276 protein-coding genes, 1 tRNA gene, 1 other RNA gene, 2 pseudogenes and 1 riboswitch (1 of these 281 only partly in view) are annotated in these 354,977 nt (G+C 60.2%); of the genes and pseudogenes, 178 read left to right on the top strand and 102 right to left on the bottom strand.

The window, feature by feature from the left end; all coding sequences use genetic code 11:
• Positions 1-220 precede the first annotated feature (220 nt).
• Both B0E51_RS08045 and tssD read right to left on the bottom strand, forming a co-directional pair.
• Positions 221-1,381 carry a DUF2235 domain-containing protein gene (locus tag B0E51_RS08045; RefSeq protein WP_077444329.1) on the bottom strand — a complete coding sequence of 387 codons (1,161 nt, stop codon included), beginning with the start codon at positions 1,379-1,381 and terminating at the stop codon, positions 221-223.
• Positions 1,382-1,718: 337 nt separating this feature from the next.
• Positions 1,719-2,195, bottom strand: coding sequence for a type VI secretion system tube protein TssD (gene tssD / locus B0E51_RS08040; RefSeq protein ID WP_077444328.1), 477 nt, complete (start codon positions 2,193-2,195; stop codon positions 1,719-1,721).
• 572 nt (positions 2,196-2,767) lie between these two features.
• Between tssD and B0E51_RS08035 the strand changes: the two genes are divergently transcribed.
• From B0E51_RS08035 to B0E51_RS08020, 4 genes are all read left to right on the top strand, one after another.
• Complete coding sequence (locus tag B0E51_RS08035; protein ID WP_143525829.1) at positions 2,768-3,850, top strand: helix-turn-helix domain-containing protein; 1,083 nt, start codon at positions 2,768-2,770, stop codon at positions 3,848-3,850.
• A 152-nt stretch (positions 3,851-4,002) separates the two neighbouring features.
• A complete protein-coding gene (locus B0E51_RS08030; RefSeq protein ID WP_168172602.1) occupies positions 4,003-5,763 on the top strand; it encodes a CocE/NonD family hydrolase in 1,761 nt (586 codons plus the stop codon).
• A gap of 167 nt (positions 5,764-5,930) precedes the next feature.
• On the top strand, positions 5,931-7,196 hold the full coding sequence (locus tag B0E51_RS08025) for a patatin-like phospholipase family protein (RefSeq protein WP_077444325.1): 1,266 nt from the start codon (positions 5,931-5,933) through the stop codon (positions 7,194-7,196).
• Positions 7,197-7,426: 230 nt separating this feature from the next.
• Complete coding sequence (locus B0E51_RS08020) at positions 7,427-7,807, top strand: hypothetical protein (protein WP_077444324.1); 381 nt, start codon at positions 7,427-7,429, stop codon at positions 7,805-7,807.
• A gap of 278 nt (positions 7,808-8,085) precedes the next feature.
• Here B0E51_RS08020 and B0E51_RS08015 read toward each other — a convergent pair whose 3' ends face one another.
• Both B0E51_RS08015 and B0E51_RS08010 read right to left on the bottom strand, forming a co-directional pair.
• A complete protein-coding gene (locus B0E51_RS08015) occupies positions 8,086-8,337 on the bottom strand; it encodes a hypothetical protein (protein WP_077444323.1) in 252 nt (83 codons plus the stop codon).
• Between the two features lie 274 nt (positions 8,338-8,611).
• Positions 8,612-9,541 carry a LysR family transcriptional regulator gene (locus tag B0E51_RS08010; RefSeq protein ID WP_077444322.1) on the bottom strand — a complete coding sequence of 310 codons (930 nt, stop codon included), beginning with the start codon at positions 9,539-9,541 and terminating at the stop codon, positions 8,612-8,614.
• Between the two features lie 183 nt (positions 9,542-9,724).
• On the opposite strand from B0E51_RS08010, the gene B0E51_RS08005 reads away from it, so the two are divergent.
• From B0E51_RS08005 to B0E51_RS07995, 3 genes are read left to right on the top strand one after another with little or no spacing between them, the layout of a single operon-like run.
• Complete coding sequence (locus tag B0E51_RS08005; RefSeq protein WP_174570616.1) at positions 9,725-10,102, top strand: DoxX family protein; 378 nt, start codon at positions 9,725-9,727, stop codon at positions 10,100-10,102.
• 43 nt (positions 10,103-10,145) lie between these two features.
• Entirely contained in the window at positions 10,146-10,745 is a 600-nt protein-coding gene (locus B0E51_RS08000) for an NADPH-dependent F420 reductase (protein ID WP_077444320.1), read from the top strand.
• Between the two features lie 3 nt (positions 10,746-10,748).
• Positions 10,749-11,492, top strand: coding sequence for an SDR family NAD(P)-dependent oxidoreductase (locus tag B0E51_RS07995; protein WP_077444319.1), 744 nt, complete (start codon positions 10,749-10,751; stop codon positions 11,490-11,492).
• 63 nt (positions 11,493-11,555) lie between these two features.
• On the opposite strand, the gene B0E51_RS07990 is transcribed toward B0E51_RS07995, so the two are convergent.
• Positions 11,556-12,221 (bottom strand): lipocalin-like domain-containing protein, encoded by a 666-nt coding sequence (locus B0E51_RS07990; RefSeq protein ID WP_168172601.1) that lies wholly within the window; start codon positions 12,219-12,221, stop codon positions 11,556-11,558.
• A 34-nt stretch (positions 12,222-12,255) separates the two neighbouring features.
• Between B0E51_RS07990 and B0E51_RS07985 the strand changes: the two genes are divergently transcribed.
• The 4 genes from B0E51_RS07985 (at position 12,256) to B0E51_RS07970 (ending at position 15,982) form a co-directional block, all read left to right on the top strand.
• Positions 12,256-13,179: a LysR family transcriptional regulator gene (locus B0E51_RS07985; protein WP_077444318.1), complete on the top strand. Its 924-nt coding sequence runs from the start codon at positions 12,256-12,258 to the stop codon at positions 13,177-13,179.
• Between the two features lie 332 nt (positions 13,180-13,511).
• Positions 13,512-13,892, top strand: coding sequence for a hypothetical protein (locus tag B0E51_RS07980; RefSeq protein ID WP_143525828.1), 381 nt, complete (start codon positions 13,512-13,514; stop codon positions 13,890-13,892).
• A gap of 125 nt (positions 13,893-14,017) precedes the next feature.
• On the top strand, positions 14,018-15,040 hold the full coding sequence (locus B0E51_RS07975) for an alpha/beta fold hydrolase (RefSeq protein ID WP_077444316.1): 1,023 nt from the start codon (positions 14,018-14,020) through the stop codon (positions 15,038-15,040).
• 432 nt (positions 15,041-15,472) lie between these two features.
• A complete protein-coding gene (locus B0E51_RS07970) occupies positions 15,473-15,982 on the top strand; it encodes a hypothetical protein (protein ID WP_077444315.1) in 510 nt (169 codons plus the stop codon).
• Positions 15,983-16,472: 490 nt separating this feature from the next.
• On the opposite strand, the gene B0E51_RS07965 is transcribed toward B0E51_RS07970, so the two are convergent.
• Positions 16,473-17,879, bottom strand: a complete 1,407-nt coding sequence (locus B0E51_RS07965) for an FAD/NAD(P)-binding protein (protein ID WP_077444314.1) — start codon at positions 17,877-17,879, stop codon at positions 16,473-16,475.
• Positions 17,880-18,265: 386 nt separating this feature from the next.
• On the bottom strand, positions 18,266-18,814 hold the full coding sequence (locus B0E51_RS07960) for a cysteine dioxygenase family protein (protein ID WP_077444313.1): 549 nt from the start codon (positions 18,812-18,814) through the stop codon (positions 18,266-18,268).
• Between the two features lie 256 nt (positions 18,815-19,070).
• Here B0E51_RS07960 and B0E51_RS07955 point away from each other — a divergent pair, with 256 nt between their 5' ends.
• Positions 19,071-20,432 carry a DUF2252 family protein gene (locus B0E51_RS07955; protein ID WP_168172600.1) on the top strand — a complete coding sequence of 454 codons (1,362 nt, stop codon included), beginning with the start codon at positions 19,071-19,073 and terminating at the stop codon, positions 20,430-20,432.
• 142 nt (positions 20,433-20,574) lie between these two features.
• On the opposite strand, the gene B0E51_RS07950 is transcribed toward B0E51_RS07955, so the two are convergent.
• Positions 20,575-21,483 carry an SDR family oxidoreductase gene (locus B0E51_RS07950; RefSeq protein WP_077444312.1) on the bottom strand — a complete coding sequence of 303 codons (909 nt, stop codon included), beginning with the start codon at positions 21,481-21,483 and terminating at the stop codon, positions 20,575-20,577.
• A 203-nt stretch (positions 21,484-21,686) separates the two neighbouring features.
• Positions 21,687-22,427, bottom strand: coding sequence for an SDR family oxidoreductase (locus tag B0E51_RS07945; RefSeq protein WP_077444311.1), 741 nt, complete (start codon positions 22,425-22,427; stop codon positions 21,687-21,689).
• A gap of 256 nt (positions 22,428-22,683) precedes the next feature.
• Between B0E51_RS07945 and B0E51_RS07940 the strand changes: the two genes are divergently transcribed.
• Both B0E51_RS07940 and B0E51_RS07935 read left to right on the top strand, forming a co-directional pair.
• Complete coding sequence (locus B0E51_RS07940) at positions 22,684-23,574, top strand: LysR family transcriptional regulator (RefSeq protein WP_077444310.1); 891 nt, start codon at positions 22,684-22,686, stop codon at positions 23,572-23,574.
• A 180-nt stretch (positions 23,575-23,754) separates the two neighbouring features.
• Positions 23,755-25,524, top strand: coding sequence for an aspartyl protease family protein (locus B0E51_RS07935; protein WP_254424460.1), 1,770 nt, complete (start codon positions 23,755-23,757; stop codon positions 25,522-25,524).
• Positions 25,525-25,567: 43 nt separating this feature from the next.
• Here the strand turns inward: B0E51_RS07935 and B0E51_RS07930 are convergent, their stop codons facing one another.
• The 5 genes from B0E51_RS07930 to B0E51_RS07910 form a co-directional block, all read right to left on the bottom strand.
• Positions 25,568-27,058: a S41 family peptidase gene (locus tag B0E51_RS07930; RefSeq protein WP_168172599.1), complete on the bottom strand. Its 1,491-nt coding sequence runs from the start codon at positions 27,056-27,058 to the stop codon at positions 25,568-25,570.
• A 401-nt stretch (positions 27,059-27,459) separates the two neighbouring features.
• Positions 27,460-28,743, bottom strand: coding sequence for an MFS transporter (locus tag B0E51_RS07925; RefSeq protein ID WP_077444308.1), 1,284 nt, complete (start codon positions 28,741-28,743; stop codon positions 27,460-27,462).
• A 5-nt stretch (positions 28,744-28,748) separates the two neighbouring features.
• The gene (locus B0E51_RS07920) at positions 28,749-29,084 is read right to left on the bottom strand and encodes a hypothetical protein (RefSeq protein WP_217333085.1); all 336 of its coding nucleotides are present in this window, start codon (positions 29,082-29,084) and stop codon (positions 28,749-28,751) included.
• Positions 29,081-29,644: an isochorismatase family protein gene (locus B0E51_RS07915; protein ID WP_077444306.1), complete on the bottom strand. Its 564-nt coding sequence runs from the start codon at positions 29,642-29,644 to the stop codon at positions 29,081-29,083. The genes B0E51_RS07920 and B0E51_RS07915 overlap by 4 nt, the downstream gene beginning before the upstream one ends.
• A 60-nt stretch (positions 29,645-29,704) precedes the next feature.
• Complete coding sequence (locus tag B0E51_RS07910; protein WP_254424458.1) at positions 29,705-30,226, bottom strand: MarR family transcriptional regulator; 522 nt, start codon at positions 30,224-30,226, stop codon at positions 29,705-29,707.
• 607 nt (positions 30,227-30,833) lie between these two features.
• Between B0E51_RS07910 and B0E51_RS07905 the strand changes: the two genes are divergently transcribed.
• Positions 30,834-32,486, top strand: coding sequence for a S53 family serine peptidase (locus B0E51_RS07905; protein WP_168172598.1), 1,653 nt, complete (start codon positions 30,834-30,836; stop codon positions 32,484-32,486).
• 127 nt (positions 32,487-32,613) lie between these two features.
• Here the strand turns inward: B0E51_RS07905 and B0E51_RS07900 are convergent, their stop codons facing one another.
• From B0E51_RS07900 to B0E51_RS07880, 5 genes are all read right to left on the bottom strand, one after another.
• Positions 32,614-33,000, bottom strand: coding sequence for a response regulator (locus B0E51_RS07900; RefSeq protein WP_077444303.1), 387 nt, complete (start codon positions 32,998-33,000; stop codon positions 32,614-32,616).
• A 103-nt stretch (positions 33,001-33,103) separates the two neighbouring features.
• Positions 33,104-34,390: a divalent metal cation transporter gene (locus tag B0E51_RS07895; protein WP_077444383.1), complete on the bottom strand. Its 1,287-nt coding sequence runs from the start codon at positions 34,388-34,390 to the stop codon at positions 33,104-33,106.
• A 165-nt stretch (positions 34,391-34,555) separates the two neighbouring features.
• Entirely contained in the window at positions 34,556-35,524 is a 969-nt protein-coding gene (locus B0E51_RS07890) for a PD40 domain-containing protein (protein ID WP_168172597.1), read from the bottom strand.
• 13 nt (positions 35,525-35,537) lie between these two features.
• Positions 35,538-36,734 carry a cation:proton antiporter gene (locus B0E51_RS07885; protein ID WP_077444301.1) on the bottom strand — a complete coding sequence of 399 codons (1,197 nt, stop codon included), beginning with the start codon at positions 36,732-36,734 and terminating at the stop codon, positions 35,538-35,540.
• 81 nt (positions 36,735-36,815) lie between these two features.
• Positions 36,816-38,291: an MFS transporter gene (locus tag B0E51_RS07880; RefSeq protein WP_077444300.1), complete on the bottom strand. Its 1,476-nt coding sequence runs from the start codon at positions 38,289-38,291 to the stop codon at positions 36,816-36,818.
• 186 nt (positions 38,292-38,477) lie between these two features.
• Between B0E51_RS07880 and rnk the strand changes: the two genes are divergently transcribed.
• Positions 38,478-38,888 (top strand): nucleoside diphosphate kinase regulator, encoded by a 411-nt coding sequence (rnk, locus tag B0E51_RS07875; protein ID WP_077444299.1) that lies wholly within the window; start codon positions 38,478-38,480, stop codon positions 38,886-38,888.
• Positions 38,889-38,899: 11 nt separating this feature from the next.
• Here the strand turns inward: rnk and B0E51_RS07870 are convergent, their stop codons facing one another.
• Positions 38,900-39,532 carry a phosphatase PAP2 family protein gene (locus B0E51_RS07870; protein ID WP_254424457.1) on the bottom strand — a complete coding sequence of 211 codons (633 nt, stop codon included), beginning with the start codon at positions 39,530-39,532 and terminating at the stop codon, positions 38,900-38,902.
• Positions 39,533-39,668: 136 nt separating this feature from the next.
• Between B0E51_RS07870 and ligA the strand changes: the two genes are divergently transcribed.
• The 3 genes from ligA to B0E51_RS07855 are packed head-to-tail and all read left to right on the top strand — an operon-like array spanning position 39,669 to position 43,421.
• The gene (gene ligA / locus B0E51_RS07865; protein ID WP_077444298.1) at positions 39,669-42,059 is read left to right on the top strand and encodes an NAD-dependent DNA ligase LigA; all 2,391 of its coding nucleotides are present in this window, start codon (positions 39,669-39,671) and stop codon (positions 42,057-42,059) included.
• Positions 42,059-43,015: an EF-P lysine aminoacylase EpmA gene (epmA, locus tag B0E51_RS07860; RefSeq protein ID WP_077444297.1), complete on the top strand. Its 957-nt coding sequence runs from the start codon at positions 42,059-42,061 to the stop codon at positions 43,013-43,015. The genes ligA and epmA overlap by 1 nt, the downstream gene beginning before the upstream one ends.
• Positions 43,016-43,022: 7 nt before the next feature.
• Positions 43,023-43,421, top strand: coding sequence for a VOC family protein (locus B0E51_RS07855; protein ID WP_077444296.1), 399 nt, complete (start codon positions 43,023-43,025; stop codon positions 43,419-43,421).
• A 42-nt stretch (positions 43,422-43,463) separates the two neighbouring features.
• Here the strand turns inward: B0E51_RS07855 and aqpZ are convergent, their stop codons facing one another.
• The 3 genes from aqpZ to B0E51_RS07840 all read right to left on the bottom strand — a co-directional run bounded on the left by aqpZ (position 43,464) and on the right by B0E51_RS07840 (position 46,512).
• Positions 43,464-44,168 carry an aquaporin Z gene (aqpZ, locus tag B0E51_RS07850; RefSeq protein ID WP_217333084.1) on the bottom strand — a complete coding sequence of 235 codons (705 nt, stop codon included), beginning with the start codon at positions 44,166-44,168 and terminating at the stop codon, positions 43,464-43,466.
• Between the two features lie 245 nt (positions 44,169-44,413).
• On the bottom strand, positions 44,414-45,667 hold the full coding sequence (locus B0E51_RS07845) for a DUF4785 domain-containing protein (RefSeq protein ID WP_254424456.1): 1,254 nt from the start codon (positions 45,665-45,667) through the stop codon (positions 44,414-44,416).
• A gap of 5 nt (positions 45,668-45,672) precedes the next feature.
• Positions 45,673-46,512: a hypothetical protein gene (locus tag B0E51_RS07840; RefSeq protein ID WP_077444294.1), complete on the bottom strand. Its 840-nt coding sequence runs from the start codon at positions 46,510-46,512 to the stop codon at positions 45,673-45,675.
• Between the two features lie 323 nt (positions 46,513-46,835).
• Between B0E51_RS07840 and B0E51_RS07835 the strand changes: the two genes are divergently transcribed.
• Positions 46,836-48,149, top strand: coding sequence for an MFS transporter (locus tag B0E51_RS07835; RefSeq protein ID WP_077444380.1), 1,314 nt, complete (start codon positions 46,836-46,838; stop codon positions 48,147-48,149).
• On the opposite strand, the gene B0E51_RS07830 is transcribed toward B0E51_RS07835, so the two are convergent.
• Entirely contained in the window at positions 48,146-48,832 is a 687-nt protein-coding gene (locus B0E51_RS07830; protein WP_077444293.1) for a DUF2461 domain-containing protein, read from the bottom strand. The two genes, B0E51_RS07835 and B0E51_RS07830, sit on opposite strands and share 4 nt — an antisense overlap.
• Before the next feature lie 27 nt (positions 48,833-48,859).
• A complete protein-coding gene (gene sbcB, locus B0E51_RS07825) occupies positions 48,860-50,305 on the bottom strand; it encodes an exodeoxyribonuclease I (protein WP_077444379.1) in 1,446 nt (481 codons plus the stop codon).
• Positions 50,306-50,375: 70 nt separating this feature from the next.
• Between sbcB and orn the strand changes: the two genes are divergently transcribed.
• The 4 genes from orn (at position 50,376) to B0E51_RS07805 (ending at position 54,381) form a co-directional block, all read left to right on the top strand.
• Positions 50,376-50,942 carry an oligoribonuclease gene (gene orn, locus B0E51_RS07820; protein WP_077444292.1) on the top strand — a complete coding sequence of 189 codons (567 nt, stop codon included), beginning with the start codon at positions 50,376-50,378 and terminating at the stop codon, positions 50,940-50,942.
• A 52-nt stretch (positions 50,943-50,994) separates the two neighbouring features.
• Entirely contained in the window at positions 50,995-51,903 is a 909-nt protein-coding gene (folP, locus tag B0E51_RS07815) for a dihydropteroate synthase (RefSeq protein ID WP_174570608.1), read from the top strand.
• A gap of 90 nt (positions 51,904-51,993) precedes the next feature.
• Positions 51,994-53,346 (top strand): phosphoglucosamine mutase, encoded by a 1,353-nt coding sequence (glmM, locus tag B0E51_RS07810; protein ID WP_077444291.1) that lies wholly within the window; start codon positions 51,994-51,996, stop codon positions 53,344-53,346.
• Between the two features lie 102 nt (positions 53,347-53,448).
• Entirely contained in the window at positions 53,449-54,381 is a 933-nt protein-coding gene (locus B0E51_RS07805; RefSeq protein ID WP_077444290.1) for a 2-oxoglutarate and iron-dependent oxygenase domain-containing protein, read from the top strand.
• A 43-nt stretch (positions 54,382-54,424) separates the two neighbouring features.
• Here B0E51_RS07805 and B0E51_RS07800 read toward each other — a convergent pair whose 3' ends face one another.
• Positions 54,425-55,180, bottom strand: a complete 756-nt coding sequence (locus B0E51_RS07800) for a DUF6445 family protein (RefSeq protein WP_254424455.1) — start codon at positions 55,178-55,180, stop codon at positions 54,425-54,427.
• A 25-nt stretch (positions 55,181-55,205) separates the two neighbouring features.
• On the bottom strand, positions 55,206-56,015 hold the full coding sequence (locus B0E51_RS07795) for an SDR family oxidoreductase (RefSeq protein WP_077444289.1): 810 nt from the start codon (positions 56,013-56,015) through the stop codon (positions 55,206-55,208).
• Between the two features lie 127 nt (positions 56,016-56,142).
• Here B0E51_RS07795 and tpiA point away from each other — a divergent pair, with 127 nt between their 5' ends.
• The 9 genes from tpiA (at position 56,143) to B0E51_RS07745 (ending at position 63,396) form a co-directional block, all read left to right on the top strand.
• Positions 56,143-56,910, top strand: coding sequence for a triose-phosphate isomerase (gene tpiA / locus B0E51_RS07790; RefSeq protein ID WP_077444288.1), 768 nt, complete (start codon positions 56,143-56,145; stop codon positions 56,908-56,910).
• A 6-nt stretch (positions 56,911-56,916) separates the two neighbouring features.
• The gene (gene secG, locus B0E51_RS07785; RefSeq protein ID WP_077444287.1) at positions 56,917-57,372 is read left to right on the top strand and encodes a preprotein translocase subunit SecG; all 456 of its coding nucleotides are present in this window, start codon (positions 56,917-56,919) and stop codon (positions 57,370-57,372) included.
• An 11-nt stretch (positions 57,373-57,383) separates the two neighbouring features.
• A tRNA-Leu gene (locus tag B0E51_RS07780) sits at positions 57,384-57,468 on the top strand.
• A 277-nt stretch (positions 57,469-57,745) separates the two neighbouring features.
• Positions 57,746-58,135, top strand: a complete 390-nt coding sequence (locus tag B0E51_RS07775) for a DUF6632 domain-containing protein (protein WP_077444286.1) — start codon at positions 57,746-57,748, stop codon at positions 58,133-58,135.
• 75 nt (positions 58,136-58,210) lie between these two features.
• Positions 58,211-58,663, top strand: a complete 453-nt coding sequence (locus B0E51_RS07770) for a VOC family protein (RefSeq protein ID WP_077444285.1) — start codon at positions 58,211-58,213, stop codon at positions 58,661-58,663.
• Between the two features lie 150 nt (positions 58,664-58,813).
• Entirely contained in the window at positions 58,814-60,112 is a 1,299-nt protein-coding gene (locus B0E51_RS07765) for an acyltransferase (protein WP_077444284.1), read from the top strand.
• A 278-nt stretch (positions 60,113-60,390) separates the two neighbouring features.
• Positions 60,391-60,876, top strand: coding sequence for a GNAT family N-acetyltransferase (locus B0E51_RS07760; protein ID WP_077444283.1), 486 nt, complete (start codon positions 60,391-60,393; stop codon positions 60,874-60,876).
• 1,227 nt (positions 60,877-62,103) lie between these two features.
• Positions 62,104-62,325, top strand: a complete 222-nt coding sequence (locus B0E51_RS07750; RefSeq protein WP_077444281.1) for a hypothetical protein — start codon at positions 62,104-62,106, stop codon at positions 62,323-62,325.
• A 417-nt stretch (positions 62,326-62,742) separates the two neighbouring features.
• Entirely contained in the window at positions 62,743-63,396 is a 654-nt protein-coding gene (locus tag B0E51_RS07745; RefSeq protein ID WP_077444280.1) for a response regulator, read from the top strand.
• 110 nt (positions 63,397-63,506) lie between these two features.
• Here the strand turns inward: B0E51_RS07745 and B0E51_RS07740 are convergent, their stop codons facing one another.
• The gene (locus tag B0E51_RS07740) at positions 63,507-66,752 is read right to left on the bottom strand and encodes an Rne/Rng family ribonuclease (protein WP_077444279.1); all 3,246 of its coding nucleotides are present in this window, start codon (positions 66,750-66,752) and stop codon (positions 63,507-63,509) included.
• Between the two features lie 332 nt (positions 66,753-67,084).
• Here B0E51_RS07740 and B0E51_RS07735 point away from each other — a divergent pair, with 332 nt between their 5' ends.
• Positions 67,085-68,083 (top strand): RluA family pseudouridine synthase, encoded by a 999-nt coding sequence (locus B0E51_RS07735; RefSeq protein WP_077444278.1) that lies wholly within the window; start codon positions 67,085-67,087, stop codon positions 68,081-68,083.
• Here B0E51_RS07735 and B0E51_RS07730 read toward each other — a convergent pair whose 3' ends face one another.
• A complete protein-coding gene (locus B0E51_RS07730; RefSeq protein ID WP_077444277.1) occupies positions 68,084-68,425 on the bottom strand; it encodes a 4a-hydroxytetrahydrobiopterin dehydratase in 342 nt (113 codons plus the stop codon).
• 152 nt (positions 68,426-68,577) lie between these two features.
• On the opposite strand from B0E51_RS07730, the gene B0E51_RS07725 reads away from it, so the two are divergent.
• Positions 68,578-69,186 (top strand): NfuA family Fe-S biogenesis protein, encoded by a 609-nt coding sequence (locus B0E51_RS07725; protein WP_077444276.1) that lies wholly within the window; start codon positions 68,578-68,580, stop codon positions 69,184-69,186.
• Between the two features lie 75 nt (positions 69,187-69,261).
• Here the strand turns inward: B0E51_RS07725 and B0E51_RS07720 are convergent, their stop codons facing one another.
• Both B0E51_RS07720 and B0E51_RS07715 read right to left on the bottom strand, forming a co-directional pair.
• On the bottom strand, positions 69,262-69,615 hold the full coding sequence (locus B0E51_RS07720) for a cytochrome c (protein WP_077444275.1): 354 nt from the start codon (positions 69,613-69,615) through the stop codon (positions 69,262-69,264).
• 18 nt (positions 69,616-69,633) lie between these two features.
• On the bottom strand, positions 69,634-69,957 hold the full coding sequence (locus tag B0E51_RS07715) for a cytochrome c (RefSeq protein WP_077444376.1): 324 nt from the start codon (positions 69,955-69,957) through the stop codon (positions 69,634-69,636).
• A gap of 240 nt (positions 69,958-70,197) precedes the next feature.
• Here B0E51_RS07715 and ssrA point away from each other — a divergent pair.
• Positions 70,198-70,552, top strand: a transfer-messenger RNA (tmRNA) gene (gene ssrA, locus B0E51_RS07710).
• Between the two features lie 346 nt (positions 70,553-70,898).
• Here ssrA and B0E51_RS07705 read toward each other — a convergent pair.
• Positions 70,899-71,423 (bottom strand): transglycosylase SLT domain-containing protein, encoded by a 525-nt coding sequence (locus B0E51_RS07705; protein ID WP_254424454.1) that lies wholly within the window; start codon positions 71,421-71,423, stop codon positions 70,899-70,901.
• A gap of 723 nt (positions 71,424-72,146) precedes the next feature.
• Entirely contained in the window at positions 72,147-72,635 is a 489-nt protein-coding gene (gene smpB, locus B0E51_RS07700; protein WP_077444273.1) for an SsrA-binding protein SmpB, read from the bottom strand.
• A gap of 83 nt (positions 72,636-72,718) precedes the next feature.
• On the opposite strand from smpB, the gene B0E51_RS07695 reads away from it, so the two are divergent.
• Positions 72,719-73,150, top strand: coding sequence for a type II toxin-antitoxin system RatA family toxin (locus B0E51_RS07695; RefSeq protein ID WP_077444272.1), 432 nt, complete (start codon positions 72,719-72,721; stop codon positions 73,148-73,150).
• Positions 73,143-73,421, top strand: coding sequence for an RnfH family protein (locus B0E51_RS07690; RefSeq protein WP_077444271.1), 279 nt, complete (start codon positions 73,143-73,145; stop codon positions 73,419-73,421). Before B0E51_RS07695 ends, B0E51_RS07690 begins: the two co-directional genes overlap by 8 nt.
• Positions 73,422-73,455: 34 nt before the next feature.
• Here the strand turns inward: B0E51_RS07690 and bamE are convergent, their stop codons facing one another.
• Positions 73,456-73,929: an outer membrane protein assembly factor BamE gene (gene bamE, locus B0E51_RS07685; RefSeq protein WP_077444270.1), complete on the bottom strand. Its 474-nt coding sequence runs from the start codon at positions 73,927-73,929 to the stop codon at positions 73,456-73,458.
• Positions 73,930-74,005: 76 nt separating this feature from the next.
• Between bamE and fur the strand changes: the two genes are divergently transcribed.
• Complete coding sequence (gene fur / locus B0E51_RS07680) at positions 74,006-74,428, top strand: ferric iron uptake transcriptional regulator (protein ID WP_077444375.1); 423 nt, start codon at positions 74,006-74,008, stop codon at positions 74,426-74,428.
• A gap of 322 nt (positions 74,429-74,750) precedes the next feature.
• On the opposite strand, the gene B0E51_RS07675 is transcribed toward fur, so the two are convergent.
• Positions 74,751-76,349 (bottom strand): MASE1 domain-containing protein, encoded by a 1,599-nt coding sequence (locus tag B0E51_RS07675; RefSeq protein WP_077444374.1) that lies wholly within the window; start codon positions 76,347-76,349, stop codon positions 74,751-74,753.
• An 81-nt stretch (positions 76,350-76,430) separates the two neighbouring features.
• Here B0E51_RS07675 and B0E51_RS07670 point away from each other — a divergent pair, with 81 nt between their 5' ends.
• A complete protein-coding gene (locus tag B0E51_RS07670; protein ID WP_077444269.1) occupies positions 76,431-77,066 on the top strand; it encodes a response regulator transcription factor in 636 nt (211 codons plus the stop codon).
• A gap of 29 nt (positions 77,067-77,095) precedes the next feature.
• On the opposite strand, the gene recN is transcribed toward B0E51_RS07670, so the two are convergent.
• On the bottom strand, positions 77,096-78,769 hold the full coding sequence (gene recN / locus B0E51_RS07665; protein WP_077444268.1) for a DNA repair protein RecN: 1,674 nt from the start codon (positions 78,767-78,769) through the stop codon (positions 77,096-77,098).
• Positions 78,770-78,891: 122 nt separating this feature from the next.
• Between recN and hrcA the strand changes: the two genes are divergently transcribed.
• The 6 genes from hrcA (at position 78,892) to B0E51_RS07635 (ending at position 86,036) form a co-directional block, all read left to right on the top strand.
• A complete protein-coding gene (hrcA, locus tag B0E51_RS07660; protein WP_077444267.1) occupies positions 78,892-79,953 on the top strand; it encodes a heat-inducible transcriptional repressor HrcA in 1,062 nt (353 codons plus the stop codon).
• A gap of 83 nt (positions 79,954-80,036) precedes the next feature.
• Complete coding sequence (gene grpE / locus B0E51_RS07655; protein ID WP_077444266.1) at positions 80,037-80,570, top strand: nucleotide exchange factor GrpE; 534 nt, start codon at positions 80,037-80,039, stop codon at positions 80,568-80,570.
• A 150-nt stretch (positions 80,571-80,720) separates the two neighbouring features.
• On the top strand, positions 80,721-82,640 hold the full coding sequence (gene dnaK / locus B0E51_RS07650; RefSeq protein WP_077444265.1) for a molecular chaperone DnaK: 1,920 nt from the start codon (positions 80,721-80,723) through the stop codon (positions 82,638-82,640).
• 133 nt (positions 82,641-82,773) lie between these two features.
• Positions 82,774-83,901 carry a molecular chaperone DnaJ gene (gene dnaJ / locus B0E51_RS07645; protein ID WP_077444264.1) on the top strand — a complete coding sequence of 376 codons (1,128 nt, stop codon included), beginning with the start codon at positions 82,774-82,776 and terminating at the stop codon, positions 83,899-83,901.
• Positions 83,902-83,957: 56 nt separating this feature from the next.
• Positions 83,958-84,758 carry a 4-hydroxy-tetrahydrodipicolinate reductase gene (gene dapB / locus B0E51_RS07640; protein WP_077444373.1) on the top strand — a complete coding sequence of 267 codons (801 nt, stop codon included), beginning with the start codon at positions 83,958-83,960 and terminating at the stop codon, positions 84,756-84,758.
• Between the two features lie 54 nt (positions 84,759-84,812).
• A riboswitch (yybP-ykoY riboswitch) is annotated at positions 84,813-84,937 on the top strand.
• 94 nt (positions 84,938-85,031) lie between these two features.
• Positions 85,032-86,036, top strand: coding sequence for a sodium:calcium antiporter (locus tag B0E51_RS07635; RefSeq protein WP_077444372.1), 1,005 nt, complete (start codon positions 85,032-85,034; stop codon positions 86,034-86,036).
• An 18-nt stretch (positions 86,037-86,054) separates the two neighbouring features.
• On the opposite strand, the gene B0E51_RS07630 is transcribed toward B0E51_RS07635, so the two are convergent.
• Entirely contained in the window at positions 86,055-86,750 is a 696-nt protein-coding gene (locus B0E51_RS07630; protein WP_077444263.1) for a 2OG-Fe(II) oxygenase, read from the bottom strand.
• A 213-nt stretch (positions 86,751-86,963) separates the two neighbouring features.
• Here B0E51_RS07630 and carA point away from each other — a divergent pair, with 213 nt between their 5' ends.
• The 5 genes from carA (at position 86,964) to B0E51_RS07605 (ending at position 93,591) form a co-directional block, all read left to right on the top strand.
• A complete protein-coding gene (carA, locus tag B0E51_RS07625) occupies positions 86,964-88,091 on the top strand; it encodes a glutamine-hydrolyzing carbamoyl-phosphate synthase small subunit (protein WP_077444262.1) in 1,128 nt (375 codons plus the stop codon).
• Between the two features lies 1 nt (position 88,092).
• On the top strand, positions 88,093-91,320 hold the full coding sequence (gene carB, locus B0E51_RS07620; RefSeq protein WP_077444261.1) for a carbamoyl-phosphate synthase large subunit: 3,228 nt from the start codon (positions 88,093-88,095) through the stop codon (positions 91,318-91,320).
• Entirely contained in the window at positions 91,317-91,793 is a 477-nt protein-coding gene (greA, locus tag B0E51_RS07615) for a transcription elongation factor GreA (protein WP_077444260.1), read from the top strand. The genes carB and greA overlap by 4 nt, the downstream gene beginning before the upstream one ends.
• Before the next feature lie 104 nt (positions 91,794-91,897).
• A complete protein-coding gene (locus B0E51_RS07610) occupies positions 91,898-93,061 on the top strand; it encodes a glycosyltransferase (protein WP_077444259.1) in 1,164 nt (387 codons plus the stop codon).
• Between the two features lie 53 nt (positions 93,062-93,114).
• The gene (locus tag B0E51_RS07605) at positions 93,115-93,591 is read left to right on the top strand and encodes a hypothetical protein (RefSeq protein ID WP_077444258.1); all 477 of its coding nucleotides are present in this window, start codon (positions 93,115-93,117) and stop codon (positions 93,589-93,591) included.
• A gap of 78 nt (positions 93,592-93,669) precedes the next feature.
• Here B0E51_RS07605 and ykgO read toward each other — a convergent pair whose 3' ends face one another.
• The 4 genes from ykgO to B0E51_RS07585 all read right to left on the bottom strand — a co-directional run bounded on the left by ykgO (position 93,670) and on the right by B0E51_RS07585 (position 97,411).
• Positions 93,670-93,795 carry a type B 50S ribosomal protein L36 gene (ykgO, locus tag B0E51_RS07600; protein ID WP_007080705.1) on the bottom strand — a complete coding sequence of 42 codons (126 nt, stop codon included), beginning with the start codon at positions 93,793-93,795 and terminating at the stop codon, positions 93,670-93,672.
• 61 nt (positions 93,796-93,856) lie between these two features.
• Positions 93,857-94,768, bottom strand: coding sequence for a LysR substrate-binding domain-containing protein (locus B0E51_RS07595; RefSeq protein ID WP_077444257.1), 912 nt, complete (start codon positions 94,766-94,768; stop codon positions 93,857-93,859).
• A gap of 265 nt (positions 94,769-95,033) precedes the next feature.
• Positions 95,034-97,052, bottom strand: coding sequence for an NADPH-dependent 2,4-dienoyl-CoA reductase (locus tag B0E51_RS07590; protein ID WP_077444256.1), 2,019 nt, complete (start codon positions 97,050-97,052; stop codon positions 95,034-95,036).
• A 101-nt stretch (positions 97,053-97,153) separates the two neighbouring features.
• Entirely contained in the window at positions 97,154-97,411 is a 258-nt protein-coding gene (locus B0E51_RS07585; RefSeq protein ID WP_077444255.1) for an acyl-CoA-binding protein, read from the bottom strand.
• A 110-nt stretch (positions 97,412-97,521) separates the two neighbouring features.
• Here B0E51_RS07585 and cmk point away from each other — a divergent pair, with 110 nt between their 5' ends.
• The 13 genes from cmk to B0E51_RS07520 all read left to right on the top strand — a co-directional run bounded on the left by cmk (position 97,522) and on the right by B0E51_RS07520 (position 116,695).
• The gene (gene cmk, locus B0E51_RS07580; protein WP_077444254.1) at positions 97,522-98,202 is read left to right on the top strand and encodes a (d)CMP kinase; all 681 of its coding nucleotides are present in this window, start codon (positions 97,522-97,524) and stop codon (positions 98,200-98,202) included.
• A 188-nt stretch (positions 98,203-98,390) separates the two neighbouring features.
• A complete protein-coding gene (gene rpsA, locus B0E51_RS07575; RefSeq protein WP_077444253.1) occupies positions 98,391-100,067 on the top strand; it encodes a 30S ribosomal protein S1 in 1,677 nt (558 codons plus the stop codon).
• 72 nt (positions 100,068-100,139) lie between these two features.
• Positions 100,140-100,439 carry an integration host factor subunit beta gene (locus tag B0E51_RS07570; RefSeq protein ID WP_077444252.1) on the top strand — a complete coding sequence of 100 codons (300 nt, stop codon included), beginning with the start codon at positions 100,140-100,142 and terminating at the stop codon, positions 100,437-100,439.
• Between the two features lie 158 nt (positions 100,440-100,597).
• Positions 100,598-100,855, top strand: a complete 258-nt coding sequence (locus B0E51_RS07565; RefSeq protein ID WP_077444251.1) for a LapA family protein — start codon at positions 100,598-100,600, stop codon at positions 100,853-100,855.
• The gene (lapB, locus tag B0E51_RS07560) at positions 100,852-102,024 is read left to right on the top strand and encodes a lipopolysaccharide assembly protein LapB (protein ID WP_077444250.1); all 1,173 of its coding nucleotides are present in this window, start codon (positions 100,852-100,854) and stop codon (positions 102,022-102,024) included. The genes B0E51_RS07565 and lapB overlap by 4 nt, the downstream gene beginning before the upstream one ends.
• 7 nt (positions 102,025-102,031) lie before the next feature.
• Positions 102,032-103,057, top strand: a complete 1,026-nt coding sequence (locus B0E51_RS07555) for a glycosyltransferase family 4 protein (protein WP_077444371.1) — start codon at positions 102,032-102,034, stop codon at positions 103,055-103,057.
• Positions 103,044-104,939 carry a nucleoside-diphosphate sugar epimerase/dehydratase gene (locus B0E51_RS07550; protein WP_077444370.1) on the top strand — a complete coding sequence of 632 codons (1,896 nt, stop codon included), beginning with the start codon at positions 103,044-103,046 and terminating at the stop codon, positions 104,937-104,939. The genes B0E51_RS07555 and B0E51_RS07550 overlap by 14 nt, the downstream gene beginning before the upstream one ends.
• Complete coding sequence (gene galU / locus B0E51_RS07545; RefSeq protein WP_077444249.1) at positions 104,940-105,824, top strand: UTP--glucose-1-phosphate uridylyltransferase GalU; 885 nt, start codon at positions 104,940-104,942, stop codon at positions 105,822-105,824.
• 210 nt (positions 105,825-106,034) lie between these two features.
• Positions 106,035-112,067: an alpha-2-macroglobulin gene (locus tag B0E51_RS07540; protein ID WP_077444248.1), complete on the top strand. Its 6,033-nt coding sequence runs from the start codon at positions 106,035-106,037 to the stop codon at positions 112,065-112,067.
• 87 nt (positions 112,068-112,154) lie between these two features.
• Positions 112,155-114,548: a penicillin-binding protein 1C gene (gene pbpC / locus B0E51_RS07535; RefSeq protein WP_254424453.1), complete on the top strand. Its 2,394-nt coding sequence runs from the start codon at positions 112,155-112,157 to the stop codon at positions 114,546-114,548.
• 62 nt (positions 114,549-114,610) lie between these two features.
• Positions 114,611-115,900, top strand: a complete 1,290-nt coding sequence (locus B0E51_RS07530; protein ID WP_077444247.1) for an FAD-binding oxidoreductase — start codon at positions 114,611-114,613, stop codon at positions 115,898-115,900.
• The gene (locus B0E51_RS07525; protein ID WP_077444246.1) at positions 115,897-116,241 is read left to right on the top strand and encodes a tRNA-binding protein; all 345 of its coding nucleotides are present in this window, start codon (positions 115,897-115,899) and stop codon (positions 116,239-116,241) included. The genes B0E51_RS07530 and B0E51_RS07525 overlap by 4 nt, the downstream gene beginning before the upstream one ends.
• Before the next feature lies 1 nt (position 116,242).
• Entirely contained in the window at positions 116,243-116,695 is a 453-nt protein-coding gene (locus B0E51_RS07520) for a GNAT family N-acetyltransferase (protein ID WP_077444245.1), read from the top strand.
• A 212-nt stretch (positions 116,696-116,907) separates the two neighbouring features.
• Here B0E51_RS07520 and B0E51_RS07515 read toward each other — a convergent pair whose 3' ends face one another.
• Both B0E51_RS07515 and B0E51_RS07510 read right to left on the bottom strand, forming a co-directional pair.
• Positions 116,908-118,518, bottom strand: coding sequence for a tryptophan halogenase family protein (locus B0E51_RS07515; RefSeq protein WP_077444244.1), 1,611 nt, complete (start codon positions 118,516-118,518; stop codon positions 116,908-116,910).
• Between the two features lie 136 nt (positions 118,519-118,654).
• On the bottom strand, positions 118,655-119,587 hold the full coding sequence (locus B0E51_RS07510) for an MBL fold metallo-hydrolase (protein ID WP_077444243.1): 933 nt from the start codon (positions 119,585-119,587) through the stop codon (positions 118,655-118,657).
• Positions 119,588-119,841: 254 nt separating this feature from the next.
• On the opposite strand from B0E51_RS07510, the gene B0E51_RS07505 reads away from it, so the two are divergent.
• Both B0E51_RS07505 and B0E51_RS07500 read left to right on the top strand, forming a co-directional pair.
• Positions 119,842-120,183, top strand: a complete 342-nt coding sequence (locus B0E51_RS07505; RefSeq protein WP_168172596.1) for a hypothetical protein — start codon at positions 119,842-119,844, stop codon at positions 120,181-120,183.
• 6 nt (positions 120,184-120,189) lie between these two features.
• Positions 120,190-120,618 (top strand): DUF2231 domain-containing protein, encoded by a 429-nt coding sequence (locus tag B0E51_RS07500; RefSeq protein ID WP_077444242.1) that lies wholly within the window; start codon positions 120,190-120,192, stop codon positions 120,616-120,618.
• Positions 120,619-120,646: 28 nt separating this feature from the next.
• On the opposite strand, the gene alkB is transcribed toward B0E51_RS07500, so the two are convergent.
• The 3 genes from alkB to ada are packed head-to-tail and all read right to left on the bottom strand — an operon-like array spanning position 120,647 to position 123,107.
• Positions 120,647-121,303 carry a DNA oxidative demethylase AlkB gene (alkB, locus tag B0E51_RS07495; RefSeq protein WP_077444241.1) on the bottom strand — a complete coding sequence of 219 codons (657 nt, stop codon included), beginning with the start codon at positions 121,301-121,303 and terminating at the stop codon, positions 120,647-120,649.
• On the bottom strand, positions 121,300-122,031 hold the full coding sequence (locus tag B0E51_RS07490; RefSeq protein WP_077444240.1) for a 2OG-Fe(II) oxygenase: 732 nt from the start codon (positions 122,029-122,031) through the stop codon (positions 121,300-121,302). The genes alkB and B0E51_RS07490 overlap by 4 nt, the downstream gene beginning before the upstream one ends.
• Complete coding sequence (gene ada, locus B0E51_RS07485; RefSeq protein ID WP_077444239.1) at positions 122,031-123,107, bottom strand: bifunctional DNA-binding transcriptional regulator/O6-methylguanine-DNA methyltransferase Ada; 1,077 nt, start codon at positions 123,105-123,107, stop codon at positions 122,031-122,033. Before ada ends, B0E51_RS07490 begins: the two co-directional genes overlap by 1 nt.
• A 208-nt stretch (positions 123,108-123,315) precedes the next feature.
• Here ada and B0E51_RS07480 point away from each other — a divergent pair, with 208 nt between their 5' ends.
• On the top strand, positions 123,316-123,909 hold the full coding sequence (locus B0E51_RS07480) for a hypothetical protein (protein ID WP_143525826.1): 594 nt from the start codon (positions 123,316-123,318) through the stop codon (positions 123,907-123,909).
• Positions 123,910-123,915: 6 nt separating this feature from the next.
• Here B0E51_RS07480 and B0E51_RS07475 read toward each other — a convergent pair whose 3' ends face one another.
• Positions 123,916-124,917: an NAD(P)H-quinone oxidoreductase gene (locus B0E51_RS07475; protein WP_077444237.1), complete on the bottom strand. Its 1,002-nt coding sequence runs from the start codon at positions 124,915-124,917 to the stop codon at positions 123,916-123,918.
• A gap of 228 nt (positions 124,918-125,145) precedes the next feature.
• Here B0E51_RS07475 and B0E51_RS07470 point away from each other — a divergent pair, with 228 nt between their 5' ends.
• A complete protein-coding gene (locus tag B0E51_RS07470) occupies positions 125,146-125,784 on the top strand; it encodes a trimeric intracellular cation channel family protein (RefSeq protein ID WP_077444367.1) in 639 nt (212 codons plus the stop codon).
• Positions 125,785-125,813: 29 nt separating this feature from the next.
• Here B0E51_RS07470 and B0E51_RS07465 read toward each other — a convergent pair whose 3' ends face one another.
• The gene (locus B0E51_RS07465) at positions 125,814-126,515 is read right to left on the bottom strand and encodes a pirin family protein (RefSeq protein WP_077444366.1); all 702 of its coding nucleotides are present in this window, start codon (positions 126,513-126,515) and stop codon (positions 125,814-125,816) included.
• Positions 126,516-126,932: 417 nt separating this feature from the next.
• Here B0E51_RS07465 and B0E51_RS07460 point away from each other — a divergent pair, with 417 nt between their 5' ends.
• Together B0E51_RS07460 and B0E51_RS07455 are read left to right on the top strand one after the other, a co-directional pair.
• A complete protein-coding gene (locus B0E51_RS07460) occupies positions 126,933-127,958 on the top strand; it encodes a hypothetical protein (protein ID WP_254424451.1) in 1,026 nt (341 codons plus the stop codon).
• A gap of 189 nt (positions 127,959-128,147) precedes the next feature.
• Entirely contained in the window at positions 128,148-129,803 is a 1,656-nt protein-coding gene (locus tag B0E51_RS07455; protein ID WP_077444236.1) for a M20/M25/M40 family metallo-hydrolase, read from the top strand.
• 34 nt (positions 129,804-129,837) lie between these two features.
• On the opposite strand, the gene B0E51_RS07450 is transcribed toward B0E51_RS07455, so the two are convergent.
• On the bottom strand, positions 129,838-131,418 hold the full coding sequence (locus B0E51_RS07450) for an SDR family oxidoreductase (protein ID WP_077444235.1): 1,581 nt from the start codon (positions 131,416-131,418) through the stop codon (positions 129,838-129,840).
• Between the two features lie 390 nt (positions 131,419-131,808).
• Here B0E51_RS07450 and B0E51_RS07445 point away from each other — a divergent pair, with 390 nt between their 5' ends.
• From B0E51_RS07445 to B0E51_RS07425, 5 genes are all read left to right on the top strand, one after another.
• Positions 131,809-132,828, top strand: a complete 1,020-nt coding sequence (locus B0E51_RS07445) for a hypothetical protein (RefSeq protein WP_254424450.1) — start codon at positions 131,809-131,811, stop codon at positions 132,826-132,828.
• 407 nt (positions 132,829-133,235) lie between these two features.
• On the top strand, positions 133,236-134,174 hold the full coding sequence (locus tag B0E51_RS07440; protein WP_077444234.1) for a hypothetical protein: 939 nt from the start codon (positions 133,236-133,238) through the stop codon (positions 134,172-134,174).
• Between the two features lie 19 nt (positions 134,175-134,193).
• Positions 134,194-135,462 carry an NAD(P)/FAD-dependent oxidoreductase gene (locus tag B0E51_RS07435; protein WP_077444233.1) on the top strand — a complete coding sequence of 423 codons (1,269 nt, stop codon included), beginning with the start codon at positions 134,194-134,196 and terminating at the stop codon, positions 135,460-135,462.
• 183 nt (positions 135,463-135,645) lie between these two features.
• Positions 135,646-136,047: a helix-turn-helix domain-containing protein gene (locus B0E51_RS07430; RefSeq protein WP_077444232.1), complete on the top strand. Its 402-nt coding sequence runs from the start codon at positions 135,646-135,648 to the stop codon at positions 136,045-136,047.
• A complete protein-coding gene (locus tag B0E51_RS07425) occupies positions 136,016-136,627 on the top strand; it encodes an ImmA/IrrE family metallo-endopeptidase (protein WP_143525825.1) in 612 nt (203 codons plus the stop codon). The genes B0E51_RS07430 and B0E51_RS07425 overlap by 32 nt, the downstream gene beginning before the upstream one ends.
• Before the next feature lie 462 nt (positions 136,628-137,089).
• On the opposite strand, the gene B0E51_RS07420 is transcribed toward B0E51_RS07425, so the two are convergent.
• The 3 genes from B0E51_RS07420 to B0E51_RS07410 form a co-directional block, all read right to left on the bottom strand.
• Positions 137,090-138,295, bottom strand: coding sequence for an acetyl-CoA C-acyltransferase (locus B0E51_RS07420; RefSeq protein ID WP_077444230.1), 1,206 nt, complete (start codon positions 138,293-138,295; stop codon positions 137,090-137,092).
• Between the two features lie 150 nt (positions 138,296-138,445).
• Entirely contained in the window at positions 138,446-140,833 is a 2,388-nt protein-coding gene (locus B0E51_RS07415; protein WP_077444229.1) for a 3-hydroxyacyl-CoA dehydrogenase/enoyl-CoA hydratase family protein, read from the bottom strand.
• Between the two features lie 77 nt (positions 140,834-140,910).
• Entirely contained in the window at positions 140,911-141,537 is a 627-nt protein-coding gene (locus tag B0E51_RS07410; protein WP_077444228.1) for a TetR/AcrR family transcriptional regulator, read from the bottom strand.
• A 224-nt stretch (positions 141,538-141,761) separates the two neighbouring features.
• On the opposite strand from B0E51_RS07410, the gene ndk reads away from it, so the two are divergent.
• The 8 genes from ndk (at position 141,762) to moeB (ending at position 149,782) form a co-directional block, all read left to right on the top strand.
• Complete coding sequence (gene ndk, locus B0E51_RS07405; RefSeq protein ID WP_077444227.1) at positions 141,762-142,187, top strand: nucleoside-diphosphate kinase; 426 nt, start codon at positions 141,762-141,764, stop codon at positions 142,185-142,187.
• 30 nt (positions 142,188-142,217) lie between these two features.
• On the top strand, positions 142,218-143,351 hold the full coding sequence (gene rlmN, locus B0E51_RS07400) for a 23S rRNA (adenine(2503)-C(2))-methyltransferase RlmN (protein ID WP_077444226.1): 1,134 nt from the start codon (positions 142,218-142,220) through the stop codon (positions 143,349-143,351).
• A complete protein-coding gene (pilW, locus tag B0E51_RS07395; protein WP_077444225.1) occupies positions 143,341-144,132 on the top strand; it encodes a type IV pilus biogenesis/stability protein PilW in 792 nt (263 codons plus the stop codon). The genes rlmN and pilW overlap by 11 nt, the downstream gene beginning before the upstream one ends.
• A gap of 5 nt (positions 144,133-144,137) precedes the next feature.
• Positions 144,138-145,127, top strand: a complete 990-nt coding sequence (locus tag B0E51_RS07390; protein ID WP_343124661.1) for a RodZ domain-containing protein — start codon at positions 144,138-144,140, stop codon at positions 145,125-145,127.
• Positions 145,128-145,277: 150 nt separating this feature from the next.
• A complete protein-coding gene (locus B0E51_RS07385) occupies positions 145,278-145,928 on the top strand; it encodes a tetratricopeptide repeat protein (protein WP_077444223.1) in 651 nt (216 codons plus the stop codon).
• Entirely contained in the window at positions 145,925-147,136 is a 1,212-nt protein-coding gene (gene bamB, locus B0E51_RS07380) for an outer membrane protein assembly factor BamB (RefSeq protein ID WP_254424447.1), read from the top strand. Before B0E51_RS07385 ends, bamB begins: the two co-directional genes overlap by 4 nt.
• Positions 147,137-147,170: 34 nt before the next feature.
• A complete protein-coding gene (gene der / locus B0E51_RS07375) occupies positions 147,171-148,574 on the top strand; it encodes a ribosome biogenesis GTPase Der (protein WP_077444221.1) in 1,404 nt (467 codons plus the stop codon).
• Between the two features lie 38 nt (positions 148,575-148,612).
• Positions 148,613-149,782, top strand: coding sequence for a molybdopterin-synthase adenylyltransferase MoeB (gene moeB, locus B0E51_RS07370; protein ID WP_077444220.1), 1,170 nt, complete (start codon positions 148,613-148,615; stop codon positions 149,780-149,782).
• On the opposite strand, the gene B0E51_RS07365 is transcribed toward moeB, so the two are convergent.
• Entirely contained in the window at positions 149,779-150,348 is a 570-nt protein-coding gene (locus tag B0E51_RS07365; RefSeq protein WP_077444219.1) for a GNAT family protein, read from the bottom strand. The two genes, moeB and B0E51_RS07365, sit on opposite strands and share 4 nt — an antisense overlap.
• 66 nt (positions 150,349-150,414) lie before the next feature.
• Here B0E51_RS07365 and folD point away from each other — a divergent pair, with 66 nt between their 5' ends.
• The 4 genes from folD to tadA all read left to right on the top strand — a co-directional run bounded on the left by folD (position 150,415) and on the right by tadA (position 155,098).
• Complete coding sequence (gene folD / locus B0E51_RS07360) at positions 150,415-151,284, top strand: bifunctional methylenetetrahydrofolate dehydrogenase/methenyltetrahydrofolate cyclohydrolase FolD (RefSeq protein WP_077444363.1); 870 nt, start codon at positions 150,415-150,417, stop codon at positions 151,282-151,284.
• Positions 151,285-151,366: 82 nt separating this feature from the next.
• Positions 151,367-152,824 (top strand): IMP dehydrogenase, encoded by a 1,458-nt coding sequence (gene guaB, locus B0E51_RS07355; RefSeq protein ID WP_077444218.1) that lies wholly within the window; start codon positions 151,367-151,369, stop codon positions 152,822-152,824.
• Between the two features lie 129 nt (positions 152,825-152,953).
• The gene (gene guaA / locus B0E51_RS07350) at positions 152,954-154,531 is read left to right on the top strand and encodes a glutamine-hydrolyzing GMP synthase (protein WP_077444362.1); all 1,578 of its coding nucleotides are present in this window, start codon (positions 152,954-152,956) and stop codon (positions 154,529-154,531) included.
• Between the two features lie 78 nt (positions 154,532-154,609).
• Positions 154,610-155,098, top strand: a complete 489-nt coding sequence (gene tadA, locus B0E51_RS07345; RefSeq protein ID WP_077444217.1) for a tRNA adenosine(34) deaminase TadA — start codon at positions 154,610-154,612, stop codon at positions 155,096-155,098.
• Positions 155,099-155,107: 9 nt separating this feature from the next.
• Here the strand turns inward: tadA and B0E51_RS07340 are convergent, their stop codons facing one another.
• A complete protein-coding gene (locus B0E51_RS07340; RefSeq protein WP_077444216.1) occupies positions 155,108-155,947 on the bottom strand; it encodes an NAD-dependent protein deacetylase in 840 nt (279 codons plus the stop codon).
• 44 nt (positions 155,948-155,991) lie between these two features.
• Positions 155,992-156,531: a VOC family protein gene (locus tag B0E51_RS07335; protein WP_254424446.1), complete on the bottom strand. Its 540-nt coding sequence runs from the start codon at positions 156,529-156,531 to the stop codon at positions 155,992-155,994.
• A gap of 300 nt (positions 156,532-156,831) precedes the next feature.
• On the opposite strand from B0E51_RS07335, the gene B0E51_RS07330 reads away from it, so the two are divergent.
• Positions 156,832-157,011, top strand: a complete 180-nt coding sequence (locus B0E51_RS07330) for a hypothetical protein (RefSeq protein WP_077444214.1) — start codon at positions 156,832-156,834, stop codon at positions 157,009-157,011.
• 121 nt (positions 157,012-157,132) lie between these two features.
• Here B0E51_RS07330 and fdhD read toward each other — a convergent pair whose 3' ends face one another.
• On the bottom strand, positions 157,133-157,966 hold the full coding sequence (gene fdhD / locus B0E51_RS07325; RefSeq protein ID WP_077444213.1) for a formate dehydrogenase accessory sulfurtransferase FdhD: 834 nt from the start codon (positions 157,964-157,966) through the stop codon (positions 157,133-157,135).
• 95 nt (positions 157,967-158,061) lie between these two features.
• Here fdhD and modA point away from each other — a divergent pair, with 95 nt between their 5' ends.
• The 12 genes and pseudogenes from modA to B0E51_RS07270 all read left to right on the top strand — a co-directional run bounded on the left by modA (position 158,062) and on the right by B0E51_RS07270 (position 167,527).
• Positions 158,062-158,853 carry a molybdate ABC transporter substrate-binding protein gene (gene modA, locus B0E51_RS07320; protein WP_254424445.1) on the top strand — a complete coding sequence of 264 codons (792 nt, stop codon included), beginning with the start codon at positions 158,062-158,064 and terminating at the stop codon, positions 158,851-158,853.
• A gap of 8 nt (positions 158,854-158,861) precedes the next feature.
• Positions 158,862-159,545, top strand: a complete 684-nt coding sequence (modB, locus tag B0E51_RS07315; protein WP_077444212.1) for a molybdate ABC transporter permease subunit — start codon at positions 158,862-158,864, stop codon at positions 159,543-159,545.
• Positions 159,542-160,633, top strand: a complete 1,092-nt coding sequence (gene modC, locus B0E51_RS07310; protein ID WP_077444211.1) for a molybdenum ABC transporter ATP-binding protein — start codon at positions 159,542-159,544, stop codon at positions 160,631-160,633. The genes modB and modC overlap by 4 nt, the downstream gene beginning before the upstream one ends.
• 100 nt (positions 160,634-160,733) lie before the next feature.
• Entirely contained in the window at positions 160,734-161,936 is a 1,203-nt protein-coding gene (locus tag B0E51_RS07305; protein WP_077444210.1) for a molybdopterin molybdotransferase MoeA, read from the top strand.
• 1 nt (position 161,937) lies between these two features.
• Positions 161,938-162,993 carry a GTP 3',8-cyclase MoaA gene (gene moaA, locus B0E51_RS07300; protein ID WP_077444209.1) on the top strand — a complete coding sequence of 352 codons (1,056 nt, stop codon included), beginning with the start codon at positions 161,938-161,940 and terminating at the stop codon, positions 162,991-162,993.
• 3 nt (positions 162,994-162,996) lie between these two features.
• Positions 162,997-163,482 carry a cyclic pyranopterin monophosphate synthase MoaC gene (moaC, locus tag B0E51_RS07295; RefSeq protein WP_077444208.1) on the top strand — a complete coding sequence of 162 codons (486 nt, stop codon included), beginning with the start codon at positions 162,997-162,999 and terminating at the stop codon, positions 163,480-163,482.
• Positions 163,479-164,081 carry an NTP transferase domain-containing protein gene (locus tag B0E51_RS07290; RefSeq protein WP_077444207.1) on the top strand — a complete coding sequence of 201 codons (603 nt, stop codon included), beginning with the start codon at positions 163,479-163,481 and terminating at the stop codon, positions 164,079-164,081. The genes moaC and B0E51_RS07290 overlap by 4 nt, the downstream gene beginning before the upstream one ends.
• Complete coding sequence (locus B0E51_RS07285; RefSeq protein WP_077444206.1) at positions 164,078-164,320, top strand: MoaD/ThiS family protein; 243 nt, start codon at positions 164,078-164,080, stop codon at positions 164,318-164,320. Before B0E51_RS07290 ends, B0E51_RS07285 begins: the two co-directional genes overlap by 4 nt.
• Positions 164,317-164,721: pseudogene (locus B0E51_RS19875) on the top strand (molybdenum cofactor biosynthesis protein MoaE); the annotation flags it as partial. The gene B0E51_RS07285 and the pseudogene B0E51_RS19875, both read left to right, overlap by 4 nt.
• An 81-nt stretch (positions 164,722-164,802) precedes the next feature.
• Positions 164,803-165,885 (top strand): HesA/MoeB/ThiF family protein, encoded by a 1,083-nt coding sequence (locus B0E51_RS07280; RefSeq protein ID WP_343124662.1) that lies wholly within the window; start codon positions 164,803-164,805, stop codon positions 165,883-165,885.
• Between the two features lie 14 nt (positions 165,886-165,899).
• Positions 165,900-167,153, top strand: coding sequence for a molybdopterin molybdotransferase MoeA (locus tag B0E51_RS07275; protein ID WP_077444204.1), 1,254 nt, complete (start codon positions 165,900-165,902; stop codon positions 167,151-167,153).
• Positions 167,154-167,176: 23 nt separating this feature from the next.
• Positions 167,177-167,527, top strand: a complete 351-nt coding sequence (locus tag B0E51_RS07270; RefSeq protein ID WP_077444203.1) for a hypothetical protein — start codon at positions 167,177-167,179, stop codon at positions 167,525-167,527.
• A gap of 26 nt (positions 167,528-167,553) precedes the next feature.
• Here the strand turns inward: B0E51_RS07270 and B0E51_RS07265 are convergent, their stop codons facing one another.
• The 3 genes from B0E51_RS07265 to B0E51_RS07255 form a co-directional block, all read right to left on the bottom strand.
• Positions 167,554-169,851 carry an FdhF/YdeP family oxidoreductase gene (locus tag B0E51_RS07265; RefSeq protein WP_077444202.1) on the bottom strand — a complete coding sequence of 766 codons (2,298 nt, stop codon included), beginning with the start codon at positions 169,849-169,851 and terminating at the stop codon, positions 167,554-167,556.
• Between the two features lie 74 nt (positions 169,852-169,925).
• Positions 169,926-170,552: a nucleotidyltransferase family protein gene (locus B0E51_RS07260; RefSeq protein WP_077444201.1), complete on the bottom strand. Its 627-nt coding sequence runs from the start codon at positions 170,550-170,552 to the stop codon at positions 169,926-169,928.
• On the bottom strand, positions 170,549-171,643 hold the full coding sequence (locus tag B0E51_RS07255) for an XdhC/CoxI family protein (RefSeq protein WP_077444200.1): 1,095 nt from the start codon (positions 171,641-171,643) through the stop codon (positions 170,549-170,551). Before B0E51_RS07255 ends, B0E51_RS07260 begins: the two co-directional genes overlap by 4 nt.
• A 323-nt stretch (positions 171,644-171,966) precedes the next feature.
• Here B0E51_RS07255 and B0E51_RS07250 point away from each other — a divergent pair, with 323 nt between their 5' ends.
• From B0E51_RS07250 to B0E51_RS07230, 5 genes are all read left to right on the top strand, one after another.
• Positions 171,967-172,470 carry a (2Fe-2S)-binding protein gene (locus tag B0E51_RS07250; protein ID WP_077444199.1) on the top strand — a complete coding sequence of 168 codons (504 nt, stop codon included), beginning with the start codon at positions 171,967-171,969 and terminating at the stop codon, positions 172,468-172,470.
• Positions 172,467-174,743: a molybdopterin cofactor-binding domain-containing protein gene (locus B0E51_RS07245; RefSeq protein ID WP_077444198.1), complete on the top strand. Its 2,277-nt coding sequence runs from the start codon at positions 172,467-172,469 to the stop codon at positions 174,741-174,743. Before B0E51_RS07250 ends, B0E51_RS07245 begins: the two co-directional genes overlap by 4 nt.
• Positions 174,740-176,044, top strand: coding sequence for a c-type cytochrome (locus tag B0E51_RS07240; protein WP_077444197.1), 1,305 nt, complete (start codon positions 174,740-174,742; stop codon positions 176,042-176,044). Before B0E51_RS07245 ends, B0E51_RS07240 begins: the two co-directional genes overlap by 4 nt.
• A 76-nt stretch (positions 176,045-176,120) precedes the next feature.
• Positions 176,121-176,924, top strand: a complete 804-nt coding sequence (locus B0E51_RS07235) for a metal ABC transporter permease (protein WP_143525824.1) — start codon at positions 176,121-176,123, stop codon at positions 176,922-176,924.
• A 189-nt stretch (positions 176,925-177,113) separates the two neighbouring features.
• Entirely contained in the window at positions 177,114-177,683 is a 570-nt protein-coding gene (locus tag B0E51_RS07230) for a molybdopterin-dependent oxidoreductase (RefSeq protein WP_168172595.1), read from the top strand.
• Between the two features lie 44 nt (positions 177,684-177,727).
• Here the strand turns inward: B0E51_RS07230 and B0E51_RS07225 are convergent, their stop codons facing one another.
• A complete protein-coding gene (locus tag B0E51_RS07225; protein ID WP_077444194.1) occupies positions 177,728-178,483 on the bottom strand; it encodes a molybdopterin-dependent oxidoreductase in 756 nt (251 codons plus the stop codon).
• Positions 178,476-179,381: a cytochrome b/b6 domain-containing protein gene (locus B0E51_RS07220; protein WP_254424444.1), complete on the bottom strand. Its 906-nt coding sequence runs from the start codon at positions 179,379-179,381 to the stop codon at positions 178,476-178,478. The genes B0E51_RS07225 and B0E51_RS07220 overlap by 8 nt, the downstream gene beginning before the upstream one ends.
• Positions 179,382-180,178: 797 nt before the next feature.
• Between B0E51_RS07220 and B0E51_RS07210 the strand changes: the two genes are divergently transcribed.
• The 27 genes from B0E51_RS07210 (at position 180,179) to B0E51_RS06980 (ending at position 255,671) form a co-directional block, all read left to right on the top strand.
• Complete coding sequence (locus B0E51_RS07210) at positions 180,179-181,645, top strand: glycosyltransferase family 39 protein (protein WP_254424443.1); 1,467 nt, start codon at positions 180,179-180,181, stop codon at positions 181,643-181,645.
• 628 nt (positions 181,646-182,273) lie between these two features.
• Positions 182,274-183,581: an ABC transporter permease gene (locus B0E51_RS07205; RefSeq protein WP_077444191.1), complete on the top strand. Its 1,308-nt coding sequence runs from the start codon at positions 182,274-182,276 to the stop codon at positions 183,579-183,581.
• 1 nt (position 183,582) lies between these two features.
• Entirely contained in the window at positions 183,583-184,815 is a 1,233-nt protein-coding gene (locus tag B0E51_RS07200; protein ID WP_077444190.1) for an FtsX-like permease family protein, read from the top strand.
• 122 nt (positions 184,816-184,937) lie between these two features.
• Positions 184,938-185,459 carry a gamma carbonic anhydrase family protein gene (locus B0E51_RS07195; protein WP_217333082.1) on the top strand — a complete coding sequence of 174 codons (522 nt, stop codon included), beginning with the start codon at positions 184,938-184,940 and terminating at the stop codon, positions 185,457-185,459.
• Positions 185,460-185,812: 353 nt separating this feature from the next.
• Positions 185,813-186,028: an MbtH family NRPS accessory protein gene (locus tag B0E51_RS07190; protein WP_254424442.1), complete on the top strand. Its 216-nt coding sequence runs from the start codon at positions 185,813-185,815 to the stop codon at positions 186,026-186,028.
• A 63-nt stretch (positions 186,029-186,091) separates the two neighbouring features.
• Positions 186,092-186,901 (top strand): alpha/beta fold hydrolase, encoded by an 810-nt coding sequence (locus B0E51_RS07185; protein ID WP_168172594.1) that lies wholly within the window; start codon positions 186,092-186,094, stop codon positions 186,899-186,901.
• 419 nt (positions 186,902-187,320) lie between these two features.
• Positions 187,321-187,536: an MbtH family NRPS accessory protein gene (locus tag B0E51_RS07180; protein WP_077444187.1), complete on the top strand. Its 216-nt coding sequence runs from the start codon at positions 187,321-187,323 to the stop codon at positions 187,534-187,536.
• 63 nt (positions 187,537-187,599) lie between these two features.
• Positions 187,600-188,382, top strand: a complete 783-nt coding sequence (locus tag B0E51_RS07175; RefSeq protein ID WP_168172593.1) for an alpha/beta fold hydrolase — start codon at positions 187,600-187,602, stop codon at positions 188,380-188,382.
• Between the two features lie 76 nt (positions 188,383-188,458).
• Positions 188,459-189,313, top strand: a complete 855-nt coding sequence (locus tag B0E51_RS07170; RefSeq protein WP_077444185.1) for a 3-hydroxyacyl-CoA dehydrogenase NAD-binding domain-containing protein — start codon at positions 188,459-188,461, stop codon at positions 189,311-189,313.
• Between the two features lie 23 nt (positions 189,314-189,336).
• A complete protein-coding gene (locus tag B0E51_RS07165; RefSeq protein WP_077444358.1) occupies positions 189,337-189,588 on the top strand; it encodes a phosphopantetheine-binding protein in 252 nt (83 codons plus the stop codon).
• Positions 189,589-189,616: 28 nt separating this feature from the next.
• Complete coding sequence (locus B0E51_RS07160; protein ID WP_217333081.1) at positions 189,617-190,834, top strand: acyl-CoA dehydrogenase family protein; 1,218 nt, start codon at positions 189,617-189,619, stop codon at positions 190,832-190,834.
• Positions 190,835-190,842: 8 nt separating this feature from the next.
• Positions 190,843-191,523: a 4'-phosphopantetheinyl transferase superfamily protein gene (locus B0E51_RS07155; protein WP_217333080.1), complete on the top strand. Its 681-nt coding sequence runs from the start codon at positions 190,843-190,845 to the stop codon at positions 191,521-191,523.
• Between the two features lie 61 nt (positions 191,524-191,584).
• The gene (locus tag B0E51_RS07150) at positions 191,585-193,414 is read left to right on the top strand and encodes a fatty acyl-AMP ligase (protein ID WP_077444182.1); all 1,830 of its coding nucleotides are present in this window, start codon (positions 191,585-191,587) and stop codon (positions 193,412-193,414) included.
• A 132-nt stretch (positions 193,415-193,546) separates the two neighbouring features.
• A complete protein-coding gene (locus B0E51_RS07145; RefSeq protein WP_077444181.1) occupies positions 193,547-194,656 on the top strand; it encodes an HAD-IIIC family phosphatase in 1,110 nt (369 codons plus the stop codon).
• Between the two features lie 78 nt (positions 194,657-194,734).
• A complete protein-coding gene (locus tag B0E51_RS07140) occupies positions 194,735-196,432 on the top strand; it encodes a cyclic peptide export ABC transporter (protein ID WP_077444180.1) in 1,698 nt (565 codons plus the stop codon).
• 82 nt (positions 196,433-196,514) lie between these two features.
• Positions 196,515-228,761, top strand: a complete 32,247-nt coding sequence (locus B0E51_RS19165) for a type I polyketide synthase (protein ID WP_143525823.1) — start codon at positions 196,515-196,517, stop codon at positions 228,759-228,761.
• Entirely contained in the window at positions 228,761-232,384 is a 3,624-nt protein-coding gene (locus B0E51_RS07030) for a non-ribosomal peptide synthetase (protein ID WP_077444179.1), read from the top strand. The genes B0E51_RS19165 and B0E51_RS07030 overlap by 1 nt, the downstream gene beginning before the upstream one ends.
• Positions 232,385-232,524: 140 nt before the next feature.
• Positions 232,525-237,612 (top strand): non-ribosomal peptide synthetase, encoded by a 5,088-nt coding sequence (locus B0E51_RS07025; protein WP_168172591.1) that lies wholly within the window; start codon positions 232,525-232,527, stop codon positions 237,610-237,612.
• Positions 237,613-237,718: 106 nt separating this feature from the next.
• On the top strand, positions 237,719-248,215 hold the full coding sequence (locus B0E51_RS07020; RefSeq protein WP_077444177.1) for a non-ribosomal peptide synthetase: 10,497 nt from the start codon (positions 237,719-237,721) through the stop codon (positions 248,213-248,215).
• A 253-nt stretch (positions 248,216-248,468) separates the two neighbouring features.
• Positions 248,469-249,293, top strand: a complete 825-nt coding sequence (locus B0E51_RS07015; RefSeq protein ID WP_077444176.1) for a 2OG-Fe(II) oxygenase family protein — start codon at positions 248,469-248,471, stop codon at positions 249,291-249,293.
• 74 nt (positions 249,294-249,367) lie between these two features.
• On the top strand, positions 249,368-250,288 hold the full coding sequence (locus tag B0E51_RS07010; protein ID WP_077444175.1) for a nicotianamine synthase family protein: 921 nt from the start codon (positions 249,368-249,370) through the stop codon (positions 250,286-250,288).
• A gap of 2 nt (positions 250,289-250,290) precedes the next feature.
• Positions 250,291-251,787, top strand: a complete 1,497-nt coding sequence (locus tag B0E51_RS07005; RefSeq protein WP_077444174.1) for an AMP-binding protein — start codon at positions 250,291-250,293, stop codon at positions 251,785-251,787.
• Complete coding sequence (locus B0E51_RS07000; protein ID WP_077444173.1) at positions 251,784-252,056, top strand: acyl carrier protein; 273 nt, start codon at positions 251,784-251,786, stop codon at positions 252,054-252,056. The genes B0E51_RS07005 and B0E51_RS07000 overlap by 4 nt, the downstream gene beginning before the upstream one ends.
• 3 nt (positions 252,057-252,059) lie before the next feature.
• A complete protein-coding gene (locus tag B0E51_RS06995) occupies positions 252,060-253,052 on the top strand; it encodes an amidohydrolase family protein (RefSeq protein WP_077444172.1) in 993 nt (330 codons plus the stop codon).
• Positions 253,049-254,296: a GNAT family N-acetyltransferase gene (locus B0E51_RS19640; protein WP_217333079.1), complete on the top strand. Its 1,248-nt coding sequence runs from the start codon at positions 253,049-253,051 to the stop codon at positions 254,294-254,296. Before B0E51_RS06995 ends, B0E51_RS19640 begins: the two co-directional genes overlap by 4 nt.
• Positions 254,286-255,230: a hypothetical protein gene (locus tag B0E51_RS06985; protein WP_168172590.1), complete on the top strand. Its 945-nt coding sequence runs from the start codon at positions 254,286-254,288 to the stop codon at positions 255,228-255,230. The genes B0E51_RS19640 and B0E51_RS06985 overlap by 11 nt, the downstream gene beginning before the upstream one ends.
• Before the next feature lie 15 nt (positions 255,231-255,245).
• The gene (locus B0E51_RS06980) at positions 255,246-255,671 is read left to right on the top strand and encodes a hypothetical protein (protein WP_077444170.1); all 426 of its coding nucleotides are present in this window, start codon (positions 255,246-255,248) and stop codon (positions 255,669-255,671) included.
• A 393-nt stretch (positions 255,672-256,064) separates the two neighbouring features.
• Here B0E51_RS06980 and B0E51_RS06975 read toward each other — a convergent pair whose 3' ends face one another.
• The 4 genes from B0E51_RS06975 to B0E51_RS06960 all read right to left on the bottom strand — a co-directional run bounded on the left by B0E51_RS06975 (position 256,065) and on the right by B0E51_RS06960 (position 262,674).
• Positions 256,065-257,231, bottom strand: a complete 1,167-nt coding sequence (locus B0E51_RS06975) for an efflux RND transporter periplasmic adaptor subunit (protein ID WP_168172589.1) — start codon at positions 257,229-257,231, stop codon at positions 256,065-256,067.
• Between the two features lie 10 nt (positions 257,232-257,241).
• Positions 257,242-260,457 (bottom strand): efflux RND transporter permease subunit, encoded by a 3,216-nt coding sequence (locus tag B0E51_RS06970; protein WP_077444168.1) that lies wholly within the window; start codon positions 260,455-260,457, stop codon positions 257,242-257,244.
• An 805-nt stretch (positions 260,458-261,262) separates the two neighbouring features.
• Positions 261,263-261,565 carry a helix-turn-helix transcriptional regulator gene (locus B0E51_RS06965; protein ID WP_254424439.1) on the bottom strand — a complete coding sequence of 101 codons (303 nt, stop codon included), beginning with the start codon at positions 261,563-261,565 and terminating at the stop codon, positions 261,263-261,265.
• 164 nt (positions 261,566-261,729) lie between these two features.
• On the bottom strand, positions 261,730-262,674 hold the full coding sequence (locus B0E51_RS06960; RefSeq protein ID WP_077444167.1) for a DNA-binding protein: 945 nt from the start codon (positions 262,672-262,674) through the stop codon (positions 261,730-261,732).
• 109 nt (positions 262,675-262,783) lie between these two features.
• On the opposite strand from B0E51_RS06960, the gene B0E51_RS06955 reads away from it, so the two are divergent.
• Both B0E51_RS06955 and B0E51_RS06950 read left to right on the top strand, forming a co-directional pair.
• The gene (locus B0E51_RS06955; RefSeq protein ID WP_077444166.1) at positions 262,784-263,863 is read left to right on the top strand and encodes a site-specific integrase; all 1,080 of its coding nucleotides are present in this window, start codon (positions 262,784-262,786) and stop codon (positions 263,861-263,863) included.
• 198 nt (positions 263,864-264,061) lie between these two features.
• Positions 264,062-264,709, top strand: coding sequence for a hypothetical protein (locus B0E51_RS06950; protein WP_077444165.1), 648 nt, complete (start codon positions 264,062-264,064; stop codon positions 264,707-264,709).
• A gap of 43 nt (positions 264,710-264,752) precedes the next feature.
• Here B0E51_RS06950 and B0E51_RS19720 read toward each other — a convergent pair whose 3' ends face one another.
• Positions 264,753-266,801, bottom strand: coding sequence for an SEC-C metal-binding domain-containing protein (locus tag B0E51_RS19720; protein WP_077444164.1), 2,049 nt, complete (start codon positions 266,799-266,801; stop codon positions 264,753-264,755).
• A 217-nt stretch (positions 266,802-267,018) separates the two neighbouring features.
• Here B0E51_RS19720 and B0E51_RS06940 point away from each other — a divergent pair, with 217 nt between their 5' ends.
• The 5 genes from B0E51_RS06940 to B0E51_RS06920 all read left to right on the top strand — a co-directional run bounded on the left by B0E51_RS06940 (position 267,019) and on the right by B0E51_RS06920 (position 272,753).
• The gene (locus tag B0E51_RS06940) at positions 267,019-267,435 is read left to right on the top strand and encodes an H-NS histone family protein (protein ID WP_077444163.1); all 417 of its coding nucleotides are present in this window, start codon (positions 267,019-267,021) and stop codon (positions 267,433-267,435) included.
• 326 nt (positions 267,436-267,761) lie between these two features.
• Positions 267,762-269,915 carry a hypothetical protein gene (locus B0E51_RS06935; protein ID WP_077444162.1) on the top strand — a complete coding sequence of 718 codons (2,154 nt, stop codon included), beginning with the start codon at positions 267,762-267,764 and terminating at the stop codon, positions 269,913-269,915.
• A 132-nt stretch (positions 269,916-270,047) separates the two neighbouring features.
• Entirely contained in the window at positions 270,048-271,097 is a 1,050-nt protein-coding gene (locus B0E51_RS06930) for a YaaC family protein (protein ID WP_077444161.1), read from the top strand.
• Positions 271,098-271,105: 8 nt separating this feature from the next.
• A complete protein-coding gene (locus B0E51_RS06925) occupies positions 271,106-271,639 on the top strand; it encodes a hypothetical protein (RefSeq protein WP_077444160.1) in 534 nt (177 codons plus the stop codon).
• A 19-nt stretch (positions 271,640-271,658) separates the two neighbouring features.
• The gene (locus B0E51_RS06920) at positions 271,659-272,753 is read left to right on the top strand and encodes a DUF3800 domain-containing protein (protein WP_077444159.1); all 1,095 of its coding nucleotides are present in this window, start codon (positions 271,659-271,661) and stop codon (positions 272,751-272,753) included.
• Between the two features lie 210 nt (positions 272,754-272,963).
• Here the strand turns inward: B0E51_RS06920 and B0E51_RS06915 are convergent, their stop codons facing one another.
• From B0E51_RS06915 to B0E51_RS06900, 4 genes are read right to left on the bottom strand one after another with little or no spacing between them, the layout of a single operon-like run.
• Positions 272,964-274,172: a Wadjet anti-phage system protein JetD domain-containing protein gene (locus tag B0E51_RS06915; RefSeq protein WP_077444158.1), complete on the bottom strand. Its 1,209-nt coding sequence runs from the start codon at positions 274,170-274,172 to the stop codon at positions 272,964-272,966.
• On the bottom strand, positions 274,159-277,575 hold the full coding sequence (locus tag B0E51_RS06910) for an SbcC/MukB-like Walker B domain-containing protein (protein WP_168172588.1): 3,417 nt from the start codon (positions 277,573-277,575) through the stop codon (positions 274,159-274,161). The genes B0E51_RS06915 and B0E51_RS06910 overlap by 14 nt, the downstream gene beginning before the upstream one ends.
• The gene (locus B0E51_RS06905; RefSeq protein WP_077444156.1) at positions 277,562-278,176 is read right to left on the bottom strand and encodes a DUF4194 domain-containing protein; all 615 of its coding nucleotides are present in this window, start codon (positions 278,174-278,176) and stop codon (positions 277,562-277,564) included. The genes B0E51_RS06910 and B0E51_RS06905 overlap by 14 nt, the downstream gene beginning before the upstream one ends.
• Positions 278,176-279,540, bottom strand: a complete 1,365-nt coding sequence (locus B0E51_RS06900) for a Wadjet anti-phage system protein JetA family protein (protein ID WP_174570606.1) — start codon at positions 279,538-279,540, stop codon at positions 278,176-278,178. Before B0E51_RS06900 ends, B0E51_RS06905 begins: the two co-directional genes overlap by 1 nt.
• Before the next feature lie 154 nt (positions 279,541-279,694).
• Between B0E51_RS06900 and B0E51_RS06895 the strand changes: the two genes are divergently transcribed.
• Entirely contained in the window at positions 279,695-280,528 is an 834-nt protein-coding gene (locus B0E51_RS06895; RefSeq protein ID WP_077444154.1) for a WYL domain-containing protein, read from the top strand.
• Positions 280,529-281,092: 564 nt separating this feature from the next.
• Entirely contained in the window at positions 281,093-282,985 is a 1,893-nt protein-coding gene (locus B0E51_RS06890; protein ID WP_077444153.1) for a hypothetical protein, read from the top strand.
• Positions 282,986-283,120: 135 nt separating this feature from the next.
• Here the strand turns inward: B0E51_RS06890 and B0E51_RS19870 are convergent.
• Both B0E51_RS19870 and B0E51_RS06880 read right to left on the bottom strand, forming a co-directional pair.
• Positions 283,121-283,207, bottom strand: a pseudogene (locus B0E51_RS19870) (hypothetical protein); the annotation flags it as partial.
• Positions 283,208-283,247: 40 nt separating this feature from the next.
• Positions 283,248-284,255, bottom strand: a complete 1,008-nt coding sequence (locus B0E51_RS06880) for an SLAC1 anion channel family protein (RefSeq protein WP_077444152.1) — start codon at positions 284,253-284,255, stop codon at positions 283,248-283,250.
• A 479-nt stretch (positions 284,256-284,734) separates the two neighbouring features.
• Here B0E51_RS06880 and B0E51_RS06875 point away from each other — a divergent pair, with 479 nt between their 5' ends.
• The 5 genes from B0E51_RS06875 (at position 284,735) to B0E51_RS19160 (ending at position 288,359) form a co-directional block, all read left to right on the top strand.
• Positions 284,735-285,076 (top strand): carboxymuconolactone decarboxylase family protein, encoded by a 342-nt coding sequence (locus B0E51_RS06875; RefSeq protein WP_077444151.1) that lies wholly within the window; start codon positions 284,735-284,737, stop codon positions 285,074-285,076.
• Positions 285,077-285,116: 40 nt separating this feature from the next.
• Entirely contained in the window at positions 285,117-285,746 is a 630-nt protein-coding gene (gene rclC, locus B0E51_RS06870) for a reactive chlorine resistance membrane protein RclC (protein WP_256364105.1), read from the top strand.
• Between the two features lie 192 nt (positions 285,747-285,938).
• Positions 285,939-286,943, top strand: coding sequence for an HPP family protein (locus B0E51_RS06865; protein WP_143525821.1), 1,005 nt, complete (start codon positions 285,939-285,941; stop codon positions 286,941-286,943).
• Between the two features lie 346 nt (positions 286,944-287,289).
• Complete coding sequence (locus B0E51_RS06860; RefSeq protein WP_077444149.1) at positions 287,290-287,934, top strand: YceI family protein; 645 nt, start codon at positions 287,290-287,292, stop codon at positions 287,932-287,934.
• On the top strand, positions 287,931-288,359 hold the full coding sequence (locus tag B0E51_RS19160; RefSeq protein WP_143525820.1) for a hypothetical protein: 429 nt from the start codon (positions 287,931-287,933) through the stop codon (positions 288,357-288,359). The genes B0E51_RS06860 and B0E51_RS19160 overlap by 4 nt, the downstream gene beginning before the upstream one ends.
• Before the next feature lie 141 nt (positions 288,360-288,500).
• Here B0E51_RS19160 and B0E51_RS06855 read toward each other — a convergent pair whose 3' ends face one another.
• Positions 288,501-289,436, bottom strand: a complete 936-nt coding sequence (locus B0E51_RS06855; protein WP_077444148.1) for an AraC family transcriptional regulator — start codon at positions 289,434-289,436, stop codon at positions 288,501-288,503.
• Positions 289,437-289,542: 106 nt separating this feature from the next.
• Here B0E51_RS06855 and B0E51_RS06850 point away from each other — a divergent pair, with 106 nt between their 5' ends.
• From B0E51_RS06850 to B0E51_RS06835, 4 genes are all read left to right on the top strand, one after another.
• Complete coding sequence (locus B0E51_RS06850; RefSeq protein ID WP_077444353.1) at positions 289,543-289,887, top strand: carboxymuconolactone decarboxylase family protein; 345 nt, start codon at positions 289,543-289,545, stop codon at positions 289,885-289,887.
• Positions 289,888-290,010: 123 nt separating this feature from the next.
• A complete protein-coding gene (locus B0E51_RS06845; protein WP_254424437.1) occupies positions 290,011-290,955 on the top strand; it encodes an alpha/beta hydrolase in 945 nt (314 codons plus the stop codon).
• 21 nt (positions 290,956-290,976) lie between these two features.
• Positions 290,977-291,984, top strand: coding sequence for a zinc-dependent alcohol dehydrogenase family protein (locus B0E51_RS06840; protein ID WP_077444146.1), 1,008 nt, complete (start codon positions 290,977-290,979; stop codon positions 291,982-291,984).
• A 3-nt stretch (positions 291,985-291,987) separates the two neighbouring features.
• Positions 291,988-292,212 (top strand): tautomerase family protein, encoded by a 225-nt coding sequence (locus B0E51_RS06835; RefSeq protein WP_305793703.1) that lies wholly within the window; start codon positions 291,988-291,990, stop codon positions 292,210-292,212.
• Between the two features lie 51 nt (positions 292,213-292,263).
• On the opposite strand, the gene B0E51_RS06830 is transcribed toward B0E51_RS06835, so the two are convergent.
• The 5 genes from B0E51_RS06830 to B0E51_RS06810 form a co-directional block, all read right to left on the bottom strand.
• Positions 292,264-292,890, bottom strand: coding sequence for a response regulator transcription factor (locus B0E51_RS06830; RefSeq protein ID WP_077444352.1), 627 nt, complete (start codon positions 292,888-292,890; stop codon positions 292,264-292,266).
• A gap of 20 nt (positions 292,891-292,910) precedes the next feature.
• Positions 292,911-293,288 (bottom strand): hypothetical protein, encoded by a 378-nt coding sequence (locus B0E51_RS06825; RefSeq protein WP_077444144.1) that lies wholly within the window; start codon positions 293,286-293,288, stop codon positions 292,911-292,913.
• Positions 293,289-293,410: 122 nt separating this feature from the next.
• Positions 293,411-294,193: a hypothetical protein gene (locus B0E51_RS06820; protein WP_077444143.1), complete on the bottom strand. Its 783-nt coding sequence runs from the start codon at positions 294,191-294,193 to the stop codon at positions 293,411-293,413.
• Between the two features lie 18 nt (positions 294,194-294,211).
• Positions 294,212-295,810 (bottom strand): serine hydrolase, encoded by a 1,599-nt coding sequence (locus B0E51_RS06815; RefSeq protein ID WP_217333077.1) that lies wholly within the window; start codon positions 295,808-295,810, stop codon positions 294,212-294,214.
• 225 nt (positions 295,811-296,035) lie between these two features.
• Positions 296,036-296,893 carry a type II CAAX endopeptidase family protein gene (locus tag B0E51_RS06810; RefSeq protein WP_143525819.1) on the bottom strand — a complete coding sequence of 286 codons (858 nt, stop codon included), beginning with the start codon at positions 296,891-296,893 and terminating at the stop codon, positions 296,036-296,038.
• Positions 296,894-297,293: 400 nt separating this feature from the next.
• Between B0E51_RS06810 and B0E51_RS06805 the strand changes: the two genes are divergently transcribed.
• From B0E51_RS06805 to B0E51_RS06790, 4 genes are all read left to right on the top strand, one after another.
• On the top strand, positions 297,294-300,227 hold the full coding sequence (locus B0E51_RS06805; protein ID WP_077444141.1) for a sensor histidine kinase: 2,934 nt from the start codon (positions 297,294-297,296) through the stop codon (positions 300,225-300,227).
• Positions 300,228-300,431: 204 nt separating this feature from the next.
• Entirely contained in the window at positions 300,432-300,830 is a 399-nt protein-coding gene (locus B0E51_RS06800) for a DUF302 domain-containing protein (RefSeq protein ID WP_077444350.1), read from the top strand.
• Positions 300,827-301,252, top strand: a complete 426-nt coding sequence (locus B0E51_RS06795; protein ID WP_077444140.1) for a DUF305 domain-containing protein — start codon at positions 300,827-300,829, stop codon at positions 301,250-301,252. The genes B0E51_RS06800 and B0E51_RS06795 overlap by 4 nt, the downstream gene beginning before the upstream one ends.
• Before the next feature lies 1 nt (position 301,253).
• A complete protein-coding gene (locus B0E51_RS06790; RefSeq protein WP_077444139.1) occupies positions 301,254-302,699 on the top strand; it encodes a YncE family protein in 1,446 nt (481 codons plus the stop codon).
• 265 nt (positions 302,700-302,964) lie between these two features.
• Here the strand turns inward: B0E51_RS06790 and B0E51_RS06785 are convergent, their stop codons facing one another.
• From B0E51_RS06785 to B0E51_RS06775, 3 genes are all read right to left on the bottom strand, one after another.
• Complete coding sequence (locus tag B0E51_RS06785) at positions 302,965-303,711, bottom strand: enhanced serine sensitivity protein SseB C-terminal domain-containing protein (protein ID WP_077444138.1); 747 nt, start codon at positions 303,709-303,711, stop codon at positions 302,965-302,967.
• Positions 303,712-303,818: 107 nt separating this feature from the next.
• Entirely contained in the window at positions 303,819-304,082 is a 264-nt protein-coding gene (locus tag B0E51_RS19830; protein ID WP_077444137.1) for a BPSL0761 family protein, read from the bottom strand.
• A 107-nt stretch (positions 304,083-304,189) separates the two neighbouring features.
• On the bottom strand, positions 304,190-304,555 hold the full coding sequence (locus B0E51_RS06775; RefSeq protein WP_077444136.1) for a hypothetical protein: 366 nt from the start codon (positions 304,553-304,555) through the stop codon (positions 304,190-304,192).
• Between the two features lie 128 nt (positions 304,556-304,683).
• Between B0E51_RS06775 and B0E51_RS06770 the strand changes: the two genes are divergently transcribed.
• The gene (locus tag B0E51_RS06770; RefSeq protein ID WP_077444135.1) at positions 304,684-305,001 is read left to right on the top strand and encodes a helix-turn-helix transcriptional regulator; all 318 of its coding nucleotides are present in this window, start codon (positions 304,684-304,686) and stop codon (positions 304,999-305,001) included.
• Between the two features lie 43 nt (positions 305,002-305,044).
• Here the strand turns inward: B0E51_RS06770 and B0E51_RS06765 are convergent, their stop codons facing one another.
• Entirely contained in the window at positions 305,045-306,133 is a 1,089-nt protein-coding gene (locus tag B0E51_RS06765) for a hypothetical protein (protein WP_143525818.1), read from the bottom strand.
• A gap of 768 nt (positions 306,134-306,901) precedes the next feature.
• On the opposite strand from B0E51_RS06765, the gene B0E51_RS19150 reads away from it, so the two are divergent.
• The 4 genes from B0E51_RS19150 (at position 306,902) to B0E51_RS06735 (ending at position 313,173) form a co-directional block, all read left to right on the top strand.
• Entirely contained in the window at positions 306,902-307,648 is a 747-nt protein-coding gene (locus B0E51_RS19150; protein ID WP_143525817.1) for a hypothetical protein, read from the top strand.
• A complete protein-coding gene (locus tag B0E51_RS19145) occupies positions 307,635-309,509 on the top strand; it encodes a hypothetical protein (protein WP_143525816.1) in 1,875 nt (624 codons plus the stop codon). Before B0E51_RS19150 ends, B0E51_RS19145 begins: the two co-directional genes overlap by 14 nt.
• Entirely contained in the window at positions 309,506-310,489 is a 984-nt protein-coding gene (locus B0E51_RS06745) for a hypothetical protein (RefSeq protein ID WP_077444130.1), read from the top strand. Before B0E51_RS19145 ends, B0E51_RS06745 begins: the two co-directional genes overlap by 4 nt.
• 2,123 nt (positions 310,490-312,612) lie before the next feature.
• Complete coding sequence (locus B0E51_RS06735) at positions 312,613-313,173, top strand: hypothetical protein (RefSeq protein ID WP_077444128.1); 561 nt, start codon at positions 312,613-312,615, stop codon at positions 313,171-313,173.
• A gap of 328 nt (positions 313,174-313,501) precedes the next feature.
• On the opposite strand, the gene B0E51_RS06730 is transcribed toward B0E51_RS06735, so the two are convergent.
• A complete protein-coding gene (locus B0E51_RS06730) occupies positions 313,502-314,320 on the bottom strand; it encodes an alpha/beta hydrolase (RefSeq protein ID WP_077444127.1) in 819 nt (272 codons plus the stop codon).
• 668 nt (positions 314,321-314,988) lie between these two features.
• Between B0E51_RS06730 and B0E51_RS06725 the strand changes: the two genes are divergently transcribed.
• Entirely contained in the window at positions 314,989-315,585 is a 597-nt protein-coding gene (locus B0E51_RS06725; protein ID WP_256364104.1) for a response regulator transcription factor, read from the top strand.
• Positions 315,586-315,985: 400 nt separating this feature from the next.
• The gene (locus B0E51_RS06720) at positions 315,986-318,976 is read left to right on the top strand and encodes a sensor histidine kinase (protein WP_168172587.1); all 2,991 of its coding nucleotides are present in this window, start codon (positions 315,986-315,988) and stop codon (positions 318,974-318,976) included.
• Between the two features lie 444 nt (positions 318,977-319,420).
• Here the strand turns inward: B0E51_RS06720 and B0E51_RS06715 are convergent, their stop codons facing one another.
• Positions 319,421-319,834, bottom strand: coding sequence for a hypothetical protein (locus B0E51_RS06715; RefSeq protein WP_217333076.1), 414 nt, complete (start codon positions 319,832-319,834; stop codon positions 319,421-319,423).
• Positions 319,835-319,944: 110 nt separating this feature from the next.
• Positions 319,945-320,994, bottom strand: coding sequence for a porin family protein (locus B0E51_RS06710; RefSeq protein ID WP_254424436.1), 1,050 nt, complete (start codon positions 320,992-320,994; stop codon positions 319,945-319,947).
• A 90-nt stretch (positions 320,995-321,084) separates the two neighbouring features.
• Here B0E51_RS06710 and B0E51_RS06705 point away from each other — a divergent pair, with 90 nt between their 5' ends.
• The gene (locus tag B0E51_RS06705) at positions 321,085-322,968 is read left to right on the top strand and encodes a KUP/HAK/KT family potassium transporter (protein WP_077444122.1); all 1,884 of its coding nucleotides are present in this window, start codon (positions 321,085-321,087) and stop codon (positions 322,966-322,968) included.
• Positions 322,969-323,087: 119 nt separating this feature from the next.
• Here the strand turns inward: B0E51_RS06705 and B0E51_RS06700 are convergent, their stop codons facing one another.
• Positions 323,088-323,459: a DUF1161 domain-containing protein gene (locus tag B0E51_RS06700; RefSeq protein ID WP_077444121.1), complete on the bottom strand. Its 372-nt coding sequence runs from the start codon at positions 323,457-323,459 to the stop codon at positions 323,088-323,090.
• 178 nt (positions 323,460-323,637) lie between these two features.
• Between B0E51_RS06700 and B0E51_RS06695 the strand changes: the two genes are divergently transcribed.
• The 5 genes from B0E51_RS06695 to B0E51_RS06685 all read left to right on the top strand — a co-directional run bounded on the left by B0E51_RS06695 (position 323,638) and on the right by B0E51_RS06685 (position 326,350).
• Positions 323,638-323,790: a DUF3309 family protein gene (locus tag B0E51_RS06695; protein ID WP_217333086.1), complete on the top strand. Its 153-nt coding sequence runs from the start codon at positions 323,638-323,640 to the stop codon at positions 323,788-323,790.
• A gap of 102 nt (positions 323,791-323,892) precedes the next feature.
• Positions 323,893-324,096 carry a hypothetical protein gene (locus B0E51_RS19140; protein WP_143525815.1) on the top strand — a complete coding sequence of 68 codons (204 nt, stop codon included), beginning with the start codon at positions 323,893-323,895 and terminating at the stop codon, positions 324,094-324,096.
• A 1,128-nt stretch (positions 324,097-325,224) separates the two neighbouring features.
• A complete protein-coding gene (locus B0E51_RS19815; RefSeq protein ID WP_256364103.1) occupies positions 325,225-325,350 on the top strand; it encodes a hypothetical protein in 126 nt (41 codons plus the stop codon).
• Complete coding sequence (locus B0E51_RS06690; RefSeq protein WP_077444119.1) at positions 325,347-325,817, top strand: GFA family protein; 471 nt, start codon at positions 325,347-325,349, stop codon at positions 325,815-325,817. The genes B0E51_RS19815 and B0E51_RS06690 overlap by 4 nt, the downstream gene beginning before the upstream one ends.
• 152 nt (positions 325,818-325,969) lie before the next feature.
• The gene (locus B0E51_RS06685) at positions 325,970-326,350 is read left to right on the top strand and encodes a response regulator (protein WP_077444118.1); all 381 of its coding nucleotides are present in this window, start codon (positions 325,970-325,972) and stop codon (positions 326,348-326,350) included.
• Positions 326,351-326,378: 28 nt separating this feature from the next.
• Here B0E51_RS06685 and B0E51_RS06680 read toward each other — a convergent pair whose 3' ends face one another.
• A complete protein-coding gene (locus B0E51_RS06680; RefSeq protein ID WP_077444117.1) occupies positions 326,379-328,397 on the bottom strand; it encodes a PAS domain-containing sensor histidine kinase in 2,019 nt (672 codons plus the stop codon).
• Between the two features lie 187 nt (positions 328,398-328,584).
• Between B0E51_RS06680 and B0E51_RS06675 the strand changes: the two genes are divergently transcribed.
• Both B0E51_RS06675 and B0E51_RS06670 read left to right on the top strand, forming a co-directional pair.
• On the top strand, positions 328,585-329,424 hold the full coding sequence (locus B0E51_RS06675) for a DUF72 domain-containing protein (RefSeq protein ID WP_077444349.1): 840 nt from the start codon (positions 328,585-328,587) through the stop codon (positions 329,422-329,424).
• Positions 329,425-329,768: 344 nt separating this feature from the next.
• Positions 329,769-330,224, top strand: a complete 456-nt coding sequence (locus B0E51_RS06670) for a PA2169 family four-helix-bundle protein (protein ID WP_077444116.1) — start codon at positions 329,769-329,771, stop codon at positions 330,222-330,224.
• A gap of 126 nt (positions 330,225-330,350) precedes the next feature.
• Here the strand turns inward: B0E51_RS06670 and B0E51_RS06665 are convergent, their stop codons facing one another.
• Positions 330,351-331,280, bottom strand: a complete 930-nt coding sequence (locus tag B0E51_RS06665; RefSeq protein ID WP_077444115.1) for a Ku protein — start codon at positions 331,278-331,280, stop codon at positions 330,351-330,353.
• Positions 331,281-331,310: 30 nt separating this feature from the next.
• Positions 331,311-331,802, bottom strand: a complete 492-nt coding sequence (locus B0E51_RS06660) for a DUF6496 domain-containing protein (protein ID WP_077444114.1) — start codon at positions 331,800-331,802, stop codon at positions 331,311-331,313.
• A 161-nt stretch (positions 331,803-331,963) separates the two neighbouring features.
• Here B0E51_RS06660 and B0E51_RS06655 point away from each other — a divergent pair, with 161 nt between their 5' ends.
• A complete protein-coding gene (locus B0E51_RS06655) occupies positions 331,964-332,974 on the top strand; it encodes an SDR family oxidoreductase (protein ID WP_077444113.1) in 1,011 nt (336 codons plus the stop codon).
• A 2-nt stretch (positions 332,975-332,976) separates the two neighbouring features.
• Positions 332,977-335,532, top strand: a complete 2,556-nt coding sequence (gene ligD / locus B0E51_RS06650) for a DNA ligase D (protein WP_077444112.1) — start codon at positions 332,977-332,979, stop codon at positions 335,530-335,532.
• A gap of 129 nt (positions 335,533-335,661) precedes the next feature.
• Here ligD and B0E51_RS06645 read toward each other — a convergent pair whose 3' ends face one another.
• Positions 335,662-336,066 carry a hypothetical protein gene (locus tag B0E51_RS06645; RefSeq protein ID WP_077444111.1) on the bottom strand — a complete coding sequence of 135 codons (405 nt, stop codon included), beginning with the start codon at positions 336,064-336,066 and terminating at the stop codon, positions 335,662-335,664.
• Between the two features lie 277 nt (positions 336,067-336,343).
• Positions 336,344-336,910, bottom strand: coding sequence for a type 1 glutamine amidotransferase domain-containing protein (locus tag B0E51_RS06635; protein ID WP_077444348.1), 567 nt, complete (start codon positions 336,908-336,910; stop codon positions 336,344-336,346).
• A gap of 263 nt (positions 336,911-337,173) precedes the next feature.
• Here B0E51_RS06635 and B0E51_RS06630 point away from each other — a divergent pair, with 263 nt between their 5' ends.
• The gene (locus B0E51_RS06630) at positions 337,174-337,545 is read left to right on the top strand and encodes a BON domain-containing protein (RefSeq protein ID WP_077444109.1); all 372 of its coding nucleotides are present in this window, start codon (positions 337,174-337,176) and stop codon (positions 337,543-337,545) included.
• Positions 337,546-337,726: 181 nt separating this feature from the next.
• Here the strand turns inward: B0E51_RS06630 and B0E51_RS06625 are convergent, their stop codons facing one another.
• Positions 337,727-338,035: a DUF3247 family protein gene (locus B0E51_RS06625; RefSeq protein ID WP_077444108.1), complete on the bottom strand. Its 309-nt coding sequence runs from the start codon at positions 338,033-338,035 to the stop codon at positions 337,727-337,729.
• A gap of 1,071 nt (positions 338,036-339,106) precedes the next feature.
• Between B0E51_RS06625 and B0E51_RS06615 the strand changes: the two genes are divergently transcribed.
• Positions 339,107-339,739: an NAD(P)H-dependent oxidoreductase gene (locus B0E51_RS06615; RefSeq protein ID WP_077444106.1), complete on the top strand. Its 633-nt coding sequence runs from the start codon at positions 339,107-339,109 to the stop codon at positions 339,737-339,739.
• Positions 339,740-339,758: 19 nt separating this feature from the next.
• On the opposite strand, the gene B0E51_RS06610 is transcribed toward B0E51_RS06615, so the two are convergent.
• From B0E51_RS06610 to B0E51_RS19135, 4 genes are all read right to left on the bottom strand, one after another.
• Positions 339,759-340,079, bottom strand: a complete 321-nt coding sequence (locus B0E51_RS06610; RefSeq protein WP_077444105.1) for a YhjD/YihY/BrkB family envelope integrity protein — start codon at positions 340,077-340,079, stop codon at positions 339,759-339,761.
• A gap of 9 nt (positions 340,080-340,088) precedes the next feature.
• Positions 340,089-341,420 carry a carbohydrate porin gene (locus B0E51_RS06605; RefSeq protein WP_143525814.1) on the bottom strand — a complete coding sequence of 444 codons (1,332 nt, stop codon included), beginning with the start codon at positions 341,418-341,420 and terminating at the stop codon, positions 340,089-340,091.
• Between the two features lie 30 nt (positions 341,421-341,450).
• The gene (locus B0E51_RS06600; RefSeq protein ID WP_174570604.1) at positions 341,451-342,743 is read right to left on the bottom strand and encodes a divalent metal cation transporter; all 1,293 of its coding nucleotides are present in this window, start codon (positions 342,741-342,743) and stop codon (positions 341,451-341,453) included.
• Positions 342,744-342,975: 232 nt separating this feature from the next.
• A complete protein-coding gene (locus tag B0E51_RS19135; RefSeq protein ID WP_143525813.1) occupies positions 342,976-343,224 on the bottom strand; it encodes a hypothetical protein in 249 nt (82 codons plus the stop codon).
• Positions 343,225-343,572: 348 nt separating this feature from the next.
• Between B0E51_RS19135 and B0E51_RS06595 the strand changes: the two genes are divergently transcribed.
• From B0E51_RS06595 to B0E51_RS06585, 3 genes are all read left to right on the top strand, one after another.
• Entirely contained in the window at positions 343,573-343,758 is a 186-nt protein-coding gene (locus tag B0E51_RS06595; RefSeq protein WP_077444104.1) for a CsbD family protein, read from the top strand.
• Positions 343,759-343,920: 162 nt separating this feature from the next.
• Positions 343,921-344,166: a hypothetical protein gene (locus B0E51_RS06590; protein ID WP_077444103.1), complete on the top strand. Its 246-nt coding sequence runs from the start codon at positions 343,921-343,923 to the stop codon at positions 344,164-344,166.
• 134 nt (positions 344,167-344,300) lie between these two features.
• Entirely contained in the window at positions 344,301-344,687 is a 387-nt protein-coding gene (locus B0E51_RS06585) for a response regulator (RefSeq protein ID WP_077444102.1), read from the top strand.
• A 43-nt stretch (positions 344,688-344,730) separates the two neighbouring features.
• On the opposite strand, the gene B0E51_RS06580 is transcribed toward B0E51_RS06585, so the two are convergent.
• Entirely contained in the window at positions 344,731-345,792 is a 1,062-nt protein-coding gene (locus tag B0E51_RS06580) for a DNA topoisomerase IB (RefSeq protein WP_077444101.1), read from the bottom strand.
• A 154-nt stretch (positions 345,793-345,946) separates the two neighbouring features.
• Here B0E51_RS06580 and B0E51_RS06575 point away from each other — a divergent pair, with 154 nt between their 5' ends.
• On the top strand, positions 345,947-346,234 hold the full coding sequence (locus tag B0E51_RS06575; protein WP_077444100.1) for a hypothetical protein: 288 nt from the start codon (positions 345,947-345,949) through the stop codon (positions 346,232-346,234).
• A 5-nt stretch (positions 346,235-346,239) separates the two neighbouring features.
• On the opposite strand, the gene B0E51_RS06570 is transcribed toward B0E51_RS06575, so the two are convergent.
• Genes B0E51_RS06570 through lexA form a run of 5 tightly spaced genes read right to left on the bottom strand, consistent with a single transcriptional unit; the run spans position 346,240 to position 352,596 of the window.
• On the bottom strand, positions 346,240-346,833 hold the full coding sequence (locus tag B0E51_RS06570) for a GIY-YIG nuclease family protein (RefSeq protein ID WP_217333075.1): 594 nt from the start codon (positions 346,831-346,833) through the stop codon (positions 346,240-346,242).
• A 23-nt stretch (positions 346,834-346,856) separates the two neighbouring features.
• Complete coding sequence (locus B0E51_RS06565; RefSeq protein ID WP_077444098.1) at positions 346,857-349,940, bottom strand: error-prone DNA polymerase; 3,084 nt, start codon at positions 349,938-349,940, stop codon at positions 346,857-346,859.
• Positions 349,937-351,340 (bottom strand): DNA polymerase Y family protein, encoded by a 1,404-nt coding sequence (locus B0E51_RS06560; RefSeq protein ID WP_077444097.1) that lies wholly within the window; start codon positions 351,338-351,340, stop codon positions 349,937-349,939. The genes B0E51_RS06565 and B0E51_RS06560 overlap by 4 nt, the downstream gene beginning before the upstream one ends.
• Before the next feature lie 12 nt (positions 351,341-351,352).
• Positions 351,353-351,976: a translesion DNA synthesis-associated protein ImuA gene (gene imuA, locus B0E51_RS06555; protein WP_077444096.1), complete on the bottom strand. Its 624-nt coding sequence runs from the start codon at positions 351,974-351,976 to the stop codon at positions 351,353-351,355.
• Positions 351,976-352,596 (bottom strand): transcriptional repressor LexA, encoded by a 621-nt coding sequence (lexA, locus tag B0E51_RS06550; RefSeq protein WP_077444095.1) that lies wholly within the window; start codon positions 352,594-352,596, stop codon positions 351,976-351,978. Before lexA ends, imuA begins: the two co-directional genes overlap by 1 nt.
• Before the next feature lie 202 nt (positions 352,597-352,798).
• On the opposite strand from lexA, the gene B0E51_RS06545 reads away from it, so the two are divergent.
• Positions 352,799-354,977, top strand: partial view of a DEAD/DEAH box helicase gene (locus B0E51_RS06545; protein WP_077444094.1) — the 5' portion only. It continues 230 nt past the right edge of the window; the window shows 2,179 of its 2,409 coding nt (coding positions 1-2,179); the start codon lies at positions 352,799-352,801; its stop codon lies off the right edge, out of view.

The following is a 354,977-nucleotide window of genomic DNA, read 5'->3' as shown; positions in this document are numbered from 1 at the left end:
CGTGAGGCGCTAGTGAGACGATGGTCGAATGCCAGGCTTGAAAAACTCGTGGAGCAAATACGAAAGCCGTCTCCGGCACTGCTCGATCAGATGGCTGTGGCCGCATGAAAACGTGGGGAAACCTCAGGGACGGAGGCAATTAAATGCCTTCCTTTGTCCGGTGGTGCCGGCCATGAGCAGGGTCGCGCCGTTTAATTGTCCGCGGCGACCACCATCGAGGTTACATAACCTGTATGGATGGATCGTCCGCGCGCACGGATGACTTGACGGTTTCAGGCTCGACATTGAAACGGCTTGCCCATTCCATCAAATTCCTGGGCCGGTATGACTCATTGGTCGCCCAGCGTGCGAACACGGATTCGTCGATAGTCTCGTTGACAAGGTACTTGATGCCAGCCGAGCCAACGATCGTATTCCGTCCAATTTTTCGCTGATAGGGTATGAACAAATGGAAGAGTGCGTAAATGCCGAACGCCATCTCCAGGAATGAGTTGTTGACCTTGCCTGCTTGCTCGTCAGGATCGATGGATGCACTGTCGTTGAAAACCAGGCCGCGTGCGGCTGCCTTCTGCATCAACCAGTTCAGTGGCCGCTCTGCAAGAACGTCGTCAACATAGCCACCGCCTACGTTGGCGTGAGCACCTGCAAACCACCTTTGTTCCACGTTGCCAATCGTCGGAAAGGCATACGCGCCCGTAGCCGAGGTATCGTCCTTGGAATACGGCCAAGTCCATAGTGTTGGTGCGAATGCGGCCCGGTGCTCATCGATGGCCAAGGCGTGATAGGCGGTATCGTTGTCGATCCATAGATCGGTTTGTAGGAAGTTGTATTCGGATCGGCTGATAAGTGGAATCCGCCCGAATGGGATGCCGAGTGCACCGACGGTATCCCAGACGCCGATAAACCAGATGGCGACGGGCTTTGAATACTTCTTCAACCACCGCTCTTCGGTAGTGAGCGAGGAATCCGGCTCGTGCGCCAACTGCCGGATGGAACGGATTTCCCTCTTTCGGTAGCGGGCATACAGCTGCTCCACCGATAGCGGTGAGCCGGCCATGAGGAGGCCACACTCTGAAATGAGGCCCGACAGAGCCCGTGCCGTATAGGCTCCCCGGCTGAATCCAAATATGTAGATCTGGTCGTCAGGGCTGTAATTTTCGATGAGCCATTCGTAGGCATTGATGACCTCGGCGTCGAGCCCGTAGCCGAAGGCGCCTCCCATGAGTCTTTGCCCGAAGAGCGTCCCGACGCCCTGGCTGTAGTAATTGATTTGTTCGTCGTTGGTGACGCAAAGCGACTTTGTGCGCCAGACATTCGTATTGTTCTGGACGGTATTCCAGGTGCCATCCAGGAAGAGAGCGATGCGCTTTTTGCTACTCATGTTCACCTCGAGTATGGGCTCTGCTGTCGAAGGACGGAGCGGCTCGATTTAAGGGGATGCGGGTCATCATGGCGATAGCAAAACGGGGGGTAGTCCAGGTTGAGTTTTTCTGCAGCACTCTGCCAGATGAAAACCAACCGCCCGAATCCTCGCCAGCTCCTGGGGCTCATGGATGAACCGAACAAGCCCACCCGCCACGTCGCCTCGTCTCGTCCTAAAGCCTCGTCCTGGAATAAGTGGCTCAGAGCCACTTAGTTTGCACAACCTTTTGGAGGTTGCTGGTCTAGGAGCCAGCTTCTATGGTCACTGACACCATGCTTGCAATGGGTGGCAATCACTAGTCGTTCGCATTCCAGTCATCAGCGGTTGAAGTGCTTGGCGGTGGGTTCGTGAAAGAGATGTTGCGGAAAACAAGACTCAAGTTCTCCATCTTCATCGTTGGATTCTTGGCGTGGCCATAAAAAGGCTTGACGTGTGTGATCACCGCGTCAGTCAGTACAGTTCTCCACACAACGCTCTCATGGCCGGACTTTTCGTCCGCGGCTACCTCCAGAACGACTTCCGTGAAAACCTCGTTCGACCAGTATGCCTTGAGTAGCAGAGGGGAGGCGGCGTCGACCTCCCGGGTGATGATGATGGTTTTATGATGACTCGCACCCTTTGGATTGCCGCTGTTGGAGGTCCGCGGGGCCTCCGTGGACATGCGTATAGAATGAATATCGAACCATTTATCACTACTCTTGCGTTTCGATGATTCGCCCTTGAGTTGACCCGCCTTCGATCCCTTGAAGCTGGAATAAGATTGATAGCCCATGACTGGTTATCCTCGCCTGCGAGATTTGGATTGCGGCCCATCGTCTGGCGTATTCGGCACTCCGGGAATGGCAGGAATATATGCGATGCCTGCACATGTTTAACTATGGCGGTCGCTATATGCCAAAAGAGTCAAAATTCATGGGCTGATGGTTACCCCATTTGCGGAAGTGGATTGCGTCGTCCCTGTCGGCTATCGGCAACAACCGCGCCAGTACCTGCGGCATGATCATAGTCCCAAAAACGGGGTCCGGTTGAGTTCTTCTGCAGCACCTTGCCAGCTGAAAACCAGCTGCCCGAATCCTTGCCAGCTCCTGCAGCCAACCGCTGGGACTCCGTCTTTCCAGGCAGCTCTGCGCGCGTATCCCACTCGATCCACTGATGCACAAACGAAAAGGTATCAGGGACAATTCCTGATTGGCAGCTAGCCGGCGCTTGCAGACATGGCGAAGCCATGCTCGATCGTGGACACTGGACGCCGAACTTGGCCAGGTAAATGCGCCCGTGACTTCGCCGGATTTGCTGGATTTTGCTTGCTCTGCCGTGACGCTGGGACTGACCACGCTGGCGGCGGTGCTGATCTTCGGTTCCACGCAGATCAGGGTGTCGCTCTATCTCGCTGCTTACTTCGCCTGCCTGGCAGTCGACAGCGTGGTTGGCATGGCTCTTGGCGGTTGGCGTGACGTCTTGCCTGTCGAAGCCGTCCGGTGGCTGCATGCGGTCAATGTGCCGCTTGCCTACCTTCTCGGTCCGCTGCTCTATGGCTACGCGGTTGCGCTGACCTCCCTTCCGTCCAGCCGTCACGGCAGGAAGCTCTGGCATATCGTGCCCTATGCCTGCGTACTTCTTGTTTCGGCAGGCAACGCGGTGGCGGCTTTCGATAGGTGGCCAGCCGGCATGTCGCTGGTTCGGTTCGTCTATAGCGCATGGGTGTTGCAGGGGATGATCTATCTTGTTCTTGCAGTGCATCGCACGTATCAGGCGCGCCCGTTGCTCGAGCAGGCCCATGCCGATGAGGTGGCCCTGCGCCTGACATGGTTGCGGCGCCTGCTTGCCCTGGTCGGCATCATCTGGGCTTTGGTCGCCATCGACCGGATTCCCATCGTCACTGGCATGGAGGAAAGCGCGTGGTTTGGCCCTGTGCCCGGTTGCGCGACGACTGTAACGTTGTGTGTGCTCGCGTGGTTTGGGCTACGCCAGCGTGTCCTGGTGCCACCCGATTTCGTGGAGCCGACGGCAGCTGATCCGGAGAGCCATGCCGCCGCGTATGCCCGCTCCGGGGTGGATCCCGTCCAATGCGCACAGATTGCCGACGAGTTAAGGCGATTGATGCGCAGCGAGCATCTGTATGCGGACAGCCACTTTGACCTGCAAGCATTGAGTGAGCGCAGTGGATGGTCCCCGAACTATATTTCCCAGGCTCTCAATCAGGGGCTGGGCCAGAACTTCTTCGAGTTCGTCAATGGGTTCCGCGTTGCGGCAGCAGAATCCTGCCTTGCCGACCCCACCGACAAACGGACGATTCTGGAGGTGGCACTCGCCTGCGGCTTCGGCAGCAAGTCCACCTTCAATGCCGTTTTCAAGCGGATGACAGATCGCACGCCCAGCCAGTATCGCCGCAGCCATCCCGCTTTCCCGGACGAATCGCCTGCATAAACGTCCGATCCGGCACGTTCGGACGAAAACCGGTCAGGCCTTTGTTGAAGTAGGCGCAGGTTTCGGGGGCGATCATCTGAACGTCGCCCGTTCCCCCTGTTTCTTCGTACCCAACAAGGAGTGCAGCCATGTCTGTACGCAGCGTTGCCCTGTTGTCGATCTTGCTGCTTTCATCTCCGGCGTATGCCACTACATCGGCCAGCACCAACGGCGATCCGATTGATTTTCATTGGGGCGAGAAAATTACCCTTCGCGATGGCATCAAGCTCAATGCGACGCTCTATCAGCCTCACGACCAGCGTACTCCGCTGCCCTGCGTCTTCACCCTCACACCATATGTTTCGCAGCTGTATCACGAGCGCGGCGCCTATCTCGCGGCACATGGCTACGTCTTCCTGACTATCGATGTGCGTGGACGCGGCAACTCCGAAGGGGCTTTCACGCCGCTCCTGCAAGAGGCCAAAGACGGTTTCGATATTGTCGAGTGGCTGGCCAAGCAGCCTTATTGCAATGGAAAAGTCGCCATGTGGGGCGGCTCGTATGCCGGTTACGACCAGTGGGCCACGGCCAAGGAATTTCCGCCGCATCTGGCCTCGCTCGTGCCGGTGGCATCTCCTCGCCCGGGCGTCGATTTTCCTTTTCTGCAAAACATTTACTACTCGTACGACATGCAGTGGATAACGCTGACCAGTGGGCGTACCGCGCAAGACGCGATCTTCGACGACAGCGCCTTCTGGTCGTCCATGTTCGGCCGGATGCACACGGACATGCGTCCTTTCCGTGAACTCGACACCATCGTCGGCAATCCCTCACCGACATTTCAAACCTGGCTCAGCCATCCGGAACCCGATGCCTACTGGGACAGCTACAGTCCCACACCGCAACAGTTCGCAAAAATCGATCTGCCGATCCTGACCATCACCGGCCAATACGACGACGACCAGCCAGGAGCGTTGTCGTTTTACCGCGACCACTTCCGCTATGGCTCGGTATCGGCCAAGGACAGGCACTATCTGATTATCGGTCCATGGGATCACGCCGGCACGCGCACCCCCACAGACGGGTATGCCGGCGTCAAGTTTGGCCCGGCAAGCCTTGTCGATCTGAACCGATTGCATCTGGACTGGTATGACTGGACGCTCAAGGGCGGCACGAAGCCGGCATTCCTCAAGGGCAAAGTCGCCTACTACATGCTGGGCGACGACACCGGAGAATGGCGCTACGCGGACTCGCTGGATGCCATCACATCCACCTTCCACCCGATGTACCTGACGTCAGGGGGCAACGGCAGCAACGGTGTATTTGCCTCGGGAGAACTGATGGACGTGGCGTCCAGTGCGGCGGCGAAACCGGACCACTATGTCGATGACCCGCGAGATACGACTTTTGCAGCCTGGGACAGATCTGAAACCAGCGATACCGACATGACCGACCAGAGTGGCTTGATGGCCGCTTCCGGAAAAGTCTTGGTCTATCACACGCCGCCCTTTGCCAGGGCTACGGAATTCGCAGGTTTTCCGAAACTGAGTCTGTGGCTGGCAGTGGATCAACCCGATACCGACATTGCTGCCTACCTGTATGAAATCCGGCCCGATGGCAGCAGCATCGAACTGGATTCGGAGATACTCCGGGCGCGCTACCGCGAAGATCTCCGCAAGCCCATGCCGGTCAAGCCGGGAGTGGTCGAACGCTACGACTTTGATCGCTTCCACTTCATTGCCCGACGCATTGGCAAGGGCAGCAGGCTGCGACTTGCCATCGGCCCAATGAATTCGAGATTCTTCGAGAAGAACTACAACAGTGGCGGTGTTGTAGCTGAAGAGTCGGGCAAGGACGCACGTCCCGCAATCATCATGCTGTACCACGACGCCAGGCATCCAAGTGCGTTGTACATGCCCGTGAGTGTTCGCTAAGAGGGCGGTGCGCTTGAACATTCCAACTGTCCGGGTCAGGGCCACTTGCCTGACCCCACTCTTTGGAATGAAAAGGCGGCGACGCCGCACCAGGCCATTCGCCGTAACATGGATGCACCAACAAGGCGCGCGCTCGCAATGAGCGTTGCAAGTTCGAGGAACATCCCATGCATCTCGCCAAGTCGCTTGTTTCCCTGGCATGCCTGATTTTCCTGGCCGGTTGTGTCACTCAAAGCCGCAAGCCGCCGCCTCCCACGCTCATCTCGAATGCCGCGCCTGTCGGCTTCGATGCCGGCATACGTATCGTCACGACGGATCGGCACCGCTTCGCCACCATTTCGCCGCCCATCATTCAGGGATTGCGACAAGCCGCGCACGGCGGCCCGGTCAATATTCTCGCGTTGTCGGGCGGCGGATCCGGCGGTGCGTTTGGTGCTGGCGCGCTTGCCGGCATGACGCGCGGGCAGCGGCGGCCGGACTTCCAGCTGGTTACCGGGGTGAGTGCCGGTGCGCTGATCGCTCCGTTTGCGTTTCTGGGTTCCTCGTGGGATCCCGCATTGCAGGATGCCTTCGGAGGTGAGCGGAGCTACTTGATCCACTTACCGAAGACGAGCTTTCTGGCGCGGCTTGCTTTTCCTTCCGGCCTGGGAAACCACGGGCGGCTTTATGAGCTGGTGGATCACTTCGTTACATCCCAGATGGTCGCTGCCGTGGCAGCCGAAACCTCGAAGGGGCGAAGGTTGATCGTCGCCACGACGGATCTCGACAAGCAGGAAACGGTGCTCTGGGATATGGGCGCGATTGCGGCGCATGGCGGCACCGCGGCAAGACAGCTGTTCCGCGATGTGCTCGTCGCATCCGCGAGTGTACCGGGCATGTTCCCGCCCGTGATTATCCACGTCAGCGATGGGGCTCATGACTACGACGAACTGCATGTGGATGGCAGCGTGACCACGCCCTTTTTCATCACCCCGCTGGTCGCCGATGTCGTATCGACGAGTCTCGATCAACTGAACGGATCGAACGTCTATGTGATCGTCAACAGCCAGCTGGCCAGCCCGCCGCATGAATCGTCGCTTGAGACCATCGAACTTCTCGGCAGGAGCTTCTCTGCGCAACTGATGTACAAGACGAAGGAAACGATTGCCCTCGTCGACAGCGTGACCAGAGAGCATCACATGCAGCTTCGGATTGCCGTGATACCCGCAGACTATCCCGGTCACAGCTTCGCCGATTTCCGCTTGCAGAGCTTGCAGCGGCTTTTCGATTACGGCGCCGACTGCGCCGCTCGCGGACTGTTGTGGGCAACACCCGAACAAGGTATTCGGCGGGACCAGGCCGCCATTGTCGGTAGCCCGCATGCTGTCGCGTCTTGTCCGGGCTCGGTTGCTACGTCATCGGGACCCGATGACGCTATGCAGCCACCAAGGTAGCCCTTGTTTCCAACGCACAAGCGATTGTTACGTAAGTCTGGCGGATGGCATCTCGCACGATAGATGGCGCCTGCGTGTCATTCGAGCCGTCAACGGGGCGTACGAGAAGAAGGGCCGTCGCAACGGTTAGCGTCGGCAGTCGTTCAACCCCGGCGATGCCAGTTCCATGAGTATCAACAATAAATGTCAACCTCGGTTACAGTGCGTCAAATCACTGCGGAGGCTGAGTCATGAGTAAAGACAAGTCGCATAAAAAAGACAAGCTGAAAAATAACGATCTGTTTTCGTTGATGCTGGAGCAGAGTGAAATCTTCAGGAACATGGTGGCGCACTTTCAGAGTGCCTGGACACCAAAAGCGTTCTCGAACAAGCATGATGAGTCGGCCAACATTCCTCAGGCTTCGGAGAAGGCGATTTCCAAGAAGCGGATTCGGACCGACAAGTCCGTGAGGAAAGCCGTAGCGAAGGCGGTGCCGGTCGCGAAAAATCCAGCAACTGCAGCCAGGAAGACCGGTGTAAAGAAGGCTCCAGGTGCGACGAAATCGAAGCCTGTCGTGGCAAAGAAGAGTGCAGTCAAAGCGGCTCGACATTCGACCAAGAAAGCTCGCTAAAGAGATAGCAGGCTTGTCTGCCTGAGTCATTCTTTCGCAGCTGGCAACTACCCTGACTAAAGTGAAATCCGCTCGTTCGCTGCATCGCCTGACGGACAGACTGGGTTGGCGACAGGATCTGCAGGTGCATTGATCGAACATCCGACATGTTGCGGAGCCAATGCTGGCGAAGGAGCTCCGCAGTCGAATCGACCATGAGGTTGGACGTGCGAGGCTGCAAGCAAGCGTCCAGCCGGTCCTGGTGGTGTTGAATGGCCGACTCAATGGTGAAATCGCGTTTACGTCAAGGCGACCGCCGACGCAAAAGTGATTGCCCAGAGCGATAGTTGGATCGCCAGCGTAGGCAAGATTCTCCGAGCGCGATGACGGCCCGGTGCGGCAAACCAGAACATGATGGGGATCTGTCCGAACATCAACAGCATGGCGATGTGATCTGCCGTGCCTTCGTCATGGTGAAGCGCATGAAGGCCGTGCTTCCATAAATCAAAGCCCACCGTCACAAGCACGATGGCTGACATGATGATAGGCATGGCACCATCCCATCCCCGAATTGGAGAATCTTCGGCGAGCGGTGGGCGACGTGTAGAGGCCAAGGACATGAGGTCACTCCCTAGCGGAAACCATACCCGCGGTACATGACGACGGGATTGCGCACCGGGATGCCTGTCCGTGACGCGTGCGAATCGTCGGAGGCAGTGCCTCGCCACATGGCGTGCGGGAGACGTGCATGAAAGTGGGCGCCGGTGATGACTTCACCCTATCGCCATTGTGAATGGCGCCATGCGCATCGAGCATGGTAGCCACCTAGCGCCGCCGATTCCGAATGGTCATCCAGCGATCCCAGGGCGGATCACCGGTGAACTCCTGTTGCAGGAATTCCGTGAACGTGTGGACCTTCGCGGACACGAATCGGCGCGTCGGGTAGATGATCATCGCGTCGGTATGCGGTGGGCGCCATTTAGGCAGCAGCGGCACCAGGTCGCCGCGCGCAAGATCGTCGCCGACGATGAAAGTGGGCAGCATGACGATCCCTTGTGCCGCAAGCGCGGCACTCCGGAGCAGATCGCCACTGTCGGCACGAAAATCCCCGCCAACGCGAACGGTAACGACACCATCCGCGCCCTCGAGCGGCCAGCGACCCTCGAACCCTCCGCTTGGCAACGTAAGGCAGTTGTGTTCTGCCAGGTCCTGCGGCGTGCGTGGCGTGCCGTGGCGCTTGAGATAGTCCGGCGCCGCGCAAACCGCCAGCCGCACCACCGTCAGCCGACGTGCCACATAGGTGGGAGGAATCTCCAGCGACAGGCGCAGGGCGAGATCGAAGCCTTCCTCGATCAGGTCGACGCGCCGATCCGTGGCATGCACTTCGAGTTCCACCTCCGGATACTTCACGCGGTAGCGGGGGAATAGCTCGGCCAGGTGACGAACACCAAACGAGAGCGGCACGCTGATGCGCAGCCGCCCTCGCGGTGTCGTCGTTGCCGAGCCGACCTCGGCTTCCGCTTCCTGCAGGTCGGTCAGCAATTGCGTCGCGCGTTCGATGAAGCGATGGCCGGCATCGGTCAGGTGAAGCCGGCGCGTCGTTCGCTGCAGCAGGCGGGTGCCGAGATGCTCTTCGAGCTCGGCGATCAGTCGTGACACCGAGGTAGTCGACATGCCGAGTTTCTCGGCACCGCGCACGAAGCTGCCGGCCTCGACCACTTTCGAGAATGCCTGCATCGAGAGAAATCGGTCCATAAGACTATCCCGTTTTTTGGGATAAATATTGCCATGAAAAGCTATTTATCCGCCAATTCGGGATTCTTAGTATGTCTCCACCGTTTCACCCAACCCCTGGAGATAGCCATGAACGCTTCAACTTTCGCTTCCACGAAAACCGGTTCCACGAAAATCAGCGCGGATACCACGTCTTCCAGCACCATGCTTCGCGATGCCGCGGAACTCGGCGGTCGCATCCTGCTGTCATCGCTGTTCGTGCTCTCCGGCCTGAGCAAGATTGGCGCCTACGCCGCCACCGTTGGCTACATGTCCGCCATGGGCGTTCCTGGCGCTTTGCTACCGGTGGTGATCGCCACCGAGCTTCTCGGCGGCGTGGCCATTGCCTTCGGCTGGAAGACGCGTGTCACGGCGTTCCTGCTCGCTGGCTATACCGTGCTGACGGCGCTCTTGTTCCATAACAACTTCGCCGATCAGACCCAGATGATCATGTTCCTCAAGAACGTCTCGATCGCCGGCGCCTTCCTGCTGCTGACGGTCAATGGTGCAGGCCGGTTCAGCCTCGACGGCAAGTCGCGCTGATCCTTCGCATCCATCCCATCGACAGTCCATCAGGAGATATTCCATGAGCTACGCCATCATCGGGTCGGGCGCCATCGGGGGCGCCCTCGCCAAGCAATTCGCCCGCGGCAAGATCAAGGCCGTCATTGCCAATCGTCGCGGAACGGCTTCGCTGGAGGATGCGCTGCAAGCCTTTGCTCCTACGGTAAGTGCAACAGAAACCGCCGACGCACTGGATGCGGACGTGATCATCCTCGCCATCCCGTTCGGGGCAGCGGGGGAGGTCGCCAAGTTGCGCAGCGACTGGGCCGGCAAGATCGTGGTGGATGCCACCAACGCGATCGAGTTTCCCGCCTTCAGGCCACTGGATCTTGGCGGCCGTCCCTCGAGTCAGGTGGTGGCGGCGCAGTTCAAGGGCGCCAAGGTCGTCAAGGCGTTCAACACGTTGCCGGCGGCGGTGCTCGCGGATGAGCCGCGCCGGAGCGAGGGCCATCGCACGATCTTCGTTTCGGGCGACCACGCCGATGCCAACGAGAAAGTCGCATCGCTCGCCACCTTGCTTGGCTTCAGTCCCATCATCCTGGGCCGTCTTGACGAAGGTGGTTTGCTGCAACAGTTCGGTGGCCCGCTGACGCTGCGCAGCCTGATCCATCAACAGGCCTGAGTCATGAACAGTTCGACTAGAACCCACGAAGGACGGACGGCACTCGTGACCGGTGCCGGGCAAGGCATTGGGCAAGCGATCGCCATCGCCTTGGCAAGACGAGGGGCACGAGTGATCGCGACCGACCTCACGGCCCCGGATGCAACCGTCAGCAAGATCGGTTCGAACGCATTCGCCCTGCAACTCGATGTGACGCAGGAAGACGATTGGCGTGCGGCATCCCTGCAGAGCCGTGAGATTGGCGACGTCGATATCGTCGTGAACAACGCCGGCTATTTCCCCCATCGGCTGATCGACGAGCTGGATCTGCCGACGTGGCGAAGGACCATGGCCACGAACCTGGACTCGCACTTCCTTAGCGTGAAGTATTTCCTGCCGGCGATGAGAAAGAAGAAGTGGGGTCGTTTTGTCGGCATCTCGTCGAACATGGTGGGTCTGGCCATACCCGGCATGAGTCACTACATCGCTTCGAAAATGGCGATCATTGGATTCATGCGTGGCTTGGCCAACGACGTCGCCAGCGACGGCATCACCGCGAACGCGTTATTGCCCGGCCTGATCAATACGCTGGCAACCGCACCGCAATCGGAAGAGCAAAAGCGCTCGACCTGGGAGCAGCAGGCGATCAAGCGATTGGGCGAACCCGAAGACATCACCGGTGCGGTTCTGTTCCTGACCGGCGACGATGCGGCCTTCATGACCGGGCAGGCCATGGTCGTGGATGGCGGTCAGTATCGCGTCGGTTGATCGCCGGGCAGGGAAGTATCTGGATCAAAGCCACTTCCCTGTCGCCATTCTCTGGCTTGGCCGTTATGAGCGAACCCGCCGCCACACGACCTCACCATGGGCGCCCTCGGCCGCACCGCTCGACGGCTTGGCCACGCGATAGGTCAATTCATCGCCGTTGATGGTGTAGCCCGAGTCGCCGCTCTTGCCATCCCAGTTCGGGAACGAGGCGTGCAGGATCTGGCTGTGCATGACCATGGCGTCGGCGTTGACGTGGCCGTAGTGGGCATTGCTGTCCATCGAGGCGGCACGGTACTCGTCCGGGGTTCCCTTGGATTTGTCATTCGCCGCGAATGGCATTCGCTTCGCCCGCACGATCTGCATCATGTAGTCGCCCTGCGCATCGATAAGCCACATGCCTTCCGGGTGGGGGCCGTACAGCTCCACGCGGTGACCATCCGGGTAGACGTTGTCGCAGCGGACGAGGGTCCAGGCGCCGATCAGTTCCCTGGGCACCATCGCATGATCGCTGGCACTTTCACTGTGTTTCATCGCCGCGTCCTGGGCGGCTGCGGCGGTCGGGATCGACGAGGCGATCATCGGGGCGAGCAAAGAGGCGAGCAGCAGGAGTTTTACGCGGGACATGGCGATACCTTGAGTGGGTGGGGTAGGTGGCATCGTCTCCCGCGCTTCCCATTTTGATAATAGGCTTTGATTTTTATTGATCTTCAAATGCCATTTGAAGATCATCCGTCTTTGCCTTCTGCGCTTGGGACCTGACCCCATGAACCGCCTCAGCGACATGCAGCTCCTCGTCGATGCGGCCGACCTCAGCAGCCTGTCGGCTGCCGGGCGTCGTGCAGGGCTCTCGCCTGCCGCCGCCAGTGCCTGTCTGCAACGGGTCGAGGCCATGCTCGGTGCGCGGCTCTTCGAACGCACGAGTCGTCAATTGCGCCTGACTGATGAGGGGCGCATCTACATCGCATCCTGTCGGGTCGCCATCGAGACCATGCGGGAGGCCGAGCGCGCGGTTCGCAGCGGCACCGACGGTGTAAGCGGGACGCTGCGTGTATCGGCGCCTTCCGACCTGGGGCGCAACCTGCTGGTCGACATCCTCGACAGTTTCATGGGCCTCCACCCGGAGGTGCGCATTGTCCTGACGCTATCGGATTCGCTCTCGCGTTTCGTGCCGGATGACATCGACGTAGCCATCCGCGTCGGTCCATTGGAGGACAGCGATCTTGTCGCGCGTCATCTTGCCGACAGCTGGCGCGTGGTCTGCGCTTCGCCAACATGTATCGCGACTTGTGGAATGCCAAGGCATCCCGAGGATCTCGTCGAATTGCCGACGCTGGTACTGACCACGAATGCCGGGCCACGCAATGAGTGGCGTCTTGGCGAAGCAGTGGTGCGGGTTCGGCGATATCACGAATGCACTGACAGCGAAGTCATCCGCAAGTGGGCTGTTCTCGGTCGCGGGTTCGCCTACCGGCAGCTTTGGGCGGTGGCGGCGGATGTACGCGAAGGCCGGTTGGTGCTCGTCAACGCACCAGCGTGGTCTGCCCCCACGCCGATCCATGCGATGTACCACCCGAACGTCTTTCAGCCGCCACGTGTACGCCGGTTCGTCGACTTTCTGCACGCTGAGTTGGCTAAGCGGCTTCCGTCAAATGCCGACGACGCAACGGCGTTTTCATCGGCAGGATGATCGCGCCGCTAGCTGCGAAGTCGGCTTCCCGGAGGATTTCAGGGGCTGGAAAAGGTGTCGGTGGCAATTCCTGAAAGATGTCGGGGACGGATCGGTTCCAGTCGTGGATCGAAGCCAGTGCAGGCCATTTCGCCGCGGAGCGGCTAGTCGGTTGTCAACCGCGTTCCTCGAATTGCAGCTGATGTCATTCTTGAACCCCTTCCGAAGGTCAGTTGGCTCATCGTTGCACCTTGCATCACATGCTCGTATCGTCGGCGAGGCAAGTCGGGGGACTTGCCCAGATTTTCCAGATAACCCGTGCACAGATAACCCTGAACTGCATCGAGGTTGAAATGAAAAACAGATTTCTTCCCACGTGTCGCTTAAGCGGTGCGGTTTTGTGTGTGGCCTTGGGTTTGGTCAGCCCGACTTGGGGGCAGCAGGCTGGATGCCGGCCGGGGGATATCGAAATCGGACGCCAGGAGACCGCCGAGGAGAGCATCCTCTACTGTTCCCACGTGAGCTGCGCAGAGATATCCAAGCGCGTGCAGCAGGACAATGCGGCGCAGAAAACTCTGCTGCACGCACCCGCGGACAGTAAGAGCTCCTTGGCCGAGTGCAAGCTGGACCGGCTGACCAAAATCGATGTGCGCAACATGAATGTATGCAACGGCAAACTGCCAGACCCGAATGCCCCTGATCCGCATGACATACGGTGCAATCCTCAGCCGTAGCAGCATAGGTGTCGCCACTCTTTGATTTTTGTGGTTGTCTCGATGGGCAGGCAAGTTCACGCCAGGCTTGACTGCAAAGCGCTACGGTCTGTTTGCACGCTGGCGAATGACTAAAGGGGGCGGTGATGGAATACATGATCACCTTGCGCAAGACCAATGACTCCGACGGAGTAGGGCCGGCGCGTTACTTGACCTTTACGGATGAGTCGGGCCCGGAACAGGCTCTGCGGCAACCTGCCTGGGTGGCAAGCATCATCGAGTCCTTTTCGCCGGATGCATCGAATTCTTTGGGGCATCCCGACCGCACGGGCGACATTCTTTTTCTGGTGCACGGTTTCAATGTGAGCCACCAGGCGGCAAAAGCATTCCATCTGAAATGCGTCGACCAGCTGCAAAAGCAGGGATGGGTCGGGCGCGTAATCAGCTATGACTGGCCGTCGGACGGGCTGGTTTTCGCCTATCTGCCGGATCGCGTCAACGCGCGTGCCGCCGCATCAACATTGGTGAGCGGTGCGATCTCCGTGCTTGAAGCGGCGCAGAAGAAGCAATGCACGATCAACGTCCATGTTCTTGCGCATTCCATGGGATGCTTCGTCGTGCAGCAGGCTTTTACCTGGTCGTATCAGGACGTGGCGGCGGACTGGAAAGTGGGTCAGCTGATGTTTGCTGCCGCCGATGTCGACTACACGGTGTTCGAGGCGGGCAACCCCAGCGCAACGGCGTTCCTCCAGCATGCAGGCAGGCTGACGGCTTACTGCAACGCCTACGACAAGGCGTTACTCATTTCGAATACCAAGCGCCTTGAGCTTGCCCCGCGCATGGGGCGCGTGGGCTTGCCGGATGCTGCGCCGCCCATGATGTGCGAGGTCAATTGCAGCGCACTGTTCCAGTCGGTCTGCCCCAATATCCAGGGTGATCTCAGTCCGACCCTGACGCATTGCTTCTACTTCGATCAGCAGCCGTTCTGGCGTGATGTCGTCCTGACCCTTGGCGGCGGCATCGATCGCAGCGCCTTTCCGGCGCGTGGTCAGGACTCCGGCAATTCATTGGCCAACCGGTTCGAACTCGACCCGAAAGGCCTCAGCGATGATGCCTATCGGATGGCGCTTATGCAGGCAGCGACCAGTCCATCCATTCGGATCATCTGACGTGGCAAAAAGCGAAACGCCAGTCGTTCTGGATCATGCCGGATGTTTGCGTTGTCACATGAGGCATGTTGTGGTGAGTCGAGGACATGCATGTCGAACATGCTTTGCGTTTGAGCCGTTTCGTCGAGAATCAATGTGCGTAACCAGGTTCGACAAGAGCAGTGGCTGTGCTCGAAGGATCGTGGAGGCAATTCGGCAGCAGTCCCATACCGACTTTCGTAATGCCAGCTCTCTGTCGGTGCTGGCAGGCTTTACTTCCGAGTATCTATACAGCGTTGCTATCGCGTGGGATTTGGGTATGCACCTATGACTGGCTATACGAGCCATAGAGTGTCGCTGCCATCTTTGTTGTAAATCATCACTGCTACGCCGTGCAACACCACCCGAAGGCACGCCGGTACACCCACCAAATCGTCAACCAGGAAGATCTCCATGCGCACCTTTGCCGTCAAGCTTTCCTGCTTCAGTGCGTTGCTGCTGGCAGCTGCAACGATCACCCCGGCGCATGCCGCCAATGTCTGCGATGCGGTCTACCTGGCCTCCATCAAGTTCAACCAGACGCCAAGTCACGCTTACGTCGCGGTGCACATGGCTGGCTTACCCAACTCCATGGAGGATGTTTTCGCCGGAGGCGTCGAATACATGAAGGTGGGCGATCAGTGGCAACGCAGCCCATTGCCCCAGCAGTTGGCGATGAAAAACATGCAGGAAAAACTGAAAACCCACCCCGATACCTGCACCGTGGTCGGCGACCAGATCAAGGATGGTCAGGCAACCACGCTCTACAGAGTCCACGACGCGAAGATGAATATTGACACGCAGGAGTGGATCGCCAAATCAAGCGGCCTGCTAGTGCATGAAACGACCGACCTCCACGAAAGCGGCACAACGGACACTCGCATTGAATACAGCAATGTGCAGGCACCGGCTGGCGTGAAGTAAGCAAACGATCATGGGCAGAACATCTTGTCGCGCTTGAAACCACATTTGCTCGCAACTATCCGGGTCAGAGCTGCTTACCTGATGCCATTCTTTGCGAATAGGTGTCAGAGACGAATGGCACTTACTTAAGTGCTTAAGCGCCGTCATCCCCCGCGCAAGCGGGAATGACGAAAAGTTAGGTTTCGCACTTACTTAGGGCCACCCTACTCGCAACCGTTCGCGCTGGGCATAGCCTGCGCAGCAAGCGGAGTCGAAGCGCCGCCAAGCGTGGACGGCCCATCGCTGGCAGTCCTTCGACTTTGGCCTTCGGCCTACCCTCAGGACGAACGGGGCCTAAGTAAGTGCCATTCGTGTCAGAGACAATTTCTGGAAGGTGCCGTGGACGGATCGGTTCCGGTGGTGGGTCGAAGCCACGACAGGCCGTTTCGCAGTGGTACGAACGGTCGGACGACCACCGCGCTCCTCTAGTGTCCCTCTGACACCATGCTTGTCAGCCGTTCGCGCCACTATCACCGCTGCTGACGGTGGGCACGCTGACGAAGTTCTGGCTCAGGCATGTCGCCACGTGATGCGCGTCCTTGCGAATTTCAGGCATCGCGGTGCACTCCCACAAGCTGCCGCGCAGCAGCGAGCCGATGGCAAAAAGTCCGCGTTGCGGCTGTCCCGTTCCATTGATCAATTGCCCATCAGCTTGAGCCACGACACCCAGCTGCAAAGGATCCGCAACGGCAAGACCGTCATGCAGGAGTCCGGCAAGGAGTTCGTGCCTTGTATACGCAAGAGCCGTGTCCAGGCCGGTTGCCTGGATGACCAGGTCTGATTCCAGCGTACTGACCAGCTGGGACACCCGGCCGCGGATCGTGACCTGCAATGGTGAGGTGCCTTCGACTCGCAAAACCCGTGCCGCGTGGATCTGAAGACGTCCTTCATCCCGCAGTTGTTCGATGGCTTGCGCGGACGCAGGCGCCACGCGATGGCGCGAGGCCTCCCAGACCCAGCGGACATGTCGCAGGAACTGCCAGCGTTGCCTGGTGGTCAGCTTTTGCCAAAGCCTGGCGTTGATCGGTCGCATGCCATCGACAATGCCGCGCCAGTCTCCGGTGTGTAATGCGATCGCCTCGCGGACAAGTCGCGTCATGGCGGGAATGCCGCCGCTGTCCAGAAGCCCTTTGTTGAGGTCATCCTGAAAAGGGTAGGGCGCCATGGGTTGCTCTGGATGCACAAAAGGCAACAGGCCATGCCTGGAAACCGCCACCAGATCGGCGCTGGGCCAGCGCGTGGAAGCTGACAGGAGCGTGTCGACTGCGGTCAGCCCCGTGCCGATTACCACGACTCGACGAGGAGACTTCTGCTGCTGATCAAGAGTCCAGGGGTCAAGCTTGTAAGCGTCGCTGGCCAGCGCTTCATTTGAGACACTTCGCAGGGCGCGTGGCGGCAACGCACCCAACGCCAGAACCACGTTGCCTGCCTCAATGATTCGCCCATCCGCCAAGGCTATAAGGTAACCGCTTTGCGGAGTTGCCTTGATGCTCACCGCCGCGGCTTTATGCACTTTGAAAGACTGGCCCTGCTGCGATGCGGATTGGACAAGCGCTGCGATCTGCGCCTGGACAAAATCGCCGAACAGCCGGCGCGGAAGAAAATCCGAGCCACGCACGTGGCCAAGCTCTTCGCTGGCGTGCCTCAGAAAATCATCCGAGTGATCCAGGAACAGTCCCATGCCGGCCGCACGCACATTGAGCAAATGTCGTTCATCGAGCGTGCTGTACGCCACGCCTCGTCCGGGCGAACACTGGTTGACGATCCAATGAATCGTGCATGGCGGGTTGCATCGTAGAAGTTCGCCAAAGACCGCGGCGCCAGCAGCTCCGCCACCGATGATTGCGATATCCGTCATGAGATCGATCCCCAATGCTGCAAAGAAATGATGCGCCAGCCCCGGCAGGGCCGCGCGACATCGTGTTTAGTCTTGACGACAGTCAATCATGTCTATCGTTAAGTCTCCGTATCTTCCTTTGCCTATACGGAAACCACGATTCGCGACATATGCTTATGCCAATTGAAGCTTGGATGGTTTCACTTTCTCATGATAAATCGATACATGCTTATAGCCATCTAGGTGGCTATCCAAAAGATGAGCGTCAAATGCCATGGAAGGGCATGACCATCAGTATGTAATACGGCGTTGCAGCCTTATCGGCGGCTTGTCGCCGGTACATTTTCCCTTTCGGTCGCTTGCCGGAGTGTTGGCATCACCGTGTGCCGCATCACATGCAGGAAGTGTCAGAGCGGTTCGGTCGCGGTCGACCTGCGTTGAGGAGGCAGGCTGGCTGTCTGCGGATAGACGGCGTAAGACAACAGCGGTCCGCCATAGACGTGAAGGCTGAGGGCAGGCGCGTCGGTCGACGGGTTGGAGCAGGCATGTGCATAAGCGGCATCGTCGAAGATCGCCGCGCCATCGCGCTTCAGGTCGAGCGAACGCACTTCCTCCGGGTTACCAGTGACGAGCCGGAATTCGTCGACATGCAATGCGCCGCATAGCACCAGCTCGATACCCCAGAGCCCGTCGTGGTCATGTACGGGCGTGTGATAACGAGGTGGCCAGCCAATAAGGATCGCGGAGTAGCCGTCGCCTTCGGCAACCAGCCAGCGGCGATAAGAGGAGCGCGCTTCCTCGGCCCTGCTTGCCAGCGCACGCCGTGAATCAGTCGCATCGGTAACCGCGCGCAAGGCATTGCAGAGGTCGTCCAAACCTGAGGGAAACTGTGGTTGATGACGCTGAAGAATGGCCGCAATTTCACGGCGCCATGTTTCAAGAAGTTGTGCGGACATAGGTCTTTTCGTGACTGCGATGAGACCACAATAAAGGGTGCGCGCTAAAAAGGTAACTAGACAGTTATACGGCTGATGCCCGAGCCAGATGCCGGGTGGCTCGCCGCTGATCGGTTCCGGTCGCCCGAAAGCCGGGGTCAGAGTCTGAGTCTGAGGTTTGCTGCGTCACGTCACTGTCATCACGAGTTGCTTGAATCGGCGCTTACCTATCAGGCACAGCTCAGCTGTGCCTTTTTCATGTTTCGGGGAAATTGCAATGAAGAAAGCGTGGATTGTTCTGTCGTTGGCCAGCTTGCTATGCGCGTCCGCTGCGCAGGCCGCTACTTCGCGTGCAAGCTGGGTGGTATCGCAGATCTACAATTACAACCATCCCTTTGCGGCGACAGACACCACCGATCTTGCCACCAAGATGTCGACCATGGCGGGCGACGCTTTCGATTTCTATCGCGGCACCGACCATATTTTCTACCAGGATATGGCGACCCTTCCGGCATCAAGCTATACGACCACGCAGACCGGTTACACCTGGATTGGCGGTGACGCGCACATCGGCAACTTCGGCGCCTGGCAGGACAGCGGCAGCAACAACGTATTTTCGGTCGATGACTTCGACGAAGGCTATCTTGGCCAATATGTCTGGGATCTGCGCCGTCTTGCCACGAGCATGGTGCTCGCCGGTCGCGCCAATGGCGTTGCGGACAGCGATATCACCACGGCTGTCAACACCATGGTGGGTGCCTATGTCAGTGAAATGAACAGCTTCATGGGCAGCAGTGCCGAGCTGAGCTTTCAGCTCAAGAATGGCAACACTTCTGGTGTAGTGCAGGACACCATCAGCGACTCCAAGGGCGATAGCCGCTCCAGTCTGCTGAGCAAGTACACCCAGGTCACCAATGGTATTCGTAGCTTCCAGAATATCGCCGGCACCCTGGTGCCGGTGGACAGCACGACATACAGCAACATAGCAGCTGCGATGAACAGCTATATCAGCAATATCGCTTCGTCCAAACAGTACGCTGCCAGCTACTACCAGGTGAAGGACATCCGCCAGAAGCTGGGTTCAGGCGTAGGCAGCCTGGGCAAGCTGCGCTATTACATCCTGATCGAAGGCCCTTCCACCTCCACCTCGGACGATGTGATCCTGGAGATCAAGCAGGAAACGGCCAGCGCCGTGGCTGAGGTGGACCATGGCCAGCTTCCGGCTGCCGACTACAACAACAACGAAGGCAACCGTGTGGCCATGACAGCCAAGGCGCAGACCTTGAATGCCGATGCGCTGATTGGTTATGCCACGATCAATGGTCTGACCTACTTCTTCCACGAGAAGTCTCCGTATGAAGAAGATTTCGACTACGCCCAGTTGACCAGCGCAGGCAAGCTGAAAACTGCAGCTGCTTACCTGGGTCAGGCGCTGGCTTCAGCACATGCCGTTTCCGATCAGGATTACAACAGCGCCATCGTGCCTTACAGCATCGACAAGCAGGTCAGCAATGCGATCTCCAGCACGAGCGGCCTGGAATCGGAAATCTCGACTTTCGCTTTCAACTACGCTGCTCAGGTCAATCTGGACTGGCAATCGTTTGTCAGTGCCTACAATGCGGGCACGCCGCTCTACTAGGATCCTGCCAAAGGAGGCGACTGACAGGGCAACGGTGGCCGACGGATCTTCTTCGGCAAAGTGTCAACCCTGTTTGCATTCTTTGGAATAAAAGGCGGCAAGGTTTCCTTGCCGCCTTTTATTCAACAAGCATCGCGCCGTTTCAGCTTGCCGCCGCCTTCACCTGCGGCCGCAACAAATCCTCCAGCCCGATGCGACGAAGCATCTCCGCACGCACGCGATCAGCGACACCATTGACGATCTCGCAGCCATCCTGGGAGGGATCGATATGCGTGCGGAACGGGCGCTGGCCGAACGGCATGTCGACCACCTTCACGATGGCATCGGCGACGGTCGCCGCATCGGCATCGGCGGGCTCGAGCGAAGCGAGGCCTTTCAGCGCCTGGTCCGGCACGCCGGCATAAGGGCCGTTGTCGTATTCGGCGGCGCGATCCCTGTCCGCGGGTGAACCCGAATGCGCGAAGTGGTTGGTACCCTTGGTGAAGGCGCCTGGCACGATGATCGAGGTTTCGATGCCCCAGCGCGAAAGCTCGCTGGCGTAGCTGACGGCCAGCGAATCCATCGCCGCCTTCGCCGCAAAGTACGGTGAGAGGTAAGGCGGCGTGCCGCCACGCGCACTGCTGCTGGACACCCACACCACTAGACCGCGACCCTGTTTGCGCATGTGCGGCAGGGCGGCACGATTGACGCGCTGCGTGCTGAGCACGTTGATGTCGTAGAGCTGGGCGAACTGTTCCGGCGTGAACGCCTCGGCCGGGCCGAACGACATGTGGCCGGCGTTGTGGATGACGACGTCCAGACGGCCGCTGTCGGCCAGGATCTGCCGGATGCCTGCTTCAGCCGAGGCCTCGCTGGCAACGTCCAGCTCGACGGCACGCAGATCGACACCGTGCTCCGTGGCGTACTTCTTCACTTCTTCGACTTGCGGCGCGTTGCGGCCGGTGGTTTCGCGCATGCTGGCATAGACCGTGTGCCCGGCATGGGCGAGCGCGCGGGCGGCGAGGGCGCCAAAGCCACTGGAGGCGCCGGTGATGACGATGATCTGTTTCATGATGGGATTCCTCAGTCAGAGTGAGTGCCGTGTGGGTAACACGGCGTGGGGGTTTAGGGATGGTCTGAATAACTCGTCATTCCAGCGAAAGCTGAAAAGCTCCACAACAGCGAAGCTGGTCAATCCAGTGTCTTCAGTGAATTGCAGCGGCACTGGATCCCAGCTTTCGCTGGGATGACGACAAAGACTTACTCAGGCCACCCTTAGATGATTCCGCCGTTGGCGCGCAGGACCTGGCCGTTGATCCAGCTCGCGTCGGGGCCGGCAAGGAAGGCCACCGCAGCGGCGATGTCTTCGGGCTGTCCCAGGCGCTCCAGCGGGGCGAGCTTGGCGAGGCGATCGACGACTTCCTGCGGCTTGCCCTTGAGGAAGAGATCCGTCGCCGTGGGACCCGGTGCAATCGCGTTGACCGTGATGCCGCGTCCGCGCAGTTCCTTGGCGAACACGCTGGTCATCGCCTCGACGCCGGCCTTGGTGGCGGCATAGATGCCGTAGCCGGGTTGCAGCAGGCCGACGACGCTGGACGAGAAGTTCACGATGCGGCCGCCGGTGCGTAGACGTGTGGCGGCTTCGCGCAGCGTGTTGAATGTGCCTTTCAGGTTCACCGCGATCTGACGATCGAACGAGGTGTCCTCGGCATCCGCCATGTTCGCCAGCTGCATGATGCCGGCGTTGTTCACCAGTACATCCACGCCACCGAAGGCGGTTTCCGCGGCATCGAACAGGCGACGCACATCGGCGGTGTTGCTCACGTCTGCCTTCGCTGCCAGGGCCTGACCGCCAGCCTGCTGGATCGCACGGACCAGGGCTTCGGCCGGTTCCGCGCTTTCCGTGTAGTTGACGATGACGGTGAAACCGTCGCGGGCCAGTCGTTGCGCAATGGCTGCACCGATACCGCGGGATGCGCCGGTGACCAGGGCGACTTTCTGATTCTGCTTGTTCATGGGATCTCTCCAGGCCGGCCCAATGCCGGGGTGTGGAGAGACTCTAGGCTTTCGCTATGGACTAATAATCTTTGCTAAATTGCCAATACAATTCGTTATGAGCGAACAATAGGGTATCTCGAATAACTGCCTTTTTTGCCCGTCATTCCCGCAAAAGCGGGAATCCAAGTTGCTGTTACGCAAAGTCAAAATGGATTCCCGCTTTCGCGGGAATGACGTCATCGAGGTTTTTCGAGACTCACAATGGGATGGCGAGATGGACCGACTGGGTGTCATGCGGCTGTTCACGCGAATCGTGGAGCGGCAGAGTTTTACCCTCGCTGCCCAGGATCTCGAACTCCCTCGCTCGACCGCCACGCAGGCGATCAAGGAGCTGGAGAAACGGCTGGGCGTGCGGTTATTGCAGCGGACCACCCGGCATGTCCGATCCACGCTGGACGGCGAGGTGTTCTACCAACGCTGCGTCGCCATTCTTGGCGAGGTCGAAGACGCCGAGGCCGTTTTCAGCAACGCCAAACCGCGTGGGTTATTGCGTGTGGATGTCCATGGCACGCTGGCACGCCATTTCGTGTTGCCGGGGTTGCCCGCATTCCTGACGAAATACCCGGATCTGCAACTTCACCTGGGGGAGGGCGATCGGCTCGTCGATCTGGTGCGCGAGGGTGTGGATTGCGTGCTGCGTGTGGGCGATCTGAAAGACAGCGCGATGGTCGGGCGGCGTGTCGCGGTACTTGAAGAAGTGACCTGCGCAAGCCCGGACTATCTCGCTCGTCATGGTGTGCCGGTCAGCATCGACGATCTGCAAAGCCATTACGCGATCGGCTTCCTGTCGTCAGCCACCGGGATGACGCTGCCGCTCGAATTTGCGATCAACGGTGAACTGCGCAACGTCGTTCTGCCTGCGACGCTCACGGTAGCGTCCGCCGAAACCTATGTCGCCGCCGCCCGGCTGGGCCTTGGTCTGATCCAGGTACCGCGCTATCACGTCGCTGCCGCTCTTGCCGCGGGCACGCTGGTCAACGTGCTCCCCGAATTCCCACCCTCGCCAACGCCCGTTTCCCTGCTGTATCCGCACAGCCGGCAACTCTCGCCGCGCGTGCGCGTCTTTATCGATTGGCTGACGCGCGAGTTGGCGAGTCGTGCATAGACATGGTTACGCGCGGGGTCGGATGTTTCGGTCTACCTGCGAACCATCCACATTTCACTGCCAAGTCACTCCTTGAGCGGCTTGGGAGTTTTCGCCATGATGCTTGGAACGCCCGTACAGACAGGCACTCGATTATCAGGCCTGCATTCTGCGGCCTGGTCATGCAAGGGGAGATGGTCAATGAGGATGTTGCGTCTGGCCTGCCTGGGCATCTGCGCTTTGCTCGCAAGCCAGGCTTGGGCTGATGGCTGCAAGCTGAAGGATTACGGCACGTTGCCGGTGGAAATGGTTGGCAGTCGAGCCACGACCACGGTGAAGATCAACGGGAGCGATACGCGCTTCATCCTCGATACCGGGGCTTTCTTCAACACCATGTCGAAAGCCAACGCCTCATCGCTTGGGCTGAAGCTGGAGCCTGCGCCGTTGGGCTATCGCATCACTGGTATTGGCGGTACTGCGAATGTCGAGCAGGCGCATGTCAAGGAATTCGGCATCCTCGGTACGACGTTCAAAAATGTTGATTTCATTGTTGGTGGTACCGATACCGGCGATGGATTGCTCGGCGCCAACCTGCTCGATTTCGGCGATATGGAAATCGATCTGGCGCACGGCAAGTTGACGCTTTTCAAAGCTGACCACTGCGACAAGGCGTCGCTGGCGTATTGGGTAAAGGATGGCAACTACGACTTCGCTGATATCAAGCCAGCCGACAACACGTTCGACCGGCGCACTTTTTTCAGTGTGACGACAAATGGCAAGAAGGTGCGGGCGGTGCTCGATTCGGGGGCATCGGCCACCGTACTGAGTCGTGACGCCGCCGAGCGAGTCGGAATCAACTTGAATGCGCCAGATGTCAAGGCTGGCAGTAGCAGCATCGGTATTGGCGCCAAGCGGGTCAAGACATGGACTGTGCACATTGATTCGTTCTCGGTCGGTTCGGAGACGATCCAGCACAGTCAGATGCAGGTTCTCGACGGACGAATCGGCGACGGCGAAACCGACATGCTGCTCGGCGTGGATTTTCTCCTCGCCCATCACATGTTCATCGCCAACAGTCAGAGGAAAGCCTATTTCACCTACAACGGCGGCCGCGTGTTTACCTTCGCCGAAGCCCCGAGCGACAGCGACAAGTCCGGTGCCGGCACGGCTGCGGACGACAACAGCGCAGCACTCAAGACCGCGCCCGATTACGCTCTGCGCGGCGAAGCGCACCTGTCGCGCGGCGAACCGAAGGCTGCCGTAGCGGATCTGGACGAGGCGATCCACCTGGCACCCGATCAAGCTGCTTACTATGTGGCCCGTGCACACGCACACATGGCAGACAAACAGCCCGTTGCGGCGCTCGCCGATCTGGACAAGTCCTTGAGCCTGGATCCTAAGAACGTCGATGCCTTGCTGCTGCGCGCCGAATTTCGCTTTGTGCACCAGGATCGCGCTGGTGCGACAGCCGACGTGACGGCGGCAAGCGCCTTGGCACCAGCAGGATCAGCGCAGGTGCGCTTGATTGCCAGCCTGTATGTCCAACTCGGTCAACCGGCAGCGGCGCTGCCCATGCTCGACGACTGGATTCGCCTGCATAACGATGATGCGTTGCTTGGCGCGGTGCTCAACGAGCGCTGCTGGGCGCGTGGTCTGAGCAATCAGATGCTCGACGATGCCTTGAAGGATTGCCGCAAGGCGATCAAGCGCGATGGCGAAAAACCGGCCTACCTCGACAGTCTCGGCCTGGTGCAGTTGCGCCTGGGGCATGATCCCGAATCGATCAAGGCCTACGAGCAGGCCGTTGCGCAAATGCCGCATAACGCGTGGTCGCGTTATGGTCTTGGCCTGGCGAAAATCCGCAGTGGCCAGACGGATGAGGGCAACGCCGATCTGGTCGCCGCACGCGGGCTGGATCCGGAAATCGAGGCACGTGCCACCAAGTATGGCTTGACTGCGGCGGGGCCATAGATCGCAAGCGTTCCTCAGTGTCCCTGACATCATTGATCGACGATCAGAGCCTGTGCTCCGCCTTCAGTCGTGAAAATATTTGAACGAGACTGTCCTGGCCACCATCGTGCAGGTCGGCGAGTGTGGTCATGAGCGCAAGATCCGGGCGCAGGCCTGCGGACTGGATGGCGAAGGGGTGTGTGCGGCTGGGTGCGAAGTGATCCTGCGCCAGCATGTCGATCAGCGCGCCCTCGGCGTGCTCGCCTTCAGTGAGCGTGCCGGCAGGGTCGAATACGGAGAAATTGCCGCTGAGTCGCACGGCATAGCCGGAGCCGGGCAGTGGAGTGCCCGGTTTGCTGTTGAACTCGAAACCGCCGCCGGCACCCACGGTGCGCTCGCCGACCACGGTGGCGCCCGAGGCCCATAACCAGCTCGCCATGAATTCTCCCGCCGAGCGTGTGCCGGCGTCGGTCAGCACGACCAGTGGCGCATGGGCGGCGACGTGGCCACAGCTCGGGTCGGTGTGTTCCTTCGCGAGTTGCACGGTGCCAGCCCTGGTACCGGCGAACAGGTCGAGTGTGGCGAGCGAAGATTTGGTGCCGAGCGCCTCGGCCAGCAACCACGCTTCGCGATCGAAGCCGCCGAGATTGCCGCGCAGATCCAGTACGAGTACATCCGCATCGCGGGCCGCGGTGTCGGTTTCGCGGATGACGTTGCGAACCACGGCGCAGTAGCCGGCGAGCATGGCGGTATCGTCGCTGGCGCCGGGTTGTCTGCTGGCTGCATCGGCAGCAGCCACGAAGGCGTCGTCGTATTGCGGTGCGAATGCACCCACGCGCAGCGTGCCGATGCGCAGACCCGCGGCCTTGAAGCGCTGCGGCAGATCGGCGCGGTTGATCGCGGCAGTCATCGACCTGGCCAGTGCCGCATCCACCGGCTTGTAGTGCAACGTGACGGTTTTTGCCTGAATCCCGGTACCTTGCAGGCGCAACGCAACTGCGTCCCCGAGTCCGGCAACGCGATGGACCACCGGCGTGGCGAGTCCGAGCTCGGTGGCCGCTTCCGCATAACGGCCGCGACGCTGGCCACCGAAGGTCAGCGTCGCGGCGTGCTGCAGCCAGGCATGGGCGTCCTGACCATCGATAGCCAGTACCTGATCACCTTCGGCGACTTGCGCGTTTCGGGCGGCGGCATCGAATACGCGCCAGACGATCACGCTGCCGTCGCTGGCAGTGCGGAACAGCATGCCCAGGGTTTCGGATTTACCCGCCTTGGTGCCGACCAGCGCAACATGCTGGTCCTGCAGCGCAGCCAGCGCGCGGGTGAGTGCATTGGCATCGGGTAGGGAAGGCGTGGTGTGGTCGGTCGACCAGAACGCGTAGCCCTGGACCTCGTCAGGAAAGTCGTGGCGGTAGCGTTCCGCGTAGCGCAGCGAGGGATAGCTGTGAGTCACCTGCGCGCGCAGCTGGGTGCCGTCATCGGCCTTGGCCGCGTGTGCACTGCTCAATACGGTCAGCGCACACAGCGCCGCGATGATCCGAATCTTTCCCTGCATGACGTTTCCCTGGCTGCGTGGCATCGAGCGCGATGCCACTGATCACGCGATGAAGTATGAAGGTGCGATCATGCCGGGGAAAAGGTGTCGGGGGCGAATGGCACTAAGCGCCGTCATCCCCGCGAGGAGCTTCTCAACAGCAAAGCTGGTCAAGCGGGGATCCAGTGTCTTGCGTGACCTGAAAAGGCTGAAGTCACTGGATTCCCGCTTGCGCGGGAATGACGAAAAGTGAGGTTTCGCGCTTAAGTAACTGCCATTCGTGTCATAGACAATTCCTGGAAGCTGCTGAGGCTGATCGGTTACGGTCGTGGGTCGAAGTCAGAACAGATCGTTTCGCTGCAGTACGACCCATCGGACGGCCACCGCGCCCCTCAAATTTCCCCGGACACCATTCTTTCAAACTACAAGGGAACCTTGAGCCCGACATCCCCGTTGCCGCCATCAACACTGAAGCGCATTCGCCTGCCCTCGACTCTTACCCGCAACCCCCGATAACTCACCAGATACCTCACCCCGACCGCCGCTGCCCCAAACCCCGAAGCAGCACCAACCCAAAGCGCCCAGCGCGGCCCGAGCGTATCCGCCACCCACCCGACCAATGGCGCACCGATAGGCGTGCCGCCCAGGGCGATGGCAAGCAGTATCGCCATCACGCGCCCGCGCATCGCCGGCTCGGTGGATAGCTGCACCAGGCTGATCGTCGAGGTGGTTAGGGTCTGCGCGGACACGCCGATGATGACGAGGGCGACGCCGAACAGGCGGACGTTGGGCATGACTGCGGCCAGCGCGAAGCCGAAGCCGAAGATGGCCACGGCAACGAGCAACAGCGCGATGTGCGGTTTGCCACGCTGAGCTGCGAGCAGTGCACCGGCGACCGAGCCGATCGCCATGACCGAGGTCAGCAATCCATATTCGGTCGCGCCGGCGTGGAACACGGTGACCGACATGGTGGAGATGAAGATCGGAAAGTTGAGTCCGAACGTGCCGATCAGGAACAGCATCAGCAGGATCGCTTTCAGGTCAGGGCGATGCCAGACATAGCGGAAGCCTTCGACGAGGCTGCCGCGGGTGCGTTCGGGGCGACTGCCGAGATGCAGTTCGCCGATGCGCAGGAGACCCAGCGAGCAGAGCACGGCAACGAAAGAGGCCGCGTTGATCAGGAACACCCAGCCAGTGCCCACGCTGGCGATGAGCACACCGGCGACGGCGGGGCCGATCATCCGCGCGACGTTGAACGAGGTGGAATTCAGCGCCACCGCATTCGACAGGTCGGTTTCGCCGACCAGGTCGGAGACAAAGGTCTGGCGCGCGGGTGCATCGAATGCGGCGACGCAGCCGAGCAGGAAGGCGAACACATATACGTGCCACAACTGCACTAGGCCGCTGACGGTGAGCAGGCCCAGCCCGAGCGCCAGCAAACCCATCGCCGCCTGCGTGGCGATCAGCAGTTTGCGGCGGTCGAGATGATCGGCGGCAAAGCCGGTCAGTGGCAGCATCAGCAGCTGCGGTCCGAACTGCAGCGCCATCACCACACCGACGGCGGCGGCGTTGTGGCGAGTGAGCTGGGTGAGGACGATCCAGTCCTGCGCCGTACGCTGCATCCACGTGCCGATATTCGACACGATCGCGCCGCTGGCCCATACACGGTAGTTGTAATTGCGCAACGAGCGGAAAGTGCCTTTCATGTCACTCACGGCTTCCCGGGACTATTGCCGCCGTGCAGCCGTCCGAACATGCGTGCTGTAACCACGCCCATGAGCAGGACACCCAGTCCTGCAGCAACCACGTCAGCAGTGGAGCGCAGATCGAAGTTTCCGACCCGGCATAGCAGGACGTAGCCGACAGCCAGATTGAAGCATCCCCACAGCACATTTACGGTCGAAGAAGAAAGTCCAACGCCATGCGGCGTGGCAAACGGGCTTTGGAACGGCCTGCCCATCACGCCGCTGACAAAATGCGGAACTGCGTTGGTGAGGAAAACGCCACCAAAGAACCAGGCAACATAATGCTGCCATCCCATGTTCATGCGCTCCTGCTCTCGAGCAGCTCGATGATTTCCTGCGTCGTGCCGGTTTCGCCCAGCCGCGGGAAGATCCGCGTGACGCTGTTCTGGTGGGCATCAGCATTCATGTCGGTCATGGCGTCGACGGCGAGAGTGATGTTGTAGCCGTTCTCATAGGCATGACGCGCAGTCGATTCGACACCGATGCTGGTGGCGACGCCGACGATCACGACCTGGGTGACGCCAAGCTTCTTCAGGTGCTCGTCGAGGTCGGTGTGGGTGAACGCACCCCAGGTGCGCTTCGTCACCATGTGGTCCGTGGGTTGCTGGTTGAGTTCGGGAACGAGTTCAGCCCAATCGGCGGGAAGTTCGCCCAGATTGCGCGCCTGTTCCGTGCGACCTGGTGCTCCACCGGTGACGTTGACCAAGACGATCGGCAGGCCGTGACGACGGAAGGCATCAGCCAGCGCGCTGGCTTGCTTCACGATCTCGGCAGCAGGATGCGCGGTGGGATAGGCGACGATGCCTTTCTGCAGATCGATGACAATCAGGGCGGTGCTCGGGTCAAGCGTGGTAAGCGCCATGAGATGCTCCTTCGGGGATTGATGGGGAATGCGGCGAGCCGAAATGCGGGATTGGGTGGGTCAGGAGTCGGCGATGCGCTTGAGTAGTTCGACTGCGGTGGTGAGCTGCTTTTGCTCTGCCGCCGTCAGATTTGCCCGAATGCTGCGGAACAGCCAATCCTCACGCGCCGCGCGGCTTGCCTTGACCAAGTCCCGGCAGGCCGCCGTGAGAGAGATGACGGTCTGTCGGCCGTCGTTCGGGTCTGGCGCGCCGCTGACGAGACCGGCCTTTTCCAGCACGGCAACCGTGGCACCCATGGATTGCGGACGCATGCCTTCGGCTCGCGCAAGAGTCGTCACGGTAGCGGGACCACCGCGTTCCAGATGACCGAGCACCGATACCTGCGACCAGGTCAGATCGCCCATATGCAGCTCTTCACGCAGGCGTCGTTTCAGTTTGCCGAGCACCACGCGAAGCTCGCCGGCTACAGCCAGCGTGCCCGCAGCTGTGGGATCGTTCTTTGGCTTGCCCATGCTCACGCCCAACAAGTATGAAGGAAAACTGAGAAGGTTAACTTCGTATATACATGATGCGCGCATCATGACCTGAGGTCAACCTGATTGGGCAACGATGGGGCTATAACCAGGATGGATCCATCTGAGGTGTGCCGGTCCGGGGCGGGCAAGTGCAGTCCTTGCGCAAAATGTCCCGACTGGTTCGGGTTTTATCGCCGGGAAAAAATGGTCGTGGCTCTCAGTGTTGACGACTGCCTGAAAATCGCATCTTTTTGCGAGTGACCAGATATCCGTTCTCTGTTGCAAACAGTTTCATGCAGATCTTGCGGCGAATCAGGTAATGCCATGGATTATTACCACTGGACTTGGGATTTACCGGTGTACTGATTTTGCGATATGCAAAATCATTCGCATGAGACGCAAGATTTTTGCTTGGCCTTGTCTATTTTCTCTGCTGGGTGCGGCTGCGATTATATAAATCAAAATTCCGTCACCCGAAGATAACAAATGTCGTCATACCCTTCGGCGGCCATTCGGCACCGGGGGAGCATGCTATGGGGAGCATGCGGTCAGTTCCCCCTCAATCTTTCACTGGTAATACGGGGAGTAATTTCCAATGAATAGAACAGATTCGCGTGGAACCGCTCGGGGAAATGGCCTTTCCAGCCTGGCTCGCAGCACATGCGGGCTTTCGGTGGCCGTTGCCCTGGCCTTCGGTACAACCACGGCGGTGCAGGCCGCCGAAGTGATGACCCATCACGTACGCAATGTGGTGAGCGAACATGCCGCATCGCAGATCGGCACTCTTCCCTTGCATCAGGTGATGAGTCTCAATGTCGTATTGCCGGTGCGCGACCAGGCAGGCCTGGATGCGTTCGTGGCCAGCGTGGCCAACCCGGCCAGTCCGTCTTTCCGCCAATACCTCACGCCGGCGCAGTTCACGGCCAGATTCGGCCCGACCCAGCAGGACTATGACGCGGTCGTCCAGTATCTGCGCAAGAACGGGCTGACGGTGACCGGTGGAAGCCGCGATGGCATGGATGTGCAGGTAAGAGGGCCGGTCTCGGCCGTCGAAACTGCCTTCAATGTCCGCATGCTTACCTATCGGCACCCGACGGAGAATCGCGTCTTTTTCAGCCCGGACCGCGAGCCCACAACTTCGCTGGCGATACCGCTCTGGCATGTTTCCGGTCTGGACAACTACTCGATCCCGCATCCGCTGTACGTCAAGAAGGGCGATTACGCCAAGGCCCATGGCATCAGTCCCGATGCGGTGGTCACGCATGCGACGACCGGCTCAGGCCCCTCTGCCTCGTTCCTGGGCAGCGACATGCGCGCTGCGTATTACGGTGGCACGGCGTTGAACGGTGCAGGTCAGAACCTCGGACTGTTCGAATATTACGGCACCGACCTGACTGACCTGACGACGTATTACAAGAACGTCAAGCAGACCAACAATGTTCCCGTCACGCTCCTCTCGACCGACGGAACCAGCACCTCCTGCGTCTATACGAGGGCGGGCGGTGATTGCGACGATGGCGAGCAGAATCTCGACATGACGCAGGCCTTGGGCATGGCTCCCGGTCTGAGCAGCCTGGTGATGTACGTCGGCTCCACCGATACCGCCATCATCAGCGCCATGACGACGCACAGCCCGTTGCCCACCACGATCGGCTGCTCATGGGGCTGGACGCCGGCTGACCCGACCACGCTCGATCCGTACTTCGAGAAGATGGCCGCCCAGGGCCAGACTTTCTTCGCAGCATCCGGCGACGATTCGACCTGGACGAAAACCGGGAATGCTGCAGCATGGCCCGCCGACGACGCCTATGTCATCTCCGTCGGTGGCACCGATCTGACGACCAGCAGTGCGGCAGGCCCCTGGAAGTCGGAGACGGCCTGGGTTGATAGCGGCGGCGGCATCTCGCCCGACAAGATCGCCATTCCCTCCTGGCAGAAGCTCTCGGGCGTGATCACCTCGACCAACAAGGGATCGACGACTTATCGCAATGGTCCGGATGTCTCGGCGAACGCCAACTTCACCTTCTACACCTGCGGGGACCAGCAAGCCTGTCAGGCCAACGAATACGGCGGCACCAGCTTTGCGGCGCCGATGTGGGCGGCGTTCATCGCCTTGGTCAACCAGCAGCTGGTTGCCAACGGCGGGGCACGGGTCGGCAATTTCAACGCGACCATCTATCCGCAGAATGTGACCAGCACCTATGCCACGGACTTCCACGACATAACCAGCGGCAAATCCGGCAGCTATTCGGCTGTGACCGGCTATGACCTGGTGACGGGCTGGGGTAGTCCGAAGGCAGCCTTGATCACGACACTGGCTCAATAACCGCCGAAGACACATCCAGCGACAGATATTTGAAACGCTTGAAGGCCCGGGGATTCAACCCGGGCCTTTTTTCGTGCAAGCGTCTGGAATGACAACGCCGGTGCATGCGTTTGTGCGCGTCTGACTTCTACGCCGAGCATTCACCAGCACGCCTCGACGCTTCCCCAATCGCCTCCAGCAATTGTTCCCCGCCAAACGGCTTGCGCAGGAAGACGCCTCGTTGCGGAATGTCGGCGCAATGCACTTCCGGGTCGGCGGTGATCACGACCACGGCGATGGCAGGGTACTGCTCGATGGCTTTCTGGCTGATGTCGATGCCGGTCATGCTGCCGGCAAGAACGACATCGGCAACGATGACGTCGATCCTCTGGGCATTCAGCAAATGACTGGTGGCACCCGTTGATCCCTGGGCGCGAATGGTCCGAAAGTCGCCGGTCGCGGATAGATGCAAATCGATCGATTCCAGCACCAGGGCATCGTCATCGACGATGAGTACGGTTTTCTTCTTGTCCACGCATAGCCCTCAAGTTGTCCACGCATAGCCCTCAAGCCCATTCCGGCGTAGCCCAGCATATTCCCAGTTCGCCGCCAAAAGGACGTGAACCTGTGCTGGTCTTTCAGTCTCCCCAGGTAACGAACATCACCACGGCTGCTGCTGCCATCGCAGCCGTGGCCATCCAGCCGAACAGCTTCAGCGGCCACGGCATGGTGAACTTGCCCATCACCTTGCGGCTGGACCCCATCAGCATCATCACGATCATCAGCGGTACCGCCGCCACGCCGTTGATCACTGCGCTCCAGTACAGCGCCTTGATCGGGTCGAGCGGGGTCAGGTTCAACGCGATGCCGGCGAGGCTGGCGACGATCAGCACGCCGTAGAAGAACCTGGCTTCGTGCGGTTTGTTTTCCAGTCCGCTGCGCTGGCCAAACGCGCCGGATGCGGCATAGGCGGTAGCGCCGGCCAGTACCGGCAACGCCAGCAGGCCGGTGCCGATGATGCCGGCGGCGAACAGCGCGAAGGCCAGCTTGCCGGCTAATGGTCGCAATGCTTCGGCGGCCTGCGACGATGACTGGATGTCGGTCTTGCCGTGGGCATGCAGCACCACGGCGGCGGTGAGGATGATGAAGAAGGCGATCAGGTTGGAGAAGATCATCCCGATCGTGGTGTCGATGCCGATGCGGCGCAGGGCGCTCGGCGCTTGATGAGGTGCCCTCCGCAGCGACCTGCGCCGCTTGTTCGATCCAATCTCCTCTACTTCCTGCGCTGCCTGCCAGCAGAACAGGTAAGGGCTGATGGTGGTGCCGAGCAGGGCAACCAGGCCGACGGCATATTTGGCATTCCAGCTGATCGGCGGCACCACGAGGCTCTTGAGCACGGCTGGCCATGGCACATCGACCACCATGATGGTTGCGACATAGGCGAACAGGCTGAGAGTGAGCAGTTTGAGGATCGGCGAATACCGCGTGAACGGAATGAAGATCTGCAGCACCAGCGACAGCACGGCAAAGACCGCTGCGTAGACCAGAGCCGGACCACCGATCAGCAGCTTCAGCGCAGCTCCCATGGCGCCGATGTCCGCCGCCAGATTGATCACGTTTGCCACGATGATGGATACCACCAGTCCGTATACCAGCGTTCTGGGGTAATGCGCGCGGATACCTTCCATCAGGCCACGACCGGTGACCCGCCCGATGCCGGCGCTGATGCCCTGGATCGCGATCATCAAGGGCATGGTCAGCAGGATGCACCACAGCATGCCGTAGCCAAATGCTGCGCCTACCTGCGAGTAGGTGGCGATACCGCTGGGATCGTCGTCGGCTGCGCCGGTGATCAGCCCGGCACCCAGATTCGCCCATGGCGGTGTTTCAAGCCCGCCATCTTCGGTGTTCTTGCGGCTGACCATGATGGCGCTCCCGGTGCGTGACGTGCGTTGCCGGACGTGGCGCACTGGACGATGAGTTTCCCCATGGCGGCAGCATCCGCCTGCCGATGCGGTGATGGCGTGAATACCGTGAAACAGGCAGGCGTGGTCTGATGTGGCCGCCGGGCGATCGCGGTTTGTGTGGTTTCAATGCACCGGGATGATGGCGATCGAGGGTCCGAACCGTCCATTGCCTTTCTGCTGGCGGGCTGAAAAGGCCAGTTGTTTTCCATCGGGTGACCAGACCGGATGATTGGCATTGATCCAATAGGGCGTGATGCGTCGCAATCCGGTGCCATCTCGATTGACGATGAAGATGGCATAGAAACGGGAATTCGGGCTGTCGCGATTGGATTCGAATGCGAGGCGCTTTCCGTCAGGAGACCATGACGGTGCGCGACCTTGCAGGGGAGCGCTTTCAAGTGGGCTTGCTTCGACCCTGTCGGACACAAGCCAGATCGAGTTTCTGGTCTGGTCGTAAGGTTTGCCGATGTTCTTCTGGCCGGCGAAGGCGATCCACTTCCCGTCGGGCGAGACACTGGGCATCCCGGCGAGCACCTGGTCATGCCGCGTGATGGTTGTCGCCGTCATCTGCGTCAGGTCAATGCGCTTGATGACCTCGTTATCTCCATCCATGACCGCCAAGGCATGCCCATCGGGATACCAGTATGGATAGACGGTGTCCTTCGAAACGCCTTGCACGACCAATGGCCTTGGCTGGGTTGCGTCTCCGCGGATCAGCCACACGGCACTCGTTCCATCCGGCGAGATGCCGCTGAATGCGATCTCGCCGGTTTTCGCCGACCAGTTCGCGCGTGTCGCCGAAACAGGCATCGGGCCATCGTTGAAGCGATGCGCATCACCGCCTGATGCCGACACGATAAACAGATGCCATGCCCCTGCGCCCAACGCCTGGCGACTGAACAGTACCGATTTCCCGTCAGGCGAAAAGCATGGCCAATAATCCGCTGCGTCGGGTTCATGGGTGAGAAAACGAACCCCGGTTTTTGCGATGAGGGTGTCATCCACCATGGACGAAGCCCTGTGCAACACCCAGTACGTCGATATCGCCACGGCGAGCAAGGCGGGGACGATGGCCGCGTGCCAACCTTTCATTTCGCTGCCCTCGTCACTCGTCTGTTGGCATCGCATCATCGGTCGGGCTTCGCCGCAGCAGCCACGCCAGCACCGGCGGTGTCACCATCGCGGTGAGCAGCGACATGGCGACGATGATCGCGTAGATACGGTTGTTGAAGACGCCGGCGGCGAGGCCGAGGCTGGCGATCACCACGCCGACTTCGCCGCGCGGCACCATGCCGAAACCGATGATGGTGGCGCTGCGCTTGCCCAGCGAGAGCGAACCGAGCCAGCCGCCGGCCAGCTTGGAAACGATCGCGATCGCGGTGACCGCGGCGAGCATCAACAGGGCATCGGTGTTGGCCAGTTCGTGCAGGTCGATCTTGCTGCCGGTGACCACGAAGAAGAACGGCGTGAGCAATGCGAGCAGCGGCATGGTCTGCTGTTCCAGCGTGTGTTGCTGGCGTGTTTCCGAGGCGATCATGCCGGCCAGGAAGGCGCCGATGATCGCGGCCAGTCCGAACAGGGTGGACAGATAGGCCAGCCCGAGGCACAGCGCCAGCACGATCATCAACGGCGAATGCGGGGCCAGCGGTTTTTCCAGCCAGCTGGAGTTCCAGCGCATCACCTGCGCACCGCCCAGACCGACCACGGCGATGAAGCCGATCGCACCAGCCAGCACCATCAGCAGATGTGAAAGGTTGAAGCCGCCACCACCCTGCATCGACACCACCACGCCGAGCAGCAGCATCGCCAGGATGTCATCGATCACCGCGGCGCCGAGGATCACCTTGCTCTCGACGCGTTGCAGCGCGTTCAATTCCTGCAACACGCGCGCGGTGATGCCGGCCGAGGTGGCGACGAAGGCGGCGGCCACGAACAGCGACTTGTCCCAGTCGAAGCCGCTGCCATGCGCCCACACGCTGCCCATGCCGAACGGCACCAGCACGCCAAGCACGCCGACCAGGAAGGCCACCTTGCCGACTTTCTTCAGGTCCTCCAGTCGGGTTTCCAGGCCGACAGAGAACAGCAGCAGCACCACGCCGATTTCGGCCAGTACATCCAGCGGCGTGCCGATGGCGGTCTGTTCCGGTGAGATCCAGCCGAGCAGCGACGGGCCGATCACGCAACCGGCAGCGATTTCGCCGACCACGCCAGGCAGCTTGAGCCGTTGCGCGATCTCGCCGCCGATCTGTGCAGCGACGAACACGATGAACAGGGTGAACAGGATGTCGCTGGCGTGGTGCATGCGGCGCGCTCAGGCTGTCGGCAGAAGCCTGCATGCTACATGCGGGCTGATCGGTCGTGACAGCACATTCAACATACCCGGCTATTCGGTCGTGGCGGTGGCAGGCAGCGGGCGATCATGCCGCAACCGACTGAACACCCGGCTGGCTATGGCGGTGATTGCCGCCAGCAACAGCACGGTCCAGCGGAATGCGACGACGTAGTCTTCGTGGGCATGGCCTTGCAGCAACGCTTCCATCAGCAGGGTGGACAGCGCGATGCCGAAACTCATCGCCAGGTATTGCGCAGTCGAGGCCATCGACGAAGCCATCGAGGCATGCTTGATGTCCAGGTCATTGTAGATCAGCGTGTTCATCGCGGTGTATTGCAGCCCCGAGAAACTGCCATAGAGGAAGGTCAACACGGCGATCAACCACACTGGCGAGGTCGGGCCGAGCAGGGCGAATGTGGCCAGCAGCACCGCCACCATCAGCGTATTGCCGAGCAGCAGGCGGCGGTAGCCGAAGTGGATCAGGGCCCGGTTGATCACCCATTTGGCGCTGATCGAGCCGAGCGCCTGCGGCACCATCATCAGGCCGGCCATCATCGGCGACCAGCCGCAACCCACCTGCAGGAACAACACCAGCAACAGGAACATGCCGGAGATGCCAAGCCGGGTGAACAGGCCACCAGCCAGCGCCACCCACACGCTGCGCACGCGCAGCAGGCTGAGATCCGCCACTGGATGCGCTGTACGCCGGCTGTGCCATACATAGACGCTGCCCAGCAGCAGTGCGAGCGCGCCGTACAGTCCGAGCCTATCCCACGGTACCGGTTTGCTGCCGGCCAGTTCGGATGCCGTGAGCAACAACGCCGAAGCAGAGGCAAACAGAAGGAAGCCGAACATGTCGAAACGGTTCGCATGTTCCATACGATAGTCAGGCATGTCGCGCCGGTTCATCCACACGCCGGCAATCGCTACCGGCACGTTGATCAGGAAGATCAGCCGCCATGAGGTGAACTCGACCAGCGCACCGCCGAGCAAGGGCCCGAGCACCGAACCGAGCAGGCCGAACGTGGCCACCGTGCTCATCGCGCGCACGAACTCGCGCTTGGCGATGCTGCGCACCAGCACGTAGCGGCCTACCGGCATCAGCGAGGCGCCGCCGATGCCTTGCAACACGCGCGCGGCGACCAGCTCGGGCAGCGTCTGCGCGATGCCACACAGCAGCGAGCCGGCGCCGAACACCACGATGGCGATACCGAACACCCGGCGCGTGCCGAGACGGTCGCACAGCCAGGGACTTGCCGGGATGAGAATCGCGAGGGTCAGCACATAACTGGTCAGCGCGGTGCGCATGCCCAGTGGCGTGACGTGCAAAGCTTCGGCCATCGCCGGCACGGCGGTGTTGACCACAGTGGAATCCAGCGCCTGCATGAAGAAGGCGGCGGCGACCAGCCACAGCAGGCCGCGGAAACGTTCGCGCGTGGAAACTTCGGACAGGGCTGTTGAAACCGTCGCTGGCGTGTTGTCAGCAGGGGCGGCAGCGTGGGGATTCGCGGCGGCTTGGGGAGGCATTGCCGCCGATGATACTTGCTATGACAGCTTGCTTTTCGTATGCGGCATCTGCAGAGTCAGGCTTGTTTCATTTGCCGTCATGCCCAGCAGGCCATGACAGCGTTATGACGACCATGCGCGCCGGGGCGGTTTTGTCCCGGCGCGTGTTTTTTTGTGCGGCAGGAGCCGCGTGCAGGAGCAATTGCCATGAGCAGCAAGCCATCGATCACGGTTTCCCGCATCGACCTGGAGCGCATTGAGGCGTTGCTGGAGCGCTTGCCTGCCATCGAGGCAGCGCAGTTCGACGCGTTGCGCGCAGAGCTTGATCGCGCCGAGGTGGTCGAGCCGACGGCGATGCCAGGCCATACGGTGACAATGAACTCGACGGTCACCTTCGAGGACGAAAGCAATGGCGAGAAGCTGACTTTGACGTTGGTTTATCCGGCGGCGGCTGGCGTGCCCGGCACCGTATCGATCCTCGCGCCAGTGGGGAGTGCCTTGCTCGGCCTGTCGCGCGGCCAGCAGATCGACTGGCCGACCCCGGACGGTCGTCACCGTCGGCTGCGCGTGCTGGAGATCAGCTATCAGCCGGAAGCGGCGGGGCACCATCACCGTTGAACCCATCGGGTTCAGGGTTTGAAGTGATGCACGAATCCGACCTGGAAGCCACCCGGCAACCAGCCGAGGATCAGTGGGGACTGTCGATGCGCAGCCCACATACCCACGCCCGTACCTAGTGCTGCGCCGACCAGGACGTCGCTTTGCCAGTGACCACGTACCTTCAGCCGTGCTACCGCGTCATAGGCTGGCAACAGAGCCAGCGCATAGACCGCTGGATGGTCATCGCCATAAGCAGCCATGAATGGTGTCACGGCGGCGGAAATCGCCGTGACCTCGCCGCTGGGGAAGCTCTGCGCGTGGGTTCCCTTGAAAAACTCGTCGGGATTGCTGGTTTGCGAGGGACGTTCGCGCTGGAATGTGTATTTCATCGCCTGCGCGCCGATGCTGCTGATCACCAACGCATCGACCGAGCGCCACAGCGTATCGCCGAACTTGTCCTGATCGCCGAACGCCAGCGCGCCACCGGCCACGGAGAAAATTGTGCCGTACATCAGCACATTCTGGTCGCTGCGCTTCCAGATGCCGCTGTTGTCGTAATGCCAGCGATGGTCGATGCCGAGCGGACCACCGTTGGCCAGGGCGGTGCCGGAGGCAAGGACAGCAACCAGGGCCACCAGATATCGCGCAATACGCATGATCATGTTGCCCTCCCGGCGTGATTGAACGCCGCCCGCATGGAATTACTGAGGCTAAGCTCCAAATCTTTCGTTTCGCTTATGTCTGGCAGCTGAGAATCGGGGGGTTGTCGCTAAACTGCGCAACAGGAAGGAGACCTGCATGACCGAACGCCCAGCCCCCGCCGAGATCGTCGACCGCACCGCCGCGCTGCGTGCGCAGATCGAACAGGCCAACTACTGCTATCACGTGCTCGACGAGCCGGAGATCACCGACGCCGATTACGACCGCCGGATGCGCGAGCTGGAAGCGCTGGAGGCGGAATATCCGGTGCTCGCCTCGCCCGATTCACCGACACGCAAGGTCGGTGCACGGGCGCAGGGCGGTTTTGCCGAAGTGCGCCATCAGCTGCCTATGCTGTCGCTGGGCAATGCATTCGAGCAGGATGGTGACGGCGAGCGCGAACGCTTCCGCGAAGTGGCCGAGTTCGAGCGGCGCATCGAGCAGATGCTGGATCGACGCGAACCAGTATTCTCGGTCGAACCGAAGCTTGACGGATTGGCGATCAGCTTGCGCTATGAGCGTGGCGTGTTCGTGCAGGGCGCCACCCGCGGTGACGGCGAGACTGGCGAGGACGTCACCGCGAACCTGCGCACGGTGCGCGCGATCCCGTTGAAGCTGCGTGGCAAGGGCTGGCCTGACGTACTGGAAGTGCGCGGCGAAGTGATCATGCTGCGCAAGGATTTCGAAGCGTTCAACGAGTACGCCCGCGCACATGACGAGAAGCCGCTGGCCAATCCGCGCAACGGTGCGGCCGGCTCGCTGCGCCAGCTCGATCCGGCGATCACCGCGAAGCGGCGACTGAGTTTCTTCGCCTACGCGATCGGTGCGGTCGAGGGAGGCACGCTTCCTTCGACGCATTCCGCCACCTTGCAGCAACTGCGCGAGTGGGGTTTTCCGGTGTCGCCGGAAGTGGATACGGCGCGCGGCTTCGAGGGGCTGATCGCCTATTTTCGCCGCATTGGCGCGAAGCGTGATGCGTTGCCTTACGACATCGACGGCGTGGTCTACAAGCTTGACGACTATGCCGGCCAGCGCGAGATGGGTTTCGTCTCGCGCGCGCCGCGCTGGGCGATCGCGCACAAGTTTCCGGCGCAGGAGCAGACCACGCGTCTGCTCGACATCGAAATCCAGATTGGCCGCACGGGTGCGGCCACACCGCGCGCACGGATGGAGCCGGTGCAGGTGGCCGGCGTGACGGTGACCTACGCCACCTTGCACAACGCCGATCAGATTGCGCGGCTGGACGTGCGTGTGGGCGATACGGTGATCGTGCGCCGCGCCGGCGACGTGATTCCGGAAGTGGTGCGGGTGATCCAGGACCAGCGTCCGGCTGGAACAGTGCCATGGGTAATGCCGACGCACTGTCCGATCTGCAGCTCTGCACTGATCCGCGAGGAGGGTGCGGCTGCCTGGCGTTGCTCCGGCGGGCTGATCTGCGCCGCGCAACGCAAGGAGGCCTTGATCCATTTCGCCTCGCGTCGCGCGATGGATATCGAAGGTCTGGGCGAGCGCTTCGCCGAGGCGCTGGTGGAACTCGATATCGTGCACACGCCGGCGGACCTTTATGGGTTGAGCGTGGACGACTTCGTCGACATGAAACGGCGCATCGACGAGCGGGACGGCACCACACCGGAGACGGTGAAGGCTGGCAAGGTGGCGACCAAGTGGGCTGAGAACCTGGTCGCGGGTATTGCAGGCAGCAAGCGCGTCACGCTGGCACGCTTCCTGTTCGCGCTCGGCATCATGCATATCGGCGAGAGTACGGCGAAGACGCTGGCGGCGTGGTTGGGTCGGCTCGACTTCGTGCGCAGTACGCCGGCGCCCGTGTTGCGCGTATTGCCCGACATCGGCGGCGAAGTGGCCACGTCGATCGCCGGATTTTTTGCTCAGGAAGGCAACCAGCAGGTGGTCGACGCGCTGCTTGCGGCAGGTATCGTCTTCAGCGACGAGGCGACGCCATCGCCGCTGCTACGCGAGCGCCTCAACCTGGGCGTGCTGCTGGACATGGCCAAGATCAACAAGCTCGGCCCCAAGAGCTGCAAGCTGCTGGCGCAACATTTCCCCACGCTCGACCAATTGTTGACGGGCGGATCGGCGCACTGGATCACCGCCGGCGTGCCGCAGGCCGCTGCGAGCGGCCTGGAAAACTTTCTCGCCGGTCCGCTTGCATTGGCCGAGCTGCGCTCAGCCGAGGCAGCGATGCAGCGTCTGCTCGAGGCGGTTCCGGTAACGGCGGTGGTGGCGCAGGCGCCGCTGGCCGAACAGACCATCGTGCTCACCGGCACGCTAACCTCGCTCAGTCGCGACGAAGCGAAGGAACGGCTGGAGGCATTGGGTGCCAAGGTCTCCGGTTCGGTATCGAAGAAGACCAGTTTTGTTGTCGCGGGCGAAGCTGCTGGCTCCAAGCTCGACAAAGCGCACGAGCTTGGCGTGGCGGTGTGGGACGAAGCGCAGTTGCTGGCGTTACTGAAAGAACACGAGGTGGGTTGATGGATATGGATCAGATCGCCTCCCTGCAGTTGCGTGCGCGGCTCTACGCGCTGATCCGGACGTTCTTCGCCGATCGTCAGGTACTGGAAGTCGAAACGCCGATCCTGTCCACGGCCGGCAACACCGATCCGAACATCGAGAGCTTCAGCACGACGTTCAGTGGCCACGTCGATGCCGGTGCGCGCGAACGTTGGCTGCGTACCTCACCAGAGTTTCCGTTGAAGCGCCTGCTTGCGGCGGGTGTCGGCGATTGCTACGAGCTCGGTCGGGTATTCCGCAACGGCGAAGCCGGCGGGCGGCACAATCCCGAGTTCAGCATGCTGGAGTGGTACCGGGTCGGCTGGGATCACCGCCGTGTGATGGGGGAGACCATCGAATTGGTCGAGGCTGCGCTGGCGATGGTCGGACGACGGGCCGAAGTGCTGATCGAGAGTTACCGGCAACTGTTCCTGGATGAACTCGGCATCGATCCGCTGCACGCGCCGATCGACGAACTGCGCGCGGCACTCGCCGAATACAACATCGACCCGGCTGGCCTGGAGCGCGACGACTGGCTCGACCTGCTGATCACGCACAAGCTGCAACCCTCGTTCCCGCGCGACCGCATCACCGTCATCCACGACTATCCGGCCACACAATGCGCACTGGCCAGGATCCGTCCCGGCGAGCCGCCACTGGCCGAGCGCTTCGAGCTGTATCTGGGGTGCCATGAACTTGCCAACGGTTATCACGAATTGAACGATGCAGCCGAGCAACGCGGACGCTTCGAGCACGACAATGCCGTGCGCCGCCACCGTGGGCTGCGTGAAATACCGATCGACGAGCGTCTTCTCCCTGTACTCGGTTCGATGCCCGATTGCGCCGGTGTGGCGCTTGGCGTGGAGCGTCTGCTGATGTGTCTGGCTGGCACGGATGCGATTGCCAATGTGCTCGCGTTTCCGTTCAACCAGGCATGAGTCGGGCATGAGCAAGCCGCTGCTGACGGCGATCCATCATGTTGCGCTGATCTGTTCGGACTATCCGCGTTCGCGTGCGTTCTACAGCGAGACGCTGGAGTTGCCGATCGTGCGTGAGGTCTATCGCGAGGCACGCGATTCCTGGAAATGCGACTTGCTGGTCAGCCCCGGCGTGCAACTGGAACTGTTTTCCTTTCCCGATCCACCACCACGACCATCACGGCCGGAAGCGCAGGGGCTGCGTCACCTGGCGTTTGCGGTCTCGGATGTGGACGCGGTGGTGAGCGTGCTGGACGAGCGCGGGGTGAGTTGCGAAGCAGTGCGGGTCGACGAATACACCGGCAGGCGCTTCACCTTTTTCGCTGATCCGGATGGTTTGCCCATCGAGCTGTACCAGGCCGGTTGAACCGGCCTGAACCCCGCCCGTTCCCGGGCGGGGTGGGTGAGATCAAGCGTCGCGGCTTTCCAGCAGGTAACGATAGATCAGACCACCGACTGCGCCGCCGATCAGTGGTATCAGCCAGAACAGCCACAGCTGTTCGACCGCCCAGCTACCCTGGAACAGCGCCACGCCGGTCGAGCGGGCCGGGTTCACCGAGGTGTTGGTGACCGGAATGCTGATCAGGTGGATCAGGGTCAGGGTGAGGCCGATCGCGATGCCGGCGAAGCCCGCCGGTGCGCGCTTGTCGGTGGCGCCGTGGATGACGATCAGGAAGAACGCGGTCATCACCAGCTCGCAGACGATGGCCGCGCACATCGAATAGCCGCCCGGCGAATGCGCACCGTAGCCGTTCGAGGCGAAACCGCTGGTGCTGGCGTCGAAGCCGGCCTTGCCGCTGGCGATCACATACAGCACGGCCGCCGATGCAATGGCGGCGACCACCTGCGCCACGATGTACGGAATCACGTCCTTCGCCGGGAAGCGGCCACCGGCACACAGCCCGACGGTCACTGCCGGGTTGAAATGGCCGCCGGAGATATGGCCGACCGCGTACACCATGGTCAACACGGTGAAGCCGAAGGCGAGTGCTACACCGGCAAAGCCGATGCCGAGTTCGGGAAAGGCTGCCGCCAGCACCGCGCTGCCGCAGCCACCCATGACCAGCCAGAACGTGCCGAAGAATTCGGCGGCCAAGCGTTTGCCCATGTTCATCGAAGACTCCTCAAGGATCCTGTTGAAAAGGGCGCTCGCCACGTGTGTGGCGAACGCGGCAATCATGAAACGGGTGATCTCACGTCAGGGAGCAAGGAACGTGTGCACGGATTTTCCCCTTGGACATGCCGGCGAAAAGCCGCGTCGGCAGTCTGTGCGACCGGCAACTTGCAGCACAAGTGCGCTGCAGCAGCCTGACTGGCCAGGTGGGTGACCCATGCCATCCGTGGCACGGGTCAGGGCGGTCACGGTGCGATGAAACGGATCGCCAGCGTACGGCGTTCGAGCAGGCCGATCGCCGCTTGATCCTGCAGACGCAGGTCATGCAGTTCGTAAGGAGCGCCGATGCCGCGCAGGTTGGCCGGATCGTAGTGCAGTACCAGCTGACCGTTGCCTGCCGGCAGCCATGCTGCCGATTGTGCGTAGGCGGCTGGCACCATCACTCCCTTGGCGCCACGTCCGTACAGCACGGCCGAAACCGCATAACGGCTCGGGTTCTGCGCCAGCACACCAAGCGAGATGTCGATACCCTGGTCGACCGCACGTGTGATTTTGCCAGCGCCGCCAAGACGTGCATCCGGCACGGCGGCAGCAAATACCGTAGTGGTATCGCGTCGAACCTCCTGGCCATTCGCATCCGTGCCCACGGTGAAGCTGTGTACCTCCCACAGCCCTGGCGTCGAAGAGATGGCCTTGGGTTGTGCGTCGACCGAGAAGCTGCCGTCGGTCTGCCGCTGGAAGTCGAGCAGGGTGGTGCTGCCATCCGGTGCGCGCAGGAATCCGCCTGCAGCCACCAGCGGCACGGCCTGGTCAGCATCATGCATCGCAACGTGCACGTGAACATGGTTGCCCAGCAGCAGGTCGTCGCGGTCGGCCAGCGCGGTGACCGTATACGGGCTCTCCGGCTCAAACACGTGCACCACGTAGCGCCCGCTGGCCGCGGGCGCCTGCAAGGTGGCGATGCCGGCACCGAGTTCGGGTCTGAGCTTTATCACCATCGATGCGGCCGGAGCAGCCATGCCTGCGGCCTGCAGTGACGCCGTATCGGCAAGCTGGTTGGCTGCATGGTCGACGGTCAGCGACTGCTGGCCCAGCTGGATGTGCATGCTGGATGCTTGCAGTGTGCCCTGCAGGTGATCGCTTGAGCTGAGCCGGATGATGGCGCCGGGTGCGCTCAGCGGAAGCTGGATACCTTTCTGCAGATCGCTGGCAGCCACATCCATCCAGTATTCGCGGCTGTCGCGGGCAAAGGGCTGCGGCTGGGCTTGCAGGGGGGCATCGTTCGACAACGCCCAGCTGACGCTCAGCGGATTGCGTTCCACATGCACGTGGTTCGAGGCTGGCATGGTCGCTGTGCCGACCGGCGCGGCTGCACGCGTCAACAACAGCGAAGGCACCATGTCTCCAGACTGGGGCGGCAGCAAGGCGAACGTGCCGGCAAGCGCGGACGCGGTGGTGCAGGTGGCCAGGACGGCGCCGACGATAATCCGTAGTTTCATGGCGATCATCCCTTGATGTCGTTGGCAAGAATGGATTGCAGCCCGAAGCAGGCGCGCCTGCTCTGGTTGTGGTTCAGCACGGAGCCGCCGCTGGTCTGCTGCGTATCACGGAACCACACACTGCCTGCCGCGGACGAGCTGGTGCAGTCGATGAATCCGTCCGAGCAACTGCTCAGCCAGCTCTGGGTGATCGCCAGGCCGACGCTGTCGGCGTAACCGCCGCAATAGGCCTGGCTGCTCCAGATCGCGGCCACCACGTTCGTGCCGACGACATCCCGGAACGGCACCGGCAGTGCTGGCCGTCCTGCCGTACCAAGCAGGTTCTGCTGGTTGTAAGTCGCCATCCAGCCAACCTGCTGCTGGCGCACGGCGTTGTTCTGCTCACCGAGCAGCCAGCCCAGCGCGGTCTCGAACACGTTGCCGGCAATCACTGCATCAGCCAGCGGCGTACCGGCACTCGAAGGCGCCAGCGCATCGACCTTGACGATGTGGCTGATGATGTTCGGGTAGCGCGAGTCATAGGTCGGATTGGACAGGATCCAGCGCATCACGTTGCCGCCATCGGAATGCGTGATGACGATGAGCTTGTCGATATTGTTGGTCTGGATGAAGCTGGTGAGCTGGCTGGCCAGACAGCCGGCGGCCCGGTCGTCCCACATGTACTGGGTGAAATCGCAATTGACCACGAGCAGGTTCTGCGGATTGCTCAGACCTGCACGTACCCCCTCGACCATGGCCGACTGCCAGTAGTTGTCGTAGGCATCGGTCTGATCCCCTGTTCCATGAACCAGCGCAACTCCCGTGGCCGCCCGTGCTGCAGCACAGGCCAGGGCCAGGGACAACATCAATAGAATGCGTCGCACGCGTATCTCTCCTTCGAAGGCGGCAGATGCCGCGATGAGGTCGACTCGTAAGCAGCACGGGCACGCCAAACCACCCGTTCATGCAGGCAGGCCGACAGCGAATGATGCCGGTAGGCATCCTTGGGCAGCCGCCTGATCCCCCTAGACCATGCGACAGCGTATGGACTCTAGCAGCGCCATACGACAGCGTCTTGACGCAACTGCACAATTCCGATGAAAGCCATCAGGATCTGTCCGCTGTCGACCATGGCGGCGGTGGCTGGGGTATCGTGACGCGCACTTTTGCTCAGCCCGGACGGTCCTGCGTGACGAATTCTTCGAGTGTTGCTACTGGCCATCTCCAGCGGCGCGATGTGCGCACACTGTTGCTCTCCGCACTCGGCGGGGCGCTCGAGTTCTACGATTTCGTGGTGTTCGTGTTCTTCGCGATCCCGCTGAGCCATCTGTTCTTTCCGAAGGACACCGCCTCATGGCTGGCCCAGTTGCAGGTGTATGGCATCTTCGCCGCGGGCTATCTGGCGCGCCCGCTGGGTGGCATCGTGATGGCGCATTACGGCGACAAGCTGGGGCGCAAGAAGATGTTCACGCTCAGCGTATTCCTGATGGCGGTGCCAACGCTGGGTATCGGCCTGCTGCCGGTGTATGCGCAGGCCGGCATGCTGGCGCCGTTATTGTTGCTGCTGCTACGCGTGGTGCAGGGCATCGCGGTGGGCGGCGAGGTGCCAGGTGCGTGGGTGTTCGTGGCCGAGCATGTGCCGGCGCAGCGGATCGGTTTTGCCTGCGCAAGCCTTACCTCGGGACTGACCGTGGGCATCCTGATCGGCTCGCTCGTGGCAGCGACGATCAACCATCGGTTGACCCCTGCCGAAGTGCTCGACTGGGGCTGGCGGCTGCCGTTCCTGGTCGGTGGCGTGTTCGGCTTCTTCGCGGTGTGGCTGCGCCAGTGGCTCAGCGAGACGCCGGTGTTCGAGGCGATGCATGCGCGCCGCGAGCTGGCCCCCGGTCTGCCGTTGCGACAGGTGTTCGAACGGCATCTGCCGAGCGTGCTGATGTCGATGCTGGTGACCTGGATGCTCACCGCCGCGATCGTGGTGATGATCCTGATGACACCGTCGCTGGTGCAGTCGGTGTTCCACATCGAGCCGGCACGCGCGTTCCTTGGCAACAACGTGGCTTCGTTCGCGCTGGCGCTGGGTTGCCTCTGCTACGGCTGGCTGGCCGATCGCATCGGTTATCCGCATGCGCTGCTGCTCGGAGCGATCGGCTTGCTGGTTTGCAGCTATGCGCTCTATCTCGACCTGCAGGCTGGCGCCACGCATTTCGTTGCGCTGTATGCGCTGACCGGTTTCAGCGTCGGCGTGGTCGGCGTGGTGCCGGCGCTGATGGTGGTGGCGTTTCCGCCTGCGATACGTTTCTCGGGATTATCGTTTTCGTACAACATCGCTTACGCACTTTTCGGTGGTCTTACGCCGCCACTTATCGGGCTGTTGGTGCAACGGTTCGGCGTGCTGGCGCCGGCGCACTATGTGGCGTTTACCGCCGTCATCGGGGCCACCGTCGCGGCCTGGTCGATCGCTGCACGGCACGTTGGACATGATGTGGCGCGAGTCGGCAGCTAGAACTCCAGTTCCTGTGCTGCGCACAGGTAGTCGATCAGCGGCGAGACGCGCTTGAACGTTGCGACAGTCCACGGCAGCAGCTCGTTCGAACAGGCGAGCACTTCATCAAAGTTCTCGCCAACAGCGAAATCCTTGCGCTTCAGGTCCTCGATCAATTCGTGCTCCGGATCGAAGCCGCGTGGTGGACGGCTCAGCGATTCGCCCCAGAACGTGAAGTGTTCGCGGAACGGTTTGCTCTGCGTGGCGCGTTTCCAGGCAGCGGGGTTGTCCGTGATGAAGCCGCGGATGCGCTTCAATGCGTCAGGCTCCGGATGCCACATGCCGCCACCGGCGAAGCAGTCGCCCGGCTGGATGTGCATGTAGAACGAGGGCGCCGGGATCTCGTGGCGGCGTTCGTGGAAGAAGCGCGAGCCCTGCCAAGGCTTGTACGGCAGCTTGTTGTTGGAGAAACGCGTGTCGCGAAAGATGCGGAACAGCGAGCCGCCGTTCTTGCGCGCATCGGCGCGGTAGTGCGGGCTGATTTTCGCCAGTGGCGCCTGCAGGTCGGTGATCAGCTGCAGGAACGGCTCGCGCACATGGCGCTCGTAATCGTCCTTGTGTGCGGCAAACCAGTCGCGACTGTTGTTCTTGTCGAGGGCGCGCAGGAAGCGGAAGGTGGCGGGAGTGAAGTAGGTCTGCGGCATGGCGGTCGTTGGCTCAAGGTGATTGGATCAAACAGTGTCGATACCGGCGGCGAGCTGCTCGCCCCAGGCCTGCAGCTGGTCGAGCAGGGGCAGCTTGTCTTGCGCCTGCGGATCCTCGCGCAGTTGGGCGAGATGTGTGAAGTAGTCGTCGAGGGTCAGACCGGTCAGCGCTGTGTGGCGGGTCAGGCGTGCCTGCCGGAAACTTTCCCAGCGCGAGTGTTCGTCGGCATCCAGGGTATCCGGCCAGTTGCGCGCACGGTAGCGGAACAACAGCTCCGGGTAACGCGGATCGCGGAAAGGGAAAGCGCGTTTTGCCAGTTCCACCGGCGGCGTCGCACGCACCTGGGCCAGCAGCTTCCTGTCCGCATCGGGCAGGAAACCGCCGCCGTACAGCGCCAGCTCGGGATCCTCCGGCGGCGGTAGTTCGGACGCACGCTGGAATACGCGACGCAGTTTTTCCGTCAGCCCTTCCACGGCGTGCAGGATGTCTCGATGGGTCATGCAGCGGTCGAGGTCCAGCTGCAGACGCGACAGATCCACGCCCTGCAATACCGACAATGGGGCCAGCGCCGGCGCGTGGTTGGCGCGCACGGTGCGCAGCGGGATGCGCTCGATACCTTCCGGCAGGTCGGCGCGCGCGGTGAAGATGCGGTCGGCGATCTCGTCCTCGTCCAGCGCCAGCCATTCGGCCGGATCGCTGGCGAGGTCGTACACGATCACTTCGCCGGCACGACTCGGATGCGGCACCAGCGGCGCGATCACGGCCAGACAATGCCGGCTCGCCGGATAACGCGAGGATACGTGCACCACCGGCGTCATGTTCACCACGTCGAGCAGCTCGAACACCTTCTGCTTGCGGCGAAGGCCGTAGTACCAGTCCCACAGCCGTGGCTGACGCACGCGGATCAGTCGCGCCAGGTCAATCAATGCGTAGACGTCGGACAATGCATCGTGTGCGCGTTCCTGCTTGAGCTGGTTGGCGCTGGCCAGATGCTCGAGCTTGAAGCTGGGTGTACCGTCCTCGCGCAGTGGCCACACGATGCCTTCCGGACGCAGTGCCTGGCACAGGCGTACCAGGTCGATCAGGTCCCAGCGCGAATTGCCGTTCTCCCACTCGCGGCCATACGGCTCATAGAAATTGCGGTACAGCATCTGCCGGGTGAACTCGTCGTCGAAGCGCAGCGAGTTGTAGCCCACGCCGCAGGTGCCCGGTTCGGCCAGCTGCTCGTGCACGCGCGCAGCAAACTCGGTCTCGCTGATGCCCTCGCGTTGGGCCAGTTGCGGGGTGATGCCCGTGATCAGGCAGGCATCGGGGTGGGGCGGCATCTCCAGCGGAGGCCTGCCGTAGAACATCACCGGCTCACCGATGATTTCCAGCTCCAGCGTGGTGCGGATGCCGGCGAACTGCAGTGGTCGGTCACGGCGCGGATCGGCGCCCGAAGTCTCGTAGTCGTGCCAGAAGAAGGTCTGCATGACACCGATGATCGCATGGTCCAAAGTCGAAGCGGCAAGACTGATAAACTCGCTGGTACAAGGAGAGCTCATGAGCCAAGCCAATGAAGACAACCTGATCTGGATCGATCTGGAAATGACCGGCCTCGACACCGACAATGACTCGATCCTCGAGATCGCCACGGTCGTCACCGACAAGCATCTGAATGTGCTGGCCGAGGGCCCGGTTTTCGCGATCCGTCATGAAATCGACCGGCTGGAGTCGATGGACAGCTGGAACAGCAACCAGCACCACAAGTCGGGTTTGTGGCGGCAGGTGCTGATCTCGGAAACCGATCATGCGATGGCCGAACAGGCGACCGTCGATTTCCTGCGCACCTGGGTACCACCAGGCAAGTCGCCGATGTGCGGCAACTCGATCTGCCAGGACCGGCGCTTCATGCATCGGCAGATGCCGCGGCTGGAGCGCTACTTCCACTATCGCAACCTGGATGTCTCCACGCTCAAGGAACTGGCCCGGCGCTGGGCGCCGAACATCGCCAAGAGTTTCGGCAAGGAATCGGCGCATACCGCGTTGTCGGACATCCGCGATTCCATTGCGGAGCTGCGTCATTACCGCAGCTACATGGGTGAACTGGGCGGCCAGGTCGAGGTCTGACCTGGCGGTGTTGCCAATCGGCATGATGCCGGATCAGTTTCAGGAGTTGAGCATGTCGATCGATCTGTTTGCGCCGGTGCTGGATTGTGCCGGACGTCCGCTGCGGCTCGATCGCCCACGGGTGGTGGGCATCCTCAATCTCACGCCGGATTCGTTTTCCGATGGTGGTGCGCACGCCAGCGTGGACGTGGCCGTGGCGCATGGTCTGCGCATGGCCGAAGAGGGGGCCGACATGCTGGATATTGGCGGCGAGTCCACCCGACCTGGTGCGGCCGATGTATCCGTCGAGGAAGAACTGCATCGCGTGCTGCCGGTGATCGAACAACTGATCGCGCGCACCACGCTGCCGATCGCGATCGACACTTCCAAGCCCGAGGTGATGCGTGCCGCGGTGGCTGCCGGTGCCGGCATGATCAACGATGTATATGCCTTGCGCCGCGACGGTGCGATGGATGCTGCTGCTGAACTGGGCGTGCCGGTATGCCTGATGCACATGCAGGGCGAGCCGCGCAGCATGCAGGCCGATCCATACTATGACGACGTGGTCGGCGAAGTGCATCGTTTCCTCACCGACCGGCTGTTTGCCTGCGAACTGGCCGGCATCGACCGGCGCAAGGTGATGCTTGATCCAGGCTTCGGCTTCGGCAAGACGCTGGAGCACAATCTCGCGCTGCTGTGCGCGCTGGAGCGCTTCGCCAATCTGGGTAGTGGCGTGTATGCCGGGCTGTCGCGCAAGTCGATGATCGGCACGCTGACGGGGCGAAGTGATCCAGCGGATCGTGCAGCAGGCTCGGCGGCAGCCGCGCTGATTGCGGTTCAGCGTGGTGCACGCATGGTACGTGTGCATGACGTGGCCACCACCGTCGATGCGCTCGCTGTCTGGCATGCGGTGCATGCCGTCGATGTGGTGCCGCGACGCGATGAGAAAACTGCCGCGCCGCGCTGGCCGGATGACGATTGAACGCGGCATCAGATGATTTACTGAGCAAGGCGGCGCAGCACTTCGCTTCGTCGCAGGAACAGGGAAACCCTTCGGGATTGCAAGCACACGATGAATCAACGCAAATATTTCGGTACGGACGGCATTCGCGGCATGGTCGGGCAATGGCCGATCAGCGCGGACTTCATGTTGCGGCTGGGCCGCGCCGTGGGCAGCGTGCTTGCGCGCGATGGCAAGGAGCGGCCCAAGGTGCTGATCGGCAAGGACACCCGTGTTTCCGGTTACATGTTCGAATCGGCGCTGGAAGCGGGACTGGTCGCTGCCGGAGCCGACGTGGGGCTGCTCGGGCCGATGCCGACACCGGCGGTGGCTTTCCTGACCCGCTCGATGCGTGCGAGCGCAGGCATTGTCATCAGTGCCTCGCACAATCCGCACCATGACAACGGCATCAAGTTCTTCTCCGCCAATGGCGAGAAGTTGTCCGATGCGGTCGAGCTGGCAATCGAGCAGGAGGTCGGTGCCGACTTCATCACCGTGCCCTCCGAGCGGTTGGGCAAGGCGACCCGGGTCAGCGACGCCGTTGCGCGCTATGCCGAATTCTGCAAGGCGACCGTGGCAGAGGATTTCAGCCTGCGCGGACTGAAGCTGGTGCTGGACTGTGCCCACGGCGCGACCTATCAGGTGGCACCGAAAGTGTTTGCCGAGCTGGGAGCCGACGTCATCACGATCGGCGACAAGCCGGATGGCTTCAATATCAACCGCGAGGTCGGTTCCACGCACCCGCAGGCCTTGCAGCAGGCCGTGCTGGCGCATGGCGCGGATCTGGGTATCGGGTTCGATGGTGATGGTGACCGGCTGATGCTGGTCGACCGGCAAGGCGTGCTCGCCGACGGTGACGACATTCTCTACGTGCTGGCACACAGCTGGCACGCACGCGACCTGCTCGAGGGGCCGGTAGTCGGCACCTTGATGAGCAATTACGGCCTGCAGCTGGCGCTGGCACAGCTCGATGTGTCGCTGATCCGCGCCAACGTGGGCGATCGCTATGTGATGCAACTGTTGAAGCAGCACGGCGGTGTACTGGGTGGCGAGACTTCCGGCCATATCCTGTGCCTGGATCGCGCCACCACCGGCGACGGCATCGTCGCTGCGCTGGCGGTGCTGGAGGCGCTGACGCTGTCCGGCCAGGATCTGGCCATGGCCCGCCAGGGGCTGAGGAAATTGCCGCAGGTGATGCTGAACGTGCGTGCGGCCGGGGCCCGCGAGGCCCTGGCCAGCAGCGAGGTGCAGCAGGCGCTGGTCGAAGTGGAGCAGGTTCTGAGTGGTCGCGGCCGGGTGGTGCTGCGGGCTTCCGGTACCGAACCGCTGGTGCGCGTCACCATCGAGGCGGCGGATGCGGCGGAAGTACAGCAATTGGCGGAAAAGCTTGCGGCGATTGTAAAATCCGTAGCCGAACGCTCGTGAACCTGTAGTTGTACTGGGTCGCCATGGATAGGCCCGACGTGCACCGCCCTTGCGGTGGCGGATGAATTGACCGCACGCCCAACCTAGTGGACTACAACCATCATGAAGAATGTTCCTACCCTCGATATCCGCCGCTACGACACTGACCGCGATGCCTTCGTCGCCGAACTGGGCGCGGCTTATCGCGAATTCGGTTTCTGCTGCATCAGCGGCCATGGCATTCCGCGCGAGCTGATCGACGGCTCGTATGACGTCTTCCAGCGCTTCTTCGCGCTGCCGACCGATGCCAAGATGAAGTACCACGTAGCCGGCAGTGGCGGTGCGCGTGGCTACACTCCGTTCAAGGTGGAAACCGCCAAGGACAGCCAGTACGCGGATCTGAAGGAGTTCTGGCACATCGGTCGCGAGATTCCGCGCGATTCGAAGTTCGCCGACGTGATGCCGCCGAACATCTGGCCGGTCGAGGTGGCGGATTTCAGGCAGTACGGCTACGGCCTGTACGAGGCACTGGACCAGCTCGGCACGCGCGTTCTACGTGCGCTGGCGCTGCATATCGACCAGCCGGAAAACTTCTTCGAGGACAAGACCGACTTCGGCAATTCGATCCTGCGTCCGATCCACTATCCGCCGATCACCCAGGACAACATTCCGAACGTACGCGCCGGTGCGCATGAGGACATCAATTTCATCACCCTGCTGGTCGGTGCCAGCGCCGAGGGTCTGGAAGTGCTGAGCGATGGCGAGTGGCTGCCGATCACCACCGAGGGTGATGCGATCGTGGTGAACATCGGCGACATGCTGCAGCGGCTCAGCAACCACGTGTATCCGTCCACTTCGCACAGGGTGGTCAATCCGCAGAACGAGAATGCGCGCAAGCCGCGCTATTCCGTGCCGTTCTTCCTGCATCCGAATCCGGACGTGGTGCTGGACCCGCTCGATTCGTGCATTACGCCGGACAATCCGCGTCGCTACGACACGTCGATCAACTCGCATGAATACCTGATGCAGCGTTTGCGTGAGATCAAGCTGATCTGAGCAGGCTGATCTGAGCAGGTTGATCTGGGTTGCCAGCGAGCCGTCAGGCCATCCAGAAGAACACGGCGGCCATCCGTTTGGCCGCCGTTTCCAGCCCCCAGTACGCCGTGGCGCTGTGGATCAGGTTGGCCTTGTAGACCAGCAGGCGATTGAACCGGTACGCCACGCGCACGTCCTCGACAAACGAATTCGGCTGAACGAAACGATTGCCCAGTGCCTCGGCCAGATTGCGGTGCGGCGGCATCACGATATTGCCGCCCAGCTGGCCGGTCGGCATGCGTTGCCGGAAGAAGCTGGTGCCGCATTGCTCGGGCACGTCGGGGTTCAGATACAGCACCGCGGCGTAGCGGCACAGGTTCGATGAATCGGTATGCGGCTTCACCGCGCCTTCGGTGGAGCCGACCACTTGCACGCAGTTGTGGTTGAGCCGGATGCCGGCCTCGGTCTGTTCCACCCAGACTTTCTTCGCGCCGGTCAGCTGGCACACCTTCGCATCCAGTGCAGCCAGCTCGCCATCGAGCAGGGCCGGGATTGCGCGCATGCCTGGCCACACTTCACCGGTATAGGGATAGCCTAGTTCCCATTCCGTCCTGGCCAGGCAACGGGCACGTACGGCGCCGGGGTCGGGCAATGCGTCGTCCACCACCCAGTAGTCACGACCTTCGGTGGGTTTGCGGTAGGGCAGCGGGCGCATCTGGGTCGGTAGCAGGGACATGCGGGTGAATACCGGTGGCCATGGCGAAGGACGGAAACACTTGCGCAACGGATGCTGCGCGATGGAAGCGATAGTGTGCAGCATGAATCCGCCGACACCCTGCGCGCAGTTATGCGTCCGCGTTCCGGTAGCGCTTCGACTCCCGTGCCGAGAGCCACATCGCCAATCGATCCGGCATCAGTTGCACGATAGTCTTGATGGTCCGATTGACCCGGCCCGGAATATACACGGCCTGGCCACGTTCAACCGCAGCAATGCCCTGGCGCACCACTTCCTCTGCACTTAGCCACATGAAACCGGGCATCTGATTCATCTTGTCGCGGGTGCCGGTGACGTCGTGGAATTCGGACCAGGTAAACCCCGGACACAGCGCACAGACGTTCACGCCAGCCTCGCGGCTCTCCAGCGCCAGCGACTGCGAGAACTTGATCAGATAAGCCTTGGATGCGGCATACAACGTGTGCCCTGCGGGGCCGGGAACATGCCCGGCCAGCGAGGCCACATTGATGACGCGGCCGTAGCCGCGTTTGCGCATGCCGGGCAGCAGTCGCCACGCCAGTTCGGTGGGTGCGGTCAACAGCACCTGCAGGAAATCCGCATGGGTTTTCCAGTCGTTCGCCAGGAACGAGCCGGGCACGCCATAGCCTGCGTTGTTGATCAACCAGTCCACCTGCAGGCCACGCTGTTGCAGCGCGTCGCCCAAGGCTTGCGGTGCACCCTGGTCAGCGAGGTCATTCGGCAGCACGGTCACGGCGACGCCATGTTTTTCGCGCAGTTCAGCGGCGAGTGCTTCCAGTCGATCGACCCGTCGCGCAGTGAGTACAAGGTCGTGGCCGAGTGTAGCCAGGTGCCGGGCAAACGCGGCGCCGATGCCGGCAGAGGCGCCGGTGATCAGACTGAGGGGACGGGCAGACGACATGAGTCATTCCTTGAAGGCGAATAGCCATTCTTGACCGGGCGCATACGCGGGCGCCAGCCGGTGTGCAAGTTTGCCGATATGGCGACCCCTCGGTAAGCTTGCGGTTTGATCGCAGCGGAAACAGACCATGCGCAAGAAACTTGTCGCGGGCAACTGGAAAATGCACGGCAGTCGTTCGATGGCTACCGCCCTGGTAAAGGAGATTGCTGCGGCCAGGCCTGCATCCATCGACGTGGCTGTGTTCCCGCCGTTTCCGTACCTCGCCGAGCTTGCCTGGCAGCATGCCGACTCCGGATTGGGCATGGGTGCACAGGACGTCAGCGAGCATGAAGGGCAGGGCGCCTATACCGGTGAGGTTTCCGCCGCGATGCTGACGGATATCGGTGCGCAGTGGGTGCTGGTCGGCCATTCCGAGCGCCGCCAGTACCACGGCGAGAGCGATGAACTGGTAGCACGCAAATTCGCCGCGGCGCGTGCCGGTGGCCTCACGCCGATCCTGTGCGTTGGTGAAACGCTGGAACAGCGCGAGGCCGGCCAGACCGAGGCGGTCATCGCGCGTCAGTTCCAGGCTGTGCTGGCTCTCAACGGCATCGCCAGCTTCGATACGGCGGTGATTGCCTATGAGCCGGTCTGGGCGATCGGCACCGGCCGTACCGCCACGCCGGAGATGGCGCAGCAGGCCCATGCCTTCATTCGTAGCCAACTGGAAAAGGAAGATGTTATGATTGCCCGTCTGACCCGACTGCTTTACGGCGGTAGTGTCAAGGCGGCCAATGCCGCGGAATTGTTCGCGCAGGCGGACGTGGACGGTGGACTGATCGGTGGGGCTTCGCTGGCCGCATCCGACTTCCTTGGAATCTGCGCCGCGGCGCATCAGGCGCTACAGGCTCAATAAATAATCATGTTCGTCATCTTCAGCGTGTTTTACATCCTGATCGCTGCGGCGATGATCGTGCTGATCCTGCTGCAGAACGGCGCTGGCGCCGATGCCGGCTCGGGTTTCGGTAGCGGTGCGTCGGCGACGGTGTTCGGTGCACGTGGTTCGGCCACGTTCCTGACCCGTGCCACCAGCGTGCTGGCTTCGTTGTTCTTCCTGCTCAGCCTGAGCATGGGCATCTATCTTCACGTCAACGGCGCGCCGCATAGCAGCAAGGCCGATGACCTGGGTGTGATGGCCGGGCTCGCCAGCAAGCCGGCAGCACAGCAGACGGCACCAGCTGCACCGGCAGGCACGGAAGTGCCGGCGGCCGTTCCTGCCGCCACCGGCAATGCCGTACCAGCTGCACAACCTGCAACAACCCCCGCCCCGACCAAGGGTGAGGTGCCGGCAGCCACGCCGCCGGCCCAGAAGCACTAAGCAATACACCTGCCCAGGTGGCGGAACTGGTAGACGCACTACCTTGAGGTGGTAGCGACGTAAGTCGTAGGGGTTCGAGTCCCCTCTTGGGCACCATTAATGTTTACCGGGACATCCCGGAAGACCACGGAAACCGCGCTCTGGCGCGGTTTTTTTTGTGCCTGAGAGTCTGATTCAATACAACGCTGTCCGAACAGATAAGCTTCTGTTGAATCAGGGTGTTGCGGCGGGACTTCAGAGCGTGACCAAGGATGTATAACCTGACGCGTGGGTCCGTCTATTAGGTAGTTAGGCGGCAGCGTGAGATTCATATCAACTTTGTGCAAACAGCTGAACCACCGGACAGCAAGCCATCACTGAAAAGGAGACCACTGTGAATGAGTCCCTTCGCCTTAAGTGCCTTCGAATTGCGCTGGTATTAGTGGGTATCACATTTATCGCTGGCATCTATCTGCTCATGATTGTCTGGCCATCCGGCTGGACATGGCACACCGGTCATTCCGATTACCCTCTGATGATCGTGGGTGTTTACGCAACGCTTGGCGTATTTTTGCTTGTGGCTTCCCGCAATCCTCTTGCTCATCTCAGCCTCATCTGGTTCACGGTCTGGTCCAGCGTGGTGCACGGCGCAATCATGGCTTTCCAAGCATTGGCTAGCCCCATGAATCATGGTCATCTCATGGGAGATGTCCCTGCACTCTTCATCGTGGCGGCCGTACTCGCAGTACTGACTCCCAGGGGCCAAAACGCTGCACTTGCTTAAGCGACCTGACCATTCGTTCAAGGCAGACGGCTTCGCTGCCGCTTAAACTCCAGTGTTAGACGTCAGGGAGACATCGTGACGGTCAAGCGTATGGACAACGTCGGCATCGTGGTGGAAGACATCGATGCCGCCATTGGGTTCTTCACCGAACTTGGTCTCGAGCTCGAGGGGCGTGCCCCAGTCGAGGGAGACTGGGCAGATGGCGTGACTGGATTGCGCGACATGCGCGTCGAGATTGCCATGATGCGTACGCCGGACGGTCACAGCCGGATCGAGATGTCCCGATTTCTTGCGCCGCGTGTGGTCGCCGATCACCGCCGCGCCCCGGTGAACGCTCTCGGTTATTTGCGCGTCATGTTCACCGTGGAGGACATCGACGATACGCTCGCCCGGCTCGGCAAATGCTGCGCGGAGCTCGTCGGCGAAGTAGTCCAGTACGAAGATACGTATCGGCTCTGCTACATCCGGGGCCCCGAAGGAATTCTCATCGGGCTCGCCCAAGAACTCGGGCAGCAGACTTCCCGATGAGCACATGTGACAGATACAGACCTGAGGGGGATGCGTATTCGCGTGGGCTAGTTGCCGGACGTGTAACAAATCGCTCAAGCCGACTCCTCCGGCCTTCGGCCTCCGGGGCGGCTCAGCTCAACCGTTAGCGCTGGGCACTCTGGGAGCGTTATGCAAAAAGACATCGCTGCAGACGGTCTACGTGGATGGGCATCCCTATCTGTGCTGCTAAATCATCTTCTTCTCGCTTTTTTCCCGCTTGGTTTCGCATATCTATTCCCATTTCTACCACCCTTGGCGTTTCCCGGTGCGCCAAAGCATGCAGCGGACGCGATCATCTCTGCTCCGCTTTTGTCTATCTTTTGGAACGGTAACTTCGCCGTCTGCGTGTTTTTTGTTCTGAGCGGTTATGTGTTGACGAAGGTTTTTGTCGACACCGGCGACGTTTTGAGCATGAAGCTCCGTGCTGCACGACGGTATCTAAGGCTCGGCATTCCCATTTTCGGGAGCGTGATGCTTGCCTATGTATTGCTTAAGCTGGGGTTGAATAACAGTGTCGAAGCGGCATCGGTAAGCCATTCTTGGTGGCTCGGACAAAATTGGGCTTTTAGTCCGACCTTTGGAGATGCGCTCAGGGAGGGTGCATTTCGGGCGATCCTCTTTGGTCAGTCAAATTACGTGCCGCCTTTATGGACGATGGGCATTGAATTCACTGGTTCGATGATCGTTTTCGGATTTCGGGCACTGAATCTGAATGGATCAATCGGCTGGCTTGGAGCGCTCATGCTCGCAGGTGTGTTGCTGGCCTGGTTCCCTGACCAATGGATGCTCTATATGGGGTTCATCGCCGGCAGCTATTTGGGCCATGTGCGCAGGGAGGGTTCGTCGTGGATGCCGTGGTTCGCGATCGTCACAGCGGTTGTCGGGGGTGGCTTCGATTTCTCGTCGTGGTTCGGTTGGACGAGGTTCATTCCATTGGACGCAATCGCGTTGAAAAACGTCATGAACATATCTGGCGCAATTGCTCTCGTGTATATCGTTCGACGCGGGTGGTTTAGTCAGATCCTTACGTGCCGAATTGCTCAATACCTGGGGCGTATCTCCTACGCTCTTTACCTTGTGCATTTCCCGATCCTACTAACCTTTAGTTCGTGGCTTCTCGTGTGGATCAATCGAAACTCGTCGCTCCCGTATTCGGTAACGTGTCTATTCGTTAGTGTGGCCACGCTCGCTGTCGCTCTTCCAACTGCCAGCCTGTTCCATGCAACGTTTGACAACTTGGGCATCAAGTTGTCAAGGAAGATCTTTCATAAAGCCGTCCCGAAAGAAGACAGCTTGCGTCTACTTAATGGCGCAAGCGGAGGAAAGAACGATCACGCGGCACCTTCCGAAACGGCTATCCAGTCATCAGTCGGCTGCGGAGTAGTATCTGTTACGTCCATTGCGGCGAACTGTTCCGAAAGAGCATAGCCGAGCCGGGCGGCACCGCCGCGCAGCTCGCCCAAAGCACGCACGATGAACGCGAACCCACTACCTCTTGGCAAGACACAGGTACCAGGCAACGCACGTGCAGAGCCTGGAAGGACGGCGGATAAACAAAAGGTTTCGGCATGAAACGATACCTTCCCCATTAGCTAGCCGTTTCGCTTGGCACGTGTCCAAAGCACGTGACCGGTGAGGTTGGCTAACATCTCGTTCAAGGCGGACGACTACGCCGCCGCTTAACTCCAACGTTAGGTTGCAGGTCCATGATCTCGGTACGCCCCGCAGAGCAAAGAGACGCCGGTGCGGCAATTGATGTTGTGCGCCGGTCGATTACTCATTTGTGCGTGGCCGATCATCAGAATGATGACGAGACGCTTGCTGCGTGGCTGGCTAACAAGACTCCTCAGAATTTTCTCAAATGGCTTTCGAATACTGAAAACTTCTGTGTCGTGGTTGAATCGAACAGTCGTCTGCTTGGAGTTGGAGTTCTTCACCGCCGAGGCGAGATCCTCATGTTTTATCTGGCGCCCGGTGCGCAGCGCCAAGGCATCGGCAAGATGATTCACACCGCGCTGGAGGAAAAGGCAGCTCAATGGGGGATGACGTCATTGCACTTGGACAGCACAGCACTGGCTTGCCCCTTTTATGAAGCCTTAGGTTACCAACCGAGCGGCCCGGCAGTGGCGCGCTTTGGCGTTTTGCAATGCTTCCCCTATGCCAAGCAGCTGCAACCTAACTATTCACTGTAAGCGGACCGTTGCGGATCGGCTGCGGTAGGGTGAACCTTTCCGCGGCAACGGCCGCTGAGCTCCAGCGTTAAGCGTCATCGGTGTATCGGTAAGAGGCAAATGAATGGCACAGGCAAAGCACGTACCCGATGGTTGGCCCAGCCTCATACCGCGAATCGCCGTGGATGATCCTGAGGGTCTCGTCGGATTCATCCAGGACGTTTTCGGTGCCAGCGGCCGATTCCAGTCCAGCAGGCCATCGGAGCTTCGGATTGGCGACTCGCTTCTCATGGTTGGCTCCACGGTCGAGCGCCAGCCGATGCCGGCGTTCCTCTATGTGTATGTGGAGGACGCCGACTCAACTTTTCGGCGCGCGCTGGATCGCGGTTCCGAATCGGTAGAAAAGCCACAGGACATGCCCTACGGGGACCGGCGCGCGATGATTCGAGATCCTTGGGGCAACGTATGGCAGGTCGCTACTCACCGCGGATGGTCTACGTCGTAAGCCACTGTGCCGCCCAAACAAGGCGCACAGCGGACCGACTTCCGGTTTCGCCTCAACCGGCCGCTGAGCTTTGGTGTTAATGCCATATGTGCCGATCACGCGCAGATAGACATCTGACGGCAAGTGGCTGCAGATTGGGTGGAGGTACATCTGGGGGCATATTTTCAAATCATGCCTTGCAGGCCTCATGAATGCTGGTCTTTCGTTGCCCCTCTCGGTACCAATGCACTGTTGAAGGACGTCTGGCGGAGTCCGATAAACACAATTAAACCAGCCACTTGACGGATTTTTGTGCCTGAAGGTCTCGGGCCTCTTGATGGGCTTGTCCCCAGCCTTCATCGAATGATGGGTGATGTGGGATCTGCAATGTCACCTGGCATCCATACGGCTTGTACTGGTTCTACTAGCTGTTTGGAGCAACGCCATCGAGATAGCAGTTCAGGCAAACCTGTAGATTCTTCTAGTTTTTCAGCATGCCTTCGGGTGACACATTGGCGATGCATGGGTGCCGATAGCTGAAGGGCTGATGGCACAGGCTAGTTCAGAAGCATCGTTCGGAATCTGATCGATGTGATACGCACCAGGGAAGTTCTCGGGCTGGCGTGGTCGGCCTCGCCCGTGTGCATGGCAGCAAGGGATGGCAGTCACTATTGGCAAACGTTTTGCTTTGCAAGTCAGGCATCGAGTGAGAAATTGATGCGACGCGGATCATTGGCTTAGACAGTAAGGTAAGAGCACGAGACATGAAGAAAGCCACATACAGGCGCTTTCAGGGAAAGCACTACACCTACGAAATCAAATATGACCATGCCGGGTACGAAGTGAGCAGGAATGGCGAAATCAAGAAGATCGGCCTTGTCCCCAAGGCTTTTGACCGGCCACTGCTGACACTTGCCGAAGCTACGGATCGAGGTCTGTTCTTCGCCGAAATTGATATTGAGGGATTGATTGGGATGGACGAGTAGACGCATCGTCCTGACCGCATTTTTCGCACATGGCTCGTAGGCGTCGGCTGACATATCACCGCTTTACTTGCATGGCACATTGCGTCTCGATGAAGGCTGGCTGGACCTGTCATCGTGCTTGATTACTTGAGTGAGCGAGTGTCTGGAAGGGGCTTCCATATCGCGTTGTTCAGCCTGTGGCGACAACCACGCTGGCCCAAAGGGTTTTGGCATGCTGATGAGCGATCGCATTCGAGCCGTTCTGTCCTTTTGATGCGAATGCATTGGTGGATGGCGTACACCTCCGTAACCTCACGACATCGCAGTACCATGGGTTGCCGTTTGAGGTGCTGACGGGGATCGCGCGGGTGTAGTGGGGATTTTTCGCAAGGCAGCTTTGCTGTGTGATTCATTGGTCCAATCAAGGAGAGACGTGAAGTGATCAACGTTGTTCTGGTGGACGATCACGAGCTGGTCCGCACTGGCTTCCGGATGATCTTGCAGCAGCAGGCGGATATCTGCGTTTGTGGTGAAGCGGGAAGTGCCGAGGAAGGCCTGCGACTGATACGCACGCTGACACCGGATATTGCCTTGGTCGATGTGCATATGCCCGGCATGAGCGGCATCGAGCTTACCGAACGCGTGTGCCGGTCGAAGATGTCCACCCATATCGTCATCGTGACGGTGGTGGACGACGCGCGTTTTCCCAAGCGACTGCTGGATGCAGGTGCGCTCGGCTATCTGACCAAGGGTTGCAGTGCCGAAGAGCTGGTGTCTGCGGTGCGGCAGGTGGCCAACGGTCGACGTTACCTTGCACCGGCCGTTGCTCAGCAGCTGGCACTGGCCACGCTGGACGGCAGCGCTTCACCGTTCGACGTGTTGTCCAGCCGCGAGCTTGAAGTGGCGATGATGCTAGTGCGTGGCAAGCCGCTGACCATCATTGGCGAGCAACTCAACCTGAGTCCGAAAACCGTGTCGACCTACAAGCAGCGCCTGATGGAAAAGCTGCAGGTGGATCATGTACTCAGTCTTGCGCACCTGATGACCGTACACGGCCTGATCGATACCCCGAATCACCAGGTTGGCAGCTGACCCGTGGCACGCTGATGGAAGCGCAAACTGAAGAACAAAGCTGATTCACAGCAACAAAAAACCGGACACATAGTCCGGTTTTTTGTTGCTGGATCATCGTCGCTGATGGTTCAGTCGTGCGAGTCATCCTTGCGCGCTTCATCTATGTCGATGGTGACCGGCTTGGCTGCTTCGTCGCGCGGTGCAGCTGTCGTGGCCGGGTGGCTGGGTTGAGTCAGCAGATCACCCTGTTTGGGCTGCGGTACGGCAGGTGTCGTCGGCGCAGGTACGACCGGGGCAGAGGTCACCACAGCAGCAGGAGCAACAGCAGCAGGAGCGACAGCAGCAGGAGCGCTGGTAACCGGCTGACTGATCGGACTTGCCGGAGTTGCCATGGCCGCAGGCCGAACCTGAGGCGCTGGCGTGGCAGCCGTGGCTGACTGGCTGATGGTGGTCATCGGCTGTGATGTGGGAGCGACAGCAGCAGGTGCAACACGTGCAGGTGCGACCGTGCTCTCGCTGATGCGGTTGCTTGCATAGTCGCCACTGACGACAGTGGCTGTGACTTCCGGATGCTGAGACGCGTGATCGACCGGCTGCATGGGTGCATGAGCAGCTGGCAACGCAGCCTTGACATTGTCGTCTGCTACGCCGGTGCTGGCTGCCGGTTTCACCTGATCGGGAATGGGTGGCAGGGTTGGCAGGTTGAACGCCGTAACGGCAGGCGCGGTGACCGCAACGTTCGCAACCGGTGCGACGACCGGTTTCTGCGGCTGGCCACTTATCGCTGTATCGGCTGTATCGGCTGCAGCAGCTTTTTCCACCGGTGCCGTGGTTGACGGTGCAGCAGGTGCCTCAGTGTCTGGTTTGCGTGCTTCAGCCGGTGCACTGACTGGTAGTGTCTGAGCAGGCGCGGCGGCGCTATTTGCAAAGCCTTGGCTTGTCACCGCGGCCGCCGTGCTTGCCGCCACGACAGCATTCGCTGGCGACTGCTCACTGCGGGTGACCGGACGATCGATTTCGGCGGGGCTCGCGGCTTCGTCACGATCCTCATCGTCGAGCGCCTCTACGGTATCGAGATTCGTGCCGTTCGGCGCAGCTTCGTCATGACGGCGCCGGCGTCGACCACCACGACGACCGCGACGACGACGCGACTGGCTGCCATCGGCATCGAGCGGTGTATCGGCAGAATCCGGTGCCGTCGATTCCGGCAGTGGCGCGAGCAGCAGTTCGGCTTCCTTGGCAGCATCGCCTGGCGACACAGCTGCCGGGCGCTCGTTGGTGACGGGACGTGGCGGCTTTTCGGTTTTGACCTGCTGCTGCGGATTGGGCCTGCGCTCGGTGCGTGCCGGGTTGTTGCCGTTCACAACGGGCTTGGGTTGGCGCTCCGCCTTGACGGCCGGAGCTTGCGTCTGCTGTGGTTGGCGCGGCTGTTCGTTATTGCGTGGACGAGCATTCTTCGGCTGCTGTGCAGCGTTTGATTTCGACGCAGGCTGCTGTGCAGATTCGCGTCGTGGCGATCGCTGCGCCGACGTATTCTGGGCATTGTTGCGACCCATGCGTTCGTCGCGGCGATCGCGTGCACTGTCATTGCCATCGGCACGACGGGGCGCAGGCGTGGGCGCTGCCGGTTCAGCACTGCGGAACCAGCCAAGCAGTCTTGAAATGACGCCACCGGAAGGAGCAGGGCGCGCGGCTGCCTGGGCAACTGCCGGCTGACGACGAGCAACAGGCTGGGCCGCGGCGACGGGTGCGGCAATTTCATCGCGCAACGGCGCCGGACTGGACGGCACGATGCCGCTGACTGCCGGTTGTTCACTGCTGCCCAGGGCCTGACCCATCTTGGGCAGCTCGGCCGTTTCCACGGTGGTCAGCCGCTCATAGCTGGGCTTGCTGTGCTCGCCCATGTCGGCTTCGCGGATACGCTGGATTTCAATATGCGGCGTTTCCAGCTTTTCGTCGGCGACGATCATCACGTGCACCTTGTGGCGCAGTTCGATCTCCACCACGCTGGCGCGCTTTTCGTTGAGCAGGAAGTTGACGACGCTCGACGGCGCCTGCACCAGCACCTGGCCAGTGTTGTCCTTCATCGCGTGTTCTTCGATCAGGCGCAGGGTCGACAGCGACAGCGATTCCACGCCGCGGATGTGGCCATGGCCCTCGCAGCGTGGGCAGACGATCTGGGTGGCTTCGCCGAGGCTCGGGCGCAGCCGCTGGCGCGACATCTCGAGCAGGCCGAAGCGCGAGATGCGGCCGATCTGCACGCGGGCACGATCGAGCTTCAGCGCTTCCTTCAGGCGATCTTCCACTTCGCGCTGGTGCTTCGGGCTGTCCATGTCGATGAAATCGATCACGATCAGGCCGCCGGCGTCACGGATGCGCGCCTGGCGGGCGATTTCCACCGCGGCCTCGCAATTCGTGTTGAACGCGGTCTCCTCGATGTCGCTGCCCTTGGTGGCCTTGGAGGAGTTGATGTCGATCGCGGTCAGCGCTTCGGTCTGGTCGATCACGATCGAGCCACCGGAAGGCAGACGCACCTGGCGCTCGAATGCGCTCTCGATCTGCGTCTCGATCTGGTAGCGCGTGAACAGCGGGGTGTCGTCCTTGTACAGCTTGAGCTTGCGCAGCGCGTTCGGCATCACTTGCTGCATGAAATCGCGGGCGTCGTTGTACAGCGACTCCTCGTCGATCAGGATCTCGCCGATGTCGCTGCGCAGATAGTCGCGCAGGGCGCGGATGAACAGCTTCGATTCCTGGTAGATCAGGAACGGTGCCTTCTGCTTGTTGGCTGCTTCGGAGATCGATTTCCACAGCTGCAACAGGTAATCGAGGTCCCACTGCAGCTCTTCGGCGTCGCGACCAAGACCGGCGGTACGCACGATCAGGCCGACATCATCGGGCACGGTGACGTGTTCGAGCGCTTCCTTCAGTGCCTGCCGGTCTTCGCCCTCGATCCGGCGCGAGACACCGCCAGCCTTCGGGTTGTTCGGCATCAAGACCATGTAGCGGCCGGCCAGACTGATGAAGGTGGTCAGGGCGGCACCCTTGTTGCCACGCTCTTCCTTCTCGACCTGGACTACGACTTCCTGACCTTCCCGGAGCAGCTCGCGGATGCCGGCCTTGTGGGGATCCACGCCCTGCACGAAGTATTCGCGCGAGATCTCCTTCAGCGGCAGGAAGCCGTGGCGTTCGGCGCCATATTCGACGAAACAGGCTTCAAGTGAAGCCTCAACTCGAGTGATTCGACCCTTGTAAATATTGGACTTTTTCTGTTCCCGCGAAGGGATTTCGATGTCCAGGTCGTACAGGTTCTGGCCATCGACAATGGCCACGCGCAACTCTTCACGCTGAGTCGCGTTGATCAACATACGTTTCATGCTAGTAATCCTCGGCTTGCCGCGCGTCGCGCGCCTCGGTGGCGCCACAATGGCGGCCTGCCGGGGATCGCGCCGCTGCGGTAAAGCGGCAAAAAAACGGCACCGTTACCGGTGTCGGGATGATTCGGTCAGCAGCGCCTGCCGCCCCGATACCTCAATGGCATCGGACAAACGACAGCCCGAACCGTTACGATGAAAGGGAGCCGCGACCGGCCGCCAAGGCAACCGGCGCAATCCTCGCCGACGTTACGGGCGGGCACTCGACCCAATCCAGACATCGATGGGCAGAATGTAGCGCCCGACGAGTATCCTATTTCAGCAGGTTTTTTTCAATGCAGACGGTAACTTCCCCCGACGCACCTCACGGTGTACGTCAAGTCGAGATCGGCCCCGAGCGGGACGGCCAGCGGATCGACAACGCCCTGGTCACCATGCTCAAAGGGGTGCCGAAGAGCATGATTTACCGGCTGTTGCGCACCGGTCAGGTACGCGTCAACGGCAAACGGGCGAAGCCGGATACGCGTCTCACGACCGGTGATATGCTGCGCATTCCGCCGGTACGGGTCGCTGAACGGCCAGAAGGCAATGCACCCGCCACCGGTTTGGTGGCCTCGGTGGCCGACGCCATCATTTTCGAAGACAAGCACTTCCTGGTCATCGACAAACCCTCCGGCGTGGCCAGTCATGGCGGTAGCGGGGTCAGTCATGGCGCGATCGAGCTACTGCGTTCAGCCCGGCCGCAGGAACACCTGGAACTGGTGCATCGACTCGATCGCGATACCAGCGGCGTGCTGGTGTTTGCCAAGACGCGGGCCGGCCTGACTGGTCTGCAGGCGGCAATCCGTGCCGGCGAGGTCACCAAACAATATCTATGCCTGATGCTCGGTCACCCGTCCAAGGCCAAGTTCGACGTCAATGCACCGCTGCTGAAATCCGTGTTGCAAGGTGGCGAGCGCATGGTGCGGGTGGCCGACAACGGCAAGCCATCGCTGACGTTTTTCCGCGAAATGGAGCAGTATCCCGGCGCCCGCCTGATGCAGGCCACCCTGGGCACCGGGCGTACCCATCAGATCCGCGTGCATGCGGCGCATATCGGCCATCCACTGGCTGGTGATCCGAAGTACGGCGACAAGGAGATGAACAAACGTTTTCGCGAGATGGGCCTGAACCGGATGTTCCTGCACGCCTCGCACATGAGCTTCGAGCTGGACGGACGTGCCTACAGCTTCTCCACGCCATTGCCGGATGATCTGAAAGACTTTCTCGATGTACTCGCCGTCAAGGGCAAGCGGCTGGTCTACTCACGGGACAAGTCGCGCACGGATTTCTGATCAGCGCACCAGCAGCGCTTCGACTCGGGCGGCGCAGATGAAGTCGTTCAGTGATAGCCCGCCGACGTCATGCGTCGACCACAGCAGCTGGCAATGACCGTAGCCGGCCTCGATATCCGGATGGTGGTCTTCGTGGTTGGCCATGAAGCCGATGGCATTGATGAAACCCAGCGTGTGGTGGAAGTCGGCGAACTTGAAGTCCTTGACGATGGCGTGGCCATGGGCATGCAGCTGCCAGCCCGGCACTTGCTGCAACAGACTGCTGATCTGCGCGGCGTCGAGCGCATGTTCCTTGCCCTTGCGTGGCTGGCAGTGTTGAGCGGCCAGATCATTGGCGTTCATGTGGATCTCCGTGAGGGCTGAAAGTCGGGATGCGAAGCGTCGAAGTTGCGCGCGCAAAAGTCAAAGCGCGCATCAAACCTGAAACAGGACTAAAATGGTGCTGTTTCGCCGGCGAACTCTGCCGGCACCGGTTTGGAGACTCTGGAGCAGGCATGATCGATATTTCCGAACGCGCGCAGCAGCACTTCCTGCGGCTTCTCTCCCAACAGGGCATCGATGACCTGGGTATCCGCCTGCGCGTGACCGCTGCTGGTACCGCAGCGGCAAACTGCGAGCTGGAGTTCTGTGAGGCGGCCGATCTCGCGGGCGGCGAGTGGACGATCGAGTGCACCGGCTTTCTGTTCCACATTGATGGTGACAGCGCCAGCTGGCTGGACAATGCCACGATCGATTACGAGCCGAATGCTACCGGTGGTCAGCTCAACATTCGCGCGCCCCGGATCAAGGGCGACGTGCCGGGTGCAGAAGCCGGCATGATCGAGCGCGTGCGTTATGTGCTGGAATCGGAGATCAATCCCCGACTGGCCTCGCATGGCGGCAGGGTCACCTTGCTGGAGATCGATGCCGACGGTGCGGTCTTGCTGCAGTTCGGTGGCGGTTGCCACGGCTGTGGCATGGTCGACGTAACGTTGAAACAGGGTGTGGAGAAGACCTTGCGCGAACGGGTGCCGGAAATCACGGCGGTGCGGGACGCGACCGATCATGCTGCGGGTGAGAAGCCTTATTACAACAAGGCCGAAGGCAAGTCCGCGATCGCCTGAGCCGACGGCTCGATCATCCATAAAAGCAAAGGCCCGCCAGAGCGGGCCTTTGCTTTTATGGAGTGGGCAACAGATTTACTTGTCGCCGCTGACATGACCTTGCAGGGTGTCGAGCTTGGTCGGCAGGCCGGAGAAGTACGCGGCGACGTCCTCGATGTCCTGGTCGGACAGGGTAGCCACCATACCCTTCATGATCGGGTTGTCACGCTGGCCATCCTTGTACTCATGCAGCACGTGTTGCAGGTAGGTGTTGTACTGGCCGGCCAGACGCGGGTACTGCGGATCGACCGCATTGCCGTCGACACCGTGGCAGGCGAAGCAGGTGGCAGCCTTCTGCTTGCCATTCTCGGCATTGCCGCTGGCCAGCAACTGGGTGGATGCGAGCACCAGCATGGCGCCGAATGAAATCAGGGTAAGCGCACGTTTCATGCGGAAAGTCCTTGGCAACTACTTGGCGAGGCTGGAAAGGTAGGCGGCGATGTTCTGAATATCCGTGTCGGACAGACTCTGCGCCTGTGCATCCATGGTCGGATGCGTGCGGCCGCCACTCTGGTAACCATGCAGCGCATTGACGATGTACTGCTCGTTCTGCCCGGCTATCTTCGGCACCGGATACTGCGGGTAGGCGTTGGTGTAACCAGGTACGCCATGGCAGCCGGCGCAGGTATAGATCAGTTTGCGTCCGGCAGCCTTGTCGCCTTCGGCGTGCACACTGGCAGTGGCAAAAAGGGCAGTGGCCACGGCCAAGCCAAGCATTTGCAGTCGAGTCATCGAGATCATTCCCACGAGTGCGGCGGGTACAGGGTGATATAAGTCGCCAAGTATAGACGTTGCGTTCGCACCTGAACAACATTCGGCTCGCCCGCGGTCGATGTTCGAGCAGCACACAACTCACCATCGTTGCGCACATGCGTGCCTTCTTCCGTTGTCGGTGATGGGTGTGCCATGGCGAATGTCATTGATGCCATGGCTGTTGGCCCCATATACTCGCCGGGTCAAATCGTTTTCCCCGGGGGTGTCCTGGCTTCGACGGGGGTAGTGAGATGACTTGGTGCATGCCGAGGGGGCAGCTTTCCTCGTTAATCCAGCAGCAAACTCATAGTTGCCAACGACGACAACTACGCTCTCGCCGCTTAAGGCGTAAGCCCCGAACCCACTTGTGCTCATGCTTGTCGGTGTAGGGTCATTATCATGAGATCGCCGAAGACTGCCGCCTGGCGGTACTAGGTCAAATCAATCAGGCTGGTTCCGCGGTGCGCCTTGCCCATCGTGCTTGTCGCGGAGCGAGATCGAACGGTGAGCTAAGCATGTAGATCCAGGCATTGAACGCTTTCGGACGCGGGTTCGACTCCCGCCACCTCCACCATTTCAAGCTCCAACGCAGTCCAACGAAGGCCGGTAACCCTAGCAACAGCAAAGGTTCCGGCCTTTTTTGTGGCTGATAGCGTCCAAGCTGGTCCATTGCAATCCGGGGACAACTGGGGGGCAACATCGGGGGCAACAGCACCTATGCCCGTGAGGTTGCCCCCATGCCACTTTCGGACGTCACCACCCGCAAGGTCATGCCAGCTGACAAAACTCAGCGTCTGTTCGATGGGGCGGCTGATACTTCAAAAAGTGGGCGCCCGGGCTATTTACCAAGCGCGAGATGGGCTGGGCTGTATTCGCCGCAATAGCACGGGCGCATGCACGCCGGTTGCGTGCATGCGCGGCTAGCGAGTCGCGATCTGTGTGTTTCTTCGTGCAGGATAGAGGCCCTTGAGCCGTTGATAGACTGTCAATACGGCGGTTCCGTAATCCTTGGCCAACTGTGGTGTGTGACTGTGGTAGTAACCCACCCCCAGAACGGGATCGCGTGTCTCATGCATGCCGTCGTGGAGGATCTTTGCTGCAACGGAGATGTTGGTCCTCGGGTCGAGCAGGGCCAGCGGGTCACGAACTGCATCCCTGTGCATCGGGTAGTAGACCTGCATGATCCCGACGTCCTGGACTGCGGAACCGAGCTGGCTTGCAACAGCCATCTCGAGCTGTACATGGTGCCGCTCACCGAGAACCAGGCGATCGTTGACTCTGAACAGCCAGGGCGTCGGTCCAACCTTTCCGCCGGGAAGCAGCGACCGTGATTCAACAAGTGCGACGCTGTACAGAAGCAGGGGGTCTACACCTGATTCCTTGCCGACTTGCGCCCACAGACTCTGCTGGGACGTAATGTTCAGATCGGGTTCGGCGATAGGCATCGTCAGATCCATCGTGCTGACGTCTGAGAGCAATGTGGCGGGAGTATCAGATCCGGGAGAGGGGTTTGCAGACAAGCCTGGCATGGGTGGAAGCGCTGTCGTTTCCACGGTGGCTGGGGTCGAAGTGGGCACAACAACCGGCGCATCAGCACGTGTGACGGATGCTGGCTTCGCAAACTGGGGAATGGTGGTAGATGATTTCGTGAATGGGTTCTGGGGATACGTTATATGCATTCCCAAGGGCACTGCCATGGTGCCGAACACTGCACATAGCGAGGCCGTTGCCAGCGCCCTTCGACGATTCGTCTGACTCCATGCAAGCCACCGCATTGCTCGATGTGCAGAGCCGGATGCCAAGTTCGAGAACTTCAGTGTGCTCAAGATCGCAGGCGCGTTCGCACGCAAACTTTCAATGCAGGGTGCCACGAATACATGGAGCCTGGTCCGCAAGGGAGCCGTTGGAGCGGAGAAAGGCACATTCCATTTATGCGTCTGTTGTGCACGTGGTGATAGAAACGTCGACCAGTCCATGGCCTCAGTGCAAGCGGCCGATCGGGTGGATTTCCAGCTGGCAGGCGCCGCGAGATACACGCGCCTCGACGTGTGCCGGGTCGTCACTGGATCGACGTGAATTGCTGTCAGCGACTCGCTTAAAGCGACACGAGAAAGTGCGGCCGATACTGTGTGTCGCTTCCTGCTTGTAAAGTGATCGTGCAAGGTTCGTCAGCCGCGATTGTGCGAGCGCATCGTGCGCTGTTTTTCGATCTGCCAGTCGCGCTGTTTCTCGGTGTCGCGCTTGTCGTGCTCCTGCTTGCCACGTGCGAGGCCGATCTCGACCTTGACCTTGTTGCCTTTCCAGTACATCGCGGTGGGCACCAGGGTGTAGCCCTTGCGCTCGACGGCGCCGATCAGCTGATCGATCTCCTTGCGATGCAGCAGCAGCTTGCGCGTGCGCCGGTCTTCGGCGATGACGTGGGTGGAGGCGCTGATCAGTGGCGGGATGGAAGCGCCGACCAGGAAGATTTCGTTGTGCAGGACGATCGCGTAGCCGTCGCCGAAGTTGATCCGGCCGGCTCGCAATGCCTTCAGCTCCCAGCCTTGCAGGGCCACGCCGGCTTCGAAGCGTTGGTCGATGTGGTACTCGAAGCGCGCGCGCTTGTTGAGCGCGATGGTGCCGCCGCCCTTGTTGTCCTTGTCCTTTGCCTTGGCCATGTCCGTTAAACTCGGGCCTTGTTGCCCTGATGCCGGCCCGGCCGCATATCGGGCCGGATCAAGCGTGATGTGAAGAGGCTGCCGTGATCGAAATCCGCCGCAGCGCCCTGGTGAAGTATTCGCCGGCGCAGATGTTCGACCTGGTCAATGAGGTCGAAGCATACCCAAAGCGTTTCCCCTGGTGCGCCGGTGCCGAAATTCTCGAGCGTCGGCAGGATGTGCTGGTGGCGAGGCTGGATCTCAAGTTCGCCGGGTTGCGCCAGAGTTTCACCACGCGCAATACGGTCGATCGGCCCAGCCGCCTGCAGATGAGCCTCGTCGATGGCCCGTTCAGCACCCTTGAAGGCGTATGGGATTTCATTGCCCTGGGTGAGGCGGGTTGCAAGGTGGCTTTTGCACTGGACTTCGACTATGCCGGCCGACTCGGTGGTGGTGCCCTGAAACTCGGTTTTCAGGGACTGGCAGGACGCATGGTGGACGATTTCTGCGCCGAGGCCGAGCGCGTGTATGGCTGAGCGCATGATCACGGTGGAAGTGGTGTATGCAGGTGCCGATCGACAGACCCTGCGTCGGGTCGAACTGGCCGCCGATAGCACCGTGATGCAGGCGATCGACGCTTCGGGGATTGTCGGCGAGCTCCCGGACGGCGCGGTGGATCCGCAACGTCTGGGCATTTTTGCTCGAAAGGTTGCACCGGATCAGCCGGTGCACGACGGTGATCGGATCGAGATCTACCGGTCGCTGCAACTCGATCCGATGGAAGCGCGCCGCCGCCGGGCACGCTGACGGCGGTCACTCGTGGCTGCGCGCTGGTCGATGATCAATGGCCGTTGTTGTCGCCACCGTTGCTGCCATCGCTGCCGAAGCCGCCACCATTCTTGTTGTCATTGGGCCCCTTGCTCTTGTCGCCCTGGGTCTCGTTGACCGGATAGCTGGTGTGGTACTTCTTGCTGTCCTTCACCAGTTGCTGGGCATCCTGCGCGAAGAAGTCGCCTTCGGTACGCACCAGCGTGTCGTTGTTGAAGGTCAGCGTGAACGTACGCACCTTGATCGGGCCACCGCGGTGCTGCTGGGTGGAGACGTAATCCCAGCGGCTCTGGTCGAACGGTGTGCTGACCGAGGGTGTGCCCATCAGCACCAGTACCTGGCGCTTGGTCATGCCGGGCTTCAGCTGATCCACGGTTTTCTTGTCGAGCAGGTTGCCTTGCTGCACGTCAGGCGTATAGACGATGTGGCAGCCGGCGATGGAAAGCGCCAGCACGGCGAAAACCAGCAGGGTGATCAGCTTTTGCATGCGTGTTGCGTCCGGATCGTAAAGGTGTCGGATGATACACTACCGGCTCGGTAACGCCGTGTGCGTGGAGTGGACGATGGAACAGGAAACCAAAGAACTGCGTCGGGTTGGCCTGAAGGTGACCCACCCGCGCATGCGCATCCTGCAGATCTTTGACGAGGAAGGGGTACAGCACCTCACCGCCGAAGATGTCTACAAGAACTTGCTTGCCCACCAGGAAGATATCGGCTTGGCAACGGTGTACCGCGTGCTGACCCAGTTCGAGGCAGCCGGCATCGTCGTCAAGCATAATTTCGAGGGCGGTCAGGCTGTCTACGAGCTCGACCGCGGCAAACACCATGACCACATGATCGATGTGGACAGCGGAAAAGTGATTGAGTTCGTCAGCGAAGAGATCGAACGCCTGCAGCACGAGATTGCTGCGCGCCACGGCTATGTGATCGAGGACCACAGCCTGGTGCTGTATGTGCGACCGAAGCATCGCACACGAAAAGCCTGAACTTGCGGATGCGGGTTTGACCGACGGCCAGTGATTGCGGGGTCAGCCACGAATGCTGTGCGTGGAATGGCAGGCATAAAAAAGCCGCAAGGAGGACTCCTGTCCACCTGCGGCTGCTCCACTACCTGAATTGCGACCGGCCTCGGCGAGAAAATCGCGATGACACAGTTGCCGCCAGGTAGTGGCGAAACGGCATCCTGCCGTTGTTTCAGAGCCACCGTCCCCACGACGACTCTGAATCCACCATCTTGCAATGGTGGCTCCCCCACATCGATGCAACGATCCTAACGATGTCTTCACGTTAGGGGTATCAGAAAAATTCCTAGGTCTGTCGGCCCAATTCGACAGAATGGTTGTTGCTTCGCAACAATATGCGCAGATGGACTCCGGCGTGATCGGCACGCAGACGGAACTGGCCGCCAAGCGAGGTGACGCGGTCGCGCATGCCCTGCAGTCCACGGCCGCCGCGAGGCAATCGGCTGGGCAGGCCGGTGCCGTTGTCGCGCAGATCCAGCAATGCCAGCGCGATGCCTTGGCGTTCGCCAATGCGCAGACGCAGGCGGAACTCGCTGGCCTGGGCGTGCTTGACGGCATTGGTCGCACTTTCCTGGGCCAGCCGATAGATCGCAGTACGGATATCGTCGTCGAGCAGGCGCGGGTCGCCATGCAATTCCGTGTGATAGGACATGCCGGCGGTGTTCAGCAGATCCCTGATCGGGCCTTCATCGAGTGCGCGCAGCAACCCGAATTCGTCCAGCACCGCCGGACGCAGATCGTCCAGCAGACGATGCAGTGCCCGTCGCATGTGGGCCAGGATGGTATTGATCGATGTGCTGATGTCCTCCATGCCGGCCTGATGCAGTCGAGCCTGCGCCAGCTTCACATGAGTCTGGATCGCGGTGATGTTCTGGCCCAGCTCGTCATGCAGTTCGGCGGCCAGGTGCCTGCGCTGGTTCTCATCCGCCTGCAGGTTGCCGCGGGCAGCGCTGCGCAGCTGATGGGCCAGTTGATCCAGGCGGCGGTTGACTGCTCCCAGATAAATGTTCTGTTCGGCCACCCGCTCGCCGCTGCGACGCAGTGCGTCGGTGGCCGAGCCCAGCATGAGTGCGCCGGTGCCGGCCACGGCCAGAAACAGGTAGGCGGCCGCAGAAGACGGTGCATGTCCCAGATGCTGATCGACCAGGGTCATGCCCAGGCTGGACACGATCATCGCCAGGCTGGCTCCACGCCAGCCATGGCGAAACGCGAAAAACAACACGGGGGCTAGTGACAGTACCCGTGCGAACTGCGGCTGTGGCGCCGCGTGTTCGGACAGCAACAGCAGAATCGCCATGGAGGGCAGCATCACCAGCACACCGTCCATGCACAGGCTGGCCAACGCGCGGCGATTGAAGCGGGTATGCAGCAGCATGATCAGCAGCGGCACGATCAGCAGGATGCCCAGGTAATGGCTGAGTAGTTCCTCGCCCAGTACATCCACCGTCAGGTTGGGCAGTGTCGGTGCGTGGATCAGCGCCAGCATCGCGGCATCCACGGCCGCCGTGGCTCCCACAATCAGCACCACTGACAGCAGTGAACGGGTCACTTCCTGAGGACTGTGCAGGCTGGCGTGCAGGTTCAGACGCCGCAGCAGCCAGAGCACGCCAACCATCACCAGGGGTTCGGGCAGTTCCTCGGCCAGGAAGCCGAACCAGCCCAGCGGCATGCCATGGGCCATGCTGATACCGGCGGTGGCTACCAGTTCGGCTCCGAGCAACCAGCTCCAGTAGCGAGTCGGCGTCAGCAGCAAGGTGCCGAAGCGCAGGCCGTAAGGCAATGCCCAATAGGGTTGCACGGTTGGCCACAGCAGCAACCAGAGCAAAAGATAGCCGGCGCCCAGCAAAGGGCCGGAGTCGGGTAGATGAAGAGTTCTCTGGCGCATGGGCAGATGGTACATGCGTGATTCGCAAGGATGCTGCGCCGCGACCTGCCAAGCTGCGCATCACTGTGTCAAAGTAGCGCGATGTACAGCATTGTCCTGGTCGATGACCACGCCATCGTTCGCGAAGGCTTCAAGCGGCTGATCGAAATGGAGCCGGATCTCGACGTGGTGGCGGAGTGCCGCAACGCCGATGATGCGGTGGAGGCCGTCAGTCACTACCGTCCTGACCTGGTGGCGCTGGATCTTTCGCTGCCCGATGGCAGCGGCCTGCCATTGATCGAGCATTTGCTAAGTGTGTCTGCCGATACACGCATCGTGGTGCTGAGCATGCACGATGGCGAACCGTACGTATCCGAGGCACTGCGCCGCGGGGCCAGCGGTTACGTCACCAAGGGCGTGGCGCCGGAGGAACTGGTGGCCGGCCTGCGAGCGGTGATGCAGGGCGAGTGCTTCCTGAGCTCGGATTTACGCCAGCGCCGGGCCGACCGACCGAACGCCGCGTTGGACCCGATAAACCGGTTGACTGCGCGTGAGCGTGAAGTATTCCTGTTGCTTGCCGGTGGGCGTGCGCCAAAGCAGGTGGCGGCGCAACTGGGGATCGGCCAAAAGACGGTGTACATCCATCGCGCCAGCCTGATGGGCAAGCTGGGTGCCGGGTCGGAGCTGGATTTGTACCGCATGGCGACCGAACGCGGGCTGTTGCCGCCCAACAGCTGAGCGGGCATCAGGGCTGGCCGTATCGCGAGTCAGGCAGTTTGCGCGCGGTCCAGCATCTGTTTGGCGTGGGCGCGGGTTTCGCGGGTGATCTCCACGCCGCCGAGCATGCGCGCCAGTTCGTCGCGGCGGCCGTTGCTGTCCAGCTTCTCGATCTGCGTGCGGGTGGAATCGCCATCGCTGTGCTTGGCCACGCGCAGGTGGGCATGGCCTTGTGCGGCGACCTGCGGCAGATGGGTGACGCATAGCACCTGGCGCTGACCGCCGAGGGCGCGCAGCTTCTGCCCGACTACTTCGGCCACCGCGCCGCCGATGCCGGTGTCGACTTCGTCGAAGATCATGCTGCCGACCGTGTCCTTGCCCAGCGTGGCGACCTCGATCGCGAGGCTGATGCGCGCCAGTTCGCCGCCGGAGGCGACCTTGCGCAACGGTCGGGGCGGTTGGCCCGGATTCGCACTGACCAGCAATTCACAGCGCTCGCGACCCTGCGCGTCCGGTTCGTCGCTTTCGGCAAGCTCCAGCTCGATCTTCAGCACGCCGCCTGCCATGCCCAGCTCGCTCATCAGCGCGCTGACTTCCGTGCCAAGCCGCTCCGCGGCCATGGTGCGGGCGTTGCTCAGTGCTTGGGCGGCCTGGGTGTAGTCGCGTTGCAGTTTCTCGCGCCGGGCGGCCAGCTGTTCCAGTGCATCGCCGGCGCCTTCCAGTTCGATCAGCTCCGCGTGCACCGAGCCCAGCTTCTCGTGCAGTTCGGCGACCGGCAGGCGATGGCGGCGCGACAGTTCATGCAGACGGGCAAGATGGGTGTCGACCTCGGTATAGCGTTCCGGGTCGAGATCGACATCCTGCGCGTAGTGGCTGAGGCCATCGGCGGCTTCGCCGAGCTGGATGGTAGCGTTGTCGAGAAGTTCGAGCAGCGGGTTGAGCTTGTCGTCCAGCGCGGCGAGCTTGCCCAGTTCGGCATGGGCGCGGCCAAGAGCACGACGCAGGGCGAATTCGCTGTCGCCATCCAGTAGTTCGACCATGCCGGCGGCGCCTTCGGCGAGCCTGCCGGCATTGGCGAGGCGCTTGTGGCTGGCCTCCAGTTCGGTCAGTTCGGCAGCGGGCAGTGCCCATTTTTCCAGCTCGCCCGCCTCATGGCGCAGCAGTACGAGCCGCTGTTCGCGATCGTCACCGCCGCTCAGCTTGCGGATGCGCGCGCCAAGCTCACGCCATTGCGTGGCCAGTTCGCGTACCTGCACAACCAGCGTTTCGTTGCCGGCGTAGGCGTCGAGCAGGTTGAGCTGATGGGCGCGCGACAGCAACGCCTGATGTTCGTGCTGGCCATGGATTTCCACTAGCAAGGTAGCCAGTTCGCCGAGCTGGCTGGCGTTCGCCGGACGACCATTGATCCAGGCGCGCGAGCTGCCCTCGGCGCGGATCACCCGGCGCAGTTGGCAGGATTCACCTTCGTCCAGCTCCTCACGCTGGAGCCACGCGAGCGCCTCAGGCAGTTCGGTCAGGTCGAACTCGGCGGCCAGCTCGGCGCGATCGCTGCCGGCGCGCACCATGCCGCTGTCGGCACGGGCGCCAGCCAGCAGCATCAGCGCGTCGACCAGCAGCGACTTGCCGGCGCCGGTCTCGCCGCTGACCACGGTCAGTCCCGGGCCGAACGCGATCTCGGCTTCTTCGACAACGGCGAAATGACGGACGTAGAGCGAAGTAAGCATGGTGGGGGACAATGTGGAGTCGGGCGATTGTAACGGCATGCCACGTGGCAGAATCATGCCAAGGCTTGCATGCGAGGCGCGCAGACCTTATTTCTTTGTAGTCTCACGGATTGCCACAGCGCATGCCTTTTTCCCACGGCCACGACCTCGATGCCCGCGCGCGACGCCTGTTGCGCACGCTGATCGCCCAATATCTGGTCGATGGCGAGCCGGTGGGCTCACGCACGCTATCGCGCTCGTCCGGGCTGGACGTCAGCCCGGCGACGATCCGCAACATCATGGCCGACCTTGAAGACGCCGGCCTGGTGGCTTCGCCGCACACCTCGGCCGGCCGCGTGCCGACGCCGCGCGGGCTGCGCCTGTTCGTCGACAGTCTGATCGAACTGCAGCCGCTGCCGCGAGAGGACATGGCCCGGCTGCAGCGCGAGTTGCCGCCGGGGCCGACTACGACTCGTGACCTGCTGGGCAACGTGTCGACCCTGTTGTCGGCGATGACCCATTTTGCCGGCGTGGTCACGGTGCCGCGGCAGGTGGACTTTCCGCTGCGCCATATCGACTTTGTACCGCTGCCGGACGCCCGCGTGCTGGTGATCCTGGTGTTCAGCGACAACCAGGTGCAGAACCGCATCGTGCAGCTGGCCAAGCCGTTGGACAGCCGCGAGCTGGAGCAGGCGGCGAACTACCTCAATCATCACTTTGCGGGTCTGCGCGTGGACGATATCCGCGCCCATCTGTTGCGCGAGCTGCGCGAGGCCGGCAGCGAGCTGAACAGCCTGCTGGCCAGTTCGATGGAACTGGCAGCCGCCTCGTTCGCCCCACAAAGCGAGAGCGATGATGTGCTGGTCAGTGGCCAGACCAACCTGATGGCGTATTCCGAGCTGGCCGACCTGGAGCGGCTGCGCGAGCTGTTCGAGGCGTTCCAGAAGAAGAACGAAATGCTGCAGTTGATGGAAGTATGTGCCCGCGCGCCCGGTGTGAGGCTGTTCATCGGCGAAGAATCGGGTTTTACCGCGCTGGATGGTTGCAGCGTGGTTACCGCCAGCTACGGAGCGCAGGGGCGGGTGCTGGGCGCGGTCGGCGTGATCGGACCGACCCGGATGGCCTACGAGCGGGTGATCCCGGTGGTGCAGGCTACGGCTGGATTGCTCAGCGACGCCTTGAATCGCGCCGCAACGGCCTTATAACCGCCCCGGGAGGCGGGATACCCCGCAGAATTATCGACGGTCGGCATCACGTGCCGGCCATGAACTTTCGTTTGGAGTGACGCATGCAGAACAACGATCCACAGTCGCCAGGCGCGGCACCGGCCCAAGCCACGCCGGATGCAACTTCGGTCGCTGAACTCGAGGCACTGCAGGTGCGGGTGGCCGAGCTGGAAGCGAGCAACGCCGAATTGCGCGAAACCGTGCTGCGCGAGAAGGCCGAGATCGAGAATCAGCGTCGTCGCCTGCATCGCGATGTGGAGCAGGCGCGCCGTTTCGCCAACGAGAAGCTGCTGAACGAGCTGCTGCCGGTCTACGACGGACTGGAAAGCGGTCTGGCGGTGGAGAGTGCTGATGTCGCCTCGATGCGTGAGGGTATCAGCCTCACCCTGAAGTCGTTGCTGAAGGTGGCCGAGAACAACGGCATGTCGCAGGTCGATCCACTTGGCCAGCCGCTCGACCCGGATCGTCATCATGCGGTGAGCATGGTCGAGGCACCGGGCAAGGCGCCAGGCACGGTGGTCAGTGTGCTGCAGAAGGGCTACGTGCTGAACGACCGGCTGTTGCGCCCAGCCTTGGTCGCCGTGGCCAGGGACTGAAGTTTTTTCTTGCTGGCGCCAGCCTGAATGGCGCGCCGGCAAACAACGCGAAATCACATTCGGGGCCTTGCCGGCATTGAATCGCCAGGCCAGACCCCCATCTGAAAACCATCGCGGCCGCGGGGGCCGCAAAAGATTAGGAGCATATACATGGGCAAGATCATCGGTATCGACCTGGGCACCACCAATTCCTGCGTCGCCGTGATGGACGGCAGCACGGCCAAGGTCATCGAGAATTCGGAAGGCGATCGCACCACGCCGTCCATCGTCGCCTTCAACAAGGACGGCGAAGTCCTGGTCGGCGCCTCGGCCAAGCGCCAGAGCGTGACCAATCCGAAGAACACCTTCTACGCAGTGAAGCGCCTGATCGGCCGCAAGTTCACCGACGCGGAAGTGCAGAAAGACCTGCACATCGTTCCGTACAAGATCGTGGCGCACGACAATGGCGACGCCTGGGTCGAAACCTCCGATGGCAAGAAGATGGCGCCGCAGGAGATTGCCGCGAAGGTGCTGATGAAGATGAAGAAGACCGCCGAGGATTACCTTGGCGAGACGATCACCGAGGCGGTGATCACCGTGCCGGCCTACTTCAACGACAGCCAGCGCCAGGCGACCAAGGATGCCGGCCGCATCGCGGGCCTGGACGTCAAGCGCATCATCAACGAGCCGACTGCGGCTGCGCTGGCCTATGGCCTGGACAAGAAGGGCGGTGACCGCAAGATCGCGGTGTACGACCTCGGCGGTGGTACGTTCGACGTGTCGATCATCGAGATCGCCGAAGTCGACGGTGAAAAGCAGTTCGAAGTGCTGGCGACGAACGGCGACACCTTTCTCGGTGGTGAAGACTTCGACATGCGCGTCATCGACTACCTCGTCGACGAATTCAACAAGGAGCAGGGCATCGACCTGCGCAAGGATCCGCTGGCGCTGCAGCGCCTGAAGGATGCCGCCGAGCGCGCCAAGATCGAGCTGTCCTCCAGCCACCAGACTGACGTGAACCTGCCGTACGTGACGGCAGACGCCTCCGGTCCGAAGCATCTGAACATCAAGCTGACCCGCGCCAAGCTGGAGTCGCTGGTGGAAGACCTGGTCAAGCGCACCATCGATCCGTGCCGTACCGCGTTGAATGATGCTGGCCTGCGCGTGTCCGACATCAATGAAGTGATCCTCGTCGGTGGCCAGACCCGCATGCCGAAAGTGCAGGAGTCGGTGAAGGACTTCTTTGGCAAGGAGCCGCGCAAGGACGTCAACCCGGACGAAGCCGTCGCCGTCGGCGCGGCGATCCAGGGCGGCGTGCTGGGCGGTACCGTCAAGGACGTGCTGCTGCTTGACGTCACCCCGCTGTCGCTCGGCATCGAGACGATGGGTGGCGTGATGACCAAGCTGATCGAGAAGAACACCACGGTACCGACCAAGGCCGCACAGACGTTCTCGACTGCCGACGACAACCAGACTGCGGTGACCGTGCACGTGCTGCAGGGCGAGCGCGAGCGCGCCAGCGCGAACAAGTCGCTGGGCAAGTTCGACCTGTCCGGCATCGACGCCGCACCGCGCGGCCAGCCGCAGATCGAGGTCACCTTCGACATTGACGCGAACGGCATCCTGCATGTGTCGGCCAAGGACAAGAAGACCGGCAAGGAACAGAAGATCGAGATCAAGGCCGGCTCAGGCCTGTCCGAGGACGAGATCGCGCGGATGGTTGCCGACGCCGAAGCGAACAAGGAAGAGGACAAGAAGTTTCACGAACTCGTCGCCACGCGCAACAAGGCCGATCAGCTGGTGCATGCCACCCGCAGCGCTTTGAAAGAGCACGGTGGCAAGGTGCCGCCCGATCAGCTCTCGCTGATCGAGGGCGCGTTGTCCGATCTGGAAAAGGTCAAGGACAGTGATGACAAGTCCGCGATCGAGGCCAAGGTCGAGAAGCTGGAGCAGGCTGCACAGGCACTTCAGGCAGCGGCACAGGGTGGCGGCCATGCTGATGCCGGTCCGCAGCCGGGCCCGCATGGTTCGGCCCAACCGGACGACGTGGTCGACGCCGAGTTCACCGAAGTGAAAGACGACAAGAAGTAATCGGCAGCATTATTGACATGGTCGATTCGGCAGCCCGCGTCCGGCATTCCAGGCGTGGGCTGTTTGTTGAGAGAATGCGGGACATGGACAACCGGTTCCATGCAGGGGAGCGACAAGCAGTGTGGACAGGTGAATGAGCAAGCGTGACTATTACGAAGTACTGGGTGTCGAACGTACCGTCACCGAGGTCGAGCTGAAGAAATCCTTCCGCCGGCTGGCGATGAAGTACCACCCGGACCGCTGCCCGGACGATCCGCATGCGCAGGAGAAGTTCAAGGAGGCCAAGGAGGCCTACGAGGTTCTGTCCGACGCGCAGAAGCGCGCGATGTACGACCAGCACGGCCATGCCGCGTTCGAGCACGGCATGGGTGGTCGTGGCGGCGCCGGCTTCGGCGACGTGGGTGACATTTTCGGTGACATTTTCGGCGACATCTTTGGCCGCAATGGCGGTGGTCGCGGTCGCCCGCGTCGTGGTGCCGACCTGCGCTACATCATGGAGCTGGATCTGGAAGAGGCCGTGTTCGGCGTCAGCCGGCAGATCGAGGTACCGACCCAGGTGAACTGCCACCACTGCAATGGCAGTGGCTCGGAAGACGGCAAGGTCAGCAAGTGCAAGACCTGCCATGGCCACGGCCAGGTGCGCATGCAGAACGGCATCTTCTCGATCCAGCAGGCTTGCCCGCATTGCGGCGGTACTGGTCAGGCGATCGAGAAGCCCTGCAAGAAGTGCCATGGCGAGGGCCGCATCGAGGAAACCCGTACGTTGTCGGTGCAGATTCCCGAAGGCGTCGACAATGGCGATCGCATTCGCCTGACCGGCCAGGGCGAAGCCGGCCCATCCGGTGCCCCGGCCGGTGATCTGTATGTGGAAGTGCATGTGCGAGAGCACGCGATCTTCCAGCGCGAAGGCAACGACTTGTATTGCGAGCTGCCGATCCGTTTCTCGCAGGCGGCACTCGGTGCCGAGTTGCCCGTGCCGACGCTGGAAGGCGAGGTGCCGATCAATATCCCGGCGGAAACGCAGACCGGCACCCAGTTCCGTCTGCGCGGACGCGGCGTCAAGTCGGTGCGCAGCAGCCGTCACGGTGATCTGATCTGCCGCGTGGTGGTGGAAACACCGGTGCGATTGACCAAACAGCAGCGTGAGTTGCTCGAATCGCTGGAGGCCACGTTTGACAGCAACGACGCCGGCAAGCACACGCCGCGCGCGAAAGGCTGGGTCGATGGCGTGAAGCAGTTCTGGTCGAAAGTCACCGCATGATGCGACGGCACACGCGGTAGCATGGGCCGATCGACGGTTTTGACTGGAATATGCCGATGCACCGACCTCTTCGCCTAGCCATCAGCGGTGCCTCTGGCCGCATGGGACGCGCGTTGCTGCATCTGCTCGGCGAAGATGCGCGCTTCGAACTGGTGCATGCGGTGATTTCGTCTGGTTCGCCCCATGTCGGTCAGCCGGTGTTCGCGGGTGATAGCGATTCATTGCGTTATGTCGATGACTGGGCGCATGCACCAGCGCTGGATGTCGTCATCGACTTCAGTGGCGCGGCTGGCCTGGCCATGGCGCTCGATCATTGCCTCGCATGCGGTGCGGCGCTGGTGAGCGGCACTACCGGGCTTGATGCTGCGCTGGAAGTACGTCTGGCCGATGCCGGCAAGCACCTTGCGATCCTGCGCGCAGCCAATTTCAGCCTCGGCGTGGCCGTGTTGACGCGGTTGCTGCGCGAGGCTGCTGCTGTGCTGCCGGGCTGGGACCTGGAGATCGTGGAAGCCCATCACAGCCGCAAGCAGGATGCGCCATCCGGCACGGCACTGGCGCTGGGCCATGCGGCGGCGGCGGCTCGCCATACCACGCTTGAACAGGCCGCTGTCTACAGCCGCGAAGGCCAGACAGGTGAACGTGTCGATGGCAGTATCGGTTTCGCCGTGGTTCGCGGTGGCGATGTGGTCGGCGAGCACACTGCCTTGCTGATCGGGCAGGGCGAACGACTGGAACTGGGGCACCGCGCCACCGATCGCTCGATTTTCGCGCGTGGCGCCTTGCAGGCAGCCCATTGGCTGGCTGGCCACGCGCCCGGGCATTGGCAGCTGGATGACGTGATCGCCACGCCGCGCTGAGTCACTGTTCGCCGGCATCGGCTTGTGTCGTGTCGTCGCTGCCGTTAGCATCAACGCGTTGTCATTGGGGAGTAGCCTGCCTCGTCCCCAGAGGCGTTCGCATCAACACACTTGGTCGCCGGTCGTTTCCGGCGCCATGGTGCGAACAGCAGCCGTCGCCGTCAGGTGGCGGTCCTGCCCGGCGAGACCTTTGGCCATCGACATGCTTACCCGACCGGGCGAGCGGTGTCGTTGAGCCATCGGTTATTCCGTTCGCCCGGTCCAGGTCATTCCATGTTGCTTACCCTGTGTCTGTTTCTCGGCTCGGCTGGCGCGATTTATTTCGCCTGCGAATACTTCGTCAACGGCGTCGAATGGTTTGGGCAGAAGCTCAAACTCGGAGCGACCGCGACCGGTACGGTGCTTGCCGCGTTTGGTACGGCACTGCCGGAAAGCGCTGTCACCTTCGTCGCAGTGATCTTCGGCAAGACGCCCGAGGCACGTGACATCGGCGTCGGTGCGGCGCTGGGCGGCCCGCTGGTCCTGGCCACAATTGCCTACGCCGTGGTTGGTGTGGCGCTCTGGTACAACCGTCGACAGCTGCAGCGGACCGACCGGATCATCCGGGTCGATCATCAACGGCTGGCGCGCGATCAGTCGTGGTTTCTGGCGATCTTTGTGGTCAAGGTCGGGCTGGGACTGGTCGTGTTTGCGTTCAAGCCGCTGCTGGGCGTGCTTTTCCTGGCAGCCTATGCGGTTTACGTATGGCGCGAGATGCGCAGTGACGACAGTGCGCCTGAAGAAGAAGTGCTTGAACCGTTGAAGCTTCGCCCCACCCACGCCGAGCCGGCATTGCGCTGGGTAGTGACGCAGACCGTTGCGGCGCTGGTGGTGATTGCTGCTGCATCGCGGCTGTTCGTCAGCCAGCTTGAGGCGATTGGTACAGCGTTTGCGCTGCCGCCGCACCTGGTCGCGCTGGTGCTGAGTCCGGTGGCGACCGAATTGCCGGAGACCATCAATGCACTGATCTGGGTGCGCCAGGGCAAGGAGCGACTGGCGCTGGCCAATATCTCTGGCGCGATGATGATACAGGCGACCATTCCCAGTTCGCTGGCGCTGTTCGCCACGCCGTGGCTGTTCGACACGCCGTTGATCGTGGCCGGTGCGATGACCACGGTGGCCATCGTTTATCTGTGGTGGCTGTTTCGTCGCGGACAGGTCGATGCCCGCTGGCTGTTGCCGGTAGGCTTGTTGTACGGCGTGTTTGCCATTTTCGTGGCTTGGCACTTCGCCGGCTGATGGCCGGTGAAAGCGGATTCAGTCGCGATGGGATGCGCTGCGGTCGCGCCCCGCGCCCAGCTTGGTGTCGAGCCTGCCGAACAGTTTTTTGAACACACGCGAGAATTTGCCGCGTTTGGTCTTGCGCAACTTCTCTTCCTCGCTGGTGAGCCAGGCGACCTGGATCACCCGCCGTTCGCCTTCGTAAGGAAGGTGGCCATGGAAGGAGTTCTCACAGCGCTTGAATACCGCAAATTCGCCGTAGAGCGGAGCCAGTTCCGGTGCGGCGATGCTGTCGATGTCGTCGATCTGGTGCAGGAAGCGCAGGCAGCCGTCGCTGGTATCCGGCCACTGCGCATTCAGATAGATCAGTGCGGTGGCCACCTTGGATTTGCTGTCGGTATGGATAGTGCCGTGGCGCTTGTTGAGCAGGCGGCACAATGTGACCAGGGTCGGGTACTGGCCGAGGTTGTCGATCCCAAGCCGCCGGCCGATCGCGCTGGCAAACGCCGGCGATGTCATGTCGGCGATCAGTGTGTTGACCGACGGGCCGCAATCGCTCGGATCGTAGGGAAAGAATCCGGCACTGGAATAATTCGGAAAATCGCGATCCAGCTCGTTGCGCACTTCATCCGGCAGTTGCCCGTGGGCCACCATGAAGGGGAATGGGTATTGCTGCACCGTGGTATCTGGGCGATCGAGTCGGGCGGGATCGAGCAGGACAGCAGCACTCATGGGATATTCAACTCCATTTAACAGGGCCTAGTGTAACGCCGGCCGATCGGCCGCAAGTGGTTGGACAACGCATGATTCATGCTTCGTAAGGTGGACAGAAACGGCGTCTCCGCTTATCATTTCCACCCGCCCTGACCCTTTCCCTAACGAGCTCCACAAGCCAGCAATCGTGCGGCTTGCGGATCTTGCTGCATCCAAAAGGCGGTTAATTTTATGCCTATCCCCGCTCTGCTGGCCCTCGAAGACGGCAGCGTGTTTCATGGTCACGCCGTGGGCGCGACTGGCGAAACCATCGGCGAAGTCGTATTCAACACGGCGATGACGGGCTATCAGGAAATCCTCACGGACCCTTCCTACTCGCGCCAGATCGTTACCCTGACTTATCCGCATATCGGCAACACCGGCATCAATGCCGAAGATGCCGAATCCACCGCCGTACACGCCGCTGGCCTGATCGTGCGCGACGTGCCGCGCCGGGCCAGCAACTGGCGCAGCAGCGAAAGCCTGCCTGATTACCTCAAGCGCCACGACATCGTGGCGATCGCAGGCATCGACACCCGTCGGCTCACCCGGATCCTGCGCGACAAGGGTGCGTTGGCCGGTTGCATTGTCGCCGGCGAGCAGATCGATGTCGAAGCCACGCTGGCCAAGGCGCGCGCATTTCCCGGGCTCAACGGCATGGACCTGGCCAAGGTGGTCAGCGTCGCCAAGTCGTACGAGTGGAGCGAAGGTACTTACGACCTCGATCGCACGGCGTTCAATCAGCCATCCAAACAGTTCAAGGTCGTTGCCTACGACTTCGGCGTGAAGCACAACATTCTGCGCCTGCTCGCCGAGCAGGGCTGCGACATCACCGTGGTGCCGGCGCAGACGCCCGCGGTCGAGGTGCTGGCGCTGAAGCCGGATGGCGTGTTCCTCTCCAATGGCCCAGGTGATCCGGCAGCCTGCGACTACGCTATCGAGGCAACAAAGCAGTTGCTCGAAGCGAAAATTCCGCTGTTCGGCATCTGCCTCGGGCACCAGATCATGGGTCTGGCGTTGGGTGCGAAGACGCTGAAGATGAAGTTCGGCCACCACGGCGCGAATCATCCGGTGAAGGATCTGGACGATGGCCGCGTACTGATCACTTCGCAGAACCATGGCTTCGCGGTCGATCCGGCGACGCTGCCGGCGAATGTACGGGTCACCCACAGCTCATTGTTCGACGGTTCGCTGCAGGGCTTTGCGCTCACCGACCGACCGGCGTTCTGCTTCCAGGGTCATCCGGAAGCATCGCCTGGTCCCCACGACATCGGTTACCTGTTTGACCGGTTTGCCAAGCTGATGCAGGAGACCCGCTGAGATGGCCAAGCGTACCGATATCAAGAGCATCCTCATCATCGGCGCGGGTCCGATCGTGATCGGCCAGGCCTGCGAGTTCGACTACTCAGGCGCACAGGCCTGCAAGGCGCTGAAGGAAGAGGGTTACCGGGTGATCCTGGTGAACTCCAATCCCGCCACGATCATGACCGACCCGGAGACCGCCGACGCGGTCTACATCGAGCCGATCAACTGGCAGACGGTGGAGCGCATCATCGCGAAAGAGCGACCCGACGCGGTACTGCCGACGATGGGTGGCCAGACCGGACTCAATTGCGCACTCGATCTCGCCGACCACGGCGTGCTCGAGAAGTACAACGTCGAGCTGATCGGTGCCTCGCGCGAAGCCATCCGCATGGCCGAAGATCGTGAACTGTTCCGCGTGGCGATGGCCGAGATCGGACTGGATTGTCCAAAGGCCGAGGTTGTGCGCACGTTCGAACAGGCGCTGCTGACCCAGGCCAAGGTCGGCTATCCGACCATCATCCGCCCCAGCTTCACCCTCGGCGGCTCCGGTGGCGGTATCGCGTACAACCGCGAGGAGTTCGAGGAGATCGTCAAGCGCGGTCTTGATCTTTCGCCGGTGGGCGAGGTGCTGGTCGAGGAATCCGTGCTCGGCTGGAAGGAATTCGAGATGGAAGTGGTTCGCGACAAGGCGGACAACTGCATCATCGTCTGCTCGATCGAGAACCTCGATCCGATGGGCGTGCACACCGGTGACTCGATCACCGTGGCACCGGCACAGACGCTCACCGACAAGGAATACCAGCGTCTGCGCGATGCCTCGATCGCGGTGCTGCGCAAGATCGGCGTGGATACCGGCGGCTCCAACGTGCAGTTCGGCATCAATGCCGAGAACGGTCGCGTCGTGGTGATCGAGATGAACCCGCGCGTATCGCGTTCATCCGCACTGGCCTCCAAGGCCACCGGCTTCCCGATTGCCAAGATCGCCGCGAAGTTGGCGGTGGGCTACACGCTGGATGAGCTGAAGAACGACATCACCGGTGGTCTCACTCCGGCCTCGTTCGAGCCGTCGATCGATTATGTGGTTACCAAGATTCCGCGTTTCGCGTTCGAGAAGTTCCCGGCCGCCGATGCGCGCCTCACCACCCAGATGAAGTCGGTGGGTGAGGTGATGGCGATGGGTCGTACCTTCCACGAATCGCTGCAGAAGGCGCTGCGCGGGCTGGAGATCGGCAAGACCGGCCTCAATCCGACTGGGCTGGACATCACTACCGAAGCCGGGCTGGCCACGCTCAAGCGCGAGCTGCGCGAACCGCGGCCGGATCGTGTATTCCATCTGGCCGACGCGTTCCGCGCGGGGTTGTCGCTGGAGGAAGTGCACAACCTCAGCCGCGTCGATCCCTGGTTCCTCGCTGCCTTCGAAGACATCGTGCTGACCGAAGGTGAAGTGACGGTGCAGGGATTGACCGCACTGGACGCACCGCGCATGCGTGAACTGAAGCGCATGGGTTTCGCCGACGCGCGTCTGGCCGAACTGACCGCCACCGACGAAGCGACGATGCGCCAGCGGCGCCATTCGCTGGGCGTGCGTCCGGTGTACAAGCGCGTGGACTCCTGCGCGGCCGAGTTCGCCACCACCACGGCCTACATGTACTCGACCTACGAGGAAGAGTGCGAGGCGAATCCGACCAATCGCGACAAGATCATCGTGCTCGGCGGTGGCCCGAACCGTATCGGGCAGGGCATCGAGTTCGACTACTGCTGCGTGCACGCTGCAATTGCGCTGCGCGAGGACGGGTTCGAGACCATCATGATCAACTGCAATCCGGAAACCGTTTCCACCGATTACGATACGTCCGACCGCCTGTACTTCGAGCCGCTGACGCTGGAAGACGTGTTGGAGATTGTCGATCTGGAGAAACCGAAGGGTGTGATCGTGCAGTACGGCGGCCAGACGCCGCTGAAGCTGGCGCGTGCGCTGGAGGCCAACGGTGTGCCGGTCATCGGTACCTCGCCGGATTCGATCGATCTGGCTGAGGATCGCGAGCGCTTCCAGCAGATGATCGTCAAGCTTGGCCTGATCCAGCCGCCGAATCGCACGGCGCGCAATGCCGACGAGGCGTTGGCGATGGCCAGCGAAATCGGTTACCCGCTGGTGGTGCGTCCGAGCTATGTGCTCGGTGGCCGCGCGATGGAAGTGGTCTACGACAACGCCGACCTGTCGCGCTACATCCGCGAAGCTGTGCAGGTGTCGAACGATTCACCGGTACTGTTGGACCGCTTCCTCGACCACGCGGTCGAAGTGGACGTGGACATCATCGCCGACGCCGAAGGCAACGTGCTGATCGGCGGCATCATGGAGCATATCGAGGAAGCCGGTGTGCATTCGGGCGACTCCTCCTGTTCGCTGCCGCCGTACTCGCTGTCGCAGGAAGTCCAGGACGAGATGCGCCGCCAGGTTGCCGCGATGGCGAAAGAACTGAAGGTCATCGGCCTGATGAACACGCAGTTCGCGATCCAGGGCGATACCGTGTTCATCCTCGAGGTGAATCCGCGCGCGTCGCGCACCGTGCCGTTCGTTTCCAAGGCAACCGGTGTGCCGCTGGCGAAGATCGCCGCGCGGGCGATGGCTGGCCGTTCGCTGGTGGCGCAGGGCACGACACGCGAAGTGATCCCGGCGTACTACTCGGTGAAGGAAGCGATCTTCCCGTTCCTGAAATTCCAGAACGTCGATCCGATCCTCGGTCCCGAGATGCGTTCCACCGGCGAAGTGATGGGCGTGGGTCGCAGCTTCGGCGCAGCCTTCGCGCGCGGTCACGATGCCGCCGGCATCAAGACGCCGCCGAAGGGCAAGGTATTCGTGTCGGTGCGTGATGCCGACAAGGATCGCCTGCTGCCGATCGCCAAGGAAGTGCTCACGCGTGGTTTCAGCCTGGTCGCCACCGAAGGCACGGCGCGTTACCTGGCCGAACACGGCGTGGCCTGCGAGCGCATCAACAAGGTACTCGAGGGCCGGCCGCACGTGGTCGACCTGATCAAGAATGGCGAGATCGTCTATATCGTCAACACCACCGAGGGCAAGCAGGCGATCGCCGACTCGTTCTCGATCCGGCGCGAAGCCCTGCAGCATCGCGTCACGTATTCCACCACCGTCGCAGGCGCGCGTGCGCTCGTGCATTCGCTGGATTTCCACAGCGATGGCGAGGTACACAGCCTGCAGGAACTGCACAAGGAGCTCCGTGCATGAGTCGCGCCCCCATTACCAAAGCTGGCTCGGAACGCCTGCGTGCCGAGCTTGAACGGCTGAAGTCGGTCGACCGGCCACGCATCATCGCGGCGATTGCCGAGGCGCGCGCGCACGGCGATCTCAAGGAAAACGCCGAGTATCACGCGGCACGCGAGCAACAGAGTTTCACCGAGGGCCGTATCGGTCAGTTGGAAGCTCTGCTGTCGACGGCCGAGGTGATCGATGTCACCCAGCTCAATCCAGGTAACCGCGTGGTGTTCGGTGCCATCGTCGATCTGGAAGACGAGGACAGCGGCACGGCCGTCACGTACCAGATCGTTGGCGATCTGGAAGCGGACATCAAGCAGCGATGGATTGCGGTGTCTTCACCGATTGCCCGTGCGTTGATCGGCAAGAGCGTGGGTGACAGTTTCGAGTTCACCGCGCCGAATGGTGTCAAACATTACGAAATCACCGGTGTGCGTTATTCGTGAGAGTACGTGTTGAGGGAAGTGCCGGTCGCCGCATGCGACCGGCCTGATAACGAGCTGGCGGTGTAGCCGCCTCCATCGATGGGCACCTGATCCTGGACCGCGACATGCCGCAGCAGAAGATCCTGTTCCTCAGCGTCTCGGCCGGTGCCGGCCACATGCGTGCTGCAGAGGCGTTGCGCCTCACCGCCGAGGCAAGCCTGCCACATGTCGAGACCAGGCATCTGGATGCGATGGACTACGTGCCGTCCGCATTCCGCAAGCTGTACACCGATTTCTACATCACGCTGATCAGCAGCTACCCGACACTTTGGGGTGTGTTGTACCAGCGCAGTTCAGAGGCCGATCCAGACGGCCCGATGCAGAAGCTGCGACGTGCCATCGAACGGCTTGGTACGGGTGATCTGCGCAAGGCGATCAATGCGTTTGCGCCCGACGCGATCGTCTGCACACACTTCCTGCCCGCCGAAATGCTGATGCACGAAATCCGGCGCGAGCGGTTTACGGTGCCGGTGTGGGTCCAGGTCACCGATTTTGATCTGCATGGCATGTGGGTGATTCCACGCATGACGGGTTTCTTCGCGGCCAGCGATGAAATTGCCTTCCGCATGAAGGCGAACCGCATCGAAGCGGGACGCGTCCATACCACCGGCATCCCAGTGATGCCGGAGTTCACCCAGCCGCAGGATCGCCGGACCTGCGCCGAGCGTTTCGGTCTCGATCCGACCAAGCAGACCATCATGCTGATGGGTGGTGGCGCCGGCGTCGGCAAGCTCAACAAGGTGGCAGCTACGCTGATGCGGCTCGAGCACGACTTCCAGCTGATCGCGCTGGCCGGGCGCAACGAAGCCGCGCTGGCCAAGCTGAAGACCTATGCAGCGGAATATCCGGGACGACTGTTTCCGTTCGGCTTCACCAACGAAGTGGCACGGCTGATGGCCTGCTCCGATGTGGTGATCACCAAGCCTGGTGGGCTGACCACCTCCGAGTGCCTTGCGATGGGCGTGCCGATGGTGGTGTATGCGCCAGTCCCGGGTCAGGAAGAACGCAATGCGGACTACGTGTTGGAGCAGGGGGCGGCGCTGAAAGCGATCGACCTGATCTCGCTTGAATACCGGGTACGTCAGTTGCTGGCGGATCCGCAACGGCTGGCGCGGATGCGTGAATGTGCGCGCGGTCTGGGTCAGCCGCAGGCAGCGCGACGTGTGCTGGAGATCGTGCAGGCCCAGCTTGCAGGCCAGCAGTCAGTGGCTACGCCGGTGGATCATTGAGCGTGCGTCTGCTGGATCAACGACACTTGCCTGCAGCAGAAGCGCCAGTTTCCATGCGCCCCGTGGTGCTGTTGCTGACGCTCGGCTGGACCATCCTGCTGGCTTTTTTCTTTGCCAACGTGGAGATCCAGATCGAAGGCGCTGCAGGCTGGGCGGCGAACCTGCCGACCTGGCGCATCGAGCATCACTGGCTTCTGGATATTTTCTGGGGCAGTAGGCCGATGACCGGTTATCACGCGTGGCTTTTCCCATGCATGGGACTGTTTTTCCATTTCCCGCTGATCTTCAGCGGCCGCTGGAATTGGCGCGCCGAGGCGCGCGTGTTCGCCTGCATCATGCTGTTCTGGATTACCGAGGACTTTCTGTGGTTCGTGTTCAACCCGGCCTATGGCGTGGCGCATTTCGCACCACGCTACATTCCGTGGCATATCCACTGGTGGGGTCCGGCGCCCAGCGACTACTGGGTTTCACTGTCCGTGTCCGGAGTGCTGTTCTGGTTGTCGTGCCGCCCGATGCCATCGCGCCGCTAAGCAACCATGCCGGACCCAAATGTCGGGCACAAAAAAGGCCGCACATGTGCGGCCTTTTCATGACTCATTACGCTGGGATCAGCGCTGACGAGCCTTGAAACGGGGATTGCTCTTGCAGATCACGAACACCTTGCCGCGACGACGCACAATCTTGCAATCGCGGTGCCGCGCCTTGGCGGACTTCAAAGAGTTAAGCACCTTCACGGCCAGCTCCTGACACTAAACGAAAATGTAAGCGCGCAAGTATAGCGATTAACCAGCCCCGTCACAAGCTAGGTATGACAGCCGATTCGGCTACCGTGGACAGGAACTGCTGGAGCACTGGTGAGTGGTCGTCGTTGCGGCTGGCGACGGCAAGCAGCAGATAGGCATCGGCGTCTTCCAGTTTCACGTAGCTGACACCGGCCAGGCGCACGGCGCGCATGCTGGCCGGTACCAGCGCCAATCCCAGGCCTGCGGCCACCAGGGCGAGCAAGCCGTTGATCTGCTGGGCATGCTGGGTAATCGATGGCTGGAAGCCCGCCTTGGTCGCCAGCTTCACCAGCCGATCGTATAGCGTGGCTGCCAGCTCGCGTGGCTGCGAGACAAATGAATCGGCCGCCACCTCGGCGAGGCGCAGGCTGCCGCGGCCGGACAAGGCGTGGCCGGAGGGCAGGGCGAGCAGCAGGGGTTCCCGGTCGATCACGCTCAGGCGCAGGCTGCGCGCATCTTGCGGGTGGATCGGTTCGTCACGCACAAAGCCGACATCGATCTGGCCAGCCAGCAAGGCGGCGAATTGGGGTTCGGTATACATCTCGCTGAGATGCAGGCGCACGTTCGGTGCGATCTGTCCGTAGCGGAGCAGGGCTTGCGGCAGCGCCGGATGAAATGAAACCGAGACGGTATAAGCCAGTCGCAGTTGACCGCTATGACCGGCGGCCGCGGCAACCACGTGTCCGCGTGCTTCGTCGGCCTTGGCCAGGATCTGTCGGGCCTGTTCCAGGAAGATCCGGCCCGGCTCGGTCAGCGCCACATTGCGCTTGTTGCGTTCAAGCAGGCGTACGCCCAGATCCTGTTCCAGCGCCTGGATCTGCTGGGACAGTGGCGGTTGCGAGAGGTGCAGGCGCAATGCCGCCCGCGTGAAGCTGAGTTCCTCGGCAACAGCAACGAAGTAGCGCAGTTGGCGGAAATCAAACATATAGTGAAATCGAATAAATAAGGCGCTAAATATATATTTGATACTTTAACGTGTCGATCATAAACTCTCTCCCGTCCCGCCACTTCCCCTCCCCCTAGTGGCGGCGGCCCTCGCCCCGCAGCGACGCTAAATACGATATCTGGTTCAACTCCCCCCTGAACCCATATCGATGCGTCTTCCCTGCGGGGTGCTTTTTTTACGCTCCCGACGCCGCTGCCATCCGACAGCGGCGTCGGCGTAACTGGCCAGGCCAGAACGTGCGGAATCAGATCTGGCTGGCCAGCCGGGTGCCCTGGGCGATGGCACGCTTGGCGTCGAGTTCGGCGGCTACATCGGCGCCGCCAATGACGTGCACTTTCAGGCCAGCCGCGATCAACTCATCGGCCAGCCGCCGGTTCGGTTCCTGACCGGCGCAGATCACCACGTGGTCGACCGGCAGGATCTGGGGGGCACCATCGACGGTGATGTGCAGGCCCTGATCGTCGAAACGTTGATAGCTGACCTTGCCCAGCATGCTGACCTGCTTGGCCTTGAGCGTGGCCCGGTGTACCCAGCCGGTGGTCTTGTTGAGCCGCGCGCCAGGACGTCCCTCGCTGCGCTGCAAGAGCCAGATCTGCCGGGCTGGAGCTTCCGGTTGCGGCTTCTGCAGGCCGCCACGTTGCGCCAGCTGCATGTCCACCCCCCACTCACGGGTCCAGCGAGCCACGTCGGTGGTGGGCGAGGGCGCATGTTCGACCAGGAATTCGGCCACGTCGAAGCCGATGCCGCCGGCGCCGATGATCGCCACCTTCGCGCCAACGCTCTGGTGACGGGCAAGTACATCCAGATAGCTCAGCACACGCGGATCGTCGCTGCCAGGGAAGCTCACCGTGCGCGGCGTGATACCGGTGGCGATCACTACCTCGTCATAGCCACCCGCATGCAGTGATGCCGCATCTGCGGTCTGGCCCAGTTGCACGTCGACGCCGGTATCGCTCAGTCGATGGCGGAAATAGCGCAGTGTCTCGTGGAATTCTTCCTTGCCCGGAATCTGCTTGGCGTAGTTGAACTGGCCGCCAATCTCACTGGCTTTATCGATCAGCGTCACCGCATGGCAGCGCTCACCCAGCGTACTTGCGCAGGCCATGCCGGCTGGTCCGGCACCAATGACGGCAATGCGCTTGCGCACGCTGGCTGGTTCGATCTTCAGTTCGGTCTCGTGACAGGCGCGCGGGTTGACCAGGCAACTGGCACGCTTGTTCTGGAACACATGGTCGAGGCAGGCCTGGTTGCAGGCGATACAGGTGTTGATGCGTTCACTGCGCCCGGCCTTGGCCTTGTTGGCCCAATGCGGGTCGGCCAGTAACGGGCGCGCCATCGAGACCATGTCGGCCTCGCCGCTGGCCAGGATATGTTCGGCGACTTCCGGCATGTTGATGCGGTTGGTGGTGATCAGCGGGATCGCCACTTCACCCTTGAGCTTCTTCGTGACCCAGGCAAATCCTGCGCGCGGCACGCTGGTGACGATGGTCGGCACCCGCGCCTCGTGCCAGCCGATGCCGGTATTGATGATCGAGGCGCCGGCCGCTTCGATCGCCTTGGCCAGCGTGACGATCTCGCTCCAGTCCTGGCCACCTTCGACCAGATCGAGCATCGAGAGCCGGTAGATGATGATGAAGTTTCGCCCCACCGCGGCGCGCGTACGACGCACAATTTCGAGCGGGAAGCGCATGCGGCGTGCCGCATCGCCACCCCAGGCGTCGCTGCGCTGGTTGGTTCGTGCGGCGATGAACTGGTTGATCAGATAGCCTTCCGAGCCCATCACCTCGACGCCGTCGTAGCCGGCGTCCTGCGCCAGTTCCGCGCAGTGCACGAAGTCGTCGATGGTGCGCTCCACACCACGCGAAGACAGCGCTCGCGGCATGAACGGAGTGATCGGTGATTTGATCTTCGACGGCGCCACTGACAGCGGGTGATAGCCGTAGCGTCCGGCATGCAGGATCTGCAGGCAGAGACGGCCACCTTCGGCATGCACGGCGTTGGTGAGCTTGCGATGGCGCGGCTTGTGCCATGGCATCGTGAGGCGGCCACCGAAGGGTTTCAGCCAGCCCTGGATGCTCGGTGCAATGCCGCCGGTGACCATCAGCCCGACGCCACCGCGAGCGCGTTCGGCGAAGTATGCCGCCAGCTTGTCGTAATCGCTGGCCTTGTCCTCCAGCCCGGTGTGCATCGAGCCCATCAGGATGCGGTTGGGCAGGGTGACATGGCCCAGATCGAGCGGAGCGAACAGCTTCGGGTAATTCATGCGGTCGGCACCGGATCAAACGATCGTATGAATGTGCCGGTGTTCGGTACTGGAAAGCAAGCGTCGCGTGCGCGCAGCAGAACTAGTTCAAGGCTGCGAGCTCATGCCAGCAACTGCTGCACCAGGGCGATGTAGCGGCGCATGGCTTCCTCTTCTGGCACGCCGTTCAACTGCGCCCATGCCGTGTGCTTGGCCGTGCCGACGAAGTCGAAGAAACCCGGTTGAGTCCGGCGCAGGTCACCTTCTGAACCCTGCTTGTAAAGGGCGTACAGCTTCAGCAAGGTGTCGTTGTCGGGGCGCGTACCCAATCGCTGGATGTCCTCGGCGGCTTGTTCGAACTCGCGGCGAAGATCGGTCATAAGGCGAATCAGGCTGGCTTGAGTGCAGGAAGATCGGCTAGATAGCACGCGTTCCAGGCGGGGTCAACGCGTTAAACTTCCGCTTTCGACTGCCAGCCAAGGAATCACCCATGAGTCATGCCTCGCCCGTACCCGTACTTGCCATCGACGGGCCATCGGGATCGGGCAAGGGCACCATCAGTGCACTGGTGGCTGAACATCTTGGCTGGAGGTTGCTGGATTCCGGGGCGTTGTACCGGGCGGTAGGTTACGCCGCCGGCATGGCCGGGCTGGATCTGTCGGACGTGGATGCGATGACCCGTTGTGCCCAGGGCACCAAAATCCAGTTCCGCGCGTCTGCGAATGGCGATGCGACGCGCGTCATCGTCAACGGACACGATGCCACCGACGAGTTGCGCACCGAAACCGCCGGTGCGGCGGCTTCGGCGATCGCGTCGATGCCGTCGGTGCGCGAGGCCCTGGTGGCGCTGCAGCTGGGCTTCCGCAAGGCGCCGGGACTGGTTGCTGACGGACGTGACATGGGCACGGTGATCTTCCCGGATGCCGCGTACAAGGTTTTCCTCACCGCGAGCGCCGCCGAGCGCGCGAAAAGGCGCTATAAGCAGTTGAAGGAAAAGGGACTCAGCGTTACACTTGGCGGCCTTCAACGCGAAATTGAGGCGCGTGACAGCCGCGATGCATCGCGCGCGGTCGCGCCGCTCAAGCCTGCCGAGGATGCCTTGCTGGTGGATACCACCGGGATGGGCATCGACGAGGTCGTCGCGAAAGTACTTGCCGTCGTGCAGCCATAGATCATCAAGGATCCGGTTGCGCGGCGGTTTCTGCGCCCCTGCTGCGGCAGGGGATTTTGACCCACGGTGACGACGGTCGGTTCTTAAGGAACCACCTGAAGACACCCTCAACCGGTGGACCGGAAAGTTCGTGCGCAACACATCAGCAAGCGCAACGGATCACGGTCTTTTCCCACTATGGAATCAACATGACTGAAAGTTTTGCCGAACTGTTTGAACAGAGCCAGCAGGCCATCTCCAAGCTGAAGCCCGGCGCCATCGTCACCGGCATCGTTGTGGAAATTCGCAACGACGTCGTCGTGATCAATGCAGGCCTGAAGAGCGAAGGCATCGTCCCGATCGAGCAGTTCAAGAGCGAGGACGGCGTGCTGGAGGTGCAGGTAGGCGACGAGGTGAAGGTTGCCCTCGAAGCTTTGGAAGACGGTTTCGGCGAAACCAAGCTATCGCGCGAGAAGGCCAAGCGCTCGATGGTGTGGGACGACCTCGAGCACGCGTTCGACAAGGAAGAAACCATCGTTGGTCTCATCTCCGGCAAGGTCAAGGGCGGCTTCACGGTCGACATCAAGGACGTCCGCGCCTTCCTGCCGGGCTCGCTGGTCGACGTGCGTCCGGTGCGCGACCCGGTGTTCCTCGAGGGCAAGGAACTCGAATTCAAGATCATCAAGCTCGACCGCAAGCGCAACAACGTGGTGGTCAGCCGTCGTGCTGTCGTCGAGACCGAGTTCTCCGCCGAGCGCGAGCAGCTGCTTGAGCGCCTGACCGAGGGCGCCGTGGTCAAGGGCACCGTCAAGAACCTCACCGACTACGGCGCGTTCGTGGATCTGGGCGGCATCGACGGCCTGCTGCACATCACCGACATGGCGTGGAAGCGCGTGCGTCATCCGTCCGAAGTGGTCAACGTCGGCGACGAGCTCGATGTGCGCGTGCTGAAGTACGACAAGGAGCGCAACCGCGTTTCGCTGGGCCTGAAGCAGCTGGGCGACGACCCGTGGGTCGCGATTGCCCGCCGTTATCCGGTCGGCAGCCGCCTGTTCGGCAAGGTTTCCAACGTCACAGATTACGGCTGCTTCGTCGAGATCGAGCCGGGCGTGGAAGGCCTGGTGCACGTATCCGAGATGGACTGGACCAACAAGAACGTCAACCCGGCCAAGGTGGTTCAGGTTGGTGACGAGACCGAAGTCACCGTGCTGGACGTGGATGAGGAGCGTCGCCGCATCTCGCTGGGTATCAAGCAGACCCGCTCGAACCCGTGGGAAGCCTTCGCAGCAATGCACAAGAAGGGCGACAAGGTCTCCGGTCAGATCAAGTCGATCACCGATTTCGGCGTGTTCATCGGACTGGACGGCGGCATCGACGGTCTGGTGCACCTGTCCGATATCTCCTGGCAGATGTCCGGCGAAGATCTGGTTCGCAACTTCAAGAAGGGCGACGAGATCGAGGCCGTGGTGCTGGCAGTGGACCCGGAGCGTGAGCGCATCTCGCTCGGTATCAAGCAGATGGAGCAGGATCCGTTCGGCCAGTTCATGGCGGCGAACCCGCGCGGCACCATCGTCAACGGCACCGTCAAGGAAGTCGATGCGAAGGGTGCAGTGATCGATCTGGGCGAGGGCGTCGAGGGTTACCTGCGCGCCAACGACATCGCCAAGGAGCGCATCGAGGATGCCACGCTGCATCTGAAGGTGGGCGACAAGGTCGAAGCCAAGTTCACCGGCATGGATCGCAAGGGTCGCCAGCTGGCGCTCTCGATCCGCGCGAAGGACGAGGAAGATGTGCCTGAGGTGGCTGCTGTCGACTACGCGTCGGCATCGACCGGCACGACCAAGCTTGGCGCGTTGCTCAAAGAGCAGTTCGACAAGGCTGATTGATCACACGTTGCAGACTGATGCGGGGCGGCACATCGTCGCCCCGCTGTTTCATGTCACGGACATTGGGGTCCCATGACCAAATCCGAATTGATCGAGGCGCTGGCGAAGCGTCAGACCCATCTTGCGTTTGCCGACGTCGAGATGGCCGTCAAGAGCGTCATCGAACAGATGAGCCAGGCTCTGGCTCAGGGCGAGCGAATCGAGGTGCGCGGTTTTGGCAGCTTTGCGCTGCATTTCCGCCCACCGCGCATGGGTCGCAACCCGAAGACGGGCGATGCCGTGGCGCTGCCCGGCAAGCACGTGCCGCATTTCAAGCCAGGCAAGGAGTTGCGTGAACGCGTCAACCTTGATCTGGACCAGGAAGCCGGTTAAGCCGGCAACTTCAGGTTTACCGAAGGCAGGCGACGCAAGTCGGCCTGCCTTCTTTTTGCCTGCAGATCCGGAACGGCGACCTGCCTGTTCTGAATCACCACCACATTGATCGCAAGCACTGCCTGTGCCAGCCCCGATCAATCGGGTAAAGTCTCGGCATGCGACTGCTCGTCATCCTCATCCTGCTGATCTTCATCGCGACCGGCGTAGTGCTGGGAGCGCTCAATGCCGATCTGGTCAGTTATGACCTCGCGTTTGCCCAGGTGCGATTACCCAAGGGAGCGGCCTTGCTTGTTGCCCTGGTGATCGGCTGGTTGCTCGGCGGCCTTACTGCATGGCTGGGCGTGAGTTCAGGACAGCGCCGGCTTCGCCGCCAGCAATTGCGTGCCGACAAGAAGCTGCCGGCCAAACCATGAATCTTCTGTCCGTGCTGGCTCCCCTGGTGCCGGCGGCCTTTGTCCTTGGTTGGTGGTCATCCCGCCGGGTCGGTGCACGCCGCTCGGGTGCAGAAGTCAGTGAGCTTTCCTCGGACTATTTCCGCGGCCTGAACTACCTGCTCAACGAGGAGCAGGACAAGGCAATCGAAGTCTTCCTCAAGCTGGCCGAATACAACCGCGATACAGTCGAGACGCACCTGGCGCTGGGCAACCTGTTCCGCCGGCGTGGCGAGGTGGACCGGGCGATTCGCCTGCACCAGCACCTGGTGTCACGGCCGGGCCTGTCCGATGCGATGAAGACGGTGGCCCTGCTTGAACTGGGTGAGGACTATATGCGTGCCGGTCTGCTGGATCGCGCCGAGGCACTGTTTTCCGATCTGGTGGCGATGGAAGCACATGCGCCTTCGGCCTTGCGTCATCTGATCGCGATCTACCAGCACGAGCGCGACTGGAACAAGGCGATCGAGCATGCGCGTCGACTGGAAGTGATGACCGGTGAGGACGAGTCGCCGATGATTGCCCAGTTCTATTGCGAACTGGCTGACCGCTCGCGCCAGCATGGAGCGCGTGCCGAGGCGCGCGACTATCTGCGCCAGGCGTTCGAATGTCAGGCCGATTGCGTGCGTGCCTTCATGCTGACCGGTCGGCTGCATGCCGAGGATGACGATCATGCCGATGCGGTGACGGCGTATGAAGCGGCGGTTCAAGCCGATGTCGCATTCACTCCGGAGATCTTGCCGCCGCTGCTCAACAGCTATGCCCGCTCGCATCAGATGGAACGGGCCGAGATTTTCCTGCGCGAGATGCTGAGCCGTTATCACGGTGTCTCGCCGGTACTTGCTCTGACTCAGTTGTACCGGCAGCGCGATGGCGAGCGTGCCTCGATTGATTTTCTGACTTCGCAGCTGCGCCAGCGGCCGTCCGTACGTGGCCTGATGGCGCTGATCGACGCCACCATGGACAAGGTCGAGGGCGAGGCAAGGGAGAACTTCCTGATCCTGCGCGATCTCACCAAGAAACTGCTGGAAGGGCAGGCCATGTATCGCTGCAGCCGTTGCGGTTTCGGCGCCAAGGCACATCACTGGCAGTGCCCCAGTTGCAAGAACTGGAGCACGATCCGGCCGATCCACGGTGTGGCCAGCGAGTGACATGAGGATCGCCATGGCCACGGGATGGTTGCTCGCCGCCTTGCTGATCACGTTGCTGCTGGTACGCAGCGCGATCGGCTATGCGCATCGGCGTGGCATGCTCGATCAGCCGGGGCAGCGCCGTTCGCACCGACTGCCTACGCCGCGCGGTGGCGGGATCGGCATCGTGGTGGCCATGCTGCTCTGCCTGCTGGGCGAATGGTGGTACCTGCCCGGTGTGTTCTGGTCATTCGGCATGGTGGCGGGACTGTCCGGTGCGCTTATGCTGGTGGCGCTGGCCGGTTGGTGGGATGACCATCGTTCACTGCCGGTGCTGCCGCGATTGGCGATGCAGCTGCTGGCGGTGCTCGGCTTTTCCGTGGCGTTGCTGGCCACGGGCTTGTCGTTCTGGTGGCTGCCTTTGCTGCTGGTGGGTGGGGTCTGGAGCATCAACCTGCACAATTTCATGGACGGCATCGACGGCTTGCTGGCTCAGCAGGCCATATTTGTGGCCTCTGGCCTGGCCGGGCTGGCATGGACGGCAGCAGAGCCGATGCTGGCCCTGGCGGCAGCGACGCTCGCGGCGTCGGCCCTGGGTTTCTGGTGCTACAACCATCCGCCTGCGCGGATTTTCATGGGCGATGTCGGCAGTGGCAGTGTCGGCCTGCTGATCTTTGCATTCACCGCGATGCTGTGGCGGCTCCGGCACGATCTGCTGTGGCCGGCGCTGACCTTGTCATCGGCGTTCGTGGTGGATGCCAGCCTGACCTTGCTGACGCGCATGTGGCGCGGGCGCTGCTGGTACGCTGCGCATCGCGAGCACCTGTACCAGTGGCTCGTGCGGCGCGGCGGGTCGCACGCGAATGCGGATAAAGGCTATTTGGCCTGGAATCTGCTGGTGGCGGCTCCGCTGGCCTGGTTGGCGTGCAGTCATCTGCGACTGGCGTTGCCGATTACCATGGCCGTCTATCTGCTGGCGGCGGTTCTTTGGCTGGCGCTGAAACGTCGCTGTCTGCGGCGCGATCTTTTCAAGGATGGTCATGTCGCTACGTAAAGTGATCGGCTTCATACACCCCCGCATTGCCGTCGTGCTGCACGATCTGGCGATGGCGGCGCTGGCATGGTGGATTGCCAAACTGCTGCGGTATGCATTGAAACCGGACGAGATTGTCAGCTACCAGCTGTTCGAACTCCCGATTGTGTTGCTGGTACAGGGGCTGATCTTCCGCTGGACCGGGCTTTACAAGAGTGTCTGGCGCTTTGCCAGCCTGCCGGATCTGTGGAATATCCTGCGTGCCGCGGTGATGGGCGCGGTGGCGATCTATCTGGCCCTGTTCCTGTACAACCGGCTGGACGGCGTGCCGCGCTCGGTGCTGCTGCTTTATCCGGGCTTGCTGGCCGTGCTGCTTGGCGGCCCCAGACTGCTCTACCGCTACTGGAAGGACAGCCGCAACGACCTGTTGCAGAATCAGAACGTGAAGCGAGTGCTGATCGTAGGTGCGGATTCGGCCGGCGAGGTGCTGGCACGCGATCTGCGCCGCGACAATCGCTATGCGGTGGTTGGTTTCGTCGATGACAAGACCACCCTGCGCGGCGCCAGCATCAACGGACACCCGGTGCTCGGAAGTTTCGACCAGTTGCCCGACGTGGCGCGTTCGGCTGCGGTTGACATGCTGCTGATCGCCTTGCCGGGTGCCTCGACCACCGAGATGCGCCGGGTGGTGTCATTGTGCGATGCCACCGACTTGCCGTACCGGACGGTGCCGAGGCTGGAGGACGTGGTTGCCGGTCGCGCACAATTCAACCAGATCAAGGAAGTGGCGATCGAGGATCTGCTCGGCCGCGACGCGGTGGAACTGGACTGGACCGCGATCCGCGAGACGCTGTCGATGCGCCGCGTGCTGGTCACCGGCGGTGGTGGCTCGATCGGCTCGGAACTGTGTCGCCAGGTCGCCCGGCTGGGTGCGCAATCGCTGATCGTGGTCGAGCAGAGCGAATACAACCTCTATCGCATCACCCAGGAACTGCGCGCGGATTTTCCGGAACTGATCCTCGAAGGCATTCTGGCCAACTGCGGCGATCAGGCAGCGATGCGCAAGGTGTTTTCGGAGGCGAGGCCGCAAGTGGTGTTCCACGCCGCGGCCTACAAGCATGTGCCCATGTTGCAGGGGCAGCTGAGGGCAGCCTTTCGCAACAATGTGCTGGGCACTTGCACGGTCGCGGATGCAGCGCGCGAAGCCGGTGTTGAATGCTTCGTGCTGATCTCGACCGACAAGGCGGTGAATCCGACCAGCGTGATGGGCGCCTGCAAGCGCGTCGCCGAAATCTATTGCCAGAACCTCAATGCACATGCCGACACCCGTTTCATGACGGTGCGTTTCGGCAATGTGCTGGATTCGGCCGGATCGGTGGTGCCGCTGTTCCGTGAGCAGATTCGTGCCGGTGGTCCCGTGACTGTGACCCACCCGGAGATTTCGCGTTATTTCATGACGATTCCCGAAGCCTGCCAGTTGATCCTGCAGACAGCGAGCATTGGCAAGGGCGGCGAGATCTTCGCCCTCGACATGGGCGAGCCGGTGAAGATCCGCGATCTGGCCGAGCAGATGATCCGTCTTGCCGGCAAGAAGCCAGGCAGTGAAATTCCGATCGTCTATACCGGCCTGCGCGCTGGCGAGAAGCTGTTCGAGGAACTGTTCCACCCGCTGGAAAACTACAGTGGCACCGAACATACCAAGATCTTCCTCGCACAGCACCGCGAGGTATCGTGGGAGCTGCTGCAGGCACTGCTGCACAAGGCGGTCGAGGCAGTCGACGTATTCGATGAAGAAGAGCTTCGGCGCTGCGTGTCCAGCCTGCTGCCCTCGTTCCGCTGGAGCGAGTCGGCCCAGCCGGACAATGTGGTGTCGATCCGCCGTAACGAAACAGGAGAGCCGTGAGTGAGCAAGCCTCTGCGCAAAGTGGTGTTCCCCGTGGCCGGTCTCGGCACGCGTTTTCTGCCGGCGACCAAAGTGGTTGCCAAGGAAATGCTGCCGGTACTCGACAAGCCGCTGATCCAGTACGCCGTCGACGAGGCGGTGGATGCCGGTGCCGACACCTTGATCTTCGTCACCAATCGCTACAAGCACGCGATCGCTGACTACTTCGACAAGGCCTATGAGCTCGAGGCGAAGCTGCAGGAGAAGGGTAAGGACGAACTGCTGGCCTTGGTACAGGGCACCTTGCCGCGCCATGTGCGGGCGATCTTCGTGACCCAGCCCGAGGCACTCGGTCTGGGCCATGCCGTGCTGTGCGCCAAACCGGTGGTCGGCGACGAGCCGTTTGGCGTGGTGTTGCCCGATGACCTGATCTGGAACGGCGCAATCGGTACGGGCAAGGGCGCACTGCGACAGATGGCCGAACTGGCCGACGCCCAGCGGGCCGGTGTGATCGCGGTGGAAGAGGTGCCGCACAACGAGACCGACAAGTACGGCATCGTCGATGCCACACCGGTCGATGAGCGCAGTGCGTGGATCCGTCACATGGTGGAGAAGCCCAAGCCGGCTGATGCGCCATCCAATCTGGCGGTGGTCGGCCGCTACGTGCTGCCGGGACGCATCTTTGCGCTGCTGGAGCAGACCACACCGGGTGCCGGCGGCGAAATCCAGCTCACCGACGCCATCGATGCGCTGCTGAAGGAGCAGGGCAAGGTGCTGGCCTACCGCTTCGAGGGCACCCGTTTCGACTGCGGCAACAAGGCCGGTCTGGTGCGCGCCACCATGCACATGGCGATGCAGGATCCGAAACTGGCTCAGACCGTGCGCGAGTTCGCCGCCAAACTCTGAATCTGGCTTGGGAAAGCCAGATGCAATGAAGGCGCCCTTGTGGCGCCTTCTGGTTTCATGCGGCAGCATGTCAGAATCTGCGCCGTGTCCTGCCATAACTGCATGGCAGCATGTGCATGGGGAAAACGGTTTATGCAAGAGCACTCCTGGAGAGTGCTTCTTGTCGTACCCGTGACCGATGTGTTCACTGGATGATTATCGGGAAGTGTCATGGATCTACTGCGGTTTCTGCTCATGCTGCCGGTGCGCCTCGTGCGTGGATCGCTTTATGCGATCGCGCTGATCCTCAGGCCGCTGATCGGCAACGTGGCGTGGTCAGCGCCGGCCTGGATGCCGGCAACCGGCACAGCGATACGTCGTCGACCGCTGCATTTTGCAGGTGGCCTGCTGGTGCTGTTGCTCGCGACGGTGGGTGGCTGGTATGGCTGGCAGTGGTACAAGAACCGTCCCAAACCGGTCGAACCCGACAAGATCACGTTCCAAGTGCAGGCGCCTGGACTGACCGACTACACCGCCAAGCCGATCGCGATTCGCCCCTTGCTGGTTACGTTTTCCGGTTCGGCCGCACCGATCGAACTGGTTGGCAAACCGGTAACCGAAGGCATCGTGATGTCGCCGGTAATGAAGGGTCAATGGAGCTGGAGCGGCGATCGCGTCCTGCGTTTCGTGCCTGCGGAAGACTGGCCGGTCGGAATGCATTACGAAGTGCGCTTCGACAAGGTCAAGGCGTTCGCAGCCAAGGTGCTGATGGACGAGGACAGCTTCACTTTCGACACGCAGCCGTTCACGGCCGCGGTCGTCAACTCGGAGTTCTACCAGGATCCGCAGAACCCCACCGCCAAGAAGACCATCGTGCAGGTGAGCTTCAATTATCCGGTAGACACCAGCCAGTTCGAGAAGCGCATCAATCTTGCGCTGTATGATGCCAAGGGCCTGAAGGTCGGTGATGCGCTGACCTACACGGTCAACTACGACGCGAACAAGCTCAACGCATGGGTGCACTCGCAGCCGCTGGCTTTGCCACGCGACGATGGCAGTGTGCAGTTCAAGCTGGACAAGGGCGTCGCCAGCGTACGTGGCGGCGATCCGACCAAGGATGCGCTTGCAGCCAATGTGCGTGTGCCGGGCCTGTACAGCCTGCGCATCGACGATATCCAGCCGACCCTCGTCAACAACGACAAGTACGAGCCGGAACAGGTACTGGTGATGAACGTGGGCGGCACGGTACGCGATACCGATCTGGTCAGCCTTACCAAGGCGTGGATTCTGCCCAAGCGCAACCCCAAGCAAAAGCCGCCGCAGGCGGACGACGAGCCGCCCTACGAATGGGGCGAGAGCGAGGTGAGCGAGTCCGTACTGAGCCAGTCGCAGCCGTTGAAGCTGGAACTGGTGCCGGCGGAAAACGATTACCAACAGATGCAGAGCTTCAAGTACCACGCCGATCCGGGACAGCAGATCTATGTCCGGGTGAGCGAGGGGCTGAAGTCCTTCGGCGGTTACGTGATGGGTCATCCGCGCACCGAATTGTTCCGTGTACCGGACTATCCGAAGCTGCTCAATTTCATGGCTGACGGCTCATTGCTGCCTTTATCGGGCAGCAAGCGGGTGTCGGTGGTCTCGCGGAACGTGCCTGGCCTGCGCATGGTCATCGGCCGTGTGCTGCCGGATCAACTGCAGCATCTGGTCAGCTTCACCTCCGGCAAGTTCAGCCAGCCGGACATGGACGCGAGCTTCAGCGAAGACCACATCGTTGACCGCTTCGTGCAGAAGATCAGCTTTCCGGAAGCCGATCCGACCAAGGCGCACTACGAGGGTGTCGACCTGGGCCAGTATCTCAAGGACGGCAAGCGCGGCGTATTCCTTTTGCACCTGTCCACTTACGATCGCCAGGCCGAATTGAAGCAGGCTGAAGAACTGAAGAAGGCCAGGGATGCCGAGGCCGGCGAAGCACATGGCGCCGCCAGTGCGACGGACGATACGGCCGCCAGCGACGGCAGCGAGGCAGACAACAACGACAGCAGCGATGGTGCCGGCAATGCTGATGGCACCAGCGATACGCGACTGGTGGTGGTAACCGACCTTGGTTTGTTGGTGAAGCGTGCGCTCGATGGCAGCCAGGATGTGTTCGTGCAGTCGATCAGCACCGGAAAGCCGGTCGATGCAGCCACCGTATCGGTGCTGGCGATCAACGGGCAATCTCTGTTCTCGCAGACCACCACTGCTGATGGTGTAGTGCATTTCCCTTCGCTGAAAGGGCTCGGTCACGAGAAAACACCGGTGATGTATCTGGTTAAGAAGGGCGACGACCTGTCGTTCTTGCCGCTAGGCCGCGAGGATCGCCAGATCGACTACTCGCGCTTCGATGTCGGTGGTGAGCGCAACGCGGTCAACCAAGGTGAGTTGTCGTCATACCTTTTCTCCGACCGCGGCATCTACCGCCCAGGCGACACCTTCCACATTGGCCTGATCGTGCGCGCTGCCAACTGGACCCACAGCGTGGTCGGCGTGCCGATGCAGGCGGAAATCGTTGATCCGCGCGGTGTCACCGTAAAGCAGTTGCCGCTGTCGATAGACGCTTCCGGTTTTGGCGAACTCGCCTATGCACCGGCCGAAACGGCGCCTACCGGCACCTGGACGGTGAACCTCTACATCACCCGCAAGAACGGTGATATCGGTGACCAGATCGGCAGCACCACGGTGCAGGTGAAGGAGTTCCTGCCCGATCGCATGAAGGTCAACGCCAAGCTGTCGCAGCAGGTCGCCGAAGGTTGGGTAAAGCCCGATCAACTGAAGGCGCTGGTCGACCTGCAGAACCTGTTCGGCACGCCGGCGGCAGCGCGCCGGGTGGAGGCCACACTGACCCTGACCCCGGCATGGCCGGAGTTCCACAGCTGGCCCGAGTTCCACTTCTACGACACCCGTCGCGCCAAGGAAGGCTACGAGGAGAAGCTGCAGGATGGCACCACCGACGACAAGGGGCATGTCGAATTCGCGCTGGATCTGAAGAAATACGCCGACGCCAGCTATGAACTCTATTTCCTGGCCAAGGCCTACGAGGCCGACGGCGGCCGCAGCGTGGCGGCAGCAGCGCAAACGCTGGTTTCCGCGAACGAGTGGCTCGTAGGCTACAAGTCGGTGGACAGTCTCGAATACATAAGTCATGGCGCCGTCCGCCATTTGCAGCTGGTGGCGATCGACCCGCAGGCGAAGTCGATCGATCTGAAAGGACTCAAGGCACGTCTGCTCGAACATCGCTACGTATCGGTGCTGACCAAGCAGGATTCGGGTGTCTACAAGTACGAGTCCAAGCTCAAGGACATCACGGTCAGCGAGCAGCCGCTTGCGATCGTTCATGGCGGAACGGACTACGCGCTGAATACCGACAAGCCCGGTGACTACTCGTTGCAGATCCTGCGTAGCGACGACACCGAGGTGAACCGTGTCGATTATTCGGTGATGGGTGACGGCAACGTGGCCCGCGCACTGGATCGCAATGCGGAACTGCAGATCAAGCTGGACAAGCAGGACTATGTGCCGGGCGAGCCAGTGGAAGTCTCCATCCGCGCGCCGTATGCGGGCAGCGGCGTGATCACCATCGAGCGCGACAAGGTCTACGCGTATACGTGGTTCCATGCCGACAGCACCAGTTCCGTGCAGCACATCAGCGTGCCTGCCGATTTCGAGGGCAACGGTTACATCAACGTGCAATACATCCGCGATCCGTCCTCGGACGAGATTTTCATGAGCCCGCTGAGCTATGGGGTGGTGCCGTTCTCGGTCAACCTCGACGCGCGCCGCAATGAGGTCAAGGTGGAATCACCGGCGGTGGTGAAGCCAGGCGAGACGGTCACCTTCAAACTCACTTCCGCGCACCCGGCCAAAGCGGTGGTCTGGGCGGTGGACGAGGGCATCCTGCAGGTGGCGCGTTACAAGCTGGGTGACCCGCTGAAGTATTTCTTCCGCAAGCGCATGCTGGAAGTACAGACCTCGCAGATCCTCGACCTGATCCTGCCGGATTTCGCCAAGCTGGTGGCGATGGCAGCACCAGGTGGTGACGCGAACGCGGCGATCGGGCGCCAGCTCAACCCGTTCAAGCGCAAGCGCGACAAGCCGGTGGTGTACTGGTCCGGCATCGTCGACGTGGATGGCGAGAAGGATCTGCAATACCAGGTGCCGGACTATTTCAACGGCAACCTGCGGGTGATGGCGATGACTGTGTCGCCCGAGCAGATCGGCACTTTCGAAGGTGCCACCACCGTGCGCGGCGATTTCGTGCTCTCGCCGAACGTGCCGACCACGGTGGCACCAGGCGATGAAGTGGAAGTCAGCGTCGGCGTGGCCAACAACCTCACGGGCCTGGGTGGCAAGGCGGTACCGGTCAAGGTGACGCTGAAGACTGGCCCGCAGCTGAAGGTGCTCGGCAGTGACAACCAGTCGCTGAGCCTTGGCGAAATGCGTGAAGGTGTGGCGAAGTTCCGGGTCAAGGCGACCGGCGTACTCGGTTCCGGCAACCTCAGCTTCTCGGCCAACTATGGCGACAAGTCGGCAACGCAGAGTGTGGATCTGTCGGTACGTCCGGCGGCCACCTATCGCACAGTCGTGGATGCCGGCGAAATCAACGCAGGCAACAAGACCGACCTGCCAAACCTGCGCCAGATGTACGACGAGTATGCCAAGCGCGATGCGGCGATTTCCAACCTGCCGCTGGTACTCAGCCGTGGCCTCACGGCCTATCTGGTGGATTTCCCGCACTTCTGCACCGAGCAGATCCTGAGCCGTGCGATGCCGGCGCTGGTGTTCGGCCAGCGGCCGGAGTTCAAGGCACTGCTCAAGGCATCCACCGACACCAACGACTTCAGCGAGGCGGATGCGCTGAGCGCACTGTTCGACACCTTGCACAGCCGGCAGAACAGCAAGGGCGGCTTCGGCGTGTGGGAAGCCACGCCGGATGCGGATGCGTTCCTCAGCAACTATGCGATGCACTTCATGCTGGAGGCGCGCGATCGTGGCCAGAGTGTCCCACAGGACATGTTCGATGCCGGCAACACCTACCTGCGCCAGATAGCTGCCAGTGAAGGCGATGACTCGCTGGCGTCACTGCGCCAGCGTGCCTATGCCATCTACCTGCTGACCCGCCAGGGCACGGTTACCACCAACTATCTGGCCTCGGTGCAGAGGCGGCTGGATGCTGCCTATCCGGATGACTGGAAGAACGACGTGACCGCAGCATGGCTGGCTGCGTCCTATCAGCTGCTCAAGCAGGACCACGAGGCGGCGCGGTTGATCGCCGGCCCGCAGAAGCTGCTGGTACGCGAGGCCAAGGACAAGGACTGGAGCTATGACTACTACTATGACCCGCTGATCCGCGACAGCACGGTGCTGTACCTGCTGGCCAAGCACTTCCCCGACCGCGTCAGGGATCTGCCGCCGCAGGCCTTGGTCAATATCGTCACGCCGTTGCAGGAGGGTCGTTACAACACTTTGTCCTCATCGATGACGATCCTTGCGCTCGATGCGTATGCCAATCTGGCCAAGGACGAGACGGCCAAGCTCGCCATCAATGCGGTGAAGCCGGATGGCAGCCTGCAGGTGGTGGGCAAACTGGATGGCTTGCAGCAGACGGCCACATGGGGCAACGGCATTCCGCGCCTGCGCTTCTTCAACGGCAGCAGCCTGCCGGCGTGGTATGTGGTCAGCCAGGGCGGTTATGACAACGATGTGCCAACCACGCCGATCAAGAATGGCTTCGAGATCGTACGCGAGTACACCGACGTCGATGGCAAGGCGCTGGACCAGATCGAGGTTGGCCAGGAGATCGACGTCCATATCAAGATCCGCTCGACCGACAACCACGATGTTGCCAACGTGGCCATTGTCGACCTGCTGCCGGGTGGTTTCGACCCGGTGATTCAGCCGCCGCCGGTGGTGACCGACAAGCAGGACGATGGCAGCAGCGCCAGCGATCAGGGTGGCGACAGCAATGCAGCGCCTTCCGAATGGCGTTCGCCGGTCGGTCTGGGCAGTTCCACCTGGCGGCCCGAATATGCGGACATCCGCGAGGATCGTGTGGTGATCTACGGTACCGCTACCGCGGATGTGCGCGAATTCGTCTATCGCATCAAGGCCACCAACGCCGGCAAGTACGTGATACCGCCGGCCTACGGCGAGTCGATGTACGAGCGCAATATCCAGGCGCGCTCGATCGCTGGCGGTACGTTGACCGTGGTCGATCCCAAACCGTGAGCCAGGCGCGAGGCATGCCCTCTCCCCCATGGGGAGAGGGTTGGGTAAACAGGCGGTGTTCGTGAAGACACGTCATCGACGGCCGATATGACGAGCATGCCTGCTGCGTTGATGCATGGTGTCATTGGCTGGCTGCGGCGCTGGCAGAACTGGCTGGTCGGCGCGATGTTGCTTATCGCCCTGCTGGCCGGTTGCCGATTGTGGCCGCATCGTGCGCTGCGTGACTGGCAGCCATCGTCCACAGCCGTCTATGACGACCATGGCCGCTTGTTGCGGCTGACGCTCGCCAGCGACGACCGCTATCGTTTATGGGTGCCGCTGAAGGATATTTCGCCGCAGCTAGTGGACGGCGTGCTGCTGCATGAGGACCGCTGGTACCGCTGGCATCCGGGCTTCAACCCCTACGGCCTGTTGCGTGGCGCATGGGTCACCTATGCGCGGCACGGCAACCCGCAGGGTGGCTCGACCGTGACCATGCAGTTGGCGCGTCTACTGTGGCGCCTCAATACACGCACGCCCGCCGGCAAGCTGCGTCAGGTGGGTAGAGCCATCCAGCTCGAGCTCTTCTACTCCAAGCAGCAGATTCTCGAGGCCTACCTCAACTACGCGCCCTATGGTCGCAATGTCGAAGGCGTGGGTGCAGCGAGCCTGGCGTATTTCGACAAGCCTGCCGCTGCGCTGAACCTGCCTGAGGCGTTGACCCTGGCCGTGATCCCGCAGGATCCCAGTCGGCGCCTGCAAGCCGCACGGGCGCAAGGCGGCACGGTGATCAATGCTTGGCTGGCCGAGTCGCGCAATCGTCTCTTTGCACGCTGGCTGAAAATCCATCCTGCCGATGCGGAGTTCAAACCACTGTTTTCGCTGCCACTCAGCCTGCGTCCATTGTCGCAACTGCCATTCGAGGCGCCGCATCTGGTCGAGCAGGTGCTGGCGGCGCGTGGCGTGCTTGACGACAACGCCGACACGCGTGTCACCACCACGCTTGACCTCACCATGCAGCACGCGCTGGAGCGGCAGATCGGGCAATTTGTGGCGCGCAACGACAGCCGCGGCATCCGCAATGCAGCCGCAATCCTGATCGATACCCGCGACATGGATGTCAAGGCCCTGGTCGGCTCGGCGAACTACCGTGACGCCAGCATCGATGGCCAGGTGAACGGCACTCTGGCCAAGCGTTCGCCCGGGTCGACCCTGAAACCCTTCATCTACGCGTTGGGTTTCGATGAGGGCGTGCTACATCCGCAGACCGTATTGCGCGATGTGCCCACCTCGTTCGGTCCGTATACGCCGGAGAATTTCGATGGCCACTTCCTTGGCCCGATCACCGCTACCGATGCGCTGATCCGCAGCCGCAACATTCCCGCGGTCTGGGTCGCCTCGCAGTTGAAGCAACCCAGCCTGTACCAGTTCCTGCACGATGCCGGCATCAGCCGCATGGCCAGCGAGAAGCACTATGGCCTCGCACTGGTACTCGGCGGCGGTGAAGTGACCATGCAGGAACTCGGTGGGCTGTACGCGATGCTGGCCAATCGCGGTGAGCTCCGGCCGCTGCGCCTGCTCGCCGATGACCCGCAGGTCGCCGGCACGCGCATGCTCAGCGACGAAGCCAGCTTCATGGTGATGGACATGCTGCGGCAGAACCCGCGCCCGGACGAAACCACCGGCGCGCAACCCACCCATCTGCCGGTGTACTGGAAGACCGGCACGTCATGGGCGTTTCGCGATGCCTGGACGGCCGGCAGCTTCGGCCCGTATGTGCTGGTGGTCTGGGTGGGCAATTTCGACAGCACCGGCAACCCGGCCTTCGTCGGCGCGGAGGCAGCAGCACCGCTTTTTTTCCAGATCGTCGATGCGATCCAGGCCGAACAGCCACGTCTGGCCGAGCCGGTCCGGCACATGCCGGCCAACCTCAAGCGCGTGGAGATCTGTCTGGCCAGTGGCGAGTTGCCGAATCAATGGTGCCCGCAGAAGGGCTGGACCTGGTTCATTCCCGGCAAGTCGCCGATCCAGGTCAGCAACGTGCACCGTCCGGTGGTGATCGACGACGCCAGTGGCCAACCCGCGTGTCCGCCGTATGCCGGCAAACATACCCACGTCGAGGTCTATGAATTCTGGTCATCCGATCTGCAGCAGGTCTTCGCGCAGGCCGGCGTCCCACGGCGCAAACCACCGCAGAATCCGGGCTGCCGCGACGCGGGCACGCCCGATGGCGATCCACCGCAGATCACCTCGCCGTTGCGCGGCAGCACTTATGCCTTGCGCCTGAAGCAGCTGGGGCAGGAGCGCATCGCCTTCATGGCCACCACCGATGCCGACGCGCATGCGTTGTACTGGTTCGTCAATGATGCCTATATCGGTCGCAGTGCGCCCGGCGAGTCGTTGTTCTGGCAGCCGCAGACGGCAGGCAGCTACAGCGTGCGCGTCGTCGACGACCACGGTCGCAGTGACCAGCGGCCGCTGGCAGTCGCCCTGGTCGAGTAGCCGCCGACCTGCTGCGCTATGCTCGCTTTCCAAACGCAGACTCACAGGTATTCGTTGCCGAAATGCCACCGCCCTTGCCCACGTCCTATTACCGTGCAACGGCCACGCCGTATCAGCCATATGCTCCATTGCAGGGACGCACGCATGCACGCGTAGCGATCATCGGCGGTGGCTATGCGGGCTTGAACACGGCGCTGGGCCTGGCTGAGCGCGGCATACGCGACGTCGTGCTGCTGGAACGCGAACAGATCGGCTTTGGTGCCTCCGGCCGCAATGGCGGTTTCGTATTCGGCGGTTATTCGCTGGGCGAGCAATCGCTGCTGACCCAGTTGGGCGATGCGCGTGCGCGGGAGCTGTTCAAGCTCACTACTGAGGCTGTGCAGCGCATCCGCCAGCGTATCGCCGATTACTCGATTGCTTGCGACGCCGTCGACCAGGGCGTGATCTGGGCCAACTGGTTTCGTGATCCGGCCGTGCTGCGCCAGCGCCAGCAATTGCTGGCCGAGCATTACGGCGTGCACTGGCAATGGCTGCCGCAGGACGAACTGCGCGAGCGTGTTCGCAGTGAGCGCTATCACGATGCTCTCTACGAGCGAGACGCGTTGCACTTGCATCCGCTTAACTATGCGATCGGTCTTGCGGCCGCCGCTGCCGGGCAGGGCGTGCACATTCATGAAGGGAGCGGCGTACGCGGTCTCGCCCGCGAGGGCCGTCAATGGCGCCTGCGCACAGCGCAAGGTGAGCTGCTGGTCGATCAGGTGGTGCTGGCATGCGGCGGCTACCTGGCCGGTCTGCAGCGGTCGATCGACCGCGCGATCCTGCCGATCGCGACCTACGTGATGGTGACCGAGCCGCTGCACGAGCGGATGGACGAATGCCTGCATACCCGCGCTGCGGTCTACGACAGTCGCTTCGCCTTCGACTATTACCGGCTGCTGCCGGATACGCGTCTGCTGTGGGGTGGGCGCATTTCCATCCGCAACCGTTCGCCGCAGGCGGTGCAGCGATTGCTCACGAAGGATCTGTTGCGCGTGTTTCCGCAATTGCAGGGCGTGAAGGTCGACTACGCGTGGTCGGGCCTGATGAGTTACGCGCGCCACCAGATGCCGCAGGTCGGTGGCAATGGGAATGGTTTATGGTGGGCACAAGCATTCGGCGGGCATGGTCTGGCACCGACCTGTGCTGCTGGCGAGCTGCTGGCGGCGGCGATTGCCGATGGCGATGATGGCTGGAAACAATTTGCCGACTACGGGCTGAGCAGTACGCACCGACCCTTTGGCTATCTCGGCGCTCAGGCGAGCTATTGGTGGCAACAAGGTCAAGACTGGTTGAAGACGAGGCTGGAAGGATGAGCGAGCAGGTGAGTGAAATCAGCTGGAGCGATTTCGAGAAAGTATTGATCGTCGCCGGTACGGTGACGCGGGTGGAACCGTTTCCCGAAGCACGCAAGCCGGCATGGAAGGTCTGGGTGGACTTCGGCCCCTACGGCGAGAAAAAGACCAGTGCGCAGATCGCTGCGCTGTACAGCGCGGAGCAGTTGCTGGGTCGGCAGATTGTCGGCGTGATCAATTTCCCGGAGAAACAGATCGGCCCGTTCCGTTCGCAGTTCCTGCTTACCGGGTTCCCGACCGATGACGGCGTGGTGATCACGGCGATCGAGCGCCCGGTGCCGAACGGCACGCGGCTGGCCTGACATGCCGGACTCGCCCCATTTGCGTCGTGCCCGTGTCGAGGATGCTTCGGAAATCGCACGACTGGCGGGCGAGCTTGGCTATACGGTCGAGACGCAGACCATGGCCGCCCGGCTCGCGGCGCTGCTGCCGCAACCGCAACAGCATGTGATGGTTGCTCAAGCTGACGACGGCACGTTGCTCGGCTGGATCGCCGTCGAGCGTCGACTCACGCTGGAATCCGGTGAACGCATCGAGATCGTCGGCTTGGTGGTAGATGCTGCAGCCAGGGGCAGCGGTATCGGGCATGTGCTGGTAAACGATGCGGAACACTGGGCACGCCAGCAGGGATTCGACGCCATTTCGGTGCGCTCCAATGTGACACGACTTCAGTCGCATCCGTTCTACCAGCACCTGGGCTATGTCCATCGAAAAACCCAGCACGCCTATACCAAGTTGCTTGATGCGGTGAGCTAGCTGCGTTCCCCGTCCAGCCATGTCTCCAGATCCTGCGTGTTCGCCACCATCGCATCGATCTGCTGATGCAGGTCACCTGTTTTGCGCGCGGTTCCTGCTTACCGGCCTTTCCACGGAGGATGAGGTGGTACTCACCGCGTTGGAGCAGCCAGCCAGTACCCAATGGCACGCGACTGGATTGAGCATGCGGCGCGCGCCATCGAGCCGGTTGCCTACCAGAGATAGACCTGCAGCGATGGCTCCCTGGACTTGAGCGGAATCCGTTGCAGCAGCTCACGCTGGTCGGGGTAATTCATCGCGCTGCGCTCCAGCAGGTTGTCGATCTGGGCGAGGTCATGCTGTGCCTCTTCGGGTGTGGGCGGGCGCATGCTCTGTGAATCCGGAAACAGTCCCACGCCAGCGAGCAGGCTGTACCATGACATGGTCGGATAGCCTTGGCCGAAGACACCTTTTTTCAGTCCTGGGATGATCGGCTTGCTGGACAGCCAGGTGGTCAGCAAATGCTTGAGCGGGTTCGACAAGTGGGTGTTGGCTGCGTTGGCGCGCCAGTAGTCGGTGTCGGTGCGTGTGTTGGTCTTGTAGTGGGTGACGATGTAATCGCGGGTACCCTCGAACTGGACGTTGATCGTCTGGTTGAAGTTCGCCCGCGCCTCGGCACCGAGGTCACCCTTTTCCAGCGCCGCGACGAACATGTAGGCGGTTCTCTGGACGAACAGCAAAGTAGTGGCCTCCAGCGGCTCGATGAACCCCTGTGCCAGGCCTACGGCGAGGCAGTTGCGGTTCCAGCTTTCGGCGACGCGACCGACACGCATCTTCAGGTGGCGCGCCGGCACGTCAGCATCCAGTACCCCGAGATGTGCGCGCAGTTCTGTCTCGGCCTGCTCGGGTGAGCAAAAGTCGGTGCTGTAGACGTAGCCGTTGCCGTAACGGTTGGTCAGTGGAATCTTCCAGGCCCAGCCGTTCGTGAGCGCGGTGGAGATGGTCTGCGACATGATCGGCCCGTCGATGGGCGTCGCCAGCGCAATCGCCGCGTTGTTGAACAGGTTCTCCGCGTAGGGCACGAACGGGGTCTTCAGTGCCTTGCCGATCAGCAGCGAAGCAAAGCCGGTGCAGTCGATGAAGAAGTCGGCATCCAGTGTCTCGCCGCCCTCGAGGTGCAGGGAGCCGATATCGCCGTTGTCCTTCAGGATCACCCCGTTCACGTGGCGCGCCACATGGCGCACGCCGCGCTCCAGCGCCTTCCTGAGCAGGAAGGCGCCAAGCAAGGTGGCGTCGAAGTGATAACCATGCCAGATGTCGAACGGGAAGCTGTGTGCCGGTTTGGGTGCCCGGCAGTCGCGCGCCAGCCGGCTGGCGATGAAGAACCGGTCAGGATGCGCGTGCACGTCGGCATGGTTCAGGCGCGAGTGCACGTTGTTGATGAATTGCGTCATGGTCAGGTTGTCGAGCATCGACGCAAACGCGTGGAAGTAGCTCTCGAAACCGGGCCGTGTCGACCACTTGTCGAAGGTAATGCCGTTTTTGTAGGTCGCGTTGCAGGCTGGCATCCATTCGGCTTCCTCGATGCCGAGGTCTTCGAAGAAGCGGCGCAGGAAGGGTGTCGAACCCTCGCCCACGCCGATCGTGGCGACTTGCGGCGACTCGATCACGGTGACCTCAAGCCTGGATCCATAGGCAGAGTTGGCCAGTGCCAGTGCCGTCATCCAGCCTGCGGTGCCGCCACCGACCACGACGATCCTGCGCACTGGCGGATCGGCTTCGATCCGCGTGCCAGCGTGATGCGCGGCAACAGGCTCGTTGAATGGGGCTGCGGTGTCTGGCATGGCAAAGGTCACTGGCTTGTCGAGGTGATGCCCAAGAGGAATCCATTTCGGGATCGCGGTCAATAGCCGGTGCTGGTGTCCCCAGTGATCACGTACTGGCTGCGATGATCGGCGCTGTCGTGGCTTGCGCGACGATTCAACGAGCGGCGCTATCCAGCCACACTTCCAGCCCCTGTGCATTCAGCTCGATGTCCATGTGCAGCCGCTGCTCCAGCGCCGCACGTCCCTGGGTCCAGCCGTGTGCATGGGCGCGCGCGGCGTACAACCCGGTGAGGTCATCGACCAGTCTGGCGTGCCTGTCCGGGTCATCGCCTGCCTCCAGCGCAAGCGCCACCATCGCGTCGATCTGCACATGCAGCTCAGCGGCCAGTCTGGCCACATTCTCGACCCGGTTGTAATGGGTGAGGTACATCGCCGAGGGCTGCAGTACGACCAGGCGTTCGATCGAGGCGTGCAGCGCATCGGGATCGAACTGCACCGGCGAGGTGGTGGGCAGGATGAAGGGGCCGTTTTCGGTGTCGAATTCACGATAGGACAGACCGAATACGTCGCCGGTGAAGCACACATTCGCGCGGGCATCGTAGACGGTGAGGTGATGCCTCGCATGGCCGGGCGTATCGATGCACAGCAAGGGCCGCCCTGCGAGGTCGACCACGTGACCATCCGGTGCCTCGATGACGCGTTCGGCGGGAATCGGTCGCAGCCGTCCATACGTCGTTTCCATCACCGCTTCGCCGTATACCGCACTGGCACCAGCCCACAATGCTGACGGGTCGATCATGTGCCGCGCGCCACGCGGGTGTACCACCAACTTCGCATTCGGCAGCTGTGCGATCAGTTCGCCCGCACCGCCGGCATGATCCAGATGCACGTGAGTGAGGATCAGCCAGTCCACTCCGGACGGAGTGATTCCGGCTTGGTCCAGTGCCGCCAGCATGCGTGGCACGGAATGGTTGGTGCCGCAGTCGATGAACGCGCCACGCCCGTTCTCGACGATCAGGTACGCGGCGTCGAACTGCGGCCGTACGAAACCGGTGTCGATGGTGTGGATGCCTTGGGTGGTTGTCATGTCGGTCCCGCGTCGAGTCGATCCGGCGAGGGTAGCAAGTCGCCCCATCGCTGGCACTTGCATCTTGGTCGAGCCGGGTGGCGTCATCCTCCAGTGGCGTTGATTCAAGCGGTGGCCTGGCACAAGGCGCATCCTGTCGATGCTGCCGCCCAGGCTTGGGAACCTTGGACGCGCTGATGCATCCGATCAGTGGCAGTACGGCCAACGCACGGCGTTGGCTCTTCGTCTTCATGACGCAACCAGAGGGGAATGACATGTTGCTCTATGCGGTTCTGATTTTTGCGATTGCCGCCATCGGCGGCCTGGTGCTGGCTTCCAGCGTGTTGCGCGGCAAGCTGGCGCCGTGGGCGATCTCGGTTTTGCACGCCTTGCTGGGAGCCAGCGGCTTGGTGCTGCTGATCATCGAAGTCTTGCAAGGTGCAGCACCGGGCCGGCTCACCGCGGCGCTGGGCCTGCTGGTGTTGGCGGCTCTGGGTGGTTTCTTTCTCGCCTCATTCCACCTGCGCGGGAAGGTGGCGCCGAAAGGTGTTGTCTTCGTGCATGCCGGTGTCGCGGTGGTCGGTTTCCTGACCCTGCTCAGTGTGCTGTTGGGCTGAGCCGTCATGCGTCACCCGTTGCATCCCGCGCTGGTCCATTTCCCGATCGCCGGCTGGTCACTGGCCACGGCGGCGGATCTTGCCAGTCTGGGTTGGGGTGAGCCGGCATGGCGCTTTGCCGGTGTGTTGCTGCTGGCGGGGATCGGTTTCTCGATCCCCGCCATGTTGGCCGGTTTTCTGGAATTGACGAAAATTGCCGAGGACCATCCTGCGATCAAGGACGTCAACCGCCACATGATCGTGGTGATGACCGCCCTGGCCTTTTATGCGACCAGCCTGTTCCTGCGCTTGCAGGGCACCACACTGACCAAACCTGGCGTGTTGGCGATCGCGTTGAGCGTGACCGGATTCCTTTTCCTGTGCGCTGGTGGCTGGCTCGGCGGCAAGCTTGTGTATGGACACCGGCTGGGAGTCGGCCCGTCATCGCCGCCATAGCTGACTGCTGGCGAAAAATCGCCCTGATTCAGCCGGCGCGGCGGAACGTCAGGTTGATGCGGCAATCGCCAAGAGCATCATGCTGATCTGGTTTGAGCGGTAGTACGCCGTGGTAGCGCAGACGTGCCGGGCCACCCCAGACGACCACATCGCCATGCGTCAGTGGCACGCGGATCTGCGGATCCGCGCGCTGCATGCCACCGAACAGGAAGACTGCCGGAATGCCCAGCGACACCGAAACGATCGGCTGGCCGAAGTCGCGTTCGTCGCGATCCTGATGCAGGCTGAGCCGCGCACCGGGTTCGTAGCGATTGATCAGACAGGCATCCGGCACAAAGCCGACAAACCCGGCGTGCGCCGCGGCAGCACCTGCCAGTCGCAGGAAAATCTCCGGCATGGCGGGCCAGGGCCGGCTGCTGAGTGGATCGACCGGGTCGTAGCGATAGCCACGCCGATCGCTGACCCAGCCCAGTGATCCGGCATTCGTCATGCCCACCGACATGCGGAAACCTCCGGGCGTGACCAGATGACGGAAAGGTGCCTGTGCGACCACCATGTCGATCGCCGGCAGCAGCACGGCTTCTTCCATCAAGGCGAAGCCACGCAGCAGCACGGCACCTGCGTCCAGCGGCTCGTCCCGGCGCTGGTGACTGAACGTGTCGCCGAACAGATCCGCCATGCTCATGTGGCGTCGTGGAAGATGATGCCCAGGGTATGGCGATGCCCTGTGCGCACCTGGCTCACGCCATGCCGAAGATTCACCCGATAGCTGCCGCGTGTACCGGCGACGGGACGCTGATGCACGGCGAAGATCACCGCATCACCCTGGCGTAACGGCACTACCATGGGTCGTGACTGCATGCGCGGGCGCTGCTCGGTCAGCACGAATTCGCCGCCGCTGAAATCGCGCTCCGGCTCGGACAGCAGGATCGCCACCTGCAGAGGAAATACCTGTTCACCGTATAGATCCTGGTGCAGGCAGTTGTAGTCACCTTGGCCATATTGCAGCAGCAGCGGAGTAGGGCGCTGCTGCCCGACCGCATGGCAGTGTTCGATGAAGGCGGCGTGTGCATCGGGGTAACGCATCGCGATCCCCATTGCCGTGTTCCAGCGATTCGCGACCGGCACCAGCCGCGGATAGAGTGTCGTACGCAAGTCTGCGACCACGCCAGGCAACGGATAGCGGAAATACTGGTATTCGCCGCGACCAAAGCCATGCCTGCCCATCACGACGCGGCTGCGGAAACACGACTCATCGGCATACAGGCGGCCCAAGTCACGGCATTCCTGCGGCGACAGCAGGGCTTCGAGTACCGCGCAACCTTGTGCATCGATTTCACTTTCGATGCCAGCCCAGTTGAATACCTGCAGTTTTGTGTCGGTATCGGGCGTGACGCACCGTACGGCATTCATCACGATGCCTCGCGCTCCAGCAGCGCACGCTTGCGTTCGACGCCCCAGCGATAACCCGACAGGCCACCGTCACTGCGCACCACGCGATGGCAGGGGATCGCCACCGCCAGCGCATTCGCTGCGCAGGCCTGAGCCACAGCTCGCACCGCACGTGGCGAGCCGATCCGCGTGGCGACCTCGCTGTAACTTGCCGTGGCACCCGGTGGAATCTCCCGCAATGCTTGCCACACACGCTGCTGGAACGCGGTGCCACGCACGTCCAGCGGCAGATCGAAACCGATCGCCGGCGCTTCCACGAAGCCGACTACCTGCGCCACCAACTGTTCGAACGCATGATCGCCACCGATCAGATTCGCCTTCGGAAAACGATCCTGCAGATCGCGGGCCAATGCATCCGGATCATCGCCGAGCAGGATCGCGCAGACGCCACGCACACTTTGCGCGACCAGGATCGCACCCAGCGAGCATTCGCCGATCGCGAAGCGGATGTCGTGGTCGATGCCGCCGGCGCGATAGCTGGAAGGTGTCATGCCGAGCACCCGGTCGGCTGTTTCGTAGAAACGGCTGCTGGCGTTGTAGCCGGCATCGAAAATCGCCGTGGTCACGCTGTCGCTGCGGTCGAGTTCGCGACGTACTCGACGAGCCCGCTGTGCCTGCGCGTACTGCTTCGGCGTCAGCCCGGTGACGGCCTTGAATACGCGATGAAAATGGAACGGACTCAGGCCGCTCGGTTTCGCCAGCTGTTCGAGCGTGGGCAGCGTCTCGGCACTTTCGATCAACCGGCAGGCCGCCGTCACCAGCATTGCGTGCTGTTCGCCCAATGAAGGTTGATCGGGCCGGCAGCGCTTGCAGGGACGGAAACCGGCATGCTCCGCCTCGGCGGCGGTCGCATGGAATGCCACGTTCTCCGGCCGGGCAGGACGCGCGCCGCAGGACGGGCGACAGTACACGCCGGTGGTACGCACCGAATAATAGAAAGTGCCGTCTGCGCTCGCGTCATGGGTCTGCACCGCGATCCAGCGTGGATCGTTGAGCGTGGTGGCCGCCCGCTGGCTATTTTTCTCGAATGCTTTCATGGCTGTTCCTTTCGTCAGATTAACGCGTGACAGTCAATCTAGCGACGGATGGCATGGGCGACACTCCGGGTCTTGCGCCCGAATTCGCATTTACCGGTGGTCAGCGTGCGGGAGTGCTTGTTTCGTACACAACGCGCTGCTTTTGCCGCTGAATCCGCTTACCATGAAGGACATGGCGATTCCTCGTACCCATGACAAGGGGAAATTCATGAAGGTGATTCTGAAGACGGTAGGCGCACTGGTCATCATGGCGTCGCTCTCGGCGTGCACCATCGCCACCAGGGCTTATGTTGACCCGCAATATCACCAGGCCACCTCGGATGTAATACATCCGCTCGTCCAGCCGATTCCGGTGCAGGTGACAGCCCGGTTCCAGACCAACGAGAAGCCGACGCCCACCGTCGATGCCGAATTGCAGCATCAACTCGAACAGGCGCTGGCGGCCACCGGCGTATTTTCGCCGACGACAGATGCCAATGCGGCGGCCCGGATCACGGTTACAGCCAACGACAGCAGCGACCTGGAGGATGCCCGCCACCGTGGTTTCCATACCGGTCTGACGCTGGGCAGCACCGGCTCGATGATCGATGACAACTACGAATTCACGATTGCCTACCGTCATGCCGGCGGCAACGACTACCAGGCGGTCTACAAGCACGCGATCCATACCACGTTAGGCAAGATCAACGGTCCTGCCGGCGCCACACCGACCACGACAGCCGATGCATTTCACCACGTTGTCAGCGATGTGGTGATGAATTTCGTCTGGGATCTGCAGAGTCAGGGTCTGATCGGAAAGTAACCGGCATCACCACTGCAGCATGAGCTTGCCGATGTGCGCGCTGCTTTCCATGAGCGCATGCGCCTTGGCGGCCTCGGCAGCAGGAAATACCTGGTGGATCACCGGCCGCAGCCTGCCTGATTCCAGCAAGGGCCAGACCTTGTCGTGCAACTGGCGGCCCAGCGCACTCTTGAATGCGATCGGGCGGGCGCGCAAGGTTGATCCGGTGAGTGTGAGCCGACGCCGCATGATCGTTGCAGCGTCGATGCTTGCCTTGCTACCGCCAAGAGTGGCGATCACCACCAGTCGGCCGCCTTCGGCCAGCGCGTCGAGTTCGCGCAGGATGTAGTCACCGGCGACCATGTCGAGGATCACGTCGACGCCGCGGCCGTCGGTGGCCTGCTTCACCACGGTGACGAAATCCTGCTCGCGATAATTGATCGCACACTCTGCGCCGAGCTTCTCGCACGCCGCGCACTTTTCCGCACTACCGGCGGTGGCGAACACGCGATGCCCCAGTGCATGCGCCAGCTGGATCGCGGTCACGCCGATGCCGCTGGAGCCGCCTTGCACCAGCAGGGTTTCGTGCACGCCGCCTTCGCCCTGGCCGAGCTGGCCACGCTCGAACACGTTGCTCCATACGGTGAAATAATTTTCCGGCAGCGCTGCCGCCTCGATCATCGAGAATCCCGTCGGTACCGGCAGACATTGCGCCAGCGGTGCCACGGCGTATTCGGCATAGCCGCCACCGGCGAGCAGGGCACATACAGAATCGCCGTGCTTGAGGCCGAACGGGTTGTCACCGGTCAGGTCACCTTCGACCAGGATGCCGGCCACCTCCAGTCCGGGCAGATCCGATGCGCCAGGCGGCGGGGCGTAATGGCCTTGTCGCTGGAACACATCCGGCCGGTTCACCCCGGCGGCGGCCACCTTGATCAGCACTTCACCCATGCCGGGCTGCGGAACCGGTCGCTGCGTCAGTTGCAGTACGTCCGCTGCGCCGGGATGGTTGATTTCGATGGCTTGCATGGAGGGCATGGTGCGGCTTCGCTATTGCGTGGGGATGCCAAAACTCTGGCGCCGATGCAGCGTATATCAAGCATTGAGTGTTGACTGTGTATGGGCGCGTGGGAGCGTTTTTATGTCGGACGATTCGAGAATTCCACATGGCTTGGTCATACGGCACCGTTCCGATGGTTGACGATGGCGCAGACTGGCGATAAACAGACGACTGCCTTCGTGTGGAAAGCACCCATGATGCACATGCTGTTGCTGGTGCTCGATCTCGTCGGCACCTTTGTGTTCGCGCTGAGCGGCGGCTTGACTGCAGTACGGCGCAGGCTCGACCTGTTCGGCGTACTGGTGCTGTCGTTTGCGGCAGGCAATGCCGGCGGCATCACCCGCGACGTGCTGATCGGTGCCACGCCGCCATCCGCGATTGCCGATTGGCGCTATCTCGCAGTGTCGGTGCTGGCTGGGGTCATCACCTTCTATCGCTACGAAACGATCGAACGGTTGCGCAATCCGGTGCAATTGTCCGATGCGGCAGGTCTTGCACTGTTCGCGGTCGCTGGCGCGCAAAAGGCGCTGGCCTACGGACTCAACCCGGCCATGGCGGCCCTGCTGGGCATGCTTACCGGCATTGGCGGCGGCATGTTGCGCGACGTGCTGGTCTCGCAGATTCCCACGGTGCTGCGTGCCGACCTCTACGCTGTGGCTGCGCTGGCCGGCGCGGTCGTGGTCGTGCTGGGCAGCTTGCTGCAACTCCCACCGATGGCCACCACGCTGGCTGGTGCAGGATTGTGTTTTGGCCTGCGCTACATGGCCATCCGTCACCAGTGGCACCTCCCGGTGGCGCGCTATGCGGAGAAGCCAGATACGGACTCCCGTTCATAGCTGCCGGCTCGCTCAGCGAATGCGCCGGATCACGCTGCCGTATCGACCAGGACCAGTTCGGCGTCTTCCAGTGCCTTTACGCGCAACACGCTTTCGTCGTGGATGGCTGCACCATCGCGGGCATGAAGTGTCACTCCATTGATTTCCACCGTGCCCGTAGCTGGCACCAGATACGCATAGCGGTCATTGGCCATGGTGTATTCCGCCGTCTCGCCGGCCTTGAGCGTTGCGCCGAGTACGCGTGCATCGGTACGCAGGGGCAGGGCATCGCCGTCCTCCTTGAACCCGCTGGCCAGCGCCACGAAGCGGCCCGAACGCTCGCCTTTCGGAAATGGCCTGGCACCCCATGCAGGCGGCTGGCCGTGTGCATCGGGGATGATCCAGATCTGGAATATCCGGGTGGTTTCGCTTTCCAGGTTGTACTCGGCATGGGTGATCCCGCTGCCGGCACTCATCACCTGCACATCGCCTGCCTCGGTGCGGCCCGCGTTGCCGAGGCTGTCCTTGTGGCTGATCGCGCCTTCACGGACATAGGTGATGATTTCCATCTCCGCATGAGGATGCGGTGGAAAGCCCGTCTGCGCGGCGATGGTGTCGTCATTCCACACCCGCAGTGCGCCCCAGCCCATGTGTTTCGGATCGTGGTAACCGGCAAACGAGAAATGGTGTTTCGCCTTCAGCCAGCCATGGTCGGCTCCGCCCAGGCTTTCGAAGGGTCTGCGTTCAATCATGGTCGTGGCTCCCATGGCGTGTGCTGTTCTTGGTCATGCTCGCCACGATAGATCCGACACGCAGGCGAACACAGAGGCCGGCGTGGAACGGACTGTTGCCGAATCGAGCCTTGCGCAGCTTGTCCGAAGGGAGGCGAATGGCTTGGCATGGGCGTAAAAAGTTGCGGTTCTGACTGAACAAATCCAGGCCGGCACGAACCGTTTTCGAATACTGCGGGTTGCCGCACACTTTGATGGCACGCGATATGCCAATGTGACATTGAGGCCATCCAGCATGGGTGGTATGGGTGTACCCGCGTGGCATGTGGCGCTTGTGGAGATGGGCGTTGCGGCCGCACCGGCGATGAAGGTTGCAGTGTGCAAGTAGCAGTTGATGTAAGTGTGCAAGAGGCCGTACCGGTCAAGCCTGCCGTTGTCATGACTCCCGCCATCGACGTGATGCTGGGAAATCTGCCCAATGCGCACCGTGCCCCGCTTATCGGGCGTCGTGGCATCCAGCCGGGCAATGGGCATTCCGCCAGAGTGGCGCGCACATCCCCGTTCCGTTTCGTCTATTTCACGGCACCCAGCGAACACGAGCGTCATTCGGCCTACCACCAGCATCTGGTCGTGGCCGAGATCCTGTTCGGGCGCGTGCTGGCTGCCCGTGCGGCAGGGCATCGCCCGATCGCCCCCTCACTCGACTATGCCGCCGAGGCGCGCGCAACCGTGCGTCCACCACGGGGCATGTTCCGTGCGGCCACGCTGGAGTATCGCCGTTGGTACGACCACAACGGTGCAGCGCGGACGCAACCGCTGACTCAGGAAGACTTGACCGTACAGCTGGTTTCAGAGAACGGCTTGCCACTTGAGGATGCGCGTCATCGCGCGGCCCATCGTTCACATGCACTCCCTGCAGCTGACCAGGCGTGGCTGATCGGTCGCCGGCATACGCCGCTGGATCGTCGTCCGCTCAATCAGGCAGAGTTCCAGGCTTTGGTGGGTGCGATCGAAGGCGCTTATCAGTTGGCTGTGGGCACGTCTCACGTGGAGCGCACCAATCGCCAGATTGCGTTGCGTGCGGCGGCGATGCTGGGCAGTCTGTTGAACGAATTCGTCGCATCCCCTTTCACGGTTGCTGCACTCGGCCAGGCTTTCAGCGAAATCCATCTCGCCCACCTGCGCCGCACGATCGAGAGCTCTCGTCAGGCGGAATCCGAATCGGGCGTGCTGCTGGCTGGCCCCAAGGCCTGGTTTGCCGCAAAAGCGGCAAGAATGCGGGCCGAGCACCAGATCGGCCTGGCCATGTCACCCGGGAGTTTCCCGGCGATACGTCTGGCGGCGTACCCCGTAGTCGCTGTTGTTGGCGGCAAGCTGCGTACGTTTGTGGATGGATGGCGTCGTGGCCACAGCCGTTCACGCGCCGCCGATGTCACCATGCCGGCGTTTTCGGCCATCGGTTGAACAGTCCTCTCGGATCGGCGGGATATCGCCGATCTGCATGCCGTCGAGGCGCTGCCATCAGGCGGGATGAATCCGGCTGTTGAGGTTTTGTTGCTTCAGATCCGCAAATTCCCGCGATTGCATCATCTCTGTTGCGACCTTTAGAGGCACCTGAGTACATTCGCTCACTCATCATTCGGGGGAGCGTTTGTGCATCGCTTGTTGTCGACCATTGCCATCAGCTTGCTGCTGGTGGCCTGCCATCATCATTCGGCCGGCGGCAGAAGCGGTGGCAACGCTGATGCGACATTCTCACCCGGCATTACCGAGGCGGATGTAAGCGCGCACGTGAAGGTGCTGGCCTCGGACCAGTTCGAGGGTCGTGCACCCGGCAGTGTGGGCGAGCAACGCACCACCGACTACCTGATCCAGCAGTTTCAGCGCGTCGGCCTGCAGCCCGGCAACCGCGGCAGCTGGTTGCAGGCCGTGCCGTTTGTGCAAAGCTCGCTGCAGCATGCCGACCAGGCGAAGCTGGTCGTCGACGGCGGCAAGGACAAGTCCGAGCTGGCCTTCGGCAGCGACATGGTGGTCGGCTCGCCGGCGAACGAGCCGCATGCCGAGATCAAGGATTCACCGATCGTGTTCGTCGGCTACGGTGTCGATGCACCCGATCAGCCATCGAACGATTACGCCGGCCTGGACCTCAAGGGCAAGACGGTCGTGATGCTGGTCAACGATCCGGGCTGGAACAACCAGGACCCGATGCTGTTCAAGGGTCGCGAATTGACCTGGTATGGCCACTGGGCCAGCAAGTTCGAGGAGGCTGCGCGCCGTGGCGCCGCAGCGGCCTTCATCGTGCACGATGCCGAGGCAGCAGGTTATCCGTGGAACGTGGTGCAGACCGGCTGGAGCGGCCCGCAATTCAGCCTGCCGGTCAGTGAGGATCCGACACCACGCCTGCCGATCGCCGGCTGGCTGACCACGGCAGCCGCGAGGAAACTGTTCGCCGATGCCGGTGCCGATTTCGATGCGCTGAAGAAGAATGCCGACATGCGCGGTTTCAAGCCGGTCGAGCTCGACGCCAGGGCCAGCATCGCGATCGACAGTACGATCAGCCATGGACAATCGAACAACGTGGTCGGAGAACTACCCGGCAGTCTGCGTCCTCATGAGGCGGTGATCTATTCCGCGCACTGGGACCATCTCGGCAAGGATGGCAACAAGATCTACCACGGTGCCGTGGATAACGCCTCCGGCGTCGCTGGCTTGCTGGAGATCGCCGAAGCGTTCGCGCATCGCAAACCCAAGCCGGTGCGCACGATCCTGTTTCTGGCTCTGACGATGGAGGAGTCGGGCCTGCTCGGCTCGCACTACTACGTCAATCACCCGCTGGTGCCGCTGGACCTGACTGTGGCTGATCTCGATGTGGACGCGTTGACGGTCAGCGGTCCCAGTCACGATATTGCGGTCATCGGTTATGGTCAGTCAGACCTTGACGGATACCTGGTCGAAGCGGCGCGGACGCAACGGCGTGCCTTGACGCCCGACATGGTGCCAAAAGGTTTCTTCGCGCGTTCGGAGCAGTTCAATTTCGCCAAGGCCGGGGTGCCGGTGCTGTATGCGCGTTCGGGCCTGGACCTGCTCGATGGTGGCGTGACTGCCGGCCGCAAGGCCTACGATGACTACATCGCGAACCGCTATCACCAGCCCGGCGATGCGTTCGATCCGAACTGGGATCTGAGCGGCATGGTGCAGGACCTGCGGCTGCTCTACATGGTCGGCAGCAAGCTCTCCACCGGAACCACGCCATTCCCGCAATGGAAGCCGGGCAGCGATTTCAGGCGGCCCGGCACGGAAGCGAAATGATCCTGGCGCCGGGTCACGGCGGCTCTGCCGAGACTCACCAATCGGTCGGCCGATAGTCCTTCAGAAACTGTCCCCACACGTGCTCGCCCGTGTTGACGCCGCTGATGATCGGATCGACGATGCGCGCGGCGCCGTCGACGATGTCCAGCGGCGGATGGAAGCGCTCCTCGGCAACCTTGCGCGCGGCCAGTGCCGCCGGATCCTCGTCGGTCACCCAGCCGGTATCCACGCTGTTCATGTGGATGCCGTCGTTGTGGTAATCGGTGGCCGAGGTGCGCGTCATCATGTTCAGCGCGGCCTTGGCCATGTTCGTATGCGGATGCCGCGTGGTCTTGAAGTTGCGGTAGAACTGGCCTTCCATCGCCGACACGTTGACGATGTGCTTGTCACGCTCGGGCGTGCGCAGCATCAGCGGTTTCAGGCGCGCGTTGATGATGAACGGCGCGATCGCATTGACCAACTGCACCTCCAGCAATTCCACCGACGGCACCTCGGCCATCAGCAACCGCCACGAATTGCGTTCGCGCAGGTCGACCTGCTGCAGGTCCTGATCGAGCCGGCCTTCAGGGAACAGGTGGCTCTGCGCCAGCAATTCTTCCGGCAGCAACGGCACCTGCGACAGTTCGGCGGCTCGGGTCAGGCCGGGGACATGCGAGTCACGACTTGCGAGCGCCATTGCTGGAGCATTGGCCTCGGGCAGGATGTGCGAGCTGCGCAGGCCCTCGTAGTGGCCGACCAGCTTGCGCACGTGTTCCGGCATGTCGTGCAGGGCGGCTGTCTCGCCTTCCATCATGTGCGAGTAGAAATCCGGCGGACGGCGCACCGTCTGGCAGGCGTTGTTGATGATGAAGTCCAGCCGTGGCCGCGTGGAGACCAGCTCCTGGCAGAACGCTTCCACACTTGGCGTGTGGCGCAGGTCGAGTCCATACACCTGCAGGCGATGACCCCATTCGCCGAAATCCGGCTCCTCGGCGTAACGCGCCGCCGAGTCGCGCGGGAAGCGCGTGGTCACGATCAACTCGGCACCAGCGCGCAACAGCTTCAGGCCAGCCTGATAGCCGATCTTCACGCGACCGCCGGTCAGCAGCGCGACACGTCCACGCAGGTCGACCAGCTCGGTGCGCTTGGCATAGTTGAATGCAGCGCAAGCGGGGCACAGCTGGTCGTAGAAGAAATGGATCGTCGAATACTTCTGCTTGCATACATAGCAATGCTTCGGCTCGATCGATTCGCGCGGCTGCGCGGCGTCGGCATCAGGGCTGATGTCGTGCGGCTCGAAACCCACCGGCGCAAACCCATTCGGTGTGGTGAACACCGGCCGGCGGCGCAGCTCGCGGATGCCGGTCTGGTTGAGCACCGCGTCCTCGGCCTGGATCTTCGATGCATGCCGCGCCTTTTCGGCCGCTTTCAGCTTGATCCGACGCGCACCCGGATCGGGGTGATAGAGCTGCGCCACTGCCTGATGCAGGCGCTGGCGGTCATCCGCCGGCAACCGGTCCAGCAGCTGTCGGTCGGCAGCCACCGATTCCAGCAGTTCCGCCGCGGCGCGCAGGCGCTCAAGCAGGGTGGCATCTGCGTCGTCGGGTAATGGCACGTTGGCCGTGGTAGTCGTCAAGAGCGTAATCCGTCATCGAGTGGGGCGGCGCAATGGGCGCCGCCGCGTCAGGCTGCGCGTGTCAGTCATGCATCGCCAACCGTGTATTTTGCCTGTTTTTGACACCGATTCGGGGATGGCTCGCTCGCAAAGGATTGGCAGCCGGTTATTTCCAGCTGTTTCGCGACGTTCACTCGCAGGACATCTGCAACGAAAGACACTCCCTGGCTCAGGGTCTGAACTTCGGGAGCGACAGTGCGAGACAGTAACGCGGACGGAAATTTTCCTGGCTGGACAGGATGGCGCCAGCGATGTTTGCGGAGTGGGTTGCTGCTGCTTGCCTGCATCGCGGCCATACCGCTGATTCATGCCCATGGCGCGGCTTCGCCGGCTTCCCGGGTTTCGCAACACGTGCCGCCCGCGAAACCACTGGCCATCCAGGTCAACGATGACCGGATGACCCTGGCCATCACCCAGGTGCCGCAGGTCTATCTGTATGGCGCCATCGATGCCGACGCACCGGAACGTTTCGAAGCCTTGGTGCGATCGGGCAAGATTCCCCGCGGATCCGATATCTATCTGAACTCCCCGAGCGGAGACCTGCGCGCCGGCCTGGCGCTGGGACGGCTGTTCCGTGCGGGTTCGATGGTGACGCATCTGGGGACGCCACGACGCAGCCTGCATGCCGGGTACGCCAGCAAGACGGCCTTCTGCGTGGATGCATGCACCTATGCGTATTTCGGCGGCTTGTATCGTTGGGCGCCCACAGGCTTTGACCGCATCGGCCTTTCGCCACGCAGCGCGATGGATCCTAAGCCCGGCGACACGGGGCAGGCACACCCGTCTTCCGATGACGTCGCGGCATACCTGAAAGAGATGGACATCGATCTGGCCGAGTTCACGCCGACGCTGACCAGCTCGCACGATACGGTGGTCTGGCTGACCGCCGACCAGATGATGTCGACGGGACTGGCCAACAATGGCAGCCTTCCGCTCACCGCGACATACACGCCGTCGCCCACGGCACCATCCCTGGTCATCAATCAGGTCGATCGTCACGGCGAACACCGGATAACGCTGCAATGCAATGTCGCCGGCGTCACGCTCAGCGCATACGACTTCGTCGGCGCCACCCGTGCACGCGAGATCGTTTCGCGCGGAACACGCTCGTATTTCGAGATCAACCAGCAGGAGACGCTGACCCAACAGCATGACGGTGCCAGTGTCGCCGACGATTCGGTGATGATCAGCCGGCCCTATCAGCCCACCCAACTGGAACGCCTGCTTTTCGCGCATTCCGTCGGCGCGTGGGTCGGTGGTCGGAGCAATGCCTTTCGCTACGGCTTTGCCTTCCGGCTCTATCCGGTCAGAAAAACGCTCGAGCAGTACTACCAGGCTTGTTGGCGCGTCAAGCCGTGGCCGGTCCCGTAGTCGTCATCAGGGATGCGCTGGCCACGCCGCCGCGCCTCCCCTACATCCGCGCGTAGAACTGGGCCGGCTCGACACGGGCTGGCAAATGCGGTGTAAGCAGGCCTGCCGTTACAGGAGGACATACAAACTGATTGCATCGGCATGGCTCCGCTGCGGTATTCTCGCGGGAGTTTCCAGAGGGGATGGAGCACATGCATGGCAGGGTTATCGCCGCTGCCATCATTCGTCTCGCCGCTGCAGTCTGTAGCGAAGCGCAAACTGCACTCTTGCTTCACGGGCCGACGCACGAGCCATGACGTTGCTGCTTCAGGACAGATCTCGAACCGTATGACGGAAAGGGATCAGAGTGCAGTTCCGGGAAAGTCGACTCTGATTCTTGTTTTCACTAAACAGACAGGGAGTTGGATATGCCGACACAGCAGGTCATCAACACATTGCTAGCCGCCTATGGCTGGGACGGCAAGCCCGCCGACCATATCGTCAACATGCCGGGCCACGGGCTGGCCGGCATCGCCAACAAGACGACCCTCTGGCACAACCTCAACGCCAATCTGTGGCGCTATGCGCGAGCCAACAACTGGATCTGGATCGACACGGCAGGCAACAACGGTTCGACCAGCCACAGCGGTCCGATTGCGCCAGGCAAACCTCCCGCCATTCCCGGTGCAGGCACCGGTGGCATCCCCTTGCTGGACGGCACCAACCACGCCAAGTCGTGCAACTGCGGCATCTTCAACACGGTGGCGCGGCAGCTCGCCTGGCACATCCTCGGGTTCAAGGACACCGAGGTGGTCAATGCGTCCACCGACAAGACCTTCGTGACGTTGCCGGGATCGTCCACCTTCGACGTGGCCTGGACGGGCAACGTACGGACCGTGACGCATGACTTCGGCACGATCCAGGCGCTGAAGTTCACCAACCACTCCTTCAGCAAGGGCCCCGACGGCAATTTCACCGATGCCACCTGCAACGTCCCCAGCTTCGCGAACAAGACCGACATCATGTGGTTCGACCTGAAACGTGCGAAGAGCACGATCCTTGTCGACAGAACCAATCACGCGGGCTGGCTGGTCGTCGATACCGTCTACAACAGCCCGGATCGCCTGCCTGCCGGCGGACCGCCGTACTACCTGATCGCCGCCTCTCAGCTGAAGGCAAAGAGAGGGCTGTTCCCGATGGGCGGCCCAGGCCTGACGCAAACCATGATCAACGCCGTGAGCGACCAGTGCGCCACCTGCGTGGCATGGCCCAATTGGTGGCTGCTGACCCCCGGCGACCTGCCGGTCGAGTTCAAGAACTGGGCACGGTATTTCCTGCCGATACCGGGTTACAGCTCGGGAACTTGACGAATCCAGTGAGGGTGGGATGAGCACAACGCAAGCGATGCCGCATGTGGTGATCCTCGGTGGCGGCTTCGGTGGCCTGTGGGCGACGCGGGCGCTGCGTTCGGCACCTGTGCGCATCACCCTGGTGGATCGCACCAACCATCATCTGTTCCAGCCCTTGCTGTATCAGGTGGCCACCGCCGGATTGTCGGGACCGGATATCGCCGCGCCGCTGCGTCACATCCTGCGCAAGCATCGCAATGTCACCGTGCGCATGGACGAGGCGCGCGGCATCGATGTGCAGCAGCGACGGGTAACGCTGGCCGGCGGCGTGCTGGACTACGACTACCTGCTGGTGGCAGCCGGTTCGAGTCACGCTTATTTCGGCCATGACGAGTGGGAGCGCCACGCGCCCGGCATGAAGACCATGGACGATGCGCTGGCGATCCGCCGGCATATCCTCGACGCGTTCGAGTCCGCCGAGCGCGAGCCTGATCCCGCGCGGCGCGCAGCATGGCTCAGCTTCGTGGTGATCGGTGCCGGCCCCACGGGCGTCGAACTGGCCGGCACGCTGGCGGAGATCGCGCACCACACCTTGCCGAGCGAGTTTCGCGTGGCGGATCCCCGCATGGCGCAGATCCATCTGGTCGAAGCCGGCGCGCGCGTGCTGTCATCAATGCCGCCGTCGCTGTCCGCGAAAGCGCAACGCCAGCTCGAACGCATGGGCGTGCATGTGCACTTGAACGCAGCGGTCACGGCGGTCAACGATACCGGCGTGCAGATGGGCGACCAGCGCATCGAGGCGCGCACGTTATTGTGGGCCGCCGGTGTTGCCGCCTCGTCGCTGGGCGCGCAACTGGGTGCGCCGTGCGATCGCGCCGGACGGGTGCTGGTCTCACCCGATCTGTCGTTGCCGCAGCATCCCGAAGTGTTCGTGATCGGCGACCTTGCGCACGTGGAGCAGGGCGACAAGCCTGTGCCGGGTCTCGCGCCGGCAGCCAAGCAGATGGGCACGTATGCCGCACGGGTGATCCGCCATCGTCTGGCCGGACGCACCACGCCCGCTTTCCACTACAGCGACTACGGCACGCTCGCCAGCATCGGCCGCGGTGCCGCTGTGGTCGATCTCCGCGGCATCCACCTGTCCGGCGTGATCGCCTGGTGGTTCTGGCTGATGACGCACATCCTGTTCCTGATCGGTTTTCGTAACCGGCTGGTGGTGATGCTCGACTGGGCGTGGTCGTACTGCACTTGGCAGCGCAGTGCGCGCATCATTGTTGGTGGCGATAAGGATGAAGACAGGCGATAAGTGGCTCTGACCCGCATATTGGCTGATTGTCGCCGCGTGATAACGATCTCCTCCGGCCAGCAATCCCAAGTCGCTGTTTTTTCATCATGTTTTCATACTTTGAAAAGAACTTGACAAAATGTGTCACGCGGTCGATAGTGAGTCACCGGTACAAGCCGGGGGATTAACTACGAGGGGTGTGAAATGCTTTCCAAGTTCGGACAACTAGTTCGGGCGCTGAGGCTCAAGGAAAACATGCTTATGAGTGACATGGCGGACAAGCTGAAATGTTCGCCATCTTATTTGTCTGCGGTTGAATTTGGTCGGCGCTCTGTTCCAGAAAACTGGCCGAGCCAAATTGCGTCATTTCTTAACCTAGATGATGAGAACACTAAGCACCTGAAAGAGGCTGCAATAACTGCGACTAGTCGCTCTAGAGGAGCCGTAACTGTCTCGCTAGATGATTTGACCCCTTTTCAGGAAGAGGTGGCGATTCAATTTGCGCGAAAAATCAAGGAACTCACAGATGAAGAACTTCAAAAGATAAAGAATCAACTTCTTGAGGACAGGTCAAGTGAGCAAAATTGGCGTCGTGGTAGCAGGTAGAACGATTAGCGAAATTCACCAAGCGGTAGTAGCGTCTCGAAAAGAGCTTTTTATGCCCGAATCGGGACGTCTAACAAACTTGGAGTGGTTGCTGGAAAATCGGGTGCAATTAATACTCGGCGTTCAGTTGGACATAGTTGATGATCGTGACAGCTCGGTTGCCGGTGTGCACGCAGCTTATAACTATGCGGAGAAAGTAGTCAGAATTCGTGAAAGCGTGATGCGCAAAATTCGAATTGATGAGCCTGAAGCTAGGTTTACGGTCTGCCACGAAATCGGGCACATATGCTTACATTCGAATCCGGATTTTTTCCGACAAGTATTGCCCAATCACTTGCCAAAAAAAATCTGCGATCCCGAGTGGCAGGCCGATTTCTTTGCAGTCGATTTTCAAGTAGATAGAGAGCTGCTCAAACAATATGACGATCCCATAAAGGCCGCACATTATTTTCAGGTACCTATTTGGGAAATGCAGCTTTATTTTGCGCAATTGAAGGCGCAAGGGGTATTGGCAAGTGGCGCTATGACACAGGCCGATAAGTGTTATGAGGCTGCAATACAGGAAGGATTTGAATTTTGATCGCAAATGGATCAAGTGAAAGTGCTCAGCGATAGTTGTAGCTATCGCTGAGCGGATCTCCCGAGACAAAGGCTTTATCAGTAGGGAGGCCGTACAGTTGCAAGGAACGGCACGCGCACTCTGCGGCCGGAAACTGACGGTGTCAAGCGAAGCCTGCTCAAAAAGAGAGGTGTGCCATGACTCCATTTGAAGCTCCTCCGGGGTTCTCCTGGATCTTCTGTAAGAGTTTTCGTCACTACCGCACGGGCAAGCAGGTTTTCCGCAAAAACGGCGGATTCTTCTGCTTCCTCGTGCGGCGACGGAAGTGAGAGACGGGGTGGCAGTTTGGCTGCCACCTTTTCTTGCAGTTTCAGACCATTGAAAACGGCGCCGTAATGCTACGGCGCCGTTCTTGTTTCTGGCCTTTGAATGACCAACTTCATTGTTGAAAAGCGATTCCGGCCTTCGCCGGAATGACGAGCATTAGAGCGCCTCGAAAATTCCCGCCGCACCCATGCCGGTGCCGATGCACATTGTCACCATGCCGTACTTCTGCTTCCTGCGGCGCATGCCGTGCACGAGCGTGGCGATGCGCACCGCGCCGGTGGCGCCTAGCGGGTGGCCCAGCGCGATGGCGCCGCCGAGCGGGTTGACCTTGCTCGGGTCGAGCTTGAGGTCGCCCATCACGGCGAGGGCCTGGGCGGCGAACGCTTCGTTGAGCTCGATCCAGTCCAGCTGATCCTGGGTGATGCCGGTCTGCTTGAGCGCCTTGGGGATCGCTTCCTTCGGGCCGATGCCCATGATCTCCGGGCGTACGCCGGCGACGGAGAAGCCGACGAAGCGGGCGAGCGGCTGCAGGTTGTATTCCTTGATCGCCTTTTCGCTGGCGAGCAGCACGGCACCGGCGCCGTCGGACATCTGCGAGGAGTTGCCGGCGGTGACGCTGCCGCCGAACTGCTGGTTGCGGAATACGGTCTTGAGCTTGCTGAGCACTTCGAGCGTGGTGCCGGCGCGCGGGCCTTCGTCGGCGCTGATGCTGCGGCTGTCGGTGATGATCTTGCGCGTGGCGAGGTTGGGGTAATGATCGTCCAGCGCGAACGGGCTGATCTCGTCGTTGAACTCGCCGGCGGCCTGGGCGGCGAGTGCGCGGCGGTGGCTTTCCACCGCGAACGCGTCCTGCTGCTCGCGGCTGACCTTCCACTGCTTGGCCACGTTCTCGGCGGTGATGCCCATGCCGTAGGCGATGCCGATGTGTTCGTTGCTGAAGATCGCGGGGTTCATCGCGATCTTGTGGCCCATCATCGGCACCATGCTCATGCTCTCGGTGCCGCCGGCGAGCATCAGGTCGTCCTCACCGAGGCGGATGCGGTCGGCGGCCATCGCCACGGCCTGCAGGCCGGACGAGCAGAAGCGGTTGATGGTGACGCCGGGCACGGTGTCGGGCAGGCCGGCCAGAAGCACGCCGATGCGCGCCACGTTCATGCCTTGCTCGGCCTCAGGCATGGCGCAGCCGATGATGGCGTCGCCGATGCGGTGCGGGTCGATGCCCGGCGCCTGCGCCATTACGCTGCGGATCACGTGGGCGAGCATGTCGTCCGGACGGGTGTTGCGGAATACGCCGCGCGGCGCCTTGCCGACCGGGGTGCGGGTGGCGGCGACGATGTAGGCGTCTTGCACTTGCTTGGTCATGGGATTTGCTCCGTGGCGTCGCGCGTTCAGCAGCGACGCTTTCAGTTTTTGATCGTCATTCCGGCGAAAGCCGGAATCCAGTGCCTTGGGTGGTTCGGAGTCGCTGGATCCCAGCTTTCGCTGGGATGACGGCTTTAGAAGGCCGAGCGTTTAGTTGCGCAGCGGTTTGCCGGTGGTCATGGTGTGGGCGATGCGGGCTTGGGTTTTCTCGGTCTGCGCCAGTTCCACGAAATGCTTGCGCTCCAGCGCCAGCAGCCATTCCTCGTCGACCGTCGAGCCACGCTCGATCACGCCACCGCACAAGGTGTCGGCGATGCGCGTGGCGATGTCCACGTCGTGCTCGGAGGCGAAGTAGCCCGCCTGCAGGTTGGCCAGCGACGCCTTGAACGTGGCAGTGCCGACGTCGCCGGCGACCGGAATCGCACGGGCCGGCAGCGGCGGACGGTAGCCGCTCTCGGCCAATGCGTTCGCCACCTGCTTGGCCACATAGAGCAGCTCGTAGGCGTTGAACACCACCACGTCACTGTCGCGCAGCAGGCCCAGGTTCTTCGCTTCGAACGCGCTGGCGGACACCTTGGCCATCGCCACGGTCTCGAATACCTTCTTCAGTTCCTCGAACGGGTCGCCCGGGTCCGCCTTGGCGGCGCGCACGGCCAGTTCATGCAGGCCGCCGCCGGCCGGCAGCAGGCCGACGCCAGCCTCGACCAGGCCGATATAGCTTTCCAGTGCCGCCACGGTGCGTGCCGAATGCATCTGGAACTCGCAGCCGCCGCCGAACGCCATGCCGCGCACGGCGGAGACCACCGGCACCAGCGAGTACTTGATCGCCATGCTGGTGTGCTGGAAGTTCTCCACCATCTTCTCGAAGTCGGCGATCTTGCCTTCCTTGAGCAGACCCAGCGCGCCCTTGAGGTCCGCACCGGCGGAGAACGGCTCGCCGGTCTGCCAGATCACCACGGCCTTGAGTTTCTCTTCGGCCAGCTTGATCGCGTGCTGCACGCCGTCGAGCACGAAGTCGTTGACCGTGTTCATCTTGGTCTTGAACGAGAGGATGCCGACGCCATCGTTGCCCAGCGTCCACAGGCGCACGCCCTCGTTCTCCCAGACCGTGGTGCCCTGGTCGAACTTCTCGCCGATCAGCGGATCGGGGAACAGCTGGCGCTTGTAGACCGGATGCTGCGAACGCGGCTTGTCGGCGTTGGCGCTGGCCGAATACGAACCATCCTTGCCGTGGACGCCTTTACGGCCATCCGTGACCCACGCCGGCAGCGGTGCCTTGCTCATCGCCTTGCCGGCGGTGATGTCTTCATTGATCCAGCCGGCGATCTGCTGCCAGCCGGCGGCCTGCCAGGTCTCGAACGGGCCGAGCTTCCAGCCGTAGCCCCAGCGGATCGCGAAATCCACGTCGCGCGCAGTGTCAGCAATGTCGGCCAGGTGATAAGCCGTGTAGTGGAACAGGTCGCGGAAGCTGGCCCACAGGAACTGGGCTTGGGGGTCGTTGGATGCGCGCAGCTTGCCGAACTTCTCGGCCGGGTCCTTGATCGCCAGGATCGCGGCGACCTCGTCGGATGGCTTCTGCTCGGAGAGGCGGTAATCCTGCTTGGCGACATCCAGCACCACGATGTCCTTGCCGGCCTTCTTGTAGAAGCCGGCGCCGGTCTTCTGGCCGAGCGCGCCCTGGTCGATCAGGCCCTGCAGCCACACCGGCGCCTTGAAATACTGGTGCCATGGATCGTCCGGCAGGGTATCGGCCATGGTCTTGATGACGTGTGCCATGGTGTCCAGGCCGACCACGTCGGCGGTGCGGTAGGTGGCGCTCTTAGGGCGACCCAACGCCGGACCGGTCAGCGCGTCGACGGTGTCGAAGCCGAGCTTGAACTGGTCGGTGTGGTACATCGCCGACAGCATCGAGAACACGCCGATGCGGTTGCCGATGAAGTTAGGGGTGTCCTTGGCGATCACCACGCCCTTGCCGACGGTGGTGACCAGGAAGGCTTCGAGGCCTTCGATCACGGCCGGATCAGTGAGCTTGGTCGGGATCAGCTCGACCAGGTGCATGTAGCGCGGCGGATTGAAGAAATGTACGCCGGTGAAGCGGTGGCGCATTTCTTCCGGCAACGCCTCGGCCAGGCCGTTGATCGACAGGCCCGAGGTGTTGGAGGCAAGGATCGCGGTCTTCGACAGATGCGGCGCGATCTTCTTGTACAGATCCAGCTTCCAGTCCATCCGCTCGGCGATCGCCTCGATCACCAGGTCGACGTCCTTCAGATGGCCCATGTCCTCGTCGTAGTTCGCCGGGATGATCGCGGCGGCGAGGTTCTTGTCCGCCAGCGGGGCAGGCGAGAGCTTGGCGAGGTTGGCGATGGCCTTGAGCGCGATGCCGCTCTTCGGGCCTTCCTTGGCGGGCAGGTCGAACAGCACGGTCTCGACGCCGGCATTGGTCAGGTGCGCGGCGATCTGCGCGCCCATGACGCCAGCGCCCAGCACGGCAGCCTTGCGGATGCGTAGCGCTGATTTGGTTGAGGATGCAGCGGTCATTGGCTTCTCCGGAGGTACGAACACAAAACTTTGGGTGGAATGGAACAGCACGGCTATTGCCGGCCGGTGACACGAAACTAGGGGTGGCTCAGGCCCGCGACGCTGAAACGGATCAGGTGCTGGGCGGTCTGCTCGCGATGGGCAAGCTCGCTGACGTCGTGCTTGCGCTGGATGATGCCGAAGCCGGACATGGCATGGGTCAGTGCGCCGGTGACCAGGTCGATGCGCCAGTACAGCTCCTGCTTGCTCAGTTGCGGCAGCAGGCGGGCGAATTCGGTGGTGAACTGGCGCATCACGTGGCCGTAGTTCTCGGACAGGAACTGGCGCAAAGTGTCGTCGTGTTCGGCAAAGGCACGTGCCAGCACGCGCATGAACAGCGAGCCGCTGTCGTCGTGGGACAGGTCCAGCGCAGGGCGGATATAGGCCGCAAGCACGTCTTCCAGCGTGGTGCCAGGAGCCCCGGCGACCTTGGCCAGTGCATCCAGACGACGGGCGTTCAGTGCATCCAGACGGCGCCGGAACACCTCCTCGACCAGCTTTTCCTTGGAACCGAAGTGATAGTTGACGGCGGCCAGATTGACGCCGGCGGCGGCTGTCAACTGGCGCAGCGAGGCGCCGTCAAAGCCTCGCTGGGCGAAAAGGAGCTCGGCGGCGCCGAGTATCCGATCCTTGGTCGAGCCGGAACTGTTCACGAGCAGGGTCATGCGTCGGTCATCGGGCTGGTTCAAACGATCGTTTGAGCATACGCGGACAGCTCGACGGCCGTCAAACGATCGTTTGTTGCAAACGGCAAGTTCTTTGCGTATGAGGTAGAATCTGTCAAACTTTAGTGAGCTAAATCCTCAATCTTTGTCAGGTTTAGTCCTTCTGCCGGTCAGACCGGCCACGACCCTTTCCCTATCAATCCGTTTTTCCGGAGCAGACCCGTATGGCGCTGGAGCGCACCCTTTCCATCATCAAGCCCGACGCCGTTGCCAAGAACGTCATCGGTGAAATCTACGCCCGCTTCGAGAAGGCTGGCCTGAAGGTCATCGCTGCCAAGATGAAGCAGCTGTCGCGCAAGGAAGCCGAAGGCTTCTATGCGGTGCATCGCGAGCGCCCGTTCTTCAACGCATTGGTCGAGTTCATGATCTCCGGCCCGGTGATGATCTCGGCGTTGGAAGGCGAGAACGCCGTGCTCGCGCATCGCGATCTGATGGGCGCCACCAATCCGAAGGAAGCCGCGCCGGGCACGATCCGCGCCGACTTCGCCGATTCCATCGATGCCAATGCCGTGCATGGCTCCGATGCGATCGATACCGCCAAGGTGGAGATTGCCTATTTCTTCGCCGCGACGGATGTGCTGTCGCGCTGAGCGATTCAAACAAGTTGTGAGGCAAAAGTTGTGAATCAGGTTGTCGTCAATCCACCTGCCAAGGTCAATCTGCTCGACTTCGATCGCCAGGGCCTGCGTGATTTCTTCACGCAGATCGGCGAGAAGCCGTATCGCGCCGAGCAGGTGATGAAGTGGATCTACCACGACCTGGAAGACAACTTCGAGAACATGACCGACGTGGGCAAGGCGCTGCGCGCCAAGCTCACCGAGGTCTGCTACATCGGCGCGCCGAAGACCATGCTGGACAAGGCCGCCAACGACGGCACGCACAAGTGGCTGCTGGGGATGGACAAGGGCAACGCGGTCGAGACCGTGTACATCCCCGAGCCGACCCGCGGCACCTTGTGCGTGTCCTCGCAGATCGGTTGCGCGCTTAACTGCCAGTTCTGCTCGACCGGCGCGCAGGGTTTCAACCGCAACCTTTCCACCGCCGAGATCATCGGCCAGGTGTGGGTGGCGGCGAAGTACCTGGGCAACGTCACCCACCAGAACCGTCGCATCACCAACGTGGTGATGATGGGCATGGGCGAGCCGCTGGCCAATTTCGAGAATGTGGTCAAGGCGATGCGCCTGATGCGCGATGACCTGGGGTTCGGTCTGGCGGCCAAGCGCGTGACCCTGTCCACTGCCGGCATGGTGCCGCTGATCGACCAGTTGTCGGACGCGATCGACGTATCGCTGGCAGTCTCGCTGCATGCGGCCAATGACGACCTGCGTACCGAGCTGGTGCCGCTCAACAAGCGTTATCCGATTGCCGACCTGCTCGCCGCCTGCCAGCGCTGGGTCGCGCGCAAGCCGCGCACCTCGATCACCTTCGAATACACCTTGATGAAGGGCGTCAACGACCAGCCCGAGCACGCACGCCAGCTGATCAAGCTGATGCGCAAGCTGCCGACCTGCAAGGTCAACCTGATTCCGTTCAACCCATTTCCCGGCACCCGTTTCGAGCGTTCGAACGCGAACGATATTCGCGACTTCCAGACGCAGCTTCTGAATGCCGGTGTGCTGACCATGTTGCGGCGTACCCGTGGTGACGACATCGATGCTGCCTGCGGCCAGCTGGCCGGGCAGGTGACCGATCGCACCCGTCGCAGTGCCGATATCCGCAAACGCCAGGACGAGGGAACCATCCATGCGATTTGAACGTGCACTGATCTTCAGTCTGTTGTTGCCTTTGGCCGGGTGCATCACCACGCACAGCGACAGCAACTCGCTCGGCAAGAATATCCCGCAAAGCAGCAAGGCCCAGCAGGCGGTAGATGCAGCGCGCGTGCACACCGAACTTGGCCAGCACTACATGGACAACGGTGACATGCAGACGGCTCTGCTGAAATTGACTGCGGCGCTCAAGTTCGATCCCAACTATGTGCCGGCACACACCGTGATCGCGGTGCTTTACCAGAAGATCAACAATCTTCCGGAGGCCGAAGCGCATTACCGCAAGGCGGTCGAACTGGAGCCGACCAAGGGCGACCCGAACAACAATCTTGGCGTGTTCCTCTGCCATACCGGCAAGGTTGCCGAAGCCGACCAGTATTTCCGCAAGGCGGTGGCCGACCCGTTCTACCAGACGCCCGATGTGGCGCTGACGAATGAGGGCGTATGCCAGCTGCAAGTGAATGACGTAGCCGGGGCCGAAGCAAGTTTTCGTGACGCCATCGCGCGAAATCCGCAGAACGGCGAGGCACTCTTCCAGCTTGCGAACACACTTTACGTACATAATGATGCGTTCCGGGCTCGGGCCTTCATCCAGCGTTTTGATGCGCTGGGCAATCCAACGGCGGCATCGCTCAAGCTCGGCTACGATATCGAATTCCATTTGGGCAACCCGGACGGTGCCCAGGCCTATAACAAGCGGTTGCAGAGCCAGTTCCCGGATTCGGAGCAGGCACGCGCACTCAACTCATCTACTGCCAGCCCATGACTTCCATGCAGCCAACCCCGTCCGAACAGGGTTCGAGTGAGTCCGATCTGTTCGGCATCAATCTGCTCAACATGGATGGGCCATCCGTAGACTCCCATGCTGTCAGTTTCGGCAAGCGGCTGCATGCAGCGCGTGAAGCACGCGGCCTGGATATCGAAACTTGTGCTCACACGCTGAAGCTGCCGGCTCGCGTGCTGCGCCAGCTCGAGCACGACACGTACGACGACACCGACTCGAAGGTCTACCTCGCCAGTTACGTCGGCAAATATGGGCGCTACCTCGGCATCAACGAGGCGTCGATCCAGGTCGAGATGAACCGCATCAAGCACGTCGAGCCGACGCTGGTGGCGACTGGCGGCATATCGCACTCGCGTTTCCTGCTGGATCGCTATGCGACCGCAGCCACCTACGTGGTGCTGACCGCCGTGATCGTGGTGCCGATGATCTGGCTCGGCGTGCGCGGCACGCTTGACCGCGATCTGAGCCATCTGGCTCCGCTGGATGCGGCTCCGGTGGCGCAGCAGGACGCGCCGGCGACGGCAACCAGCACGGCTCTGGCCAACCTGACCCACAACACGATTCCGGCGGCACCGCCGAAAGTGATCGTGGCACCGGTACAGGATCAGCCGCTGATGGCTTCGATGGCACCGTTCCCGAGTCTGGACAGCAACAGCGCGCCATCCCCTGCTGCTGCGGCGGCACCGGCCATTGATGCTGGAACCGGCAATCACAGCGTCAGCCTGAGCCTGAGCGCGGCCAGCTGGGTCGAAGTGGTTGCTGCTGACGGTACACGGCTGGAATACGGCTTGCTCCCTGCCGGCAGCAGCAAGGTCTACCACAGCGACAAGCCGCTGGATGTGCGCATTGGCAATGCCATTGGCGCGCAGGTCAGCATCGATGGTCAGCCGGTGGGGCTGGACGATTTCCGGCGTGCCAACGTGGCGCGTTTCCGCGTGCAGGTGCAGGACGGCAAGGCCTCCGCAGCCAGCCTCTGAATTGCTGTCGGCGCCGCTCCGACCTATCCATTTCGGTTATGCTTGTCCATTGTCCGTTCGGCTACCGAACGGACGTGATCGGCTTTTCCCTTTTATCGCGCTGGCCTATGCACGCGCCTGCGGGTGCGCGGCCCTCTGAATGGTGATTGCATGGCGTTTGAAGAATACGACAAGTACGAACAAAGCGAACTGGTACAGAAGTGGCTGCGCGAGAATGGTCTGTCGATCGTCGTGGGTATCGCCATCGGTCTGGTCGGCATTTTCGGCTGGCAGCAGTGGAACAATCACCAGGCGCGCAACGAAGCCGAAGCCGCGCAGCTCTACAAGCAGGCGCAGATTGCGGTGGCTTCCGGCAAACCGGATATTGCCGCGCAATTTACCGACCGGCTGATGACGGATTTTGCCAAGTCGCCGTACGCCATCTTCGCCGTGAGTGATCGCGCCAAGCAGGAAGTGCAGGACAAGCAGCTGGACAAGGCCGAGGCTTCGCTGGCATGGGCCGAGAGCCACGCTGGCGCACCGGCGCTGAAGTCGCTGATCCAGCTGCGCGTGGCGCAGGTAGAACTGGCGCGTGGCAACGGTACGGCGGCTCTGGCCACGCTCGATCGCATTCCAGCCAATGACTATTCGGGTCTGACGCAGGAACTCCGCGGCGATGCGCTGGTCAAGCTTGGGCGTTCAGACGATGCGCGCAAGGCCTATCAAGCGGCCATGTCGGCGCTGAGCGAGGATGCACCGCAACGCGGTGCCTTGCAGATGAAACTCGATGATTTGGCTACGGCCGGGAAGCAGGGTGCATGAAACCTGAAATGATGAAACGCGTCTTGCTGATTTCCTTGACTTCGCTGCTGGCGCTTGCCGGCTGCCATTCGTTCAAGAAAGAAAATGTCGAACCGCCGACTCCGCTGGCCAAGGATTTCAAGCCTACCGTGCAGGTCTCCAAGTTGTGGAGCACCAGCATAGGCAAGGGCTCCGGCAGCAGTGGCGCACGTCTGCGCCCGACGGTGGTCGATGGTGTGCTCTACGCCGACAGCACGGACGGCAAGCTGGCGGCGATCGATGCCACCAGCGGCAAGACCTTGTGGTCGAAGAGCACGCGTACCCAGGGCTGGTTTGGCTGGGGTGACAAGAAACGCCAGGATGCCATGTACGCAGGTGGCCCCGCCGTCGATGGCGACCTGCTGGTGGTCGGCACGCTGGATGGTCACGTGTACGGTGTGAATGCAAAGGACGGTGGTCCGCGCTGGAATGCCGAACTGGCTTCTGAAGTGCTGGCGGCGCCAACGATTTCAGGTGACCTTGTGCTCGTGCGCACTCAGGACGGTCGCGTCTTCGGCCTGGATCGCGCCGACGGCAAGCGCCGCTGGGTCTACGACCAAGGCAACGTGCCGCTGCTGAGTCTGCGTGGTAACGGTGACTTGCTGGCCGCCAACGGTGTGGTGTTCCTTGGCAGTGACGATGGCAAGCTGATTGCCTTGCGCGAGGACAACGGTGCCAAGCTGTGGGAACAGAAACTGGCCAGTGGCGTAGGCCGCACCGACATCGAGCGGTTGGATGATGCCGATGGTTCGATCCTGATCGATGGCAGCACACTGTTTGCCGGGGCCTATCACGGCAACCTGCTTGCGGTGGACGGTCCCAGCGGCAGGCCGCTGTGGGGGCATGCGTTCTCCACTTTCGACTCACTGGCCCTCGGTAGCAACGCGTTGTACGGCGTCAACGACCAGTCACAGATATGGGCGTTCGACAAGAGTACCGGTGCCGATATCTGGAAGAGTGATGCGCTGAAGTACCGCTGGGTCACTGGACCGGCTGTGCAGGGCGATTATGTCGTGGTCGGTGATCTGGATGGCTACGTGCATTGGCTGCAGACCGGTGACGGCGCTTTGGCCGCTCGCATGCGCTTGTCGAAGAAGGCAATCCGCGCGCAGCCGCTGGTCGTTGGTGACACTGTCTATGTCGAGGACGTGAAGGGCCATATCGGCGCTTATCGTCTGTCGGCTCATTGATCGCTGCGTCGATCGCAAGGAATCATGCTTTCTCATGTTGCCCGTCGTCGCCCTGGTCGGTCGTCCCAATGTCGGTAAGTCGACCCTCTTCAACGTACTGACGCGCAGCCGTGACGCCCTGGTCGCTGACATGCCGGGCGTCACCCGTGATCGCCACTACGGCGTCTGCCGTACTGGCGAGCGCCCCTTCGTAGTGGTCGATACCGGTGGCTTGTCCGGCGTCGAGGAGGCGATGGATGTCCTGACCGCGAAGCAGGTACGCCTGGCGATCGAAGAGGCGAACGTGCTGGTGTTCGTGGTCGATGCGCGCGAAGGCCTGCTGCCGCAGGACTACGTCATCCTCAACGAGCTGCGCCGCAGCGGCAAGACCATCATCGCAGCGGTCAACAAGACCGACGGGCTGGAAGAGGAGGCCGTGCTGGCGGAGTTCTCTGCCTTCGGTGTCGGCAAGATTCTGCCGTTGTCGGCGGCGCACAATCGCGGCACGGCCGATCTGATTGCGATGATTCTGCCGTTGTTGCCGGCCGACGAGGAAAGCACGACGGAGGCGGAAGGCGAGGATGGCAGCATCCGCGTCGCCATCGTCGGACGTCCGAATGCCGGCAAGTCGACATTGATCAATCGCCTGCTGGGCGAGGAGCGGCTGATCGTTTCCGACGTCGCCGGTACCACCCGCGATCCGATCCGTGTGCCGCTGGAGCGCGACGGCAAGCGTTACACCCTGATCGACACTGCCGGCATCCGTCGCAAGGCGCGGGTCGAGGAAGCCGTCGAGAAATTCAGTGTCATCAAGACACTGCAGTCGATTGCCGCTGCCCAGGTCGTGGTTGTGATGATCGATGCCCGCGAGAACCTGGCCGACCAGGATCTCACCCTGATCGGTTACGCGATGGACGAGGGCAGGGCACTGGTGATCGCCATCAACAAGTGGGATGGCCTGGACCAGTATCAGCGCGACGAGTGCATGCGTGCGCTGGACCGTCGATTGGTGTTTGTCGACTGGGCCAAGCAGGTACACATCTCCGCACTGCACGGTTCCGGTTTGCGCGAGTTGATGCGCGCGGTGGTACGTGCACATGCATCGGCGACCAAGGTGCTGGTCTCTTCCGATCTCACCAAGACGCTGGAAAAGGCTTACGAGAGCTACCAGCCGCCGCTGGTGCATGGTCACTCGCCGAAGCTGCGCTTCGCGCATCCGGGCGGCAACAATCCGCCGACCATCGTGATCCACGGCACCCGCACCAAGCATATTGCACCGGCGTATCAGCGCTATCTGGAGAACTTCTTCCGCAAGCGCTACAAGCTGGAAGGCACGCCGGTTCGTATAGCCTTCCGCGAAGGCGAAAACCCGTACGCGGGGCGCAAGAAGGTGCTGACCAAGGAGCAGGAGCAAAAGGCCCGGCGCCGGGTCAGCGATCTGATCAAGCGCACGCGCTGATTCGTCGGCGTTCCCGTATCTCGTATTAGGCTACGCGAATGAGCGAGCCCCTGAATCGCGAATCCTGGTTGAACGAACTGCGCCACCGCGTGCCGGAAATTTCCCCAGCCGAGGCGTTGGCACGGCAGGCCCATGGCGCCCTGCTGGTCGACGTACGCGAAGACGCCGAACGTGTCGCCGGCACACCGTTCAATGCGCTGGGCCTGTCGCGCGGCTTCCTCGAGTTGCGTATCGAACAACTCGAAGCAAATCGCGATCGCCCGCTGTTGACGCTGTGCGGAAGCGGCCAGCGTTCGCTGCTCGCCGCCGAGGCATTGCAGCGTATGGGTTATCGTCAGGTGTGCTCGGTGGCCGGCGGGTTCAACCGCTGGAAGGCGGAGGGCCTGCCGCTATCCGCCAGCGCGCTGGATGCGGATGCCACCGAACGCTACGCGCGCCAGTTGCGCCTGCCGCAGGTGGGCGAAGCGGGGCAGGGCAGACTGGCGGCGGCGAAAGTAGTCGTGCTCGGTGCCGGTGGCCTCGGTGCACCGGCAGCGCTGTATCTCGCGGCTGCCGGTGTAGGCCAGCTCACCCTGATCGATGACGACAAGGTCGAGCGTTCCAACCTGCATCGCCAGATCATCCACGCCGATGCCCGCGTCGGCATGGCCAAGACCGAATCGGCACGGATCGCGCTGCAGGCGCTCAATCCGCGTATACGTATCGAAACCCGCACCGAACGACTGCAGCCCGATAACGTGGAACGGCTGCTTGCAGACCATGACGTGCTGATCGACGGTGCCGACAATTTCCCTGCACGCTACCTGCTGGCGGCGGCATCACTCCGATTGAAACTGCCGATGGTCTACGGCGCCGTCGAGCGTTTCACCGGTCAACTCAGCGTATTCGATCCACGCCGCGACGATTCGCCGTGTTACCGCTGCCTGTTCCCCGAACCGCCCGCCGCCGCCGATGCGCCGAATTGCAGTGAGGCCGGTGTGCTCGGCGTGCTGCCCGGCATCGTCGGACTGTTGCAGGCGACTGAAGCATTGAAGTTGATACTGGGGTTGGGCGAGCCGTTGGTCGGCCGCCTGCTGAGTTTCGATGCACTCGGCATGCACTTCCGCGAGACGCGCTTGCTCCGGGATCCGACCTGTCCGGGCTGTGCCGCTGACGCCCCCTTCATGGGATATCAGCAGATCGCCGAGTTTTGCTCGGCGGCGGGTTAGCGTAGGTCGTCTGGCACCAGCGCATACACCGCCGCATCGCGCGGTTGCTCATGCACCCATAGACGATGGCGTGCAATTCCTTCGAACCTCGCTCCCGCCTTTTCAGCCGTGCGTCGGCTCGGGTGGTTGTCAGGCTGGACGATGATCTCGATCCGGATCAGGCCCAATTGTTCGAATCCGAAACGCGCCACCAGCACCGCTGCGGCGGCAGCGATGCCTTCGCGCTGGCGTGACTGACGTATCCAGTAACCGAGATTGGCACTGCGATGCAGTCGATCAAGTTGATTGAGGCCGGTACCACCCAGCAGCTCGCCGGTGGACGCATCGAAAACCGGTAACGCAAAATGCTCGCCCGTGTGCCAGCCAGCCTGGCAATGCTCCACCCAGCCCGTCGCGTCGTCGTGTCCGTACTCGGCACGGCACCAGGGCAACCATTGGCCAACACTTGCCACCGACTCATGGACCGCGCGATATAGCTCGGCAGCATCCTGATCCTGCCACGGGCGCAGGCGTAGCCGTCCGTCGGTAAGCTCCAGCACTGGCAGGGGAGTCTGGGGTGTGTCCATGGGTGCCTGTGTTTGTGCGCATCAGGTCGAGCCGCGATAATGGGCAACTTCCTGCCAGGCATCAACATGAGCGCACGCATCCTCGACGGCAAACGCATCGCACAGGAGTTGCTGGAGCGGTTACGCCTGCGCGTCGCCGATCGCGTGGCGCATGGTCTGGCCGAGCCCGGGCTGGCGGTGGTGCTGGTGGGCGACGACGCAGCTTCGTCGGTGTATGTGCGCAACAAGCGCAAGGCCTGTCACCAGGTCGGCTTTCGCTCGTTCGACTATGACCTGCCGTCAAACACCACGCAGGATGAACTGTTCGCCCTGATCGACCGCCTCAATGCGGATCCGGCTGTGCACGGCATCCTGGTGCAGTCGCCGTTGCCCGAGCACATCGACGAGGATGCGCTGGTCGATCGCATCGATCCCGACAAGGACGTGGATGGCTTCCAGGCAGTCAATGTTGGTCGCCTTGCGTTGCGTCGCTTCGGCCTGCGTCCGTGCACGCCCAAGGGCGTGATGACCCTGCTCGGGCATACCGATCGCCCGGTGCGTGGCCAGCATGCGGTGGTGGTCGGCGTGTCCAACCACGTGGGCCGTCCGCTGGTGCTGGAGTTGATGATCGCCGGCTGCACCACCACCAGCTGCCATCGCTTCACCCGCGATCTGGAAAGCTTCGTGCGCCAAGCCGATATCCTGGTCGTGGCCGTCGGCAAGCCGGGCCTGGTCAAGGGCGAATGGATCAAGCCGGGTGCGGTGGTGATCGACGTAGGCATCAACCGCCTCGACGACGGCCGGCTGGTCGGCGACGTGGATTTCGAGGCGGCAGCAGCGCAGGCCAGCTGGATCACGCCTGTCCCTGGCGGCGTCGGCCCGATGACCGTGGCCACCTTGATGGAAAACACGCTGGAAGCCGCTGATGCGCGCTCCACGCCACACAAGATCGCCTGATCCACGGGCAGCGTTCAGCCAACATCTGGCGAGCATCATGGCGAGGCGCGTATAATTCCCTCTTTGCAGCGGGACTTTTCGCATGCGCATCATCGCCGAGGCCCTGACCTACGACGACGTCTACCTAGTTCCGGGCCATTCCATCGTGTTGCCGCGCGATGTGGACACCTCCACGCGGTTCACCCGCAACCTGCGCCTGAACATCCCGATCGTCTCCGCTGCCATGGACACGGTCACCGAAGCCCGCCTCGCCATCACCATGGCCCAGAACGGCGGCATCGGCATCATCCACAAGAACATGACGGCCGAGCAGCAGGCGGCGGAAGTGCGACTGGTGAAGAAGTTCGAAGCCGGCGTGATCCGCAACCCGATCAGCGTGGAACCGAACACCTCGATCCGCGAAGTGCTGCGGCTCACCCATGCGCACAACATCTCCGGCGTGCCGGTGGTCGATGGCGGCAAGCTGGTCGGCATCGTCACCAGCCGCGACTTGCGTTTCGAGCGCAAGCACGACGACCCGGTGCGCAACATCATGACCCGCCAGGAGAAGCTGGTCACGGTGCGCGAAGGCGCCAGCCAGGACGAAGTGCTGCAGCTGTTGCACAAGCACCGCATCGAGAAGGTGCTGGTGGTCAACGACGACTTCCAGCTGCGCGGGCTGATCACCGTCAAGGACATCCAGAAAGCGCGCGACAACCCGCACGCCGCCAAGGATCGCCACGAGGCTTTGCTGGTCGGCGCTGCTGTTGGCGTCGGAGGCGATACCGAACAGCGCGTTGCCGCGTTGGTCGATGCCGGTGTGGACGTGCTGGTGGTGGATACCGCACACGGTCATTCGCAAGGCGTGATCGAGCGCGCTGGCTGGGTCAAGAAGCACTACCCGCAGGTGCAGGTGATCGCGGGCAACATCGTTACCGGTGAAGCCGCGCGTGCGCTGCTGGATGTCGGTGTCGATGCGGTCAAGGTAGGCGTGGGTCCCGGTTCTATCTGCACCACGCGCGTGGTCGCCGGCGTCGGCGTGCCGCAGATCACCGCGATCGACATGGTCGCCACCGCGCTGAAAGACGAGATCCCGCTGATCGCCGATGGCGGTATCCGCTACTCCGGCGATATCCCGAAGGCACTCGCTGCCGGCGCATCCACCGTGATGCTCGGCTCGATGTTCGCCGGTACCGAGGAATCGCCGGGCGAGGTCGAGTTGTTCCAGGGCCGTTCGTACAAGAGCTACCGCGGCATGGGATCGATCGGCGCGATGCAGCTCGGTTCGAAGGATCGTTACTTCCAGGACGAGGCCGATGCCGACAAGCTGGTGCCGGAAGGCATCGAAGGTCGCGTGCCGTACCGCGGTCCGCTGCGCAACATCATTCACCAGCTGATCGGTGGCCTGCGTGCATCGATGGGTTACCTGGGTGCAGCCACCATCGAGGACGTGCGCCACAAGGCGCAGTTCGTCAAGGTGACTTCGGCTGGCGTAACCGAGGCACATCCACACGATATCCAGATCACCAAGGAAGCGCCGAATTACCGGCTCAACTCGTGACTGACGCGCCGGCCTGATGGCCGGCGCCTTGTTTTACAGGTAGCGACACCCGGGCAACCGGTGTTGCGTGGTTCCTTCAAGATCAAAGGCACCGCCGTGGCCGAGTGGCCACGCGGCGAAACCGGACCGATGACCAACATCCATAGCGACAAGATCCTGATCCTCGATTTCGGCGCGCAGTACACGCAGCTGATCGCCCGCCGCATCCGCGAGCTTGGCGTGTATTGCGAAATCTGGGCCTGGGATCACGAGCCGACTGAAATCGCCGCGTTCGGTGCGAAGGGCATCATCCTGTCCGGCGGCCCGGAATCGACCACGCTCGAAGGTGCGCCGAAAGCACCACAGCAGGTGTTCGACTCCGGCGTGCCGATCCTCGGCATCTGCTACGGCATGCAGACGATGGCCGCCCAGCTTGGTGGCGCCACCGAAGCCGCCGATGCGCGCGAGTTCGGTCACGCCGAAGTCGATATCGTGGCGACGAGCCGTCTGTTCGACAAACTCAGCGATCATGCCGGCGCGCACAAGCTCGATGTCTGGATGAGCCACGGCGATCACGTCGCCAAGGCGCCGCCAGGTTTCGCGATCACCGGCACCACCGACCGCATCCCGGTCGCGGTGATGGAGAACGAGGCCAAGCGCTGGTACGGCGTGCAGTTCCATCCCGAAGTGACGCACACGAAACAGGGCGGAGCGCTGCTCAAGCGCTTCATCGCCGAGATCTGCGGCTGCGCCACGTTGTGGACCGCCGCCAACATCATCGACGACCAGATCGCCCGTGTACGCGAACAGGTCGGCGACGATCATGTGCTGCTGGGTCTGTCCGGTGGTGTCGATTCCTCGGTGGTCGCCGCACTGCTGCACAAGGCGATCGGCGACCGGCTCACCTGCGTCTTCGTCGACACCGGCCTGCTGCGCTGGCAGGAAGGCGACCAGGTGATGGCCACGATGGCTGAGCACATGGGCGTCAAGGTGATCCGCGTCAACGCGGCGGATCGCTACTTCAAGGCACTCGAAGGCGTGGCCGATCCGGAAGCCAAGCGCAAGATCATCGGTGGCCTGTTCGTGGAGATCTTCGACGAGGAGTCGGGCAAGATCACCGCCGACGGCAGCAAGGTGAGGTGGTTGGCGCAGGGCACGATCTATCCCGACGTGATCGAGTCGGCCGGCAGCAAGACCGGCAAGGCCCACGTCATCAAGAGCCACCACAACGTCGGCGGCCTGCCGGCGCACATGAAACTCAAGCTGGTCGAGCCGCTGCGCGAACTGTTCAAGGACGAGGTGCGCCGTATCGGCGTGGAACTCGGTCTGCCGCGCGCGATGGTCTACCGCCATCCATTCCCGGGTCCGGGCCTGGGCGTGCGCATCCTGGGCGAAGTGAAGCGTGAGTACGCCGAACTGCTGGCCCAGGCCGATGCGATCTTCATCGACGAATTGCGCAAGGCCGACCTGTACGACAAGACCAGCCAGGCGTTCGCCGTGTTTCTGCCGGTGAAGTCGGTGGGCGTGGTCGGTGACGCGCGCGCCTACGAATGGGTGATCGCCTTGCGTGCGGTAGAAACCATCGACTTCATGACGGCGCACTGGGCGCACCTGCCATACGAGTTTCTTGGCAAGGTTTCAAATAGAATCATCAATGAGTTGCGTGGTGTTTCTCGTGTTGTTTATGACATCAGTGGCAAGCCACCCGCCACGATCGAGTGGGAATAATAAAATCAGCCATTTGCATGTAGCGAGGAAAGCCGGCAGCTTGCCGACTTTCTCATGTTATGAGCACAATATATTGAAATGACTGACGAAATTTCCACGACCTCAAGTACATTCTCAACTGCCGATGTGCAGTACATGCAGCGCGCACTGCAGCTCGCCGCGCATGCGCGCGACGCGGAGAACGAGGTGCCGGTCGGTGCCGTGCTGGTGCTGGACGACGAGATCGTCGGCCTGGGCTGGAACCGCAACATCACCTTGCACGACCCGACGGCGCATGCCGAGGTCATGGCGATGCGTGCCGCAGGTGAAAAGCTGGCGAATCACCGGCTGTCCGGCGCCACGCTGTACGTCACGCTGGAACCGTGCGCGATGTGCGCGATGGCGATGATCCACGCCCGCCTCGGTCGCGTGGTCTATGCGGCCTCCGACCCCAAGACCGGCGCAGCCGGCAGCGTGTTCAACACCCTGATCGATGAGCGTCACAACCATCGCATCGAAGTCGCTGGTGGACTGCTTGCTGACGAGTCTGCCAACTTGCTGCGCGATTTCTTCCGCGCTCGCCGCTAAGTCACACCGTTACAAGAAGGCGAGCGCCTGCGCACAGGATTGCTCGACCTTGAGGCTCAACAGGGGATCGGCGCGCGTACTGCCTATGTTCACCGCAGCGATCGGCTTGCCCGCGCGTGCTGCCGCATGGGCAAAGCGGTAGCCGGAATACACCATCAGCGACGAACCCACCACCAGCATCGCATCGGCGTCGTGCAGTGCCTGCATGCCGGCATCCACACGTTCGCGCGGCACGTTCTCGCCGAAGAACACCACGTCCGGCTTCAGCAGCCCGGCGCAATGCGGGCAGGGCGGTACCTGGAACCGCGAGAAATCCTGCCCGTCCAGATCAGCGTCACCGTCCGGGGCATCCACCGCATCGAGGTCCGCCCAAGCCGGATTCAGACCCAACAACGTGACCTGAAAATCCGCGCGTGACATGCGTTGTTCGCAGCTCAGGCAGCGCAGCTGATCCAGTCGTCCGTGCAGATCGACCACGTTTTCGCTGCCTGCCGCCTGATGCAGGCGATCGACGTTCTGGGTCATCAACAGGGTCAACCTGTTCTGCTGTTCCAATCGAGCGAGAGCGTGATGGGTCGCATTCGGCTGGGCTTGCCCGAAACGTCGCCAGCCGACCAGACTGCGTGCCCAGTAGCGCTGGCGCGTTGCCAGTTCACCTACGAACGCCTGATAGGTCACCGGCTGCGGGCGTTTCCAGCCGCCGTTGGCGTCGCGGTAATCGGGAATGCCCGAATCCGTGCTGCAACCGGCCCCTGTCAACACGAACAGACGTCGATGCGCCGCCACGAATTCTGGCAGTGCTGCCGTATTCGGCGGTACCTTGATCGCTTGAGATGAAAGGCCTGTCATACCTGCTGTTATGGCATCCGTTTACATGGATTGCCAGCTATTGGTCAGGGCGCGGTGGCGAGCTGGCGCGTGCTCCGACCGACCAGTTGCAGCCGCAGACCCCATGGTGCCACGAAGTTCACCACTGTCTGACCGGCATGCGGTCCAGACGTCGCGGTCATGGGCAAGCCGATTACGCTGACACCTTCATGCCGCAACCATCGGTCGGCATGCGTCACATCGTCAGCAGAAAACGGAATCGGTTCGTTGCCGCGATTCGCCGAATACCGCAAAGCGGGAAGCGAGTTCGCCCCGTGATTGTCGAACAGCTCGACGACGTTGCCCGAATCGCAGAGCAGCAGTCGGGATGAAGGCGCGCTGGTACGCCGGGATCCGGCTTCGAGTGTCGTTGCATTCACGGCGACCGGGCCGATCGGCTCGCAGTCCAGGGCGTTGCGGAAGAACGCTGTCGCCTGCGCCAGGTCGGGTACGCCAATGCTCACATAGCCGCTGTCATGAATGCTCGCGGCGTGGCTATTGAAAGGCACGCCGGCCATGACCAGCAACAAGCCGCCAACCAGTATCGAAAGAAAGGATTTCCGCATGACACACCACCAGTAACCTTGCTGGTGGTCTACATGGGCCTTGCGAGTCGCAGCGGAAGTATCGCCGGGTGACCACCCCGTTTCCCTGCGCGAACAATCACTGCAGCATCAACTCATGCGGCGTCAACCCAAATAGCCGATGTCCCGTTGATCGTTCTTCCCGTAGAGACACAGCGGTCACGCGATGACGCTTTAGCCATGCCATCGCGACCCCATGTTTGCGCCCTACATGCAGATCGGTGCGTGCTGTCCGATGACAGCGATGGATCCGGTTGCCCACCTCGTCACAGGATTGCCAGGATGAAGCGTCATCTCAATTCACTGCTGCAACGCAAGCGCACCGAATTCGAAGGTGCCAGAGACGTGCATCGCGCGCCACGATTCAACGCTACCGACGAAGCGGTCACCATTCCCTTGAAGGACGGCTATGACTGGCTGGTCATGATCAAGGGTGCACAGGCGTCAGTTCGATCGCACTGAATGCGACTTCCGGATCTGCGGAATCCCGATGTCGCTGATTGTTACAGTTCTCGCCACATGGCATGTGAGCGAAGCGAATGAAAACAGGCTCCAGCGATAGCTCGGTAGTTTTCCTGTTGTCTTACAGCAATCGTTCGTGGTGGGTATAGACGTTGTGACTGCCTGATCGTGCAAAGCCTATCAGGGTTATGCCAGCACTCCGAGCTAGCTCGATCGCCAGTGCAGTCGGTGCCGAGATGGCCGCCATGATTTTGACGCCGGCGCTTGCCGCCTTCGTCACCATCTCGTAGCTGGCACGGCTGGTCAGCAGCAGCATGCCGGTTTCGGGCGCGATGTTGGTGTGGTGCATCGCACCGATCAGCTTGTCCAGCGCGTTATGCCGGCCAACGTCTTCGCGCACCAGCACGATGTTGCCGTCCGCATCAGCCCAAGCTGCCGCGTGCACTGCACCGGTGGCTGCATTCATTGGCTGATGCGCATGCAGCCCGGCCAAGGCCTGTTCCAGCGCAACGCGGCTGATGTGTCCGCCGAGTTCGACATGGCGAGGCTGGTGCACGGCGTCTTCCAGTTGACGTGTACCGCAGATGCCGCAACCGCCGCGGCCCGGCAGCAGCCGCTCGCGTTGGCGATCGGGCCGGGCGGCAGGCGCACTTTCGACTACCGTCATTGCCAGTTCGATGCCTTCCAGCAAATGACGCTGCTCGATCGCGTGCAGATCGCTTGCGCATCCGATCAAGCCCTCACTGAGTGAGAAGCCCAGCGCGAAGTCCTCCAGGTCATGCGGGGTAGCCATCATCACCGCGAAAGACACGCCGTTGTAAAGCATCGCCACGGGCATTTCTTCGGCGATCTGGTCGTCAATCCTCTCGAGACGGCCATCGCGCCAGCGTTCGATGCTGCGAGGGACATAGCCGGGCGAGGGCCTGTCCGGGTCGGGTAGAGCCGCTGGAGTCATACGGGCATCATAACGATACGGACGCCGGCTGCATCCTTCTGCAGCGACCTGTGGCAGGCTGTCTGCTTGCGCGATCCTTGCCGGAGTTCCAGGACATGATCAAGATGCGTGCTCTACTCGGTGGCCTGTTTGCCTTGGCGCTGACGTTATCCACACACGTTGCGTATGCCAGCCAGCCACGGCATATGACAATCGCTGCAGCCGCCGACCTGCACTATGCACTGGATGCTGTGCTCGCCGCTTATCGCCAGGCGCACCCGCAGGACGCCATCGAGGTCACCTACGGCTCCTCCGGCAAATTGTTCGCGCAGATCGAGCAGGGCGCACCATTCGAGCTGTTCTTTTCGGCGGACAGCGAATATCCGAAACAACTGGTGGCAGCCGAGGGCGCCAGCGGTGACCCGGTGCCCTATGCGCTGGGACACATCGTGATCTGGAGTGCCAGCGTCGATGCCAGCAAGTTGACCGTGGCGGATCTGGCCAAGCCGTCATTTGACCACATAGCGATTGCCAACCCTGAGCATGCGCCGTACGGCAAGCGTGCCGAGCAGGCACTGCGCGCCACCGGTGTATGGGATGCGGTGCAGTCGCGGTTGGTCTATGGCGACAATATTGCGCAGACGGCGCAGTTCATTGCCAGCGGCAATGCCAAGGTCGGGATCATCGCGCAGTCGCTTGCGCTGGATCCGCAGATGGCGAAGAAGGGTAGCTATGCGCTCATTCCGGCATCGCTTTATCAACCGTTGTTGCAGAGTTTTGTGGTGACCAAGCGTGGCGGCAACAACGCGCTGGCCCACGACTTTGCGCAGTACGTGCAAAGTGCCGAGGCGCGCAGCGTATTCAGCCGCTACGGTTTCAGTCTGCCCAGCCCCGCAACGGAACACTGAGAACCTCCATGGCTGGTCTATCTGCCGAAGATTGGACCGCATTTGCCTTGACCATGCGTCTGGCAGCGACGGTGACCGTTCTGCTGCTGTTGCTCGGGACGCCACTCGCCTGGTGGCTGGCTCGTGGCCGTACCGCGTGGCGGCGACCTGTTTCAGCCCTGGTCACGTTGCCGCTGGTACTCCCGCCCACCGTGCTGGGCTTCTACCTGTTGTTATTGCTTGGCCCGCACGGTGCAGTCGGGCGCCTCACGACTGCGCTGGGTCTGGGTACGCTGCCTTTCACGTTTGCCGGACTGGTGGTCGCCTCGATGCTGTATTCGCTCCCGTTCGTGGTGCAGCCGCTGCAGAACGCGTTCGAGGCGATCGGCCAGCGCCCGTTCGATGTGGCGGCAAGTCTTGGGGCGGGGCCGCTCGACCGGTTCTTTTCGGTGGCGTTGCCGCTGGCGTGGCCTGGCTTCCTGACGGCGGTGGTGCTCGGTTTCGCCCACACCATTGGCGAATTTGGCGTGGTGTTGATGATCGGCGGCAATATCCCCGGCCAGACCCGCGTGTTGTCGATGCGCATCTACGATCATGTCGAGGCCGGGGAATACCTGCAGGCGCATGCTCTCTCGCTTTACCTGTTGGCCTTTTCCTTTGCCGCGTTGCTCGCCATGCATCTGTTGCGCCCGCGATCGGCTGATCGCCCATGATTGAAGTCAGCTCCGGCTTGCAAGTGCAGTTGCAGTACCAGCGCGGCGACTTCGCGCTGGATGTGGATATCTACGTGCCATCGCGAGGTATCACAGCGCTGTTTGGTCCATCCGGCGCCGGCAAGACGACATGCCTGCGTGCCATCGCGGGACTCGACCCGGATATCGAAGGCCGCATCACCTTTGCCGGAGACATCTGGCAGGACAGTTCGACCAGGCGCATCGTACCGACACACCGGCGCCGTATCGGCTACGTCTTCCAGGAGGCAAGCCTGTTTCCGCATCTTTCGGTATCAGGCAACCTCGGCTACGGCCAGCGACGTGCCGCAGGTAATAAGCCTGTCGATCGCGAGGCATTGCTCAAACAGTTTGGCGTCGACCATCTGCTTGCACGCAAGGTGGACAGATTGTCCGGCGGTGAGCGGCAGCGCGTGGCAATCGTGCGGGCACTCCTCAGCGACCCGGTTCTGCTGCTGCTCGACGAACCGCTGTCGGCACTCGATGCGCCGGCACGCAGCGAACTGCTGGGTTGCCTTGAACAACTGCATGCGGAACTCGGCATACCGACGATCTATGTCAGCCACGCCATCGATGAAGTGGCCAGACTCGCCGATCATCTGGTGGTGATGGAGGCTGGCCGCGTCCTGTCGCAAGGCTCCCTGCAGGCAACGCTGGCCAGCGGCGAGCTACCGCTGGCGATGAGCGATCAACTCGGTGTCGTGATCGAAGGGCAGGTCATTGCCCAGGATCCGGTTGATCACCTCATCGAGCTGGCGTTCGAGGGTGGTCGCCTGTGGTTGCCACAACGTGCAGAGCGCGTGGGCGATCGCCTGCGTTGCCGGATCGGGGCGCGTGATGTCGTACTCGGCACCAGTCCTCCTGCGGCAGGATCCAGCGCACTCAACGTGGTCCAGGCGGTCGTCGTCGGAATCATCGATGCAGCGCATCCCTCGCAGTGCATCGTGCGGCTGGATGTCCACGGGACAGCACTCTTGGCCAGCATCACGCGACGCTCCTGGCGCTCGCTGGCCTTGGCTCCCGGCTCGCGCGTGTGGGCCCAGGTCAAGGCCACGGCATTGGGCTCGTGATCAGGCAGGCGCAGGCGGTTGTCAAAGCGACGAGCCACCGCCATGATTTCTCCTTCGGCACCGCATGTGTCGCCGTTACGGATAGCAGGCCTCCTTCCCCATGAGCGAGCTTCTCAGTGTCGCTGATGCCGAACAGCTGATTCGGCAGGCAATGCCTGTGTTTGGCACTGAATGCGTGGCACTGGATGCGGCCGCGGGGCGCGTGCTGCGCCAGGTCGTACGTGCCGAGCGGGATCAGCCGCCGTTCGACCGGGTGATGATGGATGGCATCGCCATCGCGATAAGCAGCAGCGACCAGCGCCGTTTCCGGCAGGGCGGATTGCAACTTGCAGGAATGACGCAACGGACGCTGGACGATCCAGATACGTGCATCGAGGTCACTACCGGCGCGATGTTGCCGCGTGGTTGCAACAGCGTTGTTCCGGTCGAACAGACGCGACGTGATGGCGAGCATTACCTGCTTGCTGAAGACTACCTGCCAGTGACTGGGCAGTTCGTGCATCCGCATGGTTCCGATTGCCGCATGGGTGACGTGTTGCTTGAACCCGGTGTGCGCCTCCATGGTCCTGAAATCGCTGTGCTTGCCGCCAATGGTATGGCCGAAGTCGAGGTGGCCACGGTGCCGTCGGTGACGGTTGTCGCCACCGGTGACGAATTGGTTGGCGTCGACCAGCCTTTGCTCGAAGGGCAGATCCGCGGCTCCAACGATCGCGCGCTGGCTGCCGCACTGCGTGCACGCGGATTTGATGACGTGCAACTGACACGGGTCGCGGATGACCTGGCTGCCACTGCCGCCACTCTGGCTGAGCTGCTACGGACGCGTCAGGTGCTGGTGCTTTCCGGCGGCGTTTCGGTGGGGCAGCGCGATTACGTGCCCGAGGCGCTGCGCATGCTGGGGGTGCGCCAGGTGTTGCATCGTATTGCCCAGCGCCCCGGCAAGCCGATGTGGTTCGGCATCGGACCGCACGGGCAGGTGGTATTTGCACTACCAGGCAATCCGGTGTCGGTGCTGGTCTGCGCCGCGCGCTATCTGTTGCCGGCGCTGCAATCGGCCACCGGGCTGGTTGCCGAAACGGCCATGCCGGTGTGCCTGGAAAGCGCGGTGGCTACCAACCCTGCCTTGACGTTTTTTGTACCGGTTCACATCCACCATGACGCTAGCGGACGGGCCATGGCTACTCCCTTGCCGCCGGGCACCTCGGGTGACTTCTCCTCGCTGCCGCGCACGCATGGTTTCGTGGAATTGCCGCCCGGACTCGCAGTCGTACCAGCCGGTACGGTTGCCACCTTTTATCGTTGGTGACATGACCGTCTTCCAAGCCATTGCCGATTTGCCAACCGCACAGGCACACCCACGGGATCAGCGCGGTCGCGCCCTGCATGACCTGCGCATATCGGTCATGGACCGCTGCAATTTCCGCTGTCCGTACTGCATGCCGGAGGCAACCTACGGCGAGCACTTCAGCTTCCTGCGCAATGATGAGCGGCTCGGTTTTGACGAGATCGAGCGCCTGTGCCGCCTGGCGGCGGAACTGGGCGTCAGCAAGCTACGCCTGACCGGCGGCGAACCCCTGTTGCGCCCGCACCTTGTCGAGCTGGTCGCGCGGCTGCGCCGGATCGACGGCATCGATGACCTGGCGATGACGACCAACGGTGTGCTGCTGGCCCGTCACGCCACCGAGCTGCGCGACGCCGGCCTTGACCGCATCACGATCAGCCTGGATACGCTCGATCCGGCGCTGTTCCATCGCATGAGTGGTAATCGCGGTGCATTGCACGAGGTGCTCGATGGCATCGAGGCGGCGCAGCAAGCGAATTTCCCGCACGGCATCAAGCTCAACACCGTAGTACAGCGTGGGGTCAACGAACACACTGTGACCGAACTGGTCGAGCGATTTCGGGGTAGCGGCATCGTGCTGCGTTTCATCGAATACATGGATGTCGGCAACCGCAACCACTGGAGCGCCGAGGCAGTGGTACCTTCGCGCGAGTTGATCGAGCGCATCGACGCGCGCTGGCCACTGGAAGCCCTGCCGGCGCAATACGCGGGTGAGGTGGCCACGCGTTTCCGCCTTCGCGACGGTGCCGGCGAGATCGGGGTGATTTCCTCGGTCAGTGCGCCATTCTGTGGTGGCTGCACCCGGGCGCGTCTGTCCTCGGAAGGCACGCTCTATACGTGCCTGTTCGCCACCCAGGGCACGGACTTGCGCGGACTGCTGCGCGAAGGTGCCAGTGACGACCTGCTGCGCAAGACATTGCGCGACACCTGGCTGCGTCGAACCGACCGCTACAGCGAGGAACGCGCCGAGCAACGCCAGCACGCGCGGCGTAAAATCGAAATGCATTACATCGGAGGTTAGAACATGCTCTCGCACGTAGACGAGGCGCAGCAGCCGCGCATGGTGGATATCGGCGCCAAGCAGGCCACGCAGCGCGTGGCGCAGGCGCGTGCACGTGTGACGTTTCCCGCCGATGTGGCCACGGCGTTGCATGCCGCCGGCTACGTAACGCCCAAGGGGGCCGTTCTGACGGTGGCGCATATCGCTGGCGTGATGGGTGCGAAGGCGACGCCGCAATTGATTCCGCTATGTCATCCGTTGAGCCTGGACAAGTGCGATGTCGTGATCCGCATGGACGGCAATGACGCCTTGATCGATTGCACCGTGTCCTGTCTGGGCCGCACCGGCGTGGAGATGGAAGCACTGACCGGTGCAAGCATTGCCGCGTTGACGATCTATGACATGTGCAAGGCGATGTCGCACGACATCGTCATCAGCGATATCCGCTTGATCAAGAAGAGCGGTGGCAAGCGCGACGTCGATCATTCGATCGGCGCAGATCTGGCATGAATGTCCGCGTTGCACCTCCGATCTACGGGCTGCTGCTTTCCGGCGGTGCCAGCCGGCGCATGCAACGCGACAAGGCACAGCTTTCCTATGAAGGCCAGCCACAATTGCTGCGCGCCTGGCACCTGCTGGAAGCTGTGACGGAACGTGCCTTCGTTTCGGTACGTGCCGAGCAGCGTGACGATCCACTGAGAGCTGGCTTGCCGCAGATCGTCGATCGCTACGAGGCGATCGGGCCGGCTGCAGGCATTCTCACGGCGCAGGAGGCCTATCCGGATGTCGCATGGCTGGTCATCGCCTGCGATTTGCCGCTGCTGGACAGCATCACGCTGCAGGCGCTGGTTGACGCGCGTGATGCAACCGGCGACGCCACCGCATTCACAAGCCGCTTCGATGAGTTGCCTGAGCCGCTTTGCGCACTGTGGGAACCCTCCAGCCATGGACTGCTGAAACAACGCGTCGACGGTGGCAGCTACTGCCCACGCAAGGCGCTGATCCTGTCGCGCACGAAACTGCTGCCGGCGCCGGGTGACGCCCTGGACAACATCAATACCCCGGAAGAATTCGAACAGATTCAGCGCCAGATCGAGACAGCGTCATGACAACCGTTACCTTGCAGTACTACGCACAACTGCGCGAGCAGGCGCGCACCAGCGGTGAACTGGTCAGCACATCGGCAACCTCGCTGCATGATTTGTATGAAGAGCTGCGCGCCCGCCACGGTTTCAGCTTGTCGTCCGATGCGCTCAAGGTGGCCGTGAATGCCCAGTTCAGTGACTGGAACCGGGCACTGCGCGAGGGTGATACGGTCGTCTTCATTCCACCGGTAGCCGGCGGATGAAGCACTTCAGCCTCGCCAGCGATGCCATCGATCTCGCCGGGTTGCACGCTTCGCTGCAACATCCGGGCAGCGGGGGCTTCTGTGCGTTCGAAGGCTGGGTACGCAACAGCAACGAAGGGCGCGCGGTCAATGGCCTGGAGTACGAGGCATATGCCGAGCTGGCCCTGGCCGAAGGCGAACGCATCGTCGAGGAAGCCATCGCGCGTTACGGCATCAACGCCGCGCATTGCATGCATCGCACCGGGAATCTGGCGATCGGCGACCTTGCGGTGTGGATCGGCGTGTCGTCCGCGCATCGCGACGAGGCGTTTCGTGCCTGTCGTTACATCATCGACGAGATCAAGCACCGTCTTCCGATCTGGAAGAAGGAGCATTACGTCGAGGGCGATACCGCCTGGGTTGCCTGCGCGCACACCCATCGTGAGCATGAACACGAACCCCATCATCGACACGATCACGCGCATGAACCGGTTGCGTCGTTCGTGCCGGACTACTCGCGGCAGACACGCCTGCGCGAAGTCGGCGAAGCCGGCCAGGCGAAGCTGGCTGCCGCGCGCGTGCTGGTGATCGGTGCCGGAGGTCTCGGCTGCCCCGTACTGACCTACCTTGCCGGGGCGGGTGTTGGAACGCTGGGTATCGTCGACGGCGATCGCCTCGATGCGAGCAACCTGCATCGACAGACGCTTTACGACGCGCGCGACATCGGCGAGCGCAAGGTGGATCTGGCCGCACGGCGTATCGCCGCACTGAATCCTGCCGTCGCTGTGCATCCCTATGCCGAACCACTACACGTCGGAAACATCGTCGACGTATTCGGGCAGTACGACCTGGTGGTGGAATGCACCGACGATCTGGGTAGTCGTTATCTCAGCAATGATGCAGCGATCCTCACCGGCACCCCGCTGATCCTCGCCAGCGTCTATCAGTATGAAGGCCAGTTGCAGGTGGTTACGGCAAAGCCGGGGGATCCATGCCTGCGTTGCCTGTGGCCGCAGGAACCGGCCGCCGGTGTGGCTGGCAGTTGCATCGAGTCCGGCGTGCTCGGCCCGGTGCCAGGCGTGCTGGGCAGCATGCAGGCCATCGAGGCACTGAAACTGTTGCTCGACCTGCCGCGCCCGGCTGACCATGCCTTAGTGCTTATCAATCTGCTCGATGGCACCAGCCAGCGCTTGCCGATCGATGCTGCCCAGGGGTGTGCCATGCATGGCGGCTGTGTTGAGGCGGCACGCGCTGGACTGAGCCACGTGCACGATGCACGCGATGTGGAGCTCGCCTTTGTCGATTTGGACGACGCCATGGTCGCCGGTTACGCCTTGGTCGACGTGCGCGAGGCCGAAGAGATTGCTGCGCAGCCCTTGAACGCGCCATCGCAGTGGATGCCCTCTGCGCTGATTGGCGAACGTGCCACCGAGCTGGTCAAGGGACCGGTGTTGCTGGTCTGTGCATACGGCCGCCGCAGTGGCGTGGCTGCACGCATGTTGCGTGGGCAGGGCATGCTCAATATCCATTCGCTGGCGGGTGGTGTGGCGGCGCTGATACCGCAACGCGATCGTGTTGCGGGCTGATCCTCGGCGTGCCCATGATCGAGTACATAGACGCCCTGCAACGCTTGCTCTTGCATGCTGTTCGGTTGCCCGCCGAAAGTTGTCCGCTGGACCAGGCGTTGGGGCGAGTCACGGCAGCTGCGATTCGCAGCCCGCTGGCCTTGCCGACATTCGACCATGCGGCCATGGACGGATATGCCTTGCAGGTGCGAGATACGCTGGCCCCCGGTTCGGAACATGCGGTGCAGGGTTCGCAGGCTGCAGGTGATCGTGCCGGTGCAGCCACCGGCGATGCTTGCGAAATCATGACCGGCGCACGACTGCCCGAGGGCCTTAACAGCGTCGTCGCCGTGGAAGACACGCAGCTCCTGGCCACGCACGCCGATGGCACGTCGGCGAGCATCCGCCTGCTGCAGGCACTCAAGGCCGCACAAAACGTCCGTCATGCCGGCTCGGATGTGGCGATGGGAAGTGAAGTCTTCGGCCCCGGCACACGCATCGATGCTGCGCACGTGATGCTGCTGGCAGCGCTGGGTATCGGCTCGATCGATGCCGCACGCCGCCCGCGTGTGGCGATCATCTGCACCGGCAAGGAACTGCAGGCAGACCGTTCGCAGCCACTGGTCGCCGAGCGTATCCACAATTCCAATGGCCCTTACCTTGCGGCCACGCTGGACGCGGCCGGGGCACAAGTACACTCCTGCGTGACTGTGGACGACACCGTGGTGACGTATGCCGGTGCGCTTGCACAGGCACTCGATGCCGGCGTGGATCTGGTACTTAGCACCGGTGCCGTATCGATGGGACGCTATGACTTCGTGCCTGAAGTGCTACGTGGCCTGGGGGCTGAGCTGTTGTTCCACGGCGTGGCGATGCGTCCTGGCAAGCCGCTGTTATGCGCGCGACTGGCGCAGGGTCCGCTATTGCTGGCGTTGCCCGGTACGCCGATGGCGGTCGCGGCGGCGATGCGCTTCTTCGTTGCGCCGGTGCTGCGCACGATGACAGGACAGGGTACGGAGCCCGTACTGCATGCGGTGCTGGATACACCGCAACAGCCCAAGCCCGGTCTGCGCCATTTCCTGCGCGCCACTTTGCATCTTGATGACGATGGCCGGCTTCACGCCCGCGTGCTGCCGCAGCAGCAACCGTTTCGCATCTATCCCTACACTGAAAGCGGCGCCTGGGTGGTGCTGCCTGAACATGCTGCGGACTGCGATGAAGGCTCGATCGTGGAGGTCGCAAGCCTGGCGCATGGCCAATCGCCACGTATCGATCGCGCGCCACCCTGACTCGGACTACGGAGCGTTAGCGCATGAAACTGCAGATCGAAGCCCAGCACTTGCGGATCCGCATCGATGAAGACGAGCTGGCACGACTGCTCGCCGGCAACATCGTTGCGGGGCATACGCAATTCGCCAAGGCCTTCATGATGCACTTCACGCTGCGATTGCAGCACGAGGTCGAACCGGTGCTCACCGGATACACCGATGCCTGGCAGATCGGGTTACCCGAAGCCGCGGTTCGCGAGCATGCGGCGCGTCTGCCAACGCGCGAAGGACTGCGCTACCTGCTGCCGTGCGAGCAGGGCATCGACGCGCTGGAGTTGCTGTTCGATGTGGATGTCCGCGACAGCGTGCGCCGGCGGCACGGGTCGAAACCCTGACGGGCAGTTCTATCCCGCCAGGTGCATCAAGGCGCTGCCGGCCGCGCCGCCAGAATCCGCACAGGCACCGATTTATAGGACGGGGTTCCCGAACGGGCGTCGTGGCTCTCCAGCGCAACCAGCGCATTGCCCTCCGGGTAATACATCGCGACAGAGCCTTCAGCGATGGGATAGGCCACGGCGGTGTAGCCGCGAACGGCAAGTGGCGCAGTTCCCGGTTTGCCGACGGCTTCAACGTCGATCAGGTCGCCGTGCTGCAGCCCACGCGCGGCCAGATCACTCGCATGGATGAAGATCACGTCACGCCGGCCGGTGATGCCACGGTAACGATCGTCCATGCCGTAAATGGTGGTGTTGTACTGGTCGTGCGAGCGCAGGGTAGTCAATGTCAGCGTGTCCTCGGGCCCGCTCTTGTCTTCGTCCAGCCCTCTCGCGAGAAGGAAATGCGCGCGTTTGTCGGGCGTGTCCCACACACCGTCGGATGCGGCGACAGGCAACCGGAAACCGCCCGGTACACGCACGCGCTCGTTGAAGCGCTCGAAGATCGGGAACACTGCTTCGATCGCATCACGAATGCGGTCGTAGTCTTCAATGAAGGCTTCCCATTCCACCTTGGAGTCGGGCAGGGTGGCTCTGGCCATGGCGGCAACAATGGCCGGCTCGGACTTCAGCAGCGGACCCGCGGGTTTCAGCCGGCCGGCGGAAGCGTGCACCATCGACATGGAGTCTTCCACCGTGACCGACTGCGGACCACCAGCCTGTACGTCCAGCTCGGTGCGGCCAAGGCAGGGCAGCAGGATCGATTCACGCGCCAGGATCAGATGCGATCGATTGAGCTTGGTCGCGATATGCACGGCCAGGTCGAGCTTGGCCATGGCGGCAAACGTGGCAGCCGGATCGGACATCGCCACCGCCAGGTTGCCACCGAGACAGAGCAGGACGCGCGAGCGCCCATCGCGGATCGCCTTCACCGCTTCCACGGCATCGTGCCCATGCATGTCCGGTGGTTCAAAACCGAAGCGCTTGCGGATGCCGTCGTTCAGCGCCTTGTTCGGCTTTTCGGTGATGCCGACGGTGCGGTCGCCCTGCACGTTGGAATGGCCGCGTACCGGGCAGATGCCGGCGCCTTCATGGCCGATATTACCGCGCATCAGCAGCAGGTTGGCGATCTGCTGAACGTTCTCGGTGCCGTGGCTGTGCTGGGTAATGCCCATGCCATAGGCGACGATCACGCGTTCGGCTTTCGCGTATGCCGCCGCGGCTGCCTCGATGTCGGCGCGGGTAAGGCCGGCCTTGCGTTCGATCGCATCCCACCTCGTGCGCCGCAGATCCGCAACCAGGGCGTCGAAGCCGGTGGTGTTGGCAGCAATGAAATCGTGGTCGATCGTGCCGGCACGGCCGGCGGCACGCTCAGCCTCGTCGGTATCGAGCAGGTATTTCATCATGCCCTTGAGCACGGCCACGTCGCCACCGACTTTCACCTTGTAATAAGTCGAAGCAATCGTTGTGGACTTGCCGGTAAGCATTTCGACGGGGTCTTGCGGTGCAGTAAAGCGTTCCAGACCACGCTCAGGCATGGGATTGAACACAATGATCGGCACGCCGCGCAGCGACACCTCGCGCAAGGTGGAAAGCATGCGAGGGTGGTTGGTGCCGGGGTTGTGACCGAACGAGAACAGCGCATCGCAGTGGTCGAAGTCCTCCAGCGTAACCGTGCCCTTGCCGACGCCGATGGATTCGGGAAGGCCGACGCTGGTCGCTTCGTGGCACATGTTCGAGCAGTCGGGGAAGTTGTTGGTGCCGTATTCCCGCGCAAACAACTGGTACAGGAAAGCAGCCTCGTTCGAGGCGCGGCCCGAGGTGTAGAACTCCACCATGTTCGGGTCGGGCTGCGCACGCAGGGCGGTCCCGATGCGTTGCATGGCTTCGTTCCAGCTCAGCTCGACGAAGGTATCGGTGGCCTGGTCATAGGCCATGGGGTGCGTGAGCCGGCCTTCGTTTTCCAGCGCGTGGTCGTGCCAGGTCCAGAGTTCGCTGACCGTGTGCTGGGCAAAGAACTCGGGCGTGGTGCGCTTGGAGGTGGCCTCCCAGGTTACCGCCTTGGCGCCGTTCTCGCAGAACTCGAACGAGGAGGTGTGTTTCGGATCGGGCCACGCACAGCCGGGGCAATCAAAGCCAGTGGGCTGGTTCACCCGATGCAGCGCGCGGGTTTCGCGCATCGGCGCCATCTGCTCTCTTACGGCGCGCGCTACCGCACCCAACGCACCCCAGCCGCCGGCGGGTGCCTCATAGTCGCTGACCCCGGGAACCTTTTTCTCGCTCATGCTCGTGCACCGCGCTGCTCAACCTGATCGAGGATATTACGCCGACGATGCAACTGAAGTGACTGTCGCAGGCGTCAACAGGAATCGTCGCCGGCCAATTGGTCGCGCACATGTCGCAGGTCCAGCAGGGTGTCGACATCGATGTTGCCATGCGAAATAAATCGCTCGACGCGAAAAGCCTCCCGCTCGATCAAGTCATGTGCGCCGCGCGGGCCGGAGCATGACATCAGTGCCGCAAAGCAATCCCGTGGAAACAGCACCGGTGGGCCTGATATGCCGTTCTGCTCGCTAACGAGCAGGCGCTCCGGTGCCAGCGCATGTCGCTGGAGCATATGCCCTGGCAAGGCCGCATCCAGCAACGGTTGATCGGCCAGACACAGGAGTAGCGCAGAAGCCTGCGGATATTCGACATCCAGGTAACGAACGCCAGCGGCGAGCGAACTGCCCATGCCCTCGTGCCAGCCGTCGAATCGGATCAACCGCAGCGGCAAATCGTCGAGTACGGCCTCGACTTGTTCAGCATAGGCACCCGTCACCACGACGACAGGGATGTCATGCTCCAGCGCGCTACGCGCGGCACGGCGCACCATCGGCTCACCCTGAATCTCGACCAGTTGCTTGATGCCGCCAAAGCGCAGGCTTTCGCCTGCTGCAAGCAGCAGGATGACAGGCGATGCCGGGCTTTCGACGGGATGGCTCATCCGTGAATCGTGCCTTCGTTGTCGCGCAGCCGACCACCATCGCGCTGGTTGATCACCGCCATGATTTCAGCAGCGATCGCCAATGCGATTTCCTCCGGTGTTTCCGAACCGATGTCCAGCCCGGCCGGCGCATGCACGTGCAAACCGGCAAGCGCACCGTGGTCGCGCATGCGTCCCACGCGTTCACGCGATCCGAGTGCGCCAAGGTAGGCCACCGGCGCGCCTTGCAAGGCAGCCAGATAGGCGATGTCCTGTTCGAGGTTGTGCGTCATCACCACGACCGAGCTCTGCGCGTCGAGCGGCAAGACACGGCGCAAGCTGGCTGGCGATGCGCAAACGGCATGCAAGCCGGCCGGCAGATGCGTTGCCTGCAGGCGCACCGGATCGTGATCGACCAGAGTGGTCTGCCAACCCAAGGCCCTGGCCAGAGGGAGTAACGCACGTGCGGCGGCACTGCTGCCGATGACGACCAGCGCGTGCGGTGGTTCTATCGATTCCACCAGCACATCGACCACGCCTCGTGCGGATGGCAGGCTTAGTGTGCTGGTGCGTTTGCCGGTTGCCGATGCGACAGTATCGATGATCGACCGGGTCAATGCCGGATCGGCGATATCGTCATGCAGCACATCGCGCTCGCACCACAACATCCGCTGCGGCATCACCACCACGCCGTCGACAGCGAACATAGTGGCGAGCCGCGCGCAGCGTCGTTCATTGAGGCATTGCGCCAGGGCATCGATGAAGCCGATCGCGAGCGCGGTAGTCAGCGGCTCGATCAATATTTCGAGCTCACCGCCGCAGCCCATCTCCAGCAATACATCAAGGCCAGAATCCGCGTTGTAATGGATCAGGCGGGGAAGGTCGCTGGCGATGACCTCCTGCGCACGCGCCACGATGTCGCGTTGCGGGCAACCACCGGACAGTTCGCAGACCACGCTGCCGTCGCCTAGTACAAGCATGCGTGTGCCGGGACGGCGAAAGGTGGAGCCGCGGGTGCGGGTCAGTGTTGCCAGTGCAGCCTTTGGTGGCGTATCGCGGCCCAGCGTGCGTAGTGCATCGATCAGGGTGTTCAGCTCATGCGCCGAATTCATCGATCATGTCACCAGCTAGGGAAGGGGGAGCAGCAAGACTGGCGGAAGACTGCAGGTCCTCAGTCTGAGGCGTACCAGAATTAAGGTGTCTGCAACTCGCCAGCGGGCTGCCCGCTTGCGGTTTTCAGTCTAGCGCGACATTCGTCAGCAAGTGCGTCCACCGCGCTATCGCGAGCAGGGAGTCTTCTGGTATACGAGATTCTCACGGGTGTATTGCTGAAATGGCGTTTCCGACACCCGTCTGGGGGCTAACCCCACCCGCTGTTTGATACCAAGCGTCCAAGCGTCGTTTCCTGGATTCTCAACGCAGTGCGGAGGTACCTATGCTGTCCTTGTCCGTCAACGGCGAGTCGCATTCGGTCGATGTTCCTGCGGACATGCCGCTGCTCTGGGTCCTGCGGGATGTCATCGGCCTGACGGGTACCAAATTCGGCTGCGGCATCGCGCAATGCGGGGCATGCACGGTGCATCTGGATGGCCAGCCGGTTCGTTCATGTGTGCTTCCCGTAGGATCGATTGGCAGCAAGGCCATCACCACCATCGAAGCCATCGGCGATACGCCGAGTGGGCAGAAGATCCAACAGGCGTGGCTGGATGTGGATGTCGTGCAGTGTGGCTACTGCCAGTCAGGGCAGATCATGTCGGCGACAGCCCTGCTCAAGCGCTCGCCGAATCCCAGCGATGCCGAGATCGATGCGGCCATGTCCGGCAACATCTGCCGCTGCGGTACTTACGTGCGAATCCGGGCGGCCATCAAGCAGGCGGCAACGGGCAAGCTTGAGATCCTGCAGACGATCGTTACCTCGCCCGAGGGAGCCGCGCCATGAAGCTGAAAACAGGCAAGCCCCAGACAGCTGACCAGATCGACCTGAATCGCCGGCATGCCATCCAGTCGGGCGGTCTGGCGATCGCCTTTCTATGGCTGGGCGGAAGCGGCATAGCTTCCGCCGCGATCAATGCGCGTAGGCAACCGGGCGATGCCGCCGCCGCCCTGGCGGACGGCAACCCGGCCTTCGCGCCGAATGCCTTCATCCGCATTGGTACCGACGGCACCGTACGGCTGGTCATGCCGATGGTGGAAATGGGGCAGGCGATCTATACCGGTTCAAGCATGTTGCTCGCCGAGGAGCTGGGCATCGGCATGGATCAGATCACCGTCGAGCATTCGCCGCCCAGCGATGACCTGTACGGCATGCCGCTCCTGGGCGGCCAGATTACCGGCGGCTCCACCAGCACGCGCGGCACCTGGCAGGTATTGCGCGAAGCCGGTGCCGTGGCGCGGACACTGCTGGTGGCTGCCGCGGCGGCGCAGTGGCATGTCGACCCGGCGACATGCACGGTGGATCGGGGCATGGTTCGCCACACCCCATCGGGCCGCAGCATTGGCTTCGGCGCAGTGGCCTCGGCGGCGGCCCAGTTGCCGATGCCGGACAAGGTGCAGCTGAAGGACCCGAAGGATTTCCAGGTGATCGGGAAACCGCTGCGGCGCGTGGATTCCGCCGACAAGGTCAAGGGCGCCACCCAGTTCGGTCTGGACGTGCGAGTGCCCGGCATGAAGATCGCCGTCGTCAAGGCATGCCCTACCTTCGGCGGCAAGCTCGCTTCGGTCGACGACAAGGCCGCCCGCGCGATCCCGGGCGTCGTCGACGTGATCCGCATCGGCGATGCGGTCGCCGTGGTCGGCGAACATTTCTGGGCCGCGAAGCAGGGACTCGAGGCGCTGGGTATCACGTGGGACCGCGGCGAGAACGCCAACCTCACCACTCAGCAGCTTCGCGACGCACTCGCGGAGAGTGCGCTCAATGGCAAGTCGATCGTTGCGCGCGAGGTCGGCAGCCGGCCGGCCGATGGGAAAACGGTCGAGTCGGTCTATCAACTGCCCATGCTCGCCCACGCCACCATGGAGCCGCTCAACGCCACCGTCTTCGTGACTTCAGACAAGTGCGAAATCTGGCTGGGCACCCAGGTGCCTGCACGCGTTCTCGATGTGGCGGCAAAGATCACTGGCCTGTCCAAAGACAAGATCATCGTGCACAACCAGTATCTCGGTGGCGGCTTCGGGCGACGCCTGGAAACGGATTCGGTCGAGCAGGCACTAGCCTTGGCCAAGCAGGTGTCGTATCCGCTCAAGGTCGTATGGACGCGTGAGGAGGACATCCGCCACGATCGTGTGCGACCGATGTACCACGATCGCATTTCGGCTGTGCTCGACGCGAATGGCCGACCAGCCTGGTATGGCTATCGCACGAGTGGTGGCACCGTGCTGGGGCGTTGGGCCCCGATGGCCATGGGCAAGGACGGCCTCGACAGCGATGCGGTGGAATGCGTCGCGGAAGTGCCTTACGAAATCCCGAATCTCAAGGTCGAGTGGATTCGTCATGACATGCCTCCGGGGCTGATTGTCGGCTGGTGGCGTGGCGTGGGATCGACGCATAACCTGTTCGTCGTCGAAAGCTTCATGGACGAACTCGCACATCACGCCGGCAAGGATCCGCTGGAATATCGACGTGCCTTGTTGCAGAAGAACCCGCGCTCGCTGGCCTTGCTCAATCTGGCCGCAGAGAAAATCGGGTGGGGCGGTCAGCCGTTGCCCGCGCGGGTTGGGCGGGGCATCGCGCTGGGCGAACCCTTCGGCAGTCGGGTCTGCGCCATCGTCGAAACCGAAGTCACCCCGCAGGGCGAAATCCGGCTACGCCGCGCCGTTGTGACCCTGGATTGCGGCATTGCGGTCAATCCCAGCTCGATCGAGGCACAGATCCAGGGCGGCCTTCTGTTTGGGTTCAGTGCAGCGCTCTACAGCGAGATCACGATCAAGGACGGTGCGATCGAACAGAGTAATTTCCACGACTACCGAAACCTTCGCATCAACGAAACCCCGTTGATCGAAGTCCATCGCATCGAAAACAGCGAAACACCCGGTGGCCTGGGCGAAGTCGGTACCGCGATCGCGGCGCCCGCTCTGGCCAATGCGATCTTTGCTGCGACGGGCGTGCGGCTCTACAAGCTTCCGGTAGACCGGAATCTTCTTGTGCAAGACGCCGAGGCACTCAAGCGCGTGGTATCTGCAACCGTCGCCAGCACGGGGAGGAATGACGCATGAAACGCTTCCTCATCATCGTAGTTCTCGTGCTGATTCTCGGTGGCGTGGCCTATTTCGCACTGAATCGCACTGACAGCTCCGACGGTACGGCACCCGCCATTGCCGGTGCTCCTGCCACGGCTGACGTGCTGGCGCGTGGCGAATACCTTACCAAGGCGGCCGACTGTACCGCCTGTCACACCGTGCCCGGTTCCGGCAAACCGTTTGCCGGCGGTGTGCCGTTCCGTCTGCCGTTCGGCACGATTTATTCGTCGAACATCACAGCCGATACGCAAACCGGCATCGGCAGCTGGAGCGATGATGATTTCGTTCGCGCGATACGTGAGGGTGTACGCAAGGATGGCAAGCGGCTTTACCCCGCGTTCCCCTATACCTCGTATACGCAGCTGAGCCGCAGCGATGTCCTCGCGATCAAGGCCTATCTCTTCAGCCTGCCGAGGATTCGGCAGTCGGACAAATCCAATGATCTCGGTTTCCCATTCAACCAGCGCTGGGCCATGGGCTTCTGGAATGCGGCGTTCTTCAAGAGCCGGCGCTTCGTCGTCGATGCATCGAAATCACCGCAATGGAACAGCGGCGCCTATCTGGCTGGCGCTTTAGGGCATTGCGCGGAATGCCACACCCCGCGCAATGTGGGCTTCGGCCTGGAGCACGGTAACGAACTGGCTGGTGAGGTATTGCAGGGCTGGCGCGCCTACAACATCACATCGGATACGGCACACGGCATAGGTGCATGGAGTGATGGCGAGATCGCCAACTATCTGTCCACCGGGCACGCGGATGGCCGCGGCTCTGCCTCCGGGCCGATGGGCGAGGCTGTTGATAACAGCCTTCAGTACCTGAAGCCCGAAGACACGACTGCCCTGGTGACCTATCTGCGCAGCGTTCCCGCACGGGAAGGGAAGAACCCGATCACGATCGATGCGAAAGCAGCCCCCGCGCTGGCCTCAAGCGATACGGCCCCCGGCGGAGACAGCGCAGATGCAAACAGCGCAGGGCTCAAACTCTTCGAAAGCGCTTGCGCAAGCTGTCACCAATGGAACGGTCAAGGCCAGGAGACACCGTACGCCTCGTTACTGGGTACGCGTGGCGTGAATGACATCGACGGTGCCAATGTCACCCAGGTCATCTTGCATGGCTCCAAGATGCGCCTCGATGGGCACGATGTCTTCATGCCGGCATTCGGTCGCGCTTACTCGGACACGGAGGTGGCAGCTCTGGCGAACTATGTCATCGCGCACTTCGGCAACAAGCCGGGAACGGTCACCCCAGACGCTGTGGCGCAAAGCCGAAAGCTCTAGATCGCACATGCCGATATGGCGTCGATGCAAACAGGAGACGGTATGAGGCATCGGAGGTCGCGCGCTGCTTCGACTCATGCAGATCGAACGTGGGGGAGGTAACGATGGGGCATGTCACAGCGAAAGGTCAGGATCATCGGCTTATTCGCTCCCCAACCCAAGAAAGGTCATGCTCATGAAAATCCGCTATCTCCAGCGAAAAGGGCTGCTCGCCGCCATGACTGTTGCGATCTCGGCAATGGCCATGTCTGCGATGGCCGCTGATCAACCCGTGCATGTGCGCGGTACTGTCACCGCCGTGACGGCTGCCGGCTTTACCGTGCAGACCGATGCCGGCCCCAGAACCATCGTCATCGCAGCCGACACACGTATTACCGGCGTGGTGCCGAGCAGCCTCGACCAGATCACGCCTGGCTCGTTTGTCGGTTCGGCCAACGTGCCCGATGGCAGTAGCTCGCGTGCGCTTGAAGTGGTGGTATTTCCACCGGCGATGAAAGGCTCAGGCCTGGGCGACTACGCCTGGGATCTCCCGGCCAAAGACGGCAGCGCTTCGGCAATGACCAATGGCAGCGTGATGTCTTCGGCCATGACGAACGGGACCGTCAAGAAGATGAATCACGCGATGCCGATGGCATCGGCGATGACCAACGGTACCGTGAAGAGCGCGTCCGGCAACAGTGATCGCTCGCTGGTGGTGGATTATGGAAAGGGCGAGAAGACCATCGATGTGCCGGCCAACGTGCCGGTGGTGACCTTCAAACCCGCGGACAAGAGCGCGATCGTCAAAGGCGCACACGTCTTCGTGGCGGGCCTGCCTGGCAATCCGGTGAACGCCAGGATCGTGGCTGTCGGCCTCGATGGCACCGTGCCTCCCATGTGATGTGCAGCGGAGTTTGAGGCACTTCAAGCGGTCCGTCCTTGTCTGCTCGCTACGGGCAGCGGCGGAGCGCTCGAATGTCTTCTGTATTGACTCATCGAGATGGTCATGAGCGATATATAGTCGGGCATGCAGCCACTCCATGCAGACTGGCCCACATCAACGCGCCATGACAGAGATCGAGCGAATCCCATGCTGAAGACCTTCTTGATGAAATCCGGGATCGCTCTGTGTCTGGCGTCGACGCTCATGCTTCCCGTCCGAGGAGCGCAACTGCCCGCAAGTCCATCGAGCTCGGGATCTGTCCAGGTTCGGGTTGCTGGCAAGGAAATCCGCACGTTCAACGAAAGCGACCTGGCGAGTCTGCCCCGCAGCAGCGTCACAGCCGGTGCGCATGACGAGAAACCGAGCCTTTGGGAAGGCGTGGCACTTGTCGAGCTACTGCGGCGCGCGGGCGCACCGCTTGACAAGCAGTTGCGTGGACGCGAAATGACAAAGTTCGTCCGCGTCACCGCGGCCGATGGCTACCAGGTGGTCTTCAGTCTGACCGAGCTGGATGCGGCCTTCGGCGATCGCAACGTGCTCGTGGTCGACAGGCAGGATGGCCATCCACTGTACGGCAAGGACGGCCCCTTGCGGCTTGTCGTGGCAGGGGACAAGCGGCCGGCACGCTGGGTGCGTGAAGTGGAGACCATCGAGGTGGTCGATGGCTCCGTGTCGGGTCATTCGTCATTGCATGGCGATGCCAGTCCCGACAAATAAGCACGCATGAGCATGCGGCTTGCCGCCGTGTTATGCATGCCCGATCAGATACCCGCGTACCACTCGTAACCCTGGTCTTCCCAGTAGCCGCCCTTGCCACCGCCGATCGCGTCGAATGATTTGACTACCTCGATGCGGCTCAGGTATTTCGCCTGCTTGTAGCCAAGTTGCCGACCCACGCGCAGGCGCAAGGGCGCGCCGTTCGGCACCGGCAACGGTTTGTCGTTCAGAGCGAATGCAAGCAGCGTTTGCGGATGTCTCGCTTCGCCGACGTCCACGCTCTCGTAGTAAGGCGTGTTCACATCCATGTCATCGAAGCAGTGGAAGACGACGAAGCGCGCCTGCGGATCGGCCCCGACATGATCGAGTACGGCGGAGAGCAAGGTGCCTTGCCACTTGCCGATGGCGCTCCAGCCCTCTACGCAATCGTGCCGGGTGATCTGCGTGCGTGTGTCGATTTTCTTCAGGTCGTCGATCGACAGCATGGCGGGCCGGCTGACCATGCCGTCCACCCGCAGCTTGTAGTCGCGGAACTGGTTCGCCATCAGTGCTTGATAGGCCGGCGTGTTGGGCATCGTGGTGCCGTTCGGATGAAACACGGAGGAGATATCGGCCTCGGTGTATTCCTTCGCCATGGCGCTTGAAGGTGAGAGCAAAGCCTGCACGCGGCGGTTCAGCCCCTCGGCCTTGTTCAGCACCTTCGGACCCCAGTCGCTTTGCGAAATGCGATCGCAGCCGGCGACGATCAGGCTCGCCGTGCCCATGATGGCGATGCGCAGGAACGATCGACGGTCAGTCATGGGAGCGCTCCTCGGCAGAGATCGTCTCGTCGGGTTTGACGATATCGACCTTGCCTGTATCAACTTTGTAGTAGCCGGTGATCATGCCGCGAAGCTGATTGAATACACCGCTGATAAGCACCTCGAACACATGGATCAGCACGAAGGCCACGAAGGCCCAGGCGATGATGAAATGAATGGTCCGCGCGGACTGACGACCGCCAACGGCCTCGACCAGGGGCGAGAGCACTGCATCCATGCGTGGCGACATCGCCAGGCCCATCAGCACGATGCCGACACCGAACACGAAGATCACGGTCAGGTAGGCAAGTCGTTGCAAGATGTTGTAGCGCAGAGCCTCTTCGCCATGCGGATGCTTGAAGCGAATGTGGTCGAGAATCGAATGGCCGATCCCGCGCCAATCGGTACGTGTGGGCCATAGGTCGCGCTGCAAGTGTCGTCGGGCAAGCGAATAGCCAACATAGCAAAGCCCGTTCAGCACGAACACCCACGCGAAAAAGAAGTGCCAGCGCCTTCCCATCGCTAGCCAGGCGGGGCCCGGCACAGTGAGCCAGGATGGAAAGCCGCGTACTTCGGGGGTGCCATCACTGCCTTTGGATACGCCCAACACTCCAGTGGTAGTGAATACGTGGCTGCCAATCCGGGTGGTCCCGACAAGGTGTCCTGCCGAATCCTGACGGGCGCCCAGCGTCAGGAGCTCTTTGCCTTTGTCGGATCGGTTGCCCCAGTAAAGGCTCGGATGCGCATTGAAGATCTGCAAACCACTGAATAGCATCAGTGACAGTGCAATGACATTGATCCAGTGCATGATCCGGATCGGTAGCGTATGCCGATAGATCAGCCGCTGGGATGGTTCTCTCGCGTCCATCTCGGCAACAGCAATACTTTCCGTATTCACGATGTACACCTCGGCAGGACATGGCGAACAGAACAGCCTTCTGATGCAGATGCGACGGAAACCGGTCTTTTACCGCCCTAATCGCCCCATCTTGTCTTAGTTCGTCGCCACGCTGCGTGAGGTTACTCGCCGGTAGGCGGAGTGTGTCAATACACGCTGTGCAAACCCTCGTATTTCGCCAAGAGGTACATCTCGACGGCGCTCGCCATTGTTCGTATGGCTGGCTGTTATCCGTCAACGTGACCGCGATTCAAATTGAACTCCCCGCACATCCCTTGAAACTCATTGGCCACGCCTACCGGACCTCCACCACATACAGGTTCTACGATAGCTTCCATACCGGCAAGGCCGGCGGAAAGGTAAAGCGATAGGTATGGCTCGTCGCTGTGCTTACGGATGAGTATTTCGCCTAGATGCATGATCTCGTGCGACCCGGGATGGCCGTACTTGAAAACGACAGACATGCTTTTGCTTCGCTACCTCACGGTGAGATCATGTCTATCTCAACCAGCATGGTTCGTGATGCTGTACCTCATGTTCTGGGGGCGGGTTCAACGGGGTCTGCTTTCTTCGTTTATCTGTCGCATGGAAAGGTGACCATGATGTGCGAAGGAAGGTGCCCGGTAGTTGCCAATTATGAACATCGAGAACAGATAGCCAATGCCTGCTTTCGAAAGCTGACACGATAGGGGCGGTATAAGGTACCGGGCGAACAGTCGACCTGTTTCAAGGATGTATCCATGGTTGCGACCAGTGTTCCAGTTCAGCGCGCTATGCCAGGCCAAGAGGGGAGCGCCATGCCGGTGCTCGTCATTGCCGTGCTCTTTGGCGTAGCCCACATATTGACCAACGGGCAGTACGGTTTTCACCGGGACGAATGGCAATTCCTGAGCGATGCACAGCATCTGGATTGGGGCTTTGTGCCTTATCCACCCCTGACCGCTGCACTGGAGTACCTGGGCCTCAAGATGTTTGGCCTGTCACTCGTGGGCTTGCGCTTGTTTTCGGTGCTCGCGCAAGTCCTGGTGGTTCTCGCCAGTGGCCTCATGGCTCGCGATCTGGGGGGCGGGCGGCTGGCGCAGACGTTTGCCGCCATCGCGGTAGCGCTGTCGCCATTGCCGATGTTCTGGGCGACCGAATTCCAGTATTCCTCATTCGACCTGTTGTGGTGGGTGCTTATCGCCTGGTGCGTGATTCGTCTGGTACGTGACGATGAGCCACGCTGGTGGGTGGCGATAGGCATAGTCGCAGGCCTTGGCCTGCAGACCAAGTATTCGATCGCGTTCGTGCTCGCTGGCGTGCTGGTGGGAGTACTGCTCACCGACGCACGGCGATATGTCGCTAATCGCTGGTTCTGGGCCGGTGGCGTCATCGCGCTGCTTATATTCGCACCCAACCTTGCCTGGCTTATCAGGCACGATTTCGTTTCCTACCATTTCCTGCAAGGCATCCATGCGCGCGACCTACATCAGGGGCGCGCTGAGGGCTTCCTGCGCGATCAGTTTCTGTTGAATGCCAACCTGTTCGCCGCGCCTGTCTGGCTGGTGGGTTTGTTCGCCTATTTCAACGACCGCCGCTATCGCATGCTTGCCTGGATGTATGTGGTGCCACTGCTGCTGTTCCTGTTGGCACAGGGACGCTTTTATTACACCTGTGGCGCTTACCCCATGCTCCTGGCCATGGGATCCGTTGTGGGCGAGCGATGGTTGCGCACGCTGCGCCCCGCATGGCGTGTTGGGATCACCACACTGGTATTTACGGGTGTCTTCGCCATCGGCATCTATGCGACGCTGCGCATCGTACCCATCGCATCAGGCGGTCCGTTGCGAGACTTTGCACTCCAAAACAACGGCGACCTCCGCGAAGAAATCGGTTGGGACGAAATCGTCGCGCGAGTGGCAGCTATTCGCGATGCCTTGCCTGCCGAACAGCAAGCCAACCTGGGCATTGTCGTGGGCAACTATGGCGAGTACGGCGCCATTGCCCTGCTGGGTCAGCGCTATCGCCTGCCCACACCCATCACCGCCGTCAACTCCGGATGGCTGCGTGGCTATCCACAGGCACCACCTGCTACATATATCGTGCTGGGAAGTTCACACGAGCGCGCCGATGAGCTTTTCACCGATTGCCGCGTTGCCGGGCACACGGCCAACACCTTGGGCGTGACCAATGAGGAAAGCGGGGAGCACCCCGATATCTTTGTGTGCGGCGCCAGGCGCAGGCCATGGAGCGAGCTTTGGAAGCACGGGCCGGAATTCAGGTGAGTTGTCGAAAGACTGGCAGATGTTTGAAGGGGTACGCGCTGTCAGCAATGCCCGCAATCCGAGCAGACACTTCTTGGTAAATCCTTCATGCGCCGCCGGCATCACACCGACCATTGCTGACAGGCAACAAGGACTGCCACTTGTCATAGGCTCGATTTATCGTTGATGGGAGCTCAAGGATATGCAGGCCAGATATCGAGCAGTTGGGTGTTTTCTCATACGCATCGGTGGGAGATCGTGCACCGAAGGATCATTCGATTCGCGTGTTGCGTATTCTGGTCGACTTTAATCCTGAAGGAACTGGGCCTGGTGTTGGGTCAGGGTGATTGGCGAGTTACGCAAACGATGACGATGGTTTTTTCAAGTTTCTCAGCTGACTGCGAGGACGAACCTACAACGTGGTGCTCACCGAATGTACGATTTTGGGCGATGTGGATGGCGCCGGAGCAGGAGTACGAAGGAGTGTCCGTTAAGTGTCCGCATACTGTCCGCGGACTGCGCTGTTGTGTTGCAATGGCCGTTAACACATTGAAATTTCGTCCAAAGTCTTGGTCGCACGACTGGCACGATATTCGCTAACGAAGTTGGATGACAGGAATCGGCGCTTAGCACCCACAGGGAGTTTCGGATGTTTGGCTATTACCTTGACTTGGCCTTGCGTAGCCTCGGGCGCAACAGGGCTCTTACTGCGCTGATGGTACTGGCGGTTGCGATGGGCATCGGCGCCAGCATGACCACGCTGACCGTGCTGCATGTGCTGTCGCGCGATCCATTGCCGGGGCGCAGCACGCTGACTTATTTCCCACAGCTCGATCCGCGGGACGCCAACGGGTATGTGGCGGGCACGACGGAACCGCCAGGTCAGGTGTCCTGGATCGACGGCACGAACCTGCTGAGCGCCAAACGCGCGGACCTTCAGGCGCTGATGACGGGCGGCCAGGTGGCGGTGCAGCTGGACAACGCGATGCTCGATTCGTTCTACGAAGCTGCACGCTACACCACCGCCGATTTCTTTCCGATGTTCGGCGTGCCGTTCCAATACGGTCGCGCGTGGAATGCGGAAGACGACGAAGCGCATGCGCGCGTGGCGGTGATCAGCGCCGAGCTCAACGACAAACTGTTCGGTGGCAAGGACAGCACCGGGCAGATCTTGCAACTGTCCGGTGCCGCGTTTCGCATCATTGGCGTGCTCGGCGACTGGCATCCCAATCCGCAGTTCTACGACCTCAACCGCAAAAGCTACGGCGAGAACGAAGGCATCTACGTGCCACTATCCACGTCGCAGGACGTGGGCATGAATCAGCAAGGCAGCGTTGACTGCTGGGGCAATGCCGGATCCGGCAAGAACCCCAGCCATGCGGCGCCTTGCGTCTGGCTGCAATTCTGGGTGCAACTGGACACGCCAGCCAAGGCTGCTGATTACAAGACGTTTCTCGTTAATTACTCGGCGCAGCAAAAAGCGCTGGGCCGTTTCCAGCGACCGCCGAATGTGCGTCTGCGCAATGTCACGCAGTGGCTGGACTACAACCAGGTGGTGCCTGACGATGTGCGTCTGCAGACCTGGTTGGCGCTCGGCTTCCTGCTAGTGTGCCTGGTCAACATGATGGGCCTGATGCTGGCCAAGTTCATGCGTCGCTCCGGCGAGCTGGGTGTGCGCCGTGCGTTGGGTGCATCGAAACGTGCGCTATTCGCGCAACTGCTGGTGGAGTCGGGTGTGATCGGTCTTGCCGGTGGCATCGGCGGCCTGCTGCTGGCTTTGCTCGGTTTGTGGCTGGTGCGCAGGCAACCGGCGGAATACGCCGCGCTAGCGCATCTTGATACAGCGATGCTGCTGGCCACTTTTTTATTGGCGGTATGCGCAAGTTTGCTGGCTGGCCTGCTGCCGGCCTGGCGTGCCTGCCAAATCGCTCCCGCCCTACAATTGAAGAGTGGTTGACATGGATATTCTGCCGATTCTTTCCACCCTTCGTCGCCACAAGCTCACCTCATTGCTGCTTATTATGGAGATCGCGCTGACTTGCGCCATCGTCTGCAACGCGGTGTTCCTGATCGGCCAGCGGTTGCAGGTCATGCATTTATCCAGCGGCATTGCCGAAAACGAATTGGTGGAGGTCCAGCTGGGCTACATCGGCGCTGGCCCCGATGGCAATGCGCAATCGCAGACCGATCTGGCGGCGCTGCGGCAGATCCCCGGCGTGACGCAGGTGACGCTGACCCGCTACTTGCCATTCACCCTCGATGGCTCATCCAACAGCGGCATCAAGCTGGATCCTCAGCAGCAAGAAGATACGCTTGAGGCTGCGCAGTATTTGGGTGAGAACCTGGTGCCCGCACTGGGCATGCAATTGGTGGCAGGACGCGATTTTCAGCCCAGCGAGTATGCCGATTTCGCCGCGGTGGTGGCTGGCTTGAACCGTGGTGACGTAACGATTATGCCGCACACCATGATCATCACGCGCACACTGGCCGAGCGGTTGTGGCCCGGACAGGATGCGCTGGGCAAGGTCATCTACGTGGGCGACGGGGTCGCGTTCCGTGTGATCGGTGTGGTCGCACATCTAGTACGGCCGAACGGCCTGCAGCAGGGCCTGGAATACAGCACGATATGGCCGATCCGCATGACCTCGGCCGATGGTGCGAGCTACGTGATTCGCTGCGCGCCGCAGGATCGCATGGCGGTGCTGAAAGCGGCGGTCACCAAGCTGAAGGAACTCAATCCCAACCGCGTGGTGTTAAAGAAGCGCACGTACGATGAAGCGCGCAATGATTTTTTTGCCACAGACCGCGCCATGGCCGGCATACTTATTGGGGTGATCGCGGCGTTGCTGATCGTCACCACACTGGGCATCGTCGGGCTGGGCAGCTTCTGGGTGGCACAACGCCGCCGGATGATCGGCGTGCGCCGCGCGCTAGGTGCCACGCGTGCCGACATCCTGCATTACTTCCAGACCGAGAACTTCCTGCTCGCGACGATTGGTATCGCGTTGGGGATGGTGTTGGCCTATGGCATCAACCAATTTCTGATGCAGCATTACGAATTGCCACGGCTGCCGGCGATCTATTTCCCCGTCGGCGCAATCGCCTTGTGGTTGGTTGGCCAGCTCGCCGTGCTAGGCCCGGCGCTGCGTGCCGCCGCAGTTCCGCCGGTAGTGGCGACGAGGAGCGATTGAGTGTAAAGGCGGATTCAATCGGTCGTCACAACATCTTTAGCGATGAAGGTGCTGGAGGGGACGGTCGAAGAGGTTGGCGCCGCTGCCATCGATCACATCTCACCCAGGGAAACTGACAGCAAGTGAACTCTTTCTACATTGCGCTGGAAAAGCCAGGGCTGCTGTTGGACGAAGGCGCTTACATAGCTCCTTCTGCAAAGCTTATTGGGGATGTGCATATCGGTCGCACATCCAGCGTATGGTTTGGTGCCGTCTTGAGAGGCGACAGCGACAAAATCATTGTGGGTAGCGAGAGCAATATCCAGGACAACGCCGTGTTGCATACGGATCCAGGCATCCAATTGGTAATAGGGGACAGAGTCACCGTCGGCCATTTGGCCATGCTGCATGGATGCGAGATTGGAAATGGATCGTTGATTGGCATCGGCTCGGTTGTTTTGAACGAAGCCAAGATTGGTTCCAACTGCCTCATTGCGGCCAAATCCTTGGTTCCCGAAGGGAAGGTGATTCCTGACAATTCAATCGTGCGGGGCATCCCTGGTCGTGTTGTTGGTCAGGTCACCGATAAGCATTTGGTCATGATGGAGCGCAGCTACCAGTCCTATGTGGCACGTGCGCGCCGCTACGCAAGTTGTCACGTATGAGTTGAATCGGCGCCTCGAATGCGGCGCAATTTCAACCCGCATCGCCTAATCGCATGAAGGCGTCTTCGCTCCACATTTCGCTGCCGACCCCATGGTGCACAAAGATTTGCGGGCAAAGCGAACCGGCCGCCACGGCATCCGAAATATATTGCGCACTGCTACGGCGTAGACTGGCCCAGCATATCCATGCATCCACCCATGCACTGGTTTGTGGTGCGCCACTGCGTCACAGTATGTGTGAAGTCATCACATTGACTTTATTTTGATCTACAGTTCAATATACGCGCCGCGATGACAAATGCGAGGCCGAGCTCGGCGCTGATGGATGTTTCATTCATAGGGAGAGGACTTCGGTGATTGAAGGTGAGAGCAAGGAAGCGACGTTCACGGTCGTCAAGAATCACGAAGGTCAATATCCGATATGGCCCGTCGATAGGCCCTTGCCCGCAGGATGGCAGGAAGTCGGAAAATCCGGTTCGAAGCACGAGTGCCTGGAGTACATCGAGCACACCTGGCTTGACATGAGACCACTGAGCTTGCGCCGCCAGATGGAGGCGTCGAGTAGCTAGCAGCGTGCAGGACATGCTGCGAAGTGATTGTCGGTCATGGTCTTAGCGAGGGAGTAGCTGCCAGTGCATCGTTCCAATCCTTGGGTCCAGATTTTCAAGCCACAAGAAAACGCCATCGCGCGACTCATTTGCTTTCCGTTTGCCGGAGGCGGCGCGCAAAGTTTCAACAAATGGCCGGACCATTTGCCCGACGGCATCGAACTGCTGGCCGTCCAGCTCCCCGGTCGGGAAACGCGCATGCGCGAGACGCCGCTGAGCGATGTCGACAGCCTGCTCGACGCCATGCTGCCTGAAGTGCAGGGTTATCTGGATCGTCCATTTATTCTGTATGGACACAGCATGGGTGCGCTGATTGCCTATGAATTCGCCAGGCGTCTGCAGGGCATGTCGCTCGCGCCGGAATGCCTGATGGTTTCAGCCCGCGTCGCACCCCACCGGCGTCCTCCGCGAGAACCGATCAACAAATTGCCACAAGCGGAGTTCGTCGAGGCTTTGCGGCATTTGCACGGAACCCCCGAAGAAGTTCTGGGGGACAGCGATCTGATGGCGCTGATCTCTCCCATGCTGCGCGCGGATTTCGCGATCAACGAAGAATACGTTCATGCGGCCGAACCGCGGCTCGAGTGCAACATTCTCGCTTTCGGCGGCCTGCAGGATTCCGAAGCGGGGCGCCAGGGTATGGACGACTGGCGCGAGGTCACCGATGGCGACTTCGGCTTGCGCATGGTTCCGGGTGACCACTTCTTCATCCAGACAGCTCAGACATTGTTCCTGCGCATGCTGTCGATCGAGATTTACCAGCAGACCCGCGTCGCCTGGTCGAACGCGCATTATCGGGCGAATGCTAGGCTGGCCTGCACCAGTTCTCGCTAGGGATTCGGAATTATAGGTGCGTTACAGCGTTACAGCGTTACAGCGTCACAGTGCGTGAAGTTATTTCACATTATCTTCATTTCATCAAATATATACTTGACGTGCACGGTGTGTACCCTGTGTGGAAGGAGCAACAAGTCGTAAGCAGATCGCCAGGGGATAGGGGGGTGGTTGCTTGCAGCTTTATAGTCCGATAAATGCGTGTGCGCGGCGTTTTGGTTGCTGTCTGCTTTATATGTAGGGAATTAACTTTTCATCTGTATTGCTCATAGCTTCAGCAGCTATGTCAGAAAGGTTTTGCCTGATTTTGAAAGCGTGACATCCGAGTGACACTTGTCTGCGAAAACCGACTCGCAACATGACAAATGCGAGGCAGGGCTCGGCGCTGATGATGCTTCATCCATAGGGAGAGGACTTCAATGATTGAAGGTGAGAGCAAGGAAGAGACGTTCGCAGTCGTCAAGAATCACGAAGATCAATATTCGATATGGGCCGCCGACAGGCCCTTGCCCGCAGGATGGCAGGAAGTCGGAAAATCCGGTTCGAAGCACGAGTGCCTGGAGTACATCGAGCACACCTGGCTTGACATGAGACCACTGAGCTTGCGCCGCCAGATGGAGGCGTCGAGTAGCTAGCAGCTTGCAGGACATGCTGCGAAGTGATTGTCGGTCATGGTCTTAGCGAGGGAGTAGCTGCCAGTGCATCGTTCTAATCCTTGGGTCGAGATTTTCAAGTCGCAAGAAAACGCCATCGCACGACTCATTTGCTTTCCATTTGCAGGTGGCTCAGTTCAAGCTTTCAGGGAATGGCATGACTATCTGCCGCGAAGCATTGAGCTTTGCGCGGTGCAACTTCCCGGGCGCGAAATGCGTCAGCGCGAAACGCCCATAGCGAATGCCGCCGATATCGTCGACGCGGTATTGCCCGCATTAATTCCGCTGATGGATCGTCCGTTTGCCGTATATGGGCATAGCATGGGCGCGATCGTCGCTTACGAGTTGGCGCGGAGACTGCAGCAGGAAGGTCATCCTGCGCCGGAGTGCCTGATCGTTTCGGGAAGAGTGGCGCCACAGCGGCCGTTAACGCGCGCGCCGATCAATCATCTTCCGCATGAAGAATTCATCGAAGGTCTGCGTCAATTGGACGGCACGCCTGCCGCAGTCTTGAACGATAGCGAGCTGATGTCGCTGATCGAGCCGATGCTGCGCGCCGATCTGGCAGTTCATGAAGACTACAAATATCAACACGAGCCCAGATTGCAGTGTGACATCCTGGCGTTCGGCGGTCTGTGCGATCCCGAAGCTGGGCGCGACGATGTGGCGGCATGGCGCGATGCGACGGATGGTTTATTCGGTTTGCAGATGATGCCGGGCGGACACTTCTTCATTCGCTCGGCTCAAGCACTTTTTCTGCGCGCATTGTCGATTGAACTGCGCAAAATGATGGCGCGGTCGGCGGTGCAGGAACGTTGCGCAAGCTGACAGTTTCATCGATGTTTATCGGGACGTTTCGCAGTTCGCAACCATTTTGATTGGTCATTATCGAAGGGGTGATAACTTGCAAGATTTAAATGTCATCGGAGTTGTGGGTGCCGGCGTGATGGGACGCGGCTTGGCCCAGGATCTCGCCCAGCATGGGCACAAAGTGCTGCTTATCGATACAGGAAAAGACATCCTCGATGATGCGGTGAGGTCGATTCGCCAGAATATTCGAGCCCAGCTTCTCATGGGTAAGAAGAATGGCGGCAAGAGCGCCGACGAAATACTTTCCGCGGTAGTTACTTCGACAGATCTAGCTGTTTTGGAAGAAGCGGATTTTGTCGTCGAGAACGCCACGGAAAACTTCGACATCAAGAAGGGTATTTATCGACAGATTGATCAGATCTGCCGACCGCAGACGGTTTTCGCTGCGAATACATCGGCGATATCGATTACCCGGATTGGTTCTCTTACCAAACGTCCAGATCGGATTCTTGGAATGCATTTCATGAATCCGGTACCGATGAAAAAGACGGTCGAGGTCATCCGCGGCCATCACACAACGACTGAAACAATCGATACCGCGATCAAATTTCTGAGCCAGTTCGGCAAAGAGGGCGTGATTGTGCGGGACTCGCCTGGATTTGTGTCCAATCGAGTACTGATGTTGACCGTCAACGAGGCGGCATTCCTCGTCCATGATCGCGTTGCTCCACCGAGCGACATCGACAAGATTTTTGTCGAGTGCTTTGGCCACAAGATGGGTCCTCTAGCAACTGCAGACCTCATCGGTCTGGATACGATTTTGTACTCGATCGATGTCCTGTATGAAAGTTTCAATGACAGCAAATACCGTCCATGCCCCTTGCTGAAGCAGATGGTGGATGCGGGCTTGCATGGTCAAAAGAGCGGCAGAGGTTTTTTTGAATACTGATTCCGAAAAGGATGGATTCCACTATGAGTGAGTACAAACAAATAGTCCGTCAGTTCTTTTCCCGCTTTTTCCGGACGGATGGGCTCGACGACGCAGACGACGTATTTGCAGGCGGTTACGTGAACTCATTGTTCGCGATTCAACTTATCGCCTGGCTGGAGAAAGAGTTCTCGATCACGATCGAGGATGACGATCTGCAGTTAACAAATTTCAGCACGATTAATTCGATTGCGCAGATGCTTGGAAGAAAAGTAGGTGTAGTTGTGCCTGCTTGAAGATACTTAAATTTTGAGGGCTGTGATTGTGATCAAGGGAATGGAAACACATAGTCGGCAGAGCGAATTTCGTCAATTTGCTTTAGACAAAGTCAGCCCTTTTGCGGAACTCCATGATCGTTCTCAGAAGCTATCTGATTCGATCAGATCGGATCTGGCTCAGAATGGTTATTTCGCTCCGTTCTTGCCACATCGTTGGGGCGGCGCATCGATGGACATGGTGACTTACGGGATCCTGCATGAGGAACTCGGTAGAGCCTGCTCGTCGGTGCGCACGCTTTTAACCGTGCATGACATGATCGCCCATACGATTCTTCGTTGGGGCGGCGCTGGCCTGAAAGAGCGTTGGTTGCCGTTGCTGGCCAAGGGAGAGGCCATTGGTGCGCTTGGGATCAGCGAACCCAACGCGGGCAGCGATATCAATGCTGTTGAAACGGTTGCGGTTGCCGATGGTGATGAGTTTCTCCTTCACGGCCAAAAGAAATGGATCAGCTTTGGCCAAATCGCCGATCTGTATTTGGTCCTCTGCAAATACAACGATCTGCCAGTAGCGTTTCTGGTCGAGCGCGATAGGCCGGGACTTTCCGTCGAACCGATCAACGACATGTTCGGCACACGCGGATCGATGCTGGCTCTGGCGACGTTCAAGCATTGCCGCGTGCCTAAAGAAAATATGATCGGAAAGCCCGGCTTCGGGGCGACAGTGGCACAAACTGCGCTTGGACTCGGTCGCTATTCGGTAGCGTGCGGTGCGGTGGGTATCGCGCAGGCCTGTCTCGATGCGTGTTACGAGTATGCCAATAGCACTAAACGTTCAGGCGCTTTCCTGAAAGAACATCAGCTTATCCAGCAGATGATCAGCGACATCATCACGGATAGCGTCGCGGCGCGGTTGTTGTGCCGCCAGGCGGGAGCAATGCGCGAGTCCGGAGATTTCCAGGACATCATGCATACCTTTATCGCGAAATATCATGCGTCGACCGCAGCGATGCGGGCGGCGGATCGCGCAGTGCAGATTCATGGTGCGAATGGCTGCAGCCCCTCCTATCCGGTCGAGCGCTTGATGCGAGACGCCAAGATCATGGAGATCATCGAGGGCAGTACGCAGATCCAGCAAATCACGATCGCCAATCTCGGCTTCCAGGAATTCGAGCGACAGAAGCTGATGGCGGGAGGCGATTCCGCGGGACACCACGCCAGTGCGCCGGAGAGGCGGCAAGTCGAGTTCGATGCGGTGACGCAATGAACGCTGTCATGGATGAGCGTGCGTTAGCGGATCTGTTCGTCGCACCCATATCAGCATGCATCGCGGATTCGGACATGTTCTCCGCACCGCTCTTCTCCGAAGAAGAGGCTTACATCCGCAAAGCCATACCGGCGCGGCGTCGGGAATTTTCTGCAGGCCGCGCTGCAGCGCGCAAAGCGTTGGCGAAGGCGGGCGCAGATGTGGGTCCGATCGTTGCCGAGCTCGACCGCAGTCCACGTTGGCCGGACAGTTTCTGCGGAAGCATCACGCATTGCGAGGGTTTTTGTTCCGCAGTAGTCGCGCGGTCAGTCGATGCGGATGGCGTGGGATTTGACGCCGAAGAAGCAAAGCCACTCGGAAGTGATTTGTACCATTTGGTTTGTCGACCGAATGACCTTGAGCATTTCCATCCGTTGCCGCGCATCGATGGCGTTGATTGGCCGAAACTCGCCTTCAGCGCCAAAGAGTCTTTTTATAAGTGCTATTACCCAAGCACACGTTCCTTTCTTGGGTTTCGAGATGTTTCCGTGATTTTTTCCGTCACAGCGGAAAATTCTAAAGAGGGAACCTTCTTGATCATTCTGGAAAATAAAGTGAAACCCATGCCACGTCCTTCGACTGATTTTGTCGGACGCTGGTTTGTCCATGGTGAGCGTGTCTATACCGGCGTGACGCTCCCGCGCGCTTGAAGTGCGCAGCGAGGCGGCGTGATTGACGCATTCGAACGATCCTTCTAGTGGGAGTTGGGTGATGCAAGACATTCAATCTTCGAAGACACATGACTCGGACACAGAGCGCCGGAAGCTCGTCGAAGAAGTGCGCAGTGCCGGCCATGCAACAGTGGGTACGTATTTCCATGCCTTGGCCGCTGTTCTGCCTGATAAAGCGGCGGTGACCAGGTTGGTCGACGGCGAGACCGAAGGTGCGCCCAAGACCTTTGCAGAGCTGGACCGCGAGGCTCGTTCGTTGGCGGCCTATTTTCAAAGCCGGGGAGCGCAAGGTGCCCGCGCGATGATGTTGTTCGATGCGGGCGCAGAGGTCATGCAGGCCTTTCTGGGCTGCGCTTATGGCGGAATTATCGCCGTACCGATGCCTGCGCCGCTTTCGGGGAAGGTGGAACGCTATCTGAATCGCGTCAAAGGTGTCGTTTTAGATTGCGACATACGTTTCATCCTGACGACGTCATCCGTTCTGAACACGCTGCGTGACATCGCCAGCACCATCGACGGGCTCACCGACGTGGAATGGATTGCGGTTGACACCTTGGCCGATCAATCGAGCGCATGGCGCGAACCGAAACAGGAGGCGGAAGACATCGCCTACTTGCAATACACCTCAGGGTCTACCTCGACGCCGAAAGGCGTCATGGTCACCCATCGCAATCTGATGAAGATCATTGACTACAACGGCACCGCTTCGGGCTGTCCCACAGCCGGAACGCAAGCCGTTTGCTGGATGCCCTATTTTCACGACTTCGGTTTGATTGACGGATTGCTGGTGCCTTTGGCGTTTGGCATGTCGGTTTACGTCATGACGCCGTTCGAATTCGTAAAGAATCCGGTGCGCTGGGTCAACGCGATTCACCGCTATCGCGCGTCCCATAGCTCGGGACCGAATTTCGCGTTCGATCTCGTTGCGCGCAAAACGACCGCTGAGCAGCGTCGACTGCTTGATCTGAGTTGCTGGCACAGAGCCAACAATGCCGCCGAGCCAATCCGCAACACCAGCACGGATCGGTTTATCGAGGCATTCGCACCATGCGGTCTGCGGCGCGATGCAATGGCCCCAGCCTGGGGGCTTGCCGAAGCGACCTTGTTGGTTACGTTGGCCGATGCGGGGCCTAAATATTATTCGCTGGATGCGACCCTCCTGCGAGATCACAAGGTTCAGTCGGCCAAGGATGGGCAAGCATCGATCGTGATGATGGGCTGCGGTCGCGTTTGGCCCGGGCCCTGGAAGATCGACGTACGCATTGTCAACCCAGACTCGTTCGAGCTAAGTAAACCTGGGGAAATCGGGGAAGTTTGGGTCAGCGGCGACCTCATTGCGAAGGGCTATTGGAACCGCCCGAGCGATACCGAAGAAAAGTTTCACGCGCAGATCAAAGATTTGCCAGGAGAGCGCTACATGCGCAGTGGCGATCTTGGGTTTATGGACGGCAACGAGTTGGTGTTCACCGGCCGTAGAAAAGATTTGATCATCATCGAAGGGCGCAATCACTATCCGCAGGAAATCGAAAAGACCGCGGAAGCCAGTCATCCGGCACTACGCCCAGGCTGCACGATCGCGTTTTCCGTCGATGCGGACGAACACGCGAGACTGGTCGTCGTCAGTGAGATCGGCACCGAGTACTGCGTTGGAAACAGCGTCGATGGTGATGCCGGCGCGCTGGCCGTGTCGCGGCGAGATCTCGAAAAGGCTATCCGCAGCGAGGTGGCGGAAGAGCATCAGATTCGAGTGCATGACATTCGATTCATTCCTCCCGGTTCCATTCCGAAAACGACAAGCGGGAAGCTGCAGAGATCCCTCTGTCGGGAGAAGTATGTAAGCCAATCTCTGTTTGAAATTGCGGGTAATTGATCGGTACGCCACCACAAATTCTTCATCGGCTCCGGCGCTGGGGCGTTGCTTATCGTTCCGGCGACAGTGGCGACTCAAGCTTTGCTATCCGTAGTTGCGATCTTTCGCTGTCTTTTCTTCGGAGGAATAGAGATGTCTAGCGATGCATTGTTGGTTGAGTTGGAAAAAGACAGAGAAGAGCGGCGCACTAAGTCGGTCAAGGTAGTCGTCTGGGATCTCGACAATACGATCTGGGACGGTGTTCTCCTCGAAGATGAGGCCGTCACCTTGATTCCCGGCGTCATGAATGTGATCCAGGAGCTCGATCGCCGCGGCATCCTTCAGTCGATTTCGAGCAAGAATGATCACGCCACCGCCATGGCGAAGCTGGGTTCGTTCGGCATCGCCGAATATTTTCTCTATCCGCAGATCAACTGGGGATCAAAGGCCGTCTCGGTGCAGGCGATCGCCACGGCGATCAATGTCGGTATCGATAGCATTGCCTTTATCGACGATCAGTCGTACGAACGCGAGGAAGTGGCGTTCTCGCATCCGGACGTGTTGTGTGTCGACGCGATCGAGTTTGACGCCATTCTCGAACGGCAAGAATTCATTCCGCGTTTCATCACGGACGAATCCAAAGGCCGCCGACTCATGTATCTCAGCGATATCCAGCGCAACGCGGTGGAAGCGGAGTACGAAGGGCCGAAAGATGATTTTCTGGCGACCCTTGGTCTCAAGCTGACGATGGGAAGGGCGACCGAAAATGACTTGCAGCGAGCGGAAGAGCTCACCAAGCGCACCCATCAGTTAAATACCACCGGGCGCACCTACAACTACGATGAGCTGAAGGCGATCATGGATTCGCCCGATCACGATCTGCTTATCGCCGGATTGGAAGACAAGTTCGGCGCCTATGGAAAGATCGGCCTGTGCTTGTTGGAGCGCGCACAGGAACATTGGACGGTGAAGCTGCTGCTGATGTCGTGTCGCGTGATGTCGCGTGGCGTGGGCACGATCATCATCAATTATTTGATCTCTGAAGCCAACAAGGCTGGCGTGCGTTTGCGCGCTGAATTCATTCGGACTGATCGAAATCGAATGATGTACATCACTTACCGTTTCAGCAATTTTGAAAACGTAAGTGAAGTCGGTGGCATCAGTATTTTGGAAAACGACTGCCGCGTGGTGCCGGATTATCCCCCCTACGCCTCCGTACATATCGTGGACGGTATTGGGTGTCGTGAAGATGTATTCGCATAGCTCGAGGGTGTTCCGTTTCTAGATTCGCATTCGATTTTATTACTCGAAAATTCCAGCGCTGAGTGAGAGAGGTGTGCGGTGAGGATCTTACGTTTTCTGTTCGGGTACGCTCCTGGAGTGATCATTGTCACCACGATCATCTCAGCTGTCGCTGGATTGACCGCCGTCCGCTTGCTGATGATATTCAATGCGCACCTCAGGGGTGTCGTTGACGGGAATGCGGACATTTGGGAATTCATCGGTCTTTGCACTGCCGCAGCAGTGGCGAGTTTCATTGCCAGGGTGAGCATTTCCAAGTTGGCGCTGTGGTCGGCGTTCGACCTTCGGCTCCAACTCGGACGGCAATGGATCAATACGCCGCTTGTCGAACTAGAGCGCGATGGCAACGCCAAACTGCTGTCGGCCGTTACCCAGGACGTGGATCGTCTGTCGGAATCCATGCGCTCGCTCCCTGCGGTGCTGGTCGACTACACGGTGACCATCGCATCCTTCTGCTATCTGGGATATCTGTCTTGGAAGCTGTTGCTTGTGCTGGTGGGTTTCATGGTAGTCCTGACCGTGACGCGCGAATTTCTGAAAAAGAAGTTCGAGCAATACCTGCGTGAAGCGCGTGCTTTTGCGGAAACGATGCTAGCCACGTACAACGCGATGAGTGGTGGCATCAAGGAACTGAAAATGAACTTGTCCCGGTGGAATGGTTTTTACGCCGGTGAGCTCTATGACGTATCGACTAAGTACCGGGATAGAAATTACAGCGCTGAACTGCTGTTTGGAGTTATCTACGGATACTCCGAAATAGCTTTTTTTATTTTTGTCGCGTTGCTTATCTACGGTGGAAAACTCCTGGGCGGAATTTCCCATGAGGTCATGATCAGCTTCATGGTCACGCTTCTTTACATGAAGGCGAACATGGATCGCGTGATCGAAAGCGGCAGCCAATTCGCTCGCGCAGGTGTGGCGCTGGATAATCTTGAGGCGCTTGGCGTGTTCCGGCACTCGGCGTCGATGTCCGTGACTGAATTGCATTCGCGCAACTCACGTGACCGCGTCGCAACTGCTGTCGCAAACGATGTGAATCTCGGCGAACGGCCGCATGCCTCCGGTTGCAACATAAAACTGACTGGCATTGGCCACACCTACGGCGGCGTCGATGGTGAAAGCGGTTTCGAACTCGGACCGATCAGTCTCTCTATTGAAGCGGGTGAGTTGCTATTCATCATCGGTGGCAACGGCAGCGGCAAGACCACGTTCGCGAAAATTCTTTGCGGGCTTTACGAGCCTGGACGTGGTGAGGTTTGGCTCAATGGCGTGAGAGTTCAGTCGGAGAACCGGGCTTGGTACACGCAGCACTTCGGCACCGTATTTTCGGACTCATATCTTTTCAGCAAACTCTACGGCACCGAGGATTTACCGCAGACCGATGCTGTTATCAGGGCATACCTGCGTGAATGTCGCCTGGAGAAAAAAGTACAGGTGCATGAAGGCAGGTTTTCAACCATCTCTTTGTCACAAGGCCAGAGGAAACGCCTGGCACTCGTCACGACTTATGTCGAGGACCGCCCCATTTATCTGTTTGACGAGTGGGCGGCGGACCAGGATCCCGAGTTCAGGGAATTTTTTTACTACAAGATTCTGCCCGAACTGAAAGCCAAGGGTAAAACCGTCATCGTGATCAGCCACGACGACCGCTATTACCACGTCGCGGACCGGATCGTAAAACTCGACAGCGGTCGCATGGTGCATGGAATCCCTCAAGAGATAGCCGTGCCTGCTTGAAGTACTTCCGTTCGATTCTTCAGCGGCCTCGGCAAACGCCTTTGCTGCTGTCAATCAATGAATTGCAATCGATGGGTGCCAAATGCGTACTATGGATAAGAACGTTATTGGTCAGTGGCTCGTCGAGCATCTGGGGGAAATCAGCGGAGTCTCGATGTCGGAGATTACGTGGGATGATTCCTTTTCGGATCTCGGTCTATCCTCCAGCGAAGCCGCAGCCCTGACCGGCGATTTCGAGCGTTGGCTCGAAACCGAACTGCCGGTCACTCTGTTTTACGATTTCGATTCCATCGGCGACGTCGTCGAATATATTTCTGCGACGGGTGAGCGGTCGACGCAACGCTCTTCCCGACCTGCGGAGCCGGCATTGCCGGCGCAGGAGCCGATCGCCATCGTCGGCATGTCCTGCCGTTTTCCGGGCGCACAAAATCTCGCTGAATTTTGGGAATTGCTGAGTTCCGGCAAGGACGCGATTTCGGAAGTGCCTGCGGCGCGTTGGGATCTGGACTCCGTCTACGATCCGGTCATCGGCACACCGGGCAAGATGAACACGCGACATGGCGGCTTCATCCCTGACATCGAGGAATTCGACGCCGAAGCGTTCGGCATAGCGCCGCGCGAAGCAGAACGCATGGACCCGCAGCAGCGGGCGATGCTCGAAGTTGCATGGGAGGCGCTCGAAGACGCTGGCCTCAATCGCGACGCCGTACGCGGCAGCCGGGTTGGTGTGTTCGTTGGTCTGTCGAACCAGGAATATCGCGACCGGCAATTCAGTGATCGCTGCTCGATCGACGCTTATGCAGGAACCGGTAATTCAGCAAGCATCACGGCTAATCGAATTTCCTATTTCTTCGATTTGCGCGGGCCGAGCTTATCGATCGACACGGCTTGTTCCTCGGCTTTGACGGCGATTCACATGGCCTGCCAAAGCCTTCGCAGCGGCGAGTCGCGAACGGCTTTGGTGGGCGCGGTCAATTTGATGTTGACGCCGGAATTCACCATCGTGTTTTCGCAGGCAGGATTGTTGTCCTCGGATGGGAAGTGCCGAACGTTCGATGCGGATGCGAGCGGCTATGTTCGTGGTGAAGGCGCCGCGGCGCTGGTGCTCAAAACCTGTTCGCGCGCGCAAGCAGATGGCGACCGCATTTACGGCGTGATCCGCGGCAGCGCAATCAATCAGGATGGCAGGACGCTCGCGCTGACGACGCCGAACCGGGCGGCCCAGGAAGCGATGCTGGAAGCCGCCTATGAGGCGGCGGCCATCTCGCCGGCGGACGTCGACTATGTCGAGGCTCACGGAACAGCGACACCGATCGGCGATGTGATCGAAGTCGCTGCCTTGTCGGCGGTGTTGCGGCAAGGGCGACCGGCCGATCGCAAATGTCTGATTGGCTCGGTCAAGACGAATCTCGGTCACCTGGAGGCTGCGGCCGGCATGGCCGGTCTTATCAAGACCGTGCTGGCGATGAAGCATCGCCAAATTCCCGCCTCGCTCCATTTCGAACGACCGAATCCGCGCATCGGCTTCGACAAGACGATGGTGGAAGTCGTCACGGCGCTGACGCCGTGGCCGACTAGCTCGCGCTTGCCTCTGGCTGGCGTCAGTGCGTTTGGTTTCGGTGGCACCAACGTGCACGTAGTTTTGGAGGCTGCTCCGACAGAGGCCGAAAAAGACGACGAGATCATCTTCAGAGCTTTCCCGGTTTCAGCGCGGACTGCTGCTGGCCTGGAGCGTGCGTGCCGCGTTGTCGATGAGAGCTTGCGCGGTGGCAATGCGCCGTCCCGCCGCAATCTGGCGTATACGCTAACGAAGCGTGAAAGCTATCCCTATCGTGCGGTCGTTGTCGCGGATGCGGCTCCTGGTGCCAGTCCTGTAGTTGCGAAATCGGAACGTTTGCTTTCTCCCGAGATGTCGCCGGCATTCGTGTTTGCCGGTGTCGGCGATCACTACCTTGGAATGGGACAGGGTCTTTATCAAGCCGAACCGGTATTCCGCCAATGGGTGGATTACTGCTGCGGCTGGTTGAAGAGTGAACTCGACCTCGATCTGCTGGATGTCTTCCAGACGCGGCCATCGAGGGAGGCCAGTGCGGGCGACGCATTCCGCCGCATGGTTGCCGGAGAGCGAGATCTTGGCATCCTGGCGCAGACCGAACTGGCGCAGCCGGCCGTGTTTGTACTGGAATACGCGTTGGCGCGCCTGCTGGAAACATGGGGAATTGCGCCTGGAACATGTGTCGGCTATAGCCTTGGGGAATATACGGCGGCGACGCTCGCGGGCGTGTTCTCGCTGGAAGACGGGCTCCGGATCGTTGCGACCCGGGCGCGCTTGATAAGCGAATTGCCGGCCGGTGCAATGTTGGCCGTACCGCTTGGGACGGAAGCGCTTGGCGAATATCTCAATAAGGATGTGGAGCTGGCGATCGGCATCGTCAACGGTCCGCGTCTGAGTGTCGTATCGGGCCCGCTCGCGGCGGTCAAGGCGATTCAAGAAAAGCTGCAAGAAGATGGCTTTATCAGCCGTCTCCTGGGCACCTCGCACGCTTTCCATTCGCCGATGATGCAGCCGGTGGCGAAGGCGCTGTCGGATTTGATCGACGGCATGCAGCTGTCTGCTCCGCGCATCCCGATCCTGTCGAACGTGACTGGCGACTGGTTGCAAGATGATGAGGCGACATCCTCTGCCTATTGGGGACGTCATCTTTGCGAAACCGTGCAATTCGGTGCTTGCCTCGAAAAGCTGTTCGAGCGCGAGTCCGGCGCGTTGATCGAGATCGGCCCAGGTCAGAGTCTGAACTCGCTGGCCCGCTTGCACCCCAGTTTTAATCAACGCAAGCACCTGGTGGTTTCCACCTGCCGTGGCGCGTTCGATCCGCAAGAAGATCAGGCAGTCTTCCTCAAGAGCCTCGGTGAATTCTGGTGCGCCGGCGGTTCCGTAAATTGGGACGCTACATTCGAAGATGCCCCCGGCAGCCACGTTTCGCTGCCCAGTTGGTTGTTCGATCGCCAGCGCTATTGGCTCGAGGCGCGGCAGCAGGTGGTTCCGTCGACACAAGAAGTTGGCGAGAAGATTGCGGATATCGGCAAGTGGTTCTACCGAGAATCGTGGAGCGAAGCATCGGTAGTGCAGGCCAGTGCGGATGCCGGGGCGGCAAACTGGCTCGTGCTGTTCGCAGATAGTTCTGCGGGCGAAGCGTTGAGCAAGGGTTTGCGTGGATCGAAGCGGATCGTATCGACCGACGTCGCGTCGGATCCCGAGCGTCTGCGGCGCGCGATTGGCGAGATGCGGAAGGAAGGCTTTGTTCCGAATCGCATCGTGCATCTTGGTGGTTTGACCGCGGAAGATGACTTTGACGCTGCGCAGGCGCGGGGGTATTTGAGCCTGTTGGCGTTGATGAAGGCGCTGGGAGAGAGTCGGAGCACAGCGCCGATTCAACTCGATATCGTTTCGAATGGACTGTATGCGGCACGGATGGACGATGCGATAAGCACGGCGAAAGCAACGCTGATCGGTGCGATCCGTACCATCTCACAGGAATATCAGAACGTCGCGGTGCGCAGCGTCGACATCGACGGCATCGATGCGGAAGCTGGCAGTCGACTGCTGGCGGAGATTCTGTCGCCGAGCGAGGACGTCGCGATTGCCTATCGTGGCGATGTGCGTCTGGTGCAGCGCTATGAGTCCGAGCCGCTGGCGGAAGTCGCGGCGGATCGCGATGTGTTGCGTCAGGGTGGTGTATACGTCATCACCGGCGGCCTCGGCAACGTCGGCTTGACTGTGGCCGGAATGCTGACCCACCGCTATCACGCAAAGGTCGCGCTGCTATCGCGTCGTGCATTCCCTGAGCGTGCGCAGTGGGAGCAGTGGTTGTCCGAGCATGACGCCGAGGAATCCGTCAGCCAGCAGATCACCAAGCTGCTCGAGATGGAAGCCGCCGGCGGTGAAGTGCTGGTGCTTACCGCGGACGTTGCCGACGAAGCGCGGATGGGTGAAATTTTTGCCCTCCTCGACGAACGTTATGGCCAGGTGCATGGCGTGTTTCATGCCGCCGGCCTTATCACTGCCGCGTCCAACAACATCATCGGCGAACTGACGGCGCAGCAAATCGATACGCATTTCAGTGCGAAGATTCGTGGAACGCTGGCGCTCTCGCGTTTGCTGGAAACGCGCAACGCCGATTTCTGCCTGGTGTTCTCGTCGATTTCGGCGGTGCTGGGTGGCCTTACCTTGTCGGCTTATGTCGCGGCGAATGCATTCGAAGACAGTTTCGTGGTGTCGCGGCGCAATGCCGTGGGTACGCGCTGGGTCTCGGTGAATTGGGACACCTGGGCGAGTGGTCGGGGGACACAGGACAATAAAGGCACCACCCTGGAAGGGTTGTTGATGTGGCCGGACGAGGGCGCCGAGGCGGTCCGTCGGGTGTTGGGATCGAGCGCGTCTGCGCGGCTTGTCAATTCAACGGCGGATCTGTGGTCGCGCCTCGACCAGTGGGTGTATCGCAAGGCGGCATCCCCGACTGGCGGCAACACGGAGCGCAAGCTTTCTTACTACGCGCGCCCGGCGGTGAGCACCGCCTATGTCGCGGCGAGCAGCAAGATCGAGAAGCGCGTCGCCCGGGTTTTCCAGGACGTGCTGGGGATCGACGCGATCGGGCTGGAAGATAATTTCTTTGAGCTTGGTGGAAACTCGCTGGTCTCTTTGCAGATCCTGGCGGAATTGCAGCGCGAGTTCGAAACGCAGCTGTCGCCGATCCTGATCTTCGAGGCGCCCAGCATCAGCGCGGTCAGCCAACGCCTGGCGTCGTTGCTTGGGGGCGAAGATCGACCGGCGGCAGCTGACACCTCGGCCAGGCGTCGCCGATTGGTCAAGCGTGGTTCGACTTCTTCGGATATCGCCATCATCGGCATGGCGAGCCGGTCTTCGGGAGCGCCGGATATTCGCGCGCTTTGGGATAACGCGCTGAACGGTGTCGAATCGTTGGTCCGTTTCAGTGATGACGAATTGCGCGAAGCCGGCGTCGATCCGGCGCTTGTGCACAATCCCGCTTACGTGAAGGTGCGCGGCGTCGTCGCGGACATCGACCTGTTCGATGCGGGCGTGTTCGGCATCAGTCCGCGCGAAGCGGAATTGATGGATCCGCAGCATCGCCTGATGCTGGAGACCGCGTGGGAGACGCTGGAACATGCCGGCTACGATTCGTATCGCTATGACGGATCGATCGCTGTCTTCGCCGGCACCACTCCCAGCGAATACCAGGCTGGCCTGTTTTTAGATCGGGCATTGTGGGAAGGGCTCAACGAGTTCGATACCTATCTGGCCAATACCCAGGATTCGCTCGCTACCCGCGTTTCTTACAAGCTAAATTTGAGAGGGCCGAGTCTCTCGGTCGGCACGTATTGTTCGACGTCCGGCGTCGCGATCCACCTGGCGTGCCAGAGCTTGCGCGCCGGCGAGTCCGATATGGCGTTGGCAGGCGGCATCTCCCTGCGTGTTCCAAGCACGGGCGGCTATCTCTACGAGCCTGGCAATCAGGCTTCCCCCGACGGTCATACACGTACATTCGATGCGCGCGCACAGGGCACCGTGTTCTCCGACGGCATCGGCATGGTGTTGCTGAAGCGTCTTGAGGACGCGATTGAGGACGGCGACACGATCCACGCGGTGATCAAGGGCTCGGCCGTCAACAATGACGGTTCGCTAAAGGCTGGCTATACCGCGCCTAGCGTCGAGCAACAGTCCGAAGTGGTTTCAATGGCGCTTGAGAACGCCGGACTAAGCGCCGCTGACATTCATTATGTCGAGGCGCATGGCACGGCAACCGAGCTGGGCGATCCGATCGAGTTGGCGGCACTGACCAAGGCGTATCGCGAGAGCACCGACAAGGTTGGCTACTGCGCGCTCGGCTCGATCAAACCCAATATCGGTCATACCGACCGCGCCGCTGGTGTGATCGGCGTGATCAAGGCGACCCACGTGCTGAAGTCGGGCTTGGTGCCGCCGACGCTGCATTTCGAGCGGCCCAATCCCAAGATCGATCTGGCCAACAGTCCGTTTGTGGTGAGCAACCAGCGGCAGGAACTCCCGGCCTCGGTTTCGCCGTGGCGCGCGGGCGTGACGACACTGGGTGTCGGTGGCACCAATGTGCACTTCATTCTGGAAGAAGCACCGGAGATCGAGCCGTCGGGTCCCTCGCGTGGCGCGCAACTTTTGTTGTTGTCGGCGAAGACGCAAGCGTCGCTGGATGGATTGTCGGCGCGACTGAGTGCGCATCTACAAGAACACCCCGAGCAGAACCTGGCGGATGTGGCCTACACGCTGCAAACGGGACGCAAGCGGTTGGAATTCCGCAAAGCAGTGGTCTGCAACGATCACGGCGAAGCCATCGCTGCACTGCAAGCAGACCAACAGCCGCATCTGGCACCGAACGGCAAGCCGTCGGTGGTGTTCATGTTCCCGGGCGTGGGCGATCACTACCAGGACCTGGCTGCGGATCTGTATCGGACCGAGGCAGCGTTCCGCGATCTGATCAATCATTGCTGCGCCGTGTTGGAGCCGGTGATCGGTTTGGATCTGCGCGAGGTGCTGTTCACGCCAGGTGGCTTGTCCGGCCAGCCGCGTGCAACGATGGATCTGAAGGCTCTGCTAAAGCGTGGCGATCAGAGCGCGCGCGCAGATGATCGTCTGCAGGCGACATGGTTGGCACAGCCTGCAGTCTTCGTCATCGAATACAGCTTGGCGCAATTGCTGATGAGCTGGGGTATCCAGCCGCAAGCGATGATCGGTTACAGCCTGGGCGAATATGTTGCTGCGGCGGTAGCAGGAAGTCTGAGTTTGGAAGACGCGCTGCGCCTGGTCGCGTTGCGCGCGAAGTTGATTGAAGCGTTGCCGGGCGGGGCGATGTTGGCGGTGCCGTTGGCGGAAGCGGAAGTCGCTGCGCTGCTACCGAAAGATGTATCGATTGCCATCTGCAATGGCCCGAAGACCACGGTGGTATCTGGCTCGGACGCAGCGATTGCAGCATTCGAAGCGACGCTTGCCGCAAAGACGATTGTCAGCCGTCGTTTGCAAACCACGCATGCGTTCCATTCGCCGATGCTGGACGGCGCGGCCGAAGGACTGCGCGAGCTGTTAGCGGACGTGGTGTTCTCGGCACCGGCGATTCCGTATCTGTCGAATCTGACCGGCACCTGGATCGGCGAGCAGGAAGCGGCCTCGGCGGATTATTGGGTGTCGCATATGTACGGCACGGTGCGCTTCGCCGATGGCATCGGCGAGTTGTTGGGCGAAGACAAGGGACGCGTCTTGCTGGAGCTGGGCGCGGGCCAGAGTTTGGGCTCGTTCGTCAAGCAGCATCCGGCGTATGGGCGTGGGATGGCGGTGATCCCGACGCTACGCGCACCGTTCCAAGATCAGCGCGATGATGCTTTCCTGTTGGGCGCCGTGGGCCGGATGTGGTTGGCCGGCATCGAGCCGGATTGGGCGGCTTTCTATCGCGAAGAACGCCGTCTCAAAGCTTCGTTGCCGACCTATGCATTCGATCGTCAGCGCTACTGGATCGACACGGAAGTAACCGATTGGTCTCTCGTAAATCGCATGCTGACGCAGGCGGAGAAATCACCGCTTGCCGATTCGTTCTACGTACCGTCGTGGAAGAGCATCGGGACGGTTGATGGCGCATTGAAGACATTCGCACTGCCGACCGGTTCGTGTTGGTTGATCTTTGCGGATACGGACGGCATCGGCGATGCGTTGGCCGCGGCAGTGAAACCGCTTGGCATCGAGACGGTGTTGGTCAGGCGTGGCGATGCTTTCGAGGTCGCAAACGATGGTTCCCTCTCGCTTCGTGCCGCAGAGAAGGACGATTACATTGCGGTGCTGAAAGATCTCAAGCGCCGCGGTCTGACGCCCGCACGGATCGTGCATTTGTGGGCGGCCGAACGCTGGGACGCTGATCTGTCCGGCCATTTACAAGAACACCTGGAAACAGGCTTCTACAGCTTGTTCCATCTGGCCCAAGCCATCGGTGAGCGGCTAAGCGATACGCCAATCGAACTGTGCATCGTCGCTAGCGATATGGAGCCGGTGCTCGGCACGGAAACGATTCACCCGACGAAAGCGACGTTGCGCGGTCCGTGCAAAGTCATTCGGCAGGAATTCGCAAGCGTCGCCTGCCGCAGCATTGATCTGTTCTCGTCCAGCGAAGCAGTGTTGGCGGCAGATCGATTGGGATCGCGTCTGGCCGCCGAGATTCTCTCTGGCGAAGATCAGTTCACTGCATTCCGCGACGGACAACGTTGGATTGCGGTCGCTGAGCCGGTGCAAATCGAAGCGCCATTCGATGAGATTCCGCGCCTGAAGGAAGGCGGGGTTTATTTCATCACCGGTGGTTTAGGCGGTATCGGCTTCGCTTTCGCCGAGTATGTGTACCGAACCCGCAACGCGAAGCTCGTGCTGGTGGGCCGATCAGGATTGCCGCCGCGCGAGGAGTGGAATGCGATTCTTGCCGCAGGCAAGGACGACCAGCTCACCGAACGCGTGCGCAAGATCAGCGGTCTGATCGAGGCCGGCGCCGACGTGCTGATGATCACCGCCGATGTGGCTGATCAGACCCAAATGGATGCGTCGGTACGCGAAGCGGTCGCTCGGTTTGGAACAATCGATGGTGTGTTCCATGCAGCGGGTCTGCCTGGCCAAGGTTTGACCCAGCTGAAGACCGTGCAGGTTGCGGCGGACGTGATGGCGCCAAAGATCCAAGGCACCTTGGCGTTGGATCGTGCGCTGTCCGGGATAAAGCTCGACTTTATGATTTTGGTGTCGTCGATTGCGGCGATCACCGGCGGCGGCCCCGGCCAGATTGATTACTGCGCGGCGAATGCGTTTATGGATGCATTCGCGCAGCGTCATCGCGCGAAGCATGGCGTGACGGTATCGATCAACTTCGGTGAATGGCAGTGGGATGCATGGAGCGATGGCCTGAAAGGCTATCAGCCGGAAATGCAGGAAGCGCTGCGCAGTCATCGTCGCCAATTCGGCATTACGTTTGAGGAAGGCATGGAAGCGGTGCGCCGCATCCTTGCGCTCGATGTGCCGCAGATGATCCTACTGCCAGAAGATGCGGTGGCGATGATCGAAGGCAGCAACAGCTGCTGGGTTACCAACATATCGAGTGCCGTGCAGCAAACGCGCGGTCGCCGCCCGACCGCCTATCCGCGTCCGGCGTTGTCGAGTCAATTCGTTGCGGCCAGCAATGAAATGGAACGCAAGATCGCTGCAATTTGGCAGCGTGCCTTGGGTATCGACCAGATCGGCACCAAGGACAACTTCTTCGATCTCGGCGGTAATTCGCTGGTCGGCTTGCAAGTAGTTGCCGAATTACGCAAAGAGCTGGACGTCGATCTGCGTCAGGTCGTGCTATTCGAAGCGCCGACGATCGATGCTTTAGTCCGTTATCTGTCGCCCGCGACGGAAGATTCCGTCGCCCAGGACGCCGGCCGAGTGCTGGCCGAGCGACGCGAACGGGTAAGAGTTGGAAGTGCTTCGCGCGATATCGCACTCGTTGGCATGTCCGGACGTTACCCAGGCGCGAGAACCCCGCAAGAGTTGTGGAAAAACGTCAGCGCCGGCGTGGAGTCGGTGACGTTCTATAGCGAAGCGGAATTGCAGGAAGCGGGCGTCAGTGCAGCCAAACTGCGCAATCCCAACTATGTGCGGGTGGGCTACGACGTTGCCGACTTCGACGTCTTCGACGCACGGTTGTTCGGTTATGCACCGCGCGAAGCGGAGATGATCGATCCGCAGCATCGCCAGTTTCTCGAATGCGCCTGGGAGGCGTTGGAAGATGCCGCGTGCGATCCCGAAACCTATCGCGGCTTGATCGGCATTTTCGCTGGCGCGGCGGGCAGTGCCTACATGCACAACGTGCTCGCGCATCCGGAGCTATTGACCTCCGGTCTGGCGACGCTGCAAGCAGGCATCGGCAATCATAACGATTCGCTGGCAACGCGGGTGGCTTACAAGCTCAATCTGCGTGGTCCGGCAATGTCGGTGCAGACGTTCTGCTCGACCTCGGGCGTGGCGATGCATGCCGCCTGCAAGAGTCTGCAGTATGGCGAATGCGATATCGCCATGGCCGGCGGTGTGCACATCGGCATCTCGGGCAAGGCTGGCTATTTATATGAAGAGGGCGGCATCGATTCGCCCGATGGTCATACGCGTACGTTCGATGCCGATGCCAAGGGTTCAGTGATCAGTGACGGCGTTGGCGTGGTGGTATTCAAGCGTCTGGAAGATGCGCTGGCCGATGGCGATCATATTTATGCAGTAGTGAAGGGCTCGGCGCTCAACAACGACGGTTCGTTCAAGATCGGCTATACCGCACCCAGTGTCGAAGGTCAGGTCGCGGTGGTCACCGAGGCATTGGCGGTGGCGGCCGTTACGGCGGATAGCATCAGCTTTATCGAAACGCACGGTACGGCAACCGAGCTGGGCGATCCGATCGAAGTAACAGCGCTGACCAAGGCTTATCGTCAGAGCACCGACAAGGTCGGTTTCTGCGCGTTGGGTTCGATCAAGACGAATATCGGCCACACCGACCGCGCCGCTGGCGTGACCGGCATGATCAAAGCCGCTTTGTCGCTGCAGCACGAGCGGATCACGCAAGTACTGCATTTCAAAGCGCCTAATCCGAACATCGATTTTGCCAACAGCCCGTTCTTCGTCGCAGAGCAGGCGATGGCATGGCCGCGTGGAGCGGTGCCCCGTCGTGCGGCTGTCAATGTGCTCGGCTTGGGCGGCACCAATGTGCACTTCATTCTGGAAGAGGCACCGGAGCTTGAACCATCTGGCCCGTCGCGCGGCACGCAATTGCTGTTGTTGTCGGCAAAAACGCAATCGTCGCTCGATGGTTTGTCCGCGCGACTGAGCGCGCATCTGCAAGAACATCCCGAACAGAATCTGGCCGATGTGGCCTACACGCTGCAGATGGGACGCAAGCGGTTGGAATTCCGCAAAGCGGTGGTTTGCAACGAACGTGGCGAAGCCATTGCCGCGCTGGAGCAAGGTGGCGAACAGGGGCATTTGACACCGAACGGAAAACCGTCGGTGGTGTTTATGTTCCCCGGTGTGGGCGACCACTATCAGGACATGGCCGTCGATTTGTATCGCACTGAGCCGGTGTTCCGCGATGAACTCGATTATTGCTGCGAGCAGTTGCAGCAAGTGATCGGACTTGATTTGCGCGAGCTATTGTTTACGCAGGCGGGCAGGGTAGGTGGCGCGCGCCCGGTGTTGGATTTGAAGGCACTCCTCAAGCGTGGCGAACAGGGGCCGCAGGCGGACAACGCCTTGCAACAAACCTGGTTGGCACAGCCGTGTGTGTTCGTGATCGAATACTGCCTGGCACATCTGTTGATGAGCTGGGGCATCGTGCCGCAGGCGTTGATTGGCTACAGCCTGGGCGAGTACGTCGCCGCGACGGTAGCCGGCAGCTTGTCCCTGGAGGATGCACTGCGCGTGGTGGCCTTGCGCGCCAAGCTGATCGACGCGTTGCCGGGCGGGGCGATGCTGGCCGTGCCGTTGCCGGAAGATGAAGTGCGCGGGCTGCTGGGCGACGCGCTGTCGGTGGCGATCTGCAACAGCCCGAAGATGACCGTGGTATCCGGGGCGACGGCGGCGATCGAGGCGTTGGAAGCACGCTTGAGTGAACGTCAGGTCATGACGCGCCGGTTGCAGACCACGCATGCGTTCCATTCGAACATGATGGAACCGGTGTGCGAAGGCTTGCGCGAGTTGCTGTCGGATATCGCGCTGAAAGCACCGACGATTCCCTATCTGTCCAACCTGACCGGCACATGGATCGAAGAAGCGCAGGTAACTTCGCCGGACTACTGGCTGTCGCACCTGTGCCAGACGGTGCGTTTTGCCGACAGCGTCGGCGAGTTGCTGAAAGACAAGGAACGCGTGCTGATCGAAGTGGGCGCTGGGCAGAGCCTGGCCTCGTTTGTCAAGCAGCATCCGGGATACGACAAGGACGCAGCGCCAGTGATCTCGGTGCTGCGTGCGGTATTCCACGAGCAAGCGGACGATGCGTTCCTGCAAACGGCGTTGGCAAAACTGTGGCTGACCGGTATCGAGCCGGATTGGGCGGCGTACTACGCGAACGAGCGTCGCCTGAAGCTATCGCTGCCAACGTACGCCTTTGAGCAACAGCGTTACTGGATCGAGCCGGGCAAGTCGAACCTGGAGGACGATGCCGAGAACGGTAAGCTCGCCGATATCGGTCGCTGGTTCTACCAGACGCAGTGGTTGCCTTCGCCGCTGGGCGCCAACGCTACAGACGCTCAATCGCTGGAACAGTCGACGTGGTTGGTGCTGCTCGACCGTGTTGGTGCGGGCGCCGCGCTGGCGAGCAAGCTGCGCGAACACGCGCAGCACGTAGTGACGATCACGGCGCACGAAACAGCGACGTTCAGTGCATCGGCCACGCATGACTATGTGATCAATGCAGGCGATCCCAGCCACCTCACACGTGTGCTGCGTGAACTACGCCAAGCCGGCATCACGCCCGAGCACATCGTGCATCTGGGCAACGTCGACGACGCGCAGACATTCGACGCTTTACAGGAGCATGGCTTCTTCAGCCTGCTCGGCCTCGTGCGTGCGCTGGACGAGAGCCGCATGACCGGCTTGATCCGTCTGTTGGTTGTATCGACGGGTTTGTACGCAGTGAGAGACGGCGATGCGATGAGTTCCGGCAAGGGCACCAGCATTGGCGCTTGCCGCACTATTCCGCAGGAATGCCCCAACATCACGTTGCGCAGCATCGATCTTGACGTTGTCGATATCGATCGTCTCTTTAGCGAAGTGGTCGCCACCACCGACGACGTAGCAGTGGCATACCGCGGCGACGAGCGTCTGGTGCAAACCTACGCCACGCTGCCTGCGGACGAAGTACTGCCGGATCATGACGTCTTACGTCAGAACGGTACTTATGTCATTACCGGCGGCCTCGGCAATGTAGGCATGACGCTGGCAGGCATGTTGGCGCGTCGTTATGCCGCCAAGGTGGCCTTGCTGTCGCGACGCGACTTCCCCGCGCGCGAGCTGTGGGATACCTGGCTGAGCGAGCACGCCGGCGATGACGAAACCAGCCGCCAGATTATCCAGTTGCGCGCGATAGAAGAAACGGGCGGTGAAGTGCTGGTGCTGACTGCCGACAGCGCCGACGAAGTACGCATGGGCGAGGCGTTCGCCTTGCTCGAAGCGCGCTACGGGCAGATTCATGGTGTGTTTCATGCCGCCGGACTCAACACGCTTGAGTCGCACAACATCATTAAGGAAACCACGCGGGAGCGCTGCGAAGCGCATTTCGTCGCCAAGGTGCATGGTACGCAAGTACTTGGCAAGTTGCTCGAATCGCGCCACGCCGATTTCTGCATGTTGTTCTCCTCGCTTTCCGCGACCTTGGGTGGCATCACGCTATCGATGTATGCCGCGGCGAACGCATACGAAGACAGCTATGCATTGTCCCAACGCAACAATGCAAATACGCGTTGGGTGTCGGTGAACTGGGACAGTTGGGCACGCGAAGGCGAACAGTTCCATAAGGGAACCACGCTCGAAGCTTTCCTGATGTGGCCGGATGAAGGTTCTGAAGCGGTGCGTCGCGTGCTTGGATCGACCCGCGCGAATCACCTGATCAATTCTACGGCCAGTCTGCACGCACGCCTCGACCAATGGGTGTATCGCAAGCACCTGCGGCAGAAGTCCGCACGTGGCGAAGCATTGTCTTATTACGAACGTCCGGCGCTAAGCACGTCTTATGTAGCCGCCAGCAATGAAGTCGAGCAGCGCATCGCGCAGGTATTCCAGGATGTGCTGGGCATCAACAAGGTAGGCCTGGACGATAACTATTTTGAACTGGGTGGCAACTCGCTGATCTCGTTGCAGCTCATTGCCGAATTGCAACGTGAATTCAATGTGCCGCTGTCGCCGATCCTCTTGTTTGAGGCATCGAGTGTCAGCGCGTTAGCCAAGCACTTGTTGCCTGCCAATGAATCTTTGATGCATGCGCCGTCGAAGGTTGACACGGACAAACGCCGACAACGAGCCCGGCGCGGTAATGCGGGTTCGGGTATCGCGATTATCGGCATGTCCGGTCGCTTCCCTGGCGCGGATGACGTCAAAACATTCTGGAATAACGCGTTGAACGGGGTCGAATCCTTGACCATCTTCAGCGACGACGAGCTGCGCGAGGCGGGTGTCGATCCGGCCTTGATCCATAACCCTGCCTATGTAAAGGCACGCGGCATTGTCGAGGGTGTTGATCTGTTCGATGCGGGTGTATTCGGAATCAATCCTCGCGAAGCTGAATTGATGGACCCGCAGCATCGCCTGATGCTGGAAGTCGCCTGGCAAACCCTGGAGCACGCGGGTTACGACTCGCACCGCTATGACGGTCCCATCGGCGTGTTCGCCGGCACCATGCAAAGCCTGTATCAAATGCGGCTGCATACGGACCGCGAACTGTGGGCAGGGCTGGATTTCTTCGATACGGCAATGGCCAATACGCAAGATTCGTTGAGCACGCGCATTTCGTACAAGCTCAACCTGAGTGGTCCCAGCTTGTCGATCGGTACCTATTGTTCGACCTCGGCTGTGGCGATCCATCTGGCTTGTCAAAGCTTGCGTTCCGGCGAATCGGATATGGCTCTGGCCGGCGCTGCTTCCTTGCGCGTGCCGAGCCGGCAAGGCCATCTGTTCGAACAGGGCAATCAGGGTTCGCCAGACGGTCACACCCGCACTTTCGATGCACGCGCCCAAGGCACGGTCTTCTCCGACGGCGTAGGCATGGTGCTGTTGAAGCGTCTGGATGACGCTCTGGAAGATGGCGACACCATCCATGCGGTGATCAAGGGCACGGCGATCAATAACGATGGTTCGCTAAAAGCCGGCTTTACCGCGCCCAGCGTGGAGCGTCAGGCGGAAGTCATCACCCTCGCGCTCGCCGATGCCGAACTGACTCCCGCCGATATCCATTACATCGAAGCGCACGGCACAGCCACCGAATTGGGAGACCCGATCGAAGTGGCGGCGCTGACCCGAGCGTTCCGTCAAACCACTGCAGAAAAGCAGTTCTGTTTGCTTGGTTCCATCAAGAGCAATTTTGGCCATGCCGACCGTGCGGCGGGCGTTTTCGGTGTGATCAAGGCCACACACATTCTGCAGACCGGTTTGGCGCCGCCCACGCTGCATTTCGAGCGGCCCAATCCAAAGATGGATCTGGCCAATAGTCCGTTCTTTGTCAGCAACCAGCTTTATCGACTGCCTGCTACCGCAACGCCGCGTCGCGCCGGTGTGACGGCCCTCGGTGTGGGTGGCACCAATGCACATATCATCCTCGAACAAAGCCCGACCTTAGCGCCGTCGGAACCCGGCAAACCGTGGAACTTCCTAACGCTATCGGCCAGGACGCCGACAGCACTCGATGCCATGCGTGAAAACCTGGCCGAAGCGCTTGAGGCCGATGAAAACATTCAGTTGGCGGATGCGGCGTTCACGCTGCATCGCGGTCGTCGCGAATTCGGCGAGCGCCTCGCGGTGGTGGGACGTGACCACGCCGAGATGGTGCAGGCGTTGCGCAACCACGACTCCGTACGCCACGTGCGCGGCAGCAAAGAATCGGCCAAACGACCGGTAGCGTTTCTGTTCCCTGGCGTCGGCGAACAGTACGTCAACATGGCTGCCGGACTCTATCGAGAGCTGCCAGAGTTCCGCCAAGACATGGAGCACTGCTTCGATCTTCTGCGTGAATTCGACATTGATCTTCGCGACGTGCTTTTCGTTGAAAACATGCCGGCGCAGAATCAGGAAAAACGCATGCTGCGCGGCGATGTCGCCCAGGACAGCTTTACGCAGAAGCTCAATCAAACCGTGCATGCGCAGCCGTGCATGTTCGTACTTGAGTACTGCCTCGCGCGGCAGCTGATGCGTTGGGGTGTGCAAGCGGAAGCGATGCTCGGCTATAGCGTAGGCGAGTTCGCGGCGGCGGCCATCGCCGGTATTTTGTCGTTGTCGGATGCTGTACGTTTGGTCGCGGGACGCGCGCGGATCATCGACACCTTGCCTGGCGGCGTAATGTTGGCCGTGCCGCTTGCGGCAAGCGAAGTCACACCGCTGCTGTCGGCGGGGCTGGCGGTCGGTATCAGCAACGGTCCCAAGTTGTGCGTGGTCTCCGGAGCGGAAGCGGCAGTCGCTGAATTCGAAAAGGTGCTGGCGGCGAAGAACATTGTCAGTCGGCGTCTGCCGACCACGCATGCCTTCCATTCGCCGATGATGCGGCCTGCTGCAGATGCGCTGCGCGAATTGCTGAAGACAGTTCCATTGCATGCGCCGAGCATGCGTTACCTGTCCAATGTCACCGGTACCTGGATTACCGATGCCGAAGCGACCGATCCGGAATATTGGGTCCGGCACATGTGCCAGAGCGCGCGCTTTGGTGAATGTTTGGATGTACTGCTCGGCAAGGGTGACTGGATCTTGTTGGAAGTGGGGCCGGGCATCAGCCTGGCTTCGCTGGTCAAGCAACGCGCTGTCGCGCTTAAGAGCGAAACGAGTCCGGTCGTTGTATCGACGCTGCCCTCGGCCTATGTGCGCGACGACGATCATGCGGTACTAACCAGTGCGATGGCGAGGCTGTGGGTGTCGGGCACCGCGCCCGATTGGAATACCTATTACACAGGTGAATCGCGCCGTCGCATTCCGTTGCCGACGTATGCGTATGAGCGGCAACGTTATTGGATCGAGATTGCGCAAGACGATTTCTCGATCGCCGACGGGATGCTCACGCAGCGCGAAAAGGCGAAGCTGCCTGATTTCTTCTATGCACCATTGTGGGCAGCGAGTGGCGAGCTCTCGGCCGATCTGAGTGCGCTCAAGTTAGCCGAGCGCGCCTGCTGGCTGATTTTCGCCGACACCGATGGGGCAGGCGATCTGCTTGCCAAGACGGTCGAACCGTTGGGTGTCGACGCGGTACGCGTGCAGCGCGGGCAAAGTTTCGCCGAGGCGGGAGATGGCACGTTCGTGCTTCGTCCCGCCGAGAAGAAAGATTACGACGCACTGTTCAAGGCGCTGAAGCGTCGCGGCCAACTGCCAAGCCGGATTGTGCACATGTGGACGGCCGAGCAGTGGGAGCAGCAAACCACGGCACCGCTGCAGGAGCAGATCGACGCGAGCTTCTACAGTCTGTTCAGCCTGGCGCAGTCCTTGGGGGACTACCTCAACGATGTAGCGGTCGAGTTGTGCATCGTGTCCAGCGACATGGAATCGGTACTTGGCATTGAGGCGATTCATCCCACCAAGGCCCTGGTCAAGGGTCCGTGCAAGGTGATTCGTCAGGAATTCGCAGACATCACTTGCCGCAGTATCGACCTGTTCTCCACGCACGATAGCCATACGGGCACGGAGCAACTTGTTGCACAGCTTGCGAAGGAGCTGTTGGCTGGCCATAAGGATCAGTTCGTCGCCTTCCGCGACAACCGACGCTGGCTTCCGCTCGTCGAGCGTGTGCGCATTGATGCGCCACTTGAGGCTACGCCACGGCTCAAGGAAGGCGGGGTCTATTTCATCACCGGCGGCATGGGTGGCATCGGTCTGGCGATTGCCGAGTATCTGTATCAGACCCAAAGCGCCAAGCTGGTATTGGTCGGACGTTCTGCGTTGCCGCCGCGTGAGCAGTGGGATGAGATCAGCGTGCAGGTCGGCGAAGACCGCGTCAGCGAACGGGTACGCAAGCTCAACAACTTGGTGAAAGCCGGCGCTCAAGTGCTGGTCATCACCGCGGACGTGGCAAATCAGGCGCAGATGAATGACGCCGTGCACCAGGCGACCGAGCAGTTCGGCACGATCAACGGCGTATTCCACGCAGCAGGCCTTCCCGGCCAGGGTCTGACCCAGCTGAAAACCGCACAAGCCGCGGCGGAGGTCATGGCGCCGAAGATTCAGGGCACGCTTGCGCTCGATCACGCGTTCGCGGGTGTGGACTTGGACTTCATGCTGCTGGTCTCGTCGATTGCCGCATTGACTGGCGGTGGCCCAGGCCAGATTGATTACTGTGCGGGTAATGCTTTCCTCGATGCGTTCGCACAACGCAACCGATCCCGGCATGGCGCCACGGTGTCGATCAACTTCGGCGAATGGCAGTGGGATGCCTGGAGCGAAGGTTTGAAGGGATTCCAGCCGGAGCTGCGCGAGGCAATGGTGGCGCATCGTCGACAATTCGGTATCACCTTCGAGGAAGGCATGGAGGCGATTCGCCGCATACTTTCGCTCGACGTGCCGCAGATGATCGTGCTGCCCGAAGATGCAGTTGCGATGATCGGGGGCAGCAACATATGTGCCGTTGCCAAACTTTCCAGCGCCGTGCAGCAGTCGCGTGGGCGTCGGCAGACCGCCTATCCACGCCCTGCGTTGTCGAGTCAGTTCATTGCGGCCAGCAATGAGATGGAACGCAAGATCGCTGCGGTTTGGCAGCGTGCGTTGGGTATCGACCAGATTGGCACCAAGGATAATTTCTTCGATCTCGGTGGCAATTCGCTGGTCGGCTTGCAGGTCGTCGCCGAGTTGCGCAAAGAACTCGATGTCGAGCTGACCCAGGTGGTGCTGTACGAAGCACCGACCATCGATGCGCTGGTGCGCTTGCTGTCACCGGCGCAAGAAACCACCGGACAGGAAGAAAGCGCCAGTCAACGGCTGGCCGAGCGACGCGGAAAAGTCAGACAGGGGCGTAGCTCGAACGACATCGCCCTGATCGGCATGTCCGGTCGTTTCCCCGGCGCGCGGACACCGCAAGAATTGTGGAAGAACCTCAGTGCGGGTGTAGAGGCGGTGACGTTCTACACCGAGGCCGAGTTGCTCGAGGCAGGTGTCAGTCCGGCGAAATTGCGGAATCCGAATTACGTGCGTGCGGGTTATGACGTCGAGGGTTTCGATCTGTTCGACGCGCCGTTGTTCGGTTATGCGCCACGCGAAGCGGAACTTATCGATCCGCAGCATCGGCAGTTCCTCGAGTGCGCCTGGGAAGCGCTCGAAGATGCCGCCTGCGATCCGGGGCGCTACGCCGGCACAATCGGCATGTTCGCCGGATCGAACGCGAGCACGTACGTACACAATCTGATGTCGCGCCCGGATTTGATGGAGTCTCCGGTCGCAGGACTGCAGATTGGCATCGGCAACAGCAACGATGCGTTGGCGACGCGGGTTGCCTACAAGTTGAATCTGCGCGGCCCGGCGATCTCGGTACAGACCTTCTGCTCGACCTCGGGCGTGGCCATGCATACCGCGTGCAGGAGTCTGTTGCACGGCGAATGCGACATCGCCATGGCCGGTGGCGTGAATATCGCCATCAGCGGCAAGGTCGGCTACATGTTTGAGGAGGGCAGTATCGACTCGCCCGACGGCCACACGCGTACGTTTGATGTCAATTCAAAAGGCGCGGTGATCGGTGATGGCGTAGGTGTGGTGGTATTCAAGCGCCTGGAAGATGCGCTGGCCGATGGCGATCACATCTACGCGGTGGTCAAAGGTTCGGCGATCAACAACGATGGTTCGTTCAAGGTGGGCTACACGGCACCGAGCGTGGAGGGCCAGTCGGTCGCCATCGCCGAAGCGCTGGCGGTGGCGGGCGTTGACGCCGACAGCATCGGCTTCGTGGAAACCCATGGCACCGCGACCGAACTGGGCGACCCGATCGAAGTGGCGGCACTGACCAGGGCATATCGCGGCAGTACCGATCGCGTCGGCTACTGCGCACTGGGCTCGATCAAGCCCAATGTCGGTCATCTGGATCGTGCCTCGGGTGTCACGGGACTGATCAAGGCGGCGCTGTCCTTGCAGCACGAGTTGATTACTCACGTGCTGCACTTCACGGCCCCCAATCCGAATATCGATTTCGCCAACAGTCCGTTCTTTGTCGTCGATAAACCAGTGGCATGGCCACGCGGTGAAACCGTGCGCCGCGCCGGCGTGAATGTGCTGGGCCTGGGTGGCACCAATGTGCACTTCATCCTGGAAGAAGCACCGCTGATCGAAGCATCCAGCGCTTCGAGACCTACGCAATTGCTGTTGCTATCGGCGAAGACGCAGGCATCGCTCGATAACATGTCGTCCCGGCTGAGCGCACATCTGCAGGAGTACCCCGAGCAAGACCTGGCGGACGTGGCTTATACGTTGCAGATGGGACGCAAGCGTTTGGAGTTCCGTAAGGCGGTCGTCTGCAACGAACGGGGTGACGCGATAACCGCGCTGCTAGAGGGCGGCGAGCAGGCCCATCTGACGCCGAACGCGAAGCCGTCGGTGGTGTTTATGTTCCCGGGTGTGGGCGATCACTACCAGGACTTGGCCGCGGATCTGTATCGCACCGAAGTCGTGTTCCGCGATCTGATCGATCATTGCTGCGCCGTATTGGAACCGGTCATCGGTCTGGATCTGCGCGAGGTGTTGTTTACACCAGGTGGATTGTCCGGCGAAGCACGTGCATCGATGGATCTGAAGGGTCTGTTGAAGCGCGGCGATCAAGGTGCACGCGCAGACGATCGTCTGCAGGCAACCTGGTTGGCGCAGCCGGCAGTATTTGTCATTGAATACAGCCTTGCGCAATTGCTGATGAGTTGGGGTATTCAGCCGCAGGCGATGATCGGCTACAGCCTGGGTGAATACGTCGCTGCGACGGTGGCAGGGAGTTTGGAGCTGGAAGACGCGCTACGTTTGGTGGCCTTGCGCGCGAAGTTGATCGAAGCATTGCCAGGTGGCGCGATGCTCGCAGTGCCGTTAGCGGAAGCGGAAGTATCCGCGCTGCTGCCGGAAGGCGTGTCGATTGCGATCTGCAATGGTCCGAAGACAACAGTGGTGTCGGGATCGGATGCAGCGATCACAGTATTCGAAGCGATCTTGGCGGCAAGGAGCATCGTCAACCGTCGACTGCAAACCACACATGCATTCCATTCGCCGATGCTGGATGGCGCCGCCGAAGGGTTGCGTGAGTTGTTAGAGGACGTGACGTTCTCGGCGCCGACGATTCCGTACCTGTCGAATCTAACCGGCACCTGGATCGGCGAGAAGGAAGCAGCATCAGCCGATTACTGGGTGTCGCATATGTGCGGCACGGTGCGCTTTGCCGATGGCATCGGCGAGTTGCTGAAGGACAAGGGACGCGTGTTGCTGGAGTTGGGCGCGGGCCAAAGTTTGGGTTCGTTCGTCAAACAACATCCGGCGTATGAGCGTGGGATGGCGGTGATCGCTGCATTGCGTGCACCGTTCCAAGATCAGCGCGATGACGCGTTCTTGTTGGGCGCGGTGGGGCGGTTGTGGCTGGCCGGCATCGAGCCGGATTGGGCGTCTTTCCATGGGGAAGAGCGCCGTCTCAAGGTTTCCTTGCCCACGTATGCGTTCGATCGTCAGCGCTATTGGATCGACGCCGAAGTCGCCGTACCAGCGTTCTCGCTGGAAAAGAGCATGATGACACTAGCGGAGAAATCGCCGCTTGCCGATTCATTCTATGCACCGCTATGGAAAGCTGTCGGTACCGTCGATGGGGCATTGAAGGCGCCTACGCCTACGACGGGTACATGCTGGCTGATCTTCGCGGATACCGACGGCATCGGCGATGCGCTGGCAGCAGCCGTAAAGTCGCTCGGCATCGAGACGGTGCTAGTCCGACGCGGCGAAGATTTCGCGGTCATGCAGGACGGTTCGCTCTCGCTTCGCGCTGCGAAGCCGGAAGACTATGTCGCGGTGCTGAAAGATCTCAAGCGCCGCGGTCTGACACCCGCGCGGATCGTGCATCTATGGGCGGCCGAACGCTGGGACGCCGATATGTCCGCTCATTTGACCGAGCAACTGGAAAACAGCTTCTACAGCCTGTTCCACGTTGCCCGTGCGATTGGCGAGCGACTGGCCGACACGCCGATCGAACTGTGCATCGTCGCCAGCGATTTGGAGCCAGTGCTGGGCACGGAAACGATTCATCCGACCAAGGCAACGTTGCGCGGTCCGTGCAAAGTGATTCGGCAGGAATACGCAACGATCGCCTGCCGCAGCATCGATCTGTTCTCATCCAACGAAGCAGCGTTGGGCGCAGATCGATTGGGAACACGCCTGGCCGCGGAAATTCTGTCCGGCCAAGGCCAGTTCACTGCGTTCCGTGATGAGCAACGCTGGATTCCGGTGGCCGTGCCGGTACACATCGACGCGCCCTTGTTGGACGAAATGCCGCGCTTCAAGGAAGGCGGCGTATATTTCATCACCGGCGGCTTGGGTGGCATCGGCCTTGCCTTCGCCGACTATGTCTATCAAACCCGCAACGCGAAGCTTGTGCTGGTCGGTCGTTCCGGCCTGCCGCCGCGCGAGGAATGGGCTGATATTCTTGCCGCAGGCAAGGATGACCGGATTACCGAGCGGGTGCGCAAGATCGGTGGCCTGATCGATGCCGGCGCGGAAGTGTTGATCATTACCGTGGACGTAGCCGACGCGACGCAGATGGAAGACGCCGTACGTCAGGCGCTCGAACAGTTCGGCACGATCAACGGTGTATTCCACGCAGCGGGTCTGCCCGGCCAGGGCCTGACCCAGCTGAAAACCGCACAAGCCGCAGCGGATGTGATGGCACCGAAGATCCAGGGTACGCTTGCACTCGATCGCGCGTTCGCCGATGTGGATTTGGATTTCATGATGCTGGTCTCGTCGGTTGCGGCGATCACCGGCGGCGGTCCTGGCCAGATCGACTACTGCGCCGCGAACTCGTTCCTGGATGCATTCGCACAGCGGTATCACACCAAGCATGGCGTGACGGTATCGATCAACTTCGGCGAATGGCAGTGGGATGCATGGAGCGATGGCCTGAAGGGCTATCAGCCGGAAATGCAAGAAGCGTTGCGCAGTCATCGCCGCAAGTTCGGCATTACCTTCGAGGAAGGCATGGAAGCGGTCCGCCGCATCCTTGCACTCGACACGCCGCAGATGATTCTGCTGCCCGAAGATACAGTGGCGATCATCGAGGGCAGCAACAGCTGCGCGGTCACCACCATCTCGAACGCGGTGAAGCAAACCCGCGGAGGCCGTTCCACTGCTTATCCGCGCCCCGCGTTGTCGAGTCAGTTCATTGCCGCCAGCAATGAGATGGAACGCAAGATCGCTGCGGTTTGGCAACGCGCGTTGGGTATCGACCAGATTGGCACCAAGGACAACTTCTTCGATCTTGGCGGTAATTCGCTGGTCGGCCTGCAGGTCGTTGCCGAGTTGCGCAAAGAACTTGATGTCGAACTGACCCAGGTGGTGCTGTACCAAGCACCGACCATCGATGCGCTGGTGCGATTGTTGTCACCGGCGCAAGAAACCACCGGGCAGGAAGAAAGTGCTGGTCAACTGCTGGCTGAGCGACGCGGAAAAGTCCGGCAGGGACGTAGTTCGAACGACATCGCCCTGATCGGCATGTCCGGTCGTTTCCCCGGTGCGCGGACGCCGCAAGAGTTGTGGAAAAACCTCAGCACGGGTGTGGAGTCGGTGACGTTCTACACCGACGCCGAGTTGCTTGAGGCAGGTGTCAGTCCGGCGAAATTGCGAAATCCGAATTACGTGCGCGCGGGTTATGACGTCGAAGGCTTTGATCTGTTCGACGCCATGTTGTTCGGTTATGCGCCACGCGAAGCGGAACTTATCGATCCACAGCATCGGCAGCTTCTTGAGTGCGCGTGGGAAGCGCTCGAAGATGCCGCCTGTGATCCGGAACGCTACGCCGGCATGATCGGCATGTTCGCCGGATCGAACGCGAGCGCCTATATCAACAATCTGATGTCCCGCCCGGATTTGATGGAATCCCCGGTCGCAGGACTGCAGATTGGTATCGGCAACAGCAATGATGCATTGGCGACGCGGGTTGCTTACAAGCTCAACCTGCGTGGCCCGGCGATTTCGGTGCAGACTTTCTGCTCGACCTCGGGCGTGGCGATGCATTTCGCATGCAAGAGTCTGTTGCTCGGCGAATCCGACATCGCCATGGCCGGTGGCGTGCACATCGCCATCAGCGGCAAGGCGGGCTACATGTTTGAAGAGGGCGGCATTGACTCGCCCGACGGTCATACGCGTACGTTCGATGTCAATTCGAAAGGCACTGCACTAGGTGACGGTGTAGGCATGGTGGTATTCAAGCGCCTGGAAGATGCGCTGGCCGATGGCGATCACATCTACGCGGTAGTCAAAGGTTCGGCCATCAACAACGATGGTTCGTTCAAAGTGGGTTACACGGCACCGAGCGTGGAGGGCCAGTCGGTCGCCATCGCTGAGGCACTGGCGGTAGCGGGTATCGACGCCGGCACCATCGGCTTCGTCGAGACCCACGGTACGGCAACTGAACTGGGTGACCCAATCGAAGTGGCGGCGCTGACCAAGGCGTATCGCGGCAGTACCGATCGCGTTGGCTACTGCGCGCTGGGTTCGGTCAAGCCGAATATTGGTCATCTGGATCGTGCCTCAGGTGTCACCGGGTTGATCAAGGCAGCGCTGTCCTTGCAGCACGAGTTGATTACGCAAGTGTTGAACTTCACGGCCCCCAATCCGAACATCGATTTCGTCAACAGCCCGTTCTTTGTCTCCAATAAGCCAATAGCGTGGCCACGCGGTGAAACCGTGCGCCGCGCCGGCGTGAATGTGCTGGGCCTGGGTGGCACCAATGTGCACTTCATTCTGGAAGAAGCACCGCTGCTCGAAGCATCCAGCGCCTCCAGGCCTGCACAATTGCTGTTGCTCTCGGCCAAGACGCAGCGCTCGCTCGAGCGCATGGTGGACCGGCTCGGCGCGCATCTGCGTGAGCACCCCGAGCAGAACCTGGCGGACGTGGCTTATACACTGCAGACGGGTCGCAAACGTCTCGAGTTCAGACAGGCGGTCATTTGCCACGATCACACCGACGCGGTCGCAGCTCTGGAAGTGGGCGATGTAAAGCGTGTGCTGGCTGCGCATCAACCACCCAACAGCAAGCGTTCGGCTGTGTTCATGTTCCCGGGCGTGGGCGACCACTACCAGGACATGGCGGTAGATCTGTACCGGCACGAAGCGGTATTCCGCGAAGAACTGGATCACTGCTGCAGCCTGCTCGAACCCGTGATTGGTCTGGATTTGCGTGAGGTGCTGTTTACGCCGGGCGGCCTGTCCGGTGAGGCGCGCGCGGCGGTCGATCTGAAGGCACTCCTCAAGCGTGGCGAGCAAGGACCGCAGGCCGGCGACAGCTTGCAGCAGACCTGGTTGGCGCAGCCGTGTGTGTTCGTGATCGAGTACTGCTTGGCGCATCTGTTGATGAGCTGGGGCCTCATGCCGACTGCGCTGGTGGGCTACAGCCTGGGCGAGTACGTCGCCGCGACGGTGGCCGGCAGCTTGTCCTTGGAAGATGCACTGCGCGTGGTGGCCTTGCGCGCCAAGCTGATCGACGCGTTGCCGGGCGGGGCGATGCTGGCCGTGCCGTTGCCGGAAGATGAAGTGCGCAGGCTGCTGGGCGAGGCGCTGTCGGTGGCGATCTGCAACAGCCCGAAGATGACCGTGGTATCCGGGGCGACGGCGGCGATCGAGGCGTTGGAAGCACGCTTGAGTGAACGTCAGGTCATGACGCGCCGGTTGCAGACCACGCATGCGTTCCATTCGAACATGATGGAACCGGCGTGCGAAGGCTTGCGCGAGTTGCTGTCGGATATCGCGCTGAAAGCACCGACGATTCCCTATCTGTCCAACCTGACCGGCACATGGATCGAAGAAGCGCAGGTGACCTCGCCGGACTACTGGCTGTCGCACCTGTGCCAGACGGTGCGTTTTGCCGACGGCGTCGGCGAGTTGCTGAAAGACAAGGAGCGGGTGCTGATCGAAGTGGGCGCTGGGCAGAGCCTGGGCTCGTTTATCAAGCAGCATCCGGGATACGACAAAGACACGACGCCGGTAGTGTCGGTGCTGCGCGCGGTGTATCAGGAGCAGAGCGACGAAGACTACATGCAAGGTGTGCTGGGTCGGCTTTGGATAGCCGGTATCGAGCCGGATTGGTCAGCGTATTACCGCGGCGAACGACGCCTGAAACTGTCGCTGCCGACGTATGCCTTCGATCAGCAGCGTTACTGGGTGGAAGCCGGCAAGCGTCAGGCGCTGGATGACGAAGAGGAAACGCGCGATACCGGCAAAGCCGCCGATATCGCGCGCTGGTTCTATCAGCCGATCTGGCGCGAATCCAGTTGCAGGCCGAGCAAGACACCAGGTGGCGAGCGCTGGCTGGTATTTCAGGATGAGGTGGGATACGCCGCGCAGGTACTGCCCGGTTTACGCCAGGTCGCGGGCGAGATCGTGCTGGTTGCCGCGGGCAATGCATTCCGCCGACTTGACGATACGCACTTCGAAATTCGCCCGGCTCATGCAGAGGACTACGACCGGCTGATTCGCAGCTTGCAACAAGAAGGGCGGTTGCCGTCGCGCATCGCGCACTGCTTTAGCGTGAACGTATTGGTTGCCGACACCGAACTCGATGATCCGGCTGCGCAGTCTTCCGTGCTCGATCGGGGTTATTACAGCTTGCTGTGGCTGGTGCAGGCGTTCGGCAAGCGCAACCTGCTCGATCCGCTGGATATCGTGGTGGTGTCCAGCCAGATGCAGTCGTTACTGGACGAGGATGTATTGGAACCGGCCAAATCGACGTTGCTCGGGCCGTGCCGTGGCATCCCACAGGAAAGCCCGCACATCTTGCTGCGCAGCGTGGATATTCCCAACTGCGTAGCTGGTGCGCCGGTCGACGAGGGCGTGGTCAAGGCGCTGCTTGGCGAGTTGCTGTCGGAGCCGGTCGAGCCGACCGTCGCCTATCGTGGCGGCATTCGTTACGCACAGGATTACACCGCGCTCGATGTCGAGGCGTTGGCACCCGAAGAAACGGCATTGCGCGAAGAAGGCGTGTATCTGATCACCGGCGGCCTGGGTGGCGTCGGTCTGATCCTTGCTGCGCACCTTGCACGCAAAGTGCGCGCCCGTTTGGTATTGCTCGGTCGCACCGGCCTGCCTGCGCGCGAAACATGGGCAAGCTGGCTGGACGAACACGGCGAAGACGATGCAACCAGCATCAAGATCCGCAAGGTGCAGGCGCTGGAAGAGGATGGCGCGCAGGTACATGTGATGGCGGTGGATGTTGCCGATCCCGCGCAGATGCAGGCAGCCATCCAGGCGGCTGAGCAGCGCTTCGGCGGCTTGCATGGTGTCGTCCACGCTGCCGGCATTTCCGATCGCTGGGCTTTCCGTACCGTGCAGGACGTTGCACGGGATGATTCGGAATATCAATTCAGGCCCAAGATGCATGGTCTGACGGCATTGCAGCAAGCCTTGCATGGCCGGTCATTGGATTTCTGCCTGCTGACTTCGTCGCTGTCGGCGGTGCTAGGCGGCATGACGATGATCCCCTATGCGGCCGCCAACATATACATGGATGCATTCACGCGTCGGCATAACCGCACGGCCGCGACACCGTGGATCAGTGTGAACTGGGATACCTGGCGTCTGCATGAAGGCCAGCACGCCACGGTAGGCAAAACCGTGCTCGAGTTCGAGATGAGTCCGGCCGAAGGCGCCGAAGCGTTTGAGCGCCTGATCTTCCGCCGTCCGGGCGACCAGTTGGTCGAATCCACCGGCAGCCTGCAAACGCGCCTTGAGCAATGGGTGCGCGGACCGTTCAAGCGTCGCCGCAACGACGGCGCAACGGCGCCCAAGACCCAGTACTACGCACGTCCAGCCTTGCTGACCACTTTCGCACCGACCACCAACGACGCCGAAGGCCGCATTGCCAAGGTCTGGCAGCGCGTGCTGGGTATCGAGGAAATCGGCATTCACGACAACTATTTCGATCTGGGCGGCACGTCGCTCTCGGCGATCCAACTGGTATCGGAACTGCAGCGTGAATTGAAAACACCGGTGTCACCGATCGTCATTTTCGAAGCGCCGACCGTGGCCGAATTGGCCAAGCGACTCGCTCCAGCCGCAGAGCAGGACAAGGAAGCGACGCTGAAGTCAAACATCGCGCAGCGCAAGGCGGTCAAGAAACGCACCAGCGAATCGAGCGATATCGCCATCATCGGCATGTCCGGTCGTTTCCCGGGTGCGCGCACGATCGATGAATTCTGGAAAAACATGGCCGACGGCGTGGAGTCGCTGCACCGTTTCTCCGACGACGAGCTGCTCAAGGCCGGTGTGCCGCGCAAGGTGTTCGAAGATCCGCGCTATGTCAGGACGCGGCCGGTAGTGCCGGATTCCGATTTGTTCGATGCCGGGTTCTTTGGCTTCTCGCCGCTGGAAGCCCAAATCATCGATCCGCAGCACCGCATCCTGCTGGAAGTGTCATGGGAGGCGTTGGAAAGCGCCGGCTACGACACGCAACGCTACGATGGCCAGATAGGTGTGTTTGCCGGCTCGAATATATGCAGCTATGCGCAGGATATTCGACGTGATGCGCGCTTCGCCGAGTTGTTCGAGCGACAAGAATCGGCGTTGCCCAGCGATGCGGATTCACTCACCACGACCGTTTCGTACAAGCTTAATCTGCGCGGCCCGAGCTACTCCCTGCAGACGTTCTGCTCGACGTCGATGGTGGCCGTGCATGTGGCATGTCAGAACATCCTCGCCGGGGAATGCTCGATGGCCTTGGCCGGTGGTGTTGCGCTGCGCGTACCGCATCGCGGCTACCTGCCTGAAGCAGGCAGCATCGAATCGGCGGATGGTCACAGCCGCAGCTTCGACGCTCGCGCCGATGGCACCGTGTTTGGCGAAGGCGTCGGCATGGTGTTGTTGAAACGACTGGAGGATGCACTGGCAGACGGCGACGTGATTCACGCCGTCATCAAGGGCAGCGCCATCAATAACGATGGCGCGATGAAGGCCGGTTATTCGGCACCGAGCGTGGAAGGGCAGGCTGAAGCGATCGCACTGGCGTTGGCCGCTGCCGGCGTCTCGGCCGACAGCATCGACTATGTGGAGGCGAGCGGTACCGCCACCGAACTTGGCGATCCGATCGAAGTCGCTTCGTTGACACGCGCCTTCCGCGGCTCCAGCGAACGCGAGCAATATTGCGTGTTGGGCTCGATCAAACCGAATGTAGGTCATCCGGACCGCGCCGCCGGTGTACTCGGACTGATCAAGACAGTCGAGGCAATGAAGCACGAACAGTTGCCACCGACGCTATTTTTCGAAACACCGAATCCCAAGATCGATTTCGAGCGCAGTCCGTTCTTCGTCAGCACGCAACTTCGACCGTGGCAGAAGAAGGCAACACCACGCCGCGCGGGTGTGAATTCGGTGGGCGCTGGCGGCACCAATGCGCACGTCATCCTGGAAGAGGCGCCGGTGCGGTCCGCATGCGAACCGGGACGTGCGACGCAGCTGATTTTGATATCGGCGCGCACTGCCTCGGCGCTGAACGCGGCCACCACCAACCTGCTGCAACATCTTCAGTGCCATCCGCAGCTCGACCTGGACGATGCCGCTTACACCTTGCAGGTTGGACGGCGTCACTTCCAGCATCGCCGCGCAATCGTATGCGGCACACGCGAGGAACTTCTGAATGCATTGGCTGGTACGCAGTCGAAGGGTGTATTGACCGGTGTTGCGGATGCGCGGCGTCGCTCGCTCGGGCTGTTGCTACCGCACGAAAGTGCTTGGCATGCAGGCATGGCCGCCGAGCTCTACCAGACGGAGCCGAGCTTCCGCGAGCATATGGATGCCTGCTGCGAGATGTTCGAATCGTTGCTCGACGCAGACCTGTTTCATTTGCTGAGCCATCCCGCCGAGCAGGTATCGGCGCCGCTGCCGGTACAACACGCGCTGGCGTTCGCCAACGCTTATGCAATGACGCGCCTGCTTGCCGCGTGGGGCGTGTTGCCTCACGCCGTATTCGGCGAGGGTGTCGGCGCGATTCTGGCCGGCATGCTGGGCGGCTGCTTCACGCTGGCGGACGCGCTTGCCATGGTGCACGCGCGGGCCGAATGGAAGCTGGGTCGGCGCGATGAAGCAGCGTTGCTGAAGCTGCTGCACGGCATCGAGCTGCATGCACCCGCATGCGCCTGCATGGTCTCCGCTGGCGATAGCTTCATTACGCCCGAGCAAGCTATCCAGCCCGCATTCTGGCTGGCCGAGCTCATCTGCGCGGGCGAGCCGTCGCCGTCGCAGGAAAACTTCCTCGCGATCAAGGATCGCAGCTTCCTGAGTCTGTCGCCGATACCGCAGAACCATCTGTCGCAGGTGTTGTACGCGTTGCCGACGGCGCATGCGGAGTTGACGGAGCAAGCCTGCTTGCTGCGTACGCTGGCCTCGTTGCACCTGGCTGGAAGCGAGATCGACTGGGCTGGCTTCCATGCACACAACAAACGCCAACGCGTGCTGTTGCCGACGTATCCGTTCGAGCGCGAGCGCTACTGGATCGATGCCGACTACCAGGCCATGAGTGAGCAGCAATTGGCCAAGCCGGCGACGGTGGCCAGTCAGGTCGATATCGAACAATGCCTGCATGCATTCTGCTGGAAGCAATCGCCTCTGCTTACCAACGCATTGGCCGGCGACGTGCGCTGGATCGTATTCGCCGATCCATCGTCGTTGTCACGCAGTGTGATGGCAGCGCTGCGTCAGTCGGGTGCGGAGCCTTATTGCATCGTCAAGGGCAACGCGCTCAAGGCTAACGCGGACGGTTCGCACACGGTCAATCCTGCGCACGCCGAAGACTTGGAATATCTGCTGCGCCAGGCGGTAGCGGGACACAACGGACCGTGCCGTATCGTCGATCTGTGGTCGACCACGGCGAGTGCCGCGAGCGATCAGGGTCATCCCGCGCGCATCGAAGCCATGCTCGCGCAGATGGCCATCCTCAAAGTGGTGCAGGGAGCGATCACGCACGCTTGCGTCGATCATGACTGTCGCGTGTTGCGTGTAACCACCGCCGCCGCCAGCGTCACCGGCGAGGAAGCGTTCGACGCCGAGCGCGCGTTGTTGCTGGTGGATGATGTGCCAAGCGATGGCGTGGCCTGCCGGGTGCTGGATGTCGTGCTGCCGGCACCGGACAGCGATCGCGAGGTGGATCTGGCCGATAGCATCTTGGCCGAGGCCTTGTGTGTCGGTCCGGACCACGCTGCGGCGATTCGCGGGATGCGGCGCTGGGTGCTGCAGTCGGAGCCAGTGCTGCTGCCGACCGATGTTGCTCCGGTATTCGCTGTGCAGCCGAAGGGAACCTACCTGGTGGTCGACGGACTGTGTCCGATCGGACTGACGCTGGCGTATCAGCTGGCCTGCCGCGGTGCCGAACAGTTGGTTATCACCCACCCATGGCAACTGCCGCCGCGCGAGCAATGGGACGCATGCGTGGCCGGCAACCTGGAAGAGAACGAGACCGCGCAATCCATCTGGCTGATTCGCGTTATCGAAGAATTGGGTTGCAAGGTACAGGTGGTGGTGGCCGACAAAGCGCAGCCCGATGACATGCAAGGCATGCTGGGGCATTTGCTGCGTGGCGACGGCGTCTTGAGCGGCGTGTTCTACGTGGCACGCGATCTGCCGCCCTCGATCTCGCCAGAGGAGGCCGGCGTCCATGGCATTGGCGAGGAGCGTCTGCGCATGCAGGGTCTGGCCGTGCTGGCCGAGATATTGCGCGAAACGGCCATCGATCTGGTCGTGCTGCTGGCCGCGGCAGACAGTGCGAGCGACTTGTCGCCGCACGGCCAGCGCAAATTGCTGGAGGCCTACCAGGGCGCGCTGGCAGCGCAGTCGTCGCGGCGCCGTCGTGTGGTTTCGATCGCCTGCAACGGCTGGGGCAATACGTCGTCCACGCACTTGGAGCACATCGCAGACATCGTCTGGCGCATTGTGGAAAGCGGCTTGAATCAGGTGCGGGTGGATACCCAGGCCTGGGTGGAAACTCCCGCCTTGATCGCGGCGCCGACGCGGTCCGACGACAGTCCGCTCAAGCGACATGCGCGACCCAACATCGACCGCATCTACGTGGCGCCGCGTGACGAATTGCAGCGGCAGCTATCCGCGGTTTGGCAGGAACTGCTCGGCATCGAACAAGTCGGTGTGGACGACGATTTCTTCGAACTGGGCGGCCATTCGCTGCTTGGCACGCGTTTGTTTGCGCGCATCAATCGCGAGTTCGGCATCGGCCTGCAACTGCGCAGCGTGTTCGAGTCATCGACCATCGCCGGTCAGGCCGCGCTGATTCGCGCGGTGCTCGGCATGCCGGTGGAAGGTGGCGCGGAATTCGAGGGCGAGATGCTGGAAGGGGAGATCTGATGAATACCGTGCAGTTTCTCAACCGGTTGCAAGAGCTCGGCATCCAGTTGTCGCTAGATGGCGACAAGCTACGCTTCCGCGCACCCAGCGAGGGCTTTACCGACGAGCTGAAAGCCGAGCTCGCGCAGCGCAAGCCGGAAATCGTCGGACTGTTGCGTCAACGTCAGGCGGTGGGCGAGCCACGCATCGAGCGGGTTGCGCGGGATGCACCGATCCCGCTGACCTTCGCGCAGCAACGACTATGGTTTCTCGACCAGTTCCAGCCCGGTGTGCCCGCCTACAACGTTTGCGATGCGGACGTGCTTGTGCGTGAGATCGACGTGCCCGCGCTGCGCCGAGCGGCGACCGAACTGGTGCGCAGGCATGAATTGTTGCGCACTAGCTTTCCGTCGGTTGAGGGTGTGCCGGTTCAGCACATTGCGGCGCCTTACGAATTTCCCCTGGCCTTCACCGATCTGAGCGGCATGCCCGTATCGCAGCGCGATACCGAGGCGCGTCGCCTGGCCGCTGAGGAAGGGCGTCGACCCTTCGACCTGGCACATGGACCTTTGCTTCGTCTGGGTGTGATCAAGCTGGAGCAGAAGCGGTATATGTGGTTGTTGAGCATCCACCATATCGTGAGCGACGACTGGTCCAAGAAGTTGCTCGGCAGAGAACTGGAAGTTCTTTACGATGCCTTTGCCAATGGCCGACCATCGCCGTTGCCGGAGCTTGCCATCCAATGGGCAGATTTTTCCATATGGCAGCATAAATGGCTAAGCGGCCAGAATCTTCAATCGCATGTTGACTACTGGAAACAGGTTTTGGGCGGTGAATTGCCTACGCTTAACCTGCCGGTCGACCACCCGCGCAAACAACCGGTGCGCGGCGAAAAGGGCAAATTCTTTTTCCCGCCCGCGTTGACCCGCGCTCTGCATGGTTTGTGCGAAGCCGAAGGCGTAACGCTATTCATGGCAGCGTTGGCCGGTTATGCCTGCCTGCTCGCGCATTACTCCAGGCAGGACGACATCATCATCGGCTCGCCCATTTCCGACCGCAGCAAGGTGGAAACTGAGAGCCTGATCGGTTTCATGCTCAATACCTTGCCATTGCGCGTGCACGTCGATCGACAGGCGACGTTTCGCGAGCTGCTGCGCCAGGTCAAAGAGACCTGTTTGGGCGCCTACAACTTCCAGGCCGTACCGTATGAATCGCTGATGCAGCAGCTCTCGGTGGAGCGCGACAGCACCGGCAACCCACTGTTTCGCAGCGTGCTGACGCTGCTCAATACGCCACGCGTCGAACGCGCCGCGGAAGGCTTGTGGGGGCGCGATGAGGCGGCCGCCGACATCAGCGGATTCCAGGGTGAATTCGGCCCCTACGAAGCTGATTTCGGCAATGGCACCGCCATGTTCGATTTCTCGATCACGCTGACCGAGAAGCACGGCGGCATCTGGGGCAAAATCGAATACAACGCGGATATTTTCAATCAAGCTTCCGTCGCCAGCCTGGTCGAGCGGTTCCAGCTGCTGTTGCGTTCGGCAGCACAGGATCCCACGCGCAAGATTGGTGATTTGTCGCTGCAGACGCCGACGCAGCGCGCCGAACTGCTGCAGCACTGGAGCCGTGGGCCGGAGCTTTCCTGGGAAGTGCAGCACCTGCATCAGTTCATCGAACGGCAGGCGCGGCTGCGGCCAGATGCCATTGCGATCGAGCACGATGGAAACGTCATCAGCTATGGCCAGTTGAACGCCAAGGCCAATGGCCTTGCGCGCCATCTGGGCGTCTGCGGCGTTAAGCCGGAGGCTCGCGTCGGCGTGTATTTCGAGCGCTCCATCGACCTGTTCGTATCCATCATGGCCGTGCTGAAAGCGGGTGCCGGCTACGTGCCACTGGACGTGACCTATCCGCTCGAACGCATTGCTTTCATCCTGGAGGATGCAAAGGTCGAACTGGTGTTGACTACAAGTGCGCTGGCCGGGAACCTTTCCGCGTCCAAGCATGCGCAGGTCGCGGTCGACAGCGAGGCCGCAGATATCGCCGCGCATGCGCAGACCAATCTGCCGCCGTTGGGTGCTGCGGATGGAGTGGCCTGCATCCTCTATACATCCGGTTCCACCGGGCGGCCGAAAGGCGCGGCGCTTACTCACAGTGCCCAGATCAACTACGCCGAAGATAGCGCGAACGCATACGGAGTAGATGCGTCGGAGCGAGTTCTGCAATTTTCGTCCATCGCCTTCGATGCCAGCCTGGAGGAAAGCTATTTAGCGTTCTCCCGCGGTGGCACGCTGGTGCTGCGAGGCGAGCGCATGCTCGATTCAATCGACGGATTCGTCGCGCATTGCCGCAGCATGCGCTTGAGCACGTTGGTGCTACCCACGGTTTACTGGCACGAGCTGATCGCCAGCCTGGACCCGCTGGCATTGCCGCCGGATCTGCGTTGCGTGGTTATCGGCGGCGAGCGCGCACTGCCTGAGAAAATTGTGCAGTGGCAGGAAAAGGTTGCCGGGCGAATCGCACTGTTCAATACCTATGGACCTACTGAAAGCACGATTGCCGTAACGCGCTATCAAGTACCGCCGTCGCCCTTGCCGGAGCTGGCTGGGGCGGAAGTACTGATTGGCAAGCCGATCGCCAATACCACGGTCTATGTGCTCGACCCGTGGCTGCAGCCTGTCCCTTATGGTGTTCCGGGCGAGGTATTCATAGGTGGCATGGCGCTAGCCCACGGCTACGTTGGCAAACCGGCGCTAACGGCCGAGAAATTTGTGCCGGATCCTTTCAGTGACACACCGGGCGCGCGTCTCTATCGCACCGGCGATCTCGCGCGCTTCCTGCCGGACGGCAATCTGCAGTATCGCGGGCGTGCCGACGACCAAGTGAAAATTCGCGGCTACCGCGTTGAACTGCGCGAAGTCGAGCTGCTGCTGCAAGAGTACGAGGCGGTCGAGGACGTGGTGGTCGTGGCACGTGAAGACGAGCCAGGCGAACGGCGACTGGTGGCCTACGTAGTGCCTCGCGCAGGTGCGTCGCTAAACGCCATCATGCTGCGCGCGTTCCTCAAGCCCAAGGCGCCGTCCTACATGATTCCGGCGGCATTCGTGCTGCTGCCGGTGCTGCCGTTGAATGCCAACGGCAAGGTGAACCAGCGTGTGCTGCCCAAGCCCGACGCCGGTGCCAACGCCAGCGGCGCGGATGGTGAGCGCATTGCCCCCCGCACACCGCTGGAACAACAGCTGTGCGACATCTGGATGAAGGTATTGCAACTGCAGGAGATAGGCGTCAACGACAACTTTTTCGACCTTGGCGGTCACTCGCTGTTGGCAACCCGAGTAGTGGCGTACGTCAACGCACAGTTACACATCGACCTGCCACTGCGACGCCTGTTCGAGGCACCGACCGTGATGGAACTCGCACCGGTGGTGGAGGAACTGGCGCACACCAGTCACGTGGAGTGGGACAGACCGATTTCTCTGCGCACGCTGATCGGCGGCTCGCCCGATGCACAACAGCACGACACGGGAGCAGCACAAGGCAATGCAAACGATGCGGATATCGAGCACATGTTGTCGGGCCTGGAGCAGCTGACCGATTCGGAAATCGAAGCCTTGCTTGACGCGGAGGGCGAGCACGGGAGTGAGTAAGCCGAGTTGGGTGCGGACCGCATCCAGCGCAATGCAAATGGAGATTTGGTGGATTGCCTGATGGTGTCTTGGGGAGAGTCATGAGCTCAGTCGACGATGCAATGCAACAAGAAGGAACGCCAGCATCCGGATGCACGCGCATGCCGCTGTCGGCCGGCGCCGGCGCGGACGGCATCTTCATCCATCGTCGCATTGAGCAGCAGGCGCAGCGGTATCCTCAGGCGATTGCCGTTATCGATGCCGAAAGGCAGCTTAGCTACGCGACGCTCAACGCAGATGCCGATATCGTGGCAGCGCGATTGGCGATGCTGGGCATCGGGCCGGGCGATTGCGTAGGCGTCATGCTGGGACGCAGCTGCGGTCTGGTTACGGCGTTGCTCGGCGTGCTCAAGGCGGGTGCGGCCTATGTGCCGCTGGATCCCACCTATCCGTTGCAGCGCCTGAAGTTCATGTTGCACGACACCGGCACCCGGCTGCTGATTTCGGAGTACGCGCTCGCTATTCGACTGGACGCGGAATTCGATGGAACGGTGCTTGACCTGCAGCAGACTTTGCGCGGCGATGTGCCCGCGGCCGAGCTTGCGGCGCCGCGCCGGCTGTTGCCATCGCATCTGGCCTACGTCACCTATACCTCCGGCTCCACCGGACGGCCCAAGGCGGCTGGCGTGCAGCATGCAAACGCCGCGGCCTTCGTGGATTGGGCATTGCGCGTATTCACGCCGGACGAGCTGGCGAGTGTGCTGTTCGCCACTTCAGTGTGTTTCGATCTGTCGATTTTTGAATTGTTCGTGCCGCTGAGCATCGGCGGCCAGGTGGTGGTCGCCGCCAACCTGCTCGACTTGCCTGCGCTGGCGGAGCGGGGGCGCATCACCCTGGTGAACACTGTGCCGTCGTTGATGACCGAACTGCTGCGCCAACATCGCTTGCCGCACACGGTCAGGACGGTGAATCTCGCCGGTGAGGTGTTGCCGCAAGCGCTGGTCGGCAGGCTCTACGAGCATACGCATATCGAGCGCGTGTTCAATCTGTACGGGCCTTCGGAATGCACGACGTATGCCACCTTCGCCCTCATGGAGAGGCATGCCGATGCGGCCCATGCACCGATTGGGCACCCCATTGCCGGTACCCGCTGTTACGTATTGGATGACCGACTGCAGCCGGTACCGGATGGCGAGGAGGGAGAACTGTATATCGGCGGCGATGGCGTGGCGGACGGCTATATCAGACGTCCCGCCTTGAGTGCCGAGCGGTTCTTGCCCGATCCGTTCGCCGATAGCATCGGCCGTCGCATGTATCGCACCGGCGACCGGGTGAAGGTGGGTGGCGACGGTCAGCTTCTTTATGCCGGCCGCTTCGATTTTCAGGTGAAACTGCACGGCTATCGCATCGAGCTCGGCGAGATCGAGGCCGTTCTCTGTGAGGACCCGGCACTGGAGCAAGCGGCTGTGATGCTGCTCGGCGACGACGAGAGCCGGCGCTTGGTCGCGTTCGTGGCGCCGCGCGGCGATGCAGCCATGCTGCAGCGCGAGACATTGCGTGAGCGCCTGCGTCAGCGCTTGCCCGATTACATGGTACCGACCGGTTGGGTCGCGCTCGACCGCTTGCCGACGACGCTCAATGGCAAGTTGGACCGTAGCGCGTTGTCACAGCTTCCTATGGACGCGCCGGATTCGGCACCTGCGTTCGTGCCGCCTCGCAGCGAAACGGAACGGACGCTGGCATCCATCTGGTCAGGCTTGCTGACCGTGGCGGAGATCGGTCGCGAAGATGACTTCTTTCTGCGGGGCGGCCATTCTCTTACGGCGATGTGCGTGCTGGTGCGCGTGCAGAGTGAATGCGCGGTCGAACTGGCGCTCAAGGACGTTTTTTCTGCGCCCGTACTCAAGGATCTCGCGGCGAAAATCGACAGCCTGGCGATGGAGGATCCTGCGGCGTCCCTGCCGTTAGACCGCCTGGGCGCCACGCGGGCACCGCTGTCCTATAGCCAGGAAATGCTCTACCTGGAAAACCAGCTGGCGCAGGATGCGCTTTGTTACAACGTCACCGAGAGTTTCCACATCGTCGGCGAACTCAACGTGCGGGCGTTGGAATGGGCACTGACTGAAGTAGTACGACGGCACGAAGTGCTGCGCACCCGTTTTGTGCGCGAAGACGAAGAGGTCGTGCAACGGATCGATCCACCGCCGGCGACGCTGTCCATACCGGTATTTGACCTGACAGGTTCCACCGAGGCCGACGAGCGTCGCGAGCACGCACGCCAATGGCAAATCGATAGCGCGAAAATTCCGTTCGCCTTGGATAAGGGGCCGTTGTTGCGCGCCACCCTGCTGCAATGCGGACCGCTCAATCATTGGCTGGTGCTGACGGTGCACCACATCGTCACCGACGGCTGGAGCCAGAGTGTGCTGCGGCGCGATATCAGCGCGCTGTATACCCGTTTCGACACGGCTTCCCGGTTGCCGGAGCTAGCCGTGCAATACGCGGACTATGCAGTCTGGCAGCGCCGCTGGCTGGATCAGAACCGGCTGCAGCAGAGCTTGGAATATTGGGCGCACAAGCTGCAGGGCACCGTGTCGCCGGTAAGCTTTCCGCAGGACGGCGCGCCGGCCATTGTCCGTTCCTTCCATGGCTGCCGCGAGCCGCTGACTTTGCCGGCCGCGTTGACGGCGAAGCTGAAGGAACGTTGCGCCGAGTTCGGCGTAACGCCGTTCAACTGGTTGCTGACCGCGTTCAAGGTGTTGCTGTTGCGGATGACCGGTGTTGAAGACATCGTGATCGGCACCGCGTTCTCCGTCCGGCGCAAGCTGGAAACGGAAGCCTTGGTCGGCGATCTGACCAATAGCGTTGCGCTACGCACCGAGCTACGCGGCGATCTGAGCTTTCGCGAGGCGCTGCAGCGCGTTGCCGCCACCACCTTGGACGCCCATGAGCATTCCGACGCGCCATTTCAGAAAGTGGTCGAGCGCGCGGCTACGCGACGAGAAGCGTACGGCAATCCCTTTTTCCGCGTCATGTTCGTATTAGAGAACGAACCGAACGATGTGCTGGCCTTGGGCGAAAACCTCACGGTCGTACGCGAACCGATCGATATCGGCGTGGCGGTGGAGGACTTTTGCCTGACGTTGTGTGAGGAAAACGCGGGCTTTGTCGGATTCGCCGAATACCGCACCGATCTGTATGGCCGCACCACCATCTGCAGGCTGCTCGATACCTATGTACGCATCCTGCAAGAGAGCTTGCTGCATACCTCCTGCGCGATCGATGCCTTGGACCTGCTTGGGACGGCAGATCGCGCTGCTTTGCTGGCGTGGGGCCAGGGTGCGCGGCGCACGGGTCAGGTAGAGCTAGTCGTTTCCCGTTTCAGCGCTTGCGCGCGCAGTGCGCCTGACGCGATAGCCGTGATCACCGACGCCGGTTCGTTCGGTTATGGCGAACTGGATGGCCGCTCCAGCCAACTTGCGCATTATCTGCGCGAGCGCGGCATGGTCACGGAGATGCGCGTTGGCGTGTTGGCCGAGCGCGGCGTGGAGTTGTGCGTTGCACTGCTTGCGCTGATGAAACTCGGCGCCGTGTACGTGCCGCTGGACCCGGCTTATCCTATCGATCGCCTCCGCTGGATTGCCGCGGACGCGGATATGGCGGCGGTGCTGCTGCATGTGCCCACCAGGCATCTGGATCTGGGCGATGGGCGGCAACGCATCGACCTGGACATGCTGGACGAGCAGCTCGCGCGGTTCCCCACGACGGAGCCGGTTGCGCAAATTGATCCATACAACCTGGCTTATCTGGTCTACACCTCCGGATCCAGCGGCAAGCCCAAGGGCGTGGGCATCACCCATGCCGCACTCGCCAACCAGATTGAGTGGTTCCGCGAAACATTCGCGCTGACGCCGGCCGATCGTTTCTTGCAGAAGACCTCGATCAGCTTCGATCCCTCCATCGAGGAAATATTCGGCAGCCTGACCGCCGGTGCGAGCCTGATCGTGGCACGCGCGCAGGGCGAGCATGACGTGGATTATCTCAACGCACTGATCGAACGGGAGGGCGTCACCTGTATCGATCTGACGCCGTCGCTGCTCGATGCCTTGATGCGTTCGGCCCGGCCGGCGGCATGGCAGACGGTAAGAGCGGTATGGAGCGGTGGCGAAGTCTTGCATCCGGAACTGGTCGACGCTTTCCATGCGCGGCATAGCGCGCTGCTCTACAACACTTATGGTCCAACTGAGGCGACCATTCAGACGACCTGGACGCTTGCGACGGGGCACCGCGGACCATTGCCGATCGGGCGTCCCATCGCCAATACGCACTGCTACGTGCTGGATTCGCAACTTGCCTTGGTACCGCCTGGAGTGCGCGGCGAGCTGCATATCGGCGGCGCGGCACTGGCGCGCGGTTATTACGCCAACCCGGCATTGACTGCCGAGAAATTCATTCCCGACCCATATGGCGAACCCGGCAGCCTGATGTATCGCACCGGTGATCAAGTGCGCTGGAGACAGGACGGACAGTTGGAATTCTTTGGCCGTCTAGATGGTCAGATAAAGCTGCGCGGCTTTCGTATCGAGCTTGGCGAAATCGAGTCGGCGCTGCATCGACATCCCGCGGTCAAACAGGCGGCTGTGGCGGTGTGCGAAGTCCAGACGGGTATCCCGGCACTGGCGGCCTACGTCGCGGTGCACGAGCAATACGACCTGGCAGGCTTGCGCGAATGGCTGGGAGAGCGACTGCCGCGCTACATGGTGCCGGTGTACTGGACGACGCTGGACGTCTTGCCGGTGAATGCCAATGGCAAGCTCGATCGCGCTGCGCTGCCGGCGCCCGGCGAAGCGTCGATCGACAGTCGCGACTATGTCGCGCCCCGCAACACGATCGAGGCACAGATATGCACCTCGCTAGCGGAGCTTCTGCAGTGGGAACGTATCGGCGTGCACGACAATTTTTTCGACCTCGGCATCCACTCGCTTACTGCAGTACGCGTGGTATCGCGACTGGAAGCCTTGTTCTCGATCGAGCTGCCGGTGCGCTTGATTTTCGAGGCATCCACGCCAGCGCAACTGGCTGCCATGGTGGAAGAGCGGGCCGGTGCCGGACAGACCATGCGCACCGAAGCGGCAGCAGACGACGGGAAAGCTCACGCCGACCGTCTGTTGGCGAGCCTGGACACGCTTTCCGACGAGGAAGTGGAACTACTGCTCGAACAGCTCGAACAGGAAGGACGCGTGCCATGAGCAGAGCAGGGAGGGCGCGCAGCAACCGCAACTGTTCAATCGATGTCGCCATGCACGGATGCGTTGCAGCAAGCTCGGTTTCAATTATTGAAGAGGGATCCTTTGCATGAGCGATATTTCAAAGCGCATCCAGAATCTCAGTCCGGCTCGGCAGCGGCTGCTGGAGCGACTCAATGCCGGGGACGCGCGTGGCGTGCGGAGCTATCCGATTGCCTATTCGCAGCTCGGCATGTGGTTCATCGATCAGCTGGAGCCGGACACGGCGCTTTACAACATGCCTTTCGGCAGCCGTCAAAAAGGCGCCGTGGACCATGCGGCGCTGTGGCGGGCGATTGGCGAACTGATTGAACGGCATGAGTCGTTGCGCACAGTTTTCCCTACGCGCAATGGCGTGGCGGTGCAGGAGGTGTTGCCTGAGTTGGTCGGTTTTGGCCAGACCGTCGACTTGTCGGGCATTCCCGCCGAGGAGCGAGAAGAAGAGCTCGCGCGCCAGATCAAGGCGCAGACGATGACGCCGTTCCAGCTTGCCAGGGGACCGTTGTTCCGCGCCGTGGTGTTCCGCATGGACGAGCTGGACCATGTGATGTATTTCAACATGCATCACATCATCGGTGATGGCTGGTCCTGCTACATCCTTCAACGCGAACTCGACACGCTTTATCAGGCCTACGCCAACGGCGCCGAAACGTCGCCGTTGCCCAAGCCGCAACTTCAGTACGGCGACTACGCCATCTGGCAGCGCGGCTGGTTGAACGGCGAAGTGATGACGCAACAGCTGGCGTTCTGGAAGGAACAACTGGATGGTGTCGAGGAAGCCACCATTCCCACCGACTATCCGCGTCCAGCGGTACTTGCGCACCAGGGCCATATGCTGCACGCCGCCTATGCGGCGGAATTGAGCAAGAACATCACCGAGTTTTGTCGCCGGGAAAATGCCACGCCCTTTATGGTGTTCCTGGCGATGTTCCAGCTCGCGCTGGCGCGCTACGCAGGTATCGACGACTTTCTTGTCGGTACGCCAACCGCCAACCGCAATCGGCTTGAAACCGAAAACATCGTCGGTTGCTTGATGAATACCATCGTCCTTCGCAGCGACGTGCGCGCCGGCCTCAGTTTTCGCCAGCTCGTGTCGCGGGTTCGCGAACGCACCTTGTCTGCCTACGAACATCAGGAGATGCCGTTCGAAAGGCTGGTGGAAAAACTGGTGCCGGTGCAAACGCTCAGCCGTACGCCGCTGTTCCAAGCGATGTTCACGTTGCAGAACTATCCATCGGACAAACAAATACAAGATCTGGAACAAGCCTATGTGAATATCGGCATGGACATGACCAAGCTGGAAATGACCATGTCCATCGATGAGCAAGGCGGTGTCTACGGGTGCAACTTCGAGTACGACGCGGATCTGTTCGAGCCTGCCCGGATGCAACACATGCTGGAGTATTTCGGCCGCCTGCTCGAAGCGATGGTGGCAGATCCCGATGCAGACGCTACCAACGATGCTTTTTTGCCGGACGTCGAGCTGCATCGCGTACGAGAGTGGGGACGCCAGGAAGGCAAGCCGAACGACGGTATGTCAGTGGCACAACAATTCGAGCGTGCGGCGCATCAGCACGCCGACGTGCCAGCGGTCTTTTGCACCGAGGAAACGCTTACCTATCGGCAATTGAACGCGCGCGCCAACCAGATTGCCCGATATCTGGTCGAGGCAGGTGTCGGTCCGGAAGTAAGAGTGGGGGTATTGCTCGATCGAGGTGCGAATCTTTGTGCCGTCATGCTTGGCGTGATGAAAGCCGGCGGCGTGTATGTGCCGCTGGATCCCACGCTCCCCGAAGATCGCCTGGCCTATATGGCCGCAGATTCATCCCTGACGGTGCTGCTGCTCGATGCACAGACGCGTCACCTGCTGGCGGAGGGCAATTGGCAGCGCATCGACCTGGATCAGGTCGGCGAAGCGTTGCAGCAGATATCGAGCGAGGATTTGCCGTGCCGCGTGGATGCCGACCATCTCGCCTATATCATTTATACCTCCGGTTCCACCGGGCAGCCCAAGGGCGTGGGCGTGCCGCAGCAGGCCCTGGTCAATCAGTTGCGCTGGGTTCCAGCGACCTTCGCGTTATCGGCGCAAGATCGCTTTCTGCAAAAGACGTCGATCAGTTTCGACGCGTCCATTACCGAAATGCTGGCACCACTGGTATCGGGTGCGAGCCTGGTGGTTGCCCGTCCACGTGGCGAATACGATCCGCAGTACCTTGCCGAGTTGGTGGCCGAGCAAGGCGTAACCTGCGTTGATCTTTCGCCATCGCTGCTCGATGCGTTGCTGGCTCTGGTGGATCCTGCCACTTGGCGACAGGTTCGCCTGGTCGTCTGCGGTGGCGAAGCGTTGCGGCCGGAACAGGTACGTTTTTTCAAGGAGCATTTCACTGCCCGATTGGTCAACTGCTACGGGCCTACCGAAACAGCGATCCAGTCGGCCTGGTCGGATCAATTGGATGGACCAGCCATCGTGCCGATCGGCTGGCCGGTCGCGCATACGCAGCTTTACGTGCTGGACACTCAGATGCGGTTGGCGCCGATCGGCACGCGCGGCGAGCTGTTTATCGGCGGTATTGGTCTGGCTCGCGGTTACTTGGGCCACCCCGGCCTCACCGCGGACAAGTTTGTACCGGATCCATTCGGCAAGCACGGCGAGCGGTTGTATCGCACCGGCGATCAGGTGCGCTGGCGGCCGGATGGACAGTTGGAATTCCTCGGCCGAACCGATCACCAGGTAAAACTGCGCGGCTATCGCATCGAACTGGGCGAAATCGAGCGTGCGATCGAAAGCCACGCCGCCGTTGCGCAAGCCATCGTGATGATTCGCGAAGATCAGCCCGGCATGCAGCAGCTGGTGGCTTACGTTGTGAACGACGCAGCGGCGCGTTCGGCGCCGCAAGTATCCGAGCTACGCGAGCATGTAACGAAGTCATTGCCTGCTTATATGGTGCCGGTGGCATTCGTCCTGCTCGGCGCGATTCCGCTCATGCCCAATGGCAAGCTTGATCGCAGCGCTTTGCCCGCACCGGACCAGAGCGACGTGGCTTCACGTAGCTACGAACCGCCGCAAGGTGAGACCGAGCAGCGTGTGGCTGCGATTTTCGAAGAAGTTCTCAAGCTCGAGAGGGTCGGGCGCTGGGATAGTTTCTTCGAACTGGGCGGTCATTCACTGTTGGCCGTGCAGTTGATCAGCCGTATCCAGCGCGGACTGGATCGCCAGTTCCGCCTGATGGACCTGTTCACCTATCCGACCGTGCAACAGATCGCGCAAGTGCTGGATCAGGCACAGGCACCGCAGACCAAGCTGCCCTCGATGCAGCAACCGACGTTGCGCAAACAGGCGCCGTTATCGTTCGCGCAGCAACGGTTGTGGTTCCTCAATCAGATCGAAGGTGTCGGCTCGGCCTACAACATCCCGCTGGGCCTGGTGCTGACTGGCCGGTTGGACCGTGCCGCGGTACGGCAGGCGCTGGATCATCTGCTGTGGCGGCATGAGGCATTGCGCACCACGTTCCCCACGGTGAACGAAGCGCCGATGCAAAACATTGCCGCGGTGTCGGACAGCCGCTTCCAACTGGATGAAGAAGACCTGCGCGCAAGTACCGATCCGCAAGCTGTCCGTCGACGCGTCGAAGCGGAAGCGACTGCCGGTTTCGATCTGGCGCAGGGGCCGCTGATTCGTGGCCGCCTGATTCGCACGGCCGACGAAGAACATGTGTTGCTGGTGACCGTGCATCACATCATTGCCGATGGCTGGTCGATCGATTTGTTCTGGAATGACTTCGGTGCGCTGTATCGCGCCTTCCAGGCAGGCCAACCCAATCCGTTACCGGTGCTGGGTTACCAATATGCCGACTACGCACAATGGCAGCGGCAGTGGCTGTCCGGCGACGTACTGGCGCAGCAGCAGGAGTACTGGAAGAAGACACTGGGCGACGCACCCGCGCAACTGACCTTGCCCACCGATCGACCACGGCCGGCGCAGCAGGATTTCGCAGGTGATTTTATCAGCTTCGGTTTGGATGCGGAGTTGACCACGGGCTTGCGGCGGCTCAGCCAATCGCATGGCATCACCTTGTACATGACGATGCTGGCCGCCTGGTCGGTGGTACTGAGCCGGTTGTCGGGACAGCGCGATGTGGTGATCGGCACGCCGACCGCCAATCGCCCGATGCGCGAGCTGGAGGAGCTGATTGGTTTCTTCGTCAACATGCTGGCGCTGCGCATGGAGGTACCCGGCACGCTCAGCGTCAGCCAGTTGCTGACGCAGGCACGCACGACCTTCCTGGAAGCGCAGGAGCACGAACATCTTTCGTTCGAGCAGGTAGTGGAAGTGGTACGGCCGCCACGCGATCCCGCTTATAGCCCGATCTTCCAGGTGATGTTCACCTGGCATGTAAAAGCCGGCCAGGGCGGCGGTAGCGGCGAATCGATCTTGCCGGGTATCGCGATCCGCGATGTGGATATGCCTGCTCCGCGCAAATCAAAATTCGATTTGACGCTTGCGCTAGAAGAAGGCACGACGATCGGTGGTGGTCTCGAATACGCCACGGCATTGTTTGAGCGTGCGACCATCGAGCGCCTCCTGGTTTATCTGCGACGCGTACTGCAGGCGATGGTGCGCGATCCGGCGCAAACAATCAGCCAGCTCGATATGTTGCCGTCCGCCGAACGCAGCCAGGTGCTGCATGGCTGGAACAAGTCGACCGCGCGCGACTACGTTTTCGAAGACGCGCATCGAATGATCGAGGCGCAGGTACGCCGCACGCCGGACCAGATCGCCGTGGCGCACGGTGCGGATACGCTCAGTTATGCCCAGCTCAATGCGCAGGCCAATCAATTGGCCCGTTGCTTGCGCGCCGAAGGTATTGGTCCGGATGTACGCGTGGGCTTGTGCGTGGAACGCGGCACGACAATGGTCGTGGCGATGCTGGCCGTGCTCAAGGCGGGCGGTGCGTATGTGCCGTTAGATCCGGCGTATCCACCGGCGCGCTTGCAGGCAATGCTGGTCGATGCGGCGCCGGCGGTAGTGTTGACTCAATCGACACTGCATGCAGCCTTGGGTCACTGGGAAGGGCGATGCCTGGATCTCGATGACAGTCACGCCGTGGCCGGTCAGTCCGATGACGACTTGCCTCAAGCCGAAGGCCTGACGTCCGAGCACCTGGCCTATCTGATCTACACCTCCGGTTCGACCGGCACGCCCAAGGGTGTGATGTTGCAGCGTGCGAATCTGGCCAACTTCCTGCATTGGGGTCAGGAAGCATTCGACAGCGCGATGCTGGAGCAAACACTGGCGGCCACATCGTTGAGTTTCGACTTGGCGGTGTTCGAGATTCTGTTGCCGCTGAGCTGCGGCGGCACGGTGCAAGTAGTGGCCAATGTGCTGGAACTGGCCAAGACGCCGGTACCGGTGACGCTGCTCAACACCGTGCCCTCGGCGCTGGAAGTGTTGCTGGACGAAGGCATGCTGCCGTCGACAGTGCGGGTGGTGAACCTGGCAGGCGAAGCCTTGAAGCCCGCGCTGGTCAAGCGTGTGTTTGCGCAGCCACAGGTGGAGCTGGTGCACAACCTGTACGGCCCGACCGAGACAACCACGTATTCGACCTACACCCGCATCACACGCGAGGAGATTTACGACGGGCATATCGGCCAGCCTATCGCAAACACGCGTATCTATATTCTCGACGCGCAAGGCGAGCCGGTGCCAGTGGGCGTGAGTGGCGAGTTGTATATCAGCGGGGCAGGCGTGGCACGCGGCTATTACTGCCGTGAAGAATTGACCGGCGAGCGCTTCAAGCGCGATCCGTTCGTGCCGGATGCATCGGCGCGCATGTATCGCACCGGCGATCTGGCGCGTTGGCGTGCGGATGGCCGGATCGATTATCTCGGCCGCGCTGATCACCAGATAAAGCTGCGCGGCTATCGCATCGAACTGGGCGAAATCGAGCAAGCACTGGAACGCCAGGCGACAGTGCGGCAAGCCGTCGTGCTGATGCGCGAGGACGTGCCGGGACACAAGCAATTGGTGGCCTACGTAGTCGGGCAGGGCGACGGTGATGTCGCGGCCTGGCGCAAGGAGCTGATGGATACGTTGCCGGCTTATATGGTGCCAACGGCATTCGTGGGCTTAGAGACAATGCCGCTGACGCCAAACGGCAAGCTTGATCGCAAGGCATTGCCGGCACCGGACCAGAGCGGCGTGGCTGCACGTAGCTATGAACCGCCGCAGGGCGAGACCGAACGGCGCCTGGCCGAGATCTTCGCGGAGGTGTTGCAAGTCGAGCGGGTCGGACGCAACGACAACTTCTTCGAACTGGGCGGTCATTCACTGTTGGCCGTGCAGTTGATCAGCCGTATCCAGCGCGGACTGGATCGCCAGTTCCGCCTGATGGACCTGTTCACCTATCCGACCGTGCAACAGATCGCGCAAGTGCTGGATCAGGCACAGGCACCGCAGACCAAGCTGCCCTCGATGCAGCAACCGACGTTGCGCAAACAGGCGCCGTTATCGTTCGCGCAGCAACGGTTGTGGTTCCTCAATCAGTTCGAAGGTGTCGGTGCGACCTACAACATCCCGCTGGGCCAGATACTCACTGGCCGGCTGGACCACGCGGCGGTACGGCAGGCGCTGGATCATCTGCTGTGGCGGCATGAGGCATTGCGCACCACGTTCCCCACGGTGAACGAAGTGCCGGTGCAAAGCATTGCCGCCGCGTCGGACAGCCGCTTCCAACTGGACGAAGAAGACCTGCGCGCGAGTACCGATCCGCAAGCCGTGAGTCGATGCATCGAAGCGGAAGCGAGTGCCGGTTTCGATCTGGCGCAGGGGCCGCTGATTCGTGGCCGCCTGATTCGCACGGCCGACGAAGAACATGTGTTGCTGGTGACCGTGCATCACATCATTGCCGATGGCTGGTCGATCGGTTTGTTCTGGAATGACTTCGGAGCGCTGTATCGCGCCTTCCAGGCAGGTCAACCCAATCCGCTACCGGTGCTGGGCTACCAATATGCCGACTACGCACAATGGCAGCGGCAGTGGCTGTCCGGCGACGTGCTGGCGCAGCAGCAGGAGTACTGGAAGAAGACGCTGGGTGACGCGCCCGCGCAACTGACCTTGCCCACCGATCGACCACGGCCGGCGCAGCAGGATCTCGCGGGCGATTTTGTCGACTTCGGTTTGGATGCGGAGTTGACCACGGGCTTGCGGCGGCTCAGCCAATCGCATGGCATCACCTTGTACATGACGATGCTGGCCGCCTGGTCGGTGGTACTGAGCCGGTTGTCGGGACAGCACGATGTGGTGATCGGCACGCCGACCGCCAATCGCCCGATGCGCGAGCTGGAGGAGCTGATTGGTTTCTTCGTCAACATGCTGGCGCTGCGCATGGAGGTACCCGGCACGCTCAGCGTCAGCCAGTTGCTGAAGCAGGCACGCACGACCTTCCTGGAAGCGCAGGAGCACGAACATCTTTCGTTCGAGCAGGTAGTGGAAGTGGTACGGCCGCCACGCGATCCCGCTTATAGCCCGATCTTCCAGGTGATGTTCACCTGGCATGTACAAGCCGGCCAGGGCAGCGGTAGCGGCGAATCGATGTTGCACGGTATTGCGAACCGTGACTTGGACATACCTCATCGGCGCAAATCAAAATTCGATTTGACGCTGATGCTGGAAGAACAGGGATCTACGATCGAAGGCGGTCTCGAATACGCCACGGCCTTGTTTGAGCACAGCACCGTCGAACGCGTGGCGGTCTATCTGCGGCGCGTGCTGCAGGCGATGGTGCGCGACCCGACACAGGCAATCAGCCAGCTGGACATGCTGCCCGCTGCCGAACGCAACCTGCTGCTCAAGACCTGGAATGATACCGATGCGCCGTATCCGGCCCATTTGTGCATCCATCGGCTGTTCGAGCAGCAGGTCGAACGCACCCCCGATGCGATCGCCCTGCGTTTCGAGGAGCAGTCGCTCAGTTACGCCCGGCTCAATGCCGAGGCCAACCGTCTGGCGCATTACCTGATCGAGCAAGGCGTGCGCCCGGACGATCGCGTCGCGATCTGCCTGGAGCGGAGCCCGGCCATGGTGGTCGGTCTGCTGGCCACCCTCAAGGCAGGCGGTGCCTATGTACCGCTCGATCCGGCCTATCCCTGCACACGCCTCACCCAGATCCTCGCCGATGCGGGCCCGGCGATCTTGCTCAGCGACGCCATTGGGCGTGATGCCCTCGGTGAGGAGGCGCTTGCCTCGCTGACGGTACTTGACCTCGCGAGCGAGCACGCGCCGTGGATCGTGCATGCCGATGCCGATCCAGATCCACGCGAGCTGGGCCTTGCCTCCGAGCATCTGGCCTATGTGATTTATACCTCCGGTTCGACCGGCACGCCCAAGGGCGTCATGGTCGAGCATCGCAATCTCGTCAACTATTTCACGGCGACACAGGCGACGTATTACCGGCCCGGCGGCAACGGATCGCCCGCCTCGTTGTCCTTTGCCTTCGATGGCAGTGTGACGATCTTCTTTGGACCGCTCATCGCCGGTCAGCCACTGATCTTGTTGCCGGTTGAAAATGAACTGATGGCGCTGGGCAAGCCCGATGTTTCCGCTGCGGCGGTCGGAGGCGCATTCGAATTGCTCAAGCTGACGCCCGCCCATTTGAAGATACTCAATCCCGTCTTGGATGCCTCGAATGCCAGTGCGCCCGCGCGCAGCCTGATCCTGGGCGGCGAAGCGCTGGTACCGGGTGACCTCGCGTTCTGGCAGGAACGCTATCCGCATGTTCAGTTGATCAACGAATACGGCCCCACCGAGACCACCATCGGCTGTACTACCTACGTAGTCAGCGCAAAAGTACCCGGCAACGAGATCGTGCCCATCGGCCGTCCTCTCGCCAATACGCGGATTTATTTGCTGGACGCGTGCGGGCAGCTGGTGCCACGCGGCGCCATAGGCGAGCTCTACGTTGGCGGCGCGGGCGTGGCGCGTGGCTATCTCAACCGGCCCGAGCTGACCGCCGAGCGCTTCCTCACCGACCCGTTCAGTCCGCACCCCGATTCACGGATGTATCGCACCGGTGATCTGGCCCGTTATCTGCCTGACGGCAATCTCGTCTTCCTCGGCCGCAATGATCAACAGGTCAAGATTCGCGGCTTCCGCATCGAGCTGGGCGAAATCGAATCGCGCCTGACCGAACACCCCGCCGTGCGCGAGACCGTCGTGCTTGCACGTGAGGACGTCCCCGGCGACAAGCGGCTGGTCGCCTACATCGTCCCAACTCGGAAGGATGATGCGGAAGCCGATGCGTTGGCCGCTGCACTGCGCAGCTATTTGAGCGTGCACCTTCCCGATTACATGGTGCCGGTGGCCTTCGTAAGGCTGGACGCTCTGCCGCTCACTCCCAATGGCAAGCTCGATCAAAGAGCGCTGCCGGCGCCCGACGACAGTGCCTTCGCTCGCCGTGAATACGAGCCGCCGCAGGGCGAGGTCGAGACCACCCTGGTCCGGCTCTGGCAAGAGCTCCTCGGCGTGGAGCGCGTGGGCCGCAACGACAACTTCTTCGAACTTGGCGGTCACTCGCTGCTGGCGGTGCAATTAGTACGACGCATCAGCCAGCTTGCATCGGCAGATTTTCGACTGCAAAACATTTTTACGTTGTCGACGCCGGCATCGATCGCTGCCTGGATTGCCGCCGCTTCACGTGGCGAGCACGACGAGTCACCGCAAGCGAGCGGTGTGGAAGGCGTCGTAGCCCTGACCAAGGAGAGCGAACGCCAGCCGGTTTTCTTCCTGCATCCTATCGGCGGCACCGCGTTCTGCTACGCCGAACTGGCGCGCCTGCTGGAACCGCAGGCGAGTGTCTACGCGCTGGAATCGGATTTCGACGAAGAAGACGACATGCTCGGCATGACCGAACTTGCCGAGCATTACCTGAAACGGCTGCGCCAGGTTCAACCCGCCGGGCCGTATCGCTTGGCAGGATGGTCCTTCGGCGGTCTGCTTGCGTGGGAAATGGCTGCGCAACTACGCGCGCAAGGCGAACTTGTGTCGCAATTGGTCATGATCGACACGCACCCGCCACAGCCGTCTCCCCCGGCGACCAGTGCGCAGCGGATGCGACGAGTCATTTCCCACGTGCGCGAGGACGTACTCGGCCAGGACGATGGCGTGGTCCTGGATCCGCGTGACCTGCAAGGCGGCCTGGATGCGCTGGAAAACCTGCTGGTCAGGCTCGACCTGGTGGCCGAGGCAACACGCCGGCAAGAAACGGCAAAGCTCCTTGCTACCTATGACCGTAATCTCTATGCGATGGAAACCTACAGCGTGCCGTCCGCCGAGCAGATGGCCGTGCTGTTCATCGCGGCGGAAGGGGCGTACGCCGATCACCTTCGCGATGAATGGAGTCGTCGCACCCATGGTTTGCTGGAATGCATCGCGCTGGCGGCCAATCACTACACGATTATGAAGGGGGCATGTACCCAGGCAATTGCACAACGAATGCGTCAGGACCTGCCGGGCTTACCCACCCATGAGCAGCAGCCGTTGCGGCAACCTGCCGGTCAGGTCGTGTCATGAAGCGCACAGCTAACTCCGATGCATGCCACTGCGGACGCACCGGGCTTCGTCATCGGCGCGGCGCAGGTTCTCGGCGCGGAAGAGTCCGCGCGAGTGCCATCGCCCCGGCACTAGCGCCTCAGTCTGAACTTCAACGATTTCCATACGCTCGTCACGGGCATGGCGACCGATCGCCAGCTGCAGCTTTGAACACTCCCGTCGACGTCATCGGAAGCATCGCAAACATGCAGGGTATTCACGATAAAGGAGCGTCATGAACGAGATTAGCCGGGTTGTGGATGGCCTTCTTGAGAATGGCTACGCCGTATTTTCGATGCCGCCGACGTTACGCGAAGCTTTCCGGCTTATCCCCGCCGGGCTCGCGGAAATTTCCGAGGACGAAAAGCAGCAGTTCTGTTTTCCGGAGCAGTTGGACGGATTTCTTCCTTTCGGCTCGGAGTATGCGGCGAACAATCCCGGCCACCCCGATTTATGCGAACGCTTCTGTTATTTTCAGAAGTACCGCGCGCTGCACGCCAGATATCCCACGGCTTCGACGTCTTTTTACCGCGCGATCGTCGCCTACGAGCAGGCCGCGGCTGCGCTCTCCAACGTCGTGCTCGATGCGGTCTTCGCGCGGCTGGGCGGTACGGCGCCCAAGGCCCCAGGCGACGATTCCTATATCCAGGTTTGCCGTTATAACCTCGAATACTCGGCCGCGGAACGCCAGCGCGAATACCGCATGGATCCACATGTCGACAGCCAGCTGTTGACCTTTATCGCGCAAACCGATCAGGGCCTGATGGTGGGCGATCACCAGCGGCTGCAACATATCAACTTCGCTCCCGATGAAATCTTCGTCATGGCCGGCAAGCTCCTGGAACTGGCCACCGACAATGAAATCCGCAGCGTCTTGCACGCGGTTTCCTGTGACGAAGCGATCGAGCCAAGGCTGTCGATCATGTATTTCCAGAATCCGTGTTTCCGGGCGCCACCCTATGCGAGCCTGCGCCATGGCAGCAGCATCGACTTCTATGCCGTCGCCGATGTCATTCACCAAAGTTTCGGCAACCCCTCATACAGGAATTCCGTATCGTGAAATACGCATCGACGAACAAGAAAGGACACGTTGTTCACCTACTCAATCAATCGTTCGCGCAATGACATCACCGCATGCCTTTATGCGCTGAAAAGGAGGGAGTTATGCATTTAGACCTGCTGAAAATGAAAGATGACCTGGACGAGCGTGTCGGTTCGATTCGAGATGTCGAAAAGATGATCGATGCGCTGGTTCGTTGCACTTCATCGTTTCACGAGAGTGTGGGCAAGGCGGTCCAGGTCCTTCGCGAATACCCGATACTGGTAAGCGATGCACGGGATCACTTCCACCTGCTGGATCCACTGGTCGAGTATCTGGAATCCAAGGTTTTTCTCGCCAACGACGTGGACCAGCTGCTGTTCGGACTAGGCTATGGTCGCGATGAGGTGGAATTGCTGAACAACGCCTACTGTGCCTGGGAAACGGCACTGGAACAGATCTTTGTCGAACGGTTGTGCGCAGGAACCAGCTCACTGAACGATTACCGCCTCAACAATCGTTTCCAGCGCCTTCTGAAGAGGGAAATTTCAATGTTGCGCCATCGAACGCATCGGCGCGCATTGTTCATCGGATCCGGTCCTTTTCCGATCAGCGCGATGTGGCTGCACCGGTACCTGGGCATTGCCGTCGACGGGCTGGATCTTTCCATGGACGCGGTGGAACGTTCGCGAGGCCTGATCGCCAAGCTTGATCTGAAAGGGGTGATCAACGTCATCCATGGAGATTCTCCCCATTACGACGTCAGCGCCTACGACGTGATCATCATTGCCTTGTTGGCGAAGCCGAAAAAATTGATCCTCGACAACATCCACGCCTCGGCCAAACCCGATTGCGAAGTGATTTGCCGTACATCTTCGGGGTTGCGCAGCGTGCTATACGAGCCTACCCACATCTCCCCGGACATACTGCACAAATTCACCATCAGCGATGCCCGGGTCATTTCCGGCACCGCGGACGACACCATCTCCTCGCTACTGCTCAACAGGATTGGTTAACGATGAACTTCGCCGCCTTACTGGAACGAGCCCGTGGCCATGCCTCGAACACGCTTTCTGCCAGACGCATGGATGGCAGCGATCATCAGGTATCGGTACCGGCATTACTGGACGACGTCGAGGCGCTTGCTGCCAAGCTCACCCAAGCGGGCATTCGACCCGGCATGCAGATCGGGCTGCAAGCCGGCAATGGTTACGAATACCTGCTATGGGACCTGGCAGCCATCAAGCTGGGTGCCGTCATTCACACCGTGCCCGAAGAACTGCCCCCGGAAAAGCTTGCCGCCCTGGTACAACAGCATGACGCGGCCTTATGGGTATGCGAAAACAGGCAGGCATTGCCTGGGCATCCGTATCGCGTCGACCTGGCCGACACCTGCACCGATCATCCGCTTGCCATCGACCCGGCAGCGGGGCGGCTGGAAGACCAGGATCTGCACACCAGGGTCTATTCGTCAGGGAGCTCGGGCTACCTGAAGGGGCTCAACATCAGCCGCCGCGGCACCGAGGCGTTGGTCAGCGACTTCATTGCGGCTTTTGCGCTTGACCCGGCCGACAGCCACCTCATCTTCCTTCCGCTTTCCAATTACCAGCAGCGACTTTCCGTCTATGGCTGCCTGTGGGCCGGAGCTTCGATCCGTGTGGTGCGGCACACCTCGGTTTTTCAGGAATTGGGTGCGTTCAAGCCGAGTTTCATCGTGGCGCCGCCGGCCATCTACGAAAACATCTATCACGTGCATGGACGAGGGCAGCAAGCCGCACAGAAGCTGGGCGCGTTTCTCGGCGGAAACATCCGCTTCATGATTACCGGCATGGCGCCTATCCGCCACGAGTTGCTGCGCGCCTATAACGAACTTGGCTTTCCGCTGCTGGAGGCCTACGGCGTCACCGAGACCGGCATGATCGCCTGGAATACTCCGGCCACCCAGCGCATCGGTTCGGTAGGGCGTCCGATTCACCCCGAACACGTCCATTTCAACGAGGAATCGGAAGTGGTGATACGTCGCCCATTTCCGCTTACCCAAGGATATTTCGACAGTACTGGCAGCGATGGCGCACAGACCTTTCTTGCCGATGGCACGATCGCCACCGGCGACATCGGCGCCCTCGACGACGACGGCTTCCTGTATCTGAAGGGGCGCAAAAAGGAAATCATCCTGACCAGCGGCGGAGCGAAGTTCCATCCGGAGGAACTGGAGCGGAAGCTGACCTCGTTGAACGGGGTGCGACACGCGATCGTCCTGCAGTCCCAGCGTGGCCAGGAAGTGGTAGCGGTACTGGTCACGGATGAAGCCGACGCGTCGCAGGCATCTGGCATCGCCGATGAAGATATCCGCGCGCTCAACCAGTCGATACCCAGCTACATGCACATATCGCGCAAGGTCATCACCAGCACGATTCCAAGTATCGACAACGGCATGCTGACGCGGAACCTCAAATACGACCGAAAGGGCGTCTACCGATACTTCCAGCAGCAAATCGAGGTGACCCAAGCATGAGCGCGATCATTGACGAAAACGCGGACGTGGAAAAACTGGCCGGCCTTATCCGACTCGCCATGGGCGATGAACCGCCGGTCGCGGTGATCGCTGCGCAGACCCGCTTCACTGAAGACCTTGGCATGCAGTCGATCAACCGGCTGATGCTGCTGAGCCTGCTGGAGCAGGAGTGCGGCGTCAGCCTGGAACGGCACATGACCCAATTGGTCGAACTGCAAACGGTGGGCGATACGGCTCGCTTTGTCGCCAGCCTGACCGCAGGACATTGACGCATGCGTCGTCCGCCCCTGATCGTCGATGGACATTGCCATTTGGCATCTTCACGCTGCATACCTAGCGAATTTTTCGTCGGTGTGGCGCGCAACATGGCCAGAAAGCAGTTCGCGCGCGAACGTTCCGGCGAAGCGGAAAAGCTGGGCAGGGTGCTGGAGCTTCAGTATCATGACCATGATGCCGACCGGCTGGTCCGCAAGATGGACGAAGCGGGCATCGCTCGCACCGTCCTGCTTGCGCCGGATTTCACGCATGTCTTCAAATCGCAGTACAGCCTGGAAGACATGGCTGCCCAACACGCCGCCGTCCGTGCGCGCCACCCGGGCCGCTTCCATGTTTTCTTCGGTGTGGACCCGCGCTGGGGCAGATCCGGCTATGACCTGTTCGAGCGGGTCGTCGATCGCCATGGCTTCGAGGGGCTCAAGGTTTATCCGCCTTGCGGGTTTTCGCCCAGCGACGAACGCATGTTCCCGTTGTACGAATTCTGCGCAGCGCGCCAGCTTCCCGTGCTGCTGCATACCGGACCCACTACGCCCACCCTGGACTTTAGTTACGCAGATCCTTATCTGATCGACGCCGCAGCGAAACACTTTCCCGGCGTGAACTTCATTCTGGCGCACGGTGGCGTCAATTTCGTGGAACAGGCGAAATTGATGTGCAACTACCGGGCCAATGTGTATCTGGACATCTCAGGCTTTCCCGCCGCCATGTCGGCGTCGGGCTGGCAGCAGCATCTTGCCGACCTTTTTTCCCAGGGCATCAACCACAAGATCATCTTTGGTACCGACTGGCCCGTTTTTTCCATGAAGGACGACCTTGCCGCCATGGTGAGCGGCTTGCTCGAAGAAACCGGGCCCATGCGCAGTCTCGCCGATTCGACCGTTGCGGCCATCATGGCCGGCACGATCGGCAAGCTGTTGCCCAGCCCATCCGTTGCCACCCAAGCGAGCGGCATCGGTCCGATGTTCGAACTCGAAGGAGAAAAACCGTGAGCGTGCAATTCTTTTGGCCGACATCGATCGATCCGAGCACTGGCGCTGGGATTGTCGCCTTGTACAACGATGCCATCCAGCATACCGATGTAATCGGTTATCGGCAGGCCTTGAACGACGACGAAGGGCAGGCGCTAGTCGCCGATCTCGAGGATTCGCTGCGTCGGGGCGGCTTGGCCTTGTTCGTGATCCGCGATGGAGACGACTTCATTGGCATGGCTCTCCTGGCGTCGAGCGAGATGCCCAACTGCCGACATATTGCCAACCTTTCCAAGGGCATCATTCGTTCCGATTATCAGAAGCGCGGCCTGGTCAGGGGCGCCTTTCTGAACATATGCGACTATTGCGATGCGCATGGCTACAGCCTGATCACGCTGGACGTAAGGGAAAACTCCCGGCCGCATCAGCTTTGGCAGGGCCTGGGCTTTACCGAATATGGCCGCCTGGTCGATTACGCGCGGGTGGACGGCATTGCGCATCCCGGCGTGTACATGCAGCAATCCAGTGCTTCCTTGCGTGCCCGCCTGAGCGCATCGTCGCCGGCGTTGCTTTCGGCCGATGAATTCAAGAAGAAACTCAGGGACGAACTGGAGTCGCGCATTACCTTGACCCATCCCATCGTCAAGAAAATCTTGAATGGCACGCCGCAATGGGAGCTGCTGCGCAGGGTTACCTTGCAAGGCTATCAATTGACCAAGCATTTTCTCGAATACATCGAAACGCTTTATCATCATTGTCCGCGCGGCATACACAAGAAACGCCTGCTTCTCAATATGTACGAAGAAGAGACCGGGCGCTTTTCCAGGACCGACAACCATGTGAACTTGATGGAGAATTTCATCAGGGCCATAGGCGTCGGCGACGCCGATCGCGATGCCGCCATACCGCTTCCGTCGACCAAGGCGCTGATCGATTACCGTATGGACCTCGTGCGCAATCGGCACACGTTTCACATGGGCGCTGCCGCCGTGATGATTGCCAGTGAAGGGCAGAATTTGGAAACCGCAGCCGGCGAGGCCCGCCATGAACTGCTGCCGCGCATCTACAGCCTTACGGAGACCGACTTGCAATTTTTCTCGGTGCACCAGAAAGAAGATATCGGTCATGTCGCCGAGGGCATCAGCCTGGTCGCCGACATCTGCACCACGGCGTCCATGCAGCAGGAAGCCCTGGAGGCGGTTCGCAAAACCTGCGATCTGTTCTATGGCATGTACGAAGGAATGGCTCAAGCCTATGCAGCGTGAGGAGCAGGGTGCCAGCTTCGGCCTGGGCGGCCTGACCGTCGAGCTAGGCGACACGATCCGCGAAGTGGAAGCCATCGCCGGAGCGCGCGAACAATTTGCGGCGCTCAAACTTCCCATGAACAGTGCCTTGTTGCGATACCGGCATTTTCGCGAAAGTACGCTTGCGCCCGGCACGGTCATCTCGCGCGTGATCGAGCGCTGCCTGGAAGACACCGGTGTGGAAGCCTCGGACATTGACATGTTCATCCTGACTTCGGCCTCCGCAGGATTTCTTGCGGACCGCAGGCTGGTACCCGACTTGCTCAAGCGCCATGGCTTGCTTCGCGCGGTACCGATGGCGATCGTTGCGCAGGAGTGCACGGGGTTATTGTCGGCGATCCACACCGCGTGCATGCATATTCGCAGCGGTCTTGGTCGACGAATACTGGTGGCATCCTACGACCAGGCCGGCGCGGATGCGCATCGCATACAATCCTTCGGCGTCATCAGCGATGCAGCGGTGGCATGCCTGATATCCTCGATTGATCCGCTGGACTTCAGGGTGCTCGGCTTTGCGCAATATGGCAACGTGCAGGGGATGCATGGCGAGGACAATCTCGACCAGCGCCAGGCCCTGATCAACAAGGTGACCGTAGCCGCGCTTTCCGATGCAGGCATGCCGCTCGCTGGAGTGGCGAAGGTATTTTCCACCAATTTTTTCTGGCCGCTTGCCACCTACAACGCCACTGCGGCAGGATTTTCCACACAGCTGCTGCACGCAGACACGTTGCTGGATCTGGGCCATTGCCTTTCCGCAGATGCCTTGATCAATCTCGACCATTACAACCGCAAGCCAGCAGGACAACCGGGAGACCGCTATTTGCTGCAAGCGTTCGCCATGGGGTTGCTCGCCTCGATGTTGGTAGAGCGAACCGGTGCAGCCGTGCAGGGCTGAGCTCAAGGAGCCGACATGTTCAGACCTAGAACCATCCGCGGGCCGCTCGAATGGAAGGACGCTGACGGCGGCAAGATTTATACGATCTCGGCAAGCGGTCTCCCGGTTGACCAGGCGTTTTTCCTCGATCGTCTCAAGGCAGTGAAACAGGTGCGCGACCTGCACTGGCACACCACGCCTCATTTCGCCATCTTCCATCAGGGCGCATCGTTTCCATACCTGATCCTGGCCTGGTGGGGAAACGACAATGAATTGTTCAATTCGGTTTCGGTGCTGAGCGAGCAGGGCTGGGTCGAACAACCCCAAAAATATTCGTTCTGTGTCTACGACCTGGAGGTTTTCTGGGCAGAGCGCAACATTTTCGTAGACACGGTTTATTGCCCGGCACCTAGCCTGGAGCGTTACCAGGCGACCAGGAATCCAGCTTGGGCGGGACTATGAACATCCATACTGCGGCGAGCCCACGTCGTGGGTTCCTGAGGTCCAGCGAATCGAAGGGGGCCTCTTTGCATGCGAATCAACGTAGGCACGTCAAAGGCGACTTGATGGAAGGCCGAAACTCGTCCCATGCCAATCTGCAGGCATAGCAGTTTGATGCAGCAAGTACATTTGCTCGAATTATTTATATACAGCAAAGAATTGCAAATTACTTTCGCCTGCAATTTTTGCACTTGAAGACAAAAACGTCCAAATTTTCGCTATACCGCCGAGGCGACGGCCATCCAGTTGAAGGATGGTTATGACTGGTTGGCCATGATCAAGGGTGCACAGGCTTCGGTTCGGGCACACGGAAAAGTGCAGTGCCACGGCTGCGCTTGAGTCCGGAATTTCGGGTTACTTGTCATGCGTGGCGATGTCTACCCGCTCGCCTTCGTACAGCGAATCGGCCGGATTCAGGATGATGCGCATACCTGAATCGAGGCCTTCGGTCACCTCGATCGTGTTGCCGAAGTCGCGGCCCAGCGTGATTGGCTGCAGATGGACGTGCTTCTGCGCATCAACCAACGCGATACGCAGGCCCTCGCTCCGGAACAGCAGGGTATTGGCCGGTACGATGAAATTCTGTGTCGGGGTTGAAAGCGCCAGCTTGACGTCGGCGTATACGCCAGGGACCAGTGCCTGGCCCGCATTGTCCACGTCGATCTCGGTGCGCAAGGTGCGCGTGCTGGAATCAAGCGCGTCCGCGGTGCGGGCAATCGTGCCGGTAAACGGCTTGGTGCCGTAGCTGCTGAGGGTCACGGTCACCGGCGTGCCGATGCGTACGCTGTTCGCATAACCTTCCGGCACATCGATGAACACGCGTAGCCGGGTGGTGTCGGCGATCACGAACAGGTTGCTGCCGGTGGAACCGGCATCGACCAGCGCGCCCACGTCCAGATTGCGCTGGGTGATCACGCCATCGAATGGTGCGTTGATGTACTTGAACTCCTCCATGTTCTGAAGCTTGGCCACATTGGCGCGGTCCGCTTCCACCGTCGCGATGTCGGCATTCAACTGGGCGACGTACTGGTCACCTGTCTGCATTGCTACCAGGCCCTGTTTGACCAGCGCTTCGTAGCGATCGGCGGTGACCTTGGCCAGCTTCTCATTCGCCTGGTCGGTACGCATTTGCGCCTGACCCTGCAAAAGCTCGTTGTCCACATCAGGCGTGTCGAGATCGGCGAGACGCTGGCCTTGTTTCACCCGTGCACCGATATCCACGTACCACTTCTTCACGTACCCCGTCGTGCGTGCGTAGATCTCAGCATCCTGCCAGGACTTGACCGTGCCGGGCAGCGTCATGAACTGATTCTCTGGCGCAGCCTGCGGTGTCAGTGTCGACACTGTCGGAATGGCGTTGCGATCGGTGTCCTCGCTCAATACCTGACGCGCGTGAACACGCTTGAGGATGCCGAGTGCAGCAAGCACGATCAGCACGACACCGAGCACGATCAGCACGAGTCGTACGCGATGTGACGGCTTGGACGAACGCTGCGGGGAAGGGGCATTTGGGCTGGTCATGATCAGTATCTCAAGCGGCGGCGGCATTGAGGCGCGCCTGGCGACGCCGATGCAACAGACTGAAGAAGGTGGGTACGAAGAACAGTGTGGCCGCGGTCGCCAGCAACAGGCCGCCGATCACGGCACGGCCGAGTGGCGCATTCTGCTCGCCGCCTTCACCCATTCCCAACGCCATTGGCACCATGCCGATGATCATCGCAAAGGCGGTCATCAGCACCGGGCGGAAACGCGCAAAGCCGGCCTCGATCGCTGCCTTGACCGGATCGCCGTGCTGATCGAGCTGCTCGCGCGCGAAACTGATCACCAGGATCGAGTTGGCGGTGGCAACGCCCATGCACATGATCGCGCCCATCAGCGCAGGCACCGACAACGGTGTACCCGTCAGGAACAGCATCCAGACCAGTCCGGCCAGCGCGGCGGGCAAGGCCGCGATGATGATCAGCGGATCCACCCAGCTCTGGAAATTGACCACGATCAGCAGATAGACCAGCACGATGGCGAAGGCGAGACCACCGATAAGGCCACGGTAAGACTCGGCCATGGTCTTCACCTGACCGCGCACGTCGATTTCGACGCCACGTGGCAAGTTTTTGGAATACGTGTCGACGATGCGCTGCACGTCGGCGGCCACACTGCCGAGGTCGGTACGGTCCACCGCGGCATACAGATCCATGGTGGGCCGCGTGCTGTAGTGGGTCACGATGGCAGGCCCGGCGCTGCGCGAAAAACTTGCCACGTCCTGCAGGGTCTGGCTGGGCAAACCGCTGCTGCCATTGTTGGTGCCCGATGCGGCTGCCGTTGCCGCCGCTGCTCCCGCTCCCGCAGCTTCACTGGTAATCGGCAGCGTCTTCAATGCCTGCAAGGTATCGAGCCGATACTGCGGTGCCTGGGTTGCGATGGAATAGCTCACACCGGTTTTCGGATCGACCCAGAACGTCGGGCTGACCTGCGAGGAACCAGCGAGCGCCGTCAGCAGGTTGCCGGCTACATCCTGCTGCGTCAGGCCGACCAGGTTGGCGCGGGTACGATCGACATTGACGTTGATCTGCGGCAGGTTGAGTGCCTGTTGCAGGCGCAGATCGACCAGCCCCGGCACGCGCAGGAGCTTGCCATAGAGCTCGTTGGCAACCTTGGCGGTGGTCGCCGCATCGCGCCCGCTGACCTGCACATCGATCGGTGCTGGCGAACCAAAGTTCAGGATCTGGCCAACGATGTCCGCCGGCAGGAAGGAAAAGATGATACCGGGATAGCGTTGCATCAAACGCTGTCGCAACGTGCGCACATAATCGATGGTCGGATGATGACCTTCGCCCAGGCTGACGAAGATGTCGCCATCGGATGTGCCAACCACGCCAGTGTTGCTGTAGGACAGGTTGATGCCGCTGTAGGGCAGGCCAAGCGTATCGACGACGCTGACCAGTTCCTTCTTCGGGATGGTCTGGCGAATCGTGTTCTCGATGCCATCGGCCAGGCGTGCGGTTTCCTCGATGCGCAGGCCGGTCTGAGCGCGGAAATGCAGTTCGATCTGACCACCGTCGACGTACGGGAAAAAATCTCGCCCCAGCCACGGCACCAGCAAGGCCACCGAGAGCGCACACGCGCTGAAGAAGAGAATGGCGAACAGCCCGCGGTGTTCTTCGGCGGCCACGAGGGCGCCACGATAACCGTCGCGGGTCTTCTCGAAGCGCCGTTCGAAGCCGGCCTGGAAGCGTGCAAGCGGCCCTTTGGGGGCCTGGTCCCCGTGTGCATGCTTTTTCAGCCAATACAGCGAAAGTGTCGGCACCAGTGTTCGCGACAGCACGTATGACGCCAGCATCGCGAATACGACGGCCTCGGCCAATGGTGCGAACAGATACTTGGCGACACCGCCAAGGAAGAAGATCGGCACGAACACGATGCAGATCGACAAGGTGGAAACCAGCGCCGGAATCGCGATCTGATGTGCGCCTTCCATGATCGCTTCGTAGACGTCCTTGCCTTGCTCCAGATGCGAGTTGATGTTCTCGATGGTTACCGTGGCATCGTCGACCAGGATGCCCACCGCCAACGCGAGGCCACCCAGGGTCATGATGTTGATCGTTTCGCCCAGCGCGGAAAGCGCAATGATCGAAGCCAGGATCGACAGCGGGATCGAGATCGCGATGATCAGCGTCGAGCGCCACGATCCCAGGAACAGCAGGATCATCAAGCCGGTGAGGGCCGCCGCGATGACGCCTTCGCGGATCACGCCTGAAATGGCCGCACGTACGAACAGTGACTGATCGGACAATGCCTGGACCTTCAGGTTCGTCGGTATCGCCTCACGAATTTTCGGCAGCATCCCGCGCAGGCTGTCGACAATGTCCAGGGTGGAGGCATTGCCGATCTTCAGGATCGACATCAGCACGGCACGCTGGCCGTCCACGCGCACGATATTGGTCTGCGGTGGTGAGCCGTCATGCACCAGTGCGACATCGCGGATATACGTCGTGACGCCGTTGACGGTTCGGATCGGCGCATTGTTGAGGTCGGCGATCTGTTGCGGACTGCCGTTCAACTTCACGCTGTATTCGATGTCCCCGATCTTTTCCGTACCCGCCGGCAGGATCAGGTTCTGCTGGCCGATGGCCGTGACCACGTCATTCGGCGACATGCCGTGAGCCAGCAACGCCTGCGGGTTCAGATCGACCTCGATCTGCCGCTGCTTGCCGCCATAGGGGTAGGGCGTGGCGGCGCCGCGCACACTGGTGACGAAGGTGCGCACGATCTGGTTGGCATCGTCGAAGATGGTCGCTTCGGACAAGTCCTTCGACGACAGCGCAAACTGCAGGATCGGCACGCTGGATGCGTTGTAGACGATCACCAGCGGCGGCGTTGTGCCTGCCGGCATCGATCTCAGCACAGTTTGCGAAATCGAGGTGATCTGCGCGACCGCCATGTCGATGTTGACGTTCGGCTGGAAGAACACCTTGACCAGACCGACGCCGTTCAATGACTGCGTCTCGGTATGCTCGACATCGTTGACCGTCGTGGTGATCGAGCGCTCGAAACCGGTCACGATGCGGTTGTTCATGTCCTCCGCGGGCAGACCGGTGTACTGCCATACCACCGAGACGACCGGGATGTTGATGTTCGGAAAAATGTCGGTCGGTGTATTCAGAATCGCGAGCGGTCCGAGTATCAGCAGCAGCAGCGCCAGAACGATGAACGTTAGCGGCCGATCCAGCGCGATTTTGACTATCCACATAACTACTGATTTCCATCAGCCACGCCTGCGGACGGATACAGGTCCGTCGTGCGTGATCAGATTTTATGTTTGCTGGGGAAGGGGCAAAGAGTAATAGCCTAGGCTGGTATTTTGGCAAGCGACCATATGCCATAGGACACTGTCTTGCGTGGCTTTGAAGACTGCTGGAATAAGCCGGTGGCGCAAGATTTTGCTTCACCAGGATGTGAGGACACATGGTCGTATCGCATGAATGGTCGGACACCTCCAGTGACGTTGGCCGGAGGTCTGTACCTGCACGGCAATCCACGCACGCCATGTTCGATCCGTGAAGGCTTCGGGTAAGGCACAAACGCACGAGCTGGGGAAAGGACGACATCTCTTACGGTGTGACTCAGCTCGACGCTCTCTGGTGTGGATCTCGATTCGCAACGACTCGCGGTTGAAGTCGTCGTTGACGTTGACGGTGCGAAAACGCCGCTTCTAATTTCTAAGCAAATCAACGAGCGGCGCGAACATCTGCGTTGGGTCACGAACCCTGAAGCTCCGACTGACTCTACTCATACGCGTCATTCTTTATTTGACATAATATACATTATGCGAAATTATTGATCTTGGTTATCCTCACCCTTGCGACACATATGCCGTACTAAGTGATCAACGACCACGAATTGCCCTTGCAGCTGCCTATAGATGACAGTTTTCGCACCCACAACTTTCCCTCGATTTGCAGCTCCACCAACAAAACGCCCTCAATTTGTAAATTTGAACCAAAAAACCGCCACACATCTTCTTGAGCGTGCTTCCCATAAGGAATTGCTAGATGTCAGGCGGCCAGCTCTATGTGCAACTTCTTGCCCAGTGCGATAGCTGCGCTGGCCAACGTCTTTAGTGTGGGGCTGACGTCAGATTCATCGAGCAGGCTATCGAGGCGTGACCGACTGATTCCCATGAGCACAGCAATTTTGCTCTTGCTGATTTTCTGCGCCTTCATTTCTTGCTGAATCTGCCAGGCGATCACTCGCTTCATGGCGATTGCAGTGCTTTCTTCGAGGATTCCATTCAGTGCCAGGAAATCATCGAAGTCTCCGCCGATGTGTCTGTTGCTCATCATGGATTTTCCTTTCATGCTCAGTAACCTACTGAATTCGGTACGCCACATCAATAACTGAACATGGCGGGACGCTTCGTCATCAGTAAGTACACCGATCGATGCGATGACGAGCCGTCTGGTCGCACATGAAAGAAAATCAGCACCAGAGCGCTGTAGTCGTTGTGCGCGCGCAGTGAAATCTAGCCAGCTCCCGACGCACCTCGCGACTTTCTTTTCCTGGCTGCCGGCTTGATCTTCGCGTTCGCCGCAGTGCCATCCAACTTGGCTTGAAGCGCCACTTCCCGTTGTGTACTGGCTTTCAAGGCGTGCTGAGCCGCGAGCAGCGCTGCTGGAAGACCGTCCATCCGTGCCAGTTGCTGCTCCAAGGTGTTAGCGCGAGCCCCGTGTTCGGTGGCCAGGTGCGCTGCGGCGCGAGCCGACGTCTCGGCGGTTTCCAGACGTGAGGCGACCTCTGAGATTTCCCGTTCCTTCTGCCGCAGCACCGCCTGAAGGGTTTTGGTTTCTTCCCGAGCCCGATCGATTTCCGCGTGCGCTCGATCCTCTACCGCCCGAACATGCGCCGCTTGGGCCTCACGTTCGGTCGTCACGATGCTCTTATGCGTGTCGAAGGCCTCGGTAAGCTGATCCGCACGCTGCAGTAACCCATCGCGTTGTTGCATCAGTTCGGCCAATTGAGCCGCCTGTTGCTCCACGAGACGTTGGACATCCGCCAGTCGCGTGTCGGCGACCGCACGCGCCTGCGCCGCGCTCTGTGCCTGCGCCTGGGCCTCGGCGATCGCGATTTCCCAGAGTTTGCGTTCTTGCGTGAGGGACGTTTGGGCCGCCAGCAGGGCGTTCTGCTCGTGCGCGAGGGCGGCCTGAGCAAGTGATTCTGCATGGGTGACGGCTAATCGCCAGACTTCCGCAAACGCCTGCCCCACGTCCCCTGGGACCTCGGGCAACGCAAGCACTTGGCCTAGCCGCGTGGCGAGCGCGCCCCGCCAAGTGTCCAGCATGCGGGTCACCGTGTTGGGCGAGCCCGTGCCGAGCGCCTGGCGGATTTTGTCGACGGTCGGTTTATCGCCGGCGGCGACCAATGCGTCGGCCGCGGCACTGACCTGCTCTTGCGTGATGCCTTTGGGCATTTCAGATGTCTCCTTGATCGGCGCCCTACCCGCTTGTTTAGATACCGACGATAATGGATGATTATCGTCGGTAGTGGCGCATATTCGTATTAAAACATATGTGGTACATATGAAAAATAACGTACATCTGCCTACCCTGTCGAGCTTTCCGGTGTTGGCACCAGATGCGCTGGCCACCAGCGCCGCCGAGGCCGTGCGTGAAATCCTGGCCGAAGCGGCGTCCGCCAACACCACGCGCAGCTATCACAGCGCCCTGCGCTACTGGGCCGCGTGGTTCCAGGGGCGCTTTGGGACGCCGATTGCGTTGCCGGTACCCGAGGCCGCCGTGGTGCAATTCATCGTCGATCACGTCGCTCGACGCGCCAAAGCTGGCCTAGTGTGGGAGCTGCCGGTGGCGCTGGATACCCAGTTGGTGGCCGCCGGCCTGAAACAGCATGCCGGCGCGTACAAGCTCAGCACGGTCGTGCATCGGATCGCGGTGCTGTCGTCGGTGCACCAGCTGAAAAAGCAGCCCAATCCGTGCGAACAGCCCGCGGTGCGCCATCTTTTGGCACGCGCGCGGCGGGCGGCGGTAAAACGCGGCGAGCGGCCGAGCAAGAAAACCGCGATCGTGCGCAGCGGCCTTGAGGCGCTGATCGCGACGTGTGACGACTCGTTGGAAGGAGTTCGTGATCGTGCCCTGCTCTACTTTGCGTTTGCCAGCGGGGGGCGGCGACGTAGTGAAGTCGCGGCGGCCGACCTCAGCGATCTGCGGCTGATCGGACCGGACCAATACGTGTACCGGCTGGAACACAGCAAGACGCAGCAGGCCGGCCCGAGCGCGACGTCGACGCCGGACAAACCGATCCTGGGCATTGCCGGTCAGGCGATGACGGCCTGGTTGACCGCCAGTGGCCTCACGGAAGGAGCGATCTTTCGGCGGCTGTGGACGAAGCGGACCGGTGACGCGTTGTCGCCGGCGGCGGTCGGCGCGATCGTCCAACGGCGGGCCGCGAAGGCGGGCTTGAAGGGGAGCTTTGGCGGGCATAGCCTGCGCTCGGGCTTTATCACCGAAGGTGCACGCCAGGGTGTCGCCCTGCCCGCGTTGATGGCGATGACCGAGCATCGGTCAGTGGCCAGTGTTGTGGGATATTTTCAGGCGGGAGGCGTGGCCGATAACCCAGCGGCACGGCTACTTGAGGACGACTAAACAGCAAGCAGAGAGAGTGTGGAAGGTGATCTTCCTCAGTCGGCGCGTTGCCTTACCGTGGTTCGAAGTGTGGAGTGATCCTGCCGTTCCCCGGGGTGGCGTCAAGCATCAGCCTTGCGCATGCAATCATGTGCCGGCCGGTCGCTAATATCAGCCATGAGACACTGACCGCGACGGTTCAACCCTCAGGAGAAGAGCATGCAGGCCGCACACCTTGGTCTTATCTACCTTGATGAAATGTCCGTAGAGCCCTTCGACGAATTCTCCAAAGCGGTAAAGCATCCAGCTCTCGAACTGAAGCAAATTGCAAGGCCGAATCCAGGCCCCTATGCCGCGTTGGAGTGGCTCATCCCGACTGCAGTGTTCATCTACATCGGCAAGTCTTACTTCGATGGATTTCTGAAAGAGGCAGGAAAAGACCACTATCTGCTGTTGAAAAAAGGCATTCACTCACTAACAAGCAATTTCATCGGGCCATCTGCAGCACGAGTCAAACTAATTTTCTTAAAAGGAAAAACCGCGTCACAGATCCCGAAGTACTCGATGCTCTTTTCAGTGGTCGCCGAACTTCGGCCAGGCCTGTCCCTAAAACTCTTGCTCGAACCTACTTTTACCCCTGAGCAATGTAACAAAGCGGTTGAACTTTTCATGGAGCTTTTGACGTCCATTCATGACTCTAACCTTGAAGCCATTTCTGGTGGAGGTCCGGATGAAGCAAAGCCTGTGGGCGGATTTCTGCTGGTTGCGTTTAACCCACTGTCCGACGACCTTGAAGTTGTCGACCCGTTGCCAAAACATGTTCGCGATGCTCAGGCGATTCGTAAGGGTGGCTCAGATGAGCCATGATCAAAGTTCATAGGCAGAACGTGGCGCGCAGTCGGAACATGCGTCAGCGTCCAATACAACACCGCTTGTATTTCAGCCCGCTTCCGCAGGGGCAGTGATCGTTGCGTCCGATCTTTCGTCGTCTATTGTTGCTAAATCCTGTGGCCATATCTTTGATCGGTGCGCCGCGAAAATATCGCGATGCTTCTTTGTCCATCTCGTCGGATTGTTCCCAATCGAACTCTAAACAAACGCCATGAACAGGCTCCGCGTCGAGATCCACACACAGACCGAACCACTTGTTTGCGCGTTGCGCGTACTTCTTTCCCGAGCAATGTGTCAGCAACATTCGAGCCGATTTCTCTTCCGAAGCTGGATTGCAATGGACAGTGAGCCCCTCCTTGGAAACCACAGTTCCGATGGAAAAATCGTGAGCTTTTCCATCCGCACGGACCATGCGCGTTATCTGGTCCAGCCCCATGCTCATGGACTTGCTCGTGTTTTCCGACAAGGTCAAAAGGAAAAACCCAAGCTCAATCGATCCAGGATCACCCTTCCCCTCAATCTTCTTGATGAGCCGGTCGAAAGAGGTGCCTGAGAGGTGCGTAAGGATGCCGGTCGGCGTGCGTGCCCCCGGCAAATTGTCACGCCGAACGCTCATAGCTACATCGAGGTCAACAGCAATGTCGTCCCCCAAGCTGACCACACCGTGGTCATCGTCCAACCATAGGTTAGTCTTCAGGTGGTATGACAGAACCGTCAATTCATGCGTGGCATGGATGCGTTCGTTGTACTCAACTCTTCGCTTGACGTAGCTCAGGAAACGAAGAGGCGAATCGAGCATCTCAGCCAAGACGTCTAGGAAGAACACATCTATGACTAGGGGCGGTTTGATTTGCGCAGATTCCTCATACTTCAGGAACTGGCGAGATTGAAAGCTCAGTGCCGGATAGTTGTCTGCGACGACACAAAGTAGAAAGATTTCCTTTGGCATCCATTCCAGCTGAACTTCATCACCGCCTGCGGTGAGCACCTTGCAGTCTCCAGTGAGGAGATGCTTCGCACAGCTCAAGGCTTGGTCGTAGGAATCTTGAATAGCCTTTTGGAAGTCAGCCCGAATCTTCTCGTCGTCACCCTTTTTCGCACCAAGAGTCAAACGCTTAGACTTGGCCTGAAGAACTATGAGGCGGTCGCCAAACACGACCAGGGCATCTATCTCGCCGAGCTTCGAGCCCTTCTTCGCAACGAGGTCAATGTTTTGGTGGACGCTCGTTGACCCGAAGACTTTCGCTAGCCGGTCTGTGGCAAATGTCTCAGTAAATTTTCCACGATTCTCGGAAGCTTTCGACCGATAGGCATTGTCCTGAATCATCCAGTAGAAGGGAGATTCGTACAGAGCTTCAACAAGGTTGTAGTACTGGAGGAGCAGATACCTTTCACCGTCGACACGTATCAATGGCGAAGCGCAGATAGCGTTGAAATCTCCAACAGATTGAAATTTCTCGTTGTGCTCAGAATGCGTAAACGCCTCCAGGACTCTGCGGGCCTTGTCCGCAGACAAGCCACTTTCCTGGGCTACTTCTTCAGCAGTCAACATGTAGCCCGGAAGAATCGTCCATGTGTCGGGCGAAGATTTTTGCATCTCCATCTGCGTCGAATGCAATTTTTTGTTCTGCAGATTTGCGATGGCTTCCGCAGCGTCTCTAGCCTCAGCTATTTCAAAGCCCTTGCTTTGGGACAGCCAATCGTTGTCCCTCCAGTATTTTTGTGGCGCAAAGTCTCTGTACTGGAAACTATAGGCAGCCTCGCCCCCGTAGAAAAACGGTTCTCGCAAGAAGGCTCCCCGCCCGAATGCTTCTCCTCGTTCGTCAACGCCCCTGCCTTCTAACAGCCCCTGCATCATCGCCGCGCCCATCACATCGTGAAATTCTTTGAAAATTTCATCGCTCTGGGTGATGTAGCTCTGGAACAGCATGGGGCTCGGAAGTGCGTAATCGATCTTACCCTGAACCAATAGGCCGGCAAGCACGGAAATTTCAGTTCTGAGCAAACGGCCAGAGGAAAACATATGTCGCATATCCTTGGCCTTGACCTCCCGCTTGAAGCTGATCATGTTGTCACGAAAGCATATAAAGGCCAGGGCATGGACATACCCTGGCTCTCTGCATAGGTCTCGTAAGTCCGCAAACACTTCAGCCTCTGTTCTCACGTTGACTCCCTATGGCTTTGGGATGTGAACATACGAAATAGGCCTATCCTAGGTAATTAGGCCGATTGGCTAGACTACGTTACCGCGCTCGTTACTTAACTTGATCATCCAAAGGAAAATCATGGCAATTGATCTGAAAGCACTGTCCCCCAAAGAACTCCAAGCCCTCATCGCGGGCGCGAACGCCCAGATGCAAGAAGCTCATGCAACCCAGGTTCGCACCGTCCGTGAAAAGATTGATGGCTTACTCAAATCTGCCGGCCTGAATTTGGATGAGGTCTATCCGGCCCGTCGCAGCAAAGGAACAAAGAACGGCAAGAAGTCCTCGGTGGCACCGAAGTACCGCAATCCTGCCAACCCTGAGCAGACTTGGTCCGGTCGTGGGAAGCGTCCACTCTGGCTCGCTGGTGCACTGAAGAAACGTGGTGTGACCCTAGAGAGCTTCCTGATCGACGGTGGTACATCCAAGGCGGCACCAGCCAAGAAGACGGTGGCCACCAAAGGGAAAAAAGCAACCAAAAAGGTCGTCAAAACTTAATTTCTGCCGAATCTGAGTCCGAATAACCGAAGCCTCGCTGGATCTCTCCTGCGGGGTTTTTTTCATGGCTCACACTCCCCTTAGCTCTACAAGCCTCACGTCTGCCCGACGCCACCGTGGCACGAACACTGCTCGTCTACCCCGCGTTTCCGGAATAATGCCGAGCCTTCTTGCCTCGTCCTACCGGGAACACGAAGGCCCGATGTCCCTAGTCACTCTACGTGTCGCACCGCACGAACGTGCGACGATGGGTCCACGCGCGTGCGCCGGCTTGAGAAGAATCGCCTCGCCACCAGTTATATCTTCCCAGAGGCGGAGTCGGTCCAATGAGTGTGGAAACGGTCGAGAAACAGCTGTTGTCGTGCCCCACCATAGCAGCGAAGGAAGCATGGGTTCGCGCCCAGGTCGGACAGGCCGCGCAGGGCAAATCGTCGCGAGACCACATCGACCGGATTCACGACCTCCTCAAGCAGAACCAGCGACACGAAGCGGCGGCTTTGACGTTGTCGGTAGCGATGGTGGACGACGGCAATGCCCTACTCGCCAACTTGCGTCGTCGCGGCGTCCTGCGTGCCTCGCGCTATGACTTCAAGGCCGGCGCGCTACGCGAGCTGGTCCGATTGTTGGGCCGCCTGCATGACGCGCTCGGCCTGGAGAACCGATGGCTTCAATACCTAGAGTCCGTCGACGCGCTATACGAGCTTGTCTCGGAGGCCAAACGCCTGCGCGATGGGCTGCTCACCCGCCTATCCCGTCGACGCGGCAAGGCGCTCAAGACCTTCCTGGTGCTGGCCAATCAGACGTTTGCCCACGGCGGACTGCCCGATCCCAATGCGGCGGTGAGCCCAACTGGGCGAATCAGCCCCGAAGACATCGCCAGCGCTGTTTCGCGAGTAATTGCTCTCTACCGCAAAGCCGAGGGACTTCACAAAAAAGACTTCCTCTACACGGACGAACAGGCGCTCTACAAGTTGGACGGCACCTACAGTGAGGACCTCCACTGCGCTCTGCGATTGGAAGAGTTGTATCAGGCGGAAGCCCTAATCGATGGCTTGCCGTATCGCGCTCAACTCGTAGGCAACGACATCGTCGTGGAATCGATCGACCTCGACGTCGAGAAGTCTGTGCGCATGGGTTACGTGCAGATGGAAATGCAGGTGCTCATCGGACGGCGGAAGCTGGAAGAGCTATGGGAGAAGATCGATCAACCGCCCATGTCCCTCTTGGACATCTTCAAGGTGTCATACGAAGGCATCATCGAGCGCTTCGTCGAAATTAAGACTCGGCCGCTGCCACGGATCACGTTTGGTATTCCCAACATTCCAAATCTGCTTAAGCCGCTGGCCGACGACCGGTATTTCCGTGAGGACCTGTTGGCACTGCTGCAGCTGAGCGTCGAAGACTATGAGGACTTCGAGCTGGAGCCATTCGAAGTTGCCCCCGGTGTCCTGTCGATCGACTTGTTCAAGGTCAATCGCCTCTTTGCTCTGATGGCCTATCTGTTCCAGCGCGAATTGGAGAAGGTAGAGGACACGGCGGACCGCCGACGGTTGGCCCTGCACTCGGTCGTCGCGGTCATGCAACGGGAGCAATTGCTTGCCCTCCTCGGTACCGTGCTGCCGCAAGAGAAGGCCGAAAGGATTCTGGCGTTGTTGGTATGTGACGAAACACGTGAGCTCGTCGATCTCCAGTACACCCCGTTCCTGAAGATCGACGACTACTACCTGCTCGCGCCGTCGCTAATCGCCAATTCCAATCTTGTGCGCAACGTCGCCTTCGCCAATCGGCTGAACGCCGATCGAATCGACGGAGACGACCCGATGCAGGCGGCCGTAGCGCAGGCTTTGCGGGGCGCGGGCTTCCGTGTCGGCGTGGAGGTGTCGGATTCGAAGAAGAGCAAGACCGGGGATACCGATCTGGTCGCTTACCGGGACGGTGTGCTGTATCTGTTCGAGTGCAAGAATGCATATCACCCCTGCAATCCGCATGAGATGCGCAACAGCTACGACCACATCCGGAAGGCCGGCACGCAGCTGACCCTTCGCCAGCAGAAATTCAGTGAAGTCGCCTACCAGACGAAGGTGTGGAAGACTTTGGGGTGGAACTTACCGCCGCCTACGGCGATCCGCACCGCTGTGCTCATCGCCAATCGTGTTTTTACCGGTACCCTTATCGAGAGTCACCCGGTGCGCCAAGCCCATGAGTTCATCAACGTTGTAAGCCGCGGCGAAATTCGAGGCCCGGAAACGGTTTATCGCTTCTGGGACGGCGATGCGTTTAGCACCGCTGATCTCGATCGCTACCTGACCCGTGATGGCCTGCTGGGCGATCACTTCGCATCACTGGAGCAGATCGACTACGCGTATACATTCGGTGCCAAGACACTGGTTCTCAAAAGCTGGACATTCAATCCCGAGAAGCACCAAGAAATTATCCAGGCGCGCTATCAGGTCAAGGCTGACTCCGTCGCCTATTGCTGACCCCCGCTTCTACCCCCGATAGCGCCGCCAAATCGCTGCGCTACTCCGAGCCAGGGAGCGTCAACCTTCTGGCAAGTTTGCCCCTACCTTCTATATCCTCTCTGCAGAGGGAGTTCACATGGGGATACCGCCGTGACGGAGCCGGTCAAGATTGCTGGACGTGAGGTCAAACCCCACAAGGCGACCACATCGCCGCAATTGGGCACACGGACAGTACTGACTAACAGTCACTGGGAATATGTGTCGCTTTGGCTCAAACGGCAGGGCAAGAGCGACGCCCTGTTCTTCTGGCAGCAAGCGCATACGTTTGCGTCGGCAGCGAACGGCCTCCCCGTGGAATCAGCCCCCCTCCTCCTCTACTACTCCTTCATGAATGCTACTAAGGCACTCTTGGTCGCTAAAGGGATCGCGTTCGCAGAACACCATGGAGTTCGCGCCCACAATATGCGAGGTGCAACATCCAAGATCACCCTCTCGAACGAAGGTGTCCGAATTTTGAATCACGGCGTGGCACCTGCGTTATCGAGCTATCTTGGTGAGCCTGAAACAGCAAACATTCACAGCCTCGAGCAGCTACTCTTCAACCTGCCGTGCGTCCATCGGACGTTTTGCCTGACGTATACCCGCCAGGAAGACATGTTTCTTCCGCTTACAGATTGCCGTCTTATTTTCGACGACGCCACGAGTCAGGCATACCTTGCAGCGCGGCTTTCTGAGGATTTTGCCAGCACGAAATATGTGCGCCGTTTGCCCGCTCTCCTCGTACGCGATCTCGCAGCCGTTGATACTAGGGCGATACGATCGCGCGCCTCGTTCAACCTGGCATCTCCGAGCCTAGATCGGCAACCCGCGTCCATCGCGCAAGCCTCTGCTTTCCTCAGCTCGCTACGTCTGGATCTGCAGTATCTCGCCGGCTCTCAAACGCTGTGGTACGCAAAAGCTGTCGTCCCCGGGCCCGCGCGCTTGGCCCGCTCCCCACTTACCTGCACGCTCCTTGCGATGCACAGACTGAGTGAAATCTGTAGGTATCGACCGATGCAGTTGGCAGCGTTTCTTGCTGGTCAAAAGAACTGGCTCCTCACCGAGTTCATACGCATGTCCCCCATCCAATTCATCGACGAGATGGCAGCTGAGCTGACAGGTCAGCAATTCATGATGCCAAACGTCCGACCAGCGACCTAAGACGCCTTATGAAGATTTATCTTGCTTGTGCTCTTACGCATGTGCCTCGCGATGAGTTCGAAGATTACGTACGTTTCCTTCACGACACCGCCGAACATCTCAAGCGAGAGCTGGGGGCTGAGGTCAAATACGCGCTACGCGACAGTGACCCGCAACTCGCGGAGAAGCCATTCAATGAACGGGCACGGCTGTGTTACCTATGGGACAAGGAGATGGTCGAATGGGCAGATATCGTCGTCGCAGAAGCCAGTTTTCCTTCGACAGGTTTGGGAATTGAGCTCCAGATCGCGGCGTCGCGCGCAATTCCTATCACGATCCTTTTTCAGACGAACGGAGCGCACCGGGCGTCTCCCGTGGCCTACCAAAATCCGGATCACACCAGCCACCAGCTACAAGTTGGGGAAGGCTATGTGTCGCTCATGGCTCTCGGACTGCCATCAGTCGTCAAGGTAATTCCATACGACTCACCGATAGCGGCGCGGGACGCAATATGTGCAGCATTGAGCCGAAAAGATTTATTGACGACATCTATTCGTAATTGATCACGGCAACGGGGAGAGTATGGATTTCTACTTAGACGAGAGTGGCAACACCGGAGATCTCGCGCGAACGAGTGCAGCTCTAGACTTCGGCGGACAAGCCGTTTTCAGCTTGGCTGCAGTAGGGATTGCCAACGAGAGCAGCCTTACTAAAGAACTTGATGCTCTGAGGAAGAAGCATAAGGTTCAAGCTACCGAACTCAAACTCAGCAGGATCCTGAAGCGCAAGCCTGACTTTGCTCTTGACGCTGTTGACCTGTTGGTGAGGAACGATTTCCCGTTCTTTGTTGAAGTTGTGGACAAGAAGTATCAGCTCGCGGCGAGTATCACCAACGGCTTCATCTGGCCTCCATACTTCAATGCTGAAGAGTCACAAGATACCGTTTGGATGAAAAACATCTTTGCGGACTACGTCTATCACCGAGTTCCCAACGATATTATTCATGAGTTCGTTCAGTGCATGAACAACCCATCAAATGAAAAGATTGGAGCCTACTTCGATCTTCTCAGGAGCTGTGTGAGCCAACATTCCCACGAAGTTGCTCGGGGCATTGCCTCGCAGGTTGAGGAAAGCAAGCATGACTTCCGTATCATGATTGAGCAGGAAGGGGACAAAGCGCATAGACGATTCTTGCCTCTCCCAGATATAGGCAAGCGTGACCAGGAGGTTTGGCTGCTTCCGAACTTCTCATCCTTCGCCAACATCTATGCTCGAATAAATTTTTATTTGTCGGGAAGGTTGGAAGGATGTCGTATCCTTCATGATGAACAAGAGCACTTTGATGAAATCATTGCGGAAGCTAAATTTCAAGCTGAAAACGCCAAGGTAGATCCCACAAAGTTCAAGACGCCATATTCGGACTACAACTTCCAGAAAATGGCCGATTTGCTCTTTAAGGCTTCACCGGAGAGCACTGGAATTCAGCTATCCGACATTGTGGCGGGCCTATCTATGCGTTGGTATCAAGCACACCTGCAAGAGGAAAGCGATACGAAGATTCTTGACAAGGCCGTTGAACAACTATTGTGTCACAGCGATAGAAGCATAGGGACAGGGATCAATGTTGTGGGTCCTCATAACATGGCACAGCAGTTATTTGGTGTAGCCGGATACTGACCTTCTCATTCAAGATAAAGCGCCCTTGAAGCTGCTTTTTATTTCGCATCATGATGTTGAGGTAATTCTCGGGCACCGTTCTGGGTTGAAAGCTGCTTTTCCCTACCCCCGAAAACCCGATCTAATTGCCAGTTTTCAGATGCGTACCTGCCCCGGGCACATGCTTGCACCCGTCGTCTGGGCGAAGTCCCATAATTGGGATCAGTTAAATCAGAGGCTGGGCAAAATCACACTCAAACGTTCTTGTTCAAGAGTCAGTGCGGGCAGTCGATCGAAAGTTAACCAGCCTGCCCTGATTGCTGCAGCCCTCATGGCATCCCGAGTCGAATCCTTCACTTCGTTCCCTCGACCATCCAGCGTGATATCCATCAGCCAAGGCTGAAGCGACACACCTGCGGGCATCGCGATCTCCTGCAGCCGTGCCGCGATCCGAAACCCACCTACATCAATGTCGCCCCAGTGGTGAAACGCCGTTGCTGGCGGCAGCTCGCAGGTTAGTGCACGGAATCCTGCCACCCACGCCGGCGAAGGCATGCCAGCGGTGAACACCACCAGGCCATCCCCCCTCCCCCGCAGCGCTTCAGCCGCCTGGTGGAACGTCGTGAGGTTCTCGATGGTCAGCACCCACGTCGGCGTGCCCACGAAGCCACGTATGCTCTGCGGCGCAACGCCCACGTATGGCCGCACGACAGTGCAGTCCGGTCCTTCTTCCATCCGGATCCTACCCACCCCAGCGACCATCAGGGGCATTGGTTGTTTGACCAGGCCGAGGGTCTTCAGAACCTCCCACTTGCTGCGATGTCTGCTCGCCAACCCTTCACCTGAGAGCACGTCGAGCTGCGGCAGCAGTTGCTCGATCCGCTTTGTGTCCGAAAATAGGTGTCCGCTCAGCACACGGATGACCTGATCCTCACCGGGCATGGCCGCAAGGGCATCGAGCACCCGCAGGGCGTCTCGCCAACATTCCCAGGATTCCGGGCCAGCGGCGCGCACCCGGCGCATCGCCGACCAAGCCTGCAGCACTTCGCCCAAGCGCGCGTAACGCCCCAGCCAAGGCTTGAGACCTGCCTGAGCCGCGTGCAGTTGTTCCACGTTCGTGCTTACGCCGAGCAGCGTGGCCAGCACATCGACATCCCGCACGCGCACCCAGTCCAGCGGCCGGTCCTCGCCGCCCTGATCACTCCAACCTGCATCAATTGCACCCTGCCTGACCGCAGCCCGGATCTGCTCGTGCCCGCGCGTCCGTTCGCCGAAGTCCTGTTGCCAGTAGATCGAGCTAGTGGGTTTGAGGTTCGTCTTCGGAGGCGCTGCGGTCGAACCAGTTACCCGCTTTCGCTCGCCGCGCTGCAGCTGCTCGCGCAGGATCGTCTCGACCCAGGGGCAGAACGTCACCGCCGCGCGGCGCTCAGACGTTTGCATACGTCCCGACCTCAGCCAGTGCCTCGTCCATCAGCTCTGGATGGACGCTGACGATATCGCTGGCCAGCAGCTCTCGGGCAGCGGGCTTCACTTCGTTGCGGAACAGTTGGATCCGCTTCGAGCCGAAGCGCGCCATGTCCCAGTAGACGTCCAGGAACGACGACATCTTGGCCTGGTCGGACTCGGGTCCGGCGATGATCATCTGCAGGCCCAAGGCATTGAGGTACTCGGCCGTCGCGCGGACGTTCTGGGCGTCCATCTTCTCGAAGGCCTCATCCAGCATGATCAGTCCGCCGCACCCGGCCGTCCCTGGTGACTTGCCGAACGCAGCCGCCAGCGCCGCGCCGAAGATCACGTACAGCGGCGTGCGGTGTTCACCGCCAGAGCCTGGCCCGAACCGCTTGCTGAGCAATCCTTTCCGTTCGCCACCGGCATGGATCTCGACGTCGTAGCTGAAGAACAGACGGTGGTCGTTGAGCGGGCTGTTCTCCAATTGCAGCGGCGAGCCCTTGCCGTCGCCTTCCACCAGAAGTCGGAACTCCTCAGGAATCGGCCCAGAGCCGCCAAACAACGTGCTCTCGCTTTCGCCCATCTCGCGCACACGCTGAAGGAAGTCGTACAGCTTTTTGTGTTGCTCAACTTTGGTGGCCTGGAACCGGAAGCGCTCCCCGTTGGTGAACTCCGGGGCCTTGTCCAGGATGCGGTTCAGCCCCTTGATCTGTTCCTCGATCGCGTCAAAGCCGTTGAGCAGCGTATGCGCCACATCCGATCTGAATACTTCGACCGCTGCGATGTATGCGCGGTCTGCTTCATCCTTCTTCTCCACCAGCTCCAGTTCCGTCATCCGCTTGATTTCGGCGTGGATCATGGCCTGCGCCTGCTGCCAGTCCTGGTCTCGGATCTCGTGGTTCTCCATCTGGTAGTTCGCCAGGTAAGTCGTCATCAGCCCCCATGCTTTCGTGTTGGCGCTGTTCCCATGCCTTGAGCTGTCCTCAAGGTGCTTGTTGCATGCCGTGATGGCCGCCTCTGCGTCATCGTTTGTCTGGCCGTCGACGGATTGCCGAAGATCCTCTGCAGCGTTGAGGTCGCACAACGGATTTTTCCGCGCTGCGGCCTCTTGTTCCCGGACGCCAGCCTGTTGGCCGATCAGTTTTTTGAGCTGCTCCCGCATGCCACCTAGCGCGGATCCGATCTTCACGAGCGCAGTGTTAGCGTCGGTCTTTGCCTTGTCTTTCTCGTGATGGTCAGTCTCGGCCACGGCTGCAGCTTCCTCCAACGCCGCTACACCGCCTGACGCTCCGGCCACCGCCAGGATCTCTGCCTGGTTTAGGGCAGCCTGCTGGTGCACGATCTGGCTCACCACGGCCTGCAGGCGGGCCTGAATTGCCTCACGGTCTCCAGCAGAGGCCATCGCCTGCCCGATGCCATTCACCAACTCCAATCGGTGTTTGATCTCGCCCTGGTGCTCCTCTGCCTTGCGCAAGTCTTCCCGGGCGACGCGTTGCTGGTCTTCGCTGCTAACAGCACCGATGCGCAGTCCTGACCCGCGCGCCAACTTCAGGCGATCGATGCCACCGCCCGAACTGACCATACCGTCGATCGACAGCGTCTTATCGCCCACGCGCAGTTGCTCACTGCTGTCCACCAGCGCCAGTCGGCCCAGTTCTCCTTGCAGGAAGCGCACTGCCGCCTTGTCGTCGCCGGCGATCAACTGCGCGGCAAACCGTCCACCACCGGGCGCCTGCCATGGTCGCGTGCGCGTGCTCAGTGCCAGCTTGGCACCGTAGATGTCTCGGCGGTTCCTGCGATAAAAATCGATCGCGTTCTTTTCGTGATTGTTGTCGTGGACCAGCAGCGCATCGACGTTCCGCCGCAGGTAGGCCTCTAGCGCCGGCTGCCAATCCTTGTCCTTAACCTCGACTAGATCGCATACCGGAGCAGTGGAAATTCCCTCGTCCTCCAGTAATGCCTGCAGCGCCGCCACCTCGCGGCGAAGCGACGCACGCCCCGAGCCTGCCCGGGCGACGTCGCCTTTGGCCACCGTCACAGCCGTAGCGGCTTGCGCCGACTGCTGCGTCATGTCCAACCGCACACCATCGACGGCCTTTTGCAAGGTGCCGATCGAGTTGGCAACAATCAAGGTGTCCTCGGCCTGGATATCTTCTTCTCGCCCTACCAACTCGCTAAGCGTGACCAAGTGCTGAAGAGCGTTGGCTCCCTCGCCCTGCACGCCTGCGAGATCTTTGTTGCCCACCAGACGCCGCACGGCAGCTACCAGCCGCCCTAGGTCCTCCTTGAACCCCACCCTCAGTCCATCCAAACTCTCCCAGCCCTTGGCCAGCTCGGTCCTGCTTCCCAGCTGGCGCAAGTACTCGGGATCCTGGTTCAACGCCACCTGCGCTGTCACCAGCCGTTTGTGCGCCGCAGTCGCCGCGGACTCCGCTGTCTGCAAAGATGACCGGGCCTTGATCTCTTCGTTCTGCAAGTGCTCGATCGTGTCCCCTGCCTCGGCAACCTGTGCGCCCAGTTGTTCAGACAGGTACACGGCCTTCAAGTAGCCATAGTTAGCTGCCTTGACGAAGTACTGCCTCACGATTCGGTACTGCTTCTCGACCGCCTCCGCCTCGGCTAGCCGCTCGGCAAGCTGCTGGATGGTGCGCTGGATCTCTCGAAACTGATCCAACCGCGCCCGGAACTGGGTCACGTTCGTCGGTCGCACCTCGATAAGGTGGCTACGCAGAGTCTCGTTGAGATCGTCGACATCACGGTTGAGTTTGAGCGAGCGCGCGAACGCACTGCGGATCGCCCGATGGTTCGGGGACTCACCGCGGCTGGCCAGGTGTCCGGCAAACAACTGGCGGGAGAACTCCTCGCCATTGATGGTGAATACGGCAGTCGTCCCTGCTTCCCTACACTTGTCACGGAACTCATGCTGTATGCGCCTCCATGGCAACACCATCTCTTGGCCGCCCTGCATCTCGATCATCTGCCCGGTTTTAAGCGCGACGCCGGGCAGGATGTAGAGGCTGTTGAAGATGTGGTCAGGACTATCGACATGTGCCGAGAGTGAGACTCCGGCAGTCACGGGCACGTTTGTCTCCGTGTCACGGAACACCAGGTTGACGTAAGTGTTCGCTGAAGGGCGACACACTTCGCTCGGCCGTTGCCCGTACACACCCAAACAGTAGTCGCGTAGGCTTCGTGCCTTACGCTTGCCCTCGCTGGACGCGTTGAAGTGGATCCGATTGCGATCAGCGCCAAGCAGCACGATCTGCAGCGCATCGAGTAATGCTGTCTTCCCGGTACCGTTCGGACCAAGGAATGCCGTATTCCTGCCAACATCAAGATCGATGCGGTTGTAGAGGAAGTACTGGACCAGTCCTATCGACTCAAGCTGCTTCATTGCCTTCCTCCTGATTCCCACTGTCCTCGGCATCCACGCCGTAGGCGGCCAGCTGCAACAACGCAGTCTCACCCAGGATGTCTGTGATCGCTGGGCGGATCGCAATCTGGAATGGTTGGTCGTCCGCCGCATCCACCTCGCGTGCCATGCCGTTGCGTTTGAGCGAGCGCACCAGATCGCGCATCTCACTGCGATCTGGCAGCTGCCTGCCCAGCACATCCTTGTAGAGTTGTTCGAGCTCCTCAAGGGTGACGAAGGCCTCTCCCTCCACGATGTCGACCGCATTGATTCGGTCGTCGTAGACACGACGCAACAGCAGCGCCAGCCGCGTCTCTTCCAGGCGCATGCGGGCGCCGAAGGCGTGGCGAGGGATCGTTACGACATACCCGTGATGCGGGTTGTGGGTGATCGTCATCCCGAACTGATCGAATACGTCTCGGAACGGACCCAGATGCCGAGTCACCAATTCGTAAGGTACGCGTCCGCCGCGATCGCCGGCGTAGATCACCTGCTCCATCATCAGCCTGTAGGCGGCTTGCTGGTAGTCCTGCTCTTCGTACAGCCCGTTGCTCTGCGCCGCCACGCGTTCCCAGTTGGCCATTACGCTTCCTCGCGTTCGACGACGAATCGCCGATGGATCATGTAGTCATTGTTGGTCATGCGTTCTTCCTCGAACCGAATCCTGATACCACGGAGCATCTGCACCACGGGATCATGACGCCGCAGTTGCAGCGGGGCATCATCGCGAGAAGCAATCAGCAGCAGTCGCTGGTAACAGCACAGGTCATTGATCGATCCCACCTCGAGCATGTCCGAGTCCACCCTATTCCTGCCATCAAGCATCCTTGCCACGTAGTTGGCCAGCTGCACCGCGGTGACCTTGCGGTTTTCAACCATGCGCCGGCGCAGCCACTCCATCGCCAGCTCTTCGTCCGACAGCTCAATTGTCTCGACGGCGGTAGCTACCTGATCCCGCGGTGGCTTGCGAGGTTTGGCCAGCGCCAGTGCCGACCAGTGCACGCCACCGGCATCGCCTGGCAACGCCGGGTGATCTTCGTCCAGTACGGACAGGGCGGCGCAGGCTCGCTTGATCAGTTTGTCCAGGTGCTTCGGGGCGCGTAGCTTGTACTCGATCAACGCGAGCGCCCGCTGGTTGGCGATGTTGATCTCTTCGTCCAGCCGCGCGAGGTGGTCCTCGATGTTGTTCAACCGCAGAAGCTGGTTGGTGTCGCGCCTGTACGCCGCTTCGCCCTTCTCGCGATCACCTCTTCCAATATGTTCGGTGTACCAAACGACAAGACGCTCGCGCGAGGGCTCTTCGTCCATCAGCGCGTAGGTCTTCTCGATGATCTGGCCGCGGTACTGAAGCGGGTGGTTGCGTGTGCGCAATTCGCTGTAGTCGGCGATATAGACACGCTCCACGAAGTCGGTGAAGAATCCATGGACGAAGTCGCGTGCGGAATCCAGCTCGACCAGACTGTCCATTAAGTCCTGCACGCGGCAGCCGGTGTTGACGATGTGCGCCATGCACTGCCGGGCCTGCTTGGCGGCAATCTGATAGGCGCTGCAGGCATTAGGGTCGGCGCTGTCCTCCGTGACAGATCGAAGGTTCAAAAGGATCGAGCGTACTTGGCCGCCGATGTACTCCGGCTCCTGTCGCGCAAACTCGCTGAGCATCGTGAACAGCATTCCAATCCGCGGCTTCACGGTAACCATGTCGACAAGGCCGCGGCGCCGTACCGAGAACCAACCTGCTTCCGACAGGCTACGGAAGACGTTGTGGCTCTGCCCACCTACCGATGTCTCAAGCTCGCCCTCCCAAGGATCATCGGCCACGATGCACGACTCAATCACCCTGATCACAACCGTCTTGGTCACCTCCTCACCCGGTGAACGCCCGTCCTCGCCCCAAAGCGTCGACATCACTCGGGACAGCACGTCCCAGTAGCGCCGGTTGTTGGCCACGCCCAAGGGCCGGAAGATGTCTTCCGGGAGCTGGTCGAAAAGCGGTGCAACTGCTTCTTGGTCCAATTCGTGCCTCGGATATCCTGATGGCTTTTCGGTAGCATAAAGCGACCGGTGCCATTATGCTACCGACAAGCCCAAATCCAGAATCCTCATGGCGAAGACCCTTCGCGGCCAGCAAGAGCGCCTGAAAGCAATCGAAATCCTGCTTCTGTGGGAGGGGCAAGTCTCCCGCCCTCGCCTAAGCGAAATCTTCGACGTCCACGGTTCGATCCTGAGCCGTGACATGGCCAGCTACGCCGAACAGGCCCCCGACAACTGTCAGTACGACACCGGCGTCCGAGGTTACGTACTCACCCTCTATGCGCGCCCACAACTCACGGAAGGTCACTTTCGGGAGTACGAGGGCTTGGTGGGAACTCTTCCGCGTAACGGCCTGCGCGCCGGAGTCGATCTGGTCTCTACCGAACAGCACGCGACGCCTGTTCAATTTCGGCCGTTCTCTCGGATCCATGCCGCGATCCGAGAGGGCAAGCAGATCTGCATCGAGTATCGATCGCTCACGAACCCGACAGCCCACGAGCGCATCATTCGGCCTCATGCTTTCATCCAAGCCGGCCCACGCTGGCATGTGCGCGCGTACTGTGCGCGTGCCGGCGCATTCCGCGACTTCAACCTCGGCCGGATTGCCCGAGTCGACGACTCTGGTAACTCAGTCCTGCCGGGACCGGAAGCCGATCAAGCATGGAACACCCAGGTCACACTGAGGCTAGTCCCCCATCCGGATCTGAGCGCCGCCCAAGCCAAACTGATTCGTGATGAGTACATGGGCGGAACCACCGCCTTGGTTTTCGACGCGCGACAGGCGGTAGCCAAATACATCATTCGCATCTATGGCGCCGCCATCGATCTCAAGATCGAGCGCCCGCCCCAATTCTTGCTGGCTATTCGCAATCCGAACAAGTTTCCTCAAGGGACGTTCATTTAGCCATACGCTCTGGGCGACTTGGGCATTCGACGCGCTTAACCAGAATGCGGCACGACGGCTGTTATCGGCTGGCAGCGGACATGTCCTACCCACGATAAGGCGAAGTTATCGCGGGCGCCTGCTTTCATTTGTGTATCTCACATGCCATGTGCAGCGCCGCTTCACGCTGGGTTGCCGCCTGCAGCGCCTGCTGAGCCGCCAGCAATGCTGTGGGAAGACCGTCCACCGATGCCAACTTCGGCACCGTGAACGTTAACGTCCATCGGAACAGCTAGCCAGCCAGACTTGGCGGTACTACTTAAGGGTGAATCGCCGGCACAGTAACGGTTGTTATGGTGGGCTAGTCGATGATTCTCGTCACTGAGATACTTGTGAGCAGGAGTTTTTTTGCTTGTTCGCCGTCAGAATTTAACTACGTCCAAGCAACTGACGAAGGGCTCAAAGCGTTTTTCAAAACGTCACCGTGGCGTGTTCTGCCTGAGCTGGAATTTCCTTTCGTCACTCATAAGTCACGAAATGTCTATTCTCGATTGCAACGGCTAGGGGTCACGATGGGGGCGCTTAATGAACGGCATGAAGTACCGTAACGGCTTCGGTCTCCCGCGCGAGCTAGTACCGCTTGACGGGTGGTTCCGATTTGTATTCATGATTGTGTGGTGGTTTCTGTTGGCGTTAAGTCTAATCGGGGCGATCTCGGGTGCCTGGAAGGATTTCCGCCCTGGCCACGCGACTACCTCGCCAACGCAACTTGTCGGCATCATGGTCGGCGACGCGCAATGGCCAACGGTCCGCCTTATCCTTGGCGACGAGGCAATCCGTTCGGGACTGCACCCAGGCGACCGGCTGGTCGCGATCGATGGAAAGCCCGTCGGCGCAGACCGGCAAACAATCGATGCACAGTTGGCAGGACCTATAAGCGGCAGTGTCATGATCGACGCGCGCTCACGTTTGGGCCAGCTATCACGCCACCGGCTGACAAGAGATCCCCTCCATAGGCAGCAGGCTCTGGAAGCTATGGGCCTGAACCAGACGCTCAACGTCCTTCTGACTAGCGGTGTTGATTTCCTGCGCATCGCATTGACGATAACGTGTGCTGCGTGGCTCATGAGCCGACGATCGCGAGATCGCCTTGCTCCTTGGGCTTCAATGATGATGTTGAGCATGGTGCTCGCTACCAGTGACACCAGTTCCTGGTATCAAAGCGTGCCAGGGTTTTGGACCGAAATTCATCTACAAGCCAATGTTCCGGCTTTCGTACTGCTTGTCGGAGTGCTGGCCCTGTTTCCTGAAGGGTGCTTCAAGCCTCGTTGGACTTGGGCCGTTGTGATAGGCACTGCCATCGTAGTTCCCGCAATGAATTACTCGCACATCGGTCTATCTCCCGAAGTCGAAAATGTCATCATTCTGCTGCTTATGGCGTTGGCCGTCGTGCTGATAGTCATCCGTCATCGTTCGATGCCTCCCGGCACCGGTCGACAGCAAATTCGTTGGGCTCTCCTTGGCTTCTTTTGGTCGCTGGTCTGTATCGTTGCGTTGGTAATAGTCGAAATAGCTTCCGATAATGCCTCAACGTTTTCCGCGGCCATCTGGACTACCATTCTTCAGCACCTGGTCATCGCCTTGCTTAACGCGCTGCTGATGATCGCGATCACGATCTCACTGCTGCGTTACAGGTTGTATGACGCGGACGAAACGATCAGCCGCTCCATCACCTTTGGCATAGTTACTCTCGCGCTGCTCTTGATATTCGCTGGCGCGGAAAAGGCCATTGAAATTCTGGGGGAGGAATATTTCGGAGAGCGCTTAGGCGCCATTGCCAGTGGCACGGGCGCGGCTATTGCGGCGGTGATGATCGGACCGCTGCATCATCGCGTGACACTATGGGCTGAGCATCGCTTTCGTAGCCAACTCGGCCATCTCCGTCTCGGCCTGCCGTTGCTTGTCGCGGATATGCGCGAAACTGCGACACCCCGGACGCTTGCGAATACCGCTCTCGCTCGCATCGAAAAGGGAGTGCACGCCGATCACGGCGCAGTAGTCATAGAGAATGATGTGTTGAGTGCCCACGGCATCGCCGACAAAACTGTGCGCGCATGGCTAGCGAAGGATTTGGCACCGACCAGTAATTTCCGCCGTCTCTATTGTGACCGCACCGATCCGTTTTTCCCGATGCGCGTGCCGTTATACGCCGACGGCGTCGGTCTGCTCGGCTGGTTGCTGCTGGGCCCACGTCCAGATGGCAGCTTCTTCAGCAAGGAAGAACGCGAGGCGTTGCTTGCCATTGCAGATCCGATTGCGCGCGCGTTGGCTATCGCGTTCCAGCGAGAAAAAGCCGATGGCGAATGGATTAGGGAGGTTGGTGCACTGCGCGGCATGATCGATCGCCTAAACAACAGGCTGAACAGGCACTTTGGTCCCGATACGGATGAATTAACGCACAATCGCAGCGTGACATGACCGCGGTTACCTAGCGGAGGGGTCTTTTAACTCGCTGAGCCGCAGATCGTCGTGCCGACGTCGATCAGGATTTCCAGCTTGTCGTGCATACCCGGCCAGCGAACCCTGCGCGCCACCGGCGCCGCCGGTCATGCCATAGACCTCATCGCCCACCCGAAAGGCCGTGACACCCGGACCCGCCACCGTGACGACGCCGGCTAGATCGATGCCCAGGATGGCCGGTAGCGGATGACGCGCATGATCGGCATCCTCGCAGTCATCATCAGGCACTGAGGGTGCGCAATTCGCCGCGCAGCAGACCCATCAGTGTGCGCACCAGCAGCCCGGCGATGACTACCGTTGCCAGCGCCAGCAACGCAAGCGCGAGCGCATCGGCGATGGGTCCGGAGATAGCCTCGGCATAGTGCAAGGCCGCAATAGACGCTGACGCCAGTGGAAAGCTGACCGACCACCACGCCAACTTGAATGGGCAGCACCTCCCAAGGTGCCGAAGCCTGCCCAACAGGACGGCGAGAACAAACAACGACAGCAGGTAAAGCGCCTGGGCGAAAATATCGGTCGCTCCGGTCGTCACCGTATAGGTCGAAAACCCCACGGAGAAAGGCACCACCAGAATGAGCAGCGTAGCTTGCAAGGCATCGGGCAGCGGCGCATCGAACAGCAAGCGGGAAAAGATCATCGTGAATAGCGGAATCGCGAAAAACAGTCCGACCGCCAGATCCAGCACCATCAACTGGTGCACGCTGGCATAGATGACGGTTGGCAAACCCAGCGAGGGGACGGCCAGAGGCACATCCAGCAGCCCGACCAAAGGGACGATCCAGGTAGGTGTGGCGTGCGCGGCTTGTTGCCGATCACTCATCCAGCGGCTGATCATGAGCCAACCAAAAGCATTCATGGTGATGGCGCCAATGGCCCAAAGCACGCGTGCCAGGAAAACATTGACCGGGGCGATGATGATGGGCAACAGCAAGATGCTGATCAGTAAGGTGCCGAACAGACTGCCTGCGATCGGGTGGTGAAATTCGTCACGCACGGCGTCCGGTGCTGTCGCCAGCTTCACGGCATAGCCGAGTGAAATGGCAACAAACGCCGCGATGGCCACGACGCCGATCCCATCGGCGATCCATGCCGGCGCACCGAAATGGGCGTGTGCCAAACGCCACGCAATACTCAATCCGGTCAGTCCCATCACCGAGCCGAACAGGCCGATGGGAAGCTTGTCCAGCTGGCGCCAGCGCGCCGGCGACTCGATCACGACACTGTTCATGCGATGGCCCTCTGAAGAAGTTCTTGCTCCGGCTCCAGTCGGATCGCCGGCGATTCGGGCACGCCGGCTTGCTGACCTATCTGTTTAATAGCCCGCGCAGTCGCACAAGAAATCATTCCAAAGTAGTAGGCGTGCCGGGAGGTCAGGATATGTCGACGAGCGGCGGGGAGCGGTGGCCCTCCATGAGGCGTGGCGTTGATGGTCCATCAAGCTCGCCCGGCGGCGACAAGGGCATTTGCTTGTCGGCCTGACCATAGAGAAGCAAGTGCATACCCCTTGCTACCAGCGAAGTGGCGGAACTTTCTTCGCTTTCATCCAGGCTGCCCCGGATGAGCGATGACCTTGTCCATGGCATCAATGAGACGATCTCGCTAGTTTTTTAGACAATTAAGCATTAAAAATCTCGTCGCACCGAGCGAGACTATGTCGACCGAAGGCGCCACATCGCAGCCTCCGCTTACTCATAGAGGATCACTTTCATGTTGAACTGGTCTGAATACCGCCAAAAATTGATGGGGCGCATTGGTGAGTTCGGCATGCTCAGCCCGGACACCCTGTCGGGTTACCAGACGCTTTCCAAAGCGGGTCACAAAACGGATCTGCTGGGCGCCAAAACGCGAGAGCTCATCGCGCTGGCAGTGTCTGTCACCACTCGTTGCGACGGTTGTATCACCGTACACACCGCCGAAGCGCTGAAGCATGGCGCAAGCAAGGAAGAGATTGCCGAGGCCCTGGGCGTGGCCGTTGCCCTCAATGCCGGCGCAGCCATGGTTTATTCCGCTCGTGCTCTCGATGCGCTCGATGCGCATGGCACGAAGTGATCATGACCGTCACCCAAAGCGACTTGTCCCTGGAGGACATGTGAAAAACAGATTTTCAAATGCACTGGATGCCTTCTCACGCACCGATAGAGTGGGTGTCACGCTGATGCGGCTGGCGATTGCCATCGTTTTCTTTTGGATAGGCGCCCTGAAGTTTGTGCCTTATGAGGCGGACAGCATCACTCCCTTCGTGGCGAACAGCCCCGTCATGTCGTTCTTCTATGCACACCCTGATGAATATAAAGGTCACTTGACACATGAGGGTCAGCTGATCCCGGCCCAGCGAACGTGGCAGGAAGCCAACCACACCTACACCTTCTCACGGGGCCTGGGTGTCGTCGAATGGTTGATCGGGTTGCTCGTTCTGGCGTACCCCCTCTCGAAACGGCTGGGTCTGGCGGGTGCGTTTCTGTCGTTCATGACGACGTTGGTTACGCTTTCATTCTTGTTCACGACGCCAGAAGCGTGGGTGCCTGCACTAGGTGACGCACAGCATGGATTTCCCTATCTCTCGGGTGCGGGAAGGCTGGTCATCAAGGACACGATGATGCTCGCTGGCGCGTGGATTATCGGCGTCGATGCAGCGAAGGGAATCCTTGCCGACAGGCGCAGCAAGGCCAAAAGCATGATTGCAACCATGCCGGCGCCAGGTGCCAGACAAGTTTCCTGACAGTGTTCAACCAGCGATGACCTCGAAAGTCATCGCTGGTTGGCAGTGAGTGGAACATGGCCTGTACGTGCTCGCCTCCAGCAACGTTACACGTCGGTGCTATCACAGCTGGATTCCCGGGGTGATTGCGAATTCGTCGCTGGTATCCGTGTTGTGCAGACAGATACTTCGGGAATATCCCGACACGAGCAGTTGTCATCGCTCGCAAAAAAACACCGCATCTTTCATACAACGGGCCCCATCGTGCGGAACATGAAGACTGGACTGTTACCAACGTTGCTTACTCAGTTCGGTAGCGTGATTTTCATCAGCGCGATAGCGCTTGCGGTTCAGCTGTCAGGTTTCGGTCTGCTGATGTTTCCGGAACTTGGTGCGCTGTCAGACGACATCATCAAGCGCCCCTACGGGAAATGGGCAAGCGCACCGTGCATGCTGGTACTGACGCCATTGATTACCGCGATCGCGGGCGTATGGATGGCCAATCACATGGCTTTCGGCGTCTGTTCCGTGCTGTTGATCATCTTTGTCTCGATGGGTGTGATCAAGCTTATTCGGTCACCTATTGCACCCGCAATTTCAGCAGGGCTACTGCCACTGGTGCTGGGCTTGCACAGTTGGTGGTATCCAGCGGCGATCACTGCCGGCACCGTCGCGTTGGCGATTGTCAGCATGGTCCACCAGCAGCTTCACCCTGCCCGTTCGCCACCATCGTTGCGTGACATGATCGACAACACCATGGAGAAAGCACCCACAAACCTGCTGTGGTTGCTGCCTTTCCTGTTGTTCGTGATCGGCATCACGCTAGTGGCACAGCTACCCGGCTGGCGCTTCCTGCTGTTTCCGCCGCTGGTCGTGATCGGCTTCGAAATGTTCGCCCATCCGTTGGTCTGTCCTTGGGCCATACGTCCCTGGCGCATGCCATTGGCGTGCACGTTCTGTGCATTCATCGGCGTCAGCGTTGTCATCCTGCTTGGTCCAGGTATCGGCGCCGCGAGCATCAGCATGATCGCTGGCATTCTCATCATGCGCGTCATCGACCTGCACGCACCACCCGTGCTGGCGATCGGCTTGCTGCCGATGATCATGTTGAATCCCACCTATTCGTTTGTTCCACTCGTGTTGACCAGCACGGTGGCATTAACTGCGTCGTTCAGCTTATGGCAGGCTATTTGCCTGCACAGGATGCGCGCGCGTTGACACTCAGCAGTGAGGCGCTTGCAGCCTCTTGGGGATTTGCCACCCTGACACGGCAGCTTGCTCGAAAGCTTACGCCGCACTTTGGACGGATTCTGTGGAGTCCGATAGCCGTCGTTGCCATCCTGGACACAACGCCCCGTCCGATCTGTTTTGCTGGCAGGAAGCCCGGGAAGTCCAAGAGCTTCGAGATCGTTGCTCCCGGCCGGGACCGAAAAAATAAATCTCTCGATCCAGGGCGCACCGATCATGTGCGTCTACCTATTCGGGGGGATTCCATGACCGCATCGTACGGATAGCGTTGTCCTGGACCCCTGCTCTCTCTCAGTGCCGCGCCAGGACTCAAGCCATGACTTCACGCATTGCCCGGAACTCGATTTTCCCTGCTCTACTTGCAATTACGACGATCGGCGCAGCCGCTTCAACGACTCCGCCCAAGCCTGAAGACACGGGCGCCGCAGCGCAGTATCGGCAACTCAACGCCACCGCGGATCCCGGCGCTGCCCCGGCCGGAACGTACAAGCTCGACCCACACCACACCTCGGTGATTGCCAAGCTGGCCCATATGGACTTGTCGCGCTACACACTGCGTTTTGATGATGTCAGCGGAAGCTTTGATTTCAATCCTTCCAGTGCATCGGCCTCGAACGTGAAAATCACCATTGATCCGAAGTCGGTTGATACGGGCGACCAGGCTTTCGACAAGCGGATTGCGTCGAAATTCTTCGAGGCCGAAAAATATCCGACCATGAATTTCACCGCGGATTCGGTGAAAATCATGAACGGCCATGCGTCCGTCGCCGGCATTCTAAATTTTCACGGCGTCAAAAAGACAGTTGTGCTGCACACGACTTACCGTGGATTCGCTCAGTCGCGCATGGGTTTCTCAGGTGAGGCCACCTTCAAGCGATCCGACTTCGGGGTGAGCGAATGGGTGCCTCTGGAAGCGGACGACGTGACGATTCTTGTCGAGACCGAGTTTACAAGGCCATGACCTGCTTCAAGCTGCGCGTGTCAAACGTAGCGAAGTGTCGTTTCGCGATGCTGTTTTCACTGCTGCCGATGCTTTCATACGCCCATTCCGATTTACCCATCCGTGCTGGCTTCTACTCTTCGGGGAGTTGCAAGGATCCGGCGAATGCCGCGCTGTTGCATTTCGACGGAAAGAAGCTGACCGGCGCTCATTCGGCTGCCTGCCACGACGAAATGGTGAAACTCGGTCTGCACGTTTTTCGTGTTGTGGAGACGTGTCCGGCAGAGCGTCTCGCCAATGCAGGACCCGTTAACGCCATCTCGATATTACAGAACTTGACCGTTCAATCTGTAACGTCATTCGCTCTGGTGGATGCTGGCCGTCCCAATGCTCCAGTGCGCTACCGCTTCTGCGGAACAACGCTTGATAGGCATGGTTCGAATTGAAGTCTGGATCATCGAGTCATCCGGCAGCTGTTGGGCAAGGCGCGGTTGGTCGCCTGCCACCTGCAGCCGCCGCGCCATTTCCGCCTGCTGCCGAGGTCGAGCAACGTGCGCGCTGACAGCCTGATTTTGAACCACTGTGTCTCACCGAGGCGCCACGGCAGTGCGGCTGGCGCGCCGGTAAGTGGCTGGGGGCATGCCTGTATGCCTGGCGAAGACCTTGCCGAAAGCCGCCTCGGATTGATATCCCACCCGTTCGGCGATGTTGCCGATGGCGAGTTTTCCATTCGACAACAAGCCACTTGCCGTACGCATACGCAGCGCGGTCAGCAATTCTCGGGGCGACGTGTTGCCCTTCGCGGCGAAATGCCGGGCGAAGCTGGCCCGCGACATCGCCGCGCGCGCGGCCAGCGACTCGACCGTCCAGGGCTCCTCCGGGTGGCGCAGCATTGCCAGCACGGCATTGCTCAGTCGGCTGTCGGCCAGCAGCAAAAGCAAGGAAGGCGGTATGTCGGTGCGTGCGAGATAAGCACGCACGGCCAATACGAACAAGGCTTGGCTGAGCCCGGTGACTACCGCATGGACACCCGGCGCCATCGCAGCAATTTCGGTGCGCAACATGCCGATGACCCCGCGCAGTGCATCCATATCGCGATGCTCCGCCAGCGATACGTGCAGCACCTCGGGCAAAGCGGCCATGACGATGTCGGCAGAGCCCGTCGCATAGGTGAATCGCCCACACAGCAGATCCAGCTCCGCGACACCGTCAGTATTCGTGCGAACCGGCAACGGCCCACTTGCGTTCACCTTCATCGGCGAGGCTCGCCCGCTGCCGTTCTTGGCATCGCGCAACGCATGCGCACTGCCGTGTGGCAGCAGCAGCAGGTCGCCCTCTCGCAGCATAACCACGGAACCACCAGGTACCTGCACGCGGGCTTGTCCGCCGAGCACGAGGTGATAGGGCGCTTCGCCAGTCGCAGAAGGCTCATGACCGATCTCGAAGCGCCCGGCCAACAAGCAACGCAGGTCAAGCGCCCCCTGGACATCGGCCAGCTGCAGCAAACGGCTCAGGGCATCCATGAGACGAACTCGCTAAAAATTGAGATTCATAAGTATTCGCCGGATCAACCTTTGGCGCAACACTGCCTGCGTCGCGCTGGTGGAACCACGGAAAGAGGTATTTCCCATGATGAATTGGCTGCAATACCGAAAAGAACGGGTGGGCCGCATCGGCGAGCTCGGCAAGCTCAGCCCCGACACCATCAGCGGCTATCAGACGCTGTCCAAGGCCAGCTCCAAGACCAGCCAGCTCGATGCAAAGACACGCGAACTGATCGCACTGGCCGTGTCGGTGACCACGCGCTGCGACGGTTGTATCACCGTGCACGCGGGTGAAGCTCTGAAGCACGGCGCCACGCGCGAAGAAGTGGCCGAAGCACTCGGCGTGGCCGTGGCACTGAACGCCGGTGCGGCCATGGTGTATTCGGCACGTGTGATGGATGCGATGAATCAACACGCCGAAGCGGCGTAAACCGACGACTGCGCCGGCGTCGAAAGCGCAGTCCTCCATTGAGGAACAGTCATGAGCGATCTCACAACAACAGGCACACATGCAATGGACGCCACACGGCGCAAAGTGATTGGAGCTTCCCTGATGGCCACTGCTGCCGTCCTGGTCGCTCCGTTGGCACAGTCCACCGGCAAGCAACCAGCGACTTCAGAAGAACGGACTGACGCTGCAGACCAGGTGCGTTTTCACAAGGTCAGCGTCGACGATTTCGACGTGTTCTATCGCGAGGCTGGGCTGGCCAACGCGCCGGTGCTGCTATTGCTGCATGGCTTTCCGACGGCAAGCCACATGTTCCGCGATCTGATGCCGCAGCTGGCTGACAAGTACCGTGTGATTGCGCCGGACCTTCCCGGCTTCGGGCAGACCTTCATGCCGAAGGGCAAGTTCGACTACAGCTTCGACAACCTGGCCAAGGTGATCGACCACTTCACCGACGCGTTGAAGCTCGATCGCTATGCGCTCTACATTTTCGACTACGGCGCACCGGTAGGACTTCGTCTGGCGCGCGCACATCCCGAGCGCGTCACGGCGATCATCACTCAGAACGGCAATGCCTACATGGAAGGTTTCAGTGACGCCTGGGGCACGCTGCAGACCTATTGGGCCGATCCGACGCCCGCTCATCGCGAGGCGTGCCGCGATCTGATCAGCCGCAACACGATCGAGCAATTCCAGTACTTCCACGGTGCGCCCCGCGATCGCGTGTCGCCGGATGGTTACGAGCTGGACATCGCCTATCTGGCAAGAGCAGGCGCGGACGAAATCCAGCTTGACCTGATCTACGACTACCGCAACAACATCGCGGCCTACCCTTCATTCCACGAGTATTTTCGTCAGCATCAGCCACCGCTGCTGGCGGTATGGGGCAAGAATGATCCGGCCTTCATCCCGCCTGGTGCCTTGGCCTACAAGAAAGATATTCCCCATGCCGAAGTGCACCTGCTGGACGCCGGCCACTTCGCGCTCGAGACGCATAGCGCGGAAATCGCCGGTTACATCCGCGATTTCCTGGCACGTGCATTGACCTGACCCACCTTGGAAGACAGCACCATGAGCCATCAGGGCAACATGCAAGCCGTCGTCGTCGAAAACGTCGACGGTCCGTTTGTAGTGAAGGACATTCCTCGCCCCGTCGCCGGTCCTGGCCAGGTGCTGGTGGAAATCCAAGCCAGCGGCGTCAATCCACTCGACCTGAAGATTCGCGCCGGCAAAGCGGCGCACGCCAAACAGCCGCTGCCAGCGGTGCTCGGCATCGATCTGGCAGGCATCGTGGCCGCTGTCGGACCTGGCGTCACCGAGTGGTCGATGGGTGATGAAGTCTTCGGCATGACTGGCGGCGTTGGTGGTGTGCAGGGCTCACTCGCGCAGTACGCCTCAGTGGACGCGTCACTGCTCGCCCGAAAGCCGCCGCAACTGGACATGCGCGAAGCGGCGTCCCTGCCGCTTGCCTTCATCACCGCCTGGGAAGGTCTGGTCGATCGCGCCCATGTAGCCAAGGACATGCGCGTGCTCGTTCACGGAGGCGCTGGCGGCATTGGCTATATGGCCATCCAGATCGCTCGGGCATTCGGTGCGCAGGTGTTTTCCACCGTCTCTGCGTCTGACGCCGAACACGTGCGCGAACGCGGCACGGTTCCAATCGATCGCCACCTGCTTTCTGTCAATGACTATTTGCAGATGCACACCAGTGGCGATGGTTTCGACATGGTCTTCGATACCGTGGGCGGTGAAGTACTGGATGGTTCGTTCAAATCAGTTGCACGCTTCGGCCACGTAGTGAGCGCTCTGGGCTGGGGTACTCACTCGCTGGCACCATTGTCATTCAGCGCCGGCACGTACTCCGGTGTATTCACCTTGCTTCCGTTGCTTACGGGCGTCGGCAAAGCACATCACGGCGAAATCCTCCGCGAGGCGGCCAAACTCTTCGAGACTGGCCAATTGCTTCCGCGCGTGGATCCGGACCATTTCGATCTATCCAGCGTTGAGCAAGCCCATGCGCGCGTCGCTTCATCGCAAGGCGCAGGCAAGGTCGTTGTTGAATTCGTCGCTGAACGCTGAGCAATCCATCGAGAAAAAATCATGCCCTTCATCCATGTTCATATGCTTGCCGGCCGCACCGCCGAACAGAAGTCTGTCTTCATGAAAGAAGTGGCTGCCGTCGCCCAGCGCACGCTACGCGTTCCAGAGCACGCCGTAACCATCATTCTTTATGAAGTGGAGTCCGACCACTGGAGCGTCGGATTGCGGACGATGAAGGACATTCGATCGACTCAGCTGACTGACTAGCATTGCGTAGTGCGCCGCTTGCCATCATCGAGCGGAAGCAAAACCTCAGTGTCAGATGATGCCGCGTCGATGCGCGATCTGCACCGCATGCGTGCGTGAGTCCGCGCTCAATTTCCCGAGAATGCTTTTCATGTGGACTTTGACGGTGGCCTCACTGATGCACAGGCTATCGGCGACCGCCTTGTTCGAATGGCCTTGGGCCACATCGCGCAGCACGGAGATTTCCCGCAAGGTCAAGCGCTCATCGATCGCATGCGTTGCAATCTCGGCCGCGATTTCGCGCGGAATGCTCTTCTTGCCCTGGTGAAGGGTGCGGATGGTGTCGATGAGTTCGCGCCGCATGGAGCCTTTCAACAGGTAGCCGCGTGCACCTGCCTTGAGCGCGCGCAATGCCTGCGCATCGCCCTTGAACGTTGTGAGTACCAGGATGACGGCAGCAGGAAATTCGTCATGGATGGCGCGAATGGCCTCTTCTCCAGACATGCCAGGCATTTCCAGATCCATAAGGGTGACATCGGGCTGGTGCCTTCGATACAGGCGGACGGCCTCCTCGCCGCAGCTTGCAACGGCCACCATCTGCATGTCTGGCTCGGCATCGATCACCGCACTCAAACCCTCGAGCATGATCGGATGATCGTCGACTGCAAGGATGCGGATGACAGAGACTGGTGTATCCATGGGTGCACCCTGATGCTGACTCATGAACGATGGTGAGTGCCGGGATCCTTTGGCAATGTCGCTTGATCGCGCAAATGTTGCGCCTTGTCGATCCCCTTTTCCAGAACCAGCTCGGCCCGGTCCAGCGCCTCGATCAGATCCCGTCGCGTCGGGTGATCCGGCGGCAGGCGCTTGGCGATCGCTTCGAAACGAAGGATCAATCCCTGTGCGGACTGCAGCATGGATTCCTGCAATGCGGTGACTGCCGAATCCCGCGCATCGTCATCGGCCTTGGATCGCGCCAGGCGCTTTGCATGGCCGCGGCGCCAGACCAGTAACGCCGCAAGCATCACCAGCAGGGCAACCACGCAGGCGATCGCCAGCCAGCCGGCTGGACAATTCCAGGAAAAAATCTGCACTGGCCCGCTCCTTCTATGCTGTTTCCTTGATACCGCCCGGCACGATCGGGTGAATCGCCCAAAAGAGGTACGCGCCGTCTTGAAATTGCAGGCTGCACCGTCGCGTATCGGTTCGCCGGGGCTTACGCACCTTTGGCGTAGGTGAAACCGGCACGCTGCAACTGCGGCAGAAATGCCACCACGCTCGGCACCAGCACCGCACCGGGAATGAGGTTGTTGCTCAGATCCGCGGCAATCGCATCGGCATTTTCAGAATTGCCGTTCACCAGACCTCGCGCTATCGCGTGAATGGAATCGTGGCAAGCGATGAACACGACGCCCCGGCGCTGCAAGGTCGTGATATTGCTGTTCTTGAAGCCGTAGAAGCCGTCGACATCTTCTCGATCATCACTTGGCGCGATTCCGGCCTTCTCGACGATCAGACTGTTGTTCTTGAAAACGCCGCCGGTGCGGCTGGCCAGCGCGTACTTGTCCCACATGGCCTGATTGAACAGCGCGAGATGGGCAGAACCGTGGGTTGCGGAGACAGCAAGGAAATCGAGGTTGCGGTGGGCGAAGACCTGCCCGTTCAGTGACTCGCGCATCAGGTTCGGCCACGCGGCGGCGATCTCGCTGTTTTCCCATACCTGCGTCGGATGACCGCGATAGCTGATGATCTCCATGGCCGCTTCGTGATCCCAGAAATCACTGGAATCCACCAGGAACGGCACGCTCTTGAAGCTGCGGCGACGGGGTGCGGCATCGAGCTTGCTCATCAAAGCACGCAAGGTCTGTGCGCCGCCTGGGCGAAGACTGACTGTGGTAGCCGATGCTGGCGCCATTCGTGCAGCTACTACGGCTCCGGCCGCCATGCCGAGCAGACGCAGCGCGCCACGACGACTGAAGTTCTGAGTTGGTTCGGACATGGGCATAGCTCCCGTCAGTCAATACGTGTAGACATTGGCGGCCTGCGCCACGAGGTGATCCATGAAGCCGGTCATCGCATCGATCGTTGTCAGGTCCTTGATGCCATAGCGATCGGCCAGCTTGTCCAGCCGCGGATAGCCGATCCACGTGCGGCCCTTTTCGTCCTCCCAGACCAGCGCGTGCAGCGGCAACTCAAGCCCTATCGCCTGGTTCTGCAACATCAGTTTGGTGCCGACCTTGGGGTTGCCAAAAGAAATGACAGTGGTCGGGCGCAGTTGCTTGCCGACGCGTGTGGCGTTCTCACTGTGGTCGATCACCGAGAACACGGGCACCTTTGCCTTGGTCAAATCCGCCTTGATGCGGGCGACCGTTTCGGCCACACCGAACTTGCTCTCTTGCGCAACGATCTGCTGCTGGTCGATGTTCGGGCCGAGGCTCGCCTGATACGCGGCGGCGATGTCACGGGCAAGCACGGTGAGATCCACGCCTTGCTTGTTGCTCAGCAAAGTCACGCAAACCAGCTCATCGGCCATCGTGAAACGACTCAGGTAAGAGCTGAAACCTGGCGAGTCGCCCTTGATCTCCATGAAACCCGGGTGGTGAGTAAATTCCCAACCGATCATCGCGGAGACCACTTTGCCGTTGTCGAGCTTGGTCGGCAGGTACAGCAGATCGTGATCCTCGCCAGCATGGATCAGCGTCGTGCCGGCCAGACCAATGTCCCATTTGCTGATGTCCTCGGCGGACGACCATAGATCGCCGAACCCGAACAGGTTTTCCGATGCCTCGACAGCGACCGGAGAAAGCGACTCTCCTTTCTCGACGTAACCAGTCGCGGGCTCGACCGGGTTGATGTAAGGCACTTCACTCTTGAACTTCGAATGCTGGTTGTCATTGGGATGCGCATCAGGTCGATCGCTCTTGGCCAGCTTCGCGAAGTCACTGGCGAACATCGTGCTCTGCAAGCCCTCCAGATCGATTTGATACTTCCAGACGAAGTCGTGATAGCTCATGCCACTGGCCTGTTCCACCGCCAGCGCCAGCAGCGTGGCGTCCGTGGCGCTCATCCGGACATCCGTGCCGCTACGGAACTGGAGAGGCTTGTTCGCGACAAGCGCGATCAGCTCCCTGGGGTTGTAACGCCTGGCGTTATCGAGCTGGCTGCGATAGTCCGCAATGCCAGAACTGTGCTGCATCAGTTGCTTGATAGTGATGTGTTGCCAGGCGGGGGGCAGGCCGTCGACATGCTCGCCGATGGCATCGGTGAGGCCCAGCTTGCTCTGCTCCTTCAGCTGCATGATGGCGATGGCAGTGAACGCCTGTGTGATCGGGCCGATGTTCCACATCGTCTTGGTCGAGGCCAGTTCGTCCAAGTCGATGTTGGCCTTTCCGTAACCGGCCGAGCGCGGAATGTAAGGCGCCTGCACGATGGCCATGGTCAGGCCCGGAAGATGATGGGCGGCGATGAAGTTCGCCACCATCTCGTCGACGTATTCGCCTTGCACCTGCAACGCGGGATTGCCTCGCAGAATCGGAAGCTTTGGTACGCGGTTCTGCTGCGCGATTGACGATGAACCGAACAGCGCAAGCGACGTCGCCACAACGATCGTCTTCAAAGATATTTTCTGCACAGATCATTCCTCTATGATTGGGACGCGATAGCCGGTTCGTATGACTGTCGGACTGTGTCCAAGTTATTGACGCGGCATCAAAGCCGCATCTCTCTTCCTGCAGCGAGATCGCTACTCCCTAAGGGCTAACCTGCGCACGCCACGATTTTTTTTTAAACGCAGCTGCTTCAGCGATCTCCATCCGGGATGGACCGCGGATCAACATGATGGCTATGTCTGCTTCAACGAATGGGTTCGCGCGACGAGTACAACCATGACGATCAGCACGCACGTGACCAGTGCGGACAATACTGAACCATCGGGTCCGGTTGCTCCTCCCGTCAGCCATGCCGCGTGAGCAGTCGATGGCGTCACGACCAGATAGCCGTCCGTATCACCCACACCGAAGAGCGACCACTCGGTGAAGTCGTAGGCGATGTGCGCACCGATGGGTAGCCAGAGGCTTCCGCTGATCATGTACAGCACGCCCATCAGCAGACCGCCGTTGATGACGAGTAGAACAAGCGCCAGCGGTGGCGCATGACTCGCGTGCGCGGCTGCAAACAGGACCGCCGAAATCAGCAGTCCGGGCAACGGCCCGAACATGCGGGCGAAGATCCGCAACAGGATTGCCCTGAAGGCCAGTTCCTCGACGACGGCGGAGATGTACGCGTTGAAGACCAGATAATGGAATGCGTCATGCCAATGCCCGCGGCTCACATCGTTCAGGCCGAAAAGCCAGAGCAACAGCAGCGACAACGCCATGAAGGCGAATCCGACTAGTCCGCCGAGCAGGAAATATCGGGGCGCATGACGCAACGCGATTTCGTTGGGTCTGCGTTGCTCGCACAGCTTTACGGCCAATCCGTAAACGGCCAGGCCGGCGAGCGGAAGGATGATCCCGATCCAGTATCCGGAAACGACTGAGAGCGACAGCCATTCCGGCAGCTGCAGTGACGCGACAAAAACCAAGGCAGCAAACACAAAAAGAGCGGATGCCCACGATAGGGCGCGCCACCGGAACCATTTGCCTGGAGCAAGGATTCCGGCGTGTGCGGATGGAATACGCGATAGTTCGGACAAGGTCACGACGATCTCCCGCAACGCGCAAATGAAAGACGATCAGAGGCAGGTCCGGGCATCGCCAGCTGATGTGCGACGCAGCATCTTTTTCCTATCCTTGGAGCACCGTGGACCTGCCGACTACAAAATAGGAGGTCTCTCTTCCGACGTCATCGCCCGCAAGGCTAGAGAGCAAGTACCGCTAAAGTGGTAGCGCGATTTGACCAACTCCATGAATCGGACAACACTTAGGATGCAACGTGGTCGACGATGATTCGGATGGCCAAATGGGCTGTCGGTCGGGACTCCCGTGCATACGGTCCTTGTCCGGCCTGGGGATATCTGTTTCACGAACGAAAAAAGCATCGCGGGCGCGGTGCTTTGTCTCGTGAGTTTCGGCTACACACGTCGAGGATTTCCTTTCCGCATGAAAAAGCTTGTTCAAGTTCTAACCTTGATGGTCTTCCGTCACACCGCGAGCTGGTGTCTGCTGATGGGCGTCACCATTCTCGCCAGCGCGCACGCCGCCGCAGCACCAGCGAGCTCTGGCCAGAGCATCACAAAACCGGCCTTCGAGCAGTTGTCGCAATTGAAGCGCACCCTCTTCACCGTCAAGGACGGCCTGCCCTCCACGATCTACGCCATCACCGAAGACAGGGAAGGCTATCTGTGGCTCGGTGGTCCTACCGGGCTGTTTCGCTTCGATGGGCTGAACTTCGAACCCATGTTCAAGGAACAGTTACCCGCCGAAATCATCACGTCGTTATATGGCGACAGAGACGGGAATCTGTGGATCGGCGGCCTGCACGGAAACGTGACCCGAGTGCACGAAGGCGTTACCGAGCAGGTGGGCCGGGGGTTGAGCAAGGGCACCATCATGTCGTTCAAGCAGATGACCGACGGCACCCTCTGGGTCGTCACATCGAGTGGAGTCTATCGATTCGTCGATGGCGCCTGGCACCGTGCGGATCATTCCGACGGTATCGACGTGAAGTTCGTGTGGGTCACCGGCACAGGTGTTGACGGGTCGTACTGGATCTTCGCTCCCGATGGCGCGTATCGCCTCCGCCCCGGCGCCAAGCGTTTCGAGCTCACCAGCGCGAACCAGGGCATCGTGGCTATGGCCAACCTGCCAGCCACTGCCGCATACCCCAGCGGCGGCGTAACCGCCGACCTGATCGTGGACCGGCAAGGAGCGTTGTGGATACCCACCAACGGCAAACTGACTCGCCTGCACACGGACAATATGTCCGGCCAGGCACAACTGGTCGCGGAAAATGTTATGGGCGTCGATAACCACTCCGATATTCAGGTGACGGCGGACTTCAGCGACAGCCAAGGCAATGTGTGGGTTGCCACTCCCGATGGACTCGAGCAATTCAGGACGACTCGTTTCGTTCCACTCGTACTTCCTCTGCCTGTTTTCTGGCCGGCCATCACTGAAGACAATACGCAGGCGCTCTGGGTCGCCAGCGCTTCAGCCACACCACCCATACGCGTGGGCACAAACGTCTCGGTGCACCCCGACCTGAGTGGCTCGTCGCCCTGTATCGCAAATGGTCCGGATGGAAGCGTCTGGTTCAATGGCGACAAGGGTATCCAGCGCTACATCCACGATCAGGTGATCACGATTCCCGCTCCGCCGGCGACCGGTCAGCAGGCATCGCTGGCGAACCCCAAGCAGGATTGCGTGGATATGCGGCTTGCGCCTGACGGTTCGCTGTGGGTCTCGATGCGATTCACCGGTGTCACGCGATGGGATGGACACGTCTGGAGCACGATCGACCCTAAAGCTGCCACAAGCATTCAGTTCGATGGGACGCGCGCATGGCTGGCGTTCCTCTCAGGTAACTTGACTTCGATCGACCAAGGCAAGCTATCAACCTACTCATCGCGGAGCGGACCTGATCTCGGCTCGCTGAGAAAGCTCCGGCTGGGCAAGTCCGGTCTCTGGATCGCTGGCGATGACGGCATTGCAATCAGGACTGCCGACCGTTTCATCCACCTAGTCGGCATGAATGGCGAACGCTTTCAGAATGCGTCCGGTCTCCTTCAACTCTCTAACGGCGATCTCTGGATATCGTCGGCTCGTGGCGTCTATCGCGCGTCCGCAGCGGACGTCCAGTCCGCGCTGTCCGCGCCCGACCATAGTCTCAGATTCACCCTGTTCGATCGGGACGATGGCGTGGAGGATGCCAAGAATCTCGTGGTATCCGACGATGGTCGCTTGTGGGTCTCAATGCGGCAAGGTGTTGCCTGGATCGACGCGCTGCAGATGCCGCCGGCTCCCCAGGCGGCCCATGTGTCGATCGAATCGATCAATGATCACGACGTGCGTTTCTCCGGCGCGTCTGTGCCAGCGCTGGAAAAAGGCACCCGCAGTGTCACCATCACCTATGCGGCGGCCACACTCTCGGATCCCGCAAAGTCACGCTTTCGTTTTCTCCTCAAGGGTGTCGACGAGGACTGGCAGTTGGCCAGCGATCGACGCGCGGCTCATTACGCCAACCTTGGGCCCGGCCAATACACGTTCGAGGTCGAAGCATCCAATGCCGATGGCGCCTGGGCAGCGCAGCCGACGCGCTTTGCCTTTCAGATCCTGCCCGAGTTCTACCAGACATGGTGGTTCAAGGCCCTCTGCGCTGCAGTCGTTCTCGCGGGATTGTGGCTGCTCCATCTGATGCGCATACGACACATCCATGCGCAGCTCGATGCCCGAACGCGCGAGCGCGAGAGCATGGCGCGTGATTTTCACGACACCATCCTGCAGAACTTTCAAAGTCTGCTCCTGCATGTGCAGGTTGCCGTCCAGAGCATCCCGGAAGGCGCTGCAAGACAGAAGCTCGACAAGGCGCTGTCGGTCACCGAGAACGCGCTCAACGAAGGTCGCGACAAGATCGGCGAGCTGCGATCGCTGGCCGAGCCAATGGAAGACCTCTCCATCGATATCAGCCATCTGGCAAATCGCCTGAACGAGATGTATCCGACGGAATTTTCAATGAATGTGGAAGGTGAGCCGCGACCACTGAACGCATCAGCTGCCAGCGACGTCCATGCGATAGTTGGCGAACTGATCACCAACGCATTCCGTCACTCGCAAGCAAGCGCCCTGCATGTTGAACTGCATTACGACCGAAGCGAGTTGAACATCACGGTCATCGATGATGGTCGCGGCGCGGATCTTTCGGCCCTGCCCTCCGAAAACTCCGGACACTGGGGTCTGCAAGGCATACGTGAAAGAACCCGCCGAGTCGGCGGTCGCTTCACCATCGGCGTGGCGCCTTCCGGAAAGGGAACACGCGCCAACCTGAAGATTCCCGCACGTTTTGTCTATGCAGGTAGGCGCTTGTTCCACCGGTAAATCGCTTGTTTGAACGACAGTTTCGTTTGCATTGCTGATGCCATTCAATCACTCACATTTCGCGATTGGTGAAGTGATGCAGGCCTACCACTTTGGAAGGAAGCGGTGATGGTCACCTTCTCCTAATCTTCCATTGCGGTAAGGCCTTCGGAATTGAAAGCCTCTGCCCAGCCAGACACATCGAGTCTACCGAGAGAGATGCACATGACCCACTCAGATAGCAGGTCTGTGATCGAATTGAACAGCCCCTTCACTTTCGAGAAAACGGTGAATCGACTGTCAGTAGCGATTTCGAACGCGGGCATGAAGCTGTTCGCCCTCATCGATCATGCCGCGAACGCGCGCGATGTGGGACTCAGCATGCCCGCCACGGTCATTCTTATCTATGGAAAAGCTGAAGGTGGAACGCCCGTCATGCTCGCCTCTCCGCAGAGCGCATTGGACTTGCCTCTTCACGTTCTTGTACGAGAAGACATCGGCGGTCGAACCATCGTTTCTTTCCGAGACATCGTGCCGACGCTGGAAGAATCGGGCGTACCTGCTGCGCTTGCCAGTCGTCTGGAACCAGCGCAGAACCTTCTCTTGAAGGCGATCGAGCCATGAGTCCCAATTCATCGAGCAAGAAATTCCTGGTTGTATTGATGCTGGCCTTTCCGCTGGCGAGCGCTAAAGCATCTCATCCAGTCAATCAGACGTCGACGTTCCTGGCCGAAACATCAAAGGCGATGACGACCATGGATGCAGGCATGATGACCAAGCCCACCGGTGATGTGGACAGGGACTTTGTGGCGATGATGGTGCCGCATCATCAAGGCGCGATCGACATGGCGGTGGCTGAATTGCGATTCGGACACAACGAACAACTCAAGCGGATTGCGCAAGAGATCATCGTTGATCAGCTGCAGGAGATCGCGGCGATGCATCTCGCTCTGGGCCAGCAATTGCCACCATCAATTCCTTCGCCCACCCAACCCGATAGCCCCATGTCTGATCATTCCGGCATGCATGCCGAACAGGAGCGCTGATATGCACCGCAACTATTGCCATGCCGCGATACTGGCCTGCTGTATTTCATCAAGCGCATGGGCTGGCCTGACGCCAAGCGCATCGGCATCACCGGACATCGCTATTAGCCATCGCGACCGCGTCTACGCCGCCGAACAATTTTCCAACACGGTGTCGGTCACCGATCCGGCGGACAACAAACTACTCGGTGTGATCCGACTGGGTGATCCGCAGCCTGGCAATTTCAGTCCGCTCTACAAAGGACAGGTGCTCGTGCACGGCATGGGTTTCTCGCCTGACCACAAAACACTTGTGGTCGTTTCGATTGGCTCGAACTCAATCACCTTTATCGATACCGCGACGAACGCGGTAAAGCACACGACGTACATTGGTCGATCGCCGCACGAAGCATTTTTCACTCCCGACGGAAAGGAGGTCTGGGCGACCGTCCGCGGCGAGGATTATGTCTCGGTGATCGATCCAGTGACCTATCGGGAAACCGCGAGGATCAAAACTCCCGGTGGCCCTGGCATGACGATCTTTTCGCCGGATGGGCGCTACGGCTACATCTGCTCTTCGTTCAACCCTACGACAGTCGTCGTCACCGTTGACGACCACAAGATCGTTGGTAGGATCGCTCAGCCCAGCCCTTTCTGCCCGAACATTGCTGCGTCGCCAGATGGCAAGCAGGTTTGGTTTACCCTTAAGGATGTAGGCAAAGTCGTCGCCTTTTCAGCCAAACCACCTTTCACTGTCCTCAAGATCCTCGATACAGGTCCGATCACCAACCACGTCAACTTTGTCCACAACGCTCACGGCCAGTTCGCCTACGTGACTGTCGGCGGACTGAATGAAGTACAGGTCTTCAGAACAAGCGATTTCGCAAAGGTCGCCACTATTCCAGTAGGCAAGCTTCCCCACGGCCTCTGGCCATCGGGCGACGGAACCCGAATCTATGTCGGCCTTGAGAATGACGACAAACTGGCGGCCATAGATACCATCACCAATGCAGTCGTCGCGACAATTCCCATCGGTCAAGCGCCACAGGCTTTAGTCTATGTACCGGGCGCTGTATCGTCAGGCGACGGAACGCAGGGACTTCAACCACTCGGGCTGAGCGGCGAGGCTGCGCATTTGGTCCTGTCATCGCCTGCCAATCCGCATGGCCCAACGACCAGCGTCAGCCTGTTTGACCAAGGTTTAGTTCAAGTTTTGCAGGCATCCGTCGCGGGCCTCATGCCAAAGCAACCATACATCCTTGCTTTATCCTCAAAACCCAATGGTGGAGGCAGTCTGCAGCCGATAGCGGCTTTCATCACTAACCCGGCCGGATCCGCGATTGTCGACACCGTCGGCCCTATCCGGCGGGTCATCGAAGGAACTGATGCCTCCGCTACTAAATACCTAACTATTGCGGAGGGAACACCGGCGAAACCGGGAGCAATTGCGCAGACCCAACGACCCTGACGTGGAATCCCAAGAGGGCTCTGTGTGAAAAATTTATGTACCAACGAGTGTTACTGACGATTAGTCACTGGGATTGCCATGCAGCCCGTGGCGTGATTGCGCGTGCGAGGCGTTGCAAGAGACACCTCGCAGTTACGACAACAATGCCCCTTCAAGTAGCCGCTGTCGCTACGCCGATGGCGCCACCGCGTTCACCCACCGGAATGGTGGCGATACGTAGTGGATGGGTCTGGCTGGTTCGAATGAGCGAAGGCATACGATTACGTCAGGTTCCATAAAACTGGATCCCGTGGTGACAGAGATCCGGGAGCGAGGCATCAGGGGATATACAGGTCACAGTGAGTGGTAGCGTCAAATACGACGAGACAGACTGGATCGCCAGTGTGATCAGGTGGATGAGGCGTTCCTTGTGTGCCGGCGGCACAACGATCGTGAGCAAAAGGAATATGTCGGCGCCGTCGGCCCCCCGATGAATCTCGGCCAAGTAGGCGGCCCGGATCGTTGCCTCTCTCTGGAAAAGATCACGAAGGGCAAGAACCAGTTCGTTTGCGGGTTCCGTGGGCGGACACACACCGACCTGCTCGCTCTGCTCAATGGTTTCCTGGGTGTAGTAACCGAGGGAGCGCCCCTCGAGGAGAGCCACGATTTCCGGTGGATACAAAGCTACCTGATCGATGTTGGGGTTCAGCATCAATGTGGCACCCCGTGTCAGTTCGAGCAATCGCCGCCCCGACATGGCCACAATGGCCACTCTTCTGTTCACTGAGGCCGCTTCGGCCTGTTCCCGATCGCTAAAGAATGGAAGGACGGTTTGTTTGTTGTCCGGGCGCACGAACTGGATGAAGCGCATCACGCCCTCGGGCGCGTTCTCCAGCGGCACATGTGCGTATACGGTCGCATCAAGCAATGCCTTGAAGACCGCCTCCTCGGCGTGCACAGGGTTTTCTACCAGCGGCGTAGCCCGTGCAGCAATCAGTAGCTGCGAAAGCTTGTCAGTCGTGACCTTTGCCATTCAATTCAACCTTCTGGATCGACGCCACGCTAGGCAATGCTGGGCCTGGCTGTTCGGCTGTGTAGCAACGAAGCAAGCGCGCGTACATCGGTTCCATGCGGTCATTTTCACGATTCGGTGCGTTGTGGCGCTGACCAGTTAGGCGAAGGGGTGCCATCAATGCTTGTGTCAAAGACGGGCTCGAGGACAAGGTAGGGATCGGCAAGCTCTTGCCATCCTGCGCGGAACACCTCGCTCCCACTGGGATAATGGCGAAGCAAGGTGCGCGCCCGCTCGAGAACCGCCGCAGGAATCCTTCGATTGACGAGTAGTGCCGTCAGGAAGCTCCGTGTTTCGATGACTGCCCAAGAGCGTTCGTAAGGTTGGGTCATAGCCACCTCATGCAGGGATCAGAATCTCGTGACTGTGCTGGCGAATAGGTCACCCAAGCGCGTTGTTGGTGGGTGCTAGCTCTCCACTCCCTTCTCATAGGTATCGCTCACGCACGAGGCGGCCCTATGGCGATGTCGCGCCGTTGTCGGTTTGCACGAAACATTTCCTCGAATCGATCAATGAATTCATGCGCTGCGCCACGGTAACGCAATACATCCGCTGGAATCGCCACGCCAAGCTCACGCGCAATATCAGTGGCATATTTCATCTGATTAGCTGTTGGTAGTTGTAAGTCAGGATCGAGGCACTCAGCGAGAGAATTGGAAATGCATGCGGACAAGCGATCTGTGAACGCTTCGTCCATGTCACCGCGATATGCCCGTTCGCGCTGAACATCAAGCGCCTCCTGAAGTCGGTCATCCACCGGCACGGGTATGAACCACTGATCCTCGAACACCAATTGCAGGAGCATGGGGCGTGGCTTCCTATCGTTGGTAGGGCGGCCAAGAGCCGGGGCTGTTGCGAAAACTACGAATATCGTAGTATCGGAAGCACGGCAAAGCAACGAATCTCGTAGGTGCTACCAACTACGAGCTGTCCATGCCTCGCCAGAGCAATCCGTCATCCATTTTCAGCAAGCGCTTAAGACAGGCGCGGGAGGATGCCGGTCTATCCCAGAAGGAGCTGGGCATTCTCGCCGGGTTGGATCCTTTTGTGGCTAGCACACGCATCAATCGGTACGAGCAAGACGTTCACGCTGCGGATCTAGCAACAGCGAAGCGGATGGCGAAGGTGCTTGGCGTGCCACTTGCCTATCTCTATGCCGACAGCGAGCGGCTTGCACGGATGATCCGCGCGTTCAGCAAGTTGGACGCTGCTGGACAAGAAAAAATACTGAAAGAAGCCGAGTCTGGCTAGACTCCGGCTGCCCAACCAGCGCACGCGCCCTTATGGTCATCGATCAAGTTGTTGCAACATGGGTCCGATGTTCCCAATAGTCCTTGAGTTCTGCCTTGCAGATGCTGATCGCCCTGGGATGCATGACACTGGGATGTTCAAGCTCAAACCTGCGTTCAATTGTGTGCGCTGACGGACTGAGATCTACTCGCCAGCGGGGCTTAGCCGGCTGCCGCCGCACCTTGCGCATGGGTGCTCGAGATCGCTCCAGCCAATCATGAATCACCGATGGCAAGGGCTCAGCCTCTACTCTACCGCGTTCCTTTGTATAGGGATTTGCAGGCCCAATGCAACCTGGCGACCAGCCGGTAACGGTTCCTGCGACCTTCGCCAAATCGTAGTGTCCCAACGAAAGCTGGTACCCATCGAAGGTCAGATTATCCAGGGTCTGTTGACGAATTCGGGCAAACAGGAGCCGCGCGATACGCAATCCCACCGGGCTTAGCGAAAGCAGAGCAAGTGTCGGTGGAATGTAGGTCGCGATGGTGAAGATTTGTTTCAGGTCACTCTTCGATTTTCCGCTGTCCAGAATCAACATCCAAAGGGCTGCGACCGCATCAAGAGAACCTTGAGCTGCCAGCTTGGCAAGCTGGTCCTCGGTGGGCCGCTCGATGAGCCATGAGCGGCCACGTTCCGCAGAAATGAATGGTATAGGCACGTGGATGGCCCAATAGGCTGCGTCGTTCAACACCCCGTAGTCATCACCGCCCAAGTTTTCTGAGAAGCTGCCCGTTCGCACCAAATCCCACAAGGGCGAACGTATTGCTGAGCTAACGTCGTCGAACTGCAGGGCTAAGGTTGCGAGCGTTCCTTCCTGCAAAACGTGTTTGCCAACTCGCGCTTTAGCAATGCGGCCTGAGTTTTGGTTCCCAGCTTCTGAGCTTCGACCGTCAACCCATCCGAGACGCTTTTCCACAGCATGCGCGCTGTGAGTCGGCACGCTGAAAATGGCCGTCTCGATCGACGCCATGCTCCTTAGAGTGCCCGCAAAGTCTTTTCGAAAATTCCAACTGGTTTCTAGAAGGATTGGGGATGGCATCTTTCCAAGAGATTTTGGGCGACGATTTGGCGAATTTTGCTGCATCGTACTCAAAGCGAATACCTTCACACCGTGCAAGAACGACCATGGTTGCAGCATAAGTACATGTATTTCAAGTAATTACTTATCAGGCACAAACGCGTTTCCGTGACAGTATGGTCAAGCTCCCGCGAATTAGCGATAAAGACGCCTATCTCGTCACGGTGAAACCCCATGGGCAGCAAGTCGTTGGAACAACGCCTACTGGATTCACTACTTTCCAATTGGGGCTATGTCATGGGAAGCGCAGGACTACGGCAAGCGCTTGGCTTTTCGAGCCAAGCAGCACTTCGCGTGGCGATTGCCACCAGGCGAGTTCCTTTTCAGGTGTTCCCGATTGAGGGCCGCAAGGGGCCATTCGCACTGACGCACGATGTCGCTGATTGGCTCGCATCGCGTGGTGCTCCGCCAGAAGACGAAAAACTTCCGCCTAGACGAAACAGAGCGAGGCAAAAATCCACATGACCTGATAAGTCGCCGAACCAATCGACAGAAATGAAAAACCCCTGGCTGGAACCAGGGGCGGTGCCTTTCGGCGAGTGAACACTCGTAGGCTACCTCGTTTCGTGTCCCGCACACAAGCGCCCTACCGGCGCTATACCTCGGGGAAGCCAATATGAATGTCACGACTCCATCGCTGGCGATGCGCCAGCGGTCTCTCAGTGTGCTCGCGAGTCTCACTGGACAGCGAAAATTTCTTGTCGGCGGTGGCCGATTTCGATTTATTGAGCTCTTGCCTAAGCCTGTCCCTACTGAACACGCCAGCGGCAACGGAGACGACCAATGACCGCCGGCGCCTCTGCCACTCAATGGCCACCCGAAGTGGCTGGTTCGCCGTTGCGATCATTTGATCCTAACCTTCCCTACCAACCGCGGCTGCTCACACCTAACGAACGATCCAAGGCGGATCTCTACGTTTTCTACTCACCCAGGAATCTTCGGGTGACCTCGATCACTGAGGCGCTGAACTTCGCATTGGGGCTACAGTTCGAATTCGATCCTCAGATCGCCGCCTACGTTGAGCGTCCATGCCGACTCATTCTATCGGCGCGGCGACATATCGACCTTTCCTTTTGGACACGTCGACATTCAGGAGAGGAACGCTTTCATCTGACGGTTCCTTCGTCGGCGACCGTCGTCACATTAGGCGGTGACATGGCCGCCAGGGAGCGCGATCTGCTGCACCAGGCTGCCGAGCGACAAGGCCTGAAGGTCAATCATGTTTTTGAGCATGAGCTCGTACGGGAAGGAGAGAAGATCTCTACCTATTTTCGACTTCTGGCATACGTCCAATCGGCAAGAAGGATAGCCGGGCTAGCGACGATTCGCGATGAAATCTACGCGTATCTATCGAATATTGAGAGAGCGACGTTTCGACAACTCCACCACATTCTGCATCGGCATGATCCTCGTCACGTGACAGCTATTGCAGCCGCGATGATCCATAAAGGCGAGATTCGCCTGTCCGAGACAAGTCATCTTTCGCCGGACTCCTTTTTGGAACTGGAGGTCGGCCATGGCACACCTTGATTCCCTGCCCATTGTGACGGCAGACGAACGTGCCACCTGGACAAAACCAGAACGTTCGCTACTCACTCCCAAGGCGCTCATCCGATACAACAATGCCGAAACTGCCTTGGATGGGGTTCTCGATGGTGCGGCGATCACTCCCGCCGCACGTAGATACAAGTTGTGTCCGAAGCGGTTAAGAAAGATGGTGTGCCAAGCGCCCCAGCTGGCACCCGACGGGAAACCTTATGGGTACCGTGTTTGCGTGGCTTGGGGCACGTATCAACGCAGTGCGATTGAAGCTGCTGAACCTGCATCAATGCCCGAGATCGCAAGACCGCATTCATATGAGCAACTTCTCGCAGCGCAACCAACCATTCGTGAATGGGTCGATGCATACAATCACCCGCTGCCCAAAGGACAAAAGCTCCCGCGAAGTTTTAATCAGCTTCAAGGAAAGATCGTCACGGAACTCAAACAAAAACAACTTGGAGCGCTTTACCCTCTCAATCATGTAGATCAAGGGCAACGGGCGCTACTCCGATACCTTCGGCGAAAGCGGGAATCAAATTCTGTCGCCGCCCTGGTTAACGACGAAAAGGCTTCTCCCGCCACCACGCTCGCAGACCTTTTCGCACGTCGTTGCTACGACCGTTTTGAGTTTGATGCACATCGTATCGACATCGAGGCCAAGCTTGGTGTGCGTATGCCAAATGGCGGCGAAGTAAGACGTTATATCTCGACTATCTGGCTTCTAGCCATTGTAGAGGTTGAGTCACGCGCCATCGTCAGTTGGTGCCTCCGTGTCGGAAAGGCTTACAACAATTTAGACGTGGCACTGTGTTTTGCACGCGCCTTGGAAACGTGGGAGCGCAGGACACTCACCCTGCCTGGTCTGGAGTACGCCATCGGCGCTGGCATGCCATCAAGCCTCTCTCCCGCTTTTGCTGGACGCCGACCGCTGCTGACTGCCATGGATAACGCGAAAGCGCACCATGCACACGCCATTGAGCAGGCCTTTTGTCGCGTTTACGATGGTGTTCTCAATACCGGGGTTGCGCACGCGCCACGCACGCGCCCCATCATTGAGCAATTGTTCTCACGGCTGGAGCGTGGAGCATTCCGACATGTTGCTGGCGGGTTTGAGCCCGCAACGCGATTGGGCGATAACAAAATACGTATCAGCAATTTCTCGCCAGATGATTGCCCGATCCAGCTCCAGTGGTTCGAAGAACTCGTTGAAGTCATCGTCACCGGTTACAACGCCACCCAGCACCCTAGCCTGGGCACACTGACACCACTGCAGTACCTACAGATGCATGGAACCGATCGGTCTTGGTTCTATGAAGCAGCGGACGGTTCGATGTGCGCTCCGGACATGGGTAGCACGATCGTTCCCGTCACCGTGCGTGGCAATCGCAAGAGTGGGGATCTCCCCCATGTGAATTACGCGTACGTTCGCTATAGGAGCGGTAATTTTGACAACGCGTGGGAGCTTGTTGGGCAAAAGGTTCTTGCCAAAGTGTATCGAAACGATCTACGGACGATCGTTCTTTACCGAACGGCGACGCAGCCGTATGGCGTGATGCGCGCCGCGCGTCCTTGGGATACCACCCCGCATGACGAGACGACGCGCAAACTGATATTTCAGTGGGCCAAGCAAGGATTGCTGAAGCTTAACGGCGTTGATTGTGCAATCGACGCCTACGTCTCGCATCTAAAATCGTTGGCCGGGAATTCGCAACCTGCCACAGATCAGCTTGCGCGCATGCAGCACTCGGGTACGCCAATCAATTCCAGACACCCCCCGGCTCAGCGTAGTGATGAAACGCGTCCATTTGTCGATTGGATCACCTTTGATGGGAAGAGGGATTCACGATGAGTGTCTCCGACATACACCCCATTTATGTCCCTAAAGGGTTCCAGATCTATACCCGGCCTTTAGAGCGTTACATGAATTTTATTCTCAGCAACATCAATGAGGACCATCACGGTGCCATAGCCGAAGGCCCGGGCCGTACCGGAAAGACGAATATCCTGCGCTACCTTTGTAACCATCAAACTCAATGGTTGCAAAACGTTATAGGTGGTGGCGTTGCCGCCCGTCTCATCATGCCAGGTGGCACAAGAAAGAGTGATGGCGCCTTCTATTCATCGATGGGTGATGCTCTGTATCTAACTGCTGCCGACCGTCCGATTGGGTCATTGAAGAAAGATCGCATCATTGACTTTGTGCTCAATCGCTGCGGCGCTGCAGGCGTGAATCTCATGGTCCTGTTCGTAGACAACGCGCAACACATCAGTCTGGCCGAACTCGATTATCTCTGCGGCATCGATGATGTGATCGAAGAAAATGGAGTCCGTTTGTTCATCGCATTCATGCGGCAGAGTGACGCGAGCGGCATCGATATCAGTGCCGTAGCCACCGCTTATCCTTCGCACATCGTCGGTCGGTTCATGATGGGAACACATAGGGTGACGGGACTGAGGGGCTTTGCTGAAGTTGCCCATGCGCTTCAGCGCTATCAGCATTCGAATTTTTGGCCGGTGGAGAGTGACATCTCTTTTGTCGCAAATTTTGCACCAAGCGCTGTCGCAAATGGCTATGAGTTTGAATCTCAGGCACCAATGATCATGGAGGTCGTTAAGGACATTCGCGTTGCTGCAGGACTGACCCCTGAAAACGATTGGCCGATGAAAACATTCACGAGCATGGTGAAGTTCCTGCTCTGCAACGTGGCAGGAAGAGATCCCGCCTTTCGGTCGTTTCGTCCAGAACATATTCGGGCAGCCCTCCAAGCATCTGGCTACTTGCAATTGGAGTATGCCCATGCGGGCCTTTTGGGCAGGAACGCGGCATGACCACTTCACAGTGGGAAGCCATGTGTGGAGAGACACGACCAAATCAGGGGCTCATCGGACTGAACTTTCCGAACTTTCCCTACCTCTCTGGCTACGGGATGATGATCCGTTCCCTGCGACTGAACGGGTTCGGTCGAAAGGACCTTTTCGCAATCTTTGGGATGCGGGCTATGCAAGGCCTTGACCTGTTACGCGCATGTCATCGCCCTGGTGGCCCACGGAGTCGGCTTGAAATAGCGGTCGGACTGCAGCACTCCGACATTCCAAGATTCTGGTCAGAAGAAGTATGGTGTCCTATCGACGTAGGTCACCGTTGGAACGAACTACGCCTAGCCCCTCGTCACTGCTGTGAATGCCTTCGCTATGGCTATCACTGTGCGTTGTTCCAGATGCCGTTCGTCGATTGCTGTCCCTGGCACGGGATAAAGCTGCGTAGCACCTGCGATCAGTGCGGGAAGCCATACCAGGGTCTTCTTCCTTCAGCAGGCCCCGTCACCCGCTGCGCGTGCGGCCATGACCCGTTTGACCGAAAGGCCGCGACTGTCGACATGCGTTCATTTCCAGTCTCGTCCGCTACTGAGCAGCTTGAACAGCATTTGACATGGTGTGAAGGTGAGCGAAGAAGGCGGTATCTGGTTGCGCCGACTGCTATAGGGGCTTGGTACCCCGCATTGAGCGGCTTGATATCGCTACCTGACGGGAAGTTTGGAAACACCGTGAGGTCCCCAGACTCTGCCGACCGCATGCGTCACTGGGACGTAAGTAATCATAAGGATGTTGAACCCAAGAAAAATGCTTTCTGGCCTTGGATCGTCATAGCGACATCTCCATCCCTGAATATCGCTCCACTACCGAGCGCCCTGCACCACCCACTGGTTAAGATCACCCAAGCGGTGATATCACGCTTTCCACCTAGCACGAGCTTGGATCTCGAAAAGGATGGAGCCAGGAAGGAGCGTCGTGTTGCTGTCGGCGAGCTGATCGCTACGAGGCCGCATCATTTTATCCTACCTTTCGGGCGAACGCCGCGAGAAGGTACTTGGCTAAATCTATCCACGGTATTGCCCGAGTCGCTCGATCTATGCGGTTGTCTGGTCGACGCGGTGGACCAACGAATCACAGGGCCCACTGAGGCAACGCCATTGCGCTCAGCTGAGGCTGAGAAATCCCTGAAATTCGATCAACTGGCTGGACGCTGGGTGCTACAGAGCGCTCTCTTCCACATCCTTCTTCGGGGGTTCGCCATTGGCTTGACCATTACGTTGAGGAAGCTCTCTCGCCGTCGCCAAGTAAGTCAGAGACTCAGCCACCGCATTCCTGTGGCTGAAATTTCATGTCAGCACGGCCACCTGCAACGTATTTCAGTTAGTTGGATCGCCATGGCGGACTGAGTCACCCTGTAGGGTAAGGAGTGCCATATGCCTGATTCTTTGCTCGCCTCGACTTCTACGAGGGGCAATTTGTTGACGCTTTCTGCAAATTGACGGCGTTTGTTGGCCACGTTGTCGTCAAAAAGGCGGTTTGTTGGCTCAGTCATTTCCCACTAGCGTGTAGAAGGCCCTGTATGAAACGAGATGAATCAATAGCTTAGAGAAAGGGCAATTTCAGGTCGCTGATCACTAAGGATGCTCCCCGACTAAAAGCCTACTGACCAGTTCCCGCTCGGCTCAGTTGCGCAACGTACACAACGGTGTGTTGTACGCACCGCAAACGATGTGACTTCGGGCACCTAGGTTTGACCACAAGCGGCAGATGGACTGCACCAGTACGGCATCTAGTAGTTCTGCGCCACGGACCTCAACTGCACCACGAATTGCACCGGTCCAGTTATGCGTTCCACGACGGCCGGAATCCGAAGCTCAAAACTCATTCCTGTTCGCATAACGGCCCCTGAAATAACCTACGGCAAGGTTCTGCAGGAGACGTAAAAACAGGTTGAGCGGGGGAACCATCGCCGGCGAAGATGAAGAAATCTTCATGTGCGGGCAGCGTCAGCCAGACGCTCAATAGAGGATTGCCCTACCCTTAGGAACGGCCTTGCGCCCTTCAAGTCCAGAAATCATTTGCAAGGTTCTCCCATAAATTGCGGATGCCTATTCCCGTTGCGTACGGACTTTCAATGCGTGCTGGGCCGCCAGCAACGCCGCCGGAAGACCATCCATCCGGGTCAGTTGCTGCTCCAGGGTGTGAGCGCGCGCGCCGTGCTCGGTAAGACGCCTGCTGATTTGTGGCGCAAGGGGGATGGCTTGTTCAAGCAGTATCAAGACATCCAGGGCGAGCCAGTCTTCTACGATGCAAAGTACATCGCAAACTTTGTGCCAGGCCCCTTTGGTGAAACGCTCTTTGTCGGTCTGTATCGCATCTTGAGCAAGGGCTCGGTCACGGACCCTGCAGTCACGTGCCCCATAGGCGGCCATTCGGTCATCGGCCACCACTACTACGAGACCGAACGGGTGAACCTCTTGGATGCGTACGTGGGCAAGTTGGTCATCGACTGGGGATCTGCGTACATCAAATGGGTGCAGCGGGCCGATCGACAGCCCAAGACCATAATTGAGATTCGGAAGTCCATCACCGAGCCGGAGTACCCAGGCCACATCGACTTCATCAGCACCATCCACACGCTCGCCAATGTTCCAAGCACCTGGCAGTCCATCCTTTCGATGGACCGAGATTCTCGATAAGATCTGCTTCAAGCTAAAAGTCGCCGCTCCCCTACCCTCGATAACACGGGCTAATCGCCCCGCCCTAAGTCCGGAATCGACCGAGGCTGTGTGAAAACGCAAATGTGCGTTTGAGGTTGATCAAGAATTGCTCAAATCATGGCGCGTAGATTCAATTCTGAAGCTCTGACGTTCGGTAGTTTGTCCAGAATTCGCGTAGCAGGCACATGCTTGAGGGCAGCTCTGCGTTTTCACCCAGCCAGGACCCTAAGCGGACACGTAGGTTGAGTGGCACACCCGTGCAGCGTGCCACTCGAATTGCCTAGTTCCGGTTCGGACTGGCGTCCCGTCAGGATTTGATGAACTCGAGAAGGTCGGGATTGAGGACGTCTGCGTGCGTAGTCAGCATGCCATGCGGGAAGCCAGGGTATGCCTTCAACTTACCGTTCGCGAGCAGGTCGACCGCGCGCGGCACCGAACTGGCGAACGGGACGATCTGATCGTCTTCGCCATGCATGACCAGGACCGGCACACTAATCTTCTTCAGATCTTCGGTGTAGTCCTCCAGCCAGGAGGAGACGGTCTCGTAGTGGGCCTGGGCGCTACCGGCCATGCCCTGGCGCCACCAGTTCGCGATCACCGCCTCAGATGGCTTGGCGCCCGGACGATTGAATCCATAGAACGGACCTTCCGGGACTGCCCGGTAAAACGCCGACCGGTTTCCAGTCACCCCTGATTTAACCGCGTCGAACCACTCCCGCGACTGACCGGCTGGGTTCGCGTCGGTTTTCACCATGTTCGGCGTCAACGAGGCCACCAGCACTGCCTTGGCGACCCGCTCCTGGTGGCGAGCGACGTAGCGGGCCACCTCGCCGCCGCCGGTGGAGTGACCGATGTGGATCGCGTCGCGGATACCGAGGTGCTCGGTCAGTGCAGCGAGGTCGGCGACCCAGTGATCCATGTCGTTACCGATGCCGACTTGATCGGACCGACCGTGCCCGCGCCGGTCATGGGCGATCACCCGGTAGCCGTGGTGAAGGAAAAACGTCATCTGGGCGTCCCAGTCGTCGGCCGACAGGGGCCAGCCATGGCTGAAGACGATCGGCTGACCGGTCCCCCAGTCCTTGTAGAAGATCTTTACGCCGTCCGGAGTGTTGATCGTAGGCATCGCCGGTACCTCCTATAAGAGATTGATTTGAGTGTTGGTGCTCCGCGAGACATCGAGAATGCTGCCAGCGGCTTCTTTCGACGTTTCGACGCGTCCGCCAGCGACCTCGAGCTGGGAGAAGACTTCGGTTGGCTCCATTCCCTGCACAGCGAAGCGGCGCCATGGCAGGTCGACAGTCCGATGCTGGATCATGCTTCCTAGTGGCGCTGAGCAAAGGAGGGTCGCAACGGCGGATCGGAGTATCACCTCAATCCAAGCCCAGGTGGAATCACCCGAAAGTGTCGTTTTTGCGGTTTAACGGCGGTCAGGGCAGATTTCCCTCGAAAGGGTGATGCGCGGAGACAGCAGCGCTTTTCGCCAAGAGTTCGCAGATCGAGTGATCATGAATGCCGCAGCAGGCGTGTGTGAGGCGGACCTGAGCTCCGCTTTGCTTATGAAGCCAATTGGATAAATAGCGAAGGACCAGCGGCGAGCAACGCGCCAGGCTCCCTGGTTGCCAAAGATCAGCATCGGAGCAAAATAGCTATCAATTTCACCCGGAAGGGTGATTGTTGAGCAGCCGATTTGCCTTCCAAATATCCGGTACAGCACCAGGCCGACAAGCCCTCCGCACCCATTTGCCGAATGGACGAGTATTGGACAGCGATAGCCCGGTTCGGGTCCTAATCGTGGATGACCACCCGATGATGCGGGACGGGCTGCGTTCCACGATTGAACTTGAGAATGACATGAGCGTGATCGGAGAAGCCGTTGATGGTGCACAAGCCATCGAGATGTACGCAGCGCTACGTCCTGATGTCACACTGCTCGACCTGCAAATGCCCAACGTCGATGGGCTGCAGGCGCTTACAGCGATTCGGAAGTCACAGCCGAATGCGTCAGTCGTCGTCTTCACTATCTATCCAGGCGACGCGCGTGTCACGCAAGCTTTGACGCTGGGCGCGACCTCTTATCTCCTCAAGTCAGCCAGTAGCGAAGAAATCATAGGCGCCATTCGAAAAGCTGCTTCAGGTCGACAGGTCATCGCATCGGAAATCAGCTCCGAGCTTGCGAACTATCACGGATCAGCCGTCCTTACCGTGCGGGAATTGAATGTGCTGCGCCTCGCCAAGGAAGGAATGTCCAATCGCCTCATCGCGGAATCCCTCTTCATCGCTGAAGACACAGTGAAATCCCACATGAAGAGCATACTGGCCAAACTTGGCGCATCCGACCGTACCCACGCCGTGACCATCGCCGAGCGCCGCGGTTTCATCGATCCATAGCCTGTCTGGTGGCATCCGCTGCCCTGGGTCGCAAGATCAGCGCACCTATTCCTAGGGCGCACTTGCCCAAAGTAGAGCCATGGCTGACGACTCGGTGGTGCGTATGCAGTCGATGACCGGGTCCAGGATGCATCAACCCACATGCGTTCAACCCCACCTTGAGACCGGCCTTCTGCCTGGATTTCAGACGTAGCAAGATCGCGGCCGGCGTATGTCACTCGAAAGACATGGACAATCTGGTGTGCTGCCAGGTGCGGGCAGCCCGAACTGCTTGGCGCATGGTCAATCTGTCATCCAACGCCGGTTGCTGGTTGAGCGAAGGATGGCGCGTCCAAGTGATTGCAAGACTAGAATATCGACGGGTTGTATGGACTGAATGTTTCAGCCGCGACGAAACCACATGACGCTTGCCATCCGCATCACAGCTCTGGCTTTTTGCGCGTTCGCGCTTGCGCCCGCCCTTGCTCTCGCACAAAACAACGATGAACAGCTTGATGGCTTTACCCGGACTGTGTTCTCCCAACAGAACGGAGCGTTTGGCCACATATCCGGCATTGCTCAGACCACTGATGGCTGGATATGGCTGGCGGAGAGAAACCATCTCTATCGATTCGACGGTGTCGCACCGGAGTTGGTTGACATTTCGTCACCGGATGCCTCTGACATCGGTACGATCTTTTCGACAAATTCTGGTGACTTGTGGTTATCGTATGGATCTGGCCGCACCATCGTATTGCCGGCTGGGGATGTCCATCAACCGCGGGCAGTGCCGAACAAGGATGCAGCGAAGCTGCTTGGTTTCGAGGAAGACAAACTCGGGCGTATATGGTCTTTCTCCGACGACGCAGTTTATGAAACCACGGGTGATGAGTGGCATCGCATCGGAAAGGGTGTCGGCCTTGATGCTGATCACTTCTATTCGATCCGCCTGGATACCGATGGCACCCTTTGGGTTTTGAGTAACAAAGGAGTGTTTACTCTCGCGAAGGGGCGCGCGACATTCGAACACGCTGAGTTCAGTGCACCTTGGATCACCCCTCATGAAAACGACGCAGACAACCATTCCCTTCGCACTTACGGGAATGTCTACCTTAGCATCGTCATCGCGATGTCCGGGAAGAAGGAAGCACCTAGCTATTCCGGGTCGCACTTTCGGGCGTTGCGCGACACAAGCGATGGCTTCTGGGTAATGAGTTCTGTTATCGGTATACGGCGAGCTTCGTCACCGAATTCCAAGGTGCTTTTCGCACTCGGTGAGTCTCTCGAAAAGGAAACAAGCCTCGATCCTTCCGTCTGGACAAAGATGTCATCCTCCAGCGGAGGCATAGGTTTTGAAGATCGCCAGGGTAACGTCTGGGTGCAGACGCGAACAGGCCTGGAACTGTTTCGACCGAATGTTGCGACTCGTCTGAAGCTGGCCGCTGGCGACTATGCATACGCGATGCTGCCGGACCGTGATGGATCGATCTGGTTTGGGACGGCTCAATCCGCGCACCCGTATCGATGGTGGCACGTTGCCTCGACGATCACGCCGGCACAAGGCTACGACCTCGATACCACCGCGGCCTATCGCGATGTCGACGATAGCGTTCTACTTGGTACGGGCGGTGGTCTTCTACGTCGTTTCCACGACGGAAAATTTGAATCCATCAGCCCGCCACCTCCTGGCTCTGACCAGGGAGATGATGTCATCGCCATGGCACGGGACGGCCAAGGCAAGCTTTGGGTTTCCATTCTTCGCCACCCCATTGCGCGGCTTGAGAGCGGCGGGTGGCTTGTCAAAGGCGGATTTGACCAACTTCCCGACAAGGGCAACAGGCGCGCTGTAACCGATGCACGCGGAAGATTGTGGCTTAGCTATCCGCATGAAGTATTCGTCATTGATGGCCCGCATCTGACGCGCTACTCAAGGGATGAAGGAATGGATATCACCAACGTGGGTGACATCATCCCTGATGGCATTACGTTGTTGGGAGGGGCCGACGGATTGGCCGCGTTTGATGGCCGTCAATTTCATCGCATCCTGGCGCTTGACTCATCCGTCCTTGCCAATATCAATGGCATGGCGCGGCTCAGGGACGGGTCGGTTTGGCTGTACGGTCAAAAGGGTGTACTGCGCATCGGTGCTGGGGAGATAGAGCGTGCTTTAAAAGATCCCCAGTACAAGATCGCGATACGGGTCTTCGACGATCGCAATGGCGTGCCTGGCGCGGCTCAGAGCTCCTATCCCAATCCTTCGCTTGTCCAGGGAACCGATGGGCGCTTATGGCTTGCCGGCGATGGCGGCCTCGCATGGATGGACCCGGAAAAGCTCCCGCCCGACCAAGACCCTAAAGTCGTGATTCGGTCAATCACGGTCAGTGGTAAGTCCTATCGTCCAGATTCGGTGCCCGCCCTGGCACCTGGCACGCGCGATATCCAGATCGACTATACGGCCCTTGGCTTGAGTGACGCGACACGATCCCACTTCCGTTATGAGCTAATCGGCGTCGACAAAGACTGGCAGGATGTCGGTGGTCGCAGGCAGGCGTTCTACACCAATCTTGGTCCCGGTTCCTACGAGTTTCGTGTCGAAGCGATCAATGAGGACAATACTTGGACTGACGCCGCTGATGATGTCCGTTTTGCCATCGATCCCAAGTTCTATCAGACCACATGGTTCTTCGCTTTGTGCGCCGCGATTGTCGCTGCGCTGATGTGGATGGGTTATCTCTATCGTCTGCGGCAGGTGACCCAAGGCTTGATGCGCCGACTGGAAGAACGTCATGCGGAGCGTGACCGCATCGCACGGGAGTTGCATGACACCTATCTGCAGACGATTCATGGCCTTGTTCTCAAGATGCACGCCGTCAGTCGAGAGCTGCCGGACGGAAATCCAAAGAAAAGAATTCTAAGTGCGCTGGAACTTGCGCGCGTGGCTCTGGCTGAGGGACGTGGCCGCGTTTATGCGCTGAGGGCCGGTCCGATGAATGACATGGATTTGGCTGTCGCTTTCAGGGCGATCGCGCAGGAGTTCGAGAGCGACGCATTGCCAGACTTCAGTGTGGCATCGACCGGCACCAGTAAGGCAGTCGACCCATTGGTAATCGATGAGCTCTATGCAAGCGGTCGAGAGGCCATTGTCAACGCGTTCAATCACGCCTCCGCAACAACCGTTTGTGTTGATCTTCGCTACGACAAGAGTGGCGTCTGTGTCGAGATCACCGACGATGGCAAGGGCATAAATTTACAAGTCGTCCAAGACAGAGGCGTTCCAGGTCACTGGGGACTTCGCGGTTTGTACGAACGCATGGAGCGCATTGGAGGAATGTGCAAAATCGAATGCAATACTGCTACTGGGACCAAGGTGACTCTGATTGTGCCGCGGCGGCAGGCGTACACGCGGCACTGATTAGTTTTTTACGGGGATTCCGAGCGAGTGGACATGTCCGGATTCGGCCCAGGCTGTGTGAAAGCGCAGAGCTGCCCTCAAGCATGTGCCTGCTACGCGAATTCTGGACAAACTACCGAACGTCAGAGCTTCAGAACTGAATCTACGCGCCATGATTTGAGCAATTCTTGATCAACCTCAAACGCACATTTGCGTTTTCACACAGCCTCGGTCGGAAGCAGACGCCCGCCCTACCCTCGATAACCTGACCTAATCGCCTGGACTCGTCCAAAGGCGGTACTTCCTACTGCAAGGCGAAGTTATCGCAACTTCTTAAATGCGATGCTAATTTGAAAGATATCCAGACTGTTATCACACTTAAAAGTAAAAAAGCCAGCTTCCTGAGAGAAGCTGGCTCGGATGAATCGACTAACTGAAGCACTGTGCGTCAGTGTAACCGCATCCTCAGTGGCTTCTTTCCTCGCCACCACCTACGTGGCCACGCCCATCGCGCATTTCATTCCCTCTGAAGTTGGCGATTCGACCCGGGCGTTGTGTCGCGGTGGGTCTTTCGCCTCGATTCGGCAGAGGGCCTCTGTATCCGCGATGCACATCGAAACGGTTGTCTACGTGGCCATGAAAATCGCGACGACCATGAAACCATGGACCCACACCAATGAAGATGCCATCCGTAAACCATTCCGGGCCATAGTAGCCGTAAGGAGCGCAGGGATATGGCGCGTAGTCGTAATAACCATAAGGGCAGTCAGGAGCAACACCGACGCCGACTACGACTTGAGCTTCTGCTTTGGGAATGGTCGCCGCGGTAAAGCAGGCTCCGGTGAGAACGGCCATAGCAAAACACTGAAATCTGTTCATGACATCCTCCTCACGTATTCAGACCAGTGGTCATAGTCCGCCTGGCCACGTCAATTCGTCGTGACCCGTCTAGGCCGCCTTTAGCAACAGTTCAAGTACTCGCTAAATGCTCAGAAGCGGAATTTCACGAACGCCGAAGGGCCATGCAGCTTCAAGTCAAGATTCGCGTTGTAGTCATCCCGATCGTCGTTGAGCCTGATGCGCGTGTACGCATATTCTGCGCCAAATCCGACGTTCTTCCAGGGATACCACTCCAGACCAAGGGCCGCATTGTAGATATGGCCATTGAGGTTGCCACCGTTTTTCTTGACGCCCGAAGCGTCGAAATACATGCGCAGATTGTCGTTGAAGGCATGACGCCAGCCCAGCTGCAGCAGAGGCGCCCCGGCAGTTTCGTCGTAGCTGGTTGAGGCTTGGGCGCTCTCGCCGTCCAGTGTGGCTGTGCCGCTGATGCCAGCACCCACTCGATAATAGGCTGCACCGATACCTAGTCCGAAGACATCGCTTCCGCTGCCGAACCACCAACGGTACGCCGCGCTACCGAAATCGAAATTCAACTTGCCATGAACCGAAGCCGATGCGTCGTATTCGTTGCCGCCATAGCTGATGTCGTCGCTGAGCGTCTTGGCCCTCGAACGATTGAGGCTGAAATAGTCGAATGAAAAGCCCTGATGATCCCCGAGGAGAAAGTCCAGCTTCACCCGCGGCACCGTCTTATGGTCCTCGAAGCCAAGATCGCGCTCGAGATTCACGTTGCCCGTGTACTGACCGCTCTTGTCGCTGGCACCGATCGTAGTACTCGTGTTGGCGTAATAGGCGCCGAGTGAAAGATCGAAGCGATCAAGGGCCGGTGATACATCAGCAAACGACGCCGTGCTGGCCAGAAGAAGGGGCGCGGTCAACAAATAACGGCGGCACAGGCGGAATTTCGAAGGGTTCATGGGCGTTTCCGTATCGATCAGCGTAAGTGCATCGCAATTTATGCAAGACGTTGTGGAAGTTCTGTGGAAAAATCCTCTCTTCGTCATCACATGCGATGACACGGATTTGCGGAATACCTGCGACATCGTTTCGTCGCCACGCGAATCGACGATCTTCGTACGTTCTTGGCAACCTGGCTTGCGCTGCCAATGACCGTCGTCTGGCAAGCGAATCACCACATCGCATTCACGCCGGTCCTAGGAGTCTGCATCGCCAGACCTTGTCGATTCACACGAAGAATGGTCGCTCGCCCAGGCCGCCGCCTTTCCATGACTATTGACCGCGCGCGGAAAGACAAACCTCCCCTCCCGCTGCTTGCGCTGGCAGCCATCGGTGTGGTCTTCGGTGACATTGCCACCAGCCCGCTCTACGCACTGCAACAGGGATTCAACGAGCAAGGCATGGCTCCGACGGCGGCCAATGTCCTCGGCCTGCTTTCGCTATGCCTGTATGCGCTGCTGGTGATCGTCACCGGAAAATATGTTCTCTTCGTAATGCACGCCAATAACCATGGCGAAGGCGGCATGATGGCGCTGGGCGCTTTAGCGCGTGGAGCGACGCGCGAATACCGACGTCTGACCAGAGCGATGATCATGATCGGACTCGCCGGCGCGGCGCTTTTCTTCGGCGACAGCGTCATCACGCCGGCAATCTCGGTGCTATCCGCAGTGGAAGGTCTGCAGGTTGCCACGTCCGCCTTGAAACCCTGGGTGCTCCCGATCGCCGCTGGCATTCTGATCGGCCTGTTTCTGCTTCAACGACACGGCAGCTCTCTTTTAGGCCATGTATTCGGTCCGGTGATGGCCCTGTGGCTACTCGCCATCGCCGCGCTCGGCGCGGCTGTCATACTGCGCCACCCCACCGTGCTGGCGGCGGCAAACCCGAAATACGCGTTGCTCTATATGGCGCACAATGGCTTCAGGGGCTTCGCGTCTCTGGGAGCGGTTGTGCTCGTCCTCACCGGTGCGGAAGCGCTCTACGCAGACATCGGTCATTTTGGTGAAGCGCCAATCCGTCTGGCCTGGTTTGTCCTGGCACTACCCGCGCTGCTGCTGAATTACTTCGGACAAGGCGCATTGCTGTTGATGAATCCCAAGGCTGCCAGCAACCCGTTCTATCTGCTCGTGCCACACGCGCTGCTCTATCCGATGATTAGCCTGGCCGCGTGTGCGACGGTCATCGCCTCTCAAGCCGTGATCTCCGGATCATTCTCGATGGTACGCCAAGGCATCCAGCTGGGTTACCTGCCCCGTGCGAGAGTGCTGCATACCTCCAGCGAAATGGAAGGCCAGATCTATCTTCCAACCGTAAACTTCATGCTGTTCGCCGCGGTGATGGCCGCGGTACTGCTGTTCCGCTCGTCGGGAAATCTCGGCGGAGCCTACGGCATAGCCGTCAGCGGCACGATGCTGCTGACCACGGTGCTGATGTTGGTGGTGGCCTGGCGAAATTGGCGATGGAACATTCCTCGTCTGCTCGTCTTCGGCCTGGTTTTTCTGACCATCGATGCGGCGTTTTTCTCCGCAAACATGCTCAAGATTGTCGACGGCGGCTGGTTCCCGCTTCTTCTGGCAGCGGCGGCGCTTCTGGTGATGAGCACATGGCGCCGCGGCCGCGAACTGCTGCTGCAGCGGCTGCATGCCGAAGGCGAGAACCTTGACGAGTTCATTTCGAGAATGACAGAGGATTCACCGCTGCGCGCCGATGGCATCGCCGTATTCCTTACGGCAAGCCATGAATGGGTGCCACAGGCGTTGCTGCAGAATCTCAAGCACAACCAGGTGTTGCACCGGCGTAACCTGATCTTGCATGTGGATGCGGATGTCGACACGTCCCATGTCGAATCCGGCCTGCGCAGTGAAGTGTCGAAGCTTGGCGGGGAGTTCTATCAAATTGTGCTGCGTTTCGGCTTCGCGGAGTATATCGATGTGCCTGAACGGCTCAGGGCGATCGGGATCGAACCTGGCCTGGATCCGGACAAGCTCACCTACTTTATCGGTCGCGACAAGGTGGTCGTTACCGAGAAGGCTCAGATGAGCCGTTGGCGCAAGGCACTGTTTGCCTATATGACGCGCAATGCCATGCCTGCGACGACCTACTACGGCATACCTCCGCGGCAGTTGATCGAGATAGGTACGAAAATCGACCTCTGAGCCCGACCGTGAAGCGGCCAGCGGCTGATCGAAAGGTGCCGACCGCACTGTATCGAGATGCCCAAACGGAAAAGGCCCCCTGTCGGAGGCCAGTGAATCGAACCGGCAACGCCAGAGACTCAACCGCCGCTGGAAGCCGCCGACGCAGGCTGGGAAGGCGTATCGCTTTTATCCACCTGGGTGGCTGGCTTCTTCATGGCATGATGCCATTTGGATGTGTTTGTCGGCGCGCTGCTGGCATCGGCAGGTGCGGTGTTGTCCGATTTATCTGCGCTTCCGCGTGTATAGACGATCTTCTTGCTGCCTTCGCATTGGCCAACCACGCTACCGCCTGCATCGGCCTGATCGGCCGACACGACATCGAGCGTATAACCAGATACACCGTTGGCCTTGATCTTGGCATCGATACTGGATTTCACAGCATCGCAGGATGCATGGGCCATCATTGGCAGCGCCAGCAGCAGTACGGCAATTCCGAAACACTTGTTCATGGGCTTTTCCCTTTGGGTGATTGTCTATATTGACGGTTCGTGCACCGTCGATTCATTACCGTGCATCTGTCGCGTGAACGTTCAAGATCGAAATTCTGCGCGAAGATTCGTCCATTGCCAGCCTTGCTTTGGCTCATCATCTTTCATCGTATCTGACGAAAAGGACACTGCCATGTCTATTTCCTTGCTGCTTATCATCATTCTGGTGCTGCTGTTGATCGGTGCGCTTCCCACATGGGGCTATAGCCGTTCATGGGGTTATCGCCCGACGGGTGGCCTGGGTCTCGTCCTCCTCATCGTCATCGTACTGCTGTTGCTCCACGTCATCTAAAGCATGACTGGTGAGGCGTGCCATTCGGTGAAGCTTCGCGAACACCATCAATGAGCGCCCGCCCCTCCTTGCCCGTTTTCGAATAGAGTTTGGAATAGTGATATGACCAATACGAATGATGTCAGTACGAGCCGGAAGCAGAAGCCAGGCGGAAAGTTCGATCAGCCAAGCGACGAACTCATTACGAGAAATACGCGCCATCGTCAGGAAATCGCGGATTCCCGTGATCATGAAAAGCAGTCCGGCAAAGGCAGCATTAGAAAGAACAAGGCTCCGGATGCCAAATCCAAGCCTGGAAAGTCCTGAGGATCTGACAAAACAAAGGGCATCATCGAATCGAAAAAGAGAGATGATGGGCCATCAAGTAAACGACCAGCAGATTTTGGTCCAAGTCCATCGACGCACTTCATTCTCTGCGTTTGAATGCGCTCTTATATTCAACCAAGACATTCTATTTTGACGTCAGCTGCCGCTATCACGTGTCAGTGTCGCTTGTTGCTGTGATCCTTCGACCCTTCACTCGATCGAGCTGGCCTGCGCTTCCTGTTGCCTGCGTCTGGCCGGTCCTTTTGCCATTCGAGGGGCTCGGGCGTCCAATCGTGGTGCGTATCGAAAACCGGTGGAACTGATGATGAATGGCGATGCGTCTTTTCATTCTGGTCAGACACCTTTGAATCTCCGATGGATTGATTGCGTTTGTGCGACATCATGCGCTCCATTGAAAATATCCTTTTTCGCTCCGCCTGCTCAGGCATGAATACGAACCGCAGCTGCCGCGGATCCACCACTGCCTGTTTTGAGCTGACCTCGGGAACGGGCATGTTTGAGAGCTCACCATCGTTACCCCATAGCGCGCTCTCATCCTGATGGACCAGCCATGCCAGTGCGCACGCTTCACAGCCACACTCACCCTTGCAGTCCGGCTGGCATGTTGCTTCGCATGTGCAAGCGAACTTGTCCGAGTCGGCTGACAAGTACCCGAGCAGCCGTCGGCGATTGTCTTTGTTCGCGGTTCCACTCATGCGTATATGACCTTGCGACCGCCAACACGAAGGACCGCTTGCGGCTCAGATTTACCCGGATCGTGCGGACCCACAGGGGGTAACTCCGGCGCGGGTGGATCGGGATTTGTCGGATCGGGAAAGGTAGGTGGCACTGGATCTGGCGTCCTATTGCCAGAGTCACCCATGCACTGGTCGGCAGCAATATTCATGACGGCTCCTCGCACGTGGGAAGCCTATCGTCGGTGGACGCGCGCCGAGCCGACGTGATTTTTATGCAATGCATGCGTGAGACGAAATGCCTTACCCCCGAATCTGCCATCCGGTGACTTTGCCTTCACATCGTTTGATTATCGTTACCCATTGCAAGCCGTACGGAAGAGTTCGCAGGCTAAAAAAATGGATACGTTTCAAGCAGACACAAGACACGGACATGACCAAACTGGACAAGAAGGGTTATCGCAAAGGCTTAGCACTGAAATGGCAGGATCTGCTTAATGGTGATGCTGCGCTTGCTGCAGCACCGGGGACTTCTATGCGTCACCAAGGGCTGCCATGACTTACTTGGGCAGTTGCCTCTGCGGGCGTGTCCAGTTCAAGGCCGAGGGACCGGCGATCGACGTGCACTATTGCCATTGCAGGATGTGCCAGCGCGCCACCGGCAGCGCCTTTGCCATATTGGCATGGTTCGACTTGGGCGACGTGCTGTGGACCCATGGGCGGCCGAAGATTCTGCGCTCCTCAAGTACCGCACAGCGCGGTTTCTGCGCCGACTGCGGTACACCCTTGCTACTTCACTACGACGGGGAGCACCGGCTTGGGCTAATGGTCGGCACTTTCGAACGAGCTGCCGATCTTGTGCCGCTCCGTCACGCAAGCCTCGAGAGCCGACTGCCTTGGACTGACATCAGCGAGAACGCGGACAAAGACTTTATCCAACCGGCGGCGGCCGTCATCGCTGGCTCGATGAGTGATACCTGCTGCCGCCTTCCAGGCCCGCAGCCAACATCATCGGAGATTTCGTGAGCTGAGCCTATCCAACTCTCGTACCCGCTGAACAGCGCCATGTGCCGATTCAGTCAGCACATGGAAGGCGTCTGTGGATACCTGTCGAATCCCCTCTTGGGGTGCCGAACAGCATAGACTCGAACAGGTCGCCTTCGACCGGAGCAAAGCAGATGTTGCCACCCCAAACGCGGCGCGTACTGATCGTGGAGGACGACCCGGTCGTCGCCATGATGGTGGAAGACACCTTGCGGAGCATGGGACTGGAAACCCTGGTCAATCTCAGCCTGTTCGATGCCGTTGCCGAACTTGAGGCCAGTGATATTGATGCTGCTGTCGTTGACATGGGGTTGCGCGGCGAAAGTGCCCACCCGGTCGTGCTTGCCCTCGCTACTCGCGGAGTCCCGTTTGTGGTGGTGTCAGGCAGGCATCAGCCAGAGCTGAGAGCGGAATTCCCGCAGATGCGCTTCGTCCTCAAACCGTTCAGCGTGCAAGTGCTGGACGAGATCATGCGGGAACTGCTGGATATGCCGGCATCGCCACCAGGCCTCTGACGACAGTCGCTCAGGAGATCACCAGGCGTTACGCAAGCTGATCAGTACGGCGGCGGATACCATGTGCGGTATTTTCAATCATTTCGCGTATCCGCAACGCGAGGGTCTGGACGGTGAACGGTTTGGTGATCAGCTCCATGCCGGGCGCGAGGAAACCACCAGCCGGCGCAGCGCTCGCGGCATATCCGGTCATCAGCAGGACCTTGATGTCGGGATGGAGTTGTTTGGCTGCATCGGCAAGCAATCGACCGTTCAAACCTGGCAGGCCGATATCGGAAATCAGCAGGTCGATGGCCTGCCCCGAGCCCAGAACCTCTAGTGCGGACTCGCCGCTAGTGGCTTCGATCGCCTGGTATCCCAGCTGGTTCAACACTTCGAGAACGATATTCCGCACCACCGGTTCGTCTTCGACGACTAGTACCATTTCGCCCCGTCCAATCGGACTGCGTAATGCAGGCTCGGGTAACGGTGCTTGAATCTCGACCTCATGTCGAGGCAGGTATAGCCGGATCATGGAGCCGAGGCCGGGCTTGCTGCGGATCTCGCAGTGGCCGTTCGACTGGCGCGCGAACCCATACACCATGGACAGTCCAAGACCGGTGCCCTGCCCCGCGGGCTTGGTGGTGAAGAATGGGTCAAAGGCACGCTCAATGACCTCCTGTGGCATTCCGGTACCGGTGTCGGTGACATCGATGCAGATGTACTGACCACAGACCAAATCGCGTAACTTGGCCGCCCTCGTCAGATCAATATTCTCGTTGTGCGAGCAGACGATCAGGCGCCCACCCGCTGGCATGGCATCGCGAGCGTTGATCGACAAATTCAATAACGCACTTTCCAGCTGGTTGGAGTCGCATAACGTCGACCACAAGTCTGTGGCCAGATCGAACTCGAGTTGGATCTGCTCGCCCATGGTTCTTCGCAATAGGTCTTCCATGGAGGCGATTAACGGATTTACATTGATCGGCTTGGGATCGAGCGGCTGCTGCCGCGAAAACGCCAGCAATCGATGGGTCAGTGCAGCGGCCCGATTGGCCGATGCCAACGCTCCTGCGACGAAGCGACCGATATCCGCGCTGCGGCCAGCGTTAATGCGTAGCTGGATCAGGTCAAGCGAACCGATGATGCCCTGCAGGAGATTGTTAAAATCATGAGCGAGCCCACCCGTCAGTTGACCTACAGCCTCCATTTTCTGCGCCTGCCTCAATTGCGCCTCGATGAGAACCTTTTCGGTCAGATCTCGCATGAAGACGTTGAATCGTTGCCCATCATTCATGACCAGCACGCTAATACTCAACTCCACAATAAGCTTCTGTCCTTCCCGCGAGACCGCCCCAACCTGCTTGCCGTCACCAGGAGAGAGCGCGACATTCAGGCTCGGTGGCAGGTACTCAGCAAATCGCACGCGATCCTCGGGGGGCGCTACGAGGTCGATCAACCGGCACCCTACAGCTTCCTCTCGCGACCAGCCGAACATCATCCGGGCGCGCGGATTCCATTCCAGGATGCAACCCGTTTCATCCAATTGCACGAAACCATCGGGCGCCGTATCGATGATGCCGCGCGACTGGCGCTCGCTTTCTATCAACGCGATCTCATTCTGCCTACGCTCGGTGGCGTCCCGGGTAATCTTGGCGAAACCGATCAAGCTGCCCTCATCAAAGATGGGGTCGATGACCACGCTCGCCCAGAAGCGGCTGCCATCCTTGCGCACGCGCCAGCCTTCGGCCTCATACCGACCCTCCCGCAGAGCGGTGGCCAGCGCCCGCGCAGGCAGGTTCTGCGCGCGATCTTCCGCCGTGTAAAAACATGAAAAATTCTTCCCCACGATCTCCTTGGCCTGGTAGCCCTTGATCCGCTCAGCCCCGCGATTCCAGTTGGTGATATTGCCCTCGGGATCGAGCATGTAGATCGCGTAGTCGACGATGCTGCCCACGAGCAACGCAAAATTGCGCTCGCTGCGATGCAGGTCCATGACGGCCACCTCCGTATCGCGCGTGCGCTCAGGGGCAAGCTTTTTGAGGGTATCGTTATCTTTTCTGAACATATCGTCCCCATATGGGGCATGGCTTTCTAAAAGAAGAATCGTGCCCTCGCGATAAAGCGTCGCTCGCGAAGCGTGAAGAGAATGACACGGAATTCACGTGCGTCTAACCACGCTGCCACCACGTTACAGCCATCAACTAATGACGTTCGCCTTGACCGCGAAACTCCCCCTATCACTTCAAGCTAGTATGCAGCCAACAATCCAGCCGCTGATCTACGTAGGCTGTGCAGGATGGGCTGTTCCGAAGGCGTTCTCGGAAACATTTCCGGAGGATGGTAGCCACCTGCAGCGATACGCGCAGGTATTCAATGGAGTAGAAATCAACTCATCGTTCTACCGTTCACATCAGTCCACTACATATGCCCGGTGGGCGGCGTCGGTACCTGACGATTTCCGCTTCGCAGTGAAGATGCCAAGGAGCATCAGCCACCAAGCACGGCTTTCCGAATGCGGCACGGAACTGCAGAGGTTTCTGGAAGAGGTTCATGGGCTCGGTGCCAAGCTCGGTTGTCTATTGCTGCAGCTGCCTCCAAGCCTCAAATACTCCGGGTCGGTAGCGCTTCCCTTTTTTGAGATGTTGCGTCGTCTGCATCAAGGACCCGTGGCCTGTGAACCGCGGCATGCCTCATGGTTTGTGCGAACGGTAAACCGCCAACTGAAAGATCAAGGCATCAGCCGCGTCGCCGCCGATCCAGCATGCTTATCAGCGGCAGCGGTGCCATCCGGTGATCCGGCTACGCAATACCTGCGTCTGCACGGCTCGCCTCGAGTTTATTACGACAGCTACCCCGACACGACGCTGCGCAGGATTTCTCTCAAACTACGCCGGCCCGTGCTGCATACCGGCCGGCGCTGGTGCATCTTCGACAACACTGCGCTGGGACATGCCACGTCCAACGCGCTGGATATGATCGGCTACTTGGGAGTCGGCGAATCCTCCACCCGATGTTCACCTTCGATCGGCATCACGGATCACGTAGTGTTCCTGACGACGTCGGAGAGAACCATGTCGGAAGGCCGTCCATAGGGATCCGGCGCGCGGAAGGCAACACAAAGGTCGACATGCAACGCCTACTAGGGCAACGCATTGAGGCATTGCGAAGCTCGAATTGCCAGACCCGTTCGCCGTGCATATCCACTGATGTTCGGTAGCTTTCGCATCAACGAACGCATGGATGCCGCATCTCGACTCAGGCTGGGTTTCGATGCAACCTCTCTCACCAAGACACGGACACGCGCTGGCCTCATTAACTGCATGCAGCCGCTAAACAAGTCCATGCCATCGTCATCACGTTAGATGTCATTTACTGATCGCGCGCCAATTTCCAGCCCAACCTGGATCCACGATTAGGATCTCTAGGAGAGCATTACATGAGCAAAGATCACGACATCAACACGCTGAACAGCCTCATCGAAACCACCTTGGACAGCGCGGATGGTTACGCAGAAGCAGCCAAGGACGCCAAGAGCGCGCTGCTGATTTCGCTTTTTACGTCGCGCGCCACCGAGCGCAGCGCAACTGCGTCTACGTTGCAGAAGTGTGTTCGCGCCATTGGCGGTGAACCCGAAGATGAAGGCACCGTGCTCGCTTCGGCGCATCGCATGTTCGTGAACCTACGTGCCAGCCTCACTTCGAAGAACAATACGGCCGTAGTGGACGAGGTCGAACGCGGCGAGGATCACATCAAGGCCAAGTTCGAGGATGCGATGAAGGATACGGAGATCTCCCCGGCAATCATGTCCGCCATTGCGATGGCTTATATATCGGTGCGTAATGGGCACAACCAGATGAGAGATATCAAGAAAGCCATGCATGCTGGCAAATAACGGTCTTCGCACTCAAGGAACAAGCGAGCAGTCTCATTCGGCTTGCGCGCTCTTTAATAAGATGCTGTGCAAGCCACTGGTATGTGACGACGCCCGCGCACCGAAAAATTGATCGCGCCGATTGTTTCAGCCTGCACTACGTGCCGGGGCCCGCTTCTTGGACGCTCTTTTCGCAGTCACCTTTTTCGCTACCGAAGCCTTCTTTGCAGCCACCTTGCGCGTCGATTTTGCTAGTTCCCTCTTTGCAGGTGTACGTTTCTTGCTGGCAAGACTTTTCTGCAGCAACGCCATGAAATCCACCACATTGGTGGTCGCGTTTTCGGGCATATCCGCTTCATCGTCGGCTGGTGGCTTAACCACCCCTTTGGACTTGAGCCGCTTCTCGATCACTTTGCGCAGGCGGCTGCGAAACTCGTCGCGGTAGTCATCGGGTACCCAGTCGCCACTCATCGAATCGATCAATTGCTCGGCCATCTGCATTTCTTTCGGTGAGATGCGGTGCTTTGACGCTGCGCCTTCGGGGATTTTGTAGTCTCCTGCATCCACTAACTCCTGGGGATAGCGCAGCAGCATAAGCATCAGCGCGTCTCCTTTCGGCATCACCGCCGACAGGTATTCACGTGTGCGGATAACCACGCGCGCAATGCCTACCTTGCCAGTGCGCTTGAGCGTCTCGCGGAAGAGCACGTAGCCTTTCTCCGCCTTCTTGCCTGGTACAAGTACGTAGGGCTTCTCGAAATATTCCGGCCCAATCGAATCTTTATCGACAAAGGCCTCGACCTCGACCGCCTCGCGGCCCTCCGAAGCGGCCGATTTGATGTCTTCAGGCTCCAGAATGACGTAGCTTCCTTTCTCGTATTCGAACGCCTTGACGATCTCCTTCCAAGGCACTTCCTCGCCTGTTTCCGCGTTGACACGTTCGTAGCGAATCGGCGTATTGCTGCGACTGTCAAGCATACGGAAATGCAGATCAACGCTGCGCTCGCCGGGCATTAACGAAACAGGCACGTTGAGCAGGCCAAACGAAAGTGTTCCTGTCCAGATGGGGCGCGCCATGCCTCAGCTCCTTAAAGTGATGAAGATCAATCAGGATGCTTTCTTTGCGCGGGTCTTGGCTGCCTTCTTCGCCGCCGCCGAACGGGCCGCCGTCCCCTTGGTGTGGGCAGCCTTCTTGGCAGCCGCGGAACGCGAGCTGGCCGTTCGTTTCGAAGCACTCTTTTTCGCGTGAGAGGACAGCGCAGACTTTGAAGTAGCGCTGTGACCCTCCTTCTTGAGAGCTTTGGTGGTCGCTCTCGAACGCTTAGCTGCAGGCTTGTGGGGATGGCGCGAAGCGTCCTCGTCTTGCGCAGCCTTTTTCTTGGTCGACTTGCTGGCGGTCTTGCTGGGTGGCACCTTCACCCCGGCGCGGCGCGCTTTCGACAGCCCGATGGCAATCGCCTGCTTAGTCGAGCGAGCACCGTGCTTTCCCTTGCGCACATGTTCGATCTCTTCGTGCACGTATTCGCCTGCCTGGGTGCTCGGCGATTTACCTTCTTTTTTGTCCTTGCTGGCGGCACGTTGGGTCTTCTTCTCGGGCATGACAGTGCTCCTTGGGCAGGGGGTAACCGACTATTCCCCTAGTGGTGTCGACGAGTTGTCAAATACACCCAGAGATCATGAACGCTTCACTCTGGGCGCACGATCCATTCGCTAACGTCATCGGAACCGTCAATCGCTCACGATCACGGAGTGCTATAGCCATGCCCAACAGCAAACACGCGTCGCGCACCGGCGCAACCGTCAAGCGGCAACGCGCTATCCAAGCCGCAACGGACCACGACGAGCAACGTAGAAAGAAGACGAAGGCCGCACCAGCCAAGACTTCGTTGAAGCAAGGCCTCGCTGCAGGGACTGGGCGCAAGCATCTGGAAAACCCACTGCCAGAGCAGCATCTGCGGAAGCCGGGCATTGAACAGGATCTCGATCCTCGACCACAGTTCCTTGCTCCCAGCTACATGGGCAGCGGCAAGCTGGCCGGCATGACCGCTCTGATTACTGGTGGCGATTCGGGAATCGGCCGAGCCGTGGCCGTGCTTTTCGCGCGTGAAGGCGCTGACGTCGCGATCGTTTACCTGAGCGAGGACGTGGATGCAAGGGAAACCCAAGACCACGTCGAAGGCGAGGGCCAGCGTTGTCTGCTGATCCGCGGCGACGTCAGGGATCCTGCGTTCTGCCAGGAGGCGGTCGCGAAAACGGTAAAAGAGTTCGGGAAGCTTTCTGTGTTGGTCAACAATGCGGCGTTCCAGGAGCACGCCGACTCGATCGAAGACATCACCGAGGCGCACTTCAACGAAACCCTGCAAACCAACCTCTACGGCTATTTCCATATGGTCAAGGCCGCGTCGCCTCATCTCGGCAGCGGCTGCTCGATCATCGATACCGGATCGGAAACCGGGCTGTTCGGTAACGACAAGCTGCTCGACTATTCGATGACCAAAGGTGGCATCCATGCATTCACCAAGGCACTGGCATCGAACATGGTATCGCGCGGCATCCGCGTGAATGCCGTCGCGCCCGGCCCCGTGTGGACGCCGCTGAATCCTGCCGACCAGCCGCCGGATCGGGTGCGCGAGTTCGGCAAGTCCAGCACCATGGGCCGTCCGGCACAACCGGAAGAACTGGCACCGGCCTATGTCTTCCTGGCTGCGCCGTCCTGTGCCAGTTACATCTCCGGCGCGGTCTTGCCCGTAATGGGCGGCCCGACCAGCTGACCATGGCTAGTCTGCAAGACTATCAGCGCAAGCGCGATTTCTCTCGGACACGCGAACCGGCCGCCAACGAGATCGGCACAGCGGACCGCCGAGCGATTTTTGTGGTGCAACTGCATCACGCTAGTCGCCGCCATTTCGATTTTCGCCTGCAAGTTGGCGATGTGCTGAAAAGTTGGGCGGTGCCGAAGGGACCAAGCTACGACCCCAAGGTAAAGCGTCTGGCAGTCGAAGTCGAAGATCATCCCGTTTCCTATGCCAACTTCGAGGGCGACATCGAGCACGGCTATGGCAAGGGCCACGTCGATCAGTTCGACCATGGTGTGTGGACCACTTCGGGCAGTGCCGAGAGCCAGCTACAAAAGGGCCACCTCCGCTTCGAACTGTTCGGCAAGCGACTCAAGGGCGGCTGGCACTTGGTGCGCAGCAGCCGTAAGGAACACCAGTCTGCATGGTTCCTGATCAAGGCCATGGACGCGTTCGTCGGTGATCTCGAAGCCGACGATCTGCTCGACGCGAAGATGAAGCGCAGCACACGCAAGGCAGCGACGTCGCCGGCGTCGAAGGCGGCAGCAAAGAATTCCACTGCCCGAAAAAAGGCCATTCCCAAAGCGAAAAAGGTGCCACGCCTGCGCTTGGCCAAAGCTGCGGCCGCGTTGAGGGGCGCCCGGCCGGCCACGCCGAGTAACGATTTTTTCAAGCCCGAGCTGGCACGCCTGCGCGAATCTCCGCCTGCAGGCGAACAATGGCTGCATGAGGTGAAGTGGGACGGCTACCGCATTCTTGCGGCGATCGCCGACGACGAGGTGAAGCTGTGGTCGCGCAACGCGCTACCGTGGAACGAGCGAGCACCGGACATCGTGCAGTCGTTGGAGTCGTTGGGTCTGCATTCGGCGCGCCTCGACGGCGAACTTGTCGCGCTGGATGCGCGCGGACACAGCGACTTCAACGGACTGCAGCAGACGCTATCAGGTGAAGCGCAGTTGCCGCTGGTCTACATGCTGTTCGACCTGCCTTATCTAGAGGGCAGCGACCTGTCGCGGGTTGGCCTACTGGAGCGTAAACAACTGTTGGAAAAGCTGCTGGTGCACCGGCCGAGACACCTCGCTTTCAGTACGCATGCGATCGGCAACGGCCAGGAACTGTTCCAGATGGCAACCGACGCCGAACTTGAAGGCATCATTTCCAAACGCATTGATTCGGCCTATCGAGCGGGCCGCGGCGACGATTGGCTCAAGATCAAGCGGCTGGATAGCAACGAATTTGCAGTAGTGGGCTACACGCCGCCGAAGGGAAGTCGCAGCGGTTTCGGTTCGCTGTTGCTGGCCAGGCCCGATCCTGAGGTGAAGTTCGATTGGATCTACGTCGGACGCGTGGGGACTGGCTTTTCGAACGAACAGCTAAAGCAACTGAGCAGGACCATCGCCGACAAAGGCAGCACCCGACCCACAGTAAAACTTGCCAATATTGATCCGTTATTGCGCGAGGCGCGATGGGTCAAGCCCGCGGCGGTTGCCGAAGTTTACTACCGCGGCATCGGCAACAAGAACCTGTTGCGCCAACCGAGCCTTAAGACCATGCGCACCGACAAGACTCCAGCAGACCTTGCTGACTCCGATCGCATCAGCAGCAAGAGCTCTGCGCAAAAGTCAGCTGTAGGACGCCGCAGGTCGGTTGCTCCGAAACTAGCCGACATCGAGATCACGCATCCTGATCGCGTGGTCTTTCCCGACGACGGCTACACCAAGCAAGACGTGGCCGACTATTACGCCAGCGTCATGAACTGGTTCCTGCCCGGTGTGGTGGATCGCCCAACATCGGTGATCCGCTGTCCGGAAGGAACCGCGAAGGCCTGCTTCTTCCAGAAGCACCTGATCACTGGCCTGAAACACGTCGGCGACGTGAAGTTGAAGGAGGAGTCCGGTACACGGGCAGTCTATATCTATCCGCGCGATGCTAGCTCGGTGATCGAGCTGGTGCAGTTCGGCGTGTTGGAATTCCACCCTTGGGGTTCGACTGTCGAACAGCCAAATCTGGCTAACCGGGTGGTCTTCGACCTGGATCCTGGCGACAACGTCGCGTGGCCGCGGGTCGTGGCCGCTGCACGGTTAATGCGCAAGCTGCTTGGACGGCTGGATGTGGAATCCTTCCTGCGCACCACAGGAGGCAAAGGCCTGCATGTCGTCGTTCCGTTAAACCCTGGCTGTGCGTGGCCGCAGGCGAAGGACTTTGCGCGCGCCTTTGCGACCATCGTGACACAGGCGTATCCGCTGGAGTTCATCACGACGGCGAGTAAGGCACAGCGCCGCGGCAAGATCTACCTGGACTATCTGCGCAACAGTAGAGGAGCTACGAGCGTGGCATCGTATTCATTACGTGCGCGCAGCGGCGCTCCCGTCGCCCTGCCGATCCGTTGGAGCGAGCTGGGGAAGCTCAAAAGCGGACACGACTTCGATATCCGTTCAACGCCCAAGCGGCTGGCGCGGTTGCGCTCGGACCCATGGGCTGGCATCGATGATGTGCGACAGAGCCTAGACAACATCATGAAGAAGCTGCGTTGAGTCGTGTATAGCCCGACCTTTCGTAGTGACGCCGGTGCGACTCATCTGTCAGACGCCTCAGCACTGCACGCCTGATGAGCGCGCGGGCTCAGCTTAGGAGGTCCAGTTGCAGACACTACCGATTGACTATCAATCGACTACAAAGCGCTCGCCGTATTTCTCGTCGTGAGCAACGAGATAGGAATCAAAGAATTCTTGATCACTGAGGCTGCTATCGATGCCGCCGACCAGATCTTCGTCCATGCGTTCGCGTAAAGATTCGAGTTCGTAGTGCTTGCCGTCATAGATGATCTTGCCCATGCTGCTTTCTCCAATGGCTTTATCACAGCTGGATTGCGTTGACCGACCCGGCTTGGGAGCACGCGCGGGAACAAACGGCGATACCGGGTCGCTAGCAGGAAAAGTCTCCTCCAGCGCTTCGTCTTGATTGCTGCTCTCGCGCTGCTTGCGCTGCTTGCGCTGCTCCGCGGTCTCTGTCGTGCTTGGTGGTGGGTCGTCTGGATGGGGGAGGTCTTTGCGGTCGCTAGTGGACATAGAGGTTCTCCAGGTTTGATGCATAGCTTGAGTAGCATCCCACTCACTCACGCCGCTTTGAGGGAATCACGCGTACATATCACTGCGTTAACGTAGACAAGAGCACCGACATGACTCAGAGCAACCAAGGACATCAACGTTGTGCCCACCCAGCGTGCCACTGTGAAGTTCAAGGTGGCGAAGCCTATTGCAGCGAACACTGCCGAAAGCGGGTGGAGTCGCCCGTGTCCGATCAGGCCGAAGGCTGCCAGTGTGGGCATCCCGAGTGTCATGACGTTCACGCCGCCAACTGATCAATGAGCGCGCGGGCGAAGGCAGGAATGTCGTCCGGTTTGCGGCTGGTAATCAATTGACCGTCGTGGACGACTTCGCGATCTTCCCACGTAGCGCCAGCGTTCTCGAGATCGGTGCGTAACGATGGCCAGGAGGTCATCGTATGACCCTCCACCAGTTCAGCATCGATCAGAGTCCATGGACCATGGCAGATCGCTGCGATGGGCTTGCCCGACTCGCCGAATGCCCTGATCAGGTTGATCGCCGCCGACTCGAGCCGAAGCTTGTCGGGATTCATTACACCGCCCGGGAGCACGAGTGCGTCGAAATCGGATGCATCCGCATCGGACAGCACTACGTCGACATCCACCGGGCTGCCCCAATCTTTCTTGTCCCAGCCCCTGATCTGCTTGGCACTCCCGGACGCTATCACACTGACCTCGGCTCCAGCTTCTTCGAGCAAGCGTTTTGGTTCTGTCAGTTCCGATTGCTCGAAGCCGTCGGTCGCGAGGATGGCTATGCTGCGACCATCAAGCCTAGCCGCGTCACCGCCCCTCTTGCGCGTCCCCATTTTTTCTTCCCGTGATTTGACTTGCGCTCGTTTCGTGCTTGATGCGCTCATGATGTTCTCCGCTGAATTGGAGTCGTAGCTTGCCTGCTTGGACATACAGAACATGTCGCTACGTCGTGAGCACACTGTGATGTCACCAGACCGATGGTTTGACGGCCTGTCTACGGAGCTCTTGCCAATCTATGTTTGCCAATGAGATCGAAGAAATTTCTATCTTGGCGTCCAAATTGTGAAACCTGCCTAACACCTTTTAGGAGATCGTCATGCGCAACCACTCGAAGCTCCGCAACAGTCTGTTTGCCACCGGCCTGATTGCTCTTTTTGCAGCAGCCCCCCTGTCCCAAGTCGTTGCTCAGGACACGAGTGGTGCTATGGAAAAGACATCGGACAGCCAGACCGTTCCTGATAAAACCGCAGATGCGTGGATCACCACCAAGGTCAAGTCAGAATTCGCGACCACGAAAAACATCCCTTCAACAGATATTTCCGTTTCGACCAGTGGCGGCGTGGTTACCTTGACCGGCTCGGTTGCTACAGCCCAGACCAAAGCAAAAGCGGTGCGCGTTGCAAAGAGCGTCAAAGGCGTCAAGAGTGTGGATAGCAGCGGCCTGACAGTAAGCGCCGCCGCTCAATGATCCCCGTTGACTTGACGACGAAAGGAGCCGATTGGCTCCTTTCTTTTATATACGTCTTGAGTTGTTCTACAAGCGAGACTTTGAACTCCACAGCTCGGATGTGAAGCCAGATGCGAGCCCATTTCGATTGCGGATTGCCTGCCCTGTCGGACGGTGCCGTGGAGAAAACGATGGTCGGGGCCTAAGCCCTGCTCACACCCTTTAGGACGGAGTCCAGATGAACTATCTCCCGAATATCTCCCAACCAAACCAACTCATCCCTTTCAGGGTGCTCCGCGTTCTCGAGCTTGACGATTCCATTGATCCCTTCGGCACCTTCATTGTCCCGGAATATCTGAACTGTCGGCGTTACGGTTACCAAACCCTCGACAACATGGCCCCGTCGCGTGGTAACCCGGACACATGCATTGACTGCCAACTCGCCAACGAGGTGCTCAAGGTATTCAATATCAGCACGCTCAACAAAGACTTTCTCAGCTATCTGTCCCATGCTTTTGTCCGTCCAGTCGTATCGGGGGTCGCTAAAAGTATCGCGCGACGCTCAATCGTGCTCTCGTCCCGCGCAAGGTGGTTTTCGTGGATTAGGACTGCAATCGCCTCATGGCGAGTTAGCCTTTTATCGCGTCGTAAGCGAATTTAGCTTCTTCTTTTCCACTATGAAGCGATCACAGTCCTAATCCACAAAACACAAACGTAGTCTGACTCCATGCATGTTATACCGGCGGATCGACAACACGCTCTGCAAGCTGATGGTCACTACATTTTTCAGTGTCGATGAAACGCTGTCCAACAATGACTGCGTCATAGTCTTTGCCAAGATACGCGGCACGTCGTCGGGCTCTTGCCTCCGTCGCAAAGTGTTCTTCCGGTTGCCTTCGCCCACCACGAAAGCCTCGAACTACGTAGATCGTCTGCTGCATCGCCATCTCCCAAGCAGAACACCACGAACTTGGGAAATCTGCCACCGGAGATGACAAAATTTTGTGATTTTTAGATTGCCATTTCGAGGCGTTCAAAACGCTGCGACTGACAGCCTGCTCGGCTCCCAACGCTTCTCGGATTTTTCACCAAGGAGGAAGCACGCTCAGCACAACTATCTGGAGGAAACGCCGTGCTACAGCTCAATCCGCCCATCCCGATGAATACGCCGAAAGGCGAAGGCTTTGCGCACATCCTGATTGACTATGGTCCCGAATCAGATCTGTATTGGACCGTACTTATTACGGCGACGGGCGAAATATGGACGTACGCAAACCGCTACGTACGAGCGTCCAAGAACATCACGCTCGGGCGTACCGATCCGTCCCTTCCATCGACGGTCGGATCTGATCCAGTTCCCATGCGACCACGGAGTATCGAAGGCCAGGAAAGAGTCTGAGCCTTGTGGGGAATCACTGTAAGTGGAGCTTCGACTGGATTTTCTCGCCGAGTAATGCGCTCCGGCTCATTTCGCGTCGCTGATCTGCACAGAATGTGTAGATGCAATGTCGATATATTCATCGTGACCTGACGGTGCATTTTGTAGCGTCCGAGCTTCTCGATCAGTCGATAGCACAACGTTATGAAAGAACAAGCCAGGAAAATTTCAAAGGCATTGACCGCGTTTGGCATGAACTGCACGCTTAAGTCTGGACCGGAGGCGTCCTCGACGCAGAAAATCTTGGACCAGATTCTGCATGCCCTGACCAAGTACGGTGTTGATGGTTCCAGCATTCGTGTCGCGGACTACAATGTCAAAACGGGTGTCACGGCGGACGAAGGCGAAGGCGACGAATGGCCCGCGCTTCGTCAGAAAGTGCTCGATGCAAATATTCTCGTGCTGGCTTCGCCGATATGGATGGGCCAGCCGTCCAGCGTGTGCCATCGCGTACTGGAAAGAATGGATGCGTTCCTGGGTGAAATCGACAAACAGGGCCGATACCCGACGTTTGGTCGCGTCGCCGTCGTTGCCGTGGTTGGCAATGAGGATGGCGCGCACCATGTGACGGCGGAGCTCTATCAGGCACTTGCTGATGTTGGCTTTACCATCCCAGGTGGAAGCTCCGCCTATTGGGTAGGGGAAGCGATGGGAAGCGTCAATTACATAGATCTGGATCAAATCCCGAAGAAACTTGCAAGCACCATCAAGACACTGGCGTCCAATGCCGCCCATCTCGCCGCAGTGCTTAAAGAAGACCCATACCCCACTCCTTGATGGCTGTGGAATCGAATCGTCAGTAGGTCCAGCAAACTTCAATTTTCAGAGAAGTTCGACGCCATGTTCTCAATATCGGCCACATGTCGGGCCTTATAGGTTTGCCGCGTGTGTCGGCTAGGGCCCATGTGAAGTCGGCCCCAATCAGGACGATGATTGCGGAGTAATACACCCACGTAAGCAGAATGACGAAGGCACCTGCTGGCCCGTATGCCTCTCCGACATGACTCCGGCCGGTGTAAAGGCCGATACCCGCTTCAGCGCCCATGAAGAGGGCTGCGGTTAAGACAGCACCGTTCGACGCATCGGTCCAGTCGATCTTGGCGTCCGGGAGCACCATTCAACGCTGTCAGTATTCCAAATGGACGCGCAGTCCAACGACGCGCGCCGGCCCACGATCCCTGTTGTATCCCGGATTGTGAATAAGTTGAATGTCTGCCGTCACGAAGGCGAATGAGGTGACCGCGAGGTCGTAATACGCCTCTCCGATCTGCTCGGTGCTGTAATTCAGCCGGCCGTCCCCCAAAGTAAAACCTGAGCCTCCCGCCGCGAGGTAGTCGCGGTGCTCAGGCGAAAGGCCGTTCACTGCAAAAGCTATCGCGATTCGATCCTTGGGGCGCTCCCACTCGCTTCCGGCGACCTGCACGCCGATACTGGCGCTGCGGTCCGCTTCGGTGAAAACAAAGGATTCCGTCTTTCCGTCGTTCCACGCGACACGTCCGAACAGACCGGTGTCTCCGTCGTCGGCGAGTGGGACATCAATGCCCGCCGCTGCTCCATATTTGTACCGACCGTTCTGGTCATCTGCGCGAATGTTTGGAACGGTTCCCGTTTCTTCAGCTCGAAGCAAAGCATCGTCGTAGATGCCCATCCGTGCCTTGTTTTGAAATACGAGCAACCACACGCTGGCACTTTTGGGATCGTGCTGCCAAGTCACCTGCGCGTTCTGGCCATTTGCCTTGCCGATGGGGCCTTCCAAGTTTGGCCCGTTGGCCTTTGTCGGCATCTGATAGATACCGTAGCGCCAGGTCCAGGGGCCGGTCACGTAGGTTGCGAGGCCGCCGACGGTGTAGCCGCGGGTGTCGGCGGCAAAGTCCCATGCCGGACTGTTGAATAGACTCCAGTTCATGAACTGGGTTCGCGTCGAGTTGCCGTAACGGCTTTGATCAAAATCGTCGTTTACCGCCATGAGCCCCAACTTGAAACTCAGGCGATCGTCGGCCTGAGCGCCCGGCAGTTGATCCATCTTCCGTTTGACTTCCGTGGTTTTGTCGCCAAGTGGGATGTCGTACGTAAGGAATGCACGCGCAACGTAAGCCCCACGCCCGAGAGTGCTACCACCGCCGCGGATGACATCGCCGTTGGTCAAGCCGGCCAATCCCGTGCTGTGACTGATGCCCTGCCCGCGGAACATCTCGACATCCACGTACGCAGAGAGACGCGACGTCAAAGGCACGCCGAAATACACTCCGAAGGTATGTGAGCGTGCATGGTCACCCCTGGGATTGAGGCTAAGCGGACCGGCATATGGCGAATGCAGACTGTTCTGTATCTGGGTGATGAACGTGTACTGCGCGCCAAGCAACTGCGGCACAAGGTAATTGGTGTCATCCGCTAGCGCGTCGCCTATCCAGAGGGAAGCGGCAAATGTCGACGCAATGACGGCCAGGTAGCGATGCACTGTCGTTCCCTTGTTCGGATATGGCTGTCTTCACTGACCCCAGGTAACAAACATGACTACCGCAGCCGCAGTCATGACCCCGGTAGCAATCCAGCCCCATACCTTCAGTGACGTATTGAGCGTGAATTCCCCCATCACCTTTTTGTTCATGGCCAGCAGCATGACCATGATCATCATCGGCACCGCAGTGACGCCGTTGATCACCGCGCTCCAATACAGTGCCTTGATGGGATCGATGGGAGTGAAATTCAGGGCCACACCAACAAGGCTGGCAAAGATCAGCACCCCGTAGAAGAACTTGGCTTCGTGAGGTTTGTATTCCAGCCCATAGCGATGCCCGAGTGAGCCGGCCGTCGCAAATGCCGTAGACCCCGCAAGAACTGGCACAGCGAGCAAGCCTGTTCCAATGATCCCTGCGGCAAATAGCGCAAAAGCAAATCGACCGGCGAGGGGGCGCAAAGCCTCCGCCGCGTCGGAAGCCGACTGGATGTTGGTCTTTCCATGAGCATGAAGGACGACAGCCGCCGTAAGAACGATAAAAACGGCCACGATATTGGAGAACACCATTCCTATCGTTGTATCCACCGTGATCCGTTCGATCTGTTTGGGTCCCTGTGACGGGTCTTTCTTCAATGGCTCCCGATCATCGTCCTCACGAATTTCTTCGGCTTCTTGCGCAGCTTGCCAGAAGAAAAGGTAGGGGCTGATGGTGGTGCCGAGCACAGCGACGATGGCGACGGCGTACTTTGCCGACAACTGTACTTTTGGCATAACGATGCCCTTAAGTACCTCGATCCAAGGTACATGGATGACGAATACCGTCGCCACATAAGCGAAAAGGCTGAGCGTCAGGACCTTCAGGATGGGCGAGTAGCGGGAAAACGGCACATACATCTGCAAAAGCAGCGAGACGATGGCGAAGGCCGCCGCGTAGACCACCGCCGGGCCGCCGATCAGCAATTTGAGCGCCGCACCCATAGCGCCGATATCGGCAGCCAAATTGATCACATTGGCCACAAGAACAGAAAACACGAGTCCGTATACCCACGGATGCGGGTAATGGCTGCGCATGCTGCTCGACAGTCCCTTGCCCGTCGCAGAGCCGACGCGCGCGCTGATCGCTTGGATCGCGATCATCAGCGGCATGGCAAGGAACAGACTCCAAATCGTGGCATAGCCGAAGGCAGCCCCAACCTGCGAATAGGTAGCGATACCACTCGGATCGTCGTCGGCCGCGCCAGTGATAAGGCCCGCACTGAGCTTGCGCAACAAGGAAAGCTCTGATGTTGTGGTCTTCGACTTTTTAACCGATGAGACGTTCAAGAGGATGCCCTCGTCTGACGACAAACCGCCGCGCGATCTATCGGTTCATCTCGGAGATTTCTATATGGATTTAACGCAGACCGTTGATCCCTAACGCGTCATCACATCGCCGCACAGTTAGTCGTGAAGCGTAAGTACGAGCTCATCGAACCCCGAATCTCGTCGCCCCCCAGCAAGATGAGCATGGTGAATGTCTCCGGAAGATCAACGTAGTTGGGTCGCCGATCGAACCTTAGGATGACTGTTGATTAGAGCGCATGGGATAGCCGTCATTGAGCTTGCCGTATTCGTCCAGAATGCAACCGATTTGTCCGTGTACCCACGTGTGATCTTCGGGAGAAGCATGGCTAGTGATGACATCTACCCTACTTACGAAAGCTGACATGAAATCTCGGTCTTGAGGATATTTCTTGATCAAAGAAGGCATGGATTTCTCAAGCTCCAACAATACCCGATGAAGTTCTACGCGGGATTTCGACATGACCTCATCCTCTTTTTCTCTTTGGCTGCGAGCTTCGGCTTGACGATGTCAAGCTCGAGTCAATTGAGTAAACCTGGAATAAGAAATGTTTGCCGTGGGATCGGTGACATATGAGTTACCGGCAATCGGCAAAGTTGGTTCTTTGCTTTCTTCAAGGATCAAGTTCTTCGACAGGTTGGCTTGCTCGCTAGCTAACACTGATCGCGCATGCGCCGACGGTAAACTTTACCGCCGGTTATTCAGCCAAGTGAAATCCGCATGCCGATTTCCTGCCACTTTCCTCACGATCCTCGCACGCAAAGGTCTTTATAAAACTGCTCTCCGCAATGTCGCGGAGTGGAGGAAGTCATGGACAAGAATCGTACCGAAGGCGCCAAACATGAAGTGAAGGGCGCTATGAAGGAAGTGATCGGCAAGGTCACTGGCAACAAGGGAAAGGAAGACGCTGGTAACTTCGAGAAGCACGCGGGAAAACTGCAAAAGGAAGCAGGTAAAGCGGCTGACAAGGCGCGCGCCGAAGCGAAGAAGCACTAACGCGCTTCGAGACCAATGAGATCAAACCTCCTGTGGACAGGAGGTTTACTTGTATCGACGTTACAAAAACAGCTCAAGCCGACCTCGCTCACGCGCTTTGGCTCGAAAGTGAGGGCATGTGTTATCCACCATTACTACCCAGAGCCTCGGGGGGAGGATGTCATGCCTAAATCTCGCGAAGACCTCAAAAAGTTACTAGATGCCCTCGATGCGGGTATGCCATCTTTGATCGAAGCCAACCCACTTGAAACGGAGTTCTGGCAAGCATTCTGGTGCGCATCTGACAGGATCACCGGCGATGCCGGCCCGTTTGACTACGACTGGTTGCTGATCCGGGTCGATCGCATCCTAGAAAGCCACGGCAAGATTCCGAGCGTGGACTTGCTCTACGGAAGTGGTGGCATATAACTTAACTGTCCCGGGGCCATTGATAGCAATATCGAATATTTCGCGAAGCCTAAGCGGGCAATAGCGAGTACGCGCAGGCTCACAAGAGCCTATAGTCGAAAAACAGGCATTCCGCCGAACTCCCAGAGGCTCTCATGAAACTTCAGCAAAGCGTTATCGTCATCGACGACGACGCTATTGTGCTGTCCGCTATTGAGGATATCCTCCAGGCGAAGGCGAACTTTCTTGTGCGAACATTTCATACTTGCCGCGAGGCGCTTGAAATGCTGGACAGTGGACCCGTAGACGTTATTGTCGCGGATGTCATTCTGGGGGGTGAAGCTACGGGTATAGATGCCTGCAATACGGCAGTTGAACGGCATCCAGGGGTCGCCTTGGTATTGATTTCAGCAGAATCAACCTGTGACTATCATGGCTACCCACCTCGAACCGTATGTTTACAAAAACCGTTCAGTGCTGCCGAATTGATGGACGCGATTGCACGCGCGCAGAAAGCAAGCGCTCTGGGCAAGCAGGTATAGCTTTCCGTTCAAGGCGACACGACGAGCCTATATCACACCTCGCTCATTTAGGATCACCGATGGCGTTGCGACGCGACCGCAAGAAGCGCATGACGCGTTGCTCAAGCTGACGAGGATGGGCAGCGGAGTCAACGGGAATCGCTCTATGCAAGCTGCCAGTCAACCAGCCGTCGATAATTTTCGGATGAATATAGGAGCTGCGGCATACGGCTGGGGTGTTTCCAAGGAAAGCCGCAACTTCCTTGATTGCCGATGTCAGCGCCATCCGTTGAGCATAGTTGCCTTCCGGTAATGGGGTGCGCGCAAGCACGGCGGCAGCATGCGCTGTTCCACCCCATGTCCGAAAGTCCTTGGCACTGAAGTCGTCACCGCAGACAAGATGCAGATAGTCGTTGACTTGCCCGGAGTCGATCGGCTGCCTTTGACCGTCGTCATCGAGATACTGGAAAAGCCTTTCGCCTGGAAGTTGCTGCATGCGGCGCACGATCCTTGCAAGGCGCTTGTTGCTGAGTTCGGCCTCGCGCTGCTGCCCGCTTTTGCCATGAAATGCAAAACGAAGCCGTCCATTCAGCGCATGCACATGTTTGGAACGAAGCGTGGTTAGCCCGTAACTTCGATTATCACGGGTGTAACGCTCGTTGCCGATACGGATCAGGGTTTCGTCGAGAAGACGTACGATCAATGCCAGCACTTTCTCCTGCGGCAAACCCGGCTTGGCAAGATCGCTGCGAATATGCCGACGCAAGTTCCGCAGTTGGGATCCAAACATTTCCACGCGGTCGAATTTGCCGTGATCGCGCAAAGCACGCCACCTTTTATGGTAGCGGTATTGTTTGCGCCCCCTCGCATCCCGACCAGTAGCTTGCAGGTGACCGCACGCATCGGTGCAAATCCAGACGTCACTGTAAGCAGGTGGTATGGCCAAGGAACGGATGCGTTGCAGTTCTTTGGAGTCAGTGATCCGTCGGCCGTTGCTGCCGTAATATATGAAATTCTTGCCATGCCGTCGTCGATGAATACCAGGCTTGGCATCGGTGACGTAAACCAGTCCGACGGTGCGCGCCTGCTTGCGGGACGAAGGAATGGAGGCGAAGGCGCGGGGCATGCCCGAATTGTGGCCATAGAGTGTCAAGAAAACGTGCATCAGAAGTCTTGCCGCCACACCCACACGAAGCCCTCAGGCACGGGACGATGGGATCACCTCGCGTATGCACGGAACTTGTCATCGTTATTTTCCTTTCCCTGCCCGGGTGATCTTGATGCCAATGATCCGGTTTCGTCTCTTCGGCAGCCGCGCCAATACGGACACCGTCATTTCTGCGCTGCACGGCATTGATGAGGTTGAACATGTCGAAGAAGTCGACGACATGATGCCGCAAATGCGGGAAGACTCGAGCTCTTCCGAACTTGGGAGCGACAGCGAAGGAAAGCTCTACAGCGTTGAAGTCGACTGCCCTACGGATGAAGTCGCCGAAATCGTCCGGGAATGCGCACAGGGCGTGTCCTGCCAGCTTCGCGCCAGCATTGAATTCGTGAGTGAGTTTTAGCGTTATCAACGCTCGTACCAGTCTAAGACGGTGCCAGGCACAAGACTCGGCAGATCCATCCCGACCGCAATACACGCATCGAGAGCATCGCGAAGTGCGATGGTGTAAATGTTTGTCTTGGTTTCACTTGAAGAATACATGGCATGATCCGCAATCAAGTCCAATAACCGCATGGACCACTCATACAAGACGCTTGATCGTTCTAGAAAGCGTTCCGCCATCCAAGTCCGCAACGGAACGTGAACCTTGTGGTCATACCGTGTTGCCAGCCGTACTGCGAAATCATCGACGAAATCCTGAATGCCACGAAACCATTCCGTATGGCCGCCCGCGCTTTTCGCAATGGCCATCGGTGCGGGTGCTTGATGTTCAGACCACTTCTCGATGAACAGACGCTCAATACGCCGGGCTTCGCGCAGATGCTCGGTTTCGATCAATAGTCCAGCCTCCAAATCGAAGAAGTTGAAAAAACGTCGATGCAAGGTGTGGAATCGTTGCAGGGGATCGCGACTAAATCCGACCTTCACGAGATCCTCGCCACGGCACGGAAGCACATACACGTAGGTGCGTCCCTTGCTTTCGGAACGTGGGTAGGCCAATCCGTCGAATCTTGTGTCGCGAGTCAATGAAAATCCCTCGATCGACTATCAAGCGAACCAAGCATCGCGCTCATGTCGGTGAGGTGATGTGCTATGAGATGACTGACTCCATCGACGTGTTCCCATCTGCCTTCCACTCCGAGTAAGCGGGCTTCAAGGAAGGTGCGACGCTGGCGTTCAGCGACCTGCCGCCACACGATCACATTGATCGGCCCGTACTCATCTTCCAAGGTGATAAAGGTGACGCCGCTAGCTGTTTGTGGACGCTGGCGTTGTGTCACCAACCCGGCAGTCCGAACAAAGCTCTCATGTGGACGCGAGCCTAACGTGCGGGAATCGATGCACCGCGCCGCGCGCAAACGCGCACGAATCTGGCGGACAGGATGCGGACCCAAAGTAAGGCCAATGCGTGCGTAATCGGCGAGCGTATTCTCCGCTTGCGAAGGTAGTGGCAGTACAATGGGCTGCTCGGCAGGACTTTCGTTACCGAACAGCGGCAGTTGCGCTTCGACACCTGCGACTTCCCAAAAGGCGCGATGGCGGTGACCAGAGAGACCGGATAAAGCGCTGGCCTCGGCCAGAAGTAGCTGATGCCGTTTGTCCAGCTGAGCGCGTGCGCACAGATCAGCCAAGTCGATGAAAGCGTGCTCAATGCGCGCAAGACTGATGCGCTTTGCCGCCGCTTCGCTAAAACCACGAATTTGGCGCAAACCCAGCCGTATAGCGGGCGATAAGGTTGCCGGTTTGCGTATGTCGACTTCCAGAGTGCAGTCCCAATCGCTATGACGCACATCGACTGGAAGCACTGCCACGTAATGACGCTGCGCATCCTGCACGATCTGACTGGGCGCGTAGAAGCCCATGGGCTGGCTGTTCAACAGTGCGCAGGCGAAGGCCGCTGGCTCGTGGCATTTCAGCCAGCAGCTGGCGTAAGCGATGCCAGCAAAACTTGCCGCATGGCTTTCGGGAAATCCATAGGACCCGAACCCCTTGATCTGCTCGAATAGGCGGGCCGCGAACTCCGCGGTGTAGCCACGTTCCAGCATGCCGCGGCTGATCCGTTCGCGATGACCTTCCATACCGCCGTGACGCTTCCATGCAGCCATCGAACGCCTCAGCTGGTCTGCTTCACCTGCCGTATAGCCCGCGGCGACGATGGCAAGTTTCATGACCTGCTCCTGGAATAGCGGTACACCCAGCGTGCGTTCGAACACCGCCTTCAGATCCTCCGAGGGATAATCGACCGGCTCTTCTCCGCGACGGCGCCGTAGATACGGGTGCACCATGTCGCCCTGGATCGGACCGGGCCGCACGATGGCTACCTGGATCACCAAGTCATAGAACGTCTCCGGTCGGTGGCGTGGCAGCATGGCCATCTGGGCGCGGCTCTCGATCTGGAAAACACCGATGGTGTCGGCGCGCTGGATCATCCGATAAGTCGCCGGATCGTCCTGAGGCAAGATGGCCATCGTGTAATCCTGTCCGCGATGCTCCCGCAGGAGGTCCAGACACTTGCGTACACAAGTCAGCATGCCTAGCGCCAGGCAATCGACCTTGAGTAATTTCATGGTATCCAGGTCATCCTTGTCCCACTGGATGATGGTGCGATCGGGCATTGCCGCGTTCTCCACCGGCACCAGTTCGCTCAGGGGCGCATCGGCGATCACGAAACCCCCAACGTGCTGCGACAGGTGACGCGGCATGTCCAAAATCTCTGCCGTGAGTTTCACGATCCGCTGGATAACCGTGCTATCCGGGTCGAACCCGCGTTCGCGTAATTGCTCGGCGAGTGACTCGTCGCCATCCCACCAGGCAAACACTTGGCTCAACTGATCGACCTGATCTAGCGGCAGCCCCATGGCCTTGGCTACGTCCCGCACGGCGCTCTTGCCGCGGTAGCAGATGACAGTCGCTGCCAATGCGGCACGCTCCCGCCCGTACTTGCCGTAGATGTATTGAATGACTTCCTCACGCCGCTCGTGCTCGAAGTCGATATCGATGTCAGGCGGTTCATTGCGCTCCTTCGAGATGAACCGTTCGACCAGCAAGTTCATCTTCGCCGGGTCAACCTCAGTCACACCGAGCGCAAAGCAAACCGAGGAGTTCGCCGCAGATCCTCGTCCCTGACACAGGATCCCCTGGCTGCGCGCGAAACGAACGATGTCATGCACGGTGAGGAAATAAGACTCGTAACGAAGTGCTTCGATCAATCCCAGTTCATGCTCGATTTGCTTGTGCTCTTTCTCAGGCACGCCCCCGGGCCAGCGCCAACGCGCACCCTCCTCCGTCAACTGGCGCAACCAGCTAGTGGCAGTGTGGCCTTCCGGCACGAGCTCAGCCGGGTAGCGGTAGCGCAGCTCGTCAAGCGTGAACGTGCAACGGGCGGCGATCCGCGCGCTCACCTCAAGCAGGGTTTCAGGGTAGAGCTTGGCAAGTACGTGGCGACGGCGCAGGTGCCGTTCGCCATTGCGTGCGATCAATCCGCCCGCCTCAGCAACCGGCACGCGGTGTCGGATCGCGGTGAGCGTGTGCTGCAGGGCAAGCCGTCGCCGGATGTGCATGTGCACGTCGCCCGCCGCCACCAGTGGAAGACCAATCTCGCGACCGATCGCTTCCAGTTCATGCACCCGTCGTGCGTCGTTCGGTCCGCGATGCAGCTCAATGGCGAGCCAGGCGCGGTCGCCAAACGTCTGCTTCACCCAGCCACCGTGAGCCATGTCGACGACTAACTCAGGCACCCACAGGACCAGCGTGCCTGGCAGCCCGGTAGCCACGTCGGCGCGTGTGAGGCGATACGTGCCCTTCTCCGATGCGCGCCGCCCCGTGGTGATGAGACTGCACAGCGATGTGTAGCCCTCTTTGGTTTCGCACAACACGACGATCTTGGGGCCATCGTCGAGCTGGATTTCCGAACCGACGATCAGCGGCACTCCGGTTTCGCGTGAAGCTTCCAGCGCGCGGACGATACCGGCAAGCGAGCACTCATCGGTGATCGCCAACGCCGCGTAGCCACACGTCTTCGCGCGCTCGAACAGTTCGTGTGCACTGGATGCGCCACGGCCGAAGGAGAAGTTCGAGAGGCAATGGAGTTCCGCGTAGGCCGTCATGCGAACCACCCGTGGATCATCCAGCCGGTCTGTTCATCGGGTGCGCAGAACGCCCAGGCCCCCTGCCCCAGCGAGGTCTCGATGACGTAGTAATCGCGGCAGACTTCTCCACCATCCCACCAACCTGTTTCGATACGTTCCGGACCCGCCAGGATGATGGGATGTCCGCCACGCAACGGAATGGGACGTCGAAGCAACCAAGTAGGTCGTGGGTGCGGCTCGATCGGCACTTCATCATGCGCGGACTCGCGCTGTGCACGTTCCGGTCGGGGGTCCCGCGTGTTGCCCAGTCGATAGACCGCACCATCTCCCAACCTCGCGCGCAGCCGCTCACGCAGCTGCTCGATCGGCAACGCATTCGCTGGTCGCTCGTCGAGCAAGTCACGTCCCACGGGTACGAATGCCGGCAGATCGCGGGCCATCAGACGCAACGCCAGCACCGGCTCAGGCAGAGTCACGTGTTCCAGTCGACCTCGTGCGAACTCGAACAATAGGGCACCATCGCGTTCCGATGCCAGTAATCCCACTGGGACATCAGTGAAGCGACCTTCGCGGTGCTCCAGGCGAAGCAAGAAGCGCTGCACCCCGCCATCGCGGCCGGCCAGATACGCGGCCAGATCATCGACCATGCGCCGCATTGGAAAGATCAGCGCGGATTGGTTCTCCACCTCATGAAGCAACTCGATGCGCAGGTCGAACATGTCCGGAGGGCGATACAACTCCAGGCCAGAAGGAAGATCACCCGTCAGACGATCCAACGACGCCAACAGTTCCGCACCGAAGCGGCGACGCAGTCCGTCCCGCGGTAGTGCCAGCACTTGGCCCACCGTGCGAATACCCATGCTCGGCAACGCCGCGAGGGCGTTCGCGGGCAGTCGACTCTTCGCGATCGGCACGCGCTGCAGGGCGTTGCGCAGCGTGTCGGAGGACAGTACTGCTTTTCCGTCGGAAACCGTGGTCAACACATGAGCAGCGTGAGCTGTCGGCGCCGCTGCCATGCGATGACGGAATCCTAGGTTGGTGAAGTCGGCCCTAAGCATGGATTCAAGCCGTGGCCATGGCCCGAACAGGCCCATGCTCTTGCTGACCTCCAGCACGATCGCATGCGGCAGCAAGCTGACCTCGGAGCTATAGCGGTAAGCCACGGCAGCCAGGAACCGGTGCCACCGCTCCACCGCCTCGCGGTCATACGGGACCGCTTCGAACTGCGAAAGCAGCGCTTGTGCGGCGCTCAGCCGTTGTCCTACGTGCAGACCCGCAGCGCGGGCAGTCTCATTGACGGAAACAATTGTGCGCGCGTTGACCGGTCCATCGACAAGTACCAACGGTTCGTCCGTGGAGCGGCGGCGGAGAATTCCATCCATCGCCAGATGTGGCAGTTTGATGCAGGTCCATAACATGTCTGGCTGCCATCAATGGACAGAACGTGGCAACGGAATAGCCTGGACGGGCACGCCGCCGCCCCGACATTTGCGCACCCAGACCTGCGGGCGTGGCGACGCTTCCAGTTCCAGACGTAGCGCAGCAGGCGATGCGTTGGATAGGTGGGAGCGATCACGGAACACGAAAGCAAGCGCCTGTCCGGTGATCGCGGCCACCTGCAGACGACGCATGGCGCGATCGTCAGCGTGATGCGGCCACGTCAGCACGGCGGCGCAGCTTCCTGATCGCAAGCACTGCTCGGTGGCCCAGAGCACATCCTTCTCGCCGGCATCCACGAATTCCACCCGACGCATGTCGACGCCTTGCTGGCGCCAGCCGGCGACACACGGCGCATACGGTGGCGACACGATCACTACGTGGCGCTGACCTTGAGTCAACCGCGCGAGTGTGGGTAGCACGAGGCGAAGTTCACCCACGCCATCGACGGGCAGCAGGATCTCGGACAACGAGGCCTCCGGCCAACCGCCTGCAGGCAACACGGCATCGAGTGCGCGCCAGCCCGTGGGCTGATCACCGATCGGCAATTCGGGAGCACGACCACGCCAGACTTGGCGTGCGTCGAGCAACGCGGAAAGTGGAATTGCAGCGTTCATCAGCTGCCTCGGAGCAGGCCTGCAAACAGACCTTCAATCGCGAAGTCTTCGGTCGGATCCACGTCGATGGGTTTGAAGCCAGGACTGTTTGGCATCAACCGGATCACATCACCCTTCCAGTGCAGCCGCTTGATCGTGAAACGGTCACCATCCACACGCGCGGCTACCACCTGGCCATGACGGGCCACCGGCGTGGCGTGCACCGCCACCAGGTCACCGTCCAGGATTCCTTCGTCGCGCATCGAATCGCCCACCACCTTCACCAGGTAGTCCGGTCGCAACCGGAACAGCGAACGCGACACGCGCAGGCTGCGATCGACCCGTGACTCTGAAAACAGGGGTTCGCCGGCGGCGATGCGACCGATCAGCGGCAGTTCCAAGGTGTCGGCATCCATCGGATCGGGTTCGCGTACCAGCCGAATACTGCGGGCATGGTTTGGTTCGAACGTCAGCCGGCCCTTCTCTGCGAGCGACCGGACGTGTTTGAGGACCGCACTGACATTGCCGATCCCCAGTGCATCGCCGATTTCTTCAAGCGTGGGTGCCTGCCCGTCCCGCTCAATCCGGGCTCGGATGAAAGCAAGGACGTTCAATTGGCGCTGGGTGATCTGGATGGTCATGGCTCGCATAGTTTCACCTATTTAGGTGAAAATGGAAGATGAAAGAAAACCCCGCCAAACCACCTCAGACAGATCAAGGGTTTAGCGCGGTGATCGCACACAGCTTCGAAGGCGACTTCAGTCGCAGCGTCACCCGAAGTCATCTCACGGGATGAGATCACCTCGGGATTCACTTGTTCACCTCATCAGCCCAGGCCACCGCATGAACGCTCTTCTCGATCGCTACGCCTCCGATGAACTGGTCCTGCGTGACCCGAGCGACGGCCGCACGCTGGCCCAGCGCCTCACGAAGCGGTACGCGGCGAGGATCACCGGTGCTTTCGTGGTGCCCGGCCGTGAAGGGTCATTCGCGACGTTACCCGACGATCTGCCACCTGCGCTCGCGCAAGCCTTGCGCTCACGTGGCATCGACCAGCTGTATAGCCACCAGGCTGAGGCCTGGACGGCGACGCAATCCGGCGCACATGTCGCCATCGTGACGCCCACCGCCTCTGGCAAGTCGCTCTGCTACACGTTGCCGGTCATCACCGCCGCAATGACGCAGCACGCCAAGGCGCTGTATCTGTTCCCGACGAAAGCGCTGGCGCAGGATCAGGTGGCCGAGTTGCTCGCACTCAACCAAGCCGGGAACCTGGGCGTCAAAGCCTTCACTTTCGATGGCGACACGCCCGGTGACGCGCGCCAAGCCATCCGGCTGCATGGCGACATCGTGGTCAGCAATCCGGACATGCTGCATCAGGCCATCCTGCCGCATCACACCAAATGGGCGCAGTTCTTCGAGAACCTGCGGTATGTCGTGATCGACGAAGTGCACACCTACCGCGGCGTGTTCGGTTCGCACGTCGCCAATGTGATTCGCCGGCTCAAGCGCGTGTGTGCGTTCTATGGCGTGGCACCGCAGTTCATTCTCTGCTCCGCAACGATCGGCAATCCGAAGGAGCACGCCGAAGCACTGATCGAGGATGCCGTTGCTGCAATCACGGAAAGTGGTGCACCGACCGGCGACAAGCACGTGCTGCTGTGGAACCCGCCGGTCGTCAATCCCGATCTGGGTTTGCGGGCATCCGCACGCTCGCAAACCAACCGCATCGCGCGGCTGGCTATCAAGTCGGGCATGAAGACGCTGGTCTTCGCGCAGTCGCGCACCATGGTCGAAGTGCTGACCAAATACCTGAAAGACGTGTTCGACAGCGACCCGCGCAAGCCCGCACGGATCCGCGCCTACCGCGGCGGCTACCTGCCGAAGGAACGGCGCGCCGCGGAACGCGAGATGCGCGCCGGCACCATCGACGGCATCGTGAGCACGTCCGCACTGGAACTGGGCGTGGACATCGGCTCGCTCGATGTGGTGGTGTTGAACGGCTATCCCGGCTCGGTGGCCGCCACCTGGCAACGGTTCGGCCGCGCCGGTCGCCGGCAGCAGTCGGCGCTGGGTGTGTTGGTGGCGAGCTCCGATCCACTCGATCAATACCTGGTTCGACACCCGGAATTCTTCCAGGGCGCGTCGCCCGAACACGCGCGCATCCAGCCCGATCAGCCTCTCATCCTGCTCGACCACATTCGCTGTGCGGCTTTCGAGCTGCCCTTCATCGGTGATGAAATGTTCGGCACCGAAGTGGCCACTCCGTGGCTCGACGTGCTGGGCGAGGAAGGCGTGTTGCATCGTGAGGGCGATCGGTGGGAGTGGATCGCTGACAGCTATCCAGCCATTGTAGTGTCCTTGCGCTCGGTTGCCGATGGCAACTTCGTGGTGGTCGATCGCACCAACGGCCGCCAAACCATCATCGCGGAAGTCGACTACACCGCCGCGCCTGTAACGCTGTACGAGGGCGCCATCCACATGATTCAGTCCGTGCCCTACCAAGTGGAATGCCTCGACTGGGAAGGCCGCAAGGCCTACGTCACACGCACCCACGTGGATTATTACACCGACGCGATCGACTACACGAAACTCAAGGTGCTCGATTGCTTCGACACGTCCAATGCCGGATGTGGGCAGGCGCACCACGGAGAAGTGCATGTCGTGCGCCGCGTGCCCGGCTACAAGAAGATTCGTTTCTACTCCCACGAGAACATCGGCTTCGGTCAGGTCAACCTGCCGGATCAAGAGTTACACACGACGGCGGTGTGGTGGCAGCTTGCGCAAGTCGTGCTTGATGCCGCCTTCGAAGATCGTCACCAAGCACTCGACGGTTTCCTCGGAGCGGCTTACGCCCTGCACATCGTGGCGACGGTTGCGGTGATGGCCGAAGCGCGCGACTTGCAAAAGTCGGTGGGCAGCGGCGACGGGGCGTGGTTCGTTAGTGCGGACGTCACGGGTCGTGGACAGATCCGCGGCACCGACGGGCAGCCTGCCACTCTGGCGCTTGACGCCCCTTTTA

This window comes from Rhodanobacter sp. C05 (genome assembly GCF_002001165.1).
GTDB lineage: Bacteria > Pseudomonadota > Gammaproteobacteria > Xanthomonadales > Rhodanobacteraceae > Rhodanobacter.
Note: the sequence above shows the minus strand (reverse complement) of the source record. Positions and strands in the feature narration are given on the sequence as shown.

What these genes read in the sequence shown, in the direction of transcription:
- B0E51_RS06985 (WP_168172590.1), top strand. Translation starts at nt 254,286, where the DNA reads ATGCAGCGTGAGGAGCAGGGTGCCAGCTTCGGCCTGGGCGGCCTGACC.
- B0E51_RS06665 (WP_077444115.1), bottom strand. Translation starts at nt 331,280, where the DNA reads ATGGCGCGCCCCATCTGGACAGGAACACTTTCGTTTGGCCTGCTCAAC.
- B0E51_RS07245 (WP_077444198.1), top strand. Translation starts at nt 172,467, where the DNA reads ATGAAGCTGAAAACAGGCAAGCCCCAGACAGCTGACCAGATCGACCTG.
- pbpC (WP_254424453.1), top strand. Translation starts at nt 112,155, where the DNA reads ATGACGAGCATGCCTGCTGCGTTGATGCATGGTGTCATTGGCTGGCTG.
- B0E51_RS07265 (WP_077444202.1), bottom strand. Translation starts at nt 169,851, where the DNA reads ATGAGCGAGAAAAAGGTTCCCGGGGTCAGCGACTATGAGGCACCCGCC.
- B0E51_RS07915 (WP_077444306.1), bottom strand. Translation starts at nt 29,644, where the DNA reads ATGGCGCTTACCACGCTTGACCCGAGCACCGCCCTGATTGTCATCGAT.
- dnaJ (WP_077444264.1), top strand. Translation starts at nt 82,774, where the DNA reads ATGAGCAAGCGTGACTATTACGAAGTACTGGGTGTCGAACGTACCGTC.
- B0E51_RS06840 (WP_077444146.1), top strand. Translation starts at nt 290,977, where the DNA reads ATGAGCCATCAGGGCAACATGCAAGCCGTCGTCGTCGAAAACGTCGAC.
- B0E51_RS07960 (WP_077444313.1), bottom strand. Translation starts at nt 18,814, where the DNA reads ATGTCCGCACAACTTCTTGAAACATGGCGCCGTGAAATTGCGGCCATT.
- B0E51_RS06875 (WP_077444151.1), top strand. Translation starts at nt 284,735, where the DNA reads ATGTTGAACTGGTCTGAATACCGCCAAAAATTGATGGGGCGCATTGGT.
- B0E51_RS07235 (WP_143525824.1), top strand. Translation starts at nt 176,121, where the DNA reads ATGCAGATCGAACGTGGGGGAGGTAACGATGGGGCATGTCACAGCGAA.
- epmA (WP_077444297.1), top strand. Translation starts at nt 42,059, where the DNA reads ATGGATATGGATCAGATCGCCTCCCTGCAGTTGCGTGCGCGGCTCTAC.
- B0E51_RS07690 (WP_077444271.1), top strand. Translation starts at nt 73,143, where the DNA reads ATGGCTGAGCGCATGATCACGGTGGAAGTGGTGTATGCAGGTGCCGAT.
- B0E51_RS06675 (WP_077444349.1), top strand. Translation starts at nt 328,585, where the DNA reads ATGCAGCCAACAATCCAGCCGCTGATCTACGTAGGCTGTGCAGGATGG.
- B0E51_RS07205 (WP_077444191.1), top strand. Translation starts at nt 182,274, where the DNA reads ATGTTTGGCTATTACCTTGACTTGGCCTTGCGTAGCCTCGGGCGCAAC.
- B0E51_RS07490 (WP_077444240.1), bottom strand. Translation starts at nt 122,031, where the DNA reads ATGAATGCCGTACGGTGCGTCACGCCCGATACCGACACAAAACTGCAG.
- B0E51_RS07965 (WP_077444314.1), bottom strand. Translation starts at nt 17,879, where the DNA reads ATGACGGATATCGCAATCATCGGTGGCGGAGCTGCTGGCGCCGCGGTC.
- sbcB (WP_077444379.1), bottom strand. Translation starts at nt 50,305, where the DNA reads ATGCAGACCTTCTTCTGGCACGACTACGAGACTTCGGGCGCCGATCCG.
- modB (WP_077444212.1), top strand. Translation starts at nt 158,862, where the DNA reads ATGGCTGGTCTATCTGCCGAAGATTGGACCGCATTTGCCTTGACCATG.
- B0E51_RS07390 (WP_343124661.1), top strand. Translation starts at nt 144,138, where the DNA reads ATGCAGCCAACCCCGTCCGAACAGGGTTCGAGTGAGTCCGATCTGTTC.
- B0E51_RS07550 (WP_077444370.1), top strand. Translation starts at nt 103,044, where the DNA reads ATGTCGCTACGTAAAGTGATCGGCTTCATACACCCCCGCATTGCCGTC.
- ligA (WP_077444298.1), top strand. Translation starts at nt 39,669, where the DNA reads ATGACCGAACGCCCAGCCCCCGCCGAGATCGTCGACCGCACCGCCGCG.
- B0E51_RS06615 (WP_077444106.1), top strand. Translation starts at nt 339,107, where the DNA reads ATGAAAGAACAAGCCAGGAAAATTTCAAAGGCATTGACCGCGTTTGGC.
- B0E51_RS07515 (WP_077444244.1), bottom strand. Translation starts at nt 118,518, where the DNA reads ATGCCAGACACCGCAGCCCCATTCAACGAGCCTGTTGCCGCGCATCAC.
- B0E51_RS07275 (WP_077444204.1), top strand. Translation starts at nt 165,900, where the DNA reads ATGATCGAGTACATAGACGCCCTGCAACGCTTGCTCTTGCATGCTGTT.
- B0E51_RS07730 (WP_077444277.1), bottom strand. Translation starts at nt 68,425, where the DNA reads ATGAACGCCAATGATCTGGCCGCTCAACACTGCCAGCCACGCAAGGGC.
- B0E51_RS06940 (WP_077444163.1), top strand. Translation starts at nt 267,019, where the DNA reads ATGGCAATTGATCTGAAAGCACTGTCCCCCAAAGAACTCCAAGCCCTC.
- B0E51_RS07250 (WP_077444199.1), top strand. Translation starts at nt 171,967, where the DNA reads ATGCTGTCCTTGTCCGTCAACGGCGAGTCGCATTCGGTCGATGTTCCT.
- B0E51_RS06690 (WP_077444119.1), top strand. Translation starts at nt 325,347, where the DNA reads ATGACTTACTTGGGCAGTTGCCTCTGCGGGCGTGTCCAGTTCAAGGCC.
- B0E51_RS06775 (WP_077444136.1), bottom strand. Translation starts at nt 304,555, where the DNA reads ATGCTCCTGCAATTGGTGTTCGAGGATCAGTGGTTCATACCCGTGCCG.
- pilW (WP_077444225.1), top strand. Translation starts at nt 143,341, where the DNA reads ATGCGATTTGAACGTGCACTGATCTTCAGTCTGTTGTTGCCTTTGGCC.
- B0E51_RS07605 (WP_077444258.1), top strand. Translation starts at nt 93,115, where the DNA reads ATGCGCCCCGTGGTGCTGTTGCTGACGCTCGGCTGGACCATCCTGCTG.
- B0E51_RS07015 (WP_077444176.1), top strand. Translation starts at nt 248,469, where the DNA reads ATGAACGAGATTAGCCGGGTTGTGGATGGCCTTCTTGAGAATGGCTAC.
- B0E51_RS07715 (WP_077444376.1), bottom strand. Translation starts at nt 69,957, where the DNA reads ATGACTCGACTGCAAATGCTTGGCTTGGCCGTGGCCACTGCCCTTTTT.
- B0E51_RS07950 (WP_077444312.1), bottom strand. Translation starts at nt 21,483, where the DNA reads ATGAAACAGATCATCGTCATCACCGGCGCCTCCAGTGGCTTTGGCGCC.
- B0E51_RS06895 (WP_077444154.1), top strand. Translation starts at nt 279,695, where the DNA reads ATGGCGAAGACCCTTCGCGGCCAGCAAGAGCGCCTGAAAGCAATCGAA.
- B0E51_RS06560 (WP_077444097.1), bottom strand. Translation starts at nt 351,340, where the DNA reads ATGTTATGGACCTGCATCAAACTGCCACATCTGGCGATGGATGGAATT.
- B0E51_RS07290 (WP_077444207.1), top strand. Translation starts at nt 163,479, where the DNA reads ATGAATGTCCGCGTTGCACCTCCGATCTACGGGCTGCTGCTTTCCGGC.
- B0E51_RS06935 (WP_077444162.1), top strand. Translation starts at nt 267,762, where the DNA reads ATGAGTGTGGAAACGGTCGAGAAACAGCTGTTGTCGTGCCCCACCATA.
- B0E51_RS19830 (WP_077444137.1), bottom strand. Translation starts at nt 304,082, where the DNA reads ATGACCCAACCTTACGAACGCTCTTGGGCAGTCATCGAAACACGGAGC.
- B0E51_RS07415 (WP_077444229.1), bottom strand. Translation starts at nt 140,833, where the DNA reads ATGACCGCTGCATCCTCAACCAAATCAGCGCTACGCATCCGCAAGGCT.
- B0E51_RS19165 (WP_143525823.1), top strand. Translation starts at nt 196,515, where the DNA reads ATGCGTACTATGGATAAGAACGTTATTGGTCAGTGGCTCGTCGAGCAT.
- B0E51_RS07735 (WP_077444278.1), top strand. Translation starts at nt 67,085, where the DNA reads ATGCAGACGGTAACTTCCCCCGACGCACCTCACGGTGTACGTCAAGTC.
- lapB (WP_077444250.1), top strand. Translation starts at nt 100,852, where the DNA reads ATGAATCTTCTGTCCGTGCTGGCTCCCCTGGTGCCGGCGGCCTTTGTC.
- B0E51_RS07855 (WP_077444296.1), top strand. Translation starts at nt 43,023, where the DNA reads ATGAGCAAGCCGCTGCTGACGGCGATCCATCATGTTGCGCTGATCTGT.
- B0E51_RS07940 (WP_077444310.1), top strand. Translation starts at nt 22,684, where the DNA reads ATGGACCGACTGGGTGTCATGCGGCTGTTCACGCGAATCGTGGAGCGG.
- B0E51_RS06630 (WP_077444109.1), top strand. Translation starts at nt 337,174, where the DNA reads ATGCGCAACCACTCGAAGCTCCGCAACAGTCTGTTTGCCACCGGCCTG.
- B0E51_RS07565 (WP_077444251.1), top strand. Translation starts at nt 100,598, where the DNA reads ATGCGACTGCTCGTCATCCTCATCCTGCTGATCTTCATCGCGACCGGC.
- B0E51_RS06715 (WP_217333076.1), bottom strand. Translation starts at nt 319,834, where the DNA reads ATGAACAGATTTCAGTGTTTTGCTATGGCCGTTCTCACCGGAGCCTGC.
- B0E51_RS06850 (WP_077444353.1), top strand. Translation starts at nt 289,543, where the DNA reads ATGATGAATTGGCTGCAATACCGAAAAGAACGGGTGGGCCGCATCGGC.
- B0E51_RS07800 (WP_254424455.1), bottom strand. Translation starts at nt 55,180, where the DNA reads ATGCTGCACACTATCGCTTCCATCGCGCAGCATCCGTTGCGCAAGTGT.
- B0E51_RS07165 (WP_077444358.1), top strand. Translation starts at nt 189,337, where the DNA reads ATGAGTGAGTACAAACAAATAGTCCGTCAGTTCTTTTCCCGCTTTTTC.
- B0E51_RS07435 (WP_077444233.1), top strand. Translation starts at nt 134,194, where the DNA reads ATGAGCACAACGCAAGCGATGCCGCATGTGGTGATCCTCGGTGGCGGC.
- modC (WP_077444211.1), top strand. Translation starts at nt 159,542, where the DNA reads ATGATTGAAGTCAGCTCCGGCTTGCAAGTGCAGTTGCAGTACCAGCGC.
- imuA (WP_077444096.1), bottom strand. Translation starts at nt 351,976, where the DNA reads ATGAACGCTGCAATTCCACTTTCCGCGTTGCTCGACGCACGCCAAGTC.
- carB (WP_077444261.1), top strand. Translation starts at nt 88,093, where the DNA reads ATGGCCAAGCGTACCGATATCAAGAGCATCCTCATCATCGGCGCGGGT.
- B0E51_RS06585 (WP_077444102.1), top strand. Translation starts at nt 344,301, where the DNA reads ATGAAACTTCAGCAAAGCGTTATCGTCATCGACGACGACGCTATTGTG.
- B0E51_RS07030 (WP_077444179.1), top strand. Translation starts at nt 228,761, where the DNA reads ATGAATACCGTGCAGTTTCTCAACCGGTTGCAAGAGCTCGGCATCCAG.
- B0E51_RS06980 (WP_077444170.1), top strand. Translation starts at nt 255,246, where the DNA reads ATGTTCAGACCTAGAACCATCCGCGGGCCGCTCGAATGGAAGGACGCT.
- B0E51_RS07145 (WP_077444181.1), top strand. Translation starts at nt 193,547, where the DNA reads ATGTCTAGCGATGCATTGTTGGTTGAGTTGGAAAAAGACAGAGAAGAG.
- B0E51_RS07885 (WP_077444301.1), bottom strand. Translation starts at nt 36,734, where the DNA reads ATGCACCACGCCAGCGACATCCTGTTCACCCTGTTCATCGTGTTCGTC.
- B0E51_RS07725 (WP_077444276.1), top strand. Translation starts at nt 68,578, where the DNA reads ATGATCGATATTTCCGAACGCGCGCAGCAGCACTTCCTGCGGCTTCTC.
- B0E51_RS07330 (WP_077444214.1), top strand. Translation starts at nt 156,832, where the DNA reads ATGAAGCGTCATCTCAATTCACTGCTGCAACGCAAGCGCACCGAATTC.
- B0E51_RS07410 (WP_077444228.1), bottom strand. Translation starts at nt 141,537, where the DNA reads ATGACCCTGCTCGTGAACAGTTCCGGCTCGACCAAGGATCGGATACTC.
- B0E51_RS07840 (WP_077444294.1), bottom strand. Translation starts at nt 46,512, where the DNA reads ATGTTGTCCCTGGCCCTGGCCTGTGCTGCAGCACGGGCGGCCACGGGA.
- guaA (WP_077444362.1), top strand. Translation starts at nt 152,954, where the DNA reads ATGACCAACATCCATAGCGACAAGATCCTGATCCTCGATTTCGGCGCG.
- B0E51_RS07980 (WP_143525828.1), top strand. Translation starts at nt 13,512, where the DNA reads ATGAAAAACAGATTTCTTCCCACGTGTCGCTTAAGCGGTGCGGTTTTG.
- B0E51_RS07955 (WP_168172600.1), top strand. Translation starts at nt 19,071, where the DNA reads ATGAAGAAAGCGTGGATTGTTCTGTCGTTGGCCAGCTTGCTATGCGCG.
- B0E51_RS07440 (WP_077444234.1), top strand. Translation starts at nt 133,236, where the DNA reads ATGCCGACACAGCAGGTCATCAACACATTGCTAGCCGCCTATGGCTGG.
- modA (WP_254424445.1), top strand. Translation starts at nt 158,062, where the DNA reads ATGATCAAGATGCGTGCTCTACTCGGTGGCCTGTTTGCCTTGGCGCTG.
- B0E51_RS07365 (WP_077444219.1), bottom strand. Translation starts at nt 150,348, where the DNA reads ATGGACACACCCCAGACTCCCCTGCCAGTGCTGGAGCTTACCGACGGA.
- B0E51_RS19140 (WP_143525815.1), top strand. Translation starts at nt 323,893, where the DNA reads ATGACCAATACGAATGATGTCAGTACGAGCCGGAAGCAGAAGCCAGGC.
- B0E51_RS07240 (WP_077444197.1), top strand. Translation starts at nt 174,740, where the DNA reads ATGAAACGCTTCCTCATCATCGTAGTTCTCGTGCTGATTCTCGGTGGC.
- B0E51_RS07210 (WP_254424443.1), top strand. Translation starts at nt 180,179, where the DNA reads ATGCCGGTGCTCGTCATTGCCGTGCTCTTTGGCGTAGCCCACATATTG.
- B0E51_RS06880 (WP_077444152.1), bottom strand. Translation starts at nt 284,255, where the DNA reads ATGAACAGTGTCGTGATCGAGTCGCCGGCGCGCTGGCGCCAGCTGGAC.
- carA (WP_077444262.1), top strand. Translation starts at nt 86,964, where the DNA reads ATGCCTATCCCCGCTCTGCTGGCCCTCGAAGACGGCAGCGTGTTTCAT.
- hrcA (WP_077444267.1), top strand. Translation starts at nt 78,892, where the DNA reads ATGCCTTTTTCCCACGGCCACGACCTCGATGCCCGCGCGCGACGCCTG.
- B0E51_RS07255 (WP_077444200.1), bottom strand. Translation starts at nt 171,643, where the DNA reads ATGAATTCGGCGCATGAGCTGAACACCCTGATCGATGCACTACGCACG.
- B0E51_RS06590 (WP_077444103.1), top strand. Translation starts at nt 343,921, where the DNA reads ATGCCTAAATCTCGCGAAGACCTCAAAAAGTTACTAGATGCCCTCGAT.
- B0E51_RS07870 (WP_254424457.1), bottom strand. Translation starts at nt 39,532, where the DNA reads ATGATCATGCGTATTGCGCGATATCTGGTGGCCCTGGTTGCTGTCCTT.
- der (WP_077444221.1), top strand. Translation starts at nt 147,171, where the DNA reads ATGTTGCCCGTCGTCGCCCTGGTCGGTCGTCCCAATGTCGGTAAGTCG.
- B0E51_RS07270 (WP_077444203.1), top strand. Translation starts at nt 167,177, where the DNA reads ATGAAACTGCAGATCGAAGCCCAGCACTTGCGGATCCGCATCGATGAA.
- B0E51_RS07985 (WP_077444318.1), top strand. Translation starts at nt 12,256, where the DNA reads ATGAACCGCCTCAGCGACATGCAGCTCCTCGTCGATGCGGCCGACCTC.
- B0E51_RS07480 (WP_143525826.1), top strand. Translation starts at nt 123,316, where the DNA reads ATGAAGGTGATTCTGAAGACGGTAGGCGCACTGGTCATCATGGCGTCG.
- B0E51_RS07670 (WP_077444269.1), top strand. Translation starts at nt 76,431, where the DNA reads ATGTACAGCATTGTCCTGGTCGATGACCACGCCATCGTTCGCGAAGGC.
- B0E51_RS07530 (WP_077444247.1), top strand. Translation starts at nt 114,611, where the DNA reads ATGCCACCGCCCTTGCCCACGTCCTATTACCGTGCAACGGCCACGCCG.
- B0E51_RS06730 (WP_077444127.1), bottom strand. Translation starts at nt 314,320, where the DNA reads ATGCCTACGATCAACACTCCGGACGGCGTAAAGATCTTCTACAAGGAC.
- B0E51_RS07805 (WP_077444290.1), top strand. Translation starts at nt 53,449, where the DNA reads ATGAAGAATGTTCCTACCCTCGATATCCGCCGCTACGACACTGACCGC.
- B0E51_RS06955 (WP_077444166.1), top strand. Translation starts at nt 262,784, where the DNA reads ATGAAAAATAACGTACATCTGCCTACCCTGTCGAGCTTTCCGGTGTTG.
- B0E51_RS07990 (WP_168172601.1), bottom strand. Translation starts at nt 12,221, where the DNA reads ATGATCTTCAAATGGCATTTGAAGATCAATAAAAATCAAAGCCTATTA.
- B0E51_RS07010 (WP_077444175.1), top strand. Translation starts at nt 249,368, where the DNA reads ATGCCTTTATGCGCTGAAAAGGAGGGAGTTATGCATTTAGACCTGCTG.
- B0E51_RS06960 (WP_077444167.1), bottom strand. Translation starts at nt 262,674, where the DNA reads ATGCCCAAAGGCATCACGCAAGAGCAGGTCAGTGCCGCGGCCGACGCA.
- B0E51_RS07845 (WP_254424456.1), bottom strand. Translation starts at nt 45,667, where the DNA reads ATGAAACTACGGATTATCGTCGGCGCCGTCCTGGCCACCTGCACCACC.
- B0E51_RS08020 (WP_077444324.1), top strand. Translation starts at nt 7,427, where the DNA reads ATGAGTAAAGACAAGTCGCATAAAAAAGACAAGCTGAAAAATAACGAT.
- B0E51_RS07720 (WP_077444275.1), bottom strand. Translation starts at nt 69,615, where the DNA reads ATGAAACGTGCGCTTACCCTGATTTCATTCGGCGCCATGCTGGTGCTC.
- B0E51_RS06565 (WP_077444098.1), bottom strand. Translation starts at nt 349,940, where the DNA reads ATGACGGCCTACGCGGAACTCCATTGCCTCTCGAACTTCTCCTTCGGC.
- B0E51_RS07540 (WP_077444248.1), top strand. Translation starts at nt 106,035, where the DNA reads ATGGATCTACTGCGGTTTCTGCTCATGCTGCCGGTGCGCCTCGTGCGT.
- B0E51_RS06910 (WP_168172588.1), bottom strand. Translation starts at nt 277,575, where the DNA reads ATGAAGCAGCTTGAGTCGATAGGACTGGTCCAGTACTTCCTCTACAAC.
- B0E51_RS06995 (WP_077444172.1), top strand. Translation starts at nt 252,060, where the DNA reads ATGCGTCGTCCGCCCCTGATCGTCGATGGACATTGCCATTTGGCATCT.
- lexA (WP_077444095.1), bottom strand. Translation starts at nt 352,596, where the DNA reads ATGACCATCCAGATCACCCAGCGCCAATTGAACGTCCTTGCTTTCATC.
- B0E51_RS07930 (WP_168172599.1), bottom strand. Translation starts at nt 27,058, where the DNA reads ATGCAGGGAAAGATTCGGATCATCGCGGCGCTGTGTGCGCTGACCGTA.
- B0E51_RS07610 (WP_077444259.1), top strand. Translation starts at nt 91,898, where the DNA reads ATGCCGCAGCAGAAGATCCTGTTCCTCAGCGTCTCGGCCGGTGCCGGC.
- B0E51_RS06830 (WP_077444352.1), bottom strand. Translation starts at nt 292,890, where the DNA reads ATGGATACACCAGTCTCTGTCATCCGCATCCTTGCAGTCGACGATCAT.
- B0E51_RS19150 (WP_143525817.1), top strand. Translation starts at nt 306,902, where the DNA reads ATGACCGCCGGCGCCTCTGCCACTCAATGGCCACCCGAAGTGGCTGGT.
- B0E51_RS06860 (WP_077444149.1), top strand. Translation starts at nt 287,290, where the DNA reads ATGACTTCACGCATTGCCCGGAACTCGATTTTCCCTGCTCTACTTGCA.
- B0E51_RS07970 (WP_077444315.1), top strand. Translation starts at nt 15,473, where the DNA reads ATGCGCACCTTTGCCGTCAAGCTTTCCTGCTTCAGTGCGTTGCTGCTG.
- B0E51_RS07000 (WP_077444173.1), top strand. Translation starts at nt 251,784, where the DNA reads ATGAGCGCGATCATTGACGAAAACGCGGACGTGGAAAAACTGGCCGGC.
- B0E51_RS06680 (WP_077444117.1), bottom strand. Translation starts at nt 328,397, where the DNA reads ATGTTCAGAAAAGATAACGATACCCTCAAAAAGCTTGCCCCTGAGCGC.
- B0E51_RS07975 (WP_077444316.1), top strand. Translation starts at nt 14,018, where the DNA reads ATGGAATACATGATCACCTTGCGCAAGACCAATGACTCCGACGGAGTA.
- B0E51_RS07005 (WP_077444174.1), top strand. Translation starts at nt 250,291, where the DNA reads ATGAACTTCGCCGCCTTACTGGAACGAGCCCGTGGCCATGCCTCGAAC.
- B0E51_RS07890 (WP_168172597.1), bottom strand. Translation starts at nt 35,524, where the DNA reads ATGAAAGGTTGGCACGCGGCCATCGTCCCCGCCTTGCTCGCCGTGGCG.
- B0E51_RS07705 (WP_254424454.1), bottom strand. Translation starts at nt 71,423, where the DNA reads ATGCCTATCGCCGAACCCGATCTGAACATTACGTCCCAGCAGAGTCTG.
- rnk (WP_077444299.1), top strand. Translation starts at nt 38,478, where the DNA reads ATGAGCAGCAAGCCATCGATCACGGTTTCCCGCATCGACCTGGAGCGC.
- B0E51_RS06580 (WP_077444101.1), bottom strand. Translation starts at nt 345,792, where the DNA reads ATGCCCCGCGCCTTCGCCTCCATTCCTTCGTCCCGCAAGCAGGCGCGC.
- B0E51_RS07155 (WP_217333080.1), top strand. Translation starts at nt 190,843, where the DNA reads ATGGATGAGCGTGCGTTAGCGGATCTGTTCGTCGCACCCATATCAGCA.
- greA (WP_077444260.1), top strand. Translation starts at nt 91,317, where the DNA reads ATGAGTCGCGCCCCCATTACCAAAGCTGGCTCGGAACGCCTGCGTGCC.
- B0E51_RS08005 (WP_174570616.1), top strand. Translation starts at nt 9,725, where the DNA reads ATGCTTCGCGATGCCGCGGAACTCGGCGGTCGCATCCTGCTGTCATCG.
- B0E51_RS08000 (WP_077444320.1), top strand. Translation starts at nt 10,146, where the DNA reads ATGAGCTACGCCATCATCGGGTCGGGCGCCATCGGGGGCGCCCTCGCC.
- B0E51_RS07465 (WP_077444366.1), bottom strand. Translation starts at nt 126,515, where the DNA reads ATGATTGAACGCAGACCCTTCGAAAGCCTGGGCGGAGCCGACCATGGC.
- smpB (WP_077444273.1), bottom strand. Translation starts at nt 72,635, where the DNA reads ATGGCCAAGGCAAAGGACAAGGACAACAAGGGCGGCGGCACCATCGCG.
- B0E51_RS06905 (WP_077444156.1), bottom strand. Translation starts at nt 278,176, where the DNA reads ATGGCCAACTGGGAACGCGTGGCGGCGCAGAGCAACGGGCTGTACGAA.
- aqpZ (WP_217333084.1), bottom strand. Translation starts at nt 44,168, where the DNA reads ATGAACATGGGCAAACGCTTGGCCGCCGAATTCTTCGGCACGTTCTGG.
- B0E51_RS06965 (WP_254424439.1), bottom strand. Translation starts at nt 261,565, where the DNA reads ATGAAAGGAAAATCCATGATGAGCAACAGACACATCGGCGGAGACTTC.
- B0E51_RS07420 (WP_077444230.1), bottom strand. Translation starts at nt 138,295, where the DNA reads ATGACCAAGCAAGTGCAAGACGCCTACATCGTCGCCGCCACCCGCACC.
- ligD (WP_077444112.1), top strand. Translation starts at nt 332,977, where the DNA reads ATGGCTAGTCTGCAAGACTATCAGCGCAAGCGCGATTTCTCTCGGACA.
- B0E51_RS06970 (WP_077444168.1), bottom strand. Translation starts at nt 260,457, where the DNA reads ATGTGGATAGTCAAAATCGCGCTGGATCGGCCGCTAACGTTCATCGTT.
- grpE (WP_077444266.1), top strand. Translation starts at nt 80,037, where the DNA reads ATGCAGAACAACGATCCACAGTCGCCAGGCGCGGCACCGGCCCAAGCC.
- B0E51_RS06595 (WP_077444104.1), top strand. Translation starts at nt 343,573, where the DNA reads ATGGACAAGAATCGTACCGAAGGCGCCAAACATGAAGTGAAGGGCGCT.
- B0E51_RS06975 (WP_168172589.1), bottom strand. Translation starts at nt 257,231, where the DNA reads ATGACCAGCCCAAATGCCCCTTCCCCGCAGCGTTCGTCCAAGCCGTCA.
- B0E51_RS19145 (WP_143525816.1), top strand. Translation starts at nt 307,635, where the DNA reads ATGGCACACCTTGATTCCCTGCCCATTGTGACGGCAGACGAACGTGCC.
- glmM (WP_077444291.1), top strand. Translation starts at nt 51,994, where the DNA reads ATGAATCAACGCAAATATTTCGGTACGGACGGCATTCGCGGCATGGTC.
- bamE (WP_077444270.1), bottom strand. Translation starts at nt 73,929, where the DNA reads ATGCAAAAGCTGATCACCCTGCTGGTTTTCGCCGTGCTGGCGCTTTCC.
- B0E51_RS07920 (WP_217333085.1), bottom strand. Translation starts at nt 29,084, where the DNA reads ATGAACATGGGATGGCAGCATTATGTTGCCTGGTTCTTTGGTGGCGTT.
- B0E51_RS07230 (WP_168172595.1), top strand. Translation starts at nt 177,114, where the DNA reads ATGCTGAAGACCTTCTTGATGAAATCCGGGATCGCTCTGTGTCTGGCG.
- B0E51_RS19720 (WP_077444164.1), bottom strand. Translation starts at nt 266,801, where the DNA reads ATGATCAGCTTCAAGCGGGAGGTCAAGGCCAAGGATATGCGACATATG.
- B0E51_RS07150 (WP_077444182.1), top strand. Translation starts at nt 191,585, where the DNA reads ATGCAAGACATTCAATCTTCGAAGACACATGACTCGGACACAGAGCGC.
- B0E51_RS08010 (WP_077444322.1), bottom strand. Translation starts at nt 9,541, where the DNA reads ATGGACCGATTTCTCTCGATGCAGGCATTCTCGAAAGTGGTCGAGGCC.
- moeB (WP_077444220.1), top strand. Translation starts at nt 148,613, where the DNA reads ATGAGCGAGCCCCTGAATCGCGAATCCTGGTTGAACGAACTGCGCCAC.
- bamB (WP_254424447.1), top strand. Translation starts at nt 145,925, where the DNA reads ATGAAACCTGAAATGATGAAACGCGTCTTGCTGATTTCCTTGACTTCG.
- B0E51_RS06920 (WP_077444159.1), top strand. Translation starts at nt 271,659, where the DNA reads ATGGATTTCTACTTAGACGAGAGTGGCAACACCGGAGATCTCGCGCGA.
- B0E51_RS06575 (WP_077444100.1), top strand. Translation starts at nt 345,947, where the DNA reads ATGCCAATGATCCGGTTTCGTCTCTTCGGCAGCCGCGCCAATACGGAC.
- B0E51_RS06720 (WP_168172587.1), top strand. Translation starts at nt 315,986, where the DNA reads ATGACGCTTGCCATCCGCATCACAGCTCTGGCTTTTTGCGCGTTCGCG.
- B0E51_RS07630 (WP_077444263.1), bottom strand. Translation starts at nt 86,750, where the DNA reads ATGAGTGCTGCTGTCCTGCTCGATCCCGCCCGACTCGATCGCCCAGAT.
- folP (WP_174570608.1), top strand. Translation starts at nt 50,995, where the DNA reads ATGTCGATCGATCTGTTTGCGCCGGTGCTGGATTGTGCCGGACGTCCG.
- B0E51_RS07025 (WP_168172591.1), top strand. Translation starts at nt 232,525, where the DNA reads ATGCCGCTGTCGGCCGGCGCCGGCGCGGACGGCATCTTCATCCATCGT.
- guaB (WP_077444218.1), top strand. Translation starts at nt 151,367, where the DNA reads ATGCGCATCATCGCCGAGGCCCTGACCTACGACGACGTCTACCTAGTT.
- B0E51_RS06790 (WP_077444139.1), top strand. Translation starts at nt 301,254, where the DNA reads ATGCACCGCAACTATTGCCATGCCGCGATACTGGCCTGCTGTATTTCA.
- B0E51_RS07830 (WP_077444293.1), bottom strand. Translation starts at nt 48,832, where the DNA reads ATGCCGCAGACCTACTTCACTCCCGCCACCTTCCGCTTCCTGCGCGCC.
- B0E51_RS06685 (WP_077444118.1), top strand. Translation starts at nt 325,970, where the DNA reads ATGTTGCCACCCCAAACGCGGCGCGTACTGATCGTGGAGGACGACCCG.
- B0E51_RS06700 (WP_077444121.1), bottom strand. Translation starts at nt 323,459, where the DNA reads ATGAACAAGTGTTTCGGAATTGCCGTACTGCTGCTGGCGCTGCCAATG.
- B0E51_RS07475 (WP_077444237.1), bottom strand. Translation starts at nt 124,917, where the DNA reads ATGCAAGCCATCGAAATCAACCATCCCGGCGCAGCGGACGTACTGCAA.
- B0E51_RS07910 (WP_254424458.1), bottom strand. Translation starts at nt 30,226, where the DNA reads ATGATGCGCGCATCATGTATATACGAAGTTAACCTTCTCAGTTTTCCT.
- dnaK (WP_077444265.1), top strand. Translation starts at nt 80,721, where the DNA reads ATGGGCAAGATCATCGGTATCGACCTGGGCACCACCAATTCCTGCGTC.
- B0E51_RS07945 (WP_077444311.1), bottom strand. Translation starts at nt 22,427, where the DNA reads ATGAACAAGCAGAATCAGAAAGTCGCCCTGGTCACCGGCGCATCCCGC.
- B0E51_RS06745 (WP_077444130.1), top strand. Translation starts at nt 309,506, where the DNA reads ATGAGTGTCTCCGACATACACCCCATTTATGTCCCTAAAGGGTTCCAG.
- B0E51_RS06805 (WP_077444141.1), top strand. Translation starts at nt 297,294, where the DNA reads ATGAAAAAGCTTGTTCAAGTTCTAACCTTGATGGTCTTCCGTCACACC.
- B0E51_RS07335 (WP_254424446.1), bottom strand. Translation starts at nt 156,531, where the DNA reads ATGCGGAAATCCTTTCTTTCGATACTGGTTGGCGGCTTGTTGCTGGTC.
- B0E51_RS07460 (WP_254424451.1), top strand. Translation starts at nt 126,933, where the DNA reads ATGACTCCCGCCATCGACGTGATGCTGGGAAATCTGCCCAATGCGCAC.
- B0E51_RS06800 (WP_077444350.1), top strand. Translation starts at nt 300,432, where the DNA reads ATGACCCACTCAGATAGCAGGTCTGTGATCGAATTGAACAGCCCCTTC.
- B0E51_RS19815 (WP_256364103.1), top strand. Translation starts at nt 325,225, where the DNA reads ATGACCAAACTGGACAAGAAGGGTTATCGCAAAGGCTTAGCACTGAAA.
- B0E51_RS06645 (WP_077444111.1), bottom strand. Translation starts at nt 336,066, where the DNA reads ATGTCCACTAGCGACCGCAAAGACCTCCCCCATCCAGACGACCCACCA.
- orn (WP_077444292.1), top strand. Translation starts at nt 50,376, where the DNA reads ATGAGCCAAGCCAATGAAGACAACCTGATCTGGATCGATCTGGAAATG.
- alkB (WP_077444241.1), bottom strand. Translation starts at nt 121,303, where the DNA reads ATGAGCATGGCGGATCTGTTCGGCGACACGTTCAGTCACCAGCGCCGG.
- B0E51_RS07895 (WP_077444383.1), bottom strand. Translation starts at nt 34,390, where the DNA reads ATGGTCAGCCGCAAGAACACCGAAGATGGCGGGCTTGAAACACCGCCA.
- B0E51_RS06625 (WP_077444108.1), bottom strand. Translation starts at nt 338,035, where the DNA reads ATGGGACAGATAGCTGAGAAAGTCTTTGTTGAGCGTGCTGATATTGAA.
- B0E51_RS08025 (WP_077444325.1), top strand. Translation starts at nt 5,931, where the DNA reads ATGCATCTCGCCAAGTCGCTTGTTTCCCTGGCATGCCTGATTTTCCTG.
- fdhD (WP_077444213.1), bottom strand. Translation starts at nt 157,966, where the DNA reads ATGACTCCAGCGGCTCTACCCGACCCGGACAGGCCCTCGCCCGGCTAT.
- tadA (WP_077444217.1), top strand. Translation starts at nt 154,610, where the DNA reads ATGACTGACGAAATTTCCACGACCTCAAGTACATTCTCAACTGCCGAT.
- cmk (WP_077444254.1), top strand. Translation starts at nt 97,522, where the DNA reads ATGAGTCATGCCTCGCCCGTACCCGTACTTGCCATCGACGGGCCATCG.
- B0E51_RS07765 (WP_077444284.1), top strand. Translation starts at nt 58,814, where the DNA reads ATGCAAAAAGACATCGCTGCAGACGGTCTACGTGGATGGGCATCCCTA.
- B0E51_RS07385 (WP_077444223.1), top strand. Translation starts at nt 145,278, where the DNA reads ATGGCGTTTGAAGAATACGACAAGTACGAACAAAGCGAACTGGTACAG.
- B0E51_RS07570 (WP_077444252.1), top strand. Translation starts at nt 100,140, where the DNA reads ATGACCAAATCCGAATTGATCGAGGCGCTGGCGAAGCGTCAGACCCAT.
- B0E51_RS07200 (WP_077444190.1), top strand. Translation starts at nt 183,583, where the DNA reads ATGGATATTCTGCCGATTCTTTCCACCCTTCGTCGCCACAAGCTCACC.
- B0E51_RS07750 (WP_077444281.1), top strand. Translation starts at nt 62,104, where the DNA reads ATGAAGAAAGCCACATACAGGCGCTTTCAGGGAAAGCACTACACCTAC.
- B0E51_RS07595 (WP_077444257.1), bottom strand. Translation starts at nt 94,768, where the DNA reads ATGTTTGATTTCCGCCAACTGCGCTACTTCGTTGCTGTTGCCGAGGAA.
- ndk (WP_077444227.1), top strand. Translation starts at nt 141,762, where the DNA reads ATGGCGCTGGAGCGCACCCTTTCCATCATCAAGCCCGACGCCGTTGCC.
- B0E51_RS07935 (WP_254424460.1), top strand. Translation starts at nt 23,755, where the DNA reads ATGAGGATGTTGCGTCTGGCCTGCCTGGGCATCTGCGCTTTGCTCGCA.
- B0E51_RS06670 (WP_077444116.1), top strand. Translation starts at nt 329,769, where the DNA reads ATGAGCAAAGATCACGACATCAACACGCTGAACAGCCTCATCGAAACC.
- B0E51_RS07880 (WP_077444300.1), bottom strand. Translation starts at nt 38,291, where the DNA reads ATGCCTCCCCAAGCCGCCGCGAATCCCCACGCTGCCGCCCCTGCTGAC.
- B0E51_RS07470 (WP_077444367.1), top strand. Translation starts at nt 125,146, where the DNA reads ATGCACATGCTGTTGCTGGTGCTCGATCTCGTCGGCACCTTTGTGTTC.
- B0E51_RS06795 (WP_077444140.1), top strand. Translation starts at nt 300,827, where the DNA reads ATGAGTCCCAATTCATCGAGCAAGAAATTCCTGGTTGTATTGATGCTG.
- rpsA (WP_077444253.1), top strand. Translation starts at nt 98,391, where the DNA reads ATGACTGAAAGTTTTGCCGAACTGTTTGAACAGAGCCAGCAGGCCATC.
- B0E51_RS07505 (WP_168172596.1), top strand. Translation starts at nt 119,842, where the DNA reads ATGTTGCTCTATGCGGTTCTGATTTTTGCGATTGCCGCCATCGGCGGC.
- ada (WP_077444239.1), bottom strand. Translation starts at nt 123,107, where the DNA reads ATGAAAGCATTCGAGAAAAATAGCCAGCGGGCGGCCACCACGCTCAAC.
- B0E51_RS08045 (WP_077444329.1), bottom strand. Translation starts at nt 1,381, where the DNA reads ATGAGTAGCAAAAAGCGCATCGCTCTCTTCCTGGATGGCACCTGGAAT.
- B0E51_RS06770 (WP_077444135.1), top strand. Translation starts at nt 304,684, where the DNA reads ATGCCTCGCCAGAGCAATCCGTCATCCATTTTCAGCAAGCGCTTAAGA.
- B0E51_RS06785 (WP_077444138.1), bottom strand. Translation starts at nt 303,711, where the DNA reads ATGGCAAAGGTCACGACTGACAAGCTTTCGCAGCTACTGATTGCTGCA.
- B0E51_RS07635 (WP_077444372.1), top strand. Translation starts at nt 85,032, where the DNA reads ATGTTGCTTACCCTGTGTCTGTTTCTCGGCTCGGCTGGCGCGATTTAT.
- B0E51_RS07180 (WP_077444187.1), top strand. Translation starts at nt 187,321, where the DNA reads ATGATTGAAGGTGAGAGCAAGGAAGAGACGTTCGCAGTCGTCAAGAAT.
- B0E51_RS06705 (WP_077444122.1), top strand. Translation starts at nt 321,085, where the DNA reads ATGACTATTGACCGCGCGCGGAAAGACAAACCTCCCCTCCCGCTGCTT.
- B0E51_RS07675 (WP_077444374.1), bottom strand. Translation starts at nt 76,349, where the DNA reads ATGCGCCAGAGAACTCTTCATCTACCCGACTCCGGCCCTTTGCTGGGC.
- B0E51_RS08015 (WP_077444323.1), bottom strand. Translation starts at nt 8,337, where the DNA reads ATGCCTATCATCATGTCAGCCATCGTGCTTGTGACGGTGGGCTTTGAT.
- recN (WP_077444268.1), bottom strand. Translation starts at nt 78,769, where the DNA reads ATGCTTACTTCGCTCTACGTCCGTCATTTCGCCGTTGTCGAAGAAGCC.
- secG (WP_077444287.1), top strand. Translation starts at nt 56,917, where the DNA reads ATGTTCGTCATCTTCAGCGTGTTTTACATCCTGATCGCTGCGGCGATG.
- B0E51_RS07500 (WP_077444242.1), top strand. Translation starts at nt 120,190, where the DNA reads ATGCGTCACCCGTTGCATCCCGCGCTGGTCCATTTCCCGATCGCCGGC.
- B0E51_RS07795 (WP_077444289.1), bottom strand. Translation starts at nt 56,015, where the DNA reads ATGTCGTCTGCCCGTCCCCTCAGTCTGATCACCGGCGCCTCTGCCGGC.
- B0E51_RS07925 (WP_077444308.1), bottom strand. Translation starts at nt 28,743, where the DNA reads ATGAAAGGCACTTTCCGCTCGTTGCGCAATTACAACTACCGTGTATGG.
- B0E51_RS07305 (WP_077444210.1), top strand. Translation starts at nt 160,734, where the DNA reads ATGAGCGAGCTTCTCAGTGTCGCTGATGCCGAACAGCTGATTCGGCAG.
- B0E51_RS07520 (WP_077444245.1), top strand. Translation starts at nt 116,243, where the DNA reads ATGCCGGACTCGCCCCATTTGCGTCGTGCCCGTGTCGAGGATGCTTCG.
- B0E51_RS06950 (WP_077444165.1), top strand. Translation starts at nt 264,062, where the DNA reads ATGCAGGCCGCACACCTTGGTCTTATCTACCTTGATGAAATGTCCGTA.
- B0E51_RS07260 (WP_077444201.1), bottom strand. Translation starts at nt 170,552, where the DNA reads ATGAGCCATCCCGTCGAAAGCCCGGCATCGCCTGTCATCCTGCTGCTT.
- B0E51_RS06660 (WP_077444114.1), bottom strand. Translation starts at nt 331,802, where the DNA reads ATGCCCGAGAAGAAGACCCAACGTGCCGCCAGCAAGGACAAAAAAGAA.
- B0E51_RS07225 (WP_077444194.1), bottom strand. Translation starts at nt 178,483, where the DNA reads ATGACTGACCGTCGATCGTTCCTGCGCATCGCCATCATGGGCACGGCG.
- fur (WP_077444375.1), top strand. Translation starts at nt 74,006, where the DNA reads ATGGAACAGGAAACCAAAGAACTGCGTCGGGTTGGCCTGAAGGTGACC.
- B0E51_RS06845 (WP_254424437.1), top strand. Translation starts at nt 290,011, where the DNA reads ATGGCCACTGCTGCCGTCCTGGTCGCTCCGTTGGCACAGTCCACCGGC.
- B0E51_RS06855 (WP_077444148.1), bottom strand. Translation starts at nt 289,436, where the DNA reads ATGGATGCCCTGAGCCGTTTGCTGCAGCTGGCCGATGTCCAGGGGGCG.
- dapB (WP_077444373.1), top strand. Translation starts at nt 83,958, where the DNA reads ATGCACCGACCTCTTCGCCTAGCCATCAGCGGTGCCTCTGGCCGCATG.
- B0E51_RS06890 (WP_077444153.1), top strand. Translation starts at nt 281,093, where the DNA reads ATGAACGGCATGAAGTACCGTAACGGCTTCGGTCTCCCGCGCGAGCTA.
- B0E51_RS06635 (WP_077444348.1), bottom strand. Translation starts at nt 336,910, where the DNA reads ATGGGGACGCGCAAGAGGGGCGGTGACGCGGCTAGGCTTGATGGTCGC.
- B0E51_RS06925 (WP_077444160.1), top strand. Translation starts at nt 271,106, where the DNA reads ATGAAGATTTATCTTGCTTGTGCTCTTACGCATGTGCCTCGCGATGAG.
- B0E51_RS19135 (WP_143525813.1), bottom strand. Translation starts at nt 343,224, where the DNA reads ATGTCGAAATCCCGCGTAGAACTTCATCGGGTATTGTTGGAGCTTGAG.
- tpiA (WP_077444288.1), top strand. Translation starts at nt 56,143, where the DNA reads ATGCGCAAGAAACTTGTCGCGGGCAACTGGAAAATGCACGGCAGTCGT.
- B0E51_RS07760 (WP_077444283.1), top strand. Translation starts at nt 60,391, where the DNA reads ATGATCTCGGTACGCCCCGCAGAGCAAAGAGACGCCGGTGCGGCAATT.
- B0E51_RS06820 (WP_077444143.1), bottom strand. Translation starts at nt 294,193, where the DNA reads ATGTCCGAACCAACTCAGAACTTCAGTCGTCGTGGCGCGCTGCGTCTG.
- B0E51_RS07285 (WP_077444206.1), top strand. Translation starts at nt 164,078, where the DNA reads ATGACAACCGTTACCTTGCAGTACTACGCACAACTGCGCGAGCAGGCG.
- B0E51_RS19160 (WP_143525820.1), top strand. Translation starts at nt 287,931, where the DNA reads ATGACCTGCTTCAAGCTGCGCGTGTCAAACGTAGCGAAGTGTCGTTTC.
- B0E51_RS07430 (WP_077444232.1), top strand. Translation starts at nt 135,646, where the DNA reads ATGCTTTCCAAGTTCGGACAACTAGTTCGGGCGCTGAGGCTCAAGGAA.
- B0E51_RS07740 (WP_077444279.1), bottom strand. Translation starts at nt 66,752, where the DNA reads ATGAAACGTATGTTGATCAACGCGACTCAGCGTGAAGAGTTGCGCGTG.
- folD (WP_077444363.1), top strand. Translation starts at nt 150,415, where the DNA reads ATGAGCGCACGCATCCTCGACGGCAAACGCATCGCACAGGAGTTGCTG.
- B0E51_RS07340 (WP_077444216.1), bottom strand. Translation starts at nt 155,947, where the DNA reads ATGACAGGCCTTTCATCTCAAGCGATCAAGGTACCGCCGAATACGGCA.
- B0E51_RS07585 (WP_077444255.1), bottom strand. Translation starts at nt 97,411, where the DNA reads ATGACCGATCTTCGCCGCGAGTTCGAACAAGCCGCCGAGGACATCCAG.
- B0E51_RS06610 (WP_077444105.1), bottom strand. Translation starts at nt 340,079, where the DNA reads ATGGTGCTCCCGGACGCCAAGATCGACTGGACCGATGCGTCGAACGGT.
- tssD (WP_077444328.1), bottom strand. Translation starts at nt 2,195, where the DNA reads ATGGGCTATCAATCTTATTCCAGCTTCAAGGGATCGAAGGCGGGTCAA.
- B0E51_RS07590 (WP_077444256.1), bottom strand. Translation starts at nt 97,052, where the DNA reads ATGAATTACCCGAAGCTGTTCGCTCCGCTCGATCTGGGCCATGTCACC.
- moaA (WP_077444209.1), top strand. Translation starts at nt 161,938, where the DNA reads ATGACCGTCTTCCAAGCCATTGCCGATTTGCCAACCGCACAGGCACAC.
- moaC (WP_077444208.1), top strand. Translation starts at nt 162,997, where the DNA reads ATGCTCTCGCACGTAGACGAGGCGCAGCAGCCGCGCATGGTGGATATC.
- B0E51_RS07525 (WP_077444246.1), top strand. Translation starts at nt 115,897, where the DNA reads ATGAGCGAGCAGGTGAGTGAAATCAGCTGGAGCGATTTCGAGAAAGTA.
- B0E51_RS07995 (WP_077444319.1), top strand. Translation starts at nt 10,749, where the DNA reads ATGAACAGTTCGACTAGAACCCACGAAGGACGGACGGCACTCGTGACC.
- B0E51_RS07020 (WP_077444177.1), top strand. Translation starts at nt 237,719, where the DNA reads ATGAGCGATATTTCAAAGCGCATCCAGAATCTCAGTCCGGCTCGGCAG.
- B0E51_RS07510 (WP_077444243.1), bottom strand. Translation starts at nt 119,587, where the DNA reads ATGACAACCACCCAAGGCATCCACACCATCGACACCGGTTTCGTACGG.
- B0E51_RS06655 (WP_077444113.1), top strand. Translation starts at nt 331,964, where the DNA reads ATGCCCAACAGCAAACACGCGTCGCGCACCGGCGCAACCGTCAAGCGG.
- B0E51_RS06915 (WP_077444158.1), bottom strand. Translation starts at nt 274,172, where the DNA reads ATGCAAACGTCTGAGCGCCGCGCGGCGGTGACGTTCTGCCCCTGGGTC.